This window comes from Clostridium sp. FP2 (assembly GCF_011065955.2).
In the GTDB taxonomy this organism is placed as follows: domain Bacteria; phylum Bacillota; class Clostridia; order Clostridiales; family Clostridiaceae; genus Clostridium_AD; species Clostridium_AD tagluense.
In genome coordinates, this window is the sequence record NZ_JAAMNI020000001.1 from 2,652,892 (window position 1) to 3,114,264 (window position 461,373).

At 30.5% G+C, this 461,373-nt stretch carries 472 protein-coding genes, 2 tRNA genes, 7 pseudogenes, 1 riboswitch and 2 other annotated features (1 of these 484 only partly in view); of the genes and pseudogenes, 211 read left to right on the forward strand and 270 right to left on the reverse strand.

The window, feature by feature from the left end; genetic code table 11:
• The first annotated feature begins 743 nt into the window (after window positions 1–743).
• From G9F71_RS12630 to G9F71_RS12655, 6 genes and pseudogenes are all read left to right on the forward strand, one after another.
• Window positions 744–1,259, forward strand: a complete 516-nt coding sequence (locus G9F71_RS12630; protein WP_164951595.1) for a 2'-5' RNA ligase family protein — start codon at window positions 744–746, stop codon at window positions 1,257–1,259.
• Between the two features lie 133 nt (window positions 1,260–1,392).
• On the forward strand, window positions 1,393–1,548 hold the full coding sequence (locus G9F71_RS12635) for a hypothetical protein (RefSeq protein WP_207712073.1): 156 nt from the start codon (window positions 1,393–1,395) through the stop codon (window positions 1,546–1,548).
• Window positions 1,549–2,154: 606 nt separating this feature from the next.
• The gene (locus G9F71_RS12640) at window positions 2,155–3,189 is read left to right on the forward strand and encodes a two pore domain potassium channel family protein (protein WP_164951594.1); all 1,035 of its coding nucleotides are present in this window, start codon (window positions 2,155–2,157) and stop codon (window positions 3,187–3,189) included.
• Between the two features lie 519 nt (window positions 3,190–3,708).
• Window positions 3,709–3,792: pseudogene (locus tag G9F71_RS12645) on the forward strand (peptide deformylase); the annotation flags it as partial.
• A gap of 181 nt (window positions 3,793–3,973) precedes the next feature.
• Window positions 3,974–4,234 (forward strand): hypothetical protein, encoded by a 261-nt coding sequence (locus G9F71_RS12650; protein WP_164951593.1) that lies wholly within the window; start codon window positions 3,974–3,976, stop codon window positions 4,232–4,234.
• Between the two features lie 202 nt (window positions 4,235–4,436).
• Entirely contained in the window at window positions 4,437–5,543 is a 1,107-nt protein-coding gene (locus tag G9F71_RS12655) for an alkaline phosphatase family protein (RefSeq protein WP_164951591.1), read from the forward strand.
• Between the two features lie 797 nt (window positions 5,544–6,340).
• Here G9F71_RS12655 and G9F71_RS12660 read toward each other — a convergent pair.
• The 6 genes from G9F71_RS12660 to G9F71_RS12685 form a co-directional block, all read right to left on the reverse strand.
• Window positions 6,341–8,140, reverse strand: a complete 1,800-nt coding sequence (locus tag G9F71_RS12660; protein WP_164951590.1) for an ABC transporter ATP-binding protein — start codon at window positions 8,138–8,140, stop codon at window positions 6,341–6,343.
• The gene (locus G9F71_RS12665) at window positions 8,079–9,833 is read right to left on the reverse strand and encodes an ABC transporter ATP-binding protein (protein WP_164951589.1); all 1,755 of its coding nucleotides are present in this window, start codon (window positions 9,831–9,833) and stop codon (window positions 8,079–8,081) included. Before G9F71_RS12665 ends, G9F71_RS12660 begins: the two co-directional genes overlap by 62 nt.
• Before the next feature lie 45 nt (window positions 9,834–9,878).
• On the reverse strand, window positions 9,879–10,889 hold the full coding sequence (locus G9F71_RS12670) for a LacI family DNA-binding transcriptional regulator (RefSeq protein ID WP_164951588.1): 1,011 nt from the start codon (window positions 10,887–10,889) through the stop codon (window positions 9,879–9,881).
• 204 nt (window positions 10,890–11,093) lie between these two features.
• The gene (locus G9F71_RS12675; RefSeq protein WP_164951587.1) at window positions 11,094–11,624 is read right to left on the reverse strand and encodes an amidase domain-containing protein; all 531 of its coding nucleotides are present in this window, start codon (window positions 11,622–11,624) and stop codon (window positions 11,094–11,096) included.
• A gap of 73 nt (window positions 11,625–11,697) precedes the next feature.
• Window positions 11,698–13,032 (reverse strand): metallopeptidase TldD-related protein, encoded by a 1,335-nt coding sequence (locus tag G9F71_RS12680; RefSeq protein ID WP_164951586.1) that lies wholly within the window; start codon window positions 13,030–13,032, stop codon window positions 11,698–11,700.
• Window positions 13,032–14,462: a TldD/PmbA family protein gene (locus tag G9F71_RS12685; RefSeq protein ID WP_164951585.1), complete on the reverse strand. Its 1,431-nt coding sequence runs from the start codon at window positions 14,460–14,462 to the stop codon at window positions 13,032–13,034. The genes G9F71_RS12680 and G9F71_RS12685 overlap by 1 nt, the downstream gene beginning before the upstream one ends.
• Window positions 14,463–14,807: 345 nt before the next feature.
• Window positions 14,808–15,062 (forward strand) — a binding site (T-box leader).
• A gap of 209 nt (window positions 15,063–15,271) precedes the next feature.
• Here G9F71_RS12685 and G9F71_RS12690 point away from each other — a divergent pair.
• Complete coding sequence (locus tag G9F71_RS12690) at window positions 15,272–16,078, forward strand: class I SAM-dependent methyltransferase (RefSeq protein ID WP_164951584.1); 807 nt, start codon at window positions 15,272–15,274, stop codon at window positions 16,076–16,078.
• Window positions 16,079–16,328: 250 nt separating this feature from the next.
• Here G9F71_RS12690 and G9F71_RS12695 read toward each other — a convergent pair whose 3' ends face one another.
• Window positions 16,329–17,702, reverse strand: coding sequence for a sensor histidine kinase (locus tag G9F71_RS12695; RefSeq protein WP_164951583.1), 1,374 nt, complete (start codon window positions 17,700–17,702; stop codon window positions 16,329–16,331).
• Entirely contained in the window at window positions 17,693–18,352 is a 660-nt protein-coding gene (locus G9F71_RS12700; protein ID WP_164951582.1) for a response regulator transcription factor, read from the reverse strand. The genes G9F71_RS12695 and G9F71_RS12700 overlap by 10 nt, the downstream gene beginning before the upstream one ends.
• A gap of 704 nt (window positions 18,353–19,056) precedes the next feature.
• On the opposite strand from G9F71_RS12700, the gene G9F71_RS12705 reads away from it, so the two are divergent.
• The 83 genes and pseudogenes from G9F71_RS12705 (at window position 19,057) to G9F71_RS13120 (ending at window position 89,616) form a co-directional block, all read left to right on the forward strand.
• On the forward strand, window positions 19,057–19,950 hold the full coding sequence (locus G9F71_RS12705) for a hypothetical protein (protein ID WP_164951581.1): 894 nt from the start codon (window positions 19,057–19,059) through the stop codon (window positions 19,948–19,950).
• 491 nt (window positions 19,951–20,441) lie between these two features.
• Entirely contained in the window at window positions 20,442–20,717 is a 276-nt protein-coding gene (locus tag G9F71_RS12710) for a hypothetical protein (protein WP_164951580.1), read from the forward strand.
• 43 nt (window positions 20,718–20,760) lie between these two features.
• Window positions 20,761–21,051, forward strand: coding sequence for a hypothetical protein (locus G9F71_RS12715; protein ID WP_164951579.1), 291 nt, complete (start codon window positions 20,761–20,763; stop codon window positions 21,049–21,051).
• A complete protein-coding gene (locus tag G9F71_RS12720) occupies window positions 21,045–22,028 on the forward strand; it encodes a phosphotransferase enzyme family protein (RefSeq protein ID WP_164951578.1) in 984 nt (327 codons plus the stop codon). Before G9F71_RS12715 ends, G9F71_RS12720 begins: the two co-directional genes overlap by 7 nt.
• The gene (locus G9F71_RS27775; protein WP_164951577.1) at window positions 22,004–22,183 is read left to right on the forward strand and encodes a deaminase; all 180 of its coding nucleotides are present in this window, start codon (window positions 22,004–22,006) and stop codon (window positions 22,181–22,183) included. Before G9F71_RS12720 ends, G9F71_RS27775 begins: the two co-directional genes overlap by 25 nt.
• Window positions 22,184–22,662: 479 nt before the next feature.
• Complete coding sequence (locus G9F71_RS12730; RefSeq protein ID WP_164951576.1) at window positions 22,663–22,839, forward strand: hypothetical protein; 177 nt, start codon at window positions 22,663–22,665, stop codon at window positions 22,837–22,839.
• Window position 22,840: 1 nt separating this feature from the next.
• Window positions 22,841–24,106 carry a hypothetical protein gene (locus G9F71_RS12735; protein WP_164951575.1) on the forward strand — a complete coding sequence of 422 codons (1,266 nt, stop codon included), beginning with the start codon at window positions 22,841–22,843 and terminating at the stop codon, window positions 24,104–24,106.
• A 277-nt stretch (window positions 24,107–24,383) separates the two neighbouring features.
• Complete coding sequence (locus tag G9F71_RS12740) at window positions 24,384–25,220, forward strand: GNAT family N-acetyltransferase (RefSeq protein ID WP_164951574.1); 837 nt, start codon at window positions 24,384–24,386, stop codon at window positions 25,218–25,220.
• A gap of 333 nt (window positions 25,221–25,553) precedes the next feature.
• Window positions 25,554–26,426 (forward strand): carbon-nitrogen hydrolase family protein, encoded by an 873-nt coding sequence (locus G9F71_RS12745; protein WP_263488223.1) that lies wholly within the window; start codon window positions 25,554–25,556, stop codon window positions 26,424–26,426.
• A gap of 245 nt (window positions 26,427–26,671) precedes the next feature.
• Window positions 26,672–27,298 (forward strand): HD domain-containing protein, encoded by a 627-nt coding sequence (locus G9F71_RS12750; RefSeq protein WP_164951573.1) that lies wholly within the window; start codon window positions 26,672–26,674, stop codon window positions 27,296–27,298.
• Window positions 27,299–28,067: 769 nt separating this feature from the next.
• Window positions 28,068–28,310, forward strand: coding sequence for a TfoX/Sxy family protein (locus G9F71_RS12755; RefSeq protein ID WP_164951598.1), 243 nt, complete (start codon window positions 28,068–28,070; stop codon window positions 28,308–28,310).
• Window positions 28,311–28,337: 27 nt separating this feature from the next.
• On the forward strand, window positions 28,338–28,622 hold the full coding sequence (locus G9F71_RS12760; protein ID WP_224617551.1) for a hypothetical protein: 285 nt from the start codon (window positions 28,338–28,340) through the stop codon (window positions 28,620–28,622).
• 51 nt (window positions 28,623–28,673) lie between these two features.
• Window positions 28,674–28,844: a hypothetical protein gene (locus G9F71_RS12765; RefSeq protein ID WP_224626369.1), complete on the forward strand. Its 171-nt coding sequence runs from the start codon at window positions 28,674–28,676 to the stop codon at window positions 28,842–28,844.
• Window positions 28,845–28,927: 83 nt separating this feature from the next.
• Window positions 28,928–29,431: a kinase gene (locus tag G9F71_RS12770; RefSeq protein WP_164951572.1), complete on the forward strand. Its 504-nt coding sequence runs from the start codon at window positions 28,928–28,930 to the stop codon at window positions 29,429–29,431.
• A 32-nt stretch (window positions 29,432–29,463) separates the two neighbouring features.
• Entirely contained in the window at window positions 29,464–29,838 is a 375-nt protein-coding gene (locus G9F71_RS12775) for a DUF3795 domain-containing protein (RefSeq protein WP_164951571.1), read from the forward strand.
• A 282-nt stretch (window positions 29,839–30,120) separates the two neighbouring features.
• Window positions 30,121–30,663, forward strand: coding sequence for a chloramphenicol phosphotransferase CPT family protein (locus G9F71_RS12780; RefSeq protein ID WP_164947842.1), 543 nt, complete (start codon window positions 30,121–30,123; stop codon window positions 30,661–30,663).
• Window positions 30,654–30,836 (forward strand): hypothetical protein, encoded by a 183-nt coding sequence (locus G9F71_RS12785; protein ID WP_164947843.1) that lies wholly within the window; start codon window positions 30,654–30,656, stop codon window positions 30,834–30,836. Before G9F71_RS12780 ends, G9F71_RS12785 begins: the two co-directional genes overlap by 10 nt.
• 215 nt (window positions 30,837–31,051) lie before the next feature.
• Window positions 31,052–31,585 carry a GNAT family N-acetyltransferase gene (locus G9F71_RS12790; protein ID WP_164951570.1) on the forward strand — a complete coding sequence of 178 codons (534 nt, stop codon included), beginning with the start codon at window positions 31,052–31,054 and terminating at the stop codon, window positions 31,583–31,585.
• Between the two features lie 206 nt (window positions 31,586–31,791).
• Window positions 31,792–32,637 carry a DUF2268 domain-containing putative Zn-dependent protease gene (locus G9F71_RS12795; protein ID WP_164951569.1) on the forward strand — a complete coding sequence of 282 codons (846 nt, stop codon included), beginning with the start codon at window positions 31,792–31,794 and terminating at the stop codon, window positions 32,635–32,637.
• 286 nt (window positions 32,638–32,923) lie between these two features.
• On the forward strand, window positions 32,924–33,415 hold the full coding sequence (locus G9F71_RS12800) for a hypothetical protein (RefSeq protein ID WP_164951568.1): 492 nt from the start codon (window positions 32,924–32,926) through the stop codon (window positions 33,413–33,415).
• A 150-nt stretch (window positions 33,416–33,565) separates the two neighbouring features.
• Window positions 33,566–33,922: a DUF2500 family protein gene (locus G9F71_RS12805; RefSeq protein ID WP_164951567.1), complete on the forward strand. Its 357-nt coding sequence runs from the start codon at window positions 33,566–33,568 to the stop codon at window positions 33,920–33,922.
• A gap of 490 nt (window positions 33,923–34,412) precedes the next feature.
• On the forward strand, window positions 34,413–35,090 hold the full coding sequence (locus G9F71_RS12810) for a GNAT family N-acetyltransferase (protein ID WP_164951566.1): 678 nt from the start codon (window positions 34,413–34,415) through the stop codon (window positions 35,088–35,090).
• 104 nt (window positions 35,091–35,194) lie between these two features.
• On the forward strand, window positions 35,195–35,476 hold the full coding sequence (locus G9F71_RS12815; protein WP_224626372.1) for an Imm63 family immunity protein: 282 nt from the start codon (window positions 35,195–35,197) through the stop codon (window positions 35,474–35,476).
• An 86-nt stretch (window positions 35,477–35,562) separates the two neighbouring features.
• Window positions 35,563–36,105 carry a chloramphenicol phosphotransferase CPT family protein gene (locus G9F71_RS12820; RefSeq protein WP_164951564.1) on the forward strand — a complete coding sequence of 181 codons (543 nt, stop codon included), beginning with the start codon at window positions 35,563–35,565 and terminating at the stop codon, window positions 36,103–36,105.
• A gap of 213 nt (window positions 36,106–36,318) precedes the next feature.
• On the forward strand, window positions 36,319–36,876 hold the full coding sequence (locus G9F71_RS12825) for a GNAT family N-acetyltransferase (RefSeq protein ID WP_164947275.1): 558 nt from the start codon (window positions 36,319–36,321) through the stop codon (window positions 36,874–36,876).
• Between the two features lie 334 nt (window positions 36,877–37,210).
• On the forward strand, window positions 37,211–37,744 hold the full coding sequence (locus G9F71_RS12830; protein ID WP_164947276.1) for a GNAT family N-acetyltransferase: 534 nt from the start codon (window positions 37,211–37,213) through the stop codon (window positions 37,742–37,744).
• A 694-nt stretch (window positions 37,745–38,438) separates the two neighbouring features.
• Window positions 38,439–39,266, forward strand: a complete 828-nt coding sequence (locus G9F71_RS12835) for a sugar phosphate isomerase/epimerase family protein (protein ID WP_164951563.1) — start codon at window positions 38,439–38,441, stop codon at window positions 39,264–39,266.
• A 447-nt stretch (window positions 39,267–39,713) separates the two neighbouring features.
• Window positions 39,714–40,985: an MFS transporter gene (locus tag G9F71_RS12840; protein ID WP_202017995.1), complete on the forward strand. Its 1,272-nt coding sequence runs from the start codon at window positions 39,714–39,716 to the stop codon at window positions 40,983–40,985.
• A 358-nt stretch (window positions 40,986–41,343) separates the two neighbouring features.
• A complete protein-coding gene (locus G9F71_RS12845; RefSeq protein WP_224626375.1) occupies window positions 41,344–42,111 on the forward strand; it encodes a class I SAM-dependent methyltransferase in 768 nt (255 codons plus the stop codon).
• Window positions 42,112–42,198: 87 nt separating this feature from the next.
• A complete protein-coding gene (locus G9F71_RS12850; RefSeq protein ID WP_164951562.1) occupies window positions 42,199–43,041 on the forward strand; it encodes a GNAT family N-acetyltransferase in 843 nt (280 codons plus the stop codon).
• A 365-nt stretch (window positions 43,042–43,406) separates the two neighbouring features.
• Complete coding sequence (locus G9F71_RS12855; protein WP_164951561.1) at window positions 43,407–43,592, forward strand: LITAF-like zinc ribbon domain-containing protein; 186 nt, start codon at window positions 43,407–43,409, stop codon at window positions 43,590–43,592.
• Window positions 43,593–43,675: 83 nt separating this feature from the next.
• A complete protein-coding gene (locus tag G9F71_RS12860; RefSeq protein WP_224626683.1) occupies window positions 43,676–43,972 on the forward strand; it encodes a DUF2085 domain-containing protein in 297 nt (98 codons plus the stop codon).
• A gap of 107 nt (window positions 43,973–44,079) precedes the next feature.
• Entirely contained in the window at window positions 44,080–44,643 is a 564-nt protein-coding gene (locus G9F71_RS12865; RefSeq protein WP_164951559.1) for a hypothetical protein, read from the forward strand.
• A 526-nt stretch (window positions 44,644–45,169) separates the two neighbouring features.
• On the forward strand, window positions 45,170–45,370 hold the full coding sequence (locus G9F71_RS12870) for a GNAT family N-acetyltransferase (RefSeq protein ID WP_164951558.1): 201 nt from the start codon (window positions 45,170–45,172) through the stop codon (window positions 45,368–45,370).
• Between the two features lie 187 nt (window positions 45,371–45,557).
• Window positions 45,558–46,526, forward strand: coding sequence for a hypothetical protein (locus G9F71_RS12875; RefSeq protein ID WP_164951557.1), 969 nt, complete (start codon window positions 45,558–45,560; stop codon window positions 46,524–46,526).
• Between the two features lie 470 nt (window positions 46,527–46,996).
• Window positions 46,997–47,230: a hypothetical protein gene (locus G9F71_RS12880; protein ID WP_164951556.1), complete on the forward strand. Its 234-nt coding sequence runs from the start codon at window positions 46,997–46,999 to the stop codon at window positions 47,228–47,230.
• Window positions 47,196–47,840 (forward strand): alpha/beta hydrolase, encoded by a 645-nt coding sequence (locus tag G9F71_RS12885; RefSeq protein WP_164951555.1) that lies wholly within the window; start codon window positions 47,196–47,198, stop codon window positions 47,838–47,840. Before G9F71_RS12880 ends, G9F71_RS12885 begins: the two co-directional genes overlap by 35 nt.
• A gap of 365 nt (window positions 47,841–48,205) precedes the next feature.
• Window positions 48,206–48,910 (forward strand): HAD family hydrolase, encoded by a 705-nt coding sequence (locus tag G9F71_RS12890; protein ID WP_164951554.1) that lies wholly within the window; start codon window positions 48,206–48,208, stop codon window positions 48,908–48,910.
• 164 nt (window positions 48,911–49,074) lie between these two features.
• On the forward strand, window positions 49,075–49,602 hold the full coding sequence (locus G9F71_RS12895; protein WP_164951553.1) for a GNAT family N-acetyltransferase: 528 nt from the start codon (window positions 49,075–49,077) through the stop codon (window positions 49,600–49,602).
• Between the two features lie 100 nt (window positions 49,603–49,702).
• Entirely contained in the window at window positions 49,703–50,140 is a 438-nt protein-coding gene (locus tag G9F71_RS12900) for a VOC family protein (protein ID WP_164951552.1), read from the forward strand.
• Window positions 50,141–50,244: 104 nt separating this feature from the next.
• The gene (locus tag G9F71_RS12905; protein ID WP_164951551.1) at window positions 50,245–50,979 is read left to right on the forward strand and encodes an IS1595 family transposase; all 735 of its coding nucleotides are present in this window, start codon (window positions 50,245–50,247) and stop codon (window positions 50,977–50,979) included.
• Between the two features lie 143 nt (window positions 50,980–51,122).
• Window positions 51,123–51,536: a hypothetical protein gene (locus G9F71_RS12910; RefSeq protein ID WP_164951550.1), complete on the forward strand. Its 414-nt coding sequence runs from the start codon at window positions 51,123–51,125 to the stop codon at window positions 51,534–51,536.
• Between the two features lie 260 nt (window positions 51,537–51,796).
• A complete protein-coding gene (locus G9F71_RS12915) occupies window positions 51,797–52,357 on the forward strand; it encodes a GNAT family N-acetyltransferase (RefSeq protein WP_164947286.1) in 561 nt (186 codons plus the stop codon).
• Window positions 52,358–52,554: 197 nt separating this feature from the next.
• Complete coding sequence (locus G9F71_RS12920) at window positions 52,555–53,499, forward strand: NAD-dependent epimerase/dehydratase family protein (protein WP_164951549.1); 945 nt, start codon at window positions 52,555–52,557, stop codon at window positions 53,497–53,499.
• A 148-nt stretch (window positions 53,500–53,647) separates the two neighbouring features.
• A complete protein-coding gene (locus G9F71_RS12925) occupies window positions 53,648–54,631 on the forward strand; it encodes a M23 family metallopeptidase (RefSeq protein ID WP_164951548.1) in 984 nt (327 codons plus the stop codon).
• A 334-nt stretch (window positions 54,632–54,965) separates the two neighbouring features.
• Window positions 54,966–55,477, forward strand: a pseudogene (locus G9F71_RS12930) (GrpB family protein).
• Between the two features lie 187 nt (window positions 55,478–55,664).
• Complete coding sequence (locus G9F71_RS12935) at window positions 55,665–56,240, forward strand: uridine kinase (RefSeq protein WP_164951547.1); 576 nt, start codon at window positions 55,665–55,667, stop codon at window positions 56,238–56,240.
• Window positions 56,241–56,660: 420 nt separating this feature from the next.
• Window positions 56,661–57,044, forward strand: coding sequence for a DUF4111 domain-containing protein (locus tag G9F71_RS12940; protein ID WP_164951546.1), 384 nt, complete (start codon window positions 56,661–56,663; stop codon window positions 57,042–57,044).
• 204 nt (window positions 57,045–57,248) lie between these two features.
• Window positions 57,249–57,641: a GNAT family N-acetyltransferase gene (locus tag G9F71_RS12945; RefSeq protein ID WP_164951545.1), complete on the forward strand. Its 393-nt coding sequence runs from the start codon at window positions 57,249–57,251 to the stop codon at window positions 57,639–57,641.
• A 494-nt stretch (window positions 57,642–58,135) separates the two neighbouring features.
• Window positions 58,136–58,483 carry a serine hydrolase domain-containing protein gene (locus G9F71_RS12950; RefSeq protein ID WP_164951544.1) on the forward strand — a complete coding sequence of 116 codons (348 nt, stop codon included), beginning with the start codon at window positions 58,136–58,138 and terminating at the stop codon, window positions 58,481–58,483.
• A gap of 10 nt (window positions 58,484–58,493) precedes the next feature.
• Window positions 58,494–58,946, forward strand: a complete 453-nt coding sequence (locus tag G9F71_RS12955) for a hypothetical protein (RefSeq protein ID WP_224626378.1) — start codon at window positions 58,494–58,496, stop codon at window positions 58,944–58,946.
• Window positions 58,864–59,646, forward strand: coding sequence for a hypothetical protein (locus tag G9F71_RS12960; protein ID WP_164951542.1), 783 nt, complete (start codon window positions 58,864–58,866; stop codon window positions 59,644–59,646). Before G9F71_RS12955 ends, G9F71_RS12960 begins: the two co-directional genes overlap by 83 nt.
• Before the next feature lie 453 nt (window positions 59,647–60,099).
• Window positions 60,100–61,227 carry an alpha/beta hydrolase-fold protein gene (locus G9F71_RS12970; protein WP_224626380.1) on the forward strand — a complete coding sequence of 376 codons (1,128 nt, stop codon included), beginning with the start codon at window positions 60,100–60,102 and terminating at the stop codon, window positions 61,225–61,227.
• A gap of 237 nt (window positions 61,228–61,464) precedes the next feature.
• Window positions 61,465–62,505, forward strand: coding sequence for a D-alanine--D-alanine ligase (locus G9F71_RS12975; RefSeq protein ID WP_164951541.1), 1,041 nt, complete (start codon window positions 61,465–61,467; stop codon window positions 62,503–62,505).
• 525 nt (window positions 62,506–63,030) lie between these two features.
• A complete protein-coding gene (locus G9F71_RS12980) occupies window positions 63,031–63,657 on the forward strand; it encodes a histidine phosphatase family protein (protein WP_164951540.1) in 627 nt (208 codons plus the stop codon).
• A 533-nt stretch (window positions 63,658–64,190) separates the two neighbouring features.
• Window positions 64,191–64,589: a hypothetical protein gene (locus G9F71_RS12985; protein ID WP_164951539.1), complete on the forward strand. Its 399-nt coding sequence runs from the start codon at window positions 64,191–64,193 to the stop codon at window positions 64,587–64,589.
• A gap of 224 nt (window positions 64,590–64,813) precedes the next feature.
• Window positions 64,814–66,001 (forward strand): hypothetical protein, encoded by a 1,188-nt coding sequence (locus G9F71_RS12990; RefSeq protein WP_164951538.1) that lies wholly within the window; start codon window positions 64,814–64,816, stop codon window positions 65,999–66,001.
• 124 nt (window positions 66,002–66,125) lie between these two features.
• Window positions 66,126–66,662 carry a GNAT family N-acetyltransferase gene (locus G9F71_RS12995; RefSeq protein WP_164951537.1) on the forward strand — a complete coding sequence of 179 codons (537 nt, stop codon included), beginning with the start codon at window positions 66,126–66,128 and terminating at the stop codon, window positions 66,660–66,662.
• Between the two features lie 96 nt (window positions 66,663–66,758).
• A complete protein-coding gene (locus tag G9F71_RS13000; protein WP_164951536.1) occupies window positions 66,759–67,697 on the forward strand; it encodes a hypothetical protein in 939 nt (312 codons plus the stop codon).
• A 77-nt stretch (window positions 67,698–67,774) separates the two neighbouring features.
• Entirely contained in the window at window positions 67,775–68,485 is a 711-nt protein-coding gene (locus G9F71_RS13005; protein ID WP_164951535.1) for a metallophosphoesterase family protein, read from the forward strand.
• A 434-nt stretch (window positions 68,486–68,919) separates the two neighbouring features.
• Entirely contained in the window at window positions 68,920–69,822 is a 903-nt protein-coding gene (locus G9F71_RS13010) for a Druantia anti-phage system protein DruA (RefSeq protein ID WP_164952548.1), read from the forward strand.
• Complete coding sequence (locus G9F71_RS13015) at window positions 69,815–71,335, forward strand: transposase family protein (protein WP_224626383.1); 1,521 nt, start codon at window positions 69,815–69,817, stop codon at window positions 71,333–71,335. The genes G9F71_RS13010 and G9F71_RS13015 overlap by 8 nt, the downstream gene beginning before the upstream one ends.
• A 929-nt stretch (window positions 71,336–72,264) precedes the next feature.
• Complete coding sequence (gene ltrA, locus G9F71_RS13020) at window positions 72,265–73,905, forward strand: group II intron reverse transcriptase/maturase (RefSeq protein WP_224626189.1); 1,641 nt, start codon at window positions 72,265–72,267, stop codon at window positions 73,903–73,905.
• A gap of 6 nt (window positions 73,906–73,911) precedes the next feature.
• Window positions 73,912–74,850, forward strand: a complete 939-nt coding sequence (locus G9F71_RS13025; protein WP_224626685.1) for an Rpn family recombination-promoting nuclease/putative transposase — start codon at window positions 73,912–73,914, stop codon at window positions 74,848–74,850.
• Window positions 74,851–75,279: 429 nt separating this feature from the next.
• Window positions 75,280–75,909 carry a non-canonical purine NTP pyrophosphatase gene (locus tag G9F71_RS13030; RefSeq protein ID WP_224626386.1) on the forward strand — a complete coding sequence of 210 codons (630 nt, stop codon included), beginning with the start codon at window positions 75,280–75,282 and terminating at the stop codon, window positions 75,907–75,909.
• A 650-nt stretch (window positions 75,910–76,559) separates the two neighbouring features.
• Window positions 76,560–77,201 (forward strand): HDOD domain-containing protein, encoded by a 642-nt coding sequence (locus G9F71_RS13035; RefSeq protein ID WP_164951830.1) that lies wholly within the window; start codon window positions 76,560–76,562, stop codon window positions 77,199–77,201.
• A 185-nt stretch (window positions 77,202–77,386) separates the two neighbouring features.
• On the forward strand, window positions 77,387–78,112 hold the full coding sequence (locus G9F71_RS13040) for a metallophosphoesterase family protein (RefSeq protein ID WP_164951829.1): 726 nt from the start codon (window positions 77,387–77,389) through the stop codon (window positions 78,110–78,112).
• Between the two features lie 146 nt (window positions 78,113–78,258).
• On the forward strand, window positions 78,259–78,864 hold the full coding sequence (locus G9F71_RS13045; protein WP_164951828.1) for a 2'-5' RNA ligase family protein: 606 nt from the start codon (window positions 78,259–78,261) through the stop codon (window positions 78,862–78,864).
• Window positions 78,865–78,876: 12 nt separating this feature from the next.
• On the forward strand, window positions 78,877–79,737 hold the full coding sequence (locus G9F71_RS13050; RefSeq protein ID WP_164951827.1) for an alpha/beta hydrolase: 861 nt from the start codon (window positions 78,877–78,879) through the stop codon (window positions 79,735–79,737).
• Between the two features lie 221 nt (window positions 79,738–79,958).
• Window positions 79,959–80,357 (forward strand): GNAT family N-acetyltransferase, encoded by a 399-nt coding sequence (locus G9F71_RS13055; protein WP_164951826.1) that lies wholly within the window; start codon window positions 79,959–79,961, stop codon window positions 80,355–80,357.
• 106 nt (window positions 80,358–80,463) lie between these two features.
• Window positions 80,464–81,387: an aminoglycoside phosphotransferase family protein gene (locus G9F71_RS13060; protein WP_164951825.1), complete on the forward strand. Its 924-nt coding sequence runs from the start codon at window positions 80,464–80,466 to the stop codon at window positions 81,385–81,387.
• 56 nt (window positions 81,388–81,443) lie between these two features.
• The gene (locus G9F71_RS13065; RefSeq protein ID WP_164951824.1) at window positions 81,444–81,854 is read left to right on the forward strand and encodes a hypothetical protein; all 411 of its coding nucleotides are present in this window, start codon (window positions 81,444–81,446) and stop codon (window positions 81,852–81,854) included.
• A 55-nt stretch (window positions 81,855–81,909) separates the two neighbouring features.
• Window positions 81,910–82,653 carry a class I SAM-dependent methyltransferase gene (locus G9F71_RS13070; protein ID WP_164951823.1) on the forward strand — a complete coding sequence of 248 codons (744 nt, stop codon included), beginning with the start codon at window positions 81,910–81,912 and terminating at the stop codon, window positions 82,651–82,653.
• Between the two features lie 165 nt (window positions 82,654–82,818).
• Complete coding sequence (locus G9F71_RS13075) at window positions 82,819–83,496, forward strand: metallophosphoesterase family protein (RefSeq protein ID WP_164951822.1); 678 nt, start codon at window positions 82,819–82,821, stop codon at window positions 83,494–83,496.
• A gap of 71 nt (window positions 83,497–83,567) precedes the next feature.
• Window positions 83,568–83,969 (forward strand): IS200/IS605 family transposase, encoded by a 402-nt coding sequence (gene tnpA / locus G9F71_RS13080; RefSeq protein WP_164951821.1) that lies wholly within the window; start codon window positions 83,568–83,570, stop codon window positions 83,967–83,969.
• Window positions 83,970–83,986: 17 nt separating this feature from the next.
• Entirely contained in the window at window positions 83,987–85,447 is a 1,461-nt protein-coding gene (locus G9F71_RS13085; protein ID WP_224626389.1) for a transposase, read from the forward strand.
• A gap of 162 nt (window positions 85,448–85,609) precedes the next feature.
• Window positions 85,610–85,939, forward strand: coding sequence for a hypothetical protein (locus G9F71_RS13090; protein ID WP_164951820.1), 330 nt, complete (start codon window positions 85,610–85,612; stop codon window positions 85,937–85,939).
• Between the two features lie 93 nt (window positions 85,940–86,032).
• Window positions 86,033–86,491, forward strand: coding sequence for a hypothetical protein (locus G9F71_RS13095; protein ID WP_164951768.1), 459 nt, complete (start codon window positions 86,033–86,035; stop codon window positions 86,489–86,491).
• 109 nt (window positions 86,492–86,600) lie between these two features.
• The gene (locus G9F71_RS13100) at window positions 86,601–87,356 is read left to right on the forward strand and encodes a peptidase MA family metallohydrolase (protein ID WP_164951819.1); all 756 of its coding nucleotides are present in this window, start codon (window positions 86,601–86,603) and stop codon (window positions 87,354–87,356) included.
• Window positions 87,357–87,627: 271 nt separating this feature from the next.
• Window positions 87,628–88,377, forward strand: coding sequence for an alpha/beta fold hydrolase (locus G9F71_RS13105; protein ID WP_164951818.1), 750 nt, complete (start codon window positions 87,628–87,630; stop codon window positions 88,375–88,377).
• A gap of 105 nt (window positions 88,378–88,482) precedes the next feature.
• Window positions 88,483–88,767 (forward strand): hypothetical protein, encoded by a 285-nt coding sequence (locus tag G9F71_RS13110; RefSeq protein ID WP_187353507.1) that lies wholly within the window; start codon window positions 88,483–88,485, stop codon window positions 88,765–88,767.
• Window positions 88,768–88,815: 48 nt separating this feature from the next.
• Window positions 88,816–88,995: a hypothetical protein gene (locus G9F71_RS13115; protein ID WP_164951817.1), complete on the forward strand. Its 180-nt coding sequence runs from the start codon at window positions 88,816–88,818 to the stop codon at window positions 88,993–88,995.
• A 240-nt stretch (window positions 88,996–89,235) separates the two neighbouring features.
• Window positions 89,236–89,616 carry a hypothetical protein gene (locus G9F71_RS13120; RefSeq protein ID WP_164951816.1) on the forward strand — a complete coding sequence of 127 codons (381 nt, stop codon included), beginning with the start codon at window positions 89,236–89,238 and terminating at the stop codon, window positions 89,614–89,616.
• Window positions 89,617–89,760: 144 nt separating this feature from the next.
• Here G9F71_RS13120 and G9F71_RS13125 read toward each other — a convergent pair whose 3' ends face one another.
• Window positions 89,761–91,056 carry a helix-turn-helix domain-containing protein gene (locus tag G9F71_RS13125; protein WP_164951815.1) on the reverse strand — a complete coding sequence of 432 codons (1,296 nt, stop codon included), beginning with the start codon at window positions 91,054–91,056 and terminating at the stop codon, window positions 89,761–89,763.
• 169 nt (window positions 91,057–91,225) lie between these two features.
• Here G9F71_RS13125 and G9F71_RS13130 point away from each other — a divergent pair, with 169 nt between their 5' ends.
• The 19 genes from G9F71_RS13130 to G9F71_RS13210 all read left to right on the forward strand — a co-directional run bounded on the left by G9F71_RS13130 (window position 91,226) and on the right by G9F71_RS13210 (window position 104,086).
• The gene (locus G9F71_RS13130; RefSeq protein ID WP_164951814.1) at window positions 91,226–92,005 is read left to right on the forward strand and encodes a class I SAM-dependent methyltransferase; all 780 of its coding nucleotides are present in this window, start codon (window positions 91,226–91,228) and stop codon (window positions 92,003–92,005) included.
• A gap of 49 nt (window positions 92,006–92,054) precedes the next feature.
• The gene (locus tag G9F71_RS13135) at window positions 92,055–92,999 is read left to right on the forward strand and encodes an adenosine deaminase (protein WP_164951813.1); all 945 of its coding nucleotides are present in this window, start codon (window positions 92,055–92,057) and stop codon (window positions 92,997–92,999) included.
• A 41-nt stretch (window positions 93,000–93,040) separates the two neighbouring features.
• On the forward strand, window positions 93,041–93,625 hold the full coding sequence (locus G9F71_RS13140; RefSeq protein WP_164951812.1) for a non-canonical purine NTP pyrophosphatase: 585 nt from the start codon (window positions 93,041–93,043) through the stop codon (window positions 93,623–93,625).
• 144 nt (window positions 93,626–93,769) lie between these two features.
• Window positions 93,770–95,155: a bifunctional metallophosphatase/5'-nucleotidase gene (locus G9F71_RS13145; protein ID WP_164951811.1), complete on the forward strand. Its 1,386-nt coding sequence runs from the start codon at window positions 93,770–93,772 to the stop codon at window positions 95,153–95,155.
• 257 nt (window positions 95,156–95,412) lie between these two features.
• Entirely contained in the window at window positions 95,413–95,871 is a 459-nt protein-coding gene (locus G9F71_RS13150) for a GNAT family N-acetyltransferase (protein WP_164951810.1), read from the forward strand.
• Between the two features lie 116 nt (window positions 95,872–95,987).
• The gene (locus G9F71_RS27315; RefSeq protein WP_263488224.1) at window positions 95,988–96,119 is read left to right on the forward strand and encodes a hypothetical protein; all 132 of its coding nucleotides are present in this window, start codon (window positions 95,988–95,990) and stop codon (window positions 96,117–96,119) included.
• Between the two features lie 14 nt (window positions 96,120–96,133).
• Complete coding sequence (locus G9F71_RS13155; protein WP_164951809.1) at window positions 96,134–96,601, forward strand: GNAT family N-acetyltransferase; 468 nt, start codon at window positions 96,134–96,136, stop codon at window positions 96,599–96,601.
• A gap of 58 nt (window positions 96,602–96,659) precedes the next feature.
• Window positions 96,660–97,166: a GNAT family N-acetyltransferase gene (locus G9F71_RS13160; protein WP_164951808.1), complete on the forward strand. Its 507-nt coding sequence runs from the start codon at window positions 96,660–96,662 to the stop codon at window positions 97,164–97,166.
• Between the two features lie 17 nt (window positions 97,167–97,183).
• Window positions 97,184–97,723 (forward strand): phosphoglycerate mutase family protein, encoded by a 540-nt coding sequence (locus G9F71_RS13165; RefSeq protein WP_164951807.1) that lies wholly within the window; start codon window positions 97,184–97,186, stop codon window positions 97,721–97,723.
• Window positions 97,724–97,821: 98 nt separating this feature from the next.
• Complete coding sequence (locus G9F71_RS13170; RefSeq protein ID WP_164951806.1) at window positions 97,822–98,763, forward strand: DUF1028 domain-containing protein; 942 nt, start codon at window positions 97,822–97,824, stop codon at window positions 98,761–98,763.
• Between the two features lie 256 nt (window positions 98,764–99,019).
• Entirely contained in the window at window positions 99,020–99,643 is a 624-nt protein-coding gene (locus G9F71_RS13175) for a class I SAM-dependent methyltransferase (RefSeq protein WP_164951805.1), read from the forward strand.
• Window positions 99,644–99,739: 96 nt separating this feature from the next.
• Complete coding sequence (locus G9F71_RS13180; RefSeq protein ID WP_164951804.1) at window positions 99,740–100,249, forward strand: GNAT family N-acetyltransferase; 510 nt, start codon at window positions 99,740–99,742, stop codon at window positions 100,247–100,249.
• A gap of 115 nt (window positions 100,250–100,364) precedes the next feature.
• Window positions 100,365–100,697 (forward strand): hypothetical protein, encoded by a 333-nt coding sequence (locus tag G9F71_RS13185; RefSeq protein WP_164951803.1) that lies wholly within the window; start codon window positions 100,365–100,367, stop codon window positions 100,695–100,697.
• A 16-nt stretch (window positions 100,698–100,713) separates the two neighbouring features.
• A complete protein-coding gene (locus tag G9F71_RS13190; protein ID WP_164951802.1) occupies window positions 100,714–101,208 on the forward strand; it encodes a GNAT family N-acetyltransferase in 495 nt (164 codons plus the stop codon).
• An 83-nt stretch (window positions 101,209–101,291) separates the two neighbouring features.
• Window positions 101,292–101,984, forward strand: coding sequence for a 5'-methylthioadenosine/adenosylhomocysteine nucleosidase (locus G9F71_RS13195; protein ID WP_164951801.1), 693 nt, complete (start codon window positions 101,292–101,294; stop codon window positions 101,982–101,984).
• Between the two features lie 56 nt (window positions 101,985–102,040).
• Window positions 102,041–102,973, forward strand: coding sequence for a homocysteine S-methyltransferase family protein (locus tag G9F71_RS13200; RefSeq protein WP_164951800.1), 933 nt, complete (start codon window positions 102,041–102,043; stop codon window positions 102,971–102,973).
• A 28-nt stretch (window positions 102,974–103,001) separates the two neighbouring features.
• Entirely contained in the window at window positions 103,002–103,124 is a 123-nt protein-coding gene (locus G9F71_RS27320; protein ID WP_263488225.1) for a hypothetical protein, read from the forward strand.
• A gap of 50 nt (window positions 103,125–103,174) precedes the next feature.
• Complete coding sequence (locus tag G9F71_RS13205) at window positions 103,175–103,681, forward strand: AAA family ATPase (protein ID WP_164951799.1); 507 nt, start codon at window positions 103,175–103,177, stop codon at window positions 103,679–103,681.
• Window positions 103,682–103,825: 144 nt separating this feature from the next.
• Window positions 103,826–104,086 carry a TIGR04076 family protein gene (locus tag G9F71_RS13210; protein WP_164951798.1) on the forward strand — a complete coding sequence of 87 codons (261 nt, stop codon included), beginning with the start codon at window positions 103,826–103,828 and terminating at the stop codon, window positions 104,084–104,086.
• Window positions 104,087–104,308: 222 nt separating this feature from the next.
• Here G9F71_RS13210 and G9F71_RS13215 read toward each other — a convergent pair whose 3' ends face one another.
• Window positions 104,309–106,210: an APC family permease gene (locus G9F71_RS13215; RefSeq protein WP_164951797.1), complete on the reverse strand. Its 1,902-nt coding sequence runs from the start codon at window positions 106,208–106,210 to the stop codon at window positions 104,309–104,311.
• Between the two features lie 284 nt (window positions 106,211–106,494).
• Between G9F71_RS13215 and G9F71_RS13220 the strand changes: the two genes are divergently transcribed.
• The 34 genes from G9F71_RS13220 to G9F71_RS13385 all read left to right on the forward strand — a co-directional run bounded on the left by G9F71_RS13220 (window position 106,495) and on the right by G9F71_RS13385 (window position 127,848).
• Window positions 106,495–107,514 carry a YbhN family protein gene (locus G9F71_RS13220; protein WP_164951796.1) on the forward strand — a complete coding sequence of 340 codons (1,020 nt, stop codon included), beginning with the start codon at window positions 106,495–106,497 and terminating at the stop codon, window positions 107,512–107,514.
• 45 nt (window positions 107,515–107,559) lie between these two features.
• On the forward strand, window positions 107,560–108,213 hold the full coding sequence (locus G9F71_RS13225) for a YdcF family protein (protein WP_224626392.1): 654 nt from the start codon (window positions 107,560–107,562) through the stop codon (window positions 108,211–108,213).
• A 442-nt stretch (window positions 108,214–108,655) separates the two neighbouring features.
• The gene (locus G9F71_RS13230) at window positions 108,656–109,099 is read left to right on the forward strand and encodes a hypothetical protein (RefSeq protein ID WP_125001363.1); all 444 of its coding nucleotides are present in this window, start codon (window positions 108,656–108,658) and stop codon (window positions 109,097–109,099) included.
• A 112-nt stretch (window positions 109,100–109,211) separates the two neighbouring features.
• Complete coding sequence (locus G9F71_RS13235; RefSeq protein WP_164951794.1) at window positions 109,212–109,796, forward strand: GNAT family N-acetyltransferase; 585 nt, start codon at window positions 109,212–109,214, stop codon at window positions 109,794–109,796.
• Between the two features lie 38 nt (window positions 109,797–109,834).
• Window positions 109,835–110,761, forward strand: coding sequence for a hypothetical protein (locus G9F71_RS13240; protein WP_164946134.1), 927 nt, complete (start codon window positions 109,835–109,837; stop codon window positions 110,759–110,761).
• A gap of 50 nt (window positions 110,762–110,811) precedes the next feature.
• The gene (locus G9F71_RS13245) at window positions 110,812–111,477 is read left to right on the forward strand and encodes a class I SAM-dependent methyltransferase (RefSeq protein ID WP_164946135.1); all 666 of its coding nucleotides are present in this window, start codon (window positions 110,812–110,814) and stop codon (window positions 111,475–111,477) included.
• 2 nt (window positions 111,478–111,479) lie between these two features.
• Entirely contained in the window at window positions 111,480–111,728 is a 249-nt protein-coding gene (locus tag G9F71_RS13250) for a hypothetical protein (protein ID WP_164951793.1), read from the forward strand.
• Complete coding sequence (locus G9F71_RS13255; protein ID WP_164951792.1) at window positions 111,685–113,454, forward strand: M3 family oligoendopeptidase; 1,770 nt, start codon at window positions 111,685–111,687, stop codon at window positions 113,452–113,454. Before G9F71_RS13250 ends, G9F71_RS13255 begins: the two co-directional genes overlap by 44 nt.
• Window positions 113,455–113,511: 57 nt before the next feature.
• Window positions 113,512–114,093 (forward strand): class I SAM-dependent methyltransferase, encoded by a 582-nt coding sequence (locus G9F71_RS13260; RefSeq protein WP_164951791.1) that lies wholly within the window; start codon window positions 113,512–113,514, stop codon window positions 114,091–114,093.
• A gap of 42 nt (window positions 114,094–114,135) precedes the next feature.
• Window positions 114,136–114,762 carry a cyclase family protein gene (locus G9F71_RS13265; protein ID WP_164951790.1) on the forward strand — a complete coding sequence of 209 codons (627 nt, stop codon included), beginning with the start codon at window positions 114,136–114,138 and terminating at the stop codon, window positions 114,760–114,762.
• Between the two features lie 138 nt (window positions 114,763–114,900).
• Complete coding sequence (locus G9F71_RS13270; RefSeq protein ID WP_164951789.1) at window positions 114,901–115,371, forward strand: GNAT family N-acetyltransferase; 471 nt, start codon at window positions 114,901–114,903, stop codon at window positions 115,369–115,371.
• A 71-nt stretch (window positions 115,372–115,442) separates the two neighbouring features.
• Window positions 115,443–116,270, forward strand: coding sequence for an MBL fold metallo-hydrolase (locus tag G9F71_RS13275; protein ID WP_164951788.1), 828 nt, complete (start codon window positions 115,443–115,445; stop codon window positions 116,268–116,270).
• A gap of 20 nt (window positions 116,271–116,290) precedes the next feature.
• Window positions 116,291–116,944 (forward strand): Type 1 glutamine amidotransferase-like domain-containing protein, encoded by a 654-nt coding sequence (locus G9F71_RS13280; RefSeq protein ID WP_164951787.1) that lies wholly within the window; start codon window positions 116,291–116,293, stop codon window positions 116,942–116,944.
• A 55-nt stretch (window positions 116,945–116,999) separates the two neighbouring features.
• Window positions 117,000–117,476 carry a GNAT family N-acetyltransferase gene (locus G9F71_RS13285; protein WP_164951786.1) on the forward strand — a complete coding sequence of 159 codons (477 nt, stop codon included), beginning with the start codon at window positions 117,000–117,002 and terminating at the stop codon, window positions 117,474–117,476.
• 70 nt (window positions 117,477–117,546) lie between these two features.
• Complete coding sequence (locus G9F71_RS13290; protein WP_164951785.1) at window positions 117,547–117,708, forward strand: GNAT family N-acetyltransferase; 162 nt, start codon at window positions 117,547–117,549, stop codon at window positions 117,706–117,708.
• A gap of 7 nt (window positions 117,709–117,715) precedes the next feature.
• A complete protein-coding gene (locus G9F71_RS13295) occupies window positions 117,716–117,892 on the forward strand; it encodes a DUF6199 family natural product biosynthesis protein (RefSeq protein ID WP_164951784.1) in 177 nt (58 codons plus the stop codon).
• A gap of 120 nt (window positions 117,893–118,012) precedes the next feature.
• Window positions 118,013–118,309 carry a hypothetical protein gene (locus G9F71_RS13300; protein WP_164951783.1) on the forward strand — a complete coding sequence of 99 codons (297 nt, stop codon included), beginning with the start codon at window positions 118,013–118,015 and terminating at the stop codon, window positions 118,307–118,309.
• A gap of 50 nt (window positions 118,310–118,359) precedes the next feature.
• Window positions 118,360–118,662, forward strand: coding sequence for a hypothetical protein (locus tag G9F71_RS13305; protein WP_164951782.1), 303 nt, complete (start codon window positions 118,360–118,362; stop codon window positions 118,660–118,662).
• Between the two features lie 80 nt (window positions 118,663–118,742).
• Complete coding sequence (locus G9F71_RS13310; RefSeq protein ID WP_164951781.1) at window positions 118,743–119,243, forward strand: hypothetical protein; 501 nt, start codon at window positions 118,743–118,745, stop codon at window positions 119,241–119,243.
• Window positions 119,244–119,301: 58 nt separating this feature from the next.
• A complete protein-coding gene (locus G9F71_RS13315) occupies window positions 119,302–119,526 on the forward strand; it encodes a hypothetical protein (RefSeq protein ID WP_164951780.1) in 225 nt (74 codons plus the stop codon).
• Between the two features lie 185 nt (window positions 119,527–119,711).
• A complete protein-coding gene (locus tag G9F71_RS13320) occupies window positions 119,712–120,308 on the forward strand; it encodes a YdcF family protein (protein ID WP_164951779.1) in 597 nt (198 codons plus the stop codon).
• A gap of 82 nt (window positions 120,309–120,390) precedes the next feature.
• Window positions 120,391–120,843, forward strand: a complete 453-nt coding sequence (locus G9F71_RS13325; protein WP_164951778.1) for a DUF4829 domain-containing protein — start codon at window positions 120,391–120,393, stop codon at window positions 120,841–120,843.
• A 119-nt stretch (window positions 120,844–120,962) separates the two neighbouring features.
• Complete coding sequence (locus G9F71_RS13330) at window positions 120,963–121,505, forward strand: SGNH/GDSL hydrolase family protein (RefSeq protein WP_224626396.1); 543 nt, start codon at window positions 120,963–120,965, stop codon at window positions 121,503–121,505.
• A 267-nt stretch (window positions 121,506–121,772) separates the two neighbouring features.
• Window positions 121,773–122,519, forward strand: coding sequence for a class I SAM-dependent methyltransferase (locus G9F71_RS13335; RefSeq protein WP_224626399.1), 747 nt, complete (start codon window positions 121,773–121,775; stop codon window positions 122,517–122,519).
• Between the two features lie 57 nt (window positions 122,520–122,576).
• A complete protein-coding gene (locus G9F71_RS13340) occupies window positions 122,577–123,161 on the forward strand; it encodes a GrpB family protein (RefSeq protein ID WP_411956132.1) in 585 nt (194 codons plus the stop codon).
• Window positions 123,162–123,257: 96 nt separating this feature from the next.
• Window positions 123,258–123,848, forward strand: a complete 591-nt coding sequence (locus G9F71_RS13345) for an AAA family ATPase (protein WP_164951777.1) — start codon at window positions 123,258–123,260, stop codon at window positions 123,846–123,848.
• A gap of 212 nt (window positions 123,849–124,060) precedes the next feature.
• Entirely contained in the window at window positions 124,061–124,522 is a 462-nt protein-coding gene (locus tag G9F71_RS13350) for a hypothetical protein (RefSeq protein WP_187353505.1), read from the forward strand.
• A gap of 99 nt (window positions 124,523–124,621) precedes the next feature.
• Window positions 124,622–124,867, forward strand: a complete 246-nt coding sequence (locus G9F71_RS13355; RefSeq protein ID WP_164951776.1) for a GNAT family N-acetyltransferase — start codon at window positions 124,622–124,624, stop codon at window positions 124,865–124,867.
• Window positions 124,868–124,890: 23 nt separating this feature from the next.
• A complete protein-coding gene (locus tag G9F71_RS13360) occupies window positions 124,891–125,433 on the forward strand; it encodes a GNAT family N-acetyltransferase (protein ID WP_164951775.1) in 543 nt (180 codons plus the stop codon).
• 8 nt (window positions 125,434–125,441) lie between these two features.
• Window positions 125,442–125,699, forward strand: coding sequence for a phosphotransferase-like protein (locus G9F71_RS13365; protein ID WP_207712078.1), 258 nt, complete (start codon window positions 125,442–125,444; stop codon window positions 125,697–125,699).
• Between the two features lie 109 nt (window positions 125,700–125,808).
• Window positions 125,809–126,363: a histidine phosphatase family protein gene (locus tag G9F71_RS13370; RefSeq protein ID WP_164951773.1), complete on the forward strand. Its 555-nt coding sequence runs from the start codon at window positions 125,809–125,811 to the stop codon at window positions 126,361–126,363.
• Between the two features lie 127 nt (window positions 126,364–126,490).
• Complete coding sequence (locus G9F71_RS13375; protein WP_164951772.1) at window positions 126,491–127,144, forward strand: nucleotidyltransferase domain-containing protein; 654 nt, start codon at window positions 126,491–126,493, stop codon at window positions 127,142–127,144.
• Window positions 127,145–127,169: 25 nt separating this feature from the next.
• Window positions 127,170–127,370, forward strand: coding sequence for a hypothetical protein (locus tag G9F71_RS13380; protein ID WP_164951771.1), 201 nt, complete (start codon window positions 127,170–127,172; stop codon window positions 127,368–127,370).
• A 73-nt stretch (window positions 127,371–127,443) separates the two neighbouring features.
• Window positions 127,444–127,848: a 5'-methylthioadenosine/S-adenosylhomocysteine nucleosidase gene (locus G9F71_RS13385; RefSeq protein WP_164951770.1), complete on the forward strand. Its 405-nt coding sequence runs from the start codon at window positions 127,444–127,446 to the stop codon at window positions 127,846–127,848.
• A gap of 153 nt (window positions 127,849–128,001) precedes the next feature.
• Here the strand turns inward: G9F71_RS13385 and G9F71_RS13390 are convergent, their stop codons facing one another.
• Window positions 128,002–128,304 carry a hypothetical protein gene (locus G9F71_RS13390; RefSeq protein WP_164951832.1) on the reverse strand — a complete coding sequence of 101 codons (303 nt, stop codon included), beginning with the start codon at window positions 128,302–128,304 and terminating at the stop codon, window positions 128,002–128,004.
• A 216-nt stretch (window positions 128,305–128,520) separates the two neighbouring features.
• Between G9F71_RS13390 and G9F71_RS13395 the strand changes: the two genes are divergently transcribed.
• From G9F71_RS13395 to G9F71_RS13425, 7 genes and pseudogenes are all read left to right on the forward strand, one after another.
• Window positions 128,521–129,069 carry a GNAT family N-acetyltransferase gene (locus G9F71_RS13395; RefSeq protein WP_164951769.1) on the forward strand — a complete coding sequence of 183 codons (549 nt, stop codon included), beginning with the start codon at window positions 128,521–128,523 and terminating at the stop codon, window positions 129,067–129,069.
• Between the two features lie 129 nt (window positions 129,070–129,198).
• Window positions 129,199–129,316, forward strand: a pseudogene (locus G9F71_RS13400) (IS200/IS605 family transposase); the annotation flags it as partial.
• 38 nt (window positions 129,317–129,354) lie between these two features.
• On the forward strand, window positions 129,355–130,803 hold the full coding sequence (locus G9F71_RS13405; RefSeq protein ID WP_224626222.1) for a transposase: 1,449 nt from the start codon (window positions 129,355–129,357) through the stop codon (window positions 130,801–130,803).
• 238 nt (window positions 130,804–131,041) lie between these two features.
• Window positions 131,042–131,623, forward strand: a complete 582-nt coding sequence (locus G9F71_RS13410; RefSeq protein ID WP_164946161.1) for a non-canonical purine NTP pyrophosphatase — start codon at window positions 131,042–131,044, stop codon at window positions 131,621–131,623.
• A gap of 77 nt (window positions 131,624–131,700) precedes the next feature.
• Window positions 131,701–132,336: a tRNA-uridine aminocarboxypropyltransferase gene (locus G9F71_RS13415; protein ID WP_164951481.1), complete on the forward strand. Its 636-nt coding sequence runs from the start codon at window positions 131,701–131,703 to the stop codon at window positions 132,334–132,336.
• A gap of 25 nt (window positions 132,337–132,361) precedes the next feature.
• Complete coding sequence (locus G9F71_RS13420; RefSeq protein ID WP_164951480.1) at window positions 132,362–133,753, forward strand: sodium:solute symporter; 1,392 nt, start codon at window positions 132,362–132,364, stop codon at window positions 133,751–133,753.
• A 69-nt stretch (window positions 133,754–133,822) separates the two neighbouring features.
• Entirely contained in the window at window positions 133,823–134,125 is a 303-nt protein-coding gene (locus G9F71_RS13425; RefSeq protein WP_164946164.1) for an MGMT family protein, read from the forward strand.
• Between the two features lie 103 nt (window positions 134,126–134,228).
• Here G9F71_RS13425 and G9F71_RS13430 read toward each other — a convergent pair whose 3' ends face one another.
• Window positions 134,229–135,038, reverse strand: coding sequence for a MerR family transcriptional regulator (locus G9F71_RS13430; protein ID WP_164951479.1), 810 nt, complete (start codon window positions 135,036–135,038; stop codon window positions 134,229–134,231).
• Window positions 135,039–135,141: 103 nt separating this feature from the next.
• Between G9F71_RS13430 and G9F71_RS13435 the strand changes: the two genes are divergently transcribed.
• Entirely contained in the window at window positions 135,142–136,548 is a 1,407-nt protein-coding gene (locus G9F71_RS13435; protein ID WP_224626400.1) for an MATE family efflux transporter, read from the forward strand.
• Between the two features lie 111 nt (window positions 136,549–136,659).
• On the opposite strand, the gene G9F71_RS13440 is transcribed toward G9F71_RS13435, so the two are convergent.
• Window positions 136,660–136,866, reverse strand: coding sequence for a DUF378 domain-containing protein (locus G9F71_RS13440; RefSeq protein WP_125001252.1), 207 nt, complete (start codon window positions 136,864–136,866; stop codon window positions 136,660–136,662).
• A gap of 247 nt (window positions 136,867–137,113) precedes the next feature.
• Between G9F71_RS13440 and purB the strand changes: the two genes are divergently transcribed.
• Both purB and G9F71_RS13450 read left to right on the forward strand, forming a co-directional pair.
• Window positions 137,114–138,544 (forward strand): adenylosuccinate lyase, encoded by a 1,431-nt coding sequence (purB, locus tag G9F71_RS13445; RefSeq protein WP_164951478.1) that lies wholly within the window; start codon window positions 137,114–137,116, stop codon window positions 138,542–138,544.
• Between the two features lie 268 nt (window positions 138,545–138,812).
• Window positions 138,813–139,811, forward strand: coding sequence for a tyrosine recombinase XerC (locus G9F71_RS13450; RefSeq protein WP_164951477.1), 999 nt, complete (start codon window positions 138,813–138,815; stop codon window positions 139,809–139,811).
• Window positions 139,812–139,910: 99 nt separating this feature from the next.
• Here the strand turns inward: G9F71_RS13450 and G9F71_RS13455 are convergent, their stop codons facing one another.
• Complete coding sequence (locus G9F71_RS13455; RefSeq protein WP_164951476.1) at window positions 139,911–140,399, reverse strand: hypothetical protein; 489 nt, start codon at window positions 140,397–140,399, stop codon at window positions 139,911–139,913.
• 235 nt (window positions 140,400–140,634) lie between these two features.
• Here G9F71_RS13455 and lexA point away from each other — a divergent pair, with 235 nt between their 5' ends.
• The gene (gene lexA, locus G9F71_RS13460; protein WP_164946170.1) at window positions 140,635–141,243 is read left to right on the forward strand and encodes a transcriptional repressor LexA; all 609 of its coding nucleotides are present in this window, start codon (window positions 140,635–140,637) and stop codon (window positions 141,241–141,243) included.
• A gap of 142 nt (window positions 141,244–141,385) precedes the next feature.
• Here the strand turns inward: lexA and G9F71_RS13465 are convergent, their stop codons facing one another.
• The 28 genes and pseudogenes from G9F71_RS13465 to G9F71_RS13600 form a co-directional block, all read right to left on the reverse strand.
• Window positions 141,386–142,666 carry an aminotransferase class I/II-fold pyridoxal phosphate-dependent enzyme gene (locus G9F71_RS13465; RefSeq protein ID WP_125001238.1) on the reverse strand — a complete coding sequence of 427 codons (1,281 nt, stop codon included), beginning with the start codon at window positions 142,664–142,666 and terminating at the stop codon, window positions 141,386–141,388.
• Between the two features lie 298 nt (window positions 142,667–142,964).
• On the reverse strand, window positions 142,965–143,483 hold the full coding sequence (locus tag G9F71_RS13470) for a YcxB family protein (RefSeq protein WP_164951475.1): 519 nt from the start codon (window positions 143,481–143,483) through the stop codon (window positions 142,965–142,967).
• A 155-nt stretch (window positions 143,484–143,638) separates the two neighbouring features.
• The gene (locus tag G9F71_RS13475) at window positions 143,639–144,097 is read right to left on the reverse strand and encodes a GNAT family N-acetyltransferase (RefSeq protein WP_164951474.1); all 459 of its coding nucleotides are present in this window, start codon (window positions 144,095–144,097) and stop codon (window positions 143,639–143,641) included.
• A gap of 83 nt (window positions 144,098–144,180) precedes the next feature.
• Window positions 144,181–145,203: a DUF1835 domain-containing protein gene (locus tag G9F71_RS13480; RefSeq protein ID WP_164951473.1), complete on the reverse strand. Its 1,023-nt coding sequence runs from the start codon at window positions 145,201–145,203 to the stop codon at window positions 144,181–144,183.
• Window positions 145,204–145,290: 87 nt separating this feature from the next.
• The gene (locus G9F71_RS13485) at window positions 145,291–146,319 is read right to left on the reverse strand and encodes a DUF3658 domain-containing protein (RefSeq protein ID WP_164951472.1); all 1,029 of its coding nucleotides are present in this window, start codon (window positions 146,317–146,319) and stop codon (window positions 145,291–145,293) included.
• A 177-nt stretch (window positions 146,320–146,496) separates the two neighbouring features.
• Window positions 146,497–147,048, reverse strand: a complete 552-nt coding sequence (locus tag G9F71_RS13490; RefSeq protein ID WP_164951471.1) for a GNAT family N-acetyltransferase — start codon at window positions 147,046–147,048, stop codon at window positions 146,497–146,499.
• A gap of 130 nt (window positions 147,049–147,178) precedes the next feature.
• Complete coding sequence (locus G9F71_RS13495; protein ID WP_164951470.1) at window positions 147,179–147,709, reverse strand: CDP-alcohol phosphatidyltransferase family protein; 531 nt, start codon at window positions 147,707–147,709, stop codon at window positions 147,179–147,181.
• Window positions 147,710–147,881: 172 nt separating this feature from the next.
• Entirely contained in the window at window positions 147,882–148,616 is a 735-nt protein-coding gene (locus G9F71_RS13500; RefSeq protein ID WP_164951469.1) for an aminoglycoside phosphotransferase family protein, read from the reverse strand.
• A gap of 281 nt (window positions 148,617–148,897) precedes the next feature.
• The gene (locus tag G9F71_RS13505; RefSeq protein WP_164951468.1) at window positions 148,898–149,407 is read right to left on the reverse strand and encodes a GNAT family N-acetyltransferase; all 510 of its coding nucleotides are present in this window, start codon (window positions 149,405–149,407) and stop codon (window positions 148,898–148,900) included.
• 424 nt (window positions 149,408–149,831) lie between these two features.
• On the reverse strand, window positions 149,832–150,635 hold the full coding sequence (locus G9F71_RS13510; protein WP_164946176.1) for a lipid II flippase Amj family protein: 804 nt from the start codon (window positions 150,633–150,635) through the stop codon (window positions 149,832–149,834).
• Between the two features lie 270 nt (window positions 150,636–150,905).
• Complete coding sequence (locus G9F71_RS13515) at window positions 150,906–151,286, reverse strand: carbonic anhydrase (RefSeq protein ID WP_164946177.1); 381 nt, start codon at window positions 151,284–151,286, stop codon at window positions 150,906–150,908.
• A 215-nt stretch (window positions 151,287–151,501) separates the two neighbouring features.
• Complete coding sequence (locus G9F71_RS13520) at window positions 151,502–152,866, reverse strand: peptide MFS transporter (protein ID WP_258881076.1); 1,365 nt, start codon at window positions 152,864–152,866, stop codon at window positions 151,502–151,504.
• A gap of 32 nt (window positions 152,867–152,898) precedes the next feature.
• Window positions 152,899–154,698: an aminopeptidase P family protein gene (locus G9F71_RS13525; protein WP_164951467.1), complete on the reverse strand. Its 1,800-nt coding sequence runs from the start codon at window positions 154,696–154,698 to the stop codon at window positions 152,899–152,901.
• 31 nt (window positions 154,699–154,729) lie between these two features.
• Window positions 154,730–155,806: a M24 family metallopeptidase gene (locus G9F71_RS13530; RefSeq protein ID WP_164951466.1), complete on the reverse strand. Its 1,077-nt coding sequence runs from the start codon at window positions 155,804–155,806 to the stop codon at window positions 154,730–154,732.
• 515 nt (window positions 155,807–156,321) lie between these two features.
• The gene (locus G9F71_RS13535; protein WP_164946180.1) at window positions 156,322–157,134 is read right to left on the reverse strand and encodes an alpha/beta fold hydrolase; all 813 of its coding nucleotides are present in this window, start codon (window positions 157,132–157,134) and stop codon (window positions 156,322–156,324) included.
• Between the two features lie 83 nt (window positions 157,135–157,217).
• The gene (locus tag G9F71_RS13540; protein WP_164951465.1) at window positions 157,218–158,012 is read right to left on the reverse strand and encodes a sugar nucleotide-binding protein; all 795 of its coding nucleotides are present in this window, start codon (window positions 158,010–158,012) and stop codon (window positions 157,218–157,220) included.
• 51 nt (window positions 158,013–158,063) lie between these two features.
• The gene (locus G9F71_RS13545; RefSeq protein ID WP_164951464.1) at window positions 158,064–158,882 is read right to left on the reverse strand and encodes an alpha/beta fold hydrolase; all 819 of its coding nucleotides are present in this window, start codon (window positions 158,880–158,882) and stop codon (window positions 158,064–158,066) included.
• Window positions 158,872–159,459: a GNAT family N-acetyltransferase gene (locus tag G9F71_RS13550; protein WP_164951463.1), complete on the reverse strand. Its 588-nt coding sequence runs from the start codon at window positions 159,457–159,459 to the stop codon at window positions 158,872–158,874. Before G9F71_RS13550 ends, G9F71_RS13545 begins: the two co-directional genes overlap by 11 nt.
• A 289-nt stretch (window positions 159,460–159,748) precedes the next feature.
• Window positions 159,749–160,003, reverse strand: a complete 255-nt coding sequence (locus G9F71_RS13555) for a hypothetical protein (RefSeq protein WP_224626761.1) — start codon at window positions 160,001–160,003, stop codon at window positions 159,749–159,751.
• The gene (locus G9F71_RS13560; RefSeq protein WP_164951462.1) at window positions 159,939–160,562 is read right to left on the reverse strand and encodes an HAD family hydrolase; all 624 of its coding nucleotides are present in this window, start codon (window positions 160,560–160,562) and stop codon (window positions 159,939–159,941) included. The genes G9F71_RS13555 and G9F71_RS13560 overlap by 65 nt, the downstream gene beginning before the upstream one ends.
• A 79-nt stretch (window positions 160,563–160,641) precedes the next feature.
• Entirely contained in the window at window positions 160,642–161,280 is a 639-nt protein-coding gene (locus G9F71_RS13565; protein ID WP_164951461.1) for a chloramphenicol acetyltransferase, read from the reverse strand.
• Window positions 161,281–161,626: 346 nt separating this feature from the next.
• Window positions 161,627–162,283: a DUF4352 domain-containing protein gene (locus G9F71_RS13570; protein WP_224617578.1), complete on the reverse strand. Its 657-nt coding sequence runs from the start codon at window positions 162,281–162,283 to the stop codon at window positions 161,627–161,629.
• Window positions 162,284–162,788: 505 nt separating this feature from the next.
• Window positions 162,789–163,457, reverse strand: a complete 669-nt coding sequence (locus G9F71_RS13575) for a YczE/YyaS/YitT family protein (RefSeq protein WP_187353500.1) — start codon at window positions 163,455–163,457, stop codon at window positions 162,789–162,791.
• A gap of 794 nt (window positions 163,458–164,251) precedes the next feature.
• Window positions 164,252–164,518, reverse strand: a complete 267-nt coding sequence (locus G9F71_RS13580) for a hypothetical protein (protein WP_224626402.1) — start codon at window positions 164,516–164,518, stop codon at window positions 164,252–164,254.
• A gap of 114 nt (window positions 164,519–164,632) precedes the next feature.
• A pseudogene (locus tag G9F71_RS13585) lies at window positions 164,633–164,797 on the reverse strand (YebC/PmpR family DNA-binding transcriptional regulator); the annotation flags it as partial.
• Between the two features lie 259 nt (window positions 164,798–165,056).
• Entirely contained in the window at window positions 165,057–165,962 is a 906-nt protein-coding gene (locus G9F71_RS13590; protein WP_164951458.1) for a hypothetical protein, read from the reverse strand.
• A gap of 13 nt (window positions 165,963–165,975) precedes the next feature.
• The gene (locus G9F71_RS13595) at window positions 165,976–166,326 is read right to left on the reverse strand and encodes a hypothetical protein (RefSeq protein ID WP_164951457.1); all 351 of its coding nucleotides are present in this window, start codon (window positions 166,324–166,326) and stop codon (window positions 165,976–165,978) included.
• Between the two features lie 218 nt (window positions 166,327–166,544).
• Complete coding sequence (locus G9F71_RS13600) at window positions 166,545–167,396, reverse strand: DMT family transporter (protein ID WP_164951456.1); 852 nt, start codon at window positions 167,394–167,396, stop codon at window positions 166,545–166,547.
• A gap of 596 nt (window positions 167,397–167,992) precedes the next feature.
• Here G9F71_RS13600 and G9F71_RS13605 point away from each other — a divergent pair.
• On the forward strand, window positions 167,993–168,166 hold the full coding sequence (locus G9F71_RS13605) for a hypothetical protein (protein WP_164951455.1): 174 nt from the start codon (window positions 167,993–167,995) through the stop codon (window positions 168,164–168,166).
• Window positions 168,167–168,377: 211 nt separating this feature from the next.
• Here the strand turns inward: G9F71_RS13605 and G9F71_RS13610 are convergent.
• The 15 genes and pseudogenes from G9F71_RS13610 to hflX form a co-directional block, all read right to left on the reverse strand.
• Window positions 168,378–168,608, reverse strand: a pseudogene (locus G9F71_RS13610) (tyrosine-type recombinase/integrase); the annotation flags it as partial.
• A 614-nt stretch (window positions 168,609–169,222) separates the two neighbouring features.
• A complete protein-coding gene (locus tag G9F71_RS13615) occupies window positions 169,223–169,849 on the reverse strand; it encodes a hypothetical protein (protein ID WP_164951454.1) in 627 nt (208 codons plus the stop codon).
• A 31-nt stretch (window positions 169,850–169,880) separates the two neighbouring features.
• Window positions 169,881–170,090, reverse strand: coding sequence for a hypothetical protein (locus G9F71_RS13620; protein ID WP_164951453.1), 210 nt, complete (start codon window positions 170,088–170,090; stop codon window positions 169,881–169,883).
• Window positions 170,091–170,113: 23 nt separating this feature from the next.
• Window positions 170,114–170,683, reverse strand: a complete 570-nt coding sequence (locus G9F71_RS13625; RefSeq protein WP_164951452.1) for a hypothetical protein — start codon at window positions 170,681–170,683, stop codon at window positions 170,114–170,116.
• A 76-nt stretch (window positions 170,684–170,759) separates the two neighbouring features.
• Window positions 170,760–171,149: a hypothetical protein gene (locus tag G9F71_RS13630; RefSeq protein ID WP_164951451.1), complete on the reverse strand. Its 390-nt coding sequence runs from the start codon at window positions 171,147–171,149 to the stop codon at window positions 170,760–170,762.
• A gap of 188 nt (window positions 171,150–171,337) precedes the next feature.
• Window positions 171,338–172,153 (reverse strand): DnaA N-terminal domain-containing protein, encoded by an 816-nt coding sequence (locus G9F71_RS13635; RefSeq protein WP_164951450.1) that lies wholly within the window; start codon window positions 172,151–172,153, stop codon window positions 171,338–171,340.
• On the reverse strand, window positions 172,153–173,079 hold the full coding sequence (locus tag G9F71_RS13640; RefSeq protein ID WP_224626404.1) for a tyrosine-type recombinase/integrase: 927 nt from the start codon (window positions 173,077–173,079) through the stop codon (window positions 172,153–172,155). The genes G9F71_RS13635 and G9F71_RS13640 overlap by 1 nt, the downstream gene beginning before the upstream one ends.
• A 129-nt stretch (window positions 173,080–173,208) precedes the next feature.
• Window positions 173,209–173,949: a YebC/PmpR family DNA-binding transcriptional regulator gene (locus G9F71_RS13645; RefSeq protein WP_164951449.1), complete on the reverse strand. Its 741-nt coding sequence runs from the start codon at window positions 173,947–173,949 to the stop codon at window positions 173,209–173,211.
• A gap of 196 nt (window positions 173,950–174,145) precedes the next feature.
• Window positions 174,146–174,787, reverse strand: coding sequence for a YigZ family protein (locus G9F71_RS13650; protein ID WP_164951448.1), 642 nt, complete (start codon window positions 174,785–174,787; stop codon window positions 174,146–174,148).
• A 59-nt stretch (window positions 174,788–174,846) separates the two neighbouring features.
• Window positions 174,847–175,506, reverse strand: coding sequence for a HEAT repeat domain-containing protein (locus G9F71_RS13655; RefSeq protein ID WP_164951447.1), 660 nt, complete (start codon window positions 175,504–175,506; stop codon window positions 174,847–174,849).
• Window positions 175,507–175,518: 12 nt separating this feature from the next.
• Entirely contained in the window at window positions 175,519–176,934 is a 1,416-nt protein-coding gene (locus G9F71_RS13660) for a PLP-dependent aminotransferase family protein (RefSeq protein WP_164951446.1), read from the reverse strand.
• A gap of 26 nt (window positions 176,935–176,960) precedes the next feature.
• Entirely contained in the window at window positions 176,961–177,857 is an 897-nt protein-coding gene (locus G9F71_RS13665) for a nucleotidyltransferase domain-containing protein (protein WP_164951445.1), read from the reverse strand.
• 52 nt (window positions 177,858–177,909) lie between these two features.
• Window positions 177,910–178,131 (reverse strand): hypothetical protein, encoded by a 222-nt coding sequence (locus G9F71_RS13670; RefSeq protein ID WP_164951444.1) that lies wholly within the window; start codon window positions 178,129–178,131, stop codon window positions 177,910–177,912.
• A gap of 132 nt (window positions 178,132–178,263) precedes the next feature.
• Window positions 178,264–178,773 carry a hypothetical protein gene (locus G9F71_RS13675; protein ID WP_164951443.1) on the reverse strand — a complete coding sequence of 170 codons (510 nt, stop codon included), beginning with the start codon at window positions 178,771–178,773 and terminating at the stop codon, window positions 178,264–178,266.
• A gap of 135 nt (window positions 178,774–178,908) precedes the next feature.
• On the reverse strand, window positions 178,909–180,696 hold the full coding sequence (hflX, locus tag G9F71_RS13680; protein WP_164951483.1) for a GTPase HflX: 1,788 nt from the start codon (window positions 180,694–180,696) through the stop codon (window positions 178,909–178,911).
• Between the two features lie 122 nt (window positions 180,697–180,818).
• Here hflX and hpt point away from each other — a divergent pair, with 122 nt between their 5' ends.
• On the forward strand, window positions 180,819–181,343 hold the full coding sequence (gene hpt, locus G9F71_RS13685) for a hypoxanthine phosphoribosyltransferase (protein WP_125003160.1): 525 nt from the start codon (window positions 180,819–180,821) through the stop codon (window positions 181,341–181,343).
• Window positions 181,344–181,434: 91 nt separating this feature from the next.
• Here hpt and yunB read toward each other — a convergent pair whose 3' ends face one another.
• On the reverse strand, window positions 181,435–182,124 hold the full coding sequence (gene yunB / locus G9F71_RS13690) for a sporulation protein YunB (protein WP_125003157.1): 690 nt from the start codon (window positions 182,122–182,124) through the stop codon (window positions 181,435–181,437).
• A 196-nt stretch (window positions 182,125–182,320) separates the two neighbouring features.
• Between yunB and G9F71_RS13695 the strand changes: the two genes are divergently transcribed.
• Window positions 182,321–184,825 (forward strand): transglycosylase domain-containing protein, encoded by a 2,505-nt coding sequence (locus tag G9F71_RS13695; RefSeq protein WP_164951442.1) that lies wholly within the window; start codon window positions 182,321–182,323, stop codon window positions 184,823–184,825.
• A 50-nt stretch (window positions 184,826–184,875) separates the two neighbouring features.
• On the opposite strand, the gene spoVAE is transcribed toward G9F71_RS13695, so the two are convergent.
• The 45 genes from spoVAE to G9F71_RS13920 all read right to left on the reverse strand — a co-directional run bounded on the left by spoVAE (window position 184,876) and on the right by G9F71_RS13920 (window position 234,825).
• Window positions 184,876–185,235 (reverse strand): stage V sporulation protein AE, encoded by a 360-nt coding sequence (gene spoVAE, locus G9F71_RS13700; RefSeq protein ID WP_164943502.1) that lies wholly within the window; start codon window positions 185,233–185,235, stop codon window positions 184,876–184,878.
• Between the two features lie 4 nt (window positions 185,236–185,239).
• The gene (gene spoVAD, locus G9F71_RS13705) at window positions 185,240–186,256 is read right to left on the reverse strand and encodes a stage V sporulation protein AD (RefSeq protein WP_164943503.1); all 1,017 of its coding nucleotides are present in this window, start codon (window positions 186,254–186,256) and stop codon (window positions 185,240–185,242) included.
• 6 nt (window positions 186,257–186,262) lie between these two features.
• Window positions 186,263–186,715, reverse strand: a complete 453-nt coding sequence (spoVAC, locus tag G9F71_RS13710; RefSeq protein WP_125003150.1) for a stage V sporulation protein AC — start codon at window positions 186,713–186,715, stop codon at window positions 186,263–186,265.
• 185 nt (window positions 186,716–186,900) lie between these two features.
• Entirely contained in the window at window positions 186,901–187,656 is a 756-nt protein-coding gene (gene sigF / locus G9F71_RS13715) for an RNA polymerase sporulation sigma factor SigF (RefSeq protein ID WP_164951441.1), read from the reverse strand.
• Window positions 187,657–187,666: 10 nt separating this feature from the next.
• Entirely contained in the window at window positions 187,667–188,095 is a 429-nt protein-coding gene (gene spoIIAB / locus G9F71_RS13720) for an anti-sigma F factor (RefSeq protein ID WP_164943506.1), read from the reverse strand.
• Between the two features lie 13 nt (window positions 188,096–188,108).
• Complete coding sequence (gene spoIIAA / locus G9F71_RS13725; protein ID WP_125003144.1) at window positions 188,109–188,444, reverse strand: anti-sigma F factor antagonist; 336 nt, start codon at window positions 188,442–188,444, stop codon at window positions 188,109–188,111.
• Between the two features lie 222 nt (window positions 188,445–188,666).
• Complete coding sequence (locus tag G9F71_RS13730; protein ID WP_164951440.1) at window positions 188,667–190,424, reverse strand: Eco57I restriction-modification methylase domain-containing protein; 1,758 nt, start codon at window positions 190,422–190,424, stop codon at window positions 188,667–188,669.
• A gap of 227 nt (window positions 190,425–190,651) precedes the next feature.
• Window positions 190,652–191,812 carry a nucleoside recognition domain-containing protein gene (locus tag G9F71_RS13735; RefSeq protein ID WP_164951439.1) on the reverse strand — a complete coding sequence of 387 codons (1,161 nt, stop codon included), beginning with the start codon at window positions 191,810–191,812 and terminating at the stop codon, window positions 190,652–190,654.
• A 34-nt stretch (window positions 191,813–191,846) separates the two neighbouring features.
• The gene (locus G9F71_RS13740) at window positions 191,847–192,482 is read right to left on the reverse strand and encodes a cyclodeaminase/cyclohydrolase family protein (protein WP_164951438.1); all 636 of its coding nucleotides are present in this window, start codon (window positions 192,480–192,482) and stop codon (window positions 191,847–191,849) included.
• Window positions 192,483–192,617: 135 nt separating this feature from the next.
• Window positions 192,618–193,856: an imidazolonepropionase gene (gene hutI / locus G9F71_RS13745; RefSeq protein ID WP_164951482.1), complete on the reverse strand. Its 1,239-nt coding sequence runs from the start codon at window positions 193,854–193,856 to the stop codon at window positions 192,618–192,620.
• Window positions 193,857–193,934: 78 nt separating this feature from the next.
• Entirely contained in the window at window positions 193,935–194,831 is an 897-nt protein-coding gene (ftcD, locus tag G9F71_RS13750; protein ID WP_164943508.1) for a glutamate formimidoyltransferase, read from the reverse strand.
• Between the two features lie 50 nt (window positions 194,832–194,881).
• Window positions 194,882–196,405, reverse strand: a complete 1,524-nt coding sequence (gene hutH, locus G9F71_RS13755) for a histidine ammonia-lyase (RefSeq protein ID WP_164943509.1) — start codon at window positions 196,403–196,405, stop codon at window positions 194,882–194,884.
• A 191-nt stretch (window positions 196,406–196,596) separates the two neighbouring features.
• Window positions 196,597–197,457, reverse strand: coding sequence for a DMT family transporter (locus tag G9F71_RS13760; RefSeq protein WP_164951437.1), 861 nt, complete (start codon window positions 197,455–197,457; stop codon window positions 196,597–196,599).
• Window positions 197,458–197,684: 227 nt separating this feature from the next.
• Window positions 197,685–197,849, reverse strand: coding sequence for an aspartyl-phosphate phosphatase Spo0E family protein (locus tag G9F71_RS13765; protein WP_164951436.1), 165 nt, complete (start codon window positions 197,847–197,849; stop codon window positions 197,685–197,687).
• 299 nt (window positions 197,850–198,148) lie between these two features.
• Window positions 198,149–198,391 (reverse strand): hypothetical protein, encoded by a 243-nt coding sequence (locus tag G9F71_RS13770; RefSeq protein ID WP_164951435.1) that lies wholly within the window; start codon window positions 198,389–198,391, stop codon window positions 198,149–198,151.
• A 486-nt stretch (window positions 198,392–198,877) separates the two neighbouring features.
• On the reverse strand, window positions 198,878–199,432 hold the full coding sequence (locus G9F71_RS13775; protein WP_164951434.1) for a nitroreductase family protein: 555 nt from the start codon (window positions 199,430–199,432) through the stop codon (window positions 198,878–198,880).
• 53 nt (window positions 199,433–199,485) lie between these two features.
• On the reverse strand, window positions 199,486–201,039 hold the full coding sequence (gene murJ, locus G9F71_RS13780; protein ID WP_164951433.1) for a murein biosynthesis integral membrane protein MurJ: 1,554 nt from the start codon (window positions 201,037–201,039) through the stop codon (window positions 199,486–199,488).
• Between the two features lie 91 nt (window positions 201,040–201,130).
• Window positions 201,131–202,237, reverse strand: a complete 1,107-nt coding sequence (locus G9F71_RS27595) for a glycosyltransferase (RefSeq protein ID WP_411956138.1) — start codon at window positions 202,235–202,237, stop codon at window positions 201,131–201,133.
• A gap of 32 nt (window positions 202,238–202,269) precedes the next feature.
• The gene (locus G9F71_RS13790; RefSeq protein ID WP_164951431.1) at window positions 202,270–202,989 is read right to left on the reverse strand and encodes a WecB/TagA/CpsF family glycosyltransferase; all 720 of its coding nucleotides are present in this window, start codon (window positions 202,987–202,989) and stop codon (window positions 202,270–202,272) included.
• Between the two features lie 93 nt (window positions 202,990–203,082).
• A complete protein-coding gene (locus tag G9F71_RS13795) occupies window positions 203,083–203,736 on the reverse strand; it encodes a sugar transferase (RefSeq protein ID WP_164951430.1) in 654 nt (217 codons plus the stop codon).
• 43 nt (window positions 203,737–203,779) lie between these two features.
• A complete protein-coding gene (locus G9F71_RS13800) occupies window positions 203,780–205,030 on the reverse strand; it encodes an O-antigen ligase family protein (protein ID WP_164951429.1) in 1,251 nt (416 codons plus the stop codon).
• A gap of 28 nt (window positions 205,031–205,058) precedes the next feature.
• Complete coding sequence (locus tag G9F71_RS13805; RefSeq protein WP_164943517.1) at window positions 205,059–206,090, reverse strand: glycosyltransferase family 2 protein; 1,032 nt, start codon at window positions 206,088–206,090, stop codon at window positions 205,059–205,061.
• Between the two features lie 25 nt (window positions 206,091–206,115).
• Complete coding sequence (locus G9F71_RS13810; RefSeq protein ID WP_164951428.1) at window positions 206,116–207,186, reverse strand: glycosyltransferase family 4 protein; 1,071 nt, start codon at window positions 207,184–207,186, stop codon at window positions 206,116–206,118.
• 11 nt (window positions 207,187–207,197) lie between these two features.
• Complete coding sequence (wecB, locus tag G9F71_RS13815) at window positions 207,198–208,247, reverse strand: non-hydrolyzing UDP-N-acetylglucosamine 2-epimerase (protein WP_125003113.1); 1,050 nt, start codon at window positions 208,245–208,247, stop codon at window positions 207,198–207,200.
• A 19-nt stretch (window positions 208,248–208,266) separates the two neighbouring features.
• Entirely contained in the window at window positions 208,267–209,256 is a 990-nt protein-coding gene (locus G9F71_RS13820) for a D-glucuronyl C5-epimerase family protein (protein WP_164951427.1), read from the reverse strand.
• Between the two features lie 53 nt (window positions 209,257–209,309).
• Complete coding sequence (locus G9F71_RS13825) at window positions 209,310–210,644, reverse strand: glycosyltransferase (RefSeq protein ID WP_164951426.1); 1,335 nt, start codon at window positions 210,642–210,644, stop codon at window positions 209,310–209,312.
• Between the two features lie 20 nt (window positions 210,645–210,664).
• Window positions 210,665–212,164 carry an O-antigen ligase family protein gene (locus G9F71_RS13830; RefSeq protein ID WP_224626406.1) on the reverse strand — a complete coding sequence of 500 codons (1,500 nt, stop codon included), beginning with the start codon at window positions 212,162–212,164 and terminating at the stop codon, window positions 210,665–210,667.
• 54 nt (window positions 212,165–212,218) lie between these two features.
• On the reverse strand, window positions 212,219–213,658 hold the full coding sequence (locus G9F71_RS13835; protein ID WP_164949704.1) for a polysaccharide deacetylase family protein: 1,440 nt from the start codon (window positions 213,656–213,658) through the stop codon (window positions 212,219–212,221).
• Window positions 213,659–213,661: 3 nt separating this feature from the next.
• Complete coding sequence (locus G9F71_RS13840) at window positions 213,662–215,380, reverse strand: CDP-glycerol glycerophosphotransferase family protein (protein ID WP_164949705.1); 1,719 nt, start codon at window positions 215,378–215,380, stop codon at window positions 213,662–213,664.
• Between the two features lie 35 nt (window positions 215,381–215,415).
• Window positions 215,416–216,828: a lipopolysaccharide biosynthesis protein gene (locus G9F71_RS13845; protein WP_164949706.1), complete on the reverse strand. Its 1,413-nt coding sequence runs from the start codon at window positions 216,826–216,828 to the stop codon at window positions 215,416–215,418.
• 160 nt (window positions 216,829–216,988) lie between these two features.
• Window positions 216,989–218,092 (reverse strand): LegC family aminotransferase, encoded by a 1,104-nt coding sequence (locus tag G9F71_RS13850; RefSeq protein ID WP_164949707.1) that lies wholly within the window; start codon window positions 218,090–218,092, stop codon window positions 216,989–216,991.
• 21 nt (window positions 218,093–218,113) lie between these two features.
• Window positions 218,114–219,106, reverse strand: coding sequence for an NAD-dependent 4,6-dehydratase LegB (locus G9F71_RS13855; protein ID WP_125003096.1), 993 nt, complete (start codon window positions 219,104–219,106; stop codon window positions 218,114–218,116).
• A 17-nt stretch (window positions 219,107–219,123) separates the two neighbouring features.
• On the reverse strand, window positions 219,124–220,179 hold the full coding sequence (locus G9F71_RS13860; RefSeq protein WP_164949708.1) for a nucleotidyltransferase family protein: 1,056 nt from the start codon (window positions 220,177–220,179) through the stop codon (window positions 219,124–219,126).
• Between the two features lie 4 nt (window positions 220,180–220,183).
• The gene (locus tag G9F71_RS13865) at window positions 220,184–220,831 is read right to left on the reverse strand and encodes a NeuD/PglB/VioB family sugar acetyltransferase (protein WP_164949709.1); all 648 of its coding nucleotides are present in this window, start codon (window positions 220,829–220,831) and stop codon (window positions 220,184–220,186) included.
• A 13-nt stretch (window positions 220,832–220,844) separates the two neighbouring features.
• Window positions 220,845–221,993: a UDP-N-acetylglucosamine 2-epimerase gene (gene neuC, locus G9F71_RS13870; protein WP_164949710.1), complete on the reverse strand. Its 1,149-nt coding sequence runs from the start codon at window positions 221,991–221,993 to the stop codon at window positions 220,845–220,847.
• A 46-nt stretch (window positions 221,994–222,039) separates the two neighbouring features.
• On the reverse strand, window positions 222,040–223,083 hold the full coding sequence (gene neuB / locus G9F71_RS13875; protein ID WP_164949711.1) for an N-acetylneuraminate synthase: 1,044 nt from the start codon (window positions 223,081–223,083) through the stop codon (window positions 222,040–222,042).
• Window positions 223,076–223,780 (reverse strand): cytidylyltransferase domain-containing protein, encoded by a 705-nt coding sequence (locus G9F71_RS13880; protein ID WP_164949712.1) that lies wholly within the window; start codon window positions 223,778–223,780, stop codon window positions 223,076–223,078. Before G9F71_RS13880 ends, neuB begins: the two co-directional genes overlap by 8 nt.
• A gap of 2 nt (window positions 223,781–223,782) precedes the next feature.
• Window positions 223,783–224,775, reverse strand: a complete 993-nt coding sequence (locus G9F71_RS13885; RefSeq protein WP_164943532.1) for a methicillin resistance protein — start codon at window positions 224,773–224,775, stop codon at window positions 223,783–223,785.
• Between the two features lie 12 nt (window positions 224,776–224,787).
• A complete protein-coding gene (locus G9F71_RS13890; protein WP_164949713.1) occupies window positions 224,788–225,528 on the reverse strand; it encodes an acyltransferase in 741 nt (246 codons plus the stop codon).
• A 34-nt stretch (window positions 225,529–225,562) separates the two neighbouring features.
• Entirely contained in the window at window positions 225,563–226,651 is a 1,089-nt protein-coding gene (locus G9F71_RS13895) for a Gfo/Idh/MocA family protein (RefSeq protein ID WP_125003080.1), read from the reverse strand.
• A gap of 105 nt (window positions 226,652–226,756) precedes the next feature.
• Window positions 226,757–228,073, reverse strand: a complete 1,317-nt coding sequence (locus G9F71_RS13900; protein ID WP_164949714.1) for a nucleotide sugar dehydrogenase — start codon at window positions 228,071–228,073, stop codon at window positions 226,757–226,759.
• Between the two features lie 45 nt (window positions 228,074–228,118).
• Window positions 228,119–229,960 carry a polysaccharide biosynthesis protein gene (locus G9F71_RS13905; RefSeq protein WP_164943536.1) on the reverse strand — a complete coding sequence of 614 codons (1,842 nt, stop codon included), beginning with the start codon at window positions 229,958–229,960 and terminating at the stop codon, window positions 228,119–228,121.
• Window positions 229,961–230,262: 302 nt separating this feature from the next.
• Window positions 230,263–231,726, reverse strand: coding sequence for an N-acetylglucosaminidase (locus G9F71_RS13910; RefSeq protein WP_164949715.1), 1,464 nt, complete (start codon window positions 231,724–231,726; stop codon window positions 230,263–230,265).
• A gap of 176 nt (window positions 231,727–231,902) precedes the next feature.
• Entirely contained in the window at window positions 231,903–232,973 is a 1,071-nt protein-coding gene (locus G9F71_RS13915; RefSeq protein ID WP_164949716.1) for a tetratricopeptide repeat protein, read from the reverse strand.
• A 121-nt stretch (window positions 232,974–233,094) separates the two neighbouring features.
• Window positions 233,095–234,825, reverse strand: coding sequence for a phospho-sugar mutase (locus G9F71_RS13920; protein ID WP_187353477.1), 1,731 nt, complete (start codon window positions 234,823–234,825; stop codon window positions 233,095–233,097).
• Window positions 234,826–235,185: 360 nt separating this feature from the next.
• Here G9F71_RS13920 and G9F71_RS13925 point away from each other — a divergent pair, with 360 nt between their 5' ends.
• Window positions 235,186–236,676: an aminotransferase class I/II-fold pyridoxal phosphate-dependent enzyme gene (locus tag G9F71_RS13925; protein WP_125003068.1), complete on the forward strand. Its 1,491-nt coding sequence runs from the start codon at window positions 235,186–235,188 to the stop codon at window positions 236,674–236,676.
• 19 nt (window positions 236,677–236,695) lie between these two features.
• Here G9F71_RS13925 and G9F71_RS13930 read toward each other — a convergent pair whose 3' ends face one another.
• The 9 genes from G9F71_RS13930 to G9F71_RS13970 all read right to left on the reverse strand — a co-directional run bounded on the left by G9F71_RS13930 (window position 236,696) and on the right by G9F71_RS13970 (window position 249,131).
• The gene (locus G9F71_RS13930; RefSeq protein ID WP_164949718.1) at window positions 236,696–237,541 is read right to left on the reverse strand and encodes a hypothetical protein; all 846 of its coding nucleotides are present in this window, start codon (window positions 237,539–237,541) and stop codon (window positions 236,696–236,698) included.
• Between the two features lie 255 nt (window positions 237,542–237,796).
• Entirely contained in the window at window positions 237,797–238,375 is a 579-nt protein-coding gene (locus G9F71_RS13935) for an indolepyruvate oxidoreductase subunit beta (RefSeq protein WP_164949719.1), read from the reverse strand.
• A gap of 2 nt (window positions 238,376–238,377) precedes the next feature.
• Entirely contained in the window at window positions 238,378–240,144 is a 1,767-nt protein-coding gene (gene iorA / locus G9F71_RS13940) for an indolepyruvate ferredoxin oxidoreductase subunit alpha (RefSeq protein WP_164949720.1), read from the reverse strand.
• A gap of 156 nt (window positions 240,145–240,300) precedes the next feature.
• Window positions 240,301–241,197, reverse strand: coding sequence for a phosphate butyryltransferase (locus tag G9F71_RS13945; RefSeq protein WP_164949721.1), 897 nt, complete (start codon window positions 241,195–241,197; stop codon window positions 240,301–240,303).
• Window positions 241,198–241,265: 68 nt separating this feature from the next.
• On the reverse strand, window positions 241,266–242,696 hold the full coding sequence (gene glnA, locus G9F71_RS13950; protein ID WP_164943545.1) for a type I glutamate--ammonia ligase: 1,431 nt from the start codon (window positions 242,694–242,696) through the stop codon (window positions 241,266–241,268).
• 148 nt (window positions 242,697–242,844) lie between these two features.
• The gene (locus G9F71_RS13955) at window positions 242,845–243,858 is read right to left on the reverse strand and encodes an alpha-hydroxy-acid oxidizing protein (protein WP_164943546.1); all 1,014 of its coding nucleotides are present in this window, start codon (window positions 243,856–243,858) and stop codon (window positions 242,845–242,847) included.
• A 12-nt stretch (window positions 243,859–243,870) separates the two neighbouring features.
• Window positions 243,871–244,332, reverse strand: a complete 462-nt coding sequence (locus tag G9F71_RS13960) for a DUF523 domain-containing protein (RefSeq protein ID WP_164943547.1) — start codon at window positions 244,330–244,332, stop codon at window positions 243,871–243,873.
• A 38-nt stretch (window positions 244,333–244,370) separates the two neighbouring features.
• Entirely contained in the window at window positions 244,371–246,734 is a 2,364-nt protein-coding gene (locus tag G9F71_RS13965; protein WP_220321079.1) for an endonuclease MutS2, read from the reverse strand.
• Window positions 246,735–246,752: 18 nt separating this feature from the next.
• A complete protein-coding gene (locus G9F71_RS13970; RefSeq protein ID WP_164949723.1) occupies window positions 246,753–249,131 on the reverse strand; it encodes a DUF3656 domain-containing U32 family peptidase in 2,379 nt (792 codons plus the stop codon).
• 179 nt (window positions 249,132–249,310) lie between these two features.
• On the opposite strand from G9F71_RS13970, the gene G9F71_RS13975 reads away from it, so the two are divergent.
• Window positions 249,311–251,338, forward strand: a complete 2,028-nt coding sequence (locus G9F71_RS13975; protein WP_224626408.1) for an elongation factor G — start codon at window positions 249,311–249,313, stop codon at window positions 251,336–251,338.
• Between the two features lie 80 nt (window positions 251,339–251,418).
• Here G9F71_RS13975 and G9F71_RS13980 read toward each other — a convergent pair whose 3' ends face one another.
• A complete protein-coding gene (locus G9F71_RS13980) occupies window positions 251,419–252,804 on the reverse strand; it encodes an alpha/beta fold hydrolase (protein WP_202017930.1) in 1,386 nt (461 codons plus the stop codon).
• A gap of 406 nt (window positions 252,805–253,210) precedes the next feature.
• Between G9F71_RS13980 and G9F71_RS13985 the strand changes: the two genes are divergently transcribed.
• Window positions 253,211–255,247, forward strand: coding sequence for an FtsX-like permease family protein (locus tag G9F71_RS13985; RefSeq protein WP_164949725.1), 2,037 nt, complete (start codon window positions 253,211–253,213; stop codon window positions 255,245–255,247).
• Window positions 255,248–255,325: 78 nt separating this feature from the next.
• Here G9F71_RS13985 and G9F71_RS13990 read toward each other — a convergent pair whose 3' ends face one another.
• Window positions 255,326–256,315, reverse strand: coding sequence for a glycosyltransferase family 4 protein (locus tag G9F71_RS13990; RefSeq protein WP_164943551.1), 990 nt, complete (start codon window positions 256,313–256,315; stop codon window positions 255,326–255,328).
• A gap of 242 nt (window positions 256,316–256,557) precedes the next feature.
• Here G9F71_RS13990 and G9F71_RS13995 point away from each other — a divergent pair, with 242 nt between their 5' ends.
• Entirely contained in the window at window positions 256,558–256,905 is a 348-nt protein-coding gene (locus G9F71_RS13995; RefSeq protein WP_164949726.1) for a hypothetical protein, read from the forward strand.
• A 76-nt stretch (window positions 256,906–256,981) separates the two neighbouring features.
• Here the strand turns inward: G9F71_RS13995 and G9F71_RS14000 are convergent, their stop codons facing one another.
• Window positions 256,982–257,995, reverse strand: coding sequence for a WG repeat-containing protein (locus tag G9F71_RS14000; RefSeq protein ID WP_164949727.1), 1,014 nt, complete (start codon window positions 257,993–257,995; stop codon window positions 256,982–256,984).
• Between the two features lie 420 nt (window positions 257,996–258,415).
• Here G9F71_RS14000 and G9F71_RS14005 point away from each other — a divergent pair, with 420 nt between their 5' ends.
• On the forward strand, window positions 258,416–260,446 hold the full coding sequence (locus G9F71_RS14005; RefSeq protein ID WP_164949728.1) for a methyl-accepting chemotaxis protein: 2,031 nt from the start codon (window positions 258,416–258,418) through the stop codon (window positions 260,444–260,446).
• Window positions 260,447–260,545: 99 nt separating this feature from the next.
• Here G9F71_RS14005 and G9F71_RS14010 read toward each other — a convergent pair whose 3' ends face one another.
• The 6 genes from G9F71_RS14010 to G9F71_RS14030 all read right to left on the reverse strand — a co-directional run bounded on the left by G9F71_RS14010 (window position 260,546) and on the right by G9F71_RS14030 (window position 267,539).
• On the reverse strand, window positions 260,546–261,304 hold the full coding sequence (locus tag G9F71_RS14010; RefSeq protein ID WP_164949729.1) for an exodeoxyribonuclease III: 759 nt from the start codon (window positions 261,302–261,304) through the stop codon (window positions 260,546–260,548).
• A 221-nt stretch (window positions 261,305–261,525) separates the two neighbouring features.
• Window positions 261,526–263,478, reverse strand: coding sequence for a methyl-accepting chemotaxis protein (locus tag G9F71_RS14015; RefSeq protein ID WP_164949730.1), 1,953 nt, complete (start codon window positions 263,476–263,478; stop codon window positions 261,526–261,528).
• A gap of 284 nt (window positions 263,479–263,762) precedes the next feature.
• Entirely contained in the window at window positions 263,763–264,677 is a 915-nt protein-coding gene (locus G9F71_RS14020) for a DUF4349 domain-containing protein (protein WP_164949731.1), read from the reverse strand.
• A 192-nt stretch (window positions 264,678–264,869) separates the two neighbouring features.
• Window positions 264,870–264,998 carry a CPC_1213 family protein gene (locus G9F71_RS27340; protein WP_253199186.1) on the reverse strand — a complete coding sequence of 43 codons (129 nt, stop codon included), beginning with the start codon at window positions 264,996–264,998 and terminating at the stop codon, window positions 264,870–264,872.
• A 223-nt stretch (window positions 264,999–265,221) separates the two neighbouring features.
• Window positions 265,222–266,700, reverse strand: a complete 1,479-nt coding sequence (locus G9F71_RS14025) for a Na+/H+ antiporter NhaC family protein (RefSeq protein WP_164949732.1) — start codon at window positions 266,698–266,700, stop codon at window positions 265,222–265,224.
• 221 nt (window positions 266,701–266,921) lie between these two features.
• Window positions 266,922–267,539: an acetate uptake transporter gene (locus G9F71_RS14030; protein WP_164949733.1), complete on the reverse strand. Its 618-nt coding sequence runs from the start codon at window positions 267,537–267,539 to the stop codon at window positions 266,922–266,924.
• Between the two features lie 258 nt (window positions 267,540–267,797).
• Here G9F71_RS14030 and G9F71_RS14035 point away from each other — a divergent pair, with 258 nt between their 5' ends.
• Window positions 267,798–268,622, forward strand: coding sequence for an MBL fold metallo-hydrolase (locus G9F71_RS14035; RefSeq protein ID WP_164949734.1), 825 nt, complete (start codon window positions 267,798–267,800; stop codon window positions 268,620–268,622).
• Window positions 268,623–268,798: 176 nt separating this feature from the next.
• On the opposite strand, the gene G9F71_RS14040 is transcribed toward G9F71_RS14035, so the two are convergent.
• The gene (locus G9F71_RS14040) at window positions 268,799–269,002 is read right to left on the reverse strand and encodes a cold-shock protein (RefSeq protein WP_125001852.1); all 204 of its coding nucleotides are present in this window, start codon (window positions 269,000–269,002) and stop codon (window positions 268,799–268,801) included.
• 151 nt (window positions 269,003–269,153) lie between these two features.
• Between G9F71_RS14040 and G9F71_RS27780 the strand changes: the two genes are divergently transcribed.
• Window positions 269,154–269,648, forward strand: a complete 495-nt coding sequence (locus G9F71_RS27780) for a LiaF transmembrane domain-containing protein (protein WP_220321093.1) — start codon at window positions 269,154–269,156, stop codon at window positions 269,646–269,648.
• Window positions 269,649–269,751: 103 nt separating this feature from the next.
• On the opposite strand, the gene G9F71_RS14050 is transcribed toward G9F71_RS27780, so the two are convergent.
• Window positions 269,752–269,826 (reverse strand) — tRNA-Gln (locus G9F71_RS14050).
• 332 nt (window positions 269,827–270,158) lie between these two features.
• On the opposite strand from G9F71_RS14050, the gene G9F71_RS14055 reads away from it, so the two are divergent.
• On the forward strand, window positions 270,159–270,788 hold the full coding sequence (locus tag G9F71_RS14055; protein ID WP_164949736.1) for a class I SAM-dependent methyltransferase: 630 nt from the start codon (window positions 270,159–270,161) through the stop codon (window positions 270,786–270,788).
• Between the two features lie 284 nt (window positions 270,789–271,072).
• On the opposite strand, the pseudogene G9F71_RS14060 reads toward G9F71_RS14055, so the two are convergent.
• A pseudogene (locus G9F71_RS14060) lies at window positions 271,073–271,307 on the reverse strand (ABC transporter ATP-binding protein); the annotation flags it as partial.
• Between the two features lie 386 nt (window positions 271,308–271,693).
• Between G9F71_RS14060 and G9F71_RS14065 the strand changes: the two are divergent.
• The 4 genes from G9F71_RS14065 (at window position 271,694) to G9F71_RS14080 (ending at window position 273,254) form a co-directional block, all read left to right on the forward strand.
• The gene (locus tag G9F71_RS14065; protein ID WP_164949737.1) at window positions 271,694–272,122 is read left to right on the forward strand and encodes a flavodoxin; all 429 of its coding nucleotides are present in this window, start codon (window positions 271,694–271,696) and stop codon (window positions 272,120–272,122) included.
• 62 nt (window positions 272,123–272,184) lie between these two features.
• Window positions 272,185–272,457: a hypothetical protein gene (locus G9F71_RS14070; protein ID WP_164949738.1), complete on the forward strand. Its 273-nt coding sequence runs from the start codon at window positions 272,185–272,187 to the stop codon at window positions 272,455–272,457.
• 44 nt (window positions 272,458–272,501) lie between these two features.
• Window positions 272,502–272,795, forward strand: a complete 294-nt coding sequence (locus tag G9F71_RS14075; RefSeq protein ID WP_164949739.1) for a DUF2325 domain-containing protein — start codon at window positions 272,502–272,504, stop codon at window positions 272,793–272,795.
• A 6-nt stretch (window positions 272,796–272,801) separates the two neighbouring features.
• Complete coding sequence (locus G9F71_RS14080) at window positions 272,802–273,254, forward strand: Fur family transcriptional regulator (protein ID WP_164949740.1); 453 nt, start codon at window positions 272,802–272,804, stop codon at window positions 273,252–273,254.
• A 46-nt stretch (window positions 273,255–273,300) separates the two neighbouring features.
• Here G9F71_RS14080 and G9F71_RS14085 read toward each other — a convergent pair whose 3' ends face one another.
• From G9F71_RS14085 to menA, 18 genes are all read right to left on the reverse strand, one after another.
• The gene (locus G9F71_RS14085; RefSeq protein ID WP_164949741.1) at window positions 273,301–273,528 is read right to left on the reverse strand and encodes a hypothetical protein; all 228 of its coding nucleotides are present in this window, start codon (window positions 273,526–273,528) and stop codon (window positions 273,301–273,303) included.
• 125 nt (window positions 273,529–273,653) lie between these two features.
• Complete coding sequence (locus tag G9F71_RS14090; RefSeq protein WP_224626411.1) at window positions 273,654–276,020, reverse strand: heavy metal translocating P-type ATPase; 2,367 nt, start codon at window positions 276,018–276,020, stop codon at window positions 273,654–273,656.
• 25 nt (window positions 276,021–276,045) lie between these two features.
• On the reverse strand, window positions 276,046–276,414 hold the full coding sequence (locus tag G9F71_RS14095; RefSeq protein ID WP_164949743.1) for an ArsR/SmtB family transcription factor: 369 nt from the start codon (window positions 276,412–276,414) through the stop codon (window positions 276,046–276,048).
• 378 nt (window positions 276,415–276,792) lie between these two features.
• Window positions 276,793–278,280, reverse strand: coding sequence for a sensor histidine kinase (locus tag G9F71_RS14100; RefSeq protein ID WP_164949744.1), 1,488 nt, complete (start codon window positions 278,278–278,280; stop codon window positions 276,793–276,795).
• Window positions 278,270–278,956: a response regulator transcription factor gene (locus tag G9F71_RS14105; RefSeq protein WP_164949745.1), complete on the reverse strand. Its 687-nt coding sequence runs from the start codon at window positions 278,954–278,956 to the stop codon at window positions 278,270–278,272. The genes G9F71_RS14100 and G9F71_RS14105 overlap by 11 nt, the downstream gene beginning before the upstream one ends.
• 303 nt (window positions 278,957–279,259) lie before the next feature.
• A complete protein-coding gene (locus G9F71_RS14110; protein ID WP_224626413.1) occupies window positions 279,260–280,759 on the reverse strand; it encodes a sensor histidine kinase in 1,500 nt (499 codons plus the stop codon).
• Window positions 280,756–281,442: a response regulator transcription factor gene (locus G9F71_RS14115; protein WP_164949746.1), complete on the reverse strand. Its 687-nt coding sequence runs from the start codon at window positions 281,440–281,442 to the stop codon at window positions 280,756–280,758. Before G9F71_RS14115 ends, G9F71_RS14110 begins: the two co-directional genes overlap by 4 nt.
• A gap of 153 nt (window positions 281,443–281,595) precedes the next feature.
• Window positions 281,596–282,378, reverse strand: a complete 783-nt coding sequence (locus G9F71_RS14120; RefSeq protein WP_164949747.1) for an ABC transporter permease subunit — start codon at window positions 282,376–282,378, stop codon at window positions 281,596–281,598.
• 54 nt (window positions 282,379–282,432) lie between these two features.
• Window positions 282,433–283,257: an ABC transporter permease gene (locus tag G9F71_RS14125; RefSeq protein WP_164949748.1), complete on the reverse strand. Its 825-nt coding sequence runs from the start codon at window positions 283,255–283,257 to the stop codon at window positions 282,433–282,435.
• Window positions 283,257–284,000: an ABC transporter ATP-binding protein gene (locus tag G9F71_RS14130; RefSeq protein WP_164949749.1), complete on the reverse strand. Its 744-nt coding sequence runs from the start codon at window positions 283,998–284,000 to the stop codon at window positions 283,257–283,259. The genes G9F71_RS14125 and G9F71_RS14130 overlap by 1 nt, the downstream gene beginning before the upstream one ends.
• Window positions 284,001–284,242: 242 nt before the next feature.
• Entirely contained in the window at window positions 284,243–284,917 is a 675-nt protein-coding gene (locus tag G9F71_RS14135) for a CPBP family intramembrane glutamic endopeptidase (RefSeq protein WP_164949750.1), read from the reverse strand.
• Between the two features lie 276 nt (window positions 284,918–285,193).
• The gene (locus tag G9F71_RS14140; protein ID WP_164949751.1) at window positions 285,194–286,192 is read right to left on the reverse strand and encodes a LacI family DNA-binding transcriptional regulator; all 999 of its coding nucleotides are present in this window, start codon (window positions 286,190–286,192) and stop codon (window positions 285,194–285,196) included.
• A gap of 242 nt (window positions 286,193–286,434) precedes the next feature.
• Window positions 286,435–287,343 (reverse strand): ribose ABC transporter substrate-binding protein RbsB, encoded by a 909-nt coding sequence (gene rbsB, locus G9F71_RS14145; protein ID WP_164949752.1) that lies wholly within the window; start codon window positions 287,341–287,343, stop codon window positions 286,435–286,437.
• A gap of 20 nt (window positions 287,344–287,363) precedes the next feature.
• Window positions 287,364–288,293, reverse strand: coding sequence for an ABC transporter permease subunit (locus tag G9F71_RS14150; RefSeq protein ID WP_164949753.1), 930 nt, complete (start codon window positions 288,291–288,293; stop codon window positions 287,364–287,366).
• Between the two features lie 39 nt (window positions 288,294–288,332).
• Window positions 288,333–289,838, reverse strand: coding sequence for a sugar ABC transporter ATP-binding protein (locus G9F71_RS14155; RefSeq protein ID WP_164949754.1), 1,506 nt, complete (start codon window positions 289,836–289,838; stop codon window positions 288,333–288,335).
• Between the two features lie 39 nt (window positions 289,839–289,877).
• The gene (rbsD, locus tag G9F71_RS14160; RefSeq protein ID WP_164949755.1) at window positions 289,878–290,273 is read right to left on the reverse strand and encodes a D-ribose pyranase; all 396 of its coding nucleotides are present in this window, start codon (window positions 290,271–290,273) and stop codon (window positions 289,878–289,880) included.
• A 56-nt stretch (window positions 290,274–290,329) separates the two neighbouring features.
• Complete coding sequence (gene rbsK / locus G9F71_RS14165; protein WP_164949756.1) at window positions 290,330–291,265, reverse strand: ribokinase; 936 nt, start codon at window positions 291,263–291,265, stop codon at window positions 290,330–290,332.
• 212 nt (window positions 291,266–291,477) lie between these two features.
• Window positions 291,478–292,419, reverse strand: coding sequence for a 1,4-dihydroxy-2-naphthoate polyprenyltransferase (menA, locus tag G9F71_RS14170; RefSeq protein ID WP_164943583.1), 942 nt, complete (start codon window positions 292,417–292,419; stop codon window positions 291,478–291,480).
• Window positions 292,420–292,679: 260 nt separating this feature from the next.
• On the opposite strand from menA, the gene G9F71_RS14175 reads away from it, so the two are divergent.
• Window positions 292,680–293,234 (forward strand): biotin transporter BioY, encoded by a 555-nt coding sequence (locus tag G9F71_RS14175; protein WP_164949757.1) that lies wholly within the window; start codon window positions 292,680–292,682, stop codon window positions 293,232–293,234.
• A gap of 9 nt (window positions 293,235–293,243) precedes the next feature.
• Here the strand turns inward: G9F71_RS14175 and G9F71_RS14180 are convergent, their stop codons facing one another.
• Window positions 293,244–293,582 (reverse strand): arsenate reductase family protein, encoded by a 339-nt coding sequence (locus tag G9F71_RS14180; protein ID WP_125001784.1) that lies wholly within the window; start codon window positions 293,580–293,582, stop codon window positions 293,244–293,246.
• 96 nt (window positions 293,583–293,678) lie between these two features.
• Window positions 293,679–295,049 (reverse strand): hypothetical protein, encoded by a 1,371-nt coding sequence (locus tag G9F71_RS14185; RefSeq protein ID WP_164949758.1) that lies wholly within the window; start codon window positions 295,047–295,049, stop codon window positions 293,679–293,681.
• A gap of 193 nt (window positions 295,050–295,242) precedes the next feature.
• Here G9F71_RS14185 and G9F71_RS14190 point away from each other — a divergent pair, with 193 nt between their 5' ends.
• Window positions 295,243–295,515: a hypothetical protein gene (locus G9F71_RS14190; protein ID WP_164943586.1), complete on the forward strand. Its 273-nt coding sequence runs from the start codon at window positions 295,243–295,245 to the stop codon at window positions 295,513–295,515.
• A gap of 25 nt (window positions 295,516–295,540) precedes the next feature.
• Here the strand turns inward: G9F71_RS14190 and G9F71_RS14195 are convergent, their stop codons facing one another.
• The 6 genes from G9F71_RS14195 to G9F71_RS14220 form a co-directional block, all read right to left on the reverse strand.
• Window positions 295,541–296,752 carry an ABC transporter permease gene (locus G9F71_RS14195; RefSeq protein ID WP_164949759.1) on the reverse strand — a complete coding sequence of 404 codons (1,212 nt, stop codon included), beginning with the start codon at window positions 296,750–296,752 and terminating at the stop codon, window positions 295,541–295,543.
• A 13-nt stretch (window positions 296,753–296,765) separates the two neighbouring features.
• Complete coding sequence (locus G9F71_RS14200; RefSeq protein WP_164949760.1) at window positions 296,766–297,458, reverse strand: ABC transporter ATP-binding protein; 693 nt, start codon at window positions 297,456–297,458, stop codon at window positions 296,766–296,768.
• Between the two features lie 49 nt (window positions 297,459–297,507).
• Complete coding sequence (locus G9F71_RS14205; RefSeq protein WP_164949761.1) at window positions 297,508–298,665, reverse strand: efflux RND transporter periplasmic adaptor subunit; 1,158 nt, start codon at window positions 298,663–298,665, stop codon at window positions 297,508–297,510.
• 253 nt (window positions 298,666–298,918) lie between these two features.
• The gene (locus tag G9F71_RS14210; RefSeq protein WP_164949762.1) at window positions 298,919–299,791 is read right to left on the reverse strand and encodes a tRNA 2-thiocytidine biosynthesis TtcA family protein; all 873 of its coding nucleotides are present in this window, start codon (window positions 299,789–299,791) and stop codon (window positions 298,919–298,921) included.
• A gap of 97 nt (window positions 299,792–299,888) precedes the next feature.
• Window positions 299,889–300,941 (reverse strand): FAD:protein FMN transferase, encoded by a 1,053-nt coding sequence (locus G9F71_RS14215; RefSeq protein WP_164949763.1) that lies wholly within the window; start codon window positions 300,939–300,941, stop codon window positions 299,889–299,891.
• A 187-nt stretch (window positions 300,942–301,128) separates the two neighbouring features.
• On the reverse strand, window positions 301,129–302,202 hold the full coding sequence (locus G9F71_RS14220; RefSeq protein ID WP_164949764.1) for a protease complex subunit PrcB family protein: 1,074 nt from the start codon (window positions 302,200–302,202) through the stop codon (window positions 301,129–301,131).
• A gap of 244 nt (window positions 302,203–302,446) precedes the next feature.
• Here G9F71_RS14220 and G9F71_RS14225 point away from each other — a divergent pair, with 244 nt between their 5' ends.
• Window positions 302,447–302,935, forward strand: a complete 489-nt coding sequence (locus tag G9F71_RS14225; protein WP_374197413.1) for a hypothetical protein — start codon at window positions 302,447–302,449, stop codon at window positions 302,933–302,935.
• Window positions 302,936–303,064: 129 nt separating this feature from the next.
• Here G9F71_RS14225 and G9F71_RS14230 read toward each other — a convergent pair whose 3' ends face one another.
• Together G9F71_RS14230 and G9F71_RS14235 are read right to left on the reverse strand one after the other, a co-directional pair.
• Window positions 303,065–303,223: a hypothetical protein gene (locus G9F71_RS14230; RefSeq protein WP_164943594.1), complete on the reverse strand. Its 159-nt coding sequence runs from the start codon at window positions 303,221–303,223 to the stop codon at window positions 303,065–303,067.
• A 219-nt stretch (window positions 303,224–303,442) separates the two neighbouring features.
• Complete coding sequence (locus G9F71_RS14235) at window positions 303,443–304,078, reverse strand: hypothetical protein (RefSeq protein WP_164949766.1); 636 nt, start codon at window positions 304,076–304,078, stop codon at window positions 303,443–303,445.
• 193 nt (window positions 304,079–304,271) lie between these two features.
• Here G9F71_RS14235 and G9F71_RS14240 point away from each other — a divergent pair, with 193 nt between their 5' ends.
• Window positions 304,272–304,487 (forward strand): YwbE family protein, encoded by a 216-nt coding sequence (locus G9F71_RS14240; protein WP_125001753.1) that lies wholly within the window; start codon window positions 304,272–304,274, stop codon window positions 304,485–304,487.
• A 123-nt stretch (window positions 304,488–304,610) separates the two neighbouring features.
• On the opposite strand, the gene G9F71_RS27350 is transcribed toward G9F71_RS14240, so the two are convergent.
• Window positions 304,611–304,739 carry a hypothetical protein gene (locus G9F71_RS27350; RefSeq protein WP_263488226.1) on the reverse strand — a complete coding sequence of 43 codons (129 nt, stop codon included), beginning with the start codon at window positions 304,737–304,739 and terminating at the stop codon, window positions 304,611–304,613.
• 424 nt (window positions 304,740–305,163) lie between these two features.
• Here G9F71_RS27350 and G9F71_RS14245 point away from each other — a divergent pair, with 424 nt between their 5' ends.
• Window positions 305,164–305,346 carry a hypothetical protein gene (locus tag G9F71_RS14245; protein WP_125001750.1) on the forward strand — a complete coding sequence of 61 codons (183 nt, stop codon included), beginning with the start codon at window positions 305,164–305,166 and terminating at the stop codon, window positions 305,344–305,346.
• A 148-nt stretch (window positions 305,347–305,494) separates the two neighbouring features.
• Here G9F71_RS14245 and pulA (G9F71_RS14250) read toward each other — a convergent pair whose 3' ends face one another.
• Window positions 305,495–307,384 (reverse strand): type I pullulanase, encoded by a 1,890-nt coding sequence (gene pulA / locus G9F71_RS14250; protein ID WP_164949767.1) that lies wholly within the window; start codon window positions 307,382–307,384, stop codon window positions 305,495–305,497.
• Window positions 307,385–307,472: 88 nt separating this feature from the next.
• Complete coding sequence (locus G9F71_RS14255; protein ID WP_164949768.1) at window positions 307,473–308,471, reverse strand: LacI family DNA-binding transcriptional regulator; 999 nt, start codon at window positions 308,469–308,471, stop codon at window positions 307,473–307,475.
• 482 nt (window positions 308,472–308,953) lie between these two features.
• On the opposite strand from G9F71_RS14255, the gene pgmB reads away from it, so the two are divergent.
• The 4 genes from pgmB (at window position 308,954) to G9F71_RS14275 (ending at window position 313,314) form a co-directional block, all read left to right on the forward strand.
• The gene (gene pgmB / locus G9F71_RS14260; protein WP_125001741.1) at window positions 308,954–309,601 is read left to right on the forward strand and encodes a beta-phosphoglucomutase; all 648 of its coding nucleotides are present in this window, start codon (window positions 308,954–308,956) and stop codon (window positions 309,599–309,601) included.
• A 98-nt stretch (window positions 309,602–309,699) separates the two neighbouring features.
• On the forward strand, window positions 309,700–312,009 hold the full coding sequence (locus tag G9F71_RS14265; protein ID WP_164949769.1) for a glycoside hydrolase family 65 protein: 2,310 nt from the start codon (window positions 309,700–309,702) through the stop codon (window positions 312,007–312,009).
• 176 nt (window positions 312,010–312,185) lie between these two features.
• Window positions 312,186–312,641 carry a hypothetical protein gene (locus G9F71_RS14270; protein ID WP_164949770.1) on the forward strand — a complete coding sequence of 152 codons (456 nt, stop codon included), beginning with the start codon at window positions 312,186–312,188 and terminating at the stop codon, window positions 312,639–312,641.
• 85 nt (window positions 312,642–312,726) lie between these two features.
• Window positions 312,727–313,314, forward strand: a complete 588-nt coding sequence (locus G9F71_RS14275) for a protein kinase (protein WP_164949771.1) — start codon at window positions 312,727–312,729, stop codon at window positions 313,312–313,314.
• A gap of 67 nt (window positions 313,315–313,381) precedes the next feature.
• Here the strand turns inward: G9F71_RS14275 and G9F71_RS14280 are convergent, their stop codons facing one another.
• A complete protein-coding gene (locus G9F71_RS14280; RefSeq protein ID WP_164949772.1) occupies window positions 313,382–313,861 on the reverse strand; it encodes a hypothetical protein in 480 nt (159 codons plus the stop codon).
• Between the two features lie 72 nt (window positions 313,862–313,933).
• Window positions 313,934–314,836: a cysteine synthase A gene (cysK, locus tag G9F71_RS14285; protein ID WP_164949773.1), complete on the reverse strand. Its 903-nt coding sequence runs from the start codon at window positions 314,834–314,836 to the stop codon at window positions 313,934–313,936.
• 193 nt (window positions 314,837–315,029) lie between these two features.
• Here cysK and G9F71_RS14290 point away from each other — a divergent pair, with 193 nt between their 5' ends.
• Window positions 315,030–315,218 (forward strand): hypothetical protein, encoded by a 189-nt coding sequence (locus G9F71_RS14290; protein WP_164949774.1) that lies wholly within the window; start codon window positions 315,030–315,032, stop codon window positions 315,216–315,218.
• A gap of 48 nt (window positions 315,219–315,266) precedes the next feature.
• On the opposite strand, the gene G9F71_RS14295 is transcribed toward G9F71_RS14290, so the two are convergent.
• From G9F71_RS14295 to G9F71_RS14310, 4 genes are all read right to left on the reverse strand, one after another.
• Complete coding sequence (locus G9F71_RS14295; protein ID WP_164949903.1) at window positions 315,267–317,276, reverse strand: YgiQ family radical SAM protein; 2,010 nt, start codon at window positions 317,274–317,276, stop codon at window positions 315,267–315,269.
• Between the two features lie 197 nt (window positions 317,277–317,473).
• Entirely contained in the window at window positions 317,474–317,800 is a 327-nt protein-coding gene (locus G9F71_RS14300) for a DUF192 domain-containing protein (protein ID WP_164949775.1), read from the reverse strand.
• Between the two features lie 154 nt (window positions 317,801–317,954).
• A complete protein-coding gene (locus G9F71_RS14305) occupies window positions 317,955–318,629 on the reverse strand; it encodes a response regulator (RefSeq protein ID WP_164949776.1) in 675 nt (224 codons plus the stop codon).
• Entirely contained in the window at window positions 318,610–319,791 is a 1,182-nt protein-coding gene (locus G9F71_RS14310; protein WP_164949777.1) for a sensor histidine kinase, read from the reverse strand. Before G9F71_RS14310 ends, G9F71_RS14305 begins: the two co-directional genes overlap by 20 nt.
• A 326-nt stretch (window positions 319,792–320,117) precedes the next feature.
• Between G9F71_RS14310 and G9F71_RS14315 the strand changes: the two genes are divergently transcribed.
• Together G9F71_RS14315 and G9F71_RS14320 are read left to right on the forward strand one after the other, a co-directional pair.
• On the forward strand, window positions 320,118–320,504 hold the full coding sequence (locus G9F71_RS14315) for a hypothetical protein (protein WP_164949778.1): 387 nt from the start codon (window positions 320,118–320,120) through the stop codon (window positions 320,502–320,504).
• Between the two features lie 221 nt (window positions 320,505–320,725).
• Complete coding sequence (locus G9F71_RS14320; protein ID WP_164949779.1) at window positions 320,726–321,961, forward strand: MFS transporter; 1,236 nt, start codon at window positions 320,726–320,728, stop codon at window positions 321,959–321,961.
• Between the two features lie 67 nt (window positions 321,962–322,028).
• On the opposite strand, the gene G9F71_RS14325 is transcribed toward G9F71_RS14320, so the two are convergent.
• Window positions 322,029–322,340, reverse strand: coding sequence for a hypothetical protein (locus G9F71_RS14325; protein ID WP_224626416.1), 312 nt, complete (start codon window positions 322,338–322,340; stop codon window positions 322,029–322,031).
• Between the two features lie 203 nt (window positions 322,341–322,543).
• Window positions 322,544–323,803 (reverse strand): methyl-accepting chemotaxis protein, encoded by a 1,260-nt coding sequence (locus G9F71_RS14330; protein ID WP_164949780.1) that lies wholly within the window; start codon window positions 323,801–323,803, stop codon window positions 322,544–322,546.
• A 418-nt stretch (window positions 323,804–324,221) separates the two neighbouring features.
• Between G9F71_RS14330 and gatE the strand changes: the two genes are divergently transcribed.
• The 4 genes from gatE to G9F71_RS14350 all read left to right on the forward strand — a co-directional run bounded on the left by gatE (window position 324,222) and on the right by G9F71_RS14350 (window position 328,163).
• Window positions 324,222–326,186 carry a Glu-tRNA(Gln) amidotransferase subunit GatE gene (gatE, locus tag G9F71_RS14335; RefSeq protein ID WP_164949781.1) on the forward strand — a complete coding sequence of 655 codons (1,965 nt, stop codon included), beginning with the start codon at window positions 324,222–324,224 and terminating at the stop codon, window positions 326,184–326,186.
• A complete protein-coding gene (gene gatD / locus G9F71_RS14340; protein WP_164949782.1) occupies window positions 326,183–327,565 on the forward strand; it encodes a Glu-tRNA(Gln) amidotransferase subunit GatD in 1,383 nt (460 codons plus the stop codon). The genes gatE and gatD overlap by 4 nt, the downstream gene beginning before the upstream one ends.
• 139 nt (window positions 327,566–327,704) lie before the next feature.
• Window positions 327,705–327,860, forward strand: coding sequence for a lmo0937 family membrane protein (locus G9F71_RS14345; RefSeq protein ID WP_164943612.1), 156 nt, complete (start codon window positions 327,705–327,707; stop codon window positions 327,858–327,860).
• A gap of 150 nt (window positions 327,861–328,010) precedes the next feature.
• Window positions 328,011–328,163 (forward strand): lmo0937 family membrane protein, encoded by a 153-nt coding sequence (locus G9F71_RS14350; RefSeq protein ID WP_125001701.1) that lies wholly within the window; start codon window positions 328,011–328,013, stop codon window positions 328,161–328,163.
• A gap of 115 nt (window positions 328,164–328,278) precedes the next feature.
• Here G9F71_RS14350 and G9F71_RS14355 read toward each other — a convergent pair whose 3' ends face one another.
• The 4 genes from G9F71_RS14355 to pulA (G9F71_RS14370) all read right to left on the reverse strand — a co-directional run bounded on the left by G9F71_RS14355 (window position 328,279) and on the right by pulA (G9F71_RS14370) (window position 333,527).
• Window positions 328,279–328,587 carry a hypothetical protein gene (locus G9F71_RS14355; protein WP_164949783.1) on the reverse strand — a complete coding sequence of 103 codons (309 nt, stop codon included), beginning with the start codon at window positions 328,585–328,587 and terminating at the stop codon, window positions 328,279–328,281.
• 81 nt (window positions 328,588–328,668) lie between these two features.
• Window positions 328,669–329,613 carry a TRM11 family SAM-dependent methyltransferase gene (locus G9F71_RS14360; protein WP_164949784.1) on the reverse strand — a complete coding sequence of 315 codons (945 nt, stop codon included), beginning with the start codon at window positions 329,611–329,613 and terminating at the stop codon, window positions 328,669–328,671.
• Between the two features lie 95 nt (window positions 329,614–329,708).
• Window positions 329,709–330,617 (reverse strand): alpha/beta hydrolase, encoded by a 909-nt coding sequence (locus G9F71_RS14365; protein ID WP_164949785.1) that lies wholly within the window; start codon window positions 330,615–330,617, stop codon window positions 329,709–329,711.
• A gap of 159 nt (window positions 330,618–330,776) precedes the next feature.
• Entirely contained in the window at window positions 330,777–333,527 is a 2,751-nt protein-coding gene (gene pulA / locus G9F71_RS14370) for a type I pullulanase (protein ID WP_164949786.1), read from the reverse strand.
• Window positions 333,528–333,885: 358 nt separating this feature from the next.
• Here pulA (G9F71_RS14370) and G9F71_RS14375 point away from each other — a divergent pair, with 358 nt between their 5' ends.
• Window positions 333,886–335,253, forward strand: coding sequence for an MATE family efflux transporter (locus G9F71_RS14375; protein WP_125001686.1), 1,368 nt, complete (start codon window positions 333,886–333,888; stop codon window positions 335,251–335,253).
• A gap of 105 nt (window positions 335,254–335,358) precedes the next feature.
• Here G9F71_RS14375 and G9F71_RS27355 read toward each other — a convergent pair whose 3' ends face one another.
• Window positions 335,359–335,490 (reverse strand): hypothetical protein, encoded by a 132-nt coding sequence (locus G9F71_RS27355; protein ID WP_258880984.1) that lies wholly within the window; start codon window positions 335,488–335,490, stop codon window positions 335,359–335,361.
• Window positions 335,491–335,535: 45 nt separating this feature from the next.
• On the reverse strand, window positions 335,536–335,772 hold the full coding sequence (locus G9F71_RS14380; RefSeq protein ID WP_125001683.1) for a TIGR04540 family protein: 237 nt from the start codon (window positions 335,770–335,772) through the stop codon (window positions 335,536–335,538).
• Between the two features lie 305 nt (window positions 335,773–336,077).
• Here G9F71_RS14380 and G9F71_RS14385 point away from each other — a divergent pair, with 305 nt between their 5' ends.
• The 3 genes from G9F71_RS14385 to G9F71_RS14395 all read left to right on the forward strand — a co-directional run bounded on the left by G9F71_RS14385 (window position 336,078) and on the right by G9F71_RS14395 (window position 338,653).
• Window positions 336,078–336,701 carry a DUF47 domain-containing protein gene (locus G9F71_RS14385; protein ID WP_125001680.1) on the forward strand — a complete coding sequence of 208 codons (624 nt, stop codon included), beginning with the start codon at window positions 336,078–336,080 and terminating at the stop codon, window positions 336,699–336,701.
• A complete protein-coding gene (locus G9F71_RS14390) occupies window positions 336,694–337,692 on the forward strand; it encodes an inorganic phosphate transporter (protein WP_164949787.1) in 999 nt (332 codons plus the stop codon). Before G9F71_RS14385 ends, G9F71_RS14390 begins: the two co-directional genes overlap by 8 nt.
• Window positions 337,693–337,852: 160 nt before the next feature.
• Window positions 337,853–338,653 carry an EFR1 family ferrodoxin gene (locus tag G9F71_RS14395; protein ID WP_164949788.1) on the forward strand — a complete coding sequence of 267 codons (801 nt, stop codon included), beginning with the start codon at window positions 337,853–337,855 and terminating at the stop codon, window positions 338,651–338,653.
• Between the two features lie 128 nt (window positions 338,654–338,781).
• Here the strand turns inward: G9F71_RS14395 and deoD are convergent, their stop codons facing one another.
• Entirely contained in the window at window positions 338,782–339,495 is a 714-nt protein-coding gene (gene deoD, locus G9F71_RS14400; protein ID WP_125001671.1) for a purine-nucleoside phosphorylase, read from the reverse strand.
• Window positions 339,496–339,858: 363 nt separating this feature from the next.
• On the opposite strand from deoD, the gene G9F71_RS14405 reads away from it, so the two are divergent.
• A complete protein-coding gene (locus G9F71_RS14405) occupies window positions 339,859–340,521 on the forward strand; it encodes a TVP38/TMEM64 family protein (RefSeq protein WP_164949789.1) in 663 nt (220 codons plus the stop codon).
• A 138-nt stretch (window positions 340,522–340,659) separates the two neighbouring features.
• On the opposite strand, the gene G9F71_RS14410 is transcribed toward G9F71_RS14405, so the two are convergent.
• Window positions 340,660–341,814, reverse strand: a complete 1,155-nt coding sequence (locus G9F71_RS14410) for a ribose-phosphate pyrophosphokinase (RefSeq protein WP_164949790.1) — start codon at window positions 341,812–341,814, stop codon at window positions 340,660–340,662.
• 333 nt (window positions 341,815–342,147) lie between these two features.
• On the opposite strand from G9F71_RS14410, the gene nudC reads away from it, so the two are divergent.
• Window positions 342,148–342,975, forward strand: coding sequence for an NAD(+) diphosphatase (nudC, locus tag G9F71_RS14415; protein ID WP_224626419.1), 828 nt, complete (start codon window positions 342,148–342,150; stop codon window positions 342,973–342,975).
• Window positions 342,976–343,541: 566 nt separating this feature from the next.
• The gene (locus G9F71_RS14420; RefSeq protein ID WP_309559708.1) at window positions 343,542–344,720 is read left to right on the forward strand and encodes a DUF4317 family protein; all 1,179 of its coding nucleotides are present in this window, start codon (window positions 343,542–343,544) and stop codon (window positions 344,718–344,720) included.
• A gap of 74 nt (window positions 344,721–344,794) precedes the next feature.
• Here G9F71_RS14420 and G9F71_RS14425 read toward each other — a convergent pair whose 3' ends face one another.
• The 10 genes from G9F71_RS14425 to G9F71_RS14470 form a co-directional block, all read right to left on the reverse strand.
• Window positions 344,795–345,490, reverse strand: a complete 696-nt coding sequence (locus tag G9F71_RS14425) for a response regulator (RefSeq protein ID WP_164949791.1) — start codon at window positions 345,488–345,490, stop codon at window positions 344,795–344,797.
• Window positions 345,483–347,066: a sensor histidine kinase gene (locus G9F71_RS14430; protein WP_164949792.1), complete on the reverse strand. Its 1,584-nt coding sequence runs from the start codon at window positions 347,064–347,066 to the stop codon at window positions 345,483–345,485. The genes G9F71_RS14425 and G9F71_RS14430 overlap by 8 nt, the downstream gene beginning before the upstream one ends.
• Window positions 347,067–347,089: 23 nt before the next feature.
• Window positions 347,090–347,437 (reverse strand): FMN-binding protein, encoded by a 348-nt coding sequence (locus G9F71_RS14435; RefSeq protein WP_164943627.1) that lies wholly within the window; start codon window positions 347,435–347,437, stop codon window positions 347,090–347,092.
• Between the two features lie 143 nt (window positions 347,438–347,580).
• The gene (locus G9F71_RS14440; protein ID WP_164949793.1) at window positions 347,581–348,324 is read right to left on the reverse strand and encodes an ABC transporter permease; all 744 of its coding nucleotides are present in this window, start codon (window positions 348,322–348,324) and stop codon (window positions 347,581–347,583) included.
• 5 nt (window positions 348,325–348,329) lie between these two features.
• A complete protein-coding gene (locus G9F71_RS14445; RefSeq protein ID WP_164949794.1) occupies window positions 348,330–349,073 on the reverse strand; it encodes an ABC transporter ATP-binding protein in 744 nt (247 codons plus the stop codon).
• The gene (locus G9F71_RS14450) at window positions 349,070–349,651 is read right to left on the reverse strand and encodes a UbiX family flavin prenyltransferase (protein WP_164949795.1); all 582 of its coding nucleotides are present in this window, start codon (window positions 349,649–349,651) and stop codon (window positions 349,070–349,072) included. The genes G9F71_RS14445 and G9F71_RS14450 overlap by 4 nt, the downstream gene beginning before the upstream one ends.
• 16 nt (window positions 349,652–349,667) lie before the next feature.
• The gene (locus tag G9F71_RS14455; RefSeq protein WP_164949796.1) at window positions 349,668–350,525 is read right to left on the reverse strand and encodes a UbiA-like polyprenyltransferase; all 858 of its coding nucleotides are present in this window, start codon (window positions 350,523–350,525) and stop codon (window positions 349,668–349,670) included.
• Window positions 350,506–351,951 (reverse strand): menaquinone biosynthesis decarboxylase, encoded by a 1,446-nt coding sequence (locus G9F71_RS14460; RefSeq protein WP_164949797.1) that lies wholly within the window; start codon window positions 351,949–351,951, stop codon window positions 350,506–350,508. The genes G9F71_RS14455 and G9F71_RS14460 overlap by 20 nt, the downstream gene beginning before the upstream one ends.
• A gap of 24 nt (window positions 351,952–351,975) precedes the next feature.
• Window positions 351,976–352,983: a polyprenyl synthetase family protein gene (locus G9F71_RS14465; protein WP_207712062.1), complete on the reverse strand. Its 1,008-nt coding sequence runs from the start codon at window positions 352,981–352,983 to the stop codon at window positions 351,976–351,978.
• A gap of 122 nt (window positions 352,984–353,105) precedes the next feature.
• Window positions 353,106–354,953, reverse strand: a complete 1,848-nt coding sequence (locus G9F71_RS14470; protein ID WP_164949799.1) for an FAD-dependent oxidoreductase — start codon at window positions 354,951–354,953, stop codon at window positions 353,106–353,108.
• 423 nt (window positions 354,954–355,376) lie between these two features.
• Here G9F71_RS14470 and G9F71_RS14475 point away from each other — a divergent pair, with 423 nt between their 5' ends.
• The gene (locus tag G9F71_RS14475; protein ID WP_164949800.1) at window positions 355,377–356,327 is read left to right on the forward strand and encodes an ABC transporter substrate-binding protein; all 951 of its coding nucleotides are present in this window, start codon (window positions 355,377–355,379) and stop codon (window positions 356,325–356,327) included.
• Window positions 356,328–356,400: 73 nt separating this feature from the next.
• Here G9F71_RS14475 and G9F71_RS14480 read toward each other — a convergent pair whose 3' ends face one another.
• The 5 genes from G9F71_RS14480 to hcp form a co-directional block, all read right to left on the reverse strand.
• Window positions 356,401–357,594, reverse strand: a complete 1,194-nt coding sequence (locus G9F71_RS14480) for an acetate kinase (RefSeq protein ID WP_164949801.1) — start codon at window positions 357,592–357,594, stop codon at window positions 356,401–356,403.
• Window positions 357,595–357,878: 284 nt separating this feature from the next.
• On the reverse strand, window positions 357,879–358,244 hold the full coding sequence (locus tag G9F71_RS14485) for a hypothetical protein (RefSeq protein ID WP_164949802.1): 366 nt from the start codon (window positions 358,242–358,244) through the stop codon (window positions 357,879–357,881).
• Between the two features lie 126 nt (window positions 358,245–358,370).
• Window positions 358,371–359,105, reverse strand: coding sequence for a TIGR03915 family putative DNA repair protein (locus tag G9F71_RS14490; RefSeq protein WP_164949803.1), 735 nt, complete (start codon window positions 359,103–359,105; stop codon window positions 358,371–358,373).
• Window positions 359,098–360,360: a putative DNA modification/repair radical SAM protein gene (locus tag G9F71_RS14495; RefSeq protein ID WP_164949907.1), complete on the reverse strand. Its 1,263-nt coding sequence runs from the start codon at window positions 360,358–360,360 to the stop codon at window positions 359,098–359,100. The genes G9F71_RS14490 and G9F71_RS14495 overlap by 8 nt, the downstream gene beginning before the upstream one ends.
• Window positions 360,361–360,680: 320 nt before the next feature.
• Window positions 360,681–362,327 (reverse strand): hydroxylamine reductase, encoded by a 1,647-nt coding sequence (gene hcp, locus G9F71_RS14500; RefSeq protein WP_164943640.1) that lies wholly within the window; start codon window positions 362,325–362,327, stop codon window positions 360,681–360,683.
• A gap of 204 nt (window positions 362,328–362,531) precedes the next feature.
• Between hcp and G9F71_RS14505 the strand changes: the two genes are divergently transcribed.
• Entirely contained in the window at window positions 362,532–363,026 is a 495-nt protein-coding gene (locus G9F71_RS14505; RefSeq protein ID WP_164949804.1) for a methylated-DNA--[protein]-cysteine S-methyltransferase, read from the forward strand.
• A 6-nt stretch (window positions 363,027–363,032) separates the two neighbouring features.
• Here the strand turns inward: G9F71_RS14505 and G9F71_RS14510 are convergent, their stop codons facing one another.
• From G9F71_RS14510 to G9F71_RS14520, 3 genes are all read right to left on the reverse strand, one after another.
• Entirely contained in the window at window positions 363,033–364,085 is a 1,053-nt protein-coding gene (locus G9F71_RS14510) for a DMT family transporter (RefSeq protein WP_372481071.1), read from the reverse strand.
• Between the two features lie 76 nt (window positions 364,086–364,161).
• Window positions 364,162–364,368, reverse strand: a complete 207-nt coding sequence (locus G9F71_RS14515; RefSeq protein ID WP_125001610.1) for a hypothetical protein — start codon at window positions 364,366–364,368, stop codon at window positions 364,162–364,164.
• Between the two features lie 86 nt (window positions 364,369–364,454).
• Window positions 364,455–365,399 (reverse strand): ribonuclease Z, encoded by a 945-nt coding sequence (locus tag G9F71_RS14520; RefSeq protein ID WP_164949806.1) that lies wholly within the window; start codon window positions 365,397–365,399, stop codon window positions 364,455–364,457.
• Between the two features lie 307 nt (window positions 365,400–365,706).
• Here G9F71_RS14520 and G9F71_RS14525 point away from each other — a divergent pair, with 307 nt between their 5' ends.
• Window positions 365,707–366,372 carry a hypothetical protein gene (locus tag G9F71_RS14525; protein ID WP_164949807.1) on the forward strand — a complete coding sequence of 222 codons (666 nt, stop codon included), beginning with the start codon at window positions 365,707–365,709 and terminating at the stop codon, window positions 366,370–366,372.
• A gap of 151 nt (window positions 366,373–366,523) precedes the next feature.
• Here the strand turns inward: G9F71_RS14525 and G9F71_RS14530 are convergent, their stop codons facing one another.
• Window positions 366,524–367,270 carry a nitroreductase family protein gene (locus tag G9F71_RS14530; protein ID WP_125001604.1) on the reverse strand — a complete coding sequence of 249 codons (747 nt, stop codon included), beginning with the start codon at window positions 367,268–367,270 and terminating at the stop codon, window positions 366,524–366,526.
• 30 nt (window positions 367,271–367,300) lie between these two features.
• Window positions 367,301–367,570: a hypothetical protein gene (locus G9F71_RS14535; protein ID WP_164943498.1), complete on the reverse strand. Its 270-nt coding sequence runs from the start codon at window positions 367,568–367,570 to the stop codon at window positions 367,301–367,303.
• A gap of 66 nt (window positions 367,571–367,636) precedes the next feature.
• On the opposite strand from G9F71_RS14535, the gene G9F71_RS14540 reads away from it, so the two are divergent.
• Complete coding sequence (locus tag G9F71_RS14540) at window positions 367,637–367,981, forward strand: hypothetical protein (protein ID WP_164949808.1); 345 nt, start codon at window positions 367,637–367,639, stop codon at window positions 367,979–367,981.
• A gap of 533 nt (window positions 367,982–368,514) precedes the next feature.
• Here G9F71_RS14540 and G9F71_RS14545 read toward each other — a convergent pair.
• From G9F71_RS14545 to G9F71_RS14560, 4 genes are read right to left on the reverse strand one after another with little or no spacing between them, the layout of a single operon-like run.
• Window positions 368,515–369,651, reverse strand: a complete 1,137-nt coding sequence (locus G9F71_RS14545; RefSeq protein WP_164949809.1) for a trans-sulfuration enzyme family protein — start codon at window positions 369,649–369,651, stop codon at window positions 368,515–368,517.
• Window positions 369,652–369,679: 28 nt separating this feature from the next.
• On the reverse strand, window positions 369,680–370,423 hold the full coding sequence (locus G9F71_RS14550) for an amino acid ABC transporter ATP-binding protein (protein WP_164949810.1): 744 nt from the start codon (window positions 370,421–370,423) through the stop codon (window positions 369,680–369,682).
• Between the two features lie 13 nt (window positions 370,424–370,436).
• Window positions 370,437–371,120: an amino acid ABC transporter permease gene (locus G9F71_RS14555; protein ID WP_164949811.1), complete on the reverse strand. Its 684-nt coding sequence runs from the start codon at window positions 371,118–371,120 to the stop codon at window positions 370,437–370,439.
• A gap of 12 nt (window positions 371,121–371,132) precedes the next feature.
• Window positions 371,133–371,930, reverse strand: a complete 798-nt coding sequence (locus G9F71_RS14560; RefSeq protein WP_164949812.1) for an amino acid ABC transporter substrate-binding protein — start codon at window positions 371,928–371,930, stop codon at window positions 371,133–371,135.
• A gap of 162 nt (window positions 371,931–372,092) precedes the next feature.
• Here G9F71_RS14560 and G9F71_RS14565 point away from each other — a divergent pair, with 162 nt between their 5' ends.
• The gene (locus G9F71_RS14565; protein ID WP_224626422.1) at window positions 372,093–372,950 is read left to right on the forward strand and encodes a class I SAM-dependent methyltransferase; all 858 of its coding nucleotides are present in this window, start codon (window positions 372,093–372,095) and stop codon (window positions 372,948–372,950) included.
• Window positions 372,951–373,075: 125 nt separating this feature from the next.
• Here the strand turns inward: G9F71_RS14565 and G9F71_RS14570 are convergent, their stop codons facing one another.
• From G9F71_RS14570 to gcvT, 7 genes are all read right to left on the reverse strand, one after another.
• Window positions 373,076–373,330 carry a hypothetical protein gene (locus tag G9F71_RS14570; protein ID WP_125001584.1) on the reverse strand — a complete coding sequence of 85 codons (255 nt, stop codon included), beginning with the start codon at window positions 373,328–373,330 and terminating at the stop codon, window positions 373,076–373,078.
• 257 nt (window positions 373,331–373,587) lie between these two features.
• Window positions 373,588–374,580 (reverse strand): lipoate--protein ligase, encoded by a 993-nt coding sequence (locus G9F71_RS14575; RefSeq protein ID WP_164949814.1) that lies wholly within the window; start codon window positions 374,578–374,580, stop codon window positions 373,588–373,590.
• Between the two features lie 37 nt (window positions 374,581–374,617).
• Entirely contained in the window at window positions 374,618–375,997 is a 1,380-nt protein-coding gene (gene lpdA, locus G9F71_RS14580) for a dihydrolipoyl dehydrogenase (RefSeq protein WP_164949815.1), read from the reverse strand.
• Window positions 375,998–376,188: 191 nt separating this feature from the next.
• The gene (gcvPB, locus tag G9F71_RS14585; RefSeq protein ID WP_164949816.1) at window positions 376,189–377,643 is read right to left on the reverse strand and encodes an aminomethyl-transferring glycine dehydrogenase subunit GcvPB; all 1,455 of its coding nucleotides are present in this window, start codon (window positions 377,641–377,643) and stop codon (window positions 376,189–376,191) included.
• The gene (gene gcvPA, locus G9F71_RS14590; RefSeq protein ID WP_164949817.1) at window positions 377,643–378,983 is read right to left on the reverse strand and encodes an aminomethyl-transferring glycine dehydrogenase subunit GcvPA; all 1,341 of its coding nucleotides are present in this window, start codon (window positions 378,981–378,983) and stop codon (window positions 377,643–377,645) included. The genes gcvPB and gcvPA overlap by 1 nt, the downstream gene beginning before the upstream one ends.
• Before the next feature lies 1 nt (window position 378,984).
• Entirely contained in the window at window positions 378,985–379,380 is a 396-nt protein-coding gene (gene gcvH, locus G9F71_RS14595; protein WP_164949818.1) for a glycine cleavage system protein GcvH, read from the reverse strand.
• Between the two features lie 12 nt (window positions 379,381–379,392).
• A complete protein-coding gene (gcvT, locus tag G9F71_RS14600; RefSeq protein ID WP_164949908.1) occupies window positions 379,393–380,499 on the reverse strand; it encodes a glycine cleavage system aminomethyltransferase GcvT in 1,107 nt (368 codons plus the stop codon).
• A 363-nt stretch (window positions 380,500–380,862) separates the two neighbouring features.
• On the opposite strand from gcvT, the gene G9F71_RS14605 reads away from it, so the two are divergent.
• Window positions 380,863–381,711 (forward strand): polysaccharide deacetylase family protein, encoded by an 849-nt coding sequence (locus tag G9F71_RS14605; protein WP_164949819.1) that lies wholly within the window; start codon window positions 380,863–380,865, stop codon window positions 381,709–381,711.
• Between the two features lie 82 nt (window positions 381,712–381,793).
• Here G9F71_RS14605 and G9F71_RS14610 read toward each other — a convergent pair whose 3' ends face one another.
• Window positions 381,794–382,156 (reverse strand): HsmA family protein, encoded by a 363-nt coding sequence (locus G9F71_RS14610; RefSeq protein ID WP_164949820.1) that lies wholly within the window; start codon window positions 382,154–382,156, stop codon window positions 381,794–381,796.
• Between the two features lie 182 nt (window positions 382,157–382,338).
• On the opposite strand from G9F71_RS14610, the gene G9F71_RS14615 reads away from it, so the two are divergent.
• Window positions 382,339–382,782 (forward strand): YsnF/AvaK domain-containing protein, encoded by a 444-nt coding sequence (locus tag G9F71_RS14615; protein ID WP_164949821.1) that lies wholly within the window; start codon window positions 382,339–382,341, stop codon window positions 382,780–382,782.
• Window positions 382,783–382,854: 72 nt separating this feature from the next.
• Entirely contained in the window at window positions 382,855–383,235 is a 381-nt protein-coding gene (locus G9F71_RS14620; protein WP_164949822.1) for a YsnF/AvaK domain-containing protein, read from the forward strand.
• Between the two features lie 102 nt (window positions 383,236–383,337).
• Here G9F71_RS14620 and G9F71_RS14625 read toward each other — a convergent pair whose 3' ends face one another.
• The 7 genes from G9F71_RS14625 to G9F71_RS14655 all read right to left on the reverse strand — a co-directional run bounded on the left by G9F71_RS14625 (window position 383,338) and on the right by G9F71_RS14655 (window position 390,407).
• Entirely contained in the window at window positions 383,338–384,267 is a 930-nt protein-coding gene (locus tag G9F71_RS14625) for a DUF2935 domain-containing protein (protein ID WP_164949823.1), read from the reverse strand.
• 239 nt (window positions 384,268–384,506) lie between these two features.
• Window positions 384,507–384,647: an aspartyl-phosphate phosphatase Spo0E family protein gene (locus G9F71_RS14630; RefSeq protein WP_164949824.1), complete on the reverse strand. Its 141-nt coding sequence runs from the start codon at window positions 384,645–384,647 to the stop codon at window positions 384,507–384,509.
• A 180-nt stretch (window positions 384,648–384,827) separates the two neighbouring features.
• The gene (locus G9F71_RS14635) at window positions 384,828–386,648 is read right to left on the reverse strand and encodes an FtsX-like permease family protein (RefSeq protein WP_224626423.1); all 1,821 of its coding nucleotides are present in this window, start codon (window positions 386,646–386,648) and stop codon (window positions 384,828–384,830) included.
• Window positions 386,649–386,709: 61 nt separating this feature from the next.
• Window positions 386,710–387,492, reverse strand: a complete 783-nt coding sequence (locus G9F71_RS14640; RefSeq protein ID WP_164949909.1) for an ABC transporter ATP-binding protein — start codon at window positions 387,490–387,492, stop codon at window positions 386,710–386,712.
• Window positions 387,493–388,558: 1,066 nt separating this feature from the next.
• Window positions 388,559–389,248 (reverse strand): radical SAM protein, encoded by a 690-nt coding sequence (locus tag G9F71_RS14645; RefSeq protein WP_164949826.1) that lies wholly within the window; start codon window positions 389,246–389,248, stop codon window positions 388,559–388,561.
• A 21-nt stretch (window positions 389,249–389,269) separates the two neighbouring features.
• Window positions 389,270–389,977, reverse strand: a complete 708-nt coding sequence (locus G9F71_RS14650; protein ID WP_164949827.1) for a B3/4 domain-containing protein — start codon at window positions 389,975–389,977, stop codon at window positions 389,270–389,272.
• A 109-nt stretch (window positions 389,978–390,086) separates the two neighbouring features.
• Entirely contained in the window at window positions 390,087–390,407 is a 321-nt protein-coding gene (locus G9F71_RS14655) for a DMT family transporter (protein WP_164949828.1), read from the reverse strand.
• 107 nt (window positions 390,408–390,514) lie between these two features.
• Window positions 390,515–390,610: riboswitch (guanidine-I (ykkC/yxkD leader) on the reverse strand.
• Window positions 390,611–390,793: 183 nt separating this feature from the next.
• Between G9F71_RS14655 and G9F71_RS14660 the strand changes: the two genes are divergently transcribed.
• The 4 genes from G9F71_RS14660 to G9F71_RS14675 all read left to right on the forward strand — a co-directional run bounded on the left by G9F71_RS14660 (window position 390,794) and on the right by G9F71_RS14675 (window position 395,112).
• Complete coding sequence (locus G9F71_RS14660) at window positions 390,794–392,209, forward strand: ISNCY family transposase (RefSeq protein WP_224626178.1); 1,416 nt, start codon at window positions 390,794–390,796, stop codon at window positions 392,207–392,209.
• Between the two features lie 774 nt (window positions 392,210–392,983).
• Window positions 392,984–393,796 (forward strand): Ku protein, encoded by an 813-nt coding sequence (locus tag G9F71_RS14665; RefSeq protein ID WP_164949830.1) that lies wholly within the window; start codon window positions 392,984–392,986, stop codon window positions 393,794–393,796.
• Complete coding sequence (locus G9F71_RS14670; protein ID WP_164949831.1) at window positions 393,796–394,731, forward strand: RNA ligase family protein; 936 nt, start codon at window positions 393,796–393,798, stop codon at window positions 394,729–394,731. The genes G9F71_RS14665 and G9F71_RS14670 overlap by 1 nt, the downstream gene beginning before the upstream one ends.
• 15 nt (window positions 394,732–394,746) lie before the next feature.
• Window positions 394,747–395,112, forward strand: a complete 366-nt coding sequence (locus G9F71_RS14675) for a hypothetical protein (protein WP_164949832.1) — start codon at window positions 394,747–394,749, stop codon at window positions 395,110–395,112.
• A 577-nt stretch (window positions 395,113–395,689) separates the two neighbouring features.
• Here G9F71_RS14675 and G9F71_RS14680 read toward each other — a convergent pair.
• From G9F71_RS14680 to G9F71_RS14930, 51 genes and pseudogenes are all read right to left on the reverse strand, one after another.
• The gene (locus G9F71_RS14680) at window positions 395,690–395,881 is read right to left on the reverse strand and encodes a hypothetical protein (RefSeq protein WP_164949833.1); all 192 of its coding nucleotides are present in this window, start codon (window positions 395,879–395,881) and stop codon (window positions 395,690–395,692) included.
• Between the two features lie 122 nt (window positions 395,882–396,003).
• Entirely contained in the window at window positions 396,004–396,210 is a 207-nt protein-coding gene (locus tag G9F71_RS14685) for a holin (protein ID WP_164949834.1), read from the reverse strand.
• A 34-nt stretch (window positions 396,211–396,244) separates the two neighbouring features.
• Window positions 396,245–397,051, reverse strand: coding sequence for a C39 family peptidase (locus tag G9F71_RS14690; RefSeq protein WP_164949835.1), 807 nt, complete (start codon window positions 397,049–397,051; stop codon window positions 396,245–396,247).
• Window positions 397,052–397,068: 17 nt separating this feature from the next.
• The gene (locus tag G9F71_RS14695; protein WP_164949836.1) at window positions 397,069–397,320 is read right to left on the reverse strand and encodes a hypothetical protein; all 252 of its coding nucleotides are present in this window, start codon (window positions 397,318–397,320) and stop codon (window positions 397,069–397,071) included.
• Window positions 397,321–397,417: 97 nt separating this feature from the next.
• Window positions 397,418–397,582: an aspartyl-phosphate phosphatase Spo0E family protein gene (locus tag G9F71_RS14700; RefSeq protein ID WP_164949837.1), complete on the reverse strand. Its 165-nt coding sequence runs from the start codon at window positions 397,580–397,582 to the stop codon at window positions 397,418–397,420.
• Between the two features lie 384 nt (window positions 397,583–397,966).
• Window positions 397,967–398,257, reverse strand: a complete 291-nt coding sequence (locus G9F71_RS14705) for a hypothetical protein (protein WP_164949838.1) — start codon at window positions 398,255–398,257, stop codon at window positions 397,967–397,969.
• A gap of 128 nt (window positions 398,258–398,385) precedes the next feature.
• On the reverse strand, window positions 398,386–398,532 hold the full coding sequence (locus tag G9F71_RS14710) for a hypothetical protein (RefSeq protein WP_164949839.1): 147 nt from the start codon (window positions 398,530–398,532) through the stop codon (window positions 398,386–398,388).
• A 3-nt stretch (window positions 398,533–398,535) separates the two neighbouring features.
• On the reverse strand, window positions 398,536–398,856 hold the full coding sequence (locus G9F71_RS14715; RefSeq protein ID WP_164949840.1) for a hypothetical protein: 321 nt from the start codon (window positions 398,854–398,856) through the stop codon (window positions 398,536–398,538).
• A gap of 733 nt (window positions 398,857–399,589) precedes the next feature.
• Window positions 399,590–400,111: pseudogene (locus tag G9F71_RS14720) on the reverse strand (tyrosine-type recombinase/integrase); the annotation flags it as partial.
• A 28-nt stretch (window positions 400,112–400,139) separates the two neighbouring features.
• Window positions 400,140–400,544, reverse strand: coding sequence for a hypothetical protein (locus G9F71_RS14725; RefSeq protein WP_164949842.1), 405 nt, complete (start codon window positions 400,542–400,544; stop codon window positions 400,140–400,142).
• Between the two features lie 133 nt (window positions 400,545–400,677).
• Window positions 400,678–400,753 (reverse strand) — tRNA-Pro (locus G9F71_RS14730).
• A gap of 112 nt (window positions 400,754–400,865) precedes the next feature.
• Window positions 400,866–402,344: a stage IV sporulation protein A gene (gene spoIVA, locus G9F71_RS14735; RefSeq protein WP_164949843.1), complete on the reverse strand. Its 1,479-nt coding sequence runs from the start codon at window positions 402,342–402,344 to the stop codon at window positions 400,866–400,868.
• Between the two features lie 155 nt (window positions 402,345–402,499).
• On the reverse strand, window positions 402,500–403,492 hold the full coding sequence (locus G9F71_RS14740) for an NAD(P)H-dependent glycerol-3-phosphate dehydrogenase (protein WP_164943723.1): 993 nt from the start codon (window positions 403,490–403,492) through the stop codon (window positions 402,500–402,502).
• A 1-nt stretch (window position 403,493) separates the two neighbouring features.
• A complete protein-coding gene (gene der, locus G9F71_RS14745; RefSeq protein WP_125005613.1) occupies window positions 403,494–404,810 on the reverse strand; it encodes a ribosome biogenesis GTPase Der in 1,317 nt (438 codons plus the stop codon).
• Window positions 404,810–406,147, reverse strand: coding sequence for a DUF512 domain-containing protein (locus tag G9F71_RS14750; RefSeq protein ID WP_164949844.1), 1,338 nt, complete (start codon window positions 406,145–406,147; stop codon window positions 404,810–404,812). Before G9F71_RS14750 ends, der begins: the two co-directional genes overlap by 1 nt.
• A 328-nt stretch (window positions 406,148–406,475) precedes the next feature.
• Window positions 406,476–407,300, reverse strand: a complete 825-nt coding sequence (locus G9F71_RS14755; RefSeq protein ID WP_164949845.1) for a substrate-binding domain-containing protein — start codon at window positions 407,298–407,300, stop codon at window positions 406,476–406,478.
• A 109-nt stretch (window positions 407,301–407,409) separates the two neighbouring features.
• Window positions 407,410–408,066 (reverse strand): phosphate signaling complex protein PhoU, encoded by a 657-nt coding sequence (phoU, locus tag G9F71_RS14760; RefSeq protein WP_164949846.1) that lies wholly within the window; start codon window positions 408,064–408,066, stop codon window positions 407,410–407,412.
• Window positions 408,067–408,089: 23 nt separating this feature from the next.
• Window positions 408,090–408,842: a phosphate ABC transporter ATP-binding protein PstB gene (gene pstB / locus G9F71_RS14765; protein WP_125005605.1), complete on the reverse strand. Its 753-nt coding sequence runs from the start codon at window positions 408,840–408,842 to the stop codon at window positions 408,090–408,092.
• A 12-nt stretch (window positions 408,843–408,854) separates the two neighbouring features.
• Window positions 408,855–409,742 (reverse strand): phosphate ABC transporter permease PstA, encoded by an 888-nt coding sequence (pstA, locus tag G9F71_RS14770; protein ID WP_164949847.1) that lies wholly within the window; start codon window positions 409,740–409,742, stop codon window positions 408,855–408,857.
• On the reverse strand, window positions 409,742–410,638 hold the full coding sequence (pstC, locus tag G9F71_RS14775; RefSeq protein WP_164949848.1) for a phosphate ABC transporter permease subunit PstC: 897 nt from the start codon (window positions 410,636–410,638) through the stop codon (window positions 409,742–409,744). Before pstC ends, pstA begins: the two co-directional genes overlap by 1 nt.
• Window positions 410,639–410,840: 202 nt before the next feature.
• Window positions 410,841–411,731, reverse strand: a complete 891-nt coding sequence (locus G9F71_RS14780; RefSeq protein WP_164949849.1) for a phosphate ABC transporter substrate-binding protein — start codon at window positions 411,729–411,731, stop codon at window positions 410,841–410,843.
• A gap of 181 nt (window positions 411,732–411,912) precedes the next feature.
• Complete coding sequence (gene pnpS, locus G9F71_RS14785) at window positions 411,913–413,616, reverse strand: two-component system histidine kinase PnpS (RefSeq protein ID WP_164949850.1); 1,704 nt, start codon at window positions 413,614–413,616, stop codon at window positions 411,913–411,915.
• Window positions 413,617–413,618: 2 nt separating this feature from the next.
• A complete protein-coding gene (locus G9F71_RS14790; RefSeq protein WP_125005596.1) occupies window positions 413,619–414,314 on the reverse strand; it encodes a response regulator in 696 nt (231 codons plus the stop codon).
• Window positions 414,315–414,352: 38 nt separating this feature from the next.
• Window positions 414,353–415,078, reverse strand: a complete 726-nt coding sequence (pgeF, locus tag G9F71_RS14795; RefSeq protein WP_164949851.1) for a peptidoglycan editing factor PgeF — start codon at window positions 415,076–415,078, stop codon at window positions 414,353–414,355.
• A gap of 75 nt (window positions 415,079–415,153) precedes the next feature.
• On the reverse strand, window positions 415,154–415,609 hold the full coding sequence (nrdR, locus tag G9F71_RS14800) for a transcriptional regulator NrdR (protein ID WP_125005592.1): 456 nt from the start codon (window positions 415,607–415,609) through the stop codon (window positions 415,154–415,156).
• 157 nt (window positions 415,610–415,766) lie between these two features.
• A complete protein-coding gene (locus tag G9F71_RS14805) occupies window positions 415,767–416,042 on the reverse strand; it encodes a YlmC/YmxH family sporulation protein (RefSeq protein ID WP_164949852.1) in 276 nt (91 codons plus the stop codon).
• Between the two features lie 199 nt (window positions 416,043–416,241).
• Window positions 416,242–416,949 carry an RNA polymerase sporulation sigma factor SigE gene (gene sigE, locus G9F71_RS14810; RefSeq protein WP_125005588.1) on the reverse strand — a complete coding sequence of 236 codons (708 nt, stop codon included), beginning with the start codon at window positions 416,947–416,949 and terminating at the stop codon, window positions 416,242–416,244.
• Window positions 416,950–416,995: 46 nt separating this feature from the next.
• Entirely contained in the window at window positions 416,996–417,802 is an 807-nt protein-coding gene (spoIIGA, locus tag G9F71_RS14815; RefSeq protein WP_164949853.1) for a sigma-E processing peptidase SpoIIGA, read from the reverse strand.
• A gap of 199 nt (window positions 417,803–418,001) precedes the next feature.
• Window positions 418,002–419,099, reverse strand: a complete 1,098-nt coding sequence (gene ftsZ / locus G9F71_RS14820) for a cell division protein FtsZ (protein WP_164949854.1) — start codon at window positions 419,097–419,099, stop codon at window positions 418,002–418,004.
• Between the two features lie 15 nt (window positions 419,100–419,114).
• Complete coding sequence (ftsA, locus tag G9F71_RS14825; RefSeq protein ID WP_164949855.1) at window positions 419,115–420,356, reverse strand: cell division protein FtsA; 1,242 nt, start codon at window positions 420,354–420,356, stop codon at window positions 419,115–419,117.
• Window positions 420,357–420,732: 376 nt separating this feature from the next.
• Window positions 420,733–421,788, reverse strand: a complete 1,056-nt coding sequence (locus G9F71_RS14830) for a type IV pilus twitching motility protein PilT (RefSeq protein ID WP_164943737.1) — start codon at window positions 421,786–421,788, stop codon at window positions 420,733–420,735.
• A 14-nt stretch (window positions 421,789–421,802) separates the two neighbouring features.
• Window positions 421,803–422,567: a shikimate dehydrogenase gene (gene aroE / locus G9F71_RS14835; protein WP_164949856.1), complete on the reverse strand. Its 765-nt coding sequence runs from the start codon at window positions 422,565–422,567 to the stop codon at window positions 421,803–421,805.
• A 91-nt stretch (window positions 422,568–422,658) separates the two neighbouring features.
• Complete coding sequence (gene sigK, locus G9F71_RS14840; RefSeq protein WP_253199213.1) at window positions 422,659–423,375, reverse strand: RNA polymerase sporulation sigma factor SigK; 717 nt, start codon at window positions 423,373–423,375, stop codon at window positions 422,659–422,661.
• Window positions 423,376–423,467: 92 nt separating this feature from the next.
• Entirely contained in the window at window positions 423,468–425,147 is a 1,680-nt protein-coding gene (locus G9F71_RS14845) for a penicillin-binding transpeptidase domain-containing protein (protein ID WP_164949858.1), read from the reverse strand.
• Between the two features lie 75 nt (window positions 425,148–425,222).
• Complete coding sequence (udk, locus tag G9F71_RS14850; RefSeq protein WP_164949859.1) at window positions 425,223–425,843, reverse strand: uridine kinase; 621 nt, start codon at window positions 425,841–425,843, stop codon at window positions 425,223–425,225.
• A complete protein-coding gene (locus G9F71_RS14855) occupies window positions 425,843–427,066 on the reverse strand; it encodes a peptidase U32 family protein (RefSeq protein WP_164949860.1) in 1,224 nt (407 codons plus the stop codon). Before G9F71_RS14855 ends, udk begins: the two co-directional genes overlap by 1 nt.
• Window positions 427,067–427,071: 5 nt before the next feature.
• Window positions 427,072–427,740: an O-methyltransferase gene (locus G9F71_RS14860; protein WP_164949861.1), complete on the reverse strand. Its 669-nt coding sequence runs from the start codon at window positions 427,738–427,740 to the stop codon at window positions 427,072–427,074.
• Window positions 427,741–427,833: 93 nt separating this feature from the next.
• Complete coding sequence (mltG, locus tag G9F71_RS14865) at window positions 427,834–428,832, reverse strand: endolytic transglycosylase MltG (RefSeq protein WP_164949862.1); 999 nt, start codon at window positions 428,830–428,832, stop codon at window positions 427,834–427,836.
• Between the two features lie 21 nt (window positions 428,833–428,853).
• Window positions 428,854–430,683 (reverse strand): translational GTPase TypA, encoded by a 1,830-nt coding sequence (typA, locus tag G9F71_RS14870; RefSeq protein WP_164949863.1) that lies wholly within the window; start codon window positions 430,681–430,683, stop codon window positions 428,854–428,856.
• Window positions 430,684–430,933: 250 nt separating this feature from the next.
• Window positions 430,934–431,386, reverse strand: coding sequence for a Fur family transcriptional regulator (locus G9F71_RS14875; protein WP_164949864.1), 453 nt, complete (start codon window positions 431,384–431,386; stop codon window positions 430,934–430,936).
• A 153-nt stretch (window positions 431,387–431,539) separates the two neighbouring features.
• Window positions 431,540–431,797, reverse strand: a complete 258-nt coding sequence (locus G9F71_RS14880) for a DUF1292 domain-containing protein (RefSeq protein ID WP_125004713.1) — start codon at window positions 431,795–431,797, stop codon at window positions 431,540–431,542.
• 72 nt (window positions 431,798–431,869) lie between these two features.
• Entirely contained in the window at window positions 431,870–432,289 is a 420-nt protein-coding gene (gene ruvX, locus G9F71_RS14885; protein ID WP_164949865.1) for a Holliday junction resolvase RuvX, read from the reverse strand.
• Between the two features lie 108 nt (window positions 432,290–432,397).
• Window positions 432,398–432,655 carry an IreB family regulatory phosphoprotein gene (locus tag G9F71_RS14890; RefSeq protein WP_125004709.1) on the reverse strand — a complete coding sequence of 86 codons (258 nt, stop codon included), beginning with the start codon at window positions 432,653–432,655 and terminating at the stop codon, window positions 432,398–432,400.
• A 183-nt stretch (window positions 432,656–432,838) separates the two neighbouring features.
• On the reverse strand, window positions 432,839–435,484 hold the full coding sequence (gene alaS / locus G9F71_RS14895; protein ID WP_164949866.1) for an alanine--tRNA ligase: 2,646 nt from the start codon (window positions 435,482–435,484) through the stop codon (window positions 432,839–432,841).
• 89 nt (window positions 435,485–435,573) lie between these two features.
• Window positions 435,574–435,766: a binding site (T-box leader), on the reverse strand.
• Window positions 435,767–435,849: 83 nt separating this feature from the next.
• Window positions 435,850–436,878 carry an AI-2E family transporter gene (locus G9F71_RS14900; protein ID WP_164949867.1) on the reverse strand — a complete coding sequence of 343 codons (1,029 nt, stop codon included), beginning with the start codon at window positions 436,876–436,878 and terminating at the stop codon, window positions 435,850–435,852.
• A complete protein-coding gene (locus G9F71_RS14905) occupies window positions 436,865–437,371 on the reverse strand; it encodes a PRC-barrel domain-containing protein (protein WP_164949868.1) in 507 nt (168 codons plus the stop codon). The genes G9F71_RS14900 and G9F71_RS14905 overlap by 14 nt, the downstream gene beginning before the upstream one ends.
• A 204-nt stretch (window positions 437,372–437,575) precedes the next feature.
• Complete coding sequence (gene nifU / locus G9F71_RS14910) at window positions 437,576–437,974, reverse strand: Fe-S cluster assembly scaffold protein NifU (RefSeq protein WP_125004701.1); 399 nt, start codon at window positions 437,972–437,974, stop codon at window positions 437,576–437,578.
• 171 nt (window positions 437,975–438,145) lie between these two features.
• Window positions 438,146–439,219, reverse strand: coding sequence for a tRNA 2-thiouridine(34) synthase MnmA (gene mnmA / locus G9F71_RS14915; protein WP_164949869.1), 1,074 nt, complete (start codon window positions 439,217–439,219; stop codon window positions 438,146–438,148).
• A 10-nt stretch (window positions 439,220–439,229) separates the two neighbouring features.
• The gene (gene nifU / locus G9F71_RS14920; RefSeq protein ID WP_125004697.1) at window positions 439,230–439,658 is read right to left on the reverse strand and encodes a Fe-S cluster assembly scaffold protein NifU; all 429 of its coding nucleotides are present in this window, start codon (window positions 439,656–439,658) and stop codon (window positions 439,230–439,232) included.
• Between the two features lies 1 nt (window position 439,659).
• The gene (nifS, locus tag G9F71_RS14925; protein ID WP_164949870.1) at window positions 439,660–440,844 is read right to left on the reverse strand and encodes a cysteine desulfurase NifS; all 1,185 of its coding nucleotides are present in this window, start codon (window positions 440,842–440,844) and stop codon (window positions 439,660–439,662) included.
• Window positions 440,837–441,277, reverse strand: coding sequence for an RrF2 family transcriptional regulator (locus tag G9F71_RS14930; RefSeq protein WP_125004693.1), 441 nt, complete (start codon window positions 441,275–441,277; stop codon window positions 440,837–440,839). The genes nifS and G9F71_RS14930 overlap by 8 nt, the downstream gene beginning before the upstream one ends.
• Window positions 441,278–441,641: 364 nt before the next feature.
• On the opposite strand from G9F71_RS14930, the gene hisS reads away from it, so the two are divergent.
• The 3 genes from hisS to G9F71_RS14945 all read left to right on the forward strand — a co-directional run bounded on the left by hisS (window position 441,642) and on the right by G9F71_RS14945 (window position 445,672).
• A complete protein-coding gene (hisS, locus tag G9F71_RS14935) occupies window positions 441,642–442,949 on the forward strand; it encodes a histidine--tRNA ligase (RefSeq protein ID WP_164949871.1) in 1,308 nt (435 codons plus the stop codon).
• Window positions 442,950–443,042: 93 nt separating this feature from the next.
• A complete protein-coding gene (locus tag G9F71_RS14940; RefSeq protein WP_164949872.1) occupies window positions 443,043–444,227 on the forward strand; it encodes a S41 family peptidase in 1,185 nt (394 codons plus the stop codon).
• 95 nt (window positions 444,228–444,322) lie between these two features.
• Window positions 444,323–445,672, forward strand: coding sequence for an aminotransferase class V-fold PLP-dependent enzyme (locus G9F71_RS14945; protein ID WP_164949873.1), 1,350 nt, complete (start codon window positions 444,323–444,325; stop codon window positions 445,670–445,672).
• Between the two features lie 98 nt (window positions 445,673–445,770).
• On the opposite strand, the gene G9F71_RS14950 is transcribed toward G9F71_RS14945, so the two are convergent.
• Complete coding sequence (locus G9F71_RS14950) at window positions 445,771–446,679, reverse strand: AEC family transporter (protein ID WP_164949874.1); 909 nt, start codon at window positions 446,677–446,679, stop codon at window positions 445,771–445,773.
• 184 nt (window positions 446,680–446,863) lie between these two features.
• Between G9F71_RS14950 and G9F71_RS14955 the strand changes: the two genes are divergently transcribed.
• Entirely contained in the window at window positions 446,864–447,079 is a 216-nt protein-coding gene (locus G9F71_RS14955; protein ID WP_164949875.1) for a hypothetical protein, read from the forward strand.
• 191 nt (window positions 447,080–447,270) lie between these two features.
• On the opposite strand, the gene G9F71_RS14960 is transcribed toward G9F71_RS14955, so the two are convergent.
• The 8 genes from G9F71_RS14960 to G9F71_RS14995 all read right to left on the reverse strand — a co-directional run bounded on the left by G9F71_RS14960 (window position 447,271) and on the right by G9F71_RS14995 (window position 457,390).
• Window positions 447,271–448,044, reverse strand: a complete 774-nt coding sequence (locus G9F71_RS14960) for a histidinol phosphate phosphatase (RefSeq protein WP_164949876.1) — start codon at window positions 448,042–448,044, stop codon at window positions 447,271–447,273.
• A gap of 108 nt (window positions 448,045–448,152) precedes the next feature.
• Complete coding sequence (locus G9F71_RS14965; RefSeq protein ID WP_164949877.1) at window positions 448,153–448,557, reverse strand: hypothetical protein; 405 nt, start codon at window positions 448,555–448,557, stop codon at window positions 448,153–448,155.
• Between the two features lie 322 nt (window positions 448,558–448,879).
• Window positions 448,880–449,878 (reverse strand): Gfo/Idh/MocA family protein, encoded by a 999-nt coding sequence (locus G9F71_RS14970; protein WP_164949878.1) that lies wholly within the window; start codon window positions 449,876–449,878, stop codon window positions 448,880–448,882.
• 30 nt (window positions 449,879–449,908) lie between these two features.
• Window positions 449,909–450,763, reverse strand: a complete 855-nt coding sequence (locus G9F71_RS14975) for an SWIM zinc finger family protein (RefSeq protein WP_187353475.1) — start codon at window positions 450,761–450,763, stop codon at window positions 449,909–449,911.
• Between the two features lie 17 nt (window positions 450,764–450,780).
• Window positions 450,781–453,471 (reverse strand): DEAD/DEAH box helicase, encoded by a 2,691-nt coding sequence (locus G9F71_RS14980; RefSeq protein WP_202017934.1) that lies wholly within the window; start codon window positions 453,469–453,471, stop codon window positions 450,781–450,783.
• Between the two features lie 199 nt (window positions 453,472–453,670).
• Complete coding sequence (locus tag G9F71_RS14985; protein WP_224626690.1) at window positions 453,671–454,504, reverse strand: ABC transporter permease; 834 nt, start codon at window positions 454,502–454,504, stop codon at window positions 453,671–453,673.
• 97 nt (window positions 454,505–454,601) lie between these two features.
• A complete protein-coding gene (locus G9F71_RS14990; protein ID WP_164949879.1) occupies window positions 454,602–455,561 on the reverse strand; it encodes an ABC transporter permease in 960 nt (319 codons plus the stop codon).
• 227 nt (window positions 455,562–455,788) lie between these two features.
• On the reverse strand, window positions 455,789–457,390 hold the full coding sequence (locus G9F71_RS14995) for an ABC transporter substrate-binding protein (protein WP_164949880.1): 1,602 nt from the start codon (window positions 457,388–457,390) through the stop codon (window positions 455,789–455,791).
• A 376-nt stretch (window positions 457,391–457,766) separates the two neighbouring features.
• Here G9F71_RS14995 and G9F71_RS15000 point away from each other — a divergent pair, with 376 nt between their 5' ends.
• The 3 genes from G9F71_RS15000 to G9F71_RS15010 form a co-directional block, all read left to right on the forward strand.
• Window positions 457,767–459,569, forward strand: a complete 1,803-nt coding sequence (locus tag G9F71_RS15000; RefSeq protein WP_164949881.1) for an indolepyruvate ferredoxin oxidoreductase subunit alpha — start codon at window positions 457,767–457,769, stop codon at window positions 459,567–459,569.
• Window position 459,570: 1 nt separating this feature from the next.
• Window positions 459,571–460,143, forward strand: a complete 573-nt coding sequence (locus tag G9F71_RS15005) for an indolepyruvate oxidoreductase subunit beta (RefSeq protein WP_164949882.1) — start codon at window positions 459,571–459,573, stop codon at window positions 460,141–460,143.
• Between the two features lie 200 nt (window positions 460,144–460,343).
• Window positions 460,344–461,373, forward strand: the 5' portion of a protein-coding gene (locus tag G9F71_RS15010) for a radical SAM protein (RefSeq protein ID WP_164949883.1). 311 nt of this gene lie beyond the right edge of the window; the window shows 1,030 of its 1,341 coding nt (coding positions 1–1,030); it begins with the start codon at window positions 460,344–460,346; the stop codon falls past the right edge of the window.

Sequence of the window (461,373 nt, forward strand, 5' to 3'; positions counted from 1 at the left end):
ATACCCTTGGAGGGGTTGATATACATAAGTTATAGCAGATTGCAGAAAGTTATAAAAGGCAATTTAACGACTCAGGGGTTCAATTCCCCTAGGAGTCACCAAAACATAAACGTTGATATAGCAGGCTTTACAGTAATGTAAAGCCTGCTATATTTTTGTTTCCCACAATTTTAACACATAAGTTTCAGAAAGGTTTAGAATGTTATAAAATGATATATGCTTAAAAGGTCGATATGCATAAGATACAGCATAATAAAGAAAGTTATAGAAAGCAATTGATCGAACTTACTAAGGATTTGTGAAATTAGTTTTATGGAGCAGAAGTGCTCTAAATCTTTCATTAAATAATTTAAAAAGATTAAGTTTATTTGTTAAATAGATTTGCTTGGACAAAAAACATCGGTTAGGTATCGGTGTTTTTTTGTTGTTTCATAATATTAAAGAAAAGTTAAGATGGATTGTTTAGTAAATAACGAGTTATTTTGATTTATTATACAAATTTAGAAGGAATATGATAGAAGGATGCAGAAAGATTGTTAGTAGAATGGTTTAGAAGTATTTATGAGTATTATGGCTATAATGGGAAGTCCCAAAAATGTGAAATACTTTATAAGTGTAGGGCATATCAGATATATCTGAAGACATTTCTCACTTAAAGAGTTATGTCAAATTTGTAATCTAATGTGACATATGAAAGATGTAAAACAACTCAATAAATAGTAATTTGTAGAGGAGATGTGAGTATGAAAACAAGAACTATTATGATTTTTACTGAATTTGAAAATATTGATGTTATTAATGATATCCGTAAAAAATATGACCCATTGGAAGAGTTAGTATTGCCACATATTACTTTGGTCTTTCCTTTTAATAGTGAGTTGACTAATGAGGAATTAAATTTGTATTTAAAAGATTGTTTAAGCGCCATACAACCATTTAAAGTTGAATTAGAAGGGTTCAGTATGCAGGAAGATAAATATGAAAATTATTTGTTTTTAAATATAGTACAAGGTATGAATGTTATTAAAAACATTCATGATATGCTATATAAAGACAAACTAAAGCAATTTGGTATGGCTTATGATTATGTTCCACACATGACAGTTGGAAAAGTATCTTCTAAGGCGTTGCTTGATAAAGCATTTTATGATGTGAATAAATGTAATGATAAATTTAGCACTGTGGTCAAAAAAATATCAGTTGAAATGATTGGTGAGCATGATGAATCAATTATCATAATAGAGCATGAACTAAATTGACAAATTCCAATTTGTAGAGTTGATGTAAAATAAATTTAGATTCAGTTCTGTCGTATCTTCCATAGATTGTTCAGTTATCGCAAAACTATGATTAATGAACAATTGATTAGGGTAAATTAAGGAGGATTAATTAATGAAATATATAACAACATTTATACTTTTGTTAATAGGTTTTATATTTGGAAAGTTATTGCTGAAACAGTCAAATAAGAATTATGATTTCAAATATAGTACCACCTTTTATTTTAGGGGTTTTAATAAGAAGGTATATAAACAACCATTTATATAAAAAATATAAAGTTTAGGTTGTTTCTGAATATTCCACAACTATTAAAACCGAATAATCCCATTAAAATACCGTATTATTCAATTTTGTAATTTTACGGTGTTTTTATGTCGTACTTCAAAAATATTGGTCGGTAATTTGAGAATTACACGACATAGCTATTGAAATTGAAAGTACAAATAAATGTCTTTGAAAACTGAATAATACGGTATTTAGAAATAAAGATATTTGCCATAATAGCTAAAATAGCGTTGTTCAAACATAAAAACAATGGTATGATTTCTACATAATGTAACTATAAAATACATATTATGTCTATAATGGGCAGCTGAAAAGGAGTTGAATAATATAGAATTCAAGGAAATCGAGCAGAAAATAACTGAATTAATTATCGTAAAAGGAATAGATGGAATAAGCAGAAATCAACCAAATTCTCCAGTATGTACTACTCTTGGTCTTGAATCTCAGTTGTAAATAGGTAATGTTTGAAATTTAATGTTTAGTTTTATAGGCTTTATTTATTTTTTTATAAATATATAGAGGGATTGATTAGCAATATTCTGTGGATATATATCAAAATGCAATGATTGCATTATTAGGAGGGATATTATGCAGATATGGTGGTATACAATAGTGATAAGCATATTTGCTATAGTAGCCGTATTTTTATTTATAGTGTCTTTAACTGTAATATATAAATATGAGATTGTATCATTAAAAGAATTTTTAAAAAATATTATTAACACATTCTTTAAAAAGAAATCTGCAATTATTTTTAGTTTTTCACTTCTAATATTTATATTAGCTATTATCAAAAATATAGTAAAAAGTAATTTCAATGTTATGTATATATTAGTGTCAATTTTAATGCTATTTATTTTTTTAGTTATATTCATGGTAGTTTTGCTAAAGTATCATACATGGTTTTCAGATGATTTCATAATGGATGAAAAGTTAAATGTTATTAGAAATATTTGTTTGGGATTACCTATATTCCATATATATTTTATTTTTATACTCTTTAATACAAAAACAAATTTAAACAAATATATTGTTCTATGTTTTATCTTTGTTATTATCCTACAAATGATAGTTGTTTTGTTGTTAATAAGTTTTGGTATTAAAAAAAGTATATTAGATAAAAAAGCAATAATGCCTAAGAGAAAAGGATTAAGTGTCCTAGAAACAAAGATTTTAATTATAATTACCTGGTTCGTAATTATATATATTAATGCTATTGCAATGATATATATTACAATTAAATTGGATCCAGAGGCCTTTAATTTTCATGGGATTATTAATTCAACATACTTCGCGTTGGTTACCATATTAACTATCGGTTTTGGAGATAAACTTCCAACGGACTCTTTAGGGAAAATTGTTGTATGTATAATTGCTTCACTAAGTGCATATCTGTTGATAGTTGGGGTTGCAGGAATACTAGGTGATAGTAATGGTATTTATGATAAATTAAATAATAAAGAATTAGATAACTCATTATTAGAAATAGCGTTAGATTCAACTGAAATAATTAAAGATAAAGATCTAAAAACCAAACAAATTAATGAGTGGTATAAGCTATATGCCAAAGGAGCTATAACAAAGCGTGAATATAAGAAAAAGAAAAGATTATTACTAAAATGATAATTTGAACTAATGGATATTTTTTAAAGGATATGTCTATAATTCGCTATGGTGGTGATGAACATGTCTTTTAAAATTACGTGGGAAACCTATGTTATTTTCACTTTTATAGCATTTATACCTTGAGTCACCTAAAGCCTTTTTTTTATTTGTCTTGATTTACTGTTATCAAAATTAAAGTTAGTTAATAGTTTTAATAATGTCTATAATGTGCAGTTTGGTGCGGAGTATTAAAATATATAGCTTTACCTTTCCGAATACACTATTGTAGAAAGGATGTTGCCCATGGAGATAACTCAATGAATTCAGAGATCATTCTGTCAAAGTATCTTAAAGAAGATGATTTAATTTTGCCACCATCTTTGACTGAAACTCAAATATTAAACTTAATTGATGAGTATATTGATTCACTACTAGTTAATATTAATGTATTGAGGAAAATTATTACTTTCCCTGCAGGTCACGGTTTAAACATATCTGATAAAATAAGGTTACACGCTAAGAGAAAAGCTAACGATGAGGAAGAAAAAGCAAGTGTTTACTGGATTTATAGCACAAATAATTCAACATGAAATGGATCATTTTGAAGGTATAATAATCTAATTGAATAATTAAAATATGAAGTAATTACTAGCCTAGAGGTCATTGAGAACCATGTGAGTTTGATAAGTGAGGTTTTGCTCTGATCATTAATTAATAATGATTAAGGCTACTGTTATTTAGAAGCATAGTATATACTTGATTTGAAGAGAAATAGGTATTAAAAAAGAAGGAGAGCGAAAAAATGGAACAGTTTTTTAAAGCAATAGATGAAAAGATAAGAAAGTCAGGATATCCTGGAGAAGTCAGTGGCGAAGAAATCTACGCTGAAATAAGTGATAAGGCCGAGGATCAAGAAGAAGGAAGTTACTTATTCATGAAGAAGCAACATGATGATATCATGTTCGAATACAGAGTGGATATTTTAGAGGACAATATTAATTTAGCAACCCTCACGATACATACACCAGAGAGAAAGTACTTTATTGATTTTGATGCCGAATAGATAGACGTATTGGGGATGAAGATGAAAATGGTGATTTTGAAGCAAAAAATTATTTTAATATCTACTGGGTTTACTAATAGGGGTATAAAGATAATGGGAAAGAGAACGCTTGTTTATAATCAAGCTTATTTATATACAATGGCACATTGGGAATCAGTTAGAACAAAATGCAAAATCTGAAGAAGACGATTGGAGGCACTTTATGGACATAAAACATCCAGACTATAATAATTCTATCGTGAATTTAGCTTGCTCAGTACTGAAACATTATGGAGCAGAAAACCATCATGAAACTTTAACAATATTTGATAACTATTTAAAGAAAAATCATAAAAATGTTGTGGTCATGTTATTAGATGGTCTAGGCGTAGATGCCTTAGAAAACCATCTTGATAAAGGAAGTTTTTTGAGAAGGCATTTTGTGTCAGAAATATCTACAGTGTTTCCACCCACCACAACTGCGGCAACAACTTCTATTGAAAGTGGATTGACGCCTAAGGAACATGGGTGGCTTGGCTGGAGTTTATATTTTAGCGAAATAGATAAGATTGTGAATGCTTTTATTAACACGCTGGGAGATAGTGATGAAAAAGCTGCTGATTATCATGTGGCTGGAAAAATAATCCCTTATAAAAGCGTATATGATATTATCAATGAAACTGGTAATGCTACAGCTTACAGTGTATCACCTTTTGGCACCAATAAAGTTTCATCACATATTGAAATGTTTGAAGAGGTAGAAAGACTTTGTAATCTTGCTGGAAACAAGTATATTTATGCATACTTCCCACAACCTGATGCTGCTATGCATGAATATGGCTGCTATAGTAGTGAAGTAACTTCATGGGTGAAAGAACTAAATGAGGGAGTAGAAAAAACGTGCCAGGTGCTAAAGGATACTATTGTTATTGTAACCGCAGACCATGGGCATATTAATTTGAACTATAGGTTTGTTAGCGAACATCCTCATCTTTTAAAGATGTTAGTAAGACCAATTTCTATTGAAAGTAGAGCCACCTGTTTTTATGTAAAAGAGGAGTTTAGAGAAATGTTTAAAGAGGAATTTTACAAAGCCTTTGGCAAGGATTTTTTATTGTTTTCCAAAGCGGAAGTCTTAGAAGGAAATTTATTTGGAGAGGGTCAAGCCCATAGAAAATTTGAGGAGTTTATTGGTGATTTTTTGGCAGTTGCCATTGGGGACCAAGGCATTGCCTACAGTCCTAAATCAAAACGGTTCTTATCAAATCATGCAGGAATGACCAAGCAGGAGATGATGGTACCATTTATTGTGGTTGAGAGTCATGCTTAGTTCGCATCTTTCATAACGGACGACACAAACAACTGTTAGAATTACTAAAGTAATGGAGTAATTCTGTGTTTTTATATATTCTTCAACTACCCATTATTCTTAATAATGCCAAGAGAAGTTATTACGATTTTTTCATTTATTTTTCCACATAAGTGTTAGAAAGGTTTAGAATGTTATACCCTTGGAAGGCCTGATATACATAAGTTATAGCAGATTTCAGAAAGTTATAAAAGTCAAATTAACGACTCAGGGGTCAGAGCTGAAGCATGAAAAAACTAATTTAATTTAATGTTTTTTTTCGTGAAAACGTCATTCATCAACACAAATAGAATTTTTTATGATATAATTAAAAGTTATGTATTAATTATGAATACATACATATATCATTTAAGTAAATACATGTAAATAATTCTCTTGTTTTGCGAGAAAACACTGCACTTAAAGACCGAATTTGTAATTTTAAACCATTGTATTAAGGTGTAAATTTTTTATATATTAAAGTCTTCACGAAAAAGTTTTTTTAATAACTCATTACAATCGTTGAAATTACTAGGTTTCAAATTTCATGCTTCAGCTCTGCTCAGGGGTTCAATTTCCCTAGGAGTCACCAAATGTTGATATAGCAAGCCTTACAGAGATGTAAATCTTGCTATATTTTTTATTTTACCACACTAAAAAGTAAAAAATTAGTACAGCAGTAAATTCCCATACTAATTTCTAATTAGATATACACTTTAAAGTTATTTACACAAATCTATAAACATTCTATAAAGCAGCATTTTCATACCGCTTTTATATTAGTTTGCAATCTTTGTATCATCTTGTATCATATCTTTATAATATCCACCACGACCCATAAGCTCATGGTGATTTCCTACTTCTATAATTTCTCCATGTTTTAGCACCACTATTTTATCTGCATTTCGTATGGTTGATAACCTATGTGCAATAATAAGTGTGGTCCTATCTTGAGCCATTTCTTCAATTACCTTTTGTATTAGCTTTTCAGTATGTGTATCTATGTTGGCTGTAGCTTCATCTAATATAAATATGGATGGTGAATGAGCGAGAGCTCTAGAAAATGATAAAAGCTGCTTCTGCCCTGATGAAAAAGTTGCGCCTCTTTCCATAACAGGTGAGTGTATTCCCCCGGTCAGTCCATTTACAAAGTCTAAGGCACAGGTAGTTTTAAGGGACTTGGTTAATATTTTTTCACTTATATTATCATTTAATATAACATTAGATTTTATATCTCCTGAAAATAAAAATACATCTTGAAGCACAACGGATATAGCTTTTCTTAAGTCCCTTTTTTTTATATCATTAATGTTAATTCCATCTATTAGTATCTCACCTTTTTGAATTTTATAAAATCCACTTATGAGGCTTATTATCGTAGTTTTTCCAGCACCAGTTTCTCCTATAAAAGCAACAGTTTCTCCCTTTTTAACTTTAAAACAAAGATTCTTTAATGTCCAATCTGAATTATTATAGGAAAACCATACATTCTTAAATTCTATATCTCCCTGTAAATTTTCAATGCTCCTGCCCTCATCTAAATCTTCAAGAGAATCTTCCTCATCTAGGAGTTCAAAAATCCGTTCTGCAGAAACCAAAGCAGATTGGATAGTAGTATAGTTATCCGCAAGATCAGAAATTGGATTAAAAAATTGTTTTATATAGGTTGTAAAAGCGAAAAGCACACCTATCTCTATAGTATGATTTGCAATTTTGCTCATGGAATACCATAGTATAATTGCTACTGCAAGGTTTTGGAAAACATCCGCTGCGGGTCTTAATATACTGTTCATCCTAACTTGAAATAATGTGCTTTTTAAATACTCGCCATTTAATTTTAGAAACTCATTATTTTTTTCTTTTTCACCTGTGAATATTTGTATGATTTTCATTCCTGAAATGTTCTCAGCCATAAATCCATTAATTCTGCCTATTAGACTTTTCATTTTTGAAAAATTATTCTTAATCTTATTTTTCAAAAGAAAAATAATAAAAAACATCATAGGAACCACAGAAAATGATATAAGAGCTAATTTTACATCAAGAGCAAGCATAACATATACTATCCCTATAAGTAAGAAAACATCTTTAAATAGACTAATAATTACATCAGTATACATTTCACTTAGTGCTTCCACATCATTTGTGGCTCTAGTTATGAGTCTTCCTGAGGAAGTTTTATCAAGATAGGATAGTGGAAGAAATTGTATTGTTCTAAATACTCTTCTTCTTAAATTTCTCATAATCTCCTGACCAGCTTTATTTATTAAATTAACTTGCGCAAAAGAAGATAACCCACCAATAGCAACAACAGCAAAATATAATAGCCCCATAGATGTTATAGAATAGATACCCTTTTGTGATATTCTCTTTATTAAAAAATCATCAATAACAAGCTTTAATATATATGGTTTTAAAAGTTCTGCTGCATTTACAATCATTACACATAATGCAGCTAAAATTATCTTATTAAGGTATGGTTTTGTCAAGGATAAGAGTCTTTTAATACTATTGATTTTATGAAACTTCCCACTCTGATTTTTTTTCAATCTCTTCATGTTGAGATTTGTAGGTTTCATAATATAGGCCTCCCTTCTTTATGAGTTCATTATGAGTTCCATTTTCGCATATATTGCCTTCATCTAAGACTATAATAAAATCAGCGTCTTTTATTGTGGAAATTCTATGAGCAACAATTATTGTGGTTTTTCCACCTCTGCACTTTTTTATATTTTTAAGTAACTTAGATTCAGTAATAGTGTCCACAGCCGATAGTGAGTCATCTAAAATTAGTATTGACGGATCACGAATTATGGCCCTTGCTATAGAAATACGTTGTTTTTCACCACCTGATAAATTAACACCACGTTCGGAAAGGTTGGTATCAAAGCCCTTGGGAAAATCCATAATGCTTTCATATATAGAACTTATAATCGCAGCCTTTTCAATTTGGTCATCTGTGTATATATCCTTGAAAAATTTTATATTTTCTTTAATAGATGCTGAAAACAAGAAGTTGTCTTGGGGCACATACCCAATGCTACTTCTAAGTGTTGCAAGGTTATAGTCATTTATGTCTACTGAGTCAATAAATATTTCTTCTGGTGATGACATATAAAGCTTTAATAATAAGTTTACTAGGGTGGTTTTCCCCGAACCGGTTTTTCCTGTGATTCCAATGGTATAGCCCTTAGGTATTTTAAGGTTAATGTTTTGCAAAGCATTTTTGTCAGAACCTGTATAAGAAAAGCTCAGATTCTTAAATTCTATTTCACCCTCAATATTAGTACTTATCATTTTCTCTCCATCGCAAATTTCGGGGTTTACATTAAATATTTCATCTAATCTTTTTATTGAAGCAATACCTCTTTGAACTATATTTATAACTCTTCCAATGGAAATTATAGGTCTCATAATCATGATCAAATATCCATTAAAGGCGATAAAATCACCAAGAGTTATGCCTCCATTTAACACCATATTTCCACCTATGATAAGGTTCATAACAAAGCTTATACTAAAAGAAATCTCAATTACAGGGGAGAGCGAGGCAGATACTTTTACCATACTAATGTTAGAGTCCATCATTGCATCATTTAATATCTCAAACTTCTCAGCCTCAGCTTCTTCCTGAACGTAAGACTTTATAACTCTAATTCCATATATATTTTCTTGAACTCTGCCAGATATAGATGCAAAGTTCTCTTGAACAACTCTAAATCGCTTTTGAACTAGTCCTCCTATTTTTAGCATGAAAAATATGATAAAGGGAATTGGCATTAATATCATTAAAGTGAATTTTAGATTCATAATCTTTGACATGGAATATATAGAAACGCTACAGATAGCAATGCCATTTATTATCATGGCTGTTGCTGGCCCCAAAGTCATTCTTACAGCAGAAATATCATTTATAGCGTAAGCGATTAAATCTCCGGTTTTCCTTTTGTTATAAAACTCTGGAGATAGTTTTTGAAAATGATTATATAATTTTTCACGAAGATGACATTCAAGATTTCTACCATTTACTACAATTAGATTTCTCCATGCATAAGTACTTATAAAAGTGCCCGTAGTAATTAAAAGTATGTATACTATTTTGATCTTCACAAGACTTAAATTAAAATTAGACCTTCCTAATATATCAATGGTATCACCTAGAACTCTAGGAAAAAACGACTGAATATAAGATGTTAAAAACATAAATAGAATGCCAATAATATATGATATTTTGTGCTTTTTAATAAAATCTACTATTATGCTCTTTCCCATTTAATTCTCTCCTTTACAAATTTTAATTAATCATCACCTTGAATGCTAAAACGTGGTTAAGTTTTTAACAGATTCTCTTGAAATTAAAGTGCTGTTTATAGTTATGCATTCACAAGGTTTATCAGGGTTATTAATCCTTTTCAAAAGGAGCTCCACTGCTATTTCACAGGAATATTCAATGTTTAAATCTAAAGTTGTAAGGGGAGGCATAGTTAGCGACGCCATTTCAGTATTGCCACTACTAATAATAGAAATATCCTCTGGAACTTTGATTCCTTTTTTATAAAGGAGATTAATTAATTTCACAGCTATAAAGTCTCCTTGGCATATAATTGCTGAGGGCCTATGTTTAGCTTTTAGTAAATTCATAACTGAGGCTTCAAAATTTTCTTCGAAATTCTCTTCAATATAAGTAAAGAATTCACTTTGAATAGGTATTTCATAGTCTTCAAGAGCTGAAGTTATTCCAAGTACCTTTTCTTTATTCCGAAACAAAATACTGCGCCTTCCTAAAAAACCAATATCCACATGTCCTTTTTTAATTAAATACTCGCATTGCTTATATCCACCATTATTATAATTAAACCAAACACTGTCAACATCGCAAGAGGGAGAATATCCTGTATAAAAAATGTAATTTTTAATTTTGTCTTTTAGAAAACCAACATAATTATCATCAAATTTCCCAATGAAAATTAGACCGTTAAAATTATTCTCTTTTAATAATTTAAATGGAAGTTGCATCTTATCTTGGTTACTTTTATCGACAAATTCTGTGTGATAAGATATATCCTTATTTTGAAGAGCACGTTCAATTCCCTGTATCATATAAGTAAAATTACTATTATCTTGGATAAGAGGTCTTTGATGAAGTACCAAAATCTTATAAGTATTTTTGTTTATAGACTTTTTATATCCCATTTCTTTTGCTTTAAGTGTGATTTTTTCTCTTAATTCTTCTCCAACTCCATTTTTGCCTGATAGCGCTCTGCTCACAGATATTGCTGAGATATCTAAAGCCGATGCTATATCTGCTATTGTAGTTTTATTAGTCAAACAATTCACCTCCAAATTTATGCTATACTACTATTATAAGTACTATTAAGTTAAAATACAACGTTTAAAACAAATATATTTAACGTTATAATATTGAAATTATAACGTTGGTTTGAAATTTACATAGAAAAAATAACAAGTCATTATGCTAGCATTTTTGACTTGTTATTTTTTATGTGTATCTAAAGTATACAATTATAATTTTTACAAACTTATTTTAAAAAAATGAACACGCTTTGCTGGCCAAGAATTTTTATAATATATATCTAAGGCCTCAAAAGAATGATGAGAAACTAAAGGCTGCCCATATCTAAAAGAGGTAATAATAGCTGAGTGAAATATATTTCCATTATTACCTTCGAAAAATATCAAATCGCCTAATTCAAGCAAACTAGTATCATATATTTCAAGACCCTTAATTGCGGTGGCACTAGATTGCTCATTAACCTTTAATGTCCAATAAAGGGAATGTGCTACAGTCCAGGTCACAGACCAGGTGTCATCCTTTGTACTTAAGGTATTAGCCTTGTTGTACCACCAAGGATGTGAGCCATTATAAATCATAGGTGCTCCACCAGCTAGTAGGCACTGAGATATAAAATTTGCACAATCCCCACTTGTCTCATTATCAATAAGAGGGAAGTACCTAAAGCTAGGGTTTGGATGTAGTGCATAGGTCCTTGCATAATTAACAGCATTTATTCTAGAATACTTGCTTGTTTTAAAAAATTCCATATTACGCTCCATAAAATTACTATTATTAAATTCTATGATAAAGCTGCTGTTAATGTTCATAAAAAGCAAAGTTTTATGCTATTCCAGCTACACTTACATCTAATAGTTTAACAATTTTAGGTCCTATAAAGTTATTATCCTTTTGCATTTCTTTTGATAAATACATTTGCTTTTGAAGTTTTTTAATATTACCTGACACGGAACCACCTGTAACTGGGGTAGTGGTTGTACCATCAAAAACCCAGCCTAGCCTAATTTCTCCAGCAAAATCGCCTGTTAAAGTGTCCATTTGGAAATCGGAAAAAGCTATTATTTCTAGGTATGGATCCATTTTAAAATCTGCTATGGAATGTTTTCCACCTTCAATAATAAAGTTTGATATATTGCCTGTAGGCTCTATATTTAAATAATGGCAATGACGCAAATCTCCATGATATCTATTTAAAACACCACTATTAAATATCTTAACAGAATTCACAGGAAAACCATTAGAATCATAAGGGGAAGAGTTGGTTGAGTTTTTCATAAAAGGATCTAAAGTAAGGGTTATTAAGTCACCCTGTGCATCATCACCTTGAATGTTCTCACCAAGTTTTGCAGTAGACATTCTATTGTATACAGTTTTAGCAGAAGCTTGTGACACGTAATAGTTTAATAATTCTATTACTGGGGTTCCATTAAGTAATATGTTGTACTTTTCAAGTGCTGGAGTAGGGGATGCAATGGCTTTTTCTTTGCTAATAATAAGCATCTCTTTTACTTTTTCATCTATCAAATCATAATCCATGTCTGAAAAATCTAGGTGCGTGTACAGTTCGATTTCTTCAGTATCTTCCTTCCAATTGGTTATAAATTCAATTTCCCCCTTATATGTGGTGAAAGATACATCTATTCCAGTAGAACTTACAATACGTGTATAAACTTTATTAAGGAAGATTTCAGAAGAATTTATACCTCCTTTATCACAAGTATCTGAATTGTAGATTGCATCAGTTAATGTAGGAAGCCATTCGCTAAGTGGTTTCTCAGAAAAATTACTTGTTATTTCCTGCTGAACTTTATTAGAAGGTTCTACCAAAGGATAATATTTGTTTTTTATAAAGCTTGCTGCGAAGGAAACTTCTTCAATAACCTGAAGGATTTCTTCATCACTCATAGTAGGATGAATTATAGCTGAAGAGGAGCCTGTATACATTACATCTTCTTCCGTGAAGTTTTTATAGATTGTTATATTAAAATTTTGAACATCTTTAGCTCTATACATATCTAATCCTTTTTTTACAAAGAAAAGTTCATTTGCAGTTATTTTATTTTCTATTATTTTAAAACCATCCATTTTAATACTATCTTTTTCTAAACTATTCAATTTTACAGATTCAGCAATTAGTTTTTTTATTCTTTCTATCATTATCCTAACCTCACTTTTGCTTTGATATATGGGCCACCATCTGAAACCTTAACCCATTCCTTATAACCTTTGCCACAAGCACCAGAACCAGAAAGTTCCACGGTTTCTGATAGCATAGATATGGATTTTAAAACATCAGGCACATATCCTGTCATAATTACAGGAGAGATTATTTTGCCCGTTAATCTTCCATCTTTAATCTCACTACCTTGAAGTATCATACATTGGATTCCCCAATTCTTAGGGTCTTCCATGCCACTCATGGTACCGTCTAAAATGTACCCGTGTTTGATAGATGCTATCATATCTTCTAAAGTATCATTTCCCGCAGTAAAGAAGGTATTAGTCATTCTTGCATAAGCTTTTCTTTCAAAAGATTCTCTTTTACCATTACCAGTAGGTGTAGTTCCTAGCTTAAGAGCCGATAATATATCAGAAATTCCAGTTTTAAGTTGACCTTTTTCTATAACAATAGTATCTGTTCCAAGGACTCCTTCATCATCAAACAAATAAGAAGACATATTACTAGCAGCTGCAGCGCCGTCATGCATTGTAACTAATTCTGATGCCACGCTTTTACCTAGATATTCCATAGATTTTGCTCTTTTTTTGACGAACATGTCCATTTCTACTCCATGGCCAAAAGCTTCATGAGCAATTAACCCTGATATTTCAGGAGAACATATTACTTCATATTCGCCTGGTATTACGCTCCTCGCATCTAAAAGTTTTATACTAGTATCTATCACTTTTTCTATGCTATTTTCCATTTCATCAATTAATTCTACTGCCTTTAAACCAGAGAAAGATGCATGGGCATATTTAGTATTTTCATCTCTACGGACTATACTTACCAAATATCCTTCGCTCCATATATAGGATTGTTCTAGTTCTTTATTATTAGAAATAAATATTTTTGAAACGTGAACCTCATGATAAGTTACCTTAAAATCTACAAGTAAATCTGAATAACTTAAAGCAGAATCTTTAATAAAACACATTTTCTCTATTTTTTCTTTTGACGTTAAACTTGAAGGAAGAGTAGTGACTTCACCTAAAAACTGCTCTTTGATTAAAGCTTCCTCTATTAATTCATAAGTATTTATAGTTATTGAGGCATTTTTTAGTCTTTCAAGAGTTTTGGCCATTTTTAAGTGTATTTCATCCACTATAGTATTTAAGTTATTTTCATTGATTTCATTAAAAGAAAACTCAGAATAGTTTATACCGTTATGAACCCTTATAACAAAACCACGTTCACACCAGTGTGAGTCGCTTAAATCTATACCAGTTTTTTGTACGTTATATATTTTGCCTTTAGTATCTGTGCCTAAAATTGATACATATTTATAGTTTTCAGAAAGAAGGTTTACTATTTTTTTCAAAATAGGTTTTTGATTCATTAAAAAACTCGACATTGAAACTTTCATTAAATTATCCCCCCATATTTCTTTTAGTGTATTGGCAATTATTAATTGCCCTATACCTCTGCATAAGTATATTTTACTGATAAATTAGTACATTACAATTTACATGATTTTGTAAACGTTTTGTAATGATAATTATATACTAAGTTTATCAGTAAATCCATAAAATTGAAACAACGAATAATTATTAAGTCGGAAAATTACAAAAATAACTTAACTGTAATTATGTTGAAAATTTGAGCAGTTAAGTGTTGGTGAAAAACAAGTTTTCATATTTTTTAATTTTTCTATTGATTTTAAATTTATGTTGTACTATAATGTAAAATAATACAAAAAAAAACAATATAAGCAATTGCGATGATAAGAAGAGTAATTAAATGACTTCTTTTAAAGAGAGCTCCCGTAGCTGAAATGGAGCAAAGAATCATTTAGTGAAACAAGCCTTTGAGCTTCACTCCGAATCTTTCTAAAGGGGAGGCAGTGACGTATGTTCACGTTATAGAACTAAAGTATAAGTATAAATAATACCGTACTTGAAGAGGTTAACATGGTAACATATTAACGAACTAGGGTGGCACCGCGAATATTACTCTCGTCCCTAAGATTATAAAATCTTGGGGGTGAGAGTTTTTTTGCTTATTTCTATATATTAACAATTAATCAAGCGGAAGTTGTCCTATATGAACTTGATAAATAAAGAAGCAATGAAATACTGTAATAATAACGTAGAAATAGGTAGACTTTAAAGATGTATTTGTAAATTAGAGTATAAGAGAACAAAATTAAATAAATAAAAAAAGGGGTGTATGCAAATGGATAACATTTCAAAGGAAATCATTGAAAATTATGTAGATTTTGAAGAAGAAAATAGACTAAAAGATGATTTTGGAAGATTTGAAAAAGAATACACACAAAAATTAATTTTAGAAAACTGTAAAAATAAAGATATTGAAATTTATGATATTGGAGGAGCAACTGGTCCATATTCATTTTGGCTCGCGGATTTGGGCTATAATGTACATTTAATTGATATTACACCAAAACATATTGAAATCGCTAATAAAAAAGCTATGAATCATAAACCACTAAGAAGTTGCATTGTTGCAGATGCAAGAAAATTACCTTTTAAAGATAATTCAGCAGATTTAGTAATACTTCATGGACCTTTATATCATCTAGCAGACAAAAATGATAGAATAAATGTTCTAAAAGAAGCCTATAGAGTCTTAAAAAAAGAAGGAAAACTTCTTGCATTTACAATAACAAGATACGCAGGCATGAATTATGGAATATCTGAAAGTTTGATTTTTGATGATATCTATTTTTCAGTTATTAAAAATGAAATTTTAACAGGAGTAAGGGATAATAATCCGCCTAAAATAAAATCATTTTTAAAAGCGTATTTTCACTTGCCAGAAGAAATAGAACAAGAGTTAGTAGAAAGTGGTTTTAAAGTGGAAAAAACAGTTGGAATACTAGGAACTGCTTGGAATATTAGAGATTTGGGTAAATGTCTAGATAATCCAATAAAGAAAGAAAGGCTAATGGAAATTGCAAAACTTATGGAAAATCAGCCAGTATTGAGTCCAAGAATGATGAGTATAGGAAAAAAACAATAATTAATAAGCAATAAAAAAAGAAAAAGGCACATACTATAAATGAAATGGAGAATAATTGTAGGATAGTTAATGAATCATAATTGAAGCACACTTATTATTTATATATCAATTATTACTTGTTAGCCCCCACTTATAATATAATCTACCCTATAGAGGAGTGGGGGCTTTTCTTCTGAAATATTATTAAAAACACCGATTTTTCAGTATTTTCATTCTAAACTTATGTTTTTTTGCAAAAGCCTCCATTATCCTATTTGAAAATTGGAATCGCTATTGTTATCTCTGCACCACCAGTGACAGATGAGTTACCGATATGGAGGCTTCCACCATGAAGGTTTACAAATGATTGGGTAATGTACAAACCTATCCCAAAATGAATTTTCGATGTTCGGCTACTATCGCCAATATAAAATTGTTTTGTGGCAGATTTGATATCCTCCCTTGAAAGACCTTTACCACTGTCTATTGTAATGAAGTGGATTTCATTATCCAAAGATTTCACTTCAAAATAAATTTTTCCGCTATTAGGGGAATAATCCACGGCATTTGAAATGACATTCATAATGGCACGGTAAAGCAGAGACTTATCAACCATAATTGACCTAGGAATATCAGTTTTAGTAAATTCAATTTTAAGTTCCTTGGTATTTGCAAGTGCTTCAAGCTGATTGTGAATTATATTAATAAAATTTTCGGAATCTATCTTTTCTGGTTGTAAGAAAAGAGCTTTTTCTGAATTTGAAATTTCAATCAATGTTTTAATATACTTCTGGATTTGCCCAGTATTTTTTAAAATATAATCAGTATATTCTTGCTGCTCCTTATTTAATATTGAATCAAACAGTAATTCAGCATTTCCACTGATAATGGTTAATGGGGTTTTAAGGTCGTGGGCAAGAGCGGAAATCTGCTCTTTCTTTGCTTGTTCAAGATTCCATTGCTGCTTCAAAGACTTATTTAATTCTGTTTTCATCTCCGATATTGATAAAAGCACATCATTGAATTCTTTGATTCCTGAATATTTTATGTCAAAGTTCAAATCCTGTTCCTTAATTTTTTCAGTAGCTTGCAAAAGGGGCCTTAGATGTTTATTTAGATTCTTTGCATAAATAGTGGTAATGATTAAAACAATGGAAAAATATAAGATTATAAAGGTTATAATCATAATGGTTTCCGGAGATAGAAAATGTTGATTTAAAAAATCAGACCTGTAGCTCATTTGAACATAGTATTGCAAAACACAAAAACCATCTTGCCTTTCAATAAAATAATAGCTTTTTTTACTACCACTTTTAGGGTAAGTACCCTTAGCATATTCTGTTGCACTCAGTAAGGTCTGACCTTCTAAATTTGTTTTTACAACTTTATATTTTTTATCGAAAACAGCAAATTTACATCCATAGGGTATCATATTCTCTGTAATTTTTGGTGCTTTAGCAAGCAACGGTTTTGCTCGCCGTGCCAAATCCTCACTATAACTCGGTATAAGAATCACACCATTTCTTGTGCATAGATCTATAATTACAGCATATAGTCCGACGAAAAGAATAAATGCAACTCCTAAAGTTAATAGATACTTAAAAAAGACTATCTTTAGGGTAAAAGCTTTTTTCTTTATTTCCATTTGTATCCTATCCCCCAAACAGTCTCAATGGGCAACAGTTCAAAAATAGCCAGCTTTGCCCTTATATTTTTAATATGTTCAGTAATAGCTGAACTATCGCTTTCACCATCATACCCATAAACGGCTTCGTATATTTTATCCTTTGAAAAAACCTGTCCTTGATTTCTGGCAAGAAACTCGCAGATGTTATATTCACTTTTTGTTAAGGGAATTTTCTTATCAGCCCCTAAAATTTCCTTACCAGCTAAATCAAACCTTACTCCAGATACGCAAAGAGTACTGCGTTTTTCACGGTTTTCCCGCCTTAAGTAAGCATTTACTCTAGCTCTTAATTCCCCCATGCCAAATGGTTTCGTAATGTAATCATCAGCACCAATCCCTAAACCATACATGATATCTATTTCAGTGGTCTTTGCGGTAAGAAAAATAATTGGACAGTCCACAATGTCTCGAATATTTAGACAAAAAGTAAAGCCATCCATACCCGGCATCATAACATCCAGTAAAATCAAATCAAAATTTATGAATTCGTTAGTTAAAATTTTTTCAGGATTTACAACTGTAGTTACTAAATGATTATCTTTCTGAAGAATATTTTTAATTAAAGCCAGAATATCTGGCTCATCATCAATAACCAAAATTTTTGCCATGTTCATCACTCCTTTCTGATGTCAATAAACAGTATAACGTCAAAATATTATCAAATCAACTTATATTATCCATTATTAATCGTCCTTTCATTTGCTATAGTTTTATAATACTAGGTAATTATAAGGATTGTATAAGGAGTTCAAAAATTCTTCTTCAGTATTTATAGTTTCATCCATAAATCTGTTTAAATAGTCTATTATAAGGCACTTCCTCTTTTTGAGTACAAAGTTTTAAACTACTATATATATTTTTTTTTACGGAATTATTGATTTAATATATTAGTAAATTAATAATACTTATAAATTTTCATCATATGCTTCAAAATAACCATTCAATATAATAAAAGTTATATTGAATGGTTTTGTTTTTACTTTAAATCATGCTTTTTTACTGATTTTACATGTATTTTTTTAAGTTTTATGGTATACTTATAAAGTAAACAATATGTATACGTACATAAATAGTCTGTATACATGTGTATACTAATGTTTACAATAATGAATTTTATATAATATACTAAGCGTTTTTCAATTATTGGTATAAATAAATTATTGAACCCAAATATGCTAGCAATTATAGTGTTTATATAAATATTTTAGCAAGTGGTAGACGTATTCAAGTATAAATGGAATTTAGTTACAAAAAAAGATTAAATTTATTCTATTAATCATAGAAAATACTGAACTAAGAGAGGAATTAAGAAATGGATGCAATATTAAGCGTAAGAATAAGTGATGAATTAAAACAAAAGTTTAACGAATTGGCCCAAAGTGAAGGTATAAACAATAAGGAACTCATGGAGCAAGTAGTTAAATACTACGAATTAAATAGAGCAAGAGAAGAAGACAGTAATATGTCCGAGGATATAAAGGAGTTACAAACAATAACCAGTAGAATGGCGGATATATACATAAACATAGTAGAAAGAAATAATATTAAAGCCTTAGAAGTAAAAAATATTCATAGAAATGAGCTAGTAGATAAGAATAACGACCTTCAAAAACTAAAAGAAGAGATTACATTGTTAAAAGAAGAGAATAAAAAAATAAACGCTCTGGAAAAAGACCTATCTGATGCAAAGCATATAAGTAAAGACCTACAAGAAAGTATTAAGAGTTTAAAAACCCTTAATAATATGCAGGAGGAAAAAATTTTAAAACTAACAGAAACCAATGAAAAATATATTAAATACAAAGATGAAATTGTAAAGCTTAAAACAGAGCAGGATAAATCAACAAATGAATATATGAAATTAACGAATGAGTTAGCAAATAAAAATGATGAAGAAGCTAGATTAATAAAACAGATAGATGAGTTAAAGCAAATAAACAAAAGTAAAATAGATGAACTTGAAATTAAAGCTAATCAAGATATTGAAATGCAGAGGGAAAGAACAAGTTTCCAAATGGAGAAAGAAATTTTAAAATTAAAAGAGGAACAACAATTAAAAATACAGGAATTGCAAGAAAGCTTTAATGATAGAATTAATAAATTATTAATAGAAAAAGAGGAAGTAGCGGAGAAATTTAAAAATATGATTATGCAAATGAATAAAAACAAAGATGAAACTGAACATATTGTTATTGAAAAGAAATAGGGGTAAGTAATATATTGTAAATATTCAAGTGTTAAGATTTTATTGTATTTTAATTAAACATATGTTATATTATGGTTAAAGTTTAACAGTAAACTGAGGCGAAAGGAGTGGATCTTTTTTTATGCAAAAGTTATATGAGGTGTTTTCGAAATAATTGCATATAGGTTCAAAAGGTTTTTAAAGAGTACTTAGTGTACCTTTTATTTGTTATGCCTATTGAACAACTTTGATTTAACCTTTCAGCCTTAATAGTTAGCATTAAATTGCACGGTACGGGTTAGCGTGTATTTTTTGTGCCCAAATATTAGGTATACCACAGTAGGTTAATCCTGCTGTGGTATTTTTATATACTTTTTTATGAAATGTTTTTCAATTTATAAGGTGAAGGTAATGCTAATTTATTCGAACCTTCATAGTAACTTTATCTCAAACTCACATTAAGCTTAAAATTCAGCAAACCAATTTTGGAGTGCAACAGAGAAGGAGATTTTATGAGTTTAGAAAAGTTAGGATGGAATACGTATTTTCAAAAAAAATTTGAACCCTATTTATACAAAGGGTTTTGTGCCGCAAGAGTCATAAATCAGCACAAAGGGAACTATATTGTATGTTCTGAAGAAGGAAGTTTCAATGGTAAATTGAGCGGTAAGTTTATGTATAATGCAGATGTGAAAAAAGATTATCCAGCAGTTGGTGATTGGGTGGCAATTAAAATGGTTAATGATACTGAGGCTGTTATATACGCTGTATTACCAAGAAAAAGTTAATTTGCTCGTAAACTTGCTATATCAGGCGGAAGAAAAATGAAAAGTGGTAGAACTACAGCTATGGGCTGATGAAGATATACTTTCTGAAAGTTTTCAAGATATCTACTCTTTAACTGATCAATGTAGATACAGGGATTGTGCTCATGAAAAAGAAGATGGCTGTGCAATTAAGACAGCCCTTGAAGATGGAAAGTTAACTATTGAAAGATTCAATAGCTACAAAAGCCAATTGAATGAATTGAAGACTCTAAAAGATACTAGAAAATGCTATGACAACAGTAGAAAAAATAAATTAAATAAAATAAATAAGAAAAGAGGTTATGTTGAATGTTAAAATTAAAGTATTTGTTTAATAATAAAGATTTAGCCCATATGGTACTTAGTAATTGGGAAAGTGATAATGTAGATTCTGATTTATTAAATTATTATAGGATCTCATCAAATGCAGTTTATTGGTGTAGAAATCAAGGTAATACTTTTTTTCTTAGATTTGCATCTGCTGAAGAAAAATCCAAGGAAAGCATCCTTGCTGAACTTGATTTTTTAAGATTTTTAAGAAATAGTGGCTATCCTGCAGTAGACACTATATTATCTAAAGCTGGTAACGAACTTGAAGAAGTAAATACACCTTGGGGGATATACTATGCGGTTGCATTTAAGAAAGCATCTGGTAAACAAATAAGTGAAATCCCTTTGACAGATGATATTATCTTCGGATTAGGTAAAACACTCGGAAAATTGCATAAACTAAGCAGTGAATATAAACCAGTAAATAATAAACGTAATGACTGGAAAGAAAAAATAGACTGGATGGAAGATGTATTATCAGCTTTTCCAGATGAAACCGCTGCTAAAAGTGAGCTCTATATGCTTAAAGATTACTTTTTAAAGCTGCCTACTACAAAAGAGAATTTTGGACTTATTCATTATGACTTTGAACCTGACAACGTATTTTATGATGAAGTTACGAAAAGATATAACCCTATAGATTTTGATGATGCAATGTATCATTGGTATGCACTGGATATTCAAATATCAATAGACGAAATTACAGAGGATATGCTAGAAGAACAAGTAGGCCCTGCAATAAATCAATTTATCAAAGGCTATCGCGGCGAGTATGATATTTCCGATGATATGCTTAAATTATTACCTATATTCAGAAGATATAGTGATTTATATGGATATGTGCGATTGCTTCTCTCTGTAGAAGAAAAATGGAATAATGAACCTGAATGGATGGTAGACTTAAGAATTCGCTTAGAAAATTCGTTAAATAATAAAAAATGTACATTTGCAAAGCCAATTTAATCACCAATTGTGACCCAACATCTCATGCGGAATTGAGTCTTATTAGTGAATATTGTAGATTATCTAATAATTTTTCACTTGAAGGGCATACCCTTTATACAAGTATAGAACCATGCGTTATGTGTGCCGGAGCGATAAAATGGGAGGATATCTAAAATTGTATATAGTGTTTCTCAATGCATGCTTCAACAGTTAAGTGGAGGACGTCCAAAACCTTGATGTGATAATATTTTAAATACAGGAAAAAGGAAAATCAAAGTAATTGGTCCACTTATCCCAGAAGAGAGGGTTCAGGTTTTTCAAAATTATAAATTTATATCGAAAGAGGAACGAATTAAAAAATATTAAATTAGTATATATTGATAATATTTTATATAAATATATAAGTATAATAGTATTAATTTATAAAAAATAGCTTTAACAAAATTAAATCATCACCGTTCACCTTGGGTGGACGGTATTTTTTATATAATTACGAGTTTAAATATTACTTATAATTACATATTAAATCAATAATAGATGAAATATCATAAATAAATACACATAAAATTAAAATAATGGTATAATATGTTTACGGCATGGCAATTAACATTTTAAGAACATATGTTCTTGCGATATAAAAAAAGGTATTGCGATGATTGTAAATATATCAAAACATGAAAATGAATTAGCTGTATCATTCGATTATTCACAAGAAAGAATAGCTAAAGTTAAAAGTATAAAAGGGCATAAATGGAATGCAAATGATAAAACATGGAATATACCTATTGGGGTGACAATTTATATGAAATCACCTAAAAGGAGTGGTTAGTGTGTTAATAGAATTCGAGAAGGACTATATGAACAAATATTGGAAAATACAAAGGGCACAATGGTGTAACTATTTTGAAAATGAAAATTATAACTTATCTCAAATAGATGCAGAGATATATGATACAGTGAAACTATTTAATAAAGAAGTACAACCCATAGATAGAAAAAGCAAAATAGCTTCGTTACTAATGCAAAAGGATTTAGTAGATAAAGAGCCTTTGGTATCAGAAATTAGAAATCGCATTGATAATTTAGATAATTATAGCGATAATATTTCCGAAGATATAAAAGCAGATAGATATCAATATAAATTAGCTTTATCTTACAAAATGAAAGATGATGTTAAAAAGTTGATGAACACAAGAAATGCTTTATCTAAACAAATGGGATTTGATTCTTATCCTGAGCTAGTATTAATAACAGAGGAGATAGATAAAGATAATTTAGTTCATTCCTTGAATGGATTTTTAGAAAGTAACCTACCTAAAGCTATTGAAATAATAAAAAAATATAATATAAAGTGGGAAACTTGGTTTAGTGATTTAAGTAGAATAGGTGTTACAAAAAATCAATATAATCCTATTGAGCTAGTAAATCAATTACTAAAAACTTTTGGTTTTGATGAAATAAAGGGAAAAATACAAATAAGTTTTATGGAAAAAGGATATGCTGGATGTGCGTCTGAATTATCACCAAATGATATAAGAATAGTGGTTGAGCCTATTAAGTCTCTAAATAATTTAAGGACATTGTTTCATGAAATGGGACACGCGATTTTATATTCATTAAATAAAGAAGAAGGAATATATAAAATTTTACCACCAAGCCATGATGAAGCAATGGCTGTTGTTATAGAATATATTGCTCCTATGTTATTAATCTTAAATAAAACAGACCGAGAAAAGATATTTGAAATTATGACCTTAGAGTATACACGTTGTGCTATTAGTTCATTATATGAATTTGATTTGTGGCAAAATCCAGAGATTGCTGAAGAATTATATATAAAACATTATAGTAAGTTAGGAATTGAAATAAATAATCCTTCTATGTGGGCATCAGATACATTTAGAAGTATTGATCCCGTATATGTTCATAATTATGTTATTGGTGCAATATTAGCAGAAAAAATTTTTACATATCTTCAAAGTGAAAATTCATGTAATTATAAAGAGTGGGGCGCTTGGTTAAGCGATAATATATATAAGGATGGAAGAAAAAAATCTTTTAAGGAAAAAATTAAAGGGCTAGGTGACTTTATATAACAAAATGTTGCCATTCGCCTTGGCTGGAGAGTACTTTGAATGAGGACAGGTTATTCACTTAAATGTATTTTTCAAACAAAGATAATTCTGAAACAACCGCCAAGGCACATTCCTTCACCAAGTCGTCACGCTAGGGTTCAGGAACGTCGGCAACAAGAAACGACGTAATTTAGAACAAAAAAGTAATTGCTCATAAGTCAACTGGAATGATCTCTTAAGACACAGCTGTAGAATATGGTGAATTAGTTATAATTTTATATTGTAAGGGGGAGATTAAATGATGGAGTTATCTATTAAAGAGTATAAAAATAAATATAAGTCTGTAATAAGTGATTTTATTACAGATAATAGTTTTGTAAGAGAAGATATAGTTGGATGTTTAGATAGGTGGCCACAGTATGGGCTGATTGTTAAAGGGGAGTATGGAGTCCTTGCTGTAGGTGTATTTAGTGGTGAAAGTAAGACAACTAGTATGACTTTATATGTGAAAGCATCAAAAAGAAAAGAAGGAATTGGAAGTATGCTCATAAAATCAATAGAGGAGAGCATGCGAAATGTTGGAGTTGAGGAAGTAGTATGTGATTTTAAAGCTAATGAACTAGAAAAATCATTTTTATATAAAAATGGATACAAGCATTGGTTTTATTCTAATTTTATGACTTATACTGGTGGTAAACTGGCAGTAGCCAATCATGAAATTATAAATTATGAAGATAAATATTATGGTGAATGTCAAAAGGTGTTTAGTGAATCTTTTCATAAAATGCGCTTATTGGTGGGTTTAGAGTCTACATTGAGCCTTCCAAGTGAAGAAGAAAGAAAGGAATATAAAGAAAATGCAGAAAATATATTTGTATTACGTGATAGTAATAAAATAGTAGCAGTTGTTAGACTTGAAGGTAATGAAATAGATGCAGTTGCAGTAAGTGTAGAGGACCAAGGTAAAGGATATGGGAAATCTTTAGTAAGCTATGCTGTTGATAAATTATTAGATAGAGGATGTAGCAAAGTGCATCTTTGGGTAGTTGAAGGAAATTCAGCAAAATTTTTGTATGAGAAATTAGATTTTATAACGGAACGTACACATGAATTTGTTATTAAAAGTATAAAGTAGAAAAGAGCAATAATTATGAAAAAAAAGTAGTATGACTCATAATCAAGAATAAGTGGAGTAGGTCTTGCTCAAAGTGTAGTAGCTAAAACGACCTATAACAAAATGTTGCCGTTCGCCTTGGCTGACGGACTATTTTTATATAGCGATGTGTAAATTTATGACTTATAATCTATATATAGACTAGTTGTTTTCCCATCGCCAAGGCACATTCTCCAGCCCAAGTGCGGTCGCACTAAGGCTGTAAAACGTCGGCAACAAGGAACGTTAGGCGCCATCTTTACTAGAATATCATTAATTTCGGAGGTGTGTTTTATTGGTATTTTAAAAGTCGCATTGTTACAATTAATTCAAAATAGTGATTCAAAAGAGAATTTGAAAAAAGGATATGAATATTGTAGATTAGCAAAAAAAATGGGGGCTGATATTGCGTTATTCCCTGAAATGTGGAATAACGGATATTCCCTTCCTGAAACAATAGAAGAGGTCGAAAAGTGGAAAGAAGCAGCAGTAGATCAAGATCACGAGTTTTTTACAAGCTTTAAAAATCTAGCAAGAGAACTGAACATGGCAATTGGGATAACCTATTTAGAGAGATGGAAAGGGTTACCTAGAAATACAATTTCTTTAATTGATAGGTTTGGTAATTCTGCACTTACATATGCAAAAGTACATACTTGCGATTTTTTCTCAGAAGCATTTTGCACACCTGGTGATAATTTTTACACTTGTGATTTGGATACTTCTGTTGGCAGTGTAAAAATTGGAGCGATGATATGTTATGATCGAGAATTTCCTGAAAGTGCAAGAATTTTAATGCTTAAAGGTGCTGAAGTAATCCTAATTCCTAATGCTTGTGAAATTGATGAAAATAGGAAGTGCCAGTTAAGAACAAGAGCTTATGAAAACATGGTAGGTGTCGCATTAACCAATTATGCTAAAGGCACTTGTAATGGACACTCTATGGCTTTTGATGTTGTTTCATTTCGCGAAATAATAAAAGAAAAAAAATGGATTTCAAGAAATACGCTGATTGTTGAGGCAGGGGAAGAAGAAGGAATATTTATGGCATGCTTTAACATCGACGAGCTAAGAGAATATAGGAAAAGTGAAGTTTGGGGCAATGCTTACCGTAAACCAAAAGCATATTCATTATTGATTTCTGAGGAAGTTGGTGAACCATTTAAGAGAAAAAATGCCAAACGCTAAAAAAAAGACGGCGCCTAACAAAATGTTGCCGCTCGCCTTGGCTAGAGAGTACCTTTATAAGGTATCGTTATATAATTAAGTATGTTTCAAACCAGGAAAAACATAAACCAACGCCAAGGCACATTCCTTCACCAAGCCCGTCGGGCTAAGGTTCAGGAACGTCGGCAACACGAAACGTTATATGACATTCCTAAATTAGTTACTTAGTACTTATTAATAAATGTTATTAAAGGAGATGCACAATTATGATAAATCATTTGGGACAAGGTGTGCCAACCCTAGAGGAGGCAAAATTACTATTACTAGAAGGACAAAAATTAAATCCTGGTCCTTGGATTGAGCATTCAATGAATGCAGGAAGAGCAGCAGAGTTGATAGCAAAAAATTGTAAAGGGTTAAACCCAGATGTTGCTTTAGTACTAGGAATGCTGCATGACATTGGTGTAAGATTTGGGGTTTCATATATGAAACATATTTTACACGGCTATAATTTTGCTATGGAAAAGGGGTATTATAAACTAGCAAAAGTTTGTTTAACTCATTCATTTGAATGCCAAGATATAAGAACTTGTTTTGGAAGATGGGATTATTGTAGCGATGAAGAATACAGTTTTATTAAAAATTACATTGAGTCCGCAGAATATGATGATTATGATAGATTGATACAATTATGTGATGCACTAGCATTACCAAGCGGGTTTTGCTTAATGGAAAAGAGAATGGTTGATGTAGCATTAAGGCATGGGATACATGGACATATTATTAATAAATGGAGAGCAACTTTCAAAAACAAACAATATTTTGAAGAGAGGATGGGAAAATCAATATATAGTGTATTACCAGGTGTTATAGAAAACACTTTTGATTTATAAATGTGTATTCCTATTAAGTAAAGAAAGTATAAGATAAAATGTGAAATTCACAGACCGTGCATATATCGGAATTTTCAATTTAGAGGTAAGCGAAAATTTAGTTTTGACGGAACGGCATACAACAAAATGTTGCCGTTCGCCTTGGCTGGAGAGTCCTTTGAGTAAAGACAAGCTATACATGCAAGTGCATATTTCAAACTTATAAAATCATAAACCATAGCCAAGGCACATTCCTTCACCAAGCGCATCGCGCTAAGGTTCAGGAACGTCGGCCAGAGCTTAAGCATGAATTTTGAAATATAGTAAATTCAATGGCTATATGGTTTTCAGATAAAAACTTTTTCGCAAACACTCTAAAATATACAAATTTTACGCGTTGACTCCCTTTAATATAATTCCATTTAAGGTTTGTTATTGGAAATTAATATTCCATAATCATGAAATATATTGCATCTATTAACTTAAATAGTATCTATATGTATTATGGATTTATGTGCGATCCTTTATTATATCATAATAAGTGCTACATGTGTTGGTTAAAGTAGGCTTTGCGAAAAAATTCTATAAATTAAGTGAATTTTTCATACTTCAGCTCTGAACGTCGGCAACACGAAACGTTAGCAGAAAGAATGTTTTATCGTAAGTTTATGTTCTGTTACTAAAAAAGAGAATAGTGAGCATCTGTATAAAAATGCGACTTATGAACGATGTAAACAACTCAATAAATAGGAATTTGAAAGGAAGTTTCATTATGGAATAATTTTCAAAAATACCTGATATCGGAAAAGAAGTTGAAAGTCAGTTGAATAAAGCAGGTATATTTACTCATGATGAATTAAAAGATATTGGTGCAGAACAAGCGTGGCTGAAAATACAAGAAATTGATGCTTCTGCATGTATTCATAGACTGTTAGCACTGGAAGGTGCAATTCATGGTGTTAAGAAAACAGCGTTGCCACAGGAACGTAAAGCAGAACTAACAAATTTTTATAATTGGCATAAAGGTAAATAGTAAATTTGTATAAAGAGGAGTATAAGTATGTACGTAAAAAAATTGGATGAAAATGATGAATTATTTTTGAAACAAAGAAGAGAAAAAATAAAAAGATTCCAAGAAAAAGGAGTATGCTTTTCATGTCAAAACTTTATTACGGGTAATATATTTCCTGATGATGGCTTAATTATTTATGAGGATGAATTGGTGCGATGTCAATTTGAAAAATTTCCAAGAGCAACGGGACAAACAATTACAGTTTCAAAGGAACATTATGAAGATATTTCTGAAATGCCACTTGATTTAGGTGTACAGATATTAAAAATATAAAATGTTACTATAAAATTACATAAAGAGATTTTAAGTGCACAAAAAGTATATATGTGTACTATATGTGATGGTAAAAGAAATCATTTGCATTTTCAGTTTTTCCCAAGGTTAAAGGGAGAAAAAATAGGTTATCAAAATTTTGTGAGAGAAGAAGGAATCCTAATGGATTATCAAGAAACAGCAGCTATATATAGAAAAGCTTTAAAAAATATCAAGTTATAAGCTATTATTTATACTAAATAAATTCCAACTTAAGGTTGAGTAATATAAATAGTAATTATTCAATTCAGAAGGGAAGATATCAGATGGATGGAGTGGCAAAATTAATAATACTAAGAGGTAATTCTGGAAGTGGTAAGACTACTACAGGCAAGGCTTTACAAAGAAAATTTGGACATGGGACAATGCTAATTTCACAAGATGTCGTTAGAAGAGAAATGCTATTTGTGAAAGATGGAACTAATCCAGAAGCAAGTCAGTTATTATCGGAACTTGCAATATACGGAAAAAGCCATTGCAATATAGTAATTTTGGAAGGCATTTTAAATTCAAAGTGGTATAAAAAATCATTTGAAAATTTACTAAATAAATTTAACAACCAAATTTTTGCATATTACTTTGATATACCTTTTGAAGAAACTTTAAATCGTCATAAACAAAAGCCTAAAGCACATGAATTTGGAGAAAAGGAAATGAGAGAATGGTGGAATGAAAAAGATTTATTAGATATCATTCCTGAAATATGCCTGCATAAAGAATTAAGTTTAAATAAAATAGTGGATATAATATATCAAGATGTTATAAATTAAGTAATAAATTCCAAATTTGAAGAGGTGTTAAAATGAGAAGAGAATTAGGGATTGCACGTTGTGGACTTGCTTGTTGTCTGTGTTCAGAGAATACAAAATGTTCTGGTTGTAATTCAGGTGAATGTCCAGATAAAGAATGGTGCGAAAATCGTAAATGTTCTGTTAAAAAAGATATAACTGCTTGTTATTTATGCAAAGAAGAGTGTCATAAGGGGCTATTAAAAAAAATAAAACCTTATGGATTTACTTTGTTTATTAAGAAATATGGAATTGAAGGGTTCCTTGATTGTTTAGAGAGAAACGAAAAAAAGGGAATTATATATCATAGAGAAGGAATAAATGGAGATTATGATGATTTTGATAATGTTGAGGATTTAATATCTTTTATTAAATCTGGAATTCGATAAATTCCAATTTGTTGAGTTGAAGTAACGTAATTTTAGCTTCAGTTATGTCGTATCCTTCGTATATTGGGATGCAATAGTAGGAATTGAGGAAATTAAAACTATCGAAAAAATAATCGTAAAAATATTCCATCTGCTAACAAAACACATTCTTTCGCCAAGCGCGGTCGCGCTAGGCGAAAGAACGTTGGGAGTTAGGAAAGTTATATGCTACTCCTACCTGAAATAAAAGAAGCGTAGAATGATCTTTCTATTGAAAAATATAAATTAACGGGAGGAAAGGAAATGAATAGGGGGAAAATTATTTTTTTAAATGGAGTTTCAAGTGCAGGAAAGGGAACATTGTCAAATGAATTAGTTAAATTATTACCAGATTATTTCCACATGAGTATAGATGATTTTGATATTTTTATAGATAGAATGGAAGATAGAAAAAATAATCACTTAATACCTGTTGAAACAGGGTACTTTTTTCATCGTACAATTGCAATGTTTTCAGATAAAGGTGTTAATCTTATAGTTGATCATATTTTGCATGACAATTTTACTAAAGATGATTGCTTTCAAGTTTTATCAAATTATCCAGTTTTATTTGTCGGTGTGCATTGCTCTATAGAAGAATTGGAACGACGAGAAAAAGCCAGAGGTGATAGAACCATAGGACAGGCAAAGCAACAATTAGAATATGTACATAAGGACGAAATATATGATATAGAAATCAATACTTATTTTGAAAATACTGAAGAGTGTTCAAAGAAAGTTATTGAAGCATTGAATAATATTAACCATCCTACTGGTTGGTTATGTACGAGTAAAAAATGCAATTAAATAAGTATATAGCATTAAAAGAGAAAATTTTTTACTGTAATGATAATTTTAGTAGAAATTCAGTTTTTAGATTAGTTACAAATCAAAAATTTAGTGGCTACGGAACAGCATATAACAAAATGTTGCCATTCGCATTGGCCGAAGAATCCTTTGAGAAGGGACAAACTATATAGGCAAGTGTATGTTTCGACCAAGAAAATCAAAATATACCGCCAAAGCACATTCCTTCACCAAGCCCGTCGGGCTAAGATTCAGGAACGCCTGACATTTCAGGTTTACCTGAAATTATCTTACGCAGTTAATGATTTTTAGCTATTTAAATATAACGAATAAGTGACATTGGTTTTTATTATATAATTAATACTAATAATTAATTGGAGGGATTAAAATGTTATTTAATGATATAAAAACAGAAAGATTAGTTCTTAAAAATATAGCCATTGACGATAGAGATTTTATATTCAGTCAGTTTTCAGATGATGTAGTGAATAGATACCTATTTGATGCGGAGCCAGTAACTGATATGGAAGGTGCAGATGAAATCATTACATTTTATATACAGCCTGAATCACGATTGCAACACCGTTGGGTTATCCTGCGGAAATCAGATGGCATGAAAATGGGAACATGTGGGTTTCATTGCTGGGACCAGAAAGATTGTAAGATTGAAGTCGGTTATGACCTCAAAGAAGAATTCTGGGGAAATGGTTATATGCAAGAAGCAATGAAAGAAATCATCGCAATCGCTATGGACTCTATGCACATAAAGGAGATAAATGCATGTATTTATATTGAAAATCAAAGGTCAATCCGTCTTGCAGAAAACCTTGGTTTTGTTTTATCTGGTTCAAGGTATGAATTGTTTAGAGAGAAGGAATACTTGCATAATAGCTACTCGCTTTATATTCCTAAATTAATATAATCTATGGTTGCAGTTAAGTTGCATAATTCATATATAGAAATTAAATCATGAATGGATTAGTGGGTTTTGCACGCTATCGGAAATGGCAATGCCGGGGCGGTTCTTTGTAGCCTCCATATTTTGTTTTAGTAATATTCAAACTTACTGACTATGACATCATGGTTTTAACTGCGGACTAATAACAATCATATTAAAAGGAGAATGAAATGAAATTAGATGTAATAGCGGTTTACGAGAATTTGGATGGCTACATTTTGGAGATGGAAAAAGAAAATGTAGATTGTGAAATATTATGGGATAAATATGCCATTCAGCCTTACTGGGAGAAAATTAGTCATTGGGCACCATTTGATATGTCTGATCGAAAACCAAAACCAATAAAGGATATATGTAAATTGAAACAGCAGCTCAAATTAATGAAAGAAATAAATCTTAATGAGATTAAGAGTAAATTTATGCAAGTTGTGAATGAACTTCCTAATTACGATGAGGATCCTATCGTAATTGCAATCTATCCATTAGATGATGAAAATTCTATTGTTAAAGAACGGCAAAATGGTGTCTGGGGAGTTAATGTATTTGGTAATATTTTAATAAATGTTAATCCTTTTGTTCAGGATTATATGGAATGGATTCCATATGTATTTGCGCATGAATATCATCATACTGTGTGGGGGAATTACTGGCATGTGGTTCATGGAGGAGGGGGGACTGGAAGTTTCATAGAAGCAATGTTAATTGATGGACAAGCAGATGCATTCGCAAAAATCCTTAACCCAACATTAAATCCTACATGGATCTCTCATATATCAAAAGAACAAGAAAAGGAATTGTGGAATAAGTATTATTATAAAGGGTTGAATGAGACTGATTTTGATTATAGCAGATATATGTTTGGTGATGATGAAGCAGGAATACCTTGGTGCACAGGCTATTTCTTTGGGTATAAAGTTATTGATTGTTTTAGAAAATGCTATCCGCAAATTGGCGTTAAAAATATGATTGAAATGAGTTCAGAAGAAATTTTCGCTATGAGTGATTACTGTTTATAATAACGAATAGTTGATTAAATGGGATTAATACCATAATATAGAGAGTTGCCACTTCCTATAACAAAAAGCTCCCGTTCGTTTTGGCATTAATAGACTGCCAAAACACATTCACTCGCCAAGCGCGGTCGCGCTAGGGCTCAAGAACGTCAGGAGTTAGCGACGTTATACGTAATTTTAGATAAGCAGAGTGACAGCTTAAAAATTTTTATAGTTGATTTTAGTGAATTTAATAGCTAATTTTTATGTAATAACTTGATTTTTTTATTAGAGAATGGAGGTTCAATTAATGGCAACATGGAATGAATTGTTTCTAAATGAAGAATTTATATCAGCATTACCACAGCCAGAAGTATATAAATTTATAAAAATTCTTGAGGGCATATTTACTGATAGACCATTTACAGGATTTAATTTTCATGGCGCTATTTTTTGGGATGCTCTACACCATAACACCATTAGTAATATTAATAAGGCTGTAGACGTTGTATATGAAACCCTTTGTGTTGATGGTATGTTCATGGTATCATTGCTTTCCACAAAATCAGGCAGGGCAGACCTTAGGGGAAAAGAAATAGAAAAAAACACTTTTGTTAGGGAAGACGGTCCTGAAGCAGAAATTCCACACCACTATTTTGATGAACAAGGAATAAGAGACTTATTTAGAAAATGGAGAATTGTCAGTCTTGTAGATATTGCTACTACTTATATAGAAGAAAATATTCATCATTCAATTAATCCATTTCCATACACTAAATGGAATATTATTGTTCAAAAGTAGTATGTCTAAAACTACGTCGCAAATACGAGACGTTATACGGAATTTAGAACAAGAAATTGATTGCTCATAAGTTATTGGTTTTGAACTAATTGAGACGTAGTAAAAAAATGAATTACTATCAAGACAAACATTATGAGAAGGAGTTACAATATGAATTCTAATGAAAAGTTCACTGTGATATATCTTATGTTCGTTTTAGTTGGTATTCCAGTGCTTTTTTTCATACTAATCGTTTGGGGAATACCATGGATTATTAGGCAACTAACTTATGAGGTATGTACATATAAAACGATAATAATAGATGATAAAGCAGATGTAATTTTTAGTCAAGGACGTTATTTAGTAAACTCCTCTATTATATACTTGTTATCTTTCAAGTTTGAAGATGAGGAAATAATACAATTTTCACTTCCGCGTAAAGAGTATAAGAAGCATCATATAGGCGATGTTGGAGAATTAACTTTTCAAGGAGATAAATTTATTAGTTTTATAAAAATACAAGATTAATTTATTGCAAGCCGGAATAAGTCTTATTTAAAGTGTAGGGGTTAAAACTCCGTATAACAAAATGTCGCCGTTCGCCTTGGCTGGAGAATCCTCTGAGTAAAGACAATCTATACATGCAAGTGCATATTTCAAACTTAGAAAATTATAAACCATAGCCAAGGCACATTCCGTTAACGATTCACGTAAATGCCCCAGCTAACCGAGTCGGAGTTTAATAAAACAACATAAGAGCTATGTAAGTTTGCTTAAACTCCTGTAGCTCTGGGTCACTTCGGCAAGCCAGAGGTTATACGGAATTTACGACAAAAAAATGATTGCTCACAGATTAGTGGAAATGGTCTTTTTAAGACGCAATTGTAGATTATAACGAAAAAAAATTATTAATATTCTATGTTAGGAGAATGATATGATTAAAATTGAAAAAAATAAGATTAATTATGAAAATCTGTTTAGCAGGTATAAGGATAATATCCCTGTTATATAATCATCATTGGAAGGACAGTATAATGGGGAACTATATGTTGATAATGAGGTTGAGAGTGAATATGCCTTTTTAGTAACCCCATTTGATTTTAGTTTTATAGCGGGCAATCCTAAGTCAGAAGGTGTTGCAGAGCAAATTCATCAATTATTATTTGATGAATTATTGAAAGGAATGGGACAAAAAGAGGCAATTGTATTTTGCCCAGATGAAGAGTGGTATTCTATATTGGATAAAGTATTTGATAGGCATAATGGAATTAAAGATGGAAGAAAAATATTTTCATTGAATTTAAAAAAATTTAACAAGTGTAAAAAAGAAATGAAGCATAATGATGAGGTGCGCACTGAAATCTTTTACGAGCATGAATGTGGATCTACTATAGATTATCCAGTTTGTCGTGTATTTAAAAATGATACTTGTGTTAGCTTTTATTCAGCATTTATGCTGGGCAAAAACTATGCAGAATTGGATGTATCCACAGAAACTGAATTTCGTGGAAATGGATATGCAAAAATAGCTTCAATAACTTTAATTTCAGAACTTCTTGAAAAAGATATTATACCAAATTGGTGTACCTGGCCATACCGTATTGAATCACAGCTATTAGCAAAAACAATTGGATTTGACCCTAAACATGATGTACGAGCATATATATGGGTTGAAGAAGAATGTGGAGAATTATAAGAATAATCCATTCACAAAATAATACGCACTCTAAAATAAACACGCCCATATATCATCTGCCCACATTTGGAGTAAATGAAGATTATACTAGACCAGAAATTAGAGTGAAAAAGAGTGGTTATCACTATGTTATTTCAGAAAAAAGACAGGAGATCAAGCATCAAGTTACTAAAAACTTAGATGAGTTATTATATTCGACTTTTAAAGACATTACCTTTGAAATGGCATGTGATTATGAGGTTAGAAATAGAATAGAAGGTCAAGATTTTAGAAGATTACTATTTAATAAACAGTTAGAACTTATTAATCTAATAAGTGAAGAGTTTTCACTATTGTTGAAAACAGAGATTGAAGTGATATTAAAAAAGTATCCCTTCAAAGATTAAATATACTTAAATTAGCGTGCTAAACATACGAGATTAAAAACTATAAGCAGTTGTTTGGAAAATATAGGTTAATAAGGAGATGAAAAATGAATCAAGGGAAAATCATTTTTCTAAATGGAGTTTCAAGTTCAGGAAAATCAACATTATCAAATGAATTGGTTAAAATGATGCCTAGCTATTTTCACATTAGTATAGATGATTTTGATATTTTTATAGATAGAATGGAAGATAGAAAAAATAATCACTTAATACCTGTTGAAACAGGGTACTTTTTTCATCGTACAATTGCAATGTTTTCAGATAAAGGTGTTAATCTTGTAGTAGATCATATTTTAAATGACGATTTCACAAGAGAAGATTGCTTCAAGGTATTATCCGATTATCCAGTTTTATTTGTTGGTGTACATTGTCCTATGGAGGAACTAGACCGAAGGGGAAAAGCAAGGGAAGATAGAAATATCGGACAGGCTAAAGAACAGTTAGAGTATGTACATAAATCTGAAATCTACGACATAGAAATAAACACTTTCCTTGAGGGTGTTGACGAAAATTCAAATAAAGTTATTGAAGCGTTAAATAATGCAGAATATCAAAATGGATGGTTGCATACAAGTAAAAATTTAAAATAAATGGATATTCATAAATGAGAAGAGTGTTTTAAAATAATTTTTTTTAGAATTTCAGTTTTTAAATTAGCTGTGTATCGTAAATGTAGTGGCTACGGGACGGCACATAATAAAATAGCTTAGAAGTTTTTGGACTTGGTTTTATTAAACGAAATAGTAAGATAATATGAATGAAAATTATTTGTATTGAATGACTGAAAGCGGGAGGATACGGTAATGGAAATAAGATTTTTGCTTACTGAAAATATTAGTGAAAAAGAAAATAAAGAAGTAACGGAAATAAATAATATATGTTTTGCAGATGTTCCTGATGAAGATTGCGAACTAGATTTTGTTGATGTTAGTCTTGGAAAATTTCTTATGTATCATAATGATAAAGCAATTGGTAGTGTCGGCATACATAAAAGGAAAGCCGAATATGACAGAGAAGAGTATATTTTAGGTGGCTTTGGAGCTTTGGCAATATTGCCTCAATATAGAGGAAATGGATACGGAAAAGTGTTGGCAGAAAAAGCCATTGAAAAACTATATGAAATAAATTGTGATGTTGCATGTTTATGTGTTGACAGAAAACATAATGCCTATAAATTATATCAGGTATTAGGATATACATTTCTTCAGAGGGATGCATATTTTATTGATGCTCTTGGTAAAGAAAAAACAAATGATTCTGTTATGATATTAGAAATAAAGAATAATGAACTAGCAGATAAAATTTTATATACCAACTACAAATTTCATTACGGCAAAGGTAAAGGTAAAGGTTATTGGTAAAAGATACACATAAAGGTTCGTTTTTTATCTATTTTACAGAAAATTCATTTATTACGAAACAAGTATAAATATATGGAAAGTAGACTCAGCTTAAAGTGTAGTGGCTAAAACTACGTATAACAAAATACTCCCGTTCGCTGCGCACATTTGCCAGCCTAAGATAGGAGCTATCTAAAGCTGGCAAACGTCGGGAGTAAGAAATGTTGTGTGACATTTCAGGTTTACCTGAAATTATCTTACGCAGTTAATGATTTTTAGCTATTTAAATATAACGGATAAGTGACATTGGTTTTTATTATATAATTAATACTAATAATTAATTGGAGGGATTAGAATGTTATTTAATGATATAAAAACAGAAAGATTATTTCTTAAAAATATAGCTATTGACGATAGAAATTTTATATTCAGTCAGTTTTCAAATGATGTAGTGACTAGATACCTATTTGATAGGGAGCCAGTAACTGACATGGAAGGTGCAGATGAAATCATTACATTTTATATACAGCCTGAATCACGATTGCAACACCGTTGGATTATCGTGCGGAAATCAGATGGCATGAAAATGGGAACATGTGGGTTTCATTGCTGGAATCAGAAAGATTGTAAGATTGAAGTCGGTTATGACCTCAAAGAAGAATTCTGGGGAAATGGTTATATGCAAGAAGCAATGAAAGAGATCATCGCAATCGCCATGGACTCTATGCACATAAAAGAGATAAATGCATGTATTTATATTGAAAATCAAAGGTCAATCCGTCTTGCGGAAAGCCTTGGTTTTGTTTTATCTGGTTCAAGGTATGAATTGTTTAGAGAGAAGGAGTACTTACATAATAGATACTCGCTTTATATTCCCAAATTAATATAATCTATGGTTGCTATTAAGTTGCATAATTCATATATAGGCAAGTAAACTTACTCCCACCTCAGAGGTTGGAGCTTCGTGGATAATATCCTCTAATTAGGACAAATTCATCACGCTAACTGGGTAGAACCAAACCTTATTCATTAATGGAACCTTGAATACTTTACGCAGAGAAGGTATATCTTGGTTATCGCTTTTTTTATATTCTCTCTCTGCAACCTTATATATTCAGTTTATCAAAGAACATTTATACATTACTATTATAACCAATCTTACAAAATAATCATTATAAATAGTATCGAACTATTTATAATGATGTGCTATTCATCACCCACTTAATATGTAGGTGAATTCCGCACAAAATCAGTTAAATCATGAATGGATTAGTGGAAATCCAACGCTATATAGAGAATGCAAGACCTGAAACATCACATAACAAAATGTTGCCGCCAGCCTTGGCTGGTGGACTATTTTTATGTAGCCACATGTAAAATCATTACTTATAATCTATATATAGGTTAGCACTTAACCCAATACCAAGGCATATTTCCCAGCCCAAGTGCGATCGCACTAGGGTTTGGAAACGTCGGCAACAAGAAACGTTAGAAGACATGCCACATTTATTAAAAATCACTTCTACCTATGAGTTTTATATGTAAACCATAAAATTACTTCAAAGTTAAAGGGGATGTTATTCATGAAGGAAAGGAACAGAGTTTTTTGTTCAACAGGAGTTATAACTGAGTATCCTTATCAATCTGATTACAAAATAATATTAGAAGATGGTCAAAAATTATCTGCTGATGGCCTTGAATTAGTTATGTACCCTAACTGGTATAGTGAAATTGAAACTATAACGGATAAGTTATATAAAAGTGGATTGAAATTCCCAGTAGTACATGCTGATAAGGATATAGGCACGCTTATTACTGAATTAAATACTATTAATTATAGAAATGGAATTGATATATTAAAACTGAATTGTGAGGTTGCAAAAGAACTTAACGCAAAATTAATGGTTTTACATTTATGGGGTCTTCCTCTATCAGATGATAAATTTCAAAATAATATTATTGCATTTGAGGAATGTTTAAATATAGCTGATAAATATGGAATATGTTTAGCTGTAGAGACGGTACCGTGTAGAAAATCTGACCCAATAAGCAATTTGAAAAAACTTGTAGATGTATATCCTCAAACAAAAGTTGTATTGGATCTTAGAATGATATCTTACCATGATTTATTATGGAAGACTTTTGATACAGATTGGTTATGGGAGAAACAATGCATTACACATTTACATATTCACGATTATAAAGGGAAAGCGTATTCAGTAGATTCATTAAAGAACTATCTTTTGCCAGGAGATGGCGATATAGATTTTATATGCTTATTTAATAAGTTAAAAGAAGTGAATTTTAAAGGCTCGCTATCTCTTGAAAGCAAATCTCTTTTGGAAGATGGGACTGTTAATTTTACTGAAGTAAATAAATGCTTAAATTATTTAAAGAAAGCTCTCGATTAGGAAAATATAATAGGGTTAAAATAAATGAATCTTAAAATGAAAACACTAGTAGCTTTGGTGTAATAGGGCATATCTTCTAACAAAAAAATTCCATTTGGTGCGCACATCCCTTCACCGAGTGCAGTCACCGCCTACGAAGAAATGTTCTGATGGTCCGGTTCAGTGACGTTGGAAATATGAGACGTTAGTGGAAATGGCATATTAATTAAAGTTTTAGTTTCGCACTAATTTATTAATCAATACTAGCTTGTAAAAAAGTAATCAGTAAGGAGAAATTATATGATATGTAGATAAATTAAGTGTTATTCTTTAAATTTTCAATAAAATAAATTGATAATGCTTGAAGAAATTCTGAGGTGAAGTTGACTTTTATACAAAAATAAGTTTAGAGATATCAATGGATTAAGAGTTTTCGAGAGCATACAGTAATTAATAAGAGGTGATTAAGTGTATAATAAATATTTTAAAGAATCGAAGAATGAACATAGTTCAGTTCTAAGACTGCTTCCACAACGATTGGGAAATTCTATCTCGAAACAGTTGCCCCTTGAATTTCTTATTTTCCTAATTGGACAGCTAGTTTCGAGATTAGGTGACGCACTTTACACCTTTGCCATACCGTGGATTTCATATGAACTAACACATTCAGTTATTGTTATGGGCTCAATGTATGCAGTCAGTGTATTGCCCATTGTGTTATTTGGTCCAATAATTGGCATGTTTGTTGATCACTGGGATCGTCGACGACTGATGATCTTCGCTGATGTAACACGAGCGATTCTAGTCGCTTTCGTTCCATTCATGCAAATGCTGGGCATCTTGCAACTTTGGCAACTCTATGTTGTATCATTTCTTTTGGCAGGGTTGTCATTACTTTTTGACGTGTCGGTTGTAGCTGTTATCCCCAATATAGTAGGCAATAAAAACCTTACTAAGGCAAATGCATCGTATCAATTAGTCAATCAAGCCGGTGATTTAATTGGTCCTATTCTTGCCGGTATTATGATAACCACTCTCGGAGGCTACCGTACGTTATGGTTTGATGTCGTATCTTTCGCAGGGACATTATGGGCTATATGGAGAATAAAGACCTTGGTAAAACCGGTTGCAAAAACGCGATTAAACGAGATTTTTCATGGAATGGGGGAGGGACTGCATTTTTTAATTCATGACAAGTTGAATTTTAGTCTCTCCCTACAGGCCATGATTGGCAACTTTGGGTACAGTGCAGCCTATGGAGTTTTGATGTTCTATCTCCTCTCCACACTCCATCTAAATGCGGCCCAAATTAGCTACAACTACGCGTTTCTTGGACTTGGTGGTTTAGTGGGAAGTATTATTATAGTTCCTTTGGAACGCTATTTTCGACGGGGAGTACTTATACCTATACTTTTAATTGTAGGCACATGTGGTTTTCTATATGCATTAGTTACACGATTTTGGCTAGGTCCAGGAATCGCCTTTGGTATCGTTACAATCTGCAATGTGGCATGGAACACGCTTTCGACATCGATACGGCAGGAAACTGTCCCTTCGAATATGTTAGGAAGAGTGCTTGGTTTCTCTCGTGTGTTTACCCGCCTGGCTATGCCACTTGGCATGATGGTAGGTAGTTTAGTTTCGAATTCACTCAGTCCAGTTGCAGTATTCGCGATTGCCGCTGTTTCCAAGGGAATTGAGGTTTCAATTGCCTTATGCTCCCCAATTCACAAGTTATAAAAACTTTACCAAAACTGTAATATGGATGAGGTGTTGCTTAAGATGGATTTAAAGTTGAGTGGAAAAGTCGTTGTAGTTGAAGCAGCAAGCCGCGGTTTGAGCTGTTCGGTTGCTGACAGAAGGTGCTGGAGTTATGATCGCTTGATAGAAAGTGCAAGGCCTAAAACATCTCATAACAAAATACTCCCCTTCGCTGCGCACATTTGCCAGCCTAAGATAAGAGCTATCTAAGGCTGGTAAATGCCGGGAGTAAGAGACGTTAGAGGAAATGACATATTTATAAAAGGTTTACTTCGCTTTAAGCTTTTTTATTAATGAATATTTTAAAATTATTACGAATTAAGGTGGTGCAAATATATTGGATAATTTACAACAACAAACACATGTTATAAATAAAGACTCAGTTTCGCTTGAATCATATGAAGAAATGGCAGAATATTATTTTAAATATGTTGATATAAAACCATTCAATGCTTATTATGAAAGACCTGCAACCTTATCTTTACTTCCAGATGTAAAAGGAAAGAAAGTTTTAGACGCAGGCTGTGCGGCAGGGTGGTACACTAAGTGGTTACTGGAAAATGAGGCAAGTGTAATAGCATTAGATTTTAGTCCTAACATGATAAAAATGACTAAAGAGAGAGTTGGAGATAAGGCTGAAATTATAAGGGCTGACCTGAACGAACCACTAGACTTTATTAAGGATGAGTCTATTGATGTTGTGTTATCATCTTTAACACTTCACTACATTAAAAATTGGGATTTAGTAATGAGTGAATTTAATAGAATTCTAAAGAAGAATGGGCAACTTATTTTCTCAGTCCATCATCCTTTTATGGACTTTACAGTTTTTAACAAGGACAATTACTTCTCTACAGAGATTATAGATGATGAGTGGGAAACACATAAAGGCAAAATTAAAGTTCAATTCTACAGGAGACCTTTGAATAAGATAGTTTCTGCAGTTATAGAAAATGGATTTAGGATAGATAAATTATTAGAACCTATGCCAATAGAACAATTTAGAATAGAGCAGCCAAAGGTTTATGATAAACTAACTAAGAGACCTCAATTTTTATTCTTTAGAGCAATAAAAATTAGTACAGCTACAAAAATTAATCCATAATGGCGTTATTTTATAAGCGAAACCAAAGAGTTATGTTGGTTTAGTTAATGAAGTATTTTTCAATTGTATTTTAAGAAAGGGGATAATATGGAACAGATTAAACTAACCAAAAGACTACAGAGAATTTTTTCATTAGCAGAAAATTTAATTAATAATGATAATAGAGCAATTTTATATCCCATCCATCTATTTATTGCCGCGCTACAAGTGAAAACAGGCGTATTGGGTGAATTAAATCTTAAGTTCCCTATAGATGTAAATTCATTAATGAAAATCTCAAATCAGTTACAATTTGATGGTAAAGAATATATTCATCACTATTTTAATAGCAAAGTTTCCAATAAAACAATTCAAGTTTTAAAAGAGGCAGAAACGATTATGAATTTGTATGGGCAGATATATTTGAATGAAGGACATATCATTAAGGCGATATTTGTTTCGGATAATGAGGTTAGAAATTTTTTCAGTTATGAGGAAAGAGAATTAATATTAGATATAACCACGACCCCTCGCGACTTAGCTGTATCTTTAATAAATTATGTTAAGCCTAATTTTAAATCCACATCTTTCATTGTAAAGAGAGCAACTCTTTCAGATACAGACGAATTGTTCAGTTTTATAGAAAAAGAATTTAATAATAAATGGCTATGTAACATAAAAAGTGGATTTTGCAAAGAAATAATCCCCATTTATATTGCAATTGAAGAGAATGAGGTAATTGGGTTTGGGGGATACGACATAGTCAAAAAAGGTTTGTTTGGACCAATGGGAATAAAGAAGGCATACAGAAAGAAAAATGTAGGGTACTCAATTTTACATAGTTGCTTAAATAACATGAAAAATGATGGATATAAATATGCCATTATTGATGAGGCTGGTCCAATAGAATTCTATGAGGAAACTTGTGGAGCTACTATAATAAATAAATAATTGCTTCGATATAAAAAAATTCGTGAAGAGGGGCAATCTACTTCCTATAACAAAATACTCCCGTTCGTTTTGGCATGAAAAGACTGCTAAAACACATTCTTTTGCCAAGCGCAGTCGCCCTAGGGCTCAAGAACGTCGGCAACAAGAAATGTTATACGTAATTTTAGTTAAAAAGAGCGATTTATTGAAAGTTCATGAGTTTGTTTTTATTAAGACACAATTTATTTATAGAACTAACCCGTAAAATCTAAAATATGAACAATATTCTTTAATACTATTTTAAAGCTTTTGGAGAATTATGAAGGATTTTTTTACAATATGTAGAATAGTTCTATATAAAACGTAATTTTAAGGAGGAACTTGTCATGGCATGTCCTAATTGTGGTAGTGAAAATATTCAAGTAGTATCTGAATCAAAGGGTTTTGGGGCAGGAAAAGGATGTTGTGGATTCATAATCTTTGGTTGGGTAGGCTTATTATGTGGACCTTGCGGTATGGGAAAAAGTAAAATAAAAAGAGTTTGTGCTAATTGTGGCAATGTAATGGATTAATGAAATTCATTGATTACCCAAATTATATTAAAAGGACATGGCTATTTTTTTATAAGCTAGGGGCTGCAGGTGGATGTCACCAGATGCCCGAAAGAAGTTTTCGCTTTTTTGATATGCAATTTCCAGTATGCGTAAGGTGTACAGGTGTCTACCTTGGCCAAATTATTGCAATACCATTCTTTTTAACGAATACAGTTTTAAAATTATATATTTGTTTTTTATTTATAGTTATTATGTTCTGTGATTGGTTAATTCAATTTTTAAACATTAAGGAGTCTACGAATTTCAGAAGATTTATTACTGGTAGTATTGCTGGTATAGGACTTATGGGCTTATATTTTAATATATTTAAATTTTTATTGGCATTCATACGTTTATAGAATTTTTTGCTCTGGTTCGCCAGGGCTTTTTAAATTTTAGACCAAGTCTAATAGAATTTTAAGGGATCCTTTATTATTAAGAAAATTATTAGAATTGGAGGATTACAATGGACAGCAAAAAGACGTTAGTAATTGCGATTGCAGCAGTTTCAGGTGGTGGAAAAACCACTATTACAACTCAGTTGAATAAAAAATTGTATAACTCTAAAGCGTTATTCTTTGATAATTATGAATTTGATGCTCCCGATGACATATGTGATTGGGTTAAGAGAGGTGCAGATTATAATGAATGGAAATTGACACCTTTAATCAATGACTTATGCTCTTTGCTTTCTAATCCTGTTTTATCATTAGACTGCATATTACTTGATTATCCATTTGCTTATAAACATAACAAAATGCGTGAATATATAGATTTAACAATATTTATTGATACACCACTCGATATTGCAATGGCTAGGCGTATACTTAGAGATTTTAAAGGTCTTTCTTCTGACAATATACGAAAAGACTTAGATATTTATTTATCATGCGGAAGATTAGCTTATTTAGAAGCGTTGGATTCAATAAAACCAAATTCTGATTTTATAATAGATGGCTCGTTATCCGTAGATGTTATAGTAAATCAGATTTATGAAAGAATTAATGGTATTTCTAAAGAAATTCAATAAAGTCAAGAGTTTTACATGATTAAAACTTAGTATTCAATAACAAGCATAGGTTGATGCTGACTTTTCCCTTAATTGAAATGATCCTACCATCGCGATGTGTTGGTAAAAAAATACAGTGCGGATTAACTCTACCTGAAACATAACAAAATGTTGCCGTCCACCTTGAATGGTGGACTTTTTTTATGTAGCAATGTGTAAATTTATGGTTTATAATCTATATATAGGTTATCGTTTTCCGCCATCAAGGCACATTTTCCGGCCCAAGTGCGCTCGCACTAGGGTTGGGAAACGTCGCCAACATGAAACGTTAGAAGAAATGCTCCGATGGTCCGGTTCAGTGACGTTGGAAATACAAGACGTTAGTGGAAATGGCATATTAATTAAAGTTTTAGTTTCGCACTAATTTATTAATCAATACTAGCTTGTAAAAAAGTAATCAGGAAGGATAAATTATATGATATGTAGATAAATAGTAATTTAATGCAAAGATAAATTTAATTAGTGTAAAAAAAGGAGATTGATAAATATGGTAACGGAAATGATTAAAGGTTTAATTAATTTTGGATATCGTAATGGTGGGCGAAAAATTACAGCAGAGGTTGCCCAAGAAAATGCAGGGTCTAATGCTGTTTTGAAAAAGTTGGGGTTCTATGCTGAAAAGGAGGGGCCTTTAAAAAGCGTAGAACTGATATTGTATATGACGAGTATACCTATAGACTTGACTTAGAATAAGGTGAGAGTTTGAGTTTTAAGGTGTTTAAAATTTTTTAATACTAAAGCGAATATTTGTCATATTTTATGGATTATTTAAAGGAATTTATAAATTATTAAGTGAGGTAAGAAAATGATATTTGAAAAATTAGATGAAAAGTATATAGAAGATGTAGTATTAAATGGGGTAATAAAATATGGATATGCAAAAATTCTATTCCATGTGCTTACAAGGGAATGTACTTAAAGCCATTGAATATTTAAAAACATTTAAGGATAAAAACGATGATATTCTTATGTTAATAGAACAATATGAAAAACGCTTTTTAACTGATAATGAAATTTATGAAATTGACTCAGATGATTCATGGGTAAAAGATGTATTAAATTGTTATTTGCGTTATTTTCGTTCTGTGTTAATTAATAATTCTATAGGACAGGCTGAACACCGTTTAATTTCAAGTTTGTCAAAATTGGTAACCATTAATCAGGATTCTAATTTAGATGAAATAGAGTTAGAATTAGAAAATATATTTAAAGAGAAAGGATATTCATTTTTAGGTGGAGTGACATCACCATTTAGAGGACCTTATATTTGGAAGAATACTCTGAAGAAAGAGTTTAATGTGTCCTTACCTGAGGGTAAGCAAGAGGTAGTAGTGTACTTTATCACTGATTTTTTAATGTTAAGTTGGGCGCATTTTGCTACAATGGGAAAACATTATGCAGGGGGATGGGCTAAACCAGAAGGGCTATATTACGTTAATAATGGAGTCGAAAATATAGATACGAATTCTACCGAGTTTCAAGTATGGTTTTTAAAGCATGAAGCACAACATTTAAGTGATTATAAAAATTTTCCAAATTTAAACGAGAGCAATTTAGAGTACAGGGCAAAATTGATTGAACTTATTTATAATCCCCAGCCGTATAACTTAATAGAAAAATTCTTAAATCAATCAAAGAATGACAAGTCTATACCACATTCATATGCAGCATATTCAATTATAAAGCAACTATCTTCTTTAGTATTTGGACAAGAGTATGTTTATGACAAGGATCAATGGAAAAATATAAAATCTGATTATATTTCTAGCATTGCATCCGAGTTATTTATGAAAAATAATAAAAGTTTACATGAATCAGGAAATGAAACAGAGGGCGTAATTTAATAATTACGCATAGAAATGAATTTTCAATATGAATATATCGCATCAATATTATATTATTCAATAAGTATTTGATTGGTAAGACATATCACTTTAAATAAGGTGGGAACATATTGGCTTGAAAAGACAGCCAAGGCCGAGAAGCAAAGCGAAGTCTCGCTTTGCTTCTCGGCCTTGGGAATTAGAAACGTTAGGCGACACATAAGTAATTTTTCAAAATGTGAATAATTGTATATTTATAAGAGGGTAGATTAATGTATTCTAATGCTCTTTCAACCGGGATTTCTAATTTCATATTATTTGCAGTTGTAAAACAGTCCGTTGCCACCAATAGGAGGTTTGAAGTATTGCTCAAAGTGTAGTGGCTAAAACTCTGTATAAGAAAATGTCTATGTAAGTTATAACTCCGCATAAAAAATAGTGATTTAAAAGAAATAGGGGGGATATTAAAATGTTTGATCTAAGCGTTTTAAATGCGTTTAAAACTGTGGGAGCATTTATATTGTATCAAGATACAATTCTTAAATAAAGGTGGTAAACTTATACAACAGAAACAACTTGATTATGACATGGAGATGTATGCAGGATTACATCCAACATTTTTAAATAAATTACTGCGGGATAAAAATGATTTAATTAAAATCTATTTAAAGGTAAAGGAGAAAAAATGGTATGAAAGGTTTATTTTTATGTGGGTATGGATGTAAGCCGTGGATATGGGAAAATATCGAGAAAAGTTTCCGCGATGATAAAAATAACATAAAGTTTATAGAATGGCCAACAAATTTAACTAATTATTTTAATAATATCTCTGATTTTTCAACATGGGTAAAAGATAATTTTATTATTGAAGATGAATATTATGATTTTATAGTTGGACATAGTATGGGAGGTTTAATAGCGTTACATCTTTCTACTTTAAAAAATTTAAATTTAAAACATATTGTATTAATTGAATCTTATATAACAAGTCCTGCGAAATTTTTTCAGAACTTATTAATGGAAGATACGAATGATACTATAAAAGAAAACGTTACAAATATGCTAAATCAAGAATCTAAATACTATTCACCAATTTTAAGAAATAAACTTCAAAATTTAGATTTAACTTGGATGATTAATAAGGCGAACAGCAATATTCATTTCATATATGGTGATAGAGGCATTAATAATAAAGAAATAGTAATAAGTCAATTGGGTATAAATCCAATTATTCAGAAGCATATTGATATTGAAATAGTATCAAATTCATGTCATTTTCCTATGATAGAAAGTAGTGAGAACTTATTAAGTGTTTTAAAAAATATTATTAAATAATTGATTAATGATAACTGGAGTAGATTTTGCTTAAAGCATGGTAGCTAAAACTACGTATAACAAATTGTTGCGGTTCGCCTTGGCTAGAGAGCGATTTTATAAGGTATCGTCATATACTCAAGTATGGTTTAACCCCAAAAAATCATAAACCAACGATAAGGCACATTCGTTCACCAAGCGCGTCGAGCTAAGGTTCAGAAACGTCGGCAACAAGGAACATGATCTAAAACACTGAAGAAAGTTTTTATATAACTCGCGAATATTTATGTAGGGGATTATTTTGGTTAATAGGCTTTGAGTGTTGCATTGCACGTGGAATTTAAAAATACTATGTTCTTAATCTAATGGAAGGGATGTAATTATGTATGAAATATGAAGCCATAATATTTGATGTTAGTGATACACTTGTTGAGTATAGTCCAAATTATGCTCGGATTTTTGGAGATAGGTTACGAGGTCTTGGTTTCGAAGTTCCTGAAGAAAAAGCAAAAGAAATTTCAAGAGTAGTAAATTGGTCTATAGGAGAACAAACTCTAAAAGAGCAATGCGGAGAGCCACATATGTCTGATGAAGAATTAAATGCCTTGTTAGATAAAGCTGCACTATTATGTGTTACTAACAAAAACATCTGTAATAAAAAGCATTTGATAGACTTAAGTAAGATACATATGCCAAAACAAGAAATGACAATAATTCCTGACGTCATTAATGTTTTAACCGTGCTGAAAAGCAAATATCGTCTAGCTATTGTATCAAATCATTATTCTTGGTTAATGGATTATTTAAGGACATGCGGTCTTGCTCCACACTTTGAATCTATAGTTATTTCAGATATTGTTGGTGTAGCAAAGCCAAACATACGTATAATGCAAATTCTCCTTGATGAACTTGCTTTGGAAGCAAAAAACTGTCTTTATGTAGGAGATCAACCATTTGATGTATTATGCTCTAAGCAGATAGGAATGGATTGTGCTTGGATTGCTACAGATGAATATATATTACCAAGATCGATTCCTTATAAAGAAGATTATAGGATTACTAAATCATTAGATTTATTAAATATACTGTAGGTTCTACAGAAAATGCTCAAATACTAGTAATTTTGAATCACAAGGGTAGAATATTAGGCTGAACTGATGTTGAAAAAACGGTATCAAGAAACGGGATTTTGGAATGATCTTTTAAGACACAGTTGTAGGTTATTACGATTACTATTAATTGGAGGGATACACATATGGATATCATTTTTGAATTAGGAAAAGCAAAAGATATTGGTGAATTAGAACAGCTTTATAACGATTTAAATGGCCACTTGGCAAAAGGAGTAAACTATCCTGGGTGGAAAAAGGGTATATACCCTGTTCGGCAAAATGCAATTGATGGAGTTAAACATGGCAATCTCTATGTATCAAAACATAATGGAAAAATTGTTGGTTCTGTTATTTTAGGCCATGAACCTGAAGCTGAATATTATAAAGCTAAATGGGGATTTGATTTTGACTATGCAGATATTTTTGTTGTATATACATTTGTAGTGCATCCAAAATTTTTGAAATGTGGTGTAGGCAAAGCATTAATGGACTTTTCTATTGAACACAGCATTGAGTCCCAAGCTAAATCAATCAGGTTGGATGTTTACGAAGATAATATCCCTGCCATTAGGCTGTATGAAAAATGTGGTTTTAAATATATTGATACAGTTGACTTGGGACTTGGAAACTACGGGTTGAACTGGTTTAGACTATATGAAAAATTACTGTGAGATAATGAGCATAATATTTATATAGCAGCCTGTAATTTTATGATGTGACTAAAGTTCCAATTTGTATTCTTAAGATATAAATATAAAGGGGATTATTTTTATGAAAAATGTAAAATTAGCAAATATATGTCCAGTATTAATTTCGGAAGATATTATAAAGACAGTAAACTTCTATGTTGAAAAACTTGGATTTAAGTATGCAGAACATTATGATAAAATTGACAACTTTGCAACTATATACAGGGATTCGATTGAATTAGTGATTGTACAATCAAAATTTGGAAAAGTGGAGTCAAATGCAAAAAGATATGGCGTAGGCTATTACGTTTACATAGACCCCGATACAATTGACGGAGTAACCATGATTTATCAGGAATTTTTTTCAAAAGGGGTTAAAATGGTAGAAGAACCAAGAAGAACAGATTATGGTTCTTATGAATTTGTTATTGAAGATATTGATGGAAGATTGATAGGAATAGGACTTGTTTTTGACAACAAAATCTACTTTGAAAATTCGGATGTAAAATTAGGTTTATAGTATATACTTTAATTTATGGCTATGTTTAATAAAGATGTTAAAATTGTATATATTTAAATAATACGGTATAATAAGACTATATGGAGGATTACGGAGGTCTTATTATGCCGAGTGTATACTCTGTAAAAAAGGATTTAGAAGCGTTAGGAACAACAGGACAAGAAGAAATATTAGCCTACCTTGAAGAAGTTATTGTATTAGGTTCATTTGCTACTGAGGTTACAAACGAAGATAGGTTTTCCAAGGGAAAGGTCTGCCCTTGCTGTGGATATGATAAAGTATCAAGATATGGAAAGTTCAAAGGTAAACAAAGATATATATGCAAGTCATGCCGAAAGACCTTCACTGACTTTACACGTTCACCATGCTACAATAGCAAAAAATACATTAAAAAGTGGATATTATATTCTAAATGTATGATTAATGGTTATTCCATAAGGAAATGTGTAGAGATAGTTGAGATTAGTGTACCTACATCTTTTTATTGGAGGCATAAGTTTTTAGATGCTATCAGAGTATATATGGGTGTTGGTCATGTTGGTGGAGTTATAGAAGTTGACGAGGCATTTTTTAGGGAGTCATTTAAAGGAAATCATAAGAAAAGCACCACTTTTATAATGCCACGAGAACCTCATAGACGTGGAGTTAAGAGCAACATGAGTAGTCCGCTTGAAAAAAGAAAAAGAGGTATATCAAAACAGCAAGTTTGTGCACTATGTGCGATTGATAGGGTAGGAAACATTGTGACAGAGTTAATCTGTAACGGTAGAATGAAGCATACAGAAGGATACTGTAAAAAGCAAATATTTATTAGTCCAGTCACACAAGTCTCATTCTGATACAAAATTAAAGGATTTTAAAATTAGAGAAGCAATTTATATATAATTATGTTAAATATTTGAATAATCATATTAATATGTTGTATAATTTAATGAGGATATAATATGGCGGAGTAATTTATTTATGAAAGGTGGCGTAAATATTGAAAAAATTTATTGGTATAATCATTTATACTATTTTAGTTTTGACAACTGTTGCTTGTAATAGCAACAATACTAATAAATTAGTTTATGCAGGGAAAGGGAATGAATGGGAAGCCAGTGTTGAATATAACACAGGTGGAACTTGTAAAACCCTTATAAAATACTTAGGTAATGACAAAAAACCTATGGAAATTAAATTTGTAACAGAGTGGATATCAGGAAATACAAGTAACGGAATAGGTGAATATACTGAAAGTCATGATAAAGTTGGTGGATTAATTATACAAACTGACAACGATGATAAAATAAATGGAAACATAAAAAAATATAAGAATAAAGATAGTTTAAAAGTGGAAATTGAATGGAATAACAAAAAAGAACAAATTGTTTTGATAAAACAAACTACTTCATAATACTCGTAAAATGTAAATTAAAGGAAGTTATAATGACTTCCTTTAAAAATTGTCATATTAACAACATCGTGCTTAAACATAGTCTAATTTATTGAGATAAACGGAATTAATGGTTAAAAGGAGGATTAAGACTTAGAAAAATTTATATCTATGTATAGACACATATGTTTGAATATTACATCTATTTACACCAACTGCAACGGCATTATCATTTATAATTAAGGCGAAATAAGAGGTATTTATAAAAAGGAGTAATAAAAATGTTAACGCATAAGGGTACACAGCAAATAGAAACTGAAAGGCTTATATTGCGTAGATTTAAACTGAGTGATGCGGAATATATGTATAAGAATTGGGCAACTGATAGTGAAGTTTTTAAATTTTTTAGCAAGGATCCTCATAGCGAATTGAGTGAAACAGAGCAAGTTGTTAAAGACTGGATTAATACTTATGCATATGATAATTGCTACAATTGGGCAATTGAATTAAAAGAAATTGGTGAAATAATTGGTCAAATTTCTCTAATGAGTTTGAAGGATAAATACTACTCATGTGATGTTGCATACAATATAGGCAGGTTATTCTGGGGAAAAGGGATTACGGTGGAAGCTTTAAAAGCTGTTATCATCTATATGATTAAAGAGATTGGTATAAACAGAATAGAAGCTAAACATAACACTCTAAATCCAGCGTCAGGTAGGGTGATGCAAAAGGCTGGAATGAAGTTTGAGGGCATTATGAGGCAGGTAAAAATCAATAAGAATGGATGTTTTTATGACTTAGCATTGTATTCCATACTGAAATCTGATTTAAATGCATAGTATGGTATTTAACTATTGTGTAGTACAGAATAACATTTATCACTATATCGGAATATTATTCTAATGCAATCTATATATATGTTATCATTCTACTGCCAGCAAGGCACATTTTTTCACTAAGCGCGTCTTGCTAAGGTTCATGAACGTTGTCAAAAGCAATGTTAAGAGTAATTTTTTATTAAAGAGGAGAATAAAGTATGAAATTTTTAGTCATGGGTGGAACTGAATTTGTAAGCAGTTCATTGACAAAATATTTGATATCAAAAGGATATATCGTGGATATATTTACAAGAGGGATTAAGCCTCTTAAATATGATGGAATTAGAAAACATTTAAAAGGTGATAGAAAATCAATTGAAGATTTAAAAGTAAATATTTCAAATGAAAGATATGACTATATTTTTGACACCTCAGCATATGAAATGAAAGATATGCAAAAATTAATTGGAATTTTAAATAAAGAGAATTTAAAAAGATATGTATTTTGCAGTTCTGGGTCAGTGTATATACCTTCAGATGAGATGGTTACAGAAGAATTTACACGAGGTGAAAATGCAAATTGGGGAAGCTATGGATTAGATAAAAAGAAAGCTGAAGACTATTTATTAGGACTATGGAAAGATGGAAAATTTCCTATAACTATATTTAGACCAACTTACATATATGGACAAGATAATAATTTATATAGAGAAACCTATTTGTTTGATAGGGTAACCAAGGGGTTAGATGTTCCTATACCAAATGGAAATCAAGAGACACAATTTGTATATATAAGCGATTTAGTTAAAATATTTGAAAGTGCTATACATAAAGATAAAACAGTAGGACAAGCATATAATGTAACTCATCCCGAGTTAGTAACTTGGCAACAGTTAGTTGAAACAACTATGAAGGTAGTGAATAGAAAAGTAAATATAAAGAAAGTGGATAATAGAAAAATAAATATAAGTGCAAGAGAATATTTTCCTTTTAGGAATGTTACATATTTGTTAGATACAAAAAAAGCTGAAGCAGATGGATTATATATGCCACAAATTGATTTATACCAGGGATTAGAACTAGCATATAAATGGTATTGTAAAGCTAAGCCAGAATTAAAAGATGCAAAAATGAATAAAATTCATTTAGCGTTAGAAATATAGAAAAGACTACGCACCGGATATTTTAGTTCCGCTAATAAAAAAGTGATAGTACGCATTTATTCTAGTAAGGTTTTGCGTATTAACATAGAACTCACCTTAAGACCATGGTAAAAAATATATATATTTAAACTTTGAAAGGATGTAGAATATGAAAGTAAATCGTATAACAGCTTTAGCTTTCTTTTTTATGAGTATAATAGTAATACCTTTATTTTTTTTAGGATGGATTCTAATTGGACAAGATAGCAGTAAATTAATATGGTTAATGAAGATAGTAATTTGTGGTTTATATATGCTACTAATCTTTATTATAGGTTATTGGGGCTTTATTTGTTACTATTTAAGGTATTTATTTGGAATTTTATATGTTATAGTTTCTGTTTTATCAATTTCAGATATGGCAACACTACCGTTTATATACGAAGAAAATGTTACAAAGTTTGTATATAATAATGGATTTTTTATTTTTATTTACTTGTTGGTTACAGGTATCATGATACATTTTATAATAAAGTCAATAACTGCAGTATCTTACAATGGGACTGCAATAAGTCTTGCGTTTCCTTTTAAAAGTGGAAGATATTATGTATTTGAAGGTGGCAATAGCAAAAAATGTAGTTTGATTAACTATCATTTTGCCGGTTCTTCGCATACAAAAAATAATGTTAATAAGTCAATGCAATATGCCACAGATATTGTGAAACTTAATTCTATTGGAAGTTTTGCGAAAAATATATTGCCAAAACAAATAGAAAAATATGCTATATATAAAGAAGCTATATATAGCCCTTGTAATGGAACAATTATTGAAGTAGTAGACAATAGAGATACTGAGGAGCCTTTTTCAGGCAACCATCCATACAATGTGGGTAACAACATCGTTATTCAGAGTAAAGGAATAAATATTGTAATTGGACATATTCAAAGGGATAGTATAAAAGTAAAAGTTGGAGATTTTGTAAATGAAGGTCAACATATAGCTAATGTAGGTAATTCCGGTCTTACTGAATTTCCTCATCTTCATATTCAAGCTATGAAAGTGGTCGAAGGTTCAATATGGAGTGGAGAAGGAATACCAATTCTATTTGATGGTAAGTTCTTGGTTAAAAACACATTGATTACAAAAATATAAACAACATTTGATTGTATTCATATGTATTTTTTTTATATTATTCAATAAGAAGTTGAAGGGTAAGAGATATCAATTAAAATAAGCGAAGAACATATCTCATCAGATAACAAAAAATTTCCATTCAGCTTGGCTTGAAAAGATAGCCAAGCTACAACTGCGAAGTAAGCGAAGTCTCGCTAAGCTTCTCAGCGTTGGGAAATAGTAACGTTATGCATAATTTTAGATAAACAGAGTGACAGCTTAAAAGTTTTTAAATTTGATTTTATTGAGACATTGTTGTGAACTTTTACAAAGTAAAGAATATTTATATTAGCTTTATATTGGAGGTAACCAAATGAAAACAAAAAGAGTTATTGTTGTTCCATATGATTCTAGATGGAATAATGAATTTCAAAAAATAAAATTGTATTTAGAAAAAGCACTTGAAAACAGTGTTCTTGCAATTGAACATGTAGGAAGCACTTCGATAGAAGGGTTACCCGCTAAACCAATTATAGATATAGATGTTATTATTGAAAGCTATGATACATTTAAAGATGTTAAATCTCGTCTGAAAAATTCAGGCTATTATCATGAAGGAGATTTAGGAATAAAAATAGAGAAGCTTTTGGATATAGTGAAAAGCATGAGTTTATGACTCATCATTTATACGTTTGCCCACGAGATTCAGAGGAGTTAAAAAGGCACATTGCTTTTCGAAATTATTTGAGAACACACAAGGAAGATAGGGAAAAATATAGTGTAATTAAATTACAAGCAGCAATAAAGTATCCAACAGATATCGATAGTTATATAGAAACTAAAAGTCCTTGTATTACTGAAATTTATAAGAAATGTGGGTTATGAGAATTAGCATTAAGATGTGGAATTAACGAATATAAAATACGAAGATGGGGATCAACCTTTGAAATCAAACAATATTTTGAAGAAAAAATTGGAAAGTAAATCTACAGTTTATTGCATAATGTAAGAAAAAATACATTTAGTTCATAATTTTCGTATATTATTCACTAAGGAGTTGATGGGTAAGAGAATGAATAAAATTTTAAATAAAATTGAAAAAGTTAATTTGTTAAAAGCCTTTTGTATAGTTGCCATTGATGGTTGTAGTGGAGCAGGAAAGAGTACTTTAGCAGAGTATATTGGTTTAAAGTATGTTGGTGTCCAAATAATACACATGGATGATTTCTATAAACCGTCTAGTAAAAGGGTACAGGGTAGAATATGTGATAAAGAAGTGGCAGCGGATTATGATATCAAAAGATTAAATCAACAGGTTATTAATATGATTATTAGTGGAAAGGAATCAAAATATCAAAAGTATGATTGGGTATTAGATAAGTTATCAGAATGGCATACAGTCCAACCTAATAGACTAATTATAGTTGAAGGTGTCTACTCTCTAAGTAATGAATTATTTAGTAAATATGACATTAAGATATTTGTAGAATGTAATAGAAAAATCCGTTTAAAGAGAGGATTAGAAAGAGATGGTTCAAATGCCCTTGACTTTTGGGAACAGTGGATGAATGAAGAGGATAAATATCTTCATGAACAAAAACCACAAGATAGGGCTGATTTTATAATTTCAGGAGAAGAAAAATATTAATATAGTTTAAACTTAGCAGTACATAAGTATGCATATTTATATTTTTCATATATTCCACCACAATTATTATGTAGTATGAACCATAAGCACGGATTACTGGATTAGGTCTTTCTCTAAGTATAGTTGCTAAAACGACCCATAACAAAATGTTGCCGTCCGCCTTGGCTGGTGGACTATTTTTATATAGCAATGTGTAATTTTATGACTTATAATGTATATATAGGTTGCCGGTTAACCCATCGCCAAGGTATATTCCCCCACCCAAGTGCAGTCGCACTAGGTAGGGGAATGTCGGCAACACGATATTTTAAGTGAACTGCAATATTTATTAAATACTTTCTCCGCTTCAAGAATCCCACACAATTTATTTTTCATTTTTCAAATGCTCATAAAGAAAAATATCAACATGATTATAGTTACATGTGTGAAAACGGAGAAGATCTCGATTTGGCTGCGCACATTACAATTACTATTTCAAGAGGTATTTGTGTTTTTGGAAAACCAATAAATGATATATTTGAGCCTGTTCCGCCAAGATATTACTTAGAATCAATCATAAATGATGTTGTAAATGCAAAAGAAGAAATACTCGATTCACCTATATATATTATCCTTAACCTTTGTAGAGTTTTATATTATCTTAAAGAAGGAGCAATATATTCTAAAAAAGAGGGTGGAGAGTGGGCATATTCTAATGTTCCTATCCAATATGCTGAAATTATAAAAGAAGCTTTATTATCCTATAAAAATGCAAAATCAATGATAAAGGAAATCAATTCAAGTTATAACCTTTTGACTTCATGACATTTATTTTATACGGATTAAATCACCTCCTGGGGAGCTGAAATTAACGACTTCAGAAGGAGATTTACCCTCTTGTAGACCTCTGGAGCAGATAACAATTACCAATCTATGAGAAATTATCTTACGCGGTTAGTGATTTTTAGCTATTCAATATAAAGGAAAAGCCATGTTTTTTAAAATTAAGCGAGGGAAGGAAGTTATACTATGATTATGTATCATGCAGATAAAAAAGTTGATTATGAAAAGTTAAAAACTTTATTTAATGAGGTGGGATGGAATGATAAAACTGAGGATATTAATAGATTAAAAGCCATGGTAGAAAATTCTCAAATAGTAGTTACCGCATGGGATGAAGAAATAATGGTTGGATTTGCCAGGTGTACAACTGATTATGTATTTAATGGACAAATAAATAATGTAGTAGTTGATTCGAAATACAGAAGAAAAGGTATTGGTAAGGTTTTAATAAATAAGATAGTAGATAGTAGCAAACAAGTTACCTACATGTTAAGGGGAAGTATCAGAAATGAGGACTTCTATAGAATTTTAGGTTTCGAAGATGGTCCAATATCTTTGATTTATAAACGCAAAAATTAAGATAAATAAAAGTTAAGATAATATAGTTTGTTATTAAAGAGCTGTGGCACACTTTTCATATAAAACGTCACAAACAATAAAAGTTTGTGGCGTTTTTAGTTGTTATGGCGACACAACTACAAAATAAAATAATAAAATAATAAAATTAAGGGCACCGGAGAGGGTGTCTTTTTAATGCAAAAATGTATGGATAGCTGAGATATTTTTTATAAAAGGAAATAGAACAAGTGTGTAGGAAGTTTGTTGAAGAATAAGCAAAATGCGAATTAACTATTGAAAATGAAAGTACCAATAATACGGCGCTTAAAATGTAAGTATTTTTCATGTATAACAAAAAATACATGTGTTTTATGAGGTAATATGCTATAATTATCATTAGTTGGGTTAAAATTGTAAGTTATTATAAAGAAAAAAACAATTGAATCATAAATATTTTAAAGATATTAATGAAGCTTTAAGTTATGTGAAAAAATTAATCAGGGGTGAAAAATATAATGGCAACATTTAATATATTAACTAAAATTGATGAAATGTGTAAAAAGTATGATAGGAAGGACTATCCAGGGATCGCTATTGGAGTTGTTGAGAATGGTCAATTGATATTTTGCAAAGGGTATGGTGTGGCTAACTTAGACTATGACATCCCAATTGATGGGAATACCGTATTTCATGTTTGTTCTATTGCAAAACAATTTACAGCAACTTGTATCGCTTTGCTGATAGAAGAAGGGAAATTATCATTAGATCAAGATATCAAGAGTATATTTCCTCAGCTTAAGGATTGTGGTAATAAAATTACGATATCTAACTTACTTCCAATATGCAGAAGAGCATATATTTAAACCATTAGGTATGAATAATACTTTTATCAGAGATGATCGTACAAAAATCATTAAAAATAGAGCATCTGGATATTCAAATTATGATTATGTGCATTTTAATGACAGTTATGAACGTTATTGTTCAATGCATGACACAATTTCCATTAATGAAGAGAATGTAGAAGTTGCTGGTGCTGGTCAGTTATGGACAACTGTACGCGATTTTTATTTATGGGATAAAAATTTTCATAATAATATTCTAGGAAAATCCTCAAAAGAATTTATAGAAGTATTGATAACATCTGGATTGTTAAATGATGGGGAAGAATGCGGATATGGTTGTGGCCTGTTCCTTGGCAAATTTTATGGTAATAAGTTAATACAGCATGGAGGATGTGCGGGTGGTTATAGTGCATATTATGCACTATTGCCAGAAAAGAAATTATGTGATTGTTTTTGGAAATCATACGGGTTTCTTTCATGATATTGATGTTTGTAATGAGGATGGCGGATTAACGCATGGTATTCTAAAATTATTAATTGGTTATGAGGATGAAAAAGCCAGTGAGGACGAGAATGAGTCAGCTGAAACAAATATCAATCAAGTGGAATTTGATTTGGACTTATCAGGAAAATATATGGATCCAATCAGTAGTTGCATATGGAACATAAGAAAAAAGAAGGATACTTACTATGTAGACGATTATTTAGGAAATAGTACTAAAATTTTTTATTATGGTGATGGTGTTTTTAAATCAGTGGATAAAAGCAAAACATATACAGTAGTAGAAAATAATAAACATATACCAGAGGGTATTCAGTTACACAGCGGAAAAGTTGACAGAACGTTTTATCCTTTCTGTGGAGAAAAAATCGATAATTCTGAGTTAAAGGTATACGAGGGAAGCTATTATTGTGAAAAACTTGGCGTCTCATATAATGTTATGGTTGATAACCAAAAATTATTTATAAGTAATGAGAATCGCCATAATAATGCGTTGGATTTATATTATACACCAGCAATCAGAGATACTTTTATAAGTGCACCTAATAATTATATTCCTTATCATTGCACGACTTTCAGTAGAGACGCTAATAATGAAATAGTATCATTTTCATATCGAGATGACGAAGAAACTTTACGAGAAAATTTTGTATTTGTGAAGATGGGAATCAACTTTTGAAATTAAACAATATTTTGAGAAAAAGATTGGAAAGTCAATTTACAGTTCATTGCCGAATGTAAGAGAAAATACATTTATTTCGTAATTTTTGTATATTATTCAATAAGGAGTTGATGGATAAGAGAATGAACATCCTAGGAAAATGATCATTAGATAAAGAGTTCCCTGGCTATTCTTATTATGAAATTGATAATCCTAATATTAATTGTACATACCTCGGTTTTAAGGTAAATTATGAACTTATAAAAATGTAAAAATACTTTCTATAAATATAATTTCAACTATAAAATATTTCCATTCGCCTTTGGTAGTGGACTATTTTTATATAGTAATGTGTAAATTTGCGAGGAGGAAAAGATTTACTATGGAAAAAACTTTGTTAAAGAGTAAAATAATTATGAAGTTAGAAGAAAAATTTCAGCAAGTAAATAATCAGGCGATGGAAGAATTTTTGTGGCAAATAAAAATAACGGTACTCCATTAATAGAGAAATTAGATTGTGATCTTGAAAATGACTTAGTTACCTTTGTTTATAAAGCTGATGAAGAATATGAAAATGTAGTGTTTATACCTCCAGTAGGATTGGAAAATTTATTAGAGAACAAAATGGAAAGACTTAAGAAAACAAATTTGTGGCATATAACTTATAAGGTGAGAAATGATGTGCGTTTTAGATATTATTTTTCTGCAAACGATTCATTTGATGATGATTGGGAGAAACGATTTGAAAATTTAGCATATGATAGATTCAATAGAAATATAACAATTTTTAAAGATGATAAGGGAAAAGAAGATAAGTTAAGATCTTATTCAGTAATGTTAAACGCGGAGGAACATATCTGGGTTAAAGAAAGAAATAACGTGCCTAAAGGAAAGTTAGAGGAACATAAATTTAAAAGTGAAAATTTAGAAAATCCTCGTAGAATTAGAATTTACACACCTCATGAATATAGTCAAAAGAATAAACCTTATGGATTTCTAGTTTTGACTGATGGCGATGAGTACATTAATGTTCTATCCGCAGTACAATTATTGGACAATTTAATAGCTGATAAAAAGATACCACCTATAATTGTAATATTCATTGATTCAACTGAGACTAGGGTTGAAGAATTAAAGTGTAGTACTGCATTTACAGATATTATAGTTATAGAGTTAATTCCATGGGTTAGAGATAAGTACAACATTTCAAATAAAGCAGATGAAGCTATAATTGGAGGACTAAGTTTAGGTGGATTAACAGCAACTTATTTAGGATTAAAACATTCTGAAATCTTTGGAAAGGTACTTTCTCAGTCTGGTTCTTATTGGTATAAGCCGGAAGGCTTTGAATGTGATGACAGTAATTGTTGGATGAGTAATCAATTTAAAGCAATAGGTAAATTACCGCTTAAGTTTTACTTAAATGTAGGGGTTCTTGAAACTAAAGATAGAATGATTGATACAAATATAAACTTAAGAGATGTGCTAATATTCAAAGGATATACTGTTGCCTTTGAAGAATTTAAAAGTGGACATGATTATTTGTGTTGGGGAGAGACTTTGGCTAATGGCTTAATTTCACTTATTGGAATGAAATAGAACATTTTTCGTTTTAAATACTTAGTAAAAAAGCGGAAATAAGGTAGCACTTTGGGAACTTAATAAAAGACTTGGTAAGAAAATTTAATTATTAAAACGAAAACATTCTTATATTGTTGGACAATTGTAAACTATGTGTCACAAGTATATTTTTTTATAAATTCTTTTAAAAAACATATTTCAGAAAAAAAATTCTTTTTATCAAAGTTAAAAATAAATATTTTATGAGGTGAAGTTGTGAAAATTGTGGTACTTGCAGGTGGATTAAGTCCAGAAAGAGATGTTTCATTATCTTCTGGAAGTCAAATTTCTAATGCTCTTAGAGAAGCTGGTCATAGTGTTTTATTATTAGATGTATATGAAGGTTTACTAGTAAGTGAAAGTGAATTTGAAAATTTATTTGAAGATAATATAACTGGAAAACCGTATTATTATAAGATTAAAAATACAGAGCCTGATTTAAATGAAATAAAGAAAAAAAGTAACAATGGGGATTCTCTTATAGGAAAAAATGTATTAGCACTTTGTCAGTTTGCTGATGTTGTTTTTATAGCACTACATGGCGCAATGGGTGAGAATGGTCAAATACAGGCAACTTTTGATGTAATGGGAATTAAATATACTGGGACTGGATATATCGGAAGCCTCCTTGCAATGGATAAAGATTTAACTAAGAAACTGTTACAAAAGGCAGGTATTCCTACAGCTCAATGGTTAATTTTCAATAAAAATTCAATATCAACAGAATATATTCTTGAAAGAATTGGGTTGCCGTGTGTAGTTAAACCTTGTAGTGCAGGATCGAGCATAGGGGTATCAATTGTTCATAATATTGAAGAGCTCGAAACAGCAATTACTATAGCTAACAAAATTGAATCAAGTATACTTATTGAAAAAATGATATTGGGTAGTGAGTTTTCTGTAGGTTTATTACAAGGTAAGGCATTGCCCGTAATAGAAATAATACCAAAAGAAGGATTCTATGATTACAAGAATAAATACCAAGCTGGATTAACTCAAGATATATGTCCTGCAACTCTTTCGGAATATGATACAAATAGAGTTCAAAATTTAGCGTTAAGAATATCTGAAATTTTACGACTAGGGACATATTCAAGAATGGATTTTATTTTAGATGGCAGTGGTGAATTTATATGTCTTGAAGCTAATACACTTCCGGGGATGACACCTACAAGTCTAATTCCACAAGAAGCTTTGGCTAGTGGTATTTCATATATAGAATTGTGTAATAATATTGTTACTGCTGTTATAAAATAACCTATATACAATATTACATAATATTGATATATGGTTAATGTGAAGTGGAGCATTTAATAAACGACATGCGTTGAATATTATTTTTCATATAAAAGTGTAGTATCATCTAACTCATTTAGTAGTAAATATATTGATTTAGCAAATAATATTAAGCTGGTTTATCAAGAGCCCGAAGTGTTTTCTAAATACCATGTTGTTTATCATGGCCAAAAGTATGGACATTATTTTTATTCCTCTAAGAATATCTAAGTCTAAGCAATACAACTTAGAGATAGAAGGGTTAAGTTCTATAACTTTTTTAGGAAAAGCTTTGTAGAAACATGAGAGCTCCAATTTTTAAGCATGAAATAATCCTCCTATTAAAACATGCCTTTAAGCGGAAGGTCGCAAAATTTCACAAACTTGTGAAGTGTTTTATGCAAAAAAAAGTGGGGGAATCAACAAAAATTAATGATACTAAAACTGAGTAAACAAAGGAGCTAAGGAGTTTCCGTGAACGCTCAATCTATACAAGGGAGGTAAAAGATGAGAAAAATCATACTAATTCAGCATTGCCAATCAGAACATCATATCAATAACTTGACAGGCGGGTGGACAGACACCCCGCTTACTGATTTAGGACGAAAACAGGCTAATTTGCTTGGTGCAAAATTGAAAAATGAAATAAGTACGGAAGAATATACCTTGTATTCATCAGATTTATTAAGAGCAAAACAAACGGCTGATATTATTGATAATTATTTAAACTTAGGAGTAATAGAAGATTTTGGACTAAGAGAAATTAATAATGGTATTGCAGCATGGAAAACAAAGGATTGGGTAAAAGAAAATGAAATTCCTATGCCAGAAGAAGGTTTTAATATAGACCATGAAGCATTTTTAGGTGGAGAGACTTGGAGACAGTTTTTTCTAAGAGTTAGCAAATGTATGGAAGATATTTATAATTTGAATCGAAAGAATTTAATTATTGTTACACATGGATGTGCTTTATCATACATAATAGCATGGTGGCTAAAATTAACACCAGAAATGTTAAATCATACAGTTTTTTCTGCTTCACCAGCAAGTATTTCTATGTTATTAGAAGGTAGGTTTAATCAAAGAGTATTAAGAATATTAAATGATACTTCACACTTGACTAAACTGTCTTAGTTAGCGCAGTTGTAATACTTTTTTTGATTTAGGTTTATTGGAAATTAATTATAAAAAAATATATTAGTTGCTTCTATGGTACTAATAATTATTACTGCTGTTTCTTTGTTCTATACTGTTAATACTATAGATTTTGAGTTCAAGACTGGCGCATATTTTTGTAAGATTGACTTGAAAATATAGCCAAGCTACACCTGCGAAACCAAGCGAAGTTTCACTAAGATTCTCAGCAGTGGGAATTAGAAACTTTAGTTGAAATTTTAGAGAAAAAGAGTAATTGATTAAGAGTTTTTAGATTTGGTTTTATTGAGACACAATTTTATCATAAAGCGTAAGAGATTTTATGTTTAAAGAAAGGTAAAATCTTTGAAGAATCTGGTTTAAATGTTACTGTAGGTGATTTAATATTTGTGCACTTTGGCAAACTAGATGCTAGAACAAATACGCTTCTAGTTTGTTACTGGTGAATTAATTCATAGAAATATATAAGAGAACTATAGTTTTTAGTTACTTTAAAGGCAAGGGGGAATATAATGAAAAATAGGCACTCACTATTTATTATTAGTATCATTTTATGCTTCCTGGTTGTTTTTACATCATACATAAAATCTAAAGGAAGTATAGTTATGAATCAAGATAATACTACCGAAATTACGAAAAAACCATCAACGGAATCCTCATATTATGAATTACTTTCTTCACATAATAAAATTAGAAATATACCTTCAAAAACACTGAAAGAAATAAAGAGTAATATGGCATATGAAGAAATTATCAAGAAGTTAGGTATGACTAAAGATATAGGGAGCGGATTATTTGTTGCTGAATATATTGTAGATGATAAGTTAATTCTAAGTATTTCATTTGGCAATTTAAATGATAAATGCTTATTAGATGGTAATGAACTCTTGAAAGAAGCAAAATCCTTTTAATACTCAATATTCTTATTTTACACCGCAATTATTATATAGTATGAATTATATTCAAGGATAGAGGGAGTAGCTCTTACTCAAAGTGTAGTGTCTAAATTCCGTATAACAAAATTTTGCCATCAACACAATATGTTAGTGGAAATACCTAAGCAGCTTTAAGAGATATTAAGATAGAGTGTTCAAAAGTTATAAACAAACAATAGTAATATTGGGGGATAGTGAATATGAAAAACAAGAAACTGAATTTTTACTATTTTGGGGAGGATGGTAATTACGGCAATTATAATCCAGACTATATATGTAATAAAAACCATGCACCTCAAATATTATATTTAATTGCGTCAAATGAACCATTTTCAATATCTAAATATGAGATAGTTAAAATTCTAAATATGAGTGAGGAAAAACTTGATGATACAATTAATAACCTTCAATTGATTAATGCAATAGAAGTGAAGGATGATACATTTAGAATAAAATTCCCTGTTTTTTTAGAAGAAGATGTTATAAAAATGAAGGGGTATTTAAGTAATATAGGTCAAGTAATTGGGGACAAAATAATATCTTTAAGTAATGTTATTAACCAAAAATTATTAAATTTAGAATGTTCAAAGTATCACAGCAAAGAAAGAATACTTTATCATATAATTTGTGAAGATATTTTTGACCACACTGCCCTTGCTTTTTTTACTAAAAGGAATATTTTTTCTACATCAAAATTACAGCCTGATGATAGAACTTATATTAGAGTAGCTTATGAGGATATCAAAACAGTAGATCTCCCAAGCAGTAAGTTAATATACATTCGTAATAGTTATAGCAGCTATGGATTAAATTGGTATGGACATTCAAATGATTCAAGTAAGGACATGTACAGATTTTTTAGACTTATACAAAAGGGTATTGACAATGAAACTCCTTTTCATGACTTAAATATAGGATATAACACAATTATAGATGACATGAATAAAGAAATTGCGAGAAAGTGCGGAGAGCTAATAGTTAATGTAATTAGCAAAGATGCTAAGTGCAATGAGCTGACAGTGAAGGAAAAAAGTTTGGTTAGTATTCTAAACGAACTTGGTTATGCTGATATAAATGAGGTTAATAAATCTATATTAATAAATGTGCCATTATTTTATTCAAGCGAAAAGACAATTATTGAGGATATATCAGATACCATACTTTTGGAATTATATCCAGTGGTGAGAGAATTTTTTGAAAATTTTGAGATTAATGTATCTGATTTGACATCAATAAGGCATATGTTAGATATAAAGGAAATATCAAATGAACTATGGCATCAAATTTTCGGTTCTACTAATGAGTATTTAGTGAAAAAGAAATTTATTGAATTACCGCATAATGGAGGTGGAGAAAGTCTATACCTGAGAAGTATTACAATCATATAATAATTATGCTCATGAAAGAGAAAAAAACGAATTGCAAGTGAGGTGGGAAAATATGCATGAAAAAATAAATAAATACAATTTATTTAACGTATACACACGAAATATATTAAGGAGGAAAAAAATCATGGGAATATTTGAAAATCATATTATTAGATTAAGAGAAGCGACGCTAGAAGATGCAGAAGAATTATTAAGAGTAACAAATGATGAAGACGTTATGAAATATTATGGGATAGAGCCATATATAAATATAAAAGAAGCGGAAGAGGAAATTAATTGGTTTATAAGTCTTTTTAAAGGAAATAACGGAGCAAGGTGGGTAATAGCGGATAAAAAAACGAATAAATATATTGGAGATATTGGCGTTTTTGATTTAGATAGACAGCATAATAAAATTGAAATTGGATTTAAACTAAAAAAGGAATATTGGAACAAGGGAATAATGACTGATTGTATTTCTGAACTTTTGAAATTTAGTTTTTCTAATAAGAACTATAATAGAGTACAAGCAAAGGTCGATCCAAGAAATATAGGATGTAAAAAAACATTAGAAAAATGCGGATTTAAATTAGAAGGATTATTAAGAGAATATGAATTTGAACATGGCGATTACGTTGATTTACAAGTGTATTCAATTTTAAAAAGGGAATATAGTAAATAAGTTGAAGTTTATAAAATTATTTTTAGTCATACGAATATAAGTTAAAATTTTAGAATATTGTGTACAAAAAAGTCATAAGACGAGAGGAAGTTTAGCATGTTTGAAGACCTTAACAGGGAACTTATAAATGCCAAAGAAAAACTATTGAGAAAAAAAAAATTTCAAAGTTTGGTTAACCAGACTAGAGAATCATTACAAAAAGAATTAGATAGAAAGCTAGCGCTGGAAAATATTCTTAAAGATGAGGATAATGATGTTAAAAAACTTGAATCATTAAGTATTACTAGTATATTTTATTCCATACTTGGGAGTAAGCATCAACAGCTTGAAAATGAGAGGCAAGAATTGCTTTCTGCTAAGCTAAAGTATGATGAGTGTTCCAAATCAGTTTTAGCATTAGAGAGGGCACTTGTATCTTATAACTCCTCATTAAACAGTCTACTTGGCGTAGATTGTGAGTATGAAACTGTATTGAAGCACAAAGAAGAGTTTATACTGCAACTAAATGATGGTAATTCTCAAAAGATACTTCAACTTATAGACAACATAGCTGACCTTGAAGCACAAAAGAAAGAATTGAAGGAAGCAATTGCCTCAGGTGATGCTGTACAAATTGAACTTGGACGTGTAATAAATTCTCTTGAAAGTGCTGAAGGCTGGGGAACATGGGATATACTAGGTGGAGGTTTACTTGCCACTGCGGCTAAGCACTCACATATTGATGAAGCTAAGGAATATGTACATCATACAAAAATTGCATTGATACGATTCCAAAATGAATTATCCGATGTGAATTTAATAATGAATATAGAAATAAATATTGGTTCTTTCGAAACATTTGCAGATTATTTTTTTGATGGTCTTATATCTGATTGGGTTGTACAATCAAAAATTTGTGAATCATTAGACAGTGCAAAGCGTGTTGCAAACAATGTAGACAGTGTAATAGGTTCACTGAAAGAAAAGTTCAATAGTATACAAAATGACTTGCTTTCAACAGAAGAAAATATTAAATTGCTTGTTGAACAAGCATAGCTGAATATTGAAAAAACCCATAGAATTATAGGTTGTTTTTGTGAAAAATCTTTATAAACAGGGGAGGGCCGTATTTTATGAAAATTGCAGTAGTTGCTGATATACATAGTAATCATATTGCTTTTGAAGCAGTATTGAAGGATATAAATAGTAGAGATATAGATAGGATCTTTTTTCTAGGTGATTATATTTTTGGAGGTTATGGCTCAAATGAAACTGTTGATTTGTTAATGCGTTACCAAAAGCAAAACCAAAAACATTTAATTATATCGGGTAATATTGATGAATTAATAACTCCAATAGAAGAAAATGCTGATTGGATATATCCAGTAAATAAGCAAATATACAATGAACTAGGTACAAATCGTGTAGCATTCTTGAAGTCTCTTCCATCGAATATTTTAATAGAAGAGGAAGGAATCTCTATGTATTTGTGCCATAATCCATCAGGGATTGAAGTCTTTACAGTAGTTGATAGTTTAAAAAGAGAAAATAATAGTCCTAATATGAAAGGGCTTGCCCAGATTGCCAGTGGTATGGGAAGTGATGTTTGTATTTTGGGGCATTATCATTTGTTCATGGATGAAGAAGTAAATGGGAAAAGATTTATATGCCCTAGTTCAGCAGGAATGCCCTTTAATGGAGATCCACGAGCACAATATATTATATTAGATATTTTTGAAGGGAACATTACTACATCAAGGCAGTATGTTGAATATGACAGATTAAAACTAGTGGAATATTTTGAGAAAAATGTATATTTTCAAAAAAACGCAATTGGTCGATAAATATGGTTACTACTATATTAACAGCACATAATTACATTGATACGCAAGATCTTAGGAAGTAAGTTTAGTAGAATTAATTAAATTAGAAATATACCTTTATGTAGTATGAATTATATTCAAGGATACATGGAGTAGCTCTTGCTCAAAGTGTAGTGGCTAAAAAAATGTTTCCATTTAGAAGTATTGACCCAGTATATGTACATAATTATGTTATTGGTGCAATGTTAGCTGTAATACACATTCTGGTGAGTACTCTGTGGTCTTTTTAAAAATCCATAACATAATTTGGCGTTTACCAGAGCTGAAGCATAAAAATATAGCCCTTGTGTAGCAAGGGCTACAAAGTTTTTTTGAAAAACTTTTTCTTAAATGCCCCTGGACAACATCACAGCTCAAATGTTATGATAATATTGGAAAGGTAGGTGGGGCACAATATGGACAATATTATTATGGCATCCTCCGGACGAAATTTCACATCTGAAGATATAGATCTTATCAAATGGACACGAAAAAAATATTCGCATTTATCAAGAAAAGAATTAGCAGGTACTGTATGCGAGTTTTTAGACTGGACTACGCCAGCTGGAAGAGCCAAAACACCTCAATGCGTAGCATTTCTAGTGGAGTTAGAAAAAGCTGGAATTATTGAATTGCCACCTGTAATTATTAAGTCAAAAAAAGTATCAGTATCAATAATACCGAACTTTTATATAGATACATCCTCTATTGTAGGGGATTTAAAAGAGTTTGAACCAATAAAATTAGAGATTGCAAGAGCCGGAGCCCAATTGAAACTATGGAGAAAATATGTTAATGATTATCATATGTTGGGAGATAGGCAGGTATTTGGTTCTAGATTGTACTATTTTGTTAAAAGTGGAGACAAGAAGCTTGGGTGTCTTCAATTTTCCGCGTCAGCGTGGGCACTTAAACCACGTGATGAATGGATAGGATGGAATATTGAAGATAAAAATGTAAGGCTTCATTTTATACTGAATAACAGTAGATTTTTAATATTTCCTTGGGTTAATATCAAAAATTTAGCAAGCAAAGCATTAGCTTTATCTATAAAGCAAATTCAAAAAGATTGGCTAAGAGAATATTGTTATGCGCCAGTGTTATTAGAGACATTTGTAGATACTTCTCAATTTGCGGGTACATGCTATAAGGCCTCAAATTGGACTTATTTAGGTGAAACCAAAGGTCGTGGCAGAATGGACAGAAAAAAAGAAATGCAGCTACCACCAAAAGCTATCTATATGTATCCACTGCAAAAGGATTTTAAGGATTGTCTTAAAGGACTTAAACCATGCAAGGTGGTGAACCCTGATGAATAGAACAGAAGAACGACACAAAAAAAGAAAACAGGAACAAGACCTTAAAATTAAAGAATTAGAATCAAAAGGATTTACTATTTCAAGACAGGAGTATAGAAAAAAAAGAAATATAGCTAATAAAAAATGTAGCTACAACAAAGCTCAGGAAGAAATGGTAGATAGGCAAGAAACCACAGAAGCAGCTCTAAAGGTTTATAGAAGGTTGTTACCAACACTTCTTAAAAATTTAAGCAAAATTAAAGACCCAAGACAAACTAAGAAAACAAAACATAGTTTAACAGTACTTATGATATACGGAATATTGATGTTTGTATATAATATGTCTTCATTAAGAAATGCTAATAAAGAAATCAGTTCACCAATATTTTTTGATAACATGAAAGCTATGTTTCCAGAGTTTGAAACTATGCCACATTCAGATACATTAAGCAGACTTTTAGAGAAAATAAAGGTGGAAGAAATAGAAGAAAGTATGTTGGTGCTATTTGAAGAACTTATTAAAAAAAAGAAATTTAAAAATCATTTGATAAATAAGAGATATGTCATAGCTATAGATGGCACTCAGAAATTCATGAGAACTGAAAAATGGTCACAAGAATGTTTGGAGCGACATGTTGGTAAAGAAAAACAAGAACAATATTATGTATACGTGCTAGAGGCAGTGGTTATTTTTGATAATGGGATAACTTTACCATTAATGAGCGAATTTTTAAACAACGATGAATATAAAGATGTTAGCTCTGATAAACAAGACTGTGAGCGCAAAGCTTTTTATCGGTTTTCTAAAAAAATAAAGGCAAGATTTCCAAAACTTAAAATTGCAGTAACAATGGATGGTCTTTACGCTTGTGGACCTGTAATAAAAATTTGCCGTGATTATGGCTGGGATTTTATGCTTGTATTCAAGGAAGGATCAATGAAAGATACTTGGAAAGAAGCGATGGGGCTTATAAGACTTACTCCAGAGAATACAATTAAGTACAATTGTGGAGCTAGAAATCAGGTTTATAGGTGGATTAATGACGTTGAATATACATATGGTGATAATGGTAGAAAAAAAACAATACTACACGTAGTAACCTGTGAAGAAACTTGGGAAGAAACAAGTAGAACTACTGGTAAAATTGAATCAAAATCGACTAGATATATCTGGATATCTGGGAAAGAGCTTACGAAAAGCAATGTGGAAAATCGTTGTATTAAAATTGGTCGGTATCGTTGGAAAATTGAAAATAATTTTCTTGTAGTGAAACATCAAGGATACCAATATGAACACTGCTTTTCCTACAATTGGAATGCTATGGTTGGATTTCATAATCTTATGAAAATAGGTAGATTCATAAATGTGTTACTTGTAAACAGTGAATTTTTAGCAGAAAAGGTTGATGGGCTAGGTATACGTGGTCTAATAACTTTTATTTTCAAAGCATGTACAGGATATATGCTTGATATGGTACGCCTGTCGGCAATATCAAAAGACGATAGTTATCAGTGGAGATTAGTTAGACAATAAAACTCGCATTGGTTCTTAAGGGCTACGCCCGTAGGGAGGTGGAGTGAAATGAATGCAAATGATTATAGCCACTCTTTTGAGGGCATTTTTGTCGTTCATTTTTTACTAAGAGCTAAAAATAATAATATAATGAAGGTTACTTTAGCAAGAATAATTACGCAAAATTAAAAATAATACCAGTAATTCATAATTTAACATGAAATTAGTGCTTTTTGAAAAAATCATGCTTCAGCTCTGGGCGTTTACCAAATAAGTATAAAAGAATTGTTATTTGTGATAAAATAAGAATAAGAATAAGAATAAGAATAAGAAATTGTACTGATTGGAGGGGAATAAAATGCCTTTTAATAGATTAAAACCAACAAATGATTTTATTTTTCTGTGACGAGAGGTCGGTTTAAAAGCTGCCTAAGTATTAACTAAACTTTTGGGCTATCCCTACCATTTGGGGTAATGCTACCACAGGTGCATTTTTGGCAACAGAAATGTACTAAGCTGTTGGGACAAAGCGGGAAAAATGGGAAACCTTATCCTATCTACTGCAAGCATAAATGATGTGTTATGAACAGGATAAACAAACTGTTGCAAGGCTCGTTAAGTCAAACAAGCGAAAAAAGGTTGACACGCTTGGACAAAAAAGGTGAGAGATAAGGGCATAATGTCTGAAAATGCAGTATGCAAGATGGTCAGTATCTCCGGGCTATAGACAGGTTCTAAGGCACATTGAATTGGTTTTAAACTGGAACTCGGTAAGCCCTATACAGGCCCTTTTTTTTATGGGAAGTAGAGGGTATAGGAAAGTATAAAAAGCGAAAGATCTTCTGTAATGGAAGGTATAACTCTTCAATATTTGGAGTGATCCGAAAGGATGCTGACTTATACTATGGTGCTTGATTACATTAAAGGAATGAATCTTACGAATAAGGGAGATGTGTATACTGTTAATTAAACAGACTGCAAACTTAGACGAAAAACAAGCAAGCTTTTATTGGAAAAGCATTGATTGGAAAAACATTGAAAAATTCGTTAATAAGATTCAAGCTAGGATTGTAAAGGCGACTATTAATAAAAATTGGAAACTTGTAAAAGAATTACAGCGAATGCTGGTTCATTCCCACTATGCTAAACTAATGTCAGTAAAACGTATAACAACAAACAAAGGTAAGAAAACACCGGGCATAGATAATATACTCTGGAATTCAGCAAAGAAAAAATGTGAAGCAGTAAAGTTGCTTAACAGTAAGAACTATAAACCTAAACCATTAAAAAGAGTAAATATACGAAAACAAAATGGGAAATTGAGACCGCTTGGAATAGCTACAATGCATGATAGAGCTATGCAAACATTATATATGATGGGATTGGATCCTGTTGTAGAAAGCATGAGTGACAAAACATCATTTGGATTTCGAAAAAACAGAAGTTGTGTAGACGCTATGTCACAAATATTTATAAACTTTAGTCGCAAGTCATCCCCAACATGGGTTCTAGAAGGAGACATCAAAGGCTGTTTTAATAATATATCACATAAATGGCTAACAGATAACTCTCCTATGGATACTAATGTATTAAATAAGCTTATTAAATCTGGATATGTATATAAGGGGAAACTATTCTCTACAAAAAGCGGAACCGCACAAGGTTCTCCAATTAGTCCTTGTTTAGCTAATTTTACTCTTGATGGTATAGACGAATTATTGAAAAGCACATTTAAAAGAAGTACAAAAATCCGAAATAATGAAAGACCCAAGGTTAATCTAATCCGCTATGCGGATGACTTTATTGTTACAGCTCCCGACAGTGAAACTGCTATAAAAGCAAAAGAAATAATAAAAAGTTTTTTAATCCAAAGAGGGCTAGAATTGTCAGATGAAAAGACAATAATAACTCATATAGATGAAGGCTTTGATTTTATTGGATGGAATATAAAGAAATATAAAGGTAAGTTGCTGATTAAGCCATCTCAAAAATCAATTAAAAGGGTAATAAGTAAAATTAGTGCGATTATAAAGGGGAATAAATCAGTAGAACAGGATATATTAATAATAAAGTTAAATCAAATAATAACTGGATGGAGTAATTACCATCAATGTGCTGTATCAAATGATATATTTCAAAAGATAGACCATATTACATTTCAAATGTTATGGAAATGGGCAAAAAGGAGACATCCTAACAAAGGCAAAAGATGGATAAAATCAAAATACTGGAAAGTACACGGTGCTAGAAATTGGGTATTCAAGGATAATAAGAAGCTGATTTTAATGAGTGATAAGAAAATAATCAGACATATACCACTAAAGCTTAATAAAAATCCATATACTGATACTCAATATTTTGAAGAGCGAAAGTACAAATTGGGAGCAAAGAAGCTAACCGGAATATTTAAAAAATTATGGGTAAAACAGAATGGAAAATGTACTATATGTGGATTATCAATGGACACTGCTGAAGAAAGAAGTATAACATATAATAATAATAATAATAATAATAATAATAATAATCCTATTGGAAATAAACAAAAGGATAAAGTATTATTAGCACATAGGGCTTGTACTTTAACCAATTGACCAATTATTAATAGAAACCGGCATTTTCATGCTAAAGAATGCTTTCAGGGGCTTGAGCCGTATGAAGGGAAACTTTCAAGTACGGTTCTTAGACGGGAAAGTGGAAGTAATTCCACCTACCTAGTCAGCAAGCGATTATTCGGAGAAATAGAAGCTAAGGAAAATTTAATATCCTTATTAAATGCAATATTAAAATTTCCAGAGGATAACAAATTAAAAGACATAACAGTTATTGAAAATAAGGAATTAGCAAAAGAATTAATAAATGATAAAACTGGAAGACTTGATGTTAGAGCTGAAACATTGGATAATACACAAATAGATATTGAGATTCAACTAATTGATCAAAAGAATATAGTAGAGCGAATGCTGTACTATATGTCAAAAATGTATGTGGAACCTATAAAAGCTGGTGGAAAATATAAAGATTTAAAAAAGACCATAGTAATAGGTATTTTAGATTTTGATTATTTTCATATTGAAAAATTTCACTCAACATTTCATTTTTATGAAGATGAACTAAAATCATTCATGTTAACGGATAAACTAGAAATAAATTTCATAGAACTTCCAAAGTTTAAAAGAGGGTTAAAAAATATAAATAACCCTTTAGATAGATGGTTAATGTTTTTAGAAGAAGATACTTCTAATGATATGTTAAAGGAGGTTTTAGCGGTGGATTCTGTTATAAGAAAAGCTGAAGAAAGACTAGAATGGTTAAGTAGTGATGAAGAAACAATAAAACTCTACAAAGCAAGAGAAGAATCTCTTATTGAAAAGATGAGTTTACTAGACGAAGCAGAGGAAAGAGGAATTAAAAAAGGAAAAATAGATATGGCAAAAGAAATGATTTTAGATGGGGAAGATATAGAAAAAATCAAAAAGTACTCTAAACTTAATGAAAAAGATATTGAAAAATTGAGAAGAGAATTAATGCCTCAATAAACAATGAAAATTGTACAAATATAGATAAAATCGGGTAACAACATCTAACAAAATACTACCGTTCGCCTTGGCTGAACGGTGTTTTTTTATATATTTTTGATTAATAATATTACATATAATTTAATTATATATTAAACAATATAGCGCCATCAGTAAGGAATGCTCCTTCTTAAACTTTATATGAAATCATAAGAACACTTCAATAAGTATGCAATCTATTTGAAATGTTTCATATATTGAAATGTTGAAATTTTGACATATAAAAAGTATAATAATATCACCAAAGCCTATTAAATCTCTAAATAATTTAAGGACATTGTTTCATGAACTGGGACACGCGATTTTATATTCATTAAATAAAGAAGAAAGATATTTGAAATTATAACCTTAGAGTATACACTTTGTGCTAAAGAGGAAGGAGTTGATTTTATGAATTTAATATATGGAACATATAATCCCTCTAAGCTAGAAAGCATGATAAAGATGCTGGACGGATTGAATATTAGTATTACTGATCTTGGAACTCTCGGTATGGAATTAAAAGAGGCTGAAGAAACTGGGAAAAATCCATTATCAAATGCAACACAAAAAGCCCTGGCTTATTTTGAACAGATTAAACAACCCATATTTTCTTATGATACTGGATTATATTTTGAAGGTGTTGATGAAAAAGACCAACCCGGTGTACTTATAAAAAGAATTCATGGAAACAATTTGACTTATATAGAGATGCTCAGTTACTATAGCAATTTAGCAACAAGATATGGCGGTAAGTTAATTGCATATTATAAGAACTCCATATGTTTGGTAATGGATGAGAATAATATTTATAAATATGACGGTGAAGATATATATTCCGAAAAATTTTATATTGTAGACAAACCACATAAGAAATATAGAGAAGGTTTTCCGTTAGATTCATTATCTGTAGAGATGGAAAGCATGAAATATTATTATGATTTAGAGGGTAGTAAAAGTGAAAATTTAGGTGTTATTTCCGGGTTTAAAAACTTTTTTATTAAAAGTCTATATGATTATTTAAATACTAATTCATTTTAGGTTCAACTTCACTATTTCTATCTCTAGGTATATTAAGATCTACTGCTCCAAGTTCTGAATCCATCTCTGTTTCTAATGCCTCCTGAAGAACATCTCTGAATATATTCTTCGTAGAATTTAGAACCTCATTTGGGCTTATAAACTTTTGCTTATCGATATAATTTCTTAAAATTTCCCTGGAAATATATTACATGAGAATACTCTTCCTTACAATGTTTTATAATTAACTTATCTTAATTATTGCTAAGAAAGATTACTTTTTATTCTATTCACATAAAATTATTTACAGGCTCCATAATTTCAAGAATACAGTTTGTAAGGGAAGTCATTTGGCTTCCCTTAGTTCACGTTTTAATAAGAACTTTAAACTCCTTTAGTTTTATATCAGAAAGAGATGTATGTGTCTGACCCAATAAATGTTTTGCTTTTATAGTGCCCTTCAATTTTCATATAGCTTTGTGTAAATTTATGGTTTATAATCTATATATAGGGTAACAGTTGCCCTACCGGCACTGCCCATTTAGAACCATGGAACGTTGTGCGCAATTTTAAATAAAAAAAGTGATTGATAATTTTTTTGGATTTGGGTTTATTGAGGCTTAATTTTATTTAATTATGTAATAAATTCTACTAAAGGGAGATGTACATATATGAAAAAATGTTGTGAACAAGGAATACCAACAATAGAAGAATCCAAAATATTGTTAAAGGAAGCAGAGATTTTATTCCCAGGACCATGGGTACAACATTCAATTTTTACTGCCCAGGCGGCAAAACTAATAGCAGAAAATTGTGAGGAGTTGGATTCAGAGGCTGCTTATATATTAGGACTGCTTCATGATTTCGGAAGGAGAGATAGCCTTAAATATGGAATAACAACTATGGTACATATGTTGGGTGGGTATAATTATTCTAAAAAACTAGGCTATGATTTATTAGCAAAAATTTGTATGACTCATTCTTGCCCGACTAAAAGTATTTATGATATTGATGACGTTGTAAATAAAAACTGCAGCGATGAGGAATATAAGTTTGTTAAAGACTATTTTAATATCGTTGAATATAATGATTATGATAAATTAATACAATTGTGTGATGCATTAGCATTGCATAATGGTTTTACACTGATAGAAAAAAGACTGATTGATGTTGCCCTGCGACATGGAGTGAATGAATATAATATTCCAAAATGGAAAGCCTTCATGGAACTAAAAAAATATTTCGAGGGAAAAATGGGCAAATCTATATACAGCATACTGCCAGGTGTTATTGAGAATACTTTTGAATTTTAAAAAGATAGACAAGCTGCACCTAGGAAGCTAAGTCAGCTCTCTGCAGGCTTCTCGTCATTGAGAATTTGAAATATTAAAGGGCATAGTTATTATAAAACCAAAGTTACAAGGCAATAAATAAGATTATTGTTTGAAATAGAATTAGGATGATTCTAAACGTAATTATAAAAAATGAGGAGCGTAATATGAAAAGAATTGCAATAATATCAGATATTCATGGAAATATTCCAGCACTAGAAGCTGTATTAAAAGATATCGATAATAGAGGTATTAAGACAATTTTTTGTCTCGGTGATTTAGCTGGAAAAGGTCCTAGTTCAGCAGAAGTAGTAGATAAAATCAGAGAACATTGCGAAGTTGTACTTAAATGTAATTGGGATTATTATATGACAGAAATAGATGATAATGAAGTTTTGATGTGGCATCAGAAAAAATTAGGAGTTGGACGATTAGAGTATATGAAGGAGTTACCAATATATAAAGAATTTTATATCAGCGGAAAGTTATTAAGACTATGTCATGCATCTCCAAATGATCTTTTTCATAGAGTCTACCTTTCAACTAAGCAAAGTGAACGGATGAAATTGTTTGCAGCAACGCCAACTCTTAATGCTGAAGCAGATGTAATTGGATATGGTGATATACATGGTGCTCATATAGATAATTTTGATGGGAAAACCATTTTTAATGTTGGAAGTGTTGGTAATCCACTTGAAATAACCCAAGCTTCCTATGGAATAATTGAAGGAAAGCTGAATAGTAAGGCTAAATCATCATTTACTATTTCTCTTGCTAGAGTACCCTATGACATAGATTTAGCAATTGAGCATGTTGAATTAACAGATATGCCAGAAAAAAAAGAGTATATTAACGAATTGAAGACAGCAATATATAGAGGTTCAAAAGCCTAAGAAATACGTCCTGTAACAAAATCTTTCTTATATATCGAAGGTATAAGATGAAAATTTATGTTTATTGAAGCTAATCCTAACGATAAGATTTATAGAGATTTAAATGAAATTATTTATATTTTACGAATAGTGGGAGGAGTGTAAAAATGCTTTACGCAGTTGAGCTATATTTTGATAAAAAAACAGAAGAAAAAATAATGAGATTACCAAATGGAATAGCGAAGAAAGGCATTAGCAAACGCTATTTGGAGTGGAAAACACGCCCGCATATAACTCTTGGTTTGTTTAACAATATTGATTTTGAAAAATGCGACAAGTTACTAGATAAACTTACAAAACAAATAAGTTCATTTCCTACACATCTTTCAAGCATAGGTGTTTTTAATAATTCAAAATGCATTTTCTTATCTCCAGTTGTAACACATGAATTGTTTGAATTGCACCGTGAATTTCATAACACCTTCAGCTTTTGTGACCATTCTGGATATGAATATTATTTGCCAGATAGCTGGGTTCCACATTGTGCAGTTATGCTTGGTGATTCAGATGATGCCAATGCTCTTTGTGCATCTGTTAAATATGTAATAGAAAATTACGAAGTGATTCATGGTTTCTTTTGTGAAATAAGTTTTGTTGAAATAACTATGCCAGTAAAAGAACACGTCGCTCATAAATTAAAGCCGTATGATGGAATTTCTATTTACAAGAGTCATCAAGATTTCTCTATTAACCCAGAGCTGAATTTAAAATAGGAGGTAACCAGATTGAAGGTAATAGAATTTAAAAAAGTTGGGAATTTATCAATGTTTGCTGATTATTATCCACCAAAAAGAAATGTCAAAGAAACATATATTATATTTGTGCATGGTGGATGCTCAATATTTGGCTCAAGAAAGTGGGTTCCCACATGGCTATTAGAAAGAATTATTGAAGCTGGATATGGCTTCTTCTCGATTGATTACAGGTTAGTTCCAGAAACACTACTTAATCAAATCCTTGAAGATATAAATGATGCCATTAAGCATATAAGAGAGTATATTAATAAGCTGAGCAACAAGCCGTGTAAAATAGTGGTGATGGGTCAATCTTCAGGTGGGTATTTAGCTTTACAGGCAGGCAATTTAAAAGATGTAGTGATAGATGGCATAATATCATTAAGTGGATTTTCAGATCTTTTTCCAGATAGATCTACGTTACCTCTATTTGAGAGTCCTGTAATATCAAAAGAAGAGGCTCTAGCTTCAGTAGGTGCTATACCTATATGTGACGGAAATGTAGAAGAACGGTGGAAGTATTTTTCATATATAATTCAAAATAATTGTTGGGCAGCATCTTTTCTTGGGTTACAAGGAAATGATAGTGATGCTAGTGTAAGAGAGCAATTAGAACCTTATTGTCCTATAAGAAATATTACTGAAACGTATCCGCCTACTTTATTAATACATGGAGATAGCGATAAAGATGTACATTGCAGAGAAGCAAAATATATGGCAGAAATACTTGGGAAAGAAAAATGTGAGCTGTTATTAATTGAGGGTAAAGGTCATGAATTTATTATTAAAGGTGCAGAGAAAAGTGCAAAAGAAGAGGCCGAAAAAATTATTAGTTTTTTAGATAAAATATGAATGGGTTGACAAAATAACCTGATTATCAAGACCATTATATGTAATTAAATATTTCTGAGTATTGGCAATAAGTTTATCAAAGGGAAAGGGTGTGTTTTATATTGAAAGAAGTTTATTTAGTGATTCCTTCATTGGAACATGAAGAAGAATATAATGAAATGCTATTAGAATGAAAAAAAACAAAAGAACATATATATCCAGGAGCAATAAACCCACGAGGAATGGATTACATTAACTGGTTAAAAAAATTAGAAGCATATAAGACTAATGAAACGTGTCCATCTCATCTTGTACCTTCAGATACATTTTTTTTAGTAGATAAATATAACAAAGTATTTGGAGCAATTAGTATACGGCATTACTTGAATGAACAACTTCTTAAATTTGCTGGACATATAGGTTATGGAATTCGTCCTACCGAAAGAAAAGGATATGCAAAGGTAATGTTAAAAATGGCTCTTGAGAAGTGTATAAATATAGGAATAACACAAATTCTTATAACTTGTGACAAAGATAATATTGCTTCAGCAAAAACTATAATTGCAAATGGTGGAATCCTTGAAAATGAGCTAATTGAAGATGATGGAAATATATTGCAAAGATATTGGATAGAATTATAAAACTCAACTTTATTACTAGTAATAATAGCTATTCGCAAATTTGTATAATAAATAAGGATGGGAAATCGATGCTCATATAAATTGTTCATCTGAGGGGGATCATTTAATGAACGACATGCAATGTACAATTATTGATGAAACATTATCATATCTTACTAAATATAAAGTTGAAAATATTAAACCTGTAATAAAAGGTTACTCTAATGATGAAAAATATTTGCTACAACTTAATAATAACATGTCAGTACTCATGAAAGTTTCTAATATTAAGGATTATAATAGAAAAAAACAAGAATTTTACTATTTAAATATTCAGTATAACAATGGTGTTAAATGCTCAAAACCATTAGAATTTTTTATATTAGAAAAATCCAATGTATGTATTACTATATTAACATATTTAGAAGGAAAAAGTGGAGATGAGGTATTGCCATTGCTCCCCAAAGAAATACAGTACTCATTAGGGTATGAAGCCGCAAATGAACTTAGAAAAATTCATGAAATTAAACCTTCAGAAACTTTTAACTGGTATAAGAAAAGATGGGAAAAGTATCAATTAAAGAAAAAACAATTATTTGAATTAGGTTGTAGCTTTTATAAGCAGGATAAGATAGAGAATTATATTGAAGACAATTTTAGAATATTAAGGGGAAGTTGCATCAGATTTCAACACGATGATTTTCAACCTATGAATATAATAATTAATGGGAACGAATTAATTGGAATTATAGATTTTAATAGATTCGATTGGGGTGACCCAATAGAAGATTTTTTTAAACTTCCTAAATATACAAATGAAATAAGTGTACAGTTCTCAAAAGGTCAGATAGATGGTTATTTTAATTGTAACGTTCCAGATATGTTTTGGAGGAAGTATAATTTATTTGTTGCATTAAATTTCCATGCAAGTATGATTGGTGGTCATGATGCATATAACCAATTGGATAAAGTAAGGGAGAGACAAGTTAAAATATTTAACACACATGATTTTGAAACCCATGGTGCTCCTGAATGGTACTTAAACATTTGAGCTGGGTATTATATGGTAAATTTATTAAAATGCTAATTTATTTGGAGGATAACAAAATGTTATATAAAGAAGATATAATTAAAATACTTAAATCTATGGACTTGCCTTTAAGCGAATATTGGATAACCTCTGGTGCAGGATTAGTACTTCATGGAGTTAAAGAAAGAACAAATGACATTGATCTAGGGTGTACCACTAGGTTAATTGAGCACTTTCTAAAAAAAGGTTGTAGGTATAGATTAGCGGAAGATAATTCAAGAATTATGGATATAAACGATACAATAGAAATACTAGAAAATTGGTTTGTTGATGAAATAGAATTCATTGATGCATTACCTGTAGGCAGTTTAGCAAGCATTAAAAAGCAAAAATCAGAGTTAGGAAGAGAAAAAGATATAACCGATATAAAAATGATAGAAGAATATATCGAAAGTAAAAAACCTTTACAATTATATTCCCAAAACTGATATTGATATAAGAAATGCATATGCAATTAAAGCTTAAAATAAGGAGTAGATAAGAATGGAGAAAAATGAAGATAAAAAAACAATTGAGGATATTTATGATTACGAAGATATATTAAAAATGTTGGATTCGTTTCTAAAAGAGCCTTCACCATTTTGGAATAAATTTTATGAAGACAGAGAAAAAGATATACCTTTTTTCATAGATGTTCCAGATGAAAACTTAATTTCATACTTTCAAAAGGAAATTATTAAATCCAGTAAAGTATTAGAACTAGGATGTGGTCCTGGACGTAATGCAATCTATATGGTTCAAAATGGATGCGATGTAGATGCAGTTGATATCTCAGAAGAAGCAATAACTTGGGCAAAAGAAAGGGCTAGCAGAAAAAATTTAAAGGTGAATTTTATGTGTGATTCAATATTTAATATTCCAATACAAGAATTAGGATATGATTTTATCTATGATTCAGGATGTTTGCACCATATTCCACCACATAGAAGAATTCAGTATGTTAGCTTGATTGAAAAATTATTAAAACCAAAAGGGTATTTTGGATTAGTTTGTTTTGCAGCAGAAGATGATAAAAATAAAAATGGATTGCCCCAGATGTCGGATTGGGAAGTATATAGACAAAAAAGCCTTAGGGGCGGAATTGGGTATACTGAGGAAAAGTTAAGGAATTTGTTCTCTAAAAACTTTGAGATTGTTGAGTTTAGAAGAATGATAGATATAGATAAACCAGATGTGGCTATGGGAAAATCATTCCTATGGGCTGTACTTTTAAAGAAGAAAATATAAGTAAAACTAAGGTAGTGATTTAGACATTAATATATCTTTTTACAATCACAGTTAGTTAAATACCTTGAACTAATATAATGAATTAACTTCAACTAACAATTTACTCCAGTTAGCCTAAAGAAAAAACTGTTATTCTTTAGTGGAGATATTATAAGGGGATACGCAATGAGATATGCAGTTATTTCAGATATTCATGGGAATCTGCCAGCACTAAATGCAGTAATTGATGATGCAAAGAGAAATTTTATAGATGAATACATATTCGTTGGCGATTATTATTGTGATTTAGCATACCCCAATGAAGTCGTAAATACTATAAAGAACATTAATGGAGCCCATGTACTAAAAGGTAATAAAGAAAAATATTTAGATGGTTTATTAAAATCTGATCAAACAGAATGGGTATATGATCAATTTGCTCCTCTTTATTGGAATTATAGAGAACTTGATGATGATAATTTACAGTATTTAATAGGCTTACCTGAAGATAAAAAGATCAAAACACCAAATGATAATCATAAAATGCATTTGTTTCACTCTTCATCATTTTTATTTAAGTCTACAAATATGGGTTTGCTCTCAAGTTCCCAATATGCGGAGAAAATGATTCAAGAGAATTTTTCACATGAGGAATACTTATGTTATGTTCAGAAAATCTTATCCAGTGATGACAAGATTGTTGAGATTTTAGATGGTCTTGATACGGATATTGTTATTTTTGGACACACCCATATACAGTGGCATGCAAAAATAGACAAGAAAGTAATAATAAACCCAGGCTCATGTGGATTACAATATTTGTGTGGAAAGCCCACTCCTTCAGGTGTGGGATGGATAGCATAAGAAACTAGCTTTGTATTTTTTGGGGGTATAAAGTCATTTACAACATACACGTTTTGCGATATACTTTAATTATGGAAAATAAATATAGAACAACTAAAACTACAGTAAGTTTAATTAATTATCATTTTATATTTTGCCCAAGGTATAGAAGAAAAATATTCTTAATACCTAATGTGGAAGAAAGATTTAAAAATATGGTCAAATGTGTATGTGAGGAGATAGATATTGAAATTATCGCAATAGAATGTGATAAAGACCATACTTATATGTTTTTGAATTGTCTTCCAACATTAAGTCCTGCTGATATTATGCAAAAAATAAAGGGTGTAACAAGTAGGGTTTTGAGAGACGAGTTTAACGAATTGAAGAAAATGCCTAGTTTATGGACTAGAAGTTATTTTATATCAACTGCGGGAAATGTAAGTAGTGAAATGGTAAAAACATACGTGGAAAGTCAAAAAACAAGATATTAAAAAGCGAGGTGAATACTGTGCCAAATTATATTTTAGCAGTAAAACTGGATACGGAAAAATATCAAGAAAATATTTTAGATAAAAGATTAGAAATAAGTAGGAATATATATAATAGCTGTTTAGGGGAATTATATAAAAGATATAATAGCATGAGACAATCCAAAGAATATAGGAAAGTTGTTAAAATGACTATAGGAAAAGACCGTAACAAACAATTCAATGAATTAAATAAAAAATATGGTTTGACAGAGTATTCACTTCATGATTTTGTAAAACCTATTCAAAAACATTTTAAAGTCAATATAGATAGCTTCACCGCTCAAAAAATAGCTTCACGGTGCTTTAGTGCATTTCAAGGATTAATGTTTCATACTGCAAATAGGGTTTGTTTTAAGAAATATGGAGAAATGAACAGTGTAGAAGGAAAATCCAATAAAACAGGAATTAGATTTAGGGATAATAAATTAATTTGGAATGGATTAGAAACAAATGTGATTATAAATAAAAATGATGAATATGCAGAAATTTCGCTATTAAACAAAGTTAAATATTGTAGAATAGTTAGAAAATTTATTCGTGGAAAATATAAATATTATATTCAATTAGTTTTAGATGGTATTCCTCCTGTTAAATATAATAAAGAAACTGGGGAAGTTAAAAATAGTATAGGGAAGGGCAATGTTGGAATAGATATTGGAACTCAAACTATAGGAATTGCCTCAAAATATGATGTTAAATTATTAGAATTAGCACCCGAAATTAATAATATTGAAACAATTAAAAGAAAATTATTAAGAAAACTAGACAGACAAAGAAGAATTAACAATCCTAATAATTTTAATGAAAATGGTACAATAAAACATGGTATAAAATTAATATGGGTTAAATCCAATAAGTATATTAAAACGCAAAATGAATTAAGAGATATTCAAAGGAAACAAACTGATATAAGAAAGCAAAGTCATAATATTTTAGCTAATAAAATAGTGGGTTTAGGTGATAGAATATTAGTGGAAACAATGAACTATAAAGGATTGCAAAAACGTTCCCAAAATACTATCGTAAATGAAAAAACAGGAAAATTTAATAAGAAAAAAAGATTTGGAAAATCTTTAGCGAATAAAGCACCAAGTATGCTTTTAACTATATTAGACAATAAATTAAAGTGGAATAATACTGAATTATATAAAGTTAATACTTATAAAATAAAAGCATCACAGTATAACCATTTTGATGAGAAGTATAATAAAAAAGAATTAAGTGAACGTTTCAACATATTTAATATAGATAATGAAGAAATTAAAATTCAAAGAGATTTATATTCTAGTTTTTTAATAATGAATGTAAAAGAAAATTTAGAAGAAATAGATAGAGAAAAGTGTTTCAGCGAATACGGTAATTTTAAAATGCTTCATGATAAAGAAATAAATAGATTATTAAGTAGTGACAATAAGAAAATAGCAAGTATGGGAATATAAAAAAAATAAGGTTTTGATATGAGCCTTTAAACTATCGTTAATTTATCCATTGGGATAATTGGTAGTAAAAGTCTTAGAGAAGTTATTTAGTTCTTATATGTTGTAGTTTATAGTTTTTATATAAATGAGAGTATAGGAGAAGATAATGTATTTAAGAACCCCATGCCTTTAGGCGTGGGAGTATCAGCGCTTGATTATGATAAAAGAGCAGCGTATAACATTCTTGAATTAAATGAAAATGCTATTAACATTTTAGAGAGAAGAATACCTTACAATATTAGTGATACCATTTGTTATACTATGAAATCGGAGTTATACATAAATGCAAAAACCTGGTGCGATATAATTTTTGACCAATTAAATTTAGCAAAAGAGGAAATCACTTTTTTCTTTAGACATGTCGAATCCATTGCTAAAAAGAAAAATGATTATAGTAGACCGTATAGTACTACTGTATGGAAGGAAGCGGCAAATAGTTGGAAGAGTAATTAATGGATAAGTTATAGACATGCCTTTATTAAGACGAAGTTCTAGCTAATCATAAACTTTATTAAGAAGTGTTCGGAATAAAAAGGGGGAGTATACATGTTTAATAAAGTAAAGGATTTTATTAAAAAAAATATAATATTAAGTATAGGATTAATACTATGCTTAAGCATTATGAGTACTTATGCATATACTAAATTTATACCTAAGTGGTTTTCAGGGGCAGATACTTATAATGTAGTAAAGGAAGCATTTTTAACTAATAAGGGGTACACTAATGAATTGTCCAAACATATGTCACAACAAGTATTTGAAAGAACAAATATATATAATGCTTATCCAGCAGATAATAAAAAAACTTATAAAATAGATTTTAGCTTAAAGGAAGATTCACGAAGATTTAAAAATAATACTGTTTATGTGAAAATGATTTATTCAGTTAAAATAATGGATTTACAAAATAATATTATAGGTGGTTCATCCCATGTACCAATTATATTTACGGTTAAAAATATAAATGGTACATGGTACATTACAGAAAAAGAAGAACCTGCATAAATTGAAAAATGAAGAGTTCCTATGTATTAATTTACTCTTTTGCATTTTGGGAAGCACTTAACAGAAAAATTCAGAATATTAACTTGATTAAAAAAAGGAGAAATCTAAAATGATAGATAAAAGAAATGAAATGGATAACGTAAAAGTTGAAAAGGCATATCAAGAGAAAGATTATAAATTAAATTTAAAGAAAGAAACTCAACATTTTATAATTTATTACACCGAAATCGACAAGCCATGTATAGATAAGGTTTCAGATGTTCTTGAAGATAATTATAATAGAATTACAATAATGTTCAAGCAACAACTTCAAGAGAAATTGAATATTGAGATTCATTCAGAACTAAATCAACTTCATATTGCTTTAGGGTTTCCAAATGCACCTGATTGGATAAGAGGAGGGATTGGTGTAGATAAAATTGTAATAGCATCTCCTCTAAATCCACCACCAGGTTCACAATTTGATAACGTATTAAATACAGCCGTTCATGAGTTTGTCCATATCATAGTAAATAAAATAAATGCTGATACACCCAGATGGCTGAATGAAGGGATTGCATGTTACGAAGCAAAAGACAATAATGAAAATGGGATAAGGAAAACCGTTATGAATGGTTTAGTAAATAATACGGTTCCTACATTCAAAGATTTAGATACCGGCGAGGATTTTGAAACATTTTTCAAACGCAATGGATATCAATACTCATATACCATAGTAGAATCAATAATTGAAGAGTTTGGTTATGATAAATTATATAATTTAATAGAGTCGCCTAATAAATTTTTAGGTGTTTTTGGCATAACAGAGAATCAATTGCAGAATAAATGGATGGAGTTTATTAAAAAGAATTATCTAACAGCATAATTTTTTACATTTTTATTAGTTTCATTTTACTTAATTTTAGTATAACGTTCATATGTTATAAATCTATGATATTTAAATGATTGTAAAATATTATCAAATGAATAGTAATTATGGTGAAGAAATATTACCACCATGTGTAAATTTATTACTTATAATCTGTATATAGGTTAGTAGTAATTTTTAGCTATTCCAATACAAAGGATAAGTCACAGTGGTAGGCTATAGGAAAGTAATTGTTATTTAATTTAGGATATATGAGTGGAGGCTGAATATGTTATTTAAAGAATTTGGGAATAAGAATATGCCAGTTATTATTTTTATTCATGGGGGCGGATTATCATGGTGGTCATGGAAACCACAAATTGAAGCACTAAAAAATGATTTTTATATTATTACCCCCATCATTGATGGGCATGGTGATGCTTGTGATACCACTTTTGTAAGCATAAAAGAATCGGCCAAGCAAGTTGTTAAATACATAAAAGGAAATTGTAACGGAAAAGTTTTCGCAATCTGCGGTCTTTCTATTGGTGCTCAAATTACTGTTGAAATATTATCCAAAGAATCTGATATTACTGAGAATGCTGTTATAGAGAGTGCTTTAGTTTATCCTATAAAAATGGCAATCGCACTAACTGTACCAATGTATAATATGTGCTATGGGCTAATTAAAAAAAGATGGTTTGCAAAACTACAGGCTAAAACATTGAATGTCCCAGATGAATTATTTGAGATCTATTATGAGGAAAGTTCACGAATGACAAAAGAATCACTAATTAATTTTACTATGAGTAATGGAAATTATCCAATGCCGGAAGCATTATGCAACACAAAAGCAAAAACATTAATATTAGTTGGTGGGAAAGAATTATCAGTAATGAAAAAATCTGCATCGTTACTGCATGAAACCATTAACTGTAGCTTTTTAAAAGTAATTGAAAAAAGTGGACATGGAGAAATTAGTTTGATTTATCCAGATAAATACCTTAATCTATTGCAACAATTTTTTATAAAAAAATAAAATAAGAATAATCCTTGGTTATATTTAACTCATATTCTTCATATAAAGTGTTGGAACGGTATAAAAAAGACAAACTATCAATGGATATTGAATAGGAGGCATATTATGAGTAGAAGAGGAGCTGGGGTTTCATTTTGTTTTATAGCAGCATTTTTATTTGCAACACGGTATATATGTGCTGCAATTTTTGGATCAAACGTGTCCTCATGGAGTTCTGGATTGTATAGCAGCATGTTGGGTTATATTGGAAATGGATTAAATACATTTGCCGTAATTTCATTGATAGTAGGAATAATATATCTGATTGCTTCAGAATTTATCGAAAAAGATAACGATAATGATAAAGAACTTGAATCGATCGAAATCAATGACAATGAACGAGGCGAATAATTTATAAATTTCTTGAGTCATAGCATATAAATAGAGGAAGGTGAGTTTATGGGATTAATTACTTTGGATAAGGTTGAAAAGCTTGATAAAAAATTAGATGATATTGAAAAACATTTAGTTCGTTTAGATGTGAAAATTGACACTATCAGTAAAGAAAATAACTCAATTAAAAGCATTGAAGCAAACATAGCCAAAATCAAAAATCTAATATTGGAAATAAAGAACTAAATACATTTGTCAAAGAGTTGCATACGCTACATTCTTATATTGCCCCTCAATTATTATGTAGTATGAATCATATTCAAGGATAATTGGAGTAGGTTTTGCTAAAAGTGTAGTGTCTAAACTCCATATAACAAAGTTAGTTCTATTACTAAAAAAGTGATAGTTCACATCTGTATTAAATTAAATTTAAGTGTATAGAATGGTTATAAAAAAGTTTTATAAAATTGATTGAGGTGATGTTGAATGAATAATAAAAGATGGTCTAATATCTCATTTATTGGGGGATTCTATATTTTTGGAGCAATTGTACTTTTAGTTACGTTAATTACAGGAGCGTATAAAACTGATACTGGGGGGCTTTCCATGGCGTTAAGACATGGTCTGTTATTTTTTCCTGAACTTCCAGCGAGGATAATTTTAATAATAATTTCTTTGATTATAGGAGTTGGATTATTGAAGTTAAATAAATGGGCGTATAGATTAGTTTTATTTTTTTGTTTATACTTTACAATTGCAAATATTATTATGGCTTTAAATACAGGAAATAATGGGTTCTACTCAAATATTATATTTTCAATTTGGGTTCTATTTACTCTGCCAAAAGATAGAAGAGTATTTGATTAATTCAAAATTGTAGTATGTTATAAGTTGATAAAGATTAAAATCAGTAACTAGGAAGAAGAAAGCTGATAGAATATTATTCTATTTATGGTTACTGAGCATTTTGAAAATAGAAATGCAAAGATTACAAGCGACCCAGGAGATAATTTAATTTAATAACTCACGGTATAAGTTATTTGCATCTTTATATTTTCTCTTGCTTTCTAGATGTTTTATTAGCAAAAGCGTTATCTTATAATGAATGTCCCAATATCCCTTATAACTATAAAATGGTAATATAGTATCTGTTACTTCTTTATAAAATATACCTTCATTAAAATTAAAAATGCTTAAATATAGACAATAAAGATAATTATAATACACGGAATTTTTATAAGCATCAGTTAAGAACTTATCAAATATTTCTTTGTAATTGAAATCATCATTTAATTTTTTATGAACTTCTATGTAAATACAAGCACCAAGTATAGGTTGTTCACTTGCATGCCATGCAGATTTTATCCAACGTTTATCAGTTTCCCATGAGTTTAATGGATTCATAGCAAGATGGCAATATTCAATACATTTATCACACTTGCCCATATCCAAATATAGTTTAGCCAGGTTAGTATATACAGTAAAGATATTTTTATCTATAGTAAAATAATCAGAACCATTAGCTACAGAGGTCAAATGAAATTCTGCCTGTTCGTACATTTTTAAAAAAATATAACTTGAACCTAAAAAGCTGTGACACTGTAGAGAATTCATGTATCGTCCTGAAAGTGAATAGCTATTTAATGCCTTCTCCAGGTAAATAACACCTTTTAAATGCTGCCAATTTAGACAATAAGCCACACCCAAGCGGTAATTAATCCATGGAGTTTCCTTAATTTCGCACGCTTTCTCTAATCTTCTGATACCTTCAGTTTGGTTCATATATTCATAAATGAATCTTCCTGTAATTAACATATAAATATATTGAAGATCTTGGTTTAAACTGCTGTAAACTTTATCAAGAATATTAATAGAAACTTTCAGTTCGTTATAGCTTTTTCTTTCGACTAAAATATTGTACATTAAAGAATAAATATTAAATTCTATGTTATAGGGTGAATTGCGCAGGAGAGATTCCAAAGTACACAACTCATTATAAGTGATTTCAGAAGATTCATAGTCAAAACTTTCTACTTGAAACATCAATATATGAAATTTTTGACGGATTAACCCAATATCCTTTGTACCTGTTATATTAGTAATTTTTAGTTTTTTTAGCAAAGCCTCTATTAACTCACTTCTAAGTTTCTTTTTACCATTTTCAAAATAGCTTAAATGGCTAGTAGAACATATTCCATGAGCTAAAGCTTCTTGACTAATACCTTCCTTAATCCTATTGTATTTAATCCAAGCTGATAAAAAGTCGTACTCAAATTTATTACCTAATATGTAAACAAAGTTATCCATAAACATCATACCCCTAAAATTAGATATATATGACTTAAAACAGTCATATTATATACAAATTATAACACTTAAATAGGATTTATTTAACTTATTTTTCAATATGAATGCTTTGCTATTATACGATTCTTCTTATACAATTAACTTATAATATTAAAAAGGTGGTTTGTATATGAATAAGGATAGTGATTTCTCGAAAAACCAAAGTGAAGTATTTGATTTAGCATCAGATTATTATGATAAATTTAGACCTAGTTATCCGCAAGAACTTATAAACTGTATAATTAGTGAAACAGGTATTAAAACTGATTCAACAATACTTGAAATAGGTGCTGGTAGTGGGAAAGCAACAGAACTATTTGTTAACAAAGGGTTTAATATGTATTGCATAGAACCGGGAGAAAACTTAGCTGCAGTAGCATTGAAAAAATTCGGACCTACTAGACGGGTGGAATATTGTACATGTCGTTTAGAAGATTGGAAAGAAAAGAAGGAATATTTTGATTTAGCAATTTCAGCTCAAGCCTTTCATTGGGTTCCAAAGCCTATAGGCTTTCTAAAGTGTGCAAGTGCATTAAAATCTAAGGGATTTATTGGATTGTTTTGGAATCTCTATCTAACCTATAATGAGCCAATTGACGCTGAACTTAGTGAAACAGGAATGTTTCTTTTACAGTCTGAAGCATCTTGTGAGGAACGTATTAAGTCTCATACACAGGAAATAAAATCAAGTGGTTGTTTCAAAGAAGCTATAGTATATAGATTCCCATGGTCTCAAAGATATACCGCTGATGAGTACATAGGATTTATGAAAACATGTAATGGGTATCTAAGTGCTAGTGAAAATGATAGACAAGCAGCTGAGGTTAAGGTGAGGGAGATTATAAATAGATATGGTGGATTTATAGTAAGACAATATCTATGTGTGCTGTTTCTTGCACAAAAACGTTAATTTATCTCCAATTGATTTTTTATGACAAATTAACATTAAGGGGTGTACTATGAAAGAAAAATTTATTAATGCACTAGAAAGTAACGATTTAGATGAAATGAGAAAAATACCAAAAGGAGATTTGCATAACCATAGCACAAGAGGGGGCAATAAAAGATATATCGAAGAATGGGCAGGTGTAAGTATACCTAAATGTCCCAAACTTAAGGATCTTAATGACATGAATACCTGGAATGCACAATATATTAAACCATTAGTTATAGGCACTTTGGGCTTTGAAAAACAAATAGAAGCAGCTTTTATCCAGGCTAAGACGGATGGCGTAACGGTACTTCATATGAGTGTCGGTTTTGGGGAAGCAGTTTGGTATGATAACTCTGTAGATGATTTGGTACAAGCATCAAAAAGAATTCATCAAAGCTTTGCTCCAGAGGTTCTTTTTATACCAGAAATCGCATTGAGCTCATTTACACCTATTGATGAAATGAATGAAGAGTTAGAACAATTTTTATCTCAGGATTATTTTAAATCTATTGACATGTTTGGAGATGAATTTGCTATACCAACTTTTAAAAAAGTATTTAGAAAAGCTAAAGAAAAAGGATTAATTTTAAAAGCACACGTGGGTGAATTTGGAACTGCTGAATTAATTAGAGAGGCTGTAGAAGAATTAGAACTTGACCAAGTACAACATGGAATAGCTGCTGCAAATTCTCAGAGTGTTATGAGATGGTTATGTGATAATAAAATACAGCTTAATGTATGTCCGACAAGTAATATTTTACTTAGTAGGGTAGAAAGTTATAAAGTTCACCCTATTAGAAAACTATATGATAATGGGATTAAAGTAACTATAAATACTGATGATATGCTTATTTTTGATCAAAGTGTTTCTCAGGAATTTTTTAACCTTTATAATGCTGGTTTGTTTAATGCAAATGAATTAAATGAAATAAGAGAAAATGCACTAAATTTAATTAGGGAGAATGGATAATAAAATTAAGATTATTTAAAAGGTAAAAAGGAGTATAAAATATGGCTAATAATTTAGTTTATGTCACAAGTAATAATATTAAGTTTAATGTTGCTTCCAAAGTATTTACGAATACGGAAATTGTTCTTTTACAAAACAACTTGAGCACTCCTGAAATTCAGAGTAAAAGTGTGCAAGAAGTAGCCATGTATTCGGCTAGTTGGGCAAGTAAGCAGTTAAATCAACCTGTTATAGTAACAGATGCTGGTTTTTATATTGAAGCTTTAAATGGATTTCCCGGCCCTTTTATCAAGTTTGTAAATGAATGGTTTTCTGTAGATGATTATATTAATTTAATGCAAGGCAAAACTAATCGTACTATTATTATCCAAGATTGTTTAGCATATTGCCACCCAGATGAAAAATCAGTTGTTTTCACTGGATCATATCGAGGAAAATTAGCAACCCAATCTGGTAAGAAATGCGGTACTTCAATTGAACAACTTTTTATTCCTGAAGGTTACGATGTTCCTATTTCTGAGATACATGTTGAGGAAATGATATCTTATTGGAATAAGGGTGAAATAATGACTAATTTTAAAGAGTATCTTTTGACAAAAGATGATTTTACTATTCAAAAATTATAATTTATTTCATTTTTAAGTGACTCATGTTATATCAATGGCACTGTTTTTGATTATTTACAGTTAACATGTTAAAATGGTATATAATTACAATAAAAATAGCTTTAGAGCTGATTTAAAACTTTACTAAAAACGGGGGGAATTATCATGCAATTAAAGATACTTCATACTAATGACATACATAGCAGATTTGAAAACTTTGCAAGGATATCAAAAAAAATAGAGGAGATTAGGGATGAAAATACTATAGTACTTGATGCTGGAGATTTTCATGATTTCATGAGCATTGAGATACAGGGAACTAAAGGAGCGGCAGGGAGTAGCTTTTTAAATGTAGCGGGATATGATGCTGTTACCATTGGAAATAACGAAGGCTTTTCGGGTATAAAAAATATAGAGAATATGACTAATACACAGTTAATACCTTATCTTTCTTGTAATTTATATAAGGCAGACAAGAGCCTTATAAAAGGGGTAAAAAGAAGTATTATTATTGATAAGTCAGGGGTTAAATTTCTTATAATAGGTGCAACACCTGCAGGACCTTCTTACAATGAATTCTTTTCCCTTGAGAATATGTATGCATCTGATCCAATAGAGGAAATAAATAAAGAAATTTTTAATAATAAAGGAAAATATGATATATGTGTATTCTTAAGCCATTTAGGAATAAATGCAGATAAGGAAATTGCAAAGAAAATAGAAGGTATTGATATTATAATAGGCGGACATAGCCATACTCTTATGGATGAAGTGGAAGTTATTAATGGTAAAATAATTCATCAATCAGGAATGCTGGGAGAATATCTTGGGGTTCTTAACATTGAAATTGAGAATGGAAGTATAAAGAACTTTTCTTCTGAGAATTTAAATATCAAAGAGGTACCCCTGCAGGATAAAATGCTTAAAGAGATTTCTAAGCAAAAAGAAATTGCCATAGAAGTTTTAAGTGAACCTTTATATGAGGTTCAAAGAAATCTATGGCATGATGTAATTGAGGAAAGCCCTATAACAAACCTTTTGGCAGATGCTTTAAGAGATGTTATCCCCTGTGACCTAAGTATAATAAATAGTGGGATACTGAGTGGTGGAATAAAGAAAGGATTTGTTTCAAATAAAAAGTTTTTAGAAATATGTCCATCTCCACTCAATCCAACTTATGTAGAGATTATGGGAAAAGATATTAAACAAGCACTAGAAGCATCCCTTAGTGGAGAAGTCTGTCTTCAAGATGGTAGAGGGGCTGGCTTTAGAGGAAAGTATTTAGGCAGACTTCACATATCAGGAGCTAAAATTAAACATGATGGCAAAAATATAATTGACATAATTTTAGAAAATGGTGAATTCAATGAAAATAAATTATACAGTGTAGCAACATCTGATTATCTTCAAAGAGGTACAGGCTATGAAAGTCTTGGAAGATGTAAAAATGAAAAATATAATAAAGACTATTTAAGAGATACCTTAAGGGAATACCTTAGTAAAAAAGATTTTGTAGAGAAATGCTTTGAAGAAAGATGGCTGTATTTTTAAATAGTGCTATAGCAATAAGAAATCCTCACTACGTTCCAATTTCTTGAAGCCCCTCCGCAGGAGAAGATTTAAATGCTACGTCTAAAACTCCATATAACAAAATCTTATCGTCCGCCTTTACTGGTGGGCTCTTTTTATATAGCAATGTGTAAATTTATGGTTTATAATCTATATATAGGTTACTGTTTAACTATCTCCAAGTCTCAGGAACCTCTGCAACAAGGTACTCTATATGACATATAAGGAGTGAATGAACTATGAAAATTGTACATTTAATTGATAATAAGGAATATATTAATGAGGTGGCTGGTTGGTTATATAAAGAATTTGTCCAAAATATCAGAAATGATATAGACTTAGATTACGTAATCAGGGCGTTACATAATCGTAGAAAAGATTCTATTCCTATTACCTTAATAGCTGTTGAAGATAATAATTGTCTTGGAACTATAACATTATTTGAGAATGATTTGAAGACAATGCAATTGACTCCCTGGCTAGGTGCACTTTATGTAAATGCAATATTTAGAGGTAGGGGAATAGCTAAAGAACTAATGAATCAATTAGAATTAATTACAAAAAAATTAGGATTTAAAGATTTATATTTGAGAACAGAGCATACATCAGATTATTATAGAAAACTAGGTTGGGAATATTTATTTGAAACAAAAGATGAACTTGGAATAAATACAGAAGTTTTTAAGAAAGATTTATAAAATATAGTTGATAAATTAAAAGACTATCCAATTCAAATTGCTACCTTAGTGATTCTTGCTACTGCTAATATAAAGATTGAGTCGCAATGATATTCTAATATAAAAAGGGGCATTCAATGCTACACCTAATTTCTAATGAGTATTTTGACAATGGACTACAACTGGTTAGAAATGAGATGATTAATGGTAATATAATTAGGAAATCAGCTGGCGATACGTTAGTTTGGTTTGAAAAAGAAGAAAATTAGAGTAGAGGTGTTGTATGGAAATAACAATATTAAAAGGGAGCATGGATTATATAAATGATTGTGAAGATGCATTATTAAATTCTGAACTAGGAATAAAATATTTTTCGGAAAAAGGAAGTGCTAGAAAGGCATTAGAGGATGGATTTAATAAGGAAGAGATATATGTTGCCCTAGATATTAATCACAATTGTAAGGGGTTCATATGGTTTATTTTAGAGGGTGCATTCCATTCATTTCCATATCTTCACATTATTGCAGTCAAAAAAGAAAATCGCAAACTTGGCATAGGAAAAAAACTATTAGAATTCTTTGAGGAAATCTGCTTTAGAGACTATACAAAACTATTTCTAGTAGTTGCAGATTTTAATCCAGACGCCAAAATGCTGTATGAAAGCATTGGATACATAGAAATTGCTATTATACCAAGTTTATATAGAGAAGGAATAACTGAATATTTAATGATGAAATTAAGAAAATCATAAATGATAATTTACATTGGTAGATTATAACTTGATATTTAAAGCGGAGGTTGATGTAACCATGTTAAGACTTAACACAGAAAGGTTAAGTATCTTACCATTAGATAAGTATAATCTTGAAATTTGCATAAATGATTATAATAAAATGGAGAAAAATTTAGGCTTAGCTATTACTGACAAAAACATAGGTATCAGGGAAAAAACTGTTTATAAAATAAGGTTAGAGGGCGTAGGAAATAATCCTTCCAATTATATGTGGTATACAACTTGGATTATAGTTTTAAATGTGGAAAATCGAAGTGTTGGGGCTATAATGATAAAGAACTACCCTAACGAAGATGGGGAAGTTTTAGTTGGATATGCCATGCAGGATGACTATAAGCGTAAAGGATATATGGTGGAGGGGTTAAAGGGTATTATACAATGGATATTTTTGAATCCTGATGTTAAATGTATCATTGCAGATACAGTAAAAAACAATATACCATCACATAAGGTGCTACAGAAAATTGGCATGGTAGTTTATAAGGAAGATGATGAATGTATTTGGTGGAAATTAAAAAGGTAGGATAAGGTGGGGGATTAATGAATATAGGACTAGTTAGGCATTTTAAAGTTAATTGTTATAAAAAGATGTTTATGACATCATACGATTTTAAACAATGGGTAAAAAAATATGATAATAGTGATATTATAGAAAATAAATTTGAGATGGGAAACATAAAATGGAATAAATGTTTTTCAAGTGATTTATCAAGAGCTATTAAAACCTCAAAAGCTATTTTCACAGGAAAAATAATAAAAACTCAACTGTTGAGAGAAGTGCCCATAGCACCAATATTAAAAACCAATCTAAAAATACCATATATATTTTGGTGTATAAGTGGAAGAATTGCTTGGTTTTTTCAGCACAAATCTCAAATAGAAACTAAAAAAGACACTCAAAGACGAGCCAATGAGTTTTTAGATATTATAGAAAATCAATCAAATAATAGTAATAATATATTAATTGTTTGTCATGGTTTCTTTATGACTACATTACAAAAGGAACTTAAAAGAAGAGGTATTAGTGGAGAAAATATAAAAAGACCTAAAAACGGTACATTATATTTATATAAAAAATAGATATGGATTAGTGGAAATTCTATGAAATAGAGTACATATTTTAAGGAGACTAAAGACTAATAAGTTGATGCAAATACTAAACTTTCAGGAGGAAATAGATGGATAAAATCAATTATACTGAGTTTACAAATACATATTCTATTGTTGCATTTGATCCTATCAAAAATCAATTGGGTATTGCAATGCAAACTCATAATTTTGCTGCATGTAACCGTGTTATTTATGCAGAACCAGGTGTTGGTGTAGTTGCAAGTCAATCATATACAAATCCTATTTATGGGTTTGATGGCATTAAAATGATGAAAGAGGGGAAATTACCCAAACAAATACTGAAAGATTTAATAGAAGGAGATATAGATTCAGAATATAGACAAGTTGGAATTATAGATGCTAAAGGTAACGTTTCTGCACATACAGGAAATAATTGCGTTAAAGAAGCAGGTCATCGAACAGGTAAACATTATTCATGCCAAGCTAACATGATGTTAAAAAACACAGTTTGGGATGCAATGGGAAATGCATTTGAAAGCTATGATGGTGAATTAATTGATTGTATTATGAATGCAATGGAGGCTGCCGAATCTGAAGGTGGGGATATTCGTGGAGCACAATCTGCAGCAATCACTATAGTCACATCTGAGCCAATTGAGAAACCATGGTTAGGTTATATTTATGATTTTAAAGTATATGATAATCCTAAACCCCTAAAAGAACTCAGGCGGCTCATTAACTTAAAAAAAGCTAATAACTGCATTGATAGTTCTCAAATTATGCTTCATGAAGGAATCTTAGATAGTACAAAAATATCTTCATCAATGGAGCAGTTTAATTTTGCTGTAAATAAAATACCTAATCAAGATAGCAAAATACAGTACCAATTTTATTACGCTATGAGCTTATTAAAGTATGGTTTAAAAGAAGAGTCAATTTTTTTGCTTAAAAGCGTATTTGCAGCTAATCCAATTTGGAAAGAGCTTGCAATTAGAATTGCGAAAGCAGAATCTAATGAATGTCTTTCCCAAATAATAAATAATATTTAAACTTAAAGGATAAAACTTATAACATGAAATATTTATAAGTTACAATTAAGTTAAGTGGAAAATACTGGCCTCACCTTGGATGGATTGTAGTATTTATATGGTCATTAGTTAAAATATTGATTATAATGTAATTATAGGTATAAATTTATTAGTCTAGATCAATTTATGAGAAATCTATGAATTAGTTAGTATTCCTTAGAAAAGTGCACTATTGGTGTAACAATCCTTAAATGTATAAATTAGGAGGATTCTAAAAATGAGTAATCCATGGCAATTAATTGATTTTGCAACCTATGAAAATCATATGTCTTCTGATGAAGTATATCAACTACAGACGCTAAATGAGATTACTAAAGAACAATTGCAGGACAATCAACGCACTTTTGTTGGAGTGTTAGGGGTTGCTGGTGGCAATGGTCTTAATAATATTGATATTTTAAAAACACAAAAAGTTTATGCCGTTGACATAAACAAAAACTATCTTGATATTTGCAAACAAAGATATCAATATCTGGGAAACACTTTAGAAATTCTCTGTGGCGACTTAACTGACGCTGATGTAATTTTACCTTATACTAACCTATTAATATGTAATTTGATTATTGAATACATAGGTGAAAAGGAATTTATATCTATTATTGATAGAAATAAAATTAATATAGATGTTGTATCCTGCGTTATACAGAAAAATAACGACAATTCATTTGTAAGTAATTCAGACCTCAATTCACATTTTCAACCCATTTTATCTATTCATCACAACATTGATGAAAATAGACTTAACTATCTATTTTCTACTATTGAATTTACTTGCATTAAAAATAAAAAATATAAACTTCCAAATGGTAAGGAATTTATTAGAATGGACTTTAGACACTAATAATTGAAAGTAGTGGTATGGCGGGTACTTCAAATTAGATGAAGAGATAATCTGAGACAAGCATTAAATAAGTTATTTATATGAGGAGGTAGAAAATTGACAAATAGAATATATTTTAAAAAATTTCTTTCTGAGGATGACTTTCAATATTTTTTAAACTTAGTTTTAAATGAAAAAATAATGGTAATGAATTATGGAAGAGTGTTTCTATTAGAAGAAGCAAAAAAATGCTACAAACGTTTGTTAGAAAATAATAAAAGGCATAAAGATTTTGGGCACTTTAAGGTATTCGAAACGGCTACAAATATTTTCATAGGTTCAGGTGCACTCTCAATAAATGATGATTTTACTGAGGCGGAAGTTGAATATTTATTGCTTCCTGAGTATTGGGGAAAGGGGTATGGAAGCGAAATTGTTGGCGAATTATTAAATAAGGCTGAGGGAACAAAGAGTATACAACAAGTTACAGCAATAACAGATCCTAATAATATAGGGTCGAAGAAAATATTGTTAAATAATGATTTTGTATCCTGTAAGATATATGAAATTGATGATGGTTCGCTAGCGGAAATGTTCAGTAAAAAAATAATACACCCTGTACTATAAAATTTTTTAAGTGAATAGCAAGATACCTTATGTACAACGCTATTATACTTAATTACGTGTTCATAATTAGTAGTTCGAATTTAAAAATATAGCTGGTATAGGGGGGCTAATAATAATGATAAAAAGATATGAAAATGCAAATGATTTCTTAAATGAAACCCAAGATTTTCTTGAACAAAATGAAGCTACTAATAATATAATCTTAGGCACCTGTTTAAAACTTAGAAACCTAAAAATCCAAAGTGAGAATCAACCATACTTTGCTTCTATTAAAGAGAATGGGAACATAAAACTTGTTGCAATGATTACACCACCATTCGCCATCACATTATATAGTAATAAATCAATTACGGAAAATGAAATTGTCATCTTAATTAAAGATTTAGTTGATAAGAATTTAGATGTTCCTGGCGTAATGGCACCACCCGCGCTAGCCAATCAACTTTAGCTCAACATGGTCTAAAATGAGAGGTTATAGTATTATAGATGGCATGAATATGAGGGTATATGAGTTGGTTAAAGTTCAACATCCGCAGTATTCTCAGGGGGATTTTAGGATTGCAAAAGAAGAAGACTTAAAAATTGTCTCTACATGGATATATAGTATAGAAAAAGATGAAGGTTCAGATATAACATATGAAAAAGCATATGACATGGCTAAAAACAAAATAAATGATGGTCAATTATATTTATGGGAAGATAAAGTTGCTGTATCAATGGCCTGCATTTCACGTCCTACAATTAATGGCATTGTTGTCAATATGGTATACACACCCCCAGAATTGAGAGGAAGAGGATATGCTTCATCATGTGTAGCCTCTCTAAGCCAGTATTTACTTAATATAGGCTACAAATTTTGTTCATTATTTACGGACTTATCAAATCCAACATCAAATAGTATTTATATAAAGATTGGATATAAGCCAATTTGTGATTATAAATCGTATAGCTTTAAATAATGAATCTATATGGTGCCTCATTGAACATTGGAAGATTAAGTCGAGCTAAAAGTAAATTCATGAGAAATAGGGGGGAGTAAGTAATGAGAATAGGCGTAATAGGACCTACTGAAAAAGAAATAATGCCTTTTATAAATAAAATATCAAATAAAAAACTTAGTGAATACTCTATGTTAAAGTTCTATTCAGGAATTTATGCAGGAGTTGAGGTGGTATCAGTATTTTGTGGAGTATGTAAAGTTAATGCTGCTATTGCTACACAACTTCTAATTAGTAAATTTGAAGTTACACATATTATATTGACAGGAGTTGCAGGCGCGTTAAATAAACAACTTGAGATTGGTGATATAGTTATTTCAAGTGAGGTTGCATATCATGATGTTTCACCTGGAATTTTAACAGAATATCATCCGTGGATGGAAGATATATATTTCAGACCAGATGTTGAGCTACTAAAGTTATGTGAAAATGTTTCTAAATCTTTCTCAATTACAAGTAAGTGCCACGTTGGAAGAATTATTACTGGCGAAGCATTTATTACGAATAATGAGAGGGAAAGTTTAATAGAAAAGTTTAATCCGCTATGTGTTGACATGGAAAGTGCTAGTGTTGCTCATACCTGCTATGTAAATAATATTCCTTTCATAATTATTCGCTCAGTGTCAGATGGTGCAAATGAAAACGCTTCAGAAACATTTGCAATCAACATAGAAATGGCTGCACTAAATTCTATAAAATTGGTTGAAGAGATTATCAAAGGGTTGAGTACATCTTAAAAATAGAAAGTGATAATAGGTGCTGGTATTATTATGCATTTAAGGGGGTAAAAAAAATGGATTTTGAAAGTTGCTACAATAATTCTCCTTTTATTTTAATGGAAGGTGCATTGGGTGAGCGTTTAAAGAGAGAATACGATATTCCTTTTGACGACGTAATTGCCCTTGCTGGTCATATATACAATGAAAAATCTAAGCAAGCACTTAAAGAATTATTTCATCAATACATAAAGATAGCTCAACATTACCATTTGCCAATTATGCTAACAACACCAACTCGCAGAGCAAATAAAGAACGTGTTGCACAATCTAAATATAATAAGAGTATTATTTATGATAATGTTTCATTCTTACGTGAAATAAAACAGGACTATTCTTCCAATATCTATATTGGTGGACTTATGGGGTGCAAGGGAGATGCTTACAAATCAACTGATGTTTTGTCTGAGAAAGAAGCATTTGAATTTCATTCATGGCAAGCTTTATTGTTTAAGGAAGCTAACGTTGACTTTTTATTTGCAGGTATTATGCCAGCTTTATCGGAAGCTGTAGGCATGGCAAGTGCAATGGAAAACACAGGTCTACCATATATTATTAGCTTTATGATAAGAAATGATGGTAAATTAATAGACGGTACAACAATTCATGAAGCTATAAGTACAATTGATAATATTACAAATCGTAAACCTATTTGCTATATGACAAATTGTGTTCACCCAAAGGTAGTTGCTAACGCGTTATCTAAAACTTATAATCAAACAGCTACAGTGAAAAAGAGGTTTAAGGGAATACAAGCAAATACCTCTCCTCTCTCACCAGAAGAACTTGACAGTTGTTATGATTTGAAAACTTCAGATGCTTATAATTTGGCAAATGATATGTTAAAGATATATAAAGACTTTAATCTTAAAATTTTTGGAGGTTGCTGTGGTACAGATAGCACTCACATAAATGAAATTGCCAAAAAGTTAAATCAGATGATAATTTGAAGCATATGTACAAAAGAATATTCCTTAAATGAAAATAATTCGTTTAGATCTCTCTATTCATAATTCACCTGCAATCTTATTGTATGAAAAGTGTGGATATAAACATGTAGGAACTGTTGATTTAAGCTTAAATATTCCAGAATTAGTTTGATTTAAACTGTATGAGATAGTCCTATAGAATATAAAAAGGGAGGAATTTCAATGTTTTTACTACAGATGGCTGGATTTCCTGGCTCAGGAAAATCAACATTAGCTAAAGAAATTTCAAAATACATAGATGTAGTAGTTATTGATAGAGATGTTATAAAATCATCTATGATAGAATCCGGAGTTACCTCGGATATTGTTGCTAATGCATCCTATAATGTTGTTTTTTCATTGTGCAAATATTACTTAAGACTTAATAAAAATGTAATTATTGATACACCTTGTTATTATAATGATTCATTAGATACTGGTATTAGCATTGCTCATGAATATAATGCGGACTACAAATATATAGAATGTAGAGTGGAAGATTTTGAAATAGTTAATAATAGATTAACCTCAAGAGAAAGAAGTATAAGTCAAATTGAATCAGCTGAAAAAAGTAGATTTTTAGGGGCGATTGATAAATCAAAACGGCCAACTAAAACTGATTTCTTAGTTGTTAATAGCTCATTGCCAATTGAATCATATATTAAGGAGGCATTGAATTATATAGGATAAATATAAAAGCTTATATTCTTGTTTATATTGGGTTATAGCAAAATAGTAAATGAATTATCATTAAACAAAAGATAGGAATTCAAATTATAGGTGAGTATATGAATATTAAAATTGCAGAAAGGCTTGATATGGAGGTTAATAAAAATGATTAAAGTAAAACTAACAATAGTGGAAAGTGATTGCAGATGTGGCTATCACAAAAACAATGACTCTTATATTGTAGAAGATATTTGCCCACCTATATGTCATGAATTATGGAATAATATTTATCCAAGCGTATATGTTCTTTTAAATGGAGGCAGTTTAGATTATGGAAACACTAAGGAAAAAAAATTCGAAATGAAGTGTCCAGATAATGGTAGGGTAGTAATACGTGGTGAGGTATTTACAGTAACGAAATGTTAAATATCATTAGATTTGCCATTATAGTCTTTCCATTTGAATAATCATATGAAAAGACTATGAAGGGAGCTATTGGCTAATAACTTCATGGTGTTAGTATTCGATAATATATACTAGATCATTAATCATAATTCTATGATATTTTAATAATAGCAGAATATGATTACGCAAAATTTTATAGAGGAGTTACAATATAATTCTGGACCATTTAATCTTTATTAATTTTTATTTTTTATTTTCATTGCATATATCTTCATCACATTTATTTTGATATGTTTTCCACTTTGAATGTTTATCTTTTATAATATAAGGAACTGTAATTACCGCAATTTTTTTGTTTTTAAGAAGAGAATTTTTAATAAATAATGCTGTGTGATTATGAAGGATGTTCCCCCACCAAGCACTTACAATAAATTGAGGTATTAATACAGTAACAATATCACTACATGTAGATGGATGTTCCTCTGAGTTTATATATGAAATTAAAGGTCCTACTATGCTTCTATATGGGGAGTTTTTAATTACCAAGGGGACATCAATATTATATTGCTGCCATTTTTTTTGAAGTTTCTCAGTTTCCTCTTCATCCACAGACACATGGAATGCTATTATATCCTTTGATAAACACTTTGCATAATTTAATGTTTTTATAACGGATTTATTTACCCCTTCCACCGGTACTATAAAATGCTTAACGCTTTCACAATTTATCTCAGGCATTTCTTTATCTTCCATGCTTAACTGCATTGCTGTTTCATTGTAATGAGCCTTAGTTTGAAGCATTATATACATTATTGCTGGTATAAGTATAAACACCACCCAAGCACCTGATACAAACTTGGTATATCCTATTATTAAAACTGTAATCAATGTAATAAATGCGCCAAAACCATTTATAAAAGCTTTATGCGCCCAGCCAGTGTGCTTTTCCCTAACCCATTTTATTGCCATCCCACTTTGAGATAGGGTAAATGAAATAAAAACACCTACTGCATACAATGGTAATAGATAATGTGTTTCTCCTCTAAATATTATAGTTAAAATTCCTGCTGAAACGGATAACAATATTATTCCATTGGAGAAACTTAGTCTATCGCCCCTCTTTACAAACTGCCGTGGGGCATATCCATCTCTTGCAATAACAGATAAAAGCAATGGCAAACCCGAAAACGAGGTGTTAGCAGCCATAATCAAAATCAATGCAGTTGAGATTTGAACTAAATAAAACATAAAGCCATTTCCAAAAACTTGCGAGGCAATCTGGGAAATTACTGTTTTATCAAGACTAGGTACTGAATGATATAATGTTGCAAGATATGAAATACCTCCAAAAATTACAACTACAACTAATGCTAACAATAATAGTACTGTCTTAGCATTTTTCTGAGCAGGCTCTATAAAACTTGGTATTCCATTACTTACAGCCTCAACCCCCGTTAAAGCAGTACATCCTGCCGCAAAAGCTCTAAGGAAAAGTAAGATTGTTATATCTTTAAAAGCAGCACTCTGAGTTATTGATGTAGCTTGGGGAACATAATTAAATAGCTTAACCTCTATAATGCCATATATTATCATGGCTATTGCTGTAAAAATAAACAAATATGTTGGCAAACTGAAAAGCTTGGAAGATTCACTAATTCCTCTCAAATTGCCTATTGTCATTATTAAAATTAATAATAAACTTATGATAACCTTGTACGCTAAAAGTTTAGGTTCTGCTGAAGTGATGGCTGAAGTTCCAGCACTAGCACTTACGGCTACAGTTAAAATATAGTCAATTGAGAGTGCTGACCCAGCTATAAGCCCAGGAACTGTACCAAGATTATCTTTAGCTACTATATAAGCTCCTCCACCATTTGGATAATTATCTATAGTTTGCCTATATGAAAAGACCAAAATGAATAATAAAACTATAATAGAAATAGCAGCATAAAACATATATTTATACGATAATAGACCAATAGCAGGAACAAGCACCCATAAAATCTCCTCTCCAGCATAAGCTACGGAGGAAATTGCATCACTAGCTAATATGGGAAGTCCTCTAATTACATTGAATTTTTCACCTTGAATTGCTTCTGATTTTAAGGGTTCACCTATTAATAACCTCTTTATGTTTCTAAACATAGTTTTATCCTCCTGTATCCCTTATACTGAACTGAACAAATATCTATACTTATGTTTCTATGAATTTTCAAACTTAGTATACCCTAAAGACTTACACTACATACTCGGATACTAATTCCATACAACTATTTTCAGGAGTACTATTAAAATTCTATCGGATGATAATAATATATATTGCATGTAGATAAAAAGCTAGTTGTTGATTTTGATGAATATAAAAATAATATTAGAAGTTTGATGCATACTAACATTGATACTTAATATAGAATAGTCAGGAGAATTTTATGAAAAAGAAAATATTTAATATAGCAGTGTTTATAGTATCTTCAGCAATGTTACTATACTTTTTCTTATATAAAAATGGCTTAAACCAATTAATAAGTGTAATTAAGATAATAAATACCATGTGGTTATTAGTTGCAATTGTTTTAATGCTTATTTATTGGATTTTTGAAACATTAATAATACATGAGCTGACACGGATACTTTTTTCAGAACGGAAATTCAGAAAATCTATAAAAGCAGCTATGGTGGGCCAACTTTTTGGAGCTATAACACCACTTCAGACAGGTGCTCAACCTGCAATTTTTTACGCTTTAGTAGAGAATAGTATAGATGCAGGTTCAGCTAGTTCTATTTTAATGATGAAATTTATTATTCATCAGACAATTTTGACAGTATATTCATTTATTATCATTGTTTTAAAGTTTAATTATTTTAAATCAATGATATCTTATCTTTCTTATTTGTGCCTTTTTGGATTTGTATTTAATTTAGCAATTATATTAGTAGCAGTTATGTTTTCTGTAAACGAAAAAATTACTAGGAGTTTATTGCTTGGTATTCTTAAATTTTTAAAGAAGATAAAACTTGTAAATGGTGTGGAGAGATATAAAGATAAAATTGAGAAGAACCTAAATGACTTTCATAATAACGCTGCTTTGATTGCTAAAAATTATAAGGCGATTATAAAGGTTGCAATTATTAATACAATACAGCTCACAGTTTTTTATATAATACCATATTGCATCTATCGAAGTTTTAACTTACAATCAGCTAGTCTGTGGAATATGCTAGCAGCACAAACCTTAGTAATGACGATAGTATCAATAACTCCTCTTCCAGGAGGTATAGGTGGGGCCGAGGGCGGATTTGCGTTGCTTTTTAAGGCGTTTTTTAAAGAAAACATTTTTCCAGCAATTGTTCTTTGGAGAATAATAACCTTTTATTCCTGTATAGGGATAGGTGTATTGTTTTCAATACACCTACCCAAAAATACAATTAAAGATGATGAGATATTCTAGATTATTTTTATTTTAATGACAATCATAAAAAGGAGTTTTTATTTGGTGAAGAATAGAAAAATAATATTCATAATTATACTGTTTTATATTTCATTAGCGGCATTATCAATAAAATGTAATAAATCATCAATTATACTAGGCTTTACTTTTGTACCATTATCATTAATTAATTTATTTCCTTTGTTGTTTTATAAAGCACCCTTAACTAAATTAGAACTAAAAAAATTCGATACGATTATTGTCTTAGGTTATCCTGGAACACCAGATGGGAAGCCATCGCCGATAATGAGAGAAAGAGTATTTAAAGCTGTTGAATTATTTAATAAAGGATATGCCAATTTTATTATTTGTTCAGGCGGAAGCGTTTACAATAAATATATAGAAGCAGATATTATGATTAAACTTGCAAAATCATTAGGAGTTCCAGATAGTTGTTTAGTTAGAGAGAATAAATCAATAAACACATATGGAAATTTAATAAACTCAATTGATATCATGAGAAAAATGAATTGGTCATCTGCAATAGTAATTACATCCCCTTGGCATTTAAGGCGCTCTAGTTATTTATTATCAAAATTTAATATTACATATGTAATGAAAAAGTCTAATTATCCAAAAGAATTTTCTGTTTTTTATATTGTAGCAATATATATTTTTGAAAACTATACAATGTTCAAAAATAAAATTCTTTATCATTAACTATATTGAATCTTGAAATATTATTTAAATGCAAATCTATAGCATTATTTTAATATGAGGATTTAATATGACAGTAAAAAAGATGGTGAGGTATTTACAGTAACGAAACGTTAAATATCATTAGATTTGCCATTATATTATTTTTATTTGAATAATCATATGAAAAGACTATGAAGAGACTATGAAGAGAGCTATTGGCTAATAACTTCATAGTCTTTTTGTATTATACTAAAATTAACCCTTGATTTTGGATATCACTTTTATGATATCACTGTTGTGATTAGAGACAAAGATAATTGATTTTATGAAATAAGAGAGGATTACTGTTAAAAATTAAGTATTTATGTTTATTATAGATAAATTCATATAAAATGGATAATAAATATAGTATAATTTTTAAATAGACTGATAAATAACTGTAAAAAAGAAAGGGGAATTATATATGGCAGTAAATGTTAGTGAATTAGAAGGATTAATAAATAAGTGGCAAATTATTTTAAGATTAATGGATTGGGATATAAAACTACAAATTGTTGATAAAGAATGGAGGAAATCAGGAGACATAAAAATTGATATCGATGACAAAAAAGCAGTAATGCTAATTAATAATAACCCGAAATCTACAAATCTTGAAGAGTTAGTAGTTCATGAATTATTGCATTTAAAATTGTGGGGTATGGATCAAATGATTGAAGGGTTTATAAATGGAGTGTTTGGAGCAAATGAAGATGATATAAAAAAGGAATTTGCGATGAATCAATTTTTTATTTTGCTTGAATCTACAGTTGAAGATTTAACGAAAGGATTTTTAAAAGCAAATGGTTGTGATCAAGAATTAAGCTTTGGAAGATTACAGAAATTAATAGATAATGAAATAGGATGTTAGCTAGATCAAAACGTTAGATTAAATATTTTGAAATGATGGAGTTATGAAATATTACGATATTCAGCCATTGAAGAGAAGACTTTAACTAATTGATAGGGAGCGGGGTATTATAGTGACTATTCAAATAGAAACCGAAAGACTTATACTAAAGAACTACTGTGAAAATGATTTGGAAAATATTTATAGGCTTAAATCGGAACCATCGGTGTGGAAATTTTCAAATAAAATAGCTACAAATAAAATTGAGGATTCAAAAAGTTCTCTTGAAAGTCTATTGAAAAACTATGATAAAAATAAGCGGGATTTTCAAGCTTTATTCTTAAAAAAATCAGGTAAATATATTGGTGAAGCTGGCATTTTAACATTTAATAACCAAAATAACAGAGCAGTAGTTGGATATAATTTACTTCCTGAACATTGGAATAAGGGATATGCAACTGAAATAACAAAAGCTCTGGTAAAATATTTATTTGAAGATACAAAGACTGAAAGAATTGAAGCCTTAGCCTTGGATTCTAATACAGCATCTAGGAAGGTGTTGGAAAAGTCAGGTTTTGTTTTAGAAGGATTATTGAGAAATTTTGCGTATATTAATAATCGGTATTTTAATGTATGTTACTTTGGAATGATTAGACATGATTATATTATAGAAGATATATCGCAGTTGCCAGATTTATTATTTAAGAAAAAATGGTAATTTAAATATTCTTGAGCTCAAAGAAAGGAGATTTAAATATGAAAAAGCTTGCAAAAACTCTTTTAAACCAATTAAATACCTATATGAATACAGAAGTTAGACCACTGGAAAGATCTATATTCAATTATTATTTTAACCATTCAAGTGGTGATGATATATTAGATTCATTAGAAACATTTCAAAATTCAGATGGAGGGTTTGGCAACGGCATCGAACCTGATTTTAAACTTATACAGTCCTCGCCCATGGCAACATCCATTGGCTTAAGGTATTTGAGTAAGCTAGATAATAATGATAGGGCACAAAAGATGATAGCTAGAGCTGTTGAATATCTAGAGACTACTTTTGATAGTAATAGAAAAGGTTGGTATAGTGTTCCAAGTAATGTTAACGAATATCCTCATGCACCTTGGTGGGAATTTAAAAATGATATAAATATGACTGTTATTGATTATTCCTGGGGAAACCCTAGTGCTGAATTGATAGGGTATCTTTATAAGTATAAAGAATACCTTAATAATTTAGATATTTATTCACTAATAAGTTATGCTATAACTAATTTGAATGAACGTACTGAATTTAAATCAGAACATGAAATATTTTGTTATATTCATATGTATAACACTCTCGACAAAGAATTTTCTAGCCAAATTGAAGATGTACTAAAATTGGCTGTTTCTCAATTGGTTAATATAAAAGAATCTGAATGGGTAGATTATGTACCTACCCCTTTAAAATTTATAGAGATGGATTCTACGGATTTTTTTGGAATTCAACGTAAATTTATAGATCAAAACTTAGATTATTTAATAGGTAAGCTTGAAGAACAGGGTAAGATATTACCTACATGGCAATGGGATAAGTATTTAGAAGAGTGGGAAATTTCTAAGGTTGAATGGATGGGAATCTTAACTCTTGAGGCTTTATTTTCTTTATGTAAGTTTAATCGGATTATGACGATTTAAAAAATAAATTTAGAGTAGATAAATTATTGATTTCAATGAGGAGGAAAATTATGATTAAATCAAAAGCCTGGGACTGGAGTAAAAACAAAAGTAACGACTGGTTAGTACCATCAATAGAGGCATGTTATTTATCTGAATCATGGAAATCAAAAAGCTTTAACAAGTTTCTGGATTTGGGTTGTGGATTGGGCAGACACTCTATCTATTTTGCTAAGAAAGGGTTTGAGGTCAATTCTTTAGACTTATCCGAATATGGAGTTAATCACTTGAAAAGGTGGGCAGAGGAAGAACAGGTAGATATTGCAGTAGATATTTGTGACATGTTAAATTTGCCATTTAAGAATGATTCCTTTGATTGTATAATGGCTTACAATGTTATATATCATACTGACACGGATGGATTTATTAAGTCGCTTGATGAAATAAAAAGAGTCTTAAAAAGTGGAGGAGAGCTATTTATTACTCTGCTTTCAAAAGATACGTGGTCATATCAAAGAGCTGATAATTATAAGCGAATTGATAATAATACAATCTTGAGGGATGAACATGATACAGAAAGGGATGTTCCACATTTTTATGTAGATATTGAAGATATAAAAAAGTACTTTATTGATTTTGAATTTGTAAGTTTACCTATTGAACAAACAGAATATAACATGGATAATACAGAATATTTTTCTAAACACTTTAATTTGATTGTTAGGAAAAAATATTGATTATGAATAATATAGAAGATACATTATTTAAGGAAGGATTAAAAGAAGGAAACCTGCTGAAATTAAAAAAGGTATCTAAAGTGGACGTACATAATCATTGTGGATTAGGTATGAGATTTTCAATTTTTAACAAATGGGCCGGTGGCAATGTTAGTGAGCCACCTAAAAAAATAGATGGAAATAGTAGTCTTAAGGAGATGGTTATTAATGGATTTAACATGGAATTTAGATACACTTTATACTTCTTTTAACTCTGAAAAGTTTAAAGGTGATGTAGAGCTTCTTAATCAATATATTACAAATTTAAACAAATGGGCTGAAAAAAATCTAAAAGATAGGAGCAACGCTACTTCTAAAATTGAAGAATTTTTAAAGCTTTATAACGAATATAAAAGCTTATATTCATGCTTATATTGTTATGCATATTTAATTTCAAGTGCGGATTGTTCAAATGTAGAAGCAATGGACGTTTTAGATGATATGGAGGATAAGGATTCATGGGTTATAGATACTTTTGTAAGTTTTAACAAATGGCTTAAGTATTTTAATAATATAGATGAGCTAATAGACGATTCACCATATCTTATAGAACATCGATTTTATATTAAAGAACTTCTTTTGCAGTCAAAATATTTATTGAGTGAAGATGTAGAAGTAGTAATTGCAAAAATGCAGAGTACAGGCTCGAGATCATGGGAAAGACTTTATATGGAGCTCACTTCTACTATACTAATGGAGATAGATATTGAAGGTGAATTAAAAAAAGTGTCGCTTTCAGAGCTGAGAAATATGGCATATGAGAAAAGTGAATCCTTAAGAAAGGCAGCTTATTATGCAGAGGCTGACGCATGTAAAAGCATATCACAAGCATCTGCAGCATGTTTAAACGGAATTAGTGGTGAAGCACTTACTATTTATGATATGAGAGGATATAAATCACCACTAGAAAAAGTCCTCAAGGTCTCAAGGATGGATTATGAAACTTTAAATGCTATGTTTTTAGCTATAAAGGAACGCCTGCCTATATTTCATGAATATTATCATAAAAAGGCAGAAATTCTAGGACATAAAGTGAGCCTTCCCTTCTATGATATCTTTGCACCAGTGGGTGATGCTAATACAAAAATATCATATTTAGATACCAGGGATTTAATTGTATCAAGTTTTAAAACTTTCAGTGAAGAACTTGCTGAATTTGCAAAAAAGGCTTTTGACAATAGATGGATTGATGCTGAGCCAAGAACTGGGAAAGGGAATTATGGACTGACTGTTGATATTTTTCCAATAAAAGAAAGTAGAATTATGGCTAATTTTACTGGGAACTTTAGTGATGTTGGTGTGCTCGCTCATGAAATTGGACATGCTTATCATAGTTATTGTCTTAGAAATGAAAAGATGTTAAATACGGATTATCCTACGCCTATTGCAGAAACAGCTGCAATTTTCTGTGAAACCATAGTAAATAACGCATTGCTTAATATTCTACCAACAAATGAAGGTTTATCAATTTTAGAAAAAAGTATTTCAGATGTGGGTTATTATATTGTTGATTTTTATGGTAGGTATTTATTTGAAAATAAATTATTTGAAAGAAGAAAATCGGGTCAATTATCTGTTGAAGAGTTAAATGAATTAATGCTGAGTTGCATGGTAGAAGCTTATGGTAATAGTATTGATGTTGAAACGATTCACCCATATATGTGGATGAATAAAGCTGGGTATTATATGGCTGGCAATGAATTCTTAAATTTCCCATATTCATTTGGGGTTTTATTTTCTAAAGGTGTTTATTCAGAATATATGAAAAAAGGAGAAGCTTTTGTAGAGCAATATAATATTTTTTTGAGTGCTACAAGTAAAAATAATATTGTTGGTATTGCAAAGATAATTGATATAGACGTTCACTCAATAGATTTTTGGAGAAATGCATTAAATCTTATTCAAAAGGACATTGAAGAGTTTATTAACAGAGCATAGGTTTATATTTTAAGCAGTGGAAATTTGAAGATGATGCTTTGACTTAGGAGGATGATTATGACTATTAAAAATCAAAAAGAATATTTTAATAACACCTATGAAAAGTGGAAAGAAATATCTGATGAAAAAGGGAGCATTATAAATAAAGCTATAAATATATTAGGGATATCGGAAGGCCATTCGTTACTGGATGTAGCCTCAGGAACAGGTGTGTTATACTCAGTTTTAAGAAATATGCACTTAAGCAATTATGTAGCATTAGATATATCAGAAAACATGTTAAAAGAATTACAGCAGCTATATCCTAAGACAAAAACTATATGTGATGATTTTGATAAAGATATGGACTTCGCGGAAAGATTTGATTATATTTTAATATTTAATAGCATACCACATTTTGAAAACTTAAATATAGTGTTTTCAAATGCTAAAAAACATTTGAAAAATGGAGGTGTTTTTGCAATAATACATTCAAAAACTCGAAAGGAAGTAAAAGAACATCATAAAAGAATAGGTTATAATTTGGGAAGAGAAGCAATTCCTAATGATGATATTTTATATGAGCTTGTAGCGAAATACGAATTTAGAGAAATTATAGTGAGAGATGATGATTTTTTCTATTTTAGTTGTAAAAAATAATCACAGCTCGAACAAGAAACAAAAATAGAATGGAGTGAGACTATGGAAGAATTAATAGATTTAACACATATAATTGAGGATACTATGCCTATTTATCCAGGAGATATTACAACAAACTTATTTCAAAATAAGTATCTAAGTATAAACAGCCACAATAATTTCAGGTTAGAAATTAGTATGCATACAGGTACACATATAGATTCACCTATGCATTTAACTGAAAGCAATAAGTACATATCTGAATTATCTGTGGACTCATTTATAGCTACGGGTTGTATCCTAGATGTAAGAAATCAACCTATAATACAGATGAAATCAGTCTATGAAGAATTGATAAAAGAAAACAGTATAGCGCTACTTTATACAGGGTTAGATAAACTTTATGGTATGCCAGAATATTATGAAGATCACCCACTTTTAGACATGGATTTATGCAAATTCTTATTAAAGAAAAATGTTAAAATGGTAGGTATAGATATGCCTTCACCAGATAAATATCCTTTTGAAATCCATAAATTCCTTTTGGAAAATAAAATATGCATAATTGAGAATCTAACCAATCTGGATAAATTATTAGGTAATAAAAATTTTGAAGTTATGGCCTTTCCATTAAAAATAAAGGCCGATAGTTCAATGGCAAGAGTTGTTGCAAGAAGCATAAAGATTTAATAGTTTAGATTTCAGTATATTTGAAGAATAAATAATGGTGAGAGGGAAGTGATTTTGAGAAAATTCTAATTGCTATGGTGTATTTCACCTAACAAGGGATTTATGTTGACTTTAAAAGAGTGTAGGGGGGGGACTACCATGAAATTCGTATTAGAAGCTTTAACTGAAAATTATGCAAAACAAATCTGTAGTTGGAAATATGATGGTGATTATTCTATATATAATTACCCAGAATGGGATAAAATATTTAGTGAAAATTGGGGTATTACAATAGAACAGAAGAGAAACAATGAGTTTAGTGCAATACTTGATGAATGCACTAATTTATGTGGATATATAAGAATACTAAATAAAAATGAATATATTCTAATAGGACTCGGATTAAAGCCGTCTTTATGTGGACAAGGATCAGGAAATATTCTTATGGAAATATTAAAGCAACAATGTAAAAAGAGTTATGGAAATAAAAAAATTGTTTTAGAAGTGCGTTCTTTTAATGAAAGAGCAATTGTATGTTATAAAAAGGCAGGCTTTAAGGTAGTAGATACTTATAAGAAAGAAACTCCAATGGGTCATGGAGAATTTATTAAGATGGAATTTACTGATTAGCATACACTGATTACTAAGTGCCTTTTACACTCCAAATATTTTACCGAGTATTTAATCTAAAGGAGATATTTATGAAAGTTATAACATTGTTTGAAAATAGGACTATCTCAAAAGAATATAAATGTAAGCATGGTTTATCATTGTATATAGAAACAGCTAATCATAAGATATTATTTGATACTGGAACAGATCACTCCTTTGCCTATAATGCTAGTAAGTTAGGTGTGAACCTGGAAGATATAGACATAGCCGTTATATCCCATGGACATTATGATCATGGTGGTGGACTAGAAACATTTTTAAAACTCAATAGTAAAGCAAAAATTTACATAGGCAAGGGCGCATTTGATAATCATCTAGTAAAATTGCTTGGGATTATTAAGTTTAATATAGGCTTGAAGGAAGAATTAATCAGTAATAATAGGTTTGTGTTCGTAGATGGGATGACGATAATAGATGATGAGATTACTTTATTTGGTGACGTTAAAGGTAATAAACTGCAGCCTAAAGGTAATGATAGGCTATTAAAAGAATGTAGTAACAAATCCATAGAAAAAGATGATTTTGAACATGAAATAAACCTATTGATTAATGAAGATAAGAAAAATAGTCTATTTTGTGGTTGTGCTCACAAAGGTATTATTAATATAATTGAGAGAACTAAAGATTTCATAGATAGAGATCTAAACACAGTAATTGGTGGATTTCATTTAATGAGAATGAATATTAAAAATCAAGATTCTAAAGCATTTTTAAATAATCTTTCAGCAAATCTAATTAGCAGTGGTGTTGATAAGTATTATACTTGCCATTGTACTGGTGAAAAAGCTTATAGTTATTTAAGTAAAACCATGAACAATTTAAATGAGTTAAAAACAGGAATGGTTATTGAAGTGTAAATAGAAAGGTAAGTGGAATTATGAATTTAGTTTTATATAGTAAATTAGAATCCCAAATAAATATAGATACACAAGATAAAATAAATAAAGCCTTATTAGAAATGGTGAATAATGCTGATGCAACAGTTGGATTAATTGAACATACTACAGATAAAGAGAATAAATATTACAAAAGAAATGTTGATTTCTACAATAAATTAGGTGTTTATAATATACTACGTTTTGATTTAGATGAGAGATATGATCAACGATTTGAGGAAAAGTTATTTAAATGCGATATCATTCACTTGCCAGTTGGAAATACCTATTACTTTTTATCTATGCTTAAAAAGCGAAACATGATATACAGATTGCAGGAGTATATTAAAAGTGGAGGTATAATAGTAGGGGTTAGTGCAGGTGCTCTTATGGTATCACCTACTATCGGTAGCGCACAGTTTGGGGATGAAAACCATGTAGATTTGGGTGATTTGTCGGCTTTAGGATTAGTACCTTTTGAAATAATGCCCCCTTGGAATAGATGGTCGACATATTTAGCTGACTTGCAAAAGTACTCACTAAGCAACAATGTTAATATTTATACTGTATGCGATGGTGAAGGTATAATAGTTCAAGGAGATTATATAAAACTATATGGTGATATTGGAATTATTGAGAATGGAGTTTATATTTAAACAAATGATTTATGTGTAATGCTACATTACACCGATAACAAAAAAGGAGTTTTAGATGAATAATAAAATAGCATATTTAAAGATATATCCAGTTGATTATGAAATACTAACAATTATAATGACTTCTGCATTTAATGAAGATACATTTATGCACACTGATTTACAAGAAGATGGTCCTTCAGGATACAATGACGGTCGCTTAATTAAATGGCTCAATGAGCATAAAGATTTTGAAAGCTATAAAGTAGTTTATAATAATACTACAATTGGTGCTTATACTGTTGCGATTAATCTCAATGGTGAATGCAGTTTGGAAATGTTATTTATTGATCCAAAATACAGAGAAAATCATCTTGGAACTATAGTGTGGAAAGATATAGAAAAAAAATATATAGATGCAAAAAAATGGACGGTCGAAACACCTGATTATTCAAAAAGAAACCACCACTTTTACACTGAAAATTGTGGTTTCGTATTTAGTAGAGAAAATATATGCAATAATGGCTGTAAATCTTTCATTTTTGAGAAATAGATAAAGTAAGTGAAAAATGGCCGCTGGGAGATATAACTTAGTTTCTAATTTATCTTTAAGGAAAAAAATCATGCTAGCATTTTTGAGTTTGTCATCAAACAATATACCATCTATAAAACTTTTAGAGAAATTTGGTTTTAAATTGGATGGAAGGCTAAGAGAGCATTATTGGATTAATGAAGAAAAATATGATCAATTTAACTATTCAATGCTTAAATGTGAATGGAGGTGAATTATGTATGAACTTTATTCTATTAATTTTAGGTGTTCTTGCAATTATATTTCCAAAACAAACGTTTATGTTTGGTAGAGGATGGATGTTTAAAGAAGGCACAGAACCAAGTGAATCTGTTAAATATGTTGGTAGATTTATAGGAGTTGTTTTAGTATTATTAGTATTATTAGGAAAGTTTTAATAGGTCGAATTATTATTGTTCGTTAATCGTAAATATGCGATACTTAAACAATTGTATAAATGGCTTATTAATCACCATTATATTTACTTTAAGGTTGAAAGTACAAATAAGCTAGAAATTATGTTTCTACAAAACCCAACTCTTCAGTTTCTTCTTGATATAGCTCATATAGATAGCTATGAACATCATAAATCTATGATTACAGTAAAGATGCCTAAGATACTATATATTGCAGATAGACATCTGGAAGTGATTCATGAACATATACCTATAGGACAAGGCAATATAGATTTCAAGTATATTTTCACCAATATATTGAAGGATTTTCATGGTAAGGTAGTATTAGAAATTGTACAAAGTTCAATTGATATGATTAGTTCAAAAGCTAGAATTGAGGAGTATTGCGGAATCAGATAAATATTTGTTTTTCATATTTTATGCAACTTAAACCTAAGGGGGAGAAAATTATGAAAAAGAAAAAACTACTTACAATTTACAGTGTTATATTACTTATAATAATTGCTTCAGGTACAGGAATATATTATAAAAGTAATTTGGATCAAAAGAATAAGAGACAAGCTATTTCAAATAATGTAGTTGAGTATTTATTAGGATTAGAAACTTTTAAATACGAAGTTCCTGAAAAAGTAGAAGTGACATATGATAAGACTATGGGTATGTTTATTGCTTCAGTAAAGTTCGAAAATAATTCAAGGAAAGCTACCGTAATTGTTTCTGAAAAAAATGAAATGCAAGATATATCTCAGTGAATTTTATGATTAAATAATAGTTGAAAATTTTTAGGCCTATATAATAATAGTAAGGGTAACTAAGTTGGGGGTAATTTAATATGAGATTAAGTTACATGTTTTATCCGGTTTGTGCAATATTTATAATTAATTTAATTGTAATATTAACTGCTGTACTAAGTGGAGAGAAAGCTTTCAAAAAACTATTAATTGTTATTGTCCCGCTAACAATTTTTTTAGTATTGTATTTATCTAATTATGACTTTAATATTATTACAAAGAGTAATGTTTTTTCCCATCATACCTACACTGTTACCTATTTAGATAGTACAAAAGTAGATATACCATTACCCCCTAATTCTGTATGGCTATTTAAAACTCCAACTGATATTTATTATAGCAAGTATGATGTTAATAAGTGTAGAGGATTCTTTAATTCAGTGCTAAAGGAAATGAAACAAGATAATAAAATAAGCAACTATTATTATGATAATGATCAAAAGACTTACACTATAGAAATAAAAGGAGATCCGAATATAAAAATCAATCTTATTGGAGATAGTGATACTAGAAGATATGGAATTTCTAACCCTAACTATTAAATTCTAAATATCACAGACTAATAGAGAAAAACACAGTAAAATTAGTTCTCAATAGGATATGGCGGAAAAACGAGAACAATCTGGTTTAGTGAAAGAGTCTGATGAAAAATGGAATCAATATAAGATGTTACAGATTGCAGCATTATGCTCATTTTTCTTTGTTTTCATACCTCTATTAGGCGTACTTTATATTATTGGAATTTTAGTAGCCTCAATACTAATTATAATAGGTATAATTAGCTTTATAAAAAGGTGCAGTGAAATTTTAAACACCTTGAAATGATTTACTACACTTTTATCCACCTTAGTTGGTGGATTTTTTTATATGGAATTGTGTAAATTTATGGGTTATAATCTATATATAGGTTGACATTTACGCCATGGCAAAGTTACCTTCCAAAATCAAATATAATAACCATCTTAAATTTAAAAATATTAGAAACAGCACACAATTTACAGGGGGCTAATATGAAAACAATTGATGATATTACAAATTTTATCTTTCTTGAGAGTAATCCTAAAAAAGCAGATATTATCTTTATACCTGGAGGATCTTATGCTGAATTAGCAGAAAACGCTACTGTACTCTGGAAAAGTGGATATGCGCCACTTATTCTTCCATCGGGTAAATACAGTGTTAAACGTGGACACTTTCCTAACCCATCATCAAAAGCAGAAAAATATAATGGCACATATAATACAGAATGGGATTTTTTAAGAGATGTTTTAATTAAAAATGGTGTTGATGAAAATTCAATTTTAAAAGAAGAAGATGCGCAGTTCACATATGAAAATGCATTTAAATCTCATGAAATTACAGACAAACTAAACTTACATATAAATAAAGCAATAATATGTTGTAAATCTTTCCACGCAAGACGTTGTTATATGTATTATAAATGGGCATACCCAGATACCGAATTAATTATTTGTCCATCGGTCGTTCAAGGAATAAACAGGGATACTTGGTTTACTACAGAGAATGGGGTAGAGAGAGTAATGGGTGAACTAATGAGATGTGGTTCACAGCTTAAAGATTATATTATGGAATTTACTAAAGAGTAGTTTAAATTTCATTAAAAATATATATTAAAAAGGGGCGGTTATTATTAATAAGAAAATTGGATTAATAATCTTATGTTTGTTAATGATTATAACAGGATGTGCAACCAAAAATTCAAAGGATAAAAAAGTTCAAGTGGCTTTCTTAAAGCCAAAGGAGGTTATAGGAGAATTTTATAAATATTATAACCAAAAGAATTTGAAAGGTATGAATACGTTAACAATCGAAAAATATCATTCTTCAGAATCAAGTTGGGGATTTGATAATTTAGAATATATTAAAGTTATTAATATAATTGAAGATACTGATCAAACAAATAAGGAAGTCTATCTACGCCAGATAAAAAAGAGTCAGATAATAGATATGGAAAAAGAAAAATTAGAATTAGAGAATGTAGCTATTTTTAAAGTAGTCTTTGAAGTTAAATATAAAAAAGAGGGGGTAGGTCCCAGTGACAGTGGGAGGGATGAATATAGTTATACTTTAACTAGAAAAGATAAAAATTCACCTTGGCTAATAAGTTCTTTTGGACATTAATATAATTAAACAACATTAAAATCATGTCAAAATAACGGGAGGAAATTCTAATAAATAAGCAAAAAATATTTGTTATAGGTGATAGTGTATCAATACACTATGGTCCATATCTTAAGAATATGATAAAGCATAAATTTGAGTATGATAGAAAAAGGGGTATGAAGCAAGCGTTAACAGATTTGGACAAACCGATTGGCGCTAATGCAGGGGATAGTGGAATGATTATAGAGTATTTAGCAGAGGAATATATAAAAAATACAAAATACGAAATATTACTTATCAACTGTGGCTTACACGATGTTCGAATAGATAGAGATTCAAATAAAGTTCAGGTTGAATTGAAAGATTACAAGATGAATTTAATTAAGATAATTGAAATATCAAAAGCTATGGCAACTAAGACCATATGGGTTGGATTAACACCAGTTATAGATGAGATTCATAATTCAAGAAAAGAGGGGTTTTTAAGATATAGTAAAGATGTTTATGCTTACGATATTGCTGCAAAAGAAATAATGGAGCAGTATAAGATACCCTGTATAGATATGTATAACTTCACTAGAAATTTAGGAACTGATATTTACTTAGATCATGTTCATTTCAAAGAAAAAATCAGAGAACTGCAAGCAAGATTTATCGCCGATTATTTAAATCTCATTTAGAAAAATAGAGATATTTAGTCATGAATTTTTTGAAGATATTAGTGGTTATCCTGAATGGAGTATAGTCTCTGAAATAGAAAAAGGTTGGTCAAAGGATAAGAAATATTATATTAAGGATAAAGATGGACAAGAATTTTTACTGAGAGTATCAGACATTTCTGAATTAAAAAAGAAAAGTAGAGAATACGAGCATTTAGGTAAGATTTCATGTTTCAAATCGTCGAAATATTATTAATCTTATATTAAGAGGGAGGGAATTAAGAATGAATGAACAAAGCATATCAAATAAAAAGGCTTGGGAATATCGTGCATACGAATTTTGGAATAATAGAGATGGCTCCTATGGATAACGCAACTAAAATATTAAAAAATCCAAAAGCTTGTCTTAAAAAGCATAAAGAGTATTTCAACCACATAGAAGGTAAGAAAATTGCGAATATTTGTGGTTCAAATGGTAGAAAAGCTGTTCCATTAGCTTTAATGGGTGCGGCTGTAACAGTATTTGATATTTCAGAGGAAAATAGAAAGTATGCTTTAGAGTTAGCAAAGTGTGCAAATACATCTATTGATTATATTGTTTGCGATATATATGATGTTGATTTGAAAAAGTATGAAGGTTTCTTTGATATTCTTTATATAGAAGGGGGAATACTCCATTATTTTAATGATATCAATAAATTAATGTCTATTCTTTATTCATTGTTAAAAGATAATGGTGTAATGATTCTAAGTGATTTTCACCCCTTAAGAAAGTGTATTGCTGAAGGTAATTCAGGACAAACACAAGGAAATTATTTTGATGAAGAATTGCATAATGGAGATGTAGCATACAAACAATTCTTCAGCAAACAGGAACAGTGTGATTTTCCAGACTGCTCCCTTAGGTTTTATACACTTAGTGAGATTATAAATTCAGTTATTATAAATGGTTTTGAATTAAAAAAATTCGATGAGCATCCTAAGTGGGAAAATGAAAAGATACCAGGTGAATTTACTATCTTAGCGGTTAAGTAGCTAAAATTAATAAATATAATCTGCTGCTATAGCAATTAAGAAACTTAATATTAGGCGGTGATAATTTTGGAAAAACAATTAGACGAAATGAATGGCGAAGAATTAGGAAGACTATTTCCCATTATTTTAAGTGAACATGATCCAATGTGGCATGGTTTATATTTGTCTGAAAAAAATACCCTTGAACAAACAATTGATTTAAATAATATTATAAGAATAAACCATTATGGAAGCACCTCTGTATGTAATTTGCGTGCGAAACCTACCATTGATATTTTATTAGAAATACAAAATCATATGGAAACAGAGAAAATAATCTCTCTGCTCAAAGGCATTGGTTATAATTATAGTCCTCAACCCAATAATCCTGCTCCACATATGATGTTTATGAAAGGCTATACTCTAAGCGGATTTATTGGCCAAGCATATCACCTTCATGTGCGTTATAGTGGTGATTGGGATGAACTATATTTTCGTGATTATTTGATATTATATCCTGAAATCGCAGAAAAATATGGAGAATTAAAATTACAATTGAAACAAAAGTATGAATTTGATAGAGAGGGGTATACAAATGCAAAGTCTAACTTTATCAAAAATATTACAGAGCAAGCAAGAAAAGAATTTGGAAAACGGTATTAACTTTCTAATTGCCTTTAAGGAATTAGATGAAGTTATATAAATTCTTGAGGCAAGAAGAATCTCACTTATATCAGAGAAGAGAGCGAGGTAATAATTATGATAATTTGGATTAATGGAGCATTTGGTGTCGGAAAAACTCAAAGTGCTTATGAATTGCATAGACGAATCCCAAATTCATTTATATATGATCCAGAAAACATAGGACTTTTTATAAGAAAAAACATACCAAAAGAATTAAATAGTGGAGATTTTCAAAATTATTCAATGTGGCGTGAGTTTAATTTTTCTATGCTAAAATATATTGCAAATAAGTATAAGGGTATAATAATAGTTCCAATGACCATAAGCAATCCTCAGTATTTTAAAGAAATTATTGTTCAATTAAGGAACGATGGATTTTTGATAAATCATTTTGTATTATGTGCTTCAAAGGAGACCGTACTTAAACGGCTAAGGGGCCGTGGTGAAGGTGGAAATTCATGGGCTGCACAGCAGATAGATAGTTGTATAAAAGGATTCAGTAACGAAATATTTAAACAACATATAGATACAGAAGATTTGTCTATACAGGGTGTAGTTGAAAAAATAGCATTGTTATCAAACATAAATTTATTACCTGATAATAGACGTAAAATCAGAAAATGTTATGACCGAATTATAACACAATTTAAAAATGTTAGATTATAATATTTCACTGAAAAATATGCTAAATATGTATTGACTCTAACCTAAGGTAGGGGCTTAGAATAACTACAAAAGCCTGTATATTCAAAGCTATAAAATGAGTGTTACTTGTTAAATAGTAAATTTAAGCCCATGAAAATAAATAACAAGTCAAAAATACCAGAATACTTACGTATTATTTAAAACTAAATAGAAAACATATGGAGATAAAAATCATGAATAAAAGTAAAAAAAAATCAAATATTCCTAGACATAAAAGATTAGATAGAGCTTCAAGACTTCTTGCTGCAGAACATTGGATACCAAAGTATGAAGGTGAAAATATTATAAAAGGATACAGTAAACACTTTGCTGTAGATAAGATATGTGCTATCAATGAGTTGCAAATGCTTGGATATAAAATTAATCCTGATTATGTGAATCAATTAAATGGAACTTTAGAGGGTCAAAAAAAAGTTAAAGAACAACAAAGACAGCTACAGAAAGAAAAAAAGATAGCAGAGACATATTCTAATTCAGATGATACATTTTATTATATTGCAGGCTATACTTCAGGGAGAGCACCGTATGGGATATCATGGGAAGGATGTGAAATAGATAAATATGAAACAGAAGAGGATTTTTCCTCTCAGGATATTGTACTGTATACCAGCGAAGATGATGATATACCATTCTAAAGTTAGAGAACATTAACCAGTTGGCTATTACATTGTTGATAACAATGCATGCCAGTTCGTTGTTGCACCAAGGGGTAGAATCGTTGAAGTCGTCTCCTAATGGGTAACATAGCACACAATGGTACCGAAAGTCTGCGGCAATGTGTGAAGTCCGTAAAACTTCGAGAAAATTTCAATAGAAAAAAAGGTGTGGGAACCTATATTATTTCTAAACTAAAGGAACATTGTATTAGCAATGATTTAGTGCCTATATGTGGATGTGCGTATAATAATTATGCATCAAAGAAAACACTTGAGAAAGCAGGATTTATAACAATTCATAGAATAGTAAGATTTGAATTTTAAGATTTTAAAATTGGGGTAATAATATGTTCAAATATATAATAGATAAAGATATTGAGTTAAAGCTACTTAATGAATATGACGCTGATGGCTTTTATAAATTAATAGATAGTAGTAGACAACATTTAAGTATGTGGCTTCCATGGGTATCATCAACTAAAGGTGTTGATGATATAGTACCTTTTATAAAGGGAGCACAAAAACAATATGTTTCAGGTGAAGGATTTAAAGCAATATTGATTTATCAAGGAAATTATTCTGGATTTATAGGTTACAATAATATTGACTTAACTAGAAACTCAGCATCTATTGGATATTGGATCGGTGAACCATATCAAAACAAAGGAATAATGACTAAAGCTTTAAAGATATTTATTGATTATGCGTTTAATGAACTGAGATTAAATAAAATCGAAGTTCTAATTGCTGAAGAAAACTTTAAAAGTAGGGCTCTTCCTAAAAAATATGGCTTTAAGGAAGAAGGTATCATTAGGGATGCAGAATGGTTAAATGACAAATATGTTAACCACATTTTATATGGAATATTAAAAAGTGAGTGGAAATCTTAATTTGTGATATGCCTGTTACTTTTGTAAAAGTAACTTGTCCTTTACATGAACTTGAAAGAAGAAAATTAGAACGTGGAGATAGGGACATAGGACAGGCAAAAGGACAATTAAGCAACATGAATTTTAATGATATTTATGATTTAGAGGTAAATACATATGAAAATTCAATTGAAGAATGTGTAATAATTATTAAAAATGAAATGAAATTGCAGAATGAACAAAATGCATTTATAAAAATATATGAAAAATATCAGAAACATTGCTAAAAGAGGAGTAGAAAGAAATATAAGAACTGTAATTATTTACTGCTAATTATTAATAATTCTAATTTGGTATATATTTATACTACTTAGAATAAATAGGGGGAGAAGAGCAATGACAAAACTTATACTAATACGACATGGTGAACCAGACTATAGTTTAGTAAAAGAGCGAAACTTCAAGGGACATGGTATAGATTTGGCTCAGCTTACACCTAAAGGAATAGAGCAAGCGAGGAATGTTGCTAAAGATAAGAGATTACAGGGAGCGAGCCTTATTGTATCCTCACCCTATACTAGAGCATTAGAAACTGCAGCAATCATTTCAAAAGAAAGATCACTTGATATAAGTATTGAAATTGACATTCATGAGTGGGTACCCGATTTAGGCTTTAACAATGTATCTGATGAGGAAGTTAAAATTGCTAGTGAGGAATGCATTTGTTGTAAAGGTGAATATACTGATGAGGATAAAAAAAGTTGGGAAAAACTTAGTGTAGTTGCAAGTAGAGCTTTTAAAGGTTTAGAAAAATATTTGATCTATGAAAAAATAATTGTGGTAACCCATGGTGTTGTAATGAGACAGTTTAAATATCATAATGAGATTCCATATTGTGGAATCATTGAAGTTGATTTTTATAAAGATTTTAAGTGGTGTGGGTGGGTTTAAAATATTGACAAATAAAACAATCTATGGAAAATTCAAAGGGAGAAGCATTGCGGCAACTTAGATTTATCGGATAGGCGAAATTAAATGGGAAAAAAATAGGTATATTCCGGTTAAGAGGGAGTTTCATATGAGTTACCCATCATTAAAGCATAAAAATTACATAGAATCTGTTTATAGGTTCTGTGAGAAAAATCAGTTTTCTATGATATTGAAAGGTTCTTTAGCAAAGGATGTAGCAACAAAATACTCTGATATTGACTTGATAATTTTAGGGGATATTACAAGGAGTGAAGTTGATGAACTAATTACTCTTTATGATAAACCTATAATGACTAATTTTACAGAAAACCCTAAAGGAATCTTAATTTTGGTCTATCCAAATAATATCTCCGTGGATTTAGATATAAGAAAAATAATATCACAAGAAGATTTTACAAACAGCAAAGTTCCTTTAAAACATGATAAAAACTATACAGTTAGTGACGAACCAGTTATTAGAAGAGGAATCACATCAGATTATATGCCCAATAGACCTACTTGGTATAAGATATTAAGATTACTACATAAAGGAATTATTAAGTATCTATCTAATAAAGCTGATAGTGCTTATAATTTTTTATTAGAAATTAAAGAAGACCTTGGCGCTTTAGATATTAATAATTTGAAATTTAATGACAACTTTGAAGATGATATACAGTGTATCTTTAATGAACTTTGTAAAAGATTTGAAGTTGATTCACAGATAAAGTTTCTATTTTATAATCTTTTTAAAGAATTTTAAAGTATAGCGATGGAGGGGATAAATAATGATATGTATACAGATTTGCTCAAAACGAGAATGGAAAGCACTTAAAGAGATATTATGTATAGATTTTGGTATTGTAAAGCAATATCCTTTCGGTGAATATATTGATTTTAATATATTAAACCAAGAGTGTATCTTTTATCATAGTGGAGCTACAAAGACAAGGTCCTCTACAGCTTGTCAATTTGCAATAGAAAATTAGAAGCCTACTATAAATTTTGTTCTTGGCACATGTGGAGGAGTAGCAAAAAATCTACATATATTAGATGTAGTTATTGCAAATAAAACTGTCCAATATGATTGCATTGCTAAAATGGGAAAGGAAAGGCCTTTATTTTATGAGCCTTTGGGTACCCTTAATAGATAACTCATGGATTGATTTTAATGCTTTTTCAGGCAAGGTATATGAAGGAATTATAGCCACCGCAGACCAGGATCTAAACCTAGAATCATTAGACAAACTCATAAAAGAAAATGTATTATGTGCTGGAGCTATTGCATTTATATGTACCTTAAATAACGTGAAATGCTGTATTGTAAGAGGTATAACTGATATTACTGTTATTAAAGATAAAAATTCAGATATAAATCAAGGAATTGATTATAGGGTTAATACTCCTAAAATAATGGAAAAATTACTGAAAAGTATTTTGCCTAAATTAATCTCCAGTTTTATTTAAAGAGGCGGTATAAGTTGGCTTGAAGTGAACAGAAAAGAGAACCACCATTTCATTCTGACGATTCTCTGCTGTTTTATTCTTTTTTAAGCTTCAATGATTCGCCAAGGTCTAGTTGCCTTTGCTAATGTAATTTGAATAAGCTTTCTGAAAAATTTATTTAATTAACTTCAAATGAGCTATATTTTCCATATTTCTGGCTGTGACTATTTCAACTGTTGCTAAATCTTTTCTCATTGCTTCTGTTTCACCTTTGAGATGTGCTATATCATTAAACATTCTATCATGTTCAGATCTATTTACTTGCGCTAAATGCTCTAATGCCCTTAATATCTGAGTATGTTCACCTAACATCTGAGTATGTGTATCTAACATCTGAGTATGTGTATCTAGCTTTAGGGTATGTGCATCTAATTTTTTATTCATTTGTTTTAATAAATCTAATATTTCTTTTTCCAAATAATTCACCACCATACTAAATATTTATACTTGTAAATTATTATAACATTATCTTTACAGGTATTCAATAATATAAATCATCAATAAACGGGTTTTGTTGGTAGATGAACTAATGAAAGTAGGCTTTGTACACAGTCATTAACTTTGATTGGTTTATTTATAAATATCATGAGTGAGTATTTATTACCACTATATTAAAATTATAAGGAGAATATCATGTTAAGTATAATCCAAAATCAGTTACCAATTGAAGTTTCCGATAAATATTTAATCCGCTATATAAGCAATTATGACAAAGAGGATCTTTTTCAAATATATAGTAATGAAAAAATAGCAAAATACGTTGTACGAAAAACTCACTATTCTGTAGGCGATACAGAGGAGTTTATACAATTAATAAACCAGCGAATGAAAGAGGGAAATAACATATATTTAGGTATTTTTGAAAACAATTCTAAAAAGCTTATTGGAATTATTAGATTTCTAAAAAAAGAGGAACCAAGTACATTAACAATCGGATATGCACTAAAGGAAGATTATTGGGGACATGGTATAATATATACAACATTAAATAATTTAATTGAATTAATTAAGTTAGATGGGACTTATACCAGAATACGTGCCACAGTAAAGCCAGAAAATATCAACTCTCAGAGATGTGTTGAAAAGCTCGGTTTTAAATTGCATGGAAAATTTAACAAAAGTGAAATTATAGATAATAAGGAAATAGAAACTGAAAGACTCTTATATTATAGAATTTTATGATTTGTTTTATTAGTATTTGGAGATGATTACAATATTTGTGCGGAAAGCCCACTCCTTCAGGTGTGGGATGGATAGCATAGCTTGTGTATAATATATAGTAAAATACATAAACTATGCTATTATAAATTCATGAAAAATAAATATAGAACAACTGAAACAACTGTATCTTTGATTAATGATAATTTTATATTTTGTCCAAGATATAAAAGAAAAAAATTTAATATCTAATATTGAAGAGAGATTTAAACATTAGGCGAGATGTGTATGTGAAGAGAGGTGAATATTGTGTCAAGTTATATTTTGACATTAAAATTAGAAACAGAAATATATCAAGAAGATATATTAGATAAAAGATTAGAAATAGGTAGAAATATTTATAATAGTTGTCTAGGCGAATTATATAAAAGATATAACTATATGAAAGAATCTAAGGAGTATAGAAAAGTAGTTAAAATGAAAAAAGGCAAAGAACGTAATAAAGAATTTAACAAATTAAATAAGAATAATGGTTTGAAAGAATATTCACTTCATAAGTATGTTAAGCTTATACAGAAACATTTTAAAGATAATATAGATAGCTTCACTACACAAAAAATAGCGACAAGATGTTTTAATGCTTTTGGGCAATTAATGCTTCATAAATGTAATAAAGTTTATTTTAAAAAATATGGTGAACTGAGTAGTGTTGAGGGCAAATCAAATAAAACTGGACTTAGATTTGTAGATAATAAATTAATATGGAATGGACTTTCGATAGATATAATTATAAATAAAAACGATGAATATGCACATATATCATTATTAAATAAAATTAAATATTGTAGAGTAGTTAGAAAGTTCATTCGAGGCAAATATAAATATTTTATTCAACTAATTTTAGAAGGAATTCCACCTGAAAAATATAATAAAGAAACGGGAAAGGTTAGGCATAAAATAGGAGAAGGAAATGTAGGTATTGATATTGGAACTAGAACTATTGCTTTTAGTAGTAAAAACGAAGTAAAATTATTAGAATTATGTCCAGAAGTTGAAAATATTGAACATGAAAAAATGATATTGCAAAGAAAATTAGATAGACAACGTAGGACTAATAATCCTAATAACTTTAATGAAAATGGAACTATTAAAAAAGCTATTAAATTAATATGGATTAAGTCTAATAAATATATTAAAACTCAAAATGAATTAAGAGAAATACAAAGAAAACAAGCTTGTATAAGAAAGCAAAGTCATGAGAAATTAGCTAATCAAATTATCAGTTTAGGCGATAGAATATTAGTAGAAACTATGAGCTATAGTGGGCTACAAAAGAGAGCTAAGAATACAACAATAAATGATAAGACAGGTAAAATAAATAAGAAAAAGAGATTTGGTAAAAGTCTCGCAAGTAAAGCACCTAGCATGTTTTTAACTATATTAGATAATAAATTAGAATGGTATGGTAAAGAGCTTTTAAAAATAAACACTACTAAAATAAAAGCTTCACAATACAACCATTTTGATGATAAGTATAATAAAAAAGAATTATCGGAAAGGTGGAACAATTTCGAAGGATTTAAAATACAAAGGGATTGTTATAGTGCATTTCTTATAATGAATATTAAGGATAATTTAGAAGAAATAGATAGAGATTTATGTTTTAAGGAGTTTGATAATTTTAAAGTGCTACACGATAAGGAAATAGTAACAATACAAAATAGCAACAATAAAGCAATAAGTAGTATGGGATTATAAATTAAGGCTAAAGAGGTTTTGATATGAGCCATATGCTATCGTTAATTCATTCATTGGAATGATTGATAGTGAAAGTTTTAGAGAAATTAATTAGTTCTTATATGTTGTAATTTATTTGATTTTTAAATAAATGAGAGTATAGGAGAAGTTAAGCTATCTAAGAACCCCTTGCCTTTAGGCGTGGGAGTATCAGCTAATCGACTATTAATAAACCTTAAGAAGGATTGGTGTTAAACAAATGAAGAAAATTATTTTTGTAACAAGTAATAAAGGGAAAATTGCATCAGTACAAAGGGATTTGAAAAACATAAAGGTTTTAGCTTACAATGCAGACCTTATAGAGCCAAGGAGTGATGATATAAAAGAAATAGCCAAACAAAAGGTCTTACAAGCATATAAAATTGTAAAAAAACCTTGTATAGCATTGGATTCTGGATTTTTCATAAGTGAGCTAAATGGTTTTCCAAAGGCATATGTGAATCACATGTTAGAGACCATAGGAATAAATGGAGTATTAAAACTTATGGAAGGAATAAGCAATAGGTATTGTGAGTTTAAATCTTGCTTGGCATATTATGATGGAATAAACCTAGAATTTTTTGAAAGTAAATCACCTGGTACAATTTCTGAAAGTATAAAAGGAAATGAAAATGAAAATAAGTGGTCTGATCTATGGTACATCTTTAAGCCAGAAAAGTTTAATAAAACTCTAGCGGAGTTTAGTGAAGATGACTTTAAAATATATGACGAGTTAAAGGAAGATTCATACATAAGGAAATTTGGAATTTGGTATGAAGGAATTCATCATAAACAATACTAAAAAAATGTTAAATTCAATTATGGATTTATAATTTATTGAGCAGAAAAAATTTTAAATGTAGAAAGATTGGAGGAACTATGGATTGTATTTATAAAGTAAAGCCAATAACAAGTTTATATGATAGTTGTAATAAATGTGGTTTGCCAAAAATAAATTGCATTTGTAATAGCGCAGCTCAACTTGAAACTAATGCAAAGATTTGGATTTTATCAACTGAAAGAGAGTTTTACAGACCTTCTAACACGGCAAGGCTATTGAAGCTCATTAATCCACATTCAACTGAGATTTTTCTTTGGGAAAGGACAAATAAACCAGATAAATTAATTGAAAACATAAATAATGAAAACTACGAAACATATTTATTATTTCCAGTAGAAGATGATCAGGCACAGTCTAGAAAAGTTGAATGTAAGAATACGGGAAAAATCCCTGCATTTATTTTAATAGATGGTACCTGGAAAGAAGCAGCAAAAATATTGAGAAAAAGTGATTATTTAAAGAAACTACCTAGGATTTCATTAGAACCAAATTTCAAGTCTCAATATGATTTAAGAAGAGGTGTCAAAGAAGGAAACTTGTGCACAATAGAGGCTGCAATAGAAGTGTTAAAAATAAATAAAGAAATTGAAAATTCACAGTTTATAGATGAATTTTACAAGCTATTTTTAAGGAGTTATAAAGCAGGAGCAAGTGGTCACAAATTAAAAGATTAAAAGGCTACTAAAGGGGAAGTACATAATGCTTATAATAAGTACCATTATTACATTGGTTATAACCGGAATAATTGGTTATTTATCAAAGTCAAAAGTTAAAACATCTAAGGATTTTACATCAGGTGGAAATAAACTCGGAGTCATGGGTGTTACAAGTGTGCTTATGGGTTCAATAATAGGTGGAGCATCTACTGTAGGAACGGCTCAGATGGCATATAATCGAGGGATTGGAGCAATATGGTTTATACTTGGACTTTCTATTGCAAGTATAATATTGGGATTATTTTACTCAAAGCAGGTAAATAAAAAATCAGCAGAAACAATTCCACAGGTAATAGGAAATACGTATGGTAAAAAAGCAAGAACAGTATCTAGTATTTTATTATCTATAGGAATGTTTATACATATTAATGGACAAATTATAGCCTGTACTGCCTTGTTTACTGTAATATTTGGTATGAGTATTACTAAAACTGCAGTAATTGTTGTATGTCTGCTTGTAGTATATGTAGTATTTGGAGGCTTTTGGGGAAGCACAATGGTAGGTGCGGTAAAAACAATTCTTCTATATGGGACAAGTATTATATGTGGTATACTACTAATATTTAAGTTCAATGGAATTAGAGATATAACTTCTGTTTTGCCACAAGAACCATGGTTTAATTTTTTTAGCGGAGGGGTGTCATCGGATTTAGCTTCTGGAATATCTACAATAGTTGGAGTATTGTCAACTCAAACTTATTTTCAATCTATAATGGCAGGAAAGAATTCTAAAACATCAAGAAGAGGTGCTTTTTTAGTAGCATTTCTAGTTCTTCCAGTTGGAATTGTATGTACAATGATTGGTATGTATATGAGAATTCATCATCCGAGTATTGTACCAAGTGAAGCATTTCCTTTGTTTCTTATGAATTATTTAAATCCTGTTTTAGGTGGGGTATGCATCGCAACTGTACTGATTTCGTCTATAGCAACAGGAGCAGGTCTCACTTTAGGAATTGCAACTATGTTTGTTAGAGATATTTATAATCAATGTATAAACAAAAAAGCGGGAGATAAAAAACAACTTTATATCTTGAGAGGAACTATAATTTTTATTGGAATTATGACATTAATAATAGTAATAAATAATAAAGATTCTATGATACTTGATTGGGGTTTCCTTTCTATGATTTTTAGAGCTACACCAATTTTTATTCCAGTTTTTGCAGCAATGTTTTTTAAAGACAAGATAAGAAGTAAGGCAGGTATATATTCTATAGTAGCTGGACCCCTGGCTAGTTTAATATGGATTTTATCAGGTCTCGGAAAAATAAATTCAATATATATAGGTTTAACTATTAGTATTTTTGTACTTTGGGGTATGAGTAAATTTTATAAATCTAAGCCTGCTATTGAAGATGCCTTACATAGATAAAAATGATAGAATCAAGATATGGTATATTTAACTGAAGCTTTAATATTTATTAACAGGAAGGGGTTTAAAATGGAACCTTTTACAGAACGAGTTGTAGAAATTATAAAAAACATACCTGAAGGTAAAGTTATGACATACGGTCAAATTGCAACCCTGGCTGGAAGCCCCAGAGGTGCTAGGCAGGTGGTTAGAGTTCTTCATACTTTAAGTGAAAAATATAAACTACCTTGGCATAGAGTTATAAATTCAAAAGGGGAGATTAGCATAGTGGATTATGAGTCTCGGAATTTACAAAAGGTGTTTCTGGAAAGTGAAGGTGTAAAATTCACTAGTAGTAATACTATAAATCTAAATGAATTTCAATATCATTAATGCGATAAATAATTAGAATAAAATCATCATCTTAGATGCTCCAATATTAACAACTTCCGAAAGGAGATTTAGACTCCCACGGTGGTTGTTTTACAATGAATGGTTATTTGCTTATTGGAATTTGTATTTCAGTTATAAATTCATCTGAAATACTAGTTTCATGAATATCAATTTTGTATATTTCAATAGGTTCCGATACAATCTTATAATTGTTTGCATTAATAAAATTAAAAATTTTATCTATATGCTGTTTGTTATCAGAGTAGGGACCTTTATACGAAAGACTTACGTAATAACCCTTACTCAGAATTAGGTTATAATTTGTATCAATAGAATCTAATAGGAAAAATACAGAATTATATTCATTATAGACCCCTTTGTATAAGCTTTCTAAATTGTATATTGCGCCTATTTTCGTATTACCTAAAAGATAAAACTTATCTTCATATTTTTTTTGAAGCTTTTTTACTAAATAATCCACCTCTTCATCCCTGCGAATTTCTCCATCTAGTCTAAGCGCCTTTCTTTCCTTTAAGTATATAACCTTAACCACATTTAATTCTGTGCTATCTTCAGCATAATTAATATTATCTATTCTTTTTATTACAGTATTTTTAAGCAGGCTTAAATCTAATATCTTATTATCGATAAGAGCTATTTCTTCTTTTAGCATTTCCATAGTGGAGGCAATAGTTCTATTAGCTATGTATTCCTTGATTTTTTCCATAGAAAAGTTAAAGGTACGAAGTTCTTTTATTAGATTAAGCTTCCATATATCATTCATAGTGTAAAGCCTATAAGAATTAGAATCTCTTACTGGGTTTAGTATACCCATCTCTTCATAATACATTAGAGAGTCTCTACCTATTCCATAGATTTTAGATATTTCACCTATTTTATAATAATCTTTCACAAGAATCCTCCTTTTTTATTACTAAAAGATATAAGAATTAACAATAAATGCTTGACCTTAGTATTATACCAAGGTTTATCATTAGTATAAAGGGGATGATTTTTTGAATTCCGCAAAAAAACATAAAAAACTAATGAGAAAGAAGTTTATAAATTACTTATTACCTTCAGTTGTGGCTATGTGGGTGTACTCACTTTATACTATGGTAGATGGTATATTTGTTAGCTGGGGAGTAGGACCACTTGCCTTAGCTTCTGTAAATTTAGCAATGCCATTTATAAATTTTATATTTGCAACATCTATATTTTTTGCCACAGGAGCTTCAACTCTTATAGCCATAAATTTAGGCAAAGGTGAAAATAAAAAACCAAATGAAATCTTCACTATAAATTTTATTGCAATAATAGGAGTTGCAGTAGCCATAGTTATAATTACACTACTTAACTTAGAGAGCATAGCTGTTTTTCTTGGAGCTACCGATGCTACTATGACTTATGTAGTTGAATATCTTAAAATAATAACTATATTTAATGGATTTTTTATGACATCTTATTGTTTAGAGGTGCTTACAAAGATAGATGGATTCCCATACCTGGCAATAGTTGGGGTAGTAATATCTGCATTAGTAAACATAGTTTTAGATTATTTATTTGTGATTAAGTTTCAATGGGGAGTAAGTGGAGCGGCTTATGCTACTGGAATTTCTCAGGTTATGGCAACTGTATTTTATTTAGTGCATTTTAGTAGAAAAAAATCAAAATTAAAGTTTGTAAAATGTAAATTTAAGTTTTCTGTAATTAAAGAAATTTTATCTATAGGATTACCCGATGGATTAACAGAAGTAACAACAGGCATAGTTATATATGTTTTTAATCAAGTAATACTAAAAAAGCTAGGTGACAATGGTATTGTAACTTACAGCATTATTTCATATATAAACCTATTAGTACTTATGACTATGATAGGAATAACTCAAGGAATGCAGCCATTAACAAGCTTCTATTATGGCAAAGGGGATAGGCGAGCACTAAATACTTTATTTAAAATGAGTGCAAAAACTATAGCGTTTATATCTATACTAATATTTATTATCATAAACGTTTTTACCCCGAGCATCGTGGGTGTATTTATGGATGCAACTGCAAATGCGGAAAGTTTTAATTATTCCATAAGAGCCTTACGAATATTTTCATTATCTTTTATCTTAGTTGGATACAATATACTAATATCAGGGTACTTTGCATCAATAGCTAAGGCAAAGTATGCTACAATAATTTCTATATCTAGAGGTTTAGTAGCCATAAGTATATCATTGTTTTTAATGACTTTAATACTAGGTGAAACTGGCATATGGCTAGCAACCGCAATTTCCGAAGGTGTCACTCTTATTTTGTCATTATTTATACTTATAAAAAATAAAAATTTAAACGACATTTTAGAAGAAACATCCTCCATTTCTATAAGTGAAGGTACCTACTATAGTGAAGAGAAAACTTCAGTGAAAGTATAACTAACCTGTATCTTCTTTATTCTGAATGCTTAAAAAGACTCCATAATAATTTATGGAGTCTTTTTGCTATAAATATTATACTATTACATATAATATTATAGAAAGTAGGAGCTAATTTTTTTTATTCCTAAATATAAAAACAATAATATTTACAGCGGATAATCCTACTAAAATATATATTGCTCTAGCAAGGAACGGAACCGATCCAAATATAAAACTAACTAGATTGAAATTCAATAATCCTAAAAGCCCCCAGTTTAATGCGCCTATCAATACAAATATAAAAGAAAGTTTGTCTATCATATTAAGTTTATACATAATTACCCCCAACCTATTATAATTGTTCTACTTGTTTAAATTATATTAGAAATATATTATTTTAGAACTATTTAATAATTTGTATAAAACATATATAATGTTGTAGTAGGTAAATCTATATACTAAAAAATATTTCGGAAAGTACAATGGAAATATACGAACATTTTCATTACTATTAATGATATTGTATGCTATAATATGAATGAAATTTATTTTATATTTTAATATGTACGTATGGAGGCAGAATATGAGAAATTCTTATAATACACCGTTAAACAGTAGATATGCATCAAAAGAGATGAGTTATTTATTTTCAGATGACATGAAATTTAAAACTTGGAGAAAGCTTTGGGTTGCCCTAGCTGAAGGCGAAAGGTTACTAGGAGTTAATATTACTCAGGCTCAAGTTGAAGAACTTAGATCTTTTGTAGATGATGTAAATTATGAAGTTGCAGAAGAAAAGGAAAAAGAGATAAGACATGATGTAATGAGCCATGTATATGCATATGGGGTTCAATGTCCGGGTGCAAAGGGAATTATCCATCTAGGAGCTACTAGTTGCTACGTAGGGGATAACACTGATTTGATTGTAATGAAAAAAGCATTATTATTAATTAAAAAGAAACTAATTAATGTGATAAGTAAATCTTCGAAATTTGCAACAAAGTATAAAGATGTTCCTACTTTGGGTTTTACTCATTTACAACCAGCTCAATTAACTACTGTAGGTAAAAGAGCAACTCTATGGATTCAAGAATTAATAATGGATCTAGAAAATTTAGACTTTGTAATAGATAACATTAAGCTACTAGGGGTTAAAGGAACAACAGGAACCCAGGCAAGCTTTATGAATTTATTTGATAATGATGATAAAAAAGTAAAGGACTTAGATAAATTTGTAGCCAATAAAATGGGCTTTGAAAATACATATCCCGTTACTGGTCAAACTTATTCTAGAAAAGTAGACTCTATAATATTAAATACACTTTCAGAAATAGCTCAAAGTGCTTATAAATTCAGTAATGATTTAAGGTTACTTCAAAGTATGAAAGAAGTAGAAGAACCTTTTGAAAAAAGTCAAATCGGCTCCTCTGCAATGGCATATAAAAGAAATCCTATGCGTTCTGAGAGAATTAGCTCACTAGCAAGATATATTATAATAGATTCATTAAATCCAGCTATAACAGCTTCAACACAATGGTTTGAAAGAACATTAGATGATTCAGCTAATAAGAGAATATCCGTAGCTGAGGCTTTCCTAGCTCTTGATGGAGTATTAAATCTATATATGAACATAGCAGGAAATATGGTAGTGTATGAAAAAGTAATTACTGCTCATGTAAACAATGAGCTTCCATTTATGGCTACAGAAAATATTCTTATGGAAGCAGTTAAAAGGGGCGGGGACAGACAAGAGCTTCATGAAAGCATTAGAGTTCATTCTATGTCTGCAGCAAGACGAGTTAAAGAAGAAGGCTTAAATAATGATCTTATAGAGAGAATTATAAATGATGATAGCTTTAAGATGTCAAAAGAAGAGATTCTAGCAGTAATTGACCCAATTAAATTTATAGGTAGGGCTCCAAGTCAAGTTGTAGAATTTATAGAAGAATATGTAAATCCAATATTAGAAGCAAATAAAGATGCAATAGGTGTGGAAACTTCTATAAACGTATAATCATTGATATGAATATGACATATGTTTAGAATTAATAACAATTAGACTAAAGAAGCTATCAGTGATGTAAAACTGGTAGCTTCTTAATTTTAACTATAGTTTTAACAGGAAAACTATAGATTATATTGCAAAATAAATAAATTTACAATAATAAAAAAAATAAATTAAAGTATTTTTAAAAATAAGCAGGATTTTGACCCCCTCTTGTAGAATAATAATGTCGTGAAATGTAAGTTTCACGACATTATTATATATTTTGGAGGTACCTATGAAATCTGATATAAATACTATTTATAACAATGAACTCCCTGCGTTTCTAAATGATTATTTTAATTATTTATCTACTATTAAAGGCTGTTCTGTGGCTACTATTGTTGCGTACACTGCAGATTTATCATTATTGCTAAAGTTTTTGAAAATGTATAAAGGCTTAGTACCCTCAGATAAAGTTCTGCACATTGAGGAAATTAGTATTAAGGACTTAACTCTAGATACATTAAAGACCCTTACATTACAGGACTTATATGCCTTTATCTCCTATCTTGGAAAATATAGGGCTAATGGAAACTATGCTAAAGCAAGAAAAATCGCATCTATAAAGTCCCTATTTAAGTATTTAACCACTAAATCCAAAGTGCTAAATATAGATCCATCAATAGATCTAGAGTCACCCAAATTAGGCAAGCGAAGCCCTGTTTTCTTAACCTTAGATGAAAGCAAGACCCTGCTAGATGCAACTACATCTAGAGAGAAACATTCTATTCGCGACCATAGTATGATTACACTCTTTTTAAATTGTGGTCTCAGACTATCGGAGCTTTGTAGTATAAATATCTCTGATATGAAAAATGATACCCTATCTATTATTGGAAAAGGAAATAAAGAAAGAACCATCTATTTAAATAAGGCTTCATTAAAGGCAATATATAAATATTTACCTATTAGAAATGCAGATTTAGAAAAAATTCATCCTGAAGATAAGGATGCCCTTTTTATAAGCGGTAAATTTGGCAGAATTAATAAAAGAACTGTAGAAAGAATTGTAAAAAAACATATAGGCAACGCTGGCCTTAATAAAAATAAATATACTCCTCATAAATTAAGGCATACCTCTGCTACTCTTATGTATAAGTATGGTAATGTTGATATCAGAAGTCTGCAAGAAATTTTAGGTCATGAAAATATATCTACTACCCAAATATATACTCACGTAGATAATGATAAATTAAGAAATGCAGTTAAATCAAACCCACTTTCTGATGAGTAAAAAAGAAAAAAGTATATATTACTATTAATGCATTATACGTAATATATACTTTTTTTTTGCACATAAAAATATTTCTTAAATAATAAAGAAAGTATATATTTATATTTTTTTTACTCTTATAAGTCCTGGAAACTCCTCATGAAGTAAATCTGAATTTTCTTCTTCATTTTCAAGAAGGTCTTTCATCCCGTCTATATCATCTATATATTCCCAAACTTCATCATTTTCAGGTATAAAATCATCCTTATCTATGTTAGAGTGTTCTTGCTCTGCTAACAATGAATTATATTCTTCAAATTCAATTAGTCCTTCTGAGTCTGATAGGTCTTGATTTTCATTTTCACTATTATTTTCTTCTGCTTTTGATAAGTTAATTACATCCTTATCATAAAAATCATCTTCCAATTCTTCTTCTAACTCTTCGGCCTCAAAAACTTCATCAATTTTTATGGCTTTAACATCATAGCCTTCAAGTTCTAAGCATTTTCCACAATTATTACATTTTTTATTGGAATTCAATTCACAGACTTCACATTCCCCACAATTACTACAAATTTTCTTATCATTAAATATACAATTTTTAGCCATACAACACCACGCTCCATTAATTTAAAATACTTCATAATAGACAAGTATAACAAATAATACTCTAATAATCAAACAAAAACAATTTTATAGATTCAATTATATACATTTTAATTATATTTCAGCATTTAGAAAATATGAATTTTAAGCACTAATACATTTTGCCTAAAAGACGAACGTAAGTTTGATTCTTTTACATATATATGGTATAATTTTAATACGAATGAGAGGTGTTTTTATGTTAACTCAAAAAAAAGATAAACAAAGCGAAATATATAACTACATAAAAGAGCAAGTTCAATTAAAAGGATATCCACCTTCTGTAAGAGAAATATGCGTGGCTGTAGGATTAAAATCTACCTCAACTGTTCATGGCCATTTAGAAAGATTAGAGAAAAAAGGATATATTCGTAGAGACCCTACCAAGCCTCGCGCAATTGAATTATTAAAGGATAGTGTCACAAGAAAAGAACTAATAGATATCCCTATTATAGGAAAAATTACAGCTGGAATACCAATACTCGCAGTTGAAAATGTTGAAGACACCTTTACTATTCCACTAAATTTTACTAAAACCAATAATGAATTATTTATGCTTAGAGTTTCTGGTAGCAGTATGATTGAAGCAGGAATATTAGATGGAGACCTAGCTATAATTGAGAAAATTAATACCTCTAAAAATGGTGATATAGTGGTGGCTCTTATTGATAATGAAGCAACTATAAAAAGATTTTTCAAGGAAAAGGGTCATATAAGACTTCAACCTGAAAATTCAACTATGGCCCCTATTATAGTTGATGACTGTGCAATCTTGGGAGTACTTGTTGGTATTTACAGAAAGTATTAAATCATCCCCTAAAGCATTTCAATATTATTTTGTATACAACAAAAACCTGCAAATAATATAATCATTGCAGGTTTTTGATATTCCCGTACTAGCTTAACTAGCAAAAGGTAAAGTGAAGTTAGTTTAATATATGAGCTTGATTTTAAATAACTTTTGAAAGCGCTATTAGTATTCCAATCTTAGCATGATCAAAGGTTAATCCACCCTGTAAATATGCTATATAAGGCTCTCTAATTGGTGCATCTGCAGATAATTCTATTGATGAGCCCTGAATAAATGCCCCTGCTGCCATTATAACCTTATCTGCATATCCTGGCATATCCCAAGGTTCACATTGAGCAAACGAATCAATGGGAGACCCCTCTTGTATACCCCTACAGAAATTAATCAACTTTTCCTTATTGTTAAATTTTATAGCTTGAATTATATCGCTTCTTTTATCCGTATATTTAGGAAGAACTTCAAAACCTGCAAGTTCCATAATTCTTGCACAAAAGATAGCTCCCTTCAATGCTTCCATAGCTACATGAGGTGCTAAGAATAACCCTTGAAATAAAGTACGCATAACTCCAAAAGTAGAACCACACTCCCCTCCTATTCCAGGAGTTGTTAATCTATAAGAAGCCTGCACTACATATTCTTCTTTACCTGCAATATAACCACCTGTAGGTGCAATGCCTCCACCAATATTTTTTATAAGTGAACCTGCAACTAAGTCTGCACCTACATCTGTAGGCTCATGAACGTCCATAAATTCGCCATAACAATTATCTACAAAGCAAATAACCTTTGGATTTATAGCTTTTGCAGCTTTTATAATCTCTTCTATTTCACAAATTAATAATGCTTTTCTCCATCCATATCCAGTGGATCTTTGAATATGAATTAGCTTAATTGACTTATCTTCTAGTAGATTCTTTTTCATTAAATCAATATCAACTTTAGAGTCATGGGTTAATTCTAATTGCTTATATTTTACACCATAATCTTTTAATGATCCTATATCTTCTGTAAGATTTATACCTATTATATTAAGAAGTGTATCGTAAGGTGTTCCGCATACAGACATCATGGTATCATTAGGTCTTAAATTACCAAATAAGGCTGCTCCAATTGCATGTGTTCCATTTACGAAATGTGGTCTCACTAGTGCACTCTCACAATTAAAAATCCTCGCATATACCTTATCTAATGAATCTCGTCCAATATCTCCATAACCATATCCAGATGAATTTGTAAAATGAGCGTCGCTAATTCTTTCATCTTGCAATGCTGTCAAAACCTTAAGTTGATTAAACTCTCTTATTTCATCAAGAATTTCAAACTCCTTTTGAACATCTTGTATTGCTATATCATAGAGTTCTAGGGTTTTTGAGCTTATTTTATACTTGTTTTGAAGGTATGTTTTTGTTATATCTATCATGATTCCAGGTCCCCTTTTGTCATTAATTTATTATATATGTATTTAAAATTACACCTAAAGCAGCTTAAATAAAATGGACTAATAGCCTACCTAGTTATTTAAGTTGCCCTAGTAATAATAACATATATAATACTAATGTAGAACAGTTTTATGCAGAAATCAAAGTTATAAGCCTTTAAAGATACTGTAATATAGTGTAGTAACTTCTGTTATTCTTCATCCTTTTTACACTTAACAGCAAAACAAGATTACCATGGATGATATTGCATGAAATTGTACCCCTAATAATACACTGTTTTCATATTACTTTTAACGTTTTATTGAGTATATTTAAAAATTCACTCTTTTCATCAACACTGCCGAATATTCTTATCGGTATAATATAAGCCATTACAGCACTAACGTATATAAATATATGTGTTTCAGACTGTACGATTTTTTCAATTACATTATATTTTGTTTCACTGAATTCAGTTTTATCAACAACACCTTCTTCTGTAAATGAAAAGTTGTGATTTCCAAGAATGCCTGTGGTTTTACCTTCCTCAAGTATCTTTGAAATTCTTTTTTCTACAGACCTTTTCATAAATTTAGGATAAAAAATAATCCATAATACAGCTGATATTATACAAGCGCTAAACCAATACCATAAAGGTATATCAGTAATCTTTATTAGAAATATAGGTAAAACTAGAAATATGATTGGGAAAATAAATCTTAGAATAAATAAGGAACGTTTCATTGTCACTGAATGAGTCATATGGTAAATGTTAAAATCGATGTAGTCCCGCTTAGTTATTTGATATTCTAAATTCATAAAATCCCCCTATAATTGAAAATATATTATCCTGAAAAATTTATTTTGCAAACAAAAATACCATAATCTAATCTTGCGTTTTCTTAGATTTTCTCTTCATAAGTTAACTAATGACCAATGTCACTTAAAACTACAGTATTCACGACACTCATGAATTAAGTGTTCATTTTCTTTTCAAACAGCACTAACTTAACAGACCCATCTATATATTCCTCTATGATGGTATATCCTGCTTTTTTATAAAAATAATGATTTCTCTTCTTGTCCGAAGGCGTTTCTAAAGTCCAAACAGTTGCATTAGGAAATTCACTCTCAATAAACCTAATAGCTTCTTGTCCTATCCCTTTGTTTTCATACTCTGGTATTACGCAAAGACAACCAAAATAATAAGTGTTATCATGATTATCTCTTATACTAATGTTACCTATTATTTGATTATTACAGATTATTTTATATACTATCCTGTTTAAAATGGCATTGGTCATACTTTCTTTTGAGTGATTATATCCAGGACATTCACCATATTTAACATAATCTGCGTAGAAGCATTGATTTCGTACATCAATCAATGCTTCTACATCGTTAATAGTTGCTCTTTCAAACTTATTTTCCATAATACAACTCCCTTTAGTATTAAATGGACTTTGTTCAAATTTTTTTATAGTTGTGACTTAACTACTAGAAAAATATTGCTTAATCATAAGTTTTTAACTTGTCCTATAGTTAAGCCTGTGTTATCTGCTATGGTTTTTGAATCTAATACATCCTTTAACTTTTTAGCTATACTTATTTTCTCTTCTAACCTACCTTCTTCTATATATTCATTTATCATATATTCTTCTTCATCTAAAGATTTTTTACTATTTTCCCAAACACTCATAGCCTTTTGATTTGTACTTAGATGCTTTAATCCTTCCTCCGTTATCTTTATTTCCATGCTCTCAAATGTACCGTGGCATGCCTCAGAGCATGTGTAATCAATTTTTCCTAACTTAACTAATTTTTTTACTCTCCAGAATATATAATCAAAGGAAATTTCTACATCACTGTTTTCGATTATAGACCTCACAATTTCAGCTGAGTTTCTAAATCCTTTGGGGGTGTATTTTAATACGTCTATATCAAAATAATTTTCGTCTACACTTTTTATTTGTTCACTTTTGAAAACACGCAATATAGAGTTATCATTTTTTAATAATTCCCACGTATCAAGAAGTTGTTTATATTTATTTGAGTTTAGTTTTTGTTTTAAACTGGTATATTTATCTATATATTGGGGTACAATATCTCCAGTATCTCTAGCTAAATACACATTATCTTTATCTTTTACTACTGTATCTGTTGCATTTATTAAATATATATTTAAATTTCTATCCTTTAAAAGTTCTAAGGCATATAACATTCCACAGAACTCTTGACTGGAACCGTACCATAAATATAAAGTATCCTTGTCATCTATTTTAGAAATTTCATTGTAAAATGTATTATAATTTTCCTTTAAGTCATCTGCACCATAACTCGCAAAATACTCCCCTTCATCAACTATACTCCCCCAATTAATTCTTTCTTCAATGTTAACTTCACCCTTTATCGGCCCATGTGAAAGATCATCAGAAAGAACTATAACCTTTTGCTTGCCATCCAGTTCATTCATCCTAATTACAACTCTAAAGTTTCCTCCTGCACTTTCTGAAAAACATATATTAACTATATTATTCATTGTCATACCCCTTTCAAGTTCGCATACCAATAATATCTAGAAAAATAACATAATATCTTGAAGCTAATCATTTCTTTTATTAATCAATTAATTTTCCTGCAAATTTTTAACTTGCTCTAGACTTAAACCTGTTTTATCCGCTATAGTCTCCATATCTAATACATCTTTTAAATTTCTCGCTATATCTATTTTTTCTTTCATTCTGCCTTTTTCTCTATATTTATTTTTCATATCTTGTTCTTGCTCTGAAACTATTCTATCCTCTTCCCAAATCTTCATGGCATCTTTGTCAGTAGTAAGATATTTGAATCCTTCTTCTGTTATTTTTATTTCCATTCCTATGACTCCAAACTTGCTGTTGTATTCTATTTTTTCTGCTTTAATCAGTTCGTTTATTCTCCAAAATATATACTCATCCGAAATTTCATCTTCACTTTTACCTAACACATCGCCTACAGTTCTCATAGAGTTTCTAAATTCTTTCGGTGTATATTTTAGTATAGCTATATCAAAATAACTTTCATCTACACTTTTTACTTTTCCATCTTTAATAACACGCAATATAGAATTATCCTTTTTTAATGATTCCCAATCATCAAGAAATTGTTTATATTCATTTGAATCCAGCTTTCTTTTTGCAGCAGCATATTTTTCTAGGTTTTCTGGTAGGATTTCTCCTGTAGTCCTAACCTGAAATACAATTTCGTTGCGCTTAATAACTGTATCTTTTACATCTATTATATATGTATTTAGCCTCCTGTCTTTTAAAAGCTCTAATGTATACAGCATTCCACAGAACTCTTGGCTAGATCCATACCAGAGGTATAAAGTATCACTGCTATCCATATTAGAAATTTCATCATGAAATGCATTATAATTTTCTTTTAACTCCTCTATATCGTAATCAATAAATAGCTTTAATGGATCAGATCCCTTAAAAATATTATACCAATTAATTCTTTCCTCAATATTTACTCCACTCTTTATAGCTCCCTGTGAAAGGTTATCAAAAAAAACTATAACCTTTTCATTATACTGAAGCTCGTTGGTACTGACAGCCTGTTCTAAAGTTGCTCCTGAACTTTGTGAAAAACATATGTTGATTATCTTATTCATAGCTATCCTCCTGTTAAAAAATTAGAAATTTTATTACGAAGTGTACATTAAGTAATACCTAAAGCAAATAGCATAAAGGTTATATTAGAGTTGTGTTGATAATTCGTTTTTGGTAATAGTTTTAAAGCTGAAATCCACTTGTAAAGTGACTATTTCTAAGGAGTATATTTACACTCTTTATGAATTGACATTATGTTCATAATCAAGAATCGAGTATAGGAATGAATCTCTCCATTTTCCCTTTTGTAATTTATGCTCCCTTAATCGACCTTCTTTTATCATCCCTATCTTCTCCATAACCTTCGCTGATGCAGTATTATCTAGATGGCATGTAGCAAAAATTCTATGTAGATTTAATTTTTCAAATCCAAAATTTATAATTGCATCGCTTGATTCAGAGGCATAGCCATTTCCCCAGTATTGCTTATCATAACAATATCCAATGGAGCCTTCCTTATTGTTAATATTTGTGACATGTATCCCGCAAGCACCAATTAAAATATTATTTTGCTTTAATACTACTGCAAATTCATAATCATATCTTGGTTTTAAAGTTTGGTAATCAATAACCTTTTTCAAGAAAATGTGTGTATCCATTTCGCTATTGGGTCCAAATGGTAGATACATTGTTACCTCTGGTTTTGAAGCATATGCATGAATAGACTTAAAATCGTCTTCATTAAATTCTCTTATAATAAGTCTGTTAGTTTCTATCGTATTGAAAAACATATAATTACACCTACCTATTTTCTGTTTTTATAAACATTCTTTATTAGATTAGTTAGTTATATTCTACAAGCAGGAACATTTCAAATTAACTGTCCCAACACACTTAATAAAATAAACCCAAAGATTATGCTCATTTTTCAAATATACTTTGTTTATTTAAGTTCAGTTGACTTGAGCTCAACTGAATAAGCAATTCTTCAATTGCTGATATGCTTGCCACAGCACAAATTATATACATCAACACATTTCTATGAACATAGGGAAGCAATATTGGAAATATGAATAATACTATGCCAGTGATTTTATTTCCGTAGGTATGGAGACTTGCAAAGGTTTTATATTTTTTCAGTGCTATAACCATCGAGGCTAATCTGATAATAGCAATTGAAATAATCCAAATGACGGTTTCAGTTGTAGGATTTACGATTGGATAAAGCACAAATAATAATACTCCTGTCATTATCATGTCAGCCATAGAATCAAGCTTTGCGCCAAGTATACTTGTTGTCACTGTCTTTCTGGCAATGAATCCATCCATAATATCACTGAATCCACAAATAATATATATTACATAAAAGACTATGCTCAATGGCGTAACAAAAATCAAAATCAAAGAAAAAATTATTCTACTAAACGATATACAATTTGGTATTGATTTCATCTCATCACCTCCCAAATATTAATAATTTTTATTACGCAAATTAATACTATGTCATTACTTAAAAAAATTGAGACTTAACACAACCACACATTATGTTCATAATTCGTCTGTTAACTACTTGTTCATGCTACATTAAGTCTCTTCTACTACATACATTTTACCTTGCATTTAACTATTCCTTCGCGCATTCACCCACTCTAGCTGCAATAATAACTGATAGATAATTCTGTATCATTTCTCTGGTAACATTCATTTGCATAAGATACAAATCTGCCAGCGTTTTCTTAAATTGTAAAAGCATTTCTCTATCGACCACTTCTATCGGCACAGGTGTGTATTCCACCAGAAATACAGTTCTTGCAACATCATATAAAAGATCTCCATGACACACATTCATGAAATCTATAACCATTGTATGTCCATCCGATATTAATATATTACCTGGATGGAAATCACCATGACAAAGTGTATTTCCATCCAGAAGTTCATCTAACATTTTCAATACTTCTGCTTGTTTTTTTGAATTAGCTGATGGCGATTTTAATATATTACATTTTAAAAAATCCTTGTAACTCGCTACATTACTAATCGTATTCTGAAGGATTTCCTTATGTAACTTTGCCATATATACTGCACATTCCTTCACATCACCTGTTCTCATAAGCCAATTCAACAGAGATTCACCCTTCACTTTGTCATATATAATACCCATTCTCTCTTCGCAAAAAATAATTTCATATACCTTTGGTTTTGCAAAATCCATATTTCTTATTGCCTTTGCATTTTGAAACTCTCTTTCTACCGATTCTTTTGGATAGCCTTGATAGAAAAGTTTAAGCACCTTGCCTTCTTCCCATTCATATACATTTGCAGTATTACCTATGCCAATTATTTTCCCATATTTCATTTATTTCTCTCCTAATCTTTCAAAACATTAACCTATTCATAATCTTTATTCTAATTTTATAAATAACCTTTACTTCGCCGTTTGTTACAAGTTTGACATATCTCATTAACTGAGAAATGTCTTAAGATATCGCCGATAGGCCCTACACTAATTAAATTTTATACTTTTTTGACTTCCGATTATAGACATAACCTGTCCAATTCATCTAATTTCTTTAGTAATTCTTATAATTGCTTATGACGAACTTTACGAAGAGTGCATCTAAAATCCGACTATTAATTTTATCTAAATACAAGAATATAATTATCCTCTTGTGCGGTAGAGCTATCTACTTTAAAATTACAATTATTTAATACTTTATTAGAGCCTACATTTGTTTTTAAAACTCTGGCAATTATTCCTTTACACTCTCGAAATCCACAAGCCCATTTTACTAATGCTTCTAAAGCCTCCGTCATAAGTTTTTGCTTTCTATAATTAGTTGAAATACTGTATCCAACCTCTGAATAACCATTTTCATTTAGCAACCCTTTGAAACCAATAAAACCTATCCCTGTTTGATTATCCTTATTTATGATTAGCCAGTAGGTATACCATTCATGAATATCTTCACTAATATTTTGCATTTTGTCCAGTTTCTTTAATATTGCTGATTTAACAAAATTAGATATTGCTTCTAATTCAATGATAGTTTCAATATTATTAATCTCATTATTACTAATATATGATAGTTCATTAAAAGATAAAGGCATTAGAAGTAACCTTTCTGACTCTAATACTTTCCTATCCATTTAATCTACCTCCCACTATAAGTTTTTCGCGTTTTTTTACAAGTTTTACATAACTTTTTAACTGATAAATGTCTTCAGTTTGCTGATATGCCTTGTACATATCAAATTTTATACTTTTTTTGACTTTCGATTATAGACAATAATGAGCATATTCATTAAACATTATTATCATATTTGATAGTTTCAACTCATCCATAATATACTCTTCTAATTAAGTTTCCACAATCTATAATTCTACATTAATTTCCAACTTCCTTTTTATATAGTAACACTTATGTAAATATGTACTAATTTGTCGTTTGAATTAATTAGAAGAAGCCTATCCCGTTGATTTCTCTATGAAATAAGCTTTTGCCATTATATATATTTGGTTTTTCAGTAGCAACTATAAATTGTTAAGCATAATTTATTTTTTAAATTATATCTAAATTATTTTAGCTATAAAGGATATTGCTTCAGCTGCTGGAATTAATAAAAACTGAGCTGAAATCGTACCTACGATTAATCCTCCAACAATAAAAATTATACATCTATTAAATTGGAATTCAGTACATTTCCCTTTTATTACATCATCGGTTAGCATTGATACATAAGGATCTACGAATATAACCATAAGTAATGTTGCCACTCCTGTTATCACCGATGTTAAATTACTGCATGTTGATCGGAGTACTGGATTTAAACATCCTGCATATAATGATGCCAAAGAAGCAACCGTTAACGCGGAGAAAGCTACTGTATTAATTAGAATAATTTTTTTAGGCATCATTTTAAAGTTTTTTAAATGTGACAAATTTTCTTTACTAGGTTTTGTGACACTAGTTTTAAACTGCTCTATTCCTGATTTTGAGAAACCATGTAACAATAATTTAGGGATAGAACGATTAATACTAAATGATTCTACAGCTTTTCGCAAAACTTTTATAAATGTTGGCATTAATAATGCCCCTATAATTGTTGCTACGGTTGTAGAAAAAAGTATCCACCTAAATATATATAATAAATTTTCAGCATTTCCAATTAGTATAGTATTTTCAATTTTTTTAGACAATAATGGTGCTTGAATACTGTTTGCAGTTCTAGATATTAATGCAAAAATGCTAAACACTGCAGAAGATACAGCTATTCTTCCTGTTTTTACACCAACAATTCTTACAGAATAAGCAAGCGTTGCAATTATAGAAATTATAACTGTAAGAATTAAAACAATTATTACTTGTGTAGACATTCACTTTCCTCCTTCAATCAATCTTTTCTTCTTAATTTACAAGAGAATTATAACTCATTTTACACATTATTACAATAAATAATCTACTTAAAATCCTATACCATTATCTAAATAACTATATACGTTACCCTACGCCTAAGCAATTTCATCAAGAGCACATGAAACATTGTTCATCATTTCCAACAATTCTTCCTATTCTTTAATCTTATACAACAACAAAAAAATAACACCGGCATCTAACCAATGTTATATATTATAGATAGTTGTTACTTATATACTGACAACATGTACACGCCAAAAATCATCCACCCATAGACCCACTACTTTAACAGGAAGACCCCATGATACTACTGTATATGTAGATGCTACTATATCCCGAAAATGTTTTAAGTCACTAACAGGATTTGCAGCACAATCATAATGGCCTACTACAGCAATTACATTAGAATTATGAGCTTCTATTGAAATTATAGCTTTCTCTCTTAACCTCTCAATTTCATCCCATTGACCTTCAGCTAATACCTTATCCATTCCAGGTTCTGTAATTAAATCCACATAATCCACACCAAAATTTTCTTTCAACCACTTTATTACAGGAATTTGAGTTCTACCATCAATACAGTTTAGAGCAGTTCCAAATTTTTTTTTCATTTTACACCTTCAATTACTTTTATACTAATATAGTATGAATGTATTATAGAATCCGTGATTAATTAATCCTATCATATAGCTCCTTTCGGTTTCATGTCCCCGAGAAAAAAACAACTGTTGCCATTACGGCTTACAGCAAGTAGATAAAATCTCGAAAAAAAGATGACTACTGTGCAAGACAGAAGCCATCTTTTTTGTTTTAGAAAATAAACCTATTATGCGACGATTTTGACATTTTTCGCTGGTTCTTCATCTTCCAGCAGTTTTACAAGCTTTTTGTCAAAGATAAACAGCAATACTGCGCATACGAACAAAATGATAGGGATGACAACATAGGACTGTATAATCGGAAATTTTGAAGCAAACTCATACAGGTAGCCATAGGATTTACCCGCGATGAAGGAAGCTAAAATCCAAACGCCCATAAGTACCGAGTAAATCTTGTTGGGTGCATATTTAGTAACAAAGGAGTTACCAAGTGGTGAGAATAGCATTTCACCCATACTTAGGAGCACGCCGAATGCGATGATCCAAACAATGCTTGCCTTGTTTGTGCCTCTTGAAATTTCTGCACCTACAAGCATTAAGAATGACATTCCAAGTAAACTAAGACCCAGAGCCAATTTTTTAAACAAGCTCAGATCACCTTTAGGCCTCTTGGACAATTTAAACCACAGTATACCCAAAACTGGTCCCATAGCAATACATACAAAGGCGTTCAAGGAGTCGAACCATGAAAGTGGCACTACGAATCTGCCTACATTCAGGTTTACGAACTGAGCACCGTAATCATAAACAGCCAGGTAAGTTAGGTACCAGAACACCCAGAACACAACTGAGAATATGGATACCAATACAATAGCAAAGACCTTTCTTTTTTCCACTCTTGTTAATGGCTTATTTTCAGTTACAACTTTCTTTTCCATGTGCTTGCCATCTTTGAAGGGCTTTTTGCCTACTTCTCCAAGGAATTTCATACCGAACAGGAACCACGCAGCATCAATTGCACAAATGATACCACACAGTTGGAACGCAGCTCTGTAGCCCTGAACGTCACCATGGGCAAAAGTTGTGGCTATAAGAACACCCACCGCCGTTGTTCCAATCAATGATCCGATATTGACAAAGGAATACTGAACTGAAAATGCTGAATCCAGCTGACTTTCGTCTTCAAACAAAGCACCGCTGATTGCAGAAACGTTACCTTTGAATAGACCTGTACCGATTGCTACAAGTGTCACCATCACATTCATGGTTACGGCATTAGTTGCAGATCCACCCACTATATACCCGGCGGCCATCAAAACTAGTCCAACTGGAACACAGTACCTGGCACCAATGTGCCTATCAGAAAGATATCCACCAATAATAGGTGCAAGATAGGTATACGCAACAAGATTTGATTGAATAAGTGCTGCTTCAAACTTTGTAAGACCTAATCCGCCTGTTACCAGTGTAGCAGCAACAAAAACAAAAATTAGATACTTAGCAGAATAATATGCCATCCGCTCGAACATGAACGCCACACAACAAACATAAAAACCAAAAGGCCTTTTGTTTTTCACTACAATTTCACTCATAATTTTCCCCCTAAACTAATTTTTTCTTATGTTTAAACTTCTCTTGTATAGGATTTTAGCCATGCTCTCTCTTCAGCACTCAGATACTCAGCTAATTTCTCATACACAAGCTTATGATAACTGTTTAAATACAGTTTTTCATCGCGGTTAAGGTCTTCTGTGTCTATAGCATCCAAATCAATTGGAGCATAGGTGACAGAATCAAAGTGCATGAACTGACCGAATTCGTTTTCAATGCCTTTTCTGACGATGAGCTCATTCTCTATACGGATGCCATGGGATCCATCGATATAAATACCTGGTTCATCGGTTATAACCATGCCTTCTTCTAAAGTGTTAGTTTCATGCTTGGATGGTACGATGTACCATCGAAAGCCACTTGGTCCTTCATGAATATTTAGCAAATAGCCTACACCATGACCAGTTCCGCATTTATAATCTAGGTCAAGACTCCACATTGGTTCTCTAGCCAATATATCTAGGTTGTAGCCTTTGCATCCGTAAAGGAATCTAGCACGGGACAGGTTCATCATGCCTCTGGCAACGGAGGTAAAGTGATGCTTAAGTTCTTTGCTCACTTCGCCAATGGCGAATGTTCTGGTAATATCCGTTGTACCTTCAAAGTAGTTTCCGCCAGTATCCATCAATAATAAGTGGCCTTCCGCAAGTTTCACATCTGTTTCAGGCGTAGCGCAGTAATGCATCATGGCTGCATGTTCTTTGAAAGCGCAAATTGGTGCAAAGCTTTGCCACAAGTAACCCTCCTGCTGTTTTCTGAACTCTTCCAGTTTTTCTGAAGCACTGATTTCTGTGATTGTTGTTTTTGTAACATTTGTTTTCAGCCAATACATGAATTTCGTAATGGCAACACCGTCTTTAATGTGAGCTTTTTCAATATTGGCAAGCTCCACAGGATTTTTAATGGCCTTGAACAATATGCTAGGATTATCTGCTTGGACTTTTTTTGTCTTAGCTGGAATGTTTTTGTACAGAGCATAATTGATTCTGTCTGGGTCGATTAGCACCACATCTTCAGCCTTAAAGTCCTTGACAGCTTCATAAATATCGTTGTAAGGCCTTAATACCACACCATCCTTGGCTAAAGCTTCCTTGACGCTTACATTAAGCCTACTTTCTTCAATGAACAAGTCTACCTTTTCCATGGTAACAACCGCATAACAGAGCACCAGAGGTGAATACATGACATCATTTCCTCGGATGTTGAGAAGCCAAGCGATGTCATCCAAGGTTGTGATGACATGGTAGCTTGCTCCTTTATCTTTCATGGCAGCTCTTATCCTAGACAGCTTGGACGCCCTGCTTTCGCCGGAATACTTTTCTTCAAGAAGAAAAACAGGCTCATTTGCCAGTTTCGGACGACCTTCCCATACCATATCAACGAGATCATAGGCGTACTCAACGGCCACGTTCTTATGGGCAAGTAGCGAAGAAAAATCTTCCCCTTCTTGCATCGCCATGAGGCGTCCATCAAATCCGAGTTTTCCATTACTGGGCATTTTAGCTTCTATATATTCCAATACCGTAAGGACTCCTGGGTTGCCCATCTTGAAGAGTTTGATTCCACTGCCTTCAAGCTGATGCTCGGCTTGAAGGAAATACCTTCCATCCGTCCAGAGACCCACTTCGTCTTTTGTAACTACCGCTGTTCCGGCAGAACCCGTAAAACCGGTTACATAGGCTCTTGCCTTGAAAAATTCTCCTACATACTCACTTTGATGATTGTCTGCGGATGGAACAACATAGGCATCCAGGCCTTTTTCTTTCATAAACGCTCTCAATTTTGAAATTCTTTCTTTTACACTTTCACTCATTTTTTTCCTCTCTTTCATAGAATCGAATATTCTATTCTACAATAATTAAATCTTTTGTGTAATGATTTAATACTTCACAGCCATCTTCAGTAACTATAACTAAATCTTCTATACGTACGCCTACGTCTCCTGGCAAGTAAATACCTGGTTCTATGGAGAATATTTGTCCAACCTGAACAACATCTGTATTAACGGAAGAAACATCACCGAAATCATGAACCTCAATACCTATTGAATGTCCGAGTCTATGAGTGAAGTATTTTCCGTAACCTTTTTCTGTTATATAGTCTCTAGCTGCTGCATCTATATCACAAAATCTAACTCCGGCTTTAACTTTTTCAATTCCTCTTCTGTTTGCTTCTTTAACAATTTCGTAAACTTCTCTGCTATGGTCTGATACATTTTTGTAGAAAACAGTTCTAGTCATATCTGAGCAGTATGAATCCATTTTACAGCCGATATCAATAACTACACTATCTCCGGGCTTTACTGTTGAGTTATCCATTACATGATGTGGGTCTGCTGCATTTTCACCATATCCTATAATTGGATCAAAGGAATGACCTTCAGTTCCCATTTCATCCCACATTTCGCCAAGTAATTTTCCCATTTTTATTTCAGAATGCTTATCAGGCACAAGTTTTATCATTTCGCCCATAGCACTATCATTTAATTTTGAAGCTGCTCTCATTAATTCTTTTTCATTTTCATCCTTACACATTCTTACTCTGTCAAGAATTTCAGATCCATTGACAAATGAGCCTCCGCCCTTTAATTGCATTAATTTTATTAAGAAATGTGCTGGCCAGTTTTTATCTATACCCATTGGGCTTTCTTTATCAATGTTGTCTGCAAGAATTTTCACTGGACTTTGAGTATCGTTAAACCATATTTTTTCCACACCTAAATCTTCACTTATAGGAAATAACTCATTAATAAATAATTTGTTGTTTCCATTTAAATTAATATACAGTGCAAGCATTCTCTCTCCTGGAAAAATCCATTTTCCAGTAAGATAAAATATTGCTGCTGGGTCAGAAACTATCATTTGAGGTATTTCCTCCTGGCTCATAATCTTTAGAACCTTATCAAGTCTTTGGTTTATCATTAAAAAATCCCCCCTGAAATGTTTTATTTATATATATTAACTCTCTGATTTCACAGAGAATTAATTATAAACTTATAAAGCAATTACTATTGTTTCTGCTCCAGATAGTCTCGACATAATGCTACAATATTCAGAAAATTATAACATTTATGTTGTTATTCTATCATATTAATTTATCAATGTATACGTTTTTTTAAGTAATAATGTAATTATTTAGATCTAACAGTATTTTGTATATATATATCATACTAATTTCAATATAATAGTATACTAGAAAAATTGCAGAAGCATTAAACGTTCCTATAGGTTATTTTTTTTAACACCAGAACTTTATAATTTACTAGTAAAATCTCAGGAAGAAAAGCCCTTTAAAATAAATTCTTACCGTAGTTTATGATGTGCTTTTTTGTATTACGGCATAAAAAAACCGTAAAATTCACACTTCAGAATAATACGGTTTTTAAATTAACTATTGCTTTCATATTTTTATTAAGACGCTCTAAGTTGGTAAAGTCTTATTCTTCAATAAATTTTACTAATTCTTCGTTAAATTTGTCACGTTGGTCATAGAAAGAACCGTGACCGCTGTATTTAAATGGTATAAGTTTTGAATTTTTAATACCTTGTTTTTGTACTTCAGCTAGTGGAAATGGAACCACTTTGTCATGAATACCATGAATAATTAAAGTTGGAACGTTTATAGTTCTTAGATCAGAAAACAGTACTTCATCTATCCAAGTTTTTGCAATGGCCGCAGTTGCCCAACCGGCTGCCTGTAATCCCAATTGGAAGAACCAATCAGAGAAGGCTTTAGTTATATGCTGAAAGAAAAATATATTACCGAAATCGCTCAGCATTTTAGGGCGATCAGTATATGTTCCCTGAATAATTTTGATTACATCTTCTTTTTCTAAACCGTATGGGAAATTGGGACGCTTTATAAGACTAGGAGCTGCTGCTGCAAAAAGAGCAAGTTTAGATACTCCTTGTCCCTTATGACGGGCCATGTATCTAATAGCTATAGCCCCACCAGTTGAATGTCCTGCGAGTGTGAAATCATGTAAATTTAACGTGTCAACCACGCATTTAACATCGTCTGACAAGCGATTGTAGTCGTAACCTCCATAAGGCTTATCTGAATCACCGAATCCCCTAGTATCTATCCCAATGCATCTGTATCCCATCTTTGGAAGCTGATCGAACTGATATTCAAACAACTTATGACTTCCAGGCCAACCGTGTAGAAACAAGATTGTATTCTTTCCCTCTGGATTAAGATCCTCTACATAGATTTTTACATTTGGTTCTACCCTAACATAATATCCCACTTATAACCTCCAATAATTAAATAGCTATGTTAATAGGTTATTCACTTGAGCATAAATTTGTGCACGCAATAAAATGCAATTGTTCAAATATCTCTTACTAAAGTATGGAGTAAAAGTTTTCTTTTGTCGTTATTTATATTATGATATACCTCCTCTTGCTTATAATCAGGTATTATAAAACTGTTATTAATATCCATTAATCTTGCTAAATGTATGTTGAAATCATAATGACTTACTGCCCTTTCTCCTGCTACATTTATTATTCCTGTAAAATCGCTATATTCAAGTTCAATTATAGCATCTGCGAGATCGCATACATTAACAAAACTGGCATACATATTTGCTGTTCTTGAACATCTTTTACCTGTTTTTGAAATTTCAAGCAATCCTTTCATTCTAGAATCCATTTTACCATCATAGTCATAACCATATATACTACCAGGCCTTACAATTACATAATTAGGATGCTTTCTAACTATACTTTCCCCTTCAATTTTACCGTTAATGTACTTTGAAAAGTACTCATCAGGCATACGTTTATGAGGAATTATATTTTCAGCCTGCTGCTTTCCTTCTCCAACTGTAGTGGAAACATAAATTAAGCGCACATCTTCAGAAATTTCATTAATTATCTCATTTATACCTATTTGGGATAAGGACATTTCTTTTTCTACATCATAAATGCTCCAAATAATTATATCTGGTTTAAATGAAAGTACTTTCTTTATATCTAACTTATTCAATACATTAATTTTTAAAAGTTCATGATTACTAGAGTTGCAGCAAGTTCCATAAATATCATCATTACTATCTTCCTTGAGTTTCTTATATATTGTATTTCCCAAATATCCACTTGCTCCTACAATCAATATTTTCATACTTATACGTCCTCTCGTTTTTAAAATTCTTTATGACAAAATTTGAGAATACTATGACTCATCGATTCTTAGAATCCATTCAGCAACTAATGAATTAAATAGTTCTACCTGTTCTATTTGCAAATTATGTCCTGCTCTATCCAATACAGCAAAAGTTGCTCTTGGATAGTTGTCTAAAATACTCCAAGCATCTTTATAACCTACGCTTGAATCTTGACGTCCGAGCAGCATAAGAGTCGGCTTATTAAACTTTTCTTTCACACTATCTACATCGAATGAAAACGCATATCCATTTTCTTGAAGATTAAGTAAAAAATCATTATCTGCCACTTTTAATCCAGGTAAAATTTCATCTCTATACCTGTACCAAACTTCTTTACTTTGAACTACATGTATCGAAGAAAAACCTTCCACATCAGATGGTTCAAGTTGTGATAACAGTTCATCATCTCTCTTTAAAATAATATGTGGTGGAATATTGCGTTTCTTAGAATCAGCTATAATAGAAGGACATAATAAGAACAACCCCTCTACTCTCTCTTTCATTTTATGTACTATTCCTCTTGCTAAATATCCACCGTAGGATTCACCTGCAAGTAAAAAACTCTCATTTGGAATGATTTTTTCAATAAACCTAATTAAGATATCCAGCATTACATCTGAATTTATAATCCAATTCTCACTTTTGCTTTTTCCCATCCCTGGTAAGTCAATATATATCCTTTTATATCCATCTCGATTATTAAATATAGGCTCCATACATCCTGTCATTAATCTATGATCTACGTGAGAGCCATGTATCATAATAATTGCTTTTCCACTACCTATTACTTCATAATTTATAGATATATTTTGTATCTTACATTCCATTCTTTTTTCTCCTCTCATCTGGTACATATTCTTCCTTTAATATTGAATAATATTTACAATCTACTAGTGAACCAGTATTAATCTTATGTATCTTTCTTAAAGTACCTTCATATTTTAAACCACACTTTTCCATAACTCGTCCAGAGGCTACATTATCAACATTATGACGTCCGGTTATACGTTCAAACCCTACTTCTTTAAATGCAAAATTAATTACCGCAGAAAAAGCTTCAGTTGTTATCCCTTTGTTCCAAAAGGCCTTACCTATACAATAACCAATCTCACAGTTTTCAATATTATTATCTATATTCATAAGTCCAATAGAACCAACTACACTTCCATTTTCCTTTATTTCTATTGCCCAATTATAATTTTCTTGGCTACTATATTCATCAACCCACATTGTAAGTACTTGTTCACTTACTTCAATCTCACTGTGAGTTTGCCAAGAGACATATCTTGTAACCTCATTATCAGATGCCCAATTATTAAACATATCTGCAGCATCTTCCTCTTTAAACTGTCTTAATATAAGTCTTTGAGTTTCTATTATTTTTGTTCCAGTATGTTTTAACATGAAAAATACCCCCTAAAAATTCATAATGTGATTAATATAAATTATCTGCGTCTTATATGACGACTTCTACCTAGCTATATATAAATTATAGCATGCTATACATATTTTAACATCATCATATTTCTATAATAATAATAATACATATTATTACTTTATTTATGCTCCGTTAGATAATATTGCTGATATGGTGATATGGTGATATAAAAAACGACTCATCCATTTAAGATAAGTCGTTTGATGTATAAGAAAATGTATCGTATTATGAATTTTTTAAAAAAAATTATTTTACTCAGATATTTTTAAAGCCATTATATAATATGCCTAATACAGCTTCTTCACTGTCTAAATTATCATAATCTTTGTTCCAACCATAGATAATTCCATTTTCTTGATTTTTCAAAACATATTCTGCAAGTTTTTCAATCCCATCTTGTTTTGCACATTTTATAAAAGTCCTGTTTCTTATATCATGTTGATAGTTAAACTTTTGTAAGTTCCAATATTTGTTTAGGATTTTCAAAAATATAATTTGCATTAATTCCAATGGATGATTTAGCACCCCATAACGCTAATGCAAAATCTATACCAGCACTAAATGCACAATCCATATCATATTTAGTGTCGCCGATATATATAGCCTTAGATTTATCTGCCCCTGACAGTTCAATAAATTTTAAAATTGGATCAGGATTAGGCTTATGCTTTTCTGTATCATCTGCACAAACCACTAATTTAAAATAATCAGTTAACCCAAAGGGAACAAAATCATTTATGTACTCTTGTTTAGTCTTCGAAGTAACTATACCTGCTAAAATTCCTATTTCGCTTAATTTAATTAAAGTATCCTTAATATCATCAAAAACTTTCACATGATTAAGATATTCTTTTAAATATTTATTCCATTTATCATTAGACTCTAAAAGATTAGTTATTCCAAGTTTATTTAATGCTACTTCTCCTGGAATACCTAAAGCAAATCTTAATTCTTCAAAACTAAAATTTTTATTAAGTTCTTCAAACACTAATTTTTGAAGTGATGAAAGAACTGCAAATTCGGTATCTAAAATTGTACCATCAATATCAAATATAATATAATTATACATTATTCACCTCAGTTATTTAAATTAAGCATTTACATTATTAATTATCAGTCATTGTATATTTCATATAAGCACTCTCCTTTCAATGAAAATACTTTACGGGATTATCTAAAATTTCTTGAATTTTATTAAAGTATTGCCCAACATGTACTCCATCTACTAGTGAGTGATGTACTTGAACCGATAGTGGTAACTTTATCCTTCCATTTTCCTCGAAGTACTTACCCCATGCTATTATTGGGACACTCTCAACAGGCTTCATTTGAATTGGGTGAGTTATGCTGGTAAATGAAACCCATGGAATACTTGTAGTATATAAGAGGTCATCCCGACCTGGTTCATTTCCGATACTTACATTATTTTTTGTTCTTTCTATTTCATTTGATGTATTAATCTTAAATTCTTTAAATTCATCTATAAATTTAACTGTACAAAAACTAAATACTTCATTTGAAGCCATTACTGTAAAAGAAGGACTAACAATTTCATGTTCAACTATTTTATCTTCTCTTATCCTATAACGAAATTCCTTTATGCTATTTGCTGCTTTTGTAACAACATACAAAATTGATATGAAAAACGGATTTTCTTTTTCCTTAATAAATCTATAAAACTCTGTAATATCAACATTCCCACAAATATTAAAATGAGGATAATCAAGTTGTTTAAAATAATTGTAATGATTTTTTCTTTCCCAATTTTCTATATCTATAAACTTCATCTGTATATCACTCTCCCTCAAAATTTTTCTAACTAAACTTCATCATAAAATACAATTCTGCCATATCCCATCTATGTCATTTACAATTGAGATTACTAACTTAATTAAGGTATAATACCAAATCCAACAATAATTAAAATAGAACATATAAATAAAACTATATTTCCTCCAAAGCCTACTTTAGATAAAATTCTAATTTCATTTAGCTAACCCTCACTACCAATTTTATCATATATATCAACATTAAACCATATATTCAATTATCTAAACCATAAACTGATACAAAATAAAGGCTCAATATATTTCTACATTAAGCCTTTTAATTTGATTTATAGATTTTACTAATTTAGTTCAGTTTAACAATTACTTGCCCTGATGAGAATAAACTTGCATCAAATACTAGTTCTAATCCCTTTGTACCTTTTGGCACTTCTACAACATATGCCCCACTTATTTTTCTTCCTACTCCAATACTTCCATCTAATTGACCAGCTTTTGCTACAACCATTCCTGTTATAGACATTTCATAGGCTCTTCCATCCTTATCTACAACTTTAAACATCATAACAGAAGATATTGCTTGTTCTTTTTGGGATATATTTTCTACTGTGCAATCTACTGCAAAGAACTCATTACCTTCTGCTGGTTTGGTATACTCATCGCCTTTTACAATAGATACTTTATTAACTTTAACTTGTAAATTTGTTAATTTTACAGTATCACCAACTTTAAATGCTTTAGCTTCTTTGGATTTTGTTTCTGTAGCCACTGCCTTTTCAGCCACCGCTGTACTTGTTTTAACGGCTGTATCATTTGGTTTTACTAATGTAGGTTTATCATGTCCTGCCACTCCTATGCCTGCTAATAATACTACTGCACAAATTCCAGTCAAAAACTTATGTTTAGAAAAGAAGTTTCTTTGGTCTTTGCCACAGTGAACACATTTATTAACACCCTTTGCTATCTCTTTGTTACATGCCTTACAATTTACCATTTTACTCATTAATATTTTCCTCCTTAAACTTTGTTGTAATTACATTGTACCAAAATTATACATTAAATACATTATATATAATAGTATTGTTTTTTATATTTGTGAAATATATCTCACACATATTTTAAATATTTTTTCCATAGGCCTATTTCTAAAAATCTTTTATTAATTCCCACTCATCTTTTTCTAAACTAGCATTACTTATATCTAATTTACTCGCATAGAAATAAAAATGTTTTTCATTTAATAATCCACATAATAATTAGCCCCTAAAATAACATATATTATAGCAAACAAAGTAGCAGGAGTTATAATAACTCCTGCTACTTATTTTTATTAAAGAATCTTCTTTATTCATTTGTTCACCTCAAATCAAATTATTCTCTTTTAAATGTTATCTTTTAACTGAACAATATAATAATGATATGTCTTTGTCTTTGATGAAACTAAATATTATGCTTAATTTCTATGCTATCTTTTTTTCTATTATATAGCGACTGTGAAGAATCATGTATTAGTTACTCAGTTTTTCTTCTGCCCCCTGGAACCATAGTCCAATGAAGTTTAATCTTTTGTTATAATAACTTACAACATTTCCAACTAATAGTGCTGCTGCAATAGTACCTTCACGAACACCCTTTAATTCGTGAAACATATATACAGATGCACTAACACTGATAATAACCAATGCGCTATCAAAGCACATTTTTATTTTCCCGAAATCCTTACGTGTCTTTTGGGCAATGGCCTTTACTAAACCTTCACCAGCAAGCATTACAACATTAGCTTTTATCTCCAAAAACACACCCAACGCAACCACAAAAATACTCACAATACAAACGAGCCATTGTACAAGATAACTATGGATTTGCATGTCAGATACAAGATTCAATGTAAAATCTGTAAAATATCCAAAGATAAGTGCCACAACAAGCTGCAATAATTGCAAAGGCTGATACTCTCGTCGTAAAATTACAATTTGCAAGACAACAAAAACCACCTGCATGACAATAACGATTTTACCCATAGACCATGGTAGTCCTAAACTTAGTACTAATGGTACACTTGAAATAGGAGTTGTACCCAATCTGGCTTTTGTTGACAAAGAAATTCCGAACGCCATAATGAACAATGCAACTATCAATAGTAGATAACGTTTTATATATTCTTTAAATTTTTCCATATTTCTCACCTTGATAACACTATTCTTTCCACTCTAAATTTCCTCCCCTAAATTATATTACAGTTTTCTTTTCTATTTTTTCTTAAAGCACTTGAAATTTGGCTGATTTTTTTATTTATCAAGATTGATGATTTGTTTATTAATACCAAGCATCTCTGCGAAATCTTTATTCTACATCTCATATATATTTAGCACATACTCAAGCCCCGTTATAACAACACATTTTTACTATGTTCTAAGATATATTTTATGTTTTCTTCAGTTAATTCTTCGTTAAAGTATCGAATAGGTACATTGAAGATATCCATAAGGTTTTTGTTATATTCTTGAGCCATGTCACTTTTTCCTGCTACTCGGTTATCGATATATGATTAACACCAAGCTTCTTCGCCAACTCTTCATGTTCCATAACGTGTATTAATAATACATATTTAAGTCCGTTTATTTTTTACCTTCTGCTTACATTTTAATATGTAAGAATATTTTATCATATCTTATTGTTTAATTGTATACTCTCATCAAATTTAGATTTCATATGATAAACATTATATATACATTATTATTTCTGCTTGTCTATTGCTTCACTGTATCCACTTTAACCCAAATTACATATAATTGTATAGGATCTAGTAACACCCCCACCTCTAGACTGCAGTTCCTTATGGCGAACATCGACACTTCACATACCGTAGACTAGATTTACGTTATAGCCATTCATAAAAAGGTACTAATAAGCGTAGGCAATCACCACGGATGCGACTATGCCGGAAAGTGAAAAGGACAAGTATTTCCAGCTATTTCTCCTGTATATAAAAAAATGCTCTCATAGACTTCAAAACTCCATTTACATAAGTTTCTTTAAGTCCTTTATCTATTAAAAATCTGAAATATTGTTTAATATGTAAATGAGAAAATTCTTCTAGTTCAGTAATATTAAATTCCTCTTCAATGTAGTTAAAAAAACTCTGATTATTTTTTCTTACCTCATAATTAAATATAAATTCTTTTAATACTTCATTTATTAACACAAAAAACACCTTATTATATTGATTAATTATCAATATAATAAGGTGTTCAAATGGTACCCCCATAACTGAACTACATCAACTTACTCGTATACCATCATCTAACGATTTTCTCACATGTATACCATAATACGATTACCTCTAAAGCCCTTATCCCACAAACTCCTCAGGGAACTCTGCATTATGATAAACATCTTGCACATCATCATCGTCTTCAAGCATATCTATAAGCCTTTGTACCTTAGCTGCGCCTTCTAGGCTAATAGGTATCATGTTATCTGGTATCATTGTAATCTCTGCAGAAGCAAATTCAAAAAAAAGGTAAATGTATGTATGTATGTCATTATATATTCAATTTTATTTTCTTAATACAATAATAGTATATCATTATGGATATAAATTCAATACCTTATTTAAAAATATTTTTATTGTCAATAATTTCAAACAATGTCCACTATATTATCATACATACATTAAATAAGTTTTACAAAAAAGAAAAACAGGGTAGACAAATAACAATTACGTTACTCATCTACCCATTTTTATAATTCAAATTTAGTTAATCTAATTAGTTTTAATCAGACATTAAACTTCCGACTTTCAAATTCTTTATTACAATTATTGTATTATCCTCATTACAAACACATTTTAAATCAAATATACCTTTTTTAGTTTTATTGTTTCCTAATAATGTAACCGTTGTACCTGTAAAACTTTTAATCGTTGCTAAAACAATTGTATCAACAATATTATTCTCCAAACTAAATGTAAAAGTTTTATCAGTTATTGGGGTTTTATCTGCATTTAAAACTGTATATGTTGTTGCACGATTATACACAACTTTATCTTCACCTTTAATAATTAAATCATTTTGTGGAACTGGTGGAATTGGAATATCTGGAACATCTTCTGTATTGTACGTTTTATTAAAAGCAATTTCCTCAGATTTTTTATCTTCTGCCACAAATAGAACTTTCTTGCAATACAAATGTATAATTCCTGGTATTTCTCGTGTTAATCCTTCAATTTCAAAGGCTGAACCCATTAGGATAAATCTACCACCGTATGTAATTTTTCTATGGTCTGGAATATCTCTTATATATAATTCTATTTTCCCATTTGCTGTGGTAAAATATTTACCTTCATTTGAAGATTGATTTGATACTTCTAAAATACAAGGTGTTTCAAATGTTTTTAAAGACAGTACATAGAATTTTAAAACGTGATTACATTTTCTCATGGTTGCTTTGTAAATAGTACCGCTCTGAGATACTTCTCCAATGATTAACCAGTTATTGTTTTGGTAAGAAATTAGATCACCAGAATTCAATTTTATAATACCTTTTATCTTCTTATAATCTATAATCTTATCTTTATAGTTAGAAATTAACATTTGTTCTTCTGTGCCATTAATTTTAACCTTTACCCCCATATTTTTTAGTATATAGAGGAAGTTTGAATCATCATCAAATAAATTCATGCTGTATTACCTCCTAATCTGTGAACATATAAACAAAGCTTGAACCACTATCATTAGAAATCATATTGTCATTTGGAATCTGTCTGATTTTCTTTTCTAGTGCTTCAATTCTATTTGCTAAGTTCTCAGCAAAATTGCTTATTGTAATATCATCATTCTTATAATTTTTCATTACATTTGGATTATTTGAGATGTCCTCTAATATAGATAGTGCAGTTTTAAGAATTTGTTTTTTATTAGTGGTTGATTTGGTATCATAATTATCTGTAGATGTTAGGCTATTTTCTTCTAAATATATTAATAGCTTATTATCTTCCATATCAATCCCATCAATTGCCATTTTAAGACGTTCTAAGTTAGTCATATTATCATTCCTTTCATTAATTTATGTTTAATTTGTTACGTAAAAATACCGTATATCCATTACGAATAATACGGTATTTTTAATAATTGTTTGTTTTTTCAGTTGTTGCGTTAAATATGAATGTTACGATGTAAAAATACCGTAGTATTTCAGAATAATACGATATTTTATAAATCATTCATTTTTAAAATTATGGAACTAAAATTTAATAATATAAATTATTTAGATTTAATAGTTGAGTAAAAAACAGTACCTAAAATAATAATTCCACCTAAAACTTCCCTTAAAGTTGGTATTTCTCCTAATAAAAAAATAGCAAAAGTGATACCATAAACTGGCTCAAGGCTCGATATAATGCCCGCTGTTTGTGTTTTGATATTCTTTAAACCATTTATGAACAACGAATGAGAAATTCCAGTGAAAACTGTACCTAATAAGATAAGTAATAATATATCTTTAGGTTGAAAAACAGGTTTTTGCAAAAACAAAAATGGAATTAATACAATTGTTGCTACAAGTTGTTCATAAAAAGCAATTACCGAACTTGAATAATCTTTTACATACTTTCTATTAAGCATTGAAAGAATTGCATAAGTAAAACCAGATACTATCCCCCACAAAACACCTTGAGTTAAGTTATTTCCTAATTCAAACTTTGGAATGACAAGCACTACACCTAAGAATGTAATAATTGCAATTACAATATCTGATAACTTAAATTTCTCTTTAAAAAAATATGGCTCAAGAAAAGTAACGAAAACAGGAAATGTAGAAAATGTAAGTAATCCTATTGCTACTGTAGACACTTGGATAGATATAAAAAAAGTGCTCCAGTGGATTGCTAAAATTACACCCATTATTACCAAATAAAAATAATGTTTATGTTGCTTCAGTTTTATATCTTTCTTAAGATAAAGCATTATAAGCAATAAAAAAATACTTGAAAAGAAAACTCTCCCAAAAACAATTATCATTGATGGCAACGATAGCAACTTCCCAAATAATCCCGATAGACCAAACAAAAAAACAGATATATGAATTTCCATTAGACTTTTATTTTTTATATTCATATAGTTACCTCCCAATACAACCTAAAGGTTGTTTTATAAATATGAGTTTCTCAACTAACCACTCGCTACAAACAAACTTTAGCCAGTCTTGTATTGCTATTGTTATTTATTTCGGGTTAATTTGTATACTTCTATAATTATGGAAGATAAAACCATAAATGTCTTTTCATCGTAGCACCTCCTAAATTTATAAAATAAACAAAAATACCGTACAGTCAAGGGAGGTAACCACCTAACATGCAACAGTTTAACTCTTCAATTTTCAACAAGTGTTTTATACCTGTATTTAATTTTAGGGGTTAAGTCGTAAAATACTACCATTTAGAACTAACTAATGATAATTATAACATGTTTCCATGTAAATACCTTACTGTTTTTGCAAAACATATTAAGATATTTTAGTTTTTTAATACCGTATTATTCAGTTTTCAAAGATCATTGTTCGTACTTACAATTTCAATAGTTAAGACGCATTTTATTCAGAATTAGCAACTCAACATGAAGCATTTTAAAAACTATAAATCAGAAATAAAGGGCATAATATTTATATAATCACATAACAATTCACCTGTTAAATAAGAAAGAAGGAATTATATATGGCATTTTCAACAATACCAATACCAATATATGTATTATTGATTTCATTAATGGGTTTGATTTTGCTTTCAATATTTAACAAGAAATTAAAATTAAGGACAGTAACTGTAATTATATATATATTAGTGATTACAACAATAATAGGAATTATTCCATTATTTTTTATGGAATAATATTCTCATATTTGTAATATAACTACTTTTTAAAAATTGTTATTCAGCTTTAATTGTTATAACCTAAAATCGCGATTTTTCAACATCCGTAAAAAATAGGGTCTACTGTACAAAAATTTTTAAGTTTTAGGGTAACAAACAATTTTATTTATAGACTTATATTGTTACGATTCGCTATACAAAAGTATAAAAAAAAGAAGATAACTAATTGTTACCTCCTGAAGTTCTTCAAAGCATCTTCTAATTCATCATCTACAATGTGCGTATATATCATAGTTGTACTCAAATCGCTGTGTCCTAGTGCTTTTTGGACTAACCTTATGTTCTTTGTATCCCTTAATAGGTCTGTTCCAAAGCTATGTCTTAGCGTATGTGGACTAATCTTCTTTGTAATGCCAGCTTTTTCAGCATAATTTACAACCATTTCCCTTACATCTCTATCCTTTAATTGACCCTTATCTCTGTTACTGAATACATAATCTACCTTGCCTAATTGTTCTACTTGCCTATTCTTGTTTCTGGTATCCTAATATCTAGCATACCTTCTGTTATTATATCTTCGGGAACTAATATTACCCTACCCATCATTTTATCACTCCTATATCTTTTGTTTTTTGTCTAAACATAGTATAAATTCAAAACGTGTTTTTGTCAATTTAAACGCATTCACCTCCTTCTTCCTTGATTTTACTCCATTTTTCATTTGTCACGTTTAATATATACTGGTGATACTATTAAGTTAATCAAAAAAATCTATCATTTTGGGCACTTTTTATTGATAATCTTGGATTATATTATCTTTAAAGCATATAAAATCATACTTCCAATCTTAATTTAACTAAAAAACTTCTTATCATTTACAATTATTAACAATATTTATTGTAATTTATAGTTTTTATTTAAAATATTGTTATAATTCACTAATTAAATTCTGTATATTTTTAATAAATGCTTGTAATTAAGTCATCTGTAGTGATAATTCTTGTGTGGTGATGTATTTTAGGGTAAATAAAAAGGATACAAAATATTTTGCACCCTTGGTTTAATTATATTAATTTATAATTTTATAATATAGTCCAGTATCTCATTTTCATCAAACCATTTTATTATCTTCTTACATTCCTCTGTTTTTTGTTTTAATAAAAATTGTTCTTTAGGTGTTACTTGTTTTTCCTTAAAATATTCCTTAACCCTATCTTTCAACCTATTAAGTTGTTCGTCTTTATTGTATTCTTCTTTATCAAATGGGTTCATGCCCTGTTGATTAAAATTAGTTCTACCATCTAACATTTTTCCATCTTCCATTTGAATAGTTATCCGATAATATATTAAATCCCCACTGTTAACGCTATTGTCAATATAAGGTTTATATACATTATTATTGACTATAATATAGTCTTCTTCTAATGTTTTATAGTCATCGTAATATTTTTTATATTGATGGAATTTCTCCTCACCTAATTTGTCAATCATATTGCACATTAATTTTGTTATATTATACCATTTAGTATCTTCTCTGTTATAAAACTCTATTACATCAATATTTTTATATGTAAATTGTATGCGTTCTGAGTAAGTAGTTTTATAATCATTCATTTTATGTGCATATAGTTTCCAATCCACATAAATTTTTTCTCCATTATGACTATAATCATCATATAAATCAGAATTAACTTGCCCCATGTAATATTCCCCCATTTATTATTTTTCTTTCCTACTTGTTTTCATATAAATGTTTATACTCTGGTATATTATCAATATAATTAATCATTTGTCTTTTAGCCCCTTCAAGAGTATCATCATGCCTTGTAATTGGTTCTTGTTTATATTGACAAAATGAAGTATATTCTTGACATTTTCTATTAGCATGGTGTTCAAATGTTATTTCATATCCATTATACATAAATTTCTCTTTAAGCTTCATAGCCCACCTCTATATTTTTTTATTTAAGAATAATATTGTTCTAAATATGTTTTTATATTATTATTACAAATACCAATAAAAGCTTTATCTCCTTTTCCATCATCCTCACAAGAGAAATATTTTTCTAGCAACTTATTAATCTCATAGAAAGAACTTGCATTAAAATACCTATAAAATGAGTACCCCATCTTACTACCACTACTTCCATCTGAAAAATCTATCATATATGAAACTTTTTTATCATTAATTGAATTACCATAGTTATAAAAAACTTTTAGATTACAATCAATAGAAGATTTTCTATTTTTTAAATTATACATTAAGGCTAAAGCATCTTTTGAACCACCTGTACCATTCCCATATATAAAATAATCTATGCTGTACTCTTTCACCATTTTTTCTATTTGTAAAATAATATTATTAAACTTTTCATCATGGGTATTTAAAAAATCACTAACCATATTAATTACTTTAACATCGTTAGCTTTTTCATATTTTTGAATTAATAAATCATTTTCTAAATCTAACTTTATTCCTCTATCATCAATCATATATACCTTATAATTCTCTTTAATTAAATCATCACATTTCATTTACTAAGTCTCCTTCCAAAATATTAACTTTATTGATATATTCTACAACAACTGTGAAATTCCTTCATTCCTTCATTTATTCTAACATATCTCTATGTGTAAAATACCTATTCCCCAAATATTCAATTTCACTTGTAAATATTCCTACATCTACTATTTCAATATTATTCCCCGAATTTATAACTATTACTTCCCCATTATTGAACATATTTGTCTTAGAAGTTTCATTTTTCTCACGCATAATATTATCAAGCCTTTCAAGATTTTCTTTAGTTGTACAGACTGGTAATGCAGATTTTAAGGTTATTGTTTGCCCACTTCTTAAATCACTACTACTGGTACTTGTTGCAATGTTTTTATCTGTTTTAGCACTGGCAATCATTACAATTATCATACCTATTACAAAAATTACCCCTGCTATTTTCCAATCCTCTTTTGTATAGACTTTCTTTTTACTATTACTCATTTTCTCAACACTCCTTTTTATTATTTTTTATATAAATTTAATTTTAACCTTTTAATAATACCTCACAAACCCATTGGATTGGTTCGATAAATCACGTTTAAATCGAATGTAATGTGATTATGAACAACTATAAGGAAATGTAATTTCTCGTCATTTTAAATGCGTTTTAGTGAGATAGTAACTAATACCTATATTTCTATGTTAAATCCTATTACGGAATTATTTGCTAATTTAATGCTTGTATTGATTAAATCTTTAAATTTAGTTAATACAACACTTTTTGTAAACTCATTTTGTGCTTTTAGAATTAATACGCTATCTTCTATTCGTAAAGCTGATAAAGATATAATCCAAGTATTAAAACTTACTTCTGTCATTTCTCCTTTTAAAATTGTTATAGTATTATCCCATGTGGAAAGGACAGAGCTATCCTCTTCTCTATTCTTCTTAGTATTATTATTTAGTATTATTGTATTAGTATTATTTATCCTCCCAGTCGTCGGAATTAGTTCCGTCTTATCGGAGGAACTTGAATTACTTATATTATCCCTAGTATATTCTACTTCCGTCTTTTCGGAGGAACTGAATTTTGAGTATTGAATTTTCTGCTTCATTCTTTCCTTTTGCTTTTGGTCTAACTCTTTAATTATTGTTTTACCTTCCTCTATTAAGCTCAATATTAAATTCATATCGTCTGAAATTTTAAAGTGCCTACGTGCTGGTGTTCCCTTTAACTTTTTATCTATAATACCTAGGGTCATTAAATTTTTAATAGCTGTATTTTGTGCTTTTTCTCCTAACCCTGTTGCAAGTTGTAAATCGTCAACTGTATTGTAAAAATATCCATCTTCCGTAAGCATACTTTCTTTAGAAAAATACGCATAGCGTGATACTAATTCTGTGTAAATTATTGCCTCATGTAGCCCTAGCCTGTGTATTAAAGCTTTATTTATAATAATACTTCCATCATTCCTAAGTAATTCAAATACTGGATTTATATTCATTATTTCTTACCTCCCTTCTTAATGTTCATCAATGGACTTGTTTTTAATGATAGATCAATTATGTCCTCATCTTTTATAGATTGAAGATACCGTTTTGTAATAGTGATATTTTCATGTCCCAATAATCTCGATAGGGAATAAACATCCAATCCATTCCTTAATTGTTCTTGGGCATACCAGTGTCTTATTGTGTGTGGCGAACATCGTATTTCATCTCTTACCCCTGCTATTTTCCCTGCTTCTCTTACCACACGCTCAATTGTTTCTGGAGTAAGTGGCAACCCCGTATTAGATAGGAAATAGTTATTATGCTTTATCATTTTATCTTTAAAATAAAAGTCTCTAATTCTTTCATATCTAATCATATATTTTTTAAGAAGTGGACTTATACTAACTTGTCTTTCCTTATTGCCTTTTCCTCTAAGCAAAATTACTCTTTCTTTAATATCTTGTTTTAATAGCGTACAACCTTCATTATTCCTAGCTCCTGTATCTACAAGAAACGCTATAAGCATCTTGTTCCTGGCATTTAAGTAGGTAGTAAATTTATAGGCATCAAGCATTTTTAATATTTCTGTGGATGTAAAGGTATTAATTATTACTTTACCTTCTTTTTGCCAAGCAACTTTTTCAACAGGGTTTTCTTGTAAATATTCTTCTTGCATGCAGTACCTAAAAAATGCTCTTATAGTTTTTAAAATTCCATTCACATAAGTAGGTTTTAATCCCTTCTGCATCAAAAATTTAAAATACTTTTTAATGTGTATTCCTTTTACTTCTTCTAATTTTTCAATTTTAAATTCTTGTTTTAAGTAATTGTGAAATAATGCATTGCAATTTCTGTAACTTTGAATTGTCCTCTTAGAAAAGTTTTTAACCTCACAATCGAATAAAAATTCTTTTAAAACATCGTTTAATTCCAACAAAAATAACACCTCCAAATGTATATAATTCACACATACATTTGAAAGTGTTATTTATCATCATGAATCATTAAAAACACGTATGTCACCATGTTTAAAATCTCTCAATGACGTTCAAACCGTTGATTACCCTTATCCCACAAACTCCTCAGGGAACTCTGCATTATGATAAACATCTTGCACATCATCATCGTCTTCAAGCATATCTATAAGCCTTTGTACCTTAGCTGCGCCTTCTAGGCTAATAGGTATCATGTTATCTGGTATCATTGTAATCTCTGCAGAAGCAAATTCAAAACCTGCCGCTTCCAGCACTTCTCTTACTGCTCCAAAGTTTTCTATAGCTGTGATAATTTCAAACATTTCTACTTCTGCATTAAAATCTTCTGCGCCCGCTTCTAGGGCTAGCATCATGATTTCATCTTCATCCATATCTGCTTTTCTTTCTATGATAAGTTGTCCTTTTTTAGCAAACATCCAGTCTACGCATCCTGCCGCGCCCATGTTTCCACCACATCTATCAAAAGCATGCCTTACAGTTGCTACACTTCTATTTTTTTTGTCTGTTAGTGTGTTAATTACCACAGCAACACCTTCTGCTGCATAACCTTCATAAACTATTTCTTCGTAGTTTATGTCATTCAGCTCACCAGAACCTTTTTTTATTGCTCTAGTTATTGTGTCTGCAGGCATATTATTAGATTTAGCTTTTGCAACTACATCTCTAAGTTTAGCATTAATTTCTAAACTTGAACCACCAAATTTAGCTGCCATTATTAACTCTTTACCTATTTTTGTGAATACTTTACCTCTTTTAGAATCTACCTTACCTTTTTTCTGTTGAATGTTATGCCATTTTGAATGTCCCGACATTTGAAATTCCTCCCACCTAACTATTTTATGTATGAAATTTTTCCAATCACTCCTAATAAATAGTAATAATCCTATGAATTAGTTATAAACACATTACTTTCCCATTATATCATCGAATAAAGCACTTTTCAAATAAAAAAAGAAAAGTATTTACACTTTTCTTACAATTAACTAAAGGATGTGGTATACCCACATATTATTCATATAATCTATTTTCTAATTTAAAGTACATTTTAGGCTCTTCTTCTTCAAACAGTGCTTTTCCTGAAGTAACTTCAGTTATTTGTGACTGTAATTTTTCTAGATTGCTAAACTCACAGAGTATTTTAATTTTCACTTTGTCAGTATACTCTATATTCTCTATATGGGTGTTCCCTTCTGCACATACATGCTGCAACTTACCAAGTGAATCATATTCAATTACTATTTCTAAGGGAATACCTTTAACCTTCTCCACTACTCCTGCTTCTTTAATAGCTAGGGATGCACCTTTAGAATATGCCCTTGCAAGCCCTCCAGTGCCAAGAAGAATCCCTCCAAAATACCTTGTAACTACTACAACTACATCTGTAATATCGCTCTTTTTTAAAACTTCTAGCATAGGAATTCCTCCTGTGCCATGAGGTTCCCCATCATCACTATATCTTTGTATCATTCTATTTTCACCGATTATATAGGCATAAACATTGTGCCTAGCTTCTTTGTGCTGACTTTTAACATTTTGGATAAATTCCTTAGCTTCATCTTCGGTTTCAACTCTTTTGCCATGACCAATGAAAGTAGACTTTTTCTCTTTAAATTCAGCTTTTGATTCATCTTTTATCGTAAAATAGCTCATATAAATTCTCCCGTCATTGCATAAATCTTCTAGAGTCAAGGTTAGTCTCTAGTTTTCTTCTATATTTGCTCCATAAGTATTAAGAAGCTTTGTGCAGCATCTACTATGTATTTTTTGTCTGTGTTATCCTGTAAGTATTTTATCTTTGCAATAGCTTTTTCACTTTTTATTTTACCTAGAGATTTTATTGCATAACTTATCACTTGTGGATTTTCATCGGTAAGGGATCTAAGTAATGCCACTTCTGCTCTTTCATCTCCAAGTTTCCCCATTGCAGAAACTGCCATTCTGCGTATATTTATGGATTTATTAACAGAAGCTTTTACTAAAATATCTAAACAAGATACTTCCTTTAATTCTCCTAAAATCCAAACTGCTGCCTCTTTATCCTTAGGATACATCTCCCCATAAGTAATTTTTATTAATTGGGTTAATTTATTTTTATTATCCTCGCCCATTGAATTTAAAAAATGAATTTTATCTTCTTTTCCTGCCACCGCAATGCTCTTAAAAAGTTCAGAAGGGTCATTGCTTTTCACTAAAAATCTATATTTTATTTTACCATCTATAATATGTTTTTGTACAATGGCATTATCCAAGTTTCTTATTTTACATATGGCTTCCATTGTTTTGCCCTCTAAAAATAAGAAATAGGATATTTCTTCCTCTGAATATGTGCTAATGCATTGCCAGTCAATGTCAACTAATCCCTTTTTCAAAATCTTCTCTCCTTATCTTTTGGGTATTTTTTCAAGTATCTTTGAGATAACTTTAATTCCTTCTTCTATTTCAGGCTTTTTTAATTCTGAAAAACTCAATCTAAAATAATTGTTGCCTTGCTCTGCATTTTTATAAAATAAAACTCCAGGTGTAATTAGAACTTTTTTATTCTTACAACTGTAAAATAAATCCATAGAATTAATTTTCAAATTTTCATCTATTTTAAAATAAAAATTAATTCCGCCTCCAGGAGTAAAATAACTAACTTTTTTGCCTAAATATTTATCTATACAATTTATCATAAAGTCATATTTATCTTTATACGCCATATTGAGATAGTTTATATGCTGCTTCCAAAGATCTTTATTTATATATAAATCCAGAGCACGTTGCATAAGACTTGAAGTTGATATATCTGTGTTAATTTTTGAATTTTGAATGTGCTCCTTGTATTTCTCTGGTGATATCATATATCCTAGTCTTATTCCTGGCAGAAATATCTTTGAAAAACTCTTAATATAAATAACTCTGTCATTTTTGTCTAAGCTCTTAAAACTCTTATATTGCTTTTGGTCATATATTAGCTCAGATAAATAATCATCTTCAACAATGTAGAAATCATAGCACTCTGCAAGCTCTAATATTTTTAGCTTTTTCTCCAAACTATAGGTGGCTCCTGTAGGATTTTGAAAATAACTCATGGCATAAAAACATTTGATTCTATTCTTTTTTAATATTTGTTCAAATTGACTTAAATCTATGCCATCTTCTAGGATATCAACTTCAAATATATTAGCCCTTCTCCATTTAAAAACCGTTAGTGCCCCACCATAGGTTGGCTTTTCTACAACCACATTATCATGAACATTTATTATAGATTTTGACACTATATCAATACCCTGTTGTGCACCAGAAAGAATCAATATATCTTCAGTACTTACCTTATTGTCCCAAAAAAAACTGCTTATACTATTTCTAAGACCTTCATACCCCAAAGATTCCTTATAGGCAAAAGCTTCTGCACCATCTCTATCTAATACTTCATTTAATACATCTTTAAATACTGTTACTGGAAAAAACTCACTACTTGTGATTTCTCCTGTAAAATCTACATATATTTTAAGGTCTTTCCCAGAGATTTTTTTTAAGGTGTTTGAATATTCTTTTTTAAATTTTATGTTTGTATCTCTTCTTTTAGCATAAGTTCCGCTACCCATCTTTTGATAAGCATAGCCCTCAGCCTCCAGCTTTTTATATGCACTAACTATGGTAACCTCATTAACCATTAATGCTTTTGCTAATTTCCTTATAGATGGTAATTTTTCACCATCAAAAATGTTATTTTTATCAATCATTTTTTTTATATACTTTGATATTTCTATGTATTTGGGAATATCTTGGTTAAATTCAATTTCATACTTCTCCATATCTACACCTATCTATTTCAAAATTATTAGACAAAATAAACATTTTGTTTAAATAGGGTTTTATCCTTTTCTATCTTGAAATCTCTACTTTCTTTTTTGATAATGTCTCTTTCCCAAAGTTTATTAAGTAATTCTTCCATGTCTATATCAAAATCCACAAACAAATCCTCTGCCATAATTTCCTCAGCACTTAAAAACTTATCTTGTTCTCTCATATAGTTTAAAAGTAAGTTACAATTACTCTTAATACTTGAATTTATGCTTTCCTCTAAAAAGGTCATAGTTTCTTGAATTGTTTCTGCCAAGTTTGATTTTTCAAAAAATAATTTATCAACGCATTGTTTAAAATCTTCATTTAGATTCATGGCCATAGCCAGAACATCCTTACTAATCATATACCCTGATGAATTAACAAATAGCCTTGAATACTTTTCTATACATCGTATAGCAGTAGTGTAGGATGTATATATACCATTGCTCCATAAATACTTTTTACATACTCCCATATCTTTTAAAAGTTTTCCTAAAAAAAACATACCCCAACGCTCTCTATCAATATCAGGGAAAAATCTACCACCGTCAAACCTTACTGTTATATCCATATCTTTTGAGAATACTAATCTTGAAGATGAAAAAATTCTATGTATATATCCGCCCTTTAGATTGTCAGAATAAATTTGTATAAATTTTTCTTTACCCATGAGTTTAATATGAACAGGAACGTCCTTTTCTTCTGTATGTATGTCTCGAATTTTCTCGAAATTCTCTTTGACAATTACAAAAAGATCAATATCTGATTCTTCCCACAAATCTCCTGTCACCATACTTCCAAAAACCATTACTGATAAAACAGATTCATCAATTTTTATTCTATCTACTACACTATTAAAGGCCTTTTGATATTGTAAAATAGTTTTTTTCATTCACGTTACCCCCAATTTTTAATGTGCTCTAGTATCCTTAAAAGTATTTTTTTTAAATCAATATTTTGTTAATTTTAATTCTTCTATAAAAATTACAATTACTGCACTGATATATATGAACACAGAACTTATCATGGTCATTAATCTCCATATTAGCACTATAATCATCAAAATATTCTTGTATTATTCCTTTATCTGTCATTATATCACTACACTTTTCACACTTGCAAACTTTTCTTTCTAAATTATTGCAAACCGGACACACTTTTTCCATGATATTACCTCCAAATTCAATATTATATTTATTTTTACCAGTTTTCATAATAATAATCCTTAATTTCCTAGTAAATAAAATAAAAAGAATCAGGGTCAAAGTAACCTTGATTCTCTTTAATATTATAAAAAATCATTTGCAATCATACTTTGAGAGTTTCAGCATATTATCAATTTTACATTTCAATACTTTAATTAAATCTTCAGAAATTTCATTAACCCCTTCAACTAAGTTTAGGGCATCTTTTATTTTTGAACTACGTCCAAAATTTGTATTTGCCAAACTACCTGCAGCATTTGAATAACTAGTAGATGCAATAGCTAAAGAGTACAGAGTGTCTATTAGTGGTTTTACATCATTTTCAAAATATGCCTTTGCTTTAAAATCTAGTTGTAACCTATCTACTTCATATCTTAAAATATTTATGTTTACAGCTTTATCTGCCAAGGATTTAATATCAAAACAGTTTGTTGTGTCACTAGTATCAGATACTGGTTGTTGCATAGATGCATCTTCATAAATATTCTTATATTGCTGAGTAATATCATCTATAATTTTTTTTTGATATTGATTTTCATCTTGCCAAGTTGATTTTTTGTTTTTCCTATTTTCATTATCTGAATTTAATTTATCCTCTCCCATATCTACTCCTAAATCCTATGATAAATGCTATAGACCTAACACTTAATTATATAATCTAGCCACAAATTTTATTACACTTATTTGATTTTTTTAATAACACAACTTTATCCATTACAAAATATATTTCAGTTTAATCTAAGCTAAAATATATTTTTCACACTTATTGTAAACTTCATTGTCCCCTTGTACTGTCATAAGTGTTCCCTCTTCGTTGTATTCTTCTGATTCCACTTTAGAACCTCTATGCAAATATGCCACCATGGACTGATCAGTATATGGAATAAGCACATTAAATTTTTTAAGTGTATATGGAAGATCTTCACAAGCTTCTTTTAGCAACCCTTCCAAATTCGTACCATACTTAGCTGATATTTCTATGCATTTCAAATTTTTATATTTTTCTTTAATCTTTAGGATGTTTTCTTGAGAAGATTTATCAATTTTATTTAACACCAATATCATCGGCTTATCAATTGCCGCAAGTTCTGCTAAAACGGCATCTACAGCTTCTATTTGTAGCTCTGCAGTGTCTGAGGATACATCTACTATGTGCATCAATAAATCTGAATATACAACTTCTTCTAATGTAGATTTAAATGCTTCCACCAGGTCATGGGGAAGTTTTCTTATAAAACCTACAGTATCTGTTACTGCTGCCACACGATTATCAGGTAATAGCAGTGCTCTTGTTGTTACGTCTAAGGTTGCAAAGAGCATATCTGCTTCAAAGACTTTATCTTTTTGAACAGCACTTTTTAGTGAGGCTACATCGCATAATACATTTCTAAGTGTTGATTTTCCAGAATTAGTGTACCCAACTAAAGATATTTTTGAAATACTTTCGCGACTTCTCTTTTCCCTTTGTACATTTCTTGTGGTTCTTATTTTTTCTAATTCTTTATTTAAATCAAAAATACCTTCGCGTATTCTTCTTTTATCTATTTCTAATTTTTTCTCTCCAGGACCTCTTGTGCCAATTCCTGCACCTGTTCTTGAAAGCATAGTTCCAAGTCCTGTTAAACGTGGTAACCTATATTTTAATTGTGCAAGTTCAACTTGAATTTTTGCTTCCCTAGTTCTTGCTCTTCGTGCAAATATCTCTAATATTAATGTAGTCCTGTCTATAACCTTACAACCAAGCACTTCTTCCAAATTTCTAACTTGAGAGCCAGATAATTCATCATCAAAAATAACTACGTTTGCTCTTAATGCTTGCCTAATACCCGCAATTTCTTCTGCTTTACCACTACCTATGTATAAGGCTGGATCTATTTTATGTCTATTTTGCAGAATTATATCTACAGTTACTACATTACATGCCTTTGCTAGTTCCCTAAGTTCTACTAAATCCTCTTCACTTTCTATACCCACTAAGATAGCTCTTTCTACATCATCTTCAATGATTTCACTTGTCTTCATTAATTTTTCTATATGTTTAACTTTGTCTATGATATCATATTCTATTACTTTATCTATGCTTATGGGTCCTATTTCTTCTTCTACTAAAATATTATTTTCTATTCCACAAAAACCTACATTATATTTTAAGTCTTCTTTTTCTGATATTCCAATTGCCACTATACAATCTAACTTTAGTTTTACTAGTGCTGACATATCAAGAGCAGATAATCTAGAATTTCCATTTGGGTGAGTGTGTACTATTTTAACTCCTGATAACCGTCCTTCTCTTATATCAATTATAGGCAGTTCCACTGTGCTACTATCACCAATTGCCATACTAATTATTTTACCTTTTCTATCAATTGCGGCACTGACTTCTCTTTTTAAATCTTGTGTTACCTCGACTAATATATCTACTAATTCTTCAGATAAAATGCAATCTTTAGAAACTCTTATATCACAAGCAGTTTCTAATTTATTTAAAATTGAATTCTTAACACCATCAATATTTCCATATATCATCATAAATCACTCCATTCTAATAATATTTTAACAAGTTTTCTTATTCTTATACTTGACAACTATGATATAATTTTATACTATTGAGTCAATATTGTAAATATATAATGAGGGCGGGATTAACATTGGATGATAAAAAAATAAATATTCTTATATCTAAAGAACAAATTGATGAAAGAGTTGGACAACTTGGCGCAGAAATATCCAAAGATTATGATGGAAAAAAATTATATATTCTTTCATTACTCCGAGGTAGTTTTATATTTACTGCGGATCTTGTACGTCAAATCACTGTGCCTACAAAAATAGGCTTTATGACAACTTCAAGTTATGGTGCAGACGAAGAGTCAAGTGGAACAGTTAATATTATAAATGACATCCCAGATAATATTTCTGGCTTTGATGTACTAATAGTGGATGATATTGTTGATACAGGCATAACTATGAATTCCATTATGACTAGGGTTAGATCCCTTGGAGCTGCTTCTGTTAAATCTTGTGTTCTTTTAGATAAACATGAAAGAAGAAAAATTGATATAATACCAGATTATTGTTGTTTTGAAATTCCAGATCTTTTTGTTGTGGGTTATGGATTAAATTACGGAGACTATTATAGAAATATACCTTACGTATTTAATTGGGAAGCTTAAGCTTTTTTAACATCTTCCTTGCGAATTATTAACAAAATATAATTAGAAATAAAAAAAAGTACGTTTAATAACGTGCTTTTTTATATTTATGTTACTTCTCACCACTATTGCCCAATTTAAAACCTGTACCATTTAAATCTAACCCAATTGCAGTATTGGGTATTTTTCCCACTATAATAGTTTCAGCAATTGGTATTTCATTAGCTACCTCAATATCATTGCTTTTCAATGGAATAATCACTCTAACTGTGGTTTTTACTTTAACATAGATTTTATGTCTCGTTTGATTTATACCTGCACTTTCAAACTCCGAAGAATATTTAGTTTCTACAAGGCCTACGGGCTGCATTTTTATATTTATGCATGGACCATAATAAGATAAAATATTATTTCTTGTGATATAACCTATAGGGACTTTGATGCCTATATCACCCAATTTCAAGAGTTCCTTTTGTGATTCTAGAGCAACATCACAGGCTATTTTATTCATTTTTAAGGTATCTGCTTTTAGCATTACAATATTTCCCTGAGCATCTTTATCAACCCTTATAATTTCATCGTAGTTAAACTGTTTGGAATATTCGTTTATAATTGCTTTATTAACAATTTCTGTAGCTTTTGCTCTCATTTCTGCATCTGCCACAGCCATTACAGTTGGCATTATGATTTTATCAAAAATATATATGAACATTGTAAAATTTATAATAATTATGGTTATAATTAATAATACTCTAGTTTTAATCTTATTGTTAAACTTATTTCTAATATTTATTACCTCCATTTAAGGTTATATGTTATTATATGTAACTCTTTTAAGCTACAGAATTAAATAGTGTATCAAAATGGATATTTTATATTAGTATATTTATATGGTATAATATTAAAAGTTAATTCTACTTAGATAAAATAAGTTTTACAATAAGACCTGGAAATTAATAATTATAATCCGCTCCAGATAAATACGAGGAGGATATTGAATGAAAGATAAAAAAACTACTCCGAAGAAGAAGAAATCAACTGGTAAGAAAGTTTTCAAAAGCATTTTTTTAACAATTCTATCTATAGCATTAATAGCCATGGTAGCTATTGGAGGAGTAGTTGTAGCTATGGTTAAGACGGCTCCCGAATTAGATATTAATGAATTTTTAAAATTAGATGAACCCTCAACACTATATGACAATTCTCAAAAGTATATGGATGAATACATTACCTCAGAAAGAAGAACTAATATATCTATTAATAAAGTTCCAGTAGTCCTTAAGGATGCATTTATAAGTATTGAGGATTCTAGATTTGATACCCACCCTGGTATTGACATAAAAAGATTGGGTGGAGCTGTATTAAATGATATAAAAATAAAAATACACGGTAGTGGCGCGAGTCTCCAAGGCGCTTCAACTATAACTCAACAATTGGTTAAATATAGAATGTTTTTAGCAGATTCTATAGAAAACAGAACTTCTATAAAAAGAAAAGTCCAAGAAATTTCTCTTTCGCTAAAGCTAGAGAAGGTTTTGACCAAAGACCAAATTTTAGAGGCTTATATTAATACTATCTTTTTAGGCGGAAAAGCTCACGGTGTAGAAGCCGCCTCCCAGCAATATTTCGGCAAATCTGTTGGGGCTTTGTCTTTAAAACAATGTGCTTTTATTGCTAGCGCTGCACAAAATCCTAGTCTTTCTTATAATTTATCATATAAAGCATCTAAATCTAAAGAAGCTTTTGTTTCAAATAGAACAAAAGCTGTTCTTGAAAACATGCTAAAATATAATAAAATCAGCAAAGATCAATTTGATTCAGCTATGGCTGAAAATCTAGTATTTAATTTTTCAATAAAAGACGCAAATAAGATGGACTTTGAGTCCTTTTCTAGACCTGTAATCCTTCAGGTTGCTGAGGATCTAATGAAGACATTAAATATTAACAAAGAAGAGGCTTATTCCATGCTTATGTACGACGGTTTAAAAATCACTACAACTATGGATAGATCTATGCAAATTAAGTCACAGGCTATAATTGATGACCCTATTGCGTCAAATAAAAAAAACAGCTATGATTATATATTTCCTAGAGATGGTAACCTTAACCTTAAACAAGCAAATATCCAAGCTTCTTGCGTTATCATGGATTATCGTACAGGTGAAGTTAAAACTATTATAGGCGGCCGTGGCGTTGAGGGTCCTATGTCTTATAATAGAGCTGCTTCTAGTGACTTCTTAAAGGCTCCTGGCTCAAGCATTAAGCCACTAACTGTATATAGTCCAGCTATTGATTCAAAAATTGCTACAGCTTCTACAATTATTGAAGATTCACCTGTACCTGAAGAAATAGGAAAAAAATATGGTGCTCCAGGTGACCCTCCTTATAATCCTAGAAATTCTCCTGATATATATTATGGATATTTAACTCTAAGAGATTGTTTAAAGCATTCCGTTAACGTGGCTGCCGTGAAAATTGAGGATATGATTGGTCTTAAGACTGGTATTTCTTATGGCGAAAAATTCGGATTGCAATTAGATGAAACTGATAAGAGAAGTATGTCTGCTATGGCACTGGGTCAATTAGATGGTGGTAGTTATAAGGGAACTAATCCTCTCACTATGGCCGCTGCATATGGTGTTTTTGGTAACAATGGAATGAGATCTACTCCAAGATTATACACTAAAGTAGTTGATAGAAGTGGTAAAATAATACTTCAAACAAAATATGACCCAAAAACTGTTTTATCACCTCAAAGTGCTTATATAATGTATGATTTACTACAAGGACCTGTAAGTGCAGATGGTACTGGTCCAAATGCTAATTTCGGTAATATGCCTGTTAGAGGTAAAACTGGTACTTCTTCTGATTCAAAAAACTTATGGTTTGTTGGATTAACTCCTTATTATTCTGCAGCTATTTGGATTGGAACAGATGATGGAGCTAAAATTGAAGGAATGGGTAGTAATACTGCCGCCTTGCTGTGGGGAAATGTTATGAAAGAAGCCCATATCAATCTTCCAGTTAAGGAAGTAGAGCGGCCTTCTGGTATATCCGACTTTTCTGTATCAAAGGATTCTGGTGATATACCAACAGATTTAACTTATTCGGACCCAAGAGGAAATAGAGTATACTCTGAACTATTTATTGACGGAACTCAACCTACAACACTTGATAGCATCCATGTTCTGGCTAGAGTTACCAGAGGCCCTAATGGCAACTATGTTCTTGCCTCAGAGTCTACGTCACCTGGAAATATTGAAACAAGAATTTTTATAAGGAGGAGTTATCATAATGCTGCACTGTTAGACTCAGATTATGTATTACCAACAGCAGTTGATTCCTTTTCAAGTCAATTTATACCTCCTGTTACGAGTCCGCCCGTTACAAAGCCCCCTGTTACGAATCCACCAGTTACGGATCCACCAGTTACGAATCCACCAGTTACAAATCCACCCGTTACAGATCCAACGGGTGTTAATCCCCCTGTTAATACACCTTAAAACAGAAATAAAAAACTACTATCAAATTTTAATATTTGATAGTAGTTTTTTTATCCCTTAGTTTTAGGATTAAATACTAATGCCATGATATATCCAAAGAAAATTGCAGCAGTAATACCTCCCGCAGTACCTTTTATTCCTCCAGTAAATGCTCCTATAAGACCAACCTTATCTACTTCCTTCATTACGCTTTTAGCTAAACTACAGCCAAAGCCTGGCAGTGGTATACTTCCACCTGCTTTGCCATATTTTATAACCACATCATATATATTTAATGCGCCTAGTATTACTCCACCAGTTACAAATACAACTAATATTCTAGCTGGAGTTAATTTAGTAGTATCCATAAGTATCTGACCTATTACACAAATTGCACCACCCACTATAAAAGTCATAATGTAATTATTCATTCATTTATTCACCTCCAAACTCTATACAAACGGCATGTGCTATTCCAGGTATTGTTTCTCCCTGCAAAGATGAAGTAGGACTTAGGAGTGCACCTGTAGACACTAGAAGCATTCTTTTAAATTTCCCCTTTAGCATGTTTTTGTATAAATATCCTGTTGCAACCACTGCCGAACAGCCACAACCACTACCACCTGCATTTGTTCCTTGTTTTTCAGCATTGAAAATCTCCTCACCACAGTCAATATAATGCCCTTTCATATTATACTTATATTCTAAGAGTAATTCCTCTGTAAACTTTCTTCCTACCATACCTAGGTCTCCAGTAGCAATAATATCATAATCCGAGGGTTTTCTGCCCGTGTCCAAAAAGTGTTGTTTAATAGTATCCACAGCTGCTGGTGCCATGGCAACTCCCATATTATTTACATCTGTTATCCCATAGTCTTTAACTTTTCCAGTTGTAACATGTGTAACATAAGGAAAATCACCCTTTTTACCCAAAACCATTGCTCCAGCACCTGTAACCGTCCATTGTGCCGTTGGAGCTCTCTGACTTCCCATCTCTAATGGCAATCTATATTGTCTTTCAGCTGATGAGAAATGTGAAGAAGTAGCCGCTACAACATAATTAGCCATGCCTCCTTCCATTATCATTGAACCTATACTTAAAGACTCTGCCATAGTTGAACAGGCCCCATAAAGTCCTAGAAAAGGTATATTCAAATCTCTAGCTGCAAAACTTGAAGAGATTAGCTGATTTAGTAAATCTCCTGCTAGTAGATAATTTATGTCAACTTCTTTTAGTTTTGCTTTTTTTATACTCTCTGTAATAGCTGTATACAATAAACTAGTTTCAGCTTTTTCAAAACTCTCAGTTCCATTAAGATCATCTTGTAGAATTCTATCAAAATATTCTTTTAATGGCCCTTTACCTTCCTTAGGTCCCACTACATTATATGTACCAATAATTCTAGGTTTGCTTTGAATTTCTACTGTTTGAACTCCAATTCTCCTACCCATTTTTAATCACCACCTTAAAAAATAATATAAAATCCCCACAATTACAGAGGAACCAATACCATATACTAAAACAGGTCCTGCAATTGTAAACATTTTAGCCGCTACACCAAAAACAAAACCCTCTTTTTTAAATTCCATTGCTGGGGAAACAATGGAATTTGCAAACCCAGTAATTGGTACAACAGAACCTGCTCCTGCAAAATCACCTAGCTTATCATATATTCCTATGCCCGTAAGTATAGCTCCTAGAAAGACCATAACTATGGAAACATAAGTCCCTAGTTCATCACTGGGAACACCCATTCTAGAAAAAAAGTCACTAACAAATTGTCCAATTACACATATAAATCCTCCAACCCAAAAGGCATTAAAGCAATGCATAAGTAAATTAGGCTTAGGAATTTTATTAGAATTAAGATGTTCAAATTTTTTCCTTATAGTTTTTTCTTCCACTTTCATGAAATATCCTCCTTGTCCTTCTCTAAAATGGACATTATTAATTATAGTGAATTATGTTTTTAGAATATAGTTTACTACTAAGTTATTATTTGCAATTATATGATTTTTAGTCAAAAAAAATAAGAATCATTTATAGATAAACAATTTCAAAATAAAACATTGAAATTGTTTATCTATATTTCATCTTAACCACTCAATTTTTCCTTCATTATTTTCAATACTTTCTTTTCTATTCTTGATACTTGTACTTGGCTGATGCCCATCATTTTAGCTACCTGAATTTGAGTATTATCTTTAAAATACCTAAGCATAATTATTTGCCTTGATTTTGCATCCAATTTTCTAAGTGCTTCTTTAAGTGCAATTTTATCTAAAACCTCATTATCTTCTTCATATTTTTCACTTAATTTATCTATCAGCAGTACTGGTGCTCCATCATCTTGGTGTATTGTATCAAATAAATACTGCATGTTACTCGCAGACTCTAGTGCATATACTATATCTTCTTTTTCTATGTCAGAAAAAACTGACAATTCTTCAATAGTAGGATCTCTACCTAATTCTTTTGTTAGTGTCTCTTTATCATAATGTAATTTCCTTGCAGTATTTTTAACACTTCTGCTTACTTTTATAATTCCATCGTCCCTAAGAAATCTTTTGATTTCTCCCATTATCATTGGTACTGCATAGGTAGAAAATTTCACATTATACTTAGTGTCAAAATTGTTAATTGCTTTTACTAGACCAATGCATCCAATTTGGAATATATCATCATACTCGTATCCTCTATTAAGAAATTTTTTACTAATTGATGAAACCAATGGTAAATTCATCTCTACTAGTTTATCTAATGCACCTGGTTCTCCATTTCTAGCTAATTGAATGAGTTGCATATTGTCTTCATAATTATAATTATTTTTTTTAACTATTTTTTGATCCATAATATTCCACCTAACATAAAGGATTAAATATTTTTTTCATTATTATACTTGTTCCCCTACCTTTATCAGACTTTACTTCTAAGCTGTCCATAAAAGTTTCCATTACAGTAAAACCCATACCTGACCTCTCTAAGTCTGGACGGGAAGTATATAATGGTTGCATAGCAATCTTTAGATCGTCAATTCCTTTTCCGAGGTCGCTGATTATCACTGTTAATTCATTGTCATTAATAATAGCTTCTATTGTAATCATTTCTTCTTCGCTATCATATCCATGGATAATAGCATTGGTAACTGCTTCAGATACAGCAGTTTTGACATCGCTAATTTCTTCAATTGTTGGATCTAATTGCGCCGCAAATGCTGCTACTGCTACTCTTGCAAAACCTTCATTCTGGGATTTACTTAAAAATTCGATTTTAATTCTATTGTGACCCATATTAATCCCCCCACTAAATATTGTTTACAGCTTGTTCAACATCATCATATAGCATGATGATTTTAAACATTCCGGACAACTCAAACACTCTTTTTACTGAAGATTTAATGTTTGTTACACATACTTTCCCACTTCTCATATGTAACTTTTTGTATCTTCCAATAACCACTCCAATACCGGAACTATCCATAAAGGACACTCCCTCAAAATCCATAATTAATTTGTTATAGCTATTTCGGTCTAAGCGATCGTCTATCATATTCCTTACTTCTTCAGCACTATGATGGTCTAATTCTCCCGACATGTAAACAATTAATTTATCTCCATTATTTTCAAAATTTAAATGCATATTCTTCCCCCTTGAATCATTCTAAATTAGAATATTTTTTTAGTTTTGTATAAATATCATACCTTTCTTATATATTCTACCAATTACATAATTTTCCTTCTTTTTTTTATAATTTTTAAACTTTTTTTTATATTATACCCATTTGCATTCATTTAATACATTATATGATAATAATATTGTAGCATCGCAGATGATTATTGAATAAAATAAAAGAGAAAAAGATTATACTCCACGTTGTATAATCTTTTTCTCTTCTTCACTAAAGCCAAAATAATCATATAAATAATTCTCGTCTTTACCTACAAAATCTATGGTAACTGGTATACATAATTTCATTAAATTATTTGGATAGTACTCGTAAGCATCTTCACCGAGTTTTTTTGCAAAGGTCTTAAAGTAAAATTCATAGATTTTACTATTTAATAAATATAATAAGAAATCATAAGCAAAAGGTACATTTTCTTTTAATATCAATGCATATACATCCGCACTAAAATAACTTCCCTTGTCAAGAGCAAATCTATTACTACTTGCTTTAAAAGGGAAAATTATCTTTTCTGATTCAAATATATTTTGATCTCTACCCCATTGAAGTTCGTACCATTTCCTAATACCTCTTTCGCACTCTCTTCTTTTTAATAGTTTTTCCACATTTTTTTCAATATGAGCTATGGCCCTTGGATACTCATCTGGATTATTAATTAAATCTGAATATATTATGTAACTATCTCTTCTTAAAACGGAATTTTTTTCTATGTAACTACTCTTAATCCAAGGTTTTATTAAATTTACTTCAATATTTTCATTTAGGTAAGTATCATTACTTACCACAAAAGCTTTGTCACAACCCGTTATTACACCTTGATAACTATTACATATATTACTTAGATGTGTAAAACACTTTTGTTCTATTTTATTTATTATATTTCTCTGCGTCTCATCTATTAAAATCCAGCCCTTGTTATTTAATCTGTTTTTATTAAGGATAAAACTATTATATTTATTATTTCCATTTTTCAGAAATATACTATTGTAAAATTCATTTTTATTTTTACTTTTTACGGATATTGGTTTGATGATTTGAATTTCATTATCCTCATTTTGATAATTTGTTATAAATAAAATCACAGGGTCTATTCCTATATTTTTAAATGGTCTTATGCCATAAAAATCAATAATTTTGTCTATTGTGCATAATTCTTTTAATACCTTCCTTAAATCCTCTCCACTAGGTGATTCTAAAAAGTACCTAGAAGTAATAAAAGTGAGCTTTCCTCCATTTTCAAGGTCTTCTAATGCTTTTTTGAAAAAACAATAGGATAGATCCCCTTTATCACTATACACTTCACTGTATCTAACTTTCAAATGGTCTGCGTATACCTTATCTATAGATTTTTTACCCACATAAGGTGGATTGCCTATGAAAATGTCATATTTATGTTCACTTTCATATAATAAAAAATCCATATTAAAAATATTATTGCATATGCTACCCTTACTTAAATCATATAAATCTATAATAAGAATTTTTGTAGCTATATCATCAATATCAAACCCATATAAATTATGTGTTATTATATGTTCATCAAGACTTTCTAAATTTAAACCCAATCCGTTTTTTTCATTAATTATATTTAAATTATCCACATATAAATTTCTAAGAAATTTAAAACAACAAATTAATATATTTCCTGTGCCACAAGAAGGGTCCACAATCTTTATATAGGGGTTCTCTACTATCTGCCCCGCTTTTATGGTGTTTTCTATCATATAAGAAGATATGGGTTCTGGAGTGTACACTGTGCCTTTTTCTTTATTGTTTTTAATAAACTCATAATAAGCACTGCCAAAGCTTTTCTGATGTGAAAATTCTATTTCCCTTTTATAGTTTTCTAACGCAGTTATTTTAAACATATCATCTATTGGACTTAAAATAATATTATATAGTTCACATATTTTCTGTTGAAACAAATCTAGCATTTATTATCCTCCATCTATCTGCCTTGAAAGTATATTAAAATTCTTTTAAAGTATATCATAAATGCACACTATGGTGAACTGTATATCCCTTAATTTATTTTTATATGCCTAACAGTAAATAATATCTTCCTTCTGAAATGTCATAAAAAAACTGTGAACTCACAGTTTTTTTACGCTGAGAATTCACAGTTCATTATATTTACCATTAATTATCTATGCTTCTTATTTTATAAAAATATCACATACATTAAATGGGCAGAAATCCCCGCCACAAGTCCACCTATAGTATGACTTAAGATTGCCTTTCCTGTAAGCTTTCTACACTTTAAGCTATCCATCATTGCTACGTGTGTGCTTAGGTAACCACTCCAACACATTCCCATAGCTGTAAATACAGCAATTTCATTTCCGCCTATAAGCTTTTGCTTTAATAAATCTGGCACTAAGCTGATAGCAGCTCCTACAGCACCTAGTGATGTAATTGGGAAAGCAATAGCTTCTGCATGTTCAAATCCAAACAGTGGTTTAAGTATAAAAGAGAACTTTTCACCTATCCAAGGTAAAACTTTAACACCTTCATTCGCTGCTCCAGTATATAAACCTGTATCAGCGGTTCCATTTGTTAACATAAGAACGGTTGTACAAATTATTAAAACGCCCGGTATTATAGCTAGTCCCATTTCAACTCCTGATTTTCCACCTTCTAGTAAAGCCTCAAGAAGTCTTGCGGTTACACTACCTTCTCTAACCTCTCTGTGAGTTAACATATCAAAATCTACTGTGCCTTCTGATGTGCACATTTCTTCTTTCCCATAAACCTTTTTAGTATGCCCAATCATAAATCTTACACTAACTATACTTCCTATAACCGCAGCAATATTTCCAATTATAGCAGGTGCAATAAAACTTTCACCTATGGTGGATTTTTGACCTATCATAAATGTAGTAACAATAAGGCCCATCCCAAATGATGTGCCTAAATTTGTTAGTGCTGGAAGTTGATACTTTTTAAAATACCTTCTAAACCCTTTATCCTGAGCTAAAGTTATAATTGCTGGATTATCAGATAAATAAGTTGTAATAATACCAAGGGCTGCTGCTCCTGGCAAATCATAAAGAGGCTTCATCAATGGAGATAATACCTTATTAATAATTGCTATTACCCCAAACTCTGAAAGCATTGAGGCAATAGCTCCTGCTACAACAGCAATTGCCATTATGTAAAATACTACTTTAATGAGCAAATCGTAAGCTGTATTCATTAAAGTACTAAACATATTTGCAGTTCCCATTTTTTTACCTATTAACATAAAAAATAATATAAATAAAAATAAACATAAAAATCCTTCTAGTCCAATTGCTTCTTTTGTCTTGGTCTTATATTTCATTCAAAACTCCCAAAAATAGTATTTTTTAAAAAATTTACATGCTTTCATCTACAACAGATAGTATTTCGTCACGTTTTGTTCTTCCTTGTTTTACTAATTCATTGCATCTTTCAGTAATCTCTTGTTTATAAGTTTCATCTTTTATACTAGAAAGATTTATTTTAACATTTAAAATTGCACTTTCAATGGATGCTTGAAGCATTAAAGCTGACACGCCAGCATCTGAAATTGCATTTTTGTTACCTAACCTGGCTGCTATTTTAACATACTCATATATTTTGTATGATTCTTCTGCAACACTTAGTGGGATTTCCAATGCTTTTTGATATCCTTCTTGGATTTTAGCACTTCTTATTTTCTTTTCGTCCGCACTTTCCTTTGGAAGTTTAAAAGCTGACATGAGAATTAAAAAAACCTCTGTATCTTTGTTCATTAGATCTAAAAATTTATCCTTATGTTTAAGGCATTCCTCGAGGTTCTTGTCAACAAGCATTTTATCTTCATCGCTATATTCATTGTATGCCTTCTTACCTACAGTTAAATTGAACACCATAGCACCTAAAGCACTGGCCAGCGATGCTCCAAGGGCTGCAACACTTCCACCTCCTGGCGCAGGTGAATTTGAACCTAACTCATTAATAAATTCTCTTACAGTTTTTTCATCTAACATTTTATATTCTCCTTTCTCAAAACACAAATATATAAAGTGGATATTATAGGAATTGGATATTTTTTCAAGGTGTTAATAATGCCTATTACATTATTAATCATTAGTTACCCATTGTCAATGCATGATTAATATTATTTAATTTTTTACAACAATTTTTCCGTTTTTTATTACTGTATCGATAGCATTGGCACCAAAATGATATATTAGGTAATTTAAGTTTTTACTATTAAATATAGCGATATCAGCTTTTTTACCTACTTCAATGCTTCCAATTTCACTTTCGCGATTAATGGCACAAGCCGCATTTATTGTCATTGCATTGATAATCTCTTCTGGGAACAGTTTCATTCCAAAGCAAGCAAAGGTCATAACTGTCTGTAATGATTCTGTAGGCGAGGTGCCAGGATTACAATCTGTAGCTAGGGATACAGCCACACCTTCTTCTATCATTTTTCTAGCTCTAGCAAAATGATTTAACATCAAATAGAAGGAAGTCGATGGTAATAGTACAGCCACCACATCATTTTCTGCTAACGCCTTTATGCCTTCGTCTGAAGCTGCAACTAAATGCTCTGCTGATGTAGCTTTTAGTTCCCCTGCAAGTTCTGCAGCTTTTACTGTTTCAACTTCATCTGCATGGATTTTTATGTTTAACCCAAATTTTTTCCCAGCTGTTAAAATCCGTCTGCATTCTTCTACTGAAAATACGCCTTTCTCACAAAAACAATCAATAAACTCTGCAAGTTTATTTTCGCTTACATATGGAATCATATTATTAATTATTTCTCCAATATAGGCTTCTCTATCGCTTTTGTATTCCTTTGGCAACGCATGTGCTGCCATAAATGTAGATACTACATCTATAGGATGAGTTTCATTTAAAATTTTGTTTACCTCTAAAATTTTAACCTCTGTTTGTAAATCAAGACCATATCCTGATTTGCTTTCAACAGTAGTAGTACCATGCTTAAGCATTATATCAAGCCTTTTTCTACTTTCTTCTACAAGTTGATCTATTTTAATATTTCTAGTGTTTTCAACGGTACTTAGTATTCCCCCACCACTATTTAATATTTCAATATATCCAACTTTATTTAGCTTTAATGGCAATTCATTTTCCCTTGAACCAGCGTATACAACATGGGTATGTGGATCTATAAGCCCAGGTGTAACAGTTTTCCCTTCTCCATCAATAACTGTGCACTCACTAGTTAGATATTCTTTGTATCCCTCTCCTTCTCCTACTGCTTTTATTTTGTCATTTTCAATGACTAAATAGCCATTTTTTTTAATTTTAGCATCTTTAAATTCTTCACGTTTTTTTCTATAGCTTCCTTCGCAAGTAACTAGGCATCCAATATTTTTTATTATAATATCCAATATACTTTCCTCCATTTTATATAAACTGTAATAACCATGCTATTACAGTTTATATGTAGTAAATTTCAAATTTTATTCCCAAATTCTCTTTTCTAAAATTTGATCCATTGAAAAATTCTCTATTTGTAAATAGTATTCTGCGCATTGAATTAGTGCTTCCATTGGCACTAGTCCAATAACTTCACTTCCGATTACAGGAACACCATAACGTTTTGCTTCCATCTTAACCATTTCAAAAGCTCTATAAACTGCTGTTTTTTCATAATTAACTAAATTCATAGATACTTGAGCTACGTTTCTATCCTCAAGTTTTACGCCCATAGCTTTTACAAATCTTAAACCTCCACCAAGGTTTCTAACAGTTTTAGCAATTTTATCAGCAATTTCGATGTTATCAGTACCTAAATTTACATTAAAAGCTACTAGTGGTACTCTTGCTCCAATTGCAACGCAACCACCCTTTACATTGACTTCAGCTTTGCCGTAATCAGGTGCCCATTTATCTTCTTTGATTTTTTCGAAAAATCCTTCATATTGTCCTTTTCTAACTACAGCTAAATTTTCTCTATGAGGTGCTGATGCTGCCTTTTCATATAGATATACTGGCACATCAAATTTACTAGCTATTTCAGTACCTACTCTCTTAGCTAGTGCAACACATTCGTCCATAGTTACCTCACTAATTGGTACAAAAGGAACTACATCTAGTGCTCCCATTCTAGGATGTGCACCTTGTTGAAGGGTCATATCAATATTTTCATAAACTTTTGCTGCCATGTCTAAAATAACTTGTTCTACTCTTTCTGGTGTTCCAAAGAAAGTAACAACAGTTCTATTATGATCACTATCTGATGAATAATCCAGTAGCTTTATTCCTTCTGCGTTTCTAACTGCATCAACTATTTTTTCAATTACTACTTTATTTCTTCCTTCACTAAAATTAGGTATACATTCAACTATTCTTGCCATTTTATTTTCCCCCTAAAGTTTATTTTTTATTATAATTTAGCTATTGTAATTTAAACTATTACCTTTACCTTTTGTTCTACGCTTTCCACTATTGATCCATCTGCAATTAAATTAGTAACTTTGTCGAGTTCAATATACATAACCACATCTCTTTCAATAAACTGTACTTTTTCTCTAACCACTTTATAAGCTTCCTTTGTACCTACCCCTAAAGTATAGCCTTCTCTAAAGTCTATAGCCTGGCAGGATGCCAAAATCTCAGTTGCTAAAACTCGTTGAACATTTTCAATAATATCTCTGCCTTTTCTAGCTGCTATAGTTCCCATACTTACATGATCTTCTTGATTTGCAGATGAGGGAATAGAGTCAACAGATGCTGGATGTGCTAAAATTTTATTTTCAGACACTAAGGCTGCCGCTGCATATTGAGTTATCATAAATCCTGAATTTAAACCGCCCTCTTTTACTAAAAAAGCTGGTAAATCATTTAGTTGGTAATTAATAAGTCTCTCTAGTCTTCTTTCTGAAATACTAGCCATTTCAGCCATTGCTATTCCTAAAAAGTCAAAACTTATTGCCATAGGTTGTCCATGAAAATTACCTCCAGAGATAACATCCCCTTCTTCTGTAACTATTGGATTATCCGTAACGGAGTTAATTTCAATTTCCACCTTACTTTTAATATACTCTAATGCATCTTTGCTTGCACCATGAACCTGAGGTACACATCTTAGTGAGTAAGCATCTTGTACTCTTATCTCTCCTTGAGAGGTTATAAATGTACTTCCCTCTGTTAGGTTTAAAATGTTTTTAGCAGTTTGCATTTGACCTCTGTGTGGTCTTAAAATATGTATTCTCGGATCAAAAGCATCTCTTATACCTCTAAGTGCTTCTAAACTTAATGCCGCTGCAATGTCACTTATTTTCAATAAATTAATACTATCATATACAGCTAGTGCTCCCACTGCAGTCATAACTTGTGTTCCATTTATAAGTGCCAAACCTTCTTTAGCTGTAAGCTCTACTATTTCTAAGCCTGCCTTTTCCATTGCTATTTTTCCAGGTAAAATTTCGCCATTAAATTCTGCAGATCCTTCTCCAAGCATTGGCAAAACCATATGAGACAGTGGTGCTAAATCTCCTGAGGCTCCAAGTGATCCCTTTTCAGGAATTACTGGATTTATTCCTTTATTAATCATTTCTATTAATGTTTTTAGTGTACTTAGTCTTATTCCAGAATACCCTTTTGCAAGAGCATTTGCTCTGAGTAACATTATAGTTTTTACAATTTCATTTGAAAAACTTTTTCCAGTTCCACAAGCATGAGAAATTATCAGATTCCTTTGTAATTTCTTGCAATCCTCTCCGGATATTGTTACATCACTAAATTTACCAAACCCTGTGGTAATACCATAAATAACTTTATTGTTATCTACTATTTCATCTACAATATTTCTAGATTTAATAACCCTTTCTTCTGCCTCTTTAGTTAATTCCACCCTGTATCCTTTTCTTGCAACTTTCACTATTTGCTCTAAAGTAAGATCATTTCCATTAATTTGTATCACTGTCATATATTTTCCCTCCAGCTTTTATAATTTAGTTAGTAGTATTAATATTCTTTATGTACCTCCAATAACCCTCTTTAAAATTCATATTGAATATTACGAATATTGTTAATTCGTTAATGTATTACTAGGGTAAACTGTTACACATTAAGATATAAATCTATCAAAATAGAAACGCAAAGGGTTTAAAACTCTAATTATTCTCTTGTTAATATCACTACAGATGATACAATCATTATACTTCCAATGATAATCCTAACTGATATAGATTCCCCTAAAACTATTATTCCTAGAGTTAATGCAACAATAGGTTCAATAGTACTAAAAATTGAAGCCTTGGAAGGACCTATTATTCTAACACCTTCTAAAAATGCCATTAGTGCTACCGCTGTGGATATTAATGATAATAATAAAATTGCCACAAGCGCATAAAAAGAAATATGCATATCAAAATTTCCAGTAGTGATTGCTGCCATAAACATGAAGGCAGCAGATGCACAGGATATATAAAAGGTTAAGACATAACTGTTTATAACCCTAAATTCCTTATGAGATGCACCTAACACATACAATGAATACATTACTGCAGCTATACCTGCCAGTATTATCCCTATTAAATTAAAGCTAGCACTTCCTCTATCAATTAAAATATAGATACCTATTGTAGAAATAATTAAGGATATGATTTTTCTAGGATACATTTTTTCCTTATAAAACACATAGGAAAATAAAGTAACTATAGCAGGGTATGTATAGAAAATCATAGTTGCCATTCCAATACTTATATAATTATAAGAGATAAATAGACTTGTAGACGTAAATGCAAAGCCGAAAACCCCTATTATTATTACTAAAAATAATTGCTTTCTAGTTATTTTTAAAGATATCCTTTTAGATTTCAAATAATACAAAAGCATAATTGCTGCGAAAAAGAACCTAAGGAATAATGTAGTATATGCATTTGCACCTCCCCTATATGATAACTTTGCAAGGATTGGCATAAGTCCAAAGGAAATAGCAGATAAAATAATAAATAAAATTCCTTTTGTTTTTTCCATAGTAATCTCCCTTACGTTCAAATTATATAAATAGCAATTTAATAGCTTCTAAATTGTATCACCTTTATGTAAGTTTTTCATCATTTATGTATAAATAATAGCGCTAAGTTTCTACTGTTTCTGTGTTCATAAATTTCACCTACCTTTATATTATTTTTAAGATTAGAAAGAGGACTGTTAAAGTCCTCTTAATTGCTGTACAATTATTGATTTGATACGATAGATTATTAACTTTTATTTATTAATCTATCATATTCATTTAGTAGATCATCTAGCTTTTGGCTAAGCACTACTAATTCTGGGTCAGTTAACTTTTCTTTTTCATTCATTAACTGATGCATTAAAGCTCTGAGTTCTTCAATTTTTTGTGTTATTTCTTTCAATTGTGTCATAATATCCCTCCTTCCACTAACAATTGTAGTGAAAGTAGGATTATGATTGTATATAATTGCAAATAGCTTCAAGACATCTCCATTTTAATGTATTATAAAAGACACTCTTACGAATGCCCTTGGTTGTGTCGTGTCTTACTATCGTTAATTTTTTTGATAGCACTCCCGCCTGGGTAATAGTGGAAATTACTAGTGCTTTTATCTAACAATTTTGACTATAAAGCATTCGAGCGCGATCGCAATCTATTGATATATTTAAAGGTATTTCTAAAAAATAAGATTCTCTTTTATTAATAATTTTATATTTTATTAAGCCTTTCTTTTGCAAGTTCCTTTTGTGTTTTTAAAAATTCTTCATATTTACTTTTATCCTCTTCGGAATCCTGATATCCAATTAAGTTATACAAACTTCCACTCACGTTAATTTTATCATTCTTTAAATCAAATATAATTTTTGACACTTCCGTATTCATATAATAAGTTAATTCAACTATTTGATTTTCTTTGTCTAATTTTGTATATTCAGATTTTATATTTGTCATTGTTTCATCTCCATTCATTCATTATATTTTTATTATTCTTATAATCTTTTATTCTATACCTTTTCTTAAGATAAAATAAAAAGCACCTAAATTAAATATAATTGTATATGATCTAGTAACACCCCACCTGTAGACTTCAATTCCTTATGCCGGACCTCGACACTTCACATACCCTACACTTAGATTAAGTTACACCCATTAGCGTAGTAGGAGGTCACCACGGATGCGACTATGCGAACAAGAAAAAAGAACTCCATCTAAACAAGTAGAAGTTATTTTAGAAAAATTTATAGAAGATTATAAAAAATAAATAATAGATAAACTAAAACACCTAAACTATTAATCTAGGTGTTTAGTTTATCTATTATTTTGTTGGTATGACTAGCTTATGGCTACAATGCTTATGTGTAGCTCTGCATTTGCAGCTATAGGGTCTTTAACTATTACTTTAAATACGTTTATTTTGATCTACTCACTTTCAGTGTTCTAACTTTCAGTTTTCTCAGAATAAGGATTATCCCAAGAATTCATAAATACAAAATCCTTCATATCTTTTTTATCATTATGCTCTTTACTTTCAACAATTTCTCCAATAGGAGTTATGGCAACTACTTTATAATTTTTTGGAATTGATAATGTATTTTTAATAAGCTCTTCATTAATTGCAGCAATCCAACAAGTTCCATAGCCCTCATTTGTAGCGGCTAAAACAAAATGTTCCATAGCTATTGCACTGTCCACTAAATAATACTCTTTATTTTCTACTTCACCAGAATTATCTGGATTTGCAACTACAACAGCTGTCATTGGAGCCTCTAGTATTGACTGTGCTGCTGAACTATCCTTATTCATTATAGCTTTAGAAATTTGTTCTAGTTCACTTTTTTCATCAACTAGAATAAATTTGTAAGAAGTCTTATTTTTCCATGAAGGTGACATCATGGCAGCATTAATCATTCTAGCTAATTTTTCTGCATTTATGGGGGTATTCTTAAATTTTTTAATACTTTCTCTTGATTTGACTACATCATAAAATTGCATATACTCACACTCCTTTAATTTTAGTATGTGTAATTATTGCATAATTAATGTAGCTATTTTTTTGCAATTTTTTGCTTGAAAACATCCAATAAATACATAGACTCTTTGATTTTTAAAAGGTTTGTTAAATAAAAATAGAATATCATCCCTAGGATTGAGCATAGAAGTAAAATCATCGCATTAACTATAAAAGTTGGTGCCAAGTACATTATAAATATTTTTTTAATAAAGTATACTACAACGCCCATAATAATAGATGCTATAGATATTTTCCATACCGTTTTAATCATTGAATTAAAATCAATTCCCTTAAATTTCTTATTCATTTGAATTAGTAACATCAAAGTAATAACTACAGATGAAATTGATGATGATAATGTAAGTCCTGGTACTGACATATACCTGTACAAAATAGCACTAAGAATAATATTTATTACAACACCAACCACACTATAAATCATTGGTGTTTTAGTGTCCTTTGCAGAGTAAAATGCTCTATTTAATATGTCTCGAACCCCATAAGCTATCATAGTTGGCGAATAGAATATTAATGCCGTAGAAACTAATTTAACATTACCTATGGTAAATTTCCCTCTTAAGAACAATACACTAATTAATGGTTCTCTTAATATCACTATTGCAATTGCTGCAGGTATCATAACTAAATTTATTATATTAATTGATTTAACTAAGGATTTCTTATACTCACCATAATTATTTTGAACTATAAATGTAGAAAGTATTGGATATATTATCATTGAAACTGCTACAGCAAAAACCTCATATGTAAGTAATGTTACCTTATTTGCAGCTTCAAGAATTGAAGTAGCTCCTTCATATAAGCTCATGGCAAAAGATCTATTTATAAATAAATTAAATTGCATGGTTGCAGTACTGATTATAATTGGCATCATTAATAATAACATTTTTTGGAGGTCTTTATTTTTAAAATCCACTTCTATTTTATACCTGTACCCTAGCTTTTTAAACTTTGGCACATTAATCACGAATTGTACAAAGAAGGCAAGTACCGTTGTAATTGCAAAGCCTGTAAGACCAAATCTATCTACAAATAAGCTTAAATAAATTATGTATATTAAATTTGATGCTGCCGCCATGGCCGAGGGAATAGATATTTCTTTATGAGCTTGAAGTGCCCCTGCCACAATGCCTCCAAGTGGTAAAAATAGCACTGATAAGAACATTATTCTTAGTATTTTTACGGTTTGGTTAAATATAATTGGATCCTTTGATAAATTATTCGCAAAAAAATACACTATATAATAAGAACATAATATACCAATTACTGTAATAATTACAGTTAATATCATGGAAACATTAGTCACATTATTTACAAAACTATTTCTCTCACTTAACTCTTTTGTCTCAATGTATTCCGTAAGAATTGGTATTATAGTTGTACTAAGTCCATAGCCTAAACTAGTAAAGAGAAATACCACACCAAAGCACCATACATATACATCTGTTGCATAAGAAGTTCCAAATTTAGAAAACATTAAGCTATCTCGTACTATAGCTAGCACCTTTCCAAGTATTACAAACAGCATTACAATCATTGAACTTTTTAAAACTTTGTTCTCTTTCATCCTACACTCCATTTTTTATAAATTTGTAGATTATCATTCCACAACTCTTTATTATTAATTTTAATAAAAAGAAATTATATTAAAAAGCACACTATTTATTTTTTAGTATGCTCTTATAAATTCTAAAATAATTTTCCCAAAACTTTTCTATAGTAAATTCTTTTACAACAATGCTATATAAATTATCACCTTTTGCATTTAAATTATTCACATCTAAATACGCTATTTTCATAGCTTCGTAAATATTTCCATTGCTTTGGTTTTCTATTTTATATCCGCTATTTTCATCTAATATGGACTCTAAGTCTCCTACCTCAGTATAAATCAAAGTTTTTCCTACAATTCCTGATTCTAAAACAGTTAATGGCGGTGCTCCACCCTCACTTAAAGAAGCCAAAACACTAACATTAGAACAATTTATATAGTCTATGGGATTTATTACATTTCCAGTCATAATAACTTTGCTTTCTAGTTTTAATTCCACTATTAACTTCTCTAATTCCAGTCTAAGCTCCCCATCACCAACTAAAATCAATTTTACATCTTGGAATTCAAGCATTAATTTACTAAATGCCAGTAGTACTTCCCTATGGTTTTTTATAGGATGCAATCTTGCAACCATAACATATACAAAATCCTTTTGGTTTAATTTTAAATCATTTCGCATATCTTGGGCTGAGGTCACAACAGTAATTTTTTTTATATCTATACCATTGTTTACAACTGCCTTGCTCCCCGTAAACTTTTTTTCTTCTAATAATTTCTTTAAGTTATTTGATACACAAATATAATTATTAAAGCTTTTTAACCCCCTAATACTAAGAGGAGTAAAAATAAAATATTTTACTTTATTATTAAGAAAATCATATCTAAAATCACTGTGAATTACAGCTACTGTAGGCACATTTAATTTTCTTTTTAAAATTAGATGCATTAAAAATGGTTTCGCACCATGGAAATTCACTATATTTATAGAGTTGTGGTTTATATAATGGATTAGCTCCCTATTGTTAAGCTTATTTGTAAAAAGTTTAAAGCTAACACCTATAGTTTTAGCTTTTGAGTAAAGTGGACCTTCTCCCACACAACCAATTATGTTTTCAAAATTTTCATTACATTTATTGCATATGTTTAATACGTGGTTTCCACCCCCACCATTATCATTACCAGATATGATATGTAAAACTTTAATGTGGATCCCCTCCTTGTACTCCTTTTTATAGCTTCAAATTATTTGCGTTTATGCTTATCCTTTATAACCATTAAAATAAATTTAGGTATAGAAGACAATCTTTTAATTCTAAAGGGCTCTTTAGCAACCCTATATAACCATTCCAGTCCTATACTAATCATCCATTTAGGTGCACGTTTAAGATTACCAGCTATAATGTCAAAACTTCCTCCAACACCCATAAATACACTACAAGGAAGTCTGTCCATATATTTTGCTATGAATAACTCTTGTCTTGGACATCCCATTGCAACAAATAAAATCTTAGGACTCACCTTTTCTATTTCCTGCAATATTTCTTCACAATTGTCTATTTCAAAATATCCATCATGACTGCCTAGAATATTTAACTTTCTATATTTAGTACGCAAATTAATATTGCACATATCTACTGTTTCCTTTGTAGCGCCTAGCAAATATATTCCCTGGTTTTCACTTTCACATTTTTTTACTAAAGAGTCCATAAGTTCTATACCAGCAATTTTTTCGCTCACCGGTTGCCCTACAATTTTTGAACATATTACAGTGCTAATTCCGTCTGGAATGATGATAGCATTTTTACTAGTGAAATTATCAAACAATATATTATTTTGTAGTCCATTGCTTAGCACTTCTGGATTTCCTGAAATAATGTGTACTTTTTCAAAATTATTTATACTTCTCAGCAATGATTCCATGTTGTTATTAAAAATTTCATATTGAAAAATTTTTGTTATCATAAAACTCCTCCAATAATCTACATTTTGTAAATTTTCCACAAAAATGCATCATATATAATAAGTGATTAAATCACCGGTAATTTTAGTGAATGATTAATAAGCACCCTCTTTTTTAAATACAGATACCACTGTTAAAAAGAGGATTTTTATGTCTAATGCAAGAGTGAAATCCATAATATATTTCAGATCATAAGAAATAGTTTTTCCCAGTTCAATCTCTCCTCTTCCACTAATTTGCGCAAGTCCAGTAATACCAGGCAGAACTAGAAATCTTTGACGATAGTTTTCTGGATAATAATTAACTACCTCAGGTATTTCAGGTCTAGGCCCTACAAGACTCATTTGTCCAAACAAAACATTAAAAAGTTGTGGAATTTCATCTAAGCTGCTGCGTCTTAAGAATTTTCCGAGCTTTGTTATTCTATTATCTGACTTACTTTGAAATACGAAATTTTCTAAATCATTTGGGTCTATATTAAGTTCTCTTTTACTTTCAGCTTGAACTATCATAGTTCTAAATTTATAAATAGTAAAATCTTTGCCATCCTTACCAACTCTGATTTGTTTAAATAACGCAGGTCCTTTTGAATCTAATTTTATTGCAATTATTAATGCTAAATATAATGGTGATAAAATTATGATTCCTATTGTGGATAGAATTATATCCATTAGGCGTTTCATAATAAAATGAAGCTTTTTATCATGTATATGTTTTTGTATATCAATTTCAATAGTATTGTTTTGCATATTTACTCCTACCTTTTGCCTTTAATAATATATTAGTATTTTTTTATGAATTTATGTTAGAACTTTCGCTATGCAATAGTGCCTCTGCAGTAGCTAACAAAAACCAAAAAAAAGTTGTCGTTTTAGGTACAAAAAATAAATTATCTGAAAAATTCATAAATAGAAAAGCAACCATACTTGCCATTACACCCATATAAAATGCTCTATTAAACTTATCACTAGCTGTGTTATATAATTTTCTAACTCTAGATAATGCCGTTACTATTATTCCTAAGAAAGAAACTATTCCAACTATACCAAGTTCACTTTGTACTTTCAAATATGAATTGTGCGCTGGATAATGGGTATATGAGTTATAATCCAATCTATATTTTTGAATATAAGTGTCATATTGAGTTACATAGTTTCCGTTTCCAACTCCTAGTATTGGGTGTTCCTTTATCATCATTAGTGCTGTTTTCCAAAGCTTTATCCTTGACACATTTTGGGATGAATTAGAAATATCTTGAACCCTCTGAAAAACAGAAGGAATTAAAAGAATTAAGACCCCAAAACCTCCAAGGGCAAAAATTATTTTAATGCTATAAAGTAGTGCAAGTACTACTAACCCTAATGCAAAACCTAATAATGCATTTCTAGAATAAGTCATAAGTATATTTGTAAAGACTAATATAGAAAGTAGTATATAAAAGATTTTTTTGTTTTTATTTTTCTCATAAATACTTAGCATAATAATTGGGAAAATTATTAAAATCAAATAACCAGCGTAAGCATTGGGATGAGAAAGTGTAGAAGATATCTTTATATGTCCTTCAAATAAAAACGCTTTTACATATTTTTCATCTAATCCAAATCTTGTAAAATATTGCACAATACCTATGCTGCAAAGTACAGTGGAGATAAATATATAGCATCTTATTAGAATTTTAACTTGTTTCTTATTATTGAACTCATACTTTATAATAAAATACATAAAGACATAAGATATAAATCTTGCACTTTCAGTTAATGCTAGTGTTTTGTCTACAGCATAAATTGTAGATGCAAACATTATGGCAAGTAATATGGCCATAAATATACTCAATTTATCTGTGAAGAAATCTATTAGTGCATTAATAAAATTTTCTCTACTTTTCTTAGACATTACTAAATTTACAATATATGCAAAGATTAACAACGCTAAAAGTAAATCAGTAAAAGGTATTCCTGCAAGTACAATGTCTTGTGGAATTAATGGTAATAACATAATGTAAGCACAGGTTGTTAAAAATAAAATTTTTTTAGATAAATCCACTTCTCCACCTCATTTCAATTGATAAAAATCATCTTGATGATTTTGTGTTCTTCTCAACAGATTTATTAGATTTCAAAACGTAAAACACTATTAATCCCTCTAAAAATCCTATTCCATAGCTTAAATGTAATATCAAAAATGACAATATCATCTTAGGCGCATTTTTTACTTTCCCACTGTAAGCCTTTAAGGCGAAGGTAATAGCACCTGCTAAATATAGTAATATTTCTGTCGAAAATAAATATCTAACAATCTTAGAAAATGGGCTTAATAGGGTTCCCCCCATTAAACTGAGGACAAATAATAATGGAACTAAGTGTCTTACTGCTGATGGTTTTTTATGTTTTTGAATTACTCTAACTTTCCAAAAACCATACTGAAAATATTGTGTCCAAAGTTTACTAAAAGATCCTCTTGTATAATAATGAGATATTATATCAGGGGCTAGAAGTATCTTATTACCACTTTTAGTAATTCTAAAATTCAATTCATCATCTTGATTCCGTACAAGCTCTTCATCAAAATATCCTATTTCATCAAATATACTTCTTTTATAAGCTCCAAAAGCAACGGTGTCAACAAGTTGTTCTACATTTGAAAACCTAAACAGTGCATTTCCTACACCAAATGGTGAGGCCATAGCGAGTGATATAGCCTCTGCCGTACTGTCTTCACTAATGTTTATAATTCTTCCACCCACGCAAGCAATGTCTTCACTTTTTAGTTTTTCTATGCATATTTTTATATAATCCTTATCCATATAGGCATGAGCACCAAAAATTACAATTATTTCGCCTACCGCAGCTTTTATTCCTAAATTCATTGCTGTAGGTGCCACTCTTTTTTCATTAATTACTAATTTTATCTGAGGATATTTAAGGCTATATTCACTTATTATATCCAAAGTACTATCATTTGAACAGCCATCACAAACAAAAATTTCAATATTTTCCATTCCGTAGCTTTGATCTATTATGGATTGTAGACATTTTCCTATGTATTTTTCTTCATTTCTGCAGGGAATAACTACAGATACTTTTACATTTTCTTCACCATTCATTTTATCACTCCTAATTGAGTTTAAACTAATTGTTTTTTAGCAAAGCTAAATATTTCTGTTCCACCAATTGCATGTTCTGATCCCAAATAGCTTTTTTCAATATAACTTCTCTACTTAATCTAGAAGCCTTTTGTTTAAACTCTGAATCATTCAATGCAAGCTCCATAGATGTTTTAAGACTTTCAACATCAATATTTTCTGTAATTAACCCGTTTTTCTTATGATGGATCCACTCTCTATTTGCAGGTATGTCTGAAGCAATGGTTATTATACCTGATGCCATAGCTTCGAGTAGTGTTACAGATGTTGAATCTGAATCTGGTATAGTAATATGCATATGTGAACAATACAGAAGATCTATTAAGTCATCTCTATTTACAAATCCTTTAATATCAACATTTTTTTCCACATTCAACTGTTTTACAAGTGCCTTTATATTTTCCATTTCTGGTCCATCATTAGTTATAATTAATTTAAAATTATATTTTTCATTACTTGCAAGTAGCTTTGCAAATGCTTTTACAATTATATCAATATTGGAATTCACATTAACAGTACGCAAGCTTAAAATTTTAATTTCATCAGTGCTTTCTTTTCTATCCTTATAGCACAAAGATTGATCAACTCCCATGGGCACAGTCAATACATCAGTGTTTGTTAACTGATGTATTGCTTCACTCATAAAATTCGAATCCGATGTAATTAGCTGTGCACTATTTAATGCATATTTTGTAATAGCTTTATATATCTTATTTTTCTTAGGTGCCACAAGTATATCTGTACCCCAGGCTGATACTACTAGAGGCTTTGCCCCAGATAGTGATGCTAAAAACCCATAACTAGTTACAAAATGCGCATTTATTATATCAAAATTCATTTTTTTTATTAGCTTTTTAATTTTCATTGTTGAAAAAACGTACTGCCAATTACCACCGCTAATATTTATATCAAAATTGCCTATTTTGTGTACAATAATATTTTTGTGGACCACATTAGAAAAAGTTATTAAATGTACTTCATGACCCCTTTCATGAAAAAAATCTAACCATCTTCTAATATGAATACTATTACCATCTCCTAAAAAGCAAATCTTCATCTCATCTACCTCTATCCTATAATATCAACAATTTTTTTTACTGCATCACCAAATCCAAAATATCCATTCTTAGGTTCATTACACTTAAATTGCAAAATAGCATCTTTTATTTTCAACTTATCCGCTCCAACAAGTATATTCCATCCATTTTCTACGGTTTCAATCCATTCAGTTTCTTCTCGAAGCGTAATACAAGGCTTGTCAAGAAAAAATGCTTCCTTTTGTACTCCACCACTGTCAGTAACTATCTTTTTACAGTTCTTCTCCAGCATCACCATTTCTAAATAACCAACAGATTGAATAGTTTGAACATTTTTTTCAAAAGACAATCCGTATTCACTTATATATTTTTGAGTTCTAGGATGTAATGGAAGTATTATTTTTTCTTCACTTTCATTCAATGCTTCTACGATGTTTTTTAATCTATTGAAATCATTAGTATTTTCAGCTCTATGAATAGTAGCTAATATATATTCTTCTTTATTTAAGTTAAGTATATTCATTATGTTGGTTTTTTTTTCAGCAATTTTATTAAAATGTAATATAGAATCATACATAACATCGCCTACATTGTATACATTCTTAACTATTCCCTCTTTACTTAAATTGCTAACAGCAGTTTTTGTAGGTGCAAATAAAATATTTGATATATGATCCGTAAGAATACGGTTTTGTTCTTCTGGCATAGTCATATTATAACTTCTAAGTCCAGCCTCTATGTGAATAAGTGGTATCAACATTTTACTTGATGCTAGCGCACCAGCTAAAGTAGAATTAGTATCTCCATAAACTAAAACACAATCTGGTTTTTCTTTTTGCAGCACTGATTCAATTTTTATAAGCATATTTCCTGTCTGATACCCATGATTGCCGGAACATATATTTAAATTATAATCCGGTTTTGGGATATCTAATTCTTCAAAAAAAACTTTAGACATGTTATCATCATAATGTTGCCCTGTATGTATTATAATTTCATTATTATTTTTTCTCAAAGCATTAGAAACCATTGATGCTTTGACAAACTGCGGTCTAGCCCCAATTACCGTTAATATTTTCATCTAATCTCACCTTTTATCCTTATTTGTCTGAAATTGATGGCACATAATTGCTTTGATTTCTTACAGAAAGTTTATGTGCAATCTTATATAATGTGGCAATAATATATATAATTATATTATTTTTGGATTTCTCCCAAGCTATATAATATTCTCGATATAAATTATTATTTGTTAAAGTATACATTGATTTTAGCTGTTCTATATGAAGCTTATGATAAAAAATACTTGTTATATTATGAATTTTAAAATTATATAAGTCATATCTCGACCATTTTATTCCTTTAATATTAAATAAAGGTAAATTATCACAAAGCGTCTTCTCACCTTTATTATATAATTCTAAAGCTTTTTTATTATTGGATACAATATTAAAATCCAATAATCCCCAAAGTGAAAAAATCAATCCATTTAATACAAAAGAAGGCTCTTTAGATGGATATTCTTCGTAAAAATATCCGTTACTGAGTAGCGCAAGCACTCCTTTATCTTCACTTTTAACTTCAAAAGATATAAGAAGTTTTTCACAAACATCTAAATATCTTTTATCTTTTGTTACAGAATAACATCTTGCAAGAACAGACATAGGTTGTCCTTGCGATAGTGAGGATAACCAAGGCTTATGAAGCCCATAGGTCATCTTGTCATAATCATTAGCATATCCATAGACACCTTTTGATGTCTCCTGCAGGTTTGATACAAACCATTCTGCACAAATTATAACAACATCAAAATATTTTTTATCTTTCGTCTCTATATATTTATCAAAATTTCCTAAGGCATACTGCGCAATAGTTACTGGAAAATAATAATATGTTCCATCCATTTCTAAAAGAGGTATATTATTTTCATCCATCTTACCAATGTAATTATGCTTAGGTTTTGTGTCAACATAATATTGGTCAATTTTCTTTAAACTACAGTTCTTATTGGCTATCATATCTGGATGCCAATAATCTTGTTTCCCAAAAATTAAACTTCCATAAGCTTTAACCATTTGAAGAATATTCATGTAGATTTTCCTCTCCTCTATAATATCTTAAAAAGTATAACTAATTAGTGAATTTACTGGAATAAATTCACTAGTTGATTTGTTAAATTTTTTCTTTCAAATTCCACACATTTTTCTGCGGCATTAGTATTAGTATCTTCTTTATTTTTCCATTTTTCATAATTACTTTTTATAAAATTGTAAACACCATCTACATCCCCATGATCATATGAATATCCAATTTCTTTATCTATTATTAAATTTGAAGCTACACCATTTGAAGGCATAATCCCTAAAATTGGTCTTTGAGATCCTATATAATCAAAAATTTTACCGCTAAACACAGTTCTGCTCTCATCTTCATCTGAGAGTATTATTAAATTAATATCTGCACCCTTCATATGTGAAATGCACTGAGAATGAGGCATATAATCAATTTTTTCGAAATTTTCATAAATGCTCGATGCTGCAATTAGATTTATGTACTCTTCTAATATAAATCCAATAAACTTTATTTTTATGTTGTTTTTATATTCATCGTCTTCATTAAACAATCGCTCTGTTGCTCTTAAGAGTGTCTCTGGTGTTTGTCCTTTTGCCACAATACCACTGTAACATATAGTGAATTTTTCTTCTTTAACAACTTTCACCTTTTCAAAATCATTAGCATCAAATCCATTAGTAATGGTAACAAATTTTTCCTTATACTGAGGGTATCTTTTTTTGTAATTTTCACATATAGGTTCTGTAACCATAATTATTTTATCAGCATAGGCTACAACCTCTGCCTCAAGTTTTTCTTCTTTTTTCTTTCTCTTTTCTGAATGACCCACAGTCATTGGTGAATTTCCTATCCATGGATCTCTAAAATCAGCTACCCATGGGAGATTTGTTTTTTTCTTTGCTTGTAGCGCAATCAAATGTACAGTATATGGATATGAGGATGAAAAAATATATTGAATATCTTCCTTTTTTAAAATATTGTAAACATCCTTTACTGCATGTTTATACCATCTTATTTTACTATCAGGTACTAACAAATTAAGCTCAATGAACCTAAATGCTCTTTCTTTGAGTCCTGGTGAACTTTGCTTTGATACAGTAGTGCTACTACTGTTTTTGTTATCTTCGTTTGATGCAACTTTAGGTTTTCTTATAGCACTTAATTTTTCAATTATATTTCTAACCCATAAGGTCTCTCCAGAATTTGATCTATATACCACAACACTTTTTGGTACTTCTAAAAGCAAAGTTTCATCATATGCAAAATTATGACCGGCCTTAATAGTTGCAACTATTGGATTATATCCAAATTGCGGCATATATTTAACAAATTTCAAAGTTCTTTGAACTCCGCTTCCACCCATGGGTGGAAAAAAATACAATATTGATAATACATTTTTACTCACTTTAACACCTCAATTTACTTTTAGTTATTTGAAATAGTTTGTTCTTTTACTGTTATTAATAAAATAGTCACTAAACTAATTAATACAAATGCTGGAACTACGCTTATAGGATGCTTTGAAGTAATGAATGCCTGACCTGTAACATTACCATATGCCATAAGTGAGGTCATACCTATAAATGTGGGCAGTATAATGCTTTTATTATATTTTTTCTTTTTAGTAAATCCATATATTAAAGATTTAAACATGGTACCCCACCAAGAGAAGAAGAATACTAGTGCAAAAGGCACCCCAAATTCAGCAGCTACATTTAAAAATATATTATGAGCATCAATGTATGCTTTTTTTAGTTCCGGTGCATATGATTGAAAATAATACTTGAAATTAGCTGGGCCTACACCAACATAAGTATGATCTTCTATCATTCTAAATGCTGCTGACCAGATAGGACTTCTATTCCGAGCCTGCTCACCTAATTGATAAAAGAATCCTTTATCACTTCCTGTATTTCCTTCAACTTTAGGCACTCCAGAATTTACAATGGATTCCGTTATCTCTGTCATTTCACCTCGTTGGGATACATTAAAAGTAATGCAACCTAGTATTACTAAGGATACTATTAAATATTTTTTATAATTTTTATAATCTATTATAATAATAGCTACAAAGGCTATTATTAATGCACCCAATATACCTCTAGATCTTTGAGTACATAAATTAACAATCTCAACCAGTAACAGTAACTTATATATAGAATTATACTTGCCTGAAATTTCTTTGTTAACAGCATATATTAGTATAAATGGAAGCACCATCAAAGTGTATCCAAGCATAAAATTACTGCCTAATACTCCATAGAGGTGAGTGTTTTCTCCACTCAATATTAGACTATATAGAGCTATAAAAGTATCTGGTATTCCTGATATTGCAACTCCTATACATAAAAACAAAATAATCTTTTTATAAAAATCATGCTGCTTTGTTTCTAAACATATCAATATTAAACTATAAAGAATCATAAATATGACTCCGATAAATGTTAATCTAAATGCTTCAAATTTATAAGCACTTCGCAATGATGAAATTAGGGCAATAGCACCTAGGAAAAAATATACTATAGTAACTATTCCATATTTGCTTTTTATATTAATCTTTTTAAAATTGAATTTTTCTTTTCTTATACCAATAATTAAAAATATAAAATATACAAAATACATTGTAGCACCAATACTATTTTGATTCAATCTATTTAATAAGTATAACTGCATAGGCAGTATTGGTATGGAAATATTATATATTAGTATGGCAGTTTTTGAATCCTTTAACATTAAAACTAATGAACTAATTATAAATATTGTTGTAAAAAAACTAGCTGCAAATATAAAATAATTGGTTTTTCCTATAAGCATATATATACCTAATTGACAAACTAAATATGCTACTAAAATTAACATTTTATATTTTAATAAATAATCTAAATATTCCTTTGACCCATCTTTAATATCCTTTAGTAAATTCATTTATTACCTCCTGGTATTCCTATAATGTGTTGAATAATTATGAATTGTTCATGTTTACTTTATATAAGTTTGCCCTAAAAACATTTTATAAATGTTAATTCCACTTTGGACAATACAATTTTGTTTTTCAAAATATGAATATAACCACTTGAACACTTGTTTTGAATTTTTATTATATTGGCTTGTTATAGCTGAATTATGCCATAATGTAGCGAAAACTCCACTATATTTTTGCACTTGAAAAATAAGCTCTTTAATATATTCCACGGACTCCTCATAATTCAAATTCATATAATCAAAAAGGCTTCCCTCCATTAATATTAATGGAATTTCAATTAAATCTAAAGATGAATTATTAGTTAAGTCATAAGTCTGATAAGGCAAACAGTATCCTACCTTGAATCCTGCCTGTTCTGGAAAACATACCGTAGAGTCATATTGCAACTTACAGTCATCTTGAATAACCCATGTTCTCGAGTTATGAAAACTTAAATAATGCTGCCTAACCCCCAAAACAAAAGTATCCTCTATATTATTTTCTAATATGGCAAGTTGATTTTTAAAATTCTCTTTATCATTAGAAGTATTGAGTCCTGGATGAAATCCTATCTCACATCCATTGTCCAATATTTTCTTAAAAATTTCTTTTACTCTATTACTTTTCAAATCATAAGTTTTTCTATCTGCCATAAAGTAAAAGCTGGATTTAAATTTTTTCTCCCTTTCCATATTCATAATATAATCAAAAGTATCAAAGGGATCTTTCTGCAGTTTTAGTATTTTAATATTAATAAAATCACTCATTCTTTTAAATACTTGCTTTGGCTTTCTATCAATTAAAATCATACTAAGTAATAATCTTATTTCTCTTTTAAAGGATAGGTGCTGTGTAATGATATCAACATCATGAGATAACATTACCGCATACTCACTCCCCTTCCATAAATCTTTTCTTTCAATGTCCATATTAAATCTTTCATTTAAAACACTAATAAACAAACATATATTTTCATTAACCACTGGTCGTGATAGCAAATTGAATTTATGTAAAATAGAATTCACTATATTAAATCTTCCTTTATCATCGTACTCATCAAAAACAAATTCTTCATAACATGTTAAAAAATAAAATATGGTCTGAAAAACGTCAATATTAAATATTATTTTTTCTTGCTTTTCTTTGATGTAAAGATCACAGACTTTATTAGTAAAGAATACTGGTATTCCCTCATAAAATTCAACATTACTAAGCAAGGAATATTTATGTAAATAATTTTCTCCAAAAAGAGAACCCTGCGTAACAATTATATTTGCAAAGTCACATTCTAAATTGTTTCCATAATAAATAATTAAATCACATTTGCAATCTGTAGGATTAAATTTTGAATATGGTACAATGCAATATTCAACACAGTAATTACTAAATAATATCTGTGATGCATACTCTATCTGATTTTTAAATTTTTCATTTTCATAAACGATTAAAAATTTCATAACTTACTCACCTACAATATTAAAAATTCTTTCACTAACCTTACCGTCTACTTTATAGAAATTTTCATCTAGGTATTGCTTAATACCTTCATCCTTTTTAATATCAATATCTTTTAGTTTTACTAGTGTTTTTGCTAATTCAAATTCATTGCTTACACCAACTGAAACACCATCACGAACAAAACCTCCTGCATCATTATATTTTGGAAGTAGAATACATGTAGATGGCTTATTTAAAAGAGCTCCCTCAACGACAACTGTAGAATGAACACTTACAATAACATCACTCCAATTAATGAGATCGTATAAGTCACCATCTTTTAGGATTTTAGCATTATTTATATTATACTCCTCTATTTTCGACGTGTAGAAGTCATAATATAAATCAATGGGATGAAGCTTAATTATAAGTTCATAAGGCTCTTTTAACAAATTCAGTGCTTTAAATAACATTATTGTTGCAGGTTCTAGTAAATCTACAAAATATTGAGTACAATACAAAATTTTTATACTTTCTTTTTTTAATTCTGAATCATTATATTTTCTATTAACTAAAAAATCTGTTCTTACTTGACCCACTACTTTTATATTTTTATCATTATAGGCGTTAGAATTTTCTAAAAGGAGCTGCTTATATTTATCTCCCCAAAAAAAAGTAGCTTTAGGAACTATCAGCTGCCCAAATTTTGATATTATTGCATATGCAGGTGAATTTTTATTAATTACTCCATGTTGCGATGCAAAGCTTTTTATACCTAGTCTATTTGCAGCAATAATAAAGCATCGACCTCTGTCACCTTCATCAATAATCAAACATCTTTCAATTTTATTTTTACTTAGAAACCTTTCTGCAGATAAGGTTTCTATTAAGTAAGACTTAGATTGATGTTTTAAATCCTTCAAAATATAACAGAGCATAAGTTCTTTTAGGTCATAGTCCTCAAACTGATAATTAAAACTCGAAAGCTTGCTAAGTTCATCTTTATACTTTGAATTATCTATAAGCTTTTCACCTATAAATCTCTTATAAGCAATAAATAATTCAAAAGGCACAAACTTCTCATTACAATTAAATGTTTTATCTATTAGTTCTACACTATTCAATAGTTGAAGATTTAACACATTAAATTTACTTCTACATTTTTCAGTTACAAGACCTATTTGAGTATCATAATAGCGATTGTTTGCTTTAGCGTCCTGCACTAAATTCAGTGAACCTGCATGAGAGCATATAAGCATATTTGAGCTTTTGCTTTTAATCATTTTAAACCTTAAGTACTGCAGAGCCCCTGAGAATTGTCTGTGAAATAGCTTATACTTATTGTTTAACCCACTATTTTTTTTATCACTATTTTCTTTCGTAGCTTCAGTAGTCTTTAAATTAAATACTTTTTCAGCTGCCATCTTCATAATTTCATTATCTGTTTGGACTAAAAAATCTTTACCATATTCCAATGTAACTCTTTGAAGAATAGTTATACAGGTTATTAATATTTTTAGTTTTAAAAATATTGTTGGCCTATTAAAATAATATAATGGAATGCCATCGTAGCTGCATAAATCCTCCATTTGCTTCCCATCGATTTGTTGATTTTCTAAAAACTTAAGAAAGCAAAATGAGCGTCCATCGATATTTGAACTAACTAAATATTTATCTATATCAACTTTTCCATTGCTACTTACCATTTCCTTACACTGATTTGTATATATTAACGTATTCAACTTATATCACTTTCCTTTTACTATATGTCAGTAGATTATCTATTTAAAAGAACACCAATTTTCTTCTTAAAGCTAAAAACTGTTATTAAACAAACCATGGTAATTATACCATATCTTATAACCCATATGTCTTTAATGAAATAAAAAATCCCACTAGATACGGCTATAAACAAAATTCCATATATAAAGTGCATAACATTAAAGACTCTTACGTCAGATATTTTTAAAGCTATTATATAATGATACAAAAAAAGCAATAAATATGATACAACAGTTGTCCACCCAGCAGCTACATATCCAAATTTGGGAATAAAAATCAGATTTAAAACTATATTAGCTACTGCAGCCATAAATGTTCCTGTTGCTATATATTTAGTTTTCTTTGTGTAAAACTCTAAATTAACTGGTAGACTATATAAGAAAACAAAGTAATAACCTATCATTATGATTGGTACGAGTCCTATTCCTTGTGAATATGCCTTTGTACCTAAAATCATTGCTATTTCTGGAGATATAAAAATTAAAATAAAGGTTATAAATGAGAATAAAATTATATAATACTTTGTTTTTTCCGAAATTTCATCATAGTTTTCTTCCTTCATCTTTTCAAAAAACCAAGGTACCCAAGCTTTATTAGACGCAGCCCAAGCAATACTTACTATGAGTCCCATTTTATATGCAAATCCATAAATACCTGTTTCAGCATCACCTACGATTTTACTTATCATTACAGCATCAGAGGAAGTCAATGCTATTGATGAAAGTTGATGAAAAATCATAGGAAGAGAAATAGGTAGTGCATACTTCCAGTATTTTAAAGCTATTAACTTTCTGCCTTTAATCATAAATATAGCATATAGTATTACTCCATAAATTATTGTAACATACGCTCCACCCTTTATTCTTCCATAATATCTGTTATTAGTTAATCCCATTATTAAAATAATTGATAAACCAACGTTTATTAGCGTACTTGTTATAGAAATAAATAAAAATTTCTTATACTTATATTCAATAGAATATTTTGTGCTGGCAAAGCTAAGTACAAAACCAAAAAAACTTTGTACAATGAGTAGAATTACTAAATCTGGCTTTATTCCTATCATATTTGAGATAGGATTTTTGAAGATAATTCCAATTGCTAACCATATTACAAAGGTTATACTAGCCAGAAAAAGCAAAGAAGATAAAAATTCTTCATAGTCCTCTTTAAAATCAAATCTACCTCTAGAAACAGCAGATTCAAGGCCTATGCCAATAAGAATAGTAAATACACCAACATAGGTAGTGTATATGGTAATTACACCATTTTCTGTGGGACTGAGCAATCTATTAAAAATAGGAAGCGTTAAAAACCCGATACCTTGTAGGAAAAATGTTCCTATAGTGTACCATATTCCACTTTTTACCAATTTGCTGCTATACATTTTTTTAACTAAAGCATTCAAACTTCTATCCCCTTACTAATATTTCATATTGCTTATTTTAAAAATAACTAGTGCTATAGCAATCTATTTTTTATGCACTACAATGATAAATAATACCGGTCCATATTAATATATCTTTAAAATAATATGGACCAGTATCCCTATCTGTTATTTTTTAATTTTATTTTACATATTTTTTAATAATATTACACACTGCTTCGATATCTTCTTTTTTAAGTCCTACAGAACTTGGAAGATTTATTCCTCGCGCATAAAGTTCCTTTGTAACACTTAAATCTCCATGGGTACAATCACTGTATGGTGGCATACCATGTATAGGCATAAAGAAAGGTCTTGCTTCTATTTTTTCTTCACTTAATTTTTGTATAAGTTCGTCTCGGGTAATACCATACTCCTCTTCAACTAAGATTGAGTATAGCCAAAAACAATTTTCTACATTCCCTTTTTCTATTGGTAAGGTAATTCCATGAGCCTCACTTAAAAATTCATTGTAATAAACTGCATTTTCTTTTTTTACCTTTAGATATTCTTCAACATTTTCAAGTTGAGCCACTCCAAAAGCAGCAAGAAGATTTGGCATCCTAAAATTATATCCTACTTCAGGATGGTAAAAAGCTTTGTTTTCAGTAACTACCTTTGTTTGAGTAGATAAGAATTTCGCTCTATTTCCATATTCTAAATTGTTAGTTACAAACATTCCACCTGCGCCTGTAGTTATAAGCTTATTTCCATTAAAGCTATAGCAACCCATATGTCCTATGGTACCAGCCATTTTGCCTTTATAAGTAGATCCTAGTGCTTCTGTGGCATCTTCTATAACAAACAGATTATGCTTTTGTGCTATTTCCATAATCCTATCCATATCTGCTGGATGACCATAAATATGTACTGGCATTATAGCCTTTGTTTTAGGTGTTATTAAGCTTTCTATCTTTTCAGCATCCATAACAAAGGTATCTCTACATACGTCTACAAATACAGGCTCTGCACCTACGTATTTTATAGTGTTTATTGGAGATATAAAGGTTAATGATGGAACTATAACTTCATCTCCTGCACCTATACCTAAAGTTACTAATGCTAATTGAAGTGCTGCTGTACCATTATTAGTAACTACTGCACTTTCGCTATGAACATATTCACTAAATCTCTTTTCAAATAAATTAACGTAACTGCCTACTGAAGATACCCAATTAGTATCTATACAGTCCTTCACATATTTCCACTCATTGCCTCTAATTTCTGGTATACATAATGGTATCACAATAAAAACCTCCTGTTTATTTTATACGTTGTATATGTCTGTCTTGAAATACTGCATATTATTTTTTATCCATTCAACTGTCTCTTCAAGACCTTTATCTATACTATAACTCGGCTTCCAGCCTGTTAATTCTTTTATTTTAGTGTTATCAGCCCATAATCTATTAACTTCGCTATTTTCTGGTCTTAGTCTTTCATCATCACAAAGGATTTTTACGTCCTTTCCTATTATACTTATTATTTTTTTAACTGTGTCTCCTATTGTTATCTCATAGTTTGAACCAGCATTTATAACTTCACCAATAGTTTTTTCGCTTTCAGCAACTTTTATGAAAGCCTCTGCAGTATCTTTTACAAAATTAAAGTCTCTAGTTGGAGTTAAACTTCCAAGTTTAATCTCTGTCTTACCTGCCAATATCTGTGATATTATTGTTGGGATTACAGCCCTTGCTGATTGTCTTGGTCCATAAGTATTAAAGGGTCTTAGAGTAGCTATTGGCATATTGAAGCTTTTATAGTAACTTTCTGCCATCTTATCTGCTCCTATTTTTGATGCTGAATATGGAGATTGACCCTGCATTGGGTGTTTTTCATCAATTGGCACATAAAGAGCTGTGCCATAGGTTTCAGACGTCGAGGTATGCACAATTTTCTCAACATCATATTCTCTACAGGCTTCTAAAACATTGGTAGTACCTTCTATATTTGTTCTTACATAGGCCATAGGTGAAAGATAAGAATATGGAATTGCAATTAGTGCAGCAAGATGAAGCACCACTTCTTGCCCCTTTATAATTCTTTTCATTCCATCATATTCTCTTATGTCTCCAGTAACAACTTTAATGCTATCTTTAGTCTTTTTATCAAAAGTGTCAATCCATCCCCAGTTATTAAAGGAATTATATTGAGCAAGTGCCGTAACATCTGCTCCAAGTTCTACTAATCTTTCTGTTAAATGACTTCCTATAAATCCCTCTGCACCTGTAACTAAAACTTTTTTACCTTGCCAATTCATTTCATCTACCCCTTTTCTTATATTTTAAAAAATTTATGAATATCCGTGTTGGCCTTTCTATAGTCCTCTATTTGACCTATATCCTTCCAATACTCAGTTATCTCATATATACCTGACGTGTAATCATTATTCATTGCATCTTCTATTAAATCAGTCATATTGTAAACTTCATCTTCTTTTATGTATTTTACAATTTCAGGATTAACCACATATACTCCACCATTAATATGAAATTTATATGTAGGCTTCTCTTCCAAAGACTCTATAAGCATATTATCCGTAACTAATACTCCATAAGGAACATTAATTTCATAATTTCTAACGCCTACTGTTATATTGAAGTTGTTTTTTATATGATGATTTAAAAATTTTTCAAAATCAATTCCTGTTAGTATATCGCCATTTATAACTATAAACGGTTTGGTGAATTTTTCTTTTACTAAGGCTATTGAACCTGCTGTGCCTAGTTTTTTAGTTTCTTTAATATATTCTATCTTTACGCCAAATTCACTTCCATTTTTGAAGTAATCCTCTATTATTTCTCCTTTATAATTAAGTGAAATAATAAAGTTTGTAAAACCATATTCTTTAAATTGTTCTATTATAAGCTCCAATATGGGTTTATCACCAACTGTTAGCATAGGTTTCGGTACTGTTTCTGTTAATGGTCTTAACCTAGTACCTAGACCTCCCGCCAAAATAAAAACATAATTATCCTTTTTCTCATAAGAGATTATATCATCTAAAAAGTATAAGTCTATAAGCTTTTTATCTTTATCAATAACAGGTACCTGTCTTATCTTATTGCTTAGCATATATTCTTTTGCTTTCTTTTTACTATGCTCTTCTGTTACAAATTTAAAATTTTTAAAATATGTGTTTTCTATACTATCACTTATACTAGCCTCTTTAAGTATAGCCCGCCTAATATCGCCATCTGTAATAGTCCCCACCAGTTCATTATTTTCATTTACAACTAGAGCTCCACCAGTTAAGTTTTTATCTATAACCACCATAGCTTCTTTTATTGTAGAACTAGCTCCTATACAATATTTATCAATTGAAAATTTCATAATATCACCTGCGCTTTATAATTTTTGCTGGAATTCCTACTGCAACTACATTATCTACTATATTTTCAATAACCACAGCTCCGGCTCCTATAATTACATTATTCCCTATCTGTACTGATTGAATTATAGAACTACCCATACCTATATGAGTATTACAGCCAACATTCACCCCTCCGGCTATAGAAGCCCTAGGTGAGATATGGGTATTTCTTTGCACTTTGCAATCATGCTCGATTACTGCACCAGTGTTTATTATACAATTCTCTTCTATGAATGCACCTGGATTAATTATGACTCCAGCCATTACGCAAGTTCCAAAGGCTACATTTGCATAAGGAGAAACTATTGCACCCTTATGTATAAGTGCGGGTATATTAAAGCCTATAGCCAAAAGTTCCATGTATATCTTATCTCGAAGCACAATATTTTGAAGTGCACCAACACATACAAAGGCATTTTTTACTCCAGTATTGTATAGCTCTTTTAAAATGCTGTCATCACCTATTATAGGTATATCTAATACAAGGGCTTCTTCACCACATGCATAAGCTTTGTCCGTTACACCCACTATATCATATTTAGAAGTACTTTTTATAATGTCTATAATAACCTTGCAATGACCACCTGCACCTACAAGTACGATTTTCTCCATAATATCACCCCAACTAGTAAGTTATTCTTTTTTGTATAAGTTCCCTATCTAGGACTATCTCACTTAAAATTTGCGCTATTTTACCACTGGCATTACCATCACCATAAGGATTTATGCAGGTTTCTAATTGTTTGTTAAAGCTCTCATCTTCTAGTGCGCTTTTAATTCCTGCCTTTACGGCATCTTTACCGTAAGGTATGTCTATTATATTGCAGGCTCTTAATCTTCCACCCTGCCTTGATCCTATATTTACCACAGGCAACTTAAAGCTAGGAGCTTCAATTATACCTGAAGATGAATTCCCTATCATTACATCTGCTATTTCTAAAAAGCTTAGGTACTCTACTTGACTTAAATTTCTAAATACCTTTAAGAAAGGATATTTAGCTCTATATTCCTCAATAACCCTTATAATTTCACGTCCGCCATTATCACTGTTTGGATATGAAACTATAGTTTGATACCCAAGTTCTACAATCGCATCTAGTGTTTCTCTTATTTGCCACTCCACCATGTCACGTTCTGTAGTTACTGGATGCTGGGTAAGTAAAAATATCTTATCATCTTCTAATTTAAATCTTTCTAGCATTACACTTCTTGATAAAAACACTGTTTTTTTAATGTAATCAAGACCTGGAGCCCCTACTACAAAAATATTTTCTTCCCTCTCACCTAGTTTAAGGATTCTTTGTTTGCTATCCTCATTAGCGGGAAAATGAATATGAGAAAGTTTAGTTATAGCGTGTCTTACAGATTCATCTACGGTTCCAGTTACTTCCCCTCCATGAATATGAGCCACAGGAATATTCATATGAATAGCTGCAGTGGCTGCCGCAAGCATTTCTCCTCTATCACCAAGTATTAATACCACATCTGGTTTTATTCTATCAAAGCACTGTGCCATACTTATAATGGAAAGCCCTATAGATTTAGCCATAGAGGCGCCTGTGTCAGAAGCTAGGATTGTTTCAAACTTATCCGCTATTTCAAAACCATCTTTTTCTATCTCGTTTATAGTCATTCCAAATTCAGGGCATAGATGCATACCACAGGCAATAAGATTAAGATCCAATGCCACATGTTTTTCTATTTCTTTAAGAACATGATAAAATATACCATAATCTGCTCTCGTACCCGTTATTACTGCTATTTTTCTTTTCATATTTAATCTCCTATCCTATATCAAGATGAAGTAATTTGGCTCATTTTTATTCCACCATATTAAAGGCTATTTGCTCATTCATTTTAATATCTCTGTTAGTTTTTTTACCAACAATATCCAAATAGAATTTAGGTGAAAGCCCTGTTCCTGGCCTTTTGTAATCTAAATCTATTAAACTTATACTCTCTCCTGCATTTATATCTCTAGCCGCTACTATACTTTTTCTGGCTGCCTTCATAGTATCTACTTCACTAGCATTGTACATCTTAATACCACTTCCAAGTGCCATTTCTACATTTCTGATTGCTGTAGCCATGTCTTTTAGCTCTAGAGGACTGAGAGATGCACTATGGTCTGGACCTTCCATGCACTTATCTAAGGTAAAATGCTTTTCAATTATATTTGCTCCCATAGCAGCTGCGGCTATAGTTATTGTTATACCTTGTGTGTGGTCAGAATACCCCGACACAATTTTAAAAGCATTTTTTATGGTATTCATTGCATTTAAGTTAACACTTTGAAGTTTAGCTGGATAATTTGAAGTACAGTGGAGCACTGCTACTTCTTTATTCCCTATGCAATAAATTGCATTTATTGCATCTTCTATCTCTGATAGTGTTGCCATGCCAGAAGATAAAATTATAGGTTTATTAAATCTTGCTATATGCTCTAAAAATGGAATATTCGTTAAATCCGCTGAACTTATTTTAAAAGCCTCCATACCTATAGATAATAAAAAATCAGCGCTTTCAAAATCAAAAGGTGTAGATAAAAACATAATTTTCTTGTGTATGCAATATTTTTGTATTTCTATAAAGTTTTCATATGAAAGTTCTAGTTTCTTTAACATATTGAACTGGGAGTCATCTTTGCCTATATTATTCTTTTGATACTCTGCCATCTCTGCATAACCCGTGACTAATTTTTCAGTCTTAAAAGTCTGAAATTTTATGGCATCAACTCCCGCAAGTACAGCTTCATCCACCAGCTTTTTTGCTACATTTATATCTCCATTGTGATTAACCCCAGCCTCTGCAATAATAAAGGCTGGATTTCCATCGCCTATAATTTTACCATCTATCTTAAACATCCATACTCTCCTTTATTATCAGTTCTACAAGTCTTGCATCTAGCATTGTGTCAATATCTACAGAACTTTCCTTGTCCATTACATAAGGGATTGTATCTTCATTAACAAATTTCTTTTCATCCACTAACATATCTGTTGAATTTATATATAGTGCACCATTAAATATATAAAAAGTAGGTAAGTCTTGACGCCTTAGATTTGTTCCCTCAAAACTTATGACTTCTTTTAATTTATCATTTTCTATATTTCTCATAAGAATAGGATTTTCCTCAGCTTCACAAACACTAACTAATGAAGTTCTGTTAGACTCAATAATTTTTTCTATAGCTTTATCCAGATGTTCAAAAGTTCTTAAGGGTGATGTTGGCTGTAATAATATTACGTAATCAAAATCTATATTATTATTTTTATAAAAATCTATTGCATGTATTACCACATCTATAGATTTTGCACTATCACTTGATAATTCCTCTGGTCTTAAAAAAGGAACCACAGCACCATACTGCTGTGCTATTACCTTTATGACATCACTATCTGTTGATACAATTATTTCATCTATGTATTTAGATTTCTTTCCTGCTTCTATTGTATAAGCTATAAGTGGTTTACCACATATAGCCATTACGTTCTTATTTGGTATACCTTTTGAACCACCTCTTGCTGGAATAATAGCAAGAAATCTTTTATTCTTATACATAATTATCCCCTTTTAAGTATGATTTTTCCGTATTTTCTTATATCTTGTTTCATATTTAGAATAATTGAATTGTTTTTAATTATTCTAAAGTATTGTTTTTGCGTAGCTCCAAAGGAGCGAAACATGCTTTCTATTTGTGGAACTACCGAACCTTCAAAATCAAATTTATCCGTAAAGCCCGCAGAATATTTTATAGCTTCAAACACATTTAAATACATGGCTCCACTACTTCTAAATTCTGGGTCTGCACCACCTAATAGATAATATGCGCAGTTTTTATCATACACAAGATAAAGCGCAGCATGAAGGTTGTTTTGTGCGTCCACTGTGAAAAACATCTTTCTTGCATTGTTTTTATTTATTATAGCATCAAATCTCCCAAACCACTCAAAATCAAAAGGCACCTTCATATTTTGCCGATCAAAAGTTTTTTTCAGCATACTATACATATCAGATAGAGTCAAGTTATCCATAACCTTTAAATTATGATTTACTGCTTTAGTAATAACTGACTTAGTTTTATCTGCAAACTCACCCCGGACCACTTCTATATTTTGAATACCTTCTATTACATAAGTGTACCTAGTTTGCTCATTATACCCCTTCCACATAAAGGGCATCCAATTAGTAAAATTATAGTGAAATGAACAATCAAAATTTTTAAATTTAGGAATATTATCTACAAAATCCATAATTATATCTTTTTCTTTAGAAATTCTCTTTACATACTTCATTTCTGAAAAATCAGTAAAAACTATGCCCAAGGTTTGGGTAAGCTTTGGCATAGTTATATATCCACTTTCATTTTGAGTTATGGGCATACCTGCAACCATTCTATCGCCTTTATCAAAGCAGCCTAGTATATCATACTTTGAACCTACTGCATCTAACCAAAAGCTTTTAGCAAATATGCATCCTTGTGGAGATTTGTCTACAAATGCATCCCACATTTCATATTCATTTTTTTCTAAATTTCTAAAATTAAAATTTCCCATATTTACTTCCTTTTATTGATTTTTAAGCAATTGATCCTCTGGTACAGCTCGAAGCACTTTAGCAGGATTTCCAACTACTATTGTTCCTGCTTCCACGTCTTTTGTAACTACACTACCTGCTGCTACTAACGCATCTTCGTGTATAATTTTACCTGGGAGAATAACTGCTCCAGCTCCAATTCTTCCGCCTTTTTTTATAGTTACTCCTTTAAATTTTCCGAACCTTTCATTAGAACGAGCCGCATAATTATCATTAGAAGTTGTAACACAAGGGGCAATAAATACATAATCGCAAACCTGGGAATAAGCTGTTAAATATACATTAGTTTGTATTTTGCAGTTAGACCCAACGCTGCAGAAATTTTCAATAGTTGTTCCGCGACCAATAATTGTTTTTGAACCTAGGGTTACATTTTCTCTTATTACAGCAGTGTCCGCAATAAGTGTTTTCTCTCCAATTGTGCAACCACAATAAATAATTACCCCTGCCCCTATAAGGCAACCTTCGCTTATTTTAGCTGGAAGCAATTTTTCTTCATCTTTGAAAATGCTGTTTACGGATCTCATAGGCTGTTTACCTATTACCGTATTATCATCTATTCTAACGTTGCCTGAAATATTAGTTCCAGTGTGTATAACCACATTACTACCTATAACACAATTATCTCCTATAACTACCTCATCATCTATTACTACAAAATGTCCCATTGTTACATTATTGCCAATTTTGCTTTTCTCTGAAACATAATTCATGAAATTAACTCCTTTTCATATGATATTTCTAAAATTATTTTTTCATTTGCATTGTTGAGAACTCTCCCATTGGGAATTTAACTGGAAGCCCTGTAAGTCTTGATTTATAAGCAGCAAGTATAATAGACATACCTTTTTTACCTTCTTCTCCATTTATGAGAGGTTGTCTATCCATATTTATAGCATCTACCATGTCTTTATATAGTGGTGTATGTCCAAAGCCATATACTGAATCAGGGTCGCCTTTCTGCTGACTTAATATTTCCTGCTCAGTATCTATATTATCCGCAAATTTCCAAGTTTCAATTGAATTAACTGCAAGTCCTCCTATACAAACTGTACCAGTTTCACCAAAGATGCTTAATGTCTCTTCTAAATTTTTAGGATATACACAAGCAGAACCTTCAATTATACCTATAGCTCCATTTTTAAATCTTATCATTATTGCTCCAAAATCTTCAGCTTCTATATCTCGAAGGAAAGTATCACACTGGGCATAAACAGTGTCTATTTCTCCGCCCATCATCCATTGTAATAAATCAATATTGTGAATACATTGATTCATTAGTGTACCACCGTCCAGTTCCCATGTTCCTCTCCAAGGTGCTTGAGTGTAATATCCCATATTTCTATTCCAAAGGATTCTTGCTGTTCCATTAACTAATTTTCCGAATCTATTTTCTTCCACTGCTGCTCTGAGTTTTTGTATTGGCTCATTAAATCTATTTTGATGACTAACACAAAGTTTTACATTGTTTTTACTTGCACACTGAATCATTCTATCTGCATCTTGAGTAGATAGCGCCATGGGTTTTTCCACAAGTACATGTTTACCTCTATTCATGCAATATATAGCTATTTCCGGATGATATCCACTTTCAGTAGCTATAGAAACCATATCTATATCAGCTTTTTCAAGCATTTCTTTATAATCTGTATAGACTTTTACATCAGCATTTTCTCCTAGTGCTTTTATGTACTCATCTCTTTTGGAAGATGCATTATCTTCCACCACATCGCAAACTGCTGTAAGCTGGATTTCTGACTTATTTTGAGTTATAGCCTCTATATGTTTGTAAGATATTCTCCCACATCCTATTATTGCTACCTTTAATTTTTTCATTTGAATTCCTCCTTGATGATTTGTTAGAATTTTGGCATGCAACATTATAAAATAGTTTACAATGTTTGCATGCCATAATTTTTTTGCGCATTATTTCATTTACTCTTAAAGTTTATTAATTTTTTCTCTATTATTTACAACATGCTTTGTCGCGTTTCTAGTATCATATAATAAACTAGCTTTAGCTACAATTTGTTCATAATCGTAAGAACTATGATCCGTAGTTATTATCACTATATCTGCATTTGTTATTTCTTTTTCCCAATTTACAGTTATGTATTCTTTGCCTTTATGGCTGAATTTTGGGATAAATGGATCGTTTATCATAATGTCTGCACCATTCTTTTCTAATTGATCAATAACCTTTAATGTTGGTGATTCTCTCATATCATCTATATCTTTCTTATAAGCTGCACCCATAAGAAGAACTTTTGCTCCATTTAATGCCTTTTTTTGACCATTTAAAAGCTTCATAACATTCTCAAGCACAAATTCAGGCATATAATCATTAATTATACCTGAAGCTTCTATTAATTTTGTATGATAATCAAACTCTTTTGCCTTCCACTCAAGGTAGAATGGATCAAGTGGTATACAATGCCCACCAAGTCCTGGACCTGGGTAGAATGGCATAAAACCATAAGGTTTAGTTTTCGCTGCATCTATTACTTCCCAAATATCAATATTCATTCTTTTACACAAAATAGCCATTTCATTTGCTAGCGCTATATTTACATTTCTGAAAGTGTTTTCAAGAATTTTTTCCATTTCAGCTACTGCTGGAGAAGACACTTCCATTATATCTCCCTCTAGCACACTTCTGTATAACATCCCTGCAACTTCGGTACATTCTTTAGTACATCCTCCAACTATCTTTGGAGTGTTTTTTGTATTAAATTCTTTATTACCTGGATCAATTCGTTCAGGAGAGAATGCGAGGAAAAAGTCTACTCCACATTTTAAACCTGATTCTTCTAGAATTGGTTTTAAAACTTCTTCAGTTGTTCCTGGGTATGTAGTACTTTCAAGTACTACAAGCATTCCCCTATGCAAATATTTAGCTACACTTTTAGTTGAATCCACTACATATGATAAATCTGGTTGTTTATATAAATCTAGTGGTGTAGGTACCGCAATACATACTGTATCAACGTCAGCAACAAAGCTAAAATCTGTAGTTGCTTTCAATTTTCCTTCTTCCACTAATGCCTTTAAATCTGAATCTACAATATCTCCAATGTAATTACGTCCTTCATTTACCATTTGAACCTTTTTATCTTGAACATCAAAGCCTATTACTTCATATCCTACCTTAGCCTTTTCTACAGCTAGTGGCAATCCCACATAGCCCAGGCCTACTACACCAAGTTTAGCTGTTTTATTTTTTAATTTTAACAATAATTCGTCTTTATATTGAGACATTTTATTACCTCCTATAACCTTAAAGGTCTAATTAAATCAGTTTTTTTAGTTCATCTTCCTTTTATAAGTAGGAACTTTTTCTTCCATTAAAGCAAATACAGCTTCTTTATCTCTTCCTACCACATTTTTAAAATCTTCAATAGATTTTTCAATAAAATCTATATCATTTCCAATAGGTTTTTCAACGTAAATTTTATTATGTGAAGTGGATGTTAATGCTACTTCATCCATAAGAAGCTCTTCATAAAGTTTTTCTCCTGGTCTTAGTCCAATAAATTCAATTTTTATATCTACATCTGGTTCAAGCCCTGAAAGAGTTATTAACCCTCTTGCTAAATCAACTATTTTTACAGGCTCACCCATATCTAAAACAAATATTTCTCCACCCTTTGCCATGCCTCCAGCTTGAATAACTAATTGTGCAGCTTCTGGTATTGTCATAAAGAACCTATTTATATCAGGGTGCATAACTGTTACCGGTCCCCCATGAGCTATTTGTTTTTTAAATAATGGTATTACTGAACCATTACTTCCTAAAACATTACCAAATCTTACAGCCACATATTCAGTGTCGCTAATTGTATCAAAGGCCTGAATTATGAGTTCACAAAATCTCTTAGTGGCTCCCATAATATTTGTAGGATTTACCGCTTTATCTGTACTAATTTGAACAAATCTCTTAACACCAGCTTCATGACTACATTTTACCACATTATAAGTTCCTATTACATTATTCTTAATAGCTTCTGCTGGGTTATTCTCCATAAGTGGCACATGTTTGTGAGCCGCTGCATGGAATACTACATCCGGTTTATGATTTTCAAAAATTTCTTTTAATCTATCAATATCTCTAACAGATGCAATAATAAACTCTTTATTTAACTGCGGAAATTCGTAGTTAAGCTCCATCTGTAAGTCATAAGCATTGTTTTCATAAATGTCCAAAACTATTAGTTTTTTAGGGTTAAACTTAGCAATTTGCCTGCATAGTTCAGAACCTATAGAACCTCCACCACCTGTAACTAATATTGTTTTACCTTTAATATATTTATCAATATCTTCGGTACTTAATTTAACTGGATCTCTTCCTAAAAGATCTTCAATATTTACATCGCGAAGCTCACTAATGTTTACTTTTTCATCTACAATTTCATAAATACCAGGAATTGTTTTTAACTTGCATTTAGTCTTTTTGCAGATGTTTAGTATTTCTGTTTTGGTTTTAAAATCTGCTGAAGGCATGGTAATAATTATTTCCTCAACGGCCTCTTGCTGGCAAATGGAAATTATCTTATCTCTACCACCTAATACCTTAATGCCATTGATTATTTTATCCTTTTTAGAAGAATCATCATCAATTAATCCAACAATATAATATTTAAGTTCGCTATGCTTACTAATCTCTTTTACTAAAAGTGCACCTGCATCGCCCGCACCTACAATAAGAATGTTTACGTTATTATCACACTGCTTATTTTCTCCTTTTTTTTGCTCTGATATTCTATATATAATTCTAATTCCACCTAAGGTAATTATGCATAGAAGCCAAAATATAATATGCACAGTAAAAGGGAATCTATAGTAGGCACTTTTAAATAAGATATAACTAACTAAATAACTATAAATTACAAATGCTACATTTGCCAGGGATATTGAATATACTATAGAAAACAACTCTTTGATAGAAGCATATTTCCATATACTTCGATACAATTTGAATATTTTATTAAAGCCTATTATTAAAATTAGCACTGGAACAATTGAAAGTTTAAAAAATTGAAGGTCTTTACCGGGGATATTAAAATCAAATTTCAACAGTAGAGATATATATAATGATGCCAAAACACAAACAATATCCACCGCAAAAACCCTTCTATCAGTTTTCATGAAGTTCACATCCTCTATTTAGTTTTAAATCCTTTGCCATTCTCCTTAATCATTTTACCTCATTTCTAAAATTATTCAACATATTTTTTCTACTTCTATTATGAGATATCTTTGCATGTATTATTATATCCTAAAACCTTGTTTTTGTATAATTAAATGGAGTTTATTAACTATTTATTTATATTTTCTCAACATATAGCTGTTTAATCTAATTAAATCATCATCTGCGATGCTTCAAAAATAAAGAACAACCAGAGCAATTAATAATTGCTGGTTGTTCTTTATTTTTATTAAATTACTATTTAATATATGTAATTAGGAACATCAAAATACAAATTACTATTTGAAAAACTATCTGTAATAGTTTTTATACTTTTTGTTTGTTTATTAGCCCAACCTATGTCCGTTGCGTATTGATGTGTTCCTGCAATGCCTGGATTCCATCTCATTTTATATAAGGTGTTTTGGCTATTACTCGAATTATTGATATAATATTTAGAAATCCAATTTGCGCCCCCATCAACTGCTTGTCCAACGCTAAACCAACCATTTGTATATGCATATTCACTACCCAGTCTTGTAGGGTCTGCGTCATATGCCCCAATACCAAACATATTATAGGCTACCTTAGGAGATACAGGTTTCCCCTTTACTTGTGTTACTATAACTCCACTTGCTAAACTAGATTTACCATATCCAGTTTCCAAAAAAGCATGTGATATCAAATATGCCGGACTAACATTATATGTTGCACAAGAATCTGAGAATGCTTGTCCCTTTCCACTTAATACTCCTTTCCCTTGCAAAACACTATTAATATCATTAACAGAAATTCCTTTAGTATAATTTAGTTTTAAAAACTGATACTTTCCTTCTCCATTTAAAAAATTCCTAGGATCCATATAGTACTTTATTTCATTCCTATTTGCCAGTATCCATTTACCAGATGTATCTGTTACTGAAGCCTTTAGTCCATACTGAATATCTGTTATATTATCTAGGGAATAATTATAATTTGTTAAACTAGTATTAGACTTAGTAATATTTATTACTTTTAACTTCCAGCCTTCATAGGCTGCTGCATGAGTATCCTTAGCAACTTTAGCCCAAAGTGTAGAATTTGCAGACATAGCCCAAACATCTATAACATATATCCCTACTTCTGTAGGCTGCCACAGGATTTTGCCCTCAGAATAATCGGTAAGGTGGGTTGTCCATTGATTCTTTGTGGCGTTATAAACATTTAACTTATATTTATAGGGTGCTTGCATACCACTAATATTTTCGATGCCATTTATTTCAACCTTGTCACCCAACATGTATTCGTCTTTGGAAGTTTGAATATCTCCATCTAAATATACCCTATTATTATCATCTCTATTAACACAATTTAGATTTGCTACGTAAAAACTATCATAATCTGCATTTGAACCTTTTGCTCTTGCCCAAATAGATACTTTATACTTTCCTAACTTAAATATTTTTTTGGGGCTTATCTCATAGGGAATTTGTGCATTTACAAATCCTGTATAACCTGATGTAAGTTCTGTCCATAGCTTTGTATTTTCTTCATATAAAAATATTTTATACTGAACTTCCTGTGCATTCTTGGAAGTTATATAAAACTTCTCTTTGTCACCTTCTATTAATGGTGAATGTGAAACTCCAACAAATGATACATCAGGTTTTTCCAAAGCTGATGCAGATTTTGGGCATAAAATAATAAGACTGACTGTTAATATAATTACCGATAAAAATTTTTTCAATTTAAAACACTCCTCACATAAATACATTGCTATTTTCTTCGGTTATTTTTTGATTTTCTTTAATGCTTTCCATGATATTTATTTAATACCATTATAAAAAATATTAAATTAAGTTATTGCGCAAAAAAAAGCCTTTTTTACTTGGCTTTTTTTACAATGTTATCTAAGTACTACAATTATTTACTATCAGCCAATAAATCTTCTAACTGAATTACAATTTCATCTAGTGGAGCTATTTTTTTAGCCATATCTAAATGCACTCTAGCATTATCAAAGTCTTTAATATTTATATAGCACATAATAAGATTTGTACATACCTCTATGGATTTTGTAACCTCAAATGCCTCCCTAAAATACCTTATGGCAAGCTCGTAATTTTCAAGACATGCATAGTTAATTCCATACTCAATTACTACCTCAATTAAATCATTTTCTATTGCTTCTGCCTCATTCAAATAGTATATAGCCTTCTCATAATTTTGTAGAATTCTATAAGCTACAGCACTGTGATAATATATATCTGGTCTATCTCCTAATTGTTCCATTAGTGGTATTAAAATTTGGAGTGCATCTTTAGGACTTGTGGGTATTAGTTCCTTTGCCTTTTGAAAACTTGCTATAGTTTTCAAATTGTTTTTGTGTTCAATTACCTCTGCTGTTAGTTCTCCACCACTTTCAACATATTTATTTATAGCAATGTACGCTGCATCATGGTCCATTTCACTATTAAAAACTAATGACTCATATAGATATGGATTACTGTAATTAGTGATTTTTTTAGCCTTTTCTATAAGCTTTAATTGTTCCTGCTTGAACATGCTATTCGTGGATCTTAATTTATCCACGAGCAAAAAAATCTTATCGTAATTTTCAGTATTTTCTTCTATAGTCAATAACCCTTTTAAAATAATATATGCTTCTTCATAATTTTCATTTTGGATTTCTTTAAAGACTACACCTTTAATAAATCCTATTGAATTTGGAATAATATTTATAATTTTTTTATACTCGTCAGTATATTTAAAGTGTTCATCTGCTCCTAAAACATAAAACATCCCTTCAATAAATAGATTAACTGGTATATTATCAAAATCCTCTTTTTTCTTTACTTTTTCTATTATCTCATTAGTTCTCACTGGGAAGTATATGTCATCTAAAATGACAAAATCATTGATTTTACTATTCTTCTTAATTTCTAAAAAAAGAAGTGCTGATAATTTTTCCGAAAAATATGTTTTTATGTCCATGCTTACACCTTCCTACTAATCTTAAATATTTATACTACAGGTACTAGTCTTAATAATAATATACTGAGGGTAATTTGTAAACCGCAGTAGTGGCATTTAGGCTTATATTAATATAAAGTTTTTAATTTATGTATGAATCATTAACTATTGACATAACATTTTCTTTGAGCTGAATTATTTTTTCAGCTGTATCTTCTATAGAGTTTCCTTTAACAGATAAATAAATTTTCATTTTTGGTTCAGTACCAGAAGGCCTAGCTACAAACCAAGAACCATCCTCCAAAACAAACTTTAATACATTTGATTTTGGAAGTTCTATTATTTTCTGACTATGCATTATTAAATCCACTTCTAACCCAGATCTATAGTCCATTTTTTTTACAATTTTATTTTTTCCTAGGTTTTCCTTCAATGAAGACCTTAAATGTTCTAGTATATTACTTATTTTTTCTGCACCATCTTTTCCTTTTAGTTCTATTGAAACTAAACTTTCTTCGTAATATCCATGTTCATTATAAATATCTATCAGTGCATCGTACAAACTCTTATCTTTATTTTTATAGTAAAGTGTCATCTCACAAATTAGCATTGCTGCTATAACTGCGTCTTTATCACGTACAAAATTTCCAGCTAAATATCCAAAACTTTCTTCAAACCCAAATATAAATTCTTTTTTACCTTTCAGCTCAAACTCTTTAATTTTTTCTCCAATATATTTAAATCCTGTTAGCACATCTAATACTTCAACATTATATTTTTTTCCAATGGCCTCTACCATATCTGTAGTAACAATGGTTTTTATTACCACACCATTGTTAGGTAACTTACTAGTTTCACACAATGATTTTAAAATATAATTGCTTAATAATACGCCCGTCTGATTTCCTGTAAGAACTTTATATTGACCCTTTTTATCTTTGACTACTACTCCGATTCGATCACAATCAGGGTCTGTTCCAAAAATTATGTCTGGATTAATGTCTTTTGCCATTTCAAGAGCTAATGTAAATACCTTTGGATCCTCTGGATTAGGGTATGGTGCTGTTGGAAAATTTCCATTTGGCATTTCTTGTTTATTTACAACAAATACATTATCATAACCAAGTTCATTTAAAACTCTTCTCACAGGTACATTTCCTGAACCATGAATAGGCGTATAAATTACTTTTAAATCCTTGGCACATTGCGAAACTAAGTCTTTTCTCATAGTTAAATTCTTAACCTTAGTAATGTATGATAAATAAAGACTTTCTCCAATAATTTTTAGAATTCCATTTATTTTAGCTTTAGAAATCTCCATAGTTTTCACTTTAGAAAAATCTTTTATTCTCCCTGCACAGGTTATAATTTCATTTGCAACCTCATCAGTAACTTGTCCACCGTCATCCCCATAAACTTTATATCCATTATACTCTTTAGGATTATGCGAAGCAGTAATAACAATACCTGCTTTACACTTTAGTTCGCGGACAGCATAAGATAAAATCGGAGTTGGTGTTAAGTGCTCAAATAAATTAACAAAAATGCCATTACCACAAAGTGTTTTTGCAGCAGCTCCTGCAAATTCCTTTGACATATTTCTTGAATCATAAGCAATACTGACTGATATATTATCCTTATATTTTGAATTTAAATAGTCTGCCAGGCCTTGAGTAGCTTTGCCTATGGTATGTATATTCATTCTGTTTGTTCCTGCACCCATTACCCCTCTTAGTCCTCCTGTACCAAACTCTAAATCTTTATAAAATCTATCTTCAATTTCTTTTTCATCTACTAAATGTTCTAACTCACTCTTTAATTCTAAATTTATGGAATTAGAGTTAATCCAACTTTTATATTTTTCTCTGTACATCATATATTAACCTCCTTGAATTCCTAAAAACAGATAACAATTTTTAATTATTATCTCACATTATACTATCATAGCAATACAAATAGAAGTGACTTTTTATCAATAACCAATCTTTACCTGTTTTGTTGTTTTTAATATTATTTTAGAAAAATCTACATAATATACTGCAGCGTTTGTTTTTATTTTAAATTATTATTGCATTTGCATATTTTATCCTTTATAATTATAAATTGTTTGAATGAATATATTTTAAAAAATAATTTTTAATATTTGGAACATAAAAATAAATAAAATAATATACTTACTCCACATTTATTTGAATGTACCTTAGTATAAGTTCCTTTGAAAGGGGTGTATAAATTGTATAGATTAAATCAAAATGAAACTCCATTATTTGATGCTCTAATGGAATATGTTAACAGAGATACCTTGCCGCTGCACGTACCTGGCCATAAAAAAGGAATAGGAGCCGATGAACAGTTTAGAAGTTTTATGGGGGATAACCCTTTTAAAATTGACGTTACAGTTTTTAAACTTGTTGATTCTTTTCATCACTCAACTGGACCTATTAAAAAGGCTCAAGAATTAGCGGCAGATGCTTATGGTGCTGATGCTTCATTTTTCTCAGTTCATGGTACTTCAGGTGCTATTCAAGCTATGATTATGTCTGTAGTTGGATCTGGCGAAAAAATAATTGTGCCTAGAAATGTTCATAAATCTATAACCGGTGGCATAATACTTGCCGGTGCTGTCCCAGTTTATATGCAACCAGAACTAGATAAAAAAATAGGTGTTGCTCATGGAGTTTCACCCGAGACAGTAGAAGCAACCTTAAAGGAAAATCCTGATGCAAAAGCAGTACTTATAATTAATCCAACATATTATGGAGTTTCCACTGATATTAAGAGCATTGCAGATATTGTTCACGAGTACGACATTCCTCTTATAGTTGATGAAGCTCATGGACCTCATCTTAAATTTAATGATAGATTACCAATGTCTGCCATGGAAGCTGGTGCAGATATATGCTGTCAAAGTACTCATAAAATTATTGGTTCCTTAACGCAAAGCTCTATGCTCCATGTTAATTCGAATCTTGTTAGCCCAGCTAGGGTTAAGCAACTAATAAACTTAATGCACACAACTTCACCTTCCTATATTCTAATGGCATCACTGGATTGTGCAAGAAGACAAATTGCATTGCATGGCGAAGAGCTTTTAGAGAAAACTATTGATTTATCCAATTATGTAAGAAGTGAAGTAAACAAAATTCCAGGACTTTATTGTTTTGGTGAAGAGGTCTTAGATGGTCTTGGTGCTTTCGCTATTGATCCAACTAAAATCACAATAACCTGTAGAGATTTAGGTATAACAGGTTATGACTTAGATATGATACTTTCTAACAAATATCATATACAAATGGAATTATCTGATCTTTATAACATACTTGCAGTTGGTTCCTTTGGTGATACTGAAGAGGGAATGGAGAAATTACTTACAGCTTTAAGAGAAATAAGCAATGAATACTATGGCAAAGGCATAAAAAAATCCGATTTTATTGATATTCCTAGTATTCCAGAGCAAGTTCAGATTCCTCGTGAGGCTTTCAACAGTGTAAATACTGCTGTAGAAATTAAAAAAAGTGTGGGCATGATAAGCGGAGAATTTTTAATGGCTTATCCACCTGGTATTCCAATACTTTGCCCTGGTGAGAGAATAACTCAAGAGATTATAGATTATGTTGAAAAATTAAAAGCAACTGGACTATATGTTCAAGGAACTGAAGATCCAGAAGTTGAATATATAAAAGTCGTTCGCGAAGAAGATGCTGTCTATATAACTGTTGAATAAATATAAAAAGAACTCCAAATTAGGAGTTCTTTTTGCTTCTATTTAAATTTACTCTATAATCAATGTTTTCTTTTTCAATAGTGCCTAAGTACTTAAAATATTCAGTGTCTGACATTTTACTTATGATAATGCAAGTATCAACCAATTTATTAAAATACCCCATCATATAAATTATCTTCATTAATGGCTGCGTTAGTTTATGATTAAATCTAATGGACATCTGTTTTCTCTTTTTTTCTGCAGTTTTTTTAATATTTGAATAACATCCACTTCCAGAGTCTATCAATTTTATCTTTTGTAGATTTATACTTAAAGCCTCTCTATATATCGGTAATAGTTCTTCTAGCATATGCGCATTAAAATATTTTTTTTCTGTTTTATACTCCCCTGCTTTAGCCATAAGTTGTTTTAAAACCGCATTGTTATTTTTTCTAACACTAGGCAATTTAATAACAACTTGTTTAACTTGTTCTGAGTCCACAATTCCTTCTTTAGTTAAGAAATCTAAACCCGCCTCCACTAATTTATAATCCTTCTTATCCTTTTCAATTGCACCATCCTCTTGAAATGCATTTACTATACAAATTCTGCTTTCTGTATTATAAAATACATCTGAAAAATAGGCTAGTTTTGCCAGTCTTTCTTGTAGTGATTTTTCATTTACGATTTCATTTTTTTCATTAATATAAAGATACCCCAAATTTTCTTTTCGAAAATTTCTAAATAGTTTTTTAGAAAATGTAATTTCTCTATATAATATATTATTATATTCTAAAGGGTCAAATATCTTAACGACTTCACCTTTTTTTGTATATTGCTTTATAATTTCTAATATTTCTTTAGATGCTGGTGAGTATATTGGCATTTTTATTTCCCCCTCGTAGTCCTCTGGAGCACGAAACAATTATTTTGCCTCTTATCGCTCTCTGGTGTAGAACCTTTATTTATATTATATCAAATTTTCAGAAATATCCCACAAAAATATACTATTTTCTGCTTAGTGCGCAATTTAAAATATATATTTGCATTATTAAGTAAATTACAATGAAAAATAAGAAACAAGAGCTTTAACCCAAAGCCCCTATTTCTTATTAAAAATTCACTAAAGTTACACCGTTAATTATTGAACATCCATACCTGCACTAAATGCCTTCTTGTTTATTTCTACAGCTTTAGGAGGTACTATATCACTAATAACTTCTTCCCAGTTTATATCTTCTAATTTAAGTACTTTAATTAATGCTCCTAGTAAAACTACATTTTGGGCTTTAATATTCCCAAGATTTTTAGCGATTTCAGCTGCATTAATAACTATTATGTTATTAACTACGTCACCTAATCTTTCGTTTACATTTTCAGGATATTTTTCTTTACCTATTAAAACTGGTATAGGATATATTTCATAATCATTTACTACCATATAACCACCTTTCTTTAAATAAGGCAAATATCTAGCTGCTTCACTTTTTTCGAAGGATACTATTACATCTACTTTACCTTTTTCTATTAGAGGTGAATAAATTTTTTCTCCAAATCTTACTTGAGTAGTAACACTTCCACCTCTTTGAGCCATGCCGTGAACTTCTGACATTTTTACATCATATCCACTTTTTAAAAGTCCTTCTGTCAAAATTTTAGATGCTAGAATAGTTCCTTGTCCACCTACACCTACAAATAATACATTTTTATTTTCGCGCATAATTATTCACCAACCTTTTCTATAGCTTTAAATGGGCATACCTGCATACATATTCCGCAGCCATTACACATGGTAGCGTCTATAGTTACAACTCCATTTTGGAATTTTATCGCCGGACAGCCTACTTTTAAACAGGCCTTACACTTTTTACATTTTTCTTGATCAATAACACATTTAATTCCTGCTCTAGCTTTAAGTACATCCTTAATTAATGCACAAGGTTGTTTTGTAATGATTACAAAAGGCTCTGTGCTATCATGTGCTTCTTTCACTGCACTCTTAGTCTCATCTAGTTTATATGGATCTACTACTCTTATATTTTCTGCTTTAATACCACAGGCAAGAACTAACTGTTCAATATCAATCATAGGTGCGGGAGTTCCTTGAAGTGTTTTTCCTGTACCAGGATTTTCTTGATGTCCTGTCATACCAGTAATTCTATTATCCAAAATACAAGTAACTATCGGGGTATTATTATAAACTGCATTTATAAGGCCTGTTATTCCTGAATGGAAGAAAGTTGAGTCTCCAATAAAGGCAAAAACTTTTTTATCATCTCTGCTTGCAACCATATTGGCTCTTTCAATTCCTGTACCTGCTGAAATTGAAGCACCCATACATATAACTGTATCTGTTACACTAAGAGGTGCTACCATGCCTAGTGTATAGCATCCTATATCACCAGATGATATTATATCTTTATATTTAGATGCTTCATAAAAGATTCCTCTATGTGGGCAACCTGGGCATAATACTGGTGGTCTTGATGGAGCTTGTACATCTGTTTTATAAGTAAGGTCATTAACTTCACCTAGAATAGCCTTTCTTATTATGTCAGGGTTTAATTCATCACAAATAGGAATTACTTCTTTTCCTATGCATTCAATTCCCATTGCTTTTATTTCAGTTTCTAAATACGGGTCATTCTCTTCTATTATATATAGTTTTTCAACCTTAGCTGCAAATTCTCTAATCATCTCATCTGGAAGAGGATAACTCATTCCTATTTTTAAGTAGCAAGCACTATCTCCAAAAACTTCTTTAGAGTATTGATAAGAAATACCGCTGGTGATTATTCCTATTTTAGGATCTCCCATTTCTATTCTATTTAAAGGTGAAGTATTAGAGTATTTTCTTAGTGCATCTAATCTTTCTTCTACTTCATAATGTTTAGATTTTGAATGCGCTGGCGTCATAATGTACTTCTTAATATTCTTTTCGTAAGGTTTAACTTCTACTGATTTTTTTTCTCCAAGTTCTAGTGCAGATTTAGAATGACATACTCTTGTAGTAACTCTAAATAAGACAAGCGTATCAAATTTTTCACTAATTTCATAAGCTACTTTCATATAGTCTAAGCATTCTTGTGAATCAGATGGCTCTACCATTGCTACTTTAGCATGTGGTGCATAGTATCTATTATCCTGCTCATTTTGAGAGGAATGCATTCCAGGGTCATCTGCTGTAACTACAACAAATCCTCCGTTAACGCCTTCATAAGCCATTGTAAATAAAGGGTCAGCAGCTACATTTAATCCTACATGCTTCATAGTAGTGAGTGTTCTTGCTCCACCAATAGATGCACCAGATGCGACTTCGAATGCTACTTTTTCATTAGGTGCCCATTCTGCATAAACACCTTCATATTTCGCGAAATTTTCTAGTATTTCTGTACTAGGTGTTCCTGGATAAGCTGAAGCTATATGGCATCCAGCTTCATAAGCACCTCTTGCAATTGCTTCATTACCTGACATTATTATTTTTTTCATATATTATATCCCCCTTGTATTACTTATGGGCACTAAACAATTATCAATTGTTTAGCCCCTTGCCTTTCTCATAAGTACTCAACAATTATTAATTGTTGAACCTCTTGTATTCCCCATGAGCACTTAACAATTATTAAATGTTAAACACCTTAATTTTTAAACTACCACTGCTCCAAGAGCTATAGAATATAATTTGGATTTTGCACTATCAGCCCTTGAAACCAATACTACTGGACATTTTGCTCCTACTATAATGCCCGCACTTTCAGCTTTTGCAAAATACGTAAGAGATTTACCTAAAAAGTTTCCAGCTTCTATATTTGGTACAAGTAAAATGTCACTATCACCAGCTACATCGCTAATAATACCCTTATGTTCTGCAGCTTCTTTTGAGATTGCATTGTCTAGCCCCAAAGGACCATCAATTAAACAACCTTTTATTTGCCCTCTTTTATTCATTAGTGATAGTGCCGCAGCATCTACCGTTGCCTGCATTGAAGGATTAACAACTTCCACAGCGCAAATAGGTGCAACCTTTGGAATATCTATTTGCAAGGCATGTGCCACATCTACTGCATTATTAATTATTTCAATTTTTTCTTTAAGTTCAGGACAAGTAACCATGCCTCCATCAGTTAAAAACAATAATTTGTGGTAAGCAGGTACATCATAAACCATAACATGTGATAAAAGTCCTTTGCCTCTTAAGTTGGCTTCTTTGTTTAACACTGCTTTTAATAAATCAGAAGTACCAAGCATCCCTTTCATGATGAAATGAGCCTCACCACTGGATACAAGTTCTACTGCTTTTACTGCAGCTTTTATTATGTTTTTCTCATTTACAATTCTAATATTTTCAAGATTTAAATTTTGACTTAGTGCAATTTCCACTATTTTATCTTCATCACCAACTAATATGGCATCAACAATTTGTAGTTTAACTGCTTCTACCACCGCCTTTAAAACTATGCTATCTTGTGCTACAGCTACTGATAATATTTTTTTTTCTTTACCTATAGCAAGTTCTATTAACTCATCAAGTCTTTTAATCATGATTTAACCCCTTTCTCTTAACATACATAATACTAATTACTCACTTACTTAATCTTTACTACTAGAAATTATAAATCATAATACAATTGAAATTCTATTGGTGACGGAACTGGAATTACCTTTTTTATTTCCTTTTCATATTTAAACTTAATCCAGGTATTAATAAAATGCTCATCAAATACGTTGCCTTTTAATAAGAAGCTAGAATCCTTTTTAAGTTCTTCAAGTGCCTCATCTAAAGACCTTGGTAATGTCTCAATTTTATTTCTTTCTTCCTCAGGCAAATCAAAAACGTTTACATCATATGGTCCGAAACCTTCTACCGTAGGATCAATTTTATTTTCAATACCATCAATACCAGCCATAAGTAGTGCAGAATATGCTAAGTATGGATTTGCCGTAGCATCTGATGGTCTAAATTCAAATCTTCTAGCTTCTGGATCTTTAATATATCCCGGAATTCTTATTACTGCACTTCTATTTCCTGTAGCAAAACAAATTGATACCGGTGCTTCAAAGCCTGGTACTAATCTTTTATATGAATTGGTTGATGGATTGGTAAATGCAAGTAACGCTTTAGAATGCTTTAATATTCCACCAATGAAATATAGAGCAGTTTCACTCATTTGAGAATATCCATTTTCATCAAAGAAAAGGTTTTTTCCATTTTTTCTTAAAAGCATATGAACGTGCATTCCACTTCCTGCTTCTCCAAATAATGGTTTAGGCATAAAAGTAGCTGTTTTTCCGTGAGCAACTGCTTCATTTTTAATTAGGTACTTTGCCATCATTGTAGCATCAGCCATTTTAGTCATTTCACCTAGTTCAACCTCTACCTCAAGTTGCCCCGCGGATCCCACCTCATGATGATGGTATTTCACGGCTATGCCCATCTCTTCGAGTTTTAAACATATTTCACTTCTTAAATCATTATTAAGATCATAAGGTAAACCTAAATGGTAACTTTTTTGGAAAGGTGCTTTGTATCCAAAATTTTCTTCTTTGTTATTGGTATTCCATGGTGCTTGCTTAGAATCTATGAAAACCTCTTGATGATGGCTTGTAACTTCATAATTTATGTGATCAAATATATAAAACTCAAATTCAGGTCCTATTGCATATTCATCAGCTATTCCCAATTCTCTCATATATTTTTCTGCTTTTTCAGCTATAAATCTCGGATCACCAGAAAATCTTCCTTCATTTTTTCCAAGAGTGTACATATTTGCAATCATACTTAAAGTTGGTATCTTGCAATACGGATCAACAAAAGCTGTTGTCATGTCAGGAAGAAACCTCATATCTGAATCCTCTATAGTTGAGTATCCATAACTGGATCCATCAAACCCTATTCCTTCAGAAAAAGTCTTTTCTGATAGCCTCTCAACAGGTATAGTTAAATGATTCCATCGCCCCGGTAACGTTACTACTTTAAAATCTATAAATTTAATATTATTTTGTTTTATAAACTCTTGTACTTGACTAATATTATTAAACATTTATAAAAACCCCCTGCATCTTTATAGAAAAATTTTAAATATTCATAATTTTAGTATAATACATGATTTTTTTTTGTCAATTCAATCTGCTAAAGGAAATGGAATAATTCAAAAAAAGTCACAATATTTCAGTGACTTTAGTGTAAATTTAATATAAAATTCTTTTATTAACATTTTTTATAGAGTTGCATCCTGTCAGCACCATTGCTGATTTTAATTCACTTTTCAATAAATCAATGTAAGATTTCACACCCTCTGCCTTACCTCCAAAGGATGCTACTACAAAAGGTCTACCAATAAGTACTGCATCTGCACCTAATGCTAACATTTTAAGTATATCCGCACCACTACGAACTCCACCATCAGCTAAAATAATTACTTTTCCCTTAACTGCTTTTGCAATTCCCTTGAGAACATCTGCAACACCCGGAGTTTGGTCTAATACTCTTCCTCCATGGTTTGATACTACAATTGCAGCTACTCCAGCTTCTACTGCAAGTTCTGCTTCATCTACAGTCATTATTCCCTTAAGAATAAATGGAAGTTTTGTTGATTCAACAATTTCTCTAATCTCTTGTACATTTTTAGGCATAACTGGCTTGCCAGCCAGGGCCAAGGTAATAAGACCACAGGCATCTATATCCATACCTATAGCAAATGCACCTGCCTTTTCCGCTAATTTAATTTTTTCTATAACCGAAGCATTTTCCCAAGGCTTTATGATTGCGATTCCATTTCCACCCTGTTTTTCTAGTTGGTCAAGATTAGTTGTGAGAAAAGAATCTACGGCAGTATCTCCAACCATTGGGAAAATCCCTCCCGAGAGGCATCCACCAATAATCCAAGATATATACTCTTCTTCACTAAATTTACCACCCATATTTAATGTAGTTCCGGATACCGGAGCCGCAAACACAGGCATATCCATTTTTCGCCCAAATAGCTCTGTGGATGTATCAGGATTTTTCGCATCATGTATGGTCCTCATATTAAGTTTATGAGCATTAAGTGATTCTATATTGATTTTAAAAGCATCTCCAGTTCCTTTTCCGCCCATTCCAGGCACCTCTCCGGCACAAGCAACTCCGTTACATATAGGGCAAACTCTGCAGCTTTTATTTAAATTCCCTTTAGCTTCTTTTAAAACATCTTTATAATTCATCTTAATTCCCCCTTAGTCAAATTTTACTCCATCTAAATTTTCTTCAGTATAAACTTTTATGCCCTTAGATAATAATAACTCTGCAGTAACTCCATTACCCTCTCTCTTAGTTGCACTAAAAGTTCCATCATATATTTGGAAAGTTCCACAAGAAGGACTTCGTGCCTTTAAAATAGCGATACTAGCTTCAGCTGCTTCTGCAATTTTTAGTGTTTCATAAGCACCTTTTATAAATTGTTGGGTTACATCATCACCTTCTGGCCCAAGAATCCTAGCTTTACCCTTTAGTACATCTGAGCCGTTTCCATTTACAATCTCATGTGCTGCCCTAGGAGTTTCTTGCCCTCCTAGTTGTTCTGGGCAGACAGGAATTGCTTTTCCTTCTTTTAAGAGTTTTAGTACACGTGCATCTAAATTATTGCCACCATTATACTTACAATCAATGCCACATAAACAGGCACTTACAATAATCATACCAACACCATCCTTTACTTCCTATTAATTAAGCCAAACTATTTAAGTTCTACTATAGTGACTCCACTACCGCCCTCACCATAATTTCCTAACCTGTAGGCCTTAGAATGACCATGTCTCTTTAACATATCTGTAATAGTATTTCTTAAAACACCCGTGCCTTTACCATGAATAATAGTAACCTCTTTAAGACCTCCTAAATAAGCATCATCTAAATACTTATCAACAGTATATACGGCTTCCTGCGCATCCATACCTCTTAAATCTACGGAGGTAGATACATTTCTTAAATTTAGCTTAAGCTCTCTCTTATTTATCTTGGCCTTTTTCTTTTCTTCCTGCGTAACCTTTGACTTGCGCAAATCATCTACTTTAACATTTATCTTCATAATACCTGCTTGAACTTGTACTTCACCGCGACTATCAGGTTTTGAAATTACAATAACTTTCTGATCAAGTGATGGCAAATATACTTCTTGACCTTCTTTTACAGTTTTTAGCTTTTCTCCTAGATCCTCATTGTTTTTTTGTACATGCTTATCTAAGCTTTCAAGCTTATCTTTAATTTTCATTCTTTCCTCTTCAAGCATTTGTCTTGCTTCAGATGGGAATCCCAGTTTTTCTAGTTCTCTCATGTTTTTAAGAATAACATCAGATTCTTCCTTAGCATTTCTTACTAGCATTTTTGCTTCTCTTTGAGCTTCATACATTGCATTTTCTCTAATGTTTTCAAGTTTATATAATTTTTCCTGATATTTATCTTTTAACTTACTAGCTTCTAGTTTCAAACCCTCTGCAGTCCTAGCATCTTTTTCTGCCTTTATGCTCTTTTCTTGAAGACTTTGAACTAATTCTTCAAATTCTAAGGTTTCTTTAGAAATATTTTCTCTAGCATTTTTAATAATATAATCAGGAAGACCTAGCCTCTTAGAAATCTCAAAAGCATTAGATTTACCTGGCACTCCAATTATTAGTCTGTAAGTAGGACTTAGTGTGTCCACATTAAATTCTACAGAAGCATTTTCCACACCTGTAGTTTTTAATGCATATCCTTTTAATTCACTGTAATGTGTAGTTGCAACTACTTTTGTCCCTCTTGATCTTAAATTTTCCAGAATTGATACAGCAAGCGCGGCTCCCTCTGTGGGATCTGTTCCAGCACCTAATTCATCAAATAAAGCTAAGGTTTTTTTATCTGCTTTTTCAATTATGTTTACTATGTTTGTCATATGAGAAGAAAAAGTAGATAAGCTTTGTTCTATGCTTTGCTCATCACCTATATCTGCGAAAATTTCATTGAAAAAGCTTACCACAGAGCCATCTCTAGCTGGAATTAAAATCCCACTCATAGCCATTAACTGGATTAAGCCCACAGTTTTTAAAGTTACTGTTTTACCGCCAGTATTTGGTCCTGTTATTACTAGTGAGGTAAATCCTCTTCCTAAGTATATATTACTTGGCACTACTACCTTAGGGTCTATTAAAGGGTGCCTAGCCTCAATTATATCTATTACTCCCTCATCATTTACACTAGGTATAATGGCATTAATTTCTATTGCATATTTTGCTTTAGCAAAAATAAAATCTAATTCCCATACTATATTTGCATTGCTATCAACAATATTTATATTTTCATATATTTTATAGGATAGTTCAGCTAAAATTCTTTCAACCTCAGCTTTTTCCTTTAGCATTATTTCTTTGATTTCATTGTTTAAATTCACAAGACTCATTGGCTCAATGAATAATGTAGCTCCAGAGGAACTCTGATCATGAACAATACCCGGAACACTGCTTTTATGCTCTATTTTAACGGGAATTACATATCTATCTCCCCTTATAGTATAAAGACTTTCTTGAAGATATTTTGCATTAGATCTAACTAATGAATTTACCTTTTCCTTTACGGAAGAATTTTTCTCTTTTAGTGATTTTCTTAAATTAAAAAGTAAACTACTAGCCCTATCAGAAATTTCATCATCACCTATTATGGCTATAAAAATTTCATCTTCTAGTTTTTTTATTGGAACAATTCCGATACATATATCTTCTAAAACTCTAGAAGTTTCTCCGCCTTTGCTTCCAACATAATTCTGAAATAATCTAGCACACCTAAGCATTTGAGCTATTCGCAGTAGTTGCGTTGGCATAAGGCAGGCCCCTTTAGATGCCCTACTTATGGCATCTCGAACATCGTATATCCCTTCAAAAGGCGCACTTCCTTTTTTTGACAAAAGAAGTAGTGCCTCATTAGTCTCCTGCAAGTGTTCTCGTACTTCATACATATTCGTGTAGGGTTCTAATTTTTCTATAATATCCTTACCCGCCGTAGTATGAGTATATTCTTTAATTTTGTCTTTGATTTTATAATATTCTAAAACTTTTAATGATTTAGTATTCATAGTTTCACCGTCTTTCCTTTATTCTACGCCTCTTTTGTAGTGGCCCCTAGTATAATCCTTAAATTCTGTACTCCAAGTTCTTTTAATATAATTCCTAAGAACCTCAAGAGTTTCTTCATAATTTTCATGAATAAAATCTAATCTAAAACAAGAAATATTGTTTTTTATTATTTCTGTCATATTAGAAATCAAATTCACTGGCACATTATTGTAAATATAGCTTCTACAATATTTATCAGTATTAATTCTAAACTCTTCATTCATTCTATCCTTAAGTGTATAACATCCACTAGTACATTTCTCACTGCAAGTTTTATTATCACTTTTACCACCAAAAACACTTCCTATAGCACAATATTCACTAACCATAAGTTCATATTTACCATAAACCATAATTTGCAGTGGCAGCGAACTTTTAGCCCCTATTTCCTTAATTTCCTTTTGGTTAAGCTCTGCACTAATGCAAGTTCCCGTAAGGAAATCCTTGTAAAAATCTCCTGCATAACTATTAAAAACATTTAATTTGTAATCTCCAATTATACTTATTTTCTTGTTAAATCTATTAATTATTCCTAAATTAGCTGTAATAATACCTTTTATATTGCCTAAATTATTTTCAATAAACTCACAAACACTTTCGAATTCACCCTTGATAATATTAGGTACCTTGAGATAAATATTTACATCATACTTATTAAAACCAATATTACACTCTCTCATAAAAGGGTTTATAGCGATGTTATCAAAACCCATTTCTATTACTGCTCTTAGCTGCTGCTCATTACTTACATATATAAGTGTCTCTGGTATAGTGCTATCCTTCTTATCTGAAGCTCCTATAAAATTATTTTCTACTTGCAAACTTTTTTTCTTATCGTAATTAATTTGTTTACCGCTATTTTCTCTTTTATACTTTTCTGTTATATAATTTTGAATGCTCTCTGTTAGTTCTCGCCTTACTGAATTTAATGCAGCCATTGGCAAGAATCCATCTTCAAAGTTTTCAAAATTCACTTCATTTATTTTAAAAGGAGTATCTCCTGTTTTAGACAGATTTTTAATAATGCGCTCACTATCTAATGGTTTGTTTAGAGCTGCTTGAACAATCTCTCCGAAAACATTGAAATTCTTTCCCATGTAACTAGTACTTATTCGTAATGGTTTATTTACACCAAAGTCTATTAAGAGATTTAATTCTATTTTTCTCTTAAATGCATCGCTATAACTTTTTGAAAGCTCATTCATGAGTTCCACATCAGAAATCTTATATAAAATGTCCCCAGCTTTATATTTAGTTGGTTTTAATAAAACCCTATCCCCCATTACTGCGTTTTGAACTTCCATTCCCTTCACAATAATTTTTGATATGGCGAATCCATCCTCATTAAACATTACGCCATCTTTTAAAGCTACCTTTTCTAAAAGAGTTACTGATAAATCAGCGGCAACTTTTCCTATTGGAATTCCAGAATTCTTAGGAACCTTATATGCCATCATATCTTTTCCACTATTACCATATAAATAAGCCTTTGAAAAACCTTCTCTATTAAATAATTGTGTTAAAACTTTAGTATCCCCATCTAACTTTTGTATTTTATTGTTATAAATATTGTCAAGTTCACGTCTATATATCTCCACAACACCTGAAACATATTCTGGTTTTTTCATTCTTCCTTCAATTTTTAGTGAAGAAGTACCTGTTATTACTATATCTTTTAAGTTATCTAAAGTACAAGTATCTTTAGGGCTTAAAATGTATGCCTTATGCTCTTTATTAGTGTTTTTATCTATTAGTGTATAAGGTAATCTACAGGGCTGGGCACATCTACCTCTATTTCCACTTCTACCACCTATAATACTACTCATAAGGCACTGCCCTGAATAACATATACATAGTGCTCCATGAACAAAAACTTCTGTTTCCACTTTTAAAGTATTAGATATGTAATCTATTTCTTTTAAACTAAGTTCTCTGGATAAAACTATCCTTTTAAAACCTATGTTTTTTAAAAATAAGGCTCCTTCACCATTATGAATCGTCATTTGTGTAGAGGCATGAAGCTCAAAACCAGGAAAATTATTTCTTATTAAATATATGAGTCCCGTATCTTGAACTATAAGTGCATCTACTCCTGTGCTATATAAAAAGCCTACATACTCCATAATTTCTTTAAGTTCATTATCCTTTACTAAGGTATTTAAAGTGACATATACACGAACTCCATATATGTGGCAATAATCCACTGCGCGAGTAATATTCTCATTATCAAAATTAAAAGCATAAGCTCTTGCTGAGAATTTGCTTCCTCCTATATAAACTGCATCTGCTCTCATTTGCACTGCTGCAATTACGCTTTCCATACTTCCAGCAGGGGCTAGTAATTCAATTTTTTTCATTTACATCTCTCCTAATAAGTGTTATATGTTTTATTATACAGTAAAAGTTATCATAAATTAAGAGATTAAAAGATTTTATATTAATATTACTCATATTTTACACCCATAGACACAATAAAAATAATGGAATATAATAAAAAAGGCTAGCTGACTTACCTGTTATTTTTTAAGAGGAGGCCTTGCTTAAAAAATTTGCTAATGGAGATATGAATATGACTATAAAAAATAAGATTAGAAATATTGGAATAGTTGCCCATGTGGATGCTGGAAAAACAACTTTAACTGAACAACTACTTTATCAAAGTGGTTCTAGCAGAATTTTAGGCAGTGTAGATAAAGGTACAACCCATACAGATTCTTTAGATATAGAAAAACAAAGAGGTATTTCAGTAAAAGCTGCTGAAATTGATCTCACTTATAAAGAGACTAATATTCACCTTATAGATACTCCTGGGCATATTGATTTCAGCTCTGAAGTAGAACGGAGTATAGGTGTTTTAGATGGATCTATAGTAGTATTGTCCTGCGTTGAAGGAGTACAACCTCAAACAGAAGTATACTTTAATGCTTTAAAAAGGTTAAATACACCTTCAATATTTTTTATAAACAAACTTGACCGCATTGGAGCCTCTCCCTATAAAACTATTGTGGATATGAAAAAACTTCTTACAAATAATCTTGTGCCCATGCAACTCGTTTATGAAAAAAATAATGAATTTATTGTATGTAATGTTTTTGATGAGACAAATTGCGAAAAAAATATATTAGAAATTAAAAATGAAGCCTATAAACAATTACTTGAGGATATAATAGATACACTAGGCAATTATAATGTAGAAATTTTAAATCAATTTTTTGAAGGTACTTTAACACTAGGAACTATAAAAGATGAAATAATTGTGCAATCTAATGCAAGTAAAATCTACCCTGTGTTTTATGGCACTGCACTAAAAGGTGAAGGGACTAGGGACCTTCTAGATGCCATAATAGATTACATTCCTGGTCCAGAGGATTTAGATAATTGTGAGCTCTCTGCACTAGTTTATAAAATTTCTCATAACAAAACCTTAGGTAAAATAGTTCATATAAAAATTTTTAGTGGATCAATCTCAACTAGAGATGACATTTTAAATGTAACTACAGGCCAAAATGAAAAAATTACTATGATAAAAAAAGTAATTAATCAAAAACCAATTGATGTAAAATCTGCAAGTAGCGGTGATTTGGTAATGGTGAGTGGTTTAAATTGTAGCACCTACGATGTACTCGGAAGCAAGACTCATATTCCCAGTCTCCAAACAATTACAACTCCACTTCTCACCTTAAGAATTTATTCGAAAATTCAAGAAGATTATATAGCTTTAGTTGAAGCCTTAACTTTGCTACAAGAGGAAGATCCATTTCTTAATATGCAATGGATAAAAGAGAAGAAAGAAATTCATCTTCGGATAATGGGTAAAATTCAAATTGAATATATCGAAGCTATTTTAATGGAAAGATTTAGTCTACGCGTTTCTTTTGGTCCACCCTCTGTTATTTACAAAGAAACTCCTATATCAAGTGGATATGGTGAATCACGTTATACTATGCCCAAACCCTGCTGGGCAATAGTTGAATTTTTAATTGAGCCACTACCAATGGGAACTGGAATTGTCTACGAATCTAAGGTAAGAACTGAAAAAGTAAAAATAAAGTATCAACGTGAAATCGAAGATAATCTAGATAAAATTTTAAGTCAAGGTATTTACGGCTGGCCAGTGACAGATTTAAAGATAACCTTTACCTGCGGTGAAGACCATGTTATGCATTCACGTTCAGGTGACTTTGCTACCTCTACGGCTATGGGAATTATGAGAGGCCTAAATGAAATAGGAACTACGCTACTTGAACCAATCATTAAGTTTAGGATTACAGTTCCTGAGAATGTAGGTGGAAGAGTTTTAAATGATATTATAAAAATGCGTGGGAGCTTTGAATCACCATTTATACACAACAATACTTTTACAATAGAAGGAAAAATGCCTGTATCCACCTCACTTGAATATCCAGGGGATCTGGTCAAAATTTCTTCTGGGAAAGCATTAATGACAACTGGATTTGCAGGTTATGAGCCCTGCTCCTTAGAACTAGGATCCATAAGAGAAAGAGTAGGCGTTAATCCAATAGACAGAGCTAAATATATACTTTATGTGCGAAATGCATTGTAAAAAAGAATCACCCAAAAATATTTGAATGATTCTTTTTACATTATCTGTTTATTTTCTTTGTTGTTTTTTTAGATAACTAACTATTTTTGTACATTAATCCAGTTAGCTATATCATTTATAACTGCTGAATCTATATGCCCTGCTGTCATATACTCCTCTGGATTGGGCTTTCCTTCACCTTTTAAAAATAAATGGTTTAAATCCTTATAAGACTTAAACGTTGCTTTTTTAGTAGAACTTAAGGCTTTTTTCCAAAGAGTAAAATCTTTCATGGTAACTTGATAATCTCTTTCACCTTGTAATACAAGCATTGGCTTATCTAATGTTTTTGCGACTACTGATGGATTGTACCCTTTTAAATCTATCCAATAGTTCGCTGGTACGCCTAAAGGTAGTTTGCTAGATGGAGTATCCTTTGATAAGTTTTTCTTTACCATTGCTACTTGAACCTTTACATTTTCTAAATATTCTTTTTCTTCTTGTGTAACTTTTCCATCCAACGAAGATAAATATGTCATTTGTTCTAAAATCAAATCTTCAAAAGGTCTTGTAGGTCCAGCCATAACAACAAATCCTTTAATATTTTTATCTTCTTTTCCTATTCTAGGTACTAACATTCCCCCTAAACTATGACCTACTACAAAAATTCTATTTTTATTGATTTCCTTTCTATTACGAAGCATAGCTACTGCTGCTAAAGCATCATCTATGGTTTCTTCCTTAACAGTTATATTATTTGCTATACTAGTAAATTTACTTGCATGTTCCATTGTTCTTTTTTCATATCTTAATACTGCTATCCCCTTTGAAGCTAACCCTTTAGCTAAATCAGCAAATGGTTTATTGGGGCCAATCGTACTATCTCTATCCTGTGGACCAGAACCATGAACAAGAACTACTACAGGAAATGAGCTCCCTTTTTTAGGAATACTTAATGTTCCAGGAAGCTTCCATTCACCTTTTCCGATAGTAACTTCTTCTTCATAATATAAATCATTATTTACTTTAGCTTGCTCTTGTTTAGGAGGAATGTTTGTTGGTGTAAAACGTAATCCCGTAATTTGTTTATCGCTAGTAAATACAACTGAAATATCTACCATAGCCTTTTCAAATTCACAAGTTACAACAACTTTAGTTAATTGTTTTTGAATCTCAAGTTTTGTACTTAATTGCTTCTTTAAACCACCCACCTGTGAAGTTAGCCCTTCCCAAGCTTCTTTTAATTTGTCTTCTGGTATCATTTTTTTCATATTGCTATCAAAAATTTCTACGGCTTTTATATAATTTCTGTCTGCTAACAACCTAACAAAGGTTTTTCCAAAGCTTTCGTATTCATTTTCTATTATTTTCTCTTCTTGCTTTGTGTTAGCTTCTATATGATTACTTTTATTATTTGCACTAGCAATTGACCCAACAGAAGTTATAGCTATAACAACACTTAATAACCCACTTAACATTTCATACATAATATGCCTCCCCGTATTCTTTAGAATACATATAATAATTATTAACTTACCTTTCTCATCTGTAAACTTTTTCTGATAATAATTTCAATATATCTCTCCTGGTTCCATCACTAAGCGCTTTAAATTCATCTTCACATATAGCAATTCACAGCATAAAATTACCCCCCTATTTAAGGATATTATAACATATTTCAAAAGAAATATTTAACAATTTTACTTATGCAATATACAATTGAGCCAAACTTTACAACATAACTACCAAGCTTTACAACACCTCAATTTATGAGATTGAACTTCTAATACCAACATGTTAACATTTCCTCATGATAAAGAATATGGAGGAGAAAAAATATGTTAGAAGTAAGAGGCTTAAAGAAGACTTATGTATCAAAGGGTGGTGATGTTTATGACGCTTAATACTATTGTTAAGAAGTTATTTAAAAATAATATAAGACAATATGCGTTATTTTTATTTTCCATAGTATTTGCAGTTACAATGATTGGAGGATATGGTGTTCTTCAGTTTAGTAAAACAATTACAGACGTTCTTGTGGATGGTGGTACAACTGAAATGATTGCACTAAGTATGTTTGGATTTACTTTAATAGGAACACTTATTTTTATAATATATGCACATTCCATATTTTTGAAGTATAAGTCCAAGGAAATAGGTGTATTCATATCTCTTGGTATTAGACGAAAAGATGTAAGAAAAATTGTTATAAAAGAGCTCAATATTATTTTCCTCATAGCTACATTCCTAGGATTAATACTTTCAATTCCAATTGCATGGCTGAGCTGGAGTACTTTAACACTTTTTATAAAAACCAAAGAAACGGCTTTTTATATTGGGTGGAAGGGGTTACTGGTTGCTGCATTATTTGGAGCTTTATGCATGATTATCACTAGATGTTTAACTTCAAGGTATGTTAAAAAGGTAGATATGATAAAGATACTCAAGGTCAATGACGAGATTGAGGAAGTTAAGGGGGATAATTTTGTTTTAGGATTGATTGGTGTTATTATGATTCCTGCTGGTATCATAATATATACGTCTCGCACTTTAAACCGAATATTGGGCGGTGTAACAAGTTATTCTTTAATTATTACTTTAATAGGCTTATATTTATTCATAGTTCAGTTTACAACCATAGGGGGATTAGTTAAGAAAATAACTCCTGAATATTACTATAAACACATAGTATTTTTCAATTTAGTTAAATTAAAAGGTAAGCAATATACCTTAGCACTATTTGTTTCAACCATTTTAATTGGAGTTTCAATTTTTTCAGTTGCCTTTAATGCTGAACCAATGATATCAGGTATGCTCATGAACTATAATGATCCATATGATTATATGGTTAAAGCTGGTTTCCAGCAGGTGGATTTTGGCGACAGGGATATAAATGAATTAGCAAAAACTTATAATGTACAACTTAAGGATTTCAAGAAGTTTGACACACTCATTATGGCTAGTTTTTCAAAAAAATATAATGAGTGGAATCCTATAAATGTTGTCAGTGATGAAATGATATATAAGCTTACTGGAAAAACATTAGATGTTAAACCTGATTGCTTAATGCTAGTTGTATCTGATGATGAAAATACTAATCCTAATAATTATAGTTACCTTACACAGCCAGAACCTATTATAACCTTGCTTAACTTTACCACAAAGAAACAATTAACTCTCGATAATAAAGGTATTAAATGTATTAATAAAATTTTAAGCTGGGATAACAAATTTGGAGGGAATTTTTTTGTGGTAGATACAGAGTTATTTAAAAAACTGTATGAGGAACAAAATAAAGAATACAAATTCACTACTTATGTGTTTAATACTCAAAACTGGAAACAAACAGGTAATTTTAGCAATGCTTTATTTGATGCTATAGCTAAGGCTAGTGGAGGTAAATGGTGTCTAAATTATAATTCTGGTTACAAAGAACCCTATGAATATGAGAATATAAATGAGAATATAGCTAATACCTATAGGCGGTGGACGTTTACTCCTGCGTCACGATATCATACCTTTAATGAGGGTATTTCGGATTTTGCAATTTATTTATTATTGTTCATTTATATATCCGTGATCTCTTTTGTTTCAGCAATTATGATAATTGGTATTAAGATACTTAATACTGTTTGGCAGGATAAGGGGGTATATAAAAATATTACATTCTTAGGGGCTAGGCAAAAAGAAATAAAAGCAATAGTCTCGAAGCAAGTTGCCTTAATATACTTTGTTCCAGTGATATTAGGAACTACTATTACCTTAGGTTTATTTAAGTCAATGCTATCCCATGGAGGCTCAAAGTATCCGAGCATCGTGTTCTTATTTGCTTGTGGACTATCATTACTAGTTACTTTAATTCAAGTAGCATTGTTTTTTGTTATTAGAAAGCATGCCATAAAAGAATGCTTAAATTTTAAGGATATATAGTCTTAGGTGTTTTTTCTTATATTATACTTTTCGTTATAGCATAATATAAGAAAAAAAATTTAGTTGAAAATAGTAGATTTAATGAAGGATTTCTAAATAGGTTTTATATAATTCATTTGTTGATTTCTCCCAAGTGTAATTTTCATTAACATAGTTTTTTAGTTTACTATCCCTTCGTTTTTCAAATCCACCCTTTACTGCACTTAAGATACTATTATTATCATAGGGATCACAATACAGAGCCATATCTTTAAAATATTCACTAGCACAGCCTTCCTGTGTTGAAACTATATTGCATCCACTGGCTGCTGCTTCTAGTGAGGATAAACCAGGCATTTCTACAAAACTTGGGTTCACATGCACTTTTGCAAATCTATAGGCATTGTATACATTATAGCTATCCATAAAGCCCAAATATATTACATTTTTAAAATTAGTACATTCTTTAAGATACTCATTGTCATCCCCATTTCCAATTAAAACCAATTGTTTTCCGAGTTGATCACATACTCTGCATAATGCAAGTTGATTTTTACTTGCGCAAACTTTACCCACACATAAAACATAATTATTTAAATTATATCTCTCAGTAAAATTGTATAAAGGTATATCTTCATTTTCTACTTCTACACCATTGTATATAACCCTGTATTCCCTATTAACATTAAATTCACTTTTTATAAGAGATTTTTCTAATTCACTATTACAATATACAACTTTACATTTTTTTAATATTTCATTTTTATAACTAGTACATCTTTCATAGAGCTTCATACTTTCAATCTTATTATTTATCGTATTATATTTTTTCATATCCAAATGCATTGGAGATATAACTGTGTGTTTTTTATAAAAGTGTGCAATCTTATAATATCTATATATTTCTCCTGTAGTAGCAATATTAAATAAATGTACTATATCATAATCAGAATAGTCATATATGCCGCCATCATTTATATCTACGGTTACCCCTAATTTCTGTAGATTTTCAGCCGTCTTAATCACCTGCATAGAATCTCCAGCAAAATTTTTATAATAATCTTGTCTAACACACAATAGAACTTTCATAGTACAAATCCCCCTATAGTTTGCTACTTTTACCATATAACTATGCTAGCTTATGTTTATTTATAACATTTAACTAAACATAATATAATATTAACTTTTATTTATATACTATTAATTTATATTGTAAAAGTTTCTATATACTTATGTGAAATGATCATTAAATTTATAATTTCATGTATATCCATATATGTTCAAAGCATATTTTATATTATAGGTATTAAGTTGTATTATAAGGAGGTTATATGATTATTAATAATGAAGAGATATCCTTATTAAAAGCTAAAATAATAGATTATGAAAAACAAATTATTCGAAATCATAAAACATTCCAGGACAACCAGTCTGAAATAGAATTGCTCCGAATAAAAAATTCCGAAAAAAATAAAGTTATAAACTCATTTGAAAATAAAATAGATGAGCTTAATATAATTAATAAAAATTATGAAGATCAAATTTCCTCCCAAAGTAAAAATATTATAACTTATTTAGAAAAAATTCAGGAATTGCAAAATAGTGTAAGAGCATTAGACACAAGTCTCAAAAATGCTACCAGAAGTGCGGTCCCTTTATTATTAAAACCAGATTTTTAAAAGTAATAACTAAGGCATCTAAAAATAACTAGTAAATATACTTGTTATTTTTAGATGCCTTATATTTTAAATTAATTTAAGATTGCATTTTCCAAACGTATTCCCCTAATTTATTAACATATCCAATTTTTTTACCTATTTCAACTCTTGCAATACCACACGTAAATTCATAAGCTTCTTCAAAACTTGGCTCTATAACTATTTCACCTGTGCAATCTATATAACCCCACTTTTCTCCTATTTGAGCAGCCATTAAACCTTCACTCATAACATCTATATCTTCAAACACAGTAGGTATTATAATGCTTCCAGTTTTATCAATATAACCATATTTATCATTTTCACAAATTGCAGCTAGACCATTATAAAATCTATCTACCCATTGAAATTCAGGTTTTATAATAAGCTCTCCCTTTATATCTATAAATCCGTATTTGCCTCTGATTTCAACTAGCGCCAGACTCTCATTGAACTCTCCGCAAACATTATATCGAAGTGGTATAATCAAATCTCCACTATTATTTATATAGCCATACTTTCCCTTGGCACAAACAGGTGCTATATTATCCTTAAATGCATAGGCATAATCATAAATTGCATCTATTATAACTTTTCCCTCTTTATCTATGTACGCTATTTTACCACCTATTTGCACCGCCGCCAGTCCTTCACTAAAATCATTAGCATCTAAAAAACTTATAGGAACTACTTCCTTACCCTGGCTATCTATATATCCCCACATGTATCCACTTTTTACTGCAGCTCTTCCCTCTACAAATAAATTAGCTTCTTCATATTTAGGCTCCACAATAATTTTTCCATTTAAATCAATATAGCCTTTCTTGCCATCTAATTTTATTGCTGCAAAACCTTCACTAAACTGCTGAACTTCATCATACACTGGTTCTATTACAAACTCTCCACCCTTATTAATAAATCCATATTTTTCATTGATTACAGCTATTGCTAGGTTACCTTCAAAATCCTCAGCATAATCAAATTTCATTTCGATAACTACATTTCCATCCTTATCTATATACCCATATTTTTTTTTTGATTTCACAGGATATAAGTTTTTCTCATTGTTCATAACTATAACTTCCTTTCAAATAGCCTCAGCTCACAAAATTATAAGCTCGATACATATAATATTATTATACACTGAAATGTTATAAATTCGCCCTATAAATTTTCCTTGTTTTTAAATATATTCAATATATTTAATGTATTTATCAACTTTTATAATTTCATAAGCAGTATATGGCATCAATTTGTTAAAATTTACGTAAACATGGTTGTTTTTCTTGTATTTTATAATAATTTGTATTATATTGTTATAGTATTACAAAAAAATAGTAACCACATTATATAGGATTAATTTATATTTTGCAGAAAACTATTATGTTTTTAACTTTTTAAATTAAACACTATTTTTTATACTTATATACTACTCTATATTTAAAAACATTTCAATTAATAATTAAAAACACACAAGGGGGACTAATTTATTATGAAAACTAAACCTAAAACAAAATCTAAGCATCTATCTTTGAAAGTGAAAATAGTAATATCTTCGCTTTTAGTACTTTTCACAACTTTACTTATTTTTTGCGCTATTATGGTGTCAATTGTAAAAAACAAAATGGAACTTCAAATGAAAACCGATGGAGACATAATAGTTAAACAAATCCAGCAAAGACTTATGTCCAATGCAAGTATTTCAAAAGAACTTGATTCACTACTAAACGAAAAAATTATTACGTCATCATATCTTATTGGTATTACACCTAATGTTTCAAATGATTATCTTATAAAAATATCTAAAAAATTAAATATTGATGAAATTAATGTCTCTGATGCCAATGGAGTTATTATATTCTCTAATATGGCAGATAATCTAAAATACAAATATCCACAGGACAATGTAGTTCAAAAAATATTAAAAAAAGAAAATACTGAGGTTATGGAGAAAATACGTCAAAGTACAAAATCAAAAGAAAATTTTTATAAATATGGTGCTGTAGCTTTGGAAAAAGGCGGATTTGTTCAAGTTGGAATCAATGCTAATAAAGTTAATGCCATTCTTGATGCTGTGGGTCCTCAAGCTCTTATTACTGATTTAGGTAAGGATAAAAATATAGCATATGGTTTAACTATAAGCTCAGATTTAAAAGTACTTACACACACTGAAAAAGATAGAATTGGTAAAACATTAACTGATGAAGGAAGTATATCAGCTGCTAAAGATGGCAAAGAGTACAACTCTACCTTTATGTATAAAGATGTAGAAAGAGTTTATGATGTATTAGTACCGCTCTCTGAAGATGGAAAAAATGTAGGTGCTGTGGATATAGGCCTTTCTATGAAAAATGTTGGCTCTACTATTAGCTCTATTTTAACAACTTCTTTTTTAATAACACTAATTTCTTTCATATTAGGTTCATTAATACTAATATTATTAGTATCAAAATTTATTAATCCTTTGAAAAAATTAGTAACTCTAGCAAACGATGTTTCTAAAGGCGATTTAACGAAAGAAATTCAAATAAAATCTAAAGATGAAATAGGACTTCTAGGCATAAGCTTTAATGAAATGATTGTTAATCTTCGTGGCATGACTACAGAAATTAGTAATATTTCTGAACTATTGTTATCATCTGCTGACCAGCTTTTAAACTCCGGAGAGCAGAGTGCTATGGTTTCAAATCAAATTGCTATGGCAGCTCAGGAATTAGCATCTGGTTCAGAAAAACAATTTATAGCAACTGAAGATATTTCAAAGAATACTAAAGAAATTGTAAGTAATATGGATACTATTAAAGAAGAAATAACCAATGTTGTCCACACTGCAGATGAAACAAGCTCTCTAGCTGCTGATGGACGAAATAAGATGAATGATCTGGTAAATCAAATAAAAGTTATAAAAAGCAAAGTAGATTACTCCGCTTCAACAATACAAACCCTTCAAAAAACTTCAGATGAAATTGGAAATATTGTTGAATTTATAGACACTATTGCTTCTCAAACCAATTTACTAGCACTAAACGCTTCAATTGAGGCTGCAAGAGCAGGCGAAGCCGGTAGAGGTTTCTCTGTGGTTGCTGAAGAGGTAAGAAAACTAGCCGAGGAAACCATGGAATCCTCTAACAGCATAAAAAAACTTATACAAAACACTCAACAATATGCTAAAACTGCACTATCTTCAATTGAAGAAGGAAGTTCTGAAACCCAAAAAGGTACAGTTAATGTGCAAAATGTTGACAATGCACTTACTGAAATCCTTGAAGCATTTGATCTTACTAAAAACAAGTTAAATGTGGTAACAAAAAATATAGTACATTCAAATGAAATTATTGAAAATCTAGCAATTAATTCTGATAACATAACTAGAGTTTCAGAAGAAAGTTCTGCTGCTACAGAGGAGGTTGCTGCATCTATCCAGGAGCAATCAAGCACTATTGATGAGATGTCCTCTTCAATTAAGCAGTTAAGAGAAATGGCTAAGGACCTTCAAAATAGCATTAAGATTTTTAAAATATAATTTAGAAAATTAGATTTTTATTGAAAAACTCCCTTTAAAATAGATTATTTGCAGATAAATCATCTGCAACCTCTACTTTAAAGGGAGTTTTATTTATATCTATAAAATAATACACACAGGACAATGATCTGATCCTACAACCTCATTTAAAATATCAGCTTCCTTTATTGTACTAAGCAAATCCTCAGTTACAAAGAAATAGTCAATTCTCCAGCCTGCATTTTTTTCTCTAGCTTTAAATCTATAGCTCCACCAAGAATATTTTACTTCTTCTTCGTGTAGATTTCTAAAAGTATCAACATAACCGTAGGAAATAAATTTATCCATCCAAGCTCTCTCAATAGGTAAGAATCCTGAATATTTTTCGTTTGCCTTTGGATTTTTCAAATCAATTGCATTATGTGCCGTATTGTAATCTCCACAAATAATTAATTTTTTTCCTTTTTCTCTAAGTGCTTCACAATAGTCCAATAATGCATCATAAAATTCCATTTTATAATTTAATCTAATTTCATCTTTTTGCCCATTCGGAAAATATATGTTTAAAAGAGTAAAATCTTCAAACTCAGTTATTACTATTCGACCTTCAGTATCAAATCTTTCTATTCCAATACCATAACAAACAGATATTGGTTTTTGTTTAGTGTATGTGGCTACTCCACTGTACCCCTTTTTTTCTGCACAAGAAAAATATGAGTAATACCCTTGTATATTTTTAAGTTCCTCACTTATTTGATTTTCTTGAATTTTTGTTTCTTGAAGACATAAAACATCTGGTTGTTCACTTGTAACCCATTCAATAAACCCTTTGTCTTTTATAGCTCTTATTCCATTTACATTCCAGGAATAAATTTTCATAAAAACATCCTCCTTCAACAGTTATTATAAAAGCACATTCCATATATATTTTTAATCAATATTTGAAATCATATATATAAATCTCTTAATATTAATATATCATACTATTGGGTATTATAAAACAATCTATTATAATTATTTCTTAAGAATAGATATTGGTAATTTAATGATAAAAGCACCTAGTTCGTGATGAACTAGATGCTTTTTAAAATAAAAATTTATTATATTTTAAATTTGCTTATGCTTTCTCTTAAATTTTCAGCAAGAGTATTTAAGTTTTCTGCTGCACCTACTATTTCTTGAAGGCCTGCAGCTTGCTGCTCTGTAGAGGCACTTACCTCTTCTGAAGTTGCTGCCGTCTCTTGTGATACAGATGCTGCATTTTCAATTTTTTCACTAACTTTATCTTTATAATTATTTATTTCTTTTAGTGAATTATCTACAGTGTTCATGTCCTTTTGAAGTAATTCCATTGCTCCTTCAATCTTTTTGAAGGTTTCATTAGTAGTTTGAACACTTTTATCAGTTTTGGTGTTTAACTCTTTGGAGTACATTATTTGCTCTAATACTCCATTTACACTTGTTCTTATTATACTTGTTACCTTATCAATTTCAGAAGCTGAAAGCGAAGATTGCTCTGCAAGTTTTCTAACTTCATCTGCAACAACTGCAAAGCCTTTTCCTGCTTCTCCAGCTCTTGCTGCCTCTATACTAGCATTTAAGGCTAATAAATTCGTTTGCTCTGTTATTGCTTTTATAGTATCAGTTATATCACTAATCTTATTGGAATTCACAGCTAAAATTTCTACCTTCCTAGCGACCTCATCATTAGCTTTAGTGTTTTCCTCAAATACTTGTCTTAAATTGTTAACTACTATAATGCCTTCTTCTGTTGATTGTTTAACCTCTAAGGATGCTTTTATCATATTTTTAGCATTAATAGTACTTTTATTTACTTCCAGCCCTAATGTGGTGGAATAATTAACACTCTCCTCTAAAATTTGAGACTGCTCATTTGCCCCCTGTGCAATTTGTTGCACTGCTCTTGCAACCTCATCCCCCACAGCATTAGATTCCTCAGTAGTAGCGGCTAGTGACTCTGCTGATTCCTTAACTTTATTAGAGCCTTCTATTACATTTCCTAAAACTATAACCATATCATCTATCATATTATTTACCGATTCAATAATTTGTTGTATTTCTAAGCTAGCATTTTTATCTTCATTCACCCTTTGAGTGAAATCACCTTGCTTAATCTTTGCTAAAACACTAATTAATTTTTCCATAGGCTTTGTTATTTTACCTGAAAATATAGTTCCCACAGCAATTACAAATATAAGTGATAGAACTAAAACAATAATGGGTATTGTTAAACCTTCTACTATTTTTGATGTTAATTCAGATAAAGGAATAAATCCTACTATAATTAAATTAGTTTTTTCATCTAGAGACTTATAAGATAAAAATTTTTCTCCATTTATATTTAATACAAGTTTATTTTCTTTAGAGTCCATAATACTTTTTATCCAAGATTCTTGTGTTGAATTTTTCCCTAATATATCTTTGTTTTTGTGAGCTATAATTGTACCTTTACTATCTAATATAGCTGAGAAACCACCACTACCCAGTTTAATACCTGCAACCATATTAGAGATTACTTCTAAGTCTATATCTATACCAATTACACCTACTAGTTTAGTTTGCTTATCTTTAACTGTTTTTGCAAAAGTCATTACATATTTTTTAGTAACAGCATCCACATATGGGTTAGTAGAAATTACTTTGCCTTCATTACTTATTGCATCCTTATACCAACTTCTTGAAGTTGGATCATAAGTGGAAGGTAATGGGGGATTTGGTTTAGGTTCAATATACATTTTTTTATCTGAAGTCCCTAGATATATGCCTAATGTGTCAGGATGTGATTTTGAAAACTCTTCAAAGCTTTTGTTTAACCATTGTGCAGAACTTGGATTTGTTTTGATCATCAAAGCATTCGGATCATTGGATAACATATTTGTGGATTCAGAGTTTGCTTTATATAATGAACCTATAGCCTCATTAACCCTTGATATACTTTGATTTGCTACGCTATCAAATTCACCCTTTAAATTTTTTGATAAACTATAATATGTACCTAAAGAAATTGATACTATAGGTAAAAATGATGCCAAAATAAGCAATGATATTAACTGAACCTTTAATTTTTTTCCTTTTGGTTGTTTTAAATCATTTTTGTCGAATATTTTTTTTTCATAAAATAACCCCCGTCTAATTTTTTATATTATTATATATTTCGATGTTTTTCTCTTATTCTTTAGTGATTGTATTTATATTGTTTTACGTTTTCATTGCTTTACCTTCTCATATTCATATATAATACAAAAAAAAGAAGCATAATCATATGCTTCATAAAGAAAACCTTTTTCATATTGTTTTTTTTAGCAAAGTTCTTATATCAGCTTTTTTTTATATATTTGTATATATATCTAACTATTAAAAATATAATTGATAAAACAACTAAATAAGGTATGAGTATAGAAATAGTTAAAATAAGGCTTTTACCAAAATCCACTACAGACTTCGCCGAGGAAACAAAGCCATTTACAATTTTTCCGACAAAAGACACAGGATTTTCTTTGATTTTATGAACTTCAACTAACTCTATATTTAGTGTACAAAAATCAATTAAATTATCCCATTTTTTAAGGTTTCCTGTTAAACCTTCAATTTCATATCTAACTGTACTTAATTCTTTTTCTAATACTATTATATCTTTAAGTTCACCAGTTTTCTTTAAAAGTTCTAGTAACCTTTCCTCTTGAATAGTTAATGATTTTAAATGTGCCTGTGTATCGAAATATGCAGAAGTTACATCCTCCGTTGAAATCTGTTTATTTGTAATGCTTCCTAAATTACCAATCTCTAATATAAAAGCATCAAATTCCGTCTTAGGCACCCTTAATATAAGCACACCCTTCCTGCTTTGCTCCGATAACTTTGCCTCAATACTTGTACCTGATATATTAGAACTTTGTACATATCCTCCCATACTATTAGTTTTACTTAAAATCTGCTTTACCGCGACATCAAAGCTTAGTGTTTCCATCTGTATTATTCCATTCCTTATTATCTTACCTTGACCCACTAAAGAAGCTTTTAAGTTAGTCTTTGAATCAGTCCCTGACTTACCCTCATCTTTTGCGACACCAGTACTGCCATCACTTAAACCACCATTCCCCTTTGAAACTTCCATACTAGATTTACTTTCATTACTACTAGATGCCTTTTTAGAACCGCACCCCCCAGCTGCAAAGCTAATAATTATCATTAACATTAGTATTACTGCTATACTTTTAAATTTCTTTTTCACAAAATCCCCCCCTTTTTAATTATGGATAATATTAAAACTATAAACTTACACTGTGTATCGATATATACGTAAGTTTTTTATAAAAATCCCTGCTTTCAGAAAACTTATATAATAATTTTATTAAAGAAATTATTTTTAATAATAAAAGAGAGTTCATAAAGCAGTAATACCGCCTTAGAACTCTCTTTTATCCTAATCTTTCTTTTCCATATGATCAAAAACTATTTTTGCACTTTCTTCATGACCATGTTTAATATTTTTTTTCTTGAAGTTATTATCTTGATTTTTATTATTCTTAGTTGTTTTCATTTTACTATCCATATACATTTCTCCTATCTCGCTATTTTATTTAATAAACATTCGCTTTTTTATGTTTATTATTATTTGAATAGCTATATACTATTTTCATCAATTTCTTAGAAAATATACATGATTTCTATTACCCTTATGGTTTATTTTATAATTTCATCGTAGACAAAGAAAGCACTATGCTGTAATTACAGTATAGTGCCTTGCATATTATATATATTGAATAACTTTACATTTATATAACTAAATCTTCTTTACTACTTTTTACAATATTCTTCTTTAATCTAACATCAGGTTCAGATGGTAATTTAAATAATGGTATAAATCTATCTAACCCTGTTAAAGTAAGTAGTAATAATGAACCTACTGCTACCATAGCCATAAAGTTATATCTTATTATGTCCATAGCTACAAACTTGTGAAGTGGATAAACTGCTGATGCTATACCCACATAGAAAACTATGTATACATGCCATGGAATAAGCTGCGATCCAAATACTCCAAGTGCATCCCCAAAAGTAGCATTTCTTAAACGTAATGTATACATATCCTCTTCGCTACCCTCTACGTTATCTTCAAGTAAAGTTCTAATTATCGGCCCAATTGTTACTATTTGCGCCATTTCATCTGCCAATGCAGCATTTCCTGCAATTGACAATATTCCATTCCAAAACATAAGTTCGCGTACATTTCTTGAAATATGCGAAATGAATCTTGATAATGGAGCAAATGCATCCATTTTACTCATGATTCCTCCAAAAGCACCAACCCACATCATCATAACAATAACCCCTGAACCCGCACCTTCAAATCCTGATTTCATTAATTGTAGGAATTTAGGTACAGATTCAATTGTTCCTGCTATGAGTCCAAGCACTAGAGATGTTACTATTCCAAGTCCTAAACATGCAAGAGTTGGAAGTCCCTTAATTGCTACTGCAAGTACAACTAATAATGGAATTATCATATACATAGGAACTCCTGTTTTAACTTGATTTAAAAGTTCAACCGCAGAAGGTTTAGCTTTTTCAAGTGATGCCCATACATCTTTTGGAATTTTATCTATTGCATCTGCTGCATTACAAATAACTGTTGGAAGTCCCATTCCCACGCTTACAGCGTAGAAAATGATTGCAGTTATTGTTAAACATATGAGGGACCATCCTCCTTGATGCTTTATTCTATGAATAACTTCAACCTTTTGGATACCTGAACTTACTACGGTGGTGTCAGAAATAAGTCCTATATTATCTCCAAAGCAAGCTCCACCAGCAATTGCTGCTGTAGTAAGTAATATATTACCTCCTACTATATGGTTTAACCATAGAAAAATTGGAGCACAGGCTGCAAAAGTTCCCCATGAAGTACCAGTTGCAACTGAAAGTACTGCTGTTACCATAAATCCTGTTACAGCTACAGTTCTAGCTGTTAATCCAAGAGTTAATGAAAAACTAATAATTGATGCCCCAACCCCTGTTGCCATAAAAGCCTCTGCCATTGCATAAGCTGCCATTAATATGAAGAAAACCAATTGCATTTCCTTTACATTATCCACAGCTGCATCAACTATGTCATTAAATTTAAACCTACATGTTAATGATGCTATTATAGCTCCGTAAATAGTTGCAATCGGTGCTGCAAGCAGTGCGTTCATTCCAGATATCATAAGACCTGCCATTACGAATACTGGTGATATTTTTAATAATGCAATCATATATAAGCCCCCATCCGACTTTGATTTCGTTTACATGAAGTTAATTCTCTTAACCCACCTAAACGTTCTTTATTACATGCAACATTATATACTATATTTTCTCAAAATTCAATTATTTTCACTGTTAATTGATAAAAATTAGTCATACTTTTGTCCACTTTTACATTTTCAACTTATATAATTGCAATAATATACATTTATTGCAATTATACTTTTGTTGACTATTTTTTAAATATACCAAAAGGTTTTCCAACCGGTAAAAACTGCTTGCCAAAATGAGCATTTAAAACTGCAGCTGCAGAACCATAAAAAGAAACTAGCGCAATTAAGAGTTCAGAATACGCTGCCAAGCTATGTGAAAATTTAAGCATAATTCCAAAAGTACTAAGCGATAACCCTATAAATAGAAAATCAATTAAAACAAAAATTGTAAATAGTACCTTATGTGTCTCTGTAGCACCTATTGTCATAAACAATGAGAATATCAAATATCCTACATAAGCAAGCCCTAATTGTTTTGGATCCACAGTTGATGCCAAAGCTTGACCAAATACACCTGCTTTAATTAACCATGTAGCCGCAACTCCCATCCAAAAAAATGCAAAACCGCCAAAAGCTGTTGCTCCAAACACATTGTTACGTTTTGAATCATTTATACATGCAAATAGTTGAGCAAATCCTCCTAAGAATATAGCCCATGGAAGTATAAACGATGTACCTTCTGTAAGTCCAAGTTTTTGCGAAGATGCTACAAGCGTTACCATGGCAAGTCCGAATAACCCTAATGCTGATGGATCTGCATTTGTTATTTTTACATTTTGTGTTTCGTTTGTAAACATAATATTGCCTCCTTTTTATTTCCCTTAAAATAATAATTCCTATAAAAAAATAACAGAAAAAATTTACCTTGTCAATTGTTTTGTAGTGTTTTGTAAGGTTATTCTTTTTATTGTTAAATCGCAGAGTACAAATTATTTTTTGCTACCTTATGTTATAATTCATTTATAGAAATTCTTTTATATAATTTGTTTAAGCTTTACATAAAAGAATATAATTATATAGTATAAACAAATATATTGAAAATTAAGAGGTATAAAATGAACTTTACTAAACTCCGTAAAATCACTGGATATATGTATGAACTACATCGTAGAAACTTTAAGTCTTACTTTAAGCCTATGCTTACTCCCTCCTATGAACCTTTAGTAACAGATTCTGTCCATTGGGTAGGGCATGCTACTGTACTTATTAATTTAAATGGAGTGATTATAGTAACTGACCCTGTGACCTCAATAAATCTTGGTCAAATAAGACGATTAATAAAACCATCCTTAAACTTATCTTCAATTAATATTGATTATATATTACTATCCCATGGTCATATGGACCACATGAATTATTCAACTCTAATGAAACTAAATAAAAGCGCAGTAGTTATTGCTCCTAAGAACTTAGATTTTCCTTTAAAAATTTTAGGATTTAAAAATAGAATACTTCTAAACCCAGATGAAGACTATAGTGCGAGCGGCATAAAAATAAGGGCTTTAAGAGCGAATCATGATGGTAGGAGATATCCTTGGGGCACTGCAGCTGATAGCAATTCTTATATAATTGAGAATAGCACAAAAAAGATTTTTTTTGCTGGGGATACAGCCTATACTGATGTATATAAAAATTTAATGGCAGATATTGCTATTATGCCTGTAGGATGTTATAAACCTGACGAGTTTCAAGAAATGCATTGTTCTCCTGAGCAAAGCTTTAAAATGTTTAAAATGACAAATTCTAAACTAATGATTCCAATTCATTATAAAACCTATATTTTGGCTCAAGACGATGATGATGTTACCTGCGATACACTAGAAAGAATAAATGACGGAAGCATAAAAATTATCGATATCGGTCAAACTGTGAAATTATAAAATTCAAATAAAATAAGCAGCTGTCCTAGAACTTTTAGATAGTTCTAGGACAGTTGCTTTTTAATAAATCTTGGATTTCTTTTTAACTCATATGATATAGAAATAATGCTTCTATATATACCCAGGTTTGCAATTAGTTTTACAATTATATAATATCAAGAGATAAAATCATGTGGTTAAAACTTTTGAACATTAATAGCTTGGGGTCCTTTAGGTGCATCAATTACATCAAATTGTACTTCTTCGCCCTCATGCAAATCCTTTCTTGGTCCTTGTTCCTTTATCGCCAAATGGTGAACAAATACATCCTCGCCTTCTTGAGCTGATATAAATCCATACCCTCTTTCAGCATCATACCACTTCACTACACCTGTTTTCATATAATTTCCTCCTTGTCGTTCTCTGAAATATAAAGGATTTAGTGTTTAAATATAGTATTAGCTATAAATGTCTAACTAATACTTTTAAATATGCATAAATTCTATATATAAACAATATAATTATGAATAGTGATTTAAAGAAGTGAATTACATGAAAAAACACAAGGCATTATTTGGTATTCTCTTGATTCTCTTAGGTTCAGTAATTCTAGCTGATCAAATATACGACATTGACTTTTTTAGTTTTTCAAACTTTTGGCCTCTTTTTATTCTAATTCCAGGTATTTTGTTAGAAATAAGTTTTTTCTCACTAAAAAAGGAACCTGCTATATTAGTTCTTGCTGGAATCTTAACCACTACAGGTTTATTATTTGTTTTTGAAACTTCAACAAACTGGAAATACTCCACTGAAACTTGGCCCATTTATACACTAGGCCTTGCTATTGGTTTGTTTCAGTATTATTTATTTTCCAAAAAAAATAATACCTTACTATTTTTTATATTTTTGCTAGCCTTTATATCTGTATTTTCTTTTGCAGTAAATTTTTTAGGAAACAATTATACCTGGCTTACTTATGGACTATTATTTCCTTGCATAATTATTGTACTAGGCATCTACGTGTTTTTAAAAAACATATTTAAGTAAAAAAAAATCATATAAAAAAATAATCCTAGCAAAATAAAATTTTGCTAGGATTATTTATATCCATCATTTAAAATATACTATTTTATATTAGACTTAAAATATTTGGCTAGGATGGCAGGATTCGAACCTGCGAATGCCAGAGTCAGAGTCTAGTGCCTTACCGCTTGGCTACACCCCAATAAAAAAAGAAATATTGACTCCTAGGCAAATTGAACCTTCGAGTCGTTAAATTGCTTTTTTACAACTTTCTGTAATCTACTATAACATAGATTCACTATCTTTGCAAGCCTATATCATTTTATAATATTCTAAAGTGCAAATCTCTTATATTCCGCTATCTCCCACTCAAAACTTTGCTGTATTTCATCACCGCTGTCCATTCCTAAAAGTATATTTAGTTCTTCTAGAGACAAAGGCAATGAAATATTGTATTATGTTCATAAATAGTTTATACTATAATTGATTTGATATTGATTATCATTATCTTATTAAATAGGAAGGTGGAACATTATGAGTGAAATTGCAAAAAGATTAAATCAATGCAAAAAACCAGCTGGTGTGTTAGGAAAAGTTATAGCAGAAGGCATGAATATAGGACACTTTGAATTGACTAGTTGGGGATTAGAAAAAATAAATATTAAAAACAAGGATGTTATACTTGATATAGGTTGTGGTGGTGGTAGAACAATAAATAGAATGGCATCAATAGCAACAGAGGGCAAAATTTTCGGTATAGATTATTCATTAGATTGTGTAAAATGGTCAAAAGATTATAATACACAATTTGTAAAAACCAACAGAGTTGAAATTTTACATGCTAGTGTAGAAAAAATTCCATTTGAAAATAATAAATTTGATATTATATCAGCAGTAGAAACTATTTATTTCTGGCCTAATATTATTGAAAGTTTTAAAGAGGTTAAAAGAATATTAAAGCCATCAGGAAAATTTATTATAATATGTGAAATGTATTCTAGTGAAAACTTTAAAGAAAGAAATGATAAATTGATTGCACTATCAGATATGAAAATACATACCCCTAAAGAATTAAGAGAATTATTAGAAAAAGCTGGGTTCAATAATATAACAATAGACTTAATGGAAGAAAGAAATTGGTTATGCTGTATATGCGAAAAGTAGAGCTATTATCCGTATAAGTCAATAATACGACCATCCTTCGTTATTAAGATATTTAACGTACTTTTAAATATGGACTATGTTAACTTTAAAAGCAAAAATATGCGATTATTTACTCATCGCCATTTTTGCTTTTTATGGGTAGATTTTAAAGCTTCTTAGCTTGTTTATTTTTATCCCAAACCTCGCAGTGATTATCTTTCGCTATGCAATTTTTTCTCCATCCTTGATGTTTAGGTTTACATTTTGGATAATATTATTCTTCCCGTCATAAGTAAATCTAAGGTTTATTTTGATAACTTCCATCCAATTGCTTTTTTTGCGAATACCTATAAAATCCGCATAGATGCCTGATTTCTTAATTAATTGAGTATGTGTGCCACTTTGCACAATTCTTCCATTGTGTATCACTATAATCTGATTTGCTGCTCTGACTGTTTTCAGTCTATGGGCAATCATAATAATTGTCTTATTTTTGGTCAGTTCTTCAATAGCTAATTGTAACTGCCTTTCATTTCTTGGATGGTAAATTTTAAGTGTTGATTAGTATTCAAACAATTTCTCTTTACAGATTATCGAGTGCAAGAACTTTTTTATCTCCCTCAGAAGAGAAACAGAACAGATATTTTTGAATGCAGATTTAAATATTTAAGGCTAGCTCAGTATGATTGAGTAAATTTTTCATAGCATTTCCTTAATATTTTTAAAAAAGATAGTAATAATTTTAAAAACTCCCTAACTTAAATATATTATAATGTAGTTGATAACGATAATCAATATCATCACAACGAGAGTATATAACCTAAATTTAAAAATGCAATTAAAATTTTTATAGCTTACAAACACTTAATTCTAAAAGGTGTTGATATTTATAGAACAATAGGAATATAAATGAGGAGGAAATTAATTTGAAAAATGTAGTAATTATTTATTGGAGTGGAACAGGAAATACTGAGGCTATGGCAGAAGGGATTATGGAAGGCGCAAAAAATGAAGATTCAAACGTTAAATTGCTTAATGTGGGTGACGCAAAAGTAGATGACGTAATAAATGCAAATGTAATAGCTTTTGGATGCCCATCTATGGGCGCAGAGCAGCTTGAGGAATCAGAAATGGAACCGTTTATTGAGTCAATTGCTAGTGTAGTAAGTGGCAAAAATATTGTTCTATTTGGTTCTTATGGATGGGGCAATGGAGAATGGATGACTGATTGGCAAGAAAGAATGGAGAAATATGGTGCGAATGTTATAGTAGATGGACTTATAATTAATAACGATGCTGACAAAGAAGGTATTGAAAGATGTAAGGAAATAGGCGCGTTATTATCCACAAAATAAAAATATTTTTAATATAAAATCGATAGTATTAATACTATCGTGAAATTAATAGAGGGTGTTTTATGGGAATAGTAAAATTAAATAAATTTTTAAAAATTGTAAATAATTACGATGATTTGGATTATTTATATTCAATAATAATACGTAATGCAGGGCCAACTATCAAAAAACATAAGACATCCTCTTTAATTAATTTTAGTAATACTAATAGAAACTCAAATAACATATGGGAAAAATATAAAAATGAAATTAAATCTACCATCATGAACTTAATGATGAAAGGGATGAAACCAACAGACCTATTAAATAAAGACCAAAACCTAGCATATGAATAATAATAAAAATGAATATCATAATATGTATAAAAGGAAGTGAAACTATGGGAATATTACTCATAGGTGGAGATAATCTTGGCAGTATTACTAAAAATCTAATAAAGAATGGATTCAACGACATAGAACATATAACTGGTAGAAAAAATGATGCTAAAAATTTCAGAATACCTCGAAATATAGATTTAGTAATGATTCTGGTAGACTTTGTAGGTCACCAATTAACAACGGTTGTTAAAGAAGAATCAAGGAAAGCTAATGTAAAAGTTGCATTCTCTAAACGTTCATGGACACACATGGAAAAAGAAATACAAAAGTACATTAAGGAGATAGAGGTTTAATAAAAAATGATTAATAAAAATAAATACATTGAATATATTGGAAACCAATTGATACGTGAAGGATATAAACATACTTACCAAAGATATCTAATAATAAAGGTGATTTTTGAAAATGATATGCTTATGAATGTTAATGAAATTTATAGTAAACTCAAAAACGAAAACATAGGTGTTAGCACAATCTATAGGAATATTATAATTTTAGAAGAAGCTGGTATTTTAAAAAGGATAAATATCGCTAATACTAACTATTACAAGTTAGAGAAAATAGGTAACAATAAGTTTCACATACATGCTGAATGTATTAAATGTAATAAAATAATAGATATAAGCGAAGGCGAAATATCAGAAATTTCAAATGTTTTAATAAAAGAATTAAATAAAAAACAAAAAATTACAGTTATAAGTACTAGTGTTGTATTATCCGGAATTTGCGAAGAATGTAAGCTGAAACTCTAAATTCAATGTTGAATATTTTCACCTTATTTATGAGCAAAAACATAATTTAACTATTTACTTTCGCAAAAGCATTAAATTTACATACATTTACACATGCCCCGCCTCCTATTATACCAAATATTTCTTCGTTATCCTTTATAACCATTGACGTGCATACGCTTCGTGGCAAAACCCCTCCTTGTCCAATAATAAAATCATGACAAACTCTTTTATCTTCCATAAGTCCGTTTTTTATAATAGTAAGTAATTCTAATTCAAATAAAGATTTCTCCACCTTTCCACCACTTCAATAAATTCCATAGTTTACTTCCTGTTTTATAGGACATAATCGATTAGTTTAAAAGACTAATTCTACATTCACCCCCATATATAATATGCGGCTAAAAAGCCGCATATTTGTTATTTTATTTCACCAACTTTTATAACTCTCATAGAATTTAATACTGCAATTACAGTAACCCCAACATCTGCAAAAACTGCTTCCCATATTGTTGCTATTCCAATGGCCGCAAGTGCTAAGAATATAAGTTTCACTCCCATTGCAAAAACTATATTTTGCCAAACAATTCTTCTTGTTCTTTTTGCTATTTTAATTGCGGAAACTATTTTTGATGGTTCATCAGTCATTATAACAATATCTGCTGCTTCAATGGCAGCATCTGAGCCTAATCCTCCCATAGCAATTCCTATATCTGCCCTTGCAAGAACTGGTGCATCATTTATACCATCACCAACAAAAATTAGGTTTCCTTTTGATCTTTTTTCTTTGTCAAGTATCTCCAATTTCTCAACCTTTTGAACTGGAAGTAGTTCCGCATAGAATTCATCAAGTCCCAATTGATCTGAAATCTTACTTGCTATCGACTTATTATCACCAGTAAGCATTACAGTCTTTTTAACACCAATCTGCTTTAATCCTTTTATGGCCTCTCTAGAATCTTCTTTTAGTTCGTCTGATATAATGATATATCCAGCATATTTTTTATCAATAGCCACATGAACTACGGTTCCAGCCACCTCAACATATTTGAAAACAATATTTTCTTTATTCATTAGTTTTATATTACCTGCTAAAACTTCTTTTCCTTTAACATTTACCTTTATACCGTGACCTGATATTTCATCATAGTTTTCGATTTCATTTTTGTTAACTTCTTTGCCATAATCTTTTATTATTGAAGCTGCAATTGGATGATTAGAATAACTTTCAGCATACGCAGTATATTCTAATAAGTCATCTTTAACAAAACTGTTTTGTGCATTTATTTCAGTAACCTTGAATACTCCTTTTGTTAGTGTACCAGTCTTGTCAAATACTACTATGTCAACATTATTAAGTGCTTCAAGATAGTTACTACCTTTAATTAATATACCGTTCTTTGATGCTGCACCAATACCCCCAAAGAATCCAAGTGGGATTGAAATAACCAATGCACATGGACAAGATATAACTAGAAATGCTAATGCTCTATATATGGATTCTGAAAACGTGATACCTTGCATTACTAAAGGCGGAATAACTGCCAATAAAACTGCAACGATAACTACTCCTGGAGTATAATATCTTGCGAACTTTGTTATAAACTTCTCTGTTGGTGCCTTCTTACTACTTGCATTTTGAACTAACTCCAATATCTTTGTAACAGTAGATTCTCCAAATTCCTTTGTAACTTCTATTGTTAAAAGCCCGTTCTTATTGATAGATCCGCTTAAAACTTCATTTGGGGCTTCTACGCTACGTGGTACGGATTCACCTGTTAATGCAGAGGTATCAAGCATTGATTTACCTTCCACTACCTTACCGTCAAGTGGAACTTTTTCCCCTGGTTTAACTACAATGAGGTCTCCTACTTTAACATCACCCGGAGATACTCGTTGTAAATCATTTCCTACCTTTAAGTTAGCATAATCAGGTCTTATATCCATAAGAGCAGAAATAGATTTTCTTGAATTATTTACTGCTATACCCTGAATGAATTCTCCAACTTGATAGAACAACATTACTGCTACACCTTCTGGAAACTGTTTAATAGAAAATGCACCAATAGTCGCTATACTCATTAAGAAGTTTTCATCAAAAACTTCACCTCTTAAAATGTTCCTAAATGCTCTTAATAACACTTCTCCACCAACTAAAATATAACTGATGAAAAACAAAGTAAATTCAATTGTAGTAGAAAATTTAAATACCATAGCAGCACCAAAAATTGCAGCACCAATGCTTAATCTTATAAGTTCTTTTCTATTCTTCTCTCCTTCGCCAGGGCTATTATCAACTTGTTCTTTCTTTTCATCCTCTGTTACGACTTTTACATCTGGTTCAATCTTTTTAACAATAACCTTCACTTCTTCAATGATGCTAGGTAATTCATCTTTGTTATTAACTTCTATAAATAATCTCTTTGAAACAAAATCTACTGAGGCTGATTTTACGCCACTAATATCTTGTACATTTGTTTCAATCTTTACTGCACAATTAGCACAGCAAAGCCCCATTAAAGTCACTACTTTCTTTTCAGCCTTTTGAATAATCTTTTCACGTACAACAACATCAGGTTCAATCTTTTTAACAATAACCTTTACTTCTTCAATGATGCCAGGTAATCCATCTTTGCTATTAACTTCTAAAAATAATTTCTTTGAAACGAAATCTACTGAGGCTGATCTCACTCCACTAATATTTTTTACCTTTGTTTCAATCTTTACTGTACAATTTGCACAATCTAAACCATCCAAGCTAAGTTCTGTTTTTATATTTGAGCTCATTTGCACCACTCCCGAATAAATTATTTTATTTTTCATTAATGTGTTGTAATCCCTGATTAAATATTTGTTTAATATGGTCATCATCTAATGAATAGTAGACAACTTTACCTTCTTTTCGTGGTTTAATTAACTTTGATTGCCTTAAACCTTTTAACTGGTGTGATATGGCTGATTGACTCATATTCAATAATACTGAAATATCGCAAACGCACATTTCTTCCATAGAAAGAGCCTGTATTATTTTTATCCTTGTATTATCCCCAAAGACCTTAAAAAACTCTGAAAGATTGTATGATTTTTCTTCAGTTAGCAGCTGTGCTTTTACCTTCTTGACTATATCCTCATGTATTATTGTACAATTGCAGCTTTCTATATTATCAAAAGTTTTTTCCATTGTATCACCTCTCCTCTCCGTTACTATATGTATTCATCTGTTCATGTGTTTGTATGTTCATATATACTATATTACCAAATTTTTTTTAAGTCAAGTTATTCCCGCAGGAAAAAATAAAGCCATAGTTATTATTTGTATGAAAAATCATAATCACACCTTGCAACTAATTAAATTAAAAACCTACCTAAACCAAATAGTTAAGCCACGCTCTCATCGCCTTATTGATTTAATCCTTGCCTTCGCCACAAAAAAAAGAATGTAGCTAGATTTATTTACACAAATCTAGCTACATTCTCTTTTTCATACCGTCTTTATATTACTATTATATTGCCAAAAGTTTATGCATTTCACACCATAGGAGCTATAATTACAGCCACATTATTGTTTTGTTAAAATAAAATAGAATTTAACTCCCATTTCTGTATTTTCCACTCCGCAGGTACCACCATGAAGTAAGATTATATTTTTAACTATGGAAAGACCTAGACCTGTGCCTCCAAGTTTTCTAGTCCTTGATTTATCGATTTTGTAGAAGTTATCCCATATCTTACTTGTTTCTGAAAGATCAATTTTGTTTCCGCTATTTTCTACTTCAACACAAATAGTATCTTCTCTATTTATCATGGTTACTGTTATAGACCCACCTTCCTGCGTATGTCTTATTGCATTGGTCATATAGTTTGTTATTACCTGTTCTATTCTGTTCCAATCTGCATTGACTTTTATATCTTCAATAAAGTTTAATCCTAGTTTAATTTGTTTTTCATTAAGTAGGGATGAAAATTTCTTAGTAACTGATTTTACTAGTTCATGAAGAGTGAATTCTTCTTTAGTCAATTTAAAATTTCCAGATTCTAATTGAGATAAATCCAACATATCTGATACTAAACTGTTCATTTTCCTAGATTCATCCATAATTACATCAATGAAATATTGTTTTTCTTCCCCTTCTAAAACATCATCATTTAAAGCTAAGGTATACCCTTCTATAAGGGTAATAGGTGTTTTAAGCTCATGAGAAACCGCTGCTACAAAGTCTTTTCTCATCTCTGTTAATTTTTTTTCTTTTTCAATATCTTTTTCTAATTGTGTATTAGCATCTGTAAGTGAGGTTAATGCTTCATTTAAATTCTCTGATAGAAGATTAAGTGAAGTAGCTAGAGCACCTATTTCATCTTCACTTTTAACCTCACATTTTTCTGTAAAATCAAGCTTTGCCATTTTAGAAGCCGTTTTGGTTATTTTTATAAGTGGCTTTGCAATCATGTTTGAGTAAAAGAAAGAAAGAAGTAAAATTGTAATTAGAGCACCTATATAAAAATACAAATAAAATTCCTTTATAACTTGGACTGCTTCATTTACTGGCTGTAGTGAAGAAAAAGCACACACAGTTTCATCTTTCTTTTCATCATATAATATACCTGCTATACTTTTAGGCATATCGGGGTTTTGCTGCGTAATAAAAATAAAGGGTTTTCCCTCATCTTTAAATTTAGTAATACCACCCTGATTTTCTATTTCAGATGACATTATTTGGTTCATGATTCTAACTTTTATGGAGTCTTTTCTTACATCAGCTGTTTTTGCAAGATATTTCAAATTTCCTAATCTATCTCGTATAATTATTTTATAATTATTCGCTTCTTCAAAAGAACTAATTAGGTTAACCTCATCTTCATTTTTTTGGAGCAGACTATATTGACTTTTGAATTTAACAAGGTTAGTTTCAAGATTGTCTATTTTCCATTTTTTATAAAACTGCTCAAAAAACTGGGACTGAACTATCAAATTAGTAGTTATGAAAATCACAAAAACTATAGAGGTTATAGCGAAAAGCTTTCTAGTAATGCTCTTTTTACTTTTCATTTTTCACCTCGAATTTATATCCAGCACCTCTTATAGTTGCTATAAGGTAAGATTTTTCGCCTAGCTTTTCTCTTAATCTTTTTATAACAGTATCCACTGTTCTTAAATCTCCAAAGTAGTCAATACCCCATAGCGCATCTAATATTTTTTCTCTACTTAATACGATTCTTTTATTAAGTATAAAGTAATTTAGTAGTTCAAATTCCTTTGGGGATAAATTAATCTCAATATTGTCTACAGAAACCTCATGGCTTAAATTATCAACTACAAGGCCATCAAAGCTATCTCCTTCATTAAGAATACCATCAGTACTATGAGTCCGTCTAATAATCGCTTTTACTTTAGCAACTAATAGCTTTGGAACAAAAGGCTTAGTGATATAATGATCTGTGCCGAGTTCAAACCCTAATAATTCATCATCTTCTTCAGATTTGGCTGTGAGCATTATAATAGGAATATTGGAGGTTTTCCTTATTTCCTTACAGACGTCCCAACCATCCATAATAGGCATCATTACATCTAAAATAATCAAATCCACTTTATTTTTATTGAATATATCTACAGCTTCACTGCCATTTTCAGCTTGTAAAATAGTATATTTCTCTTTTCTTAAATAAATTGAAACAAGATTTCTAATTCTTTCTTCATCATCTACTATTAAAATGGTTTCATTCATATAATTTTTCTCCTTTATTAAAAGCTTTTCACAAATCAGCTCTATCACTAAATTTAAATGTTAATTTCTAACTCTATTTTATATTATATAATAACACCCGCAATAATCATAATTTATTATATTTATCTAACATAAAATCAAAATTCCCTCTGCAAAAGGGGATTCACAGAGGAAGTACAAATTAGTATATTAAATTTAATCATTTTATTAGCATGCTAATGAATTTATCCTTTATCTATATAATAAAGGTACATCATGGCAGTTAAATGGCAAATTTGTTAACAGCTTATGAATAAGAATAATTTATGATTTAATTACAAAAGCCGGAGTGTGAATTTCTTTTATTACAAACTTTATTCTAGCGCCACCTCTCTTTCTGTTTTCTGCTACAATCCAGCCATTATGTTTTTCAACCAATGTTTTCACAATAAACATTCCTAATCCTGTATGCCCTTTTTCCCTAGAACGAGAAGCATCTCCTTTATAAAACTTTTGAAATACATAAGGCAAATCCTTTTCTTCAAAACCTTCACCTTCATCCTCTATGGTGAAACTCATAATTGTAGAAGTTATTTTAACAATCATTTTTATACTTTTTCCCTCGGGAGTATATCTTAATGCATTGGAAATTATATTATCTAAAATCTGTTCTACCCTTTGAATATCTATAAAAACCTCAGTAGTTATTATTCTCTCATCTTCAATGCACAGCTTAAATTCAACATTCTTACAGTTTGATAAAATCACATAATCATCTACCTTGTTTTCTAAAAATTCAATAATATTAAGTTTTACCCCATTTAAATCAAAGTCCTGCCTTTCAATCTCTGCTGCAGTATTCATGTCACTTATTAACTTGCCCATTCTTTCTGTATTGGACTTTATGGTATTTAGATATTTTTCTAACCTAATAGGATTGTTAGTATTTCCGCAAAGAAGCACCTCCACATGTCCTTGTATAATAGCAATTGGTGTCTTTAAATCATGGGCTATGGCTTTTATCATTTCTTTTCTATCCTCTTCCATAATCCATTGATTGTGAAGAGCTTCCTTCAAAGCATTTTTCATATCCTGGAATGAAGCCGCCAGTTTGCCTAGTTCATTATTACTCTTATAGATTATATCAAAATCTAAATCTTTCTCCTTTATTTTATTCGATGCAGCTATTATCTCTGCTATTGGAGTTTGAATTGTGTAAATGAGCTTTCTGGTTAAAATAAGAGTGAAAAAAATTATAAATATGAAGGGCGAAAACATCAAGAAAGTTTGAAAAGCTAACACTAATGTCTCATGTTTTTTATTTGCTATACTTGGTTTGATATCATACTGAAGTGCAACAGTTCCCTTTAAATTGCCTTCATTATCCATAATCGGTATGAATTTAATTTTGCGAGCTCCAAATATAGAAAATCCTGTTTTTTTATAATCCTCATATTCGTTAATAGAGTTAATAGAGTTAATTAAAGCTTTTTTATCTTTAATTAATTTTCCTTGTAAAGTTCCATATATAGCATTGCCTTTAATATCTATTACTTGATATTTAATACCAGAAACAGGTGTTATTTTTTCTAATGATATTTTACTTTTATAATTCAATAAACTGTATCCTTTACTATTTATAAATTTTTCAATATTTGGAATCTGTTGTTCATAATAATTAGCTTGTGCTATTATAGGCTTTTCACCCCTAAACATTACAAATACATATGTAACAACTGTACCTAAAGTACATATGACACTGAGAAAAATAATTAATATAAAGGTAGTGATGATTTGAACCTTAAGAGATGCTTTTTTCATCATTTGCATCTCTCCCATCTATAACCTACACCCCATACAGTTGATATATGGTTAAACTGTGCATCTACTTTTATAAGTTTAGCTCTTATCTTCTTTACATGTTCTGCTACTGTACTAGAATCACCTTCTGCATCATATCCCCACACTTTTTCATAAATTTGTTCTTTAGAAAATACTTGCCCTGAATGTAGCGCAAGAAATTCCACAATACCAAACTCTCTAGCTGTAAGTAAAATTATTTCTTCTCCGTAATACACTTTATGAGCATTAAGATCTAAAGTAAGCTTTTCAAAACTTATTTTTGCTTTATTATTTACTGGAACTCTCTTTTCACGTCTAAGATGAGCTTCAATTCTTGCTTTGAGCTCCTTTATGCTAAAAGGTTTTACTATATAATCATCTCCACCCACCCCAAGGCCTTTAATTCTGTCACTTTCACTTTGCCTAGCACTTAAAAATATTATAGGGCAGGAAACGTCTTCCCTTATTTTCTTGCATACTTCAAACCCATCAAAATCAGGCATCATTATGTCTAGTAAAATAAGATCTAGAGCTTTCGTTGAAGCTAGTAAAGCTTCGCGACCATTATTAGCTGTGTAAACTTCATACCCTTCATCTTCTAGATAATCTTTAATAAAAGATACTATATCTTCTTCATCATCTACAATTAGTATTTTTTCTCTCATAATCATAGCCCCTCTTGATATATTTTCAAATTAATATATATTATACCATTACAAAAGCATAAAACATAACATTGGTAGAAGAATTAAATCATCACCTGCGCTGCTGAAATGTCGTTAAACTCTTTTACCTATGTTATGAAAAATCTAATTATCTTATATCCTTAAATCTTTCTTGTTAAAAACTAATATGCTAAGTGCTAATCCTATAATCAAAAATCCTATAACCGGAATATAAACCTCCTGTCGCTCTCCCAAACTTAACAATCTTATTATCTTATCAAAAGGCATAACCAAAATATCTACTCCATGACCAACATATACACTACCAATTAAAAAACTTAAAAGAATTATAAAGGATGCTACAACCTTTGGAATAATTGAAGAAATTAAAGCTGCTATAGCTAAAATAGCATTACTAACAAGATACAAGAGTACAATTATCTTGAAATTATATACAAAAGCTGCTGTAGCATTGTAAACTTTAGAGCTAGTATAAAAGGTAGTTGTAATGACCTTTGGAAAAACAACATATCCAATTATTGTAGAAAGTATAAAGAATGTAACAAGAATAAACATTGTAAATAAGCATTGGACTATTAATTTTGATAACCATAGTTCAGTTCTAGTATAAGGTCTTGTTAATATTAATCTATAATCACCTGATTCAAATTCTCCGCTTAAACTATCTGTAAAAAGCATTGGAAGTACCAGTATAAATAGTATAAATGTCATGTCCTTAAGAAAAAATACTGTAAAATTCAAAGAGTTTATTTCGGCCTTTATATTCGGAGCATAAAATCCTATTCCACATCCTAAAAATGATGTTTTATACCAGATTACTGAAAATATAAAACTAAAAAGCATTATAAGTAAGCATATCTTATTTTTCTTTCTACTGCGCATTCTTGAAAATTCACTAATTATCAATTCTTTCATTTTATTACCTCCATTTTATAATTTATATAATTGTTTTATAAGACATCAATTTGCTTAAATAAGATGATCCTCTTTAGTAAATATCCTACAGGCTATTCCACCAAAAAATATTATGTGAGAAATCAGAACAATAATAATCCAAGGTGCTAGTGTAGGTTTTTCTGATAAAACCATGCATATTCCAAGGTGTTGTATTTTAGTGATTGTGGAAAAATATAAATGTGTAATTAGGTTTTTTCCTAAAATAGAACCAAAATATATAATTACTTCTGAAAATACTAAACCACCGATTATTACAGCTATACTACAACCCATAGCTCCGGTTACAGTTTTACACTTAACAGCAAACACCATAAATACTGAAAGCATAGCCATAGTAGTTAAAAAACCTAATGCATAATATTTCCCAGAATATAAAAAGGCCTTTAAAATTGTTACTGAATTACTGTGATAGAAAAGCATTACCTTATCTAATCTAGTGGCTGCGAAGTACCCCCATACCGTACTTAGTAGAAAGAAAGTCAGAAAAAATATAAGCATTGTAGTAATTATGGCGGCTACTTTAGCAAAATATATCTCTAAAAATGAATACCCTCTAATCATAACTAATCGTATTTCTCCGCTTCTATACTCCTCAGTAACACACATACAAACAAACAACATAGTGAATATATTAAATAATGTAACTAACACTTCTTGAAATATCATAAAGGGGTAATTTCCAAAAGATACAAATTCAGCACTAGTAACTGCATGACTATAATTATTACTTAGGTAATATTTTGAGGCTCCAGCTATGGACAATGGAATAAGTATAAAACAAATCCAGGTCAAACGCCTTTTCCATATTCTTTCGAATTCACTTTTATAAAGTTCCATTATGCTGATTCCCCTTTGCCACCTAAAACCTGCAAGAATATGTCTTCAATACTACCTTCACTTATTGAGAAAAATTCTTCAGAAGTTCCTTTGAATTTTAATTTCCCTTCATTTATTATTACAAATTTCGTACAAATCTTTTGAAGTTCATCTAACAGATGACTAGATACTAAAAATGATATTCCCTGTTCTTTGTTTAGTTTAAGAATAAGTTCTCTTAACTCCTTCATTCCAAGAGGGTCAAGACCATTAGCTGGTTCATCTAAAATAATTATTTCTGGCTTTCCTAAAAGAGCTTGAGCTATACCTAATCTTTGATTCATTCCAAGTGAATAAGTAGAAACCTTATCATTTCCCCTTTTACTCAAGTTTACAATGTCCAAAACCTCTTCCACCCTATTAAATCTTTCTTCTTTGGCGATATTAGGATGTAACCTCACAAGATTTATCAAAATATCCCTTCCAGTCATATAGTTAAAGAATATTGGCGATTCTACTATAGCACCAAGTTTTACTAGAGCTTGTTTTCTGTGCTTTGTAACATCTATTTCATTGATTAAAAGTTTTCCAGCATTAGGTTTAATAAGTCCTGTAAGAAGCCTAATAATAGTAGTTTTACCTGCCCCGTTAGGTCCTACAAACCCACATATTTCTCCTTTTTTAATTTCAAAAGACACATCTTCTATAATAGTTCTGCCTTTAATTCTCTTACTTACATTTTTAACTTCCATTACATTTTTCATATAATACCCCTCCTAAATTATTCTAATTATGATTTCAATTTGTAAATCTAATTTATACTAATGGTAAATGCTTCATTATTTAAAATTAACTGGTTTGTTTGACTATATTTTAAGTATAAGAGGTAATTATAAAGATTTCATAAAGAATAACAAAAATTTATATAAATTGAGATAACTCAAAAGACCAATTAACTGTATTTAGTTAATTGGTCTTTTGGAGTTATTCGATTAAAGAAAAACTTTTAAACTATTCCAAACATTCTTAATCCAATTATAATAATTGCACTATCTGCAAGAATGTGTACTATCCATGAGTTAATAAAATTTTTAGATTTCGTATCAAGCCAATTAAATATAAATCCTATGCTAATTAGTCCTATTAGCGCTAACCCAACAAGTCCACTATTAAACCATGTCTTAAAAATTGCGATATGATATAACCCAAATAGAAGCGAAGAATATATGTATGCGAATTTTTTCGATTTAAGTTCATAAAGATTTAAGAAAATAAAACCCCTAAAAAAATATTCCTCTAAAAAAGAGTTTCCAAATGTTATATACAATCCAACATAAATAAAACTTGAAGCAGTAATTTTTGAATTGATTTGGAGTTTTTCTGATATACTCTGCAAATCTATAATATTCCTCAATAGATAATAAGTAATTAGTACTATAGAAAAGGACATTATTCCAAATAAAAAACCCATTTTTAAATGATCTTTATCTATATTCTTATAATTTATAGCCTTTGAACGTTTCTGTTTTTTAATAAATTTACTATAGGCGTAAGGAATAAAAATGAAGAATAAGATTTTTATAATAGTTTTAACTACATAACTTACTACTAGCACCTGTTCTACAAAATATAATAAAATGCATGCAACTAAAGAACTTAAAATTATATACTTTTTTTTCATGTTATCTCTCCTTCATTAAATCATCACCGTGCAGCTGTTCATCTTCTTTAAAACTGCAATATTAACGCCTTCAGAAGGAGATTTACACTCCCTCCTCTATATCATTTTATCTAAAGTAAATAATTATCAAAATGGTATTCTAATGTATTATCAGCTTACCTTTTTAATAAAAAGTTTATAAAAAACAGTAATTTTCGAAAAATATTGTATTATATTTCCAAGGAAATAAATCCAATAATCATTCCCTAAATTGCTTGGATCGTCTTTAATAAAAATTTATGTAGTTCCTCTAATAATAAGTTCTGTTTTAAAGTAAACTTGTTTTTCAGTAAGTAGCTTTCCATTTATTACATCTATTAAGATACTGCAAGCTTTTTTTCCCATCATATATATGGGTTGCGATATTGTTGTAAGTTCTGGCTCAATAATTTCTGATATATGAATATTGTCAAAGCCAATAATTGAAATATCTCGTGGAATTTTATAGTCATTTCGGAGTAAAATTTTCATTCCTCCTAGTGCCATCATATCGTTACTATAAAAAATGGCATCTAAATCGTGAAAACAACTTATTATTTTTTTTGTAGCTATAATACCACCTTCAACATTAAAGTCTCCTTCAAATATATATTTTTCATCATATATTCCATAATTTTTCATTGCATCGATATATCCTTCTAATCTTTGCTTGGATATTTCTATATCCTCTCTCCCCTTTACAAAAACTATTTTACGGTTTCCCTTTTCATATAAGTATTGAACACCATCTATTACCCCCTGTTTATTTAAGCAAAAAACTCCGTAATCATCCTTATATCCTTCAATATATCTATCAACTAATACAAAAGGAACATTGTTATTCTTTAGTATGGTTATACTTTCATTACTTTTACCGCCTGACATAAAAATAATGCCATCTATAAGTTTACTTATAAGAAGTTCAATATATTTTTGTTCCTTCTCTATGTCATTATCAGTGTTGCATATTATCAAATTATATTCTAACCTCTCTGCCTTATCCTCAATAGCTCTTACCATTTCTGAGAAAAACGGATTTGTAATATCTGGAAGTATAATTCCTATAGTACCGGATTTCTTAGTGCTAAGGCTTCTAGCTATGGAATTGGGAATATAGCTCATTTCCTTAGCAATTTTTAATATTCTTTTTCTGGTTACCTCGCTTATACTAGCATCCTTTTTGTTCATAACCATTGAAACTGTAGCCTTTGAAACTCCGGCCATTTCTGCTATATCCTTCATTGTAACATTATTCATAATTTTCCTCCGATTTTAAGTGAATAGTCATTAGTGATTAGTAATCTAGAATTTAATGTTAGCATTTTATGCTATTAATCTATTTAAAACTATTTTTAAATTTTAGTTAATAAATATATTTATATAAAATTATACCAAAATATACCTTGTATTGAAACAGATTGTAAAATTATAACCCAGAGGACACTCCCCTGGGTTATAATTTTATATATTTTATTATTGAGGAAATAATATTTTAATTACTATTTTTTTATAAGCTGAAGTTCTACTGGAATTTCTTTTGCAACTGTTTCCCCTTTTGCAATTTTAATAGCATTTTCTACTGCAACTGATCCCATTAAATCAGGTTTTTGTGCTATAGTAGCTGCCAGTTCTCCGCTTGCAACAGCTGCTTTTGCATCAGCATTACCGTCAAAACCTACAATAATCACTTTTTTATTTGCAGCCTTAGCTGCTTTTGCAGCTCCTAGTGCCATTTCATCATTATGTGCAAATATTGCATCAAAAGCAGGAGTGGCTTGAATAATATTTTCTGTAACGTTTAATCCCTTTTGTCTATCGAAATCTGCTGCCTGACTAGAAACAACTTTAACTCCAGCTTTCTTATCTACTATATTATGGAATCCTTTACCCCTATCTCTTGTAGCAGAGGCTCCTGGAATACCTTGTAATTCTACTAGGTTTCCTTTACCATTTAATTTTTCTAGTATAAATTCTGCTGCCATCTCTCCACCTTTTACATTATCAGATGCAACGTGACAAGTAACTTCTCCACCATTGGCTTTTCTATCTACAGTTATAACTTTTATTTTATTATCATTTGCAACCTTTATTGAGTTTGCAACTGCATCACTGTCTGTTGGATTTATGATTAAAGTCACTATCCCTTGTTGAACTAAATCTTCCACATTAGATCTTTCCTTTGCAGCATCATTTTGGGAGTCAAGAACTACAATTTCATACCCCAGTTCCTTAGCCTTCTTTTCTGCTCCTTCTTTCATCGATACAAAGAATGGGTTATTAAGAGTTGATACCACCATTCCAATTTTTTTTCCACCCTCAGCAGCTTTTTTTGTGCCACAACCAGCAAACGTTCCCATAATTAGTACAGTTGATAATGCCATTGATAATAATTTTGTTCTTTTTTTCATTTGAATCATCCTCCATTTTTTTATTTATTCTTTTTTTCAACCATTACGGCAAGTAGAATAACTAAGCCCTTAACTATTGCTTGATAAAAAGGTGATACATTCATAAGATTCAATCCATTATTAAGTACACCTATTATTAATGCTCCTATTATTGTTCCAACTACACTTCCTTCTCCACCAGCTAAACTAGTACCACCGAGTACTACAGCTGAGATGGCATCTAATTCAAAACCTACTCCGGCATTTGGAGAAGCAGAACCTATTCTACTAGTAACAATTATTCCGCTTAAGGCAGCTGCTCCACCACAGATAACATATACAAGTGTTTTAATTTTATCTGTATTAATACCTGATAATCTTGCTGAGTCTTCATTTCCACCTAATGCATAAAGATATCTACCATATCTAGTCTGACTTAAAATATAAAATGCTATACCAAATACTATAATGGTTAATATTACTGGAATTGGTAGTCCTAAAAGCATTTTATTACCTATGCCAGAAAAACTTTGGCCTAGTCCTGATATAGGAGTCCCATTTGTGTATACATAAGTTACACCTCTGAAGATAGTCATTGTAGCTAGTGTAACTATGAAAGCTTGTATTCTTCCTTTAGAAATAAGGATACCATTTATAAGCCCTATAGCGCAGCCAATAGCTAAAGCTACAATTATTGCTAAATATACGTTTCCTGTGGACTTTATTATGCTTGCGGCAGCAGCACCACTCACTGCAAGTATAGATCCTACGGACAAATCAATTCCTCCCGTAAGAATTACAAAGGACATTCCTATAGCTATAACTGCATTTACTGAAACTTGAGTAAATACATTTTTAAGATTTGGTATTGTTAAGAACCTAGGTGTAATAAATGAAATAACTATACATAATATCAAAAGACCTATTAGCGATTTATATTTTAAAACCATATTCTTCAAATTATTTTTCACAATATAAACTCCTTCCTCTGTGATGGCCTTATTTAAACATTAATCTGTTATGCCCACCGCATATTTCATTATTGCTTCTTGCGTTGCTTCTTCTCGAGATAGCTCACCAGATATTTCTCCTTCGTGCATGATTAATACTCTATCACATATTCCAAGTATTTCAGGCATATCAGAGGATATCATAATAATTGCTTTGCCCATAGCCTTTAGTTCATTTAGAACATCATAAATTTCCTTCTTAGCGCCTACATCTATTCCTCTAGTTGGTTCATCTATGATTAATACTTTAGGTGCAAGCATGAGCCATTTAGCTAATATAACCTTTTGCTGATTTCCACCACTTAAATTTTTAATTAATTGCTGGGCACTAGGAGTTTTTATAGAAAGCTTTTTTATATATTCTTGAACTTCTTTATCTTCTTCTACTTTATTTATACGTTTAGCTCCATTTTCATATTTTTTAAGATTAGCTAAGGTCATATTGCTTGCAACTGACATACCCAGGATAAGACCTTCTTTTTTTCTATCTTCAGAAAGATAGCAAATTCCATTTTTAATAGCATCTTTAGGTGAACAAATATTAACTTCGCAGCCATCGACAAATATTCTACCTGAAGATTTTTTATATTCTCCAAATATAGTTTTTGCCGTTTCTGTCCGTCCTGAGCCCATAAGTCCTGAGATCCCTAGAATTTCACCACTCTTTGCTTCAAAACTAACATTGCGAACCTTTTCAGCAAAGCACAAGTTCTCAACTTTAAGAATAGCTTGCCCCTTAGATGATTCCTTATATGGAAATTGTTCTTCTAGTTTTCTACCAACCATCATTGATATTAAATCTTCTTTAGTAATGTCTTTTGTCTTAACCTCGCCAATATATTTACCATCTCTTAGAACTGTTATTCTATCACAGATTTGAAATATTTCATCCATCCTATGAGAGATGTATACAATACACATATTTTTACTTTTAAGATTGTTAATTACTTTAAAAAGATTATCTGTTTCAACATCAGTTAGTGCAGTTGTAGGTTCATCCATTATTATTATTTTCGAGTTTTTAGAAAGAGCCTTTGCTATTTCTATTAGCTGCATTTCACCTACATTTAAATCTTTGACCAAAGTATCCACATCAATAGTGAACCCAATATCTTTAAGTAAAATTTCTGATTTTTCTTTTAGCTCTTTTTTATTTATTCTTCTCGTAATTCCATTAAATCCTTCATTTCCTAAAAATATATTTTCCCATATACTTAAATTAGAAAGAAGACTTAGTTCTTGATGAATAATTCCAATTCCATGTTTCTCCGCATCTTTTATACCTTTTAGATCTACTTCAGAACCTCCAATAATAATACTTCCTGTATCTTTATTATAGACTCCACTTAAAATTTTCATTAAAGTGGATTTTCCTGCCCCATTCTCTCCAAGTAGAGCAAGAACTTCTCCACTGTAAGCTTCTATTTTAACATCTTCAAGAGCTTTTACTCCCGGAAAGTATTTTGAAACATTTTTCATCTGAAGTAGAGGCTGCATGTTATTCATTGAATCTCCTCCTCAAAACTTACTTATAGTAAACTATAGTTAAAATACAACTCCTGATTTTAGTATTACATTTGCATAGGGTGTTTGTTCACCTGTTCTTACTACTGCTTTACACTCTTTTAACTGAGATTTTAGTTCCTCGTGAGTTATAAATGTAATTTTTACATCTCCAACTGCTATTTTTATATCATTAAATAATTGAGGACTAACTTCAAAAGTCTCTTTAGCAACTATTACTTCCTCTATTTGAAGTTCTGTTAATATAGATGTTAAAGTTTCAAGAAACCCTGGTATATTTTTGATTAATGCAATATCTATTCTTTTAGTTTCATCTGGTATTGGTAGACCACAGTCCCCTATAGCTAAGGTATCAGTGTGTCCCATTTTAGATATCACTTCAGATATTTGTGAATTTAGTAATGCAGTTTTTCTCATGACTATACCTCCTTTTTGTAATTCCTTAATGCATTATTATATGGAAAGCCCAATTATTAATTGTAATCTTCACCGTAAATGTCTATTACCTCTTTGTAGCTTGGTATTGAGGGTTGTGCTCCTGATCTTTGAACTACTATTGAAGAAACTTTATTACCAAAAACTATAGCCTTTTTAAGATTTTCATAGTTTAATTCTTCAGACCCTAATTTACTTGCTACTGCCCCAATAAAACTATCACCTGCAGCAGTTGTATCAATAGCATTAACCAAAATTGCTGGAATTAATTCTGCCTTTTCTTTAGTTATTAATGCTGCACCTTTTGAACCTAGAGTTATTATTACGTAATTCACTCCCATTTTTATGAAATTTGCAGCAGCTTTTTTAGCACTTTCTAAGTCTTCAACTAAAATCCCTGTAAGTTCACAGGCTTCTGTTTCATTAGGAATTATTATATCTGTACATTTCAATAAATTCTCATCTATTTTTTTTGCTGGAGCTGGGTTTAGTATTGTTATAATTCCTTGAGATCTTGCATAATTGAAAGCAGCGATTGTAATCTCACTAGGCGTTTCAAATTGTGCTACTATTGCATCACAAGCCTTTATAATTAAATAGCTTTGCTTTATCTCATCTATATTAATACTCATATTAGCACCAGCTACTACAACTATTGAATTATTACCTTCACAGTTAACATTAATTATAGCTGTGCCCGTAGTTTCTTTATTATCTTTAAAAACGTAGTCGGTATTTATGCCATCGTTTTCAAGCTTGCCAACCAAAAATTCACCATTGCTATCTAAGCCAACCTTGCCTATCATGTAAACTTCTGACCCCATCCGTCTAGAAGCAACTGCTTGATTTGCTCCTTTTCCTCCAGGCATAGTTGTTAAACTTTTTGCAAAAATAGTTTCACCAATCTTAGGCATGTTTTCTACTTTTAATACTATATCTAGATTTAAACTTCCAAGTATGCATATTTTACTCATATACTACATCACCTCTTATTTACTTAACCGATTAACTGAACCGGTTAAACATATTGTATACGTTTAAATAATCTTTGTCAATAACTAATTCATTTTTTTTATTTCAATTGTTAAAGTTAAAATAACCACCTTAAATAAATTCATCCAATATGGATAGTTTTTATTTAAGATGGTTACTTTATACTTAATATTGCAGTACCGCAGGCAATTATTTAATGAAAATTCAATATAAGCGCTATTGAAACTGATAAAATGTGAACTATGTTAATTAGCGCAAAGTTTTTAACGGAATAAACAAAGGTTTTACTTTTAATGGGATTTTGGTAGAATATTTTTATATTTTTATTCAATGGTATTATAGTCAAAATTACCAGCAAAGAAATGGCTGGACAAATTTTCAATATAACTAAAATTATAATGTCTAGGTACCCAATATAATATAAGATTTTAAATAGCTTTAATGCATTTTTTACACCTAAATAGTGTGGCAATGTGTATCTATTATTTAATATATCCTCTTTAACATCACAAATGTTATTAGCAAGCATTATGTTTGCTATTCCGCACATTGTAGGTATGGAAATCAAGAAGATATAAAATACTTCCACTAGGTTTAGGCTTAAGGTTAACATATTATTAGCATACATGAAAGAAACTATATTTTTATCAAATATATGAATATATAGCGATAAAAATAAAATTATAAAGCCCATGAATACTCCTGAAAATATTTCGCCAAAAGGGGTACGTGAAATTGGAATAGGCCCATAGGTATATAATATTCCCGCTAAAAATGAAATAACTCCAATTAAGAGAACAATTACATTAGTATTTAAAGTTAATAAAATTCCAAAAGAAATTGCTATTAAAAGCAAAATGAAAATTATAGTTAAGGCTGTAGATTCACTGAAACCATATCCAGGAATTTCATTTTTATTTTCCTGACTTTTTAAAGCTTTCTTGTAATCAATATAATTGTTAATGGCTGTTGTCGCCATATCAAATGCTAATAGAGATATACTCATAATAATAAAATTTTTAGAATTAAAGCTTTTATACCGATATAGTGAATAAAGTGTTCCCAATATAAATGGTATCATACTGGCCAATTTTGTTTTAATCTCAATAAATTGAAAGAAACTAGTTAAAGACAATTTTAAACCCTCCTATTCAATAATAAACTTCTGAAATAAACATTTGTAATGCAAATTCCTTAGGAAGTTAATTATAGCATATTTAAAAAAGTATAATATATAAAGCTAGCTATACTCTTTGTTTGACTTTGGAAATAATCCATGATAATATATTCGTAAACCTTATTTAATAATAAGGTTTACAATATCTAGCATAACATATCTACCTAGATAGATATTAGTATTAGGTTAATTTATAACTTTTTAGGGAGGAATTTATTTTGAAATTATCTACAAGAGATTTAATAATTACTGCATTATTTACATCACTAACAGCAGTGGGAGGCTTTATTTCAATACCGATAGGCCCAATTCCTGTAACACTTCAAACTCTTTTTGTTGTTTTATCTGGACTTATATTAGGTGCAAAGCTCGGTGCACTATCTCAAATTACCTATGTTATTTTAGGCTTGATTGGAGTGCCTATTTTCGCATCTGGAACTGGAGGTTTAACTGCTGTAGTTAGCCCTACCTTTGGATTTCTATTGTCTTTTATAGTTGCAGCTTATGTAATTGGCAAGCTTACAGAAAAAAACAAGTCTCTTTCTAAAATAATATTTTCTGTTGTTTCAGGAAGTTTTGTAATCTATATTATAGGGGTACCTTACTTTTATTTTATTTTTACAAACTACTTAGGAAAAAGCATAAATTTTTATGCAGCTCTTAAATATGCTTGCATACCATTTATACCTGGGGATATTATAAAAGCAATTATAGCTATAATCCTAGCAAAGCAATTAATTCCTAGGTTATCAAAATATCTAAATTCGAAGTAATATGTATTACTATTCCCAGGTTGTCCATATCTCTGGTACATAACCCACTGTAGCTTCTTTACCATTTCTTACTATAGGAGTCTTAAAAAGTTGTGGGTTTTTCAATAGAATATCTTCTTTAGTTTCCTCTCCTCTAATTTGATCTAAATTTAATTTTTTATAATCCTTTGATTTTGTGTTAATTAAGTTATTTAAACCTATGGATTTTTTTACACTTTGTAGTTCACCCTTGCTCAGTCCTTTAATATTTAAATCTATGAATTGATATTTTATAGTTCTTTCCTTAAAATATCGTTCTGTTTTTTGTGTATCAAAACACTTTTTGGTTCCAAAACATTGAATATTCATTTGTTTAATCTCCTTAAAATATATTAGTGTGTGTTTTATGCTACCATTAATTATAGCATTGATTTCAATTAATTATTAAGACACCCTAAAAAACAACTATAATATTATTATAGCCATTATAACTGTTGCTACTATTCCAAAAGTAACAGGTATAAAATTTTTCCTAGCTACATCATAGGCTTCAACCTTACATATTCCTGCTGCGGCAACCACGCTCCAAGGAATTATAGTTCCACCACCTATCCAAATAGTGATGATTTGACCAAATGCTGCCACCTTTTCTTTGTCTATAACAATGGCGGTTGAAAATGTGTTAGCTAAAGTTCCAACAAGAGGAAGGCCCGCAAAACCTGAACCACTAAGCCCAAGAAGTGTACTTACTGCTGTTTGTATACCTATCACAGAATATTTGGATAGGGGAACCTTGCTGGCTGCATATATTCCTATATCAGTTAAAATACCACTAGCACCATTACCCAAAATAGCAGTTGCTGTATTTTCACTTCCTAGAAAAAAGAAAGCACCGATAATAATAATTGGTGCAAATATACTTATGCCAAAAGTAAAACCACTTTTAACATATTTAGTAACCTCGCCTAAGGATGTTTTAATACCAGTATGAACTATAGATGAAATTATCATTATTATTGCGGCTGTTCCACCTATTAAAGCTGTAGATTCTGGGCCTATTAAACCTAATCTGGTTATGAATATTATATCTATTATAAATGCTAAAGGAGTAGCTATTGCTATGACTTTTGGTCCAATGGACTGTTTTTGCACTAATTCTTTAGTTTCAGTTATTTTATCATTAACCACAATTTCTGTACTTTTGTCTTTTCTCATAAGTATAAATGCTGTAGTTATAGTAACTATACTCATTACCCCCCAAAAGAGAATACAATCTTTAATAATTCCTAATGGACTTGCCAAATTCGCAGTCTTGGCCGTTATGGATGGCGCTACTTGAAGAATGAAATCGCTAGATAAGGCAACTCCATTGCCAAATATACATAAAACTACTGCAGCCCATACAGGAGGTACTCCAGATTTTACTGCTACAGGTACCATTAAGGCACCTATAAAAACCACGGCAGGTGTTGGCCAAATAAACAATGAAACCATAGTCATAGTTATACCTAGAACAAAAAAAGACATAGTTTTGTTTATCATTAATTTCTTCAAAGGTTTTATAATTATCTCATCTGAACCAATGTCAGTTAAGGCACTAGACATTGCATTAACTAATGCAATAAGGACAACTACTTCAATAAATTCTTTTCCAGATACAACTATCGCCTTATATATAATCTGCACAGCTTCTAAAACATCACCTGTAAAAATATACCCTATTATCCCAATGCCTAAAACACATGGAAGTATAACATCCTTTTTAAGTGTAATTATCACAATAATTATTACAATGATGATTATATATGCATAATGGATTGTACTTAAATTTATCATGTGTTTTTATTCCTCCTGTATATTTATAAAATAATCAATTTGTATTGTTTCCGAAAAGGGTTAAAAACATGCAATATATAATAAATCAACCTTTCAAATATATTTCATGACTTTAATTATTATTTATGATAGACTTATGACTAATAAAAAATATTTCACAATAAAATTATATTTTCAAAAAGAGGAGGCAAAGATGTTAAAAATTTGGGGGAAATTAATTTATGATAATAGAATTATTGAAGATGAAGTGTCAGTATCGGAAATCCAAGACAGTTATCAAGAAAATTTAAAAGCGTGCATAACAGAGTTATGTTATAAATTTGATATATCAACACCTTATTGGCTAAAATCAAATGTTAATGAATATAATAAAAGACATAAAACTAGTTTTGATGAAAATAATTTTATAGAAGAAATTTATTTTGATAAATTTCTGATAGAAGAATTAAAAGAAAATGAAAAATAGTGCCCTCACAGGCACTATTTTAATTTTACTCATATCTGAGGGCATCAATTGGATCTAATTCTGCTGCTTTTTTAGCTGGGTAGATACCAAAAAAAACACCTACCGCTGAAGAGAATAAAATGGAACCAACTATGGATGCCAAAGATATAACTGGCGTTATTCCTGCAAAACTTCCTATTATCTCAGCTCCAACAATGCCCAAAATCATTCCCATTATACCTCCTATTAAGGATAGAATAACTGACTCTATTAAAAACTGCATTAGTATTATTTTAGTTGTTGCGCCTACTGCTTTTCTTATGCCTATCTCCCTTGTTCGCTCAGTCACTGACACAAGCATTATGTTCATTACACCAATACCACCAACCAGTAGAGATATAGCTGCAACTGCGCTTATAAAAGCTGTGAATATTCCAAGGACACTGTTAATTTGCTCAAGAACGGCGAGTGCATTGTCTGCTGAATATATTTCCTTGCCGCGGTTATTGTGTCTTGATTCTAACATTTTTATTGTCCCGTTTCCTACGGATTCACTATTATCTTGTGAATCTGCAACTACTGTTATTGAACTTATTTTAAATTCCTTGGACTGTAGGGTACTTAAGAAGGTTACCGGTGCCGTTATTATAATAGGTTTACCAGAATTTCCGCCCTTTCCAAAAGGAGAAGATATTCCTTTTTCAACACCTATAATAGTCATCTTCTTCATTAATGCATTTTGCCCTATTTTTATACTTTGACCTACTACATCAGAATAACCAAACAATGTAATTGCATCAGCCTCGTCAATTATGCCTACTGCGGCTGCTTGCTCGTATTCCTTTTCATTAAAATATCTTCCAAAAATAATTTCTGTGTTATTTATATATGCAAGATCTGGAGAGCCTCCCCTCATAAAAGCGTTTTTACTTTTTTTATCAGAAAAAACAGTACCTTGAAGTTGAAAGGCAGGACTTGCATATTTAATACTCTCAATTTTTTGTTTTATCTGTTTAACATCCTCTAAGGTTATATAATCTGTTGATTGAGGATTTTCTCCACTTACTTTAACTGTAAGTGAAGAGGCCCCCAATTTTTCGAATTCACCTGTGATAGCTTTTTGACCTCCTTGACCAAGCGATACAATTGTTATAACTGAACTTATACCAATTATTATTCCAAGCATAGTAAGGAAAGATCGCATTTTATTAGCCTTTATACTTTCTAATGCTGTTTTTACACTTTCAAATATATTCATACTTTCACTCCCTTTATAAAAGGATTCTATGCTTAACAATAGAATCAGATACAATTTCACCGTCTCTAAACCTTACTATTCTATTTGTATGTTCTGCAATATCAGTTTCATGGGTTACCATAAGGATTGTAGCTCCTTCATTATTCAAATCTTCAAATATCTTCATTATATCTTCTGAAGACTTAGAATCAAGGTTCCCAGTGGGCTCATCGGCCATGATCACCGCTGGAGAATTAACTATGGCCCTTGCGATAGCAGCTCTTTGCTTTTGTCCTCCTGAAATTTCATTTGGCAAATGACGTACTCTATCTGATAGCCCTACTTTTTCAAGTGCATAAAGGGCTTTTTCCCTACGCTCCCTCGCAGGTATACCCGCGTACATCATAGGAAGCTGAACATTGTCAAGCAAGCTAATTCTTGGAATAAGATTAAATGACTGGAATACAAATCCTATTTCTTTATTTCTTATATAAGCAAGTTCATCACCGCTGAGAATTGAAATATCACGTCCATTTAAAATATACTTACCACTATTCATTTTATCGAGACAGCCAAGTATATTCATCAAAGTAGATTTCCCAGAGCCAGAAGCCCCCATTATTGATGTAAACTCTCCTTTTTCAATTTTAAGACTAATATTTTTAAGGGCTGTGAATTCAAGATCTCCAGTTTTGTATATTTTTATAAGGTTTTTTACCTCTAACATTTATATTCCTCCTTGTATTCCCTGGGGTACAAAACAATTGCATTTTACTTTAATTCTTTGCATCTTTTACAATTATGCCTTCCACAATTGAAGTTGAAGGGTTCAATATAACTTTTTCATCTTTTTTTACCCCTTTATTTATTTGAACTTCAGTATCTGACTGGAATCCAATAGTTACCTGTCTTTCATGCACTATATTTTTTTCAACAACGTATACTAAACTTTTGCCACCTTTTTCTATCTTTAATGCTTCTGAAGGTATTTTAACAGCGTTTGCAGCTTTACCTACTAATATGTCTATGTCTACATCAAAATCTATCTTTAAATCTGGAGCTTTATCTAGAATAAATATTTCTACTGCTAATGTTGTTTCACTTCCGGTTACCCCCACTGTTTTAGTCGCTGCGGGGTCTATAAATGAAACACTACCTTTATAGGTTTTTTCTCCATTTTTAATTATTACTTCTTGACCAATTTTAACTTTACTTGCATCATATTTTCCAAGTGAGGCGATTGCTTTTAAGTTCTCTATATCTTGGACTACTACCACGGCTTCCATACCATTCCCTATGGCACCTTCTACAGCCGTAAGGGTTGTTACAACTCCGGAATTGGTAGATATAATTGTGCTTTTATTTTCTACTAGCTTCTGCTTAGCCGAATTCAAGGATAATTCTGCTAGCTTTACAGAATTATCTGTTTGCTTTAACTTCTCCGAGGAAAAGGGTGATAAGGCACTCTTTTGTTGTTTTAAACTTTCCAATTTTACTTTATCCGTTGGATTTGTGCTTTTTTCTAATGTTGCAATTTCTTTAGCCAAATCTGCAATTTTATTTTTAATATTATCATTTTGATTATACAAATCTTTTTTAGCAAGTAATGCATTATCATATTGAATTTGAGCTTGACTAACCGTGGAAGCTAAATCTATAGTATCATAAGTTACTAGGATATCACCTATTTTAACCTTGTCTCCTACTGATACATTAACTTTTTTAATTTTAGATTGAAGACCAAAATATTCTTTACTACTCTTTGAATTCACTTTTGCGGTGGTAGATATATAAGATTTAAGTTCGCCTACCGCAGCTATTGAAGTTTTTACAGTTACAATTTTACTAGCCTTCTTTTTTTCACTTATTAGAAAAACACCACTTAAAATACCTACTACAATTAATGCATAAATTACTGTTTTCTTTTTCATCATTAGTCCTCCTTATATGCTTCTGAATATAGATAAAATCTATTACTTATTATCTATCTTGTATTTATTTAGTACAGATAATACTCCTTAAATTTTATTTTTCTAAACCCACCCTAATATTTATATTATACAATACTGTTATAAACTCTTTCTAAAGCATTTCTTTAATTTTTCTAAGATATACATAAACGAAAAAATATATTTCAATTTAATAATAAACAGCAGTAGAACTTAATAATTGTTCCACTGCTGTTTATTATTCTTCATCTTTATCATAAAAATCTAAATACGAATAATTTTCTCCACTTTTTTGCCAACCTAAAATAGAATCCATATTTACATTTTGTGCAGCTCTAAAAATAGATTTATCAACATCACTAAAATTTTTCTTTAAATCTTTAACTAAAGCTTTAATTTCATGGCGCTTGTTTCCTATCTTTTTAGCTGCAACCATGCAGGCACAATTAAGTGGCCAAATACCACTGTTTTGAGTGAAATCTTCAATATATTGTTCTTCAATATAATAAAGAGGACGAATCAATTCCATTCCCTTAAAATTTTGTGCTTTTAATTTTGGAAGCATAGTCTTAAAGTTTCCTGAATAAAGAATATTTAACATAGTAGTTTCAACAACATCATTAAAATGGTGTCCAAGGGCAAGTTTATTGCAACCTAGCTCTTCTGCCTTTGCATATAAAGCTCCACGACGCATTTTAGCGCACATATAACAAGGATAATCTTTTGCTATGTTATCAATTATATGGAAAACACTTGATTCAAATATTTTCACCGGGATATTTAAGTGCTTACAATTATCAATTAATAATTCTTTTATATTTTCATGATAACCAGGATCCATTGCAATAAACTCTAATTCAAAATTAACACCGCCGTAATGTTGTAACTCTTGAAATAATTTAGCCATTATTAGACTATCTTTACCGCCAGAGATAGCCACAGCGATTTTATCACCCTGGCAAACTAACTTATAATCCACTATAGCTTTAGTGAATTTTGACCAAATATGTTTTCTATAGGTTGTAATAAGACTGCGTTCTATTTCAGCTATTGGTTTTCTTTCATTAAATGGAACTCTTATTTCACAACCTTCTCCTGCAATACTACTCATAAAATCACCCCTCTAATACATTAGAATATTATAGCATATTTAAGAAGAGTTTGTCTTTGAAAAGTGTAATGGAATTTATAGTATGTTTTTTTCTTTTCTAATTTTTTAATGTGAATTCTGCATTTGTGATTTTGAAATTATCTTTTAATCCTGTGGTAGTGTATACCTGCTTATCTTTAGTTATAAAAATACCTTCTACTCCAGGCATGGTATTTATGAATTTCATACCGTCTTCTAATCCCAATGAAAACACACTAGTAGAAAGAGCATCTCCATCAATTGATTTTTCACTTACTATGGACACTCCTGCTATAGAATTATCACAAGGATATCCTGTGCTAGTACTTAAAATATGGTGATATTTCTTACCATCTTTCTCAAAATATCTTTCATAAATACCCGAAGTAACAATGGATTTATTTTCTACTTGGATCATTCCGATAATATCACCTCTTTGCGTAAAAGGATCTTGAATTCCTATTTTCCAAGGAGTTCCAGTAATATTTTTACCCATAGCAAATACGTTACCCCCAAGGTTTATAATAGCATGTTCTACGCCATTGTCTTTTAAAACCTTTGATACTTCATCAGCAGTATATCCCTTAGCTATAGCCCCTAAATCTATTATCATACCTTTATTTTTAAGAAATGCTGTTTTATTTTTTTCATCTAATATTAAGTTTTTATAATTTATCAGTGCTTTTTTTTCTTGAATTTCACCTTTTGAAGGCACCCTTGCTGCATCAGTACCTATTCCCCATAATTTTACAAGGGGGCCTACAGTTATATCCATTTTTCCACCTGTTAATCCTGCAAATTTCAAACCTTCTTTAAGAACCTCAACGGTTCCATCAGAAATTTTAATTGGCTTTTCTCCGGCTGCATTATTTATATCTATAACCTCACTAGCCTCTTTATTGATGCTCATTTTATCTTCAATTTCACGAATTCTTTTGAAAGCACTATCTAGTACTTTAGTAGAAGATTTATCATAGATTTTAATTGTACACACAGTTCCCATTAAAAACTCAGTACTAGAAATTGGTTCTACTGGCTTTGTAACTTTTTTAGAACAAGCAGATAGCGTTATTGCTAGTACAATAGATATTGCAATAATCTTGAATTTTTTATTCTTTGACGAAAAAATCATAATTATACACCTCTTTTTCCCATTTAATCAATTACATTTGGCTTAAAGTTTATTATAATATCAGTAATGTTTTTTTATCAATAAGAAGGACCTTAGACCTGAGTCTAAAGTCCTTCAAGATAAATTTAATAAATAATTAACTTATTATATAATTTTTATTAAAAATAGTCAATTTATTATCTTTAGATTATTCTACTGTCACTATATCCCTTATTGTAAACATCATTCTATACCCTTCAATAGTAGATTTATTTTGCCATTCATCTGCAATATTTTTTGATACAAATAGATAATAGGTTTCTGAAGATTTATACTTTGTAAGTGGTGTAACTTTCCCATACTTCTTATCATAACTTACACTTAATTCAACATCCACTTTATTTCCTAAACTATCTAAAACATATACTGTATCTCCATTAAAATTCAAATCTTTAATACTTATATTAAATTTAATTGTCCATTCTTTATCTTCTACTACATTAGTAAAATTTTTAAATTCTTTCCAATTTTTGTTTTGAATATTTGATGCAAGACTGTTTAGAGCAATCTGATTTAAAGGCATTGCCATATTATCTTTATATTTTAAAGGAGTACCTAGAACATATTTAATAAATACACTATCCGAAACCTTTAGATCCTTAACTATTTTAGGATTTGATGAATAATAATATTGATAGTTGCCTTTTTCATCTAAAATAGTAACATAGGTATTTTTATCTATAGTTTCGATTTTTTTAAGAATTCCTCTCATAGAATCAATCCCTATAGGAGACTGTACTTTTTCCATGGTAAGATTATTAAAATTTTCGTCTTTTTGGTTTCTAACGGTTATATTTGGTGTTATTCCTATTGCCTTTACAATTGTATAAGGCTGCGTTGTAACTTGTGTTACCATGGTTTCTTTTGTTGGAATTAATTCTTTAACAAATACATTAGTTTTCCCTTCATTATCTTCAATCCCTTTAACTTCAATAGAATATCCACCCGTAGGTTTAGTACCGCTCATTACCGCAATGTAAATATAACCAGTTGAATCATCTACTGTAAAAACAAAGCCTTTTGTATCTTTATTTTTATTAACCATTTCCATTAGAATCTGTGGGGCATCCTTTTCACTTATTACTTCAAAGTTTATTTTATTAACTGTAATACTTTGTTTAGGAACATCACTTATTACATTTGAATTTAATGCAGAAACAGGCAGTGATGTAAAAGTAAATGACATAGTCAATATTAGCCCAATTATTATTTTACTCTTCATAAATTTTACCTCCAATTTTATAAATATTCTTTATCTATTAGACGATAGTATAATGCGTAATGTTTCATAATTTAAAATATTTTAATAATAAAGTGACAGTTTTATAAAAATTATAATAGTTACATCAATATCTATTGTATATAAATATTGGACTATCTGTTTAACAAGGTATATCCTATATTTGTAACTACTAATATTGTTAATTTATATGGTAGGTTTTAGTAACTAATAGAGTTATAAGGGAGTGATTTATTTGGATTACGAAATTCTAAAAACAAGCACTCAAGAAACTAGAGATAAATGTTTAAAGAGTGAATTAGGAGAAGAAAAGAGCAAAGTAATAGATAAATATTGCCTTATATGTAATGAAAACTTGTATTGGCAAAGAGTCAAAGATAAGTACCCTACTCAGGAATATTTTAGCTATAAATTCACTAAAAAAGCCTCAACTTTAGGCATAATATTCCAAATTTATAGACTTTGTTATGCAAAAGTAAAGTATTTCGAAAAAAACTGGGATGATTACTGCGCCTGTGTCTATCATTGGAAAAAAGGTTTTATAGAAACCGAAATATACAACATGGAATTTATTAAGCATAGAAGTACTGGTATTGTTATTGATTTGAGAAATTTATGCAACATTAACAAAATAGAAGAATTTATTAAATTATGTAACTATTTAGAAGCCAGAGATATTTTAGAAAAAGATTGCACTATTATTGGACTAGATTAAATCATCACCTTGGAAGTTGAAATGTTGTTAAAGTACTAATAAGTGCTAGAAAATCTAGCACTTATTGCTTTTAGAAAAAAGCACCTCTAAATGAGAGACTTATCTATTTTAACTATTACTAATATATTTCTATCTATCAAATAAACCGCCAGTTTTTTTAGTACTTCTTGCTGCTTTTTTTTGTTTTCCAATTACCTTATCTGGTCTTGAAATTCCACCTTGCTCAGAACTTTTCTTTTTCTTTTCCTCAATAATTTTTTTCATCATTTCAATATTATTACTTGACATAAATTTTTCCTCCTTTTGTAGCAAATCAAAGTATGTTAGATACTATAGAATTTATGTTTAAGTTTATAATTTATACATTTTTATTTTCTATATTTTTATTCACTACACAAACTCAACTTGTTGTTTTCCCTACTAATCAGTTTATCTTAATTCACTCAAGATTTCAATATAATATTTAAATGTAACAGTACTTTTTTATAAAAATGATGATTTACCTTCTCAAATACCTTTTCCTATCCTTGCCACAATGCTGCCTAACTTAATTAACACCTTTTTATATTCCACTTTTATAATCTCATTATCAAATAACCCTTCATAACTTACTTTATCCATATCAAAGTCTAATGCTTTTGAGAAATTGCTTCCATAAAGTTTTTTAATAAACATCTCACAATCTTCTTTTATTAAAGTATAATGCCTATCATCAAAATGATACCCATTTGTATCATTTTTCAATTTTTCTATAATTCCATATAACTGATAGATATAGCTCATTTCTTTTAAATTAAAGATTTTAGTTAAAGCTACAATAGCCTCAGCATAATTAAAGTTCATAGGTACAGGATAAATACTAGTTTTATTATTACCATCAAATTCTTTTAACATTCTTAAACTTTGAAATAAGGAAGTACATATGTCTAATTGAATAATAGTGGCATACTCATTGAGTTTAAGCTCTTTATCTTGCTCTTGATATTCTCTTTTGGTTTTTTCAATTTTACTTTGTGTTTCAATTGATTTGCAAGTAGAATTTTTGGCTATAAACCAACTGAAAATTCCGCCTAAAATAGCACCAATTATAATAGATATAGATGATATAAGCTGAGCAGGTATAAATGGCAAAAATTCGTACATTCCAATTTCTCCTTTTCAAAAAAATATTTTCTACATTATATTTTCCCTATAAATATATTTTATTCTTATAGCCTTTTCTAATTTTTTTGACAAGACAATGATAATTAGAGTATTGTTTATATATAAAGCATAAACTTTATGGATAATTAAGTTTATGCTTTAAAGTAATTTTATTGAAGGAGACTAAAAGCACATGATTACACCAAATGATAATAGAGGACAAATAAGAAACAATATACCTATAGGAACTACTGTAGATGTTGTTTTAAAAAAAGACCAACGAACTAATACACTAACAAGAGGTGTAGTAAAGAGGCTTTTAACCAACTCTGCTGTGCATCATAGAGGGATAAAAGTTATGTTAGAAGATGGTCAGGTAGGTAGAGTTCAAGTCATTATATCAAAATAACAACTAATAATTTAAAGTTAAAAGCCAATTTACTATTGTAAATATTCAATGGTAAATTGGCTTTTTCATTTTAATTTAAAATTGCGCTTGCATTTTCGATTAAAATGATATATAATAATAAAGTTACCTAGTAGAAACAAATAATTTTTTAAAGTTATAAACTACTCCCGAATACGTAGTAAAAAACGGATCATTAAAATCCTTAACAAGAGAAGACATGAATTTTAAAATTTCAATTCTTACCCTCTTCATTCTAAAATCTCTTAATGAATCCCTTATTAAAAATTTTGTTGAATAATGTACTGATAACGCTTATAACACAATTTGTTATAGCAAGATTTATGATTAAATTAAAGGACAAAACAGTTATTATTTGTTTTGTGACCTTGTATACCAATAAGGAGGTATTTATATGAAAAAAGACGAATTATTTGAAATTACAGAAGAAGTAATTGATGAATGTTTAGAATGTTTAGACTAATTATAAAAAAGCAAATCTATCACTGTCCCAGTCTAGTGAAGGTTTCTTTTTTTTCTATAAAATTATTTGGAAAAATTTAGGTGTTTAATTTTAATAATAAATAATTTAAATAAATAGTACTACAAATAGAGGAAATTTCTCTTTAGTATAGAATATGTCTAAGTATAGAATACTTACTTATAGGGAGGGCATAAAATGTTAACGATTTCTTTTATTAGTGGTGACAAAGAATTACTTGATTTAAAACAATCCGAAGCTGATTTATTTAAAAGCTGGTTTTACAATTTTGAAAACTCCAGACCTCATGAGGTCAATACAATGGGTAAGAAATACTTGTTTAACAAAAAGGCAATAGCTTATATTGAAATAGAGCCTTAGAGTTTGGTATTATATCAAAGCAATTAATAATTTACAATATGAATTTGAATAAATCAAAAACCTGCAAATCTTGTGATTGCAGGTTTTTCCATTTCTATATATTGTCACTTTAGGTACGCTCTACTCCAAAAAAATTCTTGATTAATCATTATCTACATAATATATATGTAGAAATGGAAGGTATACTTACTTCATTAATACAAGTTTTTGTTCCCTTGCTTACACCTGTTTTATCCACTTCATATTCATTGGCTAAAACTTTCCATTCATTAGAATCTGGTAATACTATTTTTATTTCTCCGTTATTAGAATTATGAATTATAATTAATTTACTAAAATCCTCTTTGAAGTTTGAAGTTAGTTGGTATGCCACAGAATTATAAGGTGATTCAAGGAATACCAAGGATTTTATTACCTCACAATCATTGTCTAAGGTCATAACTTTTTGGCTTTTTCTTAAAGAGATTAACCCCTTAATATATTCATAAGTTTCCATGAATTCAGCTTTTCTACTCCAGTCTATTCCATTCACAGCGTCACCAGAATTATAGCTATTGTGGTTTCCTTGTTTAGTCCTTAGTATTTCTGTTCCTCCTTGAATAAAAGGCACGCCCTGACAAGTAAGAATTATAGCCAGTGCCAATCTATTCATTTTTTCTCTTTCTAAAGGAGTATTACTCGGATTGCTTTTTTCAAATTTATCATATAAGCATAAATTATCATGTGAACTTACATAGTTTATTGATTCTCCAGGTTCTTGCGCAAAATTACATATTTCATTGCTATATCTAATGCCACCAACAATACCTTTCTTAATTTCTGACTCGAGACCACCGCAACCATTTACAAAGCCTGCCCAGTTGCCGTCATTATCTCCCTTTATTGCATTTCTCATATCATCATTAAATAAAGATACTTGCAGACCCCTTTGGCTTCCTTTTCTTACTTGTTTTGACGGGTCTAATGATGATTCTCCACCTGTCCATGGCTCGCCGTAGATAATAATATTTGGATTAATAATTTTTGCTTGCCGGGCTACTTCTTTCATTGTATCAATATCATGTAGAGCCATTAAATCAAATCTAAATCCATCTATCTTGTATTCGCGGGCCCAAAACATAATGCTATCTACTATAAATTTTCTTACCATTAGTTTTTCTGAAGCTATTTCATTTCCGCACCCTGAACCATTAGTATAGTTTCCGTTCTCATCTCTCCTATAATAATATCCTGGAACCAAGATATCCATTGGTGAATTATCAATAGCAAAAGAGTGATTATATACAACATCCATAACTACACTAATACCATTTTCATGCAAAGCTTGAATCATAGTCTTAAACTCTCTAATTCGCACAGTGCCATCATTTGAATTTGAAGCATAAGAACCCTCTGGAACATTATACAAATAAGGATCATATCCCCAGTTATATCCACCCACAGTTTCATCCACACTTGCAAATTCATAAATAGGCAGTAAATGAACATGAGTTATTCCTAAATCTATAAGATGGTCAAGTCCTGTAACAATACCCTCAGAGGTTTTAGTGTCTTTCTCAGCAAAACCCAAATATTGGCCTTTATTTTTAATTCCTGAGTCCGCCCATACTGAAAAATCCCTAATATGAATTTCATATATTATTGCCTGTGTTCTGTTAATTGGTAATGCTCTTAGGTGATTTTCCCAATTGACGGGATTTATAGAACTAAAATCAACAATCATACCTTTTTTACCATTGGCACTGCACCCTTTAGTATAGATATCTGGTGTTTCTTTTTCTACACCATTATTTAATACTAAATAATTATAATATTTATTTTTAAAATCGCCCTGAAGATTAAGTTCCCAAACGCCTTTTTGTCCTTTAGTCATGGAATGTCTCTGTCCCAGATCATCACTAAAAGTTTCATACAGGACTACTGTGATTTTTTCCACAGTAGGTGCCCAAACCTTAAAGATTGTATACTGAGGAGTATAAACTGCGCCTAAATCGTTTCCATCGTAAGTGAATTCTATGCTTTCTAATACATTTTCCATTAGTTAATCTCTCTCCTTAAAAAATAATAAAAAAACTATGTTCTAAATAATATGTATGTATTTAAAAAATAACTCCAGAAATCTAGAGTTATTTAGTTGATTCTCTTTCAACTAATTTTGTATCAATAATATAGTTGGTTATATATTCTTTCTCATTCTCTAATTTGTTTATTAATAGCTTAACTGCAAAATAACCTAATTCTTCAGAATTAATATCAACTGAAGATAGAGCTGGATTCCTGTAGGCAGTCAATGGAGTATTATTAAACCCAACAATTGAAATGTGCTCTTGCGCCATTTCGTTTATAGCTTTTGAGGCACCAAATGCTATTAAATCATCAGTGGTAACAACAGCTGTAGGACTTGAGTTCTCCAAAATTCTTTTCATAGCATCATAACCACTAGTTTCTGTAAATTCTGCTACTTGTATCATATTTTCATCTATTTTTACGCCAATATTCTCCATAGCTTTCTTATAACCTTCTAACCTATTTATAGTTACATTAAGTGTAGGCGAACCTCCTATAAACGCAATTTTTCTCTCACCCTTTTGTATTAGATAATTAACAACACTGTACATGGCGTGAAAGTTATCATTATCAACCCATAAAAGCCCTTCTGTATCTTCAGGTTTACCTATTACTACAAAAGGATAATCAGCTTCTTTTAAATAAGCAATGCATTTGTCATTTTTCCTTACTACTGGTAAAATAATGCCATCAACTCTTCTACTGTTCATTAAACTTGCTATATACTCTACTTCTTGATCTTCATTACTACTGTAAGTATACATAATATAATATCCTTTTTTTTGCGCATAATGGCTTATGCCTCTCATAATTTGAATGAAAAATGGATTAACAAATAAATCTTCATCCGTGTTAGGTAAAATAAGTCCTATAGTCTTTGTTGTTTTACTAACTAGACTCCTAGCTATGGCATTAGGATGATAATTCATTTCCTTCATTGCTTTATAAACTTTTTGCTTTGTTGCATCACTAATTTTAGGATTATCTGCAATTACTCTTGAAACTGTGGAGGGTGATACATTTGCAAGCTTTGCTACTTCTCTTATAGTTACCGACATGAAAACTTCACTTCCTAATTTATAAAAATATTCTATGTTGATTATATTATTAAATGTAATATTGTGCAAGGCTCGCTTAAATAAGTGTTAGACATTATATGAATTACATTAATATATTAGTTTCATATAAAGGAATCCCAATTATAGTTAAGTGCTACGCCATTTTTATGCAATCGGTTGCAAATTATTTACCCTGATTATAATCTTTTAGCTTAACTCCTGTCAATAATAATATTGTTTTACTTTTGTTGGTATAACTACTTTACCTATACTTAGTTTGGTACACCATTGAATTTGTTGAATGTATACTATTTCATTATTCCAATCACAATGTTTTGACGTATAAAAAATAATACAAATTATTTTGTGCAAACGCATTCACAAATCCATCATTTTATATTATTATATAACTATATACATTAACATATTAAAGTAAATACTTTCATTGATATAATAATTTACATAAAATAAAGGAGGAAGCTATGCACAATATTAAAGCAGTTATATTTGATTTAGATGGAGTATTGGTAGATACTGCTAAATATCATTATTTAGCATGGAAGAGACTAGCACAGGAATTAAACATTCAGTTTTCATTGCAAGACAATGAAAGATTAAAAGGTGTAAGCAGAATGCGGTCATTGGATATCATATTAGAGATAGGAAATATTACACTAGACTCTGATACAAAAATTCAACTAGCCCAAAAAAAGAACATTTGGTATGTGGATTATATTTCCAATTTAACTCCAAAGGATATTTTACCTGGGGTTATTGGTTTTTTAGAAAGTCTTAAAGTAGATAGCATAAAAATTGCATTAGGTTCTGCAAGTAAGAATTCTATGCTTATTCTTGATAAGTTAAATTTAACGAATTATTTTGATGCTATAATTGATGGTACAAAAGTTTCTAAAGCAAAACCTGACCCTGAAGTTTTCTTAAAAGGCGCTGAGGCACTTAAGGTATTGCCTAGTGAGTGCATTGTCTTTGAAGATGCGGAGGCTGGAGTGGAAGCTGCCATTAATGCTGGAATGTATTGCATTGGAATAGGTTCTAAAAATATATTAAAAATGGCTCATTTAGTCCTAGCAGGATTTTCTGATATGACTTTTGATAAATTAAAACTATAAGGCAAAACAATTGAGAATTGTTTTGTGCCCCAGAGAACATCCAAGGGGAAACAATTGAGAATTGTTGTTTTACCTGGAGAATAACTAGGAGGATTTTAATGAAACACTATTATAAATTAGACGAATGGAATATTATTGAACAAGGATTTAATGCAGATAACAATGAAATATCTGAGAGTATTTTTAGTTTAGGTAATGGATATATGGGACAAAGGGCAAATTTTGAAGAAGATTATAGTGGTACATCTCTTCAAGGCAATTATATAGCAGGTGTCTATTATCCTGACAAAACAAGGGTTGGGTGGTGGAAAAACGGCTATCCAGAATATTTTGCTAAGGTTTTAAATTCAACAAATTGGATTGGTATAAACATTAAAATTAATGATATTTCACTAGATCTTGCTAAGTGCACTGTAAAACAATTTGAGAGAGTTTTGAACATGAAACAAGGATATTTACAAAGAAGCTTTGTGGCTGTACTTTCAAACGGTAATGAGATTGAAGTAAACAGTAAACGATTTATAAGTATGACGCGAGGTGAAATAGGCACAATAAAATATTCTATAAAACCATTGAACTTTAAAGGTAAACTAGAGATTACGCCTTACCTTGATGGAGATGTTATGAATTCTGATTCCAATTATGACGAGAAGTTCTGGGATGAAATTTCTAGTGAAGTTAAACCTTATGAAGGATATATGATGCTTAAAACTAAGAAATTAGATTTCCACATCTGCACATATATGACCTATGAAATAACTAAAAACGGTGAAATTATTAAACCAATTGCAGAATTTAAGCAAAGTGAAAAATATATTTCTAATAATGTGTTAGTTCATTGCAATGAAAATGATGAAGTGGTAATTTATAAATATGTTGCAAATACCTCCTCAAGATATTATGAAAAAGATAAGCTAATTGGAATAACTAAAAAACTTTGCAGCAAAGCTAAAGTGGATGGATTTGAAACATTACTAAAAGAGCAAGCTGATGCTTGGGAAGAAAAGTGGAAGGAAAGCGATATAGTTATTGAAGGCGATATTCCAGCGCAGCAAGGAATTAGATTCAATATATTCCAATTAAATCAGACCTATACGGGAGAAGATTACAGGCTAAATATAGGCCCGAAAGGCTTCACTGGTGAAAAATATGGTGGAAGCACTTACTGGGATACCGAAGCATATTGCATACCCTTTTATCTAAGTACTTCACAGGAAAAAGTATCAAAGAACCTTTTATTATATAGGTACAAGCAGTTAGACAAAGCCATAGAAAATGCTGAGAAATTGGGTTTTACAAATGGAGCAGCCCTTTATCCAATGGTAACAATGAATGGTGAGGAATGCCATAATGAGTGGGAAATAACTTTTGAGGAAATACACAGAAATGGAGCCATAGCTTATGCTAATTATAATTATGTGAATTATACTGGAGATAAGTCTTGCCTTGGTGAATTCAGTTTTGAGGTACTTACAGCTATATCAAGATTTTGGGCTCAAAGAGCTACTTTCTCAAAAAGTAAAAATAAATATGTGATTCTAGGTGTTACTGGACCTAATGAATATGAAAATAATGTAAATAATAATTGGTATACAAATAAAATTGCCTGCTGGACTTTAAAGTATACAATTGAGGTCTTAAATTACCTAATCCAAAATGAACCTGAAAGATTAAGTGAACTTAAGAAAAAGCTTAATTTTAAGGATTCAGAAATTATTACTTGGAATAATATCATTGAAAATATGTACTATCCTTGTGATGAAGAACTTGGAATTTTTCTTCAACAAGATGGATATATGGATAAAGAGCAGATATTAGTTAGTGAATTAGATAAAAAGCATCTACCAATAAATCAAAACTGGTCATGGGATAGAATACTACGTTCCTGCTTTATAAAACAAGCTGATGTACTTCAAGGTATTTACTTATTTGAAGGGGAATACGATACTGATACAATTAAAAGAAATTTTGATTTTTATGAACCTAGAACTGTACATGAGTCCTCTTTGTCCCCTTGCATTCATACTATATTAGCTACAAAAATCGGGAATTATGATAAAGCTTATGAAATGTATTTAAGGACTTCTAGACTTGATCTTGATAATTATAACAACGATACAAAGGATGGTTGTCACTCTACTAGTATGGCAGGAACATGGATGGCAGTAGTTCATGGGTTCGGAGGGCTCAGGGTTTGCGATAATAAATTAACATTAAATCCATTTATCCCTAAACACTGGCACTCATGCTCTTTTAAAATAACCTTTAGAGGTGCACTTTTAAACATTAAATTTAATGATAGCATTCTTCAAATACAAAATGAAAATGACATATCAGTTAACTTATCAATTTATAACAGTGATTACACTTTAAATGGAAATGCTTTATTAGAAATTCCAATACAATAAACGAAAAACGTTTAAATAAACGAAAAACGTTTAAATAAACAATAAGCCTCAGCATATATTTTTAGTGCTGAGGTTTTTTTGTTTACTCATGGCACTTATTTTGATAAGATTATATGGGGTTAAATTATAATTAATTTCAAACAATCAAAAGAAAAATTAAACAGTGGAGGAAAATTATGAATTTTAAGAATATAAAAATTAAAGCAATAGCAGATAGAGTTATGAATAGAGCAGTTAAAAGCGGCTTTAAGAAGGATGATATAGAGGATTTTTATATAGAATCATTATTAAAACAAACCAGCTCACTTAGAATTCGCGATTTTATTGAACTATCCTATTATAAGGGAATATTTAAAGGCTTTCAGTATTCTGAAACATTAATTAATTCAAATATAGTTCAATGTAATTCTGACACTTATGCTGATGAACTCCAAAAACAAAATACTAGCCTAATTAAAAGGCTAGAAGATCTCAATGATATGGTTTTTAAAATTAAAGAACCTCCCCAAAACACCGGCAAAATAATTCAAGATGGGAGAAATTTTGTTTCTTATAGGAACAAATTTGCAAATAATATTAATGATGCAATAAAAATGGCATGGGATAACAAAATTTATCTAGATAAAAAATAATTATATTATTTTTATTCATATCTAAGAAATACTTACAAACTTCTATCATATAATATAGTAATATAATTATAAAGAAGATGATAATATGAATGAAAAGTCCGATTATTATATTCAATTAAATACCAAAGTAGAAAAAATGCTTAGAACATCAGAATTTTTAGGGTCTGGTCATAATGGAATAGTATATTCCCTTCCTAACCAAAGAGTAATCAAAATTTTTAAAAATAAAAGAATTTGTAGCAAGGAATATGATATTTTTATGAAAACTAGAAGAAGTAAATTTTTTCCTAAAGTTTATGAACATGGAGATTACTACATTGTACGAGATTATGCAAGTGGAGAGCGGCTAGACAAATATATAAAAAAGCATGGTATAAATAAAGAAATCTCACATAACATTATAAGGCTTATTGAAGAATTCAAGAAGCTAAATTTTAAGAGACTAGATATTAGGTGTAAAGACTTGTACTTAAAAGAAGATTTTTCAATTACTGTCATTGATCCTAAGAATAATTATTCGAAGAAAGTAATCTATCCTAGACATCTAATGAAAGGCCTAAATAACTTAGGCGTGCTAGATGAATTTTTATCAGCAGTTAGTGATGAAAATTCTAAAATTTATGAGTTATGGAATTTTAATTTCAAACAATATTTAGAAAAAAACATCAAATAAATTTCAATAGTTTAAAACAGCATAAAAGGCTTCAATTCACTAAATTGTAGCCTTTTATGTTGCGTCATTATAATACATTTAATTCTTTTAAATCATCTACGAATTGATCAAAGTTTAATACCCTTGAATCATCTAATATGATTTTTGCACTTCTGAGCATCTTTTTATCTTCAGTCACAAGGGTATAATCTTTATTCCTTTCGCAAATATGGATTAGGCTATAGTCATTTATAGAAATTTTATCTCCATTAACAAAATATATATTTTTATTCTTCTCATATTTAATAGGATTACCACCTATGCAATCTTCAGTAAAACTGGGGCAATTATTAGTAATAATATGCCCTAATAATTTTAAAAATTTATTTGACAGTACAAAGTCTTCGTTGAACTTTGCATATTCTTTTACGGATAACTCTCCAGCAATTTCCTCAGAGATTTTAAAATCAACCCATTCTACATTTTCAATAGTATCTAATAAGGTAGGATATTTATTCCACACTTTTATAACTATATTAGCATCTAATAAATATTCTTTACAAATCATTTTATTATCTCCTTTTAGAAATAAATCTATATTAGATTTTCAGTAAAAAGATATCTGCATTTTAACTTTATCTTAGAACAAATCCATACTAAAATATCTTTCCGCTCTATCTGGCAAAATAGTCACTATATTTTTATCCTTCCCATATTTCTCTGCCATTTTTTTTGCCGCCCATATATTTGCTCCAGAAGAAATTCCAACTAAAGCTCCTGCTACCCTTGCTATTTTTTTAGAAGTCTCAATAGCATCTTCATCAGTAACCATTATTATATCATCAATCAATGAAACATCTAATACTTTTGGAATAAATCCATCCCCTATTCCTTGTATCTTGTGGAATCCGGGAGTATGCCCTAAAAGGGCAGAAACATTCTTTGGTTCTACTGCAGCAATTACGCATTTAGGGTTCTTGTCTTTTAAAAATGAACCGATACCTTGAAGTGTTCCTCCACTACCTATGCCTGATATGAAAATGTCTACATTGCCCTGAAGTTCACTCCATATTTCAACGGCAGTTGTATTATAATGAATTAGTGGATTATTAATGTTAGAAAATTGATTAGGCACGAAAATATTGGAATTAGCCTCTATTTGCCGTTTAACTTCATTTAAAGCTCCTTCTACATTTTCTGACCTAGGTGTTAATATAAGTTCTCCTCCTAGCAAGTTAATTATCTTCTTTCTTTCCTCACTCATATTTTCAGGCATTACAATAACAACTCTATAGCCCTTTTGAATTCCTACTAATGTTATCCCTATACCCGTATTTCCTGATGTAGCTTCCATTATTGTCATTCCATGCGTAAGCAGTCCTTCCTTTTCTGCTTGCTCAATCATAAATTTTGCAATTCTGTCCTTTATGCTTCCACCTGGATTAAGAAATTCAGCCTTAGCAAATATATTTGAATCATATAGCTTTTTCAAGCTTATAAGTGGTGTATTTCCAATTAAATTTAGAATACTATTAGTATACATTTTAATCACCTACTACGATTGTTTTATTAATATTATATTCACTAATAAATAAATGGTTAACTATTATTAATTTCTTTGCTTGTTTCGCCTTGATAAATGTAGATAATGGCACTATAATTTAAATAGTAACATATGATTTTTTTACCATTAAACAATGAAAGGAGTAGCTACACTGTAGCTAATAAATAAAACTATGGAAGTACAAGTATTTTTAAAAGGTAGTAAAGAAGCTGTTATTTATAAAGGCGATAGAATAGATGTTTTGGATTTTGAGATGAATAAAGTTAAATATAAGCAAATTAGATATTTTCGAAAGGGTTTAAGCAAAAGCGAACTAGTAGAAGAGAAATGTATAAACAAAATAGTTAAAGTTGAGTTATAAAAAAACGCCTACATCCATAAACTGGATGTAGGCGTTTTCTATAACTCACTATTTTCTTTTTTTGCCTCTTACCTTATTTTTATTATCTTGTCTACTTCCATGATTGGTCTTATTTTCAGTTATTGTGGGCTTATTTTTCTTTTTAAAATTTTTATCTATAGGTTTATCTCTAGTGCTACTTTTTATATTATTTCCTTTATCTTTGCCTCTTATTTCTTTTGATTTTATGTTTGTGTTACTTAAATGTTCTTTATTTTTTTGCCCACGTGGTTTTACTAAACATTTAGGGCCATAACCAATAAGATCTTCTCTATTTGCTTCTATTAATGCTGAATATACTAAATCGTATTTCATAGGATCTTTATATTGAAGTAATGCCCTTTGCATGGCTTTTTCATGCTTAGTTTTAGGTATATGAACTTCTTCAAGGGTATTTGGATCAAGTCCAGTATAAAACATAGTTGTTGATGGTGTTCCTGGAGTTGGATAAAAATCTTGAACTTGTTCAGGTTGATAATTAGTATCCCTAAGATATTCTGCAAGTTCTACCGCTGAACTCATTGGACACCCTGGGTGGCTAGACATTAAATAAGGAATAAGATATTGTTTTTTTTCTATTTTCTCAGTAGCCTTATAAAACTTTTCCCTAAATTTATCATAAGTTTTACCCGCTGGTTTACCCATAAATTTTAAAACTTTATGAGAAACATGCTCTGGTGCAACCTTTAGTTGCCCACTTACATGATGCTTAATAAGTTCATTAAAAAAGGTTTCATTTTTATCTGCCATAATATAATCATAACGCAGACCTGAACGTATAAAAACTTTTTTAATATCTGGCAATTCTCGAAGTTTCCTAAGCAAATTTAAATATTCCATATGATCAACATTTAAACTCTTACAAGGAGCAGGATGCAAGCATTGTTTATCTCTACAAGCACCTACTTTTAATTGTTTAGCACATGCAGGTTGTCTAAAATTGGCGGTTGGACCTCCTACATCATGAATATATCCTTTAAAACCTTTTAATTTTGTAATTTCTATTGCTTCCTCTATTAATGAATTTTCACTCCTACTTTGCACAATTCTACCTTGATGAAATGTTATGGCGCAGAAAGCACAGCTACCAAAACATCCTCTTGAACTAACTAAACTGAACTGAACTTCCTCTATAGCTGGAATTCCACCCATCTTTTCATACATAGGATGATAATTTCTTTGATAAGGCAAGCCATAAACAACATCTAATTCTTCTCTAGTAAGTGGCATTTCTGGTTTGTTTTGCACAAGATACTTATTAGTATGCTTTTGTACTATAACGCCACCACGAATTGGGTCTTGTTCATCATATTGTATTTTAAAAGCCTGTGCATATTTTTTCATATCATTGCAGACTTCCTTATAGGATGCTATTTCAACGTGGTCACCAATATTTTCTATGTTCTCTGATACATAACAGGTTCCAAGCTCTCGCGTTATGTCTTTTATATCTATACCTTCATTTAATTTATTTGCAATGTTAACAACTTGTTTTTCACCCATACCAAATATTAGTAGATCTGCCCCACTATCGATTAGCATAGACTTTCTTACCTTGTCACTCCAATAATCATAATGTGCAAATCGCCTTAAACTTGCTTCTATTCCTCCAATAATAAGAGGAATACCTTTGTATGCTTCCCTTATTTTATTGCAGTAGACTATTGTTGCTCTATCAGGCCGAAGACCCATCTTTGCACCAGGAGAATACAAATCTTTTTCTCTTATTTTTTTACTTACTGTATAATGGTTAACCATAGAATCCATATTACCAGCATTAACTAGAAATCCTAGTCTTGGTTTGCCGAGTTTCTTAAAATCTTCTGTATCTTTCCATTCAGGTTGAGCTATTATTCCTACTTTATAGCCTTCATTTTCTAGAACCCTTGAAATAATTGCTGTTCCAAAACTATGATGATCTACATATGCATCACCAGTTACTATAATAAAATCTAGTTCGGTCCAACCTCTATCTAAAATATCACTTTTACTAATAGGTAAATATTTATTATCTTTAATTACTTCCACCTTCTTTTGCTTTAATCGTAAATCACAATATATAATTCAAAATACAATTATAGCATTCTTTGCGCTTTAATTCTTTAAAATAATAAATAAAAGAATTTCTTATTATATTTTCATTTATTCATTAATTTCAATATGAAAAAAGTTTTTGTTAGAAAGCAAGATAGTAAAACCCTAATGCATGAGCAACCTTAAATATTAAGTATATTTCCTTCTTTTATATTATTAAATAGACCTGCTTTAGATTCTATGACTATCTTAGATCCCATTACTTTAGTAACAATTTGTCCTGGCCTTAAATTTTCTATTTTTATAATAACTTGCATGTCTTCATTGAGAAATAAAACATCAATGTTAAACTTCATAAAAAATGTGTGGATACCATTACATGGCGTTAGCATAATAGCATCATGATGTGGATTCTCTCTAAACATATACCCAAAGAGCCTTTTAGTATATGAATCAGCTATGAATACATCAATTATTTTATCGTCATTACATTTTAAATTTTTAATCATATCATCACCCCTAAATCATATTTAAAATTTTGGTCCAAGATATCATACAATTAAGTTCATTATATTCCTAAATAGAAAGACATATAAGATACTAAAAGTCACATTCAATAGGTATAAAAGTCAACAAAAATAGGGACCTTAGTCCCTATTTGAATTATTCTTGAAACCTAGATTGATAATACAATTGAATGTGCTCTTCTAGTGCAAAAATAGTGGCATGAACACGATCATGTGCTCCTATTTTCCTAAACAAAGTTGTAGCATAGTTCTTTACTGTTTTCTCTGATAAAAAAAGATGTTCTCCAATATCTTTATTACTTAATCCTTTTGAAATATATAATAAAACTTCAATTTCTCTTTTTGATAAGGAATCTAAGACACACTGCTTTTTTTTATCTTTTATTTTAAACTCCGAGAACAGAACAGAAACTAGTGATTTATCTATATATTTATCTCCATAATAGACTGTTCTGATTGCATCCACAATTTCTGTGCCTGCAGACTCTTTAAGCACATATCCATCTACTCCCTTGCTAATAGCATCTAGAATAAAAGTCCTGTCATTTTCAACTGTGAGCATGATTATTTTTATACTCTTTAATTTTTTCTTTGACCTTTGGAGCACTTCAAGCCCATCCATTAACGGCATTTTCATATCTAATAATATGACATCAGGTTCACAACTATTTAACATATCAAGCACCTTCTCACCATTTCCAGCCTCTCCAACGATAATTATATCATCTTCAAAACTGATTATTCTCTTTAATCCTTGTCTAATGAGATCGTGGTCATCTGCTATTAATACTTTAATGTCCTTTTTCTCCATCTCTAATCACCTCTCTATTAACTGGAAGCAAAACATTATAAACGCAGCCTGCTCCCGCCCAGGATTTTATATGAATTTGACCCTGTAATTGGTTTACCCTATCCAATATACCAATAAGTCCATAAGAAGTTCCTTTGGTTTTTACTCTTTTTAAAGTTTCTTCCACATCAAACCCAATACCGTCATCTGATATGATTAAGCTTAAATATTTTGCACCAAAATCTAATTTTACCTCCAAATGTTTTGCTTTAGAATGTTTTTTTATATTATTGAGAATTTCCTGAATAATACGAAACACTGCTACTTGAATAATGGATTCTACTTCGGTCTCCATAGGTTTCAATTTTAACTTAATATCCATACTAAAATCTTCTGAAATAGATTTTACAGCTTGTTCAATTGTTTTGTTTAACCCTAAATCATCTAATGTCATAGGTCTTAAATCAAAAATAATACTTCTAATTTCTTTTAAAGCCACTTTTACACTTTCTTTTAAATCAGATAGTTCTTTTAGTCCTTCATCTAAATCCTTTTGAATAACCTTTTTACAAATATCCGCTTTCATAATAATACTAGCGATATGTTGTGCAGGTCCATCATGAATATCCCTTGATATTCTTTTTCGTTCATTTTCTTGTGCTTCTAATATTTTTATTCCTATAAACATCTCAGAGCTTTTGTCAGCACCTTCTAAAACCGAAAGAATGTCCCCCTCTAAATATCCCATAGCTATACTTATTTGGTTAATTATTTTTTCTGAATTATCTATGTTCTTTATAGATTTTTTTAAAACTGTTTCTAAGGTATTTCTTCTTTCTCTAAGTTGTCTTTCATCATTTTGCTTGATAATAAATTTTACTCTAATATCCGAAGCACTTTCATATACGGATTTAATTTCATCTTCATTATATGCGTTAAATTTTTTTGAAATTTCCACTAGTTTTTTTCGCATAAGTTTATCCTGCGCCTCAAGTGTGTCAACTTCCTTAATAACTTTATCTATATTGGCTCTGATTAATAAAAGCTCTGATTTTTGATTTTCATACTCTATTCTTACATTATCAACTATTTCAAGAATTTGCTTACGACTATTACTTATTTGCTGAATTATTTTTTTTATAATATCATTAATATTACCAATATCTATAGTTAAATTATTCATTATTATATCACCTTCTTTTATTGATTTTTTAATAATAAATAAAAATTTTTATTGTATCCTTGTAGTAGTTTAAAAAAAATTACAAAAGATATTTTATCTACAATACATATATCGTCTAATATATACATTTCCTAAGGGTAATTAGTCCTTTACCTATTTTCGATTAAAAAGCTCAAATTCACTTTGAAATTATTGGAGTATCTATAGTTTTTTTTGCAAGAATGCTTTTTAGAGGAGCATTATATATATAACTACATATAATAAAATGATAACGAAATTTTCTTTGAATCCCACATTCCTTTAAAATAATTAATAAGGAGCTAGGTATGATAGGATTAATAAATAATGAAAAAAGCGAAAAAATAGAAATGGATGAAGAAGCAGTAACAAGTAATAGAAATAATATTCTACAAGCTTTTAAAATAAATATTCGTGATGGAAAAGGATTTTATGAAACGGGGCCAAAGAATACCTTTTGGTCAACACTAATTATTACCGCTAAAATATTCCAGCCTAAAAATGGAATTTGGACAATTATAATTAAAGATAAAGCCAATAAAAACCTAGTAGTTTATAAAAATTATCATATGCTACATGATAGTGAGATTGTATTTAATTATAAAACAGGCTTAAATATAAATTTTTTAATTGAAGCTACTTGGACACAGCCTAAAGACACAATTCTAAGTGGAGAATTATCCATTAGTTACTAGTTTAACTATATCTCAGTATATAATGATTTAACGACATTTTAGAAGGAAGTCTCCCACTTCTATAAGTATGGGTCACATACTATAACAAAAAGAAACTTCAGTGGGGGTCTAAATCTCCTTCTGAAGTCGTTAATTACAGCTCCGCAGGAGATGATTTAATTGAATTCTATTATTCTTTATAATATAATTAATTGAATTAGAATAAAGGGGGATATTGCTTTATGGAGAGTGAAAAAAAACTTAGTGAAACGGGTGTAGTAAAAAAACAAAAGATAAAAGAAAAATTCTCATACCTAGTGAGTAAGTTCAATAACGATAGAGACTTTAAGTTATTTTTAATAGTAGGACTATTTACTGGAATAGCAAGTGGAATAAACTCAACTGTATTTAATAATTTTTTAAGCGATACATATAAATTAACAGCTGCTGCTAGGGGTATTGTAGAGTTTCCTCGTGAACTACCAGGAGTTCTAATAGTTATAGTACTCGGAATACTGGCATTCCTTGGGGACATAAGAATAGCAATAATTGGCATGATATTTGCAGCACTGGGAATGCTAGGACTAGGTTTGTTTTCCCCATCTTTTGCCACTATGCTTTTATGGATGATGTTACTTAGCCTAGGTACACATATTTTTATGCCACTATCTGCGGGAATAGGTATGAACCTTTCTGAAAATGGAAATTATGGCGCAAGACTAGGGAGGTATAGCGCATATAACCTAATTGCAACTATTGTGGGTTATGCAATTGTATGGGTTGGATTTAAATACTTTAACCTTACCTATCAAATAGCTTTTGTGCTTGCCTCAGTTTTTTATATTTTCGCAGCATTTTTTCTTGGTCTAATGAAATCTAAAAAGCCTAAGAAAAAAAAAGTAACCCTTGTTTTCAAAAAAAAATATACTCTATATTATTGCCTTAGTGTAGTTAATGGTGCAAGAAAGCAGATTTTTTTAACCTTTGCACCCTGGGTACTTATTCAAGTCTACCATGTTAAGCCTCCTACTTTTGCAATACTCGGATTAATAATTGCTATATTAAGCATTTTTACAAGAACCATTGTTGGCAATGCTATAGACAAAAAAGGTGAAAGATTTGTGCTTTCACTAGAAGCTATAGTTCTTATAGTAATTTGTATGGGCTATTCTTTTGCAGATTATTTACTTTCACCAAGTGCAGCTGTGGTTATTATTGCAGCATGCTACGTTATAGATAATTCACTAAGCGTAGTTGAAATGGCAAGATCCACTTATGTAAAAAAGATTGCTATATGTCCAGAAGATGTCATCCCTACTCTTTCTGCAGGTACTAGCTTTGATCATGTAATTGCTATGTCAATACCTTTTATAGGCGGTATATTATGGACAACTATGGGATATCAATATGTTTTCATTGTTGCTGCATTTATTGCTGTTATAAATTTGTTTTTATCTTTAAAGATTAAAATTAATTAATAAAAAAAACATTAAATCTTGTGATTTAATGTTTTTTTATAGAAACTTAAAAAAAGTGTGTATAAAATTAAACTTCTTCATTAACCTTTCCTAATAACACAAAAAAATCTTCTTCATTTTTTCGTTCTAAATATGTGTCTATAAGTGTCTGAGTAGACATTTTACTTAGGCCTTTATATCCATTATCTAATATATCAGTTAAAACCTTCATAAAATAATCTTTGCTTTTATCTATATCCTTAAGCATCTTGTAAGATATATCCTTTATCAATTCTTCTTTTATACTTTCTCGCAGTCTTTCTGTATATTCCCTCATAAATATTTGTGTTTCTTCCGGGTATGCAGAAAAATCTCCTGACATTATATCTTGAATATTCATTATGGGCACTCCCTTCTGAAACTTCCACACATAAATGAATGGGGTTCTTGAATACTAAATAACTTCTTTTATACTCTCATTTATAATAAAAACTATAAATTACAACATATAAAAACTAATTATTTTCTTCAAGAATTTCACTATCAAGCATCACAATTGACACATTAACGATAGTATATGGCTCGTTTCAAAACCTAGGTATATTATATCGTACTAAAATAACCTGCTCTTGCTGCTTCAATCGCTGCATTAAGTGCAAGAAGATTTGTTTGACTTGCTATATTTCCTATTTCATCAGCCATTATCTTAACTTCACTAACAACCATGCCTTCTTCAATTGCTTTTAATATGCTTTCTTGCTTAGTGAAATATAATTCATTTGTGCTATTAGAACTATTTTCAGCGCTTTTTCTGACTTGCTTTGCCTTTAATTCTATATCAATTGCAATCTTATTTGCTTTATTTGCCCTTATAGTAACATCAGCCACATTGTCTGCGATACTTTCTGTTGTTGCATTTACTTCTTCTGTTGTGGCACTTAGCTGTTCAGATCCTAATGATACTTGTCTTACTGCTTCATTGACAATTTCCATTTTTGATGATATTTCTTCTGTTGTAGCCGATAGCTCTTCACTGGTAGCACTAATATCAGTAGCACTTTCTGATATTTCTCCGATTAATGCTTTTAAGTTTGTTATAGCTTTATTTAAAGCTTTTGCTAAACCACCGATCTCATCTTTACTATCAATATCAACAGTTTTTGATAAATCATTTTCTCCAATGGCTTCAGCAACACTTAAAACTGTCTTTATCTGTTTTGAAATTGTAAGAGAAATTATTAAACCTAGTGTAATAGCAATAAATAATCCTAGAGCAATTATTACTATAATTTGAACATAGGATTTACTATATAGTGCCTCACTATTTTCATAGTTAGCTTTTGCCATATCTGAAGCTAATTTTAGCTCTTTGTCTAGAATTGTAAACATATTAGTTCTAATACTAGAAAGACCTGGAAAAAGTTCATTTGCTTTTGCGTAGTTTCCCTCATCAACTTGTTTAATTAGGACCTCTCTTGCTGTATTATAATCCGTAAGTAATTTTTCGAATTCTGCAAACTGTTGCCTATCTAAATCAGTTATAATGGTAGCTTTATAGGATACAATAAGTGAATCATTTTTAGTTTTTGAATCCGCTATATCATTTTTGTATTTTTGTAAATCATTTTTGTTTTTAGGTTCAAGAATTAATAATATATCACTTCTGATTTGCAATAAATTTCCTTTCATATTTTCAAGAGCAGTAATACCCATCAAATCCTTATTATAAATATTATAAACATTTAAATTAATATTTTTCATACTATAAATTCCAATAATTCCAACAATGCCTATAAACAATGCAACTGTAATGAAAGCTAATAATAGCTTTTGACTGATTTTTAAGTTGTTAAAAAATTTCATTAATTTTCACCCCTCAAATTTTTTTTGGAATTGACTAAATATTCCCTCTTTTTATAATAATACACTATTATTTTTTTTCTGACAAGATATTTATTTTACCAAGAAAATTGTCGTATAACAGTACATGGATTTCATATTTATTTAAATATGGCTAAAATATGTCACAGATAATTCTATAGATAATCTATAAATCATCTTCCACAAAAATAACTATCATCCTTGCTAGTTATTTTTTTTTGAAGCTACATAACTACATAATTAAAAAATCACAAACATATACTTCTTATAAGAATAGAACAACTAAACACTTGATTCATATATAACTTAGCAGCTAGTATGCTTAAAATGTAAGCGCTGTGCAAAAATATCTAATGATATTTAAGTCTTTAATATATTAATTTTGGAGGATTAAATAAAAATGGAAAATAATTTCATTAAAACTCAGAAACGAATTGGGTATTCCCTTCTTAAGCAGACTGATTCTAATGTCTATAAAGAACTTGGATTTATGTGTGGTCTAGAGGTCCACCAACAACTAATGACAGAAAAAAAACTCTTTTGCCGCTGCCCAGCTGGTGTTTTTCAAAAGCATGGACAATATGATGCTGAGATTGCACGGCATATGAGGCCAACCTTAAGCGAGATGGGTGGATATGATGGTACCGCACTTATGGAATTTAAGACAAGAAAAAACATAGTGTACCATATTTCCAATTTAACCACTTGTACCTATGATATTGATGATACGCCACCTTTCAAGATAAATAAACAGGCTTTAGGAATTGCATTAGAAGTTGCCTTGCTTCTTAAAACGAATATTGTGGGTGAGCTACACATCACACGTAAGCAATACCTAGATGGTAGTATACCTGCTGGCTTTCAACGTACAGGTATAATAAGCATTGAAGGACAGATTCCTCTAAAAAATAAAATAATTAGAATCACTCAGCTAAGTATTGAGGAAGATTCTTGTCGTGAGATTTCAGACATTGGCCATGTTAGGATATATACTACTGATCGTTTGGGTATGCCACTTATAGAGACAGTTACTTATCCTGATATGAAAACACCAGATGAAGTGGCTGAAGCTGCTAACTATATTCGCTTTTTAAACCGTAGTACTGGTAAAGTAAGGACAGGTATTGGAGCTGCACGCCAGGATGTTAATGTTAGTATCTATGGTGGAACTCGTGTAGAAATTAAAGGTGTAGATCATATAAGCTACATTCCTGAATTAGTTCACAATGAAGCTTTTCGCCAAAAGAGTCTTTTAGAAATCCGTAATGATCTTATAGAAAGGATGCCAAACTTTGAATATTGGCAAATTAGTCATGTAATTCTTAAGGGCGAAAGCATTACGCCTGTATCTAGAAACATTAGAAACAATTTAAATATACAACATAGACTAGTTGTAGTTAACCTACCAGGGTTTAAAGACATTCTCTCATTTTTCACTGGTCCTTGCCGAATGTTTTCCGATGAGATTTCTGACAGATTGAAGGTTATTGCTTGTATAGAAAAACCAAATATGACGCATTCTGAGGAATTCAGAAATGAAAATCAGGATATTAATTTTGAATACCTCCGTAAATTACTTAATTCAAAAGTCGATGATGCCCAAATTCTCTTTTGGGGGCCTGTTGATGATATTAACACAGCTTTAGAGTCTATTGAAGAACGCTGCAGACTAGCCTTTATTGGAGTACCAAATGAAACTCGTAAATCCTTTGTAAGTGGCACCACTATGTTTGAACGAGTACTTCCAGGTGCTGATCGCATGTATCCTGACACGGATTCAGCACCAATTTCAATTACTCAGGAGCTTATAGATATTGCAGGCAGGAATTTGCCTATTGATCTTGAGACGCAAATAGCAAAGTTAGATAATTGGAACATACCAGCTGATACTTTTTTCTACATTCTAAGGTACAATCTAGCTCCTCTTATACAAAGAATTTGTGACGATTTTAATACTCAGCCTAAATTTGTAGCCACTCTATTGGGACACAAGCTTAAATCACTGCAGAGAAAATCCAAAGCAGATTTACCATTTGATTTTGAAAGGATATATGAACTCTTTGCCTTTGTAAAAGAGCAAGAAATAGAACTTGAGCTTATATATAAGATGCTAACGGTTGTCTATAAACAACCTAAGATGGAAATGAAGTATGTGCTAAAAGCTATATATTTTTCTAAGTGTAGCACTTCCAGTATCATTTCACTTATCCCAATTATGCGGGAAAGATTTAAAAGGCTAAAAACCTCAAAAAATTCGGAAGCAGAACTTAACTGGATTATGAAAAATTTACAAGAAAAAGCCATTGGAAATATGCCTCTCCATGAACTTGCAATGGTAATTCGTAAAGGAGGCCTAGGCAAATGAGTGATATCTTAAAAGGTTACAGGGGCACGTCGCTAGAAGTCCTAAAAAGTTTTAATATGCGCATCTGGAGTGAAGCTACAATAAGAACTACTAGAGGTGATTTTAAAGGTGTTTTACTTCCTCGCTCTGAAAATGATGATGATTCTCACATAGTAATAAAGCTTGCCACTGGCTATAATATAGGAATAGCAGTGGATACTATACAAGATATGAAAGAATATAATTTCAAAGAGATACAATATAAAATTCCAGAAAAAGAGTTTCCCATATCTAAAAGTAAGCATAATATCAAGCTACTAGGCACAGGAGGTACAATTGCATCACGTCTTGATTACCGAACGGGAGCAGTTATTCCAGCCTTTTCTCCTGGTGAATTGTATGGAGCTGTTCCTGAGCTTGCAGATATATGTAACCTAAGCACTGAGAAGCTTTTTGCAGTTTTCTCTGAAAATATGGGGCCCAATGAGTATAAAGTCTTAGCAAAAGCTATTGGAGAGGAAATAAAAAAAGGCACCCATGGAATTATGATTGGTCATGGCACTGATACTATGAGTCATACAGCCGCTGCACTGTCATTTATGGTGCAAAATTCACCTATTCCAATTGTTATGGTAGGTTCTCAACGTTCTTCAGATAGGCCCTCTTCAGATGCTGCACTAAACCTAATTCATGCTGCTAAAACTGCTACGGATTCAGACATTGCTGAGGTGATGGTATGTATGTTTGGACCAACCTCTGATGAATATGGCTTGTTGCACCGTGGTACAAGAGTGCGTAAAATGCACTCTTCCTACCGTTCGACTTTCCGTACCATTGGAGACATACCACTAGCAATGGTAGATAGACAGAAAATAACTCCCCTGAGGCAGGACTACAACCACCGGCGTAGTGACCGAAAAGTAACTATAAATCCTGTATTTGAGGAGCGCGTATCACTATTGTACTATTATCCCAATATGAACCCTGATATAATCGATGCCATGGTTGATCTTGGTTACAAAGGGATTGTTATTGCTGGTACAGGTCTTGGTCATGTTAATAAACTGTTATATCCAGCAATTAATCGTGCTGTGCTAAAGGGAGTTGCCATTTATATGACAGTGCAAACACTTTGGGGATATGTGAACATGTTCGTATACGATACCGGACGGGATCTCATGACCATGGGAATGATACCAACAGAAAACATGCTACCAGAAGTGGCATACATTAAACTAGGTTGGGCACTTGGACAAACTACTGACTTGTCTAAAGTTAAAGACATTATGCTAACTCCCATTTGTAGTGAGATCACGGAGAGAGAGCCTTATAACGGTTATCTAATCTACCAAGGAGGAATTCCTGAGGTAGAGGAATTCATTAAAAAATTTCATAAATAGTTAGCATCTATATTTAAAAAACCTAATTATCCCATAAAAATTAATATTAAAATCACTTTGCATATTTCAACTAAATTTAGGTCATTATAATATATAAAGAGATTTAGAAAATAAATATATGTGAAAGGTAGTGTATTATATGGGATTTTTACGTTGGTTAGGCGGAATAGTAATATTCTTTTGGGCCTTGGGACTTATATTTAGAATTGGTGGTAGTATGATACATCTGTTACTTGTGGTGGCTGCAATAGTTTTCGTGGTGGATATGATTTTCGCAAGAAAAAAAACCTCCTAAACTGTTATACCGACAATATATTGCAATTAAAACTAACTATTTCTTCGAAAATTAGAGCAAAGACTAACGTATTGTAAATATATGAGTTTATTGATATAATGTTCAAACATATATATTAAATAGATTTATATGTGAAAGGTAGTGTTTTATATGGGATTTTTACGTTGGTTAGGGGGAATAGTAGTATTCTTTTGGGCTTTGGGACTTATATTTAAAATTGGTGGCGGTATGATTAATACGTTACTTATAGTCGCTGCAATAGTTTTCATAGTAGATAGGATTTCAGGAAAAAAAATAAGATAGAAAACTATTTCACTAAGAATACTTTTTGATTAAATTTAATAACTTTTAAAAAAGACATAAAGTTAACGCTATAATAGAAAAATAGAGTAAGTGTATTTAATCAAATACACCTACTCTATTTTAATTTTGCCTTTTTTGCTATTCCAATATATAAATGCTCCAGGTATGAACTATCAACTTCTTGGCTTTTTAGCATATCTATTCTACTTTTAGCCTTATTTAGACTTTCATTTGCTTCCTCAAAGTCTTTTTGCTTTATGCATGAACTTGCATATTCTAGTAAATAATCAACTTTTATCACTATTTGCGCTAAATCTTCTCTATCTTCGTTGACTAGTTTAACCAATAAGGAGTATATTTTAGCGGACCCCTTTGCATTAAAATTATATAAAAGATCATTAGTTCTACTATTTTTTTTTGCCATATTTAATACCTCGCTATATTGTGTCAATATCATAATTACTATTATATAATGAGTTCACGTTAAATAACAGCGCTATTTATTTTAACTGCATATATATATATGCCTTTTAAAGGTTCCTTTAGACACTGTACATTTATCATCTATGTGAAATCCTACAGATGTTATTTGCTTATCCATCTCATCAAAAGTAATGATTACCATTCTCTCGGCTATTCGGCGGGTGCTCTTCATAATAGCTAACTGCTCCCCAGGCGTAATTTGTGTGAATATTCCATAAGGAAGATCAACGATGGCCACATCAAATTTATTTTGGATGTCATTCATGTCACCAATGGTTATTACATCTTCATATCCAAAATACCTAAGGTTTGTTTTGGCGTTTTTACCAATTAATGTATTTATCTCATAACCTTTAATATTAATTCCAATTGAGATAGCTTCAATTAGCACCGTTCCGATGCCACAACAAGGGTCTACAACACTACAGTCTAGATTATTACCTACGGCTATATTAACTAGTGCCCTACAAACATTTACCTTTAAAGCATTAGAATAGGAAAAAGGTTTTTTATTATGAAATAGCCAATCTGAAGTATTGCTTTCACATTCACCAAATATCCATTTATTATCTACTTTTGTAATACCAAAAGTAATTTCAGGGTTTTTCATTTCAGCTTCGCCTAGTATATTAAAGCCTATTTCAAATTCAATGCTACGTCCTTTATGAAAACCCATGGGTTCATCAGTGGAATTGATATAAGCAACCTTATAATTTACACTGGTCAGTTTGTCCATAACAATTTGATTAATAATTTGCTGCATTGTTTCTCCAGTATACATTATAGAAATGCATTTTTTTATAAAAGGACTTCTGGAGGGATCTACATAAATGTCAGAGAATAAGTGCTTTTCATGGAGGTTTTTATTAAAGAGGCACTTTATTTCCATTTTGCATAGGCTTTCTTCATCACTGGAATAATTTGTTGTGTATAAATACCTGTTATCCTTTTGTGCTAGCTGAAACATTAAAGCACACCTTCCTTTCTAGAATATAAAAACCACCTTAATAAAGGTGGTACGTTATTTATGGCTTTACCTATAGTATCAGTATATCACAATACTTAGATTATGTTTATAGCTTTTAAAAATCCATCAACTCTTTTTTCATACTCATCTTTGTTTTTCCAATATGCCGCTGCGTGACCGGCACTAGGAGCAATATAGATTTCTTTGTAGCCCTTCTTTACTGAATACATTTTATTACACATAAAAGTAGGTACATAATCATCCTTTTCACCATGAATAAATAATATTGGAATTTTTACTTCAGGTAAAGTAGTTATAGGTGAAACATCTTTGAATTTCCAGCCAACTCGAATTTTACTTATTATACTTGCTAATTTTACTAAAGGCATTTTTTTTATATTATAATCTTTTTCTAATCTATATTTAAACAACTCTTGTGCATCAGAGTATCCGCAGTCATCTATACAAAACACAATTCGTGGGTCTATTGCTATATTTTGAAGAGCTATTCCAGCACCCATGGATTCCCCAAGCAATCCAACTATTGTATCTTTTCCTAATTTATTTAATATCCAATCTGTGCATTTTTTTAAATCATATTTTTCGTAATAACCATAGGAAGTGTTTTTTCCACCACTTAAGCCATGATTTCTATGATCATAAATAAAGACTGAAAAGCCTCTTTTTAAAAACATGTCCATGTATTTAACCGAACCATATAAACTCCAAGTTATTCCATGACATAATATTATAATTTTCTTTGAATCTTTATTTGGAAAGAAGAAGCCATGAATTTTATAGCCATAATTAGAATCTAGATATACCTCTTGTTTTTCTAGGTTATTAAATACTTCTACTTCTATTTTCCCTTTTTCTACTTCATAATCGTAGGTGTAATTATATTTAGCAACTTTAGGAGCTATAATAATACTAGAAAAATGCCACCCTACAATAATAATAGTAACAATAATCAAAATTAATATGAAAAATAATATTTTTATCATCTTAAAATCTCCCTTTCAAATGCGATGTACATTCTTATTATAGACATGTCCCCAAATAAAGTAAATAACAACAAAGTGAATTCTGTATAATTTTATTGATAACTTAAAAAAGCCCTTATATTTTACAATAAGGACTTTCTAAAAATATATAATATTTTGTTATTCTAGACTTTCTTTTCTCCCCTTTAAAAATAATATTAGGTAAGTAACTCCACATAAAATTAATACAGTATAAATCCAAAAGGGTAAGGTCGTAAATATATTCTCTGATCCATCATAAATTACAATAGAGCTTAGTGCAGGAACTACTAATGAGTCACCTTTAAACTGTTTTATAGTTTTAACTCCTGATTTTTCACCATCTACTACAATATTCCAGGTACAGCTTTTAGATAATTTAATAGTTACATCTTCTCTATTTGCATTGAAAGCTACTACGATGTCAGACCAAGTATCCATGTTAGCATTATGAGATATTTCATAGGCTACAACGTTTTGCGGGGATTTTAAAAATTTTAAATTTTGCTTGATCATCTCTGCTGAATTCATTTTGAAGGCAGGGTGTTCCTTTCTTAACTTTATTAAACCTTTAAAATAATTAACAGTGTCAATGTTTTTAGATTTTAGTGTCCAATCAAGCTTATTTACAGTATCATTAGACTTATAGGAATTGCTATTCCCACCTTTTGTTCTTAAAAACTCCTGTCCCGCTTGAAAGAATGGAATACCCTGGGAAGTAAGGATAATAGAATCTGCCAATTTGTGCATTTTCAATCTTATTTCATTATCATCCTTTGGGTTTGTTAAAAGAAGTTTATCCCATAACGTATTACTATCGTGAATTTCGACATAATTAACAGATTGAAGAGGGGATATCTTTCCCCAGGTTTTTATATCATTTGAGTAATCTATTCCTCCAACTATTCCTTTTTCTATTTCGGTTTCTTCATAAGATTTACCATTTACAAAGCCCTTGGATTTTGCATCTAATCCGCTACCTTTTATTCCATCTCTTATTATGTCGTTGAAAAGTGATATCCCAGGCATTTTACTGGCATTTTTTTGTGTTGCTTTCGCATCTGATAAAAGAGTAGTCCCCATATCCAACCCTTCTCCCATAATGAGAATGGAGGGATCTAAACTACTTAATTTTTTTCTGATTTCAGTCATAGTATTTATATCAAGTAGACCCATAAGATCGAATCTAAATCCATCTAAATTATATTCCTTTGCCCAATACATCACAGAATCTACAATGAATTTTCTTGCCATTGCATTTTCGCAGGCAATTGTATTTCCAAAACCGCTTTCATTTGTAGCAGTACCATCTTTATCGTATCTAAAATAATACCCAGGTACTAATTTATTAAAATTAGAATCATTACTGCTATACATGTGATTATAAACTACATCCATATTTACCCTTAACCCATTATCATGAAGAGATTGCACTGCTTGTTTTAATTCTTTAACTCTCACACTCGGGTTGTATGGATCAGTTGAATAACTTCCTTCAGGAGCATTATAGTTTTTAGGATTGTACCCCCAGTTATATTGTGCCTTACTTGAAGTCTCATCCACACTAGCGTAATCAAATATCGGCATAAGCTCAACATGTGTTACTCCTAAATCCTTTATATAATCAACACCTGTCCGCTTACCATCAGTTCCTTTTGTACCTTTTTCAGTAAAAGCTAAAAATTTTCCTTTATTTTCCATACCACTGTTTTTGTCTATAGAAAAGTCTCTAACATGTAGTTCGTATATAATAGCATCATTTAAATTTGTGAAATTAGGCTTTTCACCTGGATTCCATATTTCAGGATCCGTTCCTTTTAAGTCTATTACCGCACCTTTGTCTCCATTTGCGGACACGGACCGAGCATAGGGATCTACAGCTTCAGTCCAAACTCCTTCAATATTAACTTTATATGTATAAAACACATCCTTTTGATCTCCATTCAAGTCAAAAGTCCAGGTTCCTTTTTCATCTTTTTTCATACTAGAGTCAATACCAATTTTATCATTCCATTTTTTATAGGTTACAAGCTTTACCTCAGTTGCTGTTGGCGCCCATACCCTAAAGCTTGTTTTACCTTTAGAATAAGTATTGCCTAAATCAGTTCCTTCATAATAAAACATTTTTTCGAAACTAGCACTTCTCATTACATCTCCAAGCACCACTTCTTTTTCAGGAAAACCTAACTTTGACACCGTAATTTTTTTGCCTAGGTTCACATTTTCGCTAAGCTCTATTTTAGCAACTGTAGTAATACCCGTTATTACTTCATCACTAGTTACTTTTTTTACGGTTAAGATCTGACCATCTGACTTAACTATAATGCCTTCATTTCCTTTCGCAGTAAATGGAAAGGCTATGTTTGTTTCTATGCTTATGCTATTCATTTCATCTAATTTTGCAACTATAAATTCACCTGTTTTGCCTATAGTAATTGGAGGAACTACTGCTAATTTAGAATTGGAGGCACTAGCTTCAGCTAGAGAATAGTATACTTTCGTATCGCCTCCTTTAAGCCAAACTTCTCCAACACCATTATTAAATTTTTCAATAAATCTATCATCCACAGTGTCTTTTCTCCACTCATCCGTACGCACTATAAATCCTAGTTTATTAAGGGCTCCATCAAATTCAACTACGCAAACCTTACCGAATTCGTCCTTGCCATTAAATTCGAACTTACTTTCATCATTTTTATCAGTCCACAACCACATATTCCATTTTAAATCACTATTTGGAGTTTTAGCATAATGGATAATTATCTTTGTTTTTCCACTTTGGGCAAAAGTTTGAACATTGGGCATTAATAAAAGCAATTCTGTAATAACTAAAACTGCCACAAGAAAAATGCTCAATGTTTTACTTTTGTTCTTCCCTATCTTGAAGTTCATAAATTTCCTCCTCTAAAAAAAAATAAGATTATGATGCTACAATCTATATTTCTTTAGTATTCTAGTTTTCTAGTTTTCTAGTTTTCTAGTTTTCTAGTTTTCTAGTTTTCTAGTAAAGTATTCTACGTAAAATTAATAAACCCTTCATTCTTGCAAATTATTATATAAATATAAAACAATAATTGGAATTTATCGTATGCTAGTTTATGGATTAATTTGATTTATATATATTTTATGTAATAATATTAATTTAATAGTAATAATTTAACTAGTTCACTTATAAGAATAAATTAAAAATGATATAATGGATAATATGCTTACTATTATATCACTTTTTATGAAATTGGGGGATTAATTTATGGACATGAAGGAAAGAAAAAATCTTATACTACAAGGATCAATGTACAAGGTAATAATAACCTTGGCGGCACCAATAATGCTTAGTAATTTAATTCAGACTTTATATAGTTTAATTGATGGGATTTGGGTAAGTAAATTAGGTTCAATACAATTTGCCGCTATATCCTTTGTATGGCCAGTTATGTTTCTATTTATATCTATAGGCATTGGATTATTTATTGCAGGAACATCGATTTTATCTCAATTTATTGGCGCATCAAAATATGACAAAGCATCCCAGTACGCCTCTCAGCTTATTGCAATTGCAGTCGTATGTGCTGTTTGTTTTTCATTTGTAGGCTATTTAATGAGCCCGGTTATAATAAATGTTATGGGAGCCAAAGGTGATTTAGCTCATTATAGTGAGATTTTCTTGAAGATAACATTTTTAGATATGCCCTTTACATTTTTATTTTTTTGCTTTAATGCCATTATGAGCTCACAAGGAAACACTCTAACCCCTACTATATTAAGCTCTATAAGTGTTATTATAAATGCTATTTTAGACCCTATATTTATATTTAAATTTAATATGGGGATTGCAGGAGCTCCTGTAGCTACTATTATATCAAAAGCCCTTCTTGCAGGTGCTGGATTATATATACTTCATAAATCCACTTCAAAAATAAAACCTAGCTTTAAAAATTTTAGTTTTGATAGGAACATATTAAATAAACTATTTAAGGTTGCCATACCATCTGCTATTGGGCAAAGTGGTTCAGCTCTTGGTTTTATAATACTTAATGGATTTATTGTATCTTATGGAACTTCAACACTTGCTGCCTTTGGTATGGTGAACAGAATTACTTCCCTTATTATGCAACCAGCCATGGGAATCGGGGCCTCACTAACAGCTATTGTGGGACAAAATCTTGGCTCCGGTCAATTAGAACGTGTTAAAGAAGCTTTTGTTAAGGCATTAAAACTAACAATAAGCATTTCAATTTTAGGATGCATTGTGCTGATTTGGCAAGACAATGAAGTAGTGAATTTTTTTATACGCTCTAAGGATGATAATTTAGTAATATCTGAGGCTGTTATTTATTTAATGTATATTTCTTTTTCAATGCCACTAATGGGAATATTTAGTGTATTTCAAGGAATATTTCAAGGATCTGGTCACACTAAATACTCTATGAATATGGAAATAGGTAGACTATGGTTTGTAAGACTTCCTATGATATTGCTTTTTAAATATCTTACAACCATTGGCTCCACTGGAATATGGATTTCTATGAGCTCTAGTAATTTAATTATCTGTTTGTATGGGTATTACCTTTATAAAAAAGGGGGATGGCAAGAAAAAATTATTAGGACTAATGATTAAATCATCATCTGGGATGCTGAAATGCTATTAAAAAAAGGTAACAAATAACTTTAAGTCAGTTACTTGTTACCCTTTTTAAATTATAACTTAAATCTTTACTTATACTTATTTCCCCCTAGAGTTACCTCTTATGGCCTTCTTCGGTGTTGGCACTGGAGTTTTATTATCACCTTTAGATTCTTGACCATTTGAAGACTTATTATTGCTTGAAGGAAATACAGGTTTATTTTTAGCCATTATAACACTCCTTACTAATTAATGATTTTTACTTTTAACTAAGGTTTAGCTTTGTCTTTCTGAAAATACCTTATTAATAAGGTCTACTCCAGAACTGCCTACTATATTAGATATTCTTAAAGATAAATTTCCATCCTTATAAATCCTATCTTCGTTTGCATTAATTAAGATATTTAATTTTTCTTCTAGCTTCTCATACGTCATAACACCGTCTAAATAAAAATCTACTAAATCCTTTAAACATGCGGCTAACGCTTTTGGGTCCTTATAAACTTTTCTCATAATGCACTCCTTACTATTCATTTTAATATATATTTATTCTATTGTATCTTCTTATATTATATCCTAATAAATTTAATATTTAAAGATATCTTTGATAAATAAATTTTAGACTACCAAGCTTTCTTTCAATATTTTATTTTAATTATAAATTCATCGCTATATTAGTAATTTTTTATAATATAGCAGTTTATTATTGTACTTTTTTAAGTAATACCATATAATTAGGCTTGTGCGTTTTAATACATATTTTAATTTTTAATAATTTTTAGAAAAAAAACACTTTTATTCATTAAAGGAGGAACAATATGTTTAATTTCAAACCAAAAGACAATGTATTTTTCGAACTTTTCTCAAAAGGAGCTGAAATTTTTAATACTTCCGCAAAAGAGTTAAAATTGCTAATAAATGAACTTGATAACCCAGGGGTACGATTGGATAAACTAACACAACTTGAGCATGAAGGAGACCTCGTAACTCATGAATTAATTGAATATACTAAAAAAATGTTTATAACTCCACTAGACAGGGAAGATATATTTAATATAACAAAGGGAATAGACAATATTACTGATGGTATTGAATCAACAGCTCATTTAGTGTACATGTATAATCTGACTTCTGTTACACCAGAAGCTGTTGAACTTATTGACAAACTTGTTGATGTTACGACTGAGCTTGTTCATGTAATTTCAGAATTAAAACATCTTAGTAAAAGCACTTTATTAGTAGAAAAAATCATCTACGTAAACACCTTAGAAAATGAAGCTGATTTGATTTATAGAAAAGCTATGAGAAATCTTTTTGAAAACCCTAAAGATCTTCTATCTGTAATGAAATTGAAAGATTTATATCATCATTTAGAAGATAGTATTGATGCTTGCGAAAAACTTGCAAATGAAATACGAGGAGTTGTTATGAAATATGCTTAGTTCTACAATTATAATTCTTGTTATAATATTAGCGCTCGGCTTTGATTTTATAAATGGATTTCACGACACAGCTAATTCTATCGCTACTTCAATTGGTACTAAAGTACTTACCCCTATGCAAGCATTGGGAATGGCTGCGGTGCTGAATTTTGTAGGCGCTTTGTTACATACTGAAGTTGCAAAAACTATAGGAACAGGAATAATTAATAATGGCATAGCTACTCCAGAGATTGTAGCTATAGCCTTAGTAGGTGCTATTATTTGGAATCTAGTAACATGGTATTTAGCTATACCCAGTTCTTCTTCCCATGCACTTATTGGTGGACTTTTAGGTGCTTCCATAACTTCACATAAATTTGATTTTTCTGTTGTAAATTGGGTTGGTTTTTTTAAGAAAATAATAATTCCACTTATATCTTCACCAATATTAGGACTTGTATTCGGATTTTCATTTATGTTTTTACTTACATGGTTATTCCATAAAGCAACACATAAAAAAGTTAATGGATTATTTAAAAAATTACAAATTTGTTCTGCAGCCTTAATGGCATATAGTCACGGTTCAAATGATGCTCAAAAATCTATGGGTGTTATAACTATGGCACTAATTGCTGGAGGATTTTTAGACGCAAAGAACTTTGCTATACCATTGTGGGTAAAAATCGCCTGTGCATTAGCAATGTCATTAGGTACAATGTCTGGTGGATGGAAAATAATAAAAACCATGGGTGTTAATATGATAAAATTAGAGCCTATAGATGGCTTTGCCGCTGAAACTGCTGCTGCGATTACTATTCAAGCTGCTACAGCATTAGGTGCTCCGGTAAGTACCACTCACGTAATAACTAGTTCAATAATGGGAGTAGGGTCTTGTAAAAGGCTTTCAGCCGTTAGATGGAGCCTTGCTAAAACTATACTAGTAGCATGGGTCTTAACTATTCCGTGCAGTGCAATTATATCCGGACTACTTGCACTTGTGTTTTATAGATAGCTACATAAAATTTTTATATTTTCTTATTAAAAGCCCACCACATCATATTAATTTAGAGTGGTAGGCTTTTAATACATTAATTAGTATCAAAAAAATTTCTTTAGCACTCTATTATACTAATATTAAGTAATTATTTTTAATTACTGATTGGAGGCCATTTATGATATTTTATTTTTCAGGCACTGGTAATTCTCTTTATGTTGGTAAAAGTATAGCAAAAGAAAACAATGAAAATCTAATTTCCATATCAGCTACTATGAGGGATAATAAGGAGCACTATGAATACACATTAAACCCTAATGAGGTTATAGGCATTGTTTATCCCGTTTATGCCTGGTCACCACCAAAGCAAGTTATTGAATTCATTAGTAAGTTGAAGTTAATAAACTATAAAAATAACTATATATTTACTGTAGCCACTTGTGGAGCTAACATTGGTAATACTGCTCAGGTCATTGATAAAGCTTTGAAGAAAAAAAATTTACATCTCAATAGTGGATTTTCAGTAGTAATGCCCAATAATTATATTTTCTTTGGGGATGTTGATACTGTGGAAGTTGAAAATAAAAAACTTTTAGAATCCAAACAAGTAATAGCTACTATAAATAATACAATAAAACATAGGGTGGATAATGTTTATCAACTTGAAAAAGGTATGCTACCTAAAGTGATGACTTATATAGTAAATCCGTTATTTAATAAGAATGCTCACAATACAAAGAATTTTCATGTCAATGAAAAGTGTAATGGTTGTGGATTATGCGAAAAAGTATGTAATAGTGGAACAATTACAGTTAAGGAGAAGCCAATATGGAAAAACAACTGTACCCAATGTTTAGCTTGCATACATTTATGTCCAACTAAGGCAATTCAATATGGTAAAGGTACGGAAAAGAAAGGTAGATATAAGCATCCTAAAATTACAGTTAATGAACTGATAATAAAAAAATTAAATACCTAGACTAAAGGTTTATGTTTAAGATACTCAAAAAACCCCTCAATAATTTTTCGTTGAGGGGTTTTTTATAATAATTCCGATATTTTCTTTTAAATTTGCGACTTGACAGGTAGAGGACACTTTTTTTGTTATTATTCAGCCATCTCTAAAGCTATTTTCATCATATTAGTAAAGGCTTCTTGTCTTTCTTCAGAGGTAGTTAATTCATGAGTTACTAAATTATCTGAAACTGTTAATAAACAAGCTGCTTTCTTACCCAATACATTTGCATTATGGAATAGTGCGAAGGATTCCATTTCTACTGAAGTACAACCATGAGTTTCATAAATATCCTTATACTCATCGAAATTTTCGCGATAAAATACATCAGATGAGTGTACTCTATTTTTATGAACTTTAATTCCTAAATCCTCTGCAATTTTCTCTAACTTATTATTTAGATCAACTGATGCAGCAATTGTATCATCTTCACATCCACTTTGAACTTTTGCATAAGTGGATTCACTCCAAGCATCAGTGGTAAGTATTACATCATATAAGTTTAAATCAGCAGTGTAAGCACCACATGAACCTATTCTTATAATGTTTTCTACCCCATAGAAATTAAATAATTCATATGAGTAAATACCAATACTAGGCATACCCATGCCACTGGCCATTACAGAAATCTTACGTCCTTTATATGTACCCGTGTATCCAAATACATTGCGGACATTATTAAATTTTTCCACATTTTCTAAAAATGTTTCTGCAATAAATTGGGCACGTAATGGATCTCCCGGCATTAATACTGTTTTTGCGATAATTCCTTCTTCTTTTACTTCAATATGTGCTGTTGGTATCATATTGAAACCTCCTTATAATTGTATTTAGTTTGAGAGATATAGTGAATTAATTAAGCTCCTATTGTATTTAATCATACATTATCCATTATAGCAAAAAAATTAATATGAAAAAATGACATTTGTCACTTTTTCATATTAATATTTTCACATAATTAAATATTTTTTTCTATTCTATATGTTTTATTTTAATACCTAAGAATATATACACAATCAGTTTTACAATTTGAATTATCTATTTGATATTTCTATAGTTCAACTGTTTTCTATATGAATTATCTATTAGATATACTTCATACTTTATTGTACACTTAATAAGGCTAATAATAGTTTTACGCTACTTAAGGTTGCTACAAGGAGGTTTTTATGAATAAAAAAATCACAAATATTTTAAAAATAATATCCCTTATAATAATTATTGCAATTATTATATGTGCTTTTTGCAATACAAAAACTCTGCGTCATTGTACTCCAGAAAATATGAAAACTTTTATAGATTCTTATGGCATGTTCTCACCAATAATCTATATAATTTTATTTACATTTGTCCCACTTACACTTTTTCCTGATTCAATTCTTGCTATTGCTGGAGGTATGTGTTTTGGAATGATGGGCGGATTTATTTACACAATGATTGGGGCTATTTTAGGAGGCACTCTTTCTTTTTTTCTAGCCAGTATATTAGGTCATAAGGTATTCAACAAATTTATAAAAAAAGACATATCAAATTTAGAAGATGCCATTAAAAATAGAGGCTTTTTATTGGTGTTTGTATTAAGACTAATTCCGCTTTTCCCCTTTGATATAATTAGCTATGCAGCAGGGTTTTCAGGGGTCAAATTCAAGGATTTTGCCTTAGCTACTATTTTGGGTATAATACCTGGTATCTTTGTTTTTGTGAACATTGGAGATAAAGCAACGGATATTGGCTCTTCTAGCTTCTATATGTCTATAGCACTTTTAGTAGGACTTATTGTAATATCTTATGTTCTAAAAAAGAAAATTTCATTACAAAAAATTAAGAACTAGTATTATAGTAATATTTATAAAGACTATTACAATAAAAGTTAAATTATTCTTTTATTATAATAGTCTTTTATATGTATTTTTATTTTTAAGGATATTTCAGGAAAGTCTCCTACTTATATAAGTGGGAATTACATTTACCTAAACCCTTGATTTATTTAGCAATTCTTTTATACCTTTAGTAGCATCAAGTAGTGGTGCTATGGATTTATCATAATTTAGATTGTTTATTATGCTGGCGACAAATCCCGACATATCAACTTCACGGAACCATTTAGCCTCTTTAACCTCTTTAGGAATATAGGTTAAATTTGTTGAATATATTCTTTCAATTAACCCATCTTCATAAAATTTATTGAATTTTTCTATTCCTTCAGTAAATAATGCAAAAGTTGCTGTAACAAATATTCTTTTTGCTTTACGTTTTTTTAATTCCAATACTATATCAAATATTGACTCGCCAGAAGCTATCATATCGTCAACTATCAAAATATCCTGTCCTTCTACTTCTCTTCCCATATATTCATGTTGTACTATGGGATTTTTACCATTTACTACTTTTGAATGGTCTCTTCTTTTGTAGAAAAGTCCAATATCAAGACCAATTACACTAGAGTAATAAACAGCTCTATCCATTGCACCTGTATCTGGGCTTATCACGAGGACTTTTGCCTTGTCTACTAATAGCTCAGGCTCCTCTTGTAAAATCGTTTTCACTATTTCATAAGTGGGATATACATTATCAAAGGATATAAGTGGTATTGCATTTTGAACGTTTGGATCATGTACATCAAAAGTTATAATATCATTAACCCCTAATCTTTCTAATTCCTGAAGAGCAATGGCACAATCAAGAGATTCTCTATGTTTTCGTCTATGCTGTCTGCTTGCATACAATAATGGCATTATTACAGTTATTCTCCTTGCCTTACCACCTAAGGCAGACAAAACCCTCTTTATATCTTGGAAATGATCATCTGGACTTTTGTGGTTCTCATAACCATACATTGTATATGTACAACTATAATTTCCTACATCGCATAATATAAATATGTCTTTACCCCTAACCGAATCTTCTATAATAATTTTACCTTCACCATTTGAAAATCGAGTATCAGTCATATTTATAAGAAAGGTTTTTTCATCATTCGAGCCACGGTTCATAGGTCCACTGTCATATTCTTTACGTTTTTTTATTAAAAGCTCATTAATTCTATTTCCCAGTTCTGAGCTACTCTCTAGTGCCATAATACCTAGACTACAGTAGGGAATGCTAGGTAATTCTTTAATATCCATAATAATACCTCCTTGATATCCACAAAAGTGGCTTAAAAACTTCAAATGCATATAGTATTTTATATTTTCTCCTATTTATTCTTTAAATATATGAGTATTTATAATTTTAACATATATATAAATGCAAATGAACCCTAAAATATAAGATTCGACTTTTTTTCACAAGATTTTATTGATAATTTTACTGAGACAAGTATCCCCTATATCAAATAATATATAAATTTAGAATATTAAAGATTTTAAGTATATGATATAATTATACCACATTGATAAATTTTTAGATAAATATCAATTGCCTATTAATTATATAAATGTAGATTGGAGATAATACTAATGCGTAATGAAGACAATATGACAAATTTTATACCGTCAGTAGATATGATTTTACCTAAAACAAATAAGGATATATATTTTTTATTTTATAATGATGAATTACTAGTTAAATCTGAAAACAATAAAGCAATAATACCCGCTATTTGCGATCTAGAAAATTTAGAATTAATTAATACCCAATATCTTGGGTCTATGGATGGACAAAATTGCTTTTGTGGAGAATTAAATAGTGATACTGTCATACCAAGCGATATGTATTTTAGCAAACTTAAAGCACTAACTCACCAATTATCCAAAGACATGTTTTGGATAGGTGGTAGAGCTATTCAAATAGTAAACTGGAATAATGATCATAAATATTGTGGCAGGTGTGGTACATTAGCTCAGAGCGTGGATGGAGAAAGAGCTAAAAAGTGTCCCAAATGTAGCCTGGTAAATTACCCTAGAATTTCTCCTGCCATAATTGTGGCTGTTGTACGAGATGGAAAATTGTTGCTTGCACATAATAATCAATCTGCTAAGGAGTTATACAGTGTAGTTGCTGGCTTTGTAGAAGTTGGTGAGACTTTTGAGGAATGTGTTGTTCGCGAGGTCCAAGAGGAGACTGGGATTACTGTAAAAAATATAAAATATTTTGGAAATCAACCTTGGCCTTTTCCTAACTCTCTTATGATAGGATTTACAGCAGAATATGCAAGCGGTGAAATACAAGTAGATGGAAAAGAAATTGGTGACGCTAACTGGTATAGTTCTAACGAAATGCCTTTAACACCCGATAGTATAAGCATAGCTAAAAAGTTAATCAGTTGGTTTACTGAAAATTATTAATATTTAACGACATTTCAGAAGAAAAGTCCCCCACTTATATAAGTGGGGGCATATATTACAACAAAAATAAATAAAAGTTAGAATACTTAATTCACAGCGAATTAGATTCTAACTTCTATCTTTTCTTAATATATTTAACAATATTTTATCTCCTTAAACTATATATTGACCTTTTTATCTTAATGTTTAAATTAGTATTGTGTTGGAACTTAAACTTAAATTATTATGGTAAGCTATCTCTTGTATTCCTAAGTAATTACTTTAATGGCTTCTTAGCCGATTGCAATGGCAATCATCATTGAATTCTTAGTCTACTTATAGTTTTTATATATTTTTATGATCTCACCCCACTCTCTTATTTTTCAATTTATTGGGGGTATCAAGTTTCGTTTAAAGATTTTACTAAATATACGATAAGTTGCGCTTCTTATATTTATAATATAACACGCTAATAATACTTTGTCAATAGTTATTATTAATCAATATAGGAAATTTTATAATATCATTCCATAATTTTGTGTTATAATTTTAGCATATAAAAGAAAATAACAATGAAAAGAGGTTTTATGATGAATAAAAAAGAGATTACAGACATAAGAAAAGAATTTAAATTAGATAGTAGTATGATGAAAATTCAGGAAATTTATAGCGTTTATCTAAAAAAAGATAATGTGCAAATAGATTATGAGCCTGTTATTCATTCAGAATTTGATTTTTTTGATAGAATGGATATGGATAAAAAAGAGTTATTTTTAGGTAATTTTAAGAAAGTGCTTACTGGCGCTATAGATACAAAAATTTTCGAATTAGATTTTCAGAATATCGAAGAAGAAAATAACACTCAAAAGATTTTAGGCACTGCACTAAAAGCAAGTGATAAAGACGAAATTCAAAACACCCTTAATGAGCTTATTAAAAAAATTACAGCTAATTATAAATATGAAACTGATGTGGTGGTTACTTTTATTAAAGCTGAATATTGGTTAGGTTCTAACCATAGAAATATGGAGGCTGATGAAAGCATTGATGATGCAGTACAAGCCTTTAACTTCATTCTTGCAAGTGTAAATAAAATAGAGATACCAAAGAGAACTCTAAAATTTGATTATACTGATAAGGAATTCAAAGCAAATTCGGCTTTAGATTCAGTTATTAATCTTAATTCTCCCTTGGAGGGCTTCATGTTCCCTACTCTTAACAATGGATATTCAGATATTAATAAAATTTTATATTATGCTTCAAAACCTAAAGAATTAAATGGTGATTTCATTGAGAAAGTTCTTAACTGTGATTTTAAGTTTACTGCTGAAGACGAGAAAAATTGCTTTGGTGATATATTGAAATCCATAATCGGCGAAAAAATCAAACCTGAACTTATGCAGGACATTTATGTGAATATACATGAACTCGCCGAGCAAGCTGAAGGTGGTGAAAGCCCCTCTATTGGAATTGAGGATATTAAAAATATTCTGAGTAATTGTGGAGCACAGATTATATCTGATATAGACACTGCCTTCATTGAAACTTGTGGTATAAAGTATGATTTTAAGATAAACAATATTGTACCTGAATTCAATTCAAAATCCATTAAGATTACTAGTGAAATTGCAAATATTACATTAACACCTAAGGATCTAAATTCAGTTAAGCAGGTAAAAAATAGTGATGGTAGAAGATGTCTACTTATTGAAATTGATGAGGATGTTGTAATAGAAGGATTTATTTTAGAAACAGAGGAATTTTAGTAGGTATCATTACTCCGTGATGTTACTTCTTATATTTATATTAAAAGGAGAATATTACTGCATATTAAATTGCACTAATATTCTCCTTTTATTCTATATTTGTTTTTAGGTCTACCCACCTTACCGTATTCCATTTCAACCACAAGCTTTTGTTCTTTTTCTAAATAGTCTAAGTACCTTCTAGCAGTTATTCTAGAAACTCCGATGTTTTTTGCAATTTGCTCAGATGTAAATGGTTTATCTTTCATATCAGATATACCCACTATAACTTTTTCATAAGTGTACTGATTAAATCCCTTAATGTCACCAATATTTTCATAATATTCTATGACGTGTTTATTTTCTTTTATAGTATATTTATCAATAATTTCTTGCTCCATACTATCAACATTTTTAAAACTATTCTTTCTACTTTTAAATTGAAGCAATGCCTCCTTAAACCTATTAAATATAAAAGGTTTTACTAAATAATCTACTACTCCATATCGAAATGCTTCTTCAACAGTTTCTGTATTCCTATCTGCAGTAATTAATATAACATCACATTTTAAATTTTCTAGTCGTATCCACTTTAATAAATCTGTACCTAGACCCTGCGGAAAAAAAACATCTAATAATATTAGGTCAGGTTTTCCACTTATTATAACTTCTTTTGCTTTTTCAATAGAGTTAACGCTGTCATATAGTGTAAACCCTTCTATTTTTTTTAGAAATTTTTCATTTATTTCTCTCACCATAGGGTCGTCTTCAACAATAAGAACCTTAATCATATGATCTACTCCTTTTCATTGGTATAAATATATCCCATATAGTTCCATTATCTTGTAGAACATTTATGTCACCGCCTGCATAATCTACTATTTGTTTTATAATACTAAGGCCAAATCCTCTGTTACCAGGTTTGGTTGTAAATCCACGCTCAAAAACTTTATCTATTATATTTTCACTAATTCCAGAACCATTATCTTGAATTCTTATTCTAAGTGATTCACTATTGGATATTAATCTTATGGATATCTTACCATTTTCAAATTTTACTAATTCTTCTATAGAATTTTCTATTAAGTTTCCAATTACAGAGCAAATTTCATCTACTGTTATATTTTTAGGAATATCATCTAAATAAGAATTTGCATCAATTTCTACAGAAATTTTAGCTTCTGTTGCTTTATTATATTTGGCAAGTAAGAGCCCTGCTATGTGGGTATTTTTAATTCTTTTGCTGAGAATATCAGAAACCTCTCCGCGAAGCTTGGATATATGTGAAATATATTCAATAGCCTCATTATACTCTTCTAATTGTATTAGGCCTGAAATAGTGTGAAGTTTATTCATAAATTCATGATTTTGCGCTCTTAAAGCAGAAGTCATTTTTTTAATTCCAGTTAATTCTTCTGCCATATTCACAACCTCAGTTAAGTCCTGGAAACTAGATACAACACCTATGATTTCTTCTTTATGATTTTTTAATAGGGTATGACTGCACATAAGTGTTTTACCCGGGCGCATTTTAATTTCTTGATTATATACTGCTTCCTTATTCCTCAATACTTCCATCATTTCATCTGTATAATTTAAGTTCAAAGTAGCAACACTCTTGCCTATATTTTTATCTTCTAGTTTTAAGATTTCCTTAGCTATTTTATTAAAGAGTATTATTTTGCCATCACTATCAATAGCTATAATTCCATTTTTTAGATTCTGCAAAATTAAATCCCTCTGTCCCAGTAGTAGTGCAATTTCCTTTGGCTCCAGGCCAAATATGCTTTTCTTTATTGTATTTGATAAAAAAACTGCACCTACTATGCCCATTAAAAGACCAACTACTAAAGCTATTTTCAAACAAAGTAAATGGAAATCAAGTTCAGCATATACTGTATCTGTTAAAAGGCCCACTAAAACTGCACCTACTTGTTCTCCCTTATAATAAATGGGTACAAAGGCTCTTGTTGCCGAAATCAAAACATTTCTGTCCCTAGCTACATAAGATTCACCCTTTTTTAGCACCTGCTCTTCTCCACCGTCAGCATATTTTTTGCCTAGAGAATTACCATTGGGATAGGAATATTTTATTCCCTTCATATCCATAACAATAATATATTGAAATCTAGTTTTTTCTCTGAAACTCTCTATAGTTTTTTGAACAGTGTCATAATCTTTAGAAGTTGCTAAAGTTTTTTCAATTATATCAATAGATGCAATAGTTACAGCTAAATCCATAGCATTATTGCCCATTTGAGTTTCCACAGAATTTTGCACTTGATAATAAGTAACAATTCCTATTCCACCAATGATCATAAATATTATAATGCTTATAAATATTGTTAACTTATACTGCAATTTCAATAGCACTTCACCTCATATTGTGATTATTCTATTTTTGCTTTATTTAGCCCATCCTTAATAGCTTTAATAAGTCCATTGCTTGTATATGTAGCTCCTGCAACAACTTGAACCTCTGAACTATTAGCTTTTATTACTTTTGGTGGTATTTTTTTATATACTATTTCAGCTATCACTGGAGTTTCTTGTTGCGATAATATCACAATTTCCTTTATTTCATATTGATCCGTTACTATTTTAACCTTTATGGGTCCTATATGCCCCTCTGCGTTTCCCTCATAGGTTCCTTGCTTATAAATAACATTTTTGGAACCACAAGCCACGAGTCCAGTTGCTAAAACTATCCATAATGCTAATATAACTAATTTTCTCAAGTAAGTCTCCTCCTTGTCATTCACGTTAGTTTTTCTAGGGTCAATATCAATTAATATGATTATATCATTTTTCTACTTTTGTGTCATTTCAAGTATACATTTTAATAAAGCATTATAAAATTTTAAAAATCAGTGTGGGTATCTTATCTCCAGGGACAAAAAATCCCTTCTAAAACATCAGTTATAATAAAGAAAAATAGGCCGATTAAACTTAAGATTAAAATACCTGAATACATTTGAATATAGTTGATCCTCATCCAAGAGTCCATAATAAAATACCCCATACCATACTCTGTGCCAAAGTTTTCAGTAAAGAATAAAACAGATATAGCAGTACCTATACCTATTCGAAGAGATGTTAATAAGGCTTTAAGTATTCCTGGAAAAATAATCTCTTTCATTATTTGAAAATTCGTTGCTCCTAATGAATACATAGGGTAAAAAACCTCTTCAGGGATATTTTTTACTTCATCTCGTATATTAACTACTACAGGAAAAAATGTAATTAAGAAAATCATAACTATTTTTGTTAAATCGCCTAAGCCAAAAATAAGCATTACTATAGGTAGTAATGCTATCTTAGGTATAGGATAATTAAAATATATAATTGGTGAAAATATTAAATCGATTTTTTTAAAATATCCCATTAAAATACCTACAGGTACACCTATTACCAAAGTAAATAGCAAACCTACTATAATTCTATTAAAACTATAAATAACATGGATTGCTATATCACTTTTAAAAGTTATAAATATATTTATTATTATTGCATAAGGGGGTGGAAATAATGGCTTATTAATAATCATTGCTATTATTTGCCACAAACCAAAAATAATAAAAAAAGCAATTGCAAAGTTAACTAGTTTATATTCTTTAAGTCTCATTCCAGCTAGCCCCCTTTAAGAATTTTTCTAAGTTTATTGTTTATATGTATGTACTCCAAATCAACTTCCCTATTTACTTTTCCAAATAAGGGATTGCTTATAACTTCAACTATTTTTCCTGGGGATGCGGATATTACAGCTATGTTCTTTGCTAAATATATTGCTTCTTTAATATCATGGGTTACAAGTATAGTAGTAACCTTATGTGCCTGCCAAACCTCTAAAAACATTTTTTGAACATCTTCCCTGGTCATAGCATCTAAGGCAGAAAAAGATTCATCCATTAAAAGTACATTTGGTTTTAATAATAAAGCTCTAGCCATGGCTACTCTTTGCATTTGTCCCCCACTTAGCTGGCTTGGATATCTTTTAACAAAGTCTTTAAGCTTTAATTCCACTAGCAGTTTTTCATAAAATTCCATATCAATATGGCCTTTACCATCTTTTATTTTCGCGGATAGAAATATGTTCTGCTCTACTGTTTTCCATTTAACTAGTCCGTAATTTTGAGGTATTAATCCGATTCTATGTATTTTAGGATTCACTGCTTTTCCATCTATTAAAACTTCACCGGTGTAGTCTACAATAATTCCTGCTAGAACTTTTAATAAAGTTGATTTGCCACCACCAGAGGGACCAATTATAGCACAAATATCCCCTTTTTTTACCGTTAAATTCGCGTTTTCTATGACTTTGGTATGTTTGTCCACATTTTTATAACAAACACTTAAATCACTTATTTTTATCATTTATTTATGCCCCACTCATGGTACATTTCATTATCTACATTTAAGCTTGAAAGAATCCTCCCTACAGTGATATTTACCATATCTTCAATAGTTTTTGGTTTTTCATAAAAAGCTGGCATAGGAGGTATTATCAAAACATTTAAATTGCTTAAAAAAAGCATGTTCTGAAGATGAATAGAACTAAGAGGAGTTTCCCTTGGAATCAAAATCAATTTTCTTTTTTCTTTAATGATTACGTCTGCAGCTCTTATTAGTAAATTATCGGAAGTTCCGCTACTTATTTTTGAAAGAGTTCCCATTGAACAGGGCACAATTACCATTCCATCAGTCTTAAAGGAACCACTTGCTATAGAAGAAAACATGTCCTCTATATCACATAAATTAAGCCTTCCTTTAGAATTACTAAGATTTTTAAGCCATCCATCAAAATCCATTTCAAGCTCATATTCCAAAACTTTTCTGCCGTTATTTGTAATAACTAAATAAACTTCATTATCACCTTTTATTAACTCTTCTATAAGCCGTACACCGTAGATACTTCCACTGGCTCCGGTAATCCCTACTATATATCTTCCCAAACAAATCACCTCTTAGTTATAATATAAAAAAATCTAATACAGTAAAAATAAATATACAAACACTTACAACTTGATTTATGTTATAAGAAGCGATTTTCATCTTCTTTGTGTTTGTTGGAGACACAATATAATGCTCTAAGATTAACAAAATGGCGCTGATAAATATGCCAAATAAATATATCCAGCCTCTATGCATTATAAAATATAAACTAATTAAAAGCAAAACCGTAATAAAGTGAAACAGAGATGATATGCATAATGCACCCTTTAAACCAAATTTAGCGGGTATAGAAAACAAACCAGTTTTCCTATCAAATTCAATATCTTGAGTTGCATAAATTATATCAAAACCAGCTACCCACAATGTTACAACAGCACCTAAAACAATTGGTGCTATAGCAAATTTTCCTGTTACTGCAAGCCATGCTCCTACAGGAGCGCCACCACAAGTAATACCTAGAATGATATGACATACCCATGTAAATCTTTTAGTATAAGAATAAATTATAAATAGAAAAAGTGCCACCGGTGATAGCATAAAACATAGAGGATTTAATTTATAGGCTGCTATTATAAAAATAAAGAAACACAGTAGCACTATTCCTAAAACTTCATAATCCTTTACCAGGCCCTTTGGCAAATGTCTATTTGCAGTCCTAGGATTCTTTTTATCAATATCCTTATCTACAATTCTATTAAGAGCATTAGCACCATTTCTAGCTCCAACAAGTGCAATTAATATCCAAAATACTGTAGCAGCTGTTGGTAACCCATTAGCTGCCCAAATCATTGATATTAAAGCGAAAGGGAGAGAGAATAGTGTATGAGAAAACATAACTAACTCTCCATAGCTTTTAAGTTTCTTTAATACCATATTCACTCCACCTCTTATCTACCATTTGTTTAATTTCCTCAGACATTTCTATATCATCTGGCCAAGGCCTTGAATGTCCTTCTGATGGCCATTTTTTTGTAGCATCTATACCTAGTCTTGAACCATAAAAAGGAGTATTTGATGCATGATCAAGTGCATCTAAAGGTCCTTCTGAAATTACTATGTCTCTACTGGGATCTATATTATTAAATACTTTCCAGGCTACGGTTGAGATATCCTGAGGATCTATATTTTCATCTACAACTATAATCATTTTTGTATACATCATCTGCCCAAGTCCCCATAGTGAATTCATAATTTTGTGAGCATGCTTTGGATAAGCCTTTTTAATTGAAACTATTACACAATTATGAAATACACCTTCTAGCGGGAAATTTATGTCTATTATTTCAGGACATTGAACCTTCATTAAGGGTAAAAAAATTCGTTCTGTAGCTTTTCCTAGGTAACAATCTTCCATAGGGGGCTTACCTACAATGGTTGTAGGATATACTGGATGCTTTTTCCTTGTAATCTTTTCAATGTGAAACACTGGGTACATATCTTCAAGAGAATAATATCCTGTATGGTCACCAAAGGGACCTTCTAATCTCTTTTCATCTAAGTCTACATATCCTTCTAGTATAAATTCAGCATTGGCAGGTACATAAATATCATTAGTTATTGATTTAACAATTTCTACAGGTGATTTTCTAAGAAATCCAGCAAAAATCATTTCATCTATCATTTTTGGCAGTGGTGCAGTGGCGGCATATATCGTTGCTGGGTCGCAGCCTAATGCTACTGATACAGGCATTTTCAATCCAAGCTTCCTATATTTTTCATATATCTCTTTTCCGTCTTTATGTAGATGCCAATGCATACCAGTAGTATTTTTATCATATACCTGAAGCCTGTACATTCCAACATTTTGCTGATTAGTTTCTGGATCTACTGTTATTACTAGGGGAAGTGTTATGTAGCGCCCTCCATCTTTAGGCCAGCACTTTAATATTGGAAGCTTACTTAAGTCTGCATCTTCTATTACCTCTTGACAAGGGGCGTTTTTTACTTTTTTAGGAAATACTCTTGCAAGTCTTGCAAGTTTGGGAATAGATTTAACCTTATTAATTAAGGTTATATAATTAGTTACATCCATAAAATCCATTATAGTTGCTGCAATATCATCAAGATCCTCTACTTCTAGCCCGTAATTCATTCGCTCGTAGGTTCCTAGTGAATTAATTAATACTGGGTATTCTGAATTTTTTACATTTTTAAAAAGCAAGGCATGACCATACTTTTTTGAAACTCTATCAGCTATTTCCGTAATTTCAAGCTCACTATCCACTTCGATTTCAATTTCATCTAAAAGTTTTTTATCTCTTAAATGATTTATAAAATCCTGCAAATCTTTATAAGCCATATAACCATCCCTTTCTATATTTTATTAGGAATTACGATTTAATAATTTTTGTGTTACAGCTTTAATTATTTCTTTGCTTTCGCAGTCAGGTAATTTTTCAATATAATCAAAGGCTTTTTTTGTATATTTATCCGCTAAGTTTTGAGCCTTATCTATTCCATTATATTTTTTAATTAATATAGTTATTTGTTTTACATCTTCATCATTTAATGAAGTATTATCTAATATAATAGAAATTTTATTTTCGCAGTCTTCTGCCATAGCATATATTAGTGGTAGTGTATAATAACCTTTTACTAAATCACTTTGAGCATTTTTGCCTAGTTTACTCGCATCTCCACTGTAATCAAGCAAATCATCTATGATTTGAAAAGCCATTCCAATATAGTAACCAACCCTTGCTAATAATTTTGAAGTTTTCTCACTACATTTAGATTCCTTTGCACCAGTATAAAAGCTAATAGCAAATAGCGCTGCTGTTTTTCCAGATATAATTTTTATGTATTTTCTAAGGCTTGTGTTTCTTAGGTATCTAATATTATATTGCCTTATTTCTCCCATACATATTTTAGATATAGATTTTGATATATCTCTTAAATTTTCAGTGGAATAATCAAATCCAGATAGCATTATAAAGCATTGACAAAATAAAAAATCACCTATATACACTGCATATTCTTTGCTGTATTTGTGTTGCACCGTTTCCACACCACGTCTAAGTTTAGATTCATCTACAACGTCATCATGAACTAATGTTGCCATGTGCATCATTTCAATGGCTGCACCTAAATTATGCATTTTGTCCTTATCATACTCTCCGAATTTTGCGGCCAGTAGCAAAAAGGCTGGCCTTAACATCTTTCCACCTGCATTAACCAGTGGAAAAATAGCTTCATCAAATTCTTTTTCACTAGATTTTACATTAGCTACAATTATCTTTTTTATACTTTCTAATTCATCTGCAATATCAGGATAACATTCCCAAAATTTACTCATTTTATCACCTTGTCCAATTATTTTTTGAGTTTCCAATAAATATTACTTATTAATTAATATTCCACTATAAAACCAAATGTCCTTTTAATTATTTTTAAAAGGACATTAGATTTAAAAAAATTCAGTTTTTAATTACATAACTATTGTATAAATATATATTAATCAACATATAAATAAGATTTTTTAACCCATCCAATGCTCTTCCAATACTTTTTAAGTATTGGTAGCACATAGTAATCCATACCAAAAGTACTTCCAGATCCACCTATAAGAGCAATTCCTGCTGATAAGTACCATAACATTTCAGTAGGAGCCATTCCTGAAGTCCAAATCATAATACCCATAGCAACTGACATAAGAGAAGCTAATGCGCTAAATAATCCAACGATAAGCATTATTCCTACTAATATTTCTGCAATTACCATACCGGTTTGGAAAATTGTAGCTAAAACTGTATATCCACCATCACCTGTATAAAAGAAAGTATCCATAGACCATTTAACTATTTTTTCTATAAAACCTGGTACCGGTAATGCAACCCATGTTGCTACTGGTGCCGCTCCTGCCGCTGGTGCTGCAGCTGTTGCAGCTGTTGCTCCATCAACTACTGGTGCAGGTATTAAGAAAATTTTTGAAGGATCAGCTATTATTTTAGGTAATTTTTCAAGTCCTTCTGTTAGCCATTTGTAACCAACGAACATTCTAAGTACTAATAACCAGAAGTTTGGAGATGATTTTGAAAAATAGCCACCTACAAAACTTCTATTATCTTTAACATGGAAAAATTCATGTAATAAGTATGACCAGCATTTATTAAACCCAGCGACCTGGATAAAGTAAACAATATTTATAAAGTGTTTAACAAATAATGCAAAGAATCCAGATAATGCAAAAAAGTTTTTCCCAGCTCCAACATTTGCTACACCATATTTTCCGCCAACGCATACCATTGCACCATGGAATGAAGGTTTATAGGATTTCTTTTCTCCACCCTTTATGTCTGTATAAACATTATGCGCAATTAATGCAGCAGACTCTTCTGCATTTTCTACCATTTGTGGGAGAGGTCTTTCTTCACCTTCAGGAATAAAGAAAATGTTATCACCAACAACATAAACATTTTTATAATCTAAAGATCGCAATTTATCGTCAGTTACTATTCTTTTTCTACCCTTTTGCTGAATATCCATTTTACCAATAATATCAGAGCCTTCAACGCCAGCAGTCCAAATTACTGTATAGGTATTAACAATACCATTGTTTCTTATTGTAGCAGTGTCCCCTGTAACTTCTGTAACACCAGCATTAGTTAGTACTGTAACCCCTAATTTATTAAGTCTTTTTTTAGTTTTTGCTATTAACTTATCAGGGAAATTAGGTAATATTTTAGGCAGGTCATCTGCTAATATTAAAGTTACTTCCTCTTGTTCTATGTAAAAATCCTTACATAACCTCTCTTTCCACTCACCGAGTTCTCCCATCATTTCAACACCTGTGAATCCACCACCAACAACAATAAAAGTTAGAAGTTTTTTTCTTTCTTCTTTGTTTTTTTCTTTTACAGCTTTTCTAAACATTTTAAGAATATGTTCTTTAAGTGCTACAGCATCCTCAAAAGACCATAATTTATGGCAAAATTCTTCTGCTCCCTTTACGCCAAAGTAAGTGGGCTTACATCCAGCACCAATTACTAGATAATCATATTCATAGGTATTGTTTTCGGATTTTAGTACATTATTTTTAAAATCCAAATCAGTAATTTCATCAAGTACAACTTTTACTTTTCTTTTTGCAAATATTTTTTTGAAATCAATCCTAATAGCATCCTCTGAAACACGTCCTGCAGCTACTTCATGAAGTTCAGTAAGTAGTGTGTGGTATGGATTTTGGTCTATAAGAGTGATTTCAACTTCTTCATCTTTTTTGAATTTTTTAGCAAGCTTCTTTGCCGTTAATACTCCACCATACCCTCCGCCAAGTATAGCTATTCTTTTCTTTTCACTCATACTATATCCCCCTCAGTTTGAGAATTATTATTATAGGACTATTTTTACCAAAAATATAGTTTATAATGCCTAAAATATAAAATTATTAACCTAAAATAAATTATACTCGTTATTTACATATTTACTTAGTCTTTATTTCTTTCAACTTTACTAGTTAAAATTTTATCACAATACCTTTAACTCTGCAAATAAAGAAGCGATTTGGTCATTAATAATATGTTTTGTTAATTTAGTTCATAGATATATTCCAAAGGTTGGACTGCCAGTATTTACACTGAGTTAAATAAGTGTTATGATGACTGCGTTATTTACATTTCATTACAGGGCTTTATATTATTTTATCTACTTTCTTTCGACTTTTCAAAAAATATAATTGTTAGAAAGCTATTTGTGGACAAAATAAATTTTTATTGGAGGTACATATTGAAAAAAAAATTTTTAGCACTTACCTTAGTATTTATAATGGGTATAAGTATTGTTGGATGCACAAGCAAGGTGAAAGAAGATGCGGGGCTAAAGCCAAAAAAAACTCTAACTATTGGTGCTATGCCAGATTTAGACTCTGTTCCAGTTATTATAGCAGAGCACAATGGATATTTTAAAGAAGAAGGTATAGAGGTAAAAATAGAGCATTTTAAAAGTGCAACAGATAGGGATACAGCACTTCAAACGGGTAAAATTGATGGAGCAATATCTGATATGCTTGCGGTAGTATTTTTTAACGATAATAAATTTGATGTTAAAATCACTTCAAAAACAGATGGTAGTTATAAACTAATTTCTGGAGTGAATTCTAATATTTCTAAAATTGAACAATCTGCTGGAAAATCCATAGGGATTTCTAAAAATACTATTATTGAATATCTAACAGATAGAATTATGGAAAATTCAAGCATAGATGTTAACTCACCAAAAAAAGTAGCAATACCGAAGATACCTACTAGACTTGAAATGCTAACCAATGGTAAATTAGATATGGCTACATTGCCAGAGCCTCTGGCAAGCACTGCAATTTCTTCTGGTGGAAAAGTTTTAAGTAGTTCTGATAAACTAGGTATAAACCCTGGTGTAATTCTATTCACAAAAGATACAATAGCATCAAAATCCGACGAAATAAAAGCATTTTATAAAGCCTATAATAAATCTATAAAGTTTTTAAAAGAAGCAAAACAGGAAAGTTATATTGATTTTGTAATTAAGGAAGCTGGTTTTCCTGAAATTGTGAAAAAAACATTGATTTTCCCAACTTATTCAAAGGCTACTATGCCCCCTGAAAAAGAGCTGCGAGAAGTTTTAATTTGGCTTAAAGCAAAAAAATTAACTACTAATAGCTATACACTAAAAGACCTATCAAATAGCTCCTTTATTAAATAATATTTAATAACAAAAGCAAGAAACCACTACAATCCTTAATGCTTGTAGTGGTTTCTTGCTTTTGTGTAATATCTTATAAACTGACAACTTCCTTTGTATCTCTTGCTATCATTAACTCTTCATTGGTTGGTATTACAAAAACTTTTACTGTTGAATCTGGTGTACTTATCTCTGCCGCAATGCCAGCAACATTATTTTTTTCACTATCTATTTTAACGCCTAAAAATTCTAATCCTGTGCAACAAGCTTCTCTAGCTTTTGCAGAGTTTTCGCCAACTCCTGCAGTAAATATGATACAATCTACGCCACCTAATGCACCTGCATAACTACAAATAAACTTTTTAACTTCATAATGAAAAACATCTAAAGCGAGTTGTGCTCTTTTATTGTTCTTAGCCACATCCCAAAGATCTCTAAAATCACTACTTATTCCAGAAATTCCCAGAACGCCTGATTTTTTATTTAATAAATCTGCTAGTTCTTCTGAAGACAAAGATAATTCTTCCATCAAGAAAGTTATAATTGAAGGGTCTATATCTCCAGATCTTGTGCCCATAGCAAGCCCTGCAAGAGGTGTAAATCCCATACTTGTATCAATGGATTTACCTCCTTTAATTGCAGCAATACTTGCTCCATTTCCTAAATGGCAGGAAATTATTTTTAAATCTTTAATATCTTTGTTCATCATTTCTGCCGCTACTTGAGAGACATATTTATGAGAAGTTCCGTGGAATCCGTATTTTCTTATTTTATGTTCTTCATATAATTCATATGGTAGTGCATAAATATATGCATGTTCTGGCATATTCTGATGAAAGGCCGTATCAAATACTGCCACCATTGGGGTGCTCGGCATAAGTGCCTTGCAGCTGTTAATTCCAATAATGTTTGGTGGATTATGAAGTGGTGCTAGTTTTGAACAATCCTCTAGAGCCTTCATTACTTTTTCATCGATTAATACAGATTTAGAATAGTATTCTCCACCATGAACAACTCTATGACCTACTGCTGAAATTTCATCTACACTTTTAATTACTCCATTAGTTCCATCTATAAGAGTTGAAAGAACTAATTTTATTGCATCTTTATGATCCTGCATAATTTGTTTTACTATATATTTTTCTCTTCCTTGTACCTTTTGAGTTAAAACAGATCCTTCACTACCAATCCTCTCAATCAATCCTTGAGCTAAACAAGTTTCATCCTCCATATTGATAAGTTGATATTTTAGAGAAGAACTACCACAGTTAATAACTAATATTTTCATAAAAAAACTCTCCTTCCAGCATATTATTTACTTCTTTAAATTCTGACAAATATTACAGCTACAAGATTTATAATCTTGTTATTTTCTATTTTTTTATCACTTTTGTATAGCACATTTCCTATATAGTATATCATATAATATATATATTATATAAATAACTACATATTTGCAAGTAGTTTTGAATTTTTAATGATATAACCACTATAAAAACTAAATCTTAAAAGTTAAGACTTAGTTTTTATAGTGGTTATGTGATTGTATCCATGAAAAACAAATTATAAAAATTACATATCTCTAGGGTCTATATCACTAATCATTTTTACAGTGCCTGATATATACCATTTAGTTTCTTTTTTTTCTACTATATATACTTTTCCAAGTATTTTAAACTTAGACATAACTCCCGCAAGTGAACCTATAAATGAAGGTGTATTCAATTGGGCTTTCTTGTTTTTCTTCACATTATCTATGTTTTCAACAGTAAGCTCTTTAGGAAGGTTACTGTTTATTTCCTTACTATTTTTAGCCGTCTCTTTATTTTTAGCTCCTAATGCCTCTAGTGTTTTATAAATCTCTTCCATCTTGCGTTTTTTTCTTTCAATACTTATACTAGGACTTTCAACTTGAGTGTATTCTACTAATTTTTTCATAATCATCTTTCCTTCCTTTAAATAACAATAATCTAATAAATGCATTTATATCTATTATATCATGATTTCTAGCATTTTTAAGAATAAATGTTGAAATATAAAAAAGTGTTCATTATAAAACGGTGATTACTTTTTCATTTCAGTTAAATTATTCCAATATTTCTTTGGCATATGTTGCATTTGTAACCTTTCATTAGATCTTTCTTCTATGGATATACTTTTATGAAAGGCCTTCCAAAGATTTTGATAGAACAACTCTTCCTCCTCATGACTTTCTAATTTTTCAAATTTTAAATCCCTAAGTATCATTTCATTATTTTCATAAACTATACCAATTTTTCTTTTTACATCATGAATTACCCATTTTTCATTTTTGAGTCTTACACTAAAGTGACTTCCTATAAGTTCAACAATATTGTGAGTAGGCTCTATTGCTGCATACAATATTCCCTTAAATTCTTGAAATCTAACTAGTCCTAAAAATCTATGTGCTTCAAAACCTACCTTTCTAGAAATTTTCTGTACTTCATTCACAGTTTCCTCTGTTAGAAAATCATTTACTTTACTTCCCAGCTTAAATCCTAATTGTATATACTTAAATAAATTTAATTCTATGCCATCTTCCTCAGATAAAAAGGCCTGATACACATAAACTAGTGTATCTTGTGAAATCTTTTCTAATATAGCCCTGTATACTTTACCTGATTTCGCCATATCAGTTCCAATAACTATGTCCTCGTATAACATATTGAAGTTATAATCACTTTCTCTCTCAATACTTTCAGGAACTCTACTATAATAGCAATCATATATAACAGATAAAAATCCATCAAAGCTTCCATCATAAATGTATCTAACCAAATAAATCGCCCCTTTGGGTAAATAAACTAAGTTGCTCCGGTTTATCAAAGCTTTCAAAGTCCAATAAATAATTTTTAAGCCTTCCTCTTTCCATTGTCTTATCTCCATAAAATTTACCGCTGCAGGTTAAAAAAAATCTAGCTCTTTTAAGCACTACTCCTATTTTTTTTAAATTGTCATAGGAAAGATTACAAAGTCTTCTTGCTCTTATGATTCTTAAAGCTGATGTTACTCCTATTCCTGGTACTCTAAGCAATATTTCATAGGTCGCACTATTTATCTCCACGGGGAACTTGTCTAAATTATTTAATGCCCAAAAAGCTTTAGGATCTAAATCTACATCAAAATTAGGATTTTTCTCATCTAATAATTCCTTTGCCTTAAAACCATAATACCTTAAAAGCCAATCTGCTTGATACATTCTATGTTCTTTTAGAAGTGGTGGTGTAGTTTGAATAGCTGGTAAATTTATGTTCGCAACCACTGGAACATAAGCTGAATAATAAACTCGCTTAAGTCCAAAGGTATTATATAATCCTTCTGTAAGACTAATTACTCTTAAGTCACTTTCATTGGTTGCACCAACCATTATCTGCGTACTTTGGCCACCAGGAGTAAATTTTGGTGCTTTAAACCCTTTTTTCTTATATTCACTGGACTCAAGTATACTGTGCTTAATAAGTCCCATAGGTTTTAATATATCTTCCTTATTCTTTTGCGGTGCTAAGAGCTTTAAGCTTTTTTCAGAAGGCAGCTCAATATTTACACTCATTCTATCTGCATACACTCCTGCCTCATATATAAATTTTGGATCAGCGCCTGGAATAGCCTTTACATGAATATAACCATTAAATTTGTGAATCAATCTTAAATCTTTTAAAATTTTAACTAAATTTTCCATTGTGTAATCTGGACTTCTCTCTACCCCAGAGCTTAAAAATAATCCTTCTATATAATTTCTTCTGTAGAAATTCATAGTTAAATCTACTACTTCACTAGGAGTAAAGCTTGTCCTTTCTAAATCATTGCTAGCTCTATTAATGCAATATTTACAATCATATATGCATTTATTAGTATATAAGATTTTAAGTAGTGAAATGCATCTACCATCCTGTGACCAAGAATGGCAAATGCCTGAGGTCGAAGCATTTCCTATACCCTCCGCCGTATTCTTTCTATTAGAACCACTAGAAGAGCAAGAAGCATCATACTTTGCTGAATTAGATAATATTTCAAGTTTTCTCATTACATCCACTTTTAACACCCCACAAACGTTTGTTCTCATTTTATCATATTTTGCACAAGATTGGAACACTTATTTACTGGAAAAAGTCATTAAATCATCTCCTGGGTCGCTGTAATTAACGACTTCAGAAGGAGATTTACCCCCTTGTAGACCTCTGGAGCAGATAACAATTCTCAATTGTTATCCCCCCACTGAAGTTTTCTTTTTGTTGTAGTATATGACCCCCACTTATAGAAGTGGGAGACTTCCTTCTGAAATGTCGTTAAAATAAGCCACTTCTAAAGATATTTAACTATCTTTAGAAGTAGCTTATTTTTAAACTATATTTCTTATCCTAATATTTGTTTTAAATCATCCTGAGGTGTACTTATAGGTTTAATATCAAAATTATCAACTAGGAATTGTAATACATTAGGACTTACGAATGCTGGAAGTGTAGGTCCTAGATAAATTCCTTTTACTCCCAGTGAAAGTAATGCTAATAAGTCGGCAACAGCTTTTTGCTCATACCAAGTTATAATCATCGCTAGTGGTAAATCATTAATCCCACATTTAAATGCATCAGCTAGTGCTAGAGCTATTCTAACAGCGGAATATGCATCGTTACATTGACCTATATCGAGTAATCTTGGAAGTCCTGCTACTGTGCCAAACTCCAATTTATTAAAACGGTATTTTCCACAGGCTAAAGTAAGAATAATACAGTCTTCTGGAACTAATTGAGCGAATTCAGTGTAATAATTTCTTCCTGTCTTTGCTCCATCACATCCTCCAATTAAGAAAAAGTGCCTGATTTTTCCTTCTTTCACTGCATTAATTATTGTTTCAGCATGACTTAAAGTAGCTTTATGCCCAAACCCTACTAAAATTTCTTTAACTTCTTCATCTTTTTCGAAGCCGCCAAGTTCTAGAGCTTTGTTTATTATTTCAGAGAAATCCTTATGACCATTCTCACCCGCCGCTATATGTTTTATGCCATCCCACCCAACAACACTCGTTGAGTAGATTCTATCTTTATATGAATCTTTTGGTTTCATTAAACAGTTTGTTGTCATTAAAATGCAACCAGGGATACCATCAAATTCCTTTTGTTGATTTTGCCATGCCCCTCCAAAATTACCTACTAAATGAGCATATTTATTCAACTTAGGATATCCATGGGAAGGAAGCATTTCGCCGTGAGTATAAATATTTATGCCCTTACCTTCAGTTTGCTCTAGTAGCATTTCGAGATCTCTTAAATCATGACCAGAAATTACGATAAATGGTCCTTTTTTAATGTTTACATTAACCTTTTGAGGTGAAGGAGAGCTATATTTTTCATTATTAGCTGTATCTAATACCTCCATAACTTTAACACTCATCTCTCCAGTTTTAAGTAAGTACTTTATAAGATCTTGAAGATTTAAACTATCATCAGTTAATGCCGCAAGAGCTATAAAATAAAATTCATCTACTTCTTCACTATTATATTTTATAAATCTAGCTTGGTGTGCATAAGCTGCTATTCCTTTTAATCCGTATTTTATAGTTTCTCGTACAGAACGTATATCTGCATCTAATTCTTGGTCGTACATAACTCCTGCTTTTTTAGCATCTTCAAGCATTTGCTCCTTAGAATCGCTTAAATTATATAGAGCCTCTTCACCATTTATTTTTTCATTTCCTAATTTTTTTCTAACCTCTTCTTTGATTACTTGAGATTTTTTAAGCATATTAATGTGAGATTCAGGATCAAAATTTACATTGGTTAACGTCATAAACAATGAATTTTCAACAAATGAAATCCATGACTTATCAAGTTTTTCACCTTTTTCTAAAAGTTTAGTAGCATAACAACTTATTCCTTTTAACTGGTAAATTAATAAATCCTGCATTGCTGCAATTTCTGGAGTTTTTCCACAGACTCCTATGTTAGTACAACCTTTTCCACCTGCAGTTTGTTCGCATTGAAAACAAAACATTTTTCCTTGCATATGTAACCCTCCCAAATTTTCAAAATATTCTAACACCATCTTACACTTATTATAGGTAAATATGCAAGAGAACAGATAACATTCGTGTACTTATATTGATAACTTTATTTAATATAACAATAAAATGTATTTAAACTAGACAGGCTTAAAATCTTATGATACATTTTATTTACATAGGTAAATATATGATTTAGGAGGGATTTTGTGAAAATTGGTTATGATATTTATGATTCTCCTATTGGTCTTATCCATGTAGTTGTGGATGAAATAGGTGCTCGGAAAGTAGAAATTTTTGAAGAAGATTGGATAAAGTACAAAAACAAACATGAATTTATTCTTAAAGATGTAGAGCTTTGCAAAGATGTTATACTTCAGCTAGATGAATATTTTAAAGGAAAAAGGAAAAATTTTAGCATACCCTTATCTATAGAAGGTACGCAGTTCAGAAAAAAAGTATGGGAAGCCCTTCAAGATATCCCTTACGGTGAAACCCGAAATTATTTGCAGATTGCAGAAGCCATAGGAAACCCTAAAGCTGTAAGGGCTGTAGGGCAAGCTAATAGATTTAATCAATTACCTATAATTATACCATGTCACAGAGTTATCGGTAAAAGTGGCAATTTGGTAGGTTTTGCAGGTAATAGAACTCCAACACAAAAACTACTATTGGAAATTGAAGGAGTAAATGTTGATAAATGATTTTCACTAATGATCATGGGCATGATGCATATCAGGAGTATGATTATGTTCATGTTCAGTGCTTTCATGAACATGAACATGGTTGTGTTCCCCATTCTCAAAGTTTTCATGTACATGATTATGATGACTATCATTATGATCATGGCGATGCTCATGTTTGACCATTTCGTGAATATGTTTATGATTGTGTTTTTCTACAGTAGCATAATAGGCTCCGAAAAGCATTAAAATAACTGCTATAACAAAGTTTACTGTTATTTGTTCGTTATACAATATTAGAGATAATCCTACACCTATAAAAGGAGCAACAGCATAATATGCACTTGTTCTTGCAGCCCCTAACTGCCTCTGTGCAGTTACATAAAAAAATATACTTAATCCGTATGCAAAGAAACCTAAAATCATAGCTATAAGTATATATCTTATATCACTTGCATATTCATTCATTAAAACTGCTATTAAAAGTGAACCTGCCCCAGACCCAAGTCCTTTAACAATCACTATCTGCATTGGGTCTTTTAAAGACATCATTCTTGTACAATTATTTTCAAAGCCCCAGCAAATGCATGCAAACAAAACAAAAATCGAACCTACAGAAAACGAAAAACTGCTAAAGTCACTTATGGACAAAACAATGCTAGATGCCGTTATAAAAAAAATAGCTACCCATAACCTTTTTCCAATTGACTCTTTAAAAATTAGTAGTGCAACAAGAGCTGTAGCAACAATTTCAAAATTGTTTAGTAAAGAAGCATTAGATGCTGTAGTCATAGTAAGTCCAATCATTAAAAATATTGGCGCCGCAATGTCTAAAACTATCATACCTATAACAAATGGAAGTTCGGCTTTGCTAATCTTAGCTTCTTTTGCTTTAGTGTTCTTTGACCACTTTATAAGTCCTAAGAATAACATTCCAATGCCTGCTCCTAAATACAGGAGCGAAGCCATAAGCATAGGAGGTATCTTTTCTAATAATAACTTTGAAACTGGTGAACTTATTCCAAACAATGCAGCTGCAAGTATTGCTTGAAATACTGCCAAATGTTGCTTTGATTTTATCATAAAGTTTTCCTCCCTCTAAAATAGTAATTAGCGCCTATAATTAGAAATTTATTATTACTGATACTTCACAGCTTTAATTTAGAATTTTTATTAGATACAAGTCATGATCTAAAATGCTTTGTTCACAACTAAATTTAACACCCTCATCAATAAATTCAAAGCACACGTCTCTTGTACTATTTATATCAAATAGACACTTTCCCTTTTCATCTAAGGATTTTACAGCATCCTCATGAATTCCTTCTCTAAGTAAACTTTCTTTAATTTCGTTATTTAACACATCCATACCTCCATTATCATCTAGAATTCCCCTTGTATTGAAATCATTATTTACTCTATTATATTACCATACACTTTCTATTTTTTCTAATCCTTAAAAGATAAAGTCTTCACAAGTCTATCAAAGCCAATAATAGTATTTTTGAAAATGCTCTCTGCGTTATCTTTATATTCTTCAGGGATATGCATAGAAGGACTAAAATGTGTCAATAGGAGTTCTTGCACTTCACCCTTCAACGCAAGCTTCGCCGCCTCGCTAAAGGTCATATGTTTGTTCTTTATGGCTTTTTCAATATCATTTCCATTACCATAAGTGCCCTCACAAATAAACAAGTCACTTTCTTTAATAAAACTCTCTATTTCAGGTATTGGCCTTGTATCTGTGGTGAAACTAAGCTTTATTCCAGTTCTTTCTTTTCCTAGCACCACACTAGGTAAATATGTTTTCCCCTGGTTAATTACAGTTTCATTTTTTTGAAGTCTACTCCAAAACATTTTTGGTATTTCATTTTTAGTCGCACTTTTAACATCGAATTTTGGTTTTCTTCTAAAATAAAAGCTATAACCCAAACAATTAGTTGAGTGCTCAAGTTCCAGTGTTGAAATTATTAAATCATGAAATTCTCCCACTGAAGCATTCATACAATTTATTGAAGTTTGTACTTTCACTGGCTTCTCTGGATTTTCTATAATATTAAGCTCATAAGGAAGGTAAGGTGCTACAACACACAGACCATTTACAATATCAGCAATACCTTTGGGCCCAATTATTGTAATAGGCTCAGTTCTACCACTGTTGCCAATGGTTAAAAGAATACCTGGAAGTCCCATAATATGATCCGCATGTCCATGAGTTATACAAATTATGTCTATTGTCTTAAATCCCCAGCCAAGTATTTTCATGGATACCTGGGTACCTTCACCACAATCAAGCAATATCTTTCTGCCTTTATAGTTTATGAGAAGTGACGAAAGATACCTTTCAGGAATAGGCATTCCGCCTCCACATCCCAGCAATGCTATGTCAACCAATTAAATCACCTCATCTATCAGTTTTTATTCACTCTATTTATCTATAGAGTAATCTACACAACAATATTTTATGCATACTTATTTACATTTAGCTCATTTTTGTATATCTTACCATTAATGCTAACACACTTCAAATTTTCCAACAGGTAATGCAATTATGTTAGTTATCACCTGATCTAATAATAGGCGGTTTTTAGTTCTGAATAACCTTTAAGTAGCAATAAATAGAATATATCATCAATTTATTAAGTATATTGATAAGTGAACGATAATAAAATAATAGCCAAAAAGGGGGAATTATTCATAGATGGATATTATTAAAACTAAAGGGATTGACACCTCCAATCATATAATTACAAATGATACAAAAAAGTTAGATACTAAAAATGATGGAACTAGTGATGCTTCAAAAATCAAAGGAGTAACACAGGATTTAGGAACTGATACATTTGTTAAATCCACAGAAAAAGACATATCAGATTTAACTTATAATCCTATAAAAAAGAAACTTTCTACAGAAGAAGTTAAGGATTTAAAAGAATCACAGGAAAATTTCAAAACAGATCTTATAAAAAAATTTATAAGTGATACAATAAATAATCAGAATAAGTTACTTGGAAAATCAACTGAAAGTCAGATTAGTGAGATGCCAAAAGAAACTACAGATTTACTTACTAAAATATTCGGATCTCTAGGAAATGCATACCCAGAAATAGCAACCACTCCAGAGGGTGCAACTCAAGCAATAGAAGAAGGTGGCGCATATTCTGTAACTGCAGTTGCTGATCGTATTATGACTATGGCGCAATCTATAGCAGGAGATGATCCAAACAAAATACAACAAATGAGAACTGCAGTAGAAGAAGGATTTTCACAAGCAGGATTAGATTTTAACAAAGCAACAAACAGTAATTTACCTCAAATTTGCAAAGACACCATTACTGAAGTCATGAAGAGATTTGATGAATTATAGCGTAACCCTAGTAGTACTAATGAAAAAGTTACAAATAACAACAACTAAATATTTTTTAAAGCCAGAAAAAAACACCGAGTAAATAGTTGTTTAAACTATCTACTCGGTGTTTATATGACTGAACTTGCTATTCTTGAGTAATTTAAATGCCTTACTCTGCTCTGAACTTCTTAAGATATTCAGATGCTGATCTATTCATTTCTAGTGAAAAATCAGACATATACTTACGATTGCATAGAGCTTTAGTATCTTCGCTAATATTTTTATTTGGAAATCCTGCCTTTTCATTTCTTGTGCTTTGCATTTCTATATGCTCTTCCTTAGTTAGTCTGCGATATTTATTTTCATAGACTATATACTGTTCTTCGAAACGCACAGGTTTTTTTCTATTCTTTTGAGCCTCTACAGGATAACCATAAACCACCATGGCAGCAGGTAAAACATAATCTGGAAGGTCCAATAACTCCCTAATAGTTTCACAATGCTCAATGATATCCCCAATGTAACACGAACCAATTCCTAAAGATTCCGCAGCTACTACTGTGTTTTGAGCAGCTATTATTGCATCAGCGCAGGCAAGAAGGATGTCACCCTCCCCTGGTGTTCTTGGATTGCAATTTTGTGAGTCAAAAGCATCATACCACCTTTGATAATCTGCAAGGAATATAAGCACTAAAGTAGCTTTTGCAATAAAAGGCTGATTATCACATTCTACTGATAGTTCTTTCTTTAATTTTTCATCGGTAATATCAAGTATGCTATAAAGCATCATTGCACCACCAGTTGGAGCTTCAAAGGCAGCATTTAATATCTCTTTTTTTAACTCAGCTGCAATCGGCTTATTTTCAAATACCCTCATGGATTTTCTATCTTTTATTTGTTTTAAAATCTCGTTCATATCATAACCCCCTATTTTATTGCATACAAATCAATTTGCAAATAGTTTATTTTTTAATTTTGTTATTTCTTCTTCACTTAACTTAGAGTATTTTTTGATTTTTTCAATTGCTTCTCCATCTAACAGCATTTCTGTTGCTATTACTATTCTTCCCTCTTCTCTTCCTTCCTCTTTGTAGTGCAATTTTCTAATTTCATCTATTGTCATTTTAAATGCACCTCTTGCCTTTTTATATTCTTCATATTTCTTTTCTAACACAGGATTTTTTTTTAAAAGCTTCAATAAAAATAGACTAACCATAATTTACTTTTCATTTTTTATTTTTTTTATTATAATATATTCTATAACCTAATATGGAGGAATTAAATGAAGAAACGTAAGAATAAAAAGAAAAAATCTCATGTAGATAATGAATTTGATTTTGGAGTACGTGAATTTACATGCATTAAATGTGGACATGAATTTCAAGTTTCCTGGAGAGAAATATTTGACCTTCAGGAAATGACCCACGGATTTGTGGGTGATTTCTTGAATAATGAATACATTGCTTGCCCTATGTGTTATGAAAATGCTAATGATGAATATTGTGATAATTGTACACATACTTTTCATGACATAGATAACCATAAAGATAATGAAAACAATATTTCATCTAAAAATCTTTATAATGACTGTATTTTAGAACTTGACAATGATAGTATACCATTTTAAATATTTGAAACTTTAGAAAAATAACCACCCTAGGGTCGTATGATTGTAAAATTTAGAAGCATATGCAGACAGATTTTGCTTGCTAATACTTATTTTCAAATAGCTTGCTATCTAGGCGTACATAACTTGCAATAATAAAATCACAACTACTGAATAGAAGAGGTCATAAATGAATGTACCTCATGTGCCAGTGGCTAATTTTTTGAGGAAGATATGAAGAAAAAAAGAGCTTCTTCTTTAATTATTATCTAATATTATTATACATCAATTACTTATAATCATCAAAGAAATCCATAAAATCACTTATTCATTTTAATTTCAAAAAATAACCTACTTATATTTTTCACACTAGAACGTAGTGGGATTTCTTATTGCTAGCAATTGTTCCATTTTTGACATAAATTAAGGCTACTAATTAATTTAGTAGCCTTAATCTTTATATTTTTTTGTGGTTATCCTCTATAGTTTTATAGTTGACTTAAATACTATGTCCCCATCAAGTACGTTTTTGATTTCATTAAAAATTGTTAAATTTATATTTCTAATGCCTTTATTAAATCCTCTGTTATATCATCAACATTTTCAACCCCAACTGATAATCTTATTAAATTATCAGTTATGCCAATTTCTTGTCTCATTTCAGAAGGAATTGCAGCATGTGTCATAGTGGCAGGATGGCAAATTAATGACTCCACGCCTCCTAAGCTTTCTCCAAAAGTTATTAACTCTAAATTTTCTAAGAATTTTTTATAATCATACCCTTCTTTAAGAAGGAAAGAAATAATACCACCATAGCCTTTAGCTTGCTTTGATTGTATTTTGTAGCCTGGGTGATCAACGAACCCTGGATAATATACTTTTTCCACTTCTTTTCTATCTTTTAAAAGATTTGCAATAATGTTTGCGTTTGAGTTATGTCTATCCATTCTTAATGCTAGAGTTTTAATACCTCTTATCAATAAGAAGGAATCAAATGGAGACAAAACTCCCCCTGTTGAATTTTGTATAAAACCTATTTTTTCTGCTAACTCATTATTATTCACTATCACAAGACCAGCAATTAAATCACTATGTCCACCTAGATATTTTGTACCACTATGAATAACTATATCTGCACCAAGGGTGATTGGCTTTTGTAGGTAGGGTGTCATAAACGTATTGTCTACAATGGTAATCAAATTGTTTTTCTTTGCTATTTTTGCAACCTCTTCAATATCTGTAATACCCATCAATGGGTTAGTTGGGGTTTCTATAAAAATAGCCTTTACACTGTCATCAATATTATTTTTTAGTTCTTCTATGTTTGATGAATTAAATACACTGTAATTTATACCAAAGTTATTAAAATATTTGTCTAAAACCCTAAAGGTTCCACCATAAATATTGTTTGATATAAGAATCTTATCTCCTGTTTTAAACTGAGATAGTACCGCAGTTGTAGCCGCCATTCCTGAAGCAAAGGCAAAACCTGCATAGCCTTCCTCAAGCTCTGCAATAAGTTTTTCGAGAGCTGCCCTTGTAGGATTTCCTGATCTTGAATACTCATAAGTATTATCAGCATCAAATTTGCCTTTTTTAAAGGTAGATGTTTGGTAGATAGGTACATTTACTGCCCCAGTACTAGCATCCCCATCTATTCCACCATGTATTAATAATGATTCAAATTTCATATTTTTTTCCTCCTCAATAATCTATTATCTAATCTGAAACTAAATTTAAGAATTGTTTTATTCGTGCATTATTTGTTTCACTTAATATTTGCTTCGGTGTGCCTTTATCAATAATAAGTCCATTATCCATAAATATTATATTATCACCTACTTCTCTTGCAAAACTCATATTATGAGTAACAACTACCATTGTCATCCCTTCAAGAGATAGCTCCTTCATAACTTTAAGTACCTCCGCTGCAAGTTCGGGGTCCAGTGCAGAGGTTGGTTCGTCAAATAGCAACACTAATGGTTCTATAGCCATAGCGCGTGCTATAGCAACTCTCTGCTGTTGTCCTCCTGAAAGCTCATGAGGATAACTATCGCATTTTTCTAAAAGACCAACCTTTTCGAGTAGACTAAGAGCCTTATCATGAGCTACTTTTTTAGATTGCTTAAGCACAGTTACAAGACCCTCCATAATATTTTCTACCACTGTCATATGGGGAAATAAATGAAAACCTTGAAATACCATTCCTGTGTTCTTTCTCAAAGTTAATATTTCTTTCTCAGTTGGCTTTTTATTTTCACCAAATGTAAGTTCATTGTCACCAATTCTTATGGTTCCACTGCTTGGCATTTCTAACAAATTTATACACCTAAGAAGAGTTGTTTTACCTGAACCTGAAGGGCCTATTACAATTGTTGTTTCACCTCTTACAATTTTTAAATCTATACCTTTTAAAATTTCAATATTTCCAAAACTCTTGTGTAAATTTTGTATATTAATCATGAATTTCCTCCAATTACCTAGCCACATATCTTTCAAGCTTTTTCTCTATCTTCTTTTGAGCTGTGGATAGTATAGTACAAAATAATAGGTATATAAATGCTGCTTCACAGTACAATACAAGTGGTTCATATGTTGCTGCAGTTATTCTTTGAGCAATCTGAAACATTTCAGTTAAAGTAATTGCAGCAGCCAGGGATGTATCTTTTACAAGACTTATAAAGGAGTTTGAAAGCGGCGGTACAGATACCCTAGCTGCCTGTGGCAAAATTATACGAATCAAGCTTTGCGTATGTGTCATACCAATGGAAGATGCTGCTTCCCACTGTCCCTTAGGTATAGATAAAATAGCTGCTCTAATTACTTCTGAATTATAAGCCCCCACATTTAATGTAAAACCTATAATTGCTGCAGTTAGTGGTCCCATTGTTATACCAGCCATTGGTAATCCGTAAAATACTATAAATAGCTGTACAAGAAGTGGTGTACCCCTTATTATCCAAACATAAAAACTTGATATTAAAACTAATGATTTATATTTTGATATACGTGCAAGAGCTGTTGCCATAGCCAAAATTGAACCAAGTATGAAAGAAATTATTGCCAGTGGAATAGTAAACTTCACGCCTGCTATTAATAAAGGAAAGAAAGAATCTTTAATTATGTTTAATATTCTTATTGTTTCTACATCAAAATTCATATTATCACCATCTTATTTTGATACATCCGTGCCAAACCACTTGTTTGATATTTTTGAATAAGTACCATCTGATTTCATATCAGCAAGTGCTTTATTAGTTGCATCTACTAATTCTTTATTTCCCTTATTAAACATAATTGCACTTGGCTGTGCATTTCCTTCTTCATCAACAACTTTTATAGCAAGCTCTGGCTTTTGCTTTTTAATATCAAGGTAAGATAAGCTATCATTAACTGTGGCATCTACTCTTTTAGAAACTAGAAGGTCAATTGATTGATTAAAACTATCAACTGGCTGAAGTAGCGCGCCATTCGCTTCTGCAATTTTAGCTAAGTTACTAGTTAAGGATTGAGCAGATTTCTTGCCCTTCAAATCGGCAAACTTTTTAATAGTATTATCAGCACTATTTACTATAAGTACTGCTTTTGAAACTATATAGGGATTTGAAAAATCATATTTCAATTGTCTATCAGGTTTAATTCCAACTTGATTCACTACCATGTCAAATCTCTTTGCAGCTAGCCCAGCAACCATACCATCCCACTTTGTTTCCACAAATTCTGGTTTTACTCCGATACGCTTAGATACTTCCTCTGCAATTTCAACATCAAAGCCAGTTAACTTTCCTGTCTTATCATGGAATGTATATGGTGCATAGGTGCCTTCAGTACCAATCCGAATTTTGCCTTCGCTCTTTATTTTTGATAATAGATCTTTTGATCCAGTATTTTTATTGCTGCTTGTCCCACATCCTACAAGTCCTACCGATGCTATTAATAGTGTACTAATTAATATAGATAATTTTTTCATTTGAGTTCCTCCTAGTATTCCTACCGATTTAGTAAGGTATTGTTTATATAATACCACAGGTCTTCTTTTGTTGTCAATGTAGATTTTATAAAATCATTTTCATTTTTATTAGTTCATGGTATATTATTTATATAAATGTTAACTACAGAGGGAGGATTCTCAGTGCAAAAGGATTTTACTAGTATAAATAATTCAGAATATATAAATAGCTATAACTTAAATGATGATAAAAAAGCAACTAGAGATATAAATGAAGAATCATGGAATAAGGAGGCTTATGATGCTTGGGTTCAGAGATTTGGAAAGCCTAGTGAAGCAATCAAAAGAATTAGCAAGGAACCAATAATAACTCTCCCTATACTATATGATAAATTTGGTAATGTAAAAGGCAAAAAAATTATGAATTTAATGGGTTCTAATGGAAATAAGGCTGTAGCATTAGCATTACTCGGGGCAGATGTCACTGTAGTTGATTTTTCAGAAGGAAATAAACGTTATGCCATGGAACTAGCCAGTGAAGCAGGAGTAAAAATAGAATATATTTTAGCTGATGTGCTTAGTCTATCTGAAAAAGAGCTTACCGGTGATTATGATATAGTATTTGCAGAAATGGGTATATTACACTATTTTACGGATTTAAAACCTTTTATAAATGTAATCTATAAGCTTTTAGGTAATAAAGGCTTGCTTGTAATTAGAGATTTTCATCCAGTCTCCACTAAACTAATTACATCAAAGGGTACAACAGCTAAAATCCGTAAACATAAGGTTACAGGAGATTATTTTGATAATTCACTAGAAGAAAAAAATGTATCTTATTCAAAATATTTAACTAATGATGGAGAACCTAAAAAAGTACTGCTCCGTGAATGGAATCTTGGGGAGATAGTTACTGCTGTTGCCAAAGAGGGATTAGTTATTAAAAGTTTAGATGAAGAAGCAAATTTATCTTGTGAGGCTTTTGACAAGGGTATCCCAAAGACTTTTACTTTAGTAGCAGAAAAGAATACTAATATATAAGAAGGTTGATTTAGCTTTGTTTTAAGGAATATTATTAAATTTCTAAAGGACTATGGAATATAGGATTAACGCCTTAATTTCATAGCCCTTATTTGTATATATTTATCTATATTTTTATAGATTTTTTAACTTTTCTCTACACTCTCAATATACTCAGTATTATCCAATTCTTCTAGTGCATCTTCTATTGAGATATCGTCTATGATTCTTCCAGTAAGAATTAGGCCTCTTTTTATATCTTCATCCCACTGAAAATCAGTCATCACGGCATCAATACCTAAATTTTCAGCCATGTCTTTTGCACTAATAGTATCACGCTTATAATTATCAAGTCCATCTTCTGTGATTGTAACTTCATAAATTGTATTTTTCATTGACATTATCTATTCCTCCCTAAAACATAATATAGTAATTTTAATCTACTATATATAATGTTCTACAAAAATTTAAAAATATCCCTGTATTTTGGTTTTTAGGAGCTCGAAAAAGATCATAAACGCCCACTGAAGTTTTCTTTTTGCTATAGTATGTGACCTCCACTTATAGAAGTAGGAGACTTTCCTTCTGAAATGTCGTTAAAATCCAGGATAAAACCACTTCGTTGGCAATAAGAATGTCCTGAACTCCTTAATTTATTTTACATAGATTCAACAAAAAATAAACTTAAAAGCTCTTGTTTAGTTACATTTCCAAAATATTTTTTCATATTAATTTTATCTAATACACTATCAATATCCTGTGTATTATGTTTTTTATCTATAAGAGCTTTTTCAATATCTTCAATGCTTTCCTCACCAAAGAAATCACCAAAAATTCTCACCTGTTTCATTACACCTTTTTCTACATCGATACTTAACTCTATAGCTCCACAGGAAAATTTCTTCTCATTATAGAAATTATATTTTGGAGATTCTCCAAAGTTCCACTGCCAGGTTTCATATTTAGTTTTAACCATATTCTCAACCTCTACAATTTCCTGCTTATTTAAAGTAGTTATAGTCTTATCTTGCTGCGTCTTGGTTATATATTCGAATATTTTGTCCTTAAAATTAGTAACATTAAGAGGTTCCTTTAGATATTCATTTATATTTGTAATTCTGCTAGCTACAGATTTAACTGCCTTATCTGAAAACTTAAGAGGCTTTGAAATCAAAGCATCACTTAAATTAACTATGTCAGAAGAAAATAATAAAGTACCATGATGCATTACTCTGTTTTTATACTTGCATTGAGCATTTCCTGAGAATTTTTTACCTTCTATTAAAAGGTCATTTCTTCCAGAAAACTCTGCTTTTATACCTAATTCCTTTAACACACCTATTATTGGAATAACAAAGGTTTCAAAATCATTAAACTTTTTTCCATCATCTTGAACTATAAATGTAAAGTTTAAATTTCCAAGATCATGAAAAACAGCCCCACCGCCACTTTGTCTTCTTACTACTTTTATACTATGTTTTTTAATATATTCTTCATTAATTTCTGATAGTGTATTTTGATTTTTTCCAACTACAATGCAAGGTTCATTTCTCCAAAGCACAAAATACTCATCATTCTTTTGTCTTAATAAATACTCCTCTAAAGCTAAATTAAAATAAGGGTTTGTACAATCATTATCTAAATAGATCATTTTTTTCTCCTTTTATTTTCATATGTCTAAGTATTTATTATTTGTTTATACTGTGTATAGCTTCTTTGTTTAATCCTAAAACTGCTTCATGCAATGCCTCTCCCAAAGTAGGATGACTATGAACTACTTCTTTCAAGTCTGAAACCCTCATTCCCTTTTCTACCATTATAGTGCCCTCTAGTATTAAATCTGAAGCATGAGGGCCAAGAATGTGAACACCTAAGATTTTATTATTTTCATCACTTATAACTTTTACCAGACCTTCGCCTTCTCCCAGTGCTAAAGCTTTTCCGTTAGCACCAAATAAAAATTTATTCTTTTTATAACTTAGTCCACTATTTTTTGCTTCTTCCTCCGTAATTCCTACAACCGCTATTTCAGGGAAAGTAAAAATACAATAAGGAATCACTGATTTATGACAAGTTTTATTTAATATTATACCTTCTGCCGTTACCACTCCTTGATGAGAGGCAGCATGAGCAAGAAGTGAAATGCCATTTACATCACCTATAGCATATACTCCTTTTAAAGAAGTTTCATAATTCTCATCAACCTTTATCCCTTTTTTATAAATCTCTATTCCTAATTTTTCTACATTGATACCTTCATAATTGGGATTTCTTCCTTTTGCAAGGAGTACTTGTTCTCCTTTTACTTCAAATTCACCTTTTTTGCCTTGGCATTTTATAATAACTTCCTCTTCACCGCTAAAACTCATTACTTTAGCGTTCGTAAGAATTTCTATTCCAGCTTTTTTTGCCATAACAACATATCTCTTTGAAATATCTCTATCTATATCATACAGTATAGAATCTCTTGCAACTATAACAGTTACTTTACTTCCCATAGCATTAAAGATGCTGGCAAATTCCATACCAATTACTCCACCACCTATAATTACTAGAGATTTTGGTATATGATCAAAATCTAAAAGCTCAGTACTGGTTATAATTTTTTTATTATTTACTCCTTCAATGAAGGGAATTTCAGATTTAGAACCTGTAGCTATAATTATGTTTTTAGCTTCAATAGTCATTTCTTCATCTTTTGTAGATACTACTACAGTATTTTTATCAACTAAGGAGGCCTCGCCCTTTATAAACTCTATGTTATTTCCTTTTAAGAGAGTTTCTATACCAGTTACTAAGGTTTTTATAATGCTTTTTTTTCTTTCTTGAATTTTATTTACATCTATTTCAGGATTGGATACACTAATACCAAAATCTTCAATGTGACTTAAATTATTTAAAAGTTCTGCTGTTCTATATATAGTTTTAGTTGGAATACAACCACGGTTAAGGCATGTACCACCTAAGCTTTCTTTTTCTATAAGACATACTTTGGCTCCTAATTGAGCAGCTCTAATGGCTGCTACATACCCACCCGGACCTCCACCTATTACAATTATATCTTTCATAGATCTGCCTCCTACTTTAAATATACTTTATTATAATAACTATTCAGATATAAGACACATTCAAATAACAATTGGTATGTAAGTATTTCTGACTTGCTATTTATATTCATGTATCTAAGATATAACCCCAGTATTTTGCATCACAAAACGCTGAGGTTATAAATTAATTAACTAAACAGTTACCTACATAATTATTTACTCCACTTTAATATTGGTGTTCTAGCTGCTTTAACTTGATCTAATCGTCTTACTGGTGCCGCGTGTGGTGCTTCATGTAAAACTTCTGGATTTTCTTTAGCTTCTAAAGCTATTTTTTTCATAATTTCAACAAACTCATTGATAGATTCTAAACTTTCACTTTCAGTTGGTTCTATCATAAGAGCATTTTCAACTATTAAAGGAAAATATACTGTTGGTGGATGAACCCCATAATCCATTAATCTTTTAGCTACATCCAAAGTTGATATATGATTTGGATTATCTTTTAATCCAGCAAAAATAATTTCATGCTTACATATATCTTCTATAGCCACATTATAATGATCTTTTAATGCTTCCTTTATATAGTTGGCATTTAGCACTGCAATCTCTGACGCAGCTTTTAATCCTTCTTTACCCATACTTAGTATGTAGGTATGAGCTCTAACTAATACACCAAAATTACCATAAAAGCTTCTAACTTTTCCAATGGATTCAGGTCTATCATAATCAAATACAAATTTTCCTTGTTCCTTTTTTATAATTGGAACTGGAAGGAACTGCGATATTCTCTTACAAACGCCTACAGGACCAGCTCCTGGTCCACCACCACCATGTGGTGTCGAAAAGGTCTTATGAAGATTTAAATGACACACATCAAAGCCCATATCCCCAGGACGTGCCTTTCCCATAATAGCATTTAAATTTGCTCCATCATAATATAAAAGGCCCCCTGCTTCATGAACTAACTTACTTATGCTCTCTATGTCTTTTTCAAACAAACCTAAAGTATTAGGATTAGTGAGCATAAGCCCTGCAACTTCATCGCTTAAAACTTTTTTAAGTTCTTCTATTGAGACTAAACCATCTTTATCAGATTTGATTTCAACTACATCAAATCCTGCACATTTAGCACTGGCTGGATTTGTTCCATGAGCCGAATCTGGAACTATTATTTTTGTTCGTTTAAAATCTTTTCTACTTTCATGATATGCCTTTATTAATAGAAGTCCTGTAAGTTCTCCATGTGCTCCTGCTGCAGGCTGCAAGGTAAAATCATCCATACCTGTAATTTCAGATAGTTCTAAAGAAAGATCATGCATAAGTTCTAAAGCACCTTGTACATCTTCTGCAGCTTCTTTAGGATGAATCTTACTAAAACCAGGAAAAGCAGCAATATCCTCATTTATTTTAGGGTTATATTTCATAGTACATGAACCTAATGGATAGAAACCTTTCTCCAAATAATAATTTTTATTAGAAAGAGCGGTGTAATGTCTAACCACCTCAACTTCACTTACCTCAGGAAGAAAAGCCTCATTTTCTCTTAACATATTTTTAGGTATAACCGAGTCTATATTTATATCCTCTACATCTAACACTGGAAGTTTATACCCTATTTTACCCTCACATGATAGTTCAAAGATAACTTTATCATAATTTTTCATTATATCTCCCCCATCACTTTAACTAACTCATCAATTTCTTCTTTTGATCTTTTTTCTGTTACACATAAAAGCACTGAATCCTTATACTGAGGGTAATCTTTTTCTAAAATATATCCACCTAAAATATCATTCTCTAATAGATTTTTATTTAGTTCATATGCAGAGGAATTTGATACAACTGCAAATTCCTTGAAAAACGGTTTATTAAATAGTGGTTTATATTTTCCACTGTCCATTAACTTTTTAAAAGCATAATGAGATTTCTTAATGCATTGGTTCCCTATCTCTTTTATACCTTCTTTCCCAAGAGTTGACATATAAACAGCAGCACCAATAGCCATTAATGTTTGATCTGAACATATATTAGAGGTAGCTTTTTCCCTTCTTATGTGTTGTTCTCTTGCTTGCAGAGTTAGTACATAGCCTTTATTACCATGCCCATCATCCGTTTCGCCAACTATCCTCCCAGGCATTTTCCTCATAAGCTTTGTAGTCGTATTAAGAAAACCGAAACCTGGCCCACCAAAACTCATATTACCACCAAGACTTTGACCATCACCTACAGCTATATCTGCCCCTAATTCCCTAGGACTTTTTAAAACACCTAAAGATAATGGGTCTACACTCATTATAAATAGTGACTTGTTTGTATGAATCATTTTTTCTAAGTCTTCTACTTCTTCTATAATTCCAAAGAAATTTGGACTTTGTACAATAACAGCTGCTATATCTTTACTTAATTCTGATTTCACTTTTTCTATATCTGTAACTCCATCTTTCTCATCAATTTCTATTAAATTATATCCTTTATATTTTAGATAAGTCTTTAAAACTTGTCTTGTATCTGGATGTACAGTTTTAGAAACTATTATAGTATTTCGTTTTGTATTTTCTAAAGCCATTACAGAAGCTTCTACTGCTGCCGTAGCACCATCATACATAGAAGAATTAGATACATCCATACCCGTTAAGTTACAAATCATAGTTTGATATTCAAAAATTGATTGCAAAGTACCTTGGCTAATTTCTGGTTGATATGGCGTGTAGGCTGTATAAAATTCAGTTCTTCCAATTAAATGTTTTACAATTGAAGGAATATAGTGATCATATATACCTGCACCTAAAAAGCAAACTAAATCCTCTGTAGATTTATTCTTTTTTGCCAAACTAGTCATGATTTTCTCAACTTCTAATTCTGATAATCCCTTAGGAATATTTAATTCTCTATTTAATTTTAAATTATCTGGGATATCTTTAAATAAATCATCTATGGATTTTGTACAAACAAAATCAAGCATTTCATTTTTTTCTTTTTCTGTAATAGGAATATAGGGAGACATATTATTCCTCCTTTTCACTTAGTTCATTACATAATTCTTCATATTCTTTAGCTTTTAGTAAATCTTTTAATTCATCTTTATTAGATAATTCTATACTAATCATCCAAGCACCATAAGCATTTTCATTTATTAAAACTGGGCTATCAGATAGTGCTTCATTTATTTCTAAAACCTTTCCACTAGCAGGCATAAAAATATCTTCAGCAGCTTTAACAGATTCAATTGTTGAAAAAGCATCACCTTTAGAAATTTCATCATCCTCTGATGGCAAATCTACAAAAACTATATCCCCTAATAATTTTTGTGCATAATCTGTAATTCCTATATAAGCTTTGTCCTCATCCACTCTTATCCATTCATGGTTTTTTGTGTATAATAAATTTTCTAATACTAACATAACTATTCCTCCTTATTGTTGAGTTTTTTTACTATAAAATTTTTTATTTACAACTATAGCTTTTAATTCTTTATTTCTAACTTTTATATAAATTTCAGTTCCGAGAGCTGCATATTTACCTTCGATTAAAGCAAATCCTATAGTTTTATTTAAAGTAGGCGACATATATCCAGTGGTAACATGTCCTATTTCTTTACCATCTTTAACTACTGTATAGCCATGTCTTCCTATTCCTTTATCTAACAATTCAAAACCTACCAATTTTCTAGTTACACCATTTTCCTTTTGTTTTAACAAAGCATCTCTACCAACAAAGTCTTCGGTATTAAGTTTAACAAAATAACCAAAGCCCATTTCTAATGGAGTGATATTTGCATCCATTTCATTTCCATATAACGGAAGAGTTGCTTCAAATCTTAAAGTATCACGAGCCCCAAGTCCAATAGGTTCAACCCCTTGTGCTTGTCCAACTCTAAGTATTTCTTCCCACAAAAATGCTGCATCCTGAGGTGTGGTATATATTTCAAAACCGTCCTCACCAGTATACCCTGTTCTTGATACCATAACTTTTTTACCACATATTTCTATATCATTTTTAAATTTGAAAAATTTTATTTCAGATAAATCAACTGATGTTAATTTTTGTAATACATCTTCAGCTTTTGGGCCTTGAAGTGCCAATTGAGCAACTTTTTCTGAAATATCTTCAATGTTAACTTCAAATTTATTCTTATTATCTAATATCCATTGTAAATCTTTATCTTTATTGCTAGCGTTTACCACTAAATAGTAAAAATCTTCAGAAAATTTATAAGCTAATAAATCATCTACAACACCGCCACTTGGATAACACATAAAGCTATAAATAACTTCTCCACTGGTAAGCGTTTTCACATCATTGGTTAAAAGATAGTTAACAAAGTTTTCAGCATCTTTTCCTTTTACAAGTATTTCTCCCATGTGGGAAACATCAAATAGCCCTGCTCTTTGTCTTACAGTTTCATGCTCATGCAAAATCCCCTTAAACTGCATTGGCATTTCATACCCACAAAATTCTACAACTTTTCCACCACTTTTTTCATATTCTCCTCTTAAAGGAGTGACTTTAAAATTATTCATATTCAATTAACTCCCTCCTAATTTACAAAATACTCTTTACAATTGTATTATAAATCTATTGCGGTTTTTTGTAAAGATTTATGATAAAAAATATAATATTGTAAGAAGTTACAATATATATCTGACTTTCAATAACTATTATATGTTAACTTAAATCTCATTAGTACAAACATGAGATTTAAAAATGGTGTTATTGAACAAACTAAAATATTAATAATTTAATAAGCTATATTTTAAGGAACATAATTAGAGGTTAGAGAATATATTGACTTTATCAATATTTAAAATGCATATTATTTAATCTTATTACTTACGGGGGCGGTCATTATAAAAAAAAATATAATTACAATATTTTCCATCACTATGCTAATCATATTAAGTTTAATATTATATAGTTCAAAAGTGAAAATAAAAACCCTTAAAACTTCACTTAGTTATGAAATTAACACAAATAAACAATTAGAAATTAGCACCAAGATTCTTAAATTATCAATAATTGAGTTACAAACAAATGTAAATGATTTGAATAAAACTATTAATACGTTAGTAGTAGGTACTAAGCCTATAGCTAATACCCTTAAGACAGGTGAAAAAGAAGTCTACCTTACATTCGATGACGGTCCTTCTGAGAACACTTCCAAAGTGCTGGAAATTTTAAAGGATAATGATGTAAATGCAACATTTTTCGTTAACGGACACCCTGGATATGAGGACATATACAAACAAATTATAAATCAAGGAAATGTTATAGGTAATCATACTTATTCACATGATTACAAAACAGCATATTCATCTATATCTAACTATAATCAAGATGTAAATAAATTGAATTCTTTTTTGGAAGGTATTGGTATTACTAGGCCTACACTTATGAGGTTTCCTGGTGGGTCAAATAATACAATAAGTAATAACTATGGTGGCAAAGATATTATGAACAAATTAACTAAAGAAGAAATAAAAAAAGGCTACCAATATATTGACTGGAATGTTTCTTCGGGAGATGCAGAAAAAATGACAGAAAGTAAAGATATTATTATAGATAATGTTATGAGAGGGTCTAAGGGGATGAAATCTATTGTAATTTTATTCCACGATTCAAACCCAAAAACAACTACCGCCCAGGCTTTGCCTATAATAATTAAAAACTTAAAAGAGCGAGGATATGTGTTTAAGACTTTGTCAATCAACAGTCCTATTATTCACTTTAAATAAAACTTATTGTTTAGATATTGTATTTACTTCGATTTATATTCATTAAGCGTTACAAAAAAGAGTCATTTAACACTCAATAGTTTTACATGTGCATAAGCATTCCTAAAATATAAGAAACCATCCAGACAATCCATGAAAATAAACTAAATTTATAGAATTTAGCTAATAAATTGTTATGGTTTTTACTTAATATAAAAATAGCCCCAATTGCATTAATTAGCATTAGTAATAAAGCAATATACCCTAAAATACCATGTAACCCAGCTGGCAACTTATTTCCACCAAGCTTATACATTATAAAAGTACCAGATACATCAAAAATAAAACCTATACAAAACATAATAGCATGCCAAGGAAGCAATGTCTTTCGTCTGTATTCATTTAAGATAGAAATTGTATAAATAATCAATGCTAAACTCACTAAAATTATTGAAAAAACTAGCATTTTCCACTCCCCCTAAAAAATTTTATAGAATGTTACCTCATTCCAACTTAATAGTACCATAGATATAGTATTAAAGGAAAGATTGGGATATGGAGTTTTCCCATTTTTTAAACTGGATAATGTCTTTCTTTAAAGGGCAATATATTGATAGATAAAATATTAGTTTATGGAGGTATTTATATATGAAAATACTTGAGGGATTTAAAAATGGCGATGGTGCTAGGAAAGAAACTAGTGATGAGGATGCAAAGATTCGTCTCCGCAAAGAAGAGCTTGATATCGCCAAGAGCAGCGTTCATAAAGGCGATGTAGAATTTGGCAAGGAAATTATTGAAGAACAAAAATCTGTTGATGTTCCTGTAATGCGTGAAGAAGTAGTAATTGAAAGAAAAAGCTTAAACAATGAAGCAAGTGATTCACCAATTACTAAGGAACAAACTATTCGAATTCCTGTTAATGAGGAAAAAGTTAATGTAGATAAACATACAGTAATAACAGGTGAAATTTCAGCCCACAAACGTGCCATAGAAAATACAGAGCATATAGATGAAACCCTTAAACGAGAAGAAGTACTGATAAATAAAATTGGCAACCCTGATATAGTTGATATCGAGACCCATAAATAATAAATAAAGCAAAAAACACCTCAGAATTTTCATGATTCGTGAGGTGTTTTTTAACAAATGGAGGTCTAACGTATGGCAACATTTCACATTAAGAAAGAAGAACTTAATGTAGCAAAAGAATGGATGCAGACCGGCGAAGTAAATATTTATAGAGAGATTTTCACTGTAGAAAAAAACTTTACTGTACCAATTAAGCGAGAAGAGCTTGTAATAAAGAAAAAAAATCTTACTTCAAGTACGCCCCCATACAAAGATATGCCCACAGAGGTCATCCGGATACTCCTTAATGAAGAACATGTTGAATTCACAAAGCACAAAGTTGATTTAGAGGATGTATCCATTTATAAGGAGCAGATACAAGATATAAAACATATTGAAGAGACATTAAAAAGGGAGGAGCCTATAGTTAAAATCTCAAAATCCCTAAAGTATAGCAATGATTCAAATTATTAATTACTATCCATTTTTCCCAATATATCCATTAATTCCATTGCTATTTAATAGAAAATAAACTACTAACAAAAAAGAGCATTATAAAGATGCTCTTTTTTGATTCTATATAACTTTTGTAAATATTTTCAATAAACGCAAATAATGATTTGCTTCACGTAAAGTATGATCACCTAATAATGGTATTATTATAGACTTAATTTTACATTCTACCAATCCTTGAGTACCTTGCGATTTAAATTTAGCTATTTCAATAGTTGCTTTAAGGCTGTGGTTCGTAACTTTTGAAATTGGAATTGTCTTATCCATTGCTTCTTTTGACTCGGTTGTCAACTTATCAAACTCATTTCCAAAGTTATTTGCGATGTTTATAAGCTCGTTTTCAGTTGGATCAAGCAGTCCACGAATAAATTTTGAGTGTTCAGCCATAATTCTATTCCAAAAAGATTCTTGCTCATACATATCTCTCTCCAAGTTAATTTCCTCACGATTTTGCAGTCTTTGAATTAACTGAAAATAAAATTTCGCTTCTCTTAAAATGTGGTCTATAAGTAAAGGGTAGTTACTTGTAAATATCCTACAGGATATAACCCCTGACAAAACCATACTCTTAAACTGAGCTAAGGCTTTAATTAATCCCATCGCTCTCTGATTAAGCATAAATATTCTTTGTTCAAGCATAGGATTACCTATCATTAATGCATCACTACCCATTAACCCGGCTTCTGATTTTGTCAAATGAATTGGAATATTCACTCCTGTAAAATATGCGGTCGCTATCTCAGCTTTTAGTGTAAAAGGTGTTATTACCTCACCAGACTGTAATACACTTGGGCTAACTACCCCGTTAGAAAGTGATATAGCATCAGCTAGAAGTCTGTCAAACTCTGTTCGGAAGTTATCCGCCTGTTGGATATAACTTGAGTCCTTTTGTGTAAAGCCTACTTCTAAAAAGAATGAGTGCTCCTTCATAATCCTTGCAAAAAAAAGATGTAATTCCAGCGATTGTCGTATGAATTCAGTACTAGATAACATATATATTCTCCTTATTATAAAAATTATTCTTCACTATTATTGTATTAAGTGAATACATAAAAAATTACTTTTTAATATTAAGTTATAAGTCTGAAACTCCCACACCTGAAGGAGTGGACTTGGTACACCGTGGATTGGAACGCTGGACATCCTGATTAAGAATCATGTAGATGGCATATCCTATAAAAACGAAAAACCCTCCAGCCAAGCCAGAGGAGTATGATTAACTTTATTGACATTTAAACTTCACATAAATAATATTGATAAATAAGCTTATCCAATTCCTGACTTACAGAAATGATTTCACTATCAACAAGGCTATCAGTAACTGATACTAACTTTTCTAATTTATTTCTAAGTAATTCTACTTGCTCATTCATAATTTCCACCCTTTTCATAAAAATTCACAAATTTAATAATAATACATTATAAACCCATTTGCAACATATAATTCAAAATTATAACTAAATTCTAAATGAACAAAAATAAAAAAGCCCCAAGTCATCCCTCAGAGCTCCATTATCTATATTAAGTCACTGAAAATAATCTGCATGCTAAATTTACTTTAAAATCTTTTTAATATATTGTTTATTGTAAATAATATAGAATATTACTTCTAACATTATATAAATAATCCCTGCAAGAATAGAATATTTTACACCATAGGTAGTATTTATACCTGCTGATAAAAATTTTAAACATACGCAATACATTCCAATTGCAATTCCAAAAATGCATGGTAGTAAAAAGATAATCCTTAATTCTTTTAAAATAGTATTTGATAATTCTTTTTCTGTAATTCCCATTTTGTTCAGTTTTTTGTATTTTATTTTTTCTCCTTCGAATTCTGTTAAAATTTTAAAATGTATCATTAAATTTGATGCAACAAAAAATAAAATAAAGATAAAGCAAAATAGAAATAATAGAAATGTACCTGATCTATTAGCTAAAATATAGTCATCAATTTTTGACCCTGTTTTAAAGTTGTATTTATCTGCTGATTTTCCAAAAAACTCCCTAGTATTTTTATTATACATTTCCAATTGTTTATTTAATTCACTTGTTATTTTCCCTGTTTTGGTCCAATCACTAAAATTCATTAAATTAATAGTACCTACATCATCATTATTGACTTTTACTTTTGATTTTATATTATTATAATCATCATTATTAAATATTAAACAGTAGCGATATCTTATAACAGGACTACTATTAAATAAAATTTTCACTAGTTTTTCTTGCGAATAATAGGTTTTACCATTTATGTCGTAATTTTTAATTTCCACATCATTATGACTATATCCATCATTTATATCTGTTTGAAAAAGAGATATAAATTTCCCCTTTTCTACTTTTAAATCACATCCAACTATATCATTTAATATCTTGTTTGACATTATAATCATTCTATCTTTATCTACAAATTCTAATTTTTTTATTGAAGTTAATTGAACATCATTGCTTTTAATTACCTTATTCAATAGTTCATCTGAAATACCATTTTTACCATAAATATTACAATATGCTATATCATATGGATTGTATGATATAACATTATTACTCATTACCTCATTGGATGTCAAAGCAAAGCTTATAAAAAAGATTATTGTTATAACTAGTAGTGTTATTGAAAATATAATATTTTTGCAACTACCTATCTTATATTTTAAATTACTTATAAAAAATAAATTATTAATATACCTATTTTTACCTAACTTTAATATTTTCAGTATAAACCAATCTAAATTTGCTGTAACTAAGTATATACCTATTAGTATAGTTACTATATTAATTAAAACGAATTTCGATGATATTTTATTAGGTAACATTGGTATTATAATTGAACTAATTATAAGGACAACGCCTAAAATTGCAAAAATGCAATTTCCTGTAACATTTTTGTCTGCTGATTTTCCATTTTTAAGTAATTCAATTATTTTATAATGTGCCAATGAGATATAACTTTTTAAAATTAAAATCATATTAATTCCAACAAAAAAAATCATTGTATATATATAACTTTTAAAATTTATTGAAAGATCTATATTACCAATTATTTTTGCAATAATAAAATAAAATCCTTCAGAAAATATAGTTCCTAAAATAAGCCCAGAAAAAATAGAAACAATTGCAATTAAAGCATTTTCAAATACCATTATTTTTCTTACGTTGTTATTAGTCATTCCTATTACCATAAAAAGTGCATAATCTTTTTTTCTGAATTTAATAAAACTATTATGTGCATAAACTATAAAAACAAATGCAAATATCGCCAGAACCAAACTTGGTGCATACAAATTACTTGATATCATAGAATCTATCTTGGATAAATCATTAAAATCATTATTTGTCATTATAGTTGAAAATAAAAAAAATATCATAATTGAAAAACCTTCACATGCAATATACAAGTAATATTGTCGTATATTGCTTTTAAACATCCTAAAAGAAATTTGTTGAAAATTCATCATCATCCCCTCCTAAAACAGTAAGGTTCTCCATTATTTGTCCAAAAAATCTTTTTCTATTAGTACCACTCTTTGTTATTTCTGAATTAACCAACCCATCTTTAATAAAAATTATTCTATTACAATAACTTGCTGTAAATGGATCATGAGTTACAACTACTATTGTGTTCTTTTTTAAAATATTTAGTTTTTCAAAATACTGCATTACAATATTAGAAGATTTCGAATCTAGATTTCCAGTAGGCTCATCTGCAAATATAATATTAGGGTTATTTATTATTGCTCTACCAATAGCAGTTCTTTGTTGTTCCCCTCCTGAAACCGAGTAAGGATATTGATTTTTGATACTTTCAATATCAAGCATACTCATAATATTCTTTACCTTTTTATTTAATTCTTCCAAATTTTCACAACAAAAGCTTAATGGTAACATAATATTTTCTTCAATAGTTAAACTATCTAACAAATTAAATTCCTGAAATACATAACCCAAATTATTACGTCTAAATAAGGTCATCGAATTTTTAGACATTTTATTGATATCTTCTCCTAAAATTTCTATTTTTCCTGAAGTTGCATTATCTATCCCGCTAAGTATATTTAAAAGTGTAGTTTTTCCACTTCCTGAGGGACCCATTATACCCACAAATTCACCCTGTTCTATTTTTAGATTAATGCCATTAAGTGCATTTGTTTTACTAATATTTTTTTTGCTGTTATAAACCTTTGTCAAATCATTTACATTCAAAACTACCATCATAAATTCTCCTAACATATTTTTTATAAGTTTTAAAAAAAACTTTTTTGAGCAATCTTTATGGTAATTGTATCACATCTGTATTTTATGTATATAAATTACAAAACTTTATAATTAGTTTCAGTGTGAATATAACATAACGTGTTGACTTATTACTTGGATTTATTATAAATTCCTATACATAAGAAATACTAGATTTTAATTCTTACTGTTTCTATGTAATACATAAACTTAATTTTCTTTAATAACTCCATTAACAATCGACTGTCTTTTATATTATTTTATTTTAATGAACAATCACTCATCTGAGAAATGTATATTTTTGATTCATTGTAAAATAATTACAATAAAACACTTGCATTTCAATTGGACAAGCACTATAATTAAATTGTAACAATTTTACAATTGTTTTGTTGCGAATATACAAATATTAGGGAGGTAATTATAGTGAAAAAGAAATTATTAGGTCTAACTCTATCTGCATTACTACTATGCTCTACAGGGATAATCGCTTCGGCGAAAACAATATCTCAACAAAATAATCAACCAAATACTACAATTGCACAAGCTCAACATGCGCATAATTGGGTAGAAATACGGGTGGATAAAGGTTGTCACACGTATAAATGTACTATTTGTAATATACGTGAAACTATGTGCGAATACTAAAATTTAACAATTTAAAGCCTATAATGTTTAATTCATAGGCTTTTTTTTATATAGTTCTTACGAAATCTATGTAATTTAAATCTTTGTCTACTATGGCATATGGATATGATTTTCTAATAGGACATAATAAATTTATACACTGTTATGAATTTATTATGTCCTACTTGGAAGATAGAGGATATTAAGGATCAGAAAAGATGATGTATTTAGAAAATTACATAATAAAGTGAAAATATTGGGAGAGGTGTGTAAATGGGTAACGAGCTAAAAGTTATTATTAATTTGTTTTTGCTAACTTTCTCGAAGTGCATATTTTTAATCCATATTTAACAACGATATCTTCCATGAACCTATCCTCACTTGTTATATAATATGGGAATATTATTTATTAGCATTGTTAAATATTTAGTAATGCATTTGAAATTTCCTCAAATCTTTCATCCGTTATACCAAGTTTTTTCTTAAATTTTTCATCGTCCATTCTTGCAATAATTATCTTATCGGGAGATATTTCCTTAATAATATCTTTTGTCTTCAGAATTGATTCTTCATCATCGTTATAGCCCTTAATGATAGTAATTTCAAATATAAACTTCCCTTTGTATTGCTTATTAAAAGAAACCATATTTGAAATATGCGCCTTCATTGTATATCCGTTAATTGGTCTTTGAATTTTTTGAAAATGTTCTTCAGATATTACTTTTAGTTCACCAATGACTTCATCACACATATTGGCAATTTTAATATATTCATCTTTGCCTAGTAGGTATCCATTTGAAAGCAATCTTACAGATAATCCCTTACCTTTAATTAAATTAATAACATTAACAATTTTATCATTTACTAAAGCTTCACCTTTAGAGTTAATAAAAACTAAGTCTACATTACTATTTTCTAAGATACTTTCTAGTTCTCTTAATGAATTCTCCATTTCATCAAAGGATTGTGGCGTATCTATTTTATTGTTTGACCTTCCAATTGGACAGAATATGCAATCGAAGTTGCAATATTTCTCTGGTAGAATATTAACTTCAAGAACCCTTAGGCCATCCTCTAAATAAACATCCTTATAATTGAAAATACTCATTTGTCATCCCTCCAAACTAAATTAATCAATTGATATCTTTTTATTATTAATATCTAAAATTGAAATTTGAGTTGTTCCTCCTAAATCGTTTTGTACTGTTTTTGCCAGTTCTTTTAAGGCATTCTTAAATTCCACATATCTTTTTTCATCCGCCAATTCAATACATAAAAAAGCATTATTTGTATTTTCAGTAAGCATTGTTCTTACTGCTTCACGCCAATTCCAACACCTGCAAATTGCTCCTTCATTATCTTTATAAACTATTTCACCTTCATAGGGTGGCGCATTTTCATCCGTTCCTAATGTAACAAAACTTTCATTTCCAACCGCTTTAGTTAATCTTATATTAGAAGCAAATGTATCGATATCCTCACCACCGCAGGGCAATGCATATCTTAATGAAATAGAGTTGTAAATATCAACTAAAGGATTAATAGTTCCTAAATGGTTTCCATTATGCACTCGCTTTAGTAATGCCTCGATCGATGACCTTGCACCTTTCTTTGTTTTAAATTTTTGAAACGCCTCTCTCCATACTTTTATAACTTCGTTACTGCTGAATTCTGCATTCTTCAAATGTTTTAAGGCTTCCTTTTCTGAATTTGAAATCATTTCCTTATATTTTTCTTTATCTTTTATAGTGTTATCTATTCCATAACAAACAACAACTCCAATCCGTGCACTAGGAAATAGGGTCCAAAAATCATCTTCAACAACAAATTTTTTCATTAAAATTCCTCCTTCATATTAAAATGAGATAGCTATATATTTTACCCTTATCACTTCTCTTTCAGTAATATTATACTTATTTTTGCTATTTCTAAACTATATACGATTATTAGTCTATTGATATTAATTTTAGACCAACGATTCCAACAACTATAAATACAATACAAATCATACGCATCACATTAAACGGTTCTTTAAATAAAATAATACCTAAGACTACAGTGCCAACAGTTCCTATACCTGTCCAAATTGCATATGCATTGCCTAGTGGTAAGCTTTTTAAAGACAATGATAAAAAATAGAAACTTGCAACCATTCCTATAACAGTTAATATACTAGGTAATATTTTTGTAAATCCTTGTGAATACTTCAGCCCCATTGCCCAGCCTATTTCGAAAAAACCTGCTATAACTAAATAAATCCATTCCATAAACTTTACCTCCCTAAATTAGTAATTAAGATTAGTATAGTAATATCTCATGGCTTATTTAAAGAAAATAAAAATATAAAAAAAGCCATAAGAAATATTATTAAAATATCTCCCAGGCTTTTATCCTTCCGTGTACACAGTTACCTGTGCGCCTTCTCTCGGACCAGCCAGTTATAAACTGCGGAACCCTAGAAAGCTAAACTATATAATTTTTTTTGTAATTTCTAATTTGTAAGTTGCAACTTAATTTAGATTAGCATAGCAGTCGATTTATGTCAATTAATATTTTTTCTTCGACTATATAAATTATGATCCGTTTATGATAATGTCTTACTATACCACATTTGATTATGTCCCAAATATGAAAACATTGTATAATAAACCTCATGACTAGAAATGAGGTGCTGATAATAAGAAAGGTGAATTTAACTATGGAAGAAATGGATAAGTACTCTACTATAAAAAAATTAATAGAAACAGATGGCAATAAAAAGAGAGCAGCTATTGCTCTCAATTGTTCGGTTAGGCATATTAACAGAATAATTAAGGGGTATAAAGAAAGTGGGAAAGAATTCTTTATTCATGGTAATCGAGGGCGAAAGCCCGCACATGCTCTTGATGCTAATACCAAGCAGTTAATCCTAGATTTATATTGCACCAAATACCCTGAAGCTAATATTACCCATTTTTGCGAATTGCTAAAAAAGCACGAGGATATAACGGTTTCTACTAGCACCATTCGTTCCATCCTTATGCAGGATTTCATCCTGTCCCCTAAGGCGAAGCGTGCTACAAGAAAAAGAATTAAGGCTGAATTAAAGGAGCTGCAAAAGGCAACTAATTCTATAAAAGAAATTGCTAAAATTCAAAGTTCCATAATTGCTGCCGAGGATGCACATCCTAGACGTCCAAGATGTGCTTATGCAGGCGAAATGCTTCAAATGGATGCTTCGGTACATCTTTGGTTCGGTAACGAGAAAAGTCAGTTGCATATCGCAGTAGATGATGCTACTGGCGCTATTGTGGGGGCTTATTTCGATTCACAAGAAACTTTAAATGGGTACTATCATGTACTACACCAAGTACTTACTAACTATGGTATTCCCTACATGTTATTCACTGATAGACGTACTGTCTTTGAATATAAACAAAAAAATTCCCCTTCAGTTGAAGAGGACACATTTACACAATTTAGCTATGCATGTAAACAATTAGGTATTGAAATTAAAACCAGTAGTGTTCCACAAGCCAAGGGACGCGTAGAAAGAATGTTTCAGACGTTACAATCACGCCTCCCCTTGGAAATGCGGATAAGTGGTATAAACACAATTGAGCAAGCAAACGAATTCTTAAACTCCTACATAAAAGAATTCAATGCTCAGTTTGCATTACCTGTTGATAATATCAAATCTGTCTTTGAAATGCAACCAGATATTGAAAAAATCAACTTAACTCTTGCCGTATTGACCAGTAGGAAGGTGGATAACGGAAGTTGTATCAAATTTAAAAAGAATTATTATTTGCCTGTTGATTGCAATGGATATCCTGTACATTATCGCAAAGGAACAGTTGGAACGGTAATTCAATCATTTAATGGCGAGATTTTCTTGTGTGTAGATGAGAAAGTTTATGCGCTAGATTTATTACCTGGACATGAACTCTCCTCCAAAAACTTTGATTTAGCAGTTCCAAATACCCAACCTAGCAAACGCTACATACCACCAATGAGTCATCCTTGGAAACAAGATTCATTTGAGCGGTATTTAAAGAAACAGGCTCACCGTAACAATAATGTAGCATAGAAACACTAAAAATCTGTTCATTTTAGATCTTTGAAAAAGACAATCTTCAAAGGTTTATTAAGTGAACCCAAAACATACTTTGATAATAGATTAAGAAACTGACCAATGGAAGTCATAAATAATAAAATCAAATTAATAAAAAGAAATGGATTCTCATCCATTAGCTACGCTAATATAAATAGAAGGATTCATACACATTTTCAAAAATGACCTTTAAGCTTTAATGGACCCCCAATTATAAGCCTACGGCTAAAAGATATTTAGAAAAGATTTTAGGAAAATTTCAAAGTAATTAAATAATCTTATAGCCACTTTGTGCAACATTCATTAAGTAACCCAAATTAATAAAAGCACCAGAAAAACTGGTGCTAATGTTTTAAATATTTGAGGACATTTTCAAAAATGCTTGACATTAATATTTTTTCTTCGACTATATAAATCAAAAGTGAAAACATTCATTTATAAGGTGAATATAATGAACTTTACTAACTTATAAAAGGGATATATATTATAAATAAAGTGGTTGCATAAAAACACTACATATTCTACTAAAAATGAAGAAATAGGCCCAATAAGTATGTGTATCTGTAATATACTTATGAAAAAGTATTAGATAGGATGTTTGAAATATAACCTAATTACTTTTAGAACTAATTTATTTTTTCAAATTAATACATTTTTTTAACCTGCATAGAAATAACAAGATTGAAATGATTAATAGTAAATAAATTAAGTTTTGGTTATACTAATAAAAAAGTAAGAGAGGTGTTAATAATGGCGGTAGCTCATAAAACAGTTATTTCCTTTGGCCTTGTTGCTATTCCAATATCCATGTATAGTGCTACTCAAGATAATGATATACACTTTAATCAACTCCACAAAGAAGACAATTCAAGGATAAAATATAAGAAGACTTGCGCTCACTGTGGAAAAGAGATTATTACGAAAGACCTTATTAAAGGCTATGAGTACGATAAAGAGCATTATGTAGTTGTGACGGATGATGATCTGGAAAAAATCAAGACAGAAAAAGAAAAATCTATACAGATACTACACTTTGCACAACTAAATCAAATATCTCCAATTTATTATGACAAAACATATCAAGCTACTCCTGAAGCTGGTGGAGATAAGGCATTTGAGCTATTACGTGCAGCACTAATGAGCGAGCAAAAAATTGCTATTGGTAAAACTGTAATGGGTACAAGAGAGACTTTACTTGCTATCATCCCACGTGAAGATGGAATATTAATATCCAAAATGTACTATGAAGATGAAATTAAAGATCTTCCTAAATCCTATAATAAACCCGAGATAATTGATGCTGAGATTACTATGGCAAAGGCGTTAATTAATTCAATGGTTAGTCCTTTTAATCCCTCTGAATATAAGGATGAATACCAAATAAAGCTACGTGAGTTACTTGAAACAAAAATAGCTGGTAAAGATATTGTTGCCTCTAAGTCTGAAGCTCCAAGTAATATTATTAACCTTATGGATGCATTAAAGGCTAGTATTGAGCAAAATAAAGTTAATGAAACTCCAAAGCCTAAAGAAAAACGTAAAAGAACTACAAAGGGCGCATAATGGATTTATTTCAGAGTAAAAATATTAAGCCTATGCTAATTGGTGAGATGCAAGAGGCATTTAACAACCCCGATTATATCTATGAGTTAAAGCTAGATGGTGAACGTTGTATAGCATATTTAGATAAAGACGCAACAGAGCTACGCAATAAACGAAATATTAAAATGCTTGTAAAAGTACCAGAACTGTCAACGATACACAAACAAGTTAAACAGCGTTGCATTTTAGATGGTGAATTAATCGTTATTAAGGATGGCAAGCCAGATTTTTTTGAAATTCGGCGGCGTTCTCTTATGTCAAATACCTTTAAAATCCGACTTGCATCATCTAGATTACCAGCCAGTTTTACAGCATTTGATATCCTTTATTACAATGATCACTCGGTTATAGATTTGCCTTTAATGAAACGCAAAAAATTGCTAGAAAAAGTTATTATAGAAAATGAACGCATTGCTACTTCTAGATATATAGAAGAACATGGAATTCAATTTTATCAGCTTGCTAAGCAAAATGAGCTTGAAGGAATAGTCGCTAAGAGAAAAGATAGCAAGTATTATTGCGACAAGAAAACAAAGGACTGGATTAAGATTAAATATCTACTGGACGATGATTTTGTAGTGTGTGGGTACATCTTTAAAGAGAACGGTGTAATCAGCATTGTTCTTGGTCAATATTCAGGCAAAGAACTTGTATACAAGGGTCATGTTACGCTGGGAATATCAACAGAGGATTTTAAATTAATAGAATCAATGCCTAGAATAAGTGCACAACCTTTTAATGAATTGTCTCCTGGAAACGATAATGCTGTGTGGATAGAACCTAACCTCGTATGTATCGTAAAATTTATGATGAAAACATCAAACGGTTCCTTGCGACAACCTATATTTAAGGGTTTGAGGGATGATAAAGACCCTACGGATTGTACCATCCATTAATAGGGAGAGATAATTATGTACAATGAAAGCCGAAATAAATATAAAAACAGTAACGTTACACTAATTGAGGACAATGAAGATATTGCAAAAATTGATATTACAACATCTAAAGGTCACATGTTTAGAGATAAAGCATTAATGATTGCAGATGATCAGCATGGAGGCGATTTTACTGCATTAGTTTCAAACCTTACAGATATAGAAAAAGAAAATCTATTTAATGCACTAGACGCAAGTTTACATAACAATACCGACACCAATGCATATATGATAGATAAGATTATGAATTTGGAAGGTCAAATAGATAATCTAACCGAATTACTTGAGAATAATACTGAAGACAATACATTTGCTAGTGAGTACGATTTTTATGAAGAATAACAATGTCCTACTTTGAAGGTATCACTTATTCCTCACAAAAGGGCCTAGTTGATTCTTTACTTTCTTCTTTGGTGCTTTCAAAATAATGTAGATTGCTGATCATAAAAAAAACAGTTAAAATAAATAAAAAAGCCTGAAGCTAGATTTCTCTAACCTCAGGCTTTAATTTATTGTGCTACTGGTTAAATCTGCCATCATACATATTTGCAAACGCTTCGCCGCCAACTTTAGTTTTTACTTTTTATCATAAAAATAAAAAGCCCATAACCCATTGAGTTATAAGCATTACTATGGTCTGAGTGACAAGAGTCGAACTTGCGACCTCATGAACCCCATTCATGCACGCTACCAACTGCGCTACAAACCGCATGGTTGAGCCATTCCTTCATAAAATATTTAAAATAGACCACATGAGTCTTTTTATTTTTCATTTAATTATATACATAATAAACCATTCCTTTTTAAAAAGCAACCTTTAATTTTATATCTACATTAATATACATCAATTATTATATACATTAATATAAATATTTTTACAAAAAAAAATGGGTGTAAGGAAATTAATCCCTATACCCTATTACCATCTGTATCCACAACTTTTACATTCCCACGCCTTGTTAAGTTTTCCAACACTAAAAATACCCCACAAACCTACACTTCCTGCCTTAGATAATCCACTAATTTTATTGCAGTTAACACTTTTGCAGTTTGAACATTTGATTAAATTATCTTTCGCAACATAAGTAGGCTTAACAAATATCTTTGTCACACATTGGACATTTAATTAAATTACCCATAATCAAACCCTCCGTTGAATTCATTATAATATAATTCCATTTTACACTTAATTGTTTAGTTATACAAATATTAACTCTTTCTGATTTTTATTTTTTACTTATCTAAATAGCCTGTACCACTATTAGGATTAGAAAGTATTCCACTTATTGTTAGTATCCCTAGAAAAGCATCTACTAACATTTTATAAGAAACTGCTGTTAATCCTATTACTGAATATAGTCCATAATTACCAAGAATTAATCCTATAAATGCAAATATTGAAACCCATAATCCCACATTTTTAAATCTTGATTTATCCATTTATAAAAACCTCCTAAATTTTCTTTTACTTTATTTATGCTTTAACTAAGTTATTCATAGTTATGAATGCTTTTTCTGTATTTGTACCCCAATAACCATCTTCGGCAATCTTTAATTTTGTCTCTGTAATTTTATTAAACCAACACTGGAACTCATAACAATACTTGAATTTTTTCCCTTGCTTAATATATGTAAGAAGAAAATCCAACGATTTTTGTGTATTAGTACCATAAAAACCATCTTCACTAATTTTTGCTTTTGTGCCTGTGATATTATTATAAAAAATCTGCCATGCCCCACAATATCTTGATTTCTTTTGTGGAGTAGTAATTGTATTATTTGGATAGAATATAAAACATTGTCCACATTCATTTCTAAATATATTAGGATTCCATGTTTGATTCGTTCTTGATGTACTTGCAGGGTCATTGACACTTACAACATTACCGTCAAAACTCCACGCAACTATAAAATGTCCATATCTAGTAAAAGTTGGTGGTTGCATACTTAAAACTGCATAAGCACCATTTTTAACAGCTTCGAGCATTTCATTTATATTTTCTGTTTGCTTAAATTTTAAATTATATTTCTTAGCAACATGAGCAAAATAACTCCAATCAGTTCCTTCATTATTAGTTCTATATCCATTTGCCAAAGCATCTGCTGAAGTTTCTTTTGGTGTTATACTATTACTTACAAGTGTTGCCAACACCATAGCCATACTTGTAGTGCCACAACCACTTGAACCAATAGTTTGACTTGAATCACCTCTTGAAGAATATCTTATCCAACCCCACCGTTCGTCATTTTGTAAATACATTACTGGTCTTTTATTACTCATTTTATATTTTTCCCTCCTTAACCCATTATTTTTGAACATAAAAAAAAGATTATCGACATCAAAATTGAAGCAATAATCCATTTATAATCTCCAGTTTTATCTAGTTTTTTTTCTATCATGTCTGTTAATTTTTCTATACTTTTACACAATTGAGTGATTTGGGTATCTTGCTTTGTAGTGTCTTTCTCTAAACTCATAATTCTACAATCATGTTTATCTATCTTCTCCTCATGTTCATTTATTTTAATTTCTACTGTTTCACTGTTCATTTATTTCACCTACCTTTATGTAATTCTTAAAATTAGAAAGAGGACTATTAAAGTCCTCTTAATTGCTGTGCACTTATTGATTTGATACGATAAATTATTAACTTCTGTTTATTAATCTATCATATTCGTTTAGTAGATCATCTAGCTTTTGACTAAGCACTACTAATTCTGGGTCAGTTAACTTTTCTTTTTCATTCATTAACTGATGCATTAAAGCTCTGAGTTCTTCAATTTTTTGTGTTATTTCTTTCAATTGTGTCATAATATCCCTCCTTCCACTAATAATTGTAGTGAAAGTAGGATTATGATTGTATATAATTGCAAATAGCTTCAAGACATCTCCATTTTAATGTAATATAAAAGACACCCTCTCAGGTGCCCTTAATTTTATTATTTTATTTTCTAGTTACGTCGCTATAGTTTCCTAAATCGTAGCAAAACAAAACACTTTAAACTTTTATTGCTTGCAGCGCTTAATAGAAAGATTTTGCCTTAAATTAGTTTTCATATGAAATCTATTATTATTTTTCTCTTAGATTAAGATATTGCAATGAAGATACCTATAGAATACTCCATAGGTATCTTCATTAACTTATTTTAAACTTTAAGCTCATCTGCTACTTTTTTGCGAAAACTAATGGCTTGTCTACCTACACCTATTACAACGGTTACATCTATTGCGTCTATTGCATCTATTGCATTGGTTACATCTATTACAACCGCCGAATAAACCATCAAAACCATCATTAAAACTATTGGCACAACCAGGACACCAATCAGTATTATCAAAAAATCTATCATCTTCAAACCTATCTTCACATCTACATCTATTGTGACACCTACATCTATTATTATCTATATTATCTCTATTAATTATATTAAGCAATTCTTCAATTAATTCATCAGGAATTTCATTTGACTTTCTACATTTAGACATATATAAAACCTCCTATATTGTATTTACCATATATTATGAGGGCTTGTCTAGATGTGTGCAGAATAATTACTAAGTAAGAGCACACTTTCTAATAAGTACTTTACAACATTTTTTATCGCAGTATTTTCCTAAATCATAGCTTTTTCCATAGCTTCTATTGTGATTTTTTCTTCTGCTGTTATTAAGTTCTTAGCTACTGCGTTATCTAAATTAGTAGTGGTAAATCCAGAATTAATTTTCCAACATGATACAAAATAATTATATAATTTACTCATTTTCTACACCTTCAATAATGAATTTATAGCATTTTGATTTTCCTTTAATGCATTTTGTATTGCTATAATTTGCATTTCTGTAGATATGTAAGGTTTATAATTTTGGTCTACTATAAATCCTTCAGGCACCGTATATTTATATTTTTGTGGTGCTATTATATCTAGTGTTTCGACATTATTATATTGATTGCACTCTCCCATACACCCTATAATATATTCACCTGTTGAATCCTTTACTAATAGTCCATTTTCTACTACTTTGGATGTGTCCACAATATTTGATACCACATCATCTGATTTTCTTGTAATTATTGTTTTTAACATTATAGTACCTTCCTAGAATATTTTGGTTTAACATTATTTATATAATGTTAATTTACTACTAGATTCAACACAAAACTATTTGTTCCTTTAATATTTGTAAATTAAGTATAAAAGAACAGTTCTTGCTTCTTTATGTAAAATAAAAATCCTAAAGCTAGATTTTTCTAACCTCAAGCTTAAAATTATTGTGCTATGTTTACTATTTCACTTGACATTACGAACTTGAACTTCTAATATTTGGGAATGTTAAGCACGACGTAGTTACCCTAAAAAAATTAGGATAACATTAATATTTGGTTGATGTTGAAGTCTCTCGAAAGCCTATTTGTTGTAATACTTTTATATGCACTCTATTCCCATACATACTCATATACTTATACTGCTTGTCCATGATTATATTACACCCTTGTCTTGCGACTAATAGCGAACCACCCTAAGTAATATTTAAACAGGACACTTATACCCTGCTAAGGGTGAAACGTACAAATAGGCTTAAATACTATAACTCCCCATTAATTTTATAGCATCGGCTTAATGTCACCTACTAGAATTATTTAGAGTTGCTCTAGTGCTTATACAACTAACCTATCACCTTATTTTAGGGTATAGGAAACAAAACCCTCTTGCACTTATTATTTTTTCGAATTATAATAAGTATACGATGTTTATAGAAGGAATCATTAATCTATATTCAGTTTTTTCCAAAGGCTTGAAGGTATGAACTTCGTAGCCTTTATTTTTTTATCTTTACGTATTTCCCTTTATTTGTTGTAGGTTGCATAAGTTCTAATGGGTTAATTAAATCAAAGTCCTTTTGTAAATCCACCAGAAATAAATCCATATATTCTTTTACTGTAGATAAATCTGCGTGTCCTAAAATTTGTTGGAGTCTAAAGGGATCACCTTTGCCATTTATAATCCAAATTTTAGCAAATGTATGTCTCCATAAATGAATTCCTGTTCGCATTACCCCACGCTTATTATTGTATTTTATTAGACTATGTTGAATTGCATTATTTGTAAGCTTCTCCCCATATCTACTACAAAATAACCAATCTTCTTCATTTGCATTTCTAATATCTATATATTCTTTCAATACATTTGTTAAAGTCCGAGAAACCGGAACTATTTGATGATATCTATTTTTAGTTGTGCTATAATGCAATAATTGATTCTTTAAATCAACATCACTTATTTTTAAGTTTATTAATGTTCTAACTCTCATCCCCGTGGCTAAAAGTGTATTGATAACAGTCCAGTTCCTAAAATTAACAAAATCAGTTTCATTTAAATCGGATTTTACAAGTTATCTTTATTTCCTGTTCTGTATAGGTTTCTTTAATTTTCTTGTCCTGCTTCATAGATGGGATTTTAAAGTCTTCTAAGTAACCCATTTTCATGAAGTAATATAACATTACTCTTACACCATTTATTGCAGTATTAAAAGATATAGAGCTTTCTAGTTCTGTGTTTTTAAGATTTAATATAAAATAATCTACTGTTTGCTTTGTAATATCCTTTACCAAATTATCATCAGTATAAAATTTAGTAAATCGATTATAAGATTCCTCGTAAAAAGTCAGTGTTGCATCTGCAAGATTTTTAACTCTACAGTGTAATATAAATTCCTTAAATGCGTCTTTTAAAGTTTTTTTGGATAAAGGTTTAATTTTTAATTCTTTTCTCATTTATATACCCTCCTAGCACAACAAAAAAACAAAATAGACCACCTAATTAAAATCTCCTAAGAAATTTAATCATGTGGTCTATTTTATGAGATTAACAGTTTAAAACACCTTCAAACCGTTGGTATACCTAGGATGGTCTGAGTGACAAGAGTCGAACTTGCGACCTCATGAACCCCATTCATGCGCGCTACCAACTGCGCTACACCCAGTTAACAACTTTATTATAGCATGAAATTTTAGATTGATTCAAGATTAAATTTAGTTTTGAGTTATAAGAAATGTTCCCTATAACTCAAAACTACTAAATAATAAAAAATATTATTATAGTATAATACATATCAAGCTTCCATTACCTTCATTTATAATTCTTTGTAGCGTCTTTTGAATTTTTATTTGAACATCATCAGGCATCTTAAATAATTTATTTTGAAGACCCTCTTTAACCAATACTTCTAAAGATTTACCAAACATATTACTCTGCCAAATTTGAGATTTATCGTTCTCAAACTGTTCTAATATTGAATTATAGAATTCTTCACTTTGCTTTTCTGTACCCATAATAGGAGATACTTCTGTGGTTATATTAGCCTTAATAAAGTGTAACGACGGCGCTGAAGCCTTTAGTTTAACTCCATATCTACCACCATGCTGTATCATTTCAGGCTCTTCTAAGGTCATTTCTGAAAGCTGTGGTGCCACTAAGCCATAGCCTTTTTCTTTAACATCTCTTAGTGCATCTGCAATTTTATCATATTCCACTTTTGCTTTAGAGAATTCGCCCATTAATGTTAATAAATCATTTTCACCTTTTATTTCGCAATCACAAGTTTCACCTAGTATTTTGTAAAATAATTCATGTTTAGGAATTATATTAACTCTAGCAGTGCCTTCTCCCATATTCATTTCATCAAGTCTTGCAGAGTCTAAAAAATCGACCTCCTTAAAACTGAGTAGAGATTTATTTATATCCCTAACCTTAAAAATATCCTTGCACATATCTTTTAAGAATTTCATAAAATTAATTTTCACCCAATGCTTAGAACTTAAGTTTTCAATCCATTCAGGCATATCTATGTTAATTTCTTTAACTGGGAATTCTCTAAGAATTCTTTGGAATATATTAGCTATATCCTCTTCTTTCATATTTAGTACATCCATAACTTGAACTGGAACATCATATTTTTCTTCCAATTCCCTTGCTAAAGATTCTGTTTCAGGCGCAGCTGCATTTTTAGAATTTAACACCACTATGAAAGGTTTATTAATGGCTTTAAGTTCATCAACTACTCTTTTTTCAGCTTCTAAATATTCTTCTCTTTTTATACCTGTAATAGAACCATCTGTAGTAATTAAAAGACCAATAGTTGAATGCTCATTTATTACTTTTTTTGTTCCAAGCTCTGCCGCTTCCTCAAATGGAATCTCATAGTCGTACCAAGGAGTTGTAACCATTTTAGGTGTCTCCCCTTCTTCGTATCCTACCGCTCCTTTAACAATATATCCAACACAATCAACCATTCTAACTTTGAGTTTAGTACCACCGTCAAAATCAATTTCAACTGCTTCGTTGGGTACAAATTTAGGTTCAGTGGTATGAATTGATTTTCCTGAACCACTTTGAGGCAGTTCATCTTTTGCTCTTTCTTTTTTATGAGGATTATCTATTCTAGGAATTACCATAAGCTCCATAAACCTTTTTATAAATGTTGATTTTCCAGTTCTTACTGGACCTACAACACCTACATAAATATCCCCTTGCGTTCTCTCTGCTATATCTTTGTATATATCAAAATTATCCAAGATATACCCTCCCAATAATTATTATTACCATTATAAATATATTTTATATAACAATAAATTATTACTACAGATTGAAAATATATAAAAAACCCAGTTTTTCATTAACTTCTTAATGAAAAACTGGGTTTTACTATTAATGACTTTATAAAATGTGGTTAAACCTCATCTTTTTTATTTCTTGACATAAGTTCATGTACTCCATCTTTAGGGTCTTTACCTTCAAATAGTACTTTGTAAAGCACATCTGTAATAGGCATAGAAACTTGCGCTTTTTCTTTAAGTTCATAAAAGGCTCTTGTGGCTTTTATACCTTCAACCACCATTCCTATTTCCTCGCAAGCTTTCTCCATTGGAACACCCTTTCCAATTAAAATACCGGCTCTTCTATTCCTACTATGCATACTAGTGCAAGTTACGATAAGATCGCCCATACCTGTTAATCCATAGAAAGTTTCAGTTTTACCGCCAAGCACAGTGCCTATTTTTATAATTTCACTCATTCCTCTTGTCATAAGTGCAGCCTTAGAATTATCACCATAGCCTATTCCATCTGACACGCCTGCTGCTAGTGCAATAATGTTTTTAACTGCTCCACCTATTTCTACTCCAATAATGTCTTCATTAGTGTAAACTCTAAATTTACTGGTCATAAATACATCTTGAACTATCTTTGCATACTCCATTTTTTTAGAAGTAACTACTACTGTTGTAGGTATCTCTAAGGCAACCTCTTCTGCATGACTAGGACCTGAAAGTATTACTATAGGGTTACTCGGAATTTCTTCTTCTATAACCTGTGAAATTCTTTTTGATGAATGTTCTTCGATTCCTTTTGCAATGCTAACCACAATTTGATTTTGTTTTAAGTGTGGTGCTATCATCACACTTAATTCTCTTATTGCATGGGATGGAACTGATAACACAATTATGTCGCTATCACATATAGCCTTTTCTATATCAATGAATGCTGTTACTCCTGCTGGCACGATAACCTTGGGTAAATATTTAACGTTTTCTCTTTTGATGTTAATATCATCAATTACACTAATTTTTCTATCCCATATGTTAACATTAATTCCTTTTTTGGCAAGCATTATAGACAATGCGCTACCGAAACTACCACCACCTAAAAAAGCAACTTTTAACATTCTATTCCTTCCTTTCCCTAAATATAAGCTTTATACCTGTTCCCAAAAATTCAAAGCTATTTCTCAATTGATTTTCTAAATATCTTTCATAAGAGAAATGCAATAAATTTTCATTATTTACAAAGAACACAAATGTTGGTGGTTTAGAAGCTACTTGAGTAACATAAAATATTTTTAATCTCTTATTTGCTACTGTTGGAGGTTCTTTCATTAATACAGCCTTATTTACAACCTCATTAAGTATGCCTGTAGAAATTCTTTTCGAATAATTTTCATAGCATTCTTTTATTGTTGAAAGTACCTTATGCACTCTTTGGCCTGTTTTTGCAGATATAAATAAATATGGTGCATATGCCATAAAGTTTAACCCTGCTTGTATTCTCTTTTTATACTCAAGCATAGTTTTATCATCTTTTTCAATAAGATCCCATTTATTTACTATTACTAAAATAGCTTTTTTCATCTCATGAGCATACCCTATAATTTTCTCATCTTGATCACTTAATTCCTCTGTAGCAGTTAACATAAGTATAACTACATCAGCTCTCTCCACTGCTGCTAAGGATCTAATAACACTATATCTTTCAATGCCTTCTTCTACTTTGCTTTTTCTTCTTATTCCTGCAGTATCTATAAGAACAAATTTTCCTTCCTGCGTTTCAATTTTACTATCAATTGCATCTCTAGTTGTACCTGCGATATCAGTTACTATATTTCTTTCTTCTCCAAGCATTCTATTTATCAATGATGATTTACCAACATTCGGCTTACCTACCACTGCAACTTGAATATATTCTTCATCTTCTGCTAGTGAATAGACACTATCAAAATGCGTTACTACCTCATCTAACATATCTCCAAGTCCAAGTGCTTGAGTTGCAGAAATAGCAAAGGGGGTTCCTATACCTAAATTGTAGAATTCAAAGGCATTTGCTTCTAGTTGAAGATGATCTATTTTATTTACAACCAATACTATTGGTTTTTTGCTTTGTCTAAGCATTTGAGCAACTTCATAATCTGCACCTGTAAGGCCCTGCTTACCGTCTACAATAAATATTATAACATCTGATGTTTCTATAGCTATTTGTGCCTGTCTTCTCATTTGTGCTAAAATAATATCTTGACTTTCAATTTCAATACCACCTGTATCAATCAGTGTGAAATTGTGTCTAAGCCAATCCGCATCTGCATACACTCTGTCTCTTGTTACACCTGGTTTATCATCAACTATTGATATTCTTTTACCTGCTAACTTATTAAATAAGGTAGATTTACCTACATTAGGCCTTCCTACTATTGCTACTATTGGTTTTGCCATTATTCTGCCTCCCGACTATTTTGGTTTATTATATGGATTAAATCTTCTCCTGAATAATCACATATTAAAACTTTTATATTTAAACTTTTTTCTAAATCACTTACCGTAATATTATCTAAGAATATTTGCTGATCGTAATCTCCTAATTCATATCCACTTTTCAACATATTGCTAGGAATTATTATATAATCCCCTAGTTTTTCGTCCTTTAGCTGATTAATTATATCTTTTCCCGTTAAAAGACCTGCTACTGTAATAGTTTCTCCAAAAAAATGATTTACTATTTTTTTAACATTAATATTAATTTTGTTATTAGTTGTAGTGATTTTCTCAGCTACCTTTAGTATTTCTGCATAGGCTGATTGCCCTGTTATAAAGGTGAATTTCCCACTATGATTTAGCTCAAGGTCTGCTACATCTTCATCAATAACGTTTCTAAGCATCCTTATCATACCAATTCCATCTTCTAACTGATCATAACCATCATAGAAATCTTCCTCTGGAACATCAATACCTGCTGTAACGTAAAATTCATCTGACAACCTTACAAAAGGCGATCCGATTTCGTTAATGTATTTTTCTTGTAATTCCTTTACGCATTCAATTTCTTGCCTTGCAGTATTTTCATCATACAAAGTCAAATTAAATAAGCCTTCTCTATACTTAGTTATCCCAACGGGTACAACCGCTAAATTTTCAATGCTTGGATAAAGCTTATATAAATCTTCAATTGTTTTTATAAGTTCAGGTCCATTATTAATGCCAGGACACGAAACCACTTGACAATTGATTTTAATGGAAGCTTCAGCCAGCCTCTTTAACCTATCATAAACATCTCCAGCAAATTTATTGTTTAACATTATCTTTCTAAGCTCTGCATCAGTAGTGTGAACTGACACATTAATAGGACTTATCTTATATCGAATTATTCTTTCAATGTCTTCTTCCTTCATATTGGTTAAGGTTACAAAATTACCTTGGAAAAACGATAACCTTGAATCATCATCCTTAAAATAAAGTGTTTCTCTCATTCCTTCTGGCAATTGATCAATAAAACAGAATATACATTTATTATGACAACTCTTTGGCTTATCCAAAATGGCATCAACAAATTGGATTCCTAAATCTTCATCATATTCCTTTTCAACTTCAATCTCCCAAACCTCACCGTCAGCCTTTTCAATCTCAATTGATATAAGTTCATCTGTAATTAAAAATTTGTAATCTATAATATCTATTACAGCATTGCCATTTATACTAATTAATCTATCTCCCACTTCTAACTCAATTTCTTCTGCAATACTTCCTGGAAGTATCTTAGATATCTGATTTTTCATTTTTACCTCCTGTTTAACAATAACCTTTCATTTAAAAGGCTTTATGAGGAATTAGAAATATTATACTAAAATTAAATATTTTTTTTAAGTATATAGTACTAAATATTTAATATTTAATTTAAAAAAACCAATTAGTTTAATAATAAATTATAGCATTCCATTAAGTTATATTACATGAATTCAATATTTAAGTCAACGTTATTAGTCTTTAAAAGAAGAAAAAGTGCATATATCGCAAATTTTGCGCTTTTTCACGTACTCCTACTAGAAAATTTGTGATTAATAAATAATTTACTACAGAATAAAAATACCTCCTAAGAAGGAGGTACTAAAATGCTTCTATGCAATATTTTCTTATAATCTTTTTACAATCTTCACTTTTAAAATACTGAAAAAGCTCCTTTAGACTATCTTTTTTTTCTTTGGAGTAACACATTTGTATTGGAAATCTTAAAGAATACAGTTTATTCTTTAAATTTGAGGTCGTAATGTCAATCCCATTTAATTTTAAAAACACACTCTCTTTATTATACCACTGTCCAGGCATAAAACCTATAGCATTTTTATTCTGAGCAACAAAATTTTTCATTTCTTCTATACTTCCTACATACTGCATATTACTACTCATTTGTTCTTTTACAGGAGTATCCATTATTTTTATATCAAATTCATACTGAACTGAATTCATAATATTTTTAAAAGCTACAGGGACTATCGTTTTTGATTCACCCTTTAACTTTTCCCAGTTTACTATATTTCCGGTATATATTTTTTTCAAGTCAGAAGTTCCAATACTATTTGCTTTATTAGTGGCGTTAACAATAATGCCAATACCATCATAAGCTAGCATCTCAGAATCAATTTCCTTATTATCTGACTGAACATATCCAATTAATATATCCACTTTAGAATTTTTCAGTTTACTAAAAGCACTTTCTCTGTCAACAGACTCCACAGTAACTACAGGGTCATTATTTAAATTATAATCCCGTACTAAATCATTTACCATGGGAAAAACTGTGTCCTCACAAATTATTCTAATGTTCTTAGGCTTCTGGTCTTTGGTTTCTGCATCTTTTTTGCATCCTACACCTAACATAGCAATTGTAATGCTAAAGATTAGCCAAAGTGTTTTTAATCTTTTTTTCTTCATAATCACTACTCCACTACAAAATTTTAAATATATAGCTAATGCCGTATAAATATGGCTAACTATGTTTTCATATTTATTGTAATTGTAGCTTTTGTATTTCACGTAAAAACTATTCGTTTAAATTAACTTTTTCTCCAGTAACTAAATAAATTGTCCATTCACATATGTTTGTAGTATGATCAGCAATTCTTTCTAGCCACTTACAAATAAATAAAAACTGCGTAGCTTGAGTTACTGTCTCTTGATTTTTAAACATTAATTGTAGAAGTTCTGCAAATACTTCCTTATAAATATCGTCTACTTGATCGTCTCGTTTGCAAACTTCATATGCCTTTTCAACATCCCCTGCCACATAAGCGTCCAAGGAGTCCCTTATCATAAGTATTACTATCTCAGCCATTCTAGGTATGTCTATTAATTCCTTTATATACTTTTCATCTTTTAATCTTACGGTTATTTTAGCAACGTCCACAGCATAATCCGCCATTCTCTCAAGGTCTGTTACTATTTTTGTTGTAGTAAAAATATTTCTTAAATCTATTGCTAAAGGTTGCTGCATGGCAATTAATCTTATTGCCTTGTCTTCTATTTCTCGTTCCAGTGCATCAACTATGTCATCATTTACCATTATTCTTTCAGCCTTTTCAACGTTTTGATTAACTAAGGCATCGATGCAGTCATGAATTTGTTTTTCCACCATACTTCCCATTCTAATTAAATCATTATGAAGCTCTTCAAGACTAGCTTCAAATACTTTTCTTGCCATATTATCACCTTCCTTCTTATATTTTAACCAAATCTTCCTGTAATATAATCCTCTGTTCTTTTATCTTGAGGTTTATAAAATATATTTTCTGTTTTACCATTCTCAACTATTTCTCCATTAAGAAAAAATGCGGTATAATCAGAAATTCTACCTGCTTGCTGCATATTATGAGTAACAATAATAACTGTATACTTTTTTTTAAGCACATCCATTAATTCTTCAACCTTTAATGTGGAAATAGGGTCTAAAGCAGAGGTTGGTTCATCCATTAATAAAACTTCAGGTTGTACAGCCAAAGTTCTAGCTATACATAAACGTTGTTGCTGTCCACCAGATAACCCTAGTGCACTCTTTTTAAGCCGGTCTTTTACTTCATTCCAAAGGGCAGCCCCCTTTAAACTATCCTCTACAATTTCATCAAGTTCTTTTTTATTAGTTAGGCCGTGAATTTTAGGGCCATAAGCTACATTATCGTATATTGACATAGGGAAAGGATTAGGCTTTTGAAACACCATCCCTATTTTTTTCCTTAAATCTATAACATCATAGTCCGAGCTGTATATGTTTTTATTTTCGTATAAAACTTCTCCATCTATTTTAACAGAATCTATTAAATCATTCATTCTGTTAATAGTCCGTAAAAATGTTGACTTACCACAACCTGATGGTCCTATAAGTGCAGTAACTGAATTTTTCTCTATATCAATACTTACATTTTTAAGCGCTTGAACATTTCCATAATATAGATTTAAATTCTTTGCTATAACTATTCCCATGTTGGTCCCTCCCTATTTACTTCCTGTGTGAGATTCATATAATTTTTTTCCGATTATTCTTGCAGATACATTAAATATAAGCACTGCTATTATTAAAACTGCTGAAGCTCCGTTTGCTATCTTAGCAGCATCAGGCACCATTCCTTCAGAATTTAGTTTCCATATATAGACAGACAAAGTTTCAGCAGGCCTTAATAAGCTATAAGCTGAAGCTTTACTGGTTAGGCTTATATTAGTAAAGTTCAAAATTGGTGCACTCATACCAGCAGTATAAAGCAAGGCTGCTGCTTCTCCAAATATTCTTCCTGCTGCTAGTATAATACCTGTTAGAATTTGAGGCATTGCAGAAGGTAATACAACATTTTTAATGGTCTGCCACCTGGTAGCACCCAGTCCTAAACTGGCTTCTTTAACACCAAATGAGGCAGCTTTAATAGCATTCTCACAAACTCTAGTCATACCCGGTAAATTTATTATAGTTATAGCGAGCGCTCCAGCAATAAGAGAATATCCCCATTTTGTCATGTTAACAAAAACTAATAGCCCGAATAATCCTACTACTATAGAAGGCAAGGAAGCCATAGTTTCAATACTTAATCTTATAATATTTAATAACTTTCCCTCTTTTGCGTATTCAGCTAAATATATTCCAGCCCCTACCCCTAGAGGTACTGTAATTATTAGGGTTACTAAGAGCAAATGTATTGAATTATATAATTGACGTCCAATTCCTCCACCGGCTTCACCGATTTTGGGTTCACCGAATAAAAATTTTAAATTTAATGATTGTCTCCCATTATATATTATATAGCCTATAAGACTTATAAGCAAAAGAATCACTAAGGCAGAAATTATATATAAAACTATAGTTGCTATTTTATCCTTAACTTTAGAACTCATTATATATCACCTCTTTTTCCAAGTTTTCTAATTAGAAGTATAAATATAAAGGATATTAATAATAATAATAGCGCCATTGACCATAATGCGTCATTCCATGCTGTACCATAAATTGTATTTGCCATATCCATAGTTAGTATGCTTGTTAATGTAGCTGTGGTTCCAAGTAAACCCTTAGGGAAGGTAACTGAGTTTCCTATAACCATTTGCACTGCTAGTGCTTCTCCAAATGCTCTTGAAACTCCCAGGACTATGCCTGTTAATATTCCACTTTTAGCTGCTGGAATAATTACTTTAATTATAGTTTGCCATCTAGTTGCTCCAAGTCCATAGGATGCTTCTATATAATCTTTAGGTATAGTTTTTATAGCATCTGAAGAAATACTTGTTATCGTTGGTAAAATCATTACGCTAATAACTAGTACTCCTGCAAGTAGACTAAATCCTATTCCTCCAAAAAAAATCTTAATAATAGGTACTAATACACTTACTCCTATCCAGCCATAAACAACGGAAGGTATTCCCACAAATAACTCAATGGCAGGTTGAAGAACTTTTGTGCCGAGTTTTGGTGAAATTACATTCATAAATACAGCTAGTGCTACCCCTATTGGTGCACTTACTAGCACTGCAAGGAAAGAAACCACTGTTGACCCAAGAATAAATATCAAAGTTCCAAATTGAGGAGATAGTGATTCTCCGCTACCCTCTGGATTCCATGCCCCTGAGAATATAAAATGAAATATTGAATATCCATGCTTTATAAAGGTACTGAGGCCCTTAGTAGTTAGGAATAATATGATTGAAAAGGTAAGAATGACTATAATCGCACCACAAAACATTGCAAAACCGCGTCCTAGATATTCATTTTTAAGTTTTAAAAATATTTTTTTCATATCATTTTACCTCGAAAAATTATTTTAACCACATTTCAGAAGGAAAGTTCGCCATCTTCCATAAATGAGAACTTGCTACCCGAGAAAAAATAAAACTTCGGTGGTGGGTATAAAACTCCTTCTAAAATCGTTAATAGGATAAGCACCGACGGATATAAGTTAATGCAAATAAAGACTGGTTTTACCCAGCCTTTTGAGAACATTAATCTCTTTTAGCCTTCATATCTGCCATTGGGATATATCCTAGTTTTTTTATTCCTGCTTTCATTTCATCACTTATCATATAATCTAAATATGCTTTTGTTAATCCTGTAGGTTCACCCTTAGTGTACATATGCTCATATGCCCAAATTTTATATTTATCTGTGCTTATGTTTTCTGCATTTGCAGAAATACCATCAATTTTCAATACGTTTAAGCCTTGTTTATTAGCTGCATCAGAGAAGTATGATAATGCTAAGTAGCTTATTGCTCCATCTGTTTTTGTAATCATTCCTTTAACAGCTCCACTTGAATCCGAAGTTAATCCTGCCACTTCTTCCCTGCCATCTAATCCAAATTGTTTAAATGTTGCTCTAGTTCCTGAAGATGCTGGTCTATTTATAACTGTAACTGCGATGTCAGCTCCGCCAACTTCTTTCCAGTTTTTTATCTTTCCTGTAAATATATCTAATAATTGCTTCTTTGTTAAAGAGTCTACTTTAACTTTTGGATTTGTTACCGCCGCAATTCCTATAACACATACCTTGTGATCTTTTAATGCAGTAGCATCAATTCCTGCTTTGTCTTTTGCATATATATCTGAATTCCCTATTTCTACACTACTTTCTAACACTAATTTAAGTCCTGTACCACTTCCGCCACCTTGGACATTTACAGTTGCTCCTGGGTTTTTATCTTGGAAATTTTTAGCACCGAGTTCTGCTAAAGGCTGAAGTGCAGTCGACCCTGCTGCAGTTATTGAACCGGATAATTCAGTGTTTTTAGTTCCAGGTGCAGTTTTAGCTGTTTTATCTGCACAACCCGTGAAAATTCCTGCTGTCATTACAACTGCTAGTGTAGCTACCATTAATTTTAAACTTTTTTTCTTCATTGATAATTCCCCCGTTCACTTATTTTAAGTTCTTTATTAGCTATTCATTACACTTATAATATTATACCCCGAAGGTTAATTTTGTATTATGAAAAAGTTAATTAAAGTTTAACTAATGTTAATTAAACTTTACAATGAATAAAAATAAAGCTATCCCAATAATAATTGTACAGTTTTATTTCTATTCATTGTACGGAATTTCAACTATGAATTTACTACCTAGTCCAAGCTCACTTTCAACATATATTTTCCCGTTAAATTGAAGTACTATATGCTTAACAATAGCAAGGCCAAGACCTGTGCCACCATTCGATCTAGAACGAGCCTTATCCACTCTGTAAAATCTTTCGAAAATACGTGGAATTTGTTTTTTAGCTATTCCAACGCCAGTATCCTTAACCCATAGAATGAATCTATCATCGTAGACCTCTGTTCCAATGCAAATACTATCACCTGTTTCTGAGTAGTTTATTGCATTACCTACTAAGTTAATTAACATTTGTTTAAACCTATCAGCATCACCTAGCAATGCTTTTATACTGTTCTGCTCAATTGATAACTGGATTCCTTTTACATCTGCTGTGTTTTTCATTAGATTGTAAACATCTCTTATAATTTTATTAACATCAATTTTTTCTTTTTTGATTTCCTTTTGTTGTTCTATATGTGAAAGTGTTAAAATATCTGTAATTAATCTAGTTAATCTTTCGGCTTCTTCATTGATTATATTTAAAAACTTTTCCTTTGTCTCCACATCATCCACATATTTTAGGGTTTCAGCAAAGCCTTTAATAGATGTTAGCGGCGTTTTAAGTTCATGGGAAACATTAGCAACAAACTGCGTTCTCATTTTCTCTAATTTTTTCACTTCTGTAATATCTTGAACCACAGCAACAGTTCCTATATGCTGACTTCTGTTTATTATGTCTGCAGTTTTTATTCTGAGTTCTCTTTCTTGTGGCCAAACTATCTTTATTTCTTTATAGTCATCATCACTTTGATGGAAGATATCTTCTAATTGAAAATCTCTTATATTATCTAGAAGATTTTCTCCTATAATATCTTTTGTGATTCCAAACATTTTTTTAGCATAGGGGTTAATCATTATGACTTTATTTTTCCTATCAACAGCAATAACTCCACTATCCATACTTTGCAAAATAGCCTCTAGCCTGTTTTGCTTGTCTGTAACCTCATTTAAAGTGAACTCTAGTTTATCTGCCATCTCATTAAAGTTCTTTGCTAGTTGCCCTATTTCGCCACCTGATAATGTCCTGGCTCTTCTATGGATTTCCCCCTTACTAATTCTTGAAGTAATAAAAATCAAGTCTGTAATAGGTTTTACTATAATATAGGATAGTTTTAGAGAAAACCAAATTGACATTATCGCACAAAATAATATGGCCAATATGTAAAGCTTAAAATATTTACTACCTAGACCATTTACAATTTCAATAGGCATAGAACTTCTAATAATAAGACCATCATCAAAAGTAGTGGCAAAATACATCATATTCTTCTCAGTAGATGAACTATATCTCACTGAAAATCCACTGCCACTTTTTCGTGCCTCTATTAATTCTTGCCTATCATTGTGATTGCCCATAGTTTCTGCATTTACAGATGAATCATAAATAACTTTGCCTTTCTTATCTATGTAGGTTACTCTTAACTCCGAATGCGCTAAATTTTCTACGAAAAATTTCTCTTGGTCTCTTAAATTATTACTTTTCAATAAGTTAATTATCATATTATTATTTATTTCAAGTTTATCTTTTAGATTTTGTTGATATTCATAATTAAAAATAGATACAAATAGAACAGTCACTATTGCAAATATAAAAATCACAGTACTGAGCAAATATATAACTAATTTTTTTTTCATAATTAATCACCAAAATTAAATCTATATCCTATACCCCTAATAGTTTGAATATATGCTGGATTTTTATCATCCTCTTCAATTTTTTGTCTTAAATGTCTTATATGAACGTCTACAGTTCTTGTTTCTCCTAAGTATTCATAGCCCCATATTTTATCTAATAGGAAGTCTCGTGTCATAACTCTACCTTTATTTTTTATTAAGATTTCCAATAACTCAAATTCCTTTAAGGTTAAATCAATTTTACTTTCACTTTTAATGACCTCGTGTTTACCAAAGTCAATAGCCAAATTACCAATATTGAAAGTTTTTTCAACTAGCTGCATATTGGTCCTTCTAAGTATAGCTTTAATCCGCGCAACTAGTTCCCTTACTGAAAATGGCTTTGTAATATAATCATCTGCACCTAACTCAAGTCCTATTATTTTGTCTATTTCTTCTCCTTTAGCTGTTATCATTATTATTGGCATATTTGCCATAGATGAGTCTTTTCTAATTTCCTTACACACATCCAAGCCATCCATTCCAGGCAACATTAAATCTAGTAACATCAATTGTGGCAATTGTTCTTTAACCAGTTTTATAGCCTCTATACCATCGCCAGCACATATAACCTTATATCCACTTTTCTCAAGATTAAACCTAATTAACTCCTGAATATGCTCTTCATCGTCCACCACTAATATTTTTTCTCCAGCCATACTAATCCCTCCATACTTTTTCTGCTTAATTTATTGAGTTAAATCATCTCCTGGGTCGTTAAGTATACAAAAGAAAACATCCTACCTTGCTTATTTTCACTATTTCTATAGGAATATAATTCATATTGTTTATTACAGGCAGTACAAGTGTGGGTAGTAGTAATATTTTCTTCTTTGATACCCTTGTCCACAAGTTGTGCCAAAATACATTTTTCTAAATCCAATTTATTATTATTACTAATTTTAATATTACTATAAATATCTTCACTAGTAAACGCTTCTATTAGTTCCGGGCTAACTTCATAGCAACAACCACCAATATGCGGACCAATATATACCCTAATATCCTTAGCTTTTGAGCCATAATTTTCTTCTAATCTTTCAATTGTTTTACTTACAATTAATGCCTTTGTACCTTTCCATCCACTATGCACGGCAGCTATTACTCCTTTTTTAGTGTCTACTAAAATTACTGGAACACAATCTGCCGTAAACACACCTATAGCTGTTTTAGTTCTATCTGATATTAATGCATCTCCATCATTAGTATTTCCATCAAAACTTACAATTATGTCACTATGAATTTGATTTAAATAGCCTATATCTTGTAATTTGTAATGTTTCTTAATCATTTCTAAGTTTAGCAACCCTTCCTGTGTATTTTTATTAAAATTTAGGTCAGCTTTTGCTGTAGAAAACAAAATCACAGCATTCTCATACTGGAATTTTATAAATTCATGATTATTAATAGTTTCATTTTTCATTACTTCACCTCATTTATAAATACATAGAGTGTAAAAATTTTAATTTTTCAAAATACAAAATGCCTAAGGGTGTTTTTATTCCTTAGACATTAATTTCCTTATTTCTTCCATAAACGTATTAATATCTTTGAATTGCCTATAAACTGAAGCAAATCTCACATAAGAAACCTCATCTACATTCTTTAGTATATTCATAATGATTTCTCCGATATAGTCAGATTTTACTTCTGTAAGCATTTCATTATTTAACTGTTTTTCTACCTCATCACAAATGGCTTCAATTTGCATTCTTGATACTGGTCTCTTTTGACAGGCCTTCATAAGTCCATTTATTATTTTTGTTCTGTCAAAATATTCTCTATTAAAATCCTTTTTTATTACTAAAATTGGTATATCATCTACTTTTTCATAAGTAGTATATCGTTTAAAACAAGTTAGACACTCGCGTCTTCTTCTAGTTGCAATATTATCCTCTGTTGATCTAGAATCAACTACTTTACTTTCTTCACAGCTGCAATATGGACACTTCAATGCTTTTCACGCCCTTTTTCTTGTATAGTTAACAAATATAATAACATTATACACTTTTTCTTATAAATTAAAATACTTTAGGCACATAAAAATAAATAACAAGTAGGATAACTTGTTATTTATTTTTATGTGCTACCTTATTAAATTTGTATTCTTGTTATTCATTTTCTATATTTGCATCACTACCATCTACAAGAATAACGTCCACACCAATTTTTTTTACTTTTTCCCAAGGTATCTCAATGCTATTATTTTTATTAAACCAAGATGATTTTTGAGTTGGAAGTATTATTGAGATAATTCGATACTCTTCACAATCGACTTTTAAATCTTTGATGTATCCCATTTTTGACCCTGAATTTAAATCTATAATTTCCATCTGTCTTAAGTTATTTATAGCAAACATTAAGCTGTCCAATTTATTACCCCCCATAAGTTTTTGAAAACCGCTAGTCACGTGCACTAGTCTATCTAAAAAAATGCCTAACACTTTATATTATTTATATTCATTAGTCATTAAAAATATCATTTTTAATGAAAAAAATTAATTTCTTAGAATAAAACATAAAATCATAAGAAGTTTTAAGTATAAATTAAAATGATATTACAAAAAAAGATCCCGTAAAGGGACCTTATACCATTTTATTAATTTCTTTTTTTAATCTTTTTATAATTCTTTTTTCAAGTCTTGAGATATAAGATTGTGATATTCCAAGAATGTCTGCAACTTCTTTTTGTGTTTTTTCTGTAGTTCCATTTAAGCCAAATCTTAGTTGCACAATTTCTTTTTCTCTTGAATTTAAACGTTGCATAGCAAGCCAAAGCAATTGTTTATCTACATCATCTTCAATAATATTGTAGACCACATCGTTGTCAGTGCCAAGGATATCAGAAAGTAACAATTCATTACCGTCCCAATCAACATTTAGAGGTTCATAAAAAGAAATTTCTGTTTTGATTTTACTATTTCTTCTGAGATACATTAAAATTTCGTTTTCAATACATCTTGAAGCATATGTAGCTAATTTAATTTTCTTTTCAGGGTCAAAGGTATTAACTGCTTTTATAAGCCCTATGGTTCCTACAGAAATTAAGTCTTCAACATTCACACCTGTATTTTCAAACTTCCTCGCTATATATACTACTAGCCTTAAATTTCTTTCGATTAAGGTGGCTCTCACTTTTTTGTCACCGGTATCTAATCTAACCACTAATTCGTCCTCTTCATCCTTAGTCAAAGGAGGTGGTAGTGCATCATTCCCCCCTATATAAAACAAATTTTTTGAAAATACTTTGAATTTAACAATCAACTTGTTTAACACTACTTTAAAATTGAACATAATATCCTCCTTATATCTATTATTTTATATAATAATTTTTGAACTTTTAATTAAGTATTCCCCTTGACATAAGGGCATTGTAGTAGTTGTCTTTGCTTAATTTATCCTCACAAAAGGCTATAATTACATCTTTTGTTTCAATGGTTTTTTTGTCAATATGAATATTAATATACTCTGGTTTAAAACCTACAAGGCTTCCCCTAGTTCCATTTAGTACGGTATAGGGAATGTAATAGGTATTGTTTTTTTCTAGTATTACATCATCTAACATATTCCGTTCAACAATTAATACTGGCAAATTAGTAGCAGGCTCACGAAGCTCATTTCCTGTATCTAAAAATGCTACAATAGTTTTTTTATAACTTTTATTAATTATATCAACAGTGTATATAAGCGTTAATATTTTTTTTCTATCCCCTATAAAAATTACGATCCTATATATCAACATATAAATTATCATTACTGAAAGAAGTAATTTTTCATAAGGAAAATTTATTATAATTACATTAAATGACATTTCCTTACTATTGCTTATTTGAATAAATAAACACATCCCAGCTAAAAGAATTGAATATAATATAAATATTAGACAAGCCTTAATTATGAATAAAATATTTTTTTCTCTAAAAACAATTAAAATCATTCCTATAACTATTAATATTTTAAAAGGTATATATGACAAGTATTTAAGCTTTGGGTACACAACTGTTAAAACATATAAGCTACCCACAAAACTTGATAGGCACATCCACATAAGATTCACTCTTTTTCTTAATGTTTGAACAGTAACATGCAATATGAATAGATTAACTATAAAATTTACTAATATAAGAACATCTACATATACTATCACTCGTCCTTCCTCCTTTAAAAACATTATATAACTTATGTGATTAAAATTTTGTCATTTTTTACCACAAATATAATTTTTATTCTTCTATAAAATGCCATTAATTCCCATATTATTTTAAATATACAGGTAATAAAAAAAATACCTATGCACTACAAATTTTATTGTAAGTGCATAGGTACCTATAATTAATTAAAATTGTTTATTTGCTTTGTCTTCGTAAAAAAGCTGGAATTTCCAAATCAGAAGTCTCATAATCTTTAGTATAGGCAGCTTCTTCGATAGGTTTAACAAATTCTTTTTCTTTTTCTTTGGTCTTTGGTACAGTTTTATTTTTTAATATTTTTTCATTTTCAAAGCCAGTTGCTATAACTGTTATTCTTATTTCATCTTTTAAATTTTCATCTATAACTGCACCAAATATGATATTGGCATCTGGATCTGCAGCTCCTTGAACAATTTCCGCGGCTTCATTTATTTCAAGAAGTCCTAAATCTGTTCCACCAGTAATATTTAAAAGTACACCAGTAGCACCAACTATAGAAGTTTCGAGTAGCGGGCTTGAAATAGCTTGCTTTGCTGCTTCTTGGGATCTGTTATCACCTGAGGCTCTACCAACACCCATATGCGCAAGACCTTTTGCAAGCATAATTGTTCTTACATCTGCAAAGTCTAGATTTACAAGACCAGGTATTGTAATTAAATCAGATATACCTTGTATACCTTGTCTTAAAACATCATCTGCCATTTTAAAGGAGTCCATCAATGTAGTTTTTTTATCTACCATGGTTAATAATCTTTCATTTGGAATTGTAACCAAAGTATCTACTGTTTCTTTTAGAGTTTTTATTCCTATTTCAGCATTAATCATTCTTTTTCTGCCTTCAAAAGGGAATGGTTTTGTTACAACTCCTACAGTTAGTATTCCCATAGATTTAGCAATTTCAGCGACTACAGGCGCAGCTCCAGTACCTGTACCGCCTCCCATACCTGCAGTAATAAACACCATATCTGCCCCTTTTATAGCTTGTGATATTTCATCTCTGCTTTCTTCGGCTGCTTTCATACCAATCTCTGGATTGGCACCTGCTCCTAGCCCTTTAGTGAGTTTATCACCTATTTGAATTTTTTGTACCGCATGTGAAAGAATCAAAGCTTGTTTATCTGTATTTATAGCTATAAACTCTACGTTTTTAAGTCCCTCCATAATCATCCTGTTTATAGCGTTATTTCCTCCGCCACCACACCCAATTACTTTAATCTGAGCAAATTCTTGAACATCAACATCAAAATCTAGCACGACACTACCTCCTTATTAGAAAAAGTCTGCAAAAAACCCTTTAATTTTTGCTACAAATTGGTTTTTTTCACCTTTACTTTGTTTTTTTGACCATTTACCATCATCTATTTCTTCAGAAAAACTATTACTAGTTTTAAGATTATTAGCAGCTTGTACAACTATTCCAACTGCTGTAACGTACAGTGGACTAGCAGCGCCCACATAATCTGGAGAACCTATTCTCACTGACTTATTGAATATCTCTTTGCTTAGCTCAGTGGTGCCTCTAAATAAAGAGATACCTCCACCAACTATAACTACACCAGAAATTTCTTTATAAAATCCACTATTTAATAAGTTGCTTTTAATTAAATTTAATAACTCTTCTGCTCTAGCCTCAATTATATCAACTAATAAATTATTATCAATATCAGTGAAATTATCATAAGAATCTTTAACCCTAATTTTCTCTACATCGGTTTCTTTGCCTTTGACTAAACTTCCATATTTAAGCTTTAATCTTTCAGCTTCGCTAAATGGAACTTTAAGACAAACTGATATATCATTAGTGATATTATTTCCACCTAATTGAAGAATAGAAGTATATTTTATTTTTGAACCCTTGTATATTGAGATATCAATAGTCTCTGCTCCAACATCTACAATTGCTATTCCCATATCCTTTTCTTCTCTTCGAAGCACTGCCTCCGAAATAGCTGATGGTTGAAGTACTATGCCATTAACTTTAATTCCAGCATATTTTACACTTTTTAACAAATTACTAACTACGGTGGATTGTGCCATGACTACTTGTGCTTCAACTTCTAGTCTTACTCCACTCATTCCTCTAGGGTCTTTGATATTGTCATATCCATCAACAATATATTGTTCGGGTTCAACGCCTACTATTTCTTTGTCGGATGGAACTGAGATAAGTTTAGCTGCTTCAATTACCCTGTCCACATCAGATTGTTTAATTTCTCTGTCTTCAGAAGATATTGCAATCATTCCAGTATTTCTTACTAGTTCGCAAATTCCACCAGGTAGTGATATATATACCTCACTTATTTGTATATCTGTCATACGCTCTAATTGTGTGATACATTGCTTTATAGATTCAGCTGTACTATCAATATCTATTACAACTGATTTATTTAAACCACTACATACCACTGATGTAATGCCTATAATCTGAAGTTTTCCATTGCTAGCAATCTTACCAACTGCTCCGCATATTTTCGTTGATCCTAAGTCTATTCCCACTATGTGTTCATTCATTAAGTTTATCCCCCCTTATAAGAGAAACCTCATTTTATATATTCAACAAAAAAATAAATTTTCCTCTTATTTAAATGAGTTTTTTATAATATTTATTAGAAATTTAAATACAATTAAAGCTGCATACATTTTATTCTATATTAGTAGGTATATATAAACTTAATTTAGAATTAGTAAACTACATTATAATAATCATAATAATATTAAAAAGTTAATTTTCTTCTAGGTTTAGTATAATAGCAATATATAAAAAAAGCAATATTATATTAATTAGATACCCTTACCTAATTAATATATGATTAAAACTTAACTTTAAAGTAAAAATGGAGCTAAAAGCAATAATTCATCTATGCTTTTAGCTCAGTTTAATTATTTGCTAAAGTGATAGCATTCTTAACATCATTTCATTGTCAACGGAGTATGTCATTGCCTCATCTTTTGATATAATACCTTTTTTATATAAATCTGCAATGGACATGTCCATTGTTTTCATACCATATTTTCCACCAGTTTGAACACAAGACTGCAATTGATGCGTTTTACCTTCCCTTATAAGGTTTTGAATTGCTGGAGTTGATATCATTATCTCAAGGGCCGCTACCCTTCCTTTTTCATTAACTTTAGGTATTAATTGTTGAGAAACTATTCCTTGCATTACTGCTGCTAATTGGACTTTAATTTGTTGCTGCTGATGTGGAGGAAATACATCCACTACTCTATCTACTGTTTTTGCCGCACCTATAGTATGTAGCGTAGAGAAAACCAAATGACCAGTTTCAGCCGCAGTAATAGCAATAGAAATTGTTTCAAGATCCCTCATTTCGCCTACTAATATAACATCTGGATCTTCTCTAAGGATAGCTTTTAAAGCATTTCTATAATTTTTACTGTCTTTCCCAATTTCCCTTTGATTAATGATGGATTTATTATGTTTATGCAAATATTCAATAGGATCCTCCAGGGTAATAATATTACATGCTCTAGTAGAGTTAATTTCATTAACCATAGCAGCTAGTGTAGTACTTTTACCACTGCCTGTAGGTCCAGTTACTAAAACTAGTCCTCTTTGCTTTGTGGTAAGTGCGCGAACAACCTCCGGAAAATCAAGTTGTTTGAGCGTAGGTATTTTTAGGGAAACTACTCTAATTGCTATAGTATCGCTTCCCCTTTGTTTATAAACATTAACTCTAAATCTTCCAATACCTCCAATAGAGTAAGAAGTATCAATTTCTCCATTTTCATAGTATTCTTTATAAGAATCTTGTAAAATCTCTCTAGAGTATTTTTCAGTATCCCCTGGAGTTAATTTATCTTTCCCTACTTGTATTAGATGCCCATTAACTCTAATAATTGGTACGGAACCAACTGTTAAGTGCAAATCTGATGCATTTTCTTCTGTAGTTTTCTCTAGCAATTCACTAAGTGATATCATTGTTTGTCCTCCTGTTATTTTAATGAAGCTTTCCAAATATCTATGGCAAAATGGGCTTGGAATTTTAGCATATTCTTGCCATTTATAATCTTAGCTCCCTTTTCCTTACCTTGTTTTAAAAACAATGTTTTCTCAGGTATATAATTTAAATCGTATAATATATTTTTTTCTGAAGCGTTTTCCAGTTTTAATGTAAATTCCTTAAGATGATCTATTCCACCTAAGGGTGTACAATTTACAATTATATTGTAGTTGCTACAATCTATAATTGAATTAAATTCTACAAATTTATCCATTTTAGAAAATTGGTTAAGAATCTTATGTTTGTCTCTTCCTGTAATATCTATTGATTCTATTCCTAAATCTTTAAGTGCAAAAAATATACTCTTTGCCGCACCTCCATTTCCAATAATCAGTGCCTTGCCATTTAGAGAGTTAATCCCCTCTACTTTTAGGCTTTTAATGAAACCTAGATAATCTGTATTGTAGCCAATAAGTTTATTATTTTTTAATACAACTGTATTGACTGCGCCTATATCATTTGCGGGATACGTAACCTTGTCTAGAAAACTTATAATATGCTCTTTATAAGGTATAGTTACATTAAAACCAACTATACTATTTTTTTCTAAATTTTCAATAAAAGAACTTATTTCATTCTTTTGTAAATCATATAAGTTGTAATTAAAATCAAGTCCATTTAGTCTGTAATACTCATTGTGAACTTCCGGTGATCTTGAGTATTGTATATTGTTTCCAATTAATCCAGTATACTTCACTTTATCATCTCCAAGTTATAATATGGAAGACTTATTAATATTCGACGAAATTATAAAATTCTCCTTTTTTTATTTTTTCTATTCTCTATAACTATTTATTAGAGCAATTAAGTTTTGATTTATTAGTATTATTTAATTCTTTATAAAGCTTCTTTAATGCTCTCTTTTCAATTCTAGATACATAAGACCGAGAAATTCCTAGAATTAATGCAATTTCTCTTTGAGTTCGAGGGTTACCATCAAGTAATCCATACCGCATTTGGATTATTATTTTTTCTCTATCCATCAAAGCTACGTTTATCTTACTATAAAGCTTTTTAATTTGTATTTTATTTTCTACTATCTCAATAATAGAATCTTCATCACTACTTAATACATCCATTAGCGATATTTCATTTCCCTCTTTATCAATTCCAATAGGATCCTGCAAATACACCTCACCTTTTGTTTTTTTATTATTGCGAATAAGCATTAGTATTTCGTTTTCTATGCACCTGGCAGCATAGGTCGCAAGCCTTGTTCCTTTGCTTATATCAAAGGAGTCAATAGCTTTAATTAGTCCTACAGTTCCAATGGATATTAGGTCATCTACATCCTTTCCTGGGTAGGAATATTTTTTTACTATATGTGCAACTAGTCTTAGATTCCGTTCAACTAATATACTTTTAGCTAGTAAATCACCTTGTTTTAACTTTGTTAAATAAAATTTTTCTTCTTCTTCACTTAATGGTTGAGGAAATGAACTACTACCAGTAATGTAAGCTGTTAAAAATGTAACATTTCCAATCATATCTAATAAACAATTCATGAAAAACACGGAGGTTCCTCCTAATAGTGCTTGTTAATATAATATGATTTATATTATTAATATTGCCTGTACATAAAAAATATTTATTTAATTTATTTTTTAAGTGCATTTACTACTTCTTTAAATATTGGAGCAGCCGTGCCACCACCTTCTTCATCTGCTATACCATTTACATTCATCCCGATATTATTTACAAATACAACCATAGAATAATTCTTCCCCTTCCAATGAAAAAAACCAACAAACCATCCATCTGATTTAGTTTTTTCCTTATCCTTATAGGAAGTAGTGCCAGTTTTTCCACCTATGTTCATGTCTTTAATATAAGCCTGTTTTCCTGTACCAGTTTTTACTACATCCATCATATGAAGTTTAATCGTCTCCGCAGTTTCACTTTTTAATACACGAGAAGTTTTAGAAGTGATTTTCTCTAAAATTTCTTTATCACCCTTTAGGAAGGAGTCTATTATTGTTGGCTGTACATATATCCCATTGTTTATGATAGTATTAGGAATACTAATAGCTTGTAGTGGTGTTATTCTAGCAGTCTGACCAATAGACGTAAAGCTTGTATCTTCAATTTTAGGACTCGATAGATCTACCTCTAATTTACCACTTTGCTCCTGCTCAAAATTTAAAACTTTACTAAATAAACCTTGTTTTCTTGCATAATCATACATATTTTCAATACCTATCTTCCAACCTAATTGAGCGAATATATCATTAGAAGAATCAGATAGTGCCTCTGAAAGTGTATATTCATATCCAATTTTATGCTTATCAGCTTTTTTAAATATATTGCCTTTTACTGCAATTGTTTTATCCTTGTCTATTAACTTTAAATCTATCCCAGCTTCCTCCACAATAACTTTAAAAATAGATCCTGCAAAAAAACCATTACATAAATTTGCATTTGAGGTACTATCATTTTTTTGTGCCATTGCTCTTATTTTGCCAGTGCTACTCTCCATTAGTACAACACCAATTTGGTCATATTTTTTGTATTTATCCTCATGAAGAATACCTTCAACACTATCCTGAAGTTCTTTATCTAAGGTAAGTTTTACATTAATATTGTTTTCAGGTTCAATAATTTTGCCTTCAGATATCTCACCATCAACGCCTTTAAGAAATCTAATTTTTGTAAATTCATTGTTTTTGGTTTTATTATATATTTGCATTTCTAGAGAATTAGGACTTTTAAAAATGGGGTCTTTAACCCCCTCTTTATAGTATTTTGGATTTGACAATAAATTTTCAATTTTCCATATCTTATCTCGAGTAACCTCATTGGCTGCATAAGCATAAAACCCTTTTACTCCTTTAATATCCTTAAGTTTATCATAAGTCTCTTCATCAATTTTATATTTTATTTTTTGTCCATTACCACTACCATTTATCTTATATAAATCATAGTTGCTATTATAATTTCTTAATATAAAGGTTAATGCTTGCATGTCATATTTGCTAGTATATTCATTAAATCTAAAATAATCTAGTGGATCAATAATTGCGTAATAGTTTATATTATAATCCAAAAGGGGATTATCTTTACAATCAGTTAAACTATATTGCAAACCATATTTTTCATCTATTGTATATTGTGCATCTGCCATTGCTTTTCTATCTGGTCCCTTAATATACATATTATATACACATTTCCAAAGGAGGAAAGAGAACATTAGAATTATTATTACCATTACCGTCCAATTTCTTTTTCGAGCTTCTCTCCTGTGATTTGAAGAACCAGATATATTATTTCTACTATACATAAAAACACCTCACTTAGCCTAATTCTAGCCTTAAATGAGATGTTTTATACTTTATAATTATTCCTTTTATGTTTCTTACTTTTGTAATGATTGCCTTATATTTGAAGTAATTATATCTATAGCTACCTTGTTATGTCCACCTTCAGGTATAATAATGTCCGCATGCCTTTTAGTCGGTTCTGTAAATTGTTCATGCATTGGTTTAACAACATTTAAATATTGATTTATAACAGAATCGGTTGTTCTCCCTCGCTCATTAATATCTCTCACAAGTCTTCTTATAAACCTAACGTCTGCATCCGTATCTACATATATTTTAATATCCAGCATATCTCGAAGAACTTTTTCTTGGAGTACAAGAATTCCTTCAACTATAATAATTTCCTTTGGCTGCACAGAAACTGTTTCTTCCATTCTATTATGTATTTCAAAATTATATATAGGCTTTTCAATAGCCTGTCCTTCTAAAAGAAGAGTAAGATGCTGAACTAAAAGTGAAGTATCAAAAGCATCTGGATGATCGTAGTTTGTTTTTATCCTTTCTTCAAAAGAAAGATTACTTTGATCCTTATAATATGAATCTTGTTCAAGCATTGCAATACATGTGTCATCAAACTGTTTATAGATTTCTCTTGCAATGGTACTTTTTCCTGATCCCGTTCCTCCAGTTATCCCTATTGAAATCGGACGATGCATTATTTTTCCTCCTTGCATTTTATGAGTATATCATTCTCATGAAGTTTTTCCATAATATTTACAGTAAATAACATCTGAGCATTTGGAGCAGAAGCTATATTCTCTCCCTTAGAATTTCTCATATCATTAAGCACAATTATTACATTATCGCCTACAGGTCTTAATACTTCAACAGTATCACCTTGGAATACCTTATTTCTTTGCTCTATTGATGCAATATTAGTTTCTTCATTATATTCCCGTACAACTCCAACAATATCATAATCTCTAATATATGAAGAGGATTCATATATCTGTTTGTTTGGATCTCCAAAATAAAATCCAGTATAATATTGTCTATGGCTAGGTTTTAGAAGATTATCCATCCATTTTTGCTGGAATTTATAATTTACTGGATCTTCTATATAAGCATCCACAGCTTCTCTATAGGATTTACATACAGAAGCAACATAATATGAGCTTTTCATTCTTCCTTCTATTTTAAAAGACATTATACCGGTTTCCATAAGCTCTGGCACATGTTCTATCATGCATAAGTCCTTTGAATTCATTATGTAAGTACCTTTATCATCTTCAATTACAGGAAAATATTCTCCATCTCTTTTTTCTTCCACTAAAAAATATTTATATCTACATGGCTGAGCGCATTGCCCCCTGTTAGCATCTCTACCTGTCATATAATTTGACAAGAGACATCTTCCAGAATAGGACATACACATAGAACCATGAACGAATGCTTCTAGTTCACATGTATCCGGTAATTTTTCTCTAATTTCTTTAATTTCTTCTAGGGATAATTCTCTTGCAAGAACAATTCTTTTTACCCCTTGTTTATGCCAAAAAATAGCTGATTTATAGTTTACATTGTTAGATTGAGTGCTTAAATGAATTTCTAAATTTGGTACAACTTCCCTAGCCGTCATAATAATTCCTGGATCAGATACAATTATAGCATCCGCCCCTAGTTCATATACTTCTTTTAGATAATCTTCCAGACCTTGTAAATCATCATTATGAGGAATTACATTTAAAGTAACATATACCTTTTTATCTCTTGAATGGGCAAAATCTATACCTTCTTTTAATTGTTCATTAGTAAAATTATCTGCAAAAGCTCTTAAATTTAATTTACTTCCACCTAAATAAACTGCATCTGCACCAAAATTTATAGCTGCTTTTAATTTTTCTAAATTACCTGCTGGTGCTAGTATTTCTGGTTTCATTGGTTTTATTCCTCCTCGCTACTCTCTTTGCATTTTCTTACTGTAACTGAGATTCCATCTCCCATAGGTATTACAGAAGTTATAAGTTCATCATTATTAGATACTAATTCTAAATAGCTCTTCATACGTTTTATTATAGTTACTTTTCTACGTGTTGCAAGCTCTTTTGATGCAACCATTCCTCTAAAAAGAACATTATCAGCAATAAGAACTCCCTGTTTTTTTAGAAGCCTAAGGCAGTGCGGAAGAAAATGATTATAATGTCCTTTACCAGCATCCATAAAAATCATATCATATTCACCCTTAAGATTTTCTAAAATTTCTAGGCAATCCCCTTGTAGAATAGTGATTTTATTTTGCAATCCGTATTTTTTTATGTTAGCCTTTGCAAGCTCTATCATTTTTTCATCTCTTTCGATAGAGGTAATCTCACTTAGTCCTCCAAGCGTTAGATTCATTAAAATAGCAGAATATCCTATGGCTGTACCCAGTTCTAATATCTTTTTAGGCCTATTCATAGTTATCATTAATTCTAAAAATTTAGCAGTTTCTTTTTGAACTATAGGAACTCTATTTTCTAGAGCAAATTTTTCTAAATCTTCTAAAATGCCAGTATTACTAGGAATCAATTCTCTTAAATATTGTTCCATATAATCATGTGTTATGCCACTCATTTAATTTCCTCCAAAAATTGATTAAGGCACATGAAAATAAATAACAAGTCAAAGCTGTTAGTCTATTTATTTTCATGTGCCTAACACAGTTAACTAAAATCCTTGTGTTACAGCTTTAACTTTTAAGAACTCATTATAGTCATCTGTAAAAAAATGTTTCCCATCATTATCTAAAACAAAGTATAAATACTTTGTTTTAGCAGGAGACAGACCTGCTTTAATAGATGCTTTTCCTGGGTTACAAATTGGTCCTACAGGAAGGCCTTCTACTTTGTATGTATTATAAGGTGATTTAACTTTTAAATCACTATTATATAGTTTTTCTTTATGTTTACCTAATGAATATAAAACAGTTGCACAAGATTGTAGCTTAATATCTTTATCTAATCTATTATAAAAAACTGATGCTACCTTAGTTCGTTCATTTGCATCACTAGTTTCTCTTTCAACAATTGATGCCAATATTATTATATCATCCAATTTTTTCATATCTATAGGCTTTTCTTTATTTAGTTCATTTATAGTGCTGTAAAATTTATCCACCATAGACTTTATTATGACCTTACCACTCATATCAGCTTTAAACTCATAGGTAGCAGGAAAAAGAAACCCTTCCAAATTAAACTTTCGATTTGCATCTTCATGTATATAAGTTGGCAGCTTATAAGTTTTACAACTCTCTATAAATTTTTCACTCTTTATTATACCTTTTTCTTGTAGTACTTTTGCAATTTCATTTATATCAAAGCCCTCTGGTATCGTTACTTTAATAATATCTTCCTCATTTCCTACAGTTGTTAAAATAGTTATAATCTTATTAACTGTAGCATCTTTTGGTATAAAGAACTTCCCAGTATGTATATTGGATTTGACTCCATTTTTTTTGATATAAAATTTTATAATACTTAAGTTTTTTATAGCCCCATTTTGGTTTAAATCATCTAATATGCTATATAAAGTGTCTCCATTTTTAACATTAACATGGAGGTCTTTGGTAGTCACAATAGGATGTTGTATTATTTTTTTATACTGAAAAATACCAGTTAACACACAAACTATTAAAACCCCAATTAATAGCCCTATCTTCTTCATTAAACCACCCCATATTTAAAACTATTTGTTTGATTTACTTGATGCTCTTTTTCTTTCTCCTGAATCTAATATTCTTTTTCTCATTCTAATGTTTAGAGGAGTAATTTCAACTAACTCATCTATAGATACAAATTCTAAGCACTGCTCTAGTGACATAGGTCTTAGTGGAGTTAGTTTTAGTGCATCATCCGCTCCTGAAGATCTAGTGTTTGTTAACTGTTTCTTTCTACATACATTTACTTCTATATCTCCAGCTCTTGCACATTCCCCTGCAACCATTCCTGCATATACAGGCACTCCTGCTGGTATGAAAAGAGTTCCTCTTTCTTGAGCATTGTATAATCCGTAAGTTACTGATTCTCCGCCTTCAAATACAATTAGAGAACCACGACTTCTATCTGGAATTTCTCCCCTATACTTATCGTAACCATCTAGAACGTGATTCATTATACCATTACCTTTAGTATCAGTCATAAGTTCACTTCTAAACCCAATTAATCCTCTTGAAGGTACTTTGAACTCTAATCTAGTATATCCATTTATAGCAGAAGTCATATTAACCATCTCTGCTTTTCTAGGTCCCATTTTTTCCATTACTACGCCCATAAATTCTTCTGGCACGTCAATTGTAAGGTGCTCAATTGGCTCTGTTTTGTGGCCATTTTCCTCTTTGTATATAACATTTGCTTTTGACACTTGGAATTCATATCCTTCACGTCTCATAGTTTCAATTAGAACTGAAAGATGAAGTTCTCCTCTTCCACTTACTTCAAAACCATCTGCGTCTTCAGTTTCTTCTACTCTTAAACTAACATTAGTTTCAAGTTCTTTCATAAGTCTATCTCTTATGTGTCTTGATGTAACGTAAGTTCCTTCTTGACCTGCAAAAGGAGAATTATTAACCATGAAATTCATAGTTAGTGTAGGCTCATCAATTTCAACGAATGGAAGAGCTTCTGGTTCATTAATATCAGCTATTGTTTCTCCGATGTTAATATCTGGAATACCAGAAACTGCTACGATATCACCAAGCATTGCTTCTTCAGTTTCTTCTCTTTTAAGACCATTGTAAACGAAAAGGCTTGAAACTTTAACATTGCTTATTGTTCCATCTTTTCTTATAAGTGCTATTGGTTGATTTTTTTTGATTGTTCCTCTTTCAATTTTTCCTATTCCAATTTTTCCAACATATTCATTATAATCAATAGTTGAAATAAGCATTTGAAGTGGCATATCTAAATATCCTTCTGGTGCTTTTACATTCTTTATTATAGAATCAAATAATGGTTCCATATTGTCACTTACATCTTCAACATTGAATTTAGCAAACCCTTCTCTAGCAGAAGCATATACCACTGAAAAGTCTAATTGTTCATCATCTGCTCCAAGTTCAACAAATAGGTCAAAGACTTCATCAAGTACATCTGTAGGACGAGCATCTTTTCTATCAATTTTGTTTATAACAACGATAGGTTTAAGATTTAATTCTAATGCTTTTTTCAAAACAAATTTAGTTTGTGGCATAGGGCCTTCATATGCATCAACTACAAGAAGTACACTATCAACCATCTTAAGTACTCGTTCAACCTCTCCACCAAAGTCAGCATGGCCTGGAGTATCAACTATATTTATTTTAATTCCATTATGCATTACTGCAGTATTCTTAGAAAGAATTGTTATTCCTCTTTCTTTTTCTATATCGTTAGAATCCATTACTCTCTCTTGTACTTTTTCATTTTCTCTGAAAACATGGCTTTGTTTAAGTAAACAATCCACCAGTGTTGTCTTGCCGTGATCTACGTGCGCAATTATTGCTATATTTCTAACATCATTTCTTGTAAATAAATTCATATTAATCCTCCAATTTTTTTTTCGTAAGTTTCCACATTTTGCACAAACAAAAATTGGATACGCCTTGAAGTATCCAATTTTCGCATTTACTATACTTATTCTAATATTATCTTGCAAAAAAGTCAACTAGTTCTATTATACATTATTACCAAAAGATAAGTCTACCCCAATTGTATCATTTAAAATATTAAACAAATAGTATTTTATAATTCAATTAGTTCCTTTAATCAAAAAACTAAAATCGCCTATACTATTTATCTAAGCATTTATCACAAACACCATAGAATTTCAAACTATGATCTTCAACCTTAAAATTGTATTTTTTTTCAACAATTGCTTCTAGCTCATCAAGCAAATCTCCCTGTACCTCTAATACTTTACCACAGCGATTGCATATTAAGTGATGGTGTTGATGATTCTCATCTTCATGGATAAGTTCATATCTACTGCACCCATCATCTAAATCTAGCTTTCGAATTACATTCATCTCTTCTAAAAGTTGAATTGTCCTATACACTGTAGCAAGACCTATTTCTGGGCAGTCGGTTTTAACCAAGTCATATAGTTCTTCCGCAGTAAGATGGCTACCTTCGCTCTTAATTATACCATTTAAAATAGCTCTCCTCTGTGGAGTAAGCTTATATCCCTCTTGTTTTAAGGTTTCCTTTAAACTCTCAATTGTCTCTGGAGATAAATTCGACATATATGCACTCCTCTTCATAAATATCATTCGGTTCAAAAAATAAAATATATTTACTATAGTATTATTTTAATACCTTATTGTGATATTGTCAATTGATAATCATTTAGTTTCAACAAAACAGGTTAACTGGTATAAATATTCACTAAAAAACGATTAATCTTCCTCAGAAAAAATTGTTTCGTAAGCTTCTGAAATCATTTCAAACTCTTCATCGTCTTCTATTGTTACTAGGATATCATTACCCTCTGCATCCTTATCAATTCTTAATGCTATTGCATCAATGTCTTCTTCCCCAGTTGGTGCAACTATAAGATATTCCTTATCTTCAATGTCTAATTTAGTTAGTACATCGAATTCTGTTTCCTTGCCCTCTTCATCGTTTAATAATATAGTTTCAACATTGTTTTCCATTTTATTATCTCCCTTCAATTATATAATTATTACTATTTAAACTCCAGTTACATATTTTGTAAATGAAATAGACTATAGACGTGTACCTAAGCTATCTAAATATCCTTGCAAAATGAATGTAGCTGCAATTTTATCTACAATTTTTTTTCGTTTTGACCTAGACAAATCACCCTCTAGCATTACTCTATTAGCAGCTACTGTAGTCAATCTTTCATCCCACATTTTTACTTCTAAATCCAAGGTTTCTTTGAGCGCATCACAAAAACGTTGAACCTTTTCTCCTTGTGGTCCTATGGTTCCATTCATGTTTTTAGGAAGCCCTGAAACAATGGTTTCTACATCGTAGTCTTTGCATATTTTAGCAAGTTCTTCAATATCTAAAACTATGCTTTTCCTTTTGATTGTTGTGATTCCTTGTGCTGTTAATCCTAGTGGATCACATACAGCTACTCCTATTGTTCTATCTCCAATATCTAAACCTAATACTCTCATTCACATACTCCTTTAATAATAGCTTAATTAATCTATGAGACTAGTCGTCATCATCTTCGATGATGAAATGTCGTTAATTTAAAAAAACAAAATGCCCTTATGGGCATTTTATTTTTTGATATCTAGATAAGATTTCAAAACTTCTTCTAAGATTTCATCCCTCTCTAGCTTTCTTACTAACGCTCTTGCTCCATTGTAATTCGTTATATATGTGGGATCTCCTGAAATCAAATAACCTACCATTTGATTTACAGGGTTATACCCCTTTTTTATAAGTGAATTATACACGTCAGTCAAAATAGTTTTTGTTAAATCTTTTTTATCTTTTACAAAATCAAATTGGACTGTATTTTGATTAGTATCCATTGTATTCACCCCTTTCCTTATTATAAGCTAAACACTGTAAATTAAACATTGTAAATATATTGCCACACAACTTTCTAATATATTACAGTTTATTAGTTACAATAAGTTCCATAATTACATACTAACGATAATTAATTTACTTATTAATAATTATATTATAAAACATCTGTTGCAAAAAGTATACTATTTTACAAATGTTTCAATAATGGAAGGTACATTAGCTATTGCTTCCTCTAATTTTTCAGGAAGCTTTCCACCTGCTTGAGCCATATCCGGTCTTCCACCGCCACCGCCACCAGCAATTTTAGCAACTTCTTTAATTATTTTTCCACAGTGGACTCCACTATCTATAGCAGACTTAGATGCCATTGCAACAAATTCAACTTTATCATTTGTGGCACTTCCGAGCACAACTATGCCATCACCAAGTTTATCGCGAAGTTTATCAGCTAAATCTCTTAGCGCATCACCATCTATGCCCTTTACAACTCCACAAATAACTTTAACACCCTTAACTTCTTTAATATCGTCTAAAATTTCATCTATTGAAGAGGCAGCTAACTTTCCTTTTAAGGATAGTATTTCCTTTTCTTTATCTTTTAATTCTGCCAATTGAATTTGTAATTTATTTGTTATGTCTTTTTCTGAGCATTTTAATGTACTAGCAATTTCTTTTATTAAATTATCTTTTTCTTCTAAATATTTTATAGAGTTACTACCAGTTATGGCTTCAATTCTTCTAACTCCAGCAGCTACTCCAGCTTCAGATAAAATTTTAAACATTCCAATTTCCCCTGAGTTTCTTACATGAGTACCACCACAAAGTTCCTTACTATATCCTCCCACAGACACAACTCTAACATCATCTTGATATTTTTCATCAAATAATGCTATAGCTCCACTTTCCTTAGCTTTATCAATAGTCATAATATTAGTTTCTACCTTATATGATTGCATAATATTGTTATTTACAAGCTCTTCAACTTTAATAATTTCTTCCTGCGTTAGCGCAGAAAAATGGGTGAAATCGAATCTTAACCTGTCCTCATCTACATAAGAGCCTGATTGATGAACATGATCACCTAAAACTCTTTTTAATGCTTCTTGAAGCATATGAGTTGCAGTATGATTCCTACCAATTTCAGTTCGTCTTTTCTTTTCAACCCTTAGGGTTACGAATTCATCTGTTTTTAATGTTCCTTCTAGCATCAAAGCAAAGTGCACAATTTTACCAGAAGCATTCTTTTGGCAATCATAAACCTCAGCCTTGAAATTATCATTAAAGATTATTCCTTTGTCAAAAATTTGTCCTCCCATTTCAGCATAAAAAGGAGTAACTTCTGTTACAATAATGCCTTTTGAACCCTTTGCTAGCTCAGAAACAACCTCTTCACCACTAATTAAAACTTTAACTACCGATTGTAACTCCGTTTTATCATATCCATTAAATTTAGTTTCTATATTTTTAGGAATTAAATTTAGTTCATTTTCTCCATTACCCATATAATTTGAATGTCCTCTGGCAGATCTTGCTCTTTGTCTTTGACTTTGCATTTCACTATTAAAACCTTCTAAATCAATTCCTATGCCCGCGTCTTCTAGTATTTCCTCTGTAAGCTCATATGGAAAACCAAAGGTGTCGTATAATTTAAAAGCTTTATCTCCACTTAAAATCTTATTGTTATTGCTTTTAAGCTCTTCAATATAAGTTTTCAAAATATCCATACCAGAATCTAAAGTTTCTGAAAATCTTTCCTCTTCAAGTTTTATAACCTTTTTAATATAACCTGCTTTTTCTTTTAATTCAGGATATGCTTTAAAGGAATTTTCAATAACAATGTTACAAAGTTTATTTAAAAAAGCATTTTTAATTCCAAGTAATTTACCATGTCTTGCTGCCCGCCTAATTAGTCTCCTAAGAACATATCCTCTGCCCTCATTAGATGGAAGTACCCCATCGCTTATCATGAAAATTGTACTTCTAACATGGTCTGTTATAATCCGGAGTGATATATCCTCGGTGCGAGTTTCTCCATACTTTACTTTTGATACCCTTGAAACTTCGTCTAAAATATTTTTTATAGTATCTACTTCAAAGATACTGTTGGTTCCTTGCATTATAGTGGCTATTCTCTCAAGCCCCATACCTGTATCTATATTGGGATTCTTTAATTTGTTGTAGTTGCCCTGCTCATCTTTGTCAAATTGAGTGAATACTAAATTCCAAAATTCTATTACTCTATCTTCATTTCCTGCTTTAAGAAACTCTTCTGCAGTTTTTATTTGACCGAGTTCTACATTTCTATCAAAGTGTATTTCTGAACTTGGTCCACAAGGTCCCTGACCTATTTCCCAGAAATTATCTTCTTTTCCTAATCTAAAAATACGGGTCGGATCAACGTCTGTATTTTTACTCCATATATCAAAAGCCTCATCATCTTCTAAATATATGGTTACATATAAACTTTCTTTTGGTATATTTAAAACCACTGTTATATATTCCCAAGCCCACGGGATAATCTCTTTCTTAAAATAATCTCCAAAAGAAAAATTTCCAAGCATCTCAAAGAAAGTACCATGTCTAGAGGTCTTTCCTACATTCTCAATATCTCCTGTTCTAATACATTTTTGACAATTAGTTATTCTGCTGCTAGGTGGTGTTTGTATTCCTGTAAAATATGGTTTAAGTGGTTGCATACCTGCATTTACAAGTAATAGACTAGCATCATTCTTAGGTACTAGAGGAAAACTCTCCAGTCTAAGATGCTCTTTACCTTCAAAAAATTTTAGAAAGGATTCTCTAATTTCATTTAATCCTAATTTTTCCATAATATCTCCTCCGTTTATTAATCATATTTTGTTGTAGAATTTAAAATCTTATAATTTTTTATAATAAAAAAAAACTTTACTCCCCTAAACCAAGGGACGAAAGTTTTCCGCGTTACCACCCTAATTATACCGCTATATAATTAATAAAAATTAATTACGCTGCAATATCTCTCAAGAAAAACGGTTCAAAGATAGCTTCAATATATCTAGCAAGAAGTTTTCACCATCCACTTCCTCTCTAAATGCAAAAATATATTTACTGGTTCTTATCATTACCAAGTATTAAATTATACTTGTATTATTATAGCATATTTTACCTTAACACATCAATACATAGAATATATAAAAAAATATTTTTATAATTCTTAAAACAAATAATAGTTTAAGTCCTCGTATACAACTTTAATCACAACCCCTAGTGGTACAGCAAGTATCATACCTAAAATTCCGCCAACTTTCCCACCTAAGATTAATAGTAATATTACTGTTAAGGGATGCATACTTATGCTTTCTCCAATTATTTTTGGAGACAATATATTTCCTTCAATTTGCTGAAGTGCAAATAGCCACAATGCTGTATATAAAGCTATTTTAGGTGAAGCAAGTAGCCCTATTAAAATCGCAGGTATTACACCAAATATAGGCCCAAAATAAGGTATTATATTGAAAATTCCATTTATCAAAGAAAGTATAAGTGGAAAATCAACTTTCATAAACATTAAAATAAAAAAAGTAGCAATACTTATAATTCCACATAAAATAAGTTGACTCATAATATATCGTCCCAATACTTTATCAATATCATCTATTATTTTTTTTATTATGTTTCTGCTCTCAGGAGGAAATACTATCAATGTCTTATTTATCATATTCTCACTATCGCATAAAAAATAATAAATTATTAGAGGCGAAACCATATAAGTAATTATATTCTCACCAAGTCCCATAATAGAGTCAAATATATTATCGAATATTACAAGTATTTGAGCATTTAATTTGTGGTATATAGTATTCATAATACTACTCATGAACTTGTTCGTGGTTAATATTTTAAATTTCATATTTACATGGGTTAAATAATTTTCTAAATCATAAATTGCCTTACTAATGTTTAAGCCTTCCCTAAATATTGACGGAATTAGCACCACAAATGTTAATAATATTAAGCCTATTAGTCCCACTATTATCAGTGAAGAGGCTGCTTTTTTATTTACACCTTTTCCGATCAAAAGCATATATAGAGGTTTTAGTATATATGCTACAATAAATGAAATGAACACTAAATTTAGTAATTGTTTAATAATAGGTATCCTTATTGCTATAAGGACAACTACCATAAAAAAAACAATACTTATAATTGTAATAATTAATTTCTTTTTACTAATTTTCTTCATGAGCTTTGCCCTCCACGAAGAAGTTATGTGGCATACTCTTTAAAAAAGGATTATGGCAATTGGGAAGGTATAAAAGATTTTCTTCTCCAAGTATTAATTCATTTATTAAAATTATTCTCTTCCCTCTAAGCAAATTTGTAATAAATCCAGAAGACACTATAATCCCTTTAATTTCAAAGGTATCATATGTAAAAGTAATATCTTCAACCATACCAAATACATTTCTACATTTATCTATAACATCCATATTAACAAAGCTATGCAAAGGCAGATATTTATTTTTCTCAATTTTTTTCACTACCATATGTTTATTAAAATATACAATGTCTTCTTTTAATACACTTACGTTTTTATGAAAAAATTTATAAGGAGATACTTCAAATCCAATTACCTTTCCTCTATTAAAATCGATTAAAAGATCTTTGATAAATCCTATTTTTTTACCTTCTACAGTGACAACATCCATAAATATAAAATCTTTGCTTTTAAACATAATATCTCCTACATGAAAACAACTTAATTATTTTATAGTTATGTTTTCCAATTAGTCTAGGAATTATTACATAAATAAATATAATTGTTGAAAATAAACTATTTTTTCTTAAAGAATGCTAACAAAAGTGAACGCATTCCTAGCGATATATACTTTTCGTTATAGCATCCTCTGAGAAAAAAATTTTAGTCTTATTAAAGATATTTATTTTAAATCATCTTTCCAAAGCTCAAGATTTTGTAACCCTCTATAATTATTTATTGCATTATGTATAGTTTGTTCTGCTAGCACTGAGCAATGCACTTTTGAAGACGGTAATCCTTCCAGCGCTTCAATAACTGATTTGTTGGTAAGTTTCCAGGCCTCCTCTGTGGTTTTGCCCTTTACAAGTTCTGTAGCTATGCTAGAAGACGCTATGGCAGACCCACAACCAAAAGCTTTAAACTTAACGCTCTTTATTATATTATCTTCAACTTTTATATAAATTTTCATTATATCCCCGCAATTAGGGTCTCCCGCCTCTCCAATACCGTTAGCATCACCTAATATTCCAACATTTCTTGGACTATAAAAATGCTCCATAACTTTATCACTATACATCATAATTATTCTCCTTTTCTCCTTATAAATACAGAGGGATACCTAGTCTTTTAACTAGATACCCCTCTGCTTAAATTATCCACCAAAGTAGCTTTATATATAAAGCACATTTAAATAAATAACAAGTCAGTAGCTAGTATATTTACTTGTTGTTTATTTGAATATGCTATGTATTTATAAAACTTCTTCTATTATACCTCCACCCACTACTAGGTTTTCCGAATAAAAAACTACTGATTGTCCTTTGGTTATAGCTCTTTGCTTATCATCAAAAACAACTTTTACCCTATTGTTTTCTAATGGAATCAAAGTAGCGAGTTGTGGCTGTGCAGAATATCTAATCTTAGCTGTAACTCTCAAACTAGCCTCAAGTTTATCAAATAGAATGAAATTTAACTCTTTTGCGATAAGCTCAGTTTTAAAAATATCCTCTTCGCCACCTAAAACCACTTGGTTAGTTAATGGGTTAATATCAGTAACAAAAACAGGCTTTCCTAGTGCTATACCTAGTCCTTTTCGCTGACCTATAGTATAGTAGACTATTCCTTTATGTGTTCCTAAAATTTTTCCCTTTTTATCAACAAAGCTACCTGATTTTATTTCCCTACCACTATACTTTTTAATATAAGCTCCATGGTCGTTGTCAGGTATAAAACAAATTTCTTGACTATCTTTTTTTCTAAAAACTTCTAGTCCAATTTTCTCTGCAATATTTCGTATTTCTGGCTTTGAATAGTCCCCACAAGGCATTAAAGTATGACTTAATTGATATTGAGTTAAACTATACAAAGCATAAGTTTGGTCTTTTTTATTATCATCTGCTTTTTTAAGCACATATCTATCTTCTTGTTTTTCAATTTTAGCATAGTGACCTGTAGCTATATAATCAGCTCCAAGGGCTTCTGCTTTCCTTAAAAACTCTTTGAATTTAATATCTTTATTACACACAATACATGGGTTAGGCGTTCTACCTTCCATATATTCATCAATAAAGTTATCAATAACATTTGTTTTAAAAGCATCCTTAAAATTCATAACGTAAAATGGAATATCCAGTACATCTGCAACACGCCTTGCGTCATTTGCAGCAGAAATAGAACAACATCCACCTTCATTTTCTTCATAATCAGGATTATTCTCAGAGAGCTTCATCATAATTCCTATAACTTCATAGCCTTGCTCTTTCAAAAGATATGCAGCTACAGAGCTATCTACTCCTCCACTCATTCCAATAACTACTTTTTTCATCTAATATCCCCTATTCTCCGTGCACCTCGGCATGTATATCATCGTGTTCTGTGTAATCCCATACTTCAAGTCCTGCTTTGCTTCTATAATCATTAATTGCTTTGTGTATAGCTTCTTCAGCAAGGACCGAGCAATGCATTTTTATTGGTGGAAGCCCATCTAAGGCTTCAGCCACAGCTTGATTTGTTAAAGTCCATGCATCATCTACAGATTTACCTTTAATAAGCTCTGTCGCCATACTTGAAGATGCTATAGCAGATCCACAACCAAAAGTTTTAAACTTTGCATCTATCACTATATTATTTTCTACTTTCAAATACACCTTCATAATGTCTCCACATTTAGCGTTACCAACTTCACCGATTCCATCAGCATTTATAATTTCCCCTACATTTCTTGGGTTTGTAAAATGGTCCATAACTTTTTCGCTGTATATCATATTAATTTTCCCCTTTCTTTAAGTAGTCATCGTATAATGGTGACATATCTCTTAATCTTTGAATAATCCCTGGAACTGTTTTTAATACAAAGTCTACTTCTTCTTCAGTAGTTTCATCACCTAAAGATAATCTTAGAGATCCATGAGCTATCTCATGCTCTAGTCCTATTGCTAGTAGAACGTGAGATGGATCTAAAGATCCAGATGTACATGCACTTCCGCTAGAACCTGCTATACCATTCGCATCTAACATAAGTAGTATAGATTCGCCTTCTATAAACCTAAAGCATATATTTGAATTACCAGGAAGTCTATTTTCTCCTCTTGGTCCATTTAATCTTGTATGTGGTATTTCTAATAATCCATTCATAAGTTTATCTCTTAAATAAACTAGCTTTTTATTGTTTTCTTCCATGTTTTGAGTTGCTAGTTCAATAGCTTTACCAAAACCCACTATGCCAGCCACATTTTCAGTACCAGCTCTTCTATTTCTTTCTTGTCCACCACCATGTATTAAATTATCTATTTTAATACCTTTTTTTACATATAATGCTCCAACGCCCTTAGGACCATAAAATTTATGAGCAGCTATTGATAATAAATCTATATTCATTTCTTTTACGTCTACTGGAATATGACCTACAGCTTGAACTGCATCTGTATGAAAAAGTATTTTCTTACTTCTGCATAATGCTCCTATTTCTTTTATTGGCTCTATTGTTCCAATTTCATTATTGGCAAACATTATTGATACTAATATAGTTTTATCGGTAATAGCATTTTCTAAATCTTTAATATTTATAAGACCATATTCGTCTACTGGTAAATATGTAATTTCATATCCATTCTTAGCTAAATATTCACAAGTATGTAATACGGCATGATGTTCAATTGTTGTTGTTATTATATGATTTCCCTTTTGCTTATACGCAGAAGCTATTCCTTTTATTGCCCAATTATCTGCTTCTGAACCTCCACCTGTAAAGAAAATTTCATTTTCATTGGCATTTATAGCTTTTGCAATCTTATCTCTCGCAACATCAATGGCTTTTTTAGTTTCTCTTGCTAGAGTATAAATTGATGATGGATTTCCAAAGTATGTTGTGAAATAAGGAATCATCTCTTCTAAAACTTCTGGTTTAGTATAAGTTGTTGCAGCATGGTCCATGTAAATTGATTTATTCATTATCTTTCACTCCTTTATTTAATGTTATTTCATTATAATCATCAACAATATCTTTTAAGGTTATTGAGGATGTTACACTATCTATACTGTTTTTTATTTTTTTCCATAATAATCTGGTAGCACAACAATCAATTTTATTGCAAGAGCCTTCTTCAAGACAATCCGAGATTTCAATTGGTCCTTCAAGCACATTAATAACATCATATATTGTTATTTCCTCTGGTGCTCTATTTAGTATATAACCGCCTTGAGCTCCTCTTACACTTTTAATAAGTTTAGCCTTCCTAAGAGAAGAAAATAATTGTTCTAAATAATATTCAGAAATACTTTGTCTTTCAGATATACTTTTTATAGATATAGGTTGTTCTCCATAATTTATAGCTAAATCTACCATGGCTTTAACACCATATCTTCCCTTAGTAGATAATTTCATATAATCACTCCTTCAAAGTAGAGTGTTTTACTATACTTTCTATAAATTATAATATCAAACCCTAGTAAAGTTGTCAACTATAAATATGCGGATTTTTCAATATTATTTACAATAATAAGCTAAATTATTGAATTATTCATTAATAATCTATCTGTATATCCATAATGCTCAAAATTATGGATTATAATTATATATATATCCGCTTTTATATTTAAAAAAAGATTCACGCATAAAGAAGTTTTTAGTAATTGTTGAAGGAATTAAATATGTATAGTATAATTTAAAAAATGATTCTGAGGGATAGCTTCCACGTATTTACATCACTTGCCTAGGGTTTTTTATATTTTTTAAGGAGGTATTAAAAATGAAAATCGACATGGTAAAACCATCTATTTTGCCTGGCTTTATGGAGTTACTGCCAGGGGATCAAATTCAGTTCAACAAATTAGCAGATACAATAAGGAAGACTTATGAAAGCTTTGGATTTATGTCCATAGATACACCTATAATAGAGAAATCTGAAATTCTACTGGCAAAAGGAGGAGGAGAAACTGAAAAGCAAATTTATAGATTTTTAAAGGGTAGTACTGATTTATCCCTTAGATTTGATTTAACTGTGCCCCTAGCCAGGTATGTGGCTCAAAATTATAGTTCTTTAACTTTCCCTTTTAGAAGATACCAAATTGGCAAAGTATATAGAGGAGAGAGAAACCAAAAGGGGCGCTTTCGTGAATTTTACCAATGTGACATTGATATTGTTGGTAATGGCAATTTAAATATTTTGAATGATGCTGAAATACCTAGTATTATTTATTCAGTATTCAATAACCTAGGCTTCCAGGATTTCACTATAAAAATAAACAATAGAAAGCTGTTAAATGGATTTTTTGAGGCACTGCAAATTCAAGATAGTTCAGAGGTTTTAAGAGTTATTGATAAAATTGGGACATCAAATGCCACCCAGGAGCTATTAAGTTGTGGCTTAAGTTTCGAAATCGTAGAAAAAATCTTTGAATTTATTAATATAAGTGGAAACAATCAGGATATTTTATTATTATTAAACAATTTAAATATTTCTAATGCAAACTTCAAAGATGGTGTATGCGAGCTTTCAGCAGTTACTAAATATGTAAAATTGTTTGGTGTTCCAGATGATAATTTTAAAATAGATTTAAAAATAACCAGAGGTCTTGATTATTACACAGGAACAGTTTATGAAACATTTTTAAATGAATACCCGTCTATTGGTTCTGTGTGTTCAGGTGGACGCTACGACAATTTAGCAGAACACTATACAAAACAAAAACTACCAGGAGTAGGCATATCAATCGGCCTTACTAGATTATTTTATCAATTAAATGAAGCAGGCTTCTTTAAAAATGATACTAGTAAATCTATAACAAAAGTTCTAGTAATACCTCTTGATAATAATATTGATTATGGAATTTCTCTTGCAAATTTTTTAAGGGATAAGGGCATAATTACAGAAATATATCTTGAAGAGGCTAAACTAGTAAAGAAACTTGGCTATGCAGATAAATTAGGTATTCCTTTTGTAATTTTAATAGGTGAAAAAGAAGCAGAAAATAAAACGGCCACTATAAAAAATATGTTTACTGGTGATCAAATAACTGTTGATTTTAATGCTGCTTATGAAATAGTTAATGCATAAATAAATGTCTAACAAAAAATATTATTGTCCTACAAATACATTGTTTTTTGTAGGATAATAATAGGTAAAAACCTAAACAAAGGAGATTAGCCTATGGATTCAAATAGAAATACAAGATGGTTAGAGGATATCAATTTCTTATCTCGTGAACTTTCTCTAAAACATAAAAATTTATTTTTTCAAAAGAACAAAGAAGATTTTTTTAAGGAAATAGACAGTTTAAAAACGGATATTGAATCCCTAAGTAACTATGAAATAAAGCTGGAAATTGCTAAAATTGTTGCCTCCATGGGAGATGCTCACACCTATGTACCTTTAAACATTAATCTCTTGCTTCCCTTAGAATTGTATTGGTTTGCTGATGGAATCTATGTAATAGTAGCCCCACAGCAGTACAAGGAAATACTGTATCGCAAAATAATAAAAATAAACAACATCGATATGGAAGAGGTTATTAATATTTTAAGCTCAATCATTTCTTATGAAAATGAAACCTATCTTAAATCACAACTACCTAAATACTTCCCTGCTATTGAATTACTATACGATTTGGGACTTGTTAATGATATTGACAGCTTAGAATTAACATTTGAAGATAAAAACAAGAAAGAAAGAACTTTAGAAATAAAATCTATGCCCCTTGGCGAATGGAAAGAACTGTACAATTTAATTAATAATGATTTAATGTATAGCACCAATTTACCTCTTTATAGAAGAAATAGTCACAAAAATTACTGGTTCGAATACATAGATGCTTCTAGTATTGTGTACTTTAAATACAATGCTTGCAAGGATATGCCACCTAAAGATGTGTTTACCTTTTGCAGTGAACTCATCAATTTTATTGAAGCACATGTCGTAGAAAAACTCATAATTGATTTGCGAAATAACTTTGGTGGTAATTCTTCATTATTAAATCCATTTATTGAGTATATAATAAATTGTGATAAAATCAATAAAACTGGTAATCTTTTTATAATAATAGGACGAGAGACTTTTTCGTCGGCCCTGTTAAATTCCTTTTTCTTAAAAGAAAATACCTCAGCAATATTTTTAGGTGAACCCACTGGTGGAAAACCAAACTGCTATGGTGAAGTGCAACGATTTATTTTAAAAAATTCTGGACTTACAGTTTGTTATTCTACTGAATACTACAAAATTATTGAAGATGATACCCTACTATCACTTTTACCGGATGTTAATATAGAGTTCACCATACAAAATTATATTAATAATGAGGATCCGTGTTTTGAATACGTTAACAAGAAAGACTCATAAAGTATTTGCTCTCCATATTTATGACTTTTTTTTATCACCTTTTCCTCCTAGAACTAATACTATATACTGTGAATAATTTTACGAGGAGGAGTATTATGTCCTATAGAGAGGATAGTACAAGCTACAGAGATTTGATCCTTGGCATAAACAAAAAGGTACCTCTTATATCTGGGAAAAGTGTTACTGCAATTAATTTTGATAATGCAGCAACTACACCCCCTTTTAAGTCTGTTATGGAAGATGTTGTGAGATTTGCTCCTTGGTATTCCTCCATTCATCGTGGTGAAGGATTTAAGTCTCAACTTACTACTAGATTATATGAGGAGTCTAGAGATATTGTCAGCAAATTTGTTAAAGCTGATTGTAACAATACAGTTATTTATGTTAAAAATTCCACTGAAGCTTTTAACACTCTTTCCAATTTATTATACGAGTCTTCTAATAAAAATGTCATTTTGACAACAGACATGGAGCATCACTCTAATGACCTGCCTTGGAGAGATAAATTTATTGTAGACTATATATCTATAGATGCATCTGGAAGGCTATCTTTGGAGGATTTAGAAGCTAAGTTAAATAAATATAATAATTATATAAAGCTAGTTACAATTACAGGTGCTTCAAATGTAACAGGCTATAAAAATCCTATCTACAATATAGCCAAATTAGTTCATAGATTTGGTTCAAAATTACTTGTGGATGGTGCACAATTAATACCCCATGCTCCTTTTATTATGAATAATAAGAACTCAGAATATAATATAGATTTTTTAATCTTCTCTGCCCATAAAATGTATGCTCCCTTTGGCATCGGAGTATTAATTGGACCAAAAGATATTTTAGATAACTGTGACCCTGATTTGGTAGGTGGTGGAACCGTAGATATTGTAACTCATGACTTTATAAAATGGGCTGAATCGCCGCAGAGGCATGAGGCTGGATCTCCAAATGTTATAGGCACCATAGCTCTGGCATCTGCTATTAAAACTTTGAGCAAGATTGGTATGGCTAATGTAGAGCATATTGAAAAAAAATTGACTGCTTACGCCATTTCTCAAATGAAAAACATTCCAAATCTTAAAATATATTGTGACACTTCTAAAGAAATTGACAGAGTTAGTATAATTCCCTTTAATATTGATGGAATTCACCATGCCACAGTTGCAAAAATTCTTTCCTATGAATGGGGTATTTCAGTAAGAAGTGGATGTTTTTGTGCTCAGCCCTACATGGCTTCACTTCTAAATATTTCTAGTGAATTTTCAAGTAATCTCATAGCAAATCCTGACTTAAATCGTCCTGGAATGGTTAGAATAAGCTTTGGACTATATAATAGCTACTCAGAAATTGATATATTATCTCATGCCCTTAATAAAATTTCATCAAAAAGAGATTATTATATTTTGAAATATCAAAATATGAAAAAAACTCTTTTTGATAAATAATTCCTATAACTATTTGCAAATAAAAATAGTACACATGTAAACTCTGTGTACTATTTTTAGAGTATCACTTAAATGGATAGTAAAATTAATTGAATTATTTATAAAAATAATATTACTATAGGTATAGTTATTACAGAAACCATTGTAGTTATAAATACGCACTGTGAGGCAAGTAAACTATCCCCACCATGTTTTTCAGCAATTATTGCAGTTATTACTGCTGCCGGCATTGCTTGCAGTATAACACATATGTTTAGTAATAATTCATCTACTTTTAAGAATTTTAAAACTACATAAATAAGCATTGGAACTATTAAAAGTCTTACCACTGTAGCATAGTAAATAGAAATGTCAGAAAAAATATTCTTAAATTTCATTTCCGCCAGCATTGAACCAACAATTATCATAGATATTGGTGTTGTAGTAGATCCCACTAATTTTAACGAATTTTCAATAGGTAGAGGTAATCTTATTGAAAATACGAATAAAATTATGCCAATAAATACTGCTATAATCGCTGGGTTTGCTATTGCTTTTCTCATGGATTTAAAATCTTTTTCTCCTGTGTAGAGCATTACACCTACTGTCCACACTAAAAGATTGAAAGGAATATTGAATATTGCTGCATAGAAAACACCTACTCCTCCATAAATACTTTCAAGCACTGGATAACCCATAAACCCAACATTGCAAAAAATTGTTACAAACCTAAATACCTGTTGTTTGTTACTCGGAAACTTAAAAAAGAGTATCTTACTAATAAATATTAAACCTATGTGTATTAAAAAAGAATAAATTAAAATTTTTTGAGCATTACTGACCATGGTCGCTTCATATTTAATATTAAATGATGTAACTATCATAAAAGGCAATGTTATATTTAATAGCAATTCTGATAGACCTTTATCAACGATAATATTAAAAAAATTTTTTTTCTTGGCATAAAAGCCTACCATCATAACAATGAATAATACCATAACTTGATTAACTAACTGGCTATTTCCCATTTTTATTCTCCTTAATTCAAAACATTCTAGTAACTTATATTAACATTAATTTAGGTGGGTTAACAACTATTTAAAATTAATTAAAAGTAATAGAGCAAGTGATTATTAACCGTCCCCCACAATCATATACTTTATAAAGAATTAATTAATTAAAGTTATTGTTAATGAAAAGGGGGAATTAAAAATGTATATTAATATGGACCAATATATGTATGAAGTTTATAAACAGGCCGAATATTGCAAATACAATATGATGTATACTAATACCTTTGATGATGAAATTTTTTATAAAAATTCACTTAATAAAAAGCTCTATGAAATAAGTGATTTACTAGAAGATGATTATAATTTTTCAATTAATCAGCCCTTAGAAAATAAAGGTATTAGGCAAGAGGACTAAGTTAGCTAAATATAATGGTAATCTAGCCTATGTTGCAATAAATGGAGCAGTTTATGACCTGCCATGGAGATTCGAAATTGATCAATAGCTTACCAAAGATTGGAATCTTGAAAATTTAATTAAATAAGGCACCTTCAAATAAATTAGAGTTAGATGCTTGTATAATTATTTGAAGGTGCCTAAAATACATTTTATAACAAGGGCATATACTCTATTTTTCTATTCTTAAAATAAACAGGTTTCAAATTACATATCTCGCATATCCTATTAGCTAATATAAAATTGTTACCAATATCCTCTGCATTATGTGCATCGGAACCTATAGTTACATATTTTCCACCTATTTGTTTGTAGGCACTATATACATGGATTAAATTATTATATGCTTCCACACTGCCCAGTCTTCTAGTATTAATTTCCATTACTTTTTCATTATGTACTATAGCTTTTAGCACTTCATCTATATATTCCTTAAATTCATGGTAGTGTATTTCATTATCTTGATAAGTAGCATATCTAGATATATAGTCGATATGTCCTAAACTATCAATAAAATCATACTGTTTTACGCAATCTACCATACTTGAAAAATATTGTTCAAATACTTCTTTTTTAGTTTTACCTACATAAGTTTTCGGATTGAAAATATCTGCTCCATTAGCTGCATGTATAGATCCTATTATATAGTCAAAAGGATATTTGTTTATTATTTTTCTATTTTCCTCTAAACAAATCTCTTGCATTCCAATTTCAATTCCAAGCATAAAATTACTACCCTTGTATTTTTCATAATCATTAAAATATTTATCTATATCAAAAGTAAAATCTGTTCCTGTTGGAAACTTTAAATCTAGATGCTCTGTAATAGTCATTCCTAAACCAATCTTTCTCGCATGGTCCAAACCATTTTGAAGTTTCATTTCAGAGTCTGAAGAAAACTCTGTGTGTATATGTGAATCAATCATAAGTCATCCTCCTTTTTTATTCAATTTTAATTGTAACATACTCCATTTAAATAACAAAAGCCACAATCCTTTGCAAATATTTTTGCAAACAAATGTGGTTTTTATAAATTAATATTGAAGCACTGTGTGGTTTATATTAAGTATATCTCCGCCCCCAGAGATTGTGGCAGAATATGTTCCAGGAGCAGTATCATTGCCAACAATCCAATTAAAGGTAGCTACCCCTGTTTTATCTGTAGTGCGCCATTGAATAACCCTAACTGTTTTATTTCCTACTTTATATGAAGTCTTTATATTATATTGTGTATTGGGTCTTCCTTGTATTGTTATAACACCAGTTCCTCCATGATTAACAGCAGATACAGCATTTATAATTTTTAAGTTGCCCTGGGCTATTATAAATTGTTGCTCTGGCATATTCACGGCCTTTACCATAGATATAGCTCCCGTGGTACTAGGGCACACAATGATGCACATGCTTAAAAATAAAATCCACACTACCTTGATTTTCATAAGATCACCTCTTCTTATATATTCTACCCATGTTAATAAATAATATTAGTTGCCACGCATATGGTAGCTTCAAATAATATAAAAATTTGGTTGAACTAGTTAAAAAGTATATCTTCATTAATATTTTATGGTGATTATGACATATTACAGGATGGATTAAATCCCTCCATTATCATAGCTTAATTGCCACATAACTCCAAACTTATCTGTCACATTTCCGTAGCATTTGCTCCAAAATGTTTCTTGAATGTCCATGCCTACAGTTCCGCCACTCCTTACTTGTAAATAATTTATAAATTGTTTATTTGAATATTATATTATTTTACTGCAAGTCTGCTGGAAAAACCAAGCCTATTTGTTTTCTTGCTTCATCCATCGTCTCCATTACCCACTTAGAAGTTTGTAATAACTTAGAGCTACCCTTTATGTCACCATTTTTAATCATAGTTATAAAGGTCTCTATTTCATAGCACATATCATGTTCATTATGAAATTGTGTTAGATCTTCTTCTTTTCCATCCCTAAAAACTATTTTTACCTTTTCAAATTTATTAATATTTTCAATTATTATATTCCCATCTTCTCCTTGAATCTCCGAATGCAATTTTGAATTTGTTATTTTTGAATACATAGCTATAGCATCCATTTCATCATACTTAAATATTATGCTGCCTTCACCATCAACACCAGACTCCAAAATTAAAGCATTTGCTTTTATTTCCTTTGGTTTACCAAATAAATTTATCATGGGATGAATACAATAAACACCAATGTCCATTAACCCACCATTAGATAGGTTTTGGTTAAATGCATTTAATACTATTCCTTCTCTATATTTATCATATCTAGAAGAGTATTGACAATAGCTCCCAAAATATTTTCTTACCTTACCTATTCTATGTAGATTATCTTTAATGATTTTAAAATTAGGTAGCTGTGTTGTTTTCATTGCCTCCATTAAAATAACCTGGTTGATTTTTGCAGCATATATCATGCTAATTACTTGTGATGCATTTGATGCTAAAGCTTTTTCACATAATACATGTTTTTTATGGTTTAAAAATACTATAGCTTGCTCTGCATGAATTGCATTTGGCGATGCAATATACACCGCATCAATTAAATCACTTTTTGCCATTTCAAATAAATCAGTAAAAATATGCTCTACATTATATTTTTCTGCAAAGGCTTTTCCTTTTTCTTCACTTCTTGAATATACTGCTGTTAAAATGAAATCTTTTACCTGTGCAGCACCATTTAGGAACCAATCTGTAATATTATTTGTTCCTATAACTCCAAATCTTATAACTTTCTTATTCATTAAGTCCATCTCCTTTTACCTATCAAAATTTTATTTGATTTTATCTTTAGCTGACTTAATTATTTTCTTTTTTGCTCCTTTAACGTTATTTTTTGTATTACTTTCTTCTAATTCATTTTTTCTAGGTTTAGATTTTTTAACCTCATCTTCACCTTGAACTTCCATATCAATTCCAAACATATCAAATATATCTGTTTCATCAATAACCCTACGACCTTTAGCTTTAGATTTTTCAAGCAAGTTCTGTGTTTTTTTGTTGATAGCTTCTGAAATAAGGTCATTTATATTTACCTGTCTTAAAATAAAAAAAAGTTCTGGTTCATCATCAAGTTTTGCGCCAACACCATATAAAACTGCTGCTACGTGCTTGCACATATTTGCCCAGTCAGGGCAGTTACACTTTAAATCTATTTCACTTGGCGCTGGAAATAGTCCATTACCTTTTGATGTAAACAAATCAGCCAGTGCTTTTGGAAATTTTCCTTCAATTAGCTCCTCAATAGATTCTATTTTTCCTAAGCATTGATTTATAATGTCTTCCCAAATATTTTTTGGTAGTGCTTTTATATTAATATCCAGCTTATATGGTTTTGAGCCACTTCCTTGCACCAGAGCATTTATATTTCCCTTCGTTATTTTAAGATCTAATACTGCTCCATTTTTCACATAACTACGTCCGCGAGCTATGCGATTAGCATAATCTGCATAGCTTTCTAAGTTCTTGTTCCATGATTTTCCCCACCAAGTTTTTGCTATAGTTTTACCTGTTATAACTACCGGAGAAATATCTGGGTTTTTCTTTTTTAATTTTTTGACACTTTCTTCTGCACGCTCTTTTCTCTCGGCTACTGGTACATAGGCAGGAAAGCCTCCGTAATAAGACATATATTACCCTCCAAAAATTATATTTGTAATTTAAATAAATCCATAATTTCATTATTGGTCATCTCAGTAATAAAACTTTCTTGAATATCCGGAACAATTTCGCGAGAAAGTTTAATTTTATCTTCAATCATCATATCAATTTTTTCTTCAATAGTTCCTTTAGTTATAAATTTATGAACTATAACATTTTTCTTTTGCCCTATTCTAAATGCTCTATCTGTTGCTTGATTTTCAACGGCTGGATTCCACCATCTATCAAAATGAATAACATGATTAGCTGCTGTAAGGTTTAATCCTACACCCCCAGCTTTTATTGAAAGTACCATAAAAGGTACATACTCCTCACCTTGGAATTTATCTACAAGTTCTTTTCTTTTTTTTATTGCTGTTCCTCCATGCAATATAAGCCCTTTATGTTCAAATACAGTTTCTAGAAAATCACTAAGTGGTTTTGTTATTTCTTTAAATTGTGTAAATATAATAACTCTTTCTCTTTTTTCGTAAATAGTTTCACATATTTCACGAAGTCTTGCATATTTACCACTTTCATTTTCCGGGTAAGAATCTTGACCTAAATACTGAGAGGGATGATTACATATTTGTTTGAATTTCATAAGTGAAGAAATTACTATTCCCTTACGTTCTATCCCCTCTTCTTTAGATTCAAGTTTTTGTTTTAAGTCAATTACCAACTTATTGTAAATCATAACTTGTTTTTTAGTAAGAGTTGCATATGTTTTCATTTCTATTTTTTCTGGCAAATCATTAATGACTGCTTTGTCTGTTTTTAATCTTCTAAGGATAAATGGACTTACAACCTTTTTAAGTTTTGAATAGTCCATCTGACTTTCCTTAAGTTTCTTTATAAAACCCGAAAATTCCCTTGCACTTCCTAGAAGCCCCTTATTTAAAAAGTCAAATAATGACCACAAATCTGAAAGCCTATTTTCTATTGGTGTACCCGTCATTGCTATTCTATATCTAGCTTTTAATTGTTTTACTGTTTTAGTTTGTATGCTTCCTGGATTTTTTATAGCTTGAGCCTCATCTAAAATCACTGAATCCCAAGTTATGTTTTTTATCCATTCAAACTTTGAAATCATAGCATATGTAGTTATAAAAAGGTCATAATTCTCCATATACTTACTATCATCTTCCCCTAATTTTTTATTTTCAGAAGGATGTATAACATAATACCTTAGCGAAGGTGCAAATTTTTGAATTTCACTCATCCAGTTACCAATAAGCGATGCTGGAATAATTAACAATGTTTTTTCTTGTTTATTTGTCCTAATATAATTTAAAAGCGCAATAACTTGCACCGTTTTCCCAAGTCCCATATCATCTGCAAGACATGCTCCAAGCCCAAGTGCTTTCATAAAATGAAGCCAGCTTATACCACGCTCTTGATAAACACGTAAGTTAGCATTAAAGTCATCTCCACAATTAATTTCTTCTATTTTTTCTGGATTACATAACTTATCAACAACTGAATTGAGCCACTGTCCATTTGTAACTTCAAGATCAAAGGTATCTTTAGAAACATTTAATACTTTTTGAGCATTTAACTGAAACCGCATTGCTTCAACCATATTTATGTCTTTACTTTCCATAAGCTTCTGTGCCTTTTCAAAAGCCTTTAGCATTTGTTTTAGCTTTTCATGATTAACTTCTACCCATTTTCCCTTTATAAAAGCTAATCCCTCTGCTTCTGACAAGAGCTTTTTTATTTCATCAGCGGTAATTGTTTCTTCTCCTAGAAATAGTTTTGCATCAAAATCCACTAATGCTTCAAGGTTTACTCTTGAGGGTGTAGAATTTCCTACACTTACAGACATCCTTAAGGATTCTGATTTATTCTTCCACCATTTTGGAATACGACATAATATCCCTGATTCTTCATAAAGCGGTATTTCTTTTAAAAATGTAAAAGCTTCCGACGCACTTAAACCTAAGGGATGAAATATTTCACCTGTATCAACAAGTTCTGAAATTAGCTCACTTTTTTCTGATGCCTTGTTTACTGTTGAGAGTAGGTTTAAAAGTTTTTTGTTATTTTCTCCATATTCAATAAGTGCATTTTTTAATGGAAGATGCTTTGATGTACCACTTTTTGCATCATTTACTGAGTAAGTTGCTAAAAATGCAAAAGGATAGTTATCCTTCTTACTCTCAACTAAGTGGAAAAACACACGCCCAACTAAGTTAATATTAGTGCTGAAAGAAGAAAAAAACTCGGAAACGCTTCCTTCGTACTCACCTATCATTTCACTAAAAGAGTTGTTTAACTTCTGCCATAGTTTTTCAATCCACTCATAATTCAAATATTCCAAGCCAGTCAAATAAGGTGCGTTATCTAGTAAGTCTTTAATTTCATCTTTTTCTATGTATACTATGGTTTTTTCACGTAAAAGTTCAATATCTGAATTCATGGATATTTTTTTTATAAATGTAGCTATAATAAGTCTTAAATATGTAACAGAATCTGTTAAAGTTTCTGTATTTTCTAAAAATCCAAGAAAAAGCATACCTTGATTTTCATTTTGTGCAAAATGATTATTTATTCCTTCTTGAATTGCAATTTGCTCTTCATTTAATTTTTCTTTTGTTACTTGAAAATCAAGTTCAAAAATACCATTTTGTTTAAATATTACAATTAATTCTTTGTGCTTATTTTCTATTGATTTCTCTTTATTATTTATTGTCATTAAGCTTATCCTTCCTAGAAAATCTATTGTTATTTTTAATTATAACCATGGTTCTATATGTATAATCAATTATATATTAACTCTATTCTAAGGCATATAAAAAAAGATAACAAGTAAATATACTAATATATTGCACTTGTTACCTTTTTCATATTTCTAATATATTATAAAATAAACATAGTATAAACCACGACTTTGCCTATCCTTCATCATTAACCTTAGGATCTAATGCCACTCTTAATACATCTCCTAATATATTAAAGCTTAGTACAGTTAATAATATTATTATACCTGGAAATAGAGATAAATATGGAATATCAAGTATATTTTCCTGCGCCTTTTGTAGCATACTTCCCCAGGATGCCATGGGTTCTTGAACGCCTAACCCTAAGAAGCTTAAGGCTGATTCTGAAAGTATTGCACCTGCTATGCTTATACTAGATATAACAATAATAGATGAAATTAAGTTAGGAATTATATGTTTTTTTATTATGTGTTTATTGCTAGCGCCTAGAGACTTTGATGCCATAACATATTCCCGCTCTTTAAAGGATAATGTCTCTGAACGGACAATTCTCGCGGTACCCATCCAACCAAATATACCAATGATAACTATTATATTTATAATACTTGAACCTAAGTAAGCATTAGCTATAAGAATTAAAAAAAAGGTTGGTATGCACATAAAAACATCTATTATTCTCATATTTATGCTATCAACTATTCCACCTACATATCCGCTAATAACCCCTACTAGCGTACCAATGATAACTGATACAAACATGGAAGCAAACCCTACTGTTAAAGATACCCTTCCACCATAAAGCACCCTAGTAAAATAATCTCTTCCCAATTCATCTGTTCCAAAAAAATGATTCAAATTAGGTGATAAAAATTTTTCTGATAAATTAATCTTGTTAGGGTCATAAGGTGATAAAAAAGCTAACAAGGAGCTCACTATAATTATAATTAGAATTACTAATGAAACTAGCGCAAACTTATTCTTTTTAAATTGAAGCTTTAGGTTAATCATGGTCCTATTATTAATATTATTTTCATTTTCAACAATGTCTGTATTTTCAAGGATATTTATTTTTTTCCACTTTTCCTCACTATTCATCTCTTCGCTATTACTCATGTTTATCCACCACCTTTATTCTAGGGTCAAGAGTTGCATATAGTATATCTGATATTAGATTTCCTAAAATAAGTAATATTGAAGTAATCATAGTAATTGCCATTATAGCAGGATAATCCCTATTAAATACTGAAGTTACTCCAAATCTTCCCATGCCTGGCCACCCAAAAATACTCTCTGTAATAAAAGAACCTGAAATAAGCTCTGGTAAACTCATTCCTAATATTGTTACAAAAGGTATCATTGAGTTTTTTAAAACATGTGAAAATAATATTCTATTTCGAGATGCTCCTTTACTTATAGCCGTTATTACATAATCTTCTTTTAACTGGCTTATAGCACTGGACCTAATATATCTAGTTAATACAGCTATGTTAGGAAAACTAAGTACCATACACGGCATAATGCTGTGCTTAATTAAATCTATATTTGTTTCTATCCCTATAGCTCTCATACCTATAGATGGCAATATTGAAAGTTTTACAGAAAAAAGAACTATAAGCATCATTGCAAACCAAAATCCTGGGATTGATATGCCAACATAACATACGGCTGTAACAACGTTATCAAATGACTTGTTTCTCTTAAAGGCACAAATCATACCTAAAGGAATAGAAATTATAATTGATATAAGCATAGTAATACCCATTAGCCTCAACGTAACTGGTACTCTAGCTCCTATCTCCTCTGAAACTGGTTGATGGCTTATAAATGAATACCCAAAATCTCCTTTTATAACAGTTTTAATCCACTTCGCATATCTAACTGTTATAGGTTTATTAAATCCTAATCTTTCTCTTGTTTCTGCCACCTGAATTTTATTCATTTTAGGTGTTACAAAAGCATTTGATGGGTCTCCTGGTGCCAAATTCATAATCAAAAATGAAACAATTGAAATCGCTAAAAGCATTGGGATTGCTTGAAGAACTCTCTTAAATACATATCTTTTCATTTAAACTTCTCCTATCTCTATTTACCTGAAAAGAAATATATAAGCTCATTATTTTCAGCTTATATATCTAGCTTCTCAATATTTAAACCTTACCAATTAATCCTATGATAATGTTCTTTAATCTTTGTAATCGCTTGTAATAAGAACTATGACCCTATTGAAATTTATTAATCAAATTTCATAGGGTCAAGCTTTTTTAAAAAAACTTTGCAAGTTGTTTATTCCAACTATTTTTCTATTATATATAATTTTGATAAGTCTTCAAACATATATATAGGTACTAATTTAGCTTCCTTAACTCCACCAATATTTGCTGCTGTTGAAATATAAGAAGTCGTATAGTCAATATTATATTGAACTGCATCTTCTGCTAATTTCTTTTGAAGTGTTTCGTACATTTCTTTTCTCTTAGCATCATCTGTTTCCATTGAAGCCTTTTTCCAAATTGGATCTAATTCTTTATTCACATAATTTGTCCAGTTCATTGAACCCTTATCTACATACAATCCTGAATAAGAATCTGGATCTGTAGTACATACATAAGCATTTAATACTAAGTCAAATTGTTTTTTCATTGTTCCAAATAACTGTGCAAAGAAAGCTTCTTCTTCTAATGGTAGTCCTTGAATTTTAATGCCAATTTTAGCTAATTGCTCTTTCATTACATTCATTTGATTTATATCTTTTTTACTTCCTGCTACATAGGCAAATTTTAATGTAATGTCTTTTACTTTAGCTTCATCCATTAATTTTTTAGCTTTTTCTAGGTTAAAGTCATAATGTTCTACATCATCAGTATAATATAATGTAGTTGGTGGAAATACTGAGTTAGCCACTTTAACATTATCTAAAGATTCATATACACTTTTTAATATATCTTGTTTATTTAAAGCATAGCTTATCGCTTGTCTTACTTTTTTCTCCTTTAAATTTTTATTATCCGTATTAAATGCTAAATATTCTGGCATGCATTCATCGAATTTATAAGTTTTAAATTTTTCATTTTTAGAATATTTATTAAAGTCTTTTTCCTCAACATACTTTGCAGTGATTTCACCATTTTCAAAAGCTATTTTTCCTGCATTTGCATCACCAACTATTCTGTAAACTATTTTTTCTAAATGTGGTTTTCCAGTATAATAATCATTAAATCTTTCTAAAGTTAACGCTTCCCCTTTTTTCCATTCTTTGAATTTGAAAGGACCTGAACCTACAGGGTTATTATTTTTAGTTGATTTTTCTAGATCTTTTTCCCCTTGAAATACATGTTTAGGGATCATTCTAATACTTCCTAAAGAACCTTCAAATGGAACATAAGCTTTAGGTAGTTTCATTTCTACAGTTAAATCATCTATTTTAGTAATTTTTACTGGTTTTCCATCAACTAAATATGACTCCCTATCTCCAATATGCTGTTTTGGATCTAATGCTGTATTTAATGTAAACATTAAATCCTCTGCTGTAATCTTCTGACCATCATGCCATTTTAAATTATCTTTCAGCTTAACCGTATATGTTAATTTATCCTTCGATACTTCTAATTTATCCGCTAAATAATATGTAATTTTGCTTCCATCCTTAACATATAAGGGGTCAAATAGTGCCCTATTAACTGTAAAAGTTATTCTGTTATTTTGATAAAATGGATTTAATACTAAAGGATCACTACGAGAAACAAATACCATTGTTCCTCCATCCTTAATCTTTTCTTTGGTATCCTTTACATCTGAAACTTTAACACTTGTTGTATTTTTACTATTACCACAAGCAATAAGTCCTAAACTCATTGTAGCAATTAATGCTAAACATAAAATTTTTGATTTTTTCATTGTTTTCCCCCTTGGATTGCAATTTTCTTTTGTTCCACAACCAATTGTATATACAAATTTAAGGTATTTTTTACATTATTTCAATTTTGTATGAATATTGCTTTAACTATAGGAAATATAAATTGTAGAATTGTTTTGTGATTTGAATTATAAATGAGTAATAATATCATTTATAGAATATTTTTTAGTAAATTACATAGATAATACAAATTTATAATTATAGGTATTTTTTCATTTATAAATATAGCTGATTTATTCACCTTTAAATAATTTCAATTTATTGAAAATTATGATATACTATTCTCAGATAATAATTGTTTTATGAAAATTATTATTATGGACTGCATTTGGAAAATAATATGAATGGGGTGTTTTTTTGAGTAATAAAAAGATTCTAACCGGAAATGAAGCAATAAGTAGAGGTTTTTGGGAAGGTGGCGGAATGATTGCTTCTAGTTATCCTGGCTCACCTACTGTGCAAATTTTAGATTCGCTAAAACAATATGAAGAGATTTATAGTGACTGGGGAACTAATGAAAAGGTAGCTATGGAGATTGCAATGGGCGGAAGTATTGCAGGTGCAAGATCAATGGTTTCTATGAAACACGTAGGAGTAAACATTGCAAGTGATCCCTTTATGACTTTTACACAAACAAAAACAAAGGGTGGTCTATTACTGGTTGTAGGTGATGATCCAGGCCTTTCAAGTTCACAAAATGAACAAGATAGCAGATTTTGGGGTAAATTTGCAAATATTCCTATTTTAGATCCTCGGAATCCTCAAGAAGCTAAAGATTTTACAATAGAAGGCTTAAAACTTAGTGAAAAATTTCATACACCAGTGCTTATAAGAATGATGAGTAGGTTATGTCATTGTAGATCAGCGGTAGAATTAGGTGACCGAGAAGAATTTGCCCCTGAGGGATTTGTACCAGAGCAAGGACGATACAGCATGCTTCCTCCCTACTCTAATGCGCAACAATATTTTATGAAAGAAAGAATGGAAAAGCTTCAAAACTTCAATGAGGATTATGAATATAATTATTTAGAAGAAGGCACTAGCAAGGATTTTTTAATCATTACTTCTGGTCTTATATATGAATCTTTAAAGGAATTAGAATTAGAAAATATAAATATACTAAAACTAGGTATGATTTGGCCTCTTCCTATAGAAAAAATTAAAAAATTAAGTGAAGAATATACCAATGTAATCGTTCTCGAAGAAATGTTACCATTTATTGAAGAGCAACTTAAAATCAATGGTATTGCAGCAAAAGGCAAGGAGTACTTTTCTTTTACAGGAGAGCTTACTATTAAAGATATAAAAATAGGTTTAAAAAAAGCAGGAGTTTTGATAAGCGGTGTAGAATTAGAAGTATCACAAAAAGAGGAAATCATTACAAGAACACCTATGCTATGCGCAGGATGCCCTCATAGACCTATTTTCCATATTTTAAAAGCTAATAATGCAACGGTTATAGGGGATATAGGGTGTTATTCTCTAGGAATACAGGAGCCTTTCGAAGTACATAAAACTAATATAAGCATGGGAGCTTCCCTTGGAATGGCTCTTGGAGTTGCCACTGTTCATTCAAAAATAAATAAACAAAAACCAATTGTAGCTACAATTGGAGATGGAACATTTTTTCATTCTGGAATGACAGGATTTATACAACTTGCAAAAACTACAGAAAACATAACAGTTATTATAATGGATAATAGGACTACTGCCATGACTGGTGGCCAAAACACACCAACTACAGGCGATTATTTTAAAGAAGAACCTGGATATCATGTCAGCATACCTGATATTTTAAAATCTTTTGGAATAGTTGATATTACAGTAGCCGATCAATTTAAGTACAAGGAAACAAAAGAAATCATTAATACTGCAATGAAAAGATCAGGACTTTCTGTAGTAGTAACAACTCGTCCTTGTGCATTGAATTTCAAAATTAAAAGTCCTCATTTTTATGTAGATGAAGATATTTGCATAAGTTGTAGAAGTTGTTTGCGTTCCAACTGCCCACCGATTTCTATGAAAATGTATCCTGGGAAGGAAAAGAAAAATTCTTATATAAATCCAGATATGTGTGTAGGTTGTTCCGTCTGTTCTCAAGTTTGCCCTGTTGGTGCAATAAAATGTAGTAGTGAAAACATACAGAAGGGAGTGAAATAAGATGGGAGTTACAAATATTTATATGGCTGGTGTTGGTGGACAAGGGTTAGTGCTTACCACAGAAATAGTAGTAGAAGTTGCTTTCTTAGAAGGCTATGAGGTAAAAAGTAATGATGTAATTGGACTATCACAAAGAGGTGGAAAAGTTTGGGGAAGCGTAAGGTTTGGTGAAAAAGTATATTCTGCTTTAATTCCTGAAGGAGAAGGCGATCTACTCCTTGCAATGGAAGAACTAGAAGGTTTAAGATTATCCTCTGCTTTAAAAAAAGGTGCAAAAATTATATTCAATGAAGAAATCATTTTTCCAAATAGAGTGCTTATTGAGAAGGATGAATATCCAGAAAATATAGGAGAAAAATTAGTAAAAAAAGGATATGAGGTTATTTCTTTAAATGCACAAGAACTAGCTAAGGACCTTGGAAATATTAAAACAGCCAATATCGTACTTTTGGGCAAGCTGTCTAAATATTTGCCTTTTAAAGAAGAAACCTGGTTAAAAGTTATAGAAAATAAAGTCCCAGCAAAAACTGTACAAGTAAATTTTTCTGCGTTTAAAGCTGGCAGACAAGCATAAAAAAAACAAGGAATTCTAAAGAATTCCTTGTTTTTTTTGATATTCATTATAATTCATTCAACACTTTTTCCAACTTCAATAATCCATGCACATTATAATATATTTTTTTATAGATTAATAATATTTAACCCATTGTTTAAATATATATATTTTATACTTAATATTTAATATTTAATATTTAATAAATTGGAGGAATAACAATGTTATCTGTAAAACAATTAGCCGAATCTATAGCTCTGAAAGAGGGCCTACATTATGTGGAAAAAAATCCTATGGAGAATTTCCCTAAACTATTAAAATGGGGTGAAAAATTTGCATCCCGTGAAGACCACAAGATGGAAATCAATGACGTAGCGAAAAACATGAAAGATCATACTACTGTCACTTATAAATTTATTGAAAGAGTTTTAACAGAACTAAACCCGGAAGTAAGGAAAAAGTTCTTAGTTAATTTCATTATAAATTCTGGACTAGTTGGTATTCCAGAAAGCACTAAAATTCAAGAAAAAGAAAAATGTAATATTCCCTGGGCTATACTCTTAGATCCTACTGCAGCATGCAACTTAAAATGCATAGGATGCTGGGCAGCAGAATATAACAAAGGTGATTCTCTTTCCTATGAAACTATTGATAGAATAATAACAGAAGGAAAAGATCTTGGAATTCATATGTATATCTTCTCTGGTGGCGAACCATTGGTTAGAAAAGAGGATATTTTGAAAATCATTAAAAAACACAGTGATTGCATGTTCCTTTCCTTTACCAATGCTACATTAATAGACGAAAAATTTGCAGATGAAGTAGCAAAAGCAGGGAACTTGACGTTTGCTATTAGTGTAGAGGGCTTTGAAAAAGAAACAGACATGAGGCGAGGTGCTAACACATATCAAAGAGTTCTTCTGGCCATGGACATACTTAAAAATCATGGTATTGGCTTCGGATTCTCATCTTGCTATACCAGTAAAAACTACCTTTCCATAGGTTCTGAAGAATATATAGATTTTATGATAAAAAAAGGCTGTCTTTTTGGTTGGTTGTTCACTTATATGCCTCTTGGGAAAGATGCTGTACCTGAACTAATGGTTACCCCTGAACAGAGAAAGTTTATGTATGAACGTGTACATGCTTACAGAAAAGAAAAACCTATTTTCCTTATGGATTTTTGGAATGATGGTGAATATGTTAATGGGTGTATAGCTGGCGGTAGACGCTATCTTCACATAAACGCAA

What these genes read in the sequence shown, in the direction of transcription:
- G9F71_RS13185 (WP_164951803.1), top strand. Translation starts at nt 100,365, where the DNA reads ATGATAAAAAGATATGAAAATGCAAATGATTTCTTAAATGAAACCCAA.
- G9F71_RS14385 (WP_125001680.1), top strand. Translation starts at nt 336,078, where the DNA reads ATGTTTAATTTCAAACCAAAAGACAATGTATTTTTCGAACTTTTCTCA.
- udk (WP_164949859.1), bottom strand. Translation starts at nt 425,843, where the DNA reads ATGCATCGTCCGATTTCAATAGGGATAACTGGAGGAACGGGATCAGGA.
- G9F71_RS12860 (WP_224626683.1), top strand. Translation starts at nt 43,676, where the DNA reads ATGCCCGAAAGAAGTTTTCGCTTTTTTGATATGCAATTTCCAGTATGC.
- G9F71_RS14245 (WP_125001750.1), top strand. Translation starts at nt 305,164, where the DNA reads ATGTTAACGATTTCTTTTATTAGTGGTGACAAAGAATTACTTGATTTA.
- nudC (WP_224626419.1), top strand. Translation starts at nt 342,148, where the DNA reads ATGCGTAATGAAGACAATATGACAAATTTTATACCGTCAGTAGATATG.
- G9F71_RS14470 (WP_164949799.1), bottom strand. Translation starts at nt 354,953, where the DNA reads ATGAGTGAAAAGAAAAGAATAGCTATACTTGGCGGAGGGTATGGTGGA.
- G9F71_RS12775 (WP_164951571.1), top strand. Translation starts at nt 29,464, where the DNA reads ATGAGAAGAGAATTAGGGATTGCACGTTGTGGACTTGCTTGTTGTCTG.
- G9F71_RS14715 (WP_164949840.1), bottom strand. Translation starts at nt 398,856, where the DNA reads ATGTTAAAAACAATAATTACAAGAAAATCAGATGATGTGGTATCAAAT.
- G9F71_RS13145 (WP_164951811.1), top strand. Translation starts at nt 93,770, where the DNA reads ATGCAATTAAAGATACTTCATACTAATGACATACATAGCAGATTTGAA.
- pstC (WP_164949848.1), bottom strand. Translation starts at nt 410,638, where the DNA reads ATGAAAAAAATATTTTTAAAACTTAAAAATGAATATCTAGGACGCGGT.
- G9F71_RS14350 (WP_125001701.1), top strand. Translation starts at nt 328,011, where the DNA reads ATGGGATTTTTACGTTGGTTAGGGGGAATAGTAGTATTCTTTTGGGCT.
- G9F71_RS14420 (WP_309559708.1), top strand. Translation starts at nt 343,542, where the DNA reads ATGATGAATAAAAAAGAGATTACAGACATAAGAAAAGAATTTAAATTA.
- G9F71_RS13730 (WP_164951440.1), bottom strand. Translation starts at nt 190,424, where the DNA reads ATGCTAGATTTGTTTCAACAGAAAATATGTGAACTATATAATATTATT.
- G9F71_RS13105 (WP_164951818.1), top strand. Translation starts at nt 87,628, where the DNA reads ATGTTATTTAAAGAATTTGGGAATAAGAATATGCCAGTTATTATTTTT.
- G9F71_RS13545 (WP_164951464.1), bottom strand. Translation starts at nt 158,882, where the DNA reads ATGGAATGTAAGATACAAAATATATCTATAAATTATGAAGTAATAGGT.
- G9F71_RS14025 (WP_164949732.1), bottom strand. Translation starts at nt 266,700, where the DNA reads ATGATTGCATTATTAAAAATATCACCAGTATTCGTAATGGCAGGTCTT.
- G9F71_RS14425 (WP_164949791.1), bottom strand. Translation starts at nt 345,490, where the DNA reads ATGATTAAGGTTCTTATTGTTGAAGACGACCCTATGGTGAGAGAAATA.
- G9F71_RS14650 (WP_164949827.1), bottom strand. Translation starts at nt 389,977, where the DNA reads ATGAAAAAATTTGTTGTTGAAGATGATTTTTGGACCCTATTTCCTAGT.
- G9F71_RS12705 (WP_164951581.1), top strand. Translation starts at nt 19,057, where the DNA reads ATGGATGCAATATTAAGCGTAAGAATAAGTGATGAATTAAAACAAAAG.
- G9F71_RS13560 (WP_164951462.1), bottom strand. Translation starts at nt 160,562, where the DNA reads ATGTATAATTATATTATATTTGATATTGATGGTACAATTTTAGATACC.
- G9F71_RS13810 (WP_164951428.1), bottom strand. Translation starts at nt 207,186, where the DNA reads ATGAAGATTTGCTTTTTAGGAGATGGTAATAGTATTCATATTAGAAGA.
- G9F71_RS13345 (WP_164951777.1), top strand. Translation starts at nt 123,258, where the DNA reads ATGATAATTTGGATTAATGGAGCATTTGGTGTCGGAAAAACTCAAAGT.
- G9F71_RS12785 (WP_164947843.1), top strand. Translation starts at nt 30,654, where the DNA reads ATGCAATTAAATAAGTATATAGCATTAAAAGAGAAAATTTTTTACTGT.
- G9F71_RS14140 (WP_164949751.1), bottom strand. Translation starts at nt 286,192, where the DNA reads ATGAATAATGTTACAATGAAGGATATAGCAGAAATGGCCGGAGTTTCA.
- G9F71_RS13665 (WP_164951445.1), bottom strand. Translation starts at nt 177,857, where the DNA reads ATGAAAAAAACTATTTTACAATATCAAAAGGCCTTTAATAGTGTAGTA.
- G9F71_RS12945 (WP_164951545.1), top strand. Translation starts at nt 57,249, where the DNA reads ATGATTATGTATCATGCAGATAAAAAAGTTGATTATGAAAAGTTAAAA.
- hutH (WP_164943509.1), bottom strand. Translation starts at nt 196,405, where the DNA reads ATGACAGTGATACAAATTAATGGAAATGATCTTACTTTAGAGCAAATA.
- G9F71_RS13360 (WP_164951775.1), top strand. Translation starts at nt 124,891, where the DNA reads ATGTTCAAATATATAATAGATAAAGATATTGAGTTAAAGCTACTTAAT.
- murJ (WP_164951433.1), bottom strand. Translation starts at nt 201,039, where the DNA reads ATGAAAGAGAACAAAGTTTTAAAAAGTTCAATGATTGTAATGCTGTTT.
- G9F71_RS14575 (WP_164949814.1), bottom strand. Translation starts at nt 374,580, where the DNA reads ATGATCTATTTAGATAATGATTGTACAAACCCTTATTTTAATTTAGCT.
- G9F71_RS14365 (WP_164949785.1), bottom strand. Translation starts at nt 330,617, where the DNA reads ATGATAAAAATATTATTTTTCATATTAATTTTGATTATTGTTACTATT.
- hcp (WP_164943640.1), bottom strand. Translation starts at nt 362,327, where the DNA reads ATGCAAGGAAAAATGTTTTGTTTTCAATGCGAACAAACTGCAGGTGGA.
- G9F71_RS13990 (WP_164943551.1), bottom strand. Translation starts at nt 256,315, where the DNA reads ATGAAAGTTCTATTGTGTGTTAGACAAGATTATTATAAAAATTTTGCT.
- G9F71_RS13005 (WP_164951535.1), top strand. Translation starts at nt 67,775, where the DNA reads ATGAAAATTGCAGTAGTTGCTGATATACATAGTAATCATATTGCTTTT.
- G9F71_RS12795 (WP_164951569.1), top strand. Translation starts at nt 31,792, where the DNA reads ATGAAATTAGATGTAATAGCGGTTTACGAGAATTTGGATGGCTACATT.
- G9F71_RS14695 (WP_164949836.1), bottom strand. Translation starts at nt 397,320, where the DNA reads ATGAACAGTGAAACAGTAGAAATTAAAATAAATGAACATGAGGAGAAG.
- G9F71_RS13135 (WP_164951813.1), top strand. Translation starts at nt 92,055, where the DNA reads ATGAAAGAAAAATTTATTAATGCACTAGAAAGTAACGATTTAGATGAA.
- G9F71_RS13175 (WP_164951805.1), top strand. Translation starts at nt 99,020, where the DNA reads ATGAGTAATCCATGGCAATTAATTGATTTTGCAACCTATGAAAATCAT.
- G9F71_RS13505 (WP_164951468.1), bottom strand. Translation starts at nt 149,407, where the DNA reads ATGGATAGGAAAGTATTAGAGTCAGAAAGGTTACTTCTAATGCCTTTA.
- G9F71_RS13395 (WP_164951769.1), top strand. Translation starts at nt 128,521, where the DNA reads ATGTTAAGTATAATCCAAAATCAGTTACCAATTGAAGTTTCCGATAAA.
- G9F71_RS13250 (WP_164951793.1), top strand. Translation starts at nt 111,480, where the DNA reads ATGAATAATATAGAAGATACATTATTTAAGGAAGGATTAAAAGAAGGA.
- G9F71_RS14280 (WP_164949772.1), bottom strand. Translation starts at nt 313,861, where the DNA reads ATGATTTGTAAAGAATATTTATTAGATGCTAATATAGTTATAAAAGTG.
- G9F71_RS14380 (WP_125001683.1), bottom strand. Translation starts at nt 335,772, where the DNA reads ATGAGAAAAGTTTATAAGGACCCAAAAGCGTTAGCCGCATGTTTAAAG.
- G9F71_RS14610 (WP_164949820.1), bottom strand. Translation starts at nt 382,156, where the DNA reads ATGCTAGTTTTTTCAATAATTTTAGTGAGTTTAGCATTGATTATTTAT.
- G9F71_RS12950 (WP_164951544.1), top strand. Translation starts at nt 58,136, where the DNA reads ATGGCAACATTTAATATATTAACTAAAATTGATGAAATGTGTAAAAAG.
- G9F71_RS13000 (WP_164951536.1), top strand. Translation starts at nt 66,759, where the DNA reads ATGTTTGAAGACCTTAACAGGGAACTTATAAATGCCAAAGAAAAACTA.
- G9F71_RS13960 (WP_164943547.1), bottom strand. Translation starts at nt 244,332, where the DNA reads ATGATTATTGTAAGTGCCTGTTTATGTGGCATTGATTGTAAGTATAAT.
- G9F71_RS14155 (WP_164949754.1), bottom strand. Translation starts at nt 289,838, where the DNA reads ATGAATAACATGCAGCCTCTACTTCAGATGAAAAATGTTTCAAAATAC.
- G9F71_RS14790 (WP_125005596.1), bottom strand. Translation starts at nt 414,314, where the DNA reads ATGGCTGGAGAAAAAATATTAGTGGTGGACGATGAAGAGCATATTCAG.
- G9F71_RS13265 (WP_164951790.1), top strand. Translation starts at nt 114,136, where the DNA reads ATGGAAGAATTAATAGATTTAACACATATAATTGAGGATACTATGCCT.
- G9F71_RS14685 (WP_164949834.1), bottom strand. Translation starts at nt 396,210, where the DNA reads ATGGATAAATCAAGATTTAAAAATGTGGGATTATGGGTTTCAATATTT.
- G9F71_RS14530 (WP_125001604.1), bottom strand. Translation starts at nt 367,270, where the DNA reads ATGAACGAGATTTTAAAACAAATAAAAGATAGAAAATCCATGAGGGTA.
- G9F71_RS13770 (WP_164951435.1), bottom strand. Translation starts at nt 198,391, where the DNA reads ATGACAAATATAAAATCTGAATATACAAAATTAGACAAAGAAAATCAA.
- G9F71_RS12690 (WP_164951584.1), top strand. Translation starts at nt 15,272, where the DNA reads ATGGATAACATTTCAAAGGAAATCATTGAAAATTATGTAGATTTTGAA.
- G9F71_RS14320 (WP_164949779.1), top strand. Translation starts at nt 320,726, where the DNA reads ATGGAGAGTGAAAAAAAACTTAGTGAAACGGGTGTAGTAAAAAAACAA.
- G9F71_RS13200 (WP_164951800.1), top strand. Translation starts at nt 102,041, where the DNA reads ATGGATTTTGAAAGTTGCTACAATAATTCTCCTTTTATTTTAATGGAA.
- G9F71_RS14945 (WP_164949873.1), top strand. Translation starts at nt 444,323, where the DNA reads ATGTCCTATAGAGAGGATAGTACAAGCTACAGAGATTTGATCCTTGGC.
- G9F71_RS12700 (WP_164951582.1), bottom strand. Translation starts at nt 18,352, where the DNA reads ATGGCAAAAATTTTGGTTATTGATGATGAGCCAGATATTCTGGCTTTA.
- G9F71_RS27315 (WP_263488224.1), top strand. Translation starts at nt 95,988, where the DNA reads ATGCTACACCTAATTTCTAATGAGTATTTTGACAATGGACTACAACTG.
- purB (WP_164951478.1), top strand. Translation starts at nt 137,114, where the DNA reads ATGAGAAATTCTTATAATACACCGTTAAACAGTAGATATGCATCAAAA.
- G9F71_RS13315 (WP_164951780.1), top strand. Translation starts at nt 119,302, where the DNA reads ATGGCGGAAAAACGAGAACAATCTGGTTTAGTGAAAGAGTCTGATGAA.
- G9F71_RS12765 (WP_224626369.1), top strand. Translation starts at nt 28,674, where the DNA reads ATGTGTACTATATGTGATGGTAAAAGAAATCATTTGCATTTTCAGTTT.
- G9F71_RS12835 (WP_164951563.1), top strand. Translation starts at nt 38,439, where the DNA reads ATGAAGGAAAGGAACAGAGTTTTTTGTTCAACAGGAGTTATAACTGAG.
- G9F71_RS14805 (WP_164949852.1), bottom strand. Translation starts at nt 416,042, where the DNA reads ATGGGGGGTAATAAATTGGACAGCTTAATGTTTGCTATAAATAACTTA.
- G9F71_RS13075 (WP_164951822.1), top strand. Translation starts at nt 82,819, where the DNA reads ATGAGATATGCAGTTATTTCAGATATTCATGGGAATCTGCCAGCACTA.
- G9F71_RS13475 (WP_164951474.1), bottom strand. Translation starts at nt 144,097, where the DNA reads ATGGAAAATAAGTTTGAAAGAGCAACTATTAACGATGTAGAAGCATTG.
- G9F71_RS13045 (WP_164951828.1), top strand. Translation starts at nt 78,259, where the DNA reads ATGCTTTACGCAGTTGAGCTATATTTTGATAAAAAAACAGAAGAAAAA.
- G9F71_RS13595 (WP_164951457.1), bottom strand. Translation starts at nt 166,326, where the DNA reads ATGACTAACTTAGAACGTCTTAAAATGGCAATTGATGGGATTGATATG.
- G9F71_RS13455 (WP_164951476.1), bottom strand. Translation starts at nt 140,399, where the DNA reads ATGGCTAAAAATTGTATATTTAATGATAAGAAAATTTGTAGTAATTGT.
- sigE (WP_125005588.1), bottom strand. Translation starts at nt 416,949, where the DNA reads ATGTTCAATTTTAAAGTAGTGTTAAACAAGTTGATTGTTAAATTCAAA.
- G9F71_RS14270 (WP_164949770.1), top strand. Translation starts at nt 312,186, where the DNA reads ATGAATTTTAAGAATATAAAAATTAAAGCAATAGCAGATAGAGTTATG.
- G9F71_RS13055 (WP_164951826.1), top strand. Translation starts at nt 79,959, where the DNA reads ATGGATTACATTAACTGGTTAAAAAAATTAGAAGCATATAAGACTAAT.
- G9F71_RS14080 (WP_164949740.1), top strand. Translation starts at nt 272,802, where the DNA reads ATGATTAATAAAAATAAATACATTGAATATATTGGAAACCAATTGATA.
- G9F71_RS14215 (WP_164949763.1), bottom strand. Translation starts at nt 300,941, where the DNA reads ATGATTTTTTCGTCAAAGAATAAAAAATTCAAGATTATTGCAATATCT.
- G9F71_RS12695 (WP_164951583.1), bottom strand. Translation starts at nt 17,702, where the DNA reads ATGGAAATAAAGAAAAAAGCTTTTACCCTAAAGATAGTCTTTTTTAAG.
- G9F71_RS14655 (WP_164949828.1), bottom strand. Translation starts at nt 390,407, where the DNA reads ATGGAATGGATTTATTTAGTTATAGCAGGTTTTTTCGAAATAGGCTGG.
- G9F71_RS14195 (WP_164949759.1), bottom strand. Translation starts at nt 296,752, where the DNA reads ATGAATATATTTGAAAGTGTAAAAACAGCATTAGAAAGTATAAAGGCT.
- rbsB (WP_164949752.1), bottom strand. Translation starts at nt 287,343, where the DNA reads ATGAAAAAAAGAACAAAATTATTATCAATGGCATTATCAACTGTACTA.
- G9F71_RS13310 (WP_164951781.1), top strand. Translation starts at nt 118,743, where the DNA reads ATGAGATTAAGTTACATGTTTTATCCGGTTTGTGCAATATTTATAATT.
- pgeF (WP_164949851.1), bottom strand. Translation starts at nt 415,078, where the DNA reads ATGAAAAATGAAACTATTAATAATCATGAATTTATAAAATTCCAGTAT.
- G9F71_RS14185 (WP_164949758.1), bottom strand. Translation starts at nt 295,049, where the DNA reads ATGATAAATTTAAGTACAATCCATTATGCATATATAATCATCATTGTA.
- G9F71_RS12685 (WP_164951585.1), bottom strand. Translation starts at nt 14,462, where the DNA reads ATGAAAGTTTCAATGTCGAGTTTTTTAATGAATCAAAAACCTATTTTG.
- G9F71_RS15005 (WP_164949882.1), top strand. Translation starts at nt 459,571, where the DNA reads ATGGGAGTTACAAATATTTATATGGCTGGTGTTGGTGGACAAGGGTTA.
- G9F71_RS13280 (WP_164951787.1), top strand. Translation starts at nt 116,291, where the DNA reads ATGAATTTAGTTTTATATAGTAAATTAGAATCCCAAATAAATATAGAT.
- G9F71_RS13835 (WP_164949704.1), bottom strand. Translation starts at nt 213,658, where the DNA reads ATGAAATTTTTAATCGTTTATGAAAATGAAAAATTTAAAAATCAGATA.
- G9F71_RS13865 (WP_164949709.1), bottom strand. Translation starts at nt 220,831, where the DNA reads ATGGAGAAAATCGTACTTGTAGGTGCAGGTGGTCATTGCAAGGTTATT.
- G9F71_RS14310 (WP_164949777.1), bottom strand. Translation starts at nt 319,791, where the DNA reads ATGAATAATTTAACTATAGATATTGGTAATATTAATGATATTATAAAA.
- G9F71_RS14940 (WP_164949872.1), top strand. Translation starts at nt 443,043, where the DNA reads ATGGATTCAAATAGAAATACAAGATGGTTAGAGGATATCAATTTCTTA.
- G9F71_RS14750 (WP_164949844.1), bottom strand. Translation starts at nt 406,147, where the DNA reads ATGAAAAATCAGATATCTAAGATACTTCCAGGAAGTATTGCAGAAGAA.
- G9F71_RS13380 (WP_164951771.1), top strand. Translation starts at nt 127,170, where the DNA reads ATGATATGTATACAGATTTGCTCAAAACGAGAATGGAAAGCACTTAAA.
- G9F71_RS14625 (WP_164949823.1), bottom strand. Translation starts at nt 384,267, where the DNA reads ATGTTATCTAGTACTGAATTCATACGACAATCGCTGGAATTACATCTT.
- G9F71_RS14395 (WP_164949788.1), top strand. Translation starts at nt 337,853, where the DNA reads ATGATATTTTATTTTTCAGGCACTGGTAATTCTCTTTATGTTGGTAAA.
- G9F71_RS13295 (WP_164951784.1), top strand. Translation starts at nt 117,716, where the DNA reads ATGAACTTTATTCTATTAATTTTAGGTGTTCTTGCAATTATATTTCCA.
- G9F71_RS14360 (WP_164949784.1), bottom strand. Translation starts at nt 329,613, where the DNA reads ATGTTTCAGCTAGCACAAAAGGATAACAGGTATTTATACACAACAAAT.
- G9F71_RS14035 (WP_164949734.1), top strand. Translation starts at nt 267,798, where the DNA reads ATGAACTTTACTAAACTCCGTAAAATCACTGGATATATGTATGAACTA.
- G9F71_RS13760 (WP_164951437.1), bottom strand. Translation starts at nt 197,457, where the DNA reads ATGGAAAAAACAAAAGGAATTTTATTTATTATTTTATCTGCTATTTCC.
- G9F71_RS14460 (WP_164949797.1), bottom strand. Translation starts at nt 351,951, where the DNA reads ATGGCTTATAAAGATTTGCAGGATTTTATAAATCATTTAAGAGATAAA.
- G9F71_RS12630 (WP_164951595.1), top strand. Translation starts at nt 744, where the DNA reads ATGAAAACAAGAACTATTATGATTTTTACTGAATTTGAAAATATTGAT.
- G9F71_RS12990 (WP_164951538.1), top strand. Translation starts at nt 64,814, where the DNA reads ATGAAAAACAAGAAACTGAATTTTTACTATTTTGGGGAGGATGGTAAT.
- G9F71_RS13510 (WP_164946176.1), bottom strand. Translation starts at nt 150,635, where the DNA reads ATGTCTACACAAGTAATAATTGTTTTAATTCTTACAGTTATAATTTCT.
- G9F71_RS13190 (WP_164951802.1), top strand. Translation starts at nt 100,714, where the DNA reads ATGAGAGGTTATAGTATTATAGATGGCATGAATATGAGGGTATATGAG.
- G9F71_RS12895 (WP_164951553.1), top strand. Translation starts at nt 49,075, where the DNA reads ATGGATATCATTTTTGAATTAGGAAAAGCAAAAGATATTGGTGAATTA.
- G9F71_RS14090 (WP_224626411.1), bottom strand. Translation starts at nt 276,020, where the DNA reads ATGAGCTCAAATATAAAAACAGAACTTAGCTTGGATGGTTTAGATTGT.
- G9F71_RS14130 (WP_164949749.1), bottom strand. Translation starts at nt 284,000, where the DNA reads ATGAAAAATGTAATGGAAGTTAAAAATGTAAGTAAGAGAATTAAAGGC.
- G9F71_RS12680 (WP_164951586.1), bottom strand. Translation starts at nt 13,032, where the DNA reads ATGATAGAAAGAATAAAAAAACTAATTGCTGAATCTGTAAAATTGAAT.
- G9F71_RS14545 (WP_164949809.1), bottom strand. Translation starts at nt 369,651, where the DNA reads ATGAAATTTGAATCATTATTAATACATGGTGGAATAGATGGGGATGCT.
- G9F71_RS14325 (WP_224626416.1), bottom strand. Translation starts at nt 322,340, where the DNA reads ATGAATATTCAAGATATAATGTCAGGAGATTTTTCTGCATACCCGGAA.
- G9F71_RS14480 (WP_164949801.1), bottom strand. Translation starts at nt 357,594, where the DNA reads ATGAAAATATTAGTTATTAACTGTGGTAGTTCTTCTCTAAAATATCAA.
- G9F71_RS13915 (WP_164949716.1), bottom strand. Translation starts at nt 232,973, where the DNA reads ATGGACATAAAAACATATTTTTCGGAAAAATTATCAGCACTTCTTTTT.
- G9F71_RS27340 (WP_253199186.1), bottom strand. Translation starts at nt 264,998, where the DNA reads ATGGATAGTAAAATGAAAACAACTAAGAATAATAAAAATCAAGATAAT.
- G9F71_RS27350 (WP_263488226.1), bottom strand. Translation starts at nt 304,739, where the DNA reads ATGAAGAGGGTAAGAATTGAAATTTTAAAATTCATGTCTTCTCTTGTT.
- G9F71_RS14210 (WP_164949762.1), bottom strand. Translation starts at nt 299,791, where the DNA reads ATGAGTAGTATTGCAGGAGAAGGTTGTGAAATAAGAGTTCCATTTAAT.
- G9F71_RS14030 (WP_164949733.1), bottom strand. Translation starts at nt 267,539, where the DNA reads ATGTTTACAAACGAAACACAAAATGTAAAAATAACAAATGCAGATCCA.
- G9F71_RS14630 (WP_164949824.1), bottom strand. Translation starts at nt 384,647, where the DNA reads ATGAATGAGCAAGTAGAATTACTTAGAAATAAATTAGAAAAGTTAGTA.
- G9F71_RS14355 (WP_164949783.1), bottom strand. Translation starts at nt 328,587, where the DNA reads ATGGCAAAAAAAAATAGTAGAACTAATGATCTTTTATATAATTTTAAT.
- G9F71_RS13565 (WP_164951461.1), bottom strand. Translation starts at nt 161,280, where the DNA reads ATGAAGTTTATAGATATAGAAAATTGGGAAAGAAAAAATCATTACAAT.
- G9F71_RS13245 (WP_164946135.1), top strand. Translation starts at nt 110,812, where the DNA reads ATGATTAAATCAAAAGCCTGGGACTGGAGTAAAAACAAAAGTAACGAC.
- G9F71_RS12675 (WP_164951587.1), bottom strand. Translation starts at nt 11,624, where the DNA reads ATGGAATTTTTTAAAACAAGCAAGTATTCTAGAATAAATGCTGTTAAT.
- G9F71_RS13255 (WP_164951792.1), top strand. Translation starts at nt 111,685, where the DNA reads ATGGATTTAACATGGAATTTAGATACACTTTATACTTCTTTTAACTCT.
- G9F71_RS13740 (WP_164951438.1), bottom strand. Translation starts at nt 192,482, where the DNA reads ATGTTAGATGAAAAAACTGTAAGAGAATTTATTAATGAGTTAGGTTCA.
- G9F71_RS14955 (WP_164949875.1), top strand. Translation starts at nt 446,864, where the DNA reads ATGTATATTAATATGGACCAATATATGTATGAAGTTTATAAACAGGCC.
- G9F71_RS14240 (WP_125001753.1), top strand. Translation starts at nt 304,272, where the DNA reads ATGATTACACCAAATGATAATAGAGGACAAATAAGAAACAATATACCT.
- G9F71_RS13125 (WP_164951815.1), bottom strand. Translation starts at nt 91,056, where the DNA reads ATGGATAACTTTGTTTACATATTAGGTAATAAATTTGAGTACGACTTT.
- G9F71_RS14740 (WP_164943723.1), bottom strand. Translation starts at nt 403,492, where the DNA reads ATGTTAAAAGTTGCTTTTTTAGGTGGTGGTAGTTTCGGTAGCGCATTG.
- G9F71_RS13575 (WP_187353500.1), bottom strand. Translation starts at nt 163,457, where the DNA reads ATGGAAAAATTTAAAGAATATATAAAACGTTATCTACTATTGATAGTT.
- G9F71_RS13230 (WP_125001363.1), top strand. Translation starts at nt 108,656, where the DNA reads ATGGCAGTAAATGTTAGTGAATTAGAAGGATTAATAAATAAGTGGCAA.
- G9F71_RS13605 (WP_164951455.1), top strand. Translation starts at nt 167,993, where the DNA reads ATGGCATTTTCAACAATACCAATACCAATATATGTATTATTGATTTCA.
- G9F71_RS14700 (WP_164949837.1), bottom strand. Translation starts at nt 397,582, where the DNA reads ATGACACAATTGAAAGAAATAACACAAAAAATTGAAGAACTCAGAGCT.
- G9F71_RS14960 (WP_164949876.1), bottom strand. Translation starts at nt 448,044, where the DNA reads ATGATTGATTCACATATACACACAGAGTTTTCTTCAGACTCTGAAATG.
- G9F71_RS13070 (WP_164951823.1), top strand. Translation starts at nt 81,910, where the DNA reads ATGGAGAAAAATGAAGATAAAAAAACAATTGAGGATATTTATGATTAC.
- G9F71_RS13805 (WP_164943517.1), bottom strand. Translation starts at nt 206,090, where the DNA reads ATGAATGGTGAAGAAAATGTAAAAGTATCTGTAGTTATTCCCTGCAGA.
- G9F71_RS14690 (WP_164949835.1), bottom strand. Translation starts at nt 397,051, where the DNA reads ATGAGTAATAAAAGACCAGTAATGTATTTACAAAATGACGAACGGTGG.
- G9F71_RS14635 (WP_224626423.1), bottom strand. Translation starts at nt 386,648, where the DNA reads ATGATATTTTTTTTATTTTCAACTATAATGACAAATAATGATTTTAAT.
- der (WP_125005613.1), bottom strand. Translation starts at nt 404,810, where the DNA reads ATGGCAAAACCAATAGTAGCAATAGTAGGAAGGCCTAATGTAGGTAAA.
- G9F71_RS14190 (WP_164943586.1), top strand. Translation starts at nt 295,243, where the DNA reads ATGTTAAAAATTTGGGGGAAATTAATTTATGATAATAGAATTATTGAA.
- G9F71_RS13615 (WP_164951454.1), bottom strand. Translation starts at nt 169,849, where the DNA reads ATGGGGCAAGTTAATTCTGATTTATATGATGATTATAGTCATAATGGA.
- pgmB (WP_125001741.1), top strand. Translation starts at nt 308,954, where the DNA reads ATGCACAATATTAAAGCAGTTATATTTGATTTAGATGGAGTATTGGTA.
- spoIIAA (WP_125003144.1), bottom strand. Translation starts at nt 188,444, where the DNA reads ATGCATTTAAATTTTGAAAATAATGGAGATAAATTAATTGTTTACATG.
- deoD (WP_125001671.1), bottom strand. Translation starts at nt 339,495, where the DNA reads ATGATACCAACAGCACATATTGAAGTAAAAGAAGAAGGAATTATCGCA.
- G9F71_RS13240 (WP_164946134.1), top strand. Translation starts at nt 109,835, where the DNA reads ATGAAAAAGCTTGCAAAAACTCTTTTAAACCAATTAAATACCTATATG.
- pulA (WP_164949767.1), bottom strand. Translation starts at nt 307,384, where the DNA reads ATGGAAAATGTATTAGAAAGCATAGAATTCACTTACGATGGAAACGAT.
- ruvX (WP_164949865.1), bottom strand. Translation starts at nt 432,289, where the DNA reads ATGAGAGTATTAGGTTTAGATATTGGAGATAGAACAATAGGAGTAGCT.
- G9F71_RS14995 (WP_164949880.1), bottom strand. Translation starts at nt 457,390, where the DNA reads ATGAAAAAATCAAAAATTTTATGTTTAGCATTAATTGCTACAATGAGT.
- G9F71_RS14615 (WP_164949821.1), top strand. Translation starts at nt 382,339, where the DNA reads ATGAAAATACTTGAGGGATTTAAAAATGGCGATGGTGCTAGGAAAGAA.
- G9F71_RS14710 (WP_164949839.1), bottom strand. Translation starts at nt 398,532, where the DNA reads ATGAGTAAATTATATAATTATTTTGTATCATGTTGGAAAATTAATTCT.
- G9F71_RS12885 (WP_164951555.1), top strand. Translation starts at nt 47,196, where the DNA reads ATGAAAGGTTTATTTTTATGTGGGTATGGATGTAAGCCGTGGATATGG.
- G9F71_RS14300 (WP_164949775.1), bottom strand. Translation starts at nt 317,800, where the DNA reads ATGATTAAAAATTTAAAATGTAATGACGATAAAATAATTGATGTATTC.
- lpdA (WP_164949815.1), bottom strand. Translation starts at nt 375,997, where the DNA reads ATGAAAGATATAATTGTAATAGGTGGAGGTCCGGGTGGGTATGTAGCA.
- G9F71_RS14070 (WP_164949738.1), top strand. Translation starts at nt 272,185, where the DNA reads ATGGGAATAGTAAAATTAAATAAATTTTTAAAAATTGTAAATAATTAC.
- G9F71_RS13515 (WP_164946177.1), bottom strand. Translation starts at nt 151,286, where the DNA reads ATGAAAAAAAAATTTGGAACTGCTCTAAACTGTATTGATGGTAGAACT.
- G9F71_RS13540 (WP_164951465.1), bottom strand. Translation starts at nt 158,012, where the DNA reads ATGAAAATATTGATTGTAGGAGCAAGTGGATATTTGGGAAATACAATA.
- G9F71_RS13355 (WP_164951776.1), top strand. Translation starts at nt 124,622, where the DNA reads ATGGGTAACATAGCACACAATGGTACCGAAAGTCTGCGGCAATGTGTG.
- G9F71_RS13305 (WP_164951782.1), top strand. Translation starts at nt 118,360, where the DNA reads ATGAAAAAGAAAAAACTACTTACAATTTACAGTGTTATATTACTTATA.
- G9F71_RS13320 (WP_164951779.1), top strand. Translation starts at nt 119,712, where the DNA reads ATGAAAACAATTGATGATATTACAAATTTTATCTTTCTTGAGAGTAAT.
- G9F71_RS12640 (WP_164951594.1), top strand. Translation starts at nt 2,155, where the DNA reads ATGCAGATATGGTGGTATACAATAGTGATAAGCATATTTGCTATAGTA.
- G9F71_RS14930 (WP_125004693.1), bottom strand. Translation starts at nt 441,277, where the DNA reads ATGAAATTATCTACTAAGGGAAGATATGGTGTTAAAGCCATGGTAGAT.
- G9F71_RS13420 (WP_164951480.1), top strand. Translation starts at nt 132,362, where the DNA reads ATGCTTATAATAAGTACCATTATTACATTGGTTATAACCGGAATAATT.
- hisS (WP_164949871.1), top strand. Translation starts at nt 441,642, where the DNA reads ATGAAAATCGACATGGTAAAACCATCTATTTTGCCTGGCTTTATGGAG.
- G9F71_RS14970 (WP_164949878.1), bottom strand. Translation starts at nt 449,878, where the DNA reads ATGAATAAGAAAGTTATAAGATTTGGAGTTATAGGAACAAATAATATT.
- G9F71_RS13450 (WP_164951477.1), top strand. Translation starts at nt 138,813, where the DNA reads ATGAAATCTGATATAAATACTATTTATAACAATGAACTCCCTGCGTTT.
- G9F71_RS13440 (WP_125001252.1), bottom strand. Translation starts at nt 136,866, where the DNA reads ATGTATAAACTTAATATGATAGACAAACTTTCTTTTATATTTGTATTG.
- G9F71_RS13600 (WP_164951456.1), bottom strand. Translation starts at nt 167,396, where the DNA reads ATGAATATAAAAAATAAAAGTCTAATGGAAATTCATATATCTGTTTTT.
- G9F71_RS14620 (WP_164949822.1), top strand. Translation starts at nt 382,855, where the DNA reads ATGGCAACATTTCACATTAAGAAAGAAGAACTTAATGTAGCAAAAGAA.
- G9F71_RS13260 (WP_164951791.1), top strand. Translation starts at nt 113,512, where the DNA reads ATGACTATTAAAAATCAAAAAGAATATTTTAATAACACCTATGAAAAG.
- G9F71_RS12890 (WP_164951554.1), top strand. Translation starts at nt 48,206, where the DNA reads ATGAAATATGAAGCCATAATATTTGATGTTAGTGATACACTTGTTGAG.
- G9F71_RS13895 (WP_125003080.1), bottom strand. Translation starts at nt 226,651, where the DNA reads ATGAAAAAATTAAAGGTAGCAATAATAGGATGTGGGAGAATATCTTAC.
- G9F71_RS13775 (WP_164951434.1), bottom strand. Translation starts at nt 199,432, where the DNA reads ATGCAATTTTATGATGTAGTCAAATCAAGAGAAAGTATTAAAAAATTT.
- G9F71_RS14950 (WP_164949874.1), bottom strand. Translation starts at nt 446,679, where the DNA reads ATGGGAAATAGCCAGTTAGTTAATCAAGTTATGGTATTATTCATTGTT.
- G9F71_RS12820 (WP_164951564.1), top strand. Translation starts at nt 35,563, where the DNA reads ATGAATCAAGGGAAAATCATTTTTCTAAATGGAGTTTCAAGTTCAGGA.
- G9F71_RS14445 (WP_164949794.1), bottom strand. Translation starts at nt 349,073, where the DNA reads ATGATAAAAATAAGTGATTTAAGTGTTTGTTATAAAAATGTGGACAAA.
- G9F71_RS13675 (WP_164951443.1), bottom strand. Translation starts at nt 178,773, where the DNA reads ATGGGAGAGGATAAATTAAATTCAGATAATGAAAATAGGAAAAACAAA.
- G9F71_RS14755 (WP_164949845.1), bottom strand. Translation starts at nt 407,300, where the DNA reads ATGAAGAAAAAAAGATTAAAAACACTTTGGCTAATCTTTAGCATTACA.
- G9F71_RS13945 (WP_164949721.1), bottom strand. Translation starts at nt 241,197, where the DNA reads ATGATTAAAAGACTTGATGAGTTAATAGAACTTGCTATAGGTAAAGAA.
- G9F71_RS14555 (WP_164949811.1), bottom strand. Translation starts at nt 371,120, where the DNA reads ATGAATTTTGATGTAGAAACAATAAGAATATTAAACATAATTAAAGAT.
- G9F71_RS14880 (WP_125004713.1), bottom strand. Translation starts at nt 431,797, where the DNA reads ATGGAAAACAATGTTGAAACTATATTATTAAACGATGAAGAGGGCAAG.
- G9F71_RS13160 (WP_164951808.1), top strand. Translation starts at nt 96,660, where the DNA reads ATGTTAAGACTTAACACAGAAAGGTTAAGTATCTTACCATTAGATAAG.
- G9F71_RS14855 (WP_164949860.1), bottom strand. Translation starts at nt 427,066, where the DNA reads ATGAAACCAGAAATACTAGCACCAGCAGGTAATTTAGAAAAATTAAAA.
- pnpS (WP_164949850.1), bottom strand. Translation starts at nt 413,616, where the DNA reads ATGAAAAAAAAATTAGTTATATATTTGCTCAGTACTGTGATTTTTATA.
- G9F71_RS13985 (WP_164949725.1), top strand. Translation starts at nt 253,211, where the DNA reads ATGACGCTTAATACTATTGTTAAGAAGTTATTTAAAAATAATATAAGA.
- G9F71_RS14640 (WP_164949909.1), bottom strand. Translation starts at nt 387,492, where the DNA reads ATGGTAGTTTTGAATGTAAATGATTTGACAAAGGTTTATAACAGCAAA.
- pstA (WP_164949847.1), bottom strand. Translation starts at nt 409,742, where the DNA reads ATGAGTTCTAAAGTTAAGGATAAAATAGCAACTATAGTTTTATATATA.
- mnmA (WP_164949869.1), bottom strand. Translation starts at nt 439,219, where the DNA reads ATGAAAAAAGTAGTTATTGGAATGAGTGGAGGAGTAGATAGCTCTGTA.
- G9F71_RS14200 (WP_164949760.1), bottom strand. Translation starts at nt 297,458, where the DNA reads ATGTTAGAGGTAAAAAACCTTATAAAAATATACAAAACTGGAGATCTT.
- gatE (WP_164949781.1), top strand. Translation starts at nt 324,222, where the DNA reads ATGGAAAATAATTTCATTAAAACTCAGAAACGAATTGGGTATTCCCTT.
- G9F71_RS13425 (WP_164946164.1), top strand. Translation starts at nt 133,823, where the DNA reads ATGGAACCTTTTACAGAACGAGTTGTAGAAATTATAAAAAACATACCT.
- spoVAE (WP_164943502.1), bottom strand. Translation starts at nt 185,235, where the DNA reads ATGAATAATTACATTATGACTTTTATAGTGGGTGGTGCAATTTGTGTA.
- G9F71_RS14705 (WP_164949838.1), bottom strand. Translation starts at nt 398,257, where the DNA reads ATGTCTAAATGTAGAAAGTCAAATGAAATTCCTGATGAATTAATTGAA.
- G9F71_RS14345 (WP_164943612.1), top strand. Translation starts at nt 327,705, where the DNA reads ATGGGATTTTTACGTTGGTTAGGCGGAATAGTAATATTCTTTTGGGCC.
- G9F71_RS14115 (WP_164949746.1), bottom strand. Translation starts at nt 281,442, where the DNA reads ATGAGAGAAAAAATACTAATTGTAGATGATGAAGAAGATATAGTATCT.
- G9F71_RS14540 (WP_164949808.1), top strand. Translation starts at nt 367,637, where the DNA reads ATGAAGAAACGTAAGAATAAAAAGAAAAAATCTCATGTAGATAATGAA.
- spoVAD (WP_164943503.1), bottom strand. Translation starts at nt 186,256, where the DNA reads ATGGGTAGGAGAATTGGAGTTCAAACAGTAGAAATTCAAAGCAAACCT.
- G9F71_RS12995 (WP_164951537.1), top strand. Translation starts at nt 66,126, where the DNA reads ATGGGAATATTTGAAAATCATATTATTAGATTAAGAGAAGCGACGCTA.
- G9F71_RS13590 (WP_164951458.1), bottom strand. Translation starts at nt 165,962, where the DNA reads ATGAATTTATTTGATGATGATTCAAACTTCCTCTATATACTAAAAAAT.
- gatD (WP_164949782.1), top strand. Translation starts at nt 326,183, where the DNA reads ATGAGTGATATCTTAAAAGGTTACAGGGGCACGTCGCTAGAAGTCCTA.
- G9F71_RS13670 (WP_164951444.1), bottom strand. Translation starts at nt 178,131, where the DNA reads ATGGAAAAAGTGTGTCCGGTTTGCAATAATTTAGAAAGAAAAGTTTGC.
- G9F71_RS14075 (WP_164949739.1), top strand. Translation starts at nt 272,502, where the DNA reads ATGGGAATATTACTCATAGGTGGAGATAATCTTGGCAGTATTACTAAA.
- G9F71_RS12915 (WP_164947286.1), top strand. Translation starts at nt 51,797, where the DNA reads ATGTTAACGCATAAGGGTACACAGCAAATAGAAACTGAAAGGCTTATA.
- G9F71_RS13735 (WP_164951439.1), bottom strand. Translation starts at nt 191,812, where the DNA reads ATGAAATATAAGACCAAGACAAAAGAAGCAATTGGACTAGAAGGATTT.
- G9F71_RS13830 (WP_224626406.1), bottom strand. Translation starts at nt 212,164, where the DNA reads ATGAATTTACTAAAGGATATTAAAGATGGGTCAAAGGAATATTTAGAT.
- rbsK (WP_164949756.1), bottom strand. Translation starts at nt 291,265, where the DNA reads ATGAGTAAAATATGCATACTTGGAAGTTTAAATCTAGATATAGTATTA.
- G9F71_RS12870 (WP_164951558.1), top strand. Translation starts at nt 45,170, where the DNA reads ATGGTAACGGAAATGATTAAAGGTTTAATTAATTTTGGATATCGTAAT.
- G9F71_RS14975 (WP_187353475.1), bottom strand. Translation starts at nt 450,763, where the DNA reads ATGTCTTATTACGGAGGCTTTCCTGCCTATGTACCAGTAGCCGAGAGA.
- G9F71_RS13625 (WP_164951452.1), bottom strand. Translation starts at nt 170,683, where the DNA reads ATGAAATGTGATGATTTAATTAAAGAGAATTATAAGGTATATATGATT.
- spoVAC (WP_125003150.1), bottom strand. Translation starts at nt 186,715, where the DNA reads ATGAAAGTGGAAGAAAAAACTATAAGGAAAAAATTTGAACATCTTAAT.
- G9F71_RS14290 (WP_164949774.1), top strand. Translation starts at nt 315,030, where the DNA reads ATGGAAGTACAAGTATTTTTAAAAGGTAGTAAAGAAGCTGTTATTTAT.
- ftsA (WP_164949855.1), bottom strand. Translation starts at nt 420,356, where the DNA reads ATGAATGAACACATAGTGGGAATAGACTTAGGATCAACGAAAATATGC.
- G9F71_RS14055 (WP_164949736.1), top strand. Translation starts at nt 270,159, where the DNA reads ATGAGTGAAATTGCAAAAAGATTAAATCAATGCAAAAAACCAGCTGGT.
- G9F71_RS13350 (WP_187353505.1), top strand. Translation starts at nt 124,061, where the DNA reads ATGAATAAAAGTAAAAAAAAATCAAATATTCCTAGACATAAAAGATTA.
- G9F71_RS12935 (WP_164951547.1), top strand. Translation starts at nt 55,665, where the DNA reads ATGAATAAAATTTTAAATAAAATTGAAAAAGTTAATTTGTTAAAAGCC.
- G9F71_RS12940 (WP_164951546.1), top strand. Translation starts at nt 56,661, where the DNA reads ATGTGTGAAAACGGAGAAGATCTCGATTTGGCTGCGCACATTACAATT.
- rbsD (WP_164949755.1), bottom strand. Translation starts at nt 290,273, where the DNA reads ATGAGAAAAACTGCATTACTAAATTCACAAATATCTGAAGTGATATCT.
- G9F71_RS13220 (WP_164951796.1), top strand. Translation starts at nt 106,495, where the DNA reads ATGAAAAAGAAAATATTTAATATAGCAGTGTTTATAGTATCTTCAGCA.
- G9F71_RS12875 (WP_164951557.1), top strand. Translation starts at nt 45,558, where the DNA reads ATGCAAAAATTCTATTCCATGTGCTTACAAGGGAATGTACTTAAAGCC.
- G9F71_RS13410 (WP_164946161.1), top strand. Translation starts at nt 131,042, where the DNA reads ATGAAGAAAATTATTTTTGTAACAAGTAATAAAGGGAAAATTGCATCA.
- G9F71_RS12650 (WP_164951593.1), top strand. Translation starts at nt 3,974, where the DNA reads ATGGAACAGTTTTTTAAAGCAATAGATGAAAAGATAAGAAAGTCAGGA.
- nifS (WP_164949870.1), bottom strand. Translation starts at nt 440,844, where the DNA reads ATGAATAAATCAATTTACATGGACCATGCTGCAACAACTTATACTAAA.
- lexA (WP_164946170.1), top strand. Translation starts at nt 140,635, where the DNA reads ATGTTAACTCAAAAAAAAGATAAACAAAGCGAAATATATAACTACATA.
- G9F71_RS14830 (WP_164943737.1), bottom strand. Translation starts at nt 421,788, where the DNA reads ATGATATCACTTAGTGAATTGCTAGAGAAAACTACAGAAGAAAATGCA.
- G9F71_RS13095 (WP_164951768.1), top strand. Translation starts at nt 86,033, where the DNA reads ATGTTTAATAAAGTAAAGGATTTTATTAAAAAAAATATAATATTAAGT.
- G9F71_RS14125 (WP_164949748.1), bottom strand. Translation starts at nt 283,257, where the DNA reads ATGGAACTTTATAAAAGTGAATTCGAAAGAATATGGAAAAGGCGTTTG.
- G9F71_RS13195 (WP_164951801.1), top strand. Translation starts at nt 101,292, where the DNA reads ATGAGAATAGGCGTAATAGGACCTACTGAAAAAGAAATAATGCCTTTT.
- G9F71_RS14525 (WP_164949807.1), top strand. Translation starts at nt 365,707, where the DNA reads ATGGATATTATTAAAACTAAAGGGATTGACACCTCCAATCATATAATT.
- G9F71_RS14275 (WP_164949771.1), top strand. Translation starts at nt 312,727, where the DNA reads ATGAATGAAAAGTCCGATTATTATATTCAATTAAATACCAAAGTAGAA.
- G9F71_RS12805 (WP_164951567.1), top strand. Translation starts at nt 33,566, where the DNA reads ATGAATTCTAATGAAAAGTTCACTGTGATATATCTTATGTTCGTTTTA.
- spoIIAB (WP_164943506.1), bottom strand. Translation starts at nt 188,095, where the DNA reads ATGGGTCACAATAGAATTAAAATCGAATTTTTAAGTAAATCCCAGAAT.
- G9F71_RS14780 (WP_164949849.1), bottom strand. Translation starts at nt 411,731, where the DNA reads ATGAAGAAAAAAAGTTTAAAATTAATGGTAGCTACACTAGCAGTTGTA.
- G9F71_RS14135 (WP_164949750.1), bottom strand. Translation starts at nt 284,917, where the DNA reads ATGAAAAAAAAGTATATAATTTTAAGTTCTTTAGTTGCATGCATTTTA.
- G9F71_RS14660 (WP_224626178.1), top strand. Translation starts at nt 390,794, where the DNA reads ATGACTAGAAATGAGGTGCTGATAATAAGAAAGGTGAATTTAACTATG.
- G9F71_RS12980 (WP_164951540.1), top strand. Translation starts at nt 63,031, where the DNA reads ATGAGAAAAATCATACTAATTCAGCATTGCCAATCAGAACATCATATC.
- gcvPA (WP_164949817.1), bottom strand. Translation starts at nt 378,983, where the DNA reads ATGTCTCCCTATATTCCTATTACAGAAAAAGAAAAAAATGAAATGCTT.
- pstB (WP_125005605.1), bottom strand. Translation starts at nt 408,842, where the DNA reads ATGGGAATAGTTATAGCAAAGAATTTAAATCTATATTATGGAAATGTT.
- G9F71_RS14725 (WP_164949842.1), bottom strand. Translation starts at nt 400,544, where the DNA reads ATGAGAAAAGAATTAAAAATTAAACCTTTATCCAAAAAAACTTTAAAA.
- G9F71_RS14890 (WP_125004709.1), bottom strand. Translation starts at nt 432,655, where the DNA reads ATGGATACTAATCAAAATACAGTCCAATTTGATTTTGTAAAAGATAAA.
- G9F71_RS13335 (WP_224626399.1), top strand. Translation starts at nt 121,773, where the DNA reads ATGAACAAAGCATATCAAATAAAAAGGCTTGGGAATATCGTGCATACG.
- G9F71_RS13995 (WP_164949726.1), top strand. Translation starts at nt 256,558, where the DNA reads ATGATTATTAATAATGAAGAGATATCCTTATTAAAAGCTAAAATAATA.
- typA (WP_164949863.1), bottom strand. Translation starts at nt 430,683, where the DNA reads ATGAATTTATTTACAAGAAATGATGTTAGAAATATAGCAATAATTGCG.
- G9F71_RS13500 (WP_164951469.1), bottom strand. Translation starts at nt 148,616, where the DNA reads ATGAAATATGGGAAAATAATTGGCATAGGTAATACTGCAAATGTATAT.
- G9F71_RS13530 (WP_164951466.1), bottom strand. Translation starts at nt 155,806, where the DNA reads ATGATAAACCAAAGACTTGATAAGGTTCTAAAGATTATGAGCCAGGAG.
- G9F71_RS14105 (WP_164949745.1), bottom strand. Translation starts at nt 278,956, where the DNA reads ATGAATGAAACCATTTTAATAGTAGATGATGAAGAAAGAATTAGAAAT.
- G9F71_RS13275 (WP_164951788.1), top strand. Translation starts at nt 115,443, where the DNA reads ATGAAAGTTATAACATTGTTTGAAAATAGGACTATCTCAAAAGAATAT.
- G9F71_RS13090 (WP_164951820.1), top strand. Translation starts at nt 85,610, where the DNA reads ATGCCTTTAGGCGTGGGAGTATCAGCGCTTGATTATGATAAAAGAGCA.
- G9F71_RS14485 (WP_164949802.1), bottom strand. Translation starts at nt 358,244, where the DNA reads ATGAAAAAATTAGTAGAATACACTCAAGTTGAAAGTCCTAGTATAAGT.
- G9F71_RS13330 (WP_224626396.1), top strand. Translation starts at nt 120,963, where the DNA reads ATGATAAAGCATAAATTTGAGTATGATAGAAAAAGGGGTATGAAGCAA.
- G9F71_RS13920 (WP_187353477.1), bottom strand. Translation starts at nt 234,825, where the DNA reads ATGTACAGAGAAAAATATAAAAGTTGGATTAACTCTAATTCCATAAAT.
- G9F71_RS13170 (WP_164951806.1), top strand. Translation starts at nt 97,822, where the DNA reads ATGGATAAAATCAATTATACTGAGTTTACAAATACATATTCTATTGTT.
- G9F71_RS12760 (WP_224617551.1), top strand. Translation starts at nt 28,338, where the DNA reads ATGTACGTAAAAAAATTGGATGAAAATGATGAATTATTTTTGAAACAA.
- G9F71_RS13205 (WP_164951799.1), top strand. Translation starts at nt 103,175, where the DNA reads ATGTTTTTACTACAGATGGCTGGATTTCCTGGCTCAGGAAAATCAACA.
- G9F71_RS27775 (WP_164951577.1), top strand. Translation starts at nt 22,004, where the DNA reads ATGTACATTTGCAAAGCCAATTTAATCACCAATTGTGACCCAACATCT.
- G9F71_RS12985 (WP_164951539.1), top strand. Translation starts at nt 64,191, where the DNA reads ATGAAAAATAGGCACTCACTATTTATTATTAGTATCATTTTATGCTTC.
- G9F71_RS14570 (WP_125001584.1), bottom strand. Translation starts at nt 373,330, where the DNA reads ATGTCAATGAAAAATACAATTTATGAAGTTACAATCACAGAAGATGGA.
- phoU (WP_164949846.1), bottom strand. Translation starts at nt 408,066, where the DNA reads ATGGCAAGAAAAGTATTTGAAGCTAGTCTTGAAGAGCTTCATAATGAT.
- G9F71_RS14265 (WP_164949769.1), top strand. Translation starts at nt 309,700, where the DNA reads ATGAAACACTATTATAAATTAGACGAATGGAATATTATTGAACAAGGA.
- G9F71_RS13210 (WP_164951798.1), top strand. Translation starts at nt 103,826, where the DNA reads ATGATTAAAGTAAAACTAACAATAGTGGAAAGTGATTGCAGATGTGGC.
- G9F71_RS13930 (WP_164949718.1), bottom strand. Translation starts at nt 237,541, where the DNA reads ATGCCAATATACTCACCAGCATCTAAAGAAATATTAGAAATTATAAAG.
- G9F71_RS14905 (WP_164949868.1), bottom strand. Translation starts at nt 437,371, where the DNA reads ATGTTTAAAAGCAAAGATTTTATATTTATGGATGTTGTCACTGTAGAA.
- G9F71_RS13270 (WP_164951789.1), top strand. Translation starts at nt 114,901, where the DNA reads ATGAAATTCGTATTAGAAGCTTTAACTGAAAATTATGCAAAACAAATC.
- G9F71_RS13065 (WP_164951824.1), top strand. Translation starts at nt 81,444, where the DNA reads ATGTTATATAAAGAAGATATAATTAAAATACTTAAATCTATGGACTTG.
- G9F71_RS13130 (WP_164951814.1), top strand. Translation starts at nt 91,226, where the DNA reads ATGAATAAGGATAGTGATTTCTCGAAAAACCAAAGTGAAGTATTTGAT.
- G9F71_RS13485 (WP_164951472.1), bottom strand. Translation starts at nt 146,319, where the DNA reads ATGAATAAGATAATCAACATATGTTTTTCACAAAGTTCAGGAGCAACT.
- G9F71_RS13880 (WP_164949712.1), bottom strand. Translation starts at nt 223,780, where the DNA reads ATGTATAAGAATAAAAGATTTCTTGCTATTATTCCAGCAAGAGGTGGT.
- G9F71_RS13215 (WP_164951797.1), bottom strand. Translation starts at nt 106,210, where the DNA reads ATGTTTAGAAACATAAAGAGGTTATTAATAGGTGAACCCTTAAAATCA.
- G9F71_RS13630 (WP_164951451.1), bottom strand. Translation starts at nt 171,149, where the DNA reads ATGAGTAATAGTAAAAAGAAAGTCTATACAAAAGAGGATTGGAAAATA.
- sigK (WP_253199213.1), bottom strand. Translation starts at nt 423,375, where the DNA reads ATGAATTGTTTATTAGATATGATTGGAAATGTTACATTTTTAACAGCT.
- G9F71_RS12800 (WP_164951568.1), top strand. Translation starts at nt 32,924, where the DNA reads ATGGCAACATGGAATGAATTGTTTCTAAATGAAGAATTTATATCAGCA.
- glnA (WP_164943545.1), bottom strand. Translation starts at nt 242,696, where the DNA reads ATGTTTAATAATATTAGTCAAGTACAAGAGTTTATAAAACAAAATAAT.
- G9F71_RS13885 (WP_164943532.1), bottom strand. Translation starts at nt 224,775, where the DNA reads ATGGGAAATTTTAATTTTAGAAATTTAGAAAAAAATGAATATGAAATG.
- G9F71_RS13010 (WP_164952548.1), top strand. Translation starts at nt 68,920, where the DNA reads ATGGACAATATTATTATGGCATCCTCCGGACGAAATTTCACATCTGAA.
- G9F71_RS12790 (WP_164951570.1), top strand. Translation starts at nt 31,052, where the DNA reads ATGTTATTTAATGATATAAAAACAGAAAGATTAGTTCTTAAAAATATA.
- G9F71_RS14390 (WP_164949787.1), top strand. Translation starts at nt 336,694, where the DNA reads ATGCTTAGTTCTACAATTATAATTCTTGTTATAATATTAGCGCTCGGC.
- G9F71_RS14405 (WP_164949789.1), top strand. Translation starts at nt 339,859, where the DNA reads ATGAATAAAAAAATCACAAATATTTTAAAAATAATATCCCTTATAATA.
- G9F71_RS14440 (WP_164949793.1), bottom strand. Translation starts at nt 348,324, where the DNA reads ATGAGACTTAAAGAATATAAACTAGTTAACTTTGCAATTGCTTTTTTT.
- G9F71_RS13965 (WP_220321079.1), bottom strand. Translation starts at nt 246,734, where the DNA reads ATGAATACTAAATCATTAAAAGTTTTAGAATATTATAAAATCAAAGAC.
- G9F71_RS13645 (WP_164951449.1), bottom strand. Translation starts at nt 173,949, where the DNA reads ATGTCGGGACATTCAAAATGGCATAACATTCAACAGAAAAAAGGTAAG.
- yunB (WP_125003157.1), bottom strand. Translation starts at nt 182,124, where the DNA reads ATGGAGGTAATAAATATTAGAAATAAGTTTAACAATAAGATTAAAACT.
- G9F71_RS14965 (WP_164949877.1), bottom strand. Translation starts at nt 448,557, where the DNA reads ATGAAAATCAAGGTAGTGTGGATTTTATTTTTAAGCATGTGCATCATT.
- sigF (WP_164951441.1), bottom strand. Translation starts at nt 187,656, where the DNA reads ATGGATCAAAAAATAGTTAAAAAAAATAATTATAATTATGAAGACAAT.
- G9F71_RS12925 (WP_164951548.1), top strand. Translation starts at nt 53,648, where the DNA reads ATGAAAGTAAATCGTATAACAGCTTTAGCTTTCTTTTTTATGAGTATA.
- G9F71_RS12865 (WP_164951559.1), top strand. Translation starts at nt 44,080, where the DNA reads ATGGACAGCAAAAAGACGTTAGTAATTGCGATTGCAGCAGTTTCAGGT.
- G9F71_RS13035 (WP_164951830.1), top strand. Translation starts at nt 76,560, where the DNA reads ATGAAAAAATGTTGTGAACAAGGAATACCAACAATAGAAGAATCCAAA.
- G9F71_RS13970 (WP_164949723.1), bottom strand. Translation starts at nt 249,131, where the DNA reads ATGAAAAAAATTGAATTACTAGCCCCTGCTGGAAGTATGGAAAGCGTA.
- G9F71_RS13465 (WP_125001238.1), bottom strand. Translation starts at nt 142,666, where the DNA reads ATGATAGATATAACAAAAACATACCTTCAAAACAAGTATAAAATAAGC.
- G9F71_RS12635 (WP_207712073.1), top strand. Translation starts at nt 1,393, where the DNA reads ATGAAATATATAACAACATTTATACTTTTGTTAATAGGTTTTATATTT.
- G9F71_RS14550 (WP_164949810.1), bottom strand. Translation starts at nt 370,423, where the DNA reads ATGATTAATATACAAAATTTACACAAGAGTTTTGGAAATATTGAAATT.
- G9F71_RS12830 (WP_164947276.1), top strand. Translation starts at nt 37,211, where the DNA reads ATGTTATTTAATGATATAAAAACAGAAAGATTATTTCTTAAAAATATA.
- G9F71_RS13695 (WP_164951442.1), top strand. Translation starts at nt 182,321, where the DNA reads ATGAAAGATAAAAAAACTACTCCGAAGAAGAAGAAATCAACTGGTAAG.
- G9F71_RS14120 (WP_164949747.1), bottom strand. Translation starts at nt 282,378, where the DNA reads ATGAAAGAATTGATAATTAGTGAATTTTCAAGAATGCGCAGTAGAAAG.
- G9F71_RS13495 (WP_164951470.1), bottom strand. Translation starts at nt 147,709, where the DNA reads ATGAAATCAATACCAAATTGTATATCGTTTAGTAGAATAATTTTTTCT.
- mltG (WP_164949862.1), bottom strand. Translation starts at nt 428,832, where the DNA reads ATGAAGAAGATAGGGCTATTAATTGGGGTTTTAATAGTTTGTGTGTTA.
- iorA (WP_164949720.1), bottom strand. Translation starts at nt 240,144, where the DNA reads ATGAAAAAAATAATAATGTCAGGTAATGAAGCAATTGCAAGAGGTGCT.
- G9F71_RS13890 (WP_164949713.1), bottom strand. Translation starts at nt 225,528, where the DNA reads ATGAATTATGTTTCAGAGAAAAGCAAAATTGGCAATAATGTAACAATG.
- G9F71_RS27320 (WP_263488225.1), top strand. Translation starts at nt 103,002, where the DNA reads ATGAAAATAATTCGTTTAGATCTCTCTATTCATAATTCACCTGCAATC.
- G9F71_RS13120 (WP_164951816.1), top strand. Translation starts at nt 89,236, where the DNA reads ATGAATAATAAAAGATGGTCTAATATCTCATTTATTGGGGGATTCTAT.
- neuB (WP_164949711.1), bottom strand. Translation starts at nt 223,083, where the DNA reads ATGTTTAAGATAGATGGTAAAATTATAGGCGATGGAAATCCAGCCTTT.
- G9F71_RS14605 (WP_164949819.1), top strand. Translation starts at nt 380,863, where the DNA reads ATGCTAATCATATTAAGTTTAATATTATATAGTTCAAAAGTGAAAATA.
- G9F71_RS14980 (WP_202017934.1), bottom strand. Translation starts at nt 453,471, where the DNA reads ATGACAATAAATAATAAAGAGAAATCAATAGAAAATAAGCACAAAGAA.
- G9F71_RS13820 (WP_164951427.1), bottom strand. Translation starts at nt 209,256, where the DNA reads ATGAATATTCTTCAAATGGTTAAAGCTTATGGAAGTTTAATTTTTGGG.
- G9F71_RS13100 (WP_164951819.1), top strand. Translation starts at nt 86,601, where the DNA reads ATGATAGATAAAAGAAATGAAATGGATAACGTAAAAGTTGAAAAGGCA.
- G9F71_RS13905 (WP_164943536.1), bottom strand. Translation starts at nt 229,960, where the DNA reads ATGAAAACTGATAGAAGGGTTTTTGCGGTGGATATTGTTTGTGTTTTG.
- G9F71_RS14000 (WP_164949727.1), bottom strand. Translation starts at nt 257,995, where the DNA reads ATGAACAATGAGAAAAACTTATATCCTGTGAAATCAAAAAAAAAATAT.
- hflX (WP_164951483.1), bottom strand. Translation starts at nt 180,696, where the DNA reads ATGATATATGGAAATATTGATGGTGTTAAGAATTCAATTTTAAATAAA.
- G9F71_RS13650 (WP_164951448.1), bottom strand. Translation starts at nt 174,787, where the DNA reads ATGAGCTATTTTACGATAAAAGATGAATCAAAAGCTGAATTTAAAGAG.
- alaS (WP_164949866.1), bottom strand. Translation starts at nt 435,484, where the DNA reads ATGGAAAAATTAGGATTAAATGAAATTAGAGAATCCTTTCTAAAATTT.
- G9F71_RS12955 (WP_224626378.1), top strand. Translation starts at nt 58,494, where the DNA reads ATGAATAATACTTTTATCAGAGATGATCGTACAAAAATCATTAAAAAT.
- G9F71_RS13365 (WP_207712078.1), top strand. Translation starts at nt 125,442, where the DNA reads ATGCCTGTTACTTTTGTAAAAGTAACTTGTCCTTTACATGAACTTGAA.
- G9F71_RS13980 (WP_202017930.1), bottom strand. Translation starts at nt 252,804, where the DNA reads ATGTATGAAATGTTAAGTGGGTTATTAAGTGTTGTTATAGCTATAACT.
- tnpA (WP_164951821.1), top strand. Translation starts at nt 83,568, where the DNA reads ATGGAAAATAAATATAGAACAACTAAAACTACAGTAAGTTTAATTAAT.
- G9F71_RS13140 (WP_164951812.1), top strand. Translation starts at nt 93,041, where the DNA reads ATGGCTAATAATTTAGTTTATGTCACAAGTAATAATATTAAGTTTAAT.
- G9F71_RS12770 (WP_164951572.1), top strand. Translation starts at nt 28,928, where the DNA reads ATGGATGGAGTGGCAAAATTAATAATACTAAGAGGTAATTCTGGAAGT.
- nifU (WP_125004701.1), bottom strand. Translation starts at nt 437,974, where the DNA reads ATGATGTATAGTGATAAAGTTATGGAGCATTTTTATAGTCCAAGAAAT.
- G9F71_RS13490 (WP_164951471.1), bottom strand. Translation starts at nt 147,048, where the DNA reads ATGTTTTTCAATACGATAGAAACTAACAGACTTATTATAAGAGAATTT.
- G9F71_RS14095 (WP_164949743.1), bottom strand. Translation starts at nt 276,414, where the DNA reads ATGGAAAAAACTTTTGATAATATAGAAAGCTGCAATTGTACAATAATA.
- G9F71_RS12710 (WP_164951580.1), top strand. Translation starts at nt 20,442, where the DNA reads ATGAGTTTAGAAAAGTTAGGATGGAATACGTATTTTCAAAAAAAATTT.
- G9F71_RS12825 (WP_164947275.1), top strand. Translation starts at nt 36,319, where the DNA reads ATGGAAATAAGATTTTTGCTTACTGAAAATATTAGTGAAAAAGAAAAT.
- G9F71_RS13325 (WP_164951778.1), top strand. Translation starts at nt 120,391, where the DNA reads ATGATTATAACAGGATGTGCAACCAAAAATTCAAAGGATAAAAAAGTT.
- ltrA (WP_224626189.1), top strand. Translation starts at nt 72,265, where the DNA reads ATGTGTATACTGTTAATTAAACAGACTGCAAACTTAGACGAAAAACAA.
- G9F71_RS13935 (WP_164949719.1), bottom strand. Translation starts at nt 238,375, where the DNA reads ATGCGCGAAAATAAAAATGTATTATTTGTAGGTGTAGGTGGACAAGGA.
- G9F71_RS13415 (WP_164951481.1), top strand. Translation starts at nt 131,701, where the DNA reads ATGGATTGTATTTATAAAGTAAAGCCAATAACAAGTTTATATGATAGT.
- G9F71_RS12920 (WP_164951549.1), top strand. Translation starts at nt 52,555, where the DNA reads ATGAAATTTTTAGTCATGGGTGGAACTGAATTTGTAAGCAGTTCATTG.
- G9F71_RS14220 (WP_164949764.1), bottom strand. Translation starts at nt 302,202, where the DNA reads ATGAAGAGTAAAATAATAATTGGGCTAATATTGACTATGTCATTTACT.
- G9F71_RS12880 (WP_164951556.1), top strand. Translation starts at nt 46,997, where the DNA reads ATGCGTTTAAAACTGTGGGAGCATTTATATTGTATCAAGATACAATTC.
- G9F71_RS13550 (WP_164951463.1), bottom strand. Translation starts at nt 159,459, where the DNA reads ATGTTAAAACATACTGGAACAAAAATAATAGAAACTCAAAGACTTATA.
- G9F71_RS14230 (WP_164943594.1), bottom strand. Translation starts at nt 303,223, where the DNA reads ATGTCAAGTAATAATATTGAAATGATGAAAAAAATTATTGAGGAAAAG.
- G9F71_RS13790 (WP_164951431.1), bottom strand. Translation starts at nt 202,989, where the DNA reads ATGATAACAAAAATTTTTCAATATGAAATTTTTAATAACAACATGGAA.
- G9F71_RS13060 (WP_164951825.1), top strand. Translation starts at nt 80,464, where the DNA reads ATGAACGACATGCAATGTACAATTATTGATGAAACATTATCATATCTT.
- G9F71_RS13375 (WP_164951772.1), top strand. Translation starts at nt 126,491, where the DNA reads ATGAGTTACCCATCATTAAAGCATAAAAATTACATAGAATCTGTTTAT.
- gcvH (WP_164949818.1), bottom strand. Translation starts at nt 379,380, where the DNA reads ATGTTAGTATTAGAAAATTTATTATACACAAAAAACCATGAATGGATA.
- G9F71_RS27355 (WP_258880984.1), bottom strand. Translation starts at nt 335,490, where the DNA reads ATGGCTAAAAATAAACCTGTATTTCCTTCAAGCAATAATAAGTCTTCA.
- G9F71_RS13155 (WP_164951809.1), top strand. Translation starts at nt 96,134, where the DNA reads ATGGAAATAACAATATTAAAAGGGAGCATGGATTATATAAATGATTGT.
- G9F71_RS14670 (WP_164949831.1), top strand. Translation starts at nt 393,796, where the DNA reads ATGGATTTATTTCAGAGTAAAAATATTAAGCCTATGCTAATTGGTGAG.
- G9F71_RS14535 (WP_164943498.1), bottom strand. Translation starts at nt 367,570, where the DNA reads ATGGTTAGTCTATTTTTATTGAAGCTTTTAAAAAAAAATCCTGTGTTA.
- ftcD (WP_164943508.1), bottom strand. Translation starts at nt 194,831, where the DNA reads ATGGCAAGAATAGTTGAATGTATACCTAATTTTAGTGAAGGAAGAAAT.
- G9F71_RS14410 (WP_164949790.1), bottom strand. Translation starts at nt 341,814, where the DNA reads ATGGATATTAAAGAATTACCTAGCATTCCCTACTGTAGTCTAGGTATT.
- gcvT (WP_164949908.1), bottom strand. Translation starts at nt 380,499, where the DNA reads ATGAATAATTTTAAAGTCACTCCTTTAAGAGGAGAATATGAAAAAAGT.
- G9F71_RS12850 (WP_164951562.1), top strand. Translation starts at nt 42,199, where the DNA reads ATGGAACAGATTAAACTAACCAAAAGACTACAGAGAATTTTTTCATTA.
- G9F71_RS13635 (WP_164951450.1), bottom strand. Translation starts at nt 172,153, where the DNA reads ATGAATATAAATCCAGTATTTGAATTACTTAGGAATGATGGAAGTATT.
- G9F71_RS13110 (WP_187353507.1), top strand. Translation starts at nt 88,483, where the DNA reads ATGAGTAGAAGAGGAGCTGGGGTTTCATTTTGTTTTATAGCAGCATTT.
- G9F71_RS13150 (WP_164951810.1), top strand. Translation starts at nt 95,413, where the DNA reads ATGAAAATTGTACATTTAATTGATAATAAGGAATATATTAATGAGGTG.
- G9F71_RS14665 (WP_164949830.1), top strand. Translation starts at nt 392,984, where the DNA reads ATGGCGGTAGCTCATAAAACAGTTATTTCCTTTGGCCTTGTTGCTATT.
- G9F71_RS14180 (WP_125001784.1), bottom strand. Translation starts at nt 293,582, where the DNA reads ATGAATATTCAATGTTTTGGAACCAAAAAGTGTTTTGATACACAAAAA.
- G9F71_RS14875 (WP_164949864.1), bottom strand. Translation starts at nt 431,386, where the DNA reads ATGTCGAATTTATCTCCAGAGACAATTGAGAGTTTAAAGGAAACCTTA.
- G9F71_RS13520 (WP_258881076.1), bottom strand. Translation starts at nt 152,866, where the DNA reads ATGAGTGAAATTGTAGTGAAAAACAAAAGGCCTTTTGGTTTTTATGTT.
- G9F71_RS14900 (WP_164949867.1), bottom strand. Translation starts at nt 436,878, where the DNA reads ATGAAGAAAATTAGTAAAAAGAAATTAATTATTACAATTATAAGTATT.
- G9F71_RS13290 (WP_164951785.1), top strand. Translation starts at nt 117,547, where the DNA reads ATGCTAGCATTTTTGAGTTTGTCATCAAACAATATACCATCTATAAAA.
- G9F71_RS12665 (WP_164951589.1), bottom strand. Translation starts at nt 9,833, where the DNA reads ATGGGAAAGAGCATAATAGTAGATTTTATTAAAAAGCACAAAATATCA.
- G9F71_RS14315 (WP_164949778.1), top strand. Translation starts at nt 320,118, where the DNA reads ATGATAGGATTAATAAATAATGAAAAAAGCGAAAAAATAGAAATGGAT.
- G9F71_RS13795 (WP_164951430.1), bottom strand. Translation starts at nt 203,736, where the DNA reads ATGCAAAACAATACTATTGAAATTGATATACAAAAACATATACATGAT.
- G9F71_RS14330 (WP_164949780.1), bottom strand. Translation starts at nt 323,803, where the DNA reads ATGAAATTTTTTAACAACTTAAAAATCAGTCAAAAGCTATTATTAGCT.
- G9F71_RS14560 (WP_164949812.1), bottom strand. Translation starts at nt 371,930, where the DNA reads ATGAAAAAATTATCTATATTAATTAGTACACTATTAATAGCATCGGTA.
- G9F71_RS14845 (WP_164949858.1), bottom strand. Translation starts at nt 425,147, where the DNA reads ATGTATAGTAGAAATAATATATCTGGTTCTTCAAATCACAGGAGAGAA.
- G9F71_RS12720 (WP_164951578.1), top strand. Translation starts at nt 21,045, where the DNA reads ATGTTAAAATTAAAGTATTTGTTTAATAATAAAGATTTAGCCCATATG.
- G9F71_RS13480 (WP_164951473.1), bottom strand. Translation starts at nt 145,203, where the DNA reads ATGAATAATATAGTTAATATATGTTTTTCAGAAAGTGCAGGAGGAAAC.
- G9F71_RS14645 (WP_164949826.1), bottom strand. Translation starts at nt 389,248, where the DNA reads ATGAGTATTTTCAATTATAAGGATGTTTATTTAGAGGATGGCCTAAGG.
- G9F71_RS13300 (WP_164951783.1), top strand. Translation starts at nt 118,013, where the DNA reads ATGTTTCTACAAAACCCAACTCTTCAGTTTCTTCTTGATATAGCTCAT.
- gcvPB (WP_164949816.1), bottom strand. Translation starts at nt 377,643, where the DNA reads ATGAAAAATTATGATAAAGTTATCTTTGAACTATCATGTGAGGGTAAA.
- G9F71_RS13620 (WP_164951453.1), bottom strand. Translation starts at nt 170,090, where the DNA reads ATGAAGCTTAAAGAGAAATTTATGTATAATGGATATGAAATAACATTT.
- G9F71_RS13115 (WP_164951817.1), top strand. Translation starts at nt 88,816, where the DNA reads ATGGGATTAATTACTTTGGATAAGGTTGAAAAGCTTGATAAAAAATTA.
- G9F71_RS14110 (WP_224626413.1), bottom strand. Translation starts at nt 280,759, where the DNA reads ATGATGAAAAAAGCATCTCTTAAGGTTCAAATCATCACTACCTTTATA.
- G9F71_RS14455 (WP_164949796.1), bottom strand. Translation starts at nt 350,525, where the DNA reads ATGGTATTAAAGAAACTTAAAAGCTATGGAGAGTTAGTTATGTTTTCT.
- G9F71_RS13030 (WP_224626386.1), top strand. Translation starts at nt 75,280, where the DNA reads ATGAATTTAATATATGGAACATATAATCCCTCTAAGCTAGAAAGCATG.
- G9F71_RS14040 (WP_125001852.1), bottom strand. Translation starts at nt 269,002, where the DNA reads ATGAAAACAGGTGTAGTGAAGTGGTATGATGCTGAAAGAGGGTATGGA.
- G9F71_RS13285 (WP_164951786.1), top strand. Translation starts at nt 117,000, where the DNA reads ATGAATAATAAAATAGCATATTTAAAGATATATCCAGTTGATTATGAA.
- G9F71_RS12855 (WP_164951561.1), top strand. Translation starts at nt 43,407, where the DNA reads ATGGCATGTCCTAATTGTGGTAGTGAAAATATTCAAGTAGTATCTGAA.
- G9F71_RS13470 (WP_164951475.1), bottom strand. Translation starts at nt 143,483, where the DNA reads ATGAATTTAGAATATCAAATAACTAAGCGGGACTACATCGATTTTAAC.
- G9F71_RS14255 (WP_164949768.1), bottom strand. Translation starts at nt 308,471, where the DNA reads ATGTCGGTAACTATAAGAGAAGTAGCAAAGCTTGCAAATGTATCACCC.
- G9F71_RS13015 (WP_224626383.1), top strand. Translation starts at nt 69,815, where the DNA reads ATGAATAGAACAGAAGAACGACACAAAAAAAGAAAACAGGAACAAGAC.
- G9F71_RS14375 (WP_125001686.1), top strand. Translation starts at nt 333,886, where the DNA reads ATGGACATGAAGGAAAGAAAAAATCTTATACTACAAGGATCAATGTAC.
- G9F71_RS13860 (WP_164949708.1), bottom strand. Translation starts at nt 220,179, where the DNA reads ATGAAATTTTCAATTGATAAATATTGTATAGGAGCTAGTTCTACAATA.
- G9F71_RS12750 (WP_164951573.1), top strand. Translation starts at nt 26,672, where the DNA reads ATGATAAATCATTTGGGACAAGGTGTGCCAACCCTAGAGGAGGCAAAA.
- G9F71_RS27780 (WP_220321093.1), top strand. Translation starts at nt 269,154, where the DNA reads ATGAAAAAACACAAGGCATTATTTGGTATTCTCTTGATTCTCTTAGGT.
- G9F71_RS14235 (WP_164949766.1), bottom strand. Translation starts at nt 304,078, where the DNA reads ATGTACGAATTTTTGCCATTTATACCTGCTCAGCTTATATCATCTATA.
- G9F71_RS12660 (WP_164951590.1), bottom strand. Translation starts at nt 8,140, where the DNA reads ATGAAACCTACAAATCTCAACATGAAGAGATTGAAAAAAAATCAGAGT.
- G9F71_RS14860 (WP_164949861.1), bottom strand. Translation starts at nt 427,740, where the DNA reads ATGAGTGGCATAACACATGATTATATGGAACAATATTTAAGAGAATTG.
- G9F71_RS13955 (WP_164943546.1), bottom strand. Translation starts at nt 243,858, where the DNA reads ATGAATTATAAAGATGTTTTAAAAGAAGCTAAAGGGAATTTAAATAAA.
- neuC (WP_164949710.1), bottom strand. Translation starts at nt 221,993, where the DNA reads ATGAAAAGAAAAATAGCAGTAATAACGGGTACGAGAGCAGATTATGGT.
- wecB (WP_125003113.1), bottom strand. Translation starts at nt 208,247, where the DNA reads ATGAAAATATTAACGGTAATTGGGGCTAGACCGCAGTTTGTCAAAGCA.
- G9F71_RS13570 (WP_224617578.1), bottom strand. Translation starts at nt 162,283, where the DNA reads ATGAGTAAAATGGTAAATTGTAAGGCATGTAACAAAGAGATAGCAAAG.
- G9F71_RS13165 (WP_164951807.1), top strand. Translation starts at nt 97,184, where the DNA reads ATGAATATAGGACTAGTTAGGCATTTTAAAGTTAATTGTTATAAAAAG.
- G9F71_RS12905 (WP_164951551.1), top strand. Translation starts at nt 50,245, where the DNA reads ATGCCGAGTGTATACTCTGTAAAAAAGGATTTAGAAGCGTTAGGAACA.
- G9F71_RS14305 (WP_164949776.1), bottom strand. Translation starts at nt 318,629, where the DNA reads ATGGAGAAAAAGGACATTAAAGTATTAATAGCAGATGACCACGATCTC.
- G9F71_RS12780 (WP_164947842.1), top strand. Translation starts at nt 30,121, where the DNA reads ATGAATAGGGGGAAAATTATTTTTTTAAATGGAGTTTCAAGTGCAGGA.
- pulA (WP_164949786.1), bottom strand. Translation starts at nt 333,527, where the DNA reads ATGAACTTCAAGATAGGGAAGAACAAAAGTAAAACATTGAGCATTTTT.
- G9F71_RS14010 (WP_164949729.1), bottom strand. Translation starts at nt 261,304, where the DNA reads ATGAAAATTTATTCCTGGAATGTAAATGGAATAAGAGCTATAAAAGAC.
- G9F71_RS12740 (WP_164951574.1), top strand. Translation starts at nt 24,384, where the DNA reads ATGATGGAGTTATCTATTAAAGAGTATAAAAATAAATATAAGTCTGTA.
- G9F71_RS13525 (WP_164951467.1), bottom strand. Translation starts at nt 154,698, where the DNA reads ATGAGTGAAAGTGTAAAAGAAAGAATTTCAAAATTGAGAGCGTTTATG.
- nifU (WP_125004697.1), bottom strand. Translation starts at nt 439,658, where the DNA reads ATGATATACAGCGAAAAAGTTATGGACCATTTTACAAACCCAAGAAAT.
- G9F71_RS14675 (WP_164949832.1), top strand. Translation starts at nt 394,747, where the DNA reads ATGTACAATGAAAGCCGAAATAAATATAAAAACAGTAACGTTACACTA.
- G9F71_RS12900 (WP_164951552.1), top strand. Translation starts at nt 49,703, where the DNA reads ATGAAAAATGTAAAATTAGCAAATATATGTCCAGTATTAATTTCGGAA.
- G9F71_RS13370 (WP_164951773.1), top strand. Translation starts at nt 125,809, where the DNA reads ATGACAAAACTTATACTAATACGACATGGTGAACCAGACTATAGTTTA.
- G9F71_RS14005 (WP_164949728.1), top strand. Translation starts at nt 258,416, where the DNA reads ATGAAAACTAAACCTAAAACAAAATCTAAGCATCTATCTTTGAAAGTG.
- G9F71_RS12730 (WP_164951576.1), top strand. Translation starts at nt 22,663, where the DNA reads ATGATTGTAAATATATCAAAACATGAAAATGAATTAGCTGTATCATTC.
- G9F71_RS14985 (WP_224626690.1), bottom strand. Translation starts at nt 454,504, where the DNA reads ATGATTAACCTAAAGCTTCAATTTAAAAAGAATAAGTTTGCGCTAGTT.
- G9F71_RS13900 (WP_164949714.1), bottom strand. Translation starts at nt 228,073, where the DNA reads ATGTCTCAATATAAAGACGAATTATTGTTAAAATTAAAAAATAAAACA.
- cysK (WP_164949773.1), bottom strand. Translation starts at nt 314,836, where the DNA reads ATGTATACTAATAGTATTCTAAATTTAATTGGAAATACACCACTTATA.
- G9F71_RS14205 (WP_164949761.1), bottom strand. Translation starts at nt 298,665, where the DNA reads ATGATGAAAAAGAAAACAGTAATTTATGCATTAATTGTAGTAGGTATT.
- G9F71_RS12655 (WP_164951591.1), top strand. Translation starts at nt 4,437, where the DNA reads ATGGACATAAAACATCCAGACTATAATAATTCTATCGTGAATTTAGCT.
- G9F71_RS13765 (WP_164951436.1), bottom strand. Translation starts at nt 197,849, where the DNA reads ATGACACAATTGAAAGAAATAACACAAAAAATTGAAGAACTCAGAGCT.
- G9F71_RS14100 (WP_164949744.1), bottom strand. Translation starts at nt 278,280, where the DNA reads ATGAAAAGTAAAAAGAGCATTACTAGAAAGCTTTTCGCTATAACCTCT.
- G9F71_RS13660 (WP_164951446.1), bottom strand. Translation starts at nt 176,934, where the DNA reads ATGGAGAAGTATGAAATTGAATTTAACCAAGATATTCCCAAATACATA.
- G9F71_RS13855 (WP_125003096.1), bottom strand. Translation starts at nt 219,106, where the DNA reads ATGAATTGGCAAGGTAAAAAAGTTTTAGTTACAGGTGCAGAGGGATTT.
- G9F71_RS14990 (WP_164949879.1), bottom strand. Translation starts at nt 455,561, where the DNA reads ATGAAAAGATATGTATTTAAGAGAGTTCTTCAAGCAATCCCAATGCTT.
- G9F71_RS13040 (WP_164951829.1), top strand. Translation starts at nt 77,387, where the DNA reads ATGAAAAGAATTGCAATAATATCAGATATTCATGGAAATATTCCAGCA.